427 protein-coding genes, 14 tRNA genes, 1 pseudogene and 3 riboswitches (2 of these 445 cut by a window edge) are annotated in these 461,373 nt (G+C 56.9%); of the genes and pseudogenes, 245 read left to right on the top strand and 197 right to left on the bottom strand.

Annotated elements, in window-relative coordinates:
* From fabG to ACTRW9_RS03910, 20 genes are all read right to left on the bottom strand, one after another.
* Positions 1–475 carry the 5' portion of a 3-oxoacyl-ACP reductase FabG gene (gene fabG / locus ACTRW9_RS04005; protein ID WP_442428381.1) on the bottom strand. The gene continues 269 nt to the left of window position 1, outside the view, so 475 of the gene's 744 nt are visible here — the first part of the coding sequence; the start codon lies at positions 473–475; its stop codon lies off the left edge, out of view.
* Positions 476–534: 59 nt separating this feature from the next.
* Positions 535–1,977 (bottom strand): phytoene desaturase family protein, encoded by a 1,443-nt coding sequence (locus tag ACTRW9_RS04000; protein ID WP_442426846.1) that lies wholly within the window; start codon positions 1,975–1,977, stop codon positions 535–537.
* Complete coding sequence (locus tag ACTRW9_RS03995; protein WP_442428380.1) at positions 1,977–3,386, bottom strand: phytoene desaturase family protein; 1,410 nt, start codon at positions 3,384–3,386, stop codon at positions 1,977–1,979. Before ACTRW9_RS03995 ends, ACTRW9_RS04000 begins: the two co-directional genes overlap by 1 nt.
* A gap of 97 nt (positions 3,387–3,483) precedes the next feature.
* Positions 3,484–3,747, bottom strand: coding sequence for an acyl carrier protein (locus ACTRW9_RS03990; RefSeq protein ID WP_005007223.1), 264 nt, complete (start codon positions 3,745–3,747; stop codon positions 3,484–3,486).
* A gap of 56 nt (positions 3,748–3,803) precedes the next feature.
* On the bottom strand, positions 3,804–5,048 hold the full coding sequence (locus ACTRW9_RS03985; RefSeq protein WP_442428379.1) for a beta-ketoacyl-[acyl-carrier-protein] synthase family protein: 1,245 nt from the start codon (positions 5,046–5,048) through the stop codon (positions 3,804–3,806).
* Positions 5,049–5,216: 168 nt separating this feature from the next.
* Positions 5,217–5,678: a DUF488 domain-containing protein gene (locus tag ACTRW9_RS03980; protein WP_442428378.1), complete on the bottom strand. Its 462-nt coding sequence runs from the start codon at positions 5,676–5,678 to the stop codon at positions 5,217–5,219.
* 19 nt (positions 5,679–5,697) lie between these two features.
* Positions 5,698–7,056, bottom strand: a complete 1,359-nt coding sequence (locus tag ACTRW9_RS03975) for a Fic family protein (RefSeq protein ID WP_442428377.1) — start codon at positions 7,054–7,056, stop codon at positions 5,698–5,700.
* A 325-nt stretch (positions 7,057–7,381) separates the two neighbouring features.
* Positions 7,382–8,977, bottom strand: coding sequence for a caspase family protein (locus ACTRW9_RS03970; protein ID WP_442428376.1), 1,596 nt, complete (start codon positions 8,975–8,977; stop codon positions 7,382–7,384).
* Positions 8,978–9,031: 54 nt separating this feature from the next.
* Positions 9,032–9,400 carry a hypothetical protein gene (locus tag ACTRW9_RS03965; protein WP_442426840.1) on the bottom strand — a complete coding sequence of 123 codons (369 nt, stop codon included), beginning with the start codon at positions 9,398–9,400 and terminating at the stop codon, positions 9,032–9,034.
* Between the two features lie 323 nt (positions 9,401–9,723).
* Positions 9,724–10,200 carry a 2-C-methyl-D-erythritol 2,4-cyclodiphosphate synthase gene (gene ispF, locus ACTRW9_RS03960; protein WP_442426839.1) on the bottom strand — a complete coding sequence of 159 codons (477 nt, stop codon included), beginning with the start codon at positions 10,198–10,200 and terminating at the stop codon, positions 9,724–9,726.
* Between the two features lie 87 nt (positions 10,201–10,287).
* Complete coding sequence (locus ACTRW9_RS03955; RefSeq protein ID WP_442428375.1) at positions 10,288–11,442, bottom strand: 1-deoxy-D-xylulose-5-phosphate reductoisomerase; 1,155 nt, start codon at positions 11,440–11,442, stop codon at positions 10,288–10,290.
* A gap of 77 nt (positions 11,443–11,519) precedes the next feature.
* A complete protein-coding gene (locus ACTRW9_RS03950; RefSeq protein ID WP_442426837.1) occupies positions 11,520–12,320 on the bottom strand; it encodes a phosphatidate cytidylyltransferase in 801 nt (266 codons plus the stop codon).
* Between the two features lie 154 nt (positions 12,321–12,474).
* Positions 12,475–13,212, bottom strand: a complete 738-nt coding sequence (locus ACTRW9_RS03945; protein ID WP_442428374.1) for an isoprenyl transferase — start codon at positions 13,210–13,212, stop codon at positions 12,475–12,477.
* 103 nt (positions 13,213–13,315) lie between these two features.
* Positions 13,316–13,870 carry a ribosome recycling factor gene (frr, locus tag ACTRW9_RS03940; protein ID WP_442426835.1) on the bottom strand — a complete coding sequence of 185 codons (555 nt, stop codon included), beginning with the start codon at positions 13,868–13,870 and terminating at the stop codon, positions 13,316–13,318.
* Positions 13,871–13,873: 3 nt separating this feature from the next.
* Complete coding sequence (gene pyrH, locus ACTRW9_RS03935; protein WP_442426834.1) at positions 13,874–14,611, bottom strand: UMP kinase; 738 nt, start codon at positions 14,609–14,611, stop codon at positions 13,874–13,876.
* On the bottom strand, positions 14,608–15,201 hold the full coding sequence (tsf, locus tag ACTRW9_RS03930) for a translation elongation factor Ts (RefSeq protein WP_005007260.1): 594 nt from the start codon (positions 15,199–15,201) through the stop codon (positions 14,608–14,610). The genes pyrH and tsf overlap by 4 nt, the downstream gene beginning before the upstream one ends.
* Before the next feature lie 196 nt (positions 15,202–15,397).
* Positions 15,398–16,240, bottom strand: coding sequence for a 30S ribosomal protein S2 (gene rpsB / locus ACTRW9_RS03925; protein WP_442426832.1), 843 nt, complete (start codon positions 16,238–16,240; stop codon positions 15,398–15,400).
* Between the two features lie 1,029 nt (positions 16,241–17,269).
* Positions 17,270–18,364, bottom strand: a complete 1,095-nt coding sequence (locus ACTRW9_RS03920; protein ID WP_442428373.1) for a 6-phosphofructokinase — start codon at positions 18,362–18,364, stop codon at positions 17,270–17,272.
* Between the two features lie 76 nt (positions 18,365–18,440).
* Positions 18,441–19,772, bottom strand: coding sequence for a 30S ribosomal protein S12 methylthiotransferase RimO (gene rimO / locus ACTRW9_RS03915; protein WP_442428372.1), 1,332 nt, complete (start codon positions 19,770–19,772; stop codon positions 18,441–18,443).
* A 90-nt stretch (positions 19,773–19,862) separates the two neighbouring features.
* Positions 19,863–20,525 carry an MlaC/ttg2D family ABC transporter substrate-binding protein gene (locus ACTRW9_RS03910; protein ID WP_442428371.1) on the bottom strand — a complete coding sequence of 221 codons (663 nt, stop codon included), beginning with the start codon at positions 20,523–20,525 and terminating at the stop codon, positions 19,863–19,865.
* 176 nt (positions 20,526–20,701) lie between these two features.
* Between ACTRW9_RS03910 and ACTRW9_RS03905 the strand changes: the two genes are divergently transcribed.
* Positions 20,702–21,433, top strand: a complete 732-nt coding sequence (locus ACTRW9_RS03905; protein ID WP_442426828.1) for a tetratricopeptide repeat protein — start codon at positions 20,702–20,704, stop codon at positions 21,431–21,433.
* An 8-nt stretch (positions 21,434–21,441) separates the two neighbouring features.
* A complete protein-coding gene (gene recN / locus ACTRW9_RS03900) occupies positions 21,442–23,154 on the top strand; it encodes a DNA repair protein RecN (protein ID WP_442428370.1) in 1,713 nt (570 codons plus the stop codon).
* A gap of 75 nt (positions 23,155–23,229) precedes the next feature.
* Here the strand turns inward: recN and ACTRW9_RS03895 are convergent, their stop codons facing one another.
* A complete protein-coding gene (locus ACTRW9_RS03895) occupies positions 23,230–23,949 on the bottom strand; it encodes a tetratricopeptide repeat protein (RefSeq protein ID WP_442428369.1) in 720 nt (239 codons plus the stop codon).
* A gap of 461 nt (positions 23,950–24,410) precedes the next feature.
* Between ACTRW9_RS03895 and ACTRW9_RS03890 the strand changes: the two genes are divergently transcribed.
* Positions 24,411–27,113 carry an ATP-binding protein gene (locus tag ACTRW9_RS03890; RefSeq protein ID WP_442428368.1) on the top strand — a complete coding sequence of 901 codons (2,703 nt, stop codon included), beginning with the start codon at positions 24,411–24,413 and terminating at the stop codon, positions 27,111–27,113.
* 138 nt (positions 27,114–27,251) lie between these two features.
* Here ACTRW9_RS03890 and ACTRW9_RS03885 read toward each other — a convergent pair whose 3' ends face one another.
* On the bottom strand, positions 27,252–28,199 hold the full coding sequence (locus ACTRW9_RS03885) for a MerR family transcriptional regulator (RefSeq protein ID WP_442426824.1): 948 nt from the start codon (positions 28,197–28,199) through the stop codon (positions 27,252–27,254).
* 318 nt (positions 28,200–28,517) lie between these two features.
* Between ACTRW9_RS03885 and ACTRW9_RS03880 the strand changes: the two genes are divergently transcribed.
* The 7 genes from ACTRW9_RS03880 to ACTRW9_RS03850 all read left to right on the top strand — a co-directional run bounded on the left by ACTRW9_RS03880 (position 28,518) and on the right by ACTRW9_RS03850 (position 35,348).
* Positions 28,518–29,594 carry an SUMF1/EgtB/PvdO family nonheme iron enzyme gene (locus ACTRW9_RS03880; protein ID WP_442428367.1) on the top strand — a complete coding sequence of 359 codons (1,077 nt, stop codon included), beginning with the start codon at positions 28,518–28,520 and terminating at the stop codon, positions 29,592–29,594.
* A 127-nt stretch (positions 29,595–29,721) separates the two neighbouring features.
* On the top strand, positions 29,722–30,138 hold the full coding sequence (locus ACTRW9_RS03875; protein ID WP_442428366.1) for a hypothetical protein: 417 nt from the start codon (positions 29,722–29,724) through the stop codon (positions 30,136–30,138).
* The gene (locus ACTRW9_RS03870; protein ID WP_442428365.1) at positions 30,135–30,998 is read left to right on the top strand and encodes a formylglycine-generating enzyme family protein; all 864 of its coding nucleotides are present in this window, start codon (positions 30,135–30,137) and stop codon (positions 30,996–30,998) included. Before ACTRW9_RS03875 ends, ACTRW9_RS03870 begins: the two co-directional genes overlap by 4 nt.
* Positions 30,995–31,378 carry a hypothetical protein gene (locus ACTRW9_RS03865; RefSeq protein ID WP_442428364.1) on the top strand — a complete coding sequence of 128 codons (384 nt, stop codon included), beginning with the start codon at positions 30,995–30,997 and terminating at the stop codon, positions 31,376–31,378. Before ACTRW9_RS03870 ends, ACTRW9_RS03865 begins: the two co-directional genes overlap by 4 nt.
* Before the next feature lie 40 nt (positions 31,379–31,418).
* Complete coding sequence (locus ACTRW9_RS03860) at positions 31,419–31,883, top strand: hypothetical protein (RefSeq protein WP_442428363.1); 465 nt, start codon at positions 31,419–31,421, stop codon at positions 31,881–31,883.
* Positions 31,876–32,295, top strand: coding sequence for a sensor histidine kinase (locus ACTRW9_RS03855; RefSeq protein ID WP_442428362.1), 420 nt, complete (start codon positions 31,876–31,878; stop codon positions 32,293–32,295). Before ACTRW9_RS03860 ends, ACTRW9_RS03855 begins: the two co-directional genes overlap by 8 nt.
* Positions 32,296–32,675: 380 nt before the next feature.
* Positions 32,676–35,348 (top strand): ATP-binding protein, encoded by a 2,673-nt coding sequence (locus ACTRW9_RS03850; protein ID WP_442428361.1) that lies wholly within the window; start codon positions 32,676–32,678, stop codon positions 35,346–35,348.
* A gap of 96 nt (positions 35,349–35,444) precedes the next feature.
* Here the strand turns inward: ACTRW9_RS03850 and thiC are convergent, their stop codons facing one another.
* The 4 genes and pseudogenes from thiC to thiS form a co-directional block, all read right to left on the bottom strand.
* Positions 35,445–37,358, bottom strand: a complete 1,914-nt coding sequence (thiC, locus tag ACTRW9_RS03845; protein WP_442428360.1) for a phosphomethylpyrimidine synthase ThiC — start codon at positions 37,356–37,358, stop codon at positions 35,445–35,447.
* Entirely contained in the window at positions 37,358–38,041 is a 684-nt protein-coding gene (gene thiE, locus ACTRW9_RS03840) for a thiamine phosphate synthase (RefSeq protein ID WP_442426815.1), read from the bottom strand. The genes thiC and thiE overlap by 1 nt, the downstream gene beginning before the upstream one ends.
* A gap of 22 nt (positions 38,042–38,063) precedes the next feature.
* A complete protein-coding gene (locus tag ACTRW9_RS03835; protein WP_442426814.1) occupies positions 38,064–38,861 on the bottom strand; it encodes a thiazole synthase in 798 nt (265 codons plus the stop codon).
* A gap of 30 nt (positions 38,862–38,891) precedes the next feature.
* A pseudogene (gene thiS, locus ACTRW9_RS03830) lies at positions 38,892–39,113 on the bottom strand (sulfur carrier protein ThiS); the annotation flags it as partial.
* A 94-nt stretch (positions 39,114–39,207) separates the two neighbouring features.
* Positions 39,208–39,312, bottom strand: a riboswitch (TPP riboswitch).
* A gap of 121 nt (positions 39,313–39,433) precedes the next feature.
* Between thiS and ACTRW9_RS03825 the strand changes: the two are divergent.
* The 5 genes from ACTRW9_RS03825 (at position 39,434) to ACTRW9_RS03805 (ending at position 43,792) form a co-directional block, all read left to right on the top strand.
* Positions 39,434–41,281 carry a tetratricopeptide repeat protein gene (locus tag ACTRW9_RS03825; protein WP_442428359.1) on the top strand — a complete coding sequence of 616 codons (1,848 nt, stop codon included), beginning with the start codon at positions 39,434–39,436 and terminating at the stop codon, positions 41,279–41,281.
* 29 nt (positions 41,282–41,310) lie between these two features.
* A complete protein-coding gene (locus ACTRW9_RS03820) occupies positions 41,311–42,057 on the top strand; it encodes an NTP transferase domain-containing protein (RefSeq protein ID WP_442428358.1) in 747 nt (248 codons plus the stop codon).
* A gap of 346 nt (positions 42,058–42,403) precedes the next feature.
* Positions 42,404–42,697 carry a hypothetical protein gene (locus ACTRW9_RS03815; RefSeq protein ID WP_442426811.1) on the top strand — a complete coding sequence of 98 codons (294 nt, stop codon included), beginning with the start codon at positions 42,404–42,406 and terminating at the stop codon, positions 42,695–42,697.
* Between the two features lie 26 nt (positions 42,698–42,723).
* Positions 42,724–42,984 (top strand): hypothetical protein, encoded by a 261-nt coding sequence (locus tag ACTRW9_RS03810; protein ID WP_005007343.1) that lies wholly within the window; start codon positions 42,724–42,726, stop codon positions 42,982–42,984.
* 109 nt (positions 42,985–43,093) lie between these two features.
* Complete coding sequence (locus ACTRW9_RS03805; RefSeq protein ID WP_442428357.1) at positions 43,094–43,792, top strand: HAD-IA family hydrolase; 699 nt, start codon at positions 43,094–43,096, stop codon at positions 43,790–43,792.
* A gap of 43 nt (positions 43,793–43,835) precedes the next feature.
* Here ACTRW9_RS03805 and ACTRW9_RS03800 read toward each other — a convergent pair whose 3' ends face one another.
* Positions 43,836–45,464, bottom strand: coding sequence for a tyrosinase family protein (locus ACTRW9_RS03800; RefSeq protein ID WP_442428356.1), 1,629 nt, complete (start codon positions 45,462–45,464; stop codon positions 43,836–43,838).
* A 161-nt stretch (positions 45,465–45,625) separates the two neighbouring features.
* Positions 45,626–46,024 (bottom strand): MerR family transcriptional regulator, encoded by a 399-nt coding sequence (locus ACTRW9_RS03795; protein ID WP_442428355.1) that lies wholly within the window; start codon positions 46,022–46,024, stop codon positions 45,626–45,628.
* A gap of 100 nt (positions 46,025–46,124) precedes the next feature.
* Here ACTRW9_RS03795 and ACTRW9_RS03790 point away from each other — a divergent pair, with 100 nt between their 5' ends.
* From ACTRW9_RS03790 to ACTRW9_RS03780, 3 genes are all read left to right on the top strand, one after another.
* Positions 46,125–46,844, top strand: coding sequence for a MerC domain-containing protein (locus ACTRW9_RS03790; RefSeq protein ID WP_442428354.1), 720 nt, complete (start codon positions 46,125–46,127; stop codon positions 46,842–46,844).
* 28 nt (positions 46,845–46,872) lie between these two features.
* Positions 46,873–47,136: a thioredoxin family protein gene (locus ACTRW9_RS03785; protein WP_442428353.1), complete on the top strand. Its 264-nt coding sequence runs from the start codon at positions 46,873–46,875 to the stop codon at positions 47,134–47,136.
* A 147-nt stretch (positions 47,137–47,283) separates the two neighbouring features.
* Positions 47,284–47,817, top strand: coding sequence for a hypothetical protein (locus ACTRW9_RS03780; RefSeq protein ID WP_442428352.1), 534 nt, complete (start codon positions 47,284–47,286; stop codon positions 47,815–47,817).
* On the opposite strand, the gene ACTRW9_RS03775 is transcribed toward ACTRW9_RS03780, so the two are convergent.
* Positions 47,818–49,347, bottom strand: coding sequence for a hypothetical protein (locus ACTRW9_RS03775; protein ID WP_442428351.1), 1,530 nt, complete (start codon positions 49,345–49,347; stop codon positions 47,818–47,820).
* Positions 49,348–49,803: 456 nt separating this feature from the next.
* A complete protein-coding gene (locus ACTRW9_RS03770) occupies positions 49,804–51,114 on the bottom strand; it encodes a class I SAM-dependent methyltransferase (protein ID WP_442428350.1) in 1,311 nt (436 codons plus the stop codon).
* Positions 51,115–51,289: 175 nt separating this feature from the next.
* On the opposite strand from ACTRW9_RS03770, the gene ACTRW9_RS03765 reads away from it, so the two are divergent.
* The 10 genes from ACTRW9_RS03765 (at position 51,290) to ACTRW9_RS03720 (ending at position 61,479) form a co-directional block, all read left to right on the top strand.
* Complete coding sequence (locus tag ACTRW9_RS03765; RefSeq protein ID WP_442428349.1) at positions 51,290–51,628, top strand: TraR/DksA family transcriptional regulator; 339 nt, start codon at positions 51,290–51,292, stop codon at positions 51,626–51,628.
* A gap of 164 nt (positions 51,629–51,792) precedes the next feature.
* A complete protein-coding gene (locus ACTRW9_RS03760) occupies positions 51,793–54,069 on the top strand; it encodes a DciA family protein (protein ID WP_442428348.1) in 2,277 nt (758 codons plus the stop codon).
* 35 nt (positions 54,070–54,104) lie between these two features.
* Entirely contained in the window at positions 54,105–54,890 is a 786-nt protein-coding gene (locus ACTRW9_RS03755) for a DUF4292 domain-containing protein (RefSeq protein ID WP_442428347.1), read from the top strand.
* Positions 54,891–54,904: 14 nt separating this feature from the next.
* A complete protein-coding gene (gene ispE / locus ACTRW9_RS03750; RefSeq protein ID WP_442428346.1) occupies positions 54,905–55,804 on the top strand; it encodes a 4-(cytidine 5'-diphospho)-2-C-methyl-D-erythritol kinase in 900 nt (299 codons plus the stop codon).
* A gap of 201 nt (positions 55,805–56,005) precedes the next feature.
* Positions 56,006–56,082: transfer RNA gene (locus tag ACTRW9_RS03745), tRNA-Gln, on the top strand.
* Between the two features lie 33 nt (positions 56,083–56,115).
* On the top strand, positions 56,116–57,078 hold the full coding sequence (locus ACTRW9_RS03740) for a ribose-phosphate diphosphokinase (protein WP_442426802.1): 963 nt from the start codon (positions 56,116–56,118) through the stop codon (positions 57,076–57,078).
* A gap of 2 nt (positions 57,079–57,080) precedes the next feature.
* Complete coding sequence (locus ACTRW9_RS03735) at positions 57,081–57,737, top strand: 50S ribosomal protein L25 (RefSeq protein WP_442428345.1); 657 nt, start codon at positions 57,081–57,083, stop codon at positions 57,735–57,737.
* A 23-nt stretch (positions 57,738–57,760) separates the two neighbouring features.
* Positions 57,761–58,330 carry an aminoacyl-tRNA hydrolase gene (pth, locus tag ACTRW9_RS03730; RefSeq protein ID WP_442428344.1) on the top strand — a complete coding sequence of 190 codons (570 nt, stop codon included), beginning with the start codon at positions 57,761–57,763 and terminating at the stop codon, positions 58,328–58,330.
* Positions 58,327–60,402, top strand: a complete 2,076-nt coding sequence (locus tag ACTRW9_RS03725; RefSeq protein ID WP_442428343.1) for a sodium-translocating pyrophosphatase — start codon at positions 58,327–58,329, stop codon at positions 60,400–60,402. The genes pth and ACTRW9_RS03725 overlap by 4 nt, the downstream gene beginning before the upstream one ends.
* A gap of 264 nt (positions 60,403–60,666) precedes the next feature.
* Entirely contained in the window at positions 60,667–61,479 is an 813-nt protein-coding gene (locus ACTRW9_RS03720) for a menaquinone biosynthesis protein (protein ID WP_442428342.1), read from the top strand.
* Between the two features lie 37 nt (positions 61,480–61,516).
* Here ACTRW9_RS03720 and ACTRW9_RS03715 read toward each other — a convergent pair whose 3' ends face one another.
* From ACTRW9_RS03715 to hisI, 3 genes are read right to left on the bottom strand one after another with little or no spacing between them, the layout of a single operon-like run.
* Positions 61,517–62,821, bottom strand: coding sequence for a hypothetical protein (locus tag ACTRW9_RS03715; RefSeq protein WP_442428341.1), 1,305 nt, complete (start codon positions 62,819–62,821; stop codon positions 61,517–61,519).
* Positions 62,822–62,833: 12 nt separating this feature from the next.
* Entirely contained in the window at positions 62,834–63,712 is an 879-nt protein-coding gene (gene hisG / locus ACTRW9_RS03710; RefSeq protein WP_442426796.1) for an ATP phosphoribosyltransferase, read from the bottom strand.
* Between the two features lie 32 nt (positions 63,713–63,744).
* Entirely contained in the window at positions 63,745–64,116 is a 372-nt protein-coding gene (hisI, locus tag ACTRW9_RS03705; protein ID WP_005007397.1) for a phosphoribosyl-AMP cyclohydrolase, read from the bottom strand.
* 195 nt (positions 64,117–64,311) lie between these two features.
* Here hisI and ACTRW9_RS03700 point away from each other — a divergent pair, with 195 nt between their 5' ends.
* Genes ACTRW9_RS03700 through ACTRW9_RS03670 form a run of 7 tightly spaced genes read left to right on the top strand, consistent with a single transcriptional unit; the run spans position 64,312 to position 69,376 of the window.
* Positions 64,312–64,932, top strand: coding sequence for a hypothetical protein (locus ACTRW9_RS03700; RefSeq protein ID WP_442428340.1), 621 nt, complete (start codon positions 64,312–64,314; stop codon positions 64,930–64,932).
* Positions 64,933–64,962: 30 nt separating this feature from the next.
* Positions 64,963–65,529 (top strand): YqgE/AlgH family protein, encoded by a 567-nt coding sequence (locus ACTRW9_RS03695; protein WP_005007401.1) that lies wholly within the window; start codon positions 64,963–64,965, stop codon positions 65,527–65,529.
* A gap of 10 nt (positions 65,530–65,539) precedes the next feature.
* Positions 65,540–66,493, top strand: a complete 954-nt coding sequence (locus ACTRW9_RS03690; RefSeq protein WP_442428339.1) for an RluA family pseudouridine synthase — start codon at positions 65,540–65,542, stop codon at positions 66,491–66,493.
* Between the two features lie 9 nt (positions 66,494–66,502).
* The gene (locus ACTRW9_RS03685; protein ID WP_442428338.1) at positions 66,503–67,558 is read left to right on the top strand and encodes a tRNA dihydrouridine synthase; all 1,056 of its coding nucleotides are present in this window, start codon (positions 66,503–66,505) and stop codon (positions 67,556–67,558) included.
* A 56-nt stretch (positions 67,559–67,614) separates the two neighbouring features.
* Positions 67,615–68,064, top strand: coding sequence for a cyclic nucleotide-binding domain-containing protein (locus ACTRW9_RS03680; protein ID WP_442428337.1), 450 nt, complete (start codon positions 67,615–67,617; stop codon positions 68,062–68,064).
* 41 nt (positions 68,065–68,105) lie between these two features.
* Entirely contained in the window at positions 68,106–68,945 is an 840-nt protein-coding gene (locus ACTRW9_RS03675; protein ID WP_442428336.1) for a TrmH family RNA methyltransferase, read from the top strand.
* Positions 68,942–69,376, top strand: a complete 435-nt coding sequence (locus ACTRW9_RS03670; protein ID WP_442426790.1) for a DUF2231 domain-containing protein — start codon at positions 68,942–68,944, stop codon at positions 69,374–69,376. The genes ACTRW9_RS03675 and ACTRW9_RS03670 overlap by 4 nt, the downstream gene beginning before the upstream one ends.
* On the opposite strand, the gene ACTRW9_RS03665 is transcribed toward ACTRW9_RS03670, so the two are convergent.
* Together ACTRW9_RS03665 and ACTRW9_RS03660 are read right to left on the bottom strand one after the other, a co-directional pair.
* Positions 69,358–69,753 carry a hypothetical protein gene (locus tag ACTRW9_RS03665; RefSeq protein WP_442426789.1) on the bottom strand — a complete coding sequence of 132 codons (396 nt, stop codon included), beginning with the start codon at positions 69,751–69,753 and terminating at the stop codon, positions 69,358–69,360. The genes ACTRW9_RS03670 and ACTRW9_RS03665 overlap by 19 nt on opposite strands.
* 214 nt (positions 69,754–69,967) lie before the next feature.
* Positions 69,968–70,243, bottom strand: coding sequence for a Sec-independent protein translocase subunit TatA/TatB (locus ACTRW9_RS03660; protein ID WP_042250531.1), 276 nt, complete (start codon positions 70,241–70,243; stop codon positions 69,968–69,970).
* A 216-nt stretch (positions 70,244–70,459) separates the two neighbouring features.
* On the opposite strand from ACTRW9_RS03660, the gene ACTRW9_RS03655 reads away from it, so the two are divergent.
* The 3 genes from ACTRW9_RS03655 (at position 70,460) to ACTRW9_RS03645 (ending at position 72,694) form a co-directional block, all read left to right on the top strand.
* On the top strand, positions 70,460–71,392 hold the full coding sequence (locus ACTRW9_RS03655) for a bifunctional riboflavin kinase/FAD synthetase (protein ID WP_442426788.1): 933 nt from the start codon (positions 70,460–70,462) through the stop codon (positions 71,390–71,392).
* Positions 71,389–72,414, top strand: coding sequence for a lysylphosphatidylglycerol synthase transmembrane domain-containing protein (locus tag ACTRW9_RS03650; protein ID WP_442428335.1), 1,026 nt, complete (start codon positions 71,389–71,391; stop codon positions 72,412–72,414). The genes ACTRW9_RS03655 and ACTRW9_RS03650 overlap by 4 nt, the downstream gene beginning before the upstream one ends.
* 193 nt (positions 72,415–72,607) lie before the next feature.
* A tRNA-Leu gene (locus ACTRW9_RS03645) sits at positions 72,608–72,694 on the top strand.
* A 44-nt stretch (positions 72,695–72,738) separates the two neighbouring features.
* Here ACTRW9_RS03645 and glyQ read toward each other — a convergent pair.
* A complete protein-coding gene (glyQ, locus tag ACTRW9_RS03640; protein WP_442426786.1) occupies positions 72,739–73,635 on the bottom strand; it encodes a glycine--tRNA ligase subunit alpha in 897 nt (298 codons plus the stop codon).
* Between the two features lie 289 nt (positions 73,636–73,924).
* On the opposite strand from glyQ, the gene ACTRW9_RS03635 reads away from it, so the two are divergent.
* Positions 73,925–75,682: a SulP family inorganic anion transporter gene (locus ACTRW9_RS03635; protein ID WP_442428334.1), complete on the top strand. Its 1,758-nt coding sequence runs from the start codon at positions 73,925–73,927 to the stop codon at positions 75,680–75,682.
* A gap of 222 nt (positions 75,683–75,904) precedes the next feature.
* On the opposite strand, the gene ACTRW9_RS03630 is transcribed toward ACTRW9_RS03635, so the two are convergent.
* Positions 75,905–76,492, bottom strand: coding sequence for a hypothetical protein (locus tag ACTRW9_RS03630; protein ID WP_442428333.1), 588 nt, complete (start codon positions 76,490–76,492; stop codon positions 75,905–75,907).
* 104 nt (positions 76,493–76,596) lie between these two features.
* The gene (locus ACTRW9_RS03625; protein WP_442428332.1) at positions 76,597–77,085 is read right to left on the bottom strand and encodes a hypothetical protein; all 489 of its coding nucleotides are present in this window, start codon (positions 77,083–77,085) and stop codon (positions 76,597–76,599) included.
* An 81-nt stretch (positions 77,086–77,166) separates the two neighbouring features.
* Here ACTRW9_RS03625 and ACTRW9_RS03620 point away from each other — a divergent pair, with 81 nt between their 5' ends.
* Positions 77,167–77,541, top strand: coding sequence for a hypothetical protein (locus tag ACTRW9_RS03620; RefSeq protein WP_442428331.1), 375 nt, complete (start codon positions 77,167–77,169; stop codon positions 77,539–77,541).
* 104 nt (positions 77,542–77,645) lie between these two features.
* The gene (locus ACTRW9_RS03615; RefSeq protein WP_442426781.1) at positions 77,646–78,128 is read left to right on the top strand and encodes a DsrE family protein; all 483 of its coding nucleotides are present in this window, start codon (positions 77,646–77,648) and stop codon (positions 78,126–78,128) included.
* Positions 78,129–78,290: 162 nt separating this feature from the next.
* On the opposite strand, the gene ACTRW9_RS03610 is transcribed toward ACTRW9_RS03615, so the two are convergent.
* Positions 78,291–80,153, bottom strand: coding sequence for an ExeA family protein (locus tag ACTRW9_RS03610; RefSeq protein ID WP_442428330.1), 1,863 nt, complete (start codon positions 80,151–80,153; stop codon positions 78,291–78,293).
* A gap of 316 nt (positions 80,154–80,469) precedes the next feature.
* On the opposite strand from ACTRW9_RS03610, the gene ACTRW9_RS03605 reads away from it, so the two are divergent.
* Positions 80,470–80,676 carry a DNA gyrase inhibitor YacG gene (locus ACTRW9_RS03605; protein ID WP_442428329.1) on the top strand — a complete coding sequence of 69 codons (207 nt, stop codon included), beginning with the start codon at positions 80,470–80,472 and terminating at the stop codon, positions 80,674–80,676.
* A gap of 91 nt (positions 80,677–80,767) precedes the next feature.
* On the opposite strand, the gene ACTRW9_RS03600 is transcribed toward ACTRW9_RS03605, so the two are convergent.
* Entirely contained in the window at positions 80,768–81,916 is a 1,149-nt protein-coding gene (locus ACTRW9_RS03600; RefSeq protein ID WP_442426778.1) for an FG-GAP repeat domain-containing protein, read from the bottom strand.
* A gap of 176 nt (positions 81,917–82,092) precedes the next feature.
* Here ACTRW9_RS03600 and ACTRW9_RS03595 point away from each other — a divergent pair, with 176 nt between their 5' ends.
* Together ACTRW9_RS03595 and ACTRW9_RS03590 are read left to right on the top strand one after the other, a co-directional pair.
* On the top strand, positions 82,093–82,833 hold the full coding sequence (locus ACTRW9_RS03595) for a LysM peptidoglycan-binding domain-containing M23 family metallopeptidase (protein ID WP_442426777.1): 741 nt from the start codon (positions 82,093–82,095) through the stop codon (positions 82,831–82,833).
* A gap of 79 nt (positions 82,834–82,912) precedes the next feature.
* Entirely contained in the window at positions 82,913–83,431 is a 519-nt protein-coding gene (locus tag ACTRW9_RS03590; protein WP_442428328.1) for an adenine phosphoribosyltransferase, read from the top strand.
* Between the two features lie 17 nt (positions 83,432–83,448).
* Here the strand turns inward: ACTRW9_RS03590 and ACTRW9_RS03585 are convergent, their stop codons facing one another.
* The 3 genes from ACTRW9_RS03585 to mnmG form a co-directional block, all read right to left on the bottom strand.
* Positions 83,449–84,858: a hypothetical protein gene (locus ACTRW9_RS03585; RefSeq protein ID WP_442428327.1), complete on the bottom strand. Its 1,410-nt coding sequence runs from the start codon at positions 84,856–84,858 to the stop codon at positions 83,449–83,451.
* Positions 84,859–85,258: 400 nt separating this feature from the next.
* A complete protein-coding gene (locus tag ACTRW9_RS03580; RefSeq protein ID WP_442428326.1) occupies positions 85,259–85,489 on the bottom strand; it encodes a DUF4911 domain-containing protein in 231 nt (76 codons plus the stop codon).
* Between the two features lie 14 nt (positions 85,490–85,503).
* On the bottom strand, positions 85,504–87,411 hold the full coding sequence (gene mnmG / locus ACTRW9_RS03575) for a tRNA uridine-5-carboxymethylaminomethyl(34) synthesis enzyme MnmG (protein WP_442428325.1): 1,908 nt from the start codon (positions 87,409–87,411) through the stop codon (positions 85,504–85,506).
* 628 nt (positions 87,412–88,039) lie between these two features.
* On the opposite strand from mnmG, the gene glyS reads away from it, so the two are divergent.
* The 5 genes from glyS (at position 88,040) to ACTRW9_RS03550 (ending at position 95,114) form a co-directional block, all read left to right on the top strand.
* A complete protein-coding gene (gene glyS / locus ACTRW9_RS03570; protein ID WP_442428324.1) occupies positions 88,040–90,124 on the top strand; it encodes a glycine--tRNA ligase subunit beta in 2,085 nt (694 codons plus the stop codon).
* Between the two features lie 97 nt (positions 90,125–90,221).
* Entirely contained in the window at positions 90,222–92,861 is a 2,640-nt protein-coding gene (gene ppdK / locus ACTRW9_RS03565) for a pyruvate, phosphate dikinase (protein WP_442428323.1), read from the top strand.
* A gap of 187 nt (positions 92,862–93,048) precedes the next feature.
* The gene (locus ACTRW9_RS03560; protein ID WP_442426770.1) at positions 93,049–94,008 is read left to right on the top strand and encodes an NAD-dependent epimerase/dehydratase family protein; all 960 of its coding nucleotides are present in this window, start codon (positions 93,049–93,051) and stop codon (positions 94,006–94,008) included.
* Between the two features lie 61 nt (positions 94,009–94,069).
* Positions 94,070–94,567, top strand: coding sequence for a thiamine pyrophosphate-binding protein (locus ACTRW9_RS03555; RefSeq protein ID WP_442426769.1), 498 nt, complete (start codon positions 94,070–94,072; stop codon positions 94,565–94,567).
* A complete protein-coding gene (locus tag ACTRW9_RS03550; RefSeq protein WP_442428322.1) occupies positions 94,554–95,114 on the top strand; it encodes a thiamine pyrophosphate-dependent enzyme in 561 nt (186 codons plus the stop codon). The genes ACTRW9_RS03555 and ACTRW9_RS03550 overlap by 14 nt, the downstream gene beginning before the upstream one ends.
* A gap of 118 nt (positions 95,115–95,232) precedes the next feature.
* On the opposite strand, the gene ACTRW9_RS03545 is transcribed toward ACTRW9_RS03550, so the two are convergent.
* Complete coding sequence (locus tag ACTRW9_RS03545; RefSeq protein WP_442426767.1) at positions 95,233–95,622, bottom strand: flagellar protein FlaG; 390 nt, start codon at positions 95,620–95,622, stop codon at positions 95,233–95,235.
* A 345-nt stretch (positions 95,623–95,967) separates the two neighbouring features.
* On the opposite strand from ACTRW9_RS03545, the gene ACTRW9_RS03540 reads away from it, so the two are divergent.
* Positions 95,968–97,719 (top strand): ABC transporter ATP-binding protein, encoded by a 1,752-nt coding sequence (locus ACTRW9_RS03540; protein WP_442428321.1) that lies wholly within the window; start codon positions 95,968–95,970, stop codon positions 97,717–97,719.
* A gap of 130 nt (positions 97,720–97,849) precedes the next feature.
* On the top strand, positions 97,850–100,015 hold the full coding sequence (locus ACTRW9_RS03535; protein WP_442428320.1) for an alpha-amylase/4-alpha-glucanotransferase domain-containing protein: 2,166 nt from the start codon (positions 97,850–97,852) through the stop codon (positions 100,013–100,015).
* Between the two features lie 44 nt (positions 100,016–100,059).
* Here ACTRW9_RS03535 and ACTRW9_RS03530 read toward each other — a convergent pair whose 3' ends face one another.
* Positions 100,060–100,476, bottom strand: a complete 417-nt coding sequence (locus ACTRW9_RS03530; protein WP_442428319.1) for a helix-turn-helix domain-containing protein — start codon at positions 100,474–100,476, stop codon at positions 100,060–100,062.
* 694 nt (positions 100,477–101,170) lie between these two features.
* The gene (nagZ, locus tag ACTRW9_RS03525; RefSeq protein ID WP_442428318.1) at positions 101,171–102,271 is read right to left on the bottom strand and encodes a beta-N-acetylhexosaminidase; all 1,101 of its coding nucleotides are present in this window, start codon (positions 102,269–102,271) and stop codon (positions 101,171–101,173) included.
* Positions 102,272–102,476: 205 nt separating this feature from the next.
* Between nagZ and ACTRW9_RS03520 the strand changes: the two genes are divergently transcribed.
* From ACTRW9_RS03520 to ACTRW9_RS03510, 3 genes are all read left to right on the top strand, one after another.
* Positions 102,477–103,730 (top strand): beta-ketoacyl-[acyl-carrier-protein] synthase family protein, encoded by a 1,254-nt coding sequence (locus ACTRW9_RS03520; RefSeq protein ID WP_442426763.1) that lies wholly within the window; start codon positions 102,477–102,479, stop codon positions 103,728–103,730.
* Positions 103,731–103,979: 249 nt separating this feature from the next.
* Entirely contained in the window at positions 103,980–104,243 is a 264-nt protein-coding gene (locus ACTRW9_RS03515; RefSeq protein ID WP_442426762.1) for a hypothetical protein, read from the top strand.
* Between the two features lie 317 nt (positions 104,244–104,560).
* Complete coding sequence (locus tag ACTRW9_RS03510) at positions 104,561–106,009, top strand: hypothetical protein (protein ID WP_442428317.1); 1,449 nt, start codon at positions 104,561–104,563, stop codon at positions 106,007–106,009.
* Positions 106,010–106,233: 224 nt separating this feature from the next.
* Here ACTRW9_RS03510 and miaB read toward each other — a convergent pair whose 3' ends face one another.
* Positions 106,234–107,592, bottom strand: coding sequence for a tRNA (N6-isopentenyl adenosine(37)-C2)-methylthiotransferase MiaB (gene miaB, locus ACTRW9_RS03505; protein ID WP_442428316.1), 1,359 nt, complete (start codon positions 107,590–107,592; stop codon positions 106,234–106,236).
* Between the two features lie 404 nt (positions 107,593–107,996).
* Here miaB and ACTRW9_RS03500 point away from each other — a divergent pair, with 404 nt between their 5' ends.
* The 11 genes from ACTRW9_RS03500 (at position 107,997) to ACTRW9_RS03450 (ending at position 120,316) form a co-directional block, all read left to right on the top strand.
* On the top strand, positions 107,997–108,296 hold the full coding sequence (locus tag ACTRW9_RS03500; RefSeq protein ID WP_005007472.1) for a helix-turn-helix transcriptional regulator: 300 nt from the start codon (positions 107,997–107,999) through the stop codon (positions 108,294–108,296).
* A gap of 158 nt (positions 108,297–108,454) precedes the next feature.
* Complete coding sequence (pilM, locus tag ACTRW9_RS03495) at positions 108,455–109,573, top strand: type IV pilus assembly protein PilM (RefSeq protein WP_442426758.1); 1,119 nt, start codon at positions 108,455–108,457, stop codon at positions 109,571–109,573.
* Positions 109,574–109,576: 3 nt separating this feature from the next.
* Positions 109,577–110,251: a PilN domain-containing protein gene (locus ACTRW9_RS03490; protein ID WP_442428315.1), complete on the top strand. Its 675-nt coding sequence runs from the start codon at positions 109,577–109,579 to the stop codon at positions 110,249–110,251.
* Between the two features lie 3 nt (positions 110,252–110,254).
* The gene (locus tag ACTRW9_RS03485) at positions 110,255–110,893 is read left to right on the top strand and encodes a type 4a pilus biogenesis protein PilO (protein WP_442426756.1); all 639 of its coding nucleotides are present in this window, start codon (positions 110,255–110,257) and stop codon (positions 110,891–110,893) included.
* Positions 110,894–110,914: 21 nt separating this feature from the next.
* The gene (locus ACTRW9_RS03480; RefSeq protein ID WP_442428314.1) at positions 110,915–112,468 is read left to right on the top strand and encodes a pilus assembly protein PilP; all 1,554 of its coding nucleotides are present in this window, start codon (positions 110,915–110,917) and stop codon (positions 112,466–112,468) included.
* A gap of 25 nt (positions 112,469–112,493) precedes the next feature.
* Entirely contained in the window at positions 112,494–114,335 is a 1,842-nt protein-coding gene (gene pilQ, locus ACTRW9_RS03475; protein ID WP_442428313.1) for a type IV pilus secretin PilQ, read from the top strand.
* Positions 114,336–114,341: 6 nt separating this feature from the next.
* The gene (aroB, locus tag ACTRW9_RS03470; protein WP_442428312.1) at positions 114,342–115,421 is read left to right on the top strand and encodes a 3-dehydroquinate synthase; all 1,080 of its coding nucleotides are present in this window, start codon (positions 114,342–114,344) and stop codon (positions 115,419–115,421) included.
* 222 nt (positions 115,422–115,643) lie between these two features.
* Positions 115,644–117,131 carry an aldehyde dehydrogenase family protein gene (locus ACTRW9_RS03465; RefSeq protein WP_442428311.1) on the top strand — a complete coding sequence of 496 codons (1,488 nt, stop codon included), beginning with the start codon at positions 115,644–115,646 and terminating at the stop codon, positions 117,129–117,131.
* A gap of 305 nt (positions 117,132–117,436) precedes the next feature.
* Positions 117,437–118,162, top strand: coding sequence for an MBL fold metallo-hydrolase (locus tag ACTRW9_RS03460; protein WP_442428310.1), 726 nt, complete (start codon positions 117,437–117,439; stop codon positions 118,160–118,162).
* A gap of 31 nt (positions 118,163–118,193) precedes the next feature.
* Entirely contained in the window at positions 118,194–119,522 is a 1,329-nt protein-coding gene (locus ACTRW9_RS03455) for an ADP-ribosylglycohydrolase family protein (RefSeq protein ID WP_442428309.1), read from the top strand.
* 221 nt (positions 119,523–119,743) lie between these two features.
* Positions 119,744–120,316 carry a hypothetical protein gene (locus ACTRW9_RS03450; protein ID WP_442426749.1) on the top strand — a complete coding sequence of 191 codons (573 nt, stop codon included), beginning with the start codon at positions 119,744–119,746 and terminating at the stop codon, positions 120,314–120,316.
* A gap of 114 nt (positions 120,317–120,430) precedes the next feature.
* Here the strand turns inward: ACTRW9_RS03450 and ACTRW9_RS03445 are convergent, their stop codons facing one another.
* From ACTRW9_RS03445 to nadD, 4 genes are read right to left on the bottom strand one after another with little or no spacing between them, the layout of a single operon-like run.
* Positions 120,431–121,750, bottom strand: a complete 1,320-nt coding sequence (locus ACTRW9_RS03445) for a tetratricopeptide repeat protein (RefSeq protein WP_442428308.1) — start codon at positions 121,748–121,750, stop codon at positions 120,431–120,433.
* 52 nt (positions 121,751–121,802) lie between these two features.
* Positions 121,803–122,207: a TraR/DksA family transcriptional regulator gene (locus tag ACTRW9_RS03440; RefSeq protein WP_442428307.1), complete on the bottom strand. Its 405-nt coding sequence runs from the start codon at positions 122,205–122,207 to the stop codon at positions 121,803–121,805.
* 29 nt (positions 122,208–122,236) lie between these two features.
* Positions 122,237–122,590 carry a ribosome silencing factor gene (gene rsfS / locus ACTRW9_RS03435; protein ID WP_005007501.1) on the bottom strand — a complete coding sequence of 118 codons (354 nt, stop codon included), beginning with the start codon at positions 122,588–122,590 and terminating at the stop codon, positions 122,237–122,239.
* Complete coding sequence (gene nadD, locus ACTRW9_RS03430) at positions 122,590–123,291, bottom strand: nicotinate-nucleotide adenylyltransferase (protein WP_442428306.1); 702 nt, start codon at positions 123,289–123,291, stop codon at positions 122,590–122,592. Before nadD ends, rsfS begins: the two co-directional genes overlap by 1 nt.
* A 130-nt stretch (positions 123,292–123,421) precedes the next feature.
* On the opposite strand from nadD, the gene ACTRW9_RS03425 reads away from it, so the two are divergent.
* The 10 genes from ACTRW9_RS03425 (at position 123,422) to ACTRW9_RS03380 (ending at position 137,446) form a co-directional block, all read left to right on the top strand.
* On the top strand, positions 123,422–123,721 hold the full coding sequence (locus ACTRW9_RS03425; protein ID WP_442428305.1) for a hypothetical protein: 300 nt from the start codon (positions 123,422–123,424) through the stop codon (positions 123,719–123,721).
* Positions 123,722–123,813: 92 nt separating this feature from the next.
* On the top strand, positions 123,814–124,173 hold the full coding sequence (locus ACTRW9_RS03420; protein WP_005007504.1) for a prepilin-type N-terminal cleavage/methylation domain-containing protein: 360 nt from the start codon (positions 123,814–123,816) through the stop codon (positions 124,171–124,173).
* A gap of 241 nt (positions 124,174–124,414) precedes the next feature.
* Positions 124,415–126,151 carry a hypothetical protein gene (locus tag ACTRW9_RS03415; RefSeq protein ID WP_442428304.1) on the top strand — a complete coding sequence of 579 codons (1,737 nt, stop codon included), beginning with the start codon at positions 124,415–124,417 and terminating at the stop codon, positions 126,149–126,151.
* Positions 126,152–126,165: 14 nt separating this feature from the next.
* Positions 126,166–128,445, top strand: coding sequence for a YfhO family protein (locus ACTRW9_RS03410; protein WP_442428303.1), 2,280 nt, complete (start codon positions 126,166–126,168; stop codon positions 128,443–128,445).
* A gap of 125 nt (positions 128,446–128,570) precedes the next feature.
* Positions 128,571–130,781: a hypothetical protein gene (locus ACTRW9_RS03405; RefSeq protein WP_442428302.1), complete on the top strand. Its 2,211-nt coding sequence runs from the start codon at positions 128,571–128,573 to the stop codon at positions 130,779–130,781.
* A 48-nt stretch (positions 130,782–130,829) separates the two neighbouring features.
* Complete coding sequence (gene nadB, locus ACTRW9_RS03400) at positions 130,830–132,494, top strand: L-aspartate oxidase (RefSeq protein WP_442428301.1); 1,665 nt, start codon at positions 130,830–130,832, stop codon at positions 132,492–132,494.
* Positions 132,491–134,956 carry a DNA translocase FtsK gene (locus ACTRW9_RS03395; protein WP_442428300.1) on the top strand — a complete coding sequence of 822 codons (2,466 nt, stop codon included), beginning with the start codon at positions 132,491–132,493 and terminating at the stop codon, positions 134,954–134,956. The genes nadB and ACTRW9_RS03395 overlap by 4 nt, the downstream gene beginning before the upstream one ends.
* Complete coding sequence (locus tag ACTRW9_RS03390; protein WP_442428299.1) at positions 134,931–135,842, top strand: aspartyl protease family protein; 912 nt, start codon at positions 134,931–134,933, stop codon at positions 135,840–135,842. The genes ACTRW9_RS03395 and ACTRW9_RS03390 overlap by 26 nt, the downstream gene beginning before the upstream one ends.
* A 2-nt stretch (positions 135,843–135,844) precedes the next feature.
* Complete coding sequence (locus tag ACTRW9_RS03385) at positions 135,845–136,645, top strand: hypothetical protein (protein ID WP_442428298.1); 801 nt, start codon at positions 135,845–135,847, stop codon at positions 136,643–136,645.
* A 132-nt stretch (positions 136,646–136,777) separates the two neighbouring features.
* A complete protein-coding gene (locus tag ACTRW9_RS03380) occupies positions 136,778–137,446 on the top strand; it encodes a lysophospholipid acyltransferase family protein (protein ID WP_442426737.1) in 669 nt (222 codons plus the stop codon).
* Here ACTRW9_RS03380 and ACTRW9_RS03375 read toward each other — a convergent pair.
* The 5 genes from ACTRW9_RS03375 to ACTRW9_RS03355 form a co-directional block, all read right to left on the bottom strand.
* Positions 137,415–139,313 (bottom strand): hypothetical protein, encoded by a 1,899-nt coding sequence (locus ACTRW9_RS03375; RefSeq protein ID WP_442428297.1) that lies wholly within the window; start codon positions 139,311–139,313, stop codon positions 137,415–137,417. The two genes, ACTRW9_RS03380 and ACTRW9_RS03375, sit on opposite strands and share 32 nt — an antisense overlap.
* A 4-nt stretch (positions 139,314–139,317) precedes the next feature.
* A complete protein-coding gene (locus ACTRW9_RS03370) occupies positions 139,318–141,090 on the bottom strand; it encodes a glycosyltransferase family 39 protein (RefSeq protein WP_442428296.1) in 1,773 nt (590 codons plus the stop codon).
* A 73-nt stretch (positions 141,091–141,163) separates the two neighbouring features.
* Positions 141,164–143,062 carry a hypothetical protein gene (locus ACTRW9_RS03365; protein ID WP_442428295.1) on the bottom strand — a complete coding sequence of 633 codons (1,899 nt, stop codon included), beginning with the start codon at positions 143,060–143,062 and terminating at the stop codon, positions 141,164–141,166.
* On the bottom strand, positions 143,059–144,360 hold the full coding sequence (locus ACTRW9_RS03360) for a hypothetical protein (RefSeq protein ID WP_442428294.1): 1,302 nt from the start codon (positions 144,358–144,360) through the stop codon (positions 143,059–143,061). Before ACTRW9_RS03360 ends, ACTRW9_RS03365 begins: the two co-directional genes overlap by 4 nt.
* Before the next feature lie 584 nt (positions 144,361–144,944).
* A complete protein-coding gene (locus tag ACTRW9_RS03355) occupies positions 144,945–146,666 on the bottom strand; it encodes a hypothetical protein (RefSeq protein WP_442428293.1) in 1,722 nt (573 codons plus the stop codon).
* A 446-nt stretch (positions 146,667–147,112) separates the two neighbouring features.
* Here ACTRW9_RS03355 and ACTRW9_RS03350 point away from each other — a divergent pair, with 446 nt between their 5' ends.
* Together ACTRW9_RS03350 and ACTRW9_RS03345 are read left to right on the top strand one after the other, a co-directional pair.
* Complete coding sequence (locus ACTRW9_RS03350; RefSeq protein ID WP_442426731.1) at positions 147,113–147,619, top strand: gamma carbonic anhydrase family protein; 507 nt, start codon at positions 147,113–147,115, stop codon at positions 147,617–147,619.
* Positions 147,620–147,644: 25 nt separating this feature from the next.
* On the top strand, positions 147,645–148,520 hold the full coding sequence (locus tag ACTRW9_RS03345) for an MTAP family purine nucleoside phosphorylase (protein WP_442428292.1): 876 nt from the start codon (positions 147,645–147,647) through the stop codon (positions 148,518–148,520).
* A gap of 16 nt (positions 148,521–148,536) precedes the next feature.
* Here ACTRW9_RS03345 and ACTRW9_RS03340 read toward each other — a convergent pair whose 3' ends face one another.
* The gene (locus ACTRW9_RS03340) at positions 148,537–150,105 is read right to left on the bottom strand and encodes a hypothetical protein (protein ID WP_442428291.1); all 1,569 of its coding nucleotides are present in this window, start codon (positions 150,103–150,105) and stop codon (positions 148,537–148,539) included.
* A gap of 165 nt (positions 150,106–150,270) precedes the next feature.
* Here ACTRW9_RS03340 and ACTRW9_RS03335 point away from each other — a divergent pair, with 165 nt between their 5' ends.
* Positions 150,271–150,807 carry a YchJ family metal-binding protein gene (locus ACTRW9_RS03335; protein ID WP_442428290.1) on the top strand — a complete coding sequence of 179 codons (537 nt, stop codon included), beginning with the start codon at positions 150,271–150,273 and terminating at the stop codon, positions 150,805–150,807.
* A 49-nt stretch (positions 150,808–150,856) separates the two neighbouring features.
* On the opposite strand, the gene ACTRW9_RS03330 is transcribed toward ACTRW9_RS03335, so the two are convergent.
* Together ACTRW9_RS03330 and ACTRW9_RS03325 are read right to left on the bottom strand one after the other, a co-directional pair.
* Complete coding sequence (locus ACTRW9_RS03330) at positions 150,857–150,988, bottom strand: hypothetical protein (RefSeq protein WP_442428289.1); 132 nt, start codon at positions 150,986–150,988, stop codon at positions 150,857–150,859.
* Between the two features lie 69 nt (positions 150,989–151,057).
* On the bottom strand, positions 151,058–151,231 hold the full coding sequence (locus ACTRW9_RS03325; RefSeq protein ID WP_442426726.1) for a hypothetical protein: 174 nt from the start codon (positions 151,229–151,231) through the stop codon (positions 151,058–151,060).
* Between the two features lie 458 nt (positions 151,232–151,689).
* On the opposite strand from ACTRW9_RS03325, the gene ACTRW9_RS03320 reads away from it, so the two are divergent.
* The 5 genes from ACTRW9_RS03320 (at position 151,690) to ACTRW9_RS03300 (ending at position 154,796) form a co-directional block, all read left to right on the top strand.
* Positions 151,690–152,625 carry a hypothetical protein gene (locus ACTRW9_RS03320; protein ID WP_442428288.1) on the top strand — a complete coding sequence of 312 codons (936 nt, stop codon included), beginning with the start codon at positions 151,690–151,692 and terminating at the stop codon, positions 152,623–152,625.
* A gap of 161 nt (positions 152,626–152,786) precedes the next feature.
* Positions 152,787–153,188, top strand: coding sequence for an outer membrane protein assembly factor BamE domain-containing protein (bamE, locus tag ACTRW9_RS03315; protein ID WP_442426724.1), 402 nt, complete (start codon positions 152,787–152,789; stop codon positions 153,186–153,188).
* On the top strand, positions 153,163–153,783 hold the full coding sequence (locus ACTRW9_RS03310; protein WP_442428287.1) for a hypothetical protein: 621 nt from the start codon (positions 153,163–153,165) through the stop codon (positions 153,781–153,783). Before bamE ends, ACTRW9_RS03310 begins: the two co-directional genes overlap by 26 nt.
* A gap of 13 nt (positions 153,784–153,796) precedes the next feature.
* Complete coding sequence (locus tag ACTRW9_RS03305) at positions 153,797–154,231, top strand: hypothetical protein (protein WP_442428286.1); 435 nt, start codon at positions 153,797–153,799, stop codon at positions 154,229–154,231.
* A 10-nt stretch (positions 154,232–154,241) separates the two neighbouring features.
* Positions 154,242–154,796, top strand: coding sequence for a hypothetical protein (locus tag ACTRW9_RS03300; protein ID WP_442428285.1), 555 nt, complete (start codon positions 154,242–154,244; stop codon positions 154,794–154,796).
* A gap of 40 nt (positions 154,797–154,836) precedes the next feature.
* Here ACTRW9_RS03300 and ACTRW9_RS03295 read toward each other — a convergent pair whose 3' ends face one another.
* Positions 154,837–155,676, bottom strand: coding sequence for a formylglycine-generating enzyme family protein (locus tag ACTRW9_RS03295; RefSeq protein WP_442428284.1), 840 nt, complete (start codon positions 155,674–155,676; stop codon positions 154,837–154,839).
* 187 nt (positions 155,677–155,863) lie between these two features.
* Between ACTRW9_RS03295 and ACTRW9_RS03290 the strand changes: the two genes are divergently transcribed.
* Entirely contained in the window at positions 155,864–156,232 is a 369-nt protein-coding gene (locus ACTRW9_RS03290) for an STAS/SEC14 domain-containing protein (protein ID WP_442428283.1), read from the top strand.
* A 22-nt stretch (positions 156,233–156,254) separates the two neighbouring features.
* Positions 156,255–156,461, top strand: coding sequence for a DUF2905 domain-containing protein (locus ACTRW9_RS03285; RefSeq protein WP_442428282.1), 207 nt, complete (start codon positions 156,255–156,257; stop codon positions 156,459–156,461).
* 42 nt (positions 156,462–156,503) lie between these two features.
* Here ACTRW9_RS03285 and ACTRW9_RS03280 read toward each other — a convergent pair whose 3' ends face one another.
* Entirely contained in the window at positions 156,504–156,794 is a 291-nt protein-coding gene (locus ACTRW9_RS03280) for a coiled coil domain-containing protein (protein ID WP_442428281.1), read from the bottom strand.
* A gap of 216 nt (positions 156,795–157,010) precedes the next feature.
* Between ACTRW9_RS03280 and ACTRW9_RS03275 the strand changes: the two genes are divergently transcribed.
* Positions 157,011–157,649, top strand: coding sequence for a class I SAM-dependent methyltransferase (locus ACTRW9_RS03275; protein ID WP_442428280.1), 639 nt, complete (start codon positions 157,011–157,013; stop codon positions 157,647–157,649).
* 660 nt (positions 157,650–158,309) lie between these two features.
* On the opposite strand, the gene ACTRW9_RS03270 is transcribed toward ACTRW9_RS03275, so the two are convergent.
* Complete coding sequence (locus ACTRW9_RS03270; RefSeq protein ID WP_442428279.1) at positions 158,310–159,299, bottom strand: amidoligase family protein; 990 nt, start codon at positions 159,297–159,299, stop codon at positions 158,310–158,312.
* Between the two features lie 283 nt (positions 159,300–159,582).
* Here ACTRW9_RS03270 and ACTRW9_RS03265 point away from each other — a divergent pair, with 283 nt between their 5' ends.
* Positions 159,583–159,960, top strand: a complete 378-nt coding sequence (locus tag ACTRW9_RS03265) for a hypothetical protein (RefSeq protein ID WP_442428278.1) — start codon at positions 159,583–159,585, stop codon at positions 159,958–159,960.
* Positions 159,961–159,983: 23 nt separating this feature from the next.
* On the opposite strand, the gene ACTRW9_RS03260 is transcribed toward ACTRW9_RS03265, so the two are convergent.
* Positions 159,984–160,832, bottom strand: a complete 849-nt coding sequence (locus ACTRW9_RS03260) for a chlorite dismutase family protein (RefSeq protein WP_442428277.1) — start codon at positions 160,830–160,832, stop codon at positions 159,984–159,986.
* Between the two features lie 30 nt (positions 160,833–160,862).
* Entirely contained in the window at positions 160,863–161,192 is a 330-nt protein-coding gene (locus ACTRW9_RS03255) for a YnfA family protein (RefSeq protein WP_442426712.1), read from the bottom strand.
* A gap of 123 nt (positions 161,193–161,315) precedes the next feature.
* On the opposite strand from ACTRW9_RS03255, the gene ACTRW9_RS03250 reads away from it, so the two are divergent.
* Entirely contained in the window at positions 161,316–163,124 is a 1,809-nt protein-coding gene (locus ACTRW9_RS03250) for an OPT family oligopeptide transporter (protein WP_442428276.1), read from the top strand.
* 205 nt (positions 163,125–163,329) lie between these two features.
* Complete coding sequence (locus tag ACTRW9_RS03245; RefSeq protein WP_442426710.1) at positions 163,330–165,027, top strand: sensor domain-containing protein; 1,698 nt, start codon at positions 163,330–163,332, stop codon at positions 165,025–165,027.
* A gap of 9 nt (positions 165,028–165,036) precedes the next feature.
* Here the strand turns inward: ACTRW9_RS03245 and nhaA are convergent, their stop codons facing one another.
* Complete coding sequence (gene nhaA, locus ACTRW9_RS03240) at positions 165,037–166,260, bottom strand: Na+/H+ antiporter NhaA (protein WP_442428275.1); 1,224 nt, start codon at positions 166,258–166,260, stop codon at positions 165,037–165,039.
* A 253-nt stretch (positions 166,261–166,513) separates the two neighbouring features.
* On the opposite strand from nhaA, the gene ACTRW9_RS03235 reads away from it, so the two are divergent.
* The 3 genes from ACTRW9_RS03235 to ACTRW9_RS03225 all read left to right on the top strand — a co-directional run bounded on the left by ACTRW9_RS03235 (position 166,514) and on the right by ACTRW9_RS03225 (position 168,885).
* Complete coding sequence (locus ACTRW9_RS03235) at positions 166,514–167,233, top strand: tetratricopeptide repeat protein (protein ID WP_442428274.1); 720 nt, start codon at positions 166,514–166,516, stop codon at positions 167,231–167,233.
* Positions 167,234–167,284: 51 nt separating this feature from the next.
* The gene (locus ACTRW9_RS03230) at positions 167,285–167,482 is read left to right on the top strand and encodes a hypothetical protein (protein ID WP_442426707.1); all 198 of its coding nucleotides are present in this window, start codon (positions 167,285–167,287) and stop codon (positions 167,480–167,482) included.
* Between the two features lie 155 nt (positions 167,483–167,637).
* On the top strand, positions 167,638–168,885 hold the full coding sequence (locus ACTRW9_RS03225) for a TerC/Alx family metal homeostasis membrane protein (protein ID WP_442428273.1): 1,248 nt from the start codon (positions 167,638–167,640) through the stop codon (positions 168,883–168,885).
* Between the two features lie 74 nt (positions 168,886–168,959).
* On the opposite strand, the gene ACTRW9_RS03220 is transcribed toward ACTRW9_RS03225, so the two are convergent.
* Positions 168,960–169,175, bottom strand: a complete 216-nt coding sequence (locus tag ACTRW9_RS03220; RefSeq protein WP_442428488.1) for a dodecin family protein — start codon at positions 169,173–169,175, stop codon at positions 168,960–168,962.
* A gap of 35 nt (positions 169,176–169,210) precedes the next feature.
* A complete protein-coding gene (locus ACTRW9_RS03215) occupies positions 169,211–169,687 on the bottom strand; it encodes a hypothetical protein (protein WP_442428272.1) in 477 nt (158 codons plus the stop codon).
* Between the two features lie 418 nt (positions 169,688–170,105).
* On the opposite strand from ACTRW9_RS03215, the gene ACTRW9_RS03210 reads away from it, so the two are divergent.
* The 3 genes from ACTRW9_RS03210 (at position 170,106) to ACTRW9_RS03200 (ending at position 173,733) form a co-directional block, all read left to right on the top strand.
* Entirely contained in the window at positions 170,106–172,970 is a 2,865-nt protein-coding gene (locus ACTRW9_RS03210; RefSeq protein WP_442428271.1) for a cbb3-type cytochrome c oxidase subunit I, read from the top strand.
* 60 nt (positions 172,971–173,030) lie between these two features.
* A complete protein-coding gene (locus ACTRW9_RS03205) occupies positions 173,031–173,231 on the top strand; it encodes a hypothetical protein (protein WP_442428270.1) in 201 nt (66 codons plus the stop codon).
* A gap of 307 nt (positions 173,232–173,538) precedes the next feature.
* Positions 173,539–173,733 (top strand): hypothetical protein, encoded by a 195-nt coding sequence (locus tag ACTRW9_RS03200; protein WP_442426702.1) that lies wholly within the window; start codon positions 173,539–173,541, stop codon positions 173,731–173,733.
* Positions 173,734–173,799: 66 nt separating this feature from the next.
* On the opposite strand, the gene ACTRW9_RS03195 is transcribed toward ACTRW9_RS03200, so the two are convergent.
* On the bottom strand, positions 173,800–175,449 hold the full coding sequence (locus tag ACTRW9_RS03195) for an acetolactate synthase large subunit (RefSeq protein ID WP_442426701.1): 1,650 nt from the start codon (positions 175,447–175,449) through the stop codon (positions 173,800–173,802).
* Between the two features lie 185 nt (positions 175,450–175,634).
* Positions 175,635–176,405: a tetratricopeptide repeat protein gene (locus tag ACTRW9_RS03190; RefSeq protein WP_442428269.1), complete on the bottom strand. Its 771-nt coding sequence runs from the start codon at positions 176,403–176,405 to the stop codon at positions 175,635–175,637.
* A 393-nt stretch (positions 176,406–176,798) separates the two neighbouring features.
* On the opposite strand from ACTRW9_RS03190, the gene ACTRW9_RS03185 reads away from it, so the two are divergent.
* Together ACTRW9_RS03185 and ACTRW9_RS03180 are read left to right on the top strand one after the other, a co-directional pair.
* Positions 176,799–177,404 carry a class I SAM-dependent methyltransferase gene (locus ACTRW9_RS03185; protein ID WP_442428268.1) on the top strand — a complete coding sequence of 202 codons (606 nt, stop codon included), beginning with the start codon at positions 176,799–176,801 and terminating at the stop codon, positions 177,402–177,404.
* A gap of 281 nt (positions 177,405–177,685) precedes the next feature.
* Positions 177,686–177,886, top strand: a complete 201-nt coding sequence (locus ACTRW9_RS03180) for a cold-shock protein (protein WP_442426698.1) — start codon at positions 177,686–177,688, stop codon at positions 177,884–177,886.
* Between the two features lie 58 nt (positions 177,887–177,944).
* Here ACTRW9_RS03180 and ACTRW9_RS03175 read toward each other — a convergent pair whose 3' ends face one another.
* A complete protein-coding gene (locus tag ACTRW9_RS03175) occupies positions 177,945–178,511 on the bottom strand; it encodes a heme-binding beta-barrel domain-containing protein (RefSeq protein ID WP_442428267.1) in 567 nt (188 codons plus the stop codon).
* Positions 178,512–178,886: 375 nt separating this feature from the next.
* Here ACTRW9_RS03175 and ACTRW9_RS03170 point away from each other — a divergent pair, with 375 nt between their 5' ends.
* Both ACTRW9_RS03170 and ACTRW9_RS03165 read left to right on the top strand, forming a co-directional pair.
* Entirely contained in the window at positions 178,887–181,577 is a 2,691-nt protein-coding gene (locus tag ACTRW9_RS03170) for a cation-translocating P-type ATPase (protein ID WP_442428266.1), read from the top strand.
* A 54-nt stretch (positions 181,578–181,631) separates the two neighbouring features.
* Entirely contained in the window at positions 181,632–182,891 is a 1,260-nt protein-coding gene (locus ACTRW9_RS03165) for a hypothetical protein (RefSeq protein WP_442428265.1), read from the top strand.
* 87 nt (positions 182,892–182,978) lie between these two features.
* On the opposite strand, the gene ACTRW9_RS03160 is transcribed toward ACTRW9_RS03165, so the two are convergent.
* The 4 genes from ACTRW9_RS03160 to ACTRW9_RS03145 form a co-directional block, all read right to left on the bottom strand.
* A complete protein-coding gene (locus ACTRW9_RS03160) occupies positions 182,979–183,356 on the bottom strand; it encodes a hypothetical protein (RefSeq protein WP_442428264.1) in 378 nt (125 codons plus the stop codon).
* A gap of 280 nt (positions 183,357–183,636) precedes the next feature.
* Entirely contained in the window at positions 183,637–183,807 is a 171-nt protein-coding gene (locus ACTRW9_RS03155; protein WP_442428263.1) for a hypothetical protein, read from the bottom strand.
* Between the two features lie 225 nt (positions 183,808–184,032).
* The gene (locus ACTRW9_RS03150; protein WP_442428262.1) at positions 184,033–184,437 is read right to left on the bottom strand and encodes a hypothetical protein; all 405 of its coding nucleotides are present in this window, start codon (positions 184,435–184,437) and stop codon (positions 184,033–184,035) included.
* Between the two features lie 54 nt (positions 184,438–184,491).
* Positions 184,492–185,082 carry a MarR family winged helix-turn-helix transcriptional regulator gene (locus ACTRW9_RS03145; RefSeq protein ID WP_442428261.1) on the bottom strand — a complete coding sequence of 197 codons (591 nt, stop codon included), beginning with the start codon at positions 185,080–185,082 and terminating at the stop codon, positions 184,492–184,494.
* A gap of 129 nt (positions 185,083–185,211) precedes the next feature.
* Here ACTRW9_RS03145 and ACTRW9_RS03140 point away from each other — a divergent pair, with 129 nt between their 5' ends.
* Positions 185,212–185,694, top strand: coding sequence for a cytochrome P460 family protein (locus ACTRW9_RS03140; protein WP_442428260.1), 483 nt, complete (start codon positions 185,212–185,214; stop codon positions 185,692–185,694).
* Positions 185,695–185,933: 239 nt separating this feature from the next.
* On the top strand, positions 185,934–186,359 hold the full coding sequence (locus ACTRW9_RS03135) for a thermonuclease family protein (RefSeq protein WP_442428259.1): 426 nt from the start codon (positions 185,934–185,936) through the stop codon (positions 186,357–186,359).
* Between the two features lie 98 nt (positions 186,360–186,457).
* Here ACTRW9_RS03135 and ACTRW9_RS03130 read toward each other — a convergent pair whose 3' ends face one another.
* Entirely contained in the window at positions 186,458–187,528 is a 1,071-nt protein-coding gene (locus tag ACTRW9_RS03130) for a methyltransferase domain-containing protein (RefSeq protein ID WP_442428258.1), read from the bottom strand.
* Between the two features lie 97 nt (positions 187,529–187,625).
* On the bottom strand, positions 187,626–188,213 hold the full coding sequence (locus ACTRW9_RS03125; protein WP_442428257.1) for a TetR/AcrR family transcriptional regulator: 588 nt from the start codon (positions 188,211–188,213) through the stop codon (positions 187,626–187,628).
* Positions 188,214–188,438: 225 nt separating this feature from the next.
* On the opposite strand from ACTRW9_RS03125, the gene ACTRW9_RS03120 reads away from it, so the two are divergent.
* The gene (locus ACTRW9_RS03120; RefSeq protein ID WP_442428256.1) at positions 188,439–189,029 is read left to right on the top strand and encodes a cytochrome P460 family protein; all 591 of its coding nucleotides are present in this window, start codon (positions 188,439–188,441) and stop codon (positions 189,027–189,029) included.
* A 152-nt stretch (positions 189,030–189,181) separates the two neighbouring features.
* Here the strand turns inward: ACTRW9_RS03120 and ACTRW9_RS03115 are convergent, their stop codons facing one another.
* The 7 genes from ACTRW9_RS03115 to hsdR all read right to left on the bottom strand — a co-directional run bounded on the left by ACTRW9_RS03115 (position 189,182) and on the right by hsdR (position 198,954).
* On the bottom strand, positions 189,182–190,735 hold the full coding sequence (locus ACTRW9_RS03115) for a SulP family inorganic anion transporter (protein ID WP_442428255.1): 1,554 nt from the start codon (positions 190,733–190,735) through the stop codon (positions 189,182–189,184).
* Positions 190,736–190,836: 101 nt separating this feature from the next.
* Positions 190,837–191,850 carry a methyltransferase gene (locus ACTRW9_RS03110; RefSeq protein WP_442428254.1) on the bottom strand — a complete coding sequence of 338 codons (1,014 nt, stop codon included), beginning with the start codon at positions 191,848–191,850 and terminating at the stop codon, positions 190,837–190,839.
* A 96-nt stretch (positions 191,851–191,946) separates the two neighbouring features.
* Positions 191,947–192,005 (bottom strand) — tRNA-OTHER (locus tag ACTRW9_RS03105).
* A 193-nt stretch (positions 192,006–192,198) separates the two neighbouring features.
* Positions 192,199–193,362 (bottom strand): SIR2 family protein, encoded by a 1,164-nt coding sequence (locus ACTRW9_RS03100; protein WP_442428253.1) that lies wholly within the window; start codon positions 193,360–193,362, stop codon positions 192,199–192,201.
* A 14-nt stretch (positions 193,363–193,376) separates the two neighbouring features.
* Positions 193,377–195,140 carry a restriction endonuclease subunit S gene (locus tag ACTRW9_RS03095; RefSeq protein WP_442428252.1) on the bottom strand — a complete coding sequence of 588 codons (1,764 nt, stop codon included), beginning with the start codon at positions 195,138–195,140 and terminating at the stop codon, positions 193,377–193,379.
* A complete protein-coding gene (locus tag ACTRW9_RS03090) occupies positions 195,140–196,612 on the bottom strand; it encodes an N-6 DNA methylase (protein ID WP_442428251.1) in 1,473 nt (490 codons plus the stop codon). The genes ACTRW9_RS03095 and ACTRW9_RS03090 overlap by 1 nt, the downstream gene beginning before the upstream one ends.
* The gene (hsdR, locus tag ACTRW9_RS03085) at positions 196,609–198,954 is read right to left on the bottom strand and encodes an EcoAI/FtnUII family type I restriction enzme subunit R (RefSeq protein ID WP_442428250.1); all 2,346 of its coding nucleotides are present in this window, start codon (positions 198,952–198,954) and stop codon (positions 196,609–196,611) included. Before hsdR ends, ACTRW9_RS03090 begins: the two co-directional genes overlap by 4 nt.
* 399 nt (positions 198,955–199,353) lie before the next feature.
* Here hsdR and ACTRW9_RS03080 point away from each other — a divergent pair, with 399 nt between their 5' ends.
* The 4 genes from ACTRW9_RS03080 (at position 199,354) to ACTRW9_RS03065 (ending at position 202,555) form a co-directional block, all read left to right on the top strand.
* Positions 199,354–200,172, top strand: a complete 819-nt coding sequence (locus tag ACTRW9_RS03080) for a hypothetical protein (RefSeq protein ID WP_442428249.1) — start codon at positions 199,354–199,356, stop codon at positions 200,170–200,172.
* A gap of 170 nt (positions 200,173–200,342) precedes the next feature.
* Positions 200,343–201,233 (top strand): hypothetical protein, encoded by an 891-nt coding sequence (locus ACTRW9_RS03075; RefSeq protein ID WP_442428248.1) that lies wholly within the window; start codon positions 200,343–200,345, stop codon positions 201,231–201,233.
* Between the two features lie 7 nt (positions 201,234–201,240).
* Positions 201,241–201,522 (top strand): helix-turn-helix domain-containing protein, encoded by a 282-nt coding sequence (locus ACTRW9_RS03070; protein ID WP_442428247.1) that lies wholly within the window; start codon positions 201,241–201,243, stop codon positions 201,520–201,522.
* A 1-nt stretch (position 201,523) separates the two neighbouring features.
* Positions 201,524–202,555 (top strand): tyrosine-type recombinase/integrase, encoded by a 1,032-nt coding sequence (locus tag ACTRW9_RS03065; protein WP_442428246.1) that lies wholly within the window; start codon positions 201,524–201,526, stop codon positions 202,553–202,555.
* 73 nt (positions 202,556–202,628) lie between these two features.
* Here the strand turns inward: ACTRW9_RS03065 and ACTRW9_RS03060 are convergent.
* The 4 genes from ACTRW9_RS03060 to ACTRW9_RS03045 form a co-directional block, all read right to left on the bottom strand.
* A tRNA-Ala gene (locus ACTRW9_RS03060) sits at positions 202,629–202,701 on the bottom strand.
* Between the two features lie 62 nt (positions 202,702–202,763).
* Entirely contained in the window at positions 202,764–203,252 is a 489-nt protein-coding gene (locus tag ACTRW9_RS03055) for a hypothetical protein (protein WP_442428245.1), read from the bottom strand.
* A gap of 70 nt (positions 203,253–203,322) precedes the next feature.
* Entirely contained in the window at positions 203,323–204,288 is a 966-nt protein-coding gene (locus ACTRW9_RS03050) for a YbgA family protein (protein ID WP_442428244.1), read from the bottom strand.
* 153 nt (positions 204,289–204,441) lie between these two features.
* The gene (locus ACTRW9_RS03045; RefSeq protein WP_442428243.1) at positions 204,442–205,074 is read right to left on the bottom strand and encodes a hypothetical protein; all 633 of its coding nucleotides are present in this window, start codon (positions 205,072–205,074) and stop codon (positions 204,442–204,444) included.
* Between the two features lie 253 nt (positions 205,075–205,327).
* On the opposite strand from ACTRW9_RS03045, the gene ACTRW9_RS03040 reads away from it, so the two are divergent.
* Both ACTRW9_RS03040 and rpsT read left to right on the top strand, forming a co-directional pair.
* Positions 205,328–205,807, top strand: a complete 480-nt coding sequence (locus tag ACTRW9_RS03040) for a GlcG/HbpS family heme-binding protein (RefSeq protein WP_442427523.1) — start codon at positions 205,328–205,330, stop codon at positions 205,805–205,807.
* Between the two features lie 111 nt (positions 205,808–205,918).
* A complete protein-coding gene (rpsT, locus tag ACTRW9_RS03035) occupies positions 205,919–206,191 on the top strand; it encodes a 30S ribosomal protein S20 (protein ID WP_442427504.1) in 273 nt (90 codons plus the stop codon).
* Between the two features lie 96 nt (positions 206,192–206,287).
* Here the strand turns inward: rpsT and holA are convergent, their stop codons facing one another.
* The 3 genes from holA to leuS are packed head-to-tail and all read right to left on the bottom strand — an operon-like array spanning position 206,288 to position 210,324.
* Entirely contained in the window at positions 206,288–207,292 is a 1,005-nt protein-coding gene (gene holA / locus ACTRW9_RS03030; RefSeq protein WP_442428242.1) for a DNA polymerase III subunit delta, read from the bottom strand.
* A gap of 13 nt (positions 207,293–207,305) precedes the next feature.
* On the bottom strand, positions 207,306–207,821 hold the full coding sequence (lptE, locus tag ACTRW9_RS03025) for an LPS assembly lipoprotein LptE (RefSeq protein WP_442428241.1): 516 nt from the start codon (positions 207,819–207,821) through the stop codon (positions 207,306–207,308).
* Between the two features lie 10 nt (positions 207,822–207,831).
* Positions 207,832–210,324, bottom strand: a complete 2,493-nt coding sequence (gene leuS, locus ACTRW9_RS03020; protein WP_442428240.1) for a leucine--tRNA ligase — start codon at positions 210,322–210,324, stop codon at positions 207,832–207,834.
* Positions 210,325–210,768: 444 nt separating this feature from the next.
* On the opposite strand from leuS, the gene ACTRW9_RS03015 reads away from it, so the two are divergent.
* Positions 210,769–212,229 (top strand): sodium/proline symporter, encoded by a 1,461-nt coding sequence (locus tag ACTRW9_RS03015; RefSeq protein WP_442428239.1) that lies wholly within the window; start codon positions 210,769–210,771, stop codon positions 212,227–212,229.
* A gap of 15 nt (positions 212,230–212,244) precedes the next feature.
* Here the strand turns inward: ACTRW9_RS03015 and ACTRW9_RS03010 are convergent, their stop codons facing one another.
* Together ACTRW9_RS03010 and ACTRW9_RS03005 are read right to left on the bottom strand one after the other, a co-directional pair.
* Positions 212,245–213,534 (bottom strand): 3-deoxy-D-manno-octulosonic acid transferase, encoded by a 1,290-nt coding sequence (locus tag ACTRW9_RS03010; RefSeq protein WP_442428238.1) that lies wholly within the window; start codon positions 213,532–213,534, stop codon positions 212,245–212,247.
* 11 nt (positions 213,535–213,545) lie between these two features.
* Positions 213,546–214,808: a 3-deoxy-D-manno-octulosonic acid transferase gene (locus ACTRW9_RS03005; protein ID WP_442428237.1), complete on the bottom strand. Its 1,263-nt coding sequence runs from the start codon at positions 214,806–214,808 to the stop codon at positions 213,546–213,548.
* A 63-nt stretch (positions 214,809–214,871) separates the two neighbouring features.
* On the opposite strand from ACTRW9_RS03005, the gene lpxK reads away from it, so the two are divergent.
* The 50 genes from lpxK to rplQ all read left to right on the top strand — a co-directional run bounded on the left by lpxK (position 214,872) and on the right by rplQ (position 251,781).
* The gene (gene lpxK, locus ACTRW9_RS03000; RefSeq protein ID WP_442428236.1) at positions 214,872–215,984 is read left to right on the top strand and encodes a tetraacyldisaccharide 4'-kinase; all 1,113 of its coding nucleotides are present in this window, start codon (positions 214,872–214,874) and stop codon (positions 215,982–215,984) included.
* The gene (locus ACTRW9_RS02995) at positions 215,971–216,462 is read left to right on the top strand and encodes a methyltransferase family protein (protein ID WP_442428235.1); all 492 of its coding nucleotides are present in this window, start codon (positions 215,971–215,973) and stop codon (positions 216,460–216,462) included. The genes lpxK and ACTRW9_RS02995 overlap by 14 nt, the downstream gene beginning before the upstream one ends.
* 7 nt (positions 216,463–216,469) lie before the next feature.
* Entirely contained in the window at positions 216,470–218,956 is a 2,487-nt protein-coding gene (locus tag ACTRW9_RS02990) for a hypothetical protein (protein WP_442428234.1), read from the top strand.
* 11 nt (positions 218,957–218,967) lie between these two features.
* On the top strand, positions 218,968–220,221 hold the full coding sequence (locus ACTRW9_RS02985; protein WP_442428233.1) for an amidohydrolase family protein: 1,254 nt from the start codon (positions 218,968–218,970) through the stop codon (positions 220,219–220,221).
* A 394-nt stretch (positions 220,222–220,615) separates the two neighbouring features.
* Positions 220,616–220,700, top strand: a tRNA-Tyr gene (locus ACTRW9_RS02980).
* 19 nt (positions 220,701–220,719) lie between these two features.
* Positions 220,720–220,796, top strand: a tRNA-Gly gene (locus tag ACTRW9_RS02975).
* 22 nt (positions 220,797–220,818) lie between these two features.
* Positions 220,819–220,890 (top strand) — tRNA-Thr (locus ACTRW9_RS02970).
* Positions 220,891–220,998: 108 nt separating this feature from the next.
* Complete coding sequence (gene rpmG, locus ACTRW9_RS02965) at positions 220,999–221,148, top strand: 50S ribosomal protein L33 (protein ID WP_084603965.1); 150 nt, start codon at positions 220,999–221,001, stop codon at positions 221,146–221,148.
* Positions 221,149–221,244: 96 nt separating this feature from the next.
* Positions 221,245–221,319, top strand: a tRNA-Trp gene (locus tag ACTRW9_RS02960).
* 23 nt (positions 221,320–221,342) lie between these two features.
* Complete coding sequence (gene secE / locus ACTRW9_RS02955; protein ID WP_005007655.1) at positions 221,343–221,531, top strand: preprotein translocase subunit SecE; 189 nt, start codon at positions 221,343–221,345, stop codon at positions 221,529–221,531.
* Complete coding sequence (gene nusG, locus ACTRW9_RS02950) at positions 221,528–222,094, top strand: transcription termination/antitermination protein NusG (RefSeq protein ID WP_005007656.1); 567 nt, start codon at positions 221,528–221,530, stop codon at positions 222,092–222,094. The genes secE and nusG overlap by 4 nt, the downstream gene beginning before the upstream one ends.
* A gap of 29 nt (positions 222,095–222,123) precedes the next feature.
* On the top strand, positions 222,124–222,558 hold the full coding sequence (gene rplK / locus ACTRW9_RS02945) for a 50S ribosomal protein L11 (RefSeq protein WP_005007657.1): 435 nt from the start codon (positions 222,124–222,126) through the stop codon (positions 222,556–222,558).
* 20 nt (positions 222,559–222,578) lie between these two features.
* Positions 222,579–223,268: a 50S ribosomal protein L1 gene (gene rplA / locus ACTRW9_RS02940; protein ID WP_442427493.1), complete on the top strand. Its 690-nt coding sequence runs from the start codon at positions 222,579–222,581 to the stop codon at positions 223,266–223,268.
* A gap of 83 nt (positions 223,269–223,351) precedes the next feature.
* Entirely contained in the window at positions 223,352–223,882 is a 531-nt protein-coding gene (rplJ, locus tag ACTRW9_RS02935; RefSeq protein WP_442427492.1) for a 50S ribosomal protein L10, read from the top strand.
* An 82-nt stretch (positions 223,883–223,964) separates the two neighbouring features.
* Positions 223,965–224,348, top strand: a complete 384-nt coding sequence (gene rplL / locus ACTRW9_RS02930) for a 50S ribosomal protein L7/L12 (protein ID WP_442428232.1) — start codon at positions 223,965–223,967, stop codon at positions 224,346–224,348.
* A 71-nt stretch (positions 224,349–224,419) separates the two neighbouring features.
* On the top strand, positions 224,420–228,625 hold the full coding sequence (rpoB, locus tag ACTRW9_RS02925; RefSeq protein ID WP_442428231.1) for a DNA-directed RNA polymerase subunit beta: 4,206 nt from the start codon (positions 224,420–224,422) through the stop codon (positions 228,623–228,625).
* A gap of 120 nt (positions 228,626–228,745) precedes the next feature.
* Positions 228,746–232,801, top strand: coding sequence for a DNA-directed RNA polymerase subunit beta' (rpoC, locus tag ACTRW9_RS02920; RefSeq protein ID WP_442427522.1), 4,056 nt, complete (start codon positions 228,746–228,748; stop codon positions 232,799–232,801).
* Between the two features lie 167 nt (positions 232,802–232,968).
* The gene (rpsL, locus tag ACTRW9_RS02915) at positions 232,969–233,346 is read left to right on the top strand and encodes a 30S ribosomal protein S12 (RefSeq protein ID WP_005007664.1); all 378 of its coding nucleotides are present in this window, start codon (positions 232,969–232,971) and stop codon (positions 233,344–233,346) included.
* Positions 233,347–233,364: 18 nt separating this feature from the next.
* Positions 233,365–233,838: a 30S ribosomal protein S7 gene (rpsG, locus tag ACTRW9_RS02910; protein WP_442427489.1), complete on the top strand. Its 474-nt coding sequence runs from the start codon at positions 233,365–233,367 to the stop codon at positions 233,836–233,838.
* A 29-nt stretch (positions 233,839–233,867) separates the two neighbouring features.
* Positions 233,868–235,970, top strand: coding sequence for an elongation factor G (gene fusA, locus ACTRW9_RS02905; protein ID WP_442428230.1), 2,103 nt, complete (start codon positions 233,868–233,870; stop codon positions 235,968–235,970).
* 55 nt (positions 235,971–236,025) lie between these two features.
* Positions 236,026–237,216, top strand: coding sequence for an elongation factor Tu (gene tuf / locus ACTRW9_RS02900; protein ID WP_442427487.1), 1,191 nt, complete (start codon positions 236,026–236,028; stop codon positions 237,214–237,216).
* Entirely contained in the window at positions 237,216–237,524 is a 309-nt protein-coding gene (gene rpsJ, locus ACTRW9_RS02895) for a 30S ribosomal protein S10 (protein ID WP_005007668.1), read from the top strand. Before tuf ends, rpsJ begins: the two co-directional genes overlap by 1 nt.
* A gap of 15 nt (positions 237,525–237,539) precedes the next feature.
* Positions 237,540–238,178 (top strand): 50S ribosomal protein L3, encoded by a 639-nt coding sequence (rplC, locus tag ACTRW9_RS02890; protein WP_442428229.1) that lies wholly within the window; start codon positions 237,540–237,542, stop codon positions 238,176–238,178.
* 30 nt (positions 238,179–238,208) lie between these two features.
* Positions 238,209–238,835, top strand: a complete 627-nt coding sequence (rplD, locus tag ACTRW9_RS02885) for a 50S ribosomal protein L4 (protein ID WP_442428228.1) — start codon at positions 238,209–238,211, stop codon at positions 238,833–238,835.
* Positions 238,835–239,128 (top strand): 50S ribosomal protein L23, encoded by a 294-nt coding sequence (rplW, locus tag ACTRW9_RS02880; RefSeq protein WP_442427484.1) that lies wholly within the window; start codon positions 238,835–238,837, stop codon positions 239,126–239,128. The genes rplD and rplW overlap by 1 nt, the downstream gene beginning before the upstream one ends.
* A gap of 6 nt (positions 239,129–239,134) precedes the next feature.
* Positions 239,135–239,962: a 50S ribosomal protein L2 gene (rplB, locus tag ACTRW9_RS02875; protein ID WP_442427483.1), complete on the top strand. Its 828-nt coding sequence runs from the start codon at positions 239,135–239,137 to the stop codon at positions 239,960–239,962.
* Between the two features lie 24 nt (positions 239,963–239,986).
* Complete coding sequence (rpsS, locus tag ACTRW9_RS02870) at positions 239,987–240,271, top strand: 30S ribosomal protein S19 (RefSeq protein WP_005007674.1); 285 nt, start codon at positions 239,987–239,989, stop codon at positions 240,269–240,271.
* A 20-nt stretch (positions 240,272–240,291) separates the two neighbouring features.
* Positions 240,292–240,630, top strand: coding sequence for a 50S ribosomal protein L22 (gene rplV / locus ACTRW9_RS02865; RefSeq protein WP_005007675.1), 339 nt, complete (start codon positions 240,292–240,294; stop codon positions 240,628–240,630).
* A gap of 7 nt (positions 240,631–240,637) precedes the next feature.
* A complete protein-coding gene (gene rpsC / locus ACTRW9_RS02860) occupies positions 240,638–241,312 on the top strand; it encodes a 30S ribosomal protein S3 (protein WP_442427482.1) in 675 nt (224 codons plus the stop codon).
* A 34-nt stretch (positions 241,313–241,346) separates the two neighbouring features.
* Positions 241,347–241,754 carry a 50S ribosomal protein L16 gene (gene rplP / locus ACTRW9_RS02855; protein ID WP_005007677.1) on the top strand — a complete coding sequence of 136 codons (408 nt, stop codon included), beginning with the start codon at positions 241,347–241,349 and terminating at the stop codon, positions 241,752–241,754.
* Between the two features lie 19 nt (positions 241,755–241,773).
* Positions 241,774–242,007 (top strand): 50S ribosomal protein L29, encoded by a 234-nt coding sequence (rpmC, locus tag ACTRW9_RS02850; protein WP_005007678.1) that lies wholly within the window; start codon positions 241,774–241,776, stop codon positions 242,005–242,007.
* A gap of 35 nt (positions 242,008–242,042) precedes the next feature.
* Positions 242,043–242,303, top strand: coding sequence for a 30S ribosomal protein S17 (rpsQ, locus tag ACTRW9_RS02845; RefSeq protein WP_005007679.1), 261 nt, complete (start codon positions 242,043–242,045; stop codon positions 242,301–242,303).
* Between the two features lie 5 nt (positions 242,304–242,308).
* Complete coding sequence (gene rplN / locus ACTRW9_RS02840; RefSeq protein ID WP_442427481.1) at positions 242,309–242,677, top strand: 50S ribosomal protein L14; 369 nt, start codon at positions 242,309–242,311, stop codon at positions 242,675–242,677.
* Positions 242,677–243,003 (top strand): 50S ribosomal protein L24, encoded by a 327-nt coding sequence (gene rplX, locus ACTRW9_RS02835; protein ID WP_442427480.1) that lies wholly within the window; start codon positions 242,677–242,679, stop codon positions 243,001–243,003. Before rplN ends, rplX begins: the two co-directional genes overlap by 1 nt.
* Before the next feature lie 27 nt (positions 243,004–243,030).
* Positions 243,031–243,576: a 50S ribosomal protein L5 gene (gene rplE / locus ACTRW9_RS02830; RefSeq protein WP_442427479.1), complete on the top strand. Its 546-nt coding sequence runs from the start codon at positions 243,031–243,033 to the stop codon at positions 243,574–243,576.
* Between the two features lie 23 nt (positions 243,577–243,599).
* Positions 243,600–243,785, top strand: a complete 186-nt coding sequence (locus ACTRW9_RS02825) for a type Z 30S ribosomal protein S14 (protein ID WP_005007684.1) — start codon at positions 243,600–243,602, stop codon at positions 243,783–243,785.
* A 38-nt stretch (positions 243,786–243,823) separates the two neighbouring features.
* Positions 243,824–244,216, top strand: a complete 393-nt coding sequence (gene rpsH, locus ACTRW9_RS02820; RefSeq protein ID WP_442427478.1) for a 30S ribosomal protein S8 — start codon at positions 243,824–243,826, stop codon at positions 244,214–244,216.
* A 14-nt stretch (positions 244,217–244,230) separates the two neighbouring features.
* Positions 244,231–244,776, top strand: a complete 546-nt coding sequence (gene rplF / locus ACTRW9_RS02815) for a 50S ribosomal protein L6 (RefSeq protein WP_005007686.1) — start codon at positions 244,231–244,233, stop codon at positions 244,774–244,776.
* Between the two features lie 17 nt (positions 244,777–244,793).
* A complete protein-coding gene (gene rplR / locus ACTRW9_RS02810; protein WP_442427477.1) occupies positions 244,794–245,162 on the top strand; it encodes a 50S ribosomal protein L18 in 369 nt (122 codons plus the stop codon).
* 48 nt (positions 245,163–245,210) lie between these two features.
* A complete protein-coding gene (rpsE, locus tag ACTRW9_RS02805; RefSeq protein WP_442427476.1) occupies positions 245,211–245,714 on the top strand; it encodes a 30S ribosomal protein S5 in 504 nt (167 codons plus the stop codon).
* Between the two features lie 14 nt (positions 245,715–245,728).
* The gene (gene rplO / locus ACTRW9_RS02800) at positions 245,729–246,166 is read left to right on the top strand and encodes a 50S ribosomal protein L15 (protein ID WP_442427521.1); all 438 of its coding nucleotides are present in this window, start codon (positions 245,729–245,731) and stop codon (positions 246,164–246,166) included.
* Positions 246,167–247,483 (top strand): preprotein translocase subunit SecY, encoded by a 1,317-nt coding sequence (secY, locus tag ACTRW9_RS02795; RefSeq protein ID WP_442427475.1) that lies wholly within the window; start codon positions 246,167–246,169, stop codon positions 247,481–247,483. It begins immediately after the preceding gene.
* 3 nt (positions 247,484–247,486) lie between these two features.
* On the top strand, positions 247,487–248,128 hold the full coding sequence (locus ACTRW9_RS02790) for an adenylate kinase (protein WP_442427474.1): 642 nt from the start codon (positions 247,487–247,489) through the stop codon (positions 248,126–248,128).
* Between the two features lie 2 nt (positions 248,129–248,130).
* The gene (infA, locus tag ACTRW9_RS02785) at positions 248,131–248,349 is read left to right on the top strand and encodes a translation initiation factor IF-1 (RefSeq protein WP_005007695.1); all 219 of its coding nucleotides are present in this window, start codon (positions 248,131–248,133) and stop codon (positions 248,347–248,349) included.
* A gap of 23 nt (positions 248,350–248,372) precedes the next feature.
* Positions 248,373–248,486, top strand: coding sequence for a 50S ribosomal protein L36 (gene rpmJ / locus ACTRW9_RS02780; RefSeq protein ID WP_042250588.1), 114 nt, complete (start codon positions 248,373–248,375; stop codon positions 248,484–248,486).
* Between the two features lie 43 nt (positions 248,487–248,529).
* Positions 248,530–248,901, top strand: coding sequence for a 30S ribosomal protein S13 (rpsM, locus tag ACTRW9_RS02775; protein ID WP_442427473.1), 372 nt, complete (start codon positions 248,530–248,532; stop codon positions 248,899–248,901).
* 18 nt (positions 248,902–248,919) lie between these two features.
* Entirely contained in the window at positions 248,920–249,312 is a 393-nt protein-coding gene (gene rpsK, locus ACTRW9_RS02770; protein WP_005007698.1) for a 30S ribosomal protein S11, read from the top strand.
* 40 nt (positions 249,313–249,352) lie between these two features.
* Positions 249,353–249,979 carry a 30S ribosomal protein S4 gene (gene rpsD / locus ACTRW9_RS02765; RefSeq protein ID WP_442428227.1) on the top strand — a complete coding sequence of 209 codons (627 nt, stop codon included), beginning with the start codon at positions 249,353–249,355 and terminating at the stop codon, positions 249,977–249,979.
* Positions 249,980–250,075: 96 nt separating this feature from the next.
* A complete protein-coding gene (locus tag ACTRW9_RS02760) occupies positions 250,076–251,101 on the top strand; it encodes a DNA-directed RNA polymerase subunit alpha (protein ID WP_442427471.1) in 1,026 nt (341 codons plus the stop codon).
* 56 nt (positions 251,102–251,157) lie between these two features.
* On the top strand, positions 251,158–251,781 hold the full coding sequence (rplQ, locus tag ACTRW9_RS02755; protein WP_442427470.1) for a 50S ribosomal protein L17: 624 nt from the start codon (positions 251,158–251,160) through the stop codon (positions 251,779–251,781).
* 70 nt (positions 251,782–251,851) lie between these two features.
* Here the strand turns inward: rplQ and ACTRW9_RS02750 are convergent, their stop codons facing one another.
* The 3 genes from ACTRW9_RS02750 to ACTRW9_RS02740 all read right to left on the bottom strand — a co-directional run bounded on the left by ACTRW9_RS02750 (position 251,852) and on the right by ACTRW9_RS02740 (position 253,714).
* Complete coding sequence (locus tag ACTRW9_RS02750) at positions 251,852–252,304, bottom strand: YkgJ family cysteine cluster protein (RefSeq protein WP_442428226.1); 453 nt, start codon at positions 252,302–252,304, stop codon at positions 251,852–251,854.
* Positions 252,305–252,412: 108 nt separating this feature from the next.
* On the bottom strand, positions 252,413–252,592 hold the full coding sequence (locus ACTRW9_RS02745) for a hypothetical protein (RefSeq protein ID WP_442428225.1): 180 nt from the start codon (positions 252,590–252,592) through the stop codon (positions 252,413–252,415).
* Positions 252,593–252,736: 144 nt separating this feature from the next.
* Positions 252,737–253,714, bottom strand: a complete 978-nt coding sequence (locus ACTRW9_RS02740; RefSeq protein ID WP_442428224.1) for a radical SAM protein — start codon at positions 253,712–253,714, stop codon at positions 252,737–252,739.
* A 519-nt stretch (positions 253,715–254,233) separates the two neighbouring features.
* On the opposite strand from ACTRW9_RS02740, the gene rho reads away from it, so the two are divergent.
* From rho to waaF, 6 genes are all read left to right on the top strand, one after another.
* On the top strand, positions 254,234–255,484 hold the full coding sequence (gene rho, locus ACTRW9_RS02735; RefSeq protein WP_442427467.1) for a transcription termination factor Rho: 1,251 nt from the start codon (positions 254,234–254,236) through the stop codon (positions 255,482–255,484).
* An 18-nt stretch (positions 255,485–255,502) separates the two neighbouring features.
* A complete protein-coding gene (gene rpmE / locus ACTRW9_RS02730; protein ID WP_005007709.1) occupies positions 255,503–255,739 on the top strand; it encodes a 50S ribosomal protein L31 in 237 nt (78 codons plus the stop codon).
* A gap of 76 nt (positions 255,740–255,815) precedes the next feature.
* On the top strand, positions 255,816–256,889 hold the full coding sequence (gene prfA / locus ACTRW9_RS02725; RefSeq protein WP_442428223.1) for a peptide chain release factor 1: 1,074 nt from the start codon (positions 255,816–255,818) through the stop codon (positions 256,887–256,889).
* Between the two features lie 15 nt (positions 256,890–256,904).
* Positions 256,905–257,801: a peptide chain release factor N(5)-glutamine methyltransferase gene (prmC, locus tag ACTRW9_RS02720; RefSeq protein ID WP_442428222.1), complete on the top strand. Its 897-nt coding sequence runs from the start codon at positions 256,905–256,907 to the stop codon at positions 257,799–257,801.
* Positions 257,794–259,050, top strand: a complete 1,257-nt coding sequence (murA, locus tag ACTRW9_RS02715) for a UDP-N-acetylglucosamine 1-carboxyvinyltransferase (RefSeq protein ID WP_442427464.1) — start codon at positions 257,794–257,796, stop codon at positions 259,048–259,050. The genes prmC and murA overlap by 8 nt, the downstream gene beginning before the upstream one ends.
* Before the next feature lie 53 nt (positions 259,051–259,103).
* On the top strand, positions 259,104–260,174 hold the full coding sequence (waaF, locus tag ACTRW9_RS02710) for a lipopolysaccharide heptosyltransferase II (protein WP_442427463.1): 1,071 nt from the start codon (positions 259,104–259,106) through the stop codon (positions 260,172–260,174).
* Positions 260,175–260,187: 13 nt separating this feature from the next.
* On the opposite strand, the gene ACTRW9_RS02705 is transcribed toward waaF, so the two are convergent.
* Positions 260,188–260,595 (bottom strand): PRC-barrel domain-containing protein, encoded by a 408-nt coding sequence (locus tag ACTRW9_RS02705; RefSeq protein ID WP_442427462.1) that lies wholly within the window; start codon positions 260,593–260,595, stop codon positions 260,188–260,190.
* Between the two features lie 178 nt (positions 260,596–260,773).
* Here ACTRW9_RS02705 and ACTRW9_RS02700 point away from each other — a divergent pair, with 178 nt between their 5' ends.
* Positions 260,774–261,445 carry a DUF4124 domain-containing protein gene (locus tag ACTRW9_RS02700; RefSeq protein WP_442428221.1) on the top strand — a complete coding sequence of 224 codons (672 nt, stop codon included), beginning with the start codon at positions 260,774–260,776 and terminating at the stop codon, positions 261,443–261,445.
* A 122-nt stretch (positions 261,446–261,567) separates the two neighbouring features.
* Positions 261,568–262,926 carry an alanine/glycine:cation symporter family protein gene (locus tag ACTRW9_RS02695; protein ID WP_442428220.1) on the top strand — a complete coding sequence of 453 codons (1,359 nt, stop codon included), beginning with the start codon at positions 261,568–261,570 and terminating at the stop codon, positions 262,924–262,926.
* A 13-nt stretch (positions 262,927–262,939) separates the two neighbouring features.
* On the opposite strand, the gene ACTRW9_RS02690 is transcribed toward ACTRW9_RS02695, so the two are convergent.
* The 4 genes from ACTRW9_RS02690 to ACTRW9_RS02675 form a co-directional block, all read right to left on the bottom strand.
* Positions 262,940–263,623, bottom strand: coding sequence for a glycosyltransferase family 2 protein (locus ACTRW9_RS02690; protein WP_442428219.1), 684 nt, complete (start codon positions 263,621–263,623; stop codon positions 262,940–262,942).
* Positions 263,624–263,722: 99 nt separating this feature from the next.
* Positions 263,723–264,265 (bottom strand): Gx transporter family protein, encoded by a 543-nt coding sequence (locus tag ACTRW9_RS02685; protein WP_442427458.1) that lies wholly within the window; start codon positions 264,263–264,265, stop codon positions 263,723–263,725.
* Positions 264,262–266,745, bottom strand: coding sequence for an ATP-dependent Clp protease ATP-binding subunit (locus tag ACTRW9_RS02680; protein ID WP_442428218.1), 2,484 nt, complete (start codon positions 266,743–266,745; stop codon positions 264,262–264,264). The genes ACTRW9_RS02685 and ACTRW9_RS02680 overlap by 4 nt, the downstream gene beginning before the upstream one ends.
* A 42-nt stretch (positions 266,746–266,787) precedes the next feature.
* A complete protein-coding gene (locus ACTRW9_RS02675) occupies positions 266,788–267,723 on the bottom strand; it encodes a histone deacetylase family protein (RefSeq protein WP_442428217.1) in 936 nt (311 codons plus the stop codon).
* Positions 267,724–267,809: 86 nt separating this feature from the next.
* Between ACTRW9_RS02675 and queG the strand changes: the two genes are divergently transcribed.
* The 5 genes from queG to ACTRW9_RS02650 all read left to right on the top strand — a co-directional run bounded on the left by queG (position 267,810) and on the right by ACTRW9_RS02650 (position 274,434).
* On the top strand, positions 267,810–268,961 hold the full coding sequence (gene queG, locus ACTRW9_RS02670) for a tRNA epoxyqueuosine(34) reductase QueG (protein ID WP_442428216.1): 1,152 nt from the start codon (positions 267,810–267,812) through the stop codon (positions 268,959–268,961).
* Positions 268,962–268,989: 28 nt separating this feature from the next.
* Entirely contained in the window at positions 268,990–270,030 is a 1,041-nt protein-coding gene (hemE, locus tag ACTRW9_RS02665) for a uroporphyrinogen decarboxylase (RefSeq protein WP_442427454.1), read from the top strand.
* A complete protein-coding gene (hemH, locus tag ACTRW9_RS02660; RefSeq protein ID WP_442428215.1) occupies positions 270,023–270,967 on the top strand; it encodes a ferrochelatase in 945 nt (314 codons plus the stop codon). Before hemE ends, hemH begins: the two co-directional genes overlap by 8 nt.
* Before the next feature lie 68 nt (positions 270,968–271,035).
* Entirely contained in the window at positions 271,036–272,184 is a 1,149-nt protein-coding gene (locus tag ACTRW9_RS02655) for an ABC transporter substrate-binding protein (RefSeq protein ID WP_442428214.1), read from the top strand.
* Positions 272,185–272,250: 66 nt separating this feature from the next.
* Positions 272,251–274,434 carry an ATP-dependent helicase gene (locus tag ACTRW9_RS02650; RefSeq protein WP_442428213.1) on the top strand — a complete coding sequence of 728 codons (2,184 nt, stop codon included), beginning with the start codon at positions 272,251–272,253 and terminating at the stop codon, positions 274,432–274,434.
* Between the two features lie 19 nt (positions 274,435–274,453).
* Here ACTRW9_RS02650 and hflX read toward each other — a convergent pair whose 3' ends face one another.
* Positions 274,454–275,740, bottom strand: coding sequence for a GTPase HflX (gene hflX / locus ACTRW9_RS02645; protein WP_442427450.1), 1,287 nt, complete (start codon positions 275,738–275,740; stop codon positions 274,454–274,456).
* Between the two features lie 81 nt (positions 275,741–275,821).
* Positions 275,822–276,418: a toxin-antitoxin system YwqK family antitoxin gene (locus tag ACTRW9_RS02640; RefSeq protein WP_442428212.1), complete on the bottom strand. Its 597-nt coding sequence runs from the start codon at positions 276,416–276,418 to the stop codon at positions 275,822–275,824.
* Here ACTRW9_RS02640 and ACTRW9_RS02635 point away from each other — a divergent pair.
* Entirely contained in the window at positions 276,399–276,605 is a 207-nt protein-coding gene (locus tag ACTRW9_RS02635; protein ID WP_442428211.1) for a hypothetical protein, read from the top strand. The two genes, ACTRW9_RS02640 and ACTRW9_RS02635, sit on opposite strands and share 20 nt — an antisense overlap.
* 4 nt (positions 276,606–276,609) lie before the next feature.
* Here the strand turns inward: ACTRW9_RS02635 and ACTRW9_RS02630 are convergent, their stop codons facing one another.
* The 4 genes from ACTRW9_RS02630 to ACTRW9_RS02615 form a co-directional block, all read right to left on the bottom strand.
* Positions 276,610–277,164 (bottom strand): hypothetical protein, encoded by a 555-nt coding sequence (locus ACTRW9_RS02630; RefSeq protein ID WP_442428210.1) that lies wholly within the window; start codon positions 277,162–277,164, stop codon positions 276,610–276,612.
* Positions 277,165–278,700, bottom strand: a complete 1,536-nt coding sequence (locus ACTRW9_RS02625) for a glycosyltransferase (RefSeq protein WP_442428209.1) — start codon at positions 278,698–278,700, stop codon at positions 277,165–277,167.
* Between the two features lie 12 nt (positions 278,701–278,712).
* Complete coding sequence (locus ACTRW9_RS02620; RefSeq protein ID WP_442428208.1) at positions 278,713–280,254, bottom strand: B12-binding domain-containing radical SAM protein; 1,542 nt, start codon at positions 280,252–280,254, stop codon at positions 278,713–278,715.
* 175 nt (positions 280,255–280,429) lie between these two features.
* Positions 280,430–280,813 carry a tetratricopeptide repeat protein gene (locus tag ACTRW9_RS02615; protein WP_442427444.1) on the bottom strand — a complete coding sequence of 128 codons (384 nt, stop codon included), beginning with the start codon at positions 280,811–280,813 and terminating at the stop codon, positions 280,430–280,432.
* Positions 280,814–280,936: 123 nt separating this feature from the next.
* Between ACTRW9_RS02615 and ACTRW9_RS02610 the strand changes: the two genes are divergently transcribed.
* The 3 genes from ACTRW9_RS02610 (at position 280,937) to ACTRW9_RS02600 (ending at position 283,702) form a co-directional block, all read left to right on the top strand.
* On the top strand, positions 280,937–281,686 hold the full coding sequence (locus ACTRW9_RS02610; RefSeq protein ID WP_442428207.1) for a formylglycine-generating enzyme family protein: 750 nt from the start codon (positions 280,937–280,939) through the stop codon (positions 281,684–281,686).
* Positions 281,687–281,773: 87 nt separating this feature from the next.
* Positions 281,774–282,817 carry a GGDEF domain-containing protein gene (locus ACTRW9_RS02605; RefSeq protein ID WP_442428206.1) on the top strand — a complete coding sequence of 348 codons (1,044 nt, stop codon included), beginning with the start codon at positions 281,774–281,776 and terminating at the stop codon, positions 282,815–282,817.
* Between the two features lie 60 nt (positions 282,818–282,877).
* Positions 282,878–283,702: a carboxypeptidase-like regulatory domain-containing protein gene (locus ACTRW9_RS02600; RefSeq protein WP_442427441.1), complete on the top strand. Its 825-nt coding sequence runs from the start codon at positions 282,878–282,880 to the stop codon at positions 283,700–283,702.
* A 4-nt stretch (positions 283,703–283,706) separates the two neighbouring features.
* On the opposite strand, the gene ACTRW9_RS02595 is transcribed toward ACTRW9_RS02600, so the two are convergent.
* The 7 genes from ACTRW9_RS02595 to mltF form a co-directional block, all read right to left on the bottom strand.
* Positions 283,707–285,152: an ankyrin repeat domain-containing protein gene (locus ACTRW9_RS02595; protein ID WP_442428205.1), complete on the bottom strand. Its 1,446-nt coding sequence runs from the start codon at positions 285,150–285,152 to the stop codon at positions 283,707–283,709.
* Between the two features lie 298 nt (positions 285,153–285,450).
* Positions 285,451–286,260, bottom strand: coding sequence for a carboxypeptidase-like regulatory domain-containing protein (locus tag ACTRW9_RS02590; RefSeq protein WP_442427439.1), 810 nt, complete (start codon positions 286,258–286,260; stop codon positions 285,451–285,453).
* A 39-nt stretch (positions 286,261–286,299) separates the two neighbouring features.
* A complete protein-coding gene (locus ACTRW9_RS02585) occupies positions 286,300–286,773 on the bottom strand; it encodes a c-type cytochrome (protein ID WP_442428204.1) in 474 nt (157 codons plus the stop codon).
* 230 nt (positions 286,774–287,003) lie between these two features.
* A complete protein-coding gene (locus ACTRW9_RS02580) occupies positions 287,004–287,468 on the bottom strand; it encodes a tRNA (cytidine(34)-2'-O)-methyltransferase (RefSeq protein WP_442428203.1) in 465 nt (154 codons plus the stop codon).
* A gap of 15 nt (positions 287,469–287,483) precedes the next feature.
* Positions 287,484–287,705, bottom strand: a complete 222-nt coding sequence (locus tag ACTRW9_RS02575) for a hypothetical protein (protein WP_442427436.1) — start codon at positions 287,703–287,705, stop codon at positions 287,484–287,486.
* A gap of 126 nt (positions 287,706–287,831) precedes the next feature.
* On the bottom strand, positions 287,832–288,236 hold the full coding sequence (msrB, locus tag ACTRW9_RS02570) for a peptide-methionine (R)-S-oxide reductase MsrB (protein ID WP_442428202.1): 405 nt from the start codon (positions 288,234–288,236) through the stop codon (positions 287,832–287,834).
* A 30-nt stretch (positions 288,237–288,266) separates the two neighbouring features.
* Complete coding sequence (gene mltF / locus ACTRW9_RS02565; RefSeq protein WP_442428201.1) at positions 288,267–289,631, bottom strand: membrane-bound lytic murein transglycosylase MltF; 1,365 nt, start codon at positions 289,629–289,631, stop codon at positions 288,267–288,269.
* A gap of 235 nt (positions 289,632–289,866) precedes the next feature.
* On the opposite strand from mltF, the gene ACTRW9_RS02560 reads away from it, so the two are divergent.
* Positions 289,867–290,163 (top strand): GIY-YIG nuclease family protein, encoded by a 297-nt coding sequence (locus tag ACTRW9_RS02560; RefSeq protein ID WP_442428200.1) that lies wholly within the window; start codon positions 289,867–289,869, stop codon positions 290,161–290,163.
* Between the two features lie 44 nt (positions 290,164–290,207).
* On the opposite strand, the gene ACTRW9_RS02555 is transcribed toward ACTRW9_RS02560, so the two are convergent.
* The 13 genes from ACTRW9_RS02555 to ACTRW9_RS02495 form a co-directional block, all read right to left on the bottom strand.
* The gene (locus tag ACTRW9_RS02555; RefSeq protein WP_442428199.1) at positions 290,208–290,693 is read right to left on the bottom strand and encodes a hypothetical protein; all 486 of its coding nucleotides are present in this window, start codon (positions 290,691–290,693) and stop codon (positions 290,208–290,210) included.
* 8 nt (positions 290,694–290,701) lie between these two features.
* Entirely contained in the window at positions 290,702–292,858 is a 2,157-nt protein-coding gene (locus tag ACTRW9_RS02550; protein WP_442428198.1) for a caspase family protein, read from the bottom strand.
* Between the two features lie 192 nt (positions 292,859–293,050).
* Positions 293,051–293,455: a CBS domain-containing protein gene (locus ACTRW9_RS02545; protein ID WP_442427430.1), complete on the bottom strand. Its 405-nt coding sequence runs from the start codon at positions 293,453–293,455 to the stop codon at positions 293,051–293,053.
* Positions 293,456–293,789: 334 nt separating this feature from the next.
* Entirely contained in the window at positions 293,790–294,197 is a 408-nt protein-coding gene (locus tag ACTRW9_RS02540; protein ID WP_442428197.1) for a hypothetical protein, read from the bottom strand.
* A 179-nt stretch (positions 294,198–294,376) separates the two neighbouring features.
* Positions 294,377–295,132, bottom strand: a complete 756-nt coding sequence (locus ACTRW9_RS02535) for an HAD family hydrolase (RefSeq protein WP_442428196.1) — start codon at positions 295,130–295,132, stop codon at positions 294,377–294,379.
* Positions 295,133–295,152: 20 nt separating this feature from the next.
* Positions 295,153–295,974, bottom strand: coding sequence for a dCTP deaminase (locus ACTRW9_RS02530; protein WP_442428195.1), 822 nt, complete (start codon positions 295,972–295,974; stop codon positions 295,153–295,155).
* A 95-nt stretch (positions 295,975–296,069) separates the two neighbouring features.
* Complete coding sequence (locus ACTRW9_RS02525; RefSeq protein WP_442428194.1) at positions 296,070–298,112, bottom strand: AIPR family protein; 2,043 nt, start codon at positions 298,110–298,112, stop codon at positions 296,070–296,072.
* Entirely contained in the window at positions 298,109–299,128 is a 1,020-nt protein-coding gene (locus ACTRW9_RS02520; RefSeq protein ID WP_442428193.1) for a PD-(D/E)XK motif protein, read from the bottom strand. Before ACTRW9_RS02520 ends, ACTRW9_RS02525 begins: the two co-directional genes overlap by 4 nt.
* Positions 299,118–301,874: a Z1 domain-containing protein gene (locus ACTRW9_RS02515; RefSeq protein ID WP_442428192.1), complete on the bottom strand. Its 2,757-nt coding sequence runs from the start codon at positions 301,872–301,874 to the stop codon at positions 299,118–299,120. Before ACTRW9_RS02515 ends, ACTRW9_RS02520 begins: the two co-directional genes overlap by 11 nt.
* Positions 301,867–303,429, bottom strand: coding sequence for an ATP-binding protein (locus ACTRW9_RS02510; protein ID WP_442428191.1), 1,563 nt, complete (start codon positions 303,427–303,429; stop codon positions 301,867–301,869). The genes ACTRW9_RS02515 and ACTRW9_RS02510 overlap by 8 nt, the downstream gene beginning before the upstream one ends.
* A complete protein-coding gene (locus ACTRW9_RS02505) occupies positions 303,365–303,790 on the bottom strand; it encodes a very short patch repair endonuclease (protein WP_442428190.1) in 426 nt (141 codons plus the stop codon). The genes ACTRW9_RS02510 and ACTRW9_RS02505 overlap by 65 nt, the downstream gene beginning before the upstream one ends.
* Positions 303,783–305,312 (bottom strand): DNA cytosine methyltransferase, encoded by a 1,530-nt coding sequence (locus ACTRW9_RS02500; protein ID WP_442428189.1) that lies wholly within the window; start codon positions 305,310–305,312, stop codon positions 303,783–303,785. Before ACTRW9_RS02500 ends, ACTRW9_RS02505 begins: the two co-directional genes overlap by 8 nt.
* Before the next feature lie 4 nt (positions 305,313–305,316).
* The gene (locus tag ACTRW9_RS02495; RefSeq protein WP_442428188.1) at positions 305,317–305,859 is read right to left on the bottom strand and encodes a hypothetical protein; all 543 of its coding nucleotides are present in this window, start codon (positions 305,857–305,859) and stop codon (positions 305,317–305,319) included.
* Positions 305,860–306,816: 957 nt separating this feature from the next.
* On the opposite strand from ACTRW9_RS02495, the gene ACTRW9_RS02490 reads away from it, so the two are divergent.
* The gene (locus ACTRW9_RS02490) at positions 306,817–307,851 is read left to right on the top strand and encodes a hypothetical protein (protein ID WP_442428187.1); all 1,035 of its coding nucleotides are present in this window, start codon (positions 306,817–306,819) and stop codon (positions 307,849–307,851) included.
* A gap of 261 nt (positions 307,852–308,112) precedes the next feature.
* Here the strand turns inward: ACTRW9_RS02490 and ACTRW9_RS02485 are convergent.
* The 7 genes from ACTRW9_RS02485 to ACTRW9_RS02455 all read right to left on the bottom strand — a co-directional run bounded on the left by ACTRW9_RS02485 (position 308,113) and on the right by ACTRW9_RS02455 (position 315,246).
* Positions 308,113–308,189: transfer RNA gene (locus tag ACTRW9_RS02485), tRNA-Arg, on the bottom strand.
* Between the two features lie 208 nt (positions 308,190–308,397).
* A complete protein-coding gene (locus ACTRW9_RS02480; RefSeq protein ID WP_442428186.1) occupies positions 308,398–308,877 on the bottom strand; it encodes an FKBP-type peptidyl-prolyl cis-trans isomerase in 480 nt (159 codons plus the stop codon).
* 498 nt (positions 308,878–309,375) lie between these two features.
* The gene (locus tag ACTRW9_RS02475; RefSeq protein WP_442428185.1) at positions 309,376–309,561 is read right to left on the bottom strand and encodes a hypothetical protein; all 186 of its coding nucleotides are present in this window, start codon (positions 309,559–309,561) and stop codon (positions 309,376–309,378) included.
* 632 nt (positions 309,562–310,193) lie between these two features.
* Positions 310,194–312,020, bottom strand: a complete 1,827-nt coding sequence (locus ACTRW9_RS02470) for a TIGR03545 family protein (RefSeq protein ID WP_442428184.1) — start codon at positions 312,018–312,020, stop codon at positions 310,194–310,196.
* The gene (locus ACTRW9_RS02465) at positions 312,017–312,511 is read right to left on the bottom strand and encodes a TIGR03546 family protein (protein ID WP_442428183.1); all 495 of its coding nucleotides are present in this window, start codon (positions 312,509–312,511) and stop codon (positions 312,017–312,019) included. The genes ACTRW9_RS02470 and ACTRW9_RS02465 overlap by 4 nt, the downstream gene beginning before the upstream one ends.
* Before the next feature lie 93 nt (positions 312,512–312,604).
* On the bottom strand, positions 312,605–314,434 hold the full coding sequence (locus ACTRW9_RS02460; protein WP_442428182.1) for a cation:proton antiporter: 1,830 nt from the start codon (positions 314,432–314,434) through the stop codon (positions 312,605–312,607).
* A 581-nt stretch (positions 314,435–315,015) separates the two neighbouring features.
* On the bottom strand, positions 315,016–315,246 hold the full coding sequence (locus ACTRW9_RS02455; protein WP_442428181.1) for a YgaP family membrane protein: 231 nt from the start codon (positions 315,244–315,246) through the stop codon (positions 315,016–315,018).
* Between the two features lie 274 nt (positions 315,247–315,520).
* Here ACTRW9_RS02455 and ACTRW9_RS02450 point away from each other — a divergent pair, with 274 nt between their 5' ends.
* Entirely contained in the window at positions 315,521–316,261 is a 741-nt protein-coding gene (locus ACTRW9_RS02450; RefSeq protein WP_442428180.1) for a protein kinase domain-containing protein, read from the top strand.
* Complete coding sequence (locus ACTRW9_RS02445) at positions 316,243–317,202, top strand: tetratricopeptide repeat protein (protein ID WP_442428179.1); 960 nt, start codon at positions 316,243–316,245, stop codon at positions 317,200–317,202. The genes ACTRW9_RS02450 and ACTRW9_RS02445 overlap by 19 nt, the downstream gene beginning before the upstream one ends.
* A gap of 106 nt (positions 317,203–317,308) precedes the next feature.
* On the opposite strand, the gene ACTRW9_RS02440 is transcribed toward ACTRW9_RS02445, so the two are convergent.
* The 4 genes from ACTRW9_RS02440 to ACTRW9_RS02425 all read right to left on the bottom strand — a co-directional run bounded on the left by ACTRW9_RS02440 (position 317,309) and on the right by ACTRW9_RS02425 (position 322,972).
* On the bottom strand, positions 317,309–317,803 hold the full coding sequence (locus tag ACTRW9_RS02440; protein WP_442428178.1) for an FKBP-type peptidyl-prolyl cis-trans isomerase: 495 nt from the start codon (positions 317,801–317,803) through the stop codon (positions 317,309–317,311).
* Positions 317,804–318,220: 417 nt separating this feature from the next.
* Positions 318,221–319,366, bottom strand: a complete 1,146-nt coding sequence (locus ACTRW9_RS02435; protein ID WP_442428177.1) for an osmoprotectant NAGGN system M42 family peptidase — start codon at positions 319,364–319,366, stop codon at positions 318,221–318,223.
* 18 nt (positions 319,367–319,384) lie between these two features.
* A complete protein-coding gene (gene ngg, locus ACTRW9_RS02430; RefSeq protein ID WP_442428176.1) occupies positions 319,385–321,154 on the bottom strand; it encodes an N-acetylglutaminylglutamine synthetase in 1,770 nt (589 codons plus the stop codon).
* A gap of 45 nt (positions 321,155–321,199) precedes the next feature.
* Complete coding sequence (locus ACTRW9_RS02425) at positions 321,200–322,972, bottom strand: N-acetylglutaminylglutamine amidotransferase (protein WP_442428175.1); 1,773 nt, start codon at positions 322,970–322,972, stop codon at positions 321,200–321,202.
* A 300-nt stretch (positions 322,973–323,272) separates the two neighbouring features.
* Between ACTRW9_RS02425 and ACTRW9_RS02420 the strand changes: the two genes are divergently transcribed.
* Positions 323,273–324,160, top strand: coding sequence for a LysR family transcriptional regulator (locus ACTRW9_RS02420; protein WP_442428174.1), 888 nt, complete (start codon positions 323,273–323,275; stop codon positions 324,158–324,160).
* 292 nt (positions 324,161–324,452) lie between these two features.
* Complete coding sequence (locus ACTRW9_RS02415; protein WP_442428173.1) at positions 324,453–325,559, top strand: c-type heme family protein; 1,107 nt, start codon at positions 324,453–324,455, stop codon at positions 325,557–325,559.
* Between the two features lie 90 nt (positions 325,560–325,649).
* On the opposite strand, the gene ACTRW9_RS02410 is transcribed toward ACTRW9_RS02415, so the two are convergent.
* The 11 genes from ACTRW9_RS02410 to cobS all read right to left on the bottom strand — a co-directional run bounded on the left by ACTRW9_RS02410 (position 325,650) and on the right by cobS (position 337,654).
* Complete coding sequence (locus ACTRW9_RS02410; RefSeq protein ID WP_442428172.1) at positions 325,650–326,096, bottom strand: hypothetical protein; 447 nt, start codon at positions 326,094–326,096, stop codon at positions 325,650–325,652.
* Between the two features lie 389 nt (positions 326,097–326,485).
* Positions 326,486–327,295 (bottom strand): gamma-glutamyl-gamma-aminobutyrate hydrolase family protein, encoded by an 810-nt coding sequence (locus tag ACTRW9_RS02405; protein WP_442428171.1) that lies wholly within the window; start codon positions 327,293–327,295, stop codon positions 326,486–326,488.
* 191 nt (positions 327,296–327,486) lie between these two features.
* Positions 327,487–328,299, bottom strand: a complete 813-nt coding sequence (locus tag ACTRW9_RS02400) for a cobalamin-binding protein (protein WP_442428170.1) — start codon at positions 328,297–328,299, stop codon at positions 327,487–327,489.
* Positions 328,296–329,396: a nicotinate-nucleotide--dimethylbenzimidazole phosphoribosyltransferase gene (cobT, locus tag ACTRW9_RS02395; RefSeq protein WP_442428169.1), complete on the bottom strand. Its 1,101-nt coding sequence runs from the start codon at positions 329,394–329,396 to the stop codon at positions 328,296–328,298. Before cobT ends, ACTRW9_RS02400 begins: the two co-directional genes overlap by 4 nt.
* Positions 329,396–329,950: a cob(I)yrinic acid a,c-diamide adenosyltransferase gene (gene cobO, locus ACTRW9_RS02390; RefSeq protein ID WP_442428168.1), complete on the bottom strand. Its 555-nt coding sequence runs from the start codon at positions 329,948–329,950 to the stop codon at positions 329,396–329,398. Before cobO ends, cobT begins: the two co-directional genes overlap by 1 nt.
* Positions 329,947–331,356 (bottom strand): cobyrinate a,c-diamide synthase, encoded by a 1,410-nt coding sequence (locus tag ACTRW9_RS02385; RefSeq protein ID WP_442428167.1) that lies wholly within the window; start codon positions 331,354–331,356, stop codon positions 329,947–329,949. The genes cobO and ACTRW9_RS02385 overlap by 4 nt, the downstream gene beginning before the upstream one ends.
* Positions 331,357–331,414: 58 nt before the next feature.
* A complete protein-coding gene (locus tag ACTRW9_RS02380; protein WP_442428166.1) occupies positions 331,415–333,166 on the bottom strand; it encodes a TonB-dependent receptor plug domain-containing protein in 1,752 nt (583 codons plus the stop codon).
* 117 nt (positions 333,167–333,283) lie between these two features.
* Positions 333,284–333,445: riboswitch (cobalamin riboswitch) on the bottom strand.
* A gap of 42 nt (positions 333,446–333,487) precedes the next feature.
* Entirely contained in the window at positions 333,488–334,471 is a 984-nt protein-coding gene (gene cbiB, locus ACTRW9_RS02375; protein ID WP_442428165.1) for an adenosylcobinamide-phosphate synthase CbiB, read from the bottom strand.
* The gene (gene cobD / locus ACTRW9_RS02370) at positions 334,468–335,661 is read right to left on the bottom strand and encodes a threonine-phosphate decarboxylase CobD (protein ID WP_442428164.1); all 1,194 of its coding nucleotides are present in this window, start codon (positions 335,659–335,661) and stop codon (positions 334,468–334,470) included. The genes cbiB and cobD overlap by 4 nt, the downstream gene beginning before the upstream one ends.
* On the bottom strand, positions 335,658–336,884 hold the full coding sequence (bluB, locus tag ACTRW9_RS02365) for a 5,6-dimethylbenzimidazole synthase (RefSeq protein ID WP_442428163.1): 1,227 nt from the start codon (positions 336,882–336,884) through the stop codon (positions 335,658–335,660). The genes cobD and bluB overlap by 4 nt, the downstream gene beginning before the upstream one ends.
* Positions 336,881–337,654, bottom strand: coding sequence for an adenosylcobinamide-GDP ribazoletransferase (gene cobS / locus ACTRW9_RS02360; protein WP_442428162.1), 774 nt, complete (start codon positions 337,652–337,654; stop codon positions 336,881–336,883). Before cobS ends, bluB begins: the two co-directional genes overlap by 4 nt.
* 250 nt (positions 337,655–337,904) lie before the next feature.
* Positions 337,905–338,089, bottom strand: a riboswitch (cobalamin riboswitch).
* A gap of 482 nt (positions 338,090–338,571) precedes the next feature.
* Here cobS and ACTRW9_RS02355 point away from each other — a divergent pair.
* The 24 genes from ACTRW9_RS02355 to ACTRW9_RS02240 all read left to right on the top strand — a co-directional run bounded on the left by ACTRW9_RS02355 (position 338,572) and on the right by ACTRW9_RS02240 (position 371,576).
* Positions 338,572–339,624: a sigma-54 interaction domain-containing protein gene (locus ACTRW9_RS02355; protein ID WP_442428161.1), complete on the top strand. Its 1,053-nt coding sequence runs from the start codon at positions 338,572–338,574 to the stop codon at positions 339,622–339,624.
* Positions 339,625–339,923: 299 nt separating this feature from the next.
* Entirely contained in the window at positions 339,924–340,181 is a 258-nt protein-coding gene (locus ACTRW9_RS02350; RefSeq protein WP_442428160.1) for a hypothetical protein, read from the top strand.
* A 66-nt stretch (positions 340,182–340,247) separates the two neighbouring features.
* The gene (locus ACTRW9_RS02345) at positions 340,248–342,638 is read left to right on the top strand and encodes a phage tail sheath family protein (RefSeq protein ID WP_442428159.1); all 2,391 of its coding nucleotides are present in this window, start codon (positions 340,248–340,250) and stop codon (positions 342,636–342,638) included.
* A gap of 24 nt (positions 342,639–342,662) precedes the next feature.
* A complete protein-coding gene (locus tag ACTRW9_RS02340; RefSeq protein ID WP_442428158.1) occupies positions 342,663–343,172 on the top strand; it encodes a phage tail protein in 510 nt (169 codons plus the stop codon).
* Positions 343,173–343,182: 10 nt separating this feature from the next.
* A complete protein-coding gene (locus tag ACTRW9_RS02335; protein ID WP_442428157.1) occupies positions 343,183–343,986 on the top strand; it encodes a hypothetical protein in 804 nt (267 codons plus the stop codon).
* A gap of 45 nt (positions 343,987–344,031) precedes the next feature.
* A complete protein-coding gene (locus tag ACTRW9_RS02330; protein WP_442428156.1) occupies positions 344,032–345,060 on the top strand; it encodes a hypothetical protein in 1,029 nt (342 codons plus the stop codon).
* Between the two features lie 3 nt (positions 345,061–345,063).
* Positions 345,064–346,155: a DUF4255 domain-containing protein gene (locus ACTRW9_RS02325; RefSeq protein ID WP_442428155.1), complete on the top strand. Its 1,092-nt coding sequence runs from the start codon at positions 345,064–345,066 to the stop codon at positions 346,153–346,155.
* 25 nt (positions 346,156–346,180) lie between these two features.
* Complete coding sequence (locus tag ACTRW9_RS02320; RefSeq protein ID WP_442428154.1) at positions 346,181–347,563, top strand: ATP-binding protein; 1,383 nt, start codon at positions 346,181–346,183, stop codon at positions 347,561–347,563.
* Complete coding sequence (locus ACTRW9_RS02315) at positions 347,560–347,802, top strand: hypothetical protein (protein WP_442428153.1); 243 nt, start codon at positions 347,560–347,562, stop codon at positions 347,800–347,802. Before ACTRW9_RS02320 ends, ACTRW9_RS02315 begins: the two co-directional genes overlap by 4 nt.
* 35 nt (positions 347,803–347,837) lie before the next feature.
* Positions 347,838–348,485: a CIS tube protein gene (locus ACTRW9_RS02310; RefSeq protein WP_442428152.1), complete on the top strand. Its 648-nt coding sequence runs from the start codon at positions 347,838–347,840 to the stop codon at positions 348,483–348,485.
* Positions 348,485–348,775 (top strand): hypothetical protein, encoded by a 291-nt coding sequence (locus tag ACTRW9_RS02305; RefSeq protein ID WP_442428151.1) that lies wholly within the window; start codon positions 348,485–348,487, stop codon positions 348,773–348,775. The genes ACTRW9_RS02310 and ACTRW9_RS02305 overlap by 1 nt, the downstream gene beginning before the upstream one ends.
* Positions 348,776–348,778: 3 nt before the next feature.
* Positions 348,779–349,915 (top strand): phage late control D family protein, encoded by a 1,137-nt coding sequence (locus ACTRW9_RS02300; RefSeq protein WP_442428150.1) that lies wholly within the window; start codon positions 348,779–348,781, stop codon positions 349,913–349,915.
* 21 nt (positions 349,916–349,936) lie between these two features.
* A complete protein-coding gene (locus tag ACTRW9_RS02295) occupies positions 349,937–350,752 on the top strand; it encodes a phage baseplate assembly protein V (protein WP_442428149.1) in 816 nt (271 codons plus the stop codon).
* Positions 350,753–350,759: 7 nt separating this feature from the next.
* Positions 350,760–351,149: a GPW/gp25 family protein gene (locus tag ACTRW9_RS02290; RefSeq protein ID WP_442428148.1), complete on the top strand. Its 390-nt coding sequence runs from the start codon at positions 350,760–350,762 to the stop codon at positions 351,147–351,149.
* Positions 351,150–351,157: 8 nt separating this feature from the next.
* Entirely contained in the window at positions 351,158–352,381 is a 1,224-nt protein-coding gene (locus ACTRW9_RS02285) for a hypothetical protein (protein WP_442428147.1), read from the top strand.
* On the top strand, positions 352,378–355,737 hold the full coding sequence (locus ACTRW9_RS02280; protein WP_442428146.1) for a hypothetical protein: 3,360 nt from the start codon (positions 352,378–352,380) through the stop codon (positions 355,735–355,737). Before ACTRW9_RS02285 ends, ACTRW9_RS02280 begins: the two co-directional genes overlap by 4 nt.
* A complete protein-coding gene (locus ACTRW9_RS02275) occupies positions 355,734–357,350 on the top strand; it encodes a phage tail protein (RefSeq protein WP_442428145.1) in 1,617 nt (538 codons plus the stop codon). Before ACTRW9_RS02280 ends, ACTRW9_RS02275 begins: the two co-directional genes overlap by 4 nt.
* Positions 357,347–361,063, top strand: coding sequence for a DUF6519 domain-containing protein (locus ACTRW9_RS02270; protein ID WP_442428144.1), 3,717 nt, complete (start codon positions 357,347–357,349; stop codon positions 361,061–361,063). The genes ACTRW9_RS02275 and ACTRW9_RS02270 overlap by 4 nt, the downstream gene beginning before the upstream one ends.
* Positions 361,064–361,332: 269 nt before the next feature.
* Positions 361,333–364,974 carry an eCIS core domain-containing protein gene (locus tag ACTRW9_RS02265; protein WP_442428143.1) on the top strand — a complete coding sequence of 1,214 codons (3,642 nt, stop codon included), beginning with the start codon at positions 361,333–361,335 and terminating at the stop codon, positions 364,972–364,974.
* Between the two features lie 152 nt (positions 364,975–365,126).
* Complete coding sequence (locus ACTRW9_RS02260; protein ID WP_442428142.1) at positions 365,127–366,503, top strand: MmgE/PrpD family protein; 1,377 nt, start codon at positions 365,127–365,129, stop codon at positions 366,501–366,503.
* Positions 366,500–367,348 (top strand): isocitrate lyase/PEP mutase family protein, encoded by an 849-nt coding sequence (locus ACTRW9_RS02255; RefSeq protein WP_442428141.1) that lies wholly within the window; start codon positions 366,500–366,502, stop codon positions 367,346–367,348. Before ACTRW9_RS02260 ends, ACTRW9_RS02255 begins: the two co-directional genes overlap by 4 nt.
* A complete protein-coding gene (locus ACTRW9_RS02250; RefSeq protein WP_442428140.1) occupies positions 367,338–368,534 on the top strand; it encodes a citrate/2-methylcitrate synthase in 1,197 nt (398 codons plus the stop codon). The genes ACTRW9_RS02255 and ACTRW9_RS02250 overlap by 11 nt, the downstream gene beginning before the upstream one ends.
* A gap of 35 nt (positions 368,535–368,569) precedes the next feature.
* A complete protein-coding gene (locus ACTRW9_RS02245) occupies positions 368,570–369,835 on the top strand; it encodes a cobalamin-dependent protein (protein ID WP_442428139.1) in 1,266 nt (421 codons plus the stop codon).
* Positions 369,825–371,576 carry a methylmalonyl-CoA mutase family protein gene (locus tag ACTRW9_RS02240; RefSeq protein ID WP_442428138.1) on the top strand — a complete coding sequence of 584 codons (1,752 nt, stop codon included), beginning with the start codon at positions 369,825–369,827 and terminating at the stop codon, positions 371,574–371,576. The genes ACTRW9_RS02245 and ACTRW9_RS02240 overlap by 11 nt, the downstream gene beginning before the upstream one ends.
* A gap of 7 nt (positions 371,577–371,583) precedes the next feature.
* Here ACTRW9_RS02240 and ACTRW9_RS02235 read toward each other — a convergent pair whose 3' ends face one another.
* Positions 371,584–372,753, bottom strand: a complete 1,170-nt coding sequence (locus ACTRW9_RS02235) for a thiolase family protein (RefSeq protein WP_442428137.1) — start codon at positions 372,751–372,753, stop codon at positions 371,584–371,586.
* 45 nt (positions 372,754–372,798) lie between these two features.
* The gene (locus tag ACTRW9_RS02230; protein ID WP_442428136.1) at positions 372,799–376,653 is read right to left on the bottom strand and encodes a DUF6537 domain-containing protein; all 3,855 of its coding nucleotides are present in this window, start codon (positions 376,651–376,653) and stop codon (positions 372,799–372,801) included.
* A gap of 478 nt (positions 376,654–377,131) precedes the next feature.
* On the opposite strand from ACTRW9_RS02230, the gene ACTRW9_RS02225 reads away from it, so the two are divergent.
* The 5 genes from ACTRW9_RS02225 to ACTRW9_RS02205 are packed head-to-tail and all read left to right on the top strand — an operon-like array spanning position 377,132 to position 382,349.
* Positions 377,132–378,544, top strand: a complete 1,413-nt coding sequence (locus ACTRW9_RS02225; RefSeq protein WP_442428135.1) for a thiolase C-terminal domain-containing protein — start codon at positions 377,132–377,134, stop codon at positions 378,542–378,544.
* Between the two features lie 3 nt (positions 378,545–378,547).
* On the top strand, positions 378,548–379,147 hold the full coding sequence (locus ACTRW9_RS02220; protein WP_442428134.1) for a hypothetical protein: 600 nt from the start codon (positions 378,548–378,550) through the stop codon (positions 379,145–379,147).
* An 18-nt stretch (positions 379,148–379,165) separates the two neighbouring features.
* Entirely contained in the window at positions 379,166–380,068 is a 903-nt protein-coding gene (locus tag ACTRW9_RS02215) for a 3-hydroxyacyl-CoA dehydrogenase family protein (RefSeq protein ID WP_442428133.1), read from the top strand.
* Positions 380,069–380,071: 3 nt separating this feature from the next.
* Positions 380,072–381,430 carry an acyl-CoA dehydrogenase family protein gene (locus tag ACTRW9_RS02210; RefSeq protein WP_442428132.1) on the top strand — a complete coding sequence of 453 codons (1,359 nt, stop codon included), beginning with the start codon at positions 380,072–380,074 and terminating at the stop codon, positions 381,428–381,430.
* A gap of 28 nt (positions 381,431–381,458) precedes the next feature.
* Positions 381,459–382,349 (top strand): hypothetical protein, encoded by an 891-nt coding sequence (locus ACTRW9_RS02205; protein ID WP_442428131.1) that lies wholly within the window; start codon positions 381,459–381,461, stop codon positions 382,347–382,349.
* Between the two features lie 57 nt (positions 382,350–382,406).
* Here the strand turns inward: ACTRW9_RS02205 and ACTRW9_RS02200 are convergent.
* From ACTRW9_RS02200 to ACTRW9_RS02180, 5 genes are all read right to left on the bottom strand, one after another.
* Positions 382,407–382,483: transfer RNA gene (locus tag ACTRW9_RS02200), tRNA-Pro, on the bottom strand.
* Positions 382,484–382,547: 64 nt separating this feature from the next.
* Positions 382,548–383,216 (bottom strand): Spy/CpxP family protein refolding chaperone, encoded by a 669-nt coding sequence (locus tag ACTRW9_RS02195; protein WP_442428130.1) that lies wholly within the window; start codon positions 383,214–383,216, stop codon positions 382,548–382,550.
* Between the two features lie 65 nt (positions 383,217–383,281).
* Positions 383,282–383,358, bottom strand: a tRNA-Arg gene (locus ACTRW9_RS02190).
* 9 nt (positions 383,359–383,367) lie between these two features.
* Positions 383,368–383,443: transfer RNA gene (locus ACTRW9_RS02185), tRNA-His, on the bottom strand.
* A 149-nt stretch (positions 383,444–383,592) separates the two neighbouring features.
* Entirely contained in the window at positions 383,593–384,066 is a 474-nt protein-coding gene (locus tag ACTRW9_RS02180) for a ClpXP protease specificity-enhancing factor SspB (protein ID WP_442428129.1), read from the bottom strand.
* A gap of 99 nt (positions 384,067–384,165) precedes the next feature.
* Here ACTRW9_RS02180 and ACTRW9_RS02175 point away from each other — a divergent pair, with 99 nt between their 5' ends.
* Complete coding sequence (locus ACTRW9_RS02175) at positions 384,166–385,044, top strand: MBL fold metallo-hydrolase (protein ID WP_442428128.1); 879 nt, start codon at positions 384,166–384,168, stop codon at positions 385,042–385,044.
* Positions 385,045–385,123: 79 nt separating this feature from the next.
* Here the strand turns inward: ACTRW9_RS02175 and ilvB are convergent, their stop codons facing one another.
* The 4 genes from ilvB to ACTRW9_RS02155 all read right to left on the bottom strand — a co-directional run bounded on the left by ilvB (position 385,124) and on the right by ACTRW9_RS02155 (position 390,325).
* Positions 385,124–386,923 carry a biosynthetic-type acetolactate synthase large subunit gene (gene ilvB / locus ACTRW9_RS02170; protein WP_442427590.1) on the bottom strand — a complete coding sequence of 600 codons (1,800 nt, stop codon included), beginning with the start codon at positions 386,921–386,923 and terminating at the stop codon, positions 385,124–385,126.
* 254 nt (positions 386,924–387,177) lie between these two features.
* Positions 387,178–388,119 (bottom strand): Ppx/GppA phosphatase family protein, encoded by a 942-nt coding sequence (locus ACTRW9_RS02165; protein WP_442428127.1) that lies wholly within the window; start codon positions 388,117–388,119, stop codon positions 387,178–387,180.
* 12 nt (positions 388,120–388,131) lie between these two features.
* Positions 388,132–389,235: an LPS export ABC transporter permease LptG gene (lptG, locus tag ACTRW9_RS02160; protein WP_442428126.1), complete on the bottom strand. Its 1,104-nt coding sequence runs from the start codon at positions 389,233–389,235 to the stop codon at positions 388,132–388,134.
* 16 nt (positions 389,236–389,251) lie between these two features.
* Positions 389,252–390,325, bottom strand: coding sequence for an aminoglycoside phosphotransferase family protein (locus ACTRW9_RS02155; protein ID WP_442428125.1), 1,074 nt, complete (start codon positions 390,323–390,325; stop codon positions 389,252–389,254).
* A gap of 235 nt (positions 390,326–390,560) precedes the next feature.
* Here ACTRW9_RS02155 and ACTRW9_RS02150 point away from each other — a divergent pair, with 235 nt between their 5' ends.
* Entirely contained in the window at positions 390,561–390,887 is a 327-nt protein-coding gene (locus tag ACTRW9_RS02150; protein WP_005007988.1) for a (2Fe-2S) ferredoxin domain-containing protein, read from the top strand.
* A 48-nt stretch (positions 390,888–390,935) separates the two neighbouring features.
* On the opposite strand, the gene yihA is transcribed toward ACTRW9_RS02150, so the two are convergent.
* From yihA to ACTRW9_RS02100, 10 genes are all read right to left on the bottom strand, one after another.
* Positions 390,936–391,547, bottom strand: coding sequence for a ribosome biogenesis GTP-binding protein YihA/YsxC (gene yihA / locus ACTRW9_RS02145; RefSeq protein WP_442428124.1), 612 nt, complete (start codon positions 391,545–391,547; stop codon positions 390,936–390,938).
* Positions 391,544–392,839 carry a DUF1015 domain-containing protein gene (locus tag ACTRW9_RS02140; RefSeq protein ID WP_442428123.1) on the bottom strand — a complete coding sequence of 432 codons (1,296 nt, stop codon included), beginning with the start codon at positions 392,837–392,839 and terminating at the stop codon, positions 391,544–391,546. The genes yihA and ACTRW9_RS02140 overlap by 4 nt, the downstream gene beginning before the upstream one ends.
* A gap of 153 nt (positions 392,840–392,992) precedes the next feature.
* Positions 392,993–393,493, bottom strand: a complete 501-nt coding sequence (locus ACTRW9_RS02135; protein WP_442428122.1) for a c-type cytochrome — start codon at positions 393,491–393,493, stop codon at positions 392,993–392,995.
* The gene (locus ACTRW9_RS02130) at positions 393,490–394,176 is read right to left on the bottom strand and encodes a c-type cytochrome (protein ID WP_442428121.1); all 687 of its coding nucleotides are present in this window, start codon (positions 394,174–394,176) and stop codon (positions 393,490–393,492) included. Before ACTRW9_RS02130 ends, ACTRW9_RS02135 begins: the two co-directional genes overlap by 4 nt.
* Before the next feature lie 5 nt (positions 394,177–394,181).
* Positions 394,182–397,109 carry a hypothetical protein gene (locus ACTRW9_RS02125; protein WP_442428120.1) on the bottom strand — a complete coding sequence of 976 codons (2,928 nt, stop codon included), beginning with the start codon at positions 397,107–397,109 and terminating at the stop codon, positions 394,182–394,184.
* Between the two features lie 7 nt (positions 397,110–397,116).
* The gene (locus tag ACTRW9_RS02120) at positions 397,117–399,195 is read right to left on the bottom strand and encodes a hypothetical protein (protein ID WP_442428119.1); all 2,079 of its coding nucleotides are present in this window, start codon (positions 399,193–399,195) and stop codon (positions 397,117–397,119) included.
* A gap of 82 nt (positions 399,196–399,277) precedes the next feature.
* Positions 399,278–399,595 carry an Hpt domain-containing protein gene (locus tag ACTRW9_RS02115; protein ID WP_442428118.1) on the bottom strand — a complete coding sequence of 106 codons (318 nt, stop codon included), beginning with the start codon at positions 399,593–399,595 and terminating at the stop codon, positions 399,278–399,280.
* 79 nt (positions 399,596–399,674) lie between these two features.
* Complete coding sequence (gene glgX, locus ACTRW9_RS02110) at positions 399,675–401,777, bottom strand: glycogen debranching protein GlgX (protein ID WP_442428117.1); 2,103 nt, start codon at positions 401,775–401,777, stop codon at positions 399,675–399,677.
* Positions 401,778–401,851: 74 nt separating this feature from the next.
* Complete coding sequence (locus ACTRW9_RS02105) at positions 401,852–402,361, bottom strand: nuclear transport factor 2 family protein (protein ID WP_442427578.1); 510 nt, start codon at positions 402,359–402,361, stop codon at positions 401,852–401,854.
* Positions 402,362–402,455: 94 nt separating this feature from the next.
* Positions 402,456–404,645: an NHL domain-containing protein gene (locus ACTRW9_RS02100; protein WP_442428116.1), complete on the bottom strand. Its 2,190-nt coding sequence runs from the start codon at positions 404,643–404,645 to the stop codon at positions 402,456–402,458.
* A gap of 430 nt (positions 404,646–405,075) precedes the next feature.
* On the opposite strand from ACTRW9_RS02100, the gene ACTRW9_RS02095 reads away from it, so the two are divergent.
* The 7 genes from ACTRW9_RS02095 to ACTRW9_RS02065 all read left to right on the top strand — a co-directional run bounded on the left by ACTRW9_RS02095 (position 405,076) and on the right by ACTRW9_RS02065 (position 411,556).
* Positions 405,076–406,890, top strand: a complete 1,815-nt coding sequence (locus tag ACTRW9_RS02095) for a B12-binding domain-containing radical SAM protein (protein WP_442428115.1) — start codon at positions 405,076–405,078, stop codon at positions 406,888–406,890.
* Between the two features lie 60 nt (positions 406,891–406,950).
* Positions 406,951–407,223 carry a hypothetical protein gene (locus ACTRW9_RS02090; RefSeq protein WP_442428114.1) on the top strand — a complete coding sequence of 91 codons (273 nt, stop codon included), beginning with the start codon at positions 406,951–406,953 and terminating at the stop codon, positions 407,221–407,223.
* A 219-nt stretch (positions 407,224–407,442) separates the two neighbouring features.
* Positions 407,443–408,252 carry a diaminopimelate epimerase gene (dapF, locus tag ACTRW9_RS02085; protein WP_442428113.1) on the top strand — a complete coding sequence of 270 codons (810 nt, stop codon included), beginning with the start codon at positions 407,443–407,445 and terminating at the stop codon, positions 408,250–408,252.
* A 27-nt stretch (positions 408,253–408,279) separates the two neighbouring features.
* On the top strand, positions 408,280–409,155 hold the full coding sequence (gene dapA, locus ACTRW9_RS02080) for a 4-hydroxy-tetrahydrodipicolinate synthase (RefSeq protein ID WP_442428112.1): 876 nt from the start codon (positions 408,280–408,282) through the stop codon (positions 409,153–409,155).
* Positions 409,156–409,246: 91 nt separating this feature from the next.
* Positions 409,247–410,053 carry a 4-hydroxy-tetrahydrodipicolinate reductase gene (gene dapB / locus ACTRW9_RS02075; protein WP_442428111.1) on the top strand — a complete coding sequence of 269 codons (807 nt, stop codon included), beginning with the start codon at positions 409,247–409,249 and terminating at the stop codon, positions 410,051–410,053.
* Positions 410,054–410,069: 16 nt separating this feature from the next.
* Positions 410,070–410,834 (top strand): molybdopterin-dependent oxidoreductase, encoded by a 765-nt coding sequence (locus ACTRW9_RS02070; protein WP_442428110.1) that lies wholly within the window; start codon positions 410,070–410,072, stop codon positions 410,832–410,834.
* Positions 410,834–411,556, top strand: a complete 723-nt coding sequence (locus ACTRW9_RS02065; RefSeq protein ID WP_442428109.1) for a formylglycine-generating enzyme family protein — start codon at positions 410,834–410,836, stop codon at positions 411,554–411,556. The genes ACTRW9_RS02070 and ACTRW9_RS02065 overlap by 1 nt, the downstream gene beginning before the upstream one ends.
* Before the next feature lie 17 nt (positions 411,557–411,573).
* Here ACTRW9_RS02065 and ACTRW9_RS02060 read toward each other — a convergent pair whose 3' ends face one another.
* The 12 genes from ACTRW9_RS02060 to ACTRW9_RS02005 form a co-directional block, all read right to left on the bottom strand.
* Positions 411,574–412,173 (bottom strand): GNAT family N-acetyltransferase, encoded by a 600-nt coding sequence (locus ACTRW9_RS02060; RefSeq protein ID WP_442428108.1) that lies wholly within the window; start codon positions 412,171–412,173, stop codon positions 411,574–411,576.
* Between the two features lie 115 nt (positions 412,174–412,288).
* Positions 412,289–414,871 (bottom strand): ATP-binding protein, encoded by a 2,583-nt coding sequence (locus ACTRW9_RS02055; RefSeq protein ID WP_442428107.1) that lies wholly within the window; start codon positions 414,869–414,871, stop codon positions 412,289–412,291.
* A 351-nt stretch (positions 414,872–415,222) separates the two neighbouring features.
* Positions 415,223–415,705, bottom strand: coding sequence for a hypothetical protein (locus tag ACTRW9_RS02050; protein WP_442428106.1), 483 nt, complete (start codon positions 415,703–415,705; stop codon positions 415,223–415,225).
* An 85-nt stretch (positions 415,706–415,790) separates the two neighbouring features.
* Complete coding sequence (locus ACTRW9_RS02045; protein ID WP_442428105.1) at positions 415,791–417,590, bottom strand: SUMF1/EgtB/PvdO family nonheme iron enzyme; 1,800 nt, start codon at positions 417,588–417,590, stop codon at positions 415,791–415,793.
* Positions 417,591–417,609: 19 nt separating this feature from the next.
* Complete coding sequence (locus tag ACTRW9_RS02040) at positions 417,610–418,203, bottom strand: peroxiredoxin family protein (RefSeq protein ID WP_442428104.1); 594 nt, start codon at positions 418,201–418,203, stop codon at positions 417,610–417,612.
* Positions 418,204–418,248: 45 nt separating this feature from the next.
* The gene (locus ACTRW9_RS02035; RefSeq protein ID WP_005008039.1) at positions 418,249–418,470 is read right to left on the bottom strand and encodes a NifU family protein; all 222 of its coding nucleotides are present in this window, start codon (positions 418,468–418,470) and stop codon (positions 418,249–418,251) included.
* A gap of 63 nt (positions 418,471–418,533) precedes the next feature.
* The gene (locus ACTRW9_RS02030) at positions 418,534–418,788 is read right to left on the bottom strand and encodes a YfhL family 4Fe-4S dicluster ferredoxin (protein ID WP_442427564.1); all 255 of its coding nucleotides are present in this window, start codon (positions 418,786–418,788) and stop codon (positions 418,534–418,536) included.
* Between the two features lie 49 nt (positions 418,789–418,837).
* Positions 418,838–419,293 (bottom strand): Mov34/MPN/PAD-1 family protein, encoded by a 456-nt coding sequence (locus ACTRW9_RS02025; RefSeq protein WP_442427563.1) that lies wholly within the window; start codon positions 419,291–419,293, stop codon positions 418,838–418,840.
* 115 nt (positions 419,294–419,408) lie between these two features.
* Positions 419,409–419,708 (bottom strand): 2Fe-2S iron-sulfur cluster-binding protein, encoded by a 300-nt coding sequence (locus ACTRW9_RS02020; protein ID WP_442427562.1) that lies wholly within the window; start codon positions 419,706–419,708, stop codon positions 419,409–419,411.
* Positions 419,702–420,049: a hypothetical protein gene (locus ACTRW9_RS02015; RefSeq protein WP_442428103.1), complete on the bottom strand. Its 348-nt coding sequence runs from the start codon at positions 420,047–420,049 to the stop codon at positions 419,702–419,704. Before ACTRW9_RS02015 ends, ACTRW9_RS02020 begins: the two co-directional genes overlap by 7 nt.
* Positions 420,050–420,103: 54 nt before the next feature.
* On the bottom strand, positions 420,104–421,144 hold the full coding sequence (locus tag ACTRW9_RS02010) for a rod shape-determining protein (protein WP_442427560.1): 1,041 nt from the start codon (positions 421,142–421,144) through the stop codon (positions 420,104–420,106).
* Positions 421,137–422,630: a GAF domain-containing protein gene (locus ACTRW9_RS02005; protein WP_442428102.1), complete on the bottom strand. Its 1,494-nt coding sequence runs from the start codon at positions 422,628–422,630 to the stop codon at positions 421,137–421,139. The genes ACTRW9_RS02010 and ACTRW9_RS02005 overlap by 8 nt, the downstream gene beginning before the upstream one ends.
* A 266-nt stretch (positions 422,631–422,896) precedes the next feature.
* On the opposite strand from ACTRW9_RS02005, the gene ACTRW9_RS02000 reads away from it, so the two are divergent.
* Together ACTRW9_RS02000 and ACTRW9_RS01995 are read left to right on the top strand one after the other, a co-directional pair.
* A tRNA-Val gene (locus ACTRW9_RS02000) sits at positions 422,897–422,972 on the top strand.
* Between the two features lie 132 nt (positions 422,973–423,104).
* A tRNA-Asp gene (locus tag ACTRW9_RS01995) sits at positions 423,105–423,181 on the top strand.
* 107 nt (positions 423,182–423,288) lie between these two features.
* On the opposite strand, the gene ACTRW9_RS01990 is transcribed toward ACTRW9_RS01995, so the two are convergent.
* Positions 423,289–423,843, bottom strand: a complete 555-nt coding sequence (locus ACTRW9_RS01990) for a DUF2059 domain-containing protein (protein WP_442427558.1) — start codon at positions 423,841–423,843, stop codon at positions 423,289–423,291.
* A 148-nt stretch (positions 423,844–423,991) separates the two neighbouring features.
* On the opposite strand from ACTRW9_RS01990, the gene ACTRW9_RS01985 reads away from it, so the two are divergent.
* From ACTRW9_RS01985 to pnpS, 4 genes are all read left to right on the top strand, one after another.
* Positions 423,992–424,723 carry a TlpA family protein disulfide reductase gene (locus tag ACTRW9_RS01985; RefSeq protein WP_442428101.1) on the top strand — a complete coding sequence of 244 codons (732 nt, stop codon included), beginning with the start codon at positions 423,992–423,994 and terminating at the stop codon, positions 424,721–424,723.
* Positions 424,724–424,763: 40 nt separating this feature from the next.
* Positions 424,764–425,387: a class I SAM-dependent methyltransferase gene (locus tag ACTRW9_RS01980; protein ID WP_442428100.1), complete on the top strand. Its 624-nt coding sequence runs from the start codon at positions 424,764–424,766 to the stop codon at positions 425,385–425,387.
* 111 nt (positions 425,388–425,498) lie between these two features.
* Complete coding sequence (locus ACTRW9_RS01975; RefSeq protein ID WP_442428099.1) at positions 425,499–426,197, top strand: response regulator; 699 nt, start codon at positions 425,499–425,501, stop codon at positions 426,195–426,197.
* Entirely contained in the window at positions 426,194–427,996 is a 1,803-nt protein-coding gene (pnpS, locus tag ACTRW9_RS01970; protein WP_442428098.1) for a two-component system histidine kinase PnpS, read from the top strand. The genes ACTRW9_RS01975 and pnpS overlap by 4 nt, the downstream gene beginning before the upstream one ends.
* On the opposite strand, the gene ACTRW9_RS01965 is transcribed toward pnpS, so the two are convergent.
* A complete protein-coding gene (locus ACTRW9_RS01965) occupies positions 427,993–428,610 on the bottom strand; it encodes a DUF1566 domain-containing protein (protein WP_442428097.1) in 618 nt (205 codons plus the stop codon). The two genes, pnpS and ACTRW9_RS01965, sit on opposite strands and share 4 nt — an antisense overlap.
* 103 nt (positions 428,611–428,713) lie before the next feature.
* Between ACTRW9_RS01965 and ACTRW9_RS01960 the strand changes: the two genes are divergently transcribed.
* A complete protein-coding gene (locus ACTRW9_RS01960; protein ID WP_442427551.1) occupies positions 428,714–429,019 on the top strand; it encodes a Rieske (2Fe-2S) protein in 306 nt (101 codons plus the stop codon).
* 4 nt (positions 429,020–429,023) lie between these two features.
* Here ACTRW9_RS01960 and ACTRW9_RS01955 read toward each other — a convergent pair whose 3' ends face one another.
* Positions 429,024–431,600, bottom strand: coding sequence for an ABC transporter permease (locus ACTRW9_RS01955; protein WP_442428096.1), 2,577 nt, complete (start codon positions 431,598–431,600; stop codon positions 429,024–429,026).
* On the bottom strand, positions 431,597–432,286 hold the full coding sequence (locus ACTRW9_RS01950; RefSeq protein WP_442428095.1) for an ABC transporter ATP-binding protein: 690 nt from the start codon (positions 432,284–432,286) through the stop codon (positions 431,597–431,599). Before ACTRW9_RS01950 ends, ACTRW9_RS01955 begins: the two co-directional genes overlap by 4 nt.
* A gap of 118 nt (positions 432,287–432,404) precedes the next feature.
* Here ACTRW9_RS01950 and ACTRW9_RS01945 point away from each other — a divergent pair, with 118 nt between their 5' ends.
* Complete coding sequence (locus tag ACTRW9_RS01945) at positions 432,405–433,004, top strand: arylesterase (RefSeq protein ID WP_442428094.1); 600 nt, start codon at positions 432,405–432,407, stop codon at positions 433,002–433,004.
* A gap of 4 nt (positions 433,005–433,008) precedes the next feature.
* Here the strand turns inward: ACTRW9_RS01945 and ACTRW9_RS01940 are convergent, their stop codons facing one another.
* Positions 433,009–434,133, bottom strand: coding sequence for a hypothetical protein (locus ACTRW9_RS01940; protein ID WP_442428093.1), 1,125 nt, complete (start codon positions 434,131–434,133; stop codon positions 433,009–433,011).
* Between the two features lie 46 nt (positions 434,134–434,179).
* Here ACTRW9_RS01940 and ACTRW9_RS01935 point away from each other — a divergent pair, with 46 nt between their 5' ends.
* The 3 genes from ACTRW9_RS01935 to ACTRW9_RS01925 all read left to right on the top strand — a co-directional run bounded on the left by ACTRW9_RS01935 (position 434,180) and on the right by ACTRW9_RS01925 (position 437,458).
* Positions 434,180–435,898, top strand: coding sequence for a radical SAM protein (locus ACTRW9_RS01935; protein WP_442428092.1), 1,719 nt, complete (start codon positions 434,180–434,182; stop codon positions 435,896–435,898).
* An 8-nt stretch (positions 435,899–435,906) separates the two neighbouring features.
* Entirely contained in the window at positions 435,907–436,800 is an 894-nt protein-coding gene (locus ACTRW9_RS01930) for a CDP-alcohol phosphatidyltransferase family protein (RefSeq protein WP_442427545.1), read from the top strand.
* A gap of 118 nt (positions 436,801–436,918) precedes the next feature.
* Complete coding sequence (locus ACTRW9_RS01925) at positions 436,919–437,458, top strand: hypothetical protein (RefSeq protein ID WP_442428091.1); 540 nt, start codon at positions 436,919–436,921, stop codon at positions 437,456–437,458.
* A 238-nt stretch (positions 437,459–437,696) separates the two neighbouring features.
* On the opposite strand, the gene ACTRW9_RS01920 is transcribed toward ACTRW9_RS01925, so the two are convergent.
* From ACTRW9_RS01920 to ACTRW9_RS01885, 8 genes are all read right to left on the bottom strand, one after another.
* On the bottom strand, positions 437,697–438,356 hold the full coding sequence (locus ACTRW9_RS01920; protein WP_442428090.1) for a putative metal-binding motif-containing protein: 660 nt from the start codon (positions 438,354–438,356) through the stop codon (positions 437,697–437,699).
* Between the two features lie 229 nt (positions 438,357–438,585).
* On the bottom strand, positions 438,586–439,236 hold the full coding sequence (locus ACTRW9_RS01915) for a response regulator (protein WP_442427542.1): 651 nt from the start codon (positions 439,234–439,236) through the stop codon (positions 438,586–438,588).
* Positions 439,233–440,537 (bottom strand): ATP-binding protein, encoded by a 1,305-nt coding sequence (locus ACTRW9_RS01910; protein WP_442428089.1) that lies wholly within the window; start codon positions 440,535–440,537, stop codon positions 439,233–439,235. The genes ACTRW9_RS01915 and ACTRW9_RS01910 overlap by 4 nt, the downstream gene beginning before the upstream one ends.
* Positions 440,538–440,807: 270 nt before the next feature.
* Positions 440,808–441,497, bottom strand: coding sequence for an LON peptidase substrate-binding domain-containing protein (locus tag ACTRW9_RS01905; protein ID WP_442428088.1), 690 nt, complete (start codon positions 441,495–441,497; stop codon positions 440,808–440,810).
* A 9-nt stretch (positions 441,498–441,506) separates the two neighbouring features.
* Complete coding sequence (locus ACTRW9_RS01900) at positions 441,507–442,394, bottom strand: transglutaminase family protein (RefSeq protein WP_442428087.1); 888 nt, start codon at positions 442,392–442,394, stop codon at positions 441,507–441,509.
* A 19-nt stretch (positions 442,395–442,413) separates the two neighbouring features.
* Positions 442,414–443,148, bottom strand: coding sequence for a peptidase (locus tag ACTRW9_RS01895; protein WP_442427538.1), 735 nt, complete (start codon positions 443,146–443,148; stop codon positions 442,414–442,416).
* The gene (locus ACTRW9_RS01890; protein WP_442428086.1) at positions 443,145–444,128 is read right to left on the bottom strand and encodes an alpha-E domain-containing protein; all 984 of its coding nucleotides are present in this window, start codon (positions 444,126–444,128) and stop codon (positions 443,145–443,147) included. Before ACTRW9_RS01890 ends, ACTRW9_RS01895 begins: the two co-directional genes overlap by 4 nt.
* Positions 444,129–444,173: 45 nt before the next feature.
* The gene (locus ACTRW9_RS01885) at positions 444,174–445,619 is read right to left on the bottom strand and encodes a circularly permuted type 2 ATP-grasp protein (protein WP_442428085.1); all 1,446 of its coding nucleotides are present in this window, start codon (positions 445,617–445,619) and stop codon (positions 444,174–444,176) included.
* 183 nt (positions 445,620–445,802) lie between these two features.
* Between ACTRW9_RS01885 and ACTRW9_RS01880 the strand changes: the two genes are divergently transcribed.
* The 14 genes from ACTRW9_RS01880 (at position 445,803) to ACTRW9_RS01815 (ending at position 460,278) form a co-directional block, all read left to right on the top strand.
* Complete coding sequence (locus tag ACTRW9_RS01880) at positions 445,803–447,200, top strand: hypothetical protein (protein WP_442428084.1); 1,398 nt, start codon at positions 445,803–445,805, stop codon at positions 447,198–447,200.
* 12 nt (positions 447,201–447,212) lie between these two features.
* Entirely contained in the window at positions 447,213–447,455 is a 243-nt protein-coding gene (locus ACTRW9_RS01875; RefSeq protein ID WP_005008148.1) for a glutaredoxin family protein, read from the top strand.
* Between the two features lie 17 nt (positions 447,456–447,472).
* Positions 447,473–448,606, top strand: coding sequence for a KamA family radical SAM protein (locus tag ACTRW9_RS01870; RefSeq protein ID WP_442427534.1), 1,134 nt, complete (start codon positions 447,473–447,475; stop codon positions 448,604–448,606).
* Positions 448,607–448,733: 127 nt separating this feature from the next.
* Positions 448,734–449,195 (top strand): pilus assembly FimT family protein, encoded by a 462-nt coding sequence (locus ACTRW9_RS01865; RefSeq protein ID WP_442428083.1) that lies wholly within the window; start codon positions 448,734–448,736, stop codon positions 449,193–449,195.
* Positions 449,192–449,650, top strand: coding sequence for a prepilin-type N-terminal cleavage/methylation domain-containing protein (locus ACTRW9_RS01860; RefSeq protein ID WP_442427532.1), 459 nt, complete (start codon positions 449,192–449,194; stop codon positions 449,648–449,650). The genes ACTRW9_RS01865 and ACTRW9_RS01860 overlap by 4 nt, the downstream gene beginning before the upstream one ends.
* Positions 449,651–449,654: 4 nt before the next feature.
* Positions 449,655–450,143: a prepilin-type N-terminal cleavage/methylation domain-containing protein gene (locus ACTRW9_RS01855; RefSeq protein WP_442428082.1), complete on the top strand. Its 489-nt coding sequence runs from the start codon at positions 449,655–449,657 to the stop codon at positions 450,141–450,143.
* Between the two features lies 1 nt (position 450,144).
* Positions 450,145–451,242: a DUF7305 domain-containing protein gene (locus tag ACTRW9_RS01850; protein ID WP_442428081.1), complete on the top strand. Its 1,098-nt coding sequence runs from the start codon at positions 450,145–450,147 to the stop codon at positions 451,240–451,242.
* A 183-nt stretch (positions 451,243–451,425) separates the two neighbouring features.
* A complete protein-coding gene (pilM, locus tag ACTRW9_RS01845; protein ID WP_442428080.1) occupies positions 451,426–453,252 on the top strand; it encodes a type IV pilus assembly protein PilM in 1,827 nt (608 codons plus the stop codon).
* Complete coding sequence (locus tag ACTRW9_RS01840; protein ID WP_442427528.1) at positions 453,249–453,836, top strand: hypothetical protein; 588 nt, start codon at positions 453,249–453,251, stop codon at positions 453,834–453,836. The genes pilM (ACTRW9_RS01845) and ACTRW9_RS01840 overlap by 4 nt, the downstream gene beginning before the upstream one ends.
* Positions 453,837–453,843: 7 nt before the next feature.
* Positions 453,844–454,272 (top strand): hypothetical protein, encoded by a 429-nt coding sequence (locus ACTRW9_RS01835; RefSeq protein ID WP_442428079.1) that lies wholly within the window; start codon positions 453,844–453,846, stop codon positions 454,270–454,272.
* 147 nt (positions 454,273–454,419) lie between these two features.
* Positions 454,420–456,384: a secretin N-terminal domain-containing protein gene (locus ACTRW9_RS01830; RefSeq protein WP_442427526.1), complete on the top strand. Its 1,965-nt coding sequence runs from the start codon at positions 454,420–454,422 to the stop codon at positions 456,382–456,384.
* Positions 456,385–456,393: 9 nt separating this feature from the next.
* A complete protein-coding gene (locus tag ACTRW9_RS01825) occupies positions 456,394–457,923 on the top strand; it encodes an AAA family ATPase (protein ID WP_442428078.1) in 1,530 nt (509 codons plus the stop codon).
* Complete coding sequence (locus ACTRW9_RS01820; RefSeq protein WP_442428077.1) at positions 457,923–459,554, top strand: tetratricopeptide repeat protein; 1,632 nt, start codon at positions 457,923–457,925, stop codon at positions 459,552–459,554. Before ACTRW9_RS01825 ends, ACTRW9_RS01820 begins: the two co-directional genes overlap by 1 nt.
* 76 nt (positions 459,555–459,630) lie before the next feature.
* Positions 459,631–460,278, top strand: coding sequence for a DUF502 domain-containing protein (locus ACTRW9_RS01815; RefSeq protein WP_442428076.1), 648 nt, complete (start codon positions 459,631–459,633; stop codon positions 460,276–460,278).
* A gap of 6 nt (positions 460,279–460,284) precedes the next feature.
* Here ACTRW9_RS01815 and ACTRW9_RS01810 read toward each other — a convergent pair whose 3' ends face one another.
* The 3 genes in view from ACTRW9_RS01810 to ACTRW9_RS01800 are tightly spaced (each overlapping or abutting the next) and all read right to left on the bottom strand, a layout consistent with a single transcriptional unit that may run on beyond the window.
* Complete coding sequence (locus tag ACTRW9_RS01810) at positions 460,285–460,869, bottom strand: MotE family protein (protein ID WP_442428075.1); 585 nt, start codon at positions 460,867–460,869, stop codon at positions 460,285–460,287.
* Entirely contained in the window at positions 460,866–461,303 is a 438-nt protein-coding gene (gene fliJ, locus ACTRW9_RS01805) for a flagellar export protein FliJ (RefSeq protein ID WP_442428074.1), read from the bottom strand. Before fliJ ends, ACTRW9_RS01810 begins: the two co-directional genes overlap by 4 nt.
* Positions 461,300–461,373: the final stretch of a FliI/YscN family ATPase gene (locus tag ACTRW9_RS01800; protein ID WP_442428073.1), read on the bottom strand. It continues 1,270 nt past the right edge of the window; the window shows 74 of its 1,344 coding nt (coding positions 1,271–1,344); its start codon lies off the right edge, out of view; the stop codon is at positions 461,300–461,302. Before ACTRW9_RS01800 ends, fliJ begins: the two co-directional genes overlap by 4 nt.

Below are 461,373 nucleotides of genomic sequence, written 5' to 3'. Positions count from 1 at the left end.
CGGCGTAGTTGGCCTGCCCGGCGAACCCGAACTTGCCGATGGGCGAGGTGATGTTGATGATGCGCCCGTAGCGTTTGCGCGACAGGTTCTGCACCGCGAGCTTGCTCATGGTGAAGGTGCCGGTGAGGTTGGTATCCACCACGTCGCGCCAGTCCTCCTCGGTCATCATGCCGACGATGGCGTCGCGGCGGATGCCGGAATTGTTGACCAGCACATGAAACGTGCCGAGTGTTTCCGTCACGTATTTGTAAAACGCCTCGACGTTTTCCAGGTTGGTGACGTCGCACTGCATGACGTGCAGGCGGTCTCCCGCATCGGCATGGTCTTTCTGGAACTGTTTTGCGGCGTCCCGGTTGGACAGGTAGGTGGCGACGACGGTGGCCCCGGCTTTCAGGAAAGCTTCGCCGATGCCGCGCCCGATACCACGGGTGCCGCCGGTCACGATCACCGTCTGGTCTGTGAAATCGAATTGCATGGAGTCGGTTGGAGAGAGGGTACGCCGGCTTTGTGCCACGTCTGCCGGAGGCCCGACTGTCAGGCGTTGACTGTTTCGAGTTTCGCCTTGCTGAGGGACGAAACGAACTTGTCCACCTCGTTGGCGACGATGACGCCATAGTTGGCGGCGCCCAGCCAGCCGGACATGATGATGCCCACCGATCCCGCGTGAAACAGCCCGGCGATCTGGTTGGGCAGTTCGCGACTGACTTTCAATCCCTCGAACTTGGTGCCGAACGACACGCCGCCGGGATGCGTGGTGTAGCGCTTGAACGTTTTCGGCGTGGACGCTTCCACGTGGTCGATCTTCTTCCGCACGCCGGGCACGTAACGCTCCAGGGCCTCCAGCGTGCGTTCGATCAACTCGTCCTTTTTCGCCTGGTATTCCTCTTCACTCAGGTATGCCCAGTCCTTGTAGCGGGCGTTGGTCGAGGCGACAATGGAGTACTGGTTGTGGCCGGGGCGGATCTCCGGGTAGTAAAACGAAAACGTGCGGCTGGTGGTGTGGAAGTCGAGCAGTTCCTCGGAATCGAACTCCTCTTTCTGCGAAGTGAACAGCAGGTCGCCCACGTTGTCGATCTTCTCGCCCTTTTTGATGCCGATGTACACCTGGCAACTGCTGTCGTTGAGGCGCACGTCGCGCACTTCCTGGATGAACTCCTCGGAAAAATGCTCTTTGCCGGTCAGCTTTTCGATGGTGTTCAGGATGTTGCTGTTGGAAAGCACCGCCTTGGCGGGGATCTCGCGTCCGTTCACGCGCACGCCGGTCACCTGCTTGTCCTCCACCAGCACTTTTTCGACGAGGCAGTGGGTGCGGATGTCCACGCCGTTTTTTTGCAGTTCCTTTTTCATTTTGCGGATCAGCTCATTCGTGCCGCCCTGAAAGGTGTAGACGCCCTTGTCCATGAAGTTGGAGAACACGATGCCGTAAGTGATGGCGGGGTCGTCCAGCGTGGACCCGTTGGCGTAGGTGATCGGTTCCATCAGCAGGCGGTGCACGTCGGTCCGGCCGGGAAAGAACTTTTCGAACAGTTCGCGCGTGGTCATCTTCACGTCGTCGTAGAAATTCATCGCCCGAACGGTCTCAAAAAATTCGTCGATGGTTTCCTTGAGGATGCCGAAGCGTTCGCGCATCAGGTCGGTGAAGTCATCCTTGTCGAAGGTGGTGCCGAAGGCGAACTGGGGGTTGTCGAAGCGGATGTTGCGCAGGCGGATGATGGAGTCGGCGATTTCTTTCGACCAGTATTTGCGGCAGGTCTTGATCATGCCGATGGGGAAGCCGTGGAGGGAGATGTCCATGATGTGGCCGCCCTTCCGTTTGAACCAGGTGGCCAGCCCTCCCAGGTTGTAGTGGTGCTCCAGCACCAGCACCCGGTGCCCGAACCGGGCCAGCATGTTGGCGGCGGTGAGCCCCGCCAGTCCGCTTCCTATAATGACCGTGTCGTAGGCCGACTTCACCCCTTTCAACCAGTCCTTTGCCATCAAATTCTCCCGTATTCCGGTTTGTTTTCGGCCTGCAATACGTGCAGATTGGCCATGGAAATGCCGCTCAAGGTCGCCCCAATGATACCCAAAAAACCCTGATCTGTCCCGCAAATAAAGACGTTGCGGATGGGCGTGCGCCCGTCCTTGATCTTGTGGGGGGCACCGTACACCGCGCCGTTGAGGTGTCCGGTGTATTTGAAGATGGTCTTGGGTGTAAACGCGTCCGTGAACACAACATTATGCCGGAAATCGGGGAAAAATTGAAGGATTTCCTCGATTGCGCGCTCGCGCCATTCTTTCTTGGCGGCGCGGTAATCGGCGCGGACCATGTCGTTCCACATGCCGTAATTGGCCTGGTTGGTGAGCCTCAGCATGCCCTCGCCGGGCTCGGGGTACTCGAAATTGTTGGGGGCACACAGCACGCCGCTGGTCACGTCGACCGCCTCGGCAGGCACGCGGTAGTCGAAGCGCGGCCGGGTGGAGAAGAACACGATGCTCTTGTCGTAACCCAGCTCTTTCGGCTGGCGGTCGAGCACGAACAGGCACTCCATGAACGACATGCGGCCCTCTTCGCATTTCGCCTCTTCCACCGGGCAGGGACGGCACAGGCGGAGCGTCTCGATGTAACCCGCCGACGAGATCACCTTGTCGGCCAGCACCGTCTCGCCGTTTTCGAGCTCGACCGACTGCAAAGCCCCGTCCGGCGCGTGGATGGCCTTCACGCCGGCGCCCATGCGCAGTTCGCCGCCCAGGGTTTTGTATTTGTCCACCAGCAGGTTCAGGATGTAGGGCATGCCACCCTGGGGCTTGGCGAAACCTTCCATGAAGACGGATTTGAACATGATGACGAATTGGTAGAAATCCATGTCGCCCTCGCTGGCGCTGCCGTAGTACATGAGCGGGCAGAACAGCATGTCGATGAGGACGGGATCGGTGATGCATTCCTGCACCACGGCGCGGGCCGGGGTGAAGCGGCTGTTGTTGAGGTTGAGTTCGTCGTAATCGCGGATTTGGGCGACGAGGCGGCGGAAGCCGTCGATCTGCGCCGGGAAGGCGCGCGCGACTTCGGCCTCCAGCACGGAAAAGTCGTTGGTGAAGCGGAGCGCGTGCCCGGGAAAGCGGATCTCGGACTGGTGCTGCGGGCAGAGGCGGAAATCCTCGTGGCGGAAGCGCAGCTGCTTGAGCAGTTTGCTCAAGGGCGCGTTGCGGGCGCCCTTCGGCACGTAGTTGGTCATGGCGTGCAGGCCGACGTCGAACATCCTCTGCTTGCGCACGTAAAAGGAGTTGAGTCCCCCCACCTCCACGTGCTTCTCGACGATCAGCACCTTCTTGTTGAACATCGCCAAGCGGATGCCCGCGGCCAGGCCGGAGAGACCGGAGCCGATTATGAGCGCATCGTACACCATGCCGTATTGTTAAGGATTCAGGCTTAAAAAACAAGAAAATCCCGGCCCCGGAGGGGTTGCGGGATGATCGGATTTGGTACGGATGGACAGCGCGGTGTCAGGTTACCAGGTGCCGGTCCTTGAGACGCGGGAACAGGTATTCGACACAGCTTTTCATCGTGACCAGCTGGGGGTAATCGGCTTCCGGCACTTCGAGGTTGAAGCGCTTGCGCAGTTCCATGACGATGTCCAGAAAGTCCATCGAATCAAGATCGAACTGGTCGCGGAGCTTCTCCTCGTCCTGGACGGTGCTCAGGTCCTCGTCCGGGGCGATTTCAGCAATGATATTCAGGATGGCGGTGCGTACTTCCTCTTTCGTCATCTAACCTCTCTCCTCCAGAGTTTCGATGGTAGGCGATGAGCCCCCAAATTTCAATCCTATTTTTGGTATTTTCGGACAATCAAAACGGAGTTGATGCCGAACATGCCGAAGCTGTTATTGACAATGATTTCCACCTGTTCCAGCTTCTCCGGCTGGTTGGCGACGAGCTTCAAAGGAGCCACGTCGCACTCCGGGTCCACCTCGTCGACGTTGATAGTGGGGTGGACCACGCCGTCGTCGAACGCGGGCAGGTTGCCGGTGAGCTCCAGGGCCCCCGCCGCGCCCATGGTGTGGCCGATATAACTCTTTGTATTATTGATGCGTACTTTCGATCCAGCAGGAAACACCGTGCGCAGGGCCTTGGCCTCCTGGATGTCGCCCAGCTGGGTCGCCGTGGCGTGGGTGTTGAGGATGTCGACATCCCCCGGCTCCAGCCCGGCCTTTTTGAGCGCCGCGTTCATGCACTCCGCCTGGCGGCCCGGCTCCGGCAGGATGTAGTCGTAGGCGTCCGAATTGCTGTGGTAGCCGACGATCTCGCCGTAGATTTTCGCGCCGCGTTGTTCGGCGTCGCTAAGCCGTTCCAGCGTGTACAGGCACCCGCCCTCGGAGCAGACGATGCCGTTGCGGCTCTTGTCGAACGGGCGGCTGGCTTTCGTGGGGTCGGCGTGGTGGGCGAGCGCCCCCTCCGCCTTGAAACTGGCGAAGATGCCGAAGGTGTGGATGCTCTCGGAGACGCCCCCGGCAAGGGCCAGGTCCACCTCGCCCAGCCTCAGCATCTGCACGCCCTGGATGATGCCCAGGTTGCCTGCGGCGCAGGCGGCGCCGATGGCGTAGTGCGGGCCGGTGATGCCCATGTTCAGCGTCACCTCGCCAGCCGGGTTATTGGCGACGGTGCGCGGGTTGTGGTGGTGCGACCAGTACTTGGTGTCGTAGTCGTACTGGCTGATGTTGTGCACCTCGTTTTCCGTCTCCACGTTGCCGTGCTCCGTGGTGCCGGTATAGACGCCGATGCGGCTTTTGTCGAGCGCGGCGAAGTCGATGCCGGAGTCGATGACCGCCTCGTTGGCGCAATAGACGGCGATGGACCCGGCGCGGGTGCCGCGGCGGACTTCTTTTTTCTTCTGGTAGCGGAGTTCGTCGAAGTTGCAGACGCCGGCCAGCACCTCGCCCATGAAGCGGGTCTGGAACTTCTGCACGCCGGAGCGGCCCTCCAAGAGGTTCTGGCGGAACTCCGGCAGGGAGTTGCCGTTGGGGGCGGTCAGGCCGATTCCTGTGATGACAATCCGATCCTCGCGGCGCACTGAAAAAATTCCCAAAAATGTGTGATAGATGGGGGTTCAAACGGCGGCAGTCCCGGCAGGACAGCACGGGACGCGTGTGGCTAACTGGACCTCATTCGGAACTGGTCAATCTACCACAAAACAAAGGCTTTGGGAAGGGGGAAAAGTGGTTGCTTTTGAAAGGTTAATTCACAAATCCTCGACTTCGATGGGGGTGGGGCAGGTTTGGATGAGGTACTGGGTGAGGAAGGAGCGGTGGCAGTCGGGGGCTTTGTCCTCGGAGCACAGAAAGCACGCGCCGTCGAGCTCTTTCGGATCGAGCGCCCTTTCCACCTTCCGCTGTTTCACCAGCTTCAAATATTTCTTTTTGAAATTCTCGACGCCCTTCTTTTCTTTCCTGTACTCGTCGATGAGCGCCTGCGTCGGCGCGAGGTCGGGGCGGTGCTCGTAGTCGATGCCGCCGATCTTCCTTAGAAAGAACGGCAGGTCCTGTTTCTTGGCGAAGCCGGCGATCTGCGATTCGTTGTTCAGCCGCACGTCGATGATCTTCTTCACGCCCGCCTTCTTCAGCCGCGCAAAAAAATCCTCCGCGCTTTTCTTGGTGAAGCCGATGGTGTACAGCCTGATGGGTTTCGTTTTGCGTGTTGGCATTTAGACTGGCTCAACTGAATTATTTAAACTTTTTAGAGAGTCGTTTTTTGATATCCGGGGGTGCAATAAAAATAAAGGCTCTTCCCGACTTTTCTTTCTCCAGTAATCCGTATTTATCTGACATTGCTAGGAGGTCCTTTCTGGCCGTGTCATAAAAAACGCCATGAGAGTTTTTGTGACTTTCAATTGTATAGACGAAATGAGGATGATCCAAGGCGTGCCTCAAAAGGGCCAGTTGACGATAATTGAGTTTCTGTTTTAGCCAATTTGTTTTCTCTAAAAGTTTTTTTACCGATTCAATTTCTACGGACTTTTTTCGGAGGTATTCGTTAAGTCGGTTTGCCGCTTTTCTTATTGAGCTTAATTGATGAATAAAAAAATAGGTGAGATCGTTTTCATCTGTTTCTACATATAAATAAGATTTTTTATATTGGCCGAACTCTTTTTTGAGGATCTGGGAAATGGAAATATACTGGATCATCCAATACTTGGTTTTAGCCATATACCAGTAAAACAAAGCCCGTGCTGTGCGGCCGTTGCCATCAACAAAAGGATGATCGTAGGCCAGCATAAAATGGAGCGTGATGGCTTTTAAAGGTGCTGGTAAAAAGGAATGATCACTGCTTTCATTAGCAAACTGGCATAAGCGCTCAAGCCGCTCTGGAAGTTCATCTGCATTTGGTGGAACATGCAAGACCGTGTTGTCCCGAGAATCCACAACCAGAACATTATCCTTTTTCGTTCTCAAGTTACCCGCATCATCTAGATTTTTTAAAGTATCTTCCACAAGAATCCGATGCAATTCTCTGATCATCTCCGGCGTTAATTTTTCATGCAAGTTTTCGTTGATGAACAACATAGCCTGATGGTTGTTAAAAATCATCTGCTGGCCAATATCAATAGGCTTCCTTCCTTCCCGCAACATTTCCTTGGCATCTTTATATGTGGTCGCTGCCCCTTCCAATTGACTAGAGCTTATGGCTTCGTCGAAAAGTGAACTAACCAAGTAGGTATCTCGGGATTCAGGGCTAGTAATGGACCTGTCCATTTGAATACTTCCTGCTGTATTCTTTTCCAACCAGAGTAAATCCTTTAAGACGCAATCTGGGATGGAGTACTTGAAAGAGTTTTGTCTTTTATCTCTCAATGAAAGCTCGCGATAGATCCCACGGCGGGCCATTTTGGTTCCAGCCCACCACTCCTCTGCCGTAAAATCCTGTGGAGGCTCCAAATATTTCATTTTTTCCCAATGAAGATATCGACCACGGTCATCTAACGGTTTAATTTTGGAAAAAATTTCAATAACCCGCTGAGGATCCTCTTTGTGGAGGTTGAAAATGATTTCATTAGGGTCTGGGGGTCTTTCAGGAATCTTCATAAATAACAAAACTCATAGCAAAGGAAATACCAATAAAATACCAACTTTAAATAATTGGTATTTTATTGGTATGTTAACCTGATTTCCGAAAATACCAAATTTAAAATTTTGGTATTTTATTGGTATTTAGAGTTTTTTCTAAATATAGGGGGGGGTAAAATTTTAACTACAATATATTGTGTAACAAACAATTTTTAGCAATGGAAGATTGCTGTGCCGTGGAAGGAATGGGCATGCTTACTGCTTACCAAGCGTTCAGCCCGTTTCCTCCCCCACGTAGTGGGGCCCGTTCGCCGAACACCCCGCCCGTAAACTGCCCGGAGTGTCAGGAATTGGTGTTGAGGACGGCCATGGGCAGGTTGCGGTCGAAGCGGCCGGAGGTGTCCGGGTGCTGGCCGCTCTTGGTGGCGCGGCGCACCTGCTCGGAGGTGTAGTCGATCATCTCACCCAGCGACACGATGCCGTCGCCGTCGGAATCGGCCGGACCCTTCAGCCCTTCCAGCATGAACCAGGTGAAGGCGCCGTGCCCGCCGCCCCATTCCGGCGACTCATGCGACAGCTCGCCGGACTCCGACGCGGTGAAGATGGCGCGGCCCTTGCCCGCCTTGCTCAGCTCCAGCAGGTAACGGTTGATGACGTTCTCGTCGCCGATGTTGCGGGTGGAAATCTCGTCACCCACGCCGGCGCTGTGACAGGCGTCGACCAGCACCACCACGCGCTCGGAGGGGATGAACCGCTCCAGCGCCGTCTGCAGGTCCCACATGGGGAACGCCGTCGAGCGCATCTGTTCGGGATCGGTGTCGTGCGTCAAAAGAAACAGGTTGCTCGGGTTGAGCGGATCCGGCGCGCCGTGCCCGGCGAAGTAAACCACCACGAGGTCTTCGCGGATGGCCTTGCCGAGGAAATCGAACAGCGACCGCTTCAGCTCCGCGAGCGTCGCGTTTTCGTTTTCGAGGAAGATGATGTGGTCGTCGGCAAACCCGCCGCCCTGCGGTGATTTCAGAAACTCATAGAACATGCGCGCATCGGCGTCGGCGTAGCGCAGGTTGGGGATGCCCTTCTGCGAATGCTCGTAGCGCGACACGCCGACCACCACCGCCCAGCGCTGGCCTTTGAAGTCCGCCGACAACTCCGCCGGCGCCTGGCCCGGCGCGGTGCGGGTGACGTGCATGACGTGCTGTTTCACCTGGCCGGATTCATCGACCGCGTTGATGACGATGATGTTCTTGCCTTCCTTCAACTCCACGTTGCGCGAAAACGCACTGCCCCGGGTGCCCTGCACGATGGACAGGTCGCGCGTCTGCGGCAGTTTCTCGCCGTTCAGCAGAATCTGCATGTCCCTGATCTCGGCGTTGGCCTCGATGCTTCCCGACAACAGAACGTGGTCGTCCTCGGTCTTGAAGTCGAACGGCGGAAACGAAATCTTGATCTTCATCTTGCCGCCGTTGGAAGAAGCCGGTGCCTGCGCCACCACGGTGCCGTTGCCGTACTCCTCTTTCACGCGCACCCGCAGGTCTTCCAGCAACGCCTTCGCTTCGAGGTACGGCTCGCCCTCGATCATGGGATTGCTCTTCTCGGCGGTCATGGAAACGTAGGAGCGGTTGCCGTTCTTGCCGGAGAGGGTCAGCGTGATGTCGGTGTTCGAAGCCACGCCCACCCAGCCGACGGAGTTCCCCGCCAGGTCGCCGGTGGTCTCGATTTCATAAACGACGTCCCCGCTCTCGAGCGCCTTTTTGGTGAAGGTGTACTGCCGGTCGTTCAGGTGGTGTTCCAGGATTTCCGCCAGCTTGTCCGGGGGCAGCGAGTAGTTTTCCTTCAGGGATGTCGCTTTGAACGACGCCGCACAGCCGCCCGCCAGCAGGGCGACGGCGATGCCCAAAATGAAAGTCCATTGCATGCGTTTCCAAACGTTGCCAGTCATGATCCTGTACCTTGTGAACGGTTCATATTTCCGGGTGATAACCGGAGTCGACAATCACGCGTTGAGCTTGACCACCAGGCCCTGCACGGTCACGCAGGACTGGCTCCAGAAATAAAAGAACGGAAGCGGAAAATAGTTCTGCTCCAGGTCGGCCGAGGTCTGGATCAACAGGTCGCCGTTGCGAGACTGCACGGCCTGGTTCACCGCCTTCTGGTAAGTCTGCTCGCCGGACGGAAACCCGAAGAAGAAATTGGAACACGCGGTTCCCATGCCCACCCCGAGGAGGGTGTAATCCTGTTTGTCCATCTTCAACTGCAATGCGGAGCTTGAAGGCTGCGACAAGGGTGTGTACAGACTGCACGACGACAGCATCATCAACAATCCCGACAGCGCGATCAAAACAGAAATGCGTTTCACGTTCATGTTCCCTCTCCCCTGAAAAAACGTTTGCGGAACGAAGACACGGTCCGTTCCCATCCCGGTTCCCCTCCGGTATTCTACCTTCCGCCCGCACACTGCCGGGCCCGTGGGCCATCCACCCTTCTCTTTAATGTAAAGGCAATTTCCCCGAAAAGGAATAACTCGTTATACCAAATTTCCAATCTTCTGTCTTTGTGTTTTGGCGTATCCGCGATGCTAAAAAACTGGAAAGGAAAAAGGAGAGTGAAAATTGAAAGGCCCGTTCGGGCGGTATTCTGAAAACAGCTGAATTCAGGATGTTTAAAAGGGGAGGCAGGCCGGAAGGGTCAGCGCGACTCGATGAGTGCGACGGCGTAAGCGGCGAGGCCTTCCTCGCGGCCGGCGAAGCCGAGTTTTTCCGTGGTGGTGGCTTTCACGTTCACCTGCGAGAGGTTGATGCCCAGCGTGTCCGCGATGTTCTTTCGCATCTGGTCGATGTGGGGTGCGAGTTTGGGTTTCTGCGCGACGATGGTGGCGTCGGTGTTGACCACGATGAACCCTTTTTCGCGAAGCGAAGCGTTCACCTTTTCCAGCAGGACCAGGCTGGAGATACCCTTGTACTGGTCGTCGGTGTCGGGGAAGTGATGGCCCAGGTCGCCGAGCCCGCACGCGCCCAGAAGGGCATCGCACAACGCGTGCAGAAGCGCGTCGGCATCCGAATGGCCGTCGAGGCCGAGCGTGTGTGGAATCTCGACGCCGCCCAGGATCAGCTTGCGGCCTTCCACCAGGCGATGCACGTCGTAACCGTTACCGATGCGAAACACAAAAGCCTCCGCAAGTAGCGAGTGGGTTGGGGGAAATCGGTTTTACGTTGGTTTGGATCGGTGAGGCGGGTGCGGCGTTCACGAAGTTCAGTGGGTTACGGTGACCAGCTTGCGGGTTTCTTCGCGCGCCCAGCGGTCCGCTTCCAGGACATCTTCGATGTCGTTCACCGCTGTCGGCTTGTGGTTGTTGAGCGCCATCCGGATGATTTCCGGGATGTCCTTGAACGGAATGAGTTCGTCGAGGAACGCCTGCACGGCGATTTCGTTGGCCGCGTTCAGCACGGCGGGCATGGTCTGCCCGATGTCGAGCGCGTCGTGCGCCAGTTGCAGACAGGGAAAGCGCTGGAAGTCCGGAGGCTCGAACGTCAGCGTGCCCAACTGCGCGAGGTCCAGCGACGGGAGGTCGCATTCGATGCGGTCCGGGTACGACAGCGCATACGAGATGGGAACGCGCATGTCCGGCATGCCGAGTTGCGCCATCACCGACGTGTCCACGAATTCGATGAGTGAATGGATGATGCTCTGCGCGTGGACGAGAATGTCCACCTGCGTCTCCAGCCCGAACAGCCACTTGGCCTCGATGTATTCGAGCCCCTTGTTCATCATGGTGGCCGAGTCGATGGTGATCTTGGCGCCCATGTCCCAGTTCGGGTGTTTCAACGCCTGTTCGCGCGTGACGTGCTCGAGTTGTTCGCAGGTGAAGGTGCGGAACGGCCCGCCGGACGCGGTGAGGATGATGCGTTTGATGCGATCGGATTGTTCGCCGTTCAGCGCCTGGAAGATGGCGCTGTGTTCGCTGTCCACGGGAACGATGGGGCAGCCGTGTTCTTCCGCCGCTTCAATCATCAGCTTGCCCGCCACCACCAGCGTTTCCTTGTTGGCGAGAGCCAGTGCCTTGCCCGCCTTGAGCGCGCTGTAGGTGGGCACGAGTCCCGCACAACCCACCATGCCGGAGACCACCATGTCCACTTCAGGCAGGGTGGCGGCCTGGATGGAGCCCGCCTGTCCTTCAACCACTTCGATGTTCAGTCCCTTGAGTTTTTTCCTGAGGGCTTCCACTTTGCCGGTGTCGAACAGCGAAACCAGCTTCGGCCGGAACTTGCGTGCCTGCTCGGCGATCACATCCACGTTGCTGCAGGCCGCAAGCGCGATGACCTGGAACCGGTCCGGGTTGCGTTCAATGACATCCAGTGTGTTGACGCCGATGGAACCCGTCGATCCCAGTATAGAAATTTTTTTCATTCAACAACCCCTGATAAACAACGTGGAGCCGAACGGCAGGACGAAACGTGAGCCACTCGCTTTGAAAAAATAAACGGTCAAACGGGGAGAGGATTGCGTATCAGGATTTCGTAGCAATAGAATGCCGGTCCGGCGAACATCAGACTGTCCAGCCGGTCCAATACCCCTCCGTGTCCGGGAATCAGCGCGCCCGAATCCTTCACGCCCGCGGCGCGCTTGAACATCGATTCCACGAGATCTCCGAATTGCCCGATGATACCGCAAAATAACGCCATAATCAAACAATGGTTTAAAGCCAACTCGTGCCAGAACCCGTACTTCGCGATGAGGCCGCCGAGCAATCCTCCAAGCAGCCCTCCCAGGCTCCCTTCGATGGTTTTTCCGGGACTGATTTCCGGCGCAAGCCGGGTTTTTCCAATGCTTCGGCCGACGTAGTAGGCGGCGGTGTCGCTTCCCCAGATCACCAGGAACAGGAAGTAAATCATGAAATGCCCCGGTTCCAGCTCCCGGATCAGAATGAAAAAGCTCATCAAACCCGCGACATAGCCGATGCCGAGAAAGGTGTAGCCCGTTTGGTCCAGATTGTTTTTCAGGATGGGACCCTGCGTGAGCGCCTGTAGAAGCAGGACCATCGGCGCCGCCGCCAGCCAGATCAGGTAAAACCCATTGATGTAAAAACACAGGGTGAGAAGCACGCACAGTGCCAGGCCCAGTTTGGGGAAGCCGGGTGTTCCCATGGCGTTCAGCATGCGCGAGTATTCGAACCACCCGGCCACCACCGCACCCAGCACCAGGATGGAAAATAGTTCCAGCGATCCGTACTGCACGATGCCCAGCACGACGGGGATCAATACGAGTGCGCTCAAGATGCGTTTCATGGTTCGGTGACTTTCTTGAAAAGTTGGAACGTCAAATCAACTTTGGCGGGTAACCCGTGCAAACCCGTTTCTTGATCGGGAAGGCCATCCATCGTTCGCGTGCAGGCCTTGGTTGATTCCAGACTCACGCATTGGGAACGTTGCCACTGGCCAGCTAGGCCTGGACGATCTGGTCGCCGATCATGCCGAAGCGGCGTTCGCGTCTCTGGAAATCGATGATGGCCTTCAGCAGGTCGTCTTCGCGGAACTCCGGCCACAGGACGTCGGTGTAGTGCAGTTCCGTGTACGCGATCTGGTAAAGGAGGAAGTTGCTTATGCGCAACTCGCCGCTGGTGCGGATGAGCAGGTCGGGTTCCGGCAGGCCGTGTGTCGCCAGGCTCGCTTCCAGCACGGGGAAGTCAATGTCCTCGTAACGCAGCTTGCCTTCCTGCACCTGCTTGACGATCTTGCGCACCGCATCGAGGATTTCCTGCCGCCCGCCGTAACTCAAGGCGAGGGTCAGCACCAGTCCGTCGTTGTCCGCCGTATAGTCCTTCGCGTGCTGGATGAGGTTCTGGATGTCGGCGGGCAGTTCGTACACACGGCCGATGGTGTTGAACCGGATGTTCTCGCGCTTCATCCGCTCCAGTTCCTTGTGCAGGTACGTGTCGAGGATTTTCATGAGTGCGTTGATCTCGGTACGCGGCCGGTTCCAGTTTTCGTCAGAGAAGGAGTAAAGGGTGAGCGCGGGGATGTGCATCTCCGTGCAGAGGGTGACGATGTGATCGACCGACTTCACACCCTGGCGGTGGCCTTCCACGCGGGGCATGAAGTTCTTTTTCGCCCATCGCCCGTTGCCGTCCATGATGATGGCGATGTGCCGCGGCAGGCGGTTTAAATCGATCTGATCCATGTGTGGGGATTTGTACAAGGACGACAACCTCCGAAGGGTACCGGTTCGCCGGGCGGGCCCTTCCGGTGCGGGCGTCCCCGGTGCGACCATTATACGGCAACGGTCAGTCTTCCATCACATCTTTTTCCTTGGACTCGGCGATCTTGTCCACCTCTTCGACGTATTTGTCCGTCATCTTCTGGATCTGATCGTGGCCGCGCTTCTCTTCGTCTTTCGAGATGGCGCTTTCCTTTTCCATCGCCTTGATCTTGTCGTTGAAGTCGCGGCGGATATTGCGGATGGCGACCTTCGCCTCCTCGGCGTACTTGCGCACGATCTTGGTCATCTGCTGGCGACGCTCGGTGGTGAGCGGGGGTATGTTGAGGCGGATCACCTTGCCGTCGTTCGACGGGTTGAGCCCGAGGTCGGAAGCGGAGATGGCCTTCTCGATCACCGGCAGCATCGTCGGGTCCCACGGTGCGATGGAGATGGTGCGGCTGTCCGGTGTGGACAGCGTCGCGGTCTGGTTCAGCGGCGTCGGGTTGCCGTAAAATTCGACCTTGATGTCCTCGACCAGGGCCACCGAGGCGCGGCCCGTGCGCACCTTGCCGAACTCCTGGTGCAGGTGGTCGATGGTCGCTTTCATTTTGCGTTCGGAATCTTTGAGTAAGTTGTCCATGAATCAGCTTGCCCCCACCCGGGTTCCAATGGATTCGCCCATGATCGCGCGCTTGATGGCGTCCGGATTGCTGACATTGAAAATGACCATGGGCAGTTTGTTGTCCATACACAGGCTGACCGATGTGGAGTCCATCACCTTCAGCCCCTTTTTCAAAACTTCGAGGTACGTCAACTCTTCGAACTTGACCGCGGTGGTGTCGAGCATCGGGTCGGCGGAATACACGCCGTCCACTTTCGTCGCTTTGAAAATGACTTCGGCCTCGATCTCGATGGCGCGCAGGCTGGCGGCGGTGTCCGTGGTGAAGTAGGGATTGCCGGTGCCTGCGGCGAAGATGACGATGCGGTCTTTTTCGAGATGACGGATGGCGCGGCGGCGGACGTAGGGTTCCGCCACCTGGCGGATGTCCAGTGCCGTCAACACGCGGGTCGGCACGTCCATCTGTTCCAGCGCGCTTTGCAGGGCCATGGCGTTGATCACCGTAGCCAGCATGCCCATGTAGTCGGCGGTGACGCGCTCCATCCCCAGATTGCTGGCGGTGGCGCCACGCAGGATGTTGCCGCCGCCGATGACGATGGCGATCTGCACGCCGAGTTTCCGGGCTTCGGCGATTTCCTCAGCGATGCCCTGCAGGGCTTTCTGATCGATGCCGAAGCCGCCCACCTCGGCCAGGCTTTCTCCGCCCAGTTTCAGCAGGATGCGTTTGAAACGTGCTTTCGCCGGTTCCGTGTCGTCGCTCATTTAGAGATTTCCATGCGGGAAAACCCACCCACGGTGATGTTTTCCCCCAGCGTGGCGATCTTCTGCTTGATCAGCTCCTGAACGCTGATGGACGTGTCTTTCACGAAGGGCTGGTCGAGCAGGCAGTTTTCCTCGAAAAACTTGCTCATCTTGCCGTCCACGATTTTCTCGATCACGTTCTCCGGCTTGCCGGATTCGCGTGCCTGATGGGCGAAGATCTCGCGTTCCTTGTCCAGCACGTCCTGCGTTACGTCCTCGCGGGACGTGAAGCGCGGCTTGGCGGCGGCGATATGCATGGCGATGTCCTTCAGCAGAGCCTGGTACTCGTCGTTTTTGGCGACGAAGTCGGTCTCGCAGTTCAACTCCACCAGCACGCCGATCTTGGCGCCGGGATGGATATAGGAGCCGATGGCGCCGTCGCCCGTGGTGCGGTCGCCTTTCTTGTCCGCTTTTGCCATGCCCTTCTTGCGCAGAAAGGTGATGGCTTCTTCGATGTCACCGCTGGTTTCCTTGAGCGCGTTGCGGCATTCCAGAATCCCCGCGCCGGATTTTTCGCGCAGGGTTTTGACCATGTCTGCTGTCACTTCCATTGTGATTGCCTCTCTTGTTGACTGGATCGATTGAGTCCGGGTTTTTGATGTGTGCACGATCCGGGTCCGGGCGCGGACGGGCCACCTTCCCGTGGCTGGCTTTCAGCCGGGGTGTGCGCCGGCCGGACCGGTCGTTGAATTTCGTTTTCTCTGGTTGACCTCAGGCAGGCCGGAAGGACCCCGAGGCCGGGTCGGTTCAAGCGGGAACGGATTTTTCCGCCTTCGGCTTGGCGTCCGCCTTGGACTTGGAATCGGCGGCCTCTTCCTTCTTCTTGTCGGAATCGGAGCCCGATTTGGAATCGCCCTTCTGGGCGTTTGCCTCCGCCTCTTCCTTCTTGTCCTTCTGTTTCGCCTTGTGCATCTCGTGACCGTCGATGGCGATGTCCGCCAGCCGCTTGGTGAACAGGCTGATCGACCGGATGGCGTCGTCGTTGCCCGGGATCAGGTAGTCGATGCCGTCCGGGTCGCAGTTGGTGTCCACGATCGCCACCACGGGGATGCCCAGCTTGTTGGCCTCGGCCAGTGCAATGCGCTCCTTGCGCGTGTCCACGATGAACACCGCATCCGGCAGGTCCTTCATGGTTTTGATGCCCTGCAGGAATTTATTGAGCTTTTCGATTTCCTTGCGCCGTTGCTGGGCTTCTTTTTTATGAAGCAGGGCGAACTTGCCTTCTTCTTCCATGCGTTCCAGTTCCAGCAGGCGGTCGATGCTCTTGCGAATGGTCTGGAAATTGGTCAGCGTGCCGCCCAGCCAGCGCTGGTTGATGTAGAACATGTTGGCGCGTGCGGCTTCCTCGGCAATCAGCTCCTTGGCCTGCGTCTTGGTGGCGACGAAAAGAATTTTCTTGCCCTGCTGGGTCAGGTTCTCCACAAACTTTTCCGCCTCACGGAATTTGTGGATGGTCTTCTGCAGGTCTATAATATGAATGCCGTTTCGGGCACTGAAAATATAGTCTCTCATTTTGGGATTCCAGCGGGTGGTCTGATGCCCGAAGTGAACCCCGGCTTCCAATAGTTCTTTGACTGCGATGTCTGCCATGAAACAAAACTCCTGAGTGCGAATGGTTGAGCCTCCGTCTCCTTCTTCCCGTACCAGGAACCCGTCGAGGTTTGTTCTGCCTGCCGCCGTAAAATGCGGCCGCGACTGCGAATCCACAAGGCTTCGCCGCCGCCATGTTCGGGCAGGACCCACCGGGTCACCCCTGGTCCAGTCCAGAGACGTGCGAGATAAATGATTACAAACAAACGGCTTGCGCCGTCATCAGGCCAGTAGAGGGCTTCCAGATAGAGTATCATACCCCCCTGACCAAGACAAGGCAAAAGAGCTTCTAAATGGCCCAGAAACAAGGCTCCGCTGCGGGGAGGCCACCGGGCATCCGGGCCGGGTCCGTGCGCCGCAACGCGCCCCTCCAGACCAGCGCCTGGTTTCCACTTGCAGGGGGAGGCGGGTTCTTTTTAAGAGCGTCCCGGCACGAAGCGGGGGATTTCGATGTCTGTCTTCGGGGGGAAGTGGGGGAGGCGGGAATCGCAGGGTGTTTGGAAAGGAGCCTCGTTCTTTCGTCTCCTTTTGATTTTCAAAAATAAAAAAGCCGGAAGAGGTGGACCAGGACGCCACCTCCCCGGCTTTCACTGCGCCGTTTAAGCGATTACTTGCCTTTGGACGGTTTCGGTTTTGCCGATTTGCGCTGTTCCGGCTGGCCGGTCTGCTGTTTCGGGTTTTTTTCCATCTGCGGTTTGTTGCTGCGAATGGTCTTGGACATGGGTCTCATTCTCCAGAAAAAATAAAGTTGCCTGTACAGGCGTTTTTAAATTTCTTGACGGAGAGTCCAATTTGGGTTGCCCGCATCCTGGTCATGCCTTTTAGCGTTCCCATTTTGTCTCGATCAAGCAAAGAAAAGGAACACCAAAAAACCATAGGCGTCGTGGCCTACGTACTTTTGGATAACGCCCCAAAAACCGGGAGGTTATACAAAAAATATAAGATTGTCCGCAGAGGAAAGCAAAGTAATTTTTAAAATATTTTTGACCTTTTTTGCAGGGCGGAATCCAGAGGTTTTGGGAGCCCCGTTCAACGTCCCAGGCAGATGCCCACCGACTCGGCGGTGCGGATGAGCTGGGAGTCGAGTGGCACTTTCCGGACGCGTCCGGCCAGGTCCTTGAGCGGCACCAGGTTCAAATCCGGGGTGCGGAGCGCCACCATGGTGCCGAAGCGTCCCTTCAACGCCGAATGCAGGGCGAAACTGCCCAGCTGGGTGCCTAAAACGCGGTCGAAGGCGATGGGAGTGCCGCCGCGCTGGATATGGCCCAGTACCGTGGACCGCACTTCCAGGTCGATGTCCCGTCCCAGCCGGCTGGCGAGGTGGTTGCCGATGCCCCCCAACTGCGGCACGCCCTGCAGGCGGGTGGTGGCGGCTTCCTGGGTGATCGGCCGGCAGTCCTTTTCCATCGCCCCCTCGGCCACGACCACCAGGCTGAACGGTGCCTGCATGGCCTGGCGTTCCCGGATCTTCCCCGTCACCAGGTTGAAGTCGAACGGGATTTCCGGGACCAGGATCACGTGTGCGCCGCCGGCGATCCCCGATTCCAGCGCGATCCACCCGGCACTCCGTCCCATGACTTCCAGGATCATCACCCGGTCGTGACTGCGCCCGGTGGTTTGCAGGCGGTCGATGGCGTCGGTCGCCACCTGCACCGCGGTGTGAAAACCGAAACTGTAGTCGGTGCCCTCGAGGTCGTTGTCGATGGTCTTGGGCACGGCGATGACGGGCAGGCCCAGCTCACTCAGTTTGTAGGCGATCTGCAGCGAGCCGTCGCCGCCGATCACGAACAGGCAGTCGAGTTTGAGGTCGCGGAAGGTCTTTACGGCGCAAGAAGAATAATCGTGGGTGGTGATACTGCCGTCTTTATGGAGTTCCTTGAAGGCGAAAGGATCGCCCTTGTTGGAGGTGCCGAGGATGGTGCCGCCCTGCGGCAGGATGTCCCGCACGCTGCGGAGCGTCAGCTCCTGGGAATGATTGAAGACCAGCCCCTCGAACCCTTTTTCGATGCCGATGACGCTCAGGTTGTGGTTGCGGATGGCGGACAGGGTGAGGGCGCGGATGACGGCATTCAGGCCGGAACAGTCACCGCCGCCGGTCAGTATGCCAATCCGCTGTATAGGCATGTTCACCTCCTGGGTGCCGGGTCTCCGGTTGAGCCGGTATGTCTTTTAAGGAACGGATCGGGCTGACCCGCAGGGATCAATCGGTACCGTTGTCCACCGTGGCGACGAGGTCGTAGTCGAGCGATCCCGTGATGCGCATGGGGACGATGTCGCCGGGCTCCACCGGGCTGTTTTCGATGATCACCTGGCCGTCGATGTCCGGTCCCTGAATGGGCAGGCGGCCCATCAAAAGCATGCCGTCGTCATCGAGTCCCTCCACCAGCACCGGGTGCACCTGCCCCACGCGAGCGGCGTTGTTGCGCACGGCGATATCGTGCTGCGCCGCCATCAGGTGGTCGCGGCGTTCCTCGCCAAGAGCGGGATCGACCTTGTCGGCGTAGTCGTACGCCGTGGTGCCGGGTTCGTCGGAGTAGGCGAACACGCCCAGGTGATCGAACTCCATCTCGCGCACGAAGGCTTCCATGTGTTCGAAGTGTTCCTGCGTCTCGCCGGGAAAACCGGTGATGAACGTGGTGCGGAGCGCCACGCCGGGGATGCGGTCGCGCAGTTTCTTCAGCATGGCGCGCACGCCGGCTTCGCGTTCCTGCCGCTTCATGCGCTGCAGCATGACGTCGTGCGTGTGTTGCAGGGGCACGTCGATGTACTTGACCACCTTGTCGAGCCGCGCCACGGCGTCGATCAACGCGTCGTTGACCACCGTCGGGTAACAGTAGAACAGGCGGATCCACTCGATGCCCTGAATGTCCGATAGTTTTTCGAGCAGTTCAACCAGACCGTTCTTCATACGCAGGTCGTAACCGTAAAGCGTGGTGTCCTGCGACACCAGGTTGATTTCCTTCACGCCCTGTTCGGCCAGCGCCTGCGCTTCTTCGAGGATCGAATCGATGGGGCGGCTCTTGATGGGTCCGCGCAGTTGAGGGATGATGCAGAACGAGCACTGGTTGGAACAGCCCTCCGCGATTTTGATGTACGCGGAGTAAAACGGCGTGGTGACGACGCGGTGGTTGTACGCTTCGAAATACTGCGCCGGTTCGTGGATGAGGTTGCGCTGGCCGCCGTTATTGCGGATCAGGTTCTTAAGCAGGGGGTATTGTTTTGTGCCGAGCAGGTGATCGATCTCCGGGATTTCTTTCAACAGTTCATCCGGGTGGCGTTCGGCCAGGCAGCCGGTGACGATGAGGCGTTCACACTTTCCGCCGTTTTGTTTGTGCCGCGCCATTTCAAGGATGGTGTTCACCGATTCTTCCACCGCCGATTGCAGGAAGCCGCAGGTGTTGACGATGAGCACGTCCGCCTCAGCGGAGTTGTCCGTCAGTTCGTAGCCGTTCTGTTTGAGGTCGCCCAGCAGGCCTTCGGTGTCCACCAGGTTCTTGGGACAGCCCAGGCTGACCATGCCGATTTTTTTCATGCGGATTGACTGAGTTTTAAGGAGTAATAAGGTTCCGCCATCATACCGCAGGGCGGGGGCGCGGGCCTAATTTTTCTGGTGTGAGGGGGATCATCCGCCGCCGCGGGCGGTGTCCAGTCGCTCCTGCATGCGGGTCATCAGGCCGGCGAAGTCTTCCTTCTTCAAGATCTGGTAGAACTGCGTCCTCAGGTTGTTGCGCATGCTGACGCCGTCGAGGATGACGTCCACCACGCGCCAGCGGCTGGTGGATTCCAGCAGGTCGAAGTCGATACGGATCTCGCCTTCCTCTTTATGGTGCACCAAAACCGGCACCGTGGCGGCATTGCCGTCTTTCGAGTTGCCTTTGTATTCGATCCTGAGTTCGCGGAAAAACTTGGCCGAGTTGGGAAAGGCCACGTAGCGGAACAATTCGCCCAGAAGCCGGGTGAACTGCTTGCGTTCTTCCGGTGAGCGCCGTTTCCAGTGTTTGCCGAGGGTTTGTTTGCTCACCTCGGCGACATCCAGGTAGGCCAGCGCCCGGTCCATGTTGTGACGGTTGGCCTTCGCTTCCTCCGGCGACAGGGACTCGACTTCCTTCACCTGTTGGATGGTGACGAGCAGGTGCTTCACCGCTTCCTGCGGCGACTCCGCCCATGCCGGGGCGGCGGTGAACAAGGCTGTCAACAGGCACAACCCCAGCGTCATTTTAAATAGCGGGGAACGGATTGGTTGCCTGCGGGATTTGCAGTTGTGGTAAATTGTGGGAAATTTCAAAGCGTGCGTAAGTCCTGCCATACAGTTTGCGACGTAATGCTACCGATTATATCGTAAACGCCCTTTCCACGTGGGAATGAAAAATTAAAGATTGAATATTTCCTAATAGTCCAGTCCGGCAACTGGGCGGGCCCGTATCCTCGTTAATAATGACATCCATCCCATTCAAAAAATTTTTGCGAAGCGCGGTTCTGGTTTGCGCGTTTGTTTCGGTTCCGCTCGTAGCCCATTCCTCCATCGTGGAAGCCGCGCCGTGCACCCTGTACCAGGGCGAGGCGGGATGGGATGCGGTGCAGCGCGCAAAAATTAAACTGGTGAAACACTTTCAGTACCAGCCGCTCACCCACCGCGACTTCTGCCAGCTCGCGCACCTCGATTACAAGCTGGCGCAGTGGGAGCCGCAGGTGAAGGCCGAGCACCTGAAGCGGTGCCTGGATAACGTGGACAAGGCCATCGATCACAACCCGCAGGCGGGCATCGCCTACTTCCTGCGCGGCCTGTGTTTGGGACGGCAGGGGCAGATGCAGGGACTGTGGGCCAGCCTGAACATCATCGATCCCGTCCGCACCAACATGGAACGCGCGCGGCAGTTGGCCCCGGATATCGACGGCGGCGGACCCGACCGCGCGCTCGGCCGCATGCTTTACGAATTGCCTTTCTTTTTGGGCGGCGATCTGGAAAAATCCATAAAGCATCTGGAAACCGCCGTCCAGCTGGGACCGGACAACTGGGAAAACCATTACTACCTCGCCCAGTCGTATCTGGCCAACCGCCGGTACCGCGAGGCACAGCGCGAACTTCAGGATGCCCTCCGGTTGGCCGGGACCGTGAACGAGGAACCCCAGATGGAGGACCACCGCCGGCACATCCGCGAACTGTTGCGCGACGTCGAGCGCCGTTTGGACTGATCCCTTCCATGTTGCAGGAACTGAGAATCACCAACTTCGCCATCATCGACAACCTGAGGGTGACGTTCGGCCCGGGTCTCAACATCCTCACCGGCGAAACCGGCGCCGGCAAATCCATCATCATCGACGCCCTGAACCTGATCCTGGGCGGACGCGCCGACACCGACAGCATCCGCTCCTCGGAATCCTCCGCCACGGTGGAAGCCGTGCTGGCGGTGGACGACCCGGCGACGCTCGACACCATCCGCGAACTCGGCATCGAGGTCGAGGACAACGAAGTCCTCATCAAACGCCTCATCACCCTCGAAGGCAAAAACCGCGCCTACCTCAACAACAGCCCGCTCACCGTCTCCGCTCTGGCCACGGTCGGCCAGCGGCTGGTGGACATCCACGGCCAGCACGATCATCAATCGCTCCTGCACGCCGAGCACCACGTGGGCCTGCTCGACCGCTACGGCAAGCTCGGCAAGGAAAAGGCCGCGTACCAGGAAGCGTGGAGCGGATACCGCAAGAAGGTCGAGCAACTCAACCACCTGCTCAATCACCAGAGCGACCGTTTGCAACGACAGGACCTGCTGCAGTTCCAGGTGAAGGAAATCGACGACGCGGCGTTGACGGTAGGCGAAGACGAAGAACTGCGCGCCGAGAAACACAAACTCAATCACGCCGAAAAACTGAATGCGGCCCTCGAACAGGTGCTGGCCATGCTGAGCGATTCCGATGGCTCCGTTTTGGATCTGCTGGGACGCATCGACCGCGAGCTGGGCAAACTGCCGGAGATCGACCCGATTTTGGAGCCGCAGGCGGTGCGTGCGGGCAACGCTTATATCGAGGCCCAGGAGCTGGAGGCGGAACTGCGCGATTACGTGAAGCGCATCGACTTCAGCCCGTCGCGGCTGGAGGAGATCGAGGACCGGCTGGCGGAGATCAACGGTCTCAAACGCAAGTACGGCAACGACATCGCCGTCATCTTGGAACACCGCCAAAAAATCGGCGAAGAGCTGGAGTCGCTGTCGCTGGGCGAAGAGGCGGTCGACGGGTTGAAACAGGAAATCGCCGAACACCAGAAACAGGTCGCGAAACTCGCGGTGGACCTGGCGAAGAAACGCGAGCAGGCGGCGGACACGTTGCAGAAGGCGGTGGAGAAGGAACTGAAAGACCTCAGCATGAAGCACGTGCGGTTGGGCGTGCGCTTCGATTACGAACCCGACCCGGAAGGGTTCACCACGTACAACAAAAAGGCCGTGAAGGCGCACGCCGACGGCATCGGTTCCGTCGAGTTTCTGTTCTCGCCCAACCTGGGCGAAGCGTTGAAGCCGCTGGCGCGCATCGCGTCGGGAGGTGAATTGTCGCGCGTGATGCTGGCGTTGAAATCGATTCTGAACGAGCAGGACGACATCCCCATCCTCGTGTTCGACGAGGTGGATGCGGGCATCGGCGGCAAGGTGGCGGAGAAGGTGGGCGTGAAGCTCAAGAAAATCGCCGCCACCAAGCAGGTGTTCTGCATCACCCACCTGCCGCAGATCGCGGGCATGGCCACGGCACATTTCCGCGTGCACAAAACCGTGGCGGGCAAACGCACGCGCTCGACCATCACCGAACTTTCCTATGATGAGCGCGTGGAGGAGATCGCGCGCATGTCCGGCGGCGAAACCATCACCGACGCCACCCTCCAGTACGCGCGGGAAATGATCCAGGCCACGCCTGAGGAAACGGGGTAATACCCGGTGGGCGGACGATGATCCGTGGGCCCGTTCCAAATACAAACTGTTCGCTCCCGGCCTGGCCGGGGTCCGCTATTTTTCGTGTTGGAGGGCCTGGATTTTCGGCTTGAGGTTTTCGACGCCGTCTTCGTCGCCGATTTCCTCGCAGAGTGCGAGCGAGCGCCCATAGTAATCGAGCGCTTTGGCGTTGTCGCCTTCGGTCTCCCACGCCCAGCCGAGATTGTGGAGCAGGGCGGCGATGACCTCGCGGTTGTTCCCGCCGTGTTCGCTGTTGAAGGAAAGGGATTTTTCAAACTGGTGGATGGCCTCGCCGCTGCGCCCGGTTTCGGTGAGCGCAATGCCGAGGTTGCAGCGCAATTGTGCCGTTTCGGCCGTCTCTTCCGTGGAATGTTTCAAATGGAAGCCGAGCGATTTGAGGTAGGAGTCGGCGGCCTGGTTGAAATGCTTTTCCTCGAAGTACGAATGCGCCACCCCTTCCCAGAAGTTGCGTGCGAGATCCTCGTTGGTCGCATACAGGTCGCGGAAATGCACGCCCTGCGTTTCTTCCAGCTCGGCAAGCGGCCGTAAGAACTCCCGGTGCTCGTCCACGTCCACGCCCAGCACTTCCTCAAAAAACTTGCGGTCTTCCGCCGAAAACTGCGGCTCCGGTTTTCCCGGTTGCAGGGGAATCTCCCACGGCGGCTGTTCGCGGTCCGGGGGCGGCTCGTACTTGCGCGAGCGGAACACATAAATCGCCGCCCCGAATATGAGGATGCCGACGATGATGGAAAGGATGGTGTCGAGGTTGGTCATGACCGGTTTCCTGAGGCGTGTTGGCCCATCCTAACAAAAAGGGGCGGATTTGCGCCAGACTTTGAATGCAAAACATTCACCCCCTTTGGACGAAAGAAGTCTATCAGGATTCGGATATCTTTTGGCGATGTTTTTATGATTGTGGTTTTTGCATCCACCCGAAACTTTCGCATCGATAACTGTTTTAATTTTAAACGATCCCAAAGTTTCCCTGGTTTTCAGGCGAATTTTTCTGTCATGAACGCATTAAAGGGGGGTTGGAAAGAGTTGGTTGGGTTACCTTAATTATATTGGTTTTCTGGTCTTTAAAATAAAGTCTGAAGGGGAATCATTTTAACCCGGCCCGCCTGATCTCGGAAAAGTACAGCACTGGGGTTGATTCACTCCACGCGAGCGCGGGTTGTTTTCAGCACTGTGGTGCCGCAGGTCAACCAGGCACCGCCCTCTGGGGGGAGGCGTGTATGAAACTGGGGCAAAAACTCATTCTGTTTATTTTTTTGATGGGTCTCGGCATCGGAGTGGTCGGGTATTTTCTGTTCAATCATTCCCAGGAGGCCTTCAAAGAGCAAATCGGCACCGAGTCGTACAACCTCACCCGCAATTCCATGGAGATCCTGGAGAAACTCCTGAGGATGCGTATTGAAGCGGTTCAGGAGCTGGCCAGCGACCGACAGATTCTGAAAGACATCGAGCAGTCCAACCGGTTTTTTCAAAAGATGGACAATCGCCAGACGTTCATCGAGGAAATCGATCGCGCCTGGGCCAGGTGGGAGCGGCATTCCTTCATCGACCAGGTGGTGGATAACGCCCTTTCCTACACCCTGTTTCTTAAAATCCGGTTCTTCTGGAAGAAAAACGGTCACCGGGTATTCAATGAGATGATGGCGGTCAACCGCTTTGGTACGGTTGTCGCCGCCTGGCCCAACCCAGAGGATTATTACCAGGCCGATGAGGAATGGTATAAAAACGGCCTGAATACTCCCAAGGTCTGGCTGGATGAAGTGCATTTCGATGAAAGCACCCATCGGGAGACCCTCCCTGTCATCGCCAAAATCCCCAATCTGGCCTACACCCTGGGTTACAAATCGGAAGGCCTGCTCAAGGCGGGGATCGATCTCGAGGAAATCCGGAAAAACCTCGACCATATCCAGCAGGATTCCCAGTACAAAAGTTTTCAATACTACCTGGTAGACGAAAGGGGCCACCTGATTTTAAGCGGCCTCAACAGTTCCGACGTCGCTTCGGATAACAACCAGGATAACCGGTTGTCTTTTGGAACGGACCTGTCGGAATGGGAACCGGTCAAGCGGGTGCTGGGCGGTGAAAAGGGGGGATACCTTTACGAAAACACCAGCCAGAAACGGGAACTGGTCGGTTATGTTCACTCCCTGGGTTACCTCGGGGTCGACGGCCTCGACTGGGCTCTTGTTCTGAAGCTCGATACCGAGGAAGTCCTGGCTCCGTTGTTCGAACTCAAGCAATTTTTGCACTGGATGTTCGGCAGCAGCGTGCTGGTGTTTCTGGTTCTCGGTGCGTTTTTTGTCCGATCCATCACCCGGCCGGTTTCCGACCTGATGCAACGAACGCGGGAACTGGGTGACGGCAACTGGAATGTGAAGGTTGCCATGGATACCCGGGACGAGATCGGTGAATTGTCCCGGTCCGTGCAGGACATGGCCGAGCGCATCCGCGATCATGCGGTCGAACTGGAGAACCGGGTGAGTGAGAGGACCCAGGAACTGAATGCGGCCAAGGAGAGCGCGGAACAGGCCAGCCGGGCCAAGAGCACCTTTATATCCAACATGAGCCACGAAATCCGCACCCCGCTTAACGCCATTCTGGGTTACGCCCAGATTCTGCGACGTGTCAAAACCCTGGACCAGGCGCAGATGGATAAAATGCAGGGCATTTACCGTTCCGGCAATCATCTGCTGGTTTTGCTTAACGACATTCTTGATATCTCCAAGATCGAAGCGGACAAACTGAAATTTGTCGAGCAGGATTTCAACCTGAGTGACCTGATAATCGACCTGAAGCAAATCTTCCAGCTGCAGTGCAATGAGAAGGATCTGGAGCTGATTATCCAGGGCATTGATCTTGAAAAAAGGATTCTGGTGCGTGGCGATCAGGGCAGGCTGCGCCAGGTGTTGGTGAATCTGTTGGGCAATGCGGTCAAGTTCACGGACGAGGGCCAAATCGTGTGGCAGGTCCTGGCAATGCCAAACCAGCAATTTTATTTCGAAGTGGCGGATACGGGGCCCGGCATCCCGCCGGAAAAACAGGAAATGATTTTCGATCCCTTTGAGCAGGATGAATCCCTGTCGCGGGGGGGTACCGGGTTGGGACTGTCGATCAGCAAGCGTTTGATCGCGCTGATGAGTGGAGAACTGAAAATGGATTCCAGGCCGGGCGAAGGGTCGCGATTCTTCTTTACCATCACCCTGCCTCCTGCGGAGAGTGCCGTGCCCTACAAGGACCACCGTTTGAAATGGGTGACCCGTCTCGCCGACGGCTTCGATGTCAAGGCCCTGGTGGTGGACGACAACGAATCCAACATCGAGATCCTGGTGGACATGCTCCAACCTCTGGGCATCGACGCCCGGCCCGCGGACAGCGGCGCCGAGGCCCTGCGTCTGCTGGATATCTGGCAACCGGATATCGTTTTAATGGATTACCGCATGCCCAAGATGAACGGCGTGGAAGCTTCCCTGCAGATCCTGGAACGATTCGGCAAGGATACAATAAAAATCGTCATCGTCACCGCCTCCCCGTTTGCGGCGTTGAGCAAGATGTGCTTCGAAGGCGGCATCCACGGCGTGCTGAAAAAACCCGTGGAACGCGATGAACTGTTGGCGATGTTGAAGGACCAGTTGAATGTGGAATACATCTACGAAGACCCCACCCAGAAACAGGACGCCGAGCGAAGCCGGGAGAAAAAGATCGATCCCTTGACCCTCGGCATACCGGACACCCTGTTCGAGAAAATCAATCAGAGCGCCCGGTTGGGCATTCTTTCGCAGCTGGAGGTTCATCTGGATGAACTGGAGCATTTGAATGCGGAGGCGGCCGTGTGGGCCCACAAGCTCAAGGAATACGCCCGCCATTTTGAAATCAAAAAAATCCGGGACGAGCTGAGTAAAGTGACCACGTCGAATGGTCCGTAACGATTTTTCCGGCCCCCCGGCCGCTTGCAGTCTTTCCGGCTTCTGGAAGCAAAAAACCCGCCCGCACCTGGCAATCGGTGCAGGCGGGTTTTTCTTTATTTGAGGTGTTGAATGTTGGCAGGCGGGCTTTGCTGCTTTCTATTTGGATTTCTCCGTATCGGTTTTGATGGTGGGAGGGTGAAGAAACTGGGCGATGCGCTTCAGCCGGCTTTCCAGGTGATCCATGTCGTCAAGCACGTCAATGCCCACCTCCTCGAAACGGTGGCGCGAGGTTTTCATGGCCTGCCCGCCGGCCCACATGGGGCAGAGTGGCAGGACCTCTTCCTGGTATTGCCGTGCCAGGGATTTGGCCTCGCCATCACTCAACTGGTTGCTTGCAGACAGCAGGACGAGGTTGGGATGCACCAGCGTGCAGAAGGCGGCCAGTTCCTTCACCGGCAGCTGGGCGCCGAGGTAATGCGGGTGACAGCCGTGCAGGGCGCACAGGTAAGCCGCGGTCTGGGCACCCATTTCGTGAAGTTCCTCAGGCGGGCAGACGATCACGATCTTCGGCCCGTCCTCGCCGGTTCGAAGGTGATTGAGCACCGCCATGAACTTCTGGCGCACCTGCTGGGTGACAAAATGCTCCACGCCCACCCCCACGGTACCGTCCGCCCACATGTCACCCACCCGGTGCTGTAATGGAATGAGGATTTTGAAGAACACCTCTTCGAAGGGAAGCAGGGCCACCGCTTCGTTGAAGCGGCGGTCGAACTGTTGCCGCTGAAACGGGGCCAGGCTGGCAACCAGGTCATCCAGAATGCGGTCATGGGCGGCACTGGACCGTTCCCGGTTCTTCTTCTGCGCCGCACGCATGCGGCGTAACAATTCCGGCCGACCCGCCGCCGCGAGCTCCCCGATGCTGTACCCCTGCCCGAGCTGCTCGTTGAGGTAGATCAGCAAATCCACGTCTTCCTGATCGTAAGCCCGGTACCGGTTTTCCCCCCGTTTGGGCTCCAGGATACCGAACCGCTTTTCCCAGGAACGGATGACGTGCTTGGAAAGTCCTGTCAATTTAGCAACATGATCGATTCGAAAGCTGTTCATAACCATAAATATAATAGTGATTTCTAAAGTTTGTCAAATTTTTTTTGAATTTATATTTGACAAACTTTAATTTAGAGCCTATCTTTAGACAAAGATTAGATAAAGGATAGATGGTAGTAAGTTCCGGCGTAAAACCTTGAAAGCCTTATAAGGATAAAGGTCGTGCTTAATTCATTAGGAAAAATACCTATAAATGGTAGGAAAAATTCTAATAATAAGTGGTCCCGTACCCTGAAGGTAACTACATTGCTTATAGGCGTGATGCTTGCAAAGCGCTATCCCATAAATAACCCCAAAACACATTTAAAGGAGGCGGCTATGAACGGTGAAAGAACGCTCAAGTTGGGTTTGACATGCATGGCGGTGGCAGTGGCGGTCACGGGATTCGTCGGACTCGTGACTCCGGAAACATCCCGCGCGCAAGAGTCGATGCAGATTCCGACGGGTATGGTGATGGTTCCGGGCGGTCCGTTTGTAATGGGGGTGGACCGGGAGCCGCACTCCCCGAAGCCCAATATGTCCGCGGCGCAGAAATTGAAATACCGGGTTTCCCGTGAAGCGTTTCACGATGAAGGTCCGGCGCACCAGGTGATCCTCGATCCTTACTATCTCGACAAGTATGAAGTGTCGAACCGCCAGTACGCCGATTTCCTGAAAGCCACCGGCCACCCGGCTCCGGCCTACTGGGATGACCACAAGCGGAACAAGCCGGACCAGCCGGTGAGCGGCGTGAACTGGCATGACGCAGACACTTTCTGCCGCTGGTCGAACAAGCGCCTGCCCACGGAAGCGGAGTGGGAAAACGCCGCCCGCGGGCCGGAAGGCTTCAAGTACCCCTGGGGCAACGATTTGGATGCCAGCAAAGCCAACTTCGGTCGCAAAAAAGAATTCACCGCCAATGTGGACCACTATCCGGAAGGCAAAAGCCCTTACGGTGCGTACAACATGGCGGGCAACGTGTTTGAGTGGGTGGCGGACTGGTACGACCCGCACTACTACAAAAGCAAAAATAACATGATGAATCCGAGTGGTCCGGTCGAAGCTGTCATGCTGGGTTCCACGGGCACCTATGTCGACCGCCTGACCACGGGTAAAAAGAAAGTCATCCGCGGTGGTTCCTGGTACGCCCCGGCGGAAAGCACCACCACCACGCACCGGTTCTGGAACGACCCGATGAACAACAGCTACGGCGTGGGACTCGGTTTCCGCTGTGCCCGGTCGGTGGAAACGGAAGGGGTGATGCAGGCTCGCACGTTCTACATGGAAGCGCTGATCCATATGGGTGCTGAGAAATACGGGGAGGCCATGCAATCCATCAGCAGGGCGATCAAGCTGGATCCGCAGAACGAGGAGTACCGGACCCTGGAAGGCATGATCAAAAAGCAGGTCAATTGAGCATTCCGGGTGAAGGATATACGGGTTCCAATCTCCCTCTTCGCAAACCCTCCCCTTCGTAAGTTCCCTTGCGGAGACGGGGGGTTGGAACATCCTTCAAACTTTTGTCAATCAAGGGGGCTGCGTCATGAAATACGAAATTAAAAATGAAACAGAGGCGACCCGCACCCGTGATTTCATCCTGCTGGTTTCCTGGATGATTCTGGGGATCACTTTAGTGGCAGTGGTGTCGTCCTCAGCAGAAACAACGCGCCAGGACCCGGTGGGTGCCGGCAATCCCTGGTCGAGCAAGCAAATCATTGAAGCCAGGAACGCGGTGGAGTTCGCCTGGGAGGTGTATCACCACGCGGCTTTGGGGGGGACTCTGGCCTCACCCACTGTCCAAACCCAACTGGAAAGCAAGCTGCACCAATGCCGTCAACTTCTGGCCGAAGCCTACACGGCGGCCGAAAACCGGGACTGGAACCAGGTCGATAAACTTCATACGCAAATATTAACCCTCAGCCACCACGTCGTGGAGGCCAGCCAGGAACCCAAACAATGAATCCGGTACGCAACAGACAAAAGGTGACGCCCGTGATTCAAAAATGGCGGGCGGTTTTGATCTGGGCAATGTGCCTGTTTGGAACGGGCCTGTCGCCTGCCAATGCGGGGCAGGTGGAACCCAGCCGGGACCCGGTAAAAATGGTCTGGGTTGAGGAAGGAACGTTTTTGATGGGCAACGTCGATGGTTCAGGTCGCGACGACGAGCGGCCTCAGCGCGAGGTGTTCGTGGACGGTTTTTACATCGATTCGGTGGAAGTGACCAACACCCGTTACCTCGCTTATATAAAATCCACCCACCGCAAGGAACCGACCAATCCGTATGGAGACGGACCCCTTTCCGCTGAAAAGGGCATCGGTGATCGGCCCGTGGTGCAGATCACCTGGTACGACGCGGTGGACTATTGTCTCTGGGCGGGAAAGCGGTTGCCGACGGAAGCGGAGTGGGAAAAAGCGGCACGCGGAACCGATGGCCGCATGTTCCCCTGGGGCGGGGACCCGTGGTTGCAGAATGCCGCCAACTTCGCCCGCAACTGGGAGGATCGCAACACCCTGTGGCCGGTGGGATCTCAACCGCAAAACGTTTCTCCGTACGGCGTGCTGGACATGGCGGGCAACGTCCGCGAATGGGTGAGCGACTGGTATGCACCGGATTTCTACCGGTGGGGACCCGCCCGCAATCCAACGGGTCCGGAGCGCGGCATTCTTAAAGTCATTCGGGGCGGCTCCTGGCACAGCTTTGCGGCAGACATCCGCACGGCAGCGCGGGGCAAGGGCGGATTTGCGTTGAAGACCGACGGCATCGGGTTCCGTTGCGCACGGAGTATGAACGAAATGGAAATGAAGGAAGCCAGACCATGAAGATTTTATGCATCGGGCCAAACCAACAACAGGCAATGCTCCTTGAGCAATATCTGAAACTGGGTAGTTTCGGGAAACGGCTGAACTTTTATCACGCCAACACCATGAGGGAGGTGGTGGTTTCCATTTTGAATGAGCAATTCGACCTGATTGTGATCGACCCGGATTTTCCCAACCTGGGAGGCATGGGTCTGATCAAGGTTCTGGACGAAAACATATCAAACACCCCGATTGTGGCCATTCATCTGGATTCCAACAATTCATGCCGGAAGGAGTGCGCCATGGTGTGCCTGGAGTACGGCGCCCAGTGGCATTTCAACCGCGTCTCGGAACTGGAGCAGGTGATTGAATGGATGAGCACAGCCGGACAAACGAATTGAAGCCTGTCTGAAATTTTGGGAAGGGGAGCCCATTGTGAAGATGAGGGTCGAAAACCAGGAATCCGGCATGAGCCGGGAACTGAATTCCACCTCCGGTGTGGAACGGGGTGTTGTGGCAATGAGAATTCTGATTCTGGATCAGAAGCAGGAATACGGAGCTTTGCTGGGGGACCTGCTGGAACTGTCCTGCGTCTCTGAGGATGTGCAAATATTTCACGCACAAACGCTGGAGGAAGCGATTTTTTCCATCTCTTCCTTGAACATCTACTTCGTTGTGGTGCAACCGGAAGCATCTCACACCCAGGAGATGCGCCTCATCAAAGTCATAAAAAATCACAAACCGGCCATTCATGTGCTGGCCGTTCACATGAGTGCGGACAATCCGTGCTTCCCCGGATGCCGGGCCCGCTGCCTGCTGGATGGTGCCACCTGGCATTTTGAATCGCCAAGGGAAGTAAATGAGGTCATACGGGTCATCAAGTTTTGCGTTCACTTTAATGTTTGATAGTCAGGGATCAAGGCAAGCCGGACTGGTCCGGGAACTGGAAAACGTTTTTAATGAGGAGTGCAGCAAAAAAGGGCTGAGCTTTGGGGTGGAAGGGGTTCCCGAAGGTGCCCTGATTCCGGTTCATGGCGACAACGTCAAGCTGCGACAGGTGTTGACCAGCCTTTTGGATAACGCCATCAAATTCACGGACAGGGGTCAAATCATCAATGGAAAAATAATCGATCTGCTAAAGAGAGTTGAGAATTCCGATCAGGCGATGAATCTGTCCTGGGTGAGAATCCGGTTTCCGTTGCGCACGGAGTGTGAACGAAAGAGAAATGAAAGAGGCAAAACAAGGCGGCATCCCTGGCTGGCCGCCCGCCCCCCCTTTCCCTCATATCCGTTTACCGTAAAAGGGCAAACGCTGTAACGGACTCCAAAGAGTTGCTTGGATTGAGGGACATTAGAGCCACCCCGACCCTTTCCCGATAAGGTTAAAATTCCAAAATTGTCAACAAAAGGCATTGGTTTTGGGTCAAAGCCACTTATACTAAAAAAGTTACTCATAAGAAAAATGAAGAGCATTCCGGGAAAATATTTTGGTATCTCAATGAGAATTACAGGAACTCTTTGCTGCTGGATTGCAGGTTGGAGACGAAATTATTCCAAGAGCGTTTTTCGCCCAGGCGCGCGACAATCGGTGCAAGGTATGAAATGAATACCTGTAAGGGGAACCCAAATCCATAATGGTTCGAACCAATAATATTTTCGAATTCAAAACTGACCCTTTGCATCGTGGGGAGGGACACAATGAAAATCAAAAATGTTTTGGTTTTGGTTGTGGTCATTTTCATTGTATTCATCGGCCTTTTCGGCGCGCTGTCCCTCGATCAATTCAAAAAATTCTATATTGATCAAACCGGGCAAAATGTTGAACTTTTGAGCCAGGAAATCCTCGAGCAAATCGAGGAACTGCTCGATCTTCAGGTTCAAAAACTCCAGACCCTGGCCAGCAATCCCATCCTGGTCGAGCATGCAAAAGCTTCCAATAAGCGATTCAACCCTCCCAATGGAAACGCACTGATCGAAGAGGTTTCCGATTCCTGGAACGGTCGGCAGTTGCACCCCCATATCGGCCGGGTTCTGGACAACAAGGCTTCCGACCTGATCTTTCACTTCATCCGGTTTCCCTGGCGGATTTCCGGACACCGCGTTTTCGATTCCATCACCGCCATCAATAACCAGGGTGTTGTTTTTGCCGGGTGGCCCAAACCGGACAAGTTTGTTTTCTCCCAGGAAGAATGGTTCCAGACCAGCCAAAACTATGGGTACCTGATCAAACCGAAAGTGAGTAATGGGTCCAGCCAGGTCCAATCCCTGTCCGTCATCGTCAAAACCCCCTTCCGGTTGAAGCGCAGACTGGGGCAGGAGTTTGGAATGCTCAATGCGGAAATCATGGTGAGCGAGCTGGGACAAAACCTGGCGAGGGAACTGAGATCGCATTCGTATAAAAGAATAGATTTTCTGTTAACTTTCGGCCGGGACCTGGTGATGAGTTCCGGTCAAAAAGGACCCGCTGGTTTCCAGGAAATTCCAGTGGGGGATCACCTTGATATCCTGAGAGCCGAGGAGGGAACACTCGAAACCCTGCAACATGGTTACCAGGCCAATCTGGATGACCATGTTTTGAGAAGTTTTGCGTTGCGCAAACTGGAAAATGATTTTGGTGACATGAGGCTGCTGCTCGTCTTCGATATCGATGAAATCATGGCTCCCTATTATCAATTAAAAAAGGGCCTCCTGGCGACCATCGGAATTGCGGGTCTCCTGCTGGTTGTAATCAGCTTTTTTCTGTTCCGTTCGATCACGAACCCGATTAAAAAACTGCTGGCGGGAGTGGAAGCCTTTCGGCAGGGAAAATGGAAGAAGGCGGACTTTGCCCTCGATACGAAGAGTGAGCTGGGAGAACTGGCTTACGGGTTCCAGGGCATGGCGGACGAAATTTCAAACTACACCGCCAACCTTGAACAAATGGTGGACGAGCGGACCCGGAGTTTTCTCGAAGCCAAGGAACACGCCGAAAAAGCCAACCGGGCCAAAAGCATATTTTTATCTTCCATGAGCCACGAAATCCGGACTCCGCTGAACGCCATCATGGGCTACACCCAGATCCTGAAACAGGATTCCCAATTGGACTCGGTCCAAAAGGAGAAAATATCCAACATTTTCCGGGCCGGCAACCACCTTCTGGGTTTGATCAACGACGTTCTGGACATTTCCAGGATCGAGTCCGGCAAGCACATGGTCAGCGAAGAAGAGTTCAACCTGGCCAACCTGATCGGGGACCTCACCATCATGACCAAGTGGAAATGCGATCAGAAAGACCTGACCTTCGTCGTGGAATTTGACGAGACCCCGGAAAATTCGCTGGTGACAGGCGATGTCAACAAACTGCGCCAGGTTCTGATCAACCTGCTGGGCAACGCGGTCAAGTTCACGGAAAAGGGCCGGATTATCTTCCGGGTCAAAACCCGGGACCACGATGGTTTCTATTTCGAAGTTTCGGATACAGGGGTGGGAGTTTCTGAAGATATGAAGGAATCCATTTTCGAACCATTTTCCCAGGAAGAGATTGGGCTGAAAAAGGGAGGAACCGGTCTGGGGTTGACCATCAGCCAGCGCCTGGTCGAAATACTGGGAGGGAAACTGGAGATGGAAAGCCGGCCCGGGGAAGGGTCCAGGTTTTACTTCACGCTCACCCTGCCACGCCTGGGTGAGGAAGGATCGGAAAGCAGCACCGAATTCCTGGAACGGGTCAAGGGGCTGGCCCCGGGCGAGCACGTCAAGGCTTTGATTGTGGAAGACACCGACACCTGCGCCAAGGTCCTGTCCGAACTCCTTTCCGGAATCGGGTCGGATGTCAAGGTGGTCAAAAGCGGCAAAGGTGCGCTGGAATTACTCCAGTCAATGAAGCCGGACATCATCTTTCTGGATTATTTCATGCCGGAATTGAATGGTTTGGATGTGTTTGAAAAAATCCTGGCAAACCCCGTTTTGAAAGACATCAAGGTGGTCATGGTCACCACGGCTGCCTTCAGTCACAATCATGAAAAGTTTATGGAAAAAGGGGTTCATGATGTGATTATAAAACCTATAAAGCGGGAAAAAATTTTCGAGGTCTTAAAGAGGCTTCTGGGAGTGGGCTTCGAATTCAAAACGGATGAAGAGTTGGAACAGGCCAACCCCGAGTCCATGTCCATCGATTTCGAAAAAATTTACATCGAGGAATCGGTTTTCACTCCACTCGACCGTTCCGTCAGGCTGGGAATCGTTTCGGAAATTGAAACGAATTTGACCAGGATGGAAACCCTGGGAAGCGAGGCCTCCAAGCTGGCGAAAAAGTGGAGAACGCTTGCCAGAAAATTCAATTTCAAGCAAATAAAAGAAGATATGGAAAAGATCTCGGTAGTCATTGGCCGCTGACCACCCCGGGGTCACCGCTTGTACCGGAAGCACCGCCACCGATGAACCCCTTCAGCTTCTCCCTCTCGGAAGGAGAGGCTGAAGGGGTTTTTTATTTTACATCTGGTGGTAGATTTCCGCGCCCTTCTTCTTGAAGGTCTCGGACATGTCTTCCATGCCCTTCTCCAGCGCCTTCTCTTCCTCCACGCCCTGCTGGGCGGCGTAGTCGCGCACGTCCTGCGTGATCTTCATCGAACAGAACTGCGGCCCGCACATCGAGCAGAAGTGCGCCAGCTTGTGGCCTTCCGCCGGAAGCGTCGCGTCGTGGTACTTGAGCGCCGTTTCCGGATCGAGCGACAGGTTGAACTGGTCGGCCCAGCGGAACTCGAAGCGTGCCTTGCTGAGCGCGTCGTCGCGCACCCGGGCGCCCGGATGCCCCTTGGCGATGTCCGCCGCGTGCGCGGAGATCTTGTAGGTGATGACGCCCTGCTTCACGTCGTCGCGGTCGGGCAGGCCGAGGTGTTCCTTCGGCGTCACGTAACACAGCATGGCGCAACCGAACCAGCCGATCATGGCGGCGCCGATGCCGCTGGTGAAGTGGTCGTAGCCCGGCGCGATGTCCGTGGTCAGCGGCCCCAGCGTGTAGAACGGCGCTTCCTTGCACTCCTTCAACTGCTTGTCCATGTTCTCCTTGATGAGGTGCATGGGCACGTGGCCCGGTCCCTCGATCATGGTCTGCACCTCGTGCTTCCACGCGATCTCGGTCAGCTCGCCCAGCGTTTCCAGCTCGCCGAACTGCGCCGCGTCGTTGGCGTCCGCCCCAGACCCCGGCCGCAGGCCGTCGCCCAGCGAGAAGCTCACGTCGTACGCCTTCATGATTTCGCAGATGTCCTCGAAGTGCGTGTAGAGGAAGTTTTCCTTGTGATGCGCGAGGCACCACTTGGCCATGATGGAGCCGCCGCGCGACACGATGCCGGTGACGCGTTTCGCCGTCCACGGCACGTAGCGCAGAAGAACGCCGGCGTGGATGGTGAAGTAATCGACGCCCTGCTCCGCCTGCTCGATCAAGGTGTCGCGGAAGATCTCCCACGTCAGCTCCTCCGCCTTGCCGTCGACCTTCTCCAATGCCTGGTAGATGGGCACGGTGCCGATGGGCACGGCGCTGTTGCGGATGATCCACTCGCGCGTCTCGTGGATGTTCTTGCCGGTGGACAGGTCCATGACCGTGTCACTGCCCCAGCGCGTCGCCCACACCATCTTCTCGACTTCCTCCTCGATGGACGAAGCGATCGCCGAGTTGCCGATGTTGGCGTTGATCTTCACCAGGAAGTTGCGGCCGATGATCATCGGCTCGATCTCCGGATGGTTGATGTTGACCGGGATGATGGCCCGGCCCCGCGCCACTTCGTCGCGCACGAACTCCGGGGTGATGACGTCCGGGATGGCCGCGCCCCAGCTGTTGCCCTTCAGCCGGCCTTCGCGCTCGGCGTCCTCGATGAGCTGACGACGCTTGGCGTTTTCGCGGATGGCAATGTATTCCATCTCCGGGGTGATGATGCCTTTCTTGGCGTAGTGCATCTGGCTCACGTTGCGGCCCGGCTTGGCGCGGTACACTTTGCGTCCGGCACGCTCAAAGCGTTCGATGTCCTGCATCTGGTCTTCGGATTTGTAGCCGTTGTCTTCCGGGCGGAGGGAGCGGCCCTCGTAGGCCTCCACGTCGCCGCGGTCGAGAATCCATTTCTCCCGCAGCGGGGCGAGGCCCTTGCGCACGTCGATCTGCACATCCGGGTCGGTGTAGGGCCCGGAGGTGTCGTAGAGCAGGATCGGCTCGTTCGGCTCTTCCCTCGGCTGGCCGGGCTGCGGGTTGTGGATGGCGGTGGGCGACAGGGTCACTTCCCGAAACGGCACGCGGAGGTCCGGAAACAGTTTGCCGGATTCGTACACCTTTCGGCTGTTCGGGGAAATGGGGTCCCGCGTGATGATCAGTTCTTCCTTCTGGGCCGAGCCGGAAGGGCGCTTGGGCATATTCATCAGAACTCTCCTTTGATGGCTTGCATGTATTGCAAAGATGCGTCTTCGATATGTGTGCTGTTCCAGATCCCGCGAATGAGGGCGACGCCGTGGGCGCCGTTCCGCATGACTTCCGGGATGCGTTCCAGGTTGATTCCTCCCAAAGCCAGGACGGGAATCTTCATCCCTCCGGCAATTTCTTTCAACGCCCCCACTCCCTGCGGCGCGCCGTACTCCCGTTTCGACGGCGTGTCGTAGATGGGACTGAAGGTGATGTAGTCCGCTCCGGCTTCTTGCGCCTGCCGGGCCGCCTCCCACGAATGTGTGGAGACGCCGACCAAGAGGTGCGGGTAACGCCCCTTCACCTCGTTTGCAGGCAGGCCGGCTTCCGGCAGGTGCACGCCGTCGGCATCGACCATCAACGCCACGTCCACCCGGTCGTTGATGTAAAGCCGCGCGCCATAGTGCGCCGTCAGTTGCCGGAGCACCAGGGCCAGTGAAAACAGGTCGGGCAGCGGCAAATCCTTTTCTCGCAGTTGCAGGTCGCGCACGCCGCCTTTCAATGCGGCCTCGACCGTATCGAGGTGCCGGTCGCGCGGAAACTCTTTCAGGTCCGTGATCAACAGCAACCGCAACTGGTCTTCTTTCACTTCCGCCACGTCTTTTATGAGCCGCGTTTTCATCGGCTGATCTTCGCCGGTCATGGTGCCTCCGGGCGCAAGCCGGTCACACGTCGATCAATCCGTCGAGCGGGCTGCTCGCCGTGGCATACAGTTTTTTCGGGATGCGCCCGGCTTCGTACGCCAGCCGTCCGCACTCCACGCCCAGCCGCATGGCTTTGGCCATCTTGAGCGGGTCCTTCGCCTGCGCGATGGCGGTGTTCATCAGCAGGCCGTCCACGCCCAGCTCCATGGCGCGCGCCGCGTCGGAGGCGGTGCCGACGCCGGCGTCGATGATGACCGGAACTTTCACCGCTTCCAGGATCAGTTTCACGTTGTAGGGATTGCGGATGCCGAGACCGGAACCGATGGGGGCGGCCAGCGGCATGACCGCGGCGCATCCGGCGTCTTCCAGCTTCTTGCACAGCACCACGTCGTCCATGCAGTAGGGAAGGACGGTGAAGCCGTCCTTGACCAGAAGCTTGCACGCCTCCAGCGTGGCTTCGTTGTCCGGGAACAGGGTTTTCTCGTCGCCGATGACCTCGACCTTGACGAAGTCGCCCAGTCCCGCCTCGCGCGCCAGCTGGCAGGTCATCACCGCCTCCTTCACGTTGAAGCACCCGGCCGTGTTGGGAAGGAGCTGGTATTTTTCCGGGTCGATGTAGTTGAGGATCGATTCCTTCGTCTTGTCCAGTTCTATGCGGCGGACCGCGACGGTGATCATCTCCGCGCCGGACAGTTCGAGCGCCTGCTTGTTCATCTCGAACGACGGGTACTTGCCCGTGCCGACGATGAGGCGCGAATTGAACACCTTGTCGCCGATTTTGAGTTGGTTCGTTCCGGATTCAGTGGCTGTGGTTGTCATAATGATATTTTCTCAACAATGCGTTGCGGGTTATCGGGTACGAGGGAGAAAGGGTCGCGCCCCGCCTCCCACGGCGTGAACGATTTCGATCTTGTCGCCTTCCTTGAGCCGGGTTTCGGCATAACGGGAACGCGGAATGACTTCCAGGTTGATGGCCACGGCGATGTGCGGCGCGTTGATGTCCAGCTCTTTCAGCAATTCTTGCACGTTTCCGCTGGAATCGGTCTGCCTTTCCTCGCCGTTGATGACCAGCCGCATTTTCCGTTACCTCGATTTCATTAAAAAGGATGGCCAAACAAAAAAAGCCGCACCCTCGTCGAAGAGAAGGGTACAGCTTAATGACGATTCATTATGATGAGTGCCTTCCCTTCGCTGGCATTACCCAGATCAGGTTCAGAGGGTTGCTCTTTAAGAGCTCTCAGTTCTGACGAGAACACCCCCGGCAAAATTTCATCCAGATTACTGAAAATAAAATCTAAGTCAAGAGTTATTGACCTTTCCGAAAAAAAGGTTATTCTTTTAGGATGTTCCCTTTAAATAACAAATACATATGGGCCCTCACGGGGCTCCTGATGCTGTGGGTCGCGGCCTGCGCGCCGAAACGCCTGACGCCGCATTACGAGACTCCGCCCCCCGACCTCAAGGTCGAGGACAACCGGCTGTATTACAAAGCACTGGATGCGCAGAACCGGGGCCGCCTGAAGGAGGCGGAGGAGTTGTGGCAGGTGTTTCTGAAACGCTACCCCGATTCGGTTCACGGCCACAACAACCTGGGCCGCGTCTATTATCTTGAAGACAAGCTGACGCAGGCCACACAGCAGTTCGAGCAGGGCCTGGCGCTGGAGCCGGCCGATCCGCGCCTGCGCCAGAACCTGGCCGACGCCCTGAAGCTCCAGGCCAACCTCCTGTATGAGGACAAGCGTTTCGACGCCACCATCCAGAAACTCGACCGCCTGCGCGAAATCTCCCCGCAGGAGGAACAGCAGGGCATCCAGATCCGCATCGAAAAGGTGGAGGACAAGATCTACGAACAGGTGCGGAAGGTGGACACCCCCGAGAGCTACCGCGATTTTCTCCAGAAGTACCCGGAAGGCATCAACGCCCAGCGCGCCCGCCAGCGGTTGAAGGAACTGGACGGCGGTGTGGAATCGTCCGGCCTGTCGTCACTCATCCCCGGTATGCCCGACCTGTTCGGCACGGAGTCGGAGTCCATGGAAATGCCCATGGGTTCCAAGACTCCCCCCGTCACGCCGGAAACGGTGACCCCCCAACCCGAGGTGAAGCCGAAAGAGATGGCCACTTTCAAGGACCCGTTTACGGAAGAAACCCTGCCGGAGGTTCCCGTGAGTGGCAAGATAACACCTGGAAAAAAGGGAATGATCGAGGAAGAGCCTGTCGCGCCGTCCGGTGATTCCTTCTTCGACACCGAGAATTTCGGCAAGGCGGGGGTGCAGAAGCCGCTACAGGAGAAACCGGAATCGACGGAAGTGGCGAAGACGGAACCTGAAAGCCCGCTTCAGAAAAAAAAGGTGAAGCCGTATGGCTCGGAGGTCACCGACGAGGCGCTGGATGATTTTTTAAAGAGTCTCGACGATCAGGATATCCAGGTTCAGCCATCGGCGCCCAAGCCTGAGGCGGTGGAGCCGATGGACCAGACCAGCGAGGTGCCGCTGGTGCCGGAATCCGGGGAAATTCCGGTGACGCAGCTGACCGAGCCCGTGGAAATGCCCGAAAGCGTGCCGCCCTCCAGCAGCAATGTGCCGTCGCTTCAAACCGAGGTGCAGGACGTGCCCGAAGAGCTGGAGATGATCGCCCCTTTTGAGGCGTTGGCCAAGCAGGAGCCGAAGAAAATGGTCCCGGACAAAACCAAAAAGGTACCCCTGCCCAAACCCAAACCACCCGTTCAGGTAACGGAGAAAAAGAAAAGCGGCCCCGGCGAACTGCCGGTGATTTCCTCTGTTGAAGTGGAAAACCAGGCGCTCCCGCAGACCGCCACCCTCGACAACATGAAGCCCACCCCTCCCCAGACACTGAAAAAAAAACCTGACCCGGTTCCAGGCAAACTCTCCGCTTCCAAAGAAAAATCTCCGGCCAGGAAAAAAACCGAAGCCGAAAACGAAAAGCTGGCCAAAAAAGAACCTGCGCCCCCGGCTGAAAAAGTCATGGTGGAGGTGGACGTTGAGCCCGGCACTTACCTGAACGTGCGCTCCAGGCCCTCGGTGGAAAACGGCAAGTTGATCGGCAAACTCAAAGACGGGGACACCGTGCCGCTGGTCAGGGAAACCACGCTGTGGTTCCAGGTGGAGTACCAGAAAGGCAAGCAGGGGTGGATCAGCCGCACCTACTCACACAAGCTGTCCAGCCTTCCGCCGGGCGAACTCATGAATTACAACGACGCTCCCTCGACCGTTGCATCCTGAGCGGTGTCCTAGTACAATCCCCAGTTCTTATGCAAGCCATCATCCTGATTGCCGGCTACGGATCCCGCCTTGGCCGCGACGACATACCACATAAAAGCCTGTTGCCGTTTGGCGAGGACACCCTGCTGTCGCGTCACTTGCGTATCCTGCAGGACCTCGGTCTGGAAAAAGCCGTGCTCGTGGTGGGGCACAACCGCGACGCGGTGAAGGACTACGTCGGCGGCCTCGACCTGACGCTGCCCGTCGAGTTTGTGGACAACCCGGAGTACCGCACCACCGGCAACACGTTGTCGCTGGTTCTGGGTCTGCGCGGCCGCGAGGGCGACCTCCTGGTCATGGACGGCGATGTGCTTTACCCGCGCGAAGTGCTGGAAAAGTACGTCTCCAATTGCCCTCCGCCGTCGTTTGCCATCGTGCCGGTGGACATCGACGACACCGAGGCGACCAAGGTGCTCCTCGATGAGACCGGGTACATCCATTCCTTCGTCACCAAGCGTGACCTCACCGGGGAAGAAAAATCACGGTACCAGTGCGCCGGCGAAGCCATCGGATTTTTCCTGCTGACACAGGAACTGACCCAGCGTCTGATCACGCTCTACGATACCCGGCCCGGGGAATTCATCTCCACCCTGTGGGAAATCCCGTTTTCCGAGGTGGCTCCCGGTGGCGAGATCAAGCCCTTCTTCGTCGTGAGTGAGGGGTGTATGGAAATCGATACACCGGAGGATTACAACGAAGCCCTCTCCCGCTACAACGCGAACCCCGAAGTTTACTGAAAAACCCTCAAATAAATACAAATTCCATTCTTCTCAAGCCAAACCCCCCTTCCACCCTCTGTTTAAAAGTTTATAAATATAAATATGATGTATGAAATTTTATTAGTTCAATCAGGGTAAGTGTATTGTTTTTTATAAACTCTCCGATCTCAAGTCGTCCTCGTTGCCAATCCTCCATTTCCCGCTCCCCTCATAACCTTTTGAAAATATTATAGTTAATAGGTTGAGGCGAAAAACACACCCGGTTTTCCCGGCTTTTGGCATATGGCTTGCTCCTGTTACTGGCATAAAACTTCGTTCAAACCTGACTGTATTGGTTTTCTGTTTTTGGGAGATGTTTCAAGCCATGGACGTAATGGTAGAAGTCGCAAAATATCTCAGCCAGTTGAATCTGTCGTTTCCGATGAACCAGCTTGGCCCGATCCTCGCGGTGGTGGGACTGCTCCTGGTATGGGGCAAATACAAGACCGCCCTGTGGATGGGGTTTTTGTCCTGGATGTACCTGGCGGTCACCACCAACAAGTTGACCCTGATCGCCATGTTGCAGTCGCCGCCGACGAGCGTGATCGTGGTGATGTTCCTCACCATGACCACCGGGTTCCTCCTGCTTTTCACTGTCGTGCATCAAGGGCACCGTTGAGCACGGATAGATTGGAGGGAACGAACATGTGGCCGACGCATTGTGAAGTGACCGTTGAAGGAACCATCATCGTGCTGGGGGTGGTGTCCATCCTCTGGCTGTTTGGACGGCTGTACCTGGGACTTTCGGTCCTGTACTTCTTTGCCATGTTCTGGTTTTACACCGCAAACCAGACTCCCCTGATCAACCTTTTCGGCAAAAACGCCCTGGGCTGGTACGCGGCATTCTCCGCGGTCCTGTTCGGCGTGCTTGTCACCATCAGGAACCTCTTTCCAGACCGGCACTGAACGCATCCTCCTCCTTGCATTTGGTGTTATACTTGCCTTCGCGGCAAGCGGGCGCGCACCCCTTGGGTGCGCGTCTTTTTTTTCGGCAGGATTTCAGGAGCGGGTGGCGATGATCCAGGATTTCAAGGCGGTGTTTTTCGATGTCGGCGGAACCCTTCTGCGCGTGCATCCTTCGGTGGGCGACGTGTACGCCAGGCATGCCCGGGCTTACGGCTTCGACGGCGAGCCGGACGCGCTCAACAAAGCCTTCCGCTCGCACTGGAAAAGCATGGGCGGGATGGAGTCACTGGGCACTGCCAAGGGACCGGAGGTGGAACGTGGCTTCTGGAAGGAACTGGTGCGGCGCGTGTTCGAGCCCTACGGACTGCAACGCTTCGACGCCTACTTCGACGAGATCTACGACGTCTTCCGCAGTGACGCATGCTGGCGGGTGTTCGAGGACGTCACCGGGTCCGGCCTGCTGGACCGGCTGAAAGAACGCGGCGTGGTGCTGGGCATCATCTCCAACTGGGACTCGCGCCTGCCGGAGATCATCGACAACACCGGGCTGGGCCGGTATTTCCAGTTCGTGCTCGCCTCCACCGTGGTCGGCTCGGCCAAACCCGACATCGGCATCTTTAAAGAAGCGCTGAGATTGAGCGGCGTCCAGCCGCACGAGGCCTGCCACATCGGGGATGAAGTCGGCACCGACGTCACCGGCGCGAAAAACGCCGGGGTGCACCCCATCCTGATCGACCGCACCAACCGCTTCCCCGACACCCACCCCCGTATCCAGTCCTTCCACGAACTGGTGCTGGAGGAAGTGTGACAGAGGGCCCGGTACTCACTGTCCGGGCCGCAGGGGTTCGTCACTACCTGTACTCGTCGTACACCTGGTCCACCATCTTGTGCCACCTGTAGAACACCGGATCCTTGGGAGCGTTGCTGGGTCCTGCCATCTCTCCGCCGATGTTCACGTGCACCCTCCCGTGCCAGCCGAATTCCATCTGATCGGACAGGTGTTTGGCGCTGGCGAATTCCTTCAGCTTCTTCACCCCCGCGTTCTGCGGACAGCGTGCGAGCACGTTGCGGCCGTTGCCGTTCAGGTCATACATGCCGGGCTTGGCGTTGAGCGCGGTGCTGAAGCCGCCGCCCCGTGCATTATGGTTGGTGGCGGGGTCGGTGGGGGGAGGGCTCGCGCCGGGATCCCACGCGGTGAGCACGGGATAGTTGAACAGCAGCCGCCAGTGGTTGGCCGCGCCGATGAAGCCTTTGTGAAAGGTGAAGAAGGCTTCGCCGGAGGCGCAGTGCGAGAACGTGCTGCCGTAATGCCACGCGCGGTGATCGACCAGCACCTTCGCCTTGTGGTTCCACGTGTAGAAGTCCTCCATCTGGCGGTCGATGTCCGTCTGGTCCGTCTCCACCACGAAGTCGCGCTGCACCGTCGCCTGCTTGTCCACGCCGTTTTCCTTATACGCCACGTCGGCATAGACGGTGTGCGTGCCGGTGTTTTTCCAGTAGAGCTGGATGGGATTCATCCGGCTCTTGGCGGCGTCGAACTGGATGGAGGCGATGCTGCCGCGGAAGTCTTCCTGGTAATCCCAAAGCGCGGACCCGCCGATGCGCCAGAAGGTGGAAACCAGCTGGCACTGAACGCCGTCGCCGTCGGTGATCTCCAGCGCCAGCGTCACGTACTGGCCGGTATTGATCTCGTCGCTGGTCACGCCCATGTTGAGGCCGAGGTTGTGGGTGTTGGTCGCGGTGCCGCCCAGGGTGGAGACCTTGGGATTCGGGATGTGCCCGCCGCCGGTGATGGCCAGCGTGCATTCGGTGGCGGCGCGGCCGCCGTCCCTCACCCCGATGGGCACGCCTCCCTTCATGAACAGGCCGTTTTCAAACCGCACTTCCTCTTCCGGTTTGTATTGTTGCATCCGGTATTCGCCTTTGGCCCCCATGGGCGGCGGTTCGTAGTCGTCCAGGGCGCGCCCGGTCCCGGTGACGGGCACCGAGATCAGCGGGTTGCCCTGCAGATCGTAATAGATCAGGGTCACGCGGCTTCGCGCTTCGAGCGTCGGGAAGTAGCAGACGCGGTCGGGCAAAATTTCCCCCGGCCCCACTTCAAAACCGGGAAACTCGAGCCCGCAGGTGTCGAACGGGTTGACGGGTTCCTCGGTCTGCACGTCCGTCAGCTTCATGGAAGCGAGTTTCACCGGCTCGTCTCCGGTGTTGTGGATGTAAACCGCCATGGAGTTGGCCCAGTTCATGTATTTGTGTGCGTCGTCCCAGCCCTCTTGCGCGGCGGGCAGGGCGCCGAAATCCAGCTCCCCCACCGGTTCGGTCATCCGGGATCCATTGACCTTCAAAAACGGATGGTCGATGGAAGTGAGAAAGGGTTCGGGTGCAGGCCCGGGAACTCCGGGTTGTTTGCTGAACAGGGAACAGCCGCTGGACAGGAATACCATGCAAACCATGGAAATGAAGAAACGAAATTTTGTATTCATGCGTCTTCTCCGGGGAGGTGAAGGGGGATCGGGCAGGGGTCATGCCGGTTCGCCAAATCAGGCAAACCGAATAATAAGGTTATATCACATAGGAATTCAGATAGGGCGGGGTTTTTGGGGACTGAAACCCAAGTGGAAGCGGGGGGCATGCAAACAAGAACTCAATTCTGCAGGCTGTCGATGATGGGGCAGTCGGGGGCGATGCGGCCGGTGCATTGATTCACCAGTTGTTTCAGTACCTTCTCCATGGCCTTCAAATCGCGGATGCGCGATTGAATGTCCTCCAGATGTGTCTCCGCCAGCGTTTTCACCTTGCCGCAGGATTTTTTCCGTCCCTCGGAAAGTGTCAGCAACCGGCGCACGTCCTTCAGTGAAAACCCCAGCGCTCGCGCCCGGCGGATGAACTGCAACCTGCGCGCGTGGGTTTCATTGTACACGCGGTGGCCGCCTTCGGTGCGGCGCGGTTTGGGGAGCATACCGACCTTTTCGTAATAGCGGATCGTCTCGATGTTGCACTCCGTCTGTCTGGAAAGCCCGCCGATGGTCATTGAGTCCGTCATGACGCACCTCGAAAAAATTTTTAAAAAATTCCGCTTGAACCTGTAGTTACTACAGGTTCTAGACTAAACCCATGATCAACGAAATGGAAATGGAAATGTCATGAACTGGATCAAGCTCGTTTACGACAGGGATTGTCCCAACGTGGATGCTACACGGGATAATTTACGGCAGGCATTGACCGAGTCGAGCCTGCCGTCCACCTGGCAGGAGTGGGAACGGGGATCGGCGGAATGCCCGCCGCATTACCGGCGTTATGGCTCGCCGACCATTCTGGTGCACGGCCGCGATGTGGCGTTGTCTCCCGACACGGAAGCCGGGCATTGCCGGTTGTACGCGGATGGAAAAGGCGAGTTCCACGGCGCGCCGCCGGTGGACGTCATCGTGGATAATCTGAAGCCGTATGCTGAAAAAAATCTGAAAAAATTTTCCGGCGTGGTTCCGGTGCTGGGCGTAGCGTTACTGCCGAAACTCACCTGCCCGGCCTGCTGGCCCGCGTATGCGTGGCTGCTGGGGGTGATGGGGTTGGACTTCATCAATTATACGCCGTGGCTGCTGCCCATGATGGCCGTGCTGTTGGTGCCCGCGCTGGGCGTGCTGGCTTACCGGGCCGGACGGCGGCGGGGATACGGTCCGTTCTTTTTAGGACTGGCCGGAGCCGCCCTTCTCATGACAGGCAAGTTTCATTTCAACCAGCCCTTGGTGGAATACGGGGGCATGGCGATTTTGCTTATGGCTTTTGTCTGGAACGCTTGGCCTGCAAACAAGAGCCAGACGGAAGCGGGCTGTCCGGCTTGTTTTAATCCGGAAGAGGCCCGTTGAAACTCAACTTGAATGAAAGGAGGTCATCATGACCGCTCAACGAAACGTCGAAATTTACAGCGCCGGGTGCGCGGTGTGCGAGGACGCCATCAAAATGGTGCGCGATCTCGCCTGCGACTCCTGGAAGGTCACCGTGAGGGACATGACTCATCCGAAGGTGGCGGAACAGGCCCAACGGCTGGGCATCCGTTCCGTGCCTGCCGTGGTAATTGACGGACGGCTCGCCGACTGTTGCGGCGCGGGGCTGGACGCCGAAGTGCTCAAACAAGCCGGACTCGGCCAACCTCTTTAAAACGGACTGGCCTTCATATCCGGGCCGGTCAAACGATTCGGGTTTCCGCCGACTGGAGTCGCTACCCCCTCCCACATTTCCTTTCGGCGGAACACCCACCGGATTAACAGATGAATTGTGGGAAGAACTTCTTAATAAGGCATAACCATGTTAAAAAAATTCTTGGTGCTAACCGGCATGGTTTTTTTTCTTATTTCTCTTGCGGCAGGAGCGCAAGCGGAAAATGCGAATGAGGATTTCACTCCAAAACATTTTTTAATTCATGTCAAAACTTCATTAGATGAAGACGATGCCCAGATTTGCGTTGCTCCCAATGTGGCCCTTGCGGCATTACGCAAAGGGCACCGGGTGACGTTGTTGTTCGATGGAAGCGCGGTCACCTCCGTCAAAAAAGGTGGATGGTTTGGCTCGGATCAAACCCCTATGGACAAAGCGGCTCTTCCAGAAAGAGAACGCGTGACGCTTGCCGAACAATTTGGAATGAATCTGAACCGCATCCCTCATGACTACGGGGAGTACCTGGCATTTCTTAAAAGCGAGGGCGCGGATTTGAAAATAAACCGGACTATGATGCTTCTTTACAAAATTGAACCGGAGGACATCGATTCCAACCTGAGGCCCATCCTGCTTTCTGAAATGATTGAAATTATCCAGAAGGCGGATCATTATCTTGTCTATTGACTACTGTAAAGTGGACTGGTTTGACCCCGGTTCATGGCTTCGTCGATACACCCACCACTCATAACCGAAGGCGAGGTAGAAGGGGGTGAACTCGATCCAAACGATCCACGGGATGAGGGGCTTCATGTCCTGGTACTCGAAATAGAAATCGAGGTAGTACAGGCCGACCAGCCCCGTCAGCAGAATCCACGACCGCCACGGAAAGAAGCACAGGTACGGCACCACCCACATCAGGTACCACGGGTTCTGCACCGGGCTCAGCAGGAACACCAGTCCCATGATGACGAACTGATCGCCGAGGCAGGCGCGGTCGGCGTCCTCCCCCTGCCGCGCCTTGCGGAAAAACAGGTACGCCAGCACGGCGAGCACGATGAGGAGCACGGTGATCTTGGCCAGCAACGACGGCAGGTCGTACGAAAACCCCACCGGCAACTCCGACGACAAACCCAATACCGTGCCGTAAAACCACAGCACCAAGGCGAACAGGCTGTCGTTGTTCTGCCAGTAGGTGGTGAACGTTTCCAGCCCTTCAAACGCGTCGCGCCCGATGTTCACAAACGGCAGGTATCCCACCGCCACCACGCCTGCGAACAGCCCTGCGCCCAGTGCGCAGGCTTGCCACGGTGAGTCTCCCTTTTCTTTTAGATTCTGAAACTGGCGCTTGAGGTAGAGCGGCAGCAGGATGGCCGGGTACAGCTTGCCCAGCACGCTGAGCGCGAGGAAGAAGTACGCCATGTAATAGCGCGCGCGCACCAGGAAATACACCGCGCCGGTCAAAAACGCGATGCCGATGATGTCGAGGTGCGTCGAGTTGAACGTCTCCTTGATGACCAGCGGACACCAGTAATAGACGAGGCACAGGTTCGGGTTCTGCCCCAGCGCGCGGAGCGTGAAGGCGATGAAGGCGACGGCCATCAGGTCGAACACGAAAAACGCAAGGCGCATCATGGCGATGCTGTCGGGTTTGAGCGTGTGCACCAGGCGGAACACGTACTGCGCCATCGGCGGGTAGATGGTGGGCACCGCCGGGTGGTTGATGCGCTCCATGTACACCAGGCTGCGGTCGCTTGCCCATTTCAACTGATACAGCCGGGTCAGTTCGCGGATCTGGTCCGGCGTGTAAGTCGCCTCGAAGCTGGCCGGATCGCGGATCATGAACTCTTTCATGCGACTCACTTCATTCGGCGAGTACTTGAACGGGTTGATGCCGTGGGCGAACACCTTGCCGTCCCACAAATACCGGTAAATGTCGTCTTCCTGGATCTGGTTGGCGGGCAGGATGGCGCCGCGGAACAGCAGGCCCAGGATGAGGATCAGCCACAACGTGTTCCAATCGTAACGGTTCTTCGAAATTTTCCACGCTGCCCACGCGTAGAGACCGAACAGCGCGGCGTAGAGCGCCAGGTAGGTGAGAATCGGCCGCTCGGCGTAGCCTTCGCCCCAGTTGAAGGCGAGCGACAGCCGCCACAATGCGAGGTATAGGAGGATGGAGCCGATGCCCGTTATGAGGAGGACGGTGCGGGTGCGCATAAGGACTTCAGTAAACCACAACTGCGCCCGCCGCGCCACGCGCGGAGGGAATGGGGTAATGCGTTTCTGGGCGGAGCGATGGTCTTGAGGGCCCAATCTCAAATCCAATTCGTTGCCTCAGGCGTTGCCTGTGCCGCGCCACGCCCCGTCATACGGGGAGAGAAAGGGGTAGTGCGTTTTTGAAAGGAACGATGATCCGTGGGTGCAAATCGATGGGCACCCCCTTCTCCGAAGGGGGCTGGGGGGCTTTTTCCTTCAGGCTGTCATCCTGAACGCAGTGAAGGAGGACCTTTCAATGAGTTCACAGTAAGCATCGAGATCCTTCGCTTTCGCTCAGGATTCAAGCGGAAGAATCCCCCTAACCCCCTTTACAAGGGGGGACCGGCTAGCCCCCGCGCCAACCATCGTTTGCCCTTAAAGCATTAGCCCCTGTTCGCTCCGCGCCTGGCGCGGCGGTTACCGGTACAGGTCGTCGCGGGTGAGGGGCAGGCCGGAGGGACCTTTCGGGCCGCGTTTGGTCGCCACCACCTGGCAGATGTGCATCGAGCCGTCGCGGAACCCGGTCGAGACTCCGGCGAGGTACAACGCCCACATGCGCAACCGCTCCACGCCGACGAAGCCGATGGCCTCCTCCCGGCGCGCTTCCAGCCGCCGGTACCAGTGCTGGCAGGTCAGCCCGTAATGCTCGCGCCAGGCCTCGATGTCCCGTACCTCGAACCCGGCGATCTCCATCAGGTCGGCGGTGTGGCCGATGTTGTCGAGTTCGCTTCCGGGGAATATGTATTTCAACAACAGGCGGCGTTCGGGCCGGATCCTGCGGGCCTTGCGGCGCGACGCCTTGGCGCGGCGCGAAATGCCGTGGTTCAACAGGATGCCGCAATCCTTCAGCAGGGAATGGATTTTCCGGAAATACGCGGGCATGTTGGCGATGCCGATGTGCTCGAACATGCCGACGCTCACCACCTTGTCGTAGGTGCCTTCCAGCGTCGAGTAATCGCGCAGTTCAACGGTGACGCGGTCTTCCAGGCCGAGCTTTTTGATTTTTTCCGTGGCGAAATCGAACTGCCTCTGCGACAGGGTCACGCCGTGCGCCTTCACCCCGTAATGGCGGGCGGCATAGCAGATCAGCCCGCCCCAGCCGCAACCGATGTCGAGCAGGGTTTCATCCGGCTGGAGGCGCAGTTTGCGGCAGATCATTTCCAGCTTGTCCTGCTGCGCCTGGTCCAGCGAGTTGCCGGCGTCCTTGAAGTAGCCGCAGGAGTACTGCATTTCCTCATCGAGAAACAGCGCGTAAAACTCGTTGCTGATGTCGTAATGGAACTGGATGAACTTTTTGTTGTCGCGCCGCGCTTCATCGCGGCCGACGGCATCGTCTGTGTACCGGTGTTGGACCGTTTTGTGTGCGGCGGGCGCGAACAACAGCGGCAGGGCCTGCCGCAGGAGGAAGAATTTATTGAGCTTCTTCAGGTTTTTTTTCATCTGCCGGTCGCGCAGGAGGGCGATGAAGTCGATCAGGTCGCCGTGAATCTCGATGTGGCCCTTCACGTACTGGAGAAGCAGGTTTTCCAGCGTCGGTTTCCGCAGAAGTCCGCCCAGCACGCCGGAGCCGTTGATGGCGATGAAAAACCGCTCGTCCACCTCGCGGCCCAGTGGGATCAGCGATCCCTCCCACAGGCGGACGGAGAAACGGGCGTTGAGGGTGTCGCCGACATGTTGCAACAGCCGCCGGGTGGCGGCCAGCCGCTTTTCTTCTGAGAAAAAGGACATTGCCCGGCATTATAATCGGAATCCGGCGTAATGAATATCGAATATCGGGGTACGGCGTGCCCTCAGGGCGGAGGGGTTTGCGAGTGGATTTTGCTGTCGGATTGCGTTACACCTGACAGCACGCCGTCAATATTCAGACGAAAACGATTGCTGGCACCGCAACGGAGGGAGCCCCATGAAAGAAGAAGACATCCAGCGACTGCGCGACCAGCTGCTTTCCACGAAGGAAGAGTTGACAGCGCTCGAGGCCGCGTCGAAAGCCTCGACCAAACCGGTCGAGCTCGACCAGGCCCGGCTGGGCCGCCTGTCGCGCATGGACGCCATGCAGGACCAGCAGATGGCGCAGGAAGCGGCGCGGCGCAACCAGCGGATGCTGGTGAAAATTGAAGGCGCGCTTCGCCGTATGGATGCCGGACGCTTCGGCGATTGCTTCGTGTGCGGCGAGGAAATCGACCTGCGCCGGTTGGAGTTCGATCCCACCAGCACCCGCTGCATCGACTGCGCCGAGAAGTGAACCGGTACTCGAGTCCGGCAAACCTTCCCAATTCCGAATCCATCGATTTAGAAGCCATTTCGCAGGCGATTCACCTGCGTGCGCTGACTTCGCACAATAAATGGTTTCAAAAGGGTTCCGCTCCCATTAAAATAGTTCAATAGATGGAATCAGGAGTGTTGATCATGAAAGACGGGTCCGGCCGCACACAGCGTTGGACGTCGATTCGCAACGTTCTTCCCGACGTGCTGACGGCCATCCCGGAGCAAAGCGATGAAGACGTGACCGAGCGCATCGGTTTCGCCTGGGAGATCCTGGTCGGTGAAAAGCTTGCCTGCCACACAACCATCACCCGGGTCACGGAAAAAACGCTGTTCGTCCAGGTGGAGGGTCGCGAATGGCTGGCCCCGTTGAAGGCGCTGGACACGCGGATTCTGGAAGGGTTGAACCGGTCCCTCCGGACCTCCCGTTTCACCCGCATTCATTACGATATCCAGCCGGAGACCCAGCCGTCGTCCGCTAAAAGGAAACCCAAACGTATGCGAAACACAAAGTTGCCGCACCCCAATCCCGCTTTGCCTGTAGACGCGGGTTCGCTGGACCGCATTGCGGATCCGGCTCTCAAGGAAACCCTCAGCCGGCTGGCGCACAAGTTCCGTTTCGTGGCGCTGGCGTTGGTGGCCGTGGCCGGGTTGTCCAACTGCGCAACCATTGCCGACACCGTGCCGGGTATCGATATCCAGATGGAGGAGGGCACCCCGGATTTTGAAGACAGCTACGCGGTCCGTCACATCAGCAAGCTCAACGAACAGAACCCCGGCCGCTTTCGTGACCCGCGCGCGTACTACCACTTCATGATGGACCTCAAGTATGAGCGGGAAGGCGATTTCGACCGCGCCGCCGACCACTATTCGAAGGTGGTGGAATTTGAAGCCGAACACGAACCGTTTCTCACTCACATGATGGTGCTCTACCAGCGGATCGGGAAACTGGAAGAGGCCCTGCAGCTGGGACAGCGCGGCCTGCGCAAGTTCCCCGATAACACCCGCATGCACACCATCCTGGGCGACATCCTTGCCAGCCGCGGCCGTTATCAGGAAGCCCTCGAGCATTACAAAAAAGTCACCGAACTCGATCCCAAAAGCCCGCGTGCGTTTTTGATGGCCGGTGCCGCGCTTCGGCGGTTGAACCGGTTTGACGAGGCGCGTGACTGGTTCCACAAGGTGTCGGTGGTCGATCCCGCCAACACGCTGGGATTTTATTACTACGGCCGCACGCTTCTGGATACGAAGGATTACGAAGACGCCGAGGACAAGCTGAAAAAGTCGGTTTCGCTCCGGCCCAGCATGTTCGAGGCTCGGCAGGCCCTGGCGCTGGCACTGGAACAGCGGGAAAAATACCAGGAAGCCATCACCCAGTACCGCATTCTCAAAAAACTGGATCCGTCCAACCTGCACGTGGCGGACCGCTACGATGTTCTCAACCAGGCGTGGGACCCGGTTTCCGAAACGCTTTCCGGCAATGTGACCCTGGCTGAGATGGAACTGCCGGAGCCGGACATCCATCGCATGATCGGCGCCATCTTTTATCAGCAGGTCATGTACCTGGAAGCGGTCGATGAATTCCGCCTGGTGCTGGCGAAAGGCGAGGACAGGGAAGTGCGCTTCACCATCGCCCGCATTTACGAAGTGCTGGGCCGCCCGGACAAGGCCATTCAGGAAATTGAGGCCTACCGCCGTCATGCCGGTGTTGCGGATTCGGTGGAAGTCCTGCTCAAACTGGCCCGGTTGTACGGGCTCAATGCAAACATGCCGCAGTCGGTGAACCTGCTTGACCGCGCAGTGGAACTGGATCCGCACAACCACCGTTTGTACCATGCGCTGACTTTGGCTTACATGTCGCTCAACCGCAACAAGGAAGCGTTGAAGGCGATCGACCGCGCCATTGCGCTCAACAAGACGCACGATGCCTATTATTTTGAAAAGGGAGCTTTGCTGGAACGGATGGGCCGGTACGAGGACGCCATCGCCAACATGACCAAGGCGCTGGAGATCAACCCGAACCACTCCAACGCGCATAACTTCATCGGCTACATGTACGCATCGCGCAACATCAAGCTCGACCGCGCCCTGTACCACCTGGAGCAGGCGCTCAGCATCCAGCCACGCAACGGGTATTTCCTCGACAGTCTGGGCTGGATTTATTACAAGAAAGGCGAGCCGGAAAAAGCCCTCACCCACATCAAAAAGGCGCTCATTTATACCGAGCCGGACCCGGTTTTATATGACCACCTGGGCGATATCCACTTTTCGCTGAAAAACATCGGTGAAGCCCGCAAGGCGTGGAAGACCAGCCTTGTCCTCACCCGGCAAAAGGGGAGCGCTCCCGGCGGCGAAGTTCCGGACCTCGACCAGCTTGAGGAAAAAATCCGCAAAGCCGACGAGATGCTGGGGACACGCTGACCCCGGCCGGGTGGCAACGAATTCCGGTTCACTCCATGACAGTCTTCCATTCCGTGCGCAGTTGTTTTTTCGGTCTCGCTTTGCTGGCGCTGGCCGCCTGCCAGACCACGCCCCCCACGCCCGAGCCGCAGCCGGTCAAGGCCGTTTCCGATGAAACCATCCTCCAGGCGCTCGAACGCCATCACGACAGCGTGTACAGCGTTCGTTCCTTTGTCACGACGCGCATCCGCACGCGGCTGGTGGATCACGTGCTTCGCCAGACCGTGGTGGCGAGGAACGACCAGTCCATTCGCCTGGACACGCTGAGCAATTTCGGCCAGCCCCTGGGCGTGTTCATCTTCAAACCCGGCAACATCCAGATCTACGACCCGCAGAAAAATGTCGTGCATACCGGCGCCGAAGCGTGGTACATGATGGCCGACCTGTTCGGCACGTCGTTCGATTTCGCGGAATTCATCAGCGTCTTTCTGGGAAAGGTGCCGCGCTACGACCGATTGAAGCTGGAACGTATCACCGCGCACGCAGAAAACCTCTACGTGATGGATGCCGAAGACCCCGTCCGCAAAGAACGCACCGAGATCGAGATCGACGCCGACACGCTGCATCCCGTTGGCATGACACGGTTCAGGAGCGGGGAAGCGTTGTATTCCGTAGCGTGGACGGAGGCGAAATGGATCGGGGCCGTGTACTTCCCGCACCGGGTCACGGTCCAGCGCCACAAGGAAAATGACGAAGTGATATTGAGTTACCGCAACCCGCAGGTGAACCCGGTCATCTCCGATGACGTGTTCGAATTGTTCCCCGGCCGCGCCGCACCCTGACCCGAAAACGTTCCATGAAACTGAAATTCCGCACACCCGCAAAGATCAACCTCGGCCTGTTCGTTCTGGGCAAGCGCGACGACGGCTTCCACGAACTCGAAACCCTGTTTCAGATGGTGAGCCTGTACGACCACATCGAACTGGAATCGCAGGATGAGGGCGTTTCACTCGATTGCGACGCCCCCGGCATTCCCACCGACGGCAGCAACCTGGTGGTGCGGGCGGCGGAGATGTTGCGCGACTCGGTTCCTGCCGCAGCAGGGCGCGGGTGCCGTATCCTTTTGAAAAAACACATCCCAGCCGGCGCCGGTCTGGGCGGCGGCAGCGGCAACGCGGCGTACGTGTTGTGGGCTCTAAACCGGCTCTGGGACCTCAAACTGGACCGGTCCGCGCTCCATGAATTTGCTGCCCGTTTGGGCTCAGATATTCCGTTTTTCCTGTCTGCGCCGCAGGCCGTCGGGCGCGGCCGGGGGGAGGTGCTCGAGCCTTTGGAACCCTCTGAAAAAATGCACATTGTCATTATTTTTCCGCGTCTGCTGGTGCCCACCGGAGAGGTCTATCGCGGCCTGAATTTAGAATTGACAACCCCCCCGAAAACGATTAGTATTTTGCAAAAATTTTTTTCTCGATCGGATGTCGCCGGTCTGGCCGCCCATCTCCACAATGACTTGGAACCCTATGTTTTAGAACGGTTTCCGGTCGTCAAGCAGGCCCGGGACGCGTTGAGTGCGCTCGATGCGGAGGGGGTGCTCCTCTCCGGCAGCGGTTCCGCCGTGTTCGGCGTTTTCACCCGCCGGGAGCAGGCTGAGCAGGCCTTTGCCCGTCTTCAGGCAACCGATTGGGACGTCTTTGTGACCGAGACGGTTTCCCGGTTCGCGGAGTTCCTGCCTGAAGAGATGCTCGATTATCCCTGACAGGCAGAGGACCGAACGCCAACCTGCGGGAAGCCCCAGTCGAACCCGGGCTCAATATCTCCTGCCCATATTGTCATAATTTAAATTTCACCGGACAACCAAGGCGAATGCGGGGGGCCGGACTGTTTCGGCGGGGTGCACACAGCTTTTTGCGTGAGGGAAGAGGAGCGCGAAAACCAGATTTCAGGTTGAACGAATTTTTGGGGCGTCGTCAAGTGGTCTAAGACACAGGATTTTGGATCCTGCATTCGGAGGTTCGAATCCTCCCGCCCCAGCCACCACTGTTTCCAAGGACAGGGACCGATACAGGCATGAGTGATAACGGAAGAGTGCGGGTGTTCTCCGGCCGGGCCAACACGGATCTGGCACACGAGATCTGCCAGTACATGAATATCGAGTTGGGCAGGACCGTGATCAAGGATTTTTCCGACGGCGAAATCTATGTTCGCATCGAGGAAAACGTCCGGGGCGGCGACGTGTTTGTCATCCAGCCCACCTGCTCGCCGGGCAACACCAACCTGATGGAGTTGCTCATCATGATCGATGCGCTCAACCGCTCCTCTGCGAAGCGGATCACCGCGGTCATCCCCTACTACGGTTACGCCCGCCAGGACCGCAAATGCGAGCCCCGCGTGCCGATCACCTCGAAGCTGGTTGCCGATCTCGTGCACATCGCCGGCTGCGACCGGGTGCTGACCATCGATCTCCATGCCGGGCAGATCCAGGGATTTTTCAACATTCCCGTCGATCATTTATTTGCAGTCAATGTCCTTATCAGTTACATTAAAAGCCTTAAATTGCCCAATATTGTCGTGATTTCCCCGGATGCGGGCGGTGTGGAACGGGCGCGGGCGTATGCCAAGCGCCTCGGTTCTTCTCTGGCCATCATCGACAAGCGCCGGGACGGGATCAACGTGGCCAAAGCCATGCACATCATTGGCGATGTCCGCGGCAAGGTCGCCATCATCGTGGACGACATGATCGACACCGCGGGCACGTTGATGGAGGCGACCAACGCGTTGCTGGAAGCGGGTGCGGCGGAAGTGCACGCCTGCTGCACCCATGCCGTTCTTTCCGGGCCGGCCGGGGACCGCATCCGTGAATCGCCCATCAAGTCCGTCATCGCCACCAACACGATTCCGTTGCGGGATGATTTGAAATCGATCGACAAAATCAAGATTCTGTCCGTTGCCTCCCTGCTGGGTGAGGCCATTTTGCGGATTCACAGTGAGTCATCGATCAGTTCGCTGTTCGATGCGGAGGATAATTTGTAGTCATGTCAAAAGATCTGAAAGGCACCATCAGGGAACAACGCGGCAGTGCCGCCAATCGCCGTTTGCGTGCGGAAGGCTTTCTGCCCGGCATCATTTACGGTCAGCAGGACCCGGTCTCGATCACCGTCAACCACAAGGACCTGCGCAAGCTGATCGAAGCATACGGCATCAACACGCTCATCAACCTGTCCGTGGAGTCCGACTCCGTGCCGAAGCGCACGGTGATCGTGAAGGACCACCAGAGCCACCCCATCCGTGAGGGCTGGGAACACGTGGACTTCTACGAAGTGGACATGACGGAGAAAATCAAAACCGTCGTTCCGATCCTGCTCGACGGCAAATCGCCTGCGGAAAAACTGGGCGGCATCGTTGAGCAGTCGCTGGACGAGTTGCACATCCGCTGTCTGCCGGGCGACATTCCGCACGACATCAAGGTGGACATGACCAAAGTGGAAATGGACCAGGTCGTGCATGTGTCCGACCTCCCCCTGCCTGCGGGCATCGAGGTGATTGACGACCCGGAAGAAGCGGTGGTCTCCATCCACGAGGTCAAGGAAGAGGTCGAGGCTCCGGAAGGCGAGGAAGCCCTGGTGGGTGAAGAGGCCGAAGCAGGTGAAAAGGCCGCCGATGAGGGTGAAGGCGGTAAATCCGACTCGTGACTTCGTCACATTCTTGAGACGTTGTGTATCTGATTCTTGGGTTGGGCAACCCCGGGCCGCAGTACGAACTGACGCGGCACAACGTGGGGTTCATGGTGGTGGACAACCTGGCGGAGAAGCACCGCATTCCACTCAACCAGCACAAGCACCGTTCCCTGTACGGACAGGGAAAGATCGAGGGGCGTCCGGTGGTCATCGCCAAACCCATGACCTACATGAACGAAAGCGGCCGTGCCGCACAGGCGCTCCTCAATGCCTGGAACATCCCGCCGGAACGCATGGTCGTTGTTCACGACGACATCGACCTGGTGCTGGGCAAAATCAAACGCAAGTTTCAGGGTGGCGATGCCGGACAAAAAGGCGTTCTGTCCTGCATCGAGCGGTTGGCGACCGACCGCTTCGGCCGCATCCGGGTGGGCATCGGCCGACCCGATAACAAACATGAAATCGTGGATTACGTCCTCTCTCCGTTTTCTGAGGGGGAAATGGAGCCACTCAACCACATGATTGAAGAAGCGGTGGAAAGAGTGGAAGCGATTCTCACGGAAATCGAAACGCAAGCCAATCAAACGACGGAGGAAAATACGGAATGATTCAGGAATATAAAGGGGAGGTTATCTTTGTCGGCCTGTCCCTTCTGCTCTATATCGTGTTCGCGGCGTTTGATGCGTCGTACAATTTTGCTTATCTCGGATTTGTGTTCGGCATCTTCGGCCTGTGGGTTGCGCTTCGCACCTACGAGTATGTGGACGACCAGCCGGAAGGCAATGACAAAATGGTCGAAATCGCCGAATCGATTCACGAGGGGGCGATGGTATTCCTGGGCCGCGAATACAAAATCCTCGCGTATTTTGTGGGCGCGGTGTTCATTCTCCTGACCTTCGTCATCGGTGCCCAGAAGGGATTCTGGATCGGCATCGGAACGGCAATCGCCTATCTCATCGGCGCGGCGTGTTCCATGGCCGCGGGTTACTTCGGCATGAATGCGGCCACTACCGCCAACGTGCGCACGGCTGCGGCGGCGAATGAATCGGGCCAGGCCAAAGCGCTCGACATCGCGTTCAACGGCGGCGCAGTCATGGGCCTGTGTGTAGCCAGCCTCGGCCTGCTCGGTGTGGGCGGTCTGTTTGCCCTGTTTGCGCGCGGCGAAGCCGTCAGCGTGATCAGCGGTTTCGCCATGGGCGCCAGCTCGATTGCCCTGTTCGCCCGCGTCGGCGGCGGCATCTACACCAAGATCGCCGACGTTGGTTCCGACCTCGTCGGTAAAGTGGAAGCCGGCATTCCCGAAGACGATCCGCGCAACCCCGGCGTCATCGCCGACAACGTGGGCGACAACGTGGGCGACGTCGCGGGTCTCGGTTCCGACATTTTCGAATCCTATGTCAGTTCCATGATCGCCACCATCGCCATCGCCACCAGTATGTCGGTCATGCGCTTCGAATACATGGCGTTGCCGGTCATCGTCGCCATGGTGGGCCTGATCGCGTCCATCATCGGCATCCGCTCCATCCGCGCCATGACCAGCCTCGACCCGGCGGACGTCCTGCGCTATTCCACCTTTGTGAGTGCGGGTGCGATGCTGCTCGTTGCGCTCATCGTCATCAAGGTCATGGGTCTGCCGACGGGCGTGTTTGTTGCGCTGGCATTCGGCTGTCTGGCCGGTGTGGCGATCGGGTTGATCACCGAATACTACACGGCGGGCAAACCGGTGGTGAAGATCGCAGAATCCAGTTCGACCGGCGTCGCCACCGTCATGATCACCGGCCTCGCCATCGGCATGGAAAGCTGCGTCGCCCCGATTTTGACCATCGCTCTCGCCATTTTCGTTTCCGCCAGTGCGGCAGGCCTGTACGGCGTGGCCCTCGCCGCGGTCGGCATGCTGGCCACAGTCGGCATCACCATGTCGGTGGACGCGTACGGTCCGGTTGCGGACAATGCGGGCGGCATTTCGGAGATGGCCGGGCTGGGTGAGGAAACCCGCAAAATCACCGATGGCCTCGATGCCCTGGGCAACACCACGGCGGCCATCGGCAAAGGCTTCGCCATCGGTTCGGCGGCCCTGACAGCGCTGGCCCTGTTCACGGCTTACACGCAGGCCGCGGGACTGCAAACCATCAATATCACGGACACCACGGTTGTCATCGGCGTGCTCATCGGCGGCGCCATTCCGTTCCTCGTAGCGGCGATGACCATGACCTCGGTCGGCCGCGGCGCATTCACCATGGTGGAGGAAATCCGCCGCCAGTTCCGTGAAATCGCCGGTCTGATGGAAGGCACGGGCAAGCCGGACAACGCCCGCTGCATCGACATCAGCACCAAGGCGGCGCTGAAGGAAATGATCGCACCCGGTGTGGTCGCCATCGTCATGCCCATCCTGATCGGTACCATTCTCGGTGCCGAGGCATTGGGCGGCATGCTGGTCGGCGCCACCCTGACCGGCGTCATGCTGGCCCTGTTCATGGCCAACAGCGGCGGTGCCTGGGACAACGCCAAAAAGTACGTCGAGGGCGGGCAGCTGGGCGGCAAGGGTTCCGATGCGCACAAGGCCACCGTGGTCGGCGACACCGTCGGCGACCCGCTGAAAGACACCTCGGGCCCGGCGATGAACATCCTCATCAAGCTGATGTCCATCGTCTCGCTGGTACTCGCGCCGCTGTTCATCTGAGGCGTTATACTTTGATCGACTTCAAACCGGGATGGGTTCGCCCATCCCGGTTTTTTTTCGGACTGCGTCCGAAAGCAGATGGCTAATACCATGTGGGCGAACGATGATCTGAGAGCGCGTTCCAAATACGTTCTATTGCCTTCGCGTCCTACCCGGCGGACTGCGGCCGGAGGCAATGGATTGTATTGGCACCCGGTGGGAACCTTCTCCCATGGTTCCTTTTACCCTGCCTGGTTTCTTTTTGCCGCCGTTTCCCTCTAAGCCATGTCTTCACCTTTGAAATTCGGGTTTCACGATTTCCTGAACGCGCAACCGCTCCTCGTGCCGCTGGAAGGCACCGCACGGGAAGCGGGCTTCGAGATCGTCAAAGACGTGCCCGCCCGCCTGGCGGACCGTCTGCATGCCGGAGAACTCGATCTCGCCATGATTCCGTCGATCGAGTACCTCAGCCACACCGACCAATACCGCCTCGTTCCCGGCGCCTGCATCGCCTCGCGGGGTGCGGTGGACACGGTGCTTCTTGTCACGCGCGGGGAGATCGAATCGGTGCGCACGGTGGCGCTCGATGAACGGTCGCGCACGTCGGCAACGCTGCTTCGCATTCTGTTTGAGGATGTGTTCCCGCCGGAGGTGCAGTACTCGCGCACGCACCCGGACCTCGAGCACATGATGCGCACCTGCGACGCGGCCCTGGTGATCGGCGACCAGGGTTTCTCCGCCCGCACCAACAACGAAGGATGGACGGTGATCGACCTCAGCCAGCGCTGGTGGGAGCAGACCGGACGCGCCTTCGTGCATGCGGTGGTGGCGGTGCGGCGCGAAGTGACGCTCACACCCGAAAGGCTCAAGGCCGTCGCCGATGCCCCGGCGCAGGGCCGTGCCGCGATGGATGCGATCGTGGCGGATCAGGTGGAGAAGACCGGACTCGATGAAAGCGTGGTGCGGGATTACCTGGAGAACAAGATTCTATACACGCTGGGCGAGGAGGAAGTGGCGGGACTCACCCTGTTCCGCGATTTGTGTTTCCAGAAAAAAATCCTGAACGTGCGTCCTGAATTGGAGTGGGCTTCGGTTTAAGCGGGATATTCTATTCGGGGAGCGGGGGTCTGGCGGATCAGAACTTTTCTTTGATGGAATCCCACAATTTTTTCGAACCTTCCTGGACCCATCCCCATGCTTTGGCGGCGGAGTCTTCCACGAAGTCAATATAACTCTGCGCTTCTTCACTGCGCTTGGGACCGTGCGGCGTTTCCGGCGGCTGCGTCGGTTCGGGTTGCTGGGAGACTTCCGGTTGCGGTGGCGCTTCGGCGGTCTCGACGGAAGGCGTCGGTTCCGGTTGGGGCTCCGGTTCCTGCATGGCGGTCTCTTCCGCGACCGGTTCTTCTTCCATTTCCGGGGCGGTTTCTTCGCCCGGAGTTTCCTCAGCCGAAGATTCGGTGCTTTCTTCCTGCGACAGCTCTTCTTCGGTTTCCGTCATTTCCGGTGTACCGGGCGTGACCTGATCCATGGGTTCTACGGAACCGGTTTCGGTTTCCTTCAGGGCGGTCTCTTCGGTTGTTTCTTCCGTTTCTACGGGGGTGGTTTCTTCAGCGGCCGCTTCGCCCGGTTCTTCTACCGGCGTCTCTTCATCCGCGACCGGCTCTTCCGCGGAAGCTTCCTCCGTTTCCCCGGCAGGCGTTTCTTCCGCAGGCTCCTCTTGCGGTGGCTTCACCACTTCCCCCGCCACCGGTTCCAGTTCTCCTTCCGCACCGGGCACTTCTTCCGTGGATTGCAGTTGGATGGTGCCAATGCGCACGCCCTCTTTCAGCTGATCGACTTCCCTTTGCAACGCCTCCAGAGCGGCGCGCTGGGCTTCGTTGTTTTCGTCGATCCGCGATTGTGTATCCTCGATGCGCGCTTGCGTTTCCTCAAACCGGGCGATCAACTGCTCCAATTGCGCCGCATTTTTCTGGGGCAGTTGGTTTACCAGCTCCCGAAGTTTCTGGATGTCTTGTCCCAGTTGGTTGGACTGCTGGTTGAGGGAGGCGAGCGATCCCTGGTGGCCGCGAAGCATGAGGAATCCCTTCCATCCGAAATACCCGCCCGCGGCGAGGATCAGCAGGAGCACGAACCAGATCTTGCCCGTGCCTTTGGATTTGGCTTTTTGGGGAGGAGTGTCCTCGGGTTTGGTTTCTTCCCCCGAAGGAGTGTCTTGGGATTCCGCCTTGGAGGATTCCCCTTCAGGCGCGTCACCGGAATCGGTGAAAGGATCTTCGCTTTCCGGTTTTTCGCTGTCGGAGGCGGTTGTGTCGGCAACTTCGTTTTCACCCGCGGGTTCCACGGGCGGAGAGTCCGCCTGGCCCTCAGGTACCTCCGGCGGTTGGGACCGGGATTCCGTGGATTCGGAATCCGCTTCCTGTCGTTCTTCGTCCCTGGCCAATGGATTTCCGGTTCAGTGGATGATTTTGTTGAGCGGGAACTCGACGATGTCTTCCGCCCCCGCCTTTTTGAGATCCGGCACGATCTCGCGCACCAGTTTTTCTTCCAGGATGACCATCAGGTCGGCCCAGGCGTCGTCGGTCAGGCTGGAGATGGTCGGCTTGGTGTTGGGAGGCAGGATTTTCATGATCGCCTCCATCGATTTGCGCGGCACGTTCATCATGATGCCGACCTTGCGGTTGGCGGCCATCGCGCCTTTCAGCATCAGCACGATGCGCTCCACCTTGGTGCGCTTCCATTCGTCCTTGAAGGAGTTCTTGTTCATGATGAACTTGGTGTTCGACTCCATGATGGTGTCGATGATGCGCAGGTTGTTGGCGCGGAGCGAACTGCCGGTCTCAGTGATTTCAACGATGGCGTCGGCGAGTTTCGGCGGTTTGACTTCCGTCGCGCCCCAGGAAAACTCGACCGAGGCGGTGACGCCGTGCTGTTTCAGGTAATCGACGGTCATGTTGACCGCTTCGGTGGCGATGCGTTTGCCCTGCAGGTCCTTGACATTGTTGATGGGGGAATCGTTGGGCACGGCGATCACCCAGCGCACCGGCCGGTCCGATGTTTTCGAGTAAACGAGGTCGGCGATCTCCTCGACCTCGACGCGGTTTTCCTGCACCCAGTCCTTGCCCGTCAGGCCCGCGTCCAGCACGCCGTCAGCGACGTAGCGCGCGATTTCCTGCGCGCGGATCAGCAGGCACTCGATTTCATCGTCATCGATGGTGGGGTAGTAGGAACGGCTGCTGAATTTGATTTTCCACCCGGCTTTTTCAAAGAGGGCGGCGGTGGCGTCCTGCAAACTGCCCTTGGGGATTCCCAGTTTCAATACGTTTCCACTCATTCACTTTCCTGTGGTTGATAAGGTTGCGGTTCTTACTTTTTATAAACTTTGTCGGGGTCGAAGACTTTTTCCTCGACGGTGGTCAACTCGCCGTTCAGCTTGCGGAAGAAACAGCTCTGGTAACCCTTGTGGCAGGCGGCCTCGCCGACCTGCTCCACTTTCAAAAGGACGGTGTCGTCGTCGCAGTCGATGAACACTTCCTTCACCTTCTGCACGTTTCCGCTTTCTTCGCCCTTCATCCACTGTTTGTCGCGGGAGCGGCTGTAGAACCAGGCGTTGCCGGTTTCCAGCGTTTTCTCCCAGGCAATCTGGTTCATGTAGGCGAGCATCAGCACTTTGCCGGATTTGGCATCCTGAATGATGGCGGGCACAAGACCGCCCATCTTGTCAAAATCAAGCTTCATTGAGGGACTCCCGGTAAAACAGCGAATTGTAAATAATATTGATTTTCTGTCAACATTATAATAGCCTGTCGAGGTACTAAACCGACAATTTTAAAGGCTTTGTGGATTCGGGATCGTTTCCGTCCAATGTATAGGCATTGGGGTCTTAAATCAAGGTTTATAGTTTGAAATGATGAATTTTCAGGTCGAGGGAACATGCCTTCACTAAGTGGATACCGCATTTACGACACGGCGGAACCGTGCAACTACACCGGCCAGAAACTGATCGACGCCATGACCAAGGTGGTGAGCGACAAGTTGAGCGAGGACGGCCGGGAACTCAACCTGTTCGGCTGTTGCGTCGGCGTCAACGGCATCAAGGTGATCGCCGAGGACCCGCGCATCGTCAAGGTCAAGCGTCTCAACCTGGGTGGCAACAAGATCGGAGATGCGGGCGCGCATTTCGTTTCCGAGTGCGAGGCGTTTTCCAAGGTCAACTGGGTCGAGTTCGGCGGCAACGAGCTCGGCGCCAACGGCATCCGCGCCATCGTCAAATCGAAGGTGTTCCAGAAACTGAGGACGCTCAACCTCTACCGCAACTACCTGCGCGACGAGGGCGCAAAAGTGCTGGCGGAGGAAAACGAGCTGGAACGGCTGGAGGAACTGGATCTCGCGCAGAACGAGATCGGCGATGTGGGCCTGATCGCGCTGGCCAATTCCACCAAACTGCCGAGCCTGGTGTCCATTGCCATGGACAACAACTTCACCACCATCGAAGGGCGCGAGGCCGCGCGCAATGGGCCGTTGTTCCGCAAGTGCCAGTCCGTAAACCTGTAACCGAACGCTCATTCCCGTTCAGGTGAATTCATGTCCGAAGACGCTTACGGCAAGGGCACCTTCCTGATCGCCAACCCGGTACTGGGCGACCCCAATTTCTCCCGCACGGTGGTCCTGTTGTGCGATCACAATGAGGAAGGCTCGTTCGGCCTGGTGGTCAACCGCAAGGCGGGGCTCATGGCTTCCGAACTGTTCCAGAAAGCGGAATTTCTGACCGGCTACGACAACGAAGTGTTTGTCGGCGGCCCGGTGGCGCAGTCGCAGGTGTTTTACCTGGTGCGTTCGGAACTTCCACTGGAGGGGCTCGATCCCATCTGCGACAACATCCACCTCGGCATGAGCTGGGAACCGCTGGAGAAGGTGTACCGTCAACTGGAAAACCCGGCGGAGAACCTGCGCTTCTACATCGGTTACTCCGGCTGGGGAAGCGGCCAGCTGGCCGGGGAAATGGAACACCGCAGCTGGTTGACCTGCGACGCGAAAAACGACCATATTTTCGGTGACCCCGAAAGCAACATATGGGGCCGGGTGGTGAAGTCGCTCGGCAAGGAATACGAATACCTTCTGAGAGCGCCGGTGGACCCGCGCATGAACTGAGGGATCGCCCATGCCCTCCCTGTCTCCTTCCGCCCCCAAAGCTCGAAACCCGATGAACCGCCTGCACACGCCGCCGCCACAGGAGCAGATCTACGCTTGTCACCTGCCGGGCCGCTACATCGGTTACACCATCGAAGCGTATTTCTGCGACCGCTTTCCGTACTTCGGGCGTGAGGAATGGGAGCGGCGCATCGTGAAAGGCCGCATCACGGTCAACGGCCTGCCGGTGGCACTGGGCACGCGGCTCAAGGAACACGACTACATCGTCACCAACATGGGCGTGCGTACGGAACCGCCCGCCGACCGCAAGCTGGAAGTGGTCTATGAAGACGCGCATCTGCGCGCGTTCAACAAGGGGGCGCCGCTGCCCGTGCACCCCAGCGGCCGTTATTTTCAGAACAGCATGACCGAGCTGTTGCGCGAGCGCTATCCGGACGAGGTGCCGCGCCCGGTGCAACGGCTGGACGCCACCACCACCGGGCTCGTGGTGTTTGCCAAAACGCGCGGAGCGGCGTATAAACTGTCTCAGGAGTTCACCCAAAACCGTGTGCACAAGGAATACCTGGCGCTGGTGGCGGGGGAGCCGAAGTCGCCGCGTTTCGTGGTGGACCTGCCGGTGGGCAAGGTGGTGGGCTCGGCCCGCGGCGTGGGACCGGACATCCGGAACCCCAAGGCTGCGGTCACGGTGTTTGAATGCCTGGCGGTGAAGGAAGGCGTGTCGCTGATCCGTGCGGTGCCCCACACCGGGCGCACCAACCAGATCCGCGTGCACCTGGCGAGTGTGGGCTTGCCGATTCTGAATGACGGGGTGTACGGCAAAAAGATCGAGGGCTCGTACGAGTACGGCCTGCACGCGTATCGGCTGGTGTTCAACGGACCGGACCGGGCGATGGAACTCACCGCGCCCTGGCCGGAACATTTTTCCCCGCTCATCGGTCACAGTGTGCTGGCGAAGGAAACGTAAGAATAAATAATGAACGCACCGAAAAAAAATCCGACGACGTTGGCCGCTGCGGAAACCGCGTATACGCTGATCAAGCGGATGCGCAATCCGTACTGGATGGCGCCGATGTCCGGCATCACCGACCTCTGCTACCGTCACCTGATGGACGAGATGGGCGCGGGTGTGCTGATCTCGGAGCTGGTGTCGGCGAAGGGACTGGTTTACAGCTCGGAACGCACGGCGAAGATGATCCGTGTTCACGAAAACCCCGGCACAATGGTGGGAATTCAGTTGTTCGGCGAGGATGCCGACGACTACGTCCGCGTCGCACCGCAGGTGAAGGATCAGGGAGCGGACTTCATCGACATCAACCTCGGTTGCCCGGTGAAGAAGGTGGTGAAGAAAGGATGCGGGTCGGCGCTGATGCGCGATCCGGATAAGCTGTTTGTTTTTCTCCAGCACATCCGCACGAACATCGACCTGCCGCTCACGGTGAAGATGCGGACGGGATGGAGTCATGAAGAGCTCACCATCCACGAATGCGTGGACGCGGCGAAGCAGGCGGGGTGCCAGTGGGTGGCCATCCACGGACGCACGCGCCAGCAGGGGTACAGCGGGCAGGCCGACTGGGAATTGATCACCGACGTCAAATGCAAAACCGACATCCCCATCATCGGCAACGGCGACATTCGCAGTGCCGACCGCGCCCGGCAATTGCTCGAGGAAAGCGGCGTCGATGCGGTGATGATCGGCCGCGGGGCTTTGCGCGATCCGTGGATTTTCAAAGAATGCACAGGTGAGTTGGGAGACACGTTGTCGCCGGCGCCGATCGAGCTGCTGCACCGCTTTCACGAAATGCTGGAGCCGGTGTACGACATGCGCCGGACGTTGTTGTACCTGCGCAAGCTGGCGGTGTGGATGGCGTACGGCTATCCCGGGGCCGCGGCGTTTCGCGGTATGATGTTTTCACTGCCCACGGTGCGCCAGGTGTTGACGGAGGGCGAGATCTTTTTTCGTAAAGTGGCGCACCTGCCCAGGCCGAAGTTCGACGAGGCGGAGGCTTTCATGATGGGGGGGCACGGTTAAAAATGGACCTGCCGAGTCTTGGTCATTGAGTTGCAGGTCATCATGGGGGAGGGGTGATGATGGATCAGGCGAACCTGCAACACTGGGTGGAGGCAAACAACTTTTTCCAGTTCATGGATTCGGAAGAGCGGGCACACCTGTACTCGTTCAAGGACCACTGGAAATTCGTGAAACCTGGCGAGTGTGTGGTGCGTGTCGGTGAGACGGATTACGGCTTCTTCGTCATCGTCAAGGGCACGTTCAGCGTCATCAAGCCGGAAGACATTTTTCTCGCGCATCTGAACCCCGGGGACCTGTTCGGTGAAGTCAGCCTCAAATCGCGCCGCAAACGTTACAGCAACGTGGTGGCGGACGATGAGGGTATCGTGTTCAAGGTAGATGACATCCTGTTAAAAAAAATCAGCCCGGCACTTCATTTGAAAATCAAGAACCAGGTGATTGAAGTGTTGATCCGCCGGCTGGACGACATGAACCAGCGGCTGGTCAAACTCACCCGCATGCGCTGACCGGCAGGCGGCGTCCATTTCCCTTTTTTGAGGTTCCATCCGTGACCGCCCGCAACCCCTCCACTTCACGCGATCAAAACCCGCGCCGCAAAACGCCGCCGAAAAAAAAGCACATCCCCGTCAAGGAACGCGAATGGACCCTGTGCGGCTGGAACGCCTGCATGCGCGCGTTCGAGGAACGGCCGGGGGACCTGCTTCGCCTGTACTATCACAAGGACCGCTCGAAGGCGTTGTACCGGGTCAAGCAGTGGTGTGCGAAACGCAAACTGCCGTATCGCGAACTGGACGACGACTCGCTGAACCGCGCTGCGGGCGGGGTGCATCACGAGGGGGTGGTGATGGTCACGCGCCCGCTTCATGTGCTCTCCCTCTACAAACTGCTGGAGAAGCCGGTGCACGCCGACTGGATCGGCGTCGCCTTCGACGGCGTGGCCAACACCCACAATGTCGGTGCGGTGCTTCGTTCGTGCGGCTACTTCGGGGTGCGCGGGGTTCTGCTGGACAAGGAACAACGACAGGTGGCGGTGGCTTCCTCCACGGCGCGCACGGCGGAAGGCGCACTGGAAGTGGTGCCGGTGTACGACTGCGCCGACCTCGCCTCCGGCCTGCGCGATCTCAAGGGCAAAGGCGTGTTTGTGCTGGGCACCGACCCGGAGGCCAGGGAATCCCTCTACGAAGCTGACATTCCGTTCCCCTGTGTGCTGGTGCTGGGCGGCGAACGCGAGGGGTTGTCGAAACGCGTGCGCGGGCGTTGCGACCGGGTGGTGCGCATTCCCGGCGAAGATACGATTCAATCGCTCAACGTGTCGGTGGCGGCGGGGGTGGTGCTGGGCGAACTGTTCCGCCGCCTGCACGCCCCTCCCAATTCTTCATCATCATGAACTTCGCGCTGGTGCATCCTTTGATCGTGCATTTCCCGGTGGCCCTGCTCACCAGCGGGAGCGTTCTGGAGTTGTACGGCCGCCTGCAGAAGGAACCGGTGGCGGAGCGCGCCGGGCGCTTCAACGTGCAGTTCGGGTTCTGGGCTCTGCTTGTTGCGGTGGCGGTGGGTTTGCTGGGACTGCTCGACCTGGAAGTGCAGGACAAATTCCGCTCGTTTTTAAGCTCACACATCCTGTTCGCTTTCACCACGGCGAGCGTGTACGCCCTGGGCATGGTCTGCTACCGTTTCCGTTCCAGAGCCTGGGCGGACGGTTTGTATCTTTTGTTATTGGCGGTGGGACTGTGCACCACGCTGGCGACGGGTTACTACGGCGGCGAACTGGTGCACCGATTCGGCCTGCCTTCGGGCGATCAGCCGCTGGTGGAGTGAAACACCAGCAGGTAGCCGCTGTATGCGGTGGCGCCCATCAGAAGCACGTTGGCGATGTAAAAAAAGAAAGCGTTGCGCGACAAGGCGTTGGTGTAGGCGTAAATGGTGCAGATGATGGTGACAATGACGAAGGCGAAGGAATAGCCCTGGTGGCCTTCGACTTCCACCACCGGCCACTGCCCGAGGTCCACGGCGAACAGGCCGGAAAAGATCGCCATCACCCCCATCAACAACGCGGCGCTGAAGTTGAACGCGGCGGCCTGCACCATCTGGGTGTCGTTGCGCCGTTTGGCGAACCCCATCATGAGCAGTCCGGCCGCAGCCAGTGCCACCGGAAAATGCGACAAAAATGGATGGAGTGAAGGTGTGCTCAGCATAAACGGCCCGGACGGGCGTGGCCCGCGGCAAATTGGCGACTGCCCGGTGGTTGTGGCGTTGGTCCGTGGGCGCAATCCAAATACACTCCGTTTGCGTCACGTCCAACGTGGCACGGACCGCGTCCGATGCAACCGGCTACTAATTAATGAGCGAGCGACGGCCTGAAAGCAAGTTCCATGTACACACTGTTGGCTCCGCGGCCTGCGCGGGAGATCAGTTGTCGTTGGGCCGGATGTCGGTATCCAGGTTGACGTCGACGTCCACCTTGGTGGCGGCGGAGACTTCCTGTTCCAACTCCTGCATGTTGGCCGTTTGCTTGACGGTTTCGGTTTCGTCCAGCACTTCCTGCTTGAGTTCATTGAAGGTGCGCTGAAATTCACCCCAGCCTTTACCGATGGCCTTGGCGAGACGGGGCAGGTTGGCCGGTCCAATGATGAACATGCCAATGCCCATGAGAATCATGATCTCAAAAAAACCGATATCGAACATAAGGGTTTCCAAAAAAAAGGATTCTGGTATGATTCGATCTTATCAGACTCCGTGGGGGGCGGCAAGAAAAGACAATCGGGCTTGCCCGTGGCCGCCGCACCCGGAATTTGACACACCCCCGGGACTTGGCTAACCTGTACCCATTCCTTCCCAGACTGGGAACCGGTGGCTCCGAATCCAGCCGATGCGCAATCCGAATCACCCGAAACGCCTTTCATGAAAATCACTCGAGGGACCAAGCACTTCAAAGGCCCGTTGCCGCACCCGGTGGTGGCGCTGGGCAACTTTGACGGGGTGCACCTGGGGCATCAGCTCATTTTCCGCAGGGTGGCGGAAATCGCCAGGGAGAAACAGGGGGCGGCGATGGTGTTCACCTTCGAGCCGCATCCTTTAAAAATCCTCGCGCCGGAAAAAGCGCCGCCGCTCCTCACCACCTTCCGCCAGAAGATGGAGTTGATCGAGCAATGCGGCATCGACGAGGTGGTGTGCGCCGATTTCACACAGCAGTTCGCCGACCAGCGTCCCCGCGACTTCGCCAAGGACATCCTGGTGGACCTGCTGGGGTCGAAGGAGATCGTGGTCGGCTACGACTACGCTTTTGGCCGCGGGCGCGAAGGCACGCTGACGTACCTGCAGAAAATGGGAGAGGAATTCGGCTTCGCCGTGCACGTGATCGAGGAGATCCGCATCAACGGCCAGCGGGTGAGCAGTTCCCACGTGCGGGAATTGATCGAGGACGGGCAGGTGGAGGAAGCGCGGCAGTTCCTTGGCCGTTACTATTCCATCCACGGTCCGGTGGTGCACGGCTATAAAACCGGCCAGCGTATCGGTTTTCCGACGGCGAACCTCGACACCAGCAAGGTGCAGATTCCCGGCACCGGCGTCTATGCCGTTCGCATCATCCACAATCAGAAAGAGTATGACGGCGCGGCCAACATCGGTTTCAATCCGACGTTCCACCGCGACCGGCTGAGCGTCGAAGTGCACATCTTCGATTTTCACCAGGAGATCTACGGCATCGACCTCGAAGTCCAGTTCATCGCGCGCATCCGCGGCGAAAAGGAATTCGCCAATGCGGAAGAGCTTGTGATGCAGATCGAAAAAGACATCGAAACCGTCAAATCCATTCTCGCCAGGCACACGTTTTGAAACGATCCGGTCAACTGATCATCGGCATGCTGGTGGCCGTTGCGGCGGTGTATTACACCGTGCGCAACGTCTCGATGCAGGAGTTGCTCGACTCCTTCGCCAACGTGCATTACGGCTACCTGGCCATCTCCGCGTTGATGATGATCCTCACCTATGTCGCGCGGGCCGTGCGCTGGCGCGTTCTGCTCGCACCTGTGAAGGAAGTGCGGACCATCGAACTGGGCTCGCCGCTGATGGTGGGTTTCATGGCGGGCGTCCTGCCGGCACGCGCCGGGGAATTGATCCGGGCTTTTTTGCTGGGCAAGAAATTGAACATGTCGTTCGCCAGCGCGCTGGCTACCATTGTCGTCGAGCGCCTGTTCGACATGGTCCTGCTTCTCATGTTGTTTGCGTGGCTGCTGGTGTTCCATGCCGACATGCTGGGCGCGAACATCGCCTGGTCGGGTATCCCCGTTCAGACCCTCGCCTTCCAGTTCGGGCTGGCGAGCGTGGTGCTGGTGGTGGGGCTGGTGGTGTTTATTTACCTGTTGATCTACCACGAAGAGCGCGCCATGAAACTGGTGCACTGGTTCATGAAACCGTTTCCGGAAACATTCCAGTACAAGATCGTGCAGATGGCGGAAACGTTCAGCCAGGGGTTGCATGTGGTCAAGAGCCTTCGCTCCCTGATGTGGGTGTTCGTGGCGACGGCGGCGGTGTGGGCGCTGGTCATCCTGCAGTATTACCCTCTTTACTTCGCCTACGACCTGAATGAAAAAACGCTCGCGTCCACCATCCTGCTCACGGTGATGATCTGCATCTTCATCACCATCCTGCCGACGCCCGCGTTTCTGGGGTCGCTGAATGCAGGGGTCCTGATTGCCCTCCACGAAATCATGAACGAGCCGGAGGTGGCGGCGGTGAGTTTCGGCTTCGTCGCCTGGGGACTCAACTTCATCGTCGTCATGGTGGGGGGCATCTACTTCATCCTGCACGACCACATCTCCGTCAAGAACCTCGTCGAAATGGAAGAAGAAGTCTAGCGGGCGTGGCCCGGACTGCGTCCGGAGACAGATGGCTGATGCCCTGCGGGCGAACGAGGGTCCGTGGGCGCGGAAAGCGTCCGAAGCAGGGGACCTGCGCCGATTGCAGACTCCTTGGCGACCGCTTCCGGCAGTGAAATTAGCATTCCATTTCCCAGGGCGTTATGCTATTTTACCTGCTCAAAATGAACATGCCGAAGTGGTGGAATTGGTAGACACGCATGATTCAGGATCATGTGGGGGCGACCCCGTGGAGGTTCAAATCCTCTCTTCGGCACCATCTTGCTCTGCCCACCGGGCCGGATCCTCTCCGGTCCGGTTTTTTTATGCCTTGGAGGGGATGGAGGCCTCCGCCCCGCGCAAAAGGGGGAATCCCATTTCCTCGCGCTGGCGCACGTAACCTTCCGCGCACAGGCGGGCAAGTTTCCTCACGCGGCCGATGAACCCCGTGCGCTCGGTGACGCTGATGGCGCCGCGCGCGTCGAGCAAATTGAAGGTGTGCGAACACTTGAGGGTGTAATCGTAGGCGGGCAGAACCAGGTCCTGCTCCAGCAGCGCCCGCGCTTCCGCCTCGTACATGTCGAACCACTGGAACAGGCGTTCCTTGCTCGATGCTTCGAAGTTGTAGCGCGAAAACTGTTTTTCCGTTTCCAGGTGGATGTCGCCGTAGGTGAACGCGTCGTTCCACTGCAGGTCGTATACGTTGTCGATGTTCTGCAGGTACATGGTGATGCGTTCCAGCCCGTAGGTCAGCTCCACGGTCACCGGTTCGAGGTCGAGGCTCCCCACCTGCTGGAAGTAAGTGAACTGCGTGATCTCCATGCCGTCCAGCCACACCTCCCAGCCCAGTCCCCACGCACCCAGGGTCGGCGACTCCCAGTCGTCCTCGACGAAGCGGATGTCGTGTTGCAGGGGATCGATCCCCAGAGCGCGCAGGCTTCCGAGATACTGTTCCTGCACGTCTTCCGGCGAGGGTTTCAGGATGACCTGGTACTGGTAGTAGTGTTGCAGGCGGTTGGGGTTCTCGCCGTAGCGTCCGTCGGTCGGCCGGCGCGATGGCTCCACGTACGCCGCGCGGAACGGTTCCGGCCCCAGTACGCGGAAGAAGGTGGCGGGATTGAACGTGCCCGCACCGGCCTCGGTGTCGTAGGGTTGATGCAGGACACAGCCTCGCGAGGTCCAGTATTCGTTCAACTTCATGATGACGTTTTGAAAATGCATGGTCCGGTATTTAGCAGAGAACGAAGAATCAAGTCAAATATTTAAATGCACTCCGGCCTGACCGTTCTGGCGTTCAGGACGGGGCTGTCTCCTCGCAAAAGCTGACCCGCTTTCAAAAACCAACGAAGCCCCACTCGAATAAATTCCATTCGTCATTCGAAGCAATTCCCCCTGTATTTTGCAGTTTTGAGGATATTTTAAAATTGCCTTCTTTTATAGAGTAGCCAGCATGGAACACATCGGGGTTTCCGGCCGAAGGGAAACCGGGTGAGGCAGGGAACCTCCAAAGATGGGTGAGACGGCTATGAAGGCTAATGGAAAAGAGATGGAATTCAAGCAGGAAGCCGGGTCTTTTCAGGATAAATTGAGGAAATTTTTTAATAGCAAAGCTCATAACCTGCGCGGCGACATATTCGGCGGCATCACCGCAGGCGTAGTGACGCTTCCCCTTGCGCTGGCGTTTGGTGTGCAATCGGGTCTGGGTGCGACCGCGGGATTGTACTGCGCCATCGCGCTGGGGCTGCTCTCCGCCGCGTTCGGCGGCACGCAGACCCTGATCAGCACCCCGACCGGACCGATGACCGTCGTCAGCGCGCTCATCATCGCCCGGGTGATCGACCAGACCGGAAGCCTGGCAGCCGGGCTGGGATTGATCATCGCCATTTTCATGCTGGCGGGGCTGATCCAGATCCTGCTCGGTGTCTTTCGCATCGGCAGTTTCATTCAATACATGCCCTATCCGGTGATTTCCGGCTTCATGACCGGCATCGGGGTCATCCTCATCATTGTCGAGTTGTTCCCGTTCATGGGTCTGGAGTCGCCCAAGAACGTGCTGCTGGTGCTCAGCCAGTTTCCCGGCGCCATTCCCGACGCGAACCTGGCGGCGGTGGCCCTGGCCACCATGACCATGGCCATCATCTACCTGTTCCCGCGGGTGACCCAGTCGGTGCCCAGCACCCTGGTGGCCTTGATTGTCGGGACGCTGGCCACGGCACTGATGGGATGGTCCGTGCCGATCATCGGCGATATCCCGCAGGGCCTGCCCTCGCTCAAACTGGACGAACTGACCGGCATCAATGCATCGCATCTGTCGATGATCTTCATTCCCGCGTTGACACTGGCCGGGCTGGGAGCGATCGATTCCCTGCTCACTTCCGTCATCGCCGACACCAAAACCCGCACCCAGCACGACAGCAACCGCGAATTGATCGGCCAGGGTTGCGGCAACATGCTGTCCGGCGCGCTGGGCGGGATCGTCGGGGCGGGCACCACCATGTCCACCCTGGTCAATATCAACACCGGCGGACGCACCAACCTGTCCGGCATGATCTCGGCGGGATTTCTTATGATGGTGCTCCTGGGGCTCGGGGCCTATGCCCAGTACATCCCGATCCCGGTGCTCGCCGGCATCCTGATGACGGTGGGCCTGGACATCATCGATTACAAGGGGCTCAAGCATTTGGCTGCCATGCCGCGCTCGGCCTCCTTCGTGCTTGTGACCGTGTTCCTGCTCACCGTTTTCGTGGACCTGATCGAAGCGGTGGCGGTGGGCATGGGCATCTCCTGCGTGGTGTTCATGAAAACCATGAGCGACCTGGGCCGCAAGCAGACGTCACTGGCGCCGCTCAATGACCTGAAACTGAATTTCAACGGAAACGGGGATGGCAGGCATTTTCATTCGCTGGCGGAGGTCTCCGAGCAGGTGTACGTGAAAACCGTGACCGGTCCCATCTTCTTTGGCTTTGCACGAACATTGACGCAAAAAATCCGCGGCCTCAAAAACACGCGTTGCGTGATCCTGGATATGGACCGCGTTCCCTACATCGACCAGACCGGCCTGTTCGCCATGGAGGACATGGTGCGCGAGTTGAACGATCAGAACATCGAAGTTTTGATGGCGGGCGCCCAAAACCAGCCGCTGGAGATGATGAAAAAAATGAAAATGGTGCCCAACGTGATTTCGCCGGAAAACGTGTTCCCCAGTACGTACGATTGTCTGCATTCACTCGGACAAAGATTGACCCCCGCGTCGGATCATGCCCGGTGATCCCAGGGCGGCTCCGCAAGGGGCCGTTACCCCGGCCCTCTCCTCCTGCATCGCGTCATGTCAGCCACAGGCTCCTCGTGGAGCCTGGAAGAGGGGACCGGGGGTCATTTATTTATCCAAACGGTTCGGCAGTTCTTCTTCTCCCTCACAAAAGCGTCCTCAGGAAGAATTGCCGAACCCCCCCACCAAGGGACCGCTAAACCGGCGGTTCCTTTCATGGACTCATTCCAAATCACTGTAATCCCGCCGCACTTTCTCGATGTGCTCGCGGTAGCTGTTGCCGTCGCCATAGTCCAGAAAGAATTTGTACCGGTTGTGCAGGTCCTTGACCTTGCGCGCGTGCTTGATGGGGCACCAGTGCTGTTCGGTGCGCGCCGCGATTTCCCGCGTATAGGCCACGAGCCCGTTGAAGTAACCGCAGTACATGCAGTTGATTTTTTCGATGCCGTTCAGGTAGCGCAGGTAGTGACGGTCGATGACGATGTAGTCCGACCGCTTCACCTTGGGTATGCCGTACACCGGAAAACAGATGGCCTGGTAAACGGACACCATCAAGTCCATAAAAATGGCCGGAAATATGAGAGAGTAAATGACCGGTGCGGTGACCACCGACATGATGCGCGCGTCGTGCAGGTAGCGGTAAATGGTTTTCATCAACAGCTTGTGCTGTTGGCGAACCTGTTGTTCGAAATACACGCGTTTGCGCTTGATGTGGTAATAGAACTTTTCCTGCCGGGTTTCGATTTCCTGCTGGAGTTGTCCTTCGAGTTCCTTGATCTTGTTCAGTATGCTCTGAATGGTGTCTTCCATGATCGATCTCGCGCGTTCACAGGTTGATGAGATACTTTCAAGGTATCACACTTCACGGCGTGCGGATTCAGGCAAGGTATGGGGTTGCGATAAAGGAAGCGGGGCTAGAAGATGGCGAGGGAAGTGGGTTTCAGCAACAGCCGCTCCACCTGGAACGACACGCCCATGGATTCACCGTTTTTCTGTTTGAGGAATGCTTTCTGTATTGCCATGCCTTGGATGTCGGTCAGGCGAAGCAGGTTGTCCTTTGCGAAAAATCGGCCCTTCACGACGCGTTGAATTTTCATCGTCGCTTCCGTCATCTCCATCCGAGGGATGGTATCCTGCATGGGCTGACCGCGATTGAGGAAGGTGCCTTCCAGCTTGCCCTGTGGCCCCTTGGGGCACTGGATGTCAATCCGGCCGCGCTGGGAGGTGAATTTTTGAATGTCCCTGGAGCTGAATTCGAGGATTTGCAGAAACGGGTCGAGCGGCACCGAGCCGCTTCCCTGCGCCGCCACGCGGCAGATATTCTTGATGAGCGTTGCCGCGTTTTTGCGGTTGCGCCCTTCAAGCGACCACTCGAGGATGGCCTCCGATCCGAACAGGACCATGGATATTCCCGGATAAGGCTTTTAAAATTGAAAAGCGGAACCGCGCCCCGCATAATCCCAGTATATCGCAAAGGCCACTCCATGCATGAAGTATATAAAGAAACGACGATCGCGGACATTCATCGCATCCTGAATTACTGCCACCACCACAACGTGACCCGGGGGGGCCTGTTCGAGGTGTTCACCACTCCCGGTACCGACGTCCACATGGTCATCGTCAATTCCGGAGGCAACGACCAGCCGCTGGAGCAGTTCCGGCCGCTGGGTGCGTTTTACCTGAACTACACCCAGCCCGGCGCCATCACCATCGAAGTGGACGACCCGCATTTCGACGGCATGCCCGAACGCAAGTACCACGTCGCCGCCATCCGCCAGGTCATCGACCTGCTCCTGGAACACGCCCGCCCCGGAACCACCATTTCTTTCAACGACCTGCCGTCCATCCCCAAATCCTGATTGCATTTGCCTCCGCGTGGGGTGATACAATTGAGGAAAGCAAAAGAAGGGGGAATACACGCCCAAATGGGCGTATCATTCCACACTCATCTGGAGATTTCGACATGCACGGAATCAACACATCGGCACGGTTTTACCTCGGCTCCTTGTTTTTGGCGGGGCTTCTGCTGTTTGGATCCGCGTTTGCCGCACAGGCGGAAACGGGCAAACACCGCACCCCCGACGGCAAACTGAAGGTGCTGTACCACATCGACGGCAACGACGTGGCGGTCGCCAAGTACGCCATGGCGCTGGTGAAAAAACACATTGAGGCGGAAGGCGGCATGGACAAGATCGACATCAAGGTCGTCGTGCACGGTCCGGCGTTGATGCTGTTCGACCGCGACGACGTCGACCCCGAACTGAAAGCAAAACTAAAGTCGGTAATGGACATGGGCGTGGAGCCGGAGATGTGCCAGGTGTCGATGAAACTGTTCGGCCGTCCTTTGGACAGGCTTGTGGCCGGGTTCATTCCCACCGAACACCCGGTGGCGGTGAAACGCATCGCCGACCTGCAGGAGCAGGGTTATCTTTACATCAAACCCTGACCGATGCATTTCAATCTCACCCGGATTCCCTTCTCAATCCCCTCCTGTTACGGGGGAGGGTTGAGGAAGGGTGACCCAGGATCCTTCCCGGTTTATTTTTCCGGAAAGATAAAACAAATGAAGAAGCTGCGTGCTGGATGACTCGGGTGGGTCCGGCTGTGATTACTTTCCTGCCAGGCCGGGGGTCGGATAGGTGGTGAGCTTGCTGTAGAGCAGGGCCTGTGTTTCGCGGTCAAGCCGGCCGGTCACTTCCAGCCGGTGGGCCTGCTGAAAACGCTCGACGGCTTTTTCCGTCAGCGGACCGAACTGCGGCGCGTCGGGCTTGTTGAAAAACCCCAGCGCTTTCAGCTGCGCCTGCAGCCACAGCACCGTCTCACCTTCGTCGTTGCGGCCGAGCGACTCCGGCAGGTTCTCAAAATTTTTCCACACGATTTCCGCCTTGCGGTCCCAGACGGGATCGATAAAAGTCAGGGGCACCTGCAACAATCCCTTCGCACCAAACAGGCCGATGTTGCCGATGCGACCGAGGTAGGCCACGTGGTGCCGTCCCGTAGTCTCTCCCAGGTCGAGGGTGATGAGCGCCGGATAGTTCAGCGCGGTCAGGCGTTCCAGGTTGGCGTTTAAAGGAAGCGTTTGCAGGTTGTGCTCCGATTGCAGGTTCGCCCAGCCCGCCTGCCTCAGTTCCGCAATGGTCTCCATTGTGATGCCCCAGGTTTTCAGCATCCACCGCTGCGCGTAGGCCTTGCTTTCCTCGCCTGTCATTGTGGAAAAGTAACCGTGAAGCTGGCCCGCATGCACCACCCGGTATGCGCCGGAAGGCGTCACCAGAGGCGGCCCGGCGGGAGCGTTCAGTTTGGCGGGGGATGGTGTCAACGACTCCAGCTTGCCCGCCCGCCGGGGGCTCATCAGGTTGTGCTGGATCACGGGATCGAGGTCGAAGCCCCACGCCGGACGCCAGTCCACCTGGTCACGCACGGCGTAAAACAATCCCGCCCCGGCAACGAGAGCCAGCAGGATCAATACCAGGATCGCCTTCACGCATTTGTGCAGGAACGACGGTTCCCGGTCCAGTCCGCCAAGGTCGTCCGCCGCCTGTCGAATGAGTTTTGCCGGAATTTTTTTCGTGCGCTCGTTGTGGGCGAGGGTCAGGGCGCGGTCCATGAGGGCGTTGATCATGCGCGGCACGCCCTTGGAAAAACGGTACACGTTGTCAAAAGCGCGGTCGTCGATCAGCACCTTGCCCTTGCCGCCTGCGCGCTGGAGGCGGTAGCGAATGTAGCCCCGCGTCTCCTCGGGGTTGAACGGGGTCCACACGCGTTGCAGGGCGATGCGCTGGCGCACCGACTTCCATTCGGCTTTCGATAAAAAGCGGTCGAGTGCGGGTTGGCCGAGCAAAATGAACTGGATCAGTTTGTCCGTTTCTGTTTCCAGGTTCGACAGCAGCCGGATCTCCTCCCATACCGGGGCCGAAAGATTCTGCGCCTCGTCGATCAAAATCGCCGTCCGGCGTCCGGCCCGGTACTCGGCCAGTAAAAACTGCGACAATTCACGAACCAGTTCCTTTTTGCTGGTGGAATCGGCGGGCAGGCCGAACTGCTGGTTGAGTGATTGCAGAAGCTCGATGCCGTCCTCCGCCGGGATATGGATGCAGGCGAAGCGGTAGGGGCCTTTCAGGTTTTTCAGAAAACTTTTGCACAGCGTAGTCTTGCCCGTGCCGGGTTCGCCGATGATTTTCAAAAACCCTTTGCCTTCTTCAAGGCCCATCAAGAGCGCCGCCAGCATATCCTTGTGGCGGTGCGGCAGGTACAGGTAATCCGGGTTGGGGGTCAGGTCGAACGGCTTCTCGGTGAAACCGAAAAACTCCGGGTACATCTGGCGTCGGCGGGCGCGCGGGGCCGCAGGAGCGGATGGAAGCCCGACTTCCGCGCAACCGGGATCCGGCACGTCCTGGCTTTCGGAATTCAGTTTGCCTGAAGACAGTGCGTCCAGCAGTTGGTATGAATCCAGTTCGTGCGGTTGGCCCATGTCTGCGGTTCCAAAAGGTTCTGTCTGGCTGGCGGTGAGGCCTGTCAAGCCACCGTTGTCAGGCAGCTAAGTTTAAATAATTCAATGAAATATGGTCAATTCGCGGTGCGGAAAATTATAATGCATTACTATACAAAGGTTTAGTGTTCATGTAAACCGAAAAAGAATTTTAACTGATTGATTTTTAATGATTTTCTGGTTTGGGGAGATTGGCTTCAGGGAGAGGGGTGACTGAATCCGGAAAGGCCCGGGGTTGCGCGGCAATGGAAACTTGCGGCACACTTGACGGTGGAATCACAATACCCTGAATTTTGTCATGGACCGACTTGCTGTGAGCGCTTCATTCCTCAAATGCCCCACCTGCAGAAAGAGAACGGAGAAAGAGGGCAATGCGTTTTTTCCGTTCTGCTCCGAGCGTTGCCGGCTGGCCGATCTGGGTAAGTGGCTGGACGGTGCCTACGCCATACCGGACACACAAACCCCGCCTTCGCCGGAAGAACCGGATTCCGAAAACAATTATTGACGTGGGTTGAGGAGGGGTCGGATCGGGTGGAACGGACCTTGCCCAAACGAAGCGTCTCCGGCCGGGCCATGTCTAACCGGGTTGTGCCCGGTCAGGACTGGATGTTGCGCGCGGGGATCTTGCGCATCAGGATTTCCAGGATGGCGTTGTCGTAGAGGATGATGGCGACGTCTTTCATGCCGTCCTTGTTGAAGTCGCTTCCGGCAATGGCCCACGGGTGCCTGCCGACGGGGTAGTTGAAATGAGGATAGATGAAGGTGCCGTCGCCGCGTCCCTGCAGAAGGCTCACCGAGTTGTCCCGTTCGTTGAGGATCAGCAGGTCCGGCACGCCGTCACCGGAAAACTCGCCGGGAATGATGTGGCGCGGACCCTTCTCCGCCGCGAACTCTTCGGTCGGACGGAACCCGCCTTTGCCGTCGCCTAAAAACAAGGTCAGGCTGTCCGTGGTGGGGCTGGACACGATGAGGTCCATGTTGCCGTCCTTGTTCATGTCCGCCTGCTCGATGTAGGTGGCCTGATGCCCTCCGCGTATGGTTTTCGGCGGCAGGAAGGTGCCGTTGCCGTTGCCGAAAAAGATGCGGATGTAATCGGCCTTCACCCCGTTGAACGCGACGGCGAGGTCCTGGTTGTTGTCATTGTCGTAATCGCCCACCACCACGCGCACCGGCAGGCTGTGCGCCTTGTAGGCCTCCGCCAGTTTGAAAGTCCCGTCCCCGTTGCCGAGAAAGATGATCAGTTTGTCAAAACGGAGCGAGACCACGAGATCGATCTTGCGGTCGTTGTTGAAATCGCCGGTGGCGATGTTGATCGGCAGCTTGCCCGCTTTCACCGTGCCCGCGTTTTTGAACACGCCGTCTTTCTGGCCCAGGAAAACCTGTATGTTGCCGTCGCCGTAGTTGCACACTGCGATGTCGGCGATGCCGTCGCCGTTGAAATCCTCCGCCGCCAGCGCCATCGGTTCGCGCCCGGTGTCCATGGTGAACGGGTCCTTGAAGGTGCCGTCGCCGCGTCCTTCAAAAAACATGATGTTGTTGTCCTGCGAATTGGCCACCAGGATGTCGGGAAAATCGTCGCCGTTCATGTCGTGGGCGATGATCATCGCCGGCTTTTTACCCACGTCGTACATGGTGGGCATGTGGAAGGGATCCGGGTCCTTGGCGCGCGGACCGGAATCGCAGGCGGACAAAGGGACCCACACCAGGGCGAATACAGCGAAAAACAGGAAAAAACGGTGAGACACGATACGGAATAACCGGGAACCCGGCCGGACAGAGGGTTTGAGGAATCAGGTCAATGCCTGTTTCTCATATATACAGAATATCGAGCGGCTTGTAAAGCGGGGAAAGCGCCTTGACTCCCTAAAGGCTGGTGGTATAATTTTAGTGTTTTCAATCACTTATAAAGTCAGCCTGCGTCATGGCCCCAATCCGTTTATTGAAATGGGCGGCCCTTCTGGCCGCCGTGCTGTTTCTGACCAGTTGCAGTGTGCTCGACGCCTGGCGCTATCCCGGGCCGCAGGGCGTGTACCACACCGTTTCCAAGGGGCAGACGCTGTATTCCATCTCGCAGGCCTACGGGGTGAAGGTGCGGGTGCTCATGCGCGTCAACGGGTTGGAGGATCCCACCCAACTGCGCGCTGGACGGCATTTGTGGATTCCCGGTGTCGACTCCGTGAAACACGTGCCGCCGACGGTGGGTTACGCCGAAAAAAAATCCCAGCGCAAACAGCGCACCGCCTCTCGCAAACGCAAACCCACCGACAAACGCGTGGCGCGCAAGGCGTTTTCCAAGTACCTCATCTGGCCGGTGAACGGCGTCATCACATCCCGGTTCGGTCCGCGCGGACGCAGCACGCATGAAGGCATCGACATCGGTGCGAGTTCCGGTACACCGGTGTTCGCCGCTGCCGACGGGCTGGTCAAGTTTTCCGGCTGGGGTCCCACGGGATACGGACGCATGGTGATCATCAAGCACCCGAACCATCTCACCACGGTGTACGCGCACAACTCCCAGAACCTGGTGAAGAAGGGACAGAAGGTGACGAAGGGACAGATCATCGCCAAGGTCGGCGCCACCGGCCGCGCTTCCGGTCCGCACCTGCATTTTGAAGTGCGTAACGACACGCATCCCAAAGACCCCCTGTTATATCTGCCCTGAATGGGCTACAATCCTGCGGCATTCGAGTGACACCCGCCCAGAACCACATCGCCCGTCGAACGAGAGGAGACACCACGGCATGAAGGAAATCAAAGAATACATCCGCGATATCCCGGACTTTCCCAAGGAGGGAATCGTCTTCAAGGACATCTCGCCGCTTCTCAATCATTCCGACACCTTCAACCGTGTCATCGAAATGTGGAAGGAGCGGTATGCCAACCATGGTATCGACACCGTGGTCGGCGTGGAGGCGCGCGGTTTCGTGTTCGCCGCCGCCGTGGCCTACGCCATCGGTGCGGGCTGCGTCATGATCCGCAAACCCGGCAAGCTTCCCTTCAAGACGTTCAGCAAAACCTACGACCTGGAATACGGCACCGACACCCTCGAGGTGCACCAGGATGCCATCGACCCGGGCAACAAGGTGCTCGTGATCGACGACGTGCTCGCCACCGGCGGCACCATGGAGGCGGTGCTGGAGTTGTTGATGGACAATTTCAAATGCGAGCTGGTGGAGGTGACGTTCCTGATGGAGCTGTCGTTTCTGGGTGGCCGCGACAAAATGAAAAACCTGCCCGTCTATTCCCTCGTCAGTTACTGATCCGAAAAGACCGGATTTCAATCGGCGCGCACGCGCAAACCCAGGTTCTCCGCCATTTGCCAGGCGGGTTCGAAATCCGGGTCCAGATTGAGCGCCTGCTGCAGGTGCAGCACGGCACGGTCGAAGGTCTCCTGCGTGACGCCCCCGGGCCATGAAAGCTGGTAGTGCGCGAACAGGGTGTGGTAGCGCGGATCGGCATCAAACAGGAACAGGGCCGACCCCAGGGCAAGGCCCGCCTCGGCCACGCGGTTTGCCAGCAAGGCATCCACCCCTCTGCGGTAATACTCTTCCGCCGCGGGATGCCCGGTCCCGGTGATGGCGATCGACCCTAGAAGGTCGTTGAATGAATCCGTAACCGGTCCGGTGAACATGCCTCCCCCTGCAGTCAGGCCCCGGCGGTACACGTGAAACAACTGGACCCGCTTTCTCCTCTCCCCTTTCTGCACCACGTACGATTCGGTGAACAGGTCCAGCTGGTTGCCCGGAATATGCCGGGCTTTTTTTTCCGAGCGCAGGCGGAACTGGAAGTCCAGCTCCAGCCCGCGTTCCATCACGAACAGCAGGCCCATGCGTTCCTCATGCCATTTGCGGCCGAGCTCCAGTTCGGTGGCCTTGTAGTTGAGGTGATGGAAGTACGATGCCGCGGACAGGGAACCCAGCAGGCTTTGCACAAACGTCCTGTCCTGCAGAAAAACCTGCGTCCCGTCCGGGGTCTGCAACGCCATTGCGCGCAGGGTGAAGTCGTAATGAAGGAAACCCTGCTTCAAAATGTTCTGCCTTTGCGTGCGGAAAGTTTCAGAATCCATGCGGACGTGAAACACATCGACCATCCGCGTGCCTTCGGGGAGCAGGATGCGATATCCCATCGGAAGGAGGAAGGGTGTGGCGTCCAAAGGCGTGCGCACTCCTGCCACCGGAGAGGTTTTCATTTGCGGAAAGTTCAGCGCCACGACGAATCCCGTGACCATGGGCACCAGGCCCACGAACAGGATGGTCAGACCCACGTTCCTCAAATGACGCCGCGGCCGTTTCAGCTTCACCGTCTCATCGATGAAGCGGGTATAGATGTCGGGATGCTGAAGAAACGCGATGGCGGCGGCGAAGACCGTGAAATGAAAAAGGTAAAACCATCCCATCCCCCGCACCCCCAGAAACACCATCTTCAGGTACACGTAGCCGAAATAGAAAACCACCAGCGTCAATTGCGCGAAGAACCATCCCCAGAGCCGGGGAAGGAGCAGGCCGTACGCGGAAATCCAGCAGGATGCGATCAGCATGACCTGCCAGTTCAGCCAGAAGTAATCCCAGTAGACATTGATGTTGCGGGGAAAGTCGTCGAGGTAAAGGCGCGCCAGGAAATACAGGCCGAGGCCCAGCGCCGTCATGCCCATCAAGGGCGGAATGATTCTGCGGGTCGGTTTTTCCAAAAAAAGCCCCCCGTCGTTGAGGGCATTATTGGCCAGTTGGGAGAAAGATGCAAAGGGAGAATGCCATTCCTAATGGCATGGGATGCCGGTGGCTCGTGTGTTTCCCGGTGAACGGGGATCCGAGGGTGTAAACCGGTGGGCTCCCCCTTCTCCGAAGGGGGCTGGGGGGCTTTTTCATTTTCGGCTTGTCATCCTGAGCGTTAGCGAAGGATGACACTGCGACGAAACTTCGGGCATCGAGATCCTTCGTTGACGTTCAGGATAATAGCGGAAGCATCCCCCTAACCCTCTTTACGGGGGATCGAGCCACACCCGGAGGCAATGTCTTGTATTGGGAATGCGCCCACGGACCATCGTTCGCCCACTGGGCAGTAGCCATTCGTTCCCGGACGCAGTCCGGTCAGCGCGACAACACCTGCACGGGGATTTCTTTGGAAAGGGCGTCCACCACGCTTGCGACATCGCTTTCGAAATCCGGCGCGATCATGAGCTCGATGTGCCCGCGCCTGGGATCAAGTGTGCGTACCACGGCGAGGCTGTCGCAGGCTTCGAAGATGCCGACGATGTAGGCGATGTCCTTCGGCTCGACTTCCAGGATCCATTGAACCGAATCGGTATGCGGCGGTTGCATGATGTGGGGAATCGTTACGCCGCGGGGGCGTTGGTGGTTTCGGTGGAGCCGTGGAGCCCGCGCGAGCGCCGCTCCAGCAGCAGCATGAGCAGGCTCACCGCGGAGGGGGTGACGCCCGAGATGCGCGACGCCTGGCCGAGCGTCGCCGGACGGATGCTCTCCAGCTTCTGCACTTCTTCGCGCGACAACCCGGCGATGTCGCCATAAGAAAGATCGTTGGGGATGACGTAGTTTTCGAGCTTCTTCTGTTTTTCGACCAGGTGGTTCTGCCGCTGGATGAACGCCTCGTACTTGACCTCGATCTCCACCTGTTTGGCCACCGCCTCCGGCACCGCGTCCGCGCCGTCGCCGAACACCTCCATCAACTGCGCGTGCGTCACCTCCGGCCGGGTGAGGAGGCCGCTCAGGGGCGTCGGCCCTTTCAGATTACCAATGCCCAATCGGGCGAGCTTTGGTTTGGTCAGCTTGTCCGGAACGACCGTCGTCGTGCGCAGGCGGTCGATCTCTGCCGCGACTTTGCGGTGGCGCTCGACGCACGCGGTGTGCGTGTCGTCGGAGACCATTCCCAGCGCGTGGCCCTTCGCCATCAGGCGTTGATCCGCGTTGTCCTGCCGCAAGAGCAGACGGTACTCGGCGCGCGAGGTGAACATGCGGTACGGCTCCAGCGTGCCCTTGGTGACGAGGTCGTCGATCAGCACGCCGATGTAGGCGTCCATGCGCGTCAGCACGAACGGTGGTTTGCCCTGCACCTTGAGCGCGGCGTTGATGCCCGCCATCAGGCCCTGAGCCGCCGCTTCCTCGTAACCGGAGGTGCCGTTCAACTGCCCGGCGTGGAACAGGCCTGACACGCGTTTGGTCTCCAGCGTCGGTTTGAGTTGCGTCGGCGGGATGAAATCGTATTCCACCGCGTAGCCCGGCCGCACCAACTCCGCCCGCTCGAGGCCCGGGATGGTGCGCACGAACTCCTGCTGGATTTCCTGCGGCAGGCAGGTGGAGATGCCGTTCGGGTACACCCAGTCGGTGTCGAGTCCCTCCGGCTCCAGGAAAATATGGTGCGACGACTTGTCGGGAAACTTCACCAGTTTGTCTTCGATCGACGGACAGTACCGCGGGCCGATGCCCTCGATGACGCCGCTGTAGAGCGGCGACTTATCCATGTTGGCGCGGATGACTTCCGCCGTGCGGTCGTTCGTGTAGGTGATGTGGCACGGCACCTGCGGCCGGTGCGAGACGGATTCCGTGGAAAACGAAAACGGTTGCGGGTCGGGATCGCCGTCCTGCACCTCGCAGACGGAGAAGTCGATGGAGCCGGCCCGGATGCGCGGCGGCGTGCCGGTCTTCAGCCGTCCCACTTCGAAGCCGCAGGCGAGGAAGGAGTCGGAGAGTTTGTTCGACGGCTGTTCGCCCATGCGCCCGGCGGCGTGATGCTCGAGGCCAATGTGGATGCGGCCTTTTAAGAAGGTGCCGGTGGTGATAATCACCGCCTTGGCGTAATACTCGTTGCCCTGGGCGGTGCGCAGTCCCTGGATGACATGGTTGGCGACCAGCAGTTCCTCGGCCTCTTCCATGACGATGTCGAGGTTCCTCTGCGCCTCCAGCACGCGGCGCATTTGTGTTTTGTAGGCGTGCTTGTCCGCCTGGGCGCGGTTGCCCTGCACGGCGGGGCCTTTCGACGCGTTGAGCATGCGGAACTGGATGCCGGTGGCGTCAATGACTTTTGCCATCTCGCCGCCCAGGGCATCGATCTCGCGTACCATGTGGCCCTTGCCGACGCCGCCGACGGCGGGGTTGCACGGCATGAGGGCGATGTTGTCGAGGTTGAGCGTGAGCAGGAGGGTATTGCACCCCATGCGCGCCGCAGCCAGCGCCGCCTCACAGCCGGCGTGCCCGGCCCCGATTACAATGACGTCATACCGTTTCATGAAACTTCCAATTCCTTCCCCCCTTGTGAGGGGGGCCAAGGGGGTTTTTCCTTAATATTAAAACAAAAAAGAATCAACCACAGATGAACACCGATGTACACAGATGACCCGGCTGAGCCGCGAAGCAACAAGGGCAATGTCTGTTATGACAGTCCCGTTTGTAGCGGACCATGTCCGCTGTCATTCTGAGGAGCGCAAGCGACGAAGAATCTCTGTTTTCCTCTTTTTCTTCGAAGCATCAAGGGTACTGTGAAACCGTTTATCATACAACAATATGAACGCTTTTGCCCTACCCGCGTGCATCTGTGGTTCCTGTTTGGTTTTTGGCAGGGAGGGAAGTTGAGGAAGGGGCATCGGTAACCTCCCCTGTATCCCCTCCTTGAAAAGGAGGGGAGGAAAACTGCGGAACGCGCCCGCCGACCCTCGTTCACCCGCAACGCACTAGCCATCTGCCTCGGACGCAGTCCGCGCCCACGGACCCTCGTTCGCCCTCAACGCATTAGCCCGTTGCCTCCGGACGAGGTCCGGCCCGTTTCCCGCAGGCGTTGCCTGCCGTTGACTTTGTCGGGGATTGGCGGTTTAATGTGCGGCGACGCTCACCCGATCCACTTCCTTGAAAGTTAAGGTCATGCCCGAGTTGTTTTTCGAAATCGGAACGGAGGAAATCCCCGCCGGCTACATCGAGCCCGCGCTCAAGCACCTGTCGGGCCAGCTTTCCGATTACCTGGAGAAGCACCGCCTGCACGCCGGAAAACCGGTGTGGATGGGCACGCCCCGCCGCCTGGCCGTGTGCGTGCCGGACGTCTCGGAGCGGCAGGAGGACGTGGTCGAGACGCACCTCGGTCCCAGCGTCAACATCGCCTACGATAAAGAGGGCAACCCGACCAAGGCCGCCATCGGCTTCGCCAGGGGCAAGGGCGTGGAGCTTTCGGAGCTGACCACCGAGTCCACGCCGAAAGGCGACGTGCTCTGCGCCCGTGTCGAGAAAAAAGGCCAGCCGACGCCGGACATTTTGAACGCGTACCTGCCGGAGCTGTTCGGCTCGATTCCGTTTCCCAAAAAAATGCGCTGGGCCGACGGCAAACTGGCGTTCGCCCGGCCGGTGCACTGGATCGCGGCGTTGTTCGACGGCCAACCGCTCAAATTCGAATTCGGCGGCATCGCCGCAGGCAACACCTCATACGGTCACCGCTTTCTGCGTCCCGACGCGTTCTCCGTCAAAAATTTCGACGATTACCTCAAGCAGGCGGAGGCGCACTGCCTGGTGGTCGATCCCACCGTGCGCCTGCAAAGCATCCGCGAGCAACTGGAACAACTCGCCTCCGAGGTCGGCGGCACGATCCAGGAAGACACCGAACTGCTGGGCACCGTGACGCACCTCGTCGAGTATCCCGTGACGCTGCGCGGCGAATTCGACGCCCGGTACCTGGAGCTGCCGAAGGAACTCTTGGTCATCACCATGAAGCACCACCAGAAATACTTTCCTGTGTGGAAGGGCAACGACCTGCTGCCGTACTTCCTCGCCGTCAGCAACATGAAAACGCAGGACGGCACGCTGATCCGGCAGGGCAACCAGCGGGTGCTGCGCGCCCGGCTCGACGACGCGCGTTTCTTTTATGACGAGGACCGCAAGCGCAAGCTGGAAGAGTTTGTTGAAGAGCTCAAGGGCGTGGTGTATCAGAAGGACCTCGGCACCGTGTACGAGCGCACCGAGCGCATCCAGGCGCTGGTCACCGCGCTCACCGGGGAGATCCAGCCGGGTCAGGTTTTGCCCGTTGACGGCAAGGCCACCCGCCGCGCGGCGATGTTGTGCAAGGCGGACCTGGTGACGCAGATGGTGTACGAATTCCCGGAGTTGCAGGGCGTCATGGGCGGGTACTACGCGCTCCATTCCGGCGAGGGCGAAGACGTGGCGACGGCGGTGAAGGAGCATTACAAGCCCGCCTTTGCCGGCGACAGCGTGCCCTCCACCCTGACCGGGGCGCTGGTGGCCATCGCCGACAAGCTGGACACCATCGTCGGCTGCATCGGGGTCGGGCTCATCCCCTCCGGTTCCGAGGACCCCTACGCCCTGCGCCGCAACGCGCTGGGCATCATCCAGATCCTGATTCATTACGATCTGCAGACCAGCCTCGAGTGGCTGATCGACCAGGGCATCGCCATCCTGGGAGAAAAGGCCAAACTGGAACCGGACAAAATCCGCTATCACTGCCTCGAGTTGTTCTCGCAACGGTTGAAAACGTTGCTGACGCAGGAGGGGTTCGAGTACGACGTCATCGACGCCGTACTGGGCACGCGGGTGGATTCGTTCAAGGACATCAAGGAAAAGGCGACCGCGCTGTCCGACCTGAAAAAACAACCATATTTCGAGGCACTGGCCATCGCTTTCCGGCGGGTGGCGAGCATCATCGAAGGCCAGGTTCCGGATGAGGTCAATCCCGATTACCTGAAGGAGGAGCCCGAGCGGGCACTCAACGACAAATTCATGGAACTGCGTCCCATGGTTGAAAGCTGTCTCAACATCCGTGATTATTCGTCGGCACTGGCGAAGATCGTTGAGATCAAGCCGGCGGTGGACCGGTTTTTCGATCACGTCATGGTGAACGTCGAGGACCCGAAACTGCGGCAAAACCGCATGGCGTTGCTGAAATCCATTTCCGCTTTGTTTTCACAACTGGCGGATTTTTCGAAAATTGTAGTCAAAAAAAGTTGAAATGAAAAAGCGGGTTCGCTAACCTGAGGCCCGTTTTTCCGATTAATCTTATAGGAGTCAATCCCTTACGCGCCTCTTAACCGGGGTGTTCATACAAATGAGTCCCAATTCCAAGTACGTTTATTTTTTCGGAGCCAACCAGACCGAAGGCAAAGCAGAAATGCGGGAGCTGCTCGGAGGCAAAGGCGCCAACCTGGCGGAAATGGCCTCCCTGGGCATCAACGTCCCGCCCGGCTTCACCATCACCACCGAAGCCTGCAACTACTACTTCAAAAAAGACAAGACCCTGCCCCCGTCCCTGTGGGACGAAATCATAAAAAACCTCAAAAGTCTTGAGAAGGCCATGGACAAGACCTTCGGCGGCAAGAAGGATCCGCTGTTGCTGTCGGTGCGTTCCGGCGCGCGCGTGTCCATGCCGGGCATGATGGACACCGTCCTCAACCTCGGCCTCAACGAAGACACGATGAAGGCGCTCGCCAAGAAGACCAGCAACAACTGGTTCGCCCACGACTGTTACCGCCGCTTCATCGCCATGTTCGGCAACGTGGTGCTGGGCATCGAGGGCGAGCATTTCGAAACCATCCTCGAACGCAGAAAAGAAAAGCGCAAGGTGGAGTTCGACACCGAACTGCTGGTGGACGACCTCAAGGGCGTCATCAAGGATTTCAAGGCCCTGGTGAAGAAGAAGGTGGGCCACGCGTTTCCGGAAGACCCCGTCGAGCAGTTGCGCATGGCCATCGAGGCGGTGTTCAACTCGTGGAACATTCCGCGCGCCATCCATTACCGGCGGCTGAACCACATTCCCGAGGACTGGGGCACGGCGGTCAACGTGCAGTCGATGGTGTTCGGAAACATGGGTCCGACCTCCGCCACCGGAGTGGCGTTCACGCGCAATCCCGCTACCGGCGAGAAGAAGTTCTACGGCGAGTACATGATCAACGCGCAGGGCGAGGACGTGGTGGCGGGCATCCGTACGCCGCAACCCATCGCCCGGCTGAAAGAAGACATGCCCGCCAGTTACGAGGAACTCCTCGAGGTGTACCAGACCCTGGAGAACCACTACAAGGACATGCAGGACATCGAGTTCACCATCGAGGACAACCGGCTCTACATGCTCCAGACGCGGGCAGGCAAACGCACCGCGGCGGCGGCAATCCGCATCGCCGTGGACATGGTGAACGAGGGATTGATCAGCAAGCAGGAAGCGCTGCTGCGCGTTCCCGCGGAACAGGTAGACCAGATCTTCCATCCCATGATCGACCCGAAAAGCAAGGTCAAGGTGCTGGGCAAGGGATTGGGGGCGTCTCCCGGCGCGGCCACCGGCAAGGTGGTGTTCTCGCCGGAGGCGGCGGCGGAACTGGCGCGCAAGAAAGAGCGCGTCATCCTCGTGCGTACCGAAACCTCGCCGGAAGACATTCACGGCATGAGCGTCGCACAGGGCATCCTCACGGCGAAGGGCGGCATGACCTCCCACGCGGCGGTGGTTGCGCGCGCCATGGGCAAACCCTGCGTGTCGGGTCTCGGCGAACTCAGCGTCGATACCCGCAAAAAGAAGGCGTGGCTGAACGGTACCGAGATCAAGGAACACGACGCCGTCACCCTGGACGGGGCCGACGGACGCGTCATCCTGGGCTCGGTGAAACTGGTTCAACCGCGCGTCACCGGGTACTTCACGCAACTCATGAGCTGGGTGGACAAGGTGCGGAACCTGAGCGTGCGCGCCAACGCGGACACCCCCCACGACGCGCTGGTGGCACGGGAGTTCGGCGCGCAGGGCATCGGCTTGTGCCGCACCGAACACATGTTCTTCGACGAAGACCGCATCCTGCTCGTGCGCAAGATGATCGTCGCCGACAAGGAGAAGACGCGGGAAGAGGCGCTGAAAAAACTCCTGCCCATTCAGCGGAGCGATTTCACGCAGATCTTCAAGGCGATGGAAGGGCTGCCGGTGACCATCCGCCTGCTCGATCCGCCGCTTCACGAATTCCTTCCCGCCGACCCGAAAGAGATCAAGGCCCTCGCCAAACAGATGAAGGTGCCGCCTTCCAAACTGACCAAGAAAATCCACTCCCTCAAGGAAGCCAATCCCATGCTGGGCCTGCGCGGTTGCCGGCTGGGGCTGATGTTCCCGGAAATTTACAAGATGCAGGTCAGCGCCATCATCGAGGCCGCCTGCAAGCTGGTGAAGAAGGGAACGAAGGTGTATCCGGAGATCATGATCCCGCTGGTCGGGCATGTGGAGGAATTGCGCCAGGCCCGCGTGCAACTGGACGAGGTGGCGCAGGGCATCATCAAAAAGGCGAAAGTGAAGCTCGATTACAAGGTGGGCACGATGATCGAACTGCCACGCGCCGCCATCACCGCAGACGAGATCGCCGCCGAAGCGGACTTCTTCTCCTTCGGCACCAACGACCTGACGCAGACGACCTTCGGACTCAGCCGCGACGACTCCGGCATGTTCCTTCCCGAATACATCGAGATGGGTGTGCTGGACCGCGACCCGTTTGTCAGCGTGGACGTGAGCGGCGTCGGCGAGCTGGTGCGCATTGGGGTGGAGAAAGGCCGGGCGGCGAACAAGAAAATCCATCTCGGCATCTGCGGCGAACATGGCGGTGATCCGAAGTCGATCGAGTTCTTCAACAGCCTCAAACTGGATTATGTCAGTTGCTCTCCGTTCCGCGTGCCGACGGCGCTTCTGGCCGCGGCGCAGGCGGCCATCAAGGACCCGAAACCCTGATTTTTCCTTCGTTGGGTGGTTTCCAGAATCGGGTTGACTTCAAAAATGGGGGCCACCATAATTGGTCCATCCTGAAGATGGTCATGTCGTCCCGCGGCTTGGACCGCATCCGTTTGAGGGCGACTCTCCCAAAGAAATGGCAACCCGGCGGAGCCCGCCGGTTAAGGAAAGGCTCGGAGGTTTTTTCATGAAGATTGCAATGACCGGCATCACCGGCATGGTCGGGTCCCACCTGATCAACAAGCTCCACGGCAAAAAGTCCGGTGAGGAAGACCCGAAACTCGGTCCGGCCAATTTCGACGTGCGTGCCCTCATCCGCGAAGGCAGCGTGGTGGAGCACCTCAAGCCGTTTGAAGAAGTGGATTACGTCATCGGCGGGCTGGAGGACAAGGAATCCCTGAACAAGCTGGTGGAAGGCCGCGACGTGGTCATTCATCTTGCGCATTTTCCCGGTCCGGTGCAGACCGCCGACCAGCTGGTGAACGTGAATGTCAGCGGATCGTTTGACCTGCTGGAAGCGGCGCGCCGCGCCAAGGTGAAGCAGTTCATCTTTATAAGTGCGTGCAACGTGTTCGGCCAGGTCCTTCCCACGGTCAATGAAGAGCACCCGCTGGACGAAACGCATCCCGTTCAGCCCGGTACGCTGTACGGGTCCATCAAGTCGGCGATCGAATCGTTCTGCTTTTTCTTCCAGAAGAGCCGTTATTTCGATGTCACCATCTTCCGTCCGGTGCTCATTTACGGCGTTCGACCGGAGATTCAGAAATCCGAGTGGTTCAACACCGTCGATTTCCTCGCCACCAATTACAACGTGGACGTGAAGGGAAGCACCAAGTACGTGTCCATCGATTCCGTGGTGCAGGGCATCGTCAACAGCCTCGGCAACAAGGACTGCGCGGGCAAGGTGTACCACCTGGTGGACGACCACATCCACAATATGGAACTGGCGAAGATGATTGCGGAGACCATCGACTCGTTCGGCGAGGTCGAGGGCACGATGGGAGAGAACGGCGTTCCCATGTCCAACCAGGCGGCGCGCGACCTGGGTGTCACCTTTCGCGGCCGCGACGGCATCCTCGATTACATCAAGAAAATCCACGAACTGCAGATGACCTACGGAGGCGAGCGCAAGATCGAGAACTGGTGAGCGTCGGCTCCCGTTCGATCATCGTCTCATCAAGCCCCATCACCCTTCGCACACACTCGACATGCTGGCATCCGATTCCTTTATTGAAAAATTAAGAGAGCGCGGGTACGACTTCTTTACCGGAGTGCCGTGTTCGCTGTTGTCCGGTCTCATCTCCGCCCTGGAAGCACGCGAAGACGTATCGTATTTTCCGTCGGTGCGGGAGGATGCGGCGGTGGGCCTGTGCGCGGGTGCGTTCATGGCCGGCAAAAAACCGGTGCTTCTCATGCAGAACTCCGGCCTCGGTTACAGCCTGAATGCCTTCACTTCACTCAACCTCATTTACAACCTGCCGGTGCTGGTGATCATGAGCTGGCGCGGGTGCGGTGGCAAGGACGCGCCGGAACACATCATCATGGGCGACGTGAATGAAAAACTGCTGGACACGGCGGGCATGATGCACGAGGTGATCGGCGAGGACAACGTCGATTCCCTGCTGTCGCAGGCGGAAGACGCCTACGCCAAACACCTGCCCTACACCCTGCTGGTCAAGAAAGGCATGTTCGATGAAAGGCATTGAGGTTTATCGGGAACTCGCGCCCCTGTTGAAGGACGAACCGGTGGTGTGCGCCAACGGGTACATCAGCCGCGAATTTTTCAACGTGGACGACCGCAAGGGCAATTTTTACATGATCGGGTCGATGGGCCTGGCGTCCTCCATCGGCCTGGGTGTGGCCATGGCGCGGCCCGACCGAAAGACGATCATCCTCGACGGAGACGGCAACGTGCTGATGGCGATGGGGACCCTGGCGATGATCGCCGCCGCCCAGCCGAAAAACCTCCTGCACATCTGCATCGACAACGAGGTGTACGAGTCCACCGGAAAACAGCGGTCCCTTTCCAATGTGATCCGGCTGGAAGAAGTGGCGAAGAGTTCCGGTTACACGCAGGTCCTGCGCGTGACGAAGAAAGAAGAGTTGAAGCCCGCCTACGAAAAGCTGTATGCCGCCGAAGGCCCCACGTTCCTTTTGGTGAAGGTGGAGCCGGGATTCGATCCCGGAACGGGCCGGGTAACGCACACTCCAGAGGAAATAAAAAACCGGTTCATGGAAGCGGTCGCCGGGTAGCGATCCCCTCCACAAACCGGTGTCCGTGCCGGTGGGTATTTATTCTGGCTGTGCGATGGGCGTGAAAGTCCCCCCTGTTGAAGACAGCCTGATTGCCATTGCCTGGAGGGCGTGCAAATCAGCCGTCCTCGCGCTGTTCCTCGATGATCTCGCTCATCGCCTGTTTCAGACGAAGGTGATCTTCGGAGGGAACCTGCCGGACCACTTCATTGCTTTCCGGGTCCACGAACTTGACCACCAGCCGGTGGTCTTCCGTGACGTCGCGCACCGCTTTGGTCGGCGCAAACGGGTTGCCGGATTCCGATCCGGGCCGGTTGGCTCCGGAGGCTCGCAAGCCGCGCGTGGAAAGCGATACGGTGTCGCCCCTGGCATTCTGTTTGCCGGATGCCACCTGGTTTGCAGCCTGGGACGCCTGCGCTGTCGCCGCAGGACGGGCCGTCGCAGACTGGGAGGCCGGTTTGACCGGTACCAGGTTGGAAATCGCGGTTGGATTGACTTCTGCTGCCATGTTGCATCACCTCACATTTCATTTCGCTCTAAAATGGTGCTTTGGAACTTCAATTAAGGCTCCTTTTTGGGGGGCCATACATTGGTTCCGTACATCTCTACGGCAGGAACAGGTTCCGACTTGAGGGGTGTTCCTGATTTTTTTTCAATAAAATGCGGGATTCCGAAACGGGGCCGGGTGCACCATGAAAGCCATTGATTTCAGGGTGATTTTTATTGAATCTCCAGTCAGGGATTTGTTGAATTGAGGGCGCCTTTGGCGGTATGATGAGCGATTTCAAACGACAGCCTGCTGAAAAGAGAGCCAACGGGGGAGACCCCTCTTTTTCTGGGTGATATCCGGTTCATGAAAGAATTTTCCAAAATCCTGCATTATGCCAGGCCCTACACGAAAAACATCGTGCTGGCCTTTTTGTGCCTGGCCCTGACTTCGGTCATCACCCTGATCCTGCCGCTCATCGTGCGCAACATGATCAATGCCGTGGTGGTGCAGAACAATGTGGAGGCGCTCAACAGCCTGACGTTCGACCTCGTCGTCATCATCACGTTCCAGATGGTTTTCGGCGTGACCACCAACTACATCCTGGGCTTTGTCGGCAACCGCATCACCGCCGACTTCCGCATGGAGTTTTTCGCGCACATCCAGAAGCTGTCGCTGTCGTTTTTTCATTCCCGGCGGGTGGGTGAAATCCTGTCTCGCATGGGCAACGACATCACCGTCATCCAGAAAGCCCTCGTCACTATTCCGGTCGCCGTTTTCCGGCAGACCATCACCCTGCTCGGCGGGCTGGCCATCATCATTTACCTGAACTGGAAGCTGACCGGGCTCATCCTGCTCATTTTGCCGCCGCTCATGCTGTTTGCGCGGGTGTTTGGCAAGCGGCTCAAGGACCTGTCGGCACAGGTGCAGGACCGGCTGGCCAACGCGACGGTGGTGCTCGAGGAGATGGTGTCGTCCATCAAGGTGGTCAAGTCCTACACGCGCGAACCGTACGAGCAGAAACGGTTCGAGGAGGGCATCGAGGACGCCTTCGACGCCGAAGTGAAGAAAGTGAAAATTTCGGCGGCGTTCGGTCCATTCATCCTGTTTCTCACGTTCCTGGTGTCCACCGCACTGGTGTGGTACGGCGGCCGGCAGGTGATGCTGGGTGCGACCACACCGGGCGAACTGGCGGCGTTTTTCCTGTACGCCATCATCATTGCCGGGCCGATAGGCACCTTCGTCCGCCTGTACACGCAGATCCAGGAGGCGTTGGGCGCCATCCGCCGGGTGTACGAGATCATGGACCTGAAACCGATCGTCCAGCAACCGGAGAACCCGGTGGTGCTGGAGCGCATCGACGGGCGGATCGAATTCGATCACGTCACCTTCGGATACTCGCCGGAGCGGCCGGTGATCGAGGACGTGACCCTGCGCATCCAGCCGGGCGAGCGCGTGGCGCTGGTGGGTCCGAGCGGCGCGGGCAAGTCCACCCTCATCCAGTTGTTGCACCGTTTCTTCGACGTCAACCAGGGCGCCATTCGCGTGGACGGGCACGATGTGCGTGAGCTGGACCTCACGGCGTATCTGAAACAGGTGGCGCTGGTGCCGCAGGAAACGCACCTGTTCGGCGGCACCGTGCGCGAAAACATCCTTTACGGCAAACTCGACGCGACGGAAGAGGAGCTGCAACGCGCCGCGAAAACCGCCAATGCCGAAGCTTTCATCCGGAATCTGGAAAAGGGTTACGACACCATTGTCGGCGAAAAAGGCGTGAAGCTTTCCGGTGGCGAACGCCAGCGCGTGGCCATCGCCCGTGCCATGCTGAAAGACCCGCGCATCCTCGTGCTGGACGAGGCGACCTCGTCGCTCGACACCCAGTCGGAGCACCTCATCAGCGAAGCGCTGGAGCAGCTGATGAAAGGCAGGACGACGTTCATCATCGCGCACCGGTTGAGCACCGTGCACAACGCCGACAAGATCGTGGTCCTGGAAAAAGGCCGCGTGGTGGAGGTCGGCACCCACACCGAACTGATGGCAAAGGAAGGTTTGTACTACCACCTCTACACCCTGCGCCTGTTTGACGACGCGCCCTTGACGCTGGAAGAAGAAACCTGATTTCGGCCGGGCCGTTCCAGCCCGATCCCTTCCCCTTTCCTCAAACAGATTTTTCGTGTTTCCCCGCCGGGTTTTGAATTAAGCTGTGTGGGTCGATCTCTTCATCATCCCCCTTTTAAAAGATGTTTTCATGCAAAAGCTGAAACTGCTGTTTGGCGTGCACAACCACCAGCCTGTGGGCAACTTCGACCACGTGTTCGAGGAGTTGTTCGAGAAAAGTTACCGGCCCTATTTCGATGTGCTGGAACCGTTCGAGCACCTGCGCACGGCGGCGCACTTCACCGGGCCGCTTCTGGAATGGATGCAGAAGCACCGCCCGGATTTTTTCAAGCGCCTGCGCGGCATGGCGCAGTCGGGTCGCCTGGAAATCATGAGCGGGGGTTTCTACGAACCCATCCTGTCCAGCCTGCCGGAAGAAGACGCCGTCGGCCAGATCCGCATGATGAACGAATTCATCGAAACCGAGTTCGGCCAGGCGCCGCGCGGACTGTGGCTGGCCGAACGCATCTGGTCGCCGACGCTACCCAGCCTCCTTGCGCAGGCAGGCATCGAGTACACGGTGCTTGACGACACGCATTTTTATTACGCCGGTCTGGAGACAGACCAGATCTCCGGTCACTACATCACAGAAAACCAGGGACACGCGCTCAAGGTATTTCCCATCAGCAAAACCCTGCGTTATTCCATTCCCTTCGACCTGCCTGAGAAAACCATCGAGTATCTGAAACGTTTTCGCGATGAGAACGGTTTCGACGCCGTCACCTACGCCGACGACGGCGAGAAGTTCGGCGGCTGGCCGGAAACGTACGAATGGGTTTACGAAAAGGGGTATTTGAAAAACCTGTTCGGCGCGCTGGAGGCGAACCGCGACTGGCTGGAGACGGTGACCTTCGGCGACTACATCCAGAACACGCCGCCGGTGGGACGGGTGTACCTGCCGATGGCATCCTATGATGAGATGATGGAGTGGGCCCTGCCGCACCGCGCCGCCTCGCGTTTCGAGGACCTGAAGGCTCAAATGAAAGAGCGGGGGATGGATGAAGACGGCTATCGCACGTTTTTAAGAGGCGGGCAGTGGGACAACTTCCTCACCAAGTACGAGGAAAGCAACCTCATGCACAAGAAAATGCTCTACGTGAGCCGGAAGGTGCATCGCCTGACCCCCGAACAGCAGAAGGAAAGCGGCGCGTTGCGGGAACTGTACCGGGGCCAGTGCAACTGCGCCCAGTGGCACGGCCTGTTCGGCGGACTGTACCTGAATTATTTGCGGCATGCCTTGTACAACCACCTCATTGCGGCGGAGAACATCGCCGACAATTTGCTGGATGGAAACGATCGCGGACTGAATGTGGACGTGCTCGACTACAACCATGACGGGCACGAAGAGGTGATCGTGTCCAACCGGGCCCTCACCGCGGGCATCGTCCCGGCCTGCGGCGGCGCGTTGTTCGAACTGGACTGCCGTCCGCTGTGTTTCAACCTCAGCAACGTGCTCAAGCGCCGGGAAGAAGCGTATCACCGGCGGCTGGAGTCGGCGGAAGCGACGCACGCCGGGGACGAGGCGGCACCCGCATCCATCCATGACCGGGTGCGGGTGAAGGAAGCCGGGCTGAAGGATCGCCTGTTCTACGATGTGCAGGAACGGTATTCGTTCATGGAGCGCTTCCTGCCTCTCGATACCACGTTGGAGGCAATGAAATCCAGCCGCTACCGGGAGCTTGGAGATTTTGTCGGGAAACCGTATACGGTGGTTCGGAAGATGGAAAACGGAACGCATGCCGCCCTCGAGCTGGAACTCCAGCGGGAGGGAAGGGTGGTGGATGACGCCGGGGTTCATCCGGTGATTTTGAACAAGCGGTACGTGTTTTCACCCGACCGGGGGGAAATGACGGTTGCCGTGACGGTTGCCAACACCGGAGACCGGGTACTGAAGGTGCTGTGGGCCGAGGAGTTCAACTTCACACTGCTGGCCGGCGATGCACCGGACCGCTATTACGTGTCCCCCGGGTTTGGCTCCGAACGGCCGCGCATGAACAGTGAAGGTGAATTGGAAAAGGCGGGGAGTTTCGGCCTGCGTGACGAGGCTTTCGGATTTGCCTTGTTACTGGAAAGTCAAGCGAAGGCCCGGTGGTGGTGGTACCCGGTCGAGACCGTTTCGCAGTCGGAAGAAGGCTTTGAGCGCACCTACCAGGGTTCCTGCCTGCTGAATTTGAATGCTTTACAGTTGAATGCGGGAGAGAAGGTTGAAACGGTGTGGCAGTTGAAATTGCGGGTGGAAGGCAAAGAAATGCCTTGAATTGAAGGGGTTTTTCCTGAGGTGGAATCCCTCGGGCCAGAGGCTCATTCCCCCGGGTCGGCTCCGTTGACAAATCCGATCAGGTGCGCCCGCTTTTCCAGCCCGCCCTTTTTGTATATGCGGACCACCTTCTCAATCACCTCGCGCAGTTTTTGATCTTCCCCATACTGCTCCAGCATGGAGCTGACCATTCCCTCCTCCTGAGCAAAACCGGTTTCATCGCGGGTCATTGGGCCTTTCCCGGTCAGCAGCCAGACTATATTGAGGTTGGAAAACTGGTACAACTTGGCAATAGTGTCGGCAGACGGAAGGGATTTTTCGTTTTCAATATCCGACAACGACCCCTGGGATATTTTGATGAGCTTGGCCAGCTCGTAAGATTTCATCGGGATGGTTTTTCGCCACTGACGCAGGCGTGACCCCAGATGTTTGGCGGTACCTTTATGTTTTTTTTCCGGCATATTGGTGTACTTGGTTGTTAGTTAGACAGAAAGTGGTACCTAAATGCATGGAATCCAAGTGTCATTATGGAATAAATCCACTTTTATTCTCATTGAAAATAAACTTTACCTGAATGCTCGTGGTTTTCGGTTCGCTTCCCCTAAGCGAGCTGTAAACTCAGCATCAAAAAATAACTTAATACTTACTCTAGCTATTCCAGCATTTTCGTCAATCAAAACATTGAAAGTCGGGGCTTAACGTATATCTCCACAGACCCCCGGACTTCGGGAGATTAGGGGTGGGTCCAGGTATTATTTGGCATCCCGAATGGATGGTGTCGGATATGTTTATCGGTATTCCAAATACACCATTTGCGTAATAGGTAATACTATGCGCATAGTATAAATACTATGTTTATGATTTTGAACTTATTTTCTAAGGCTCTCAATAATCAGGTTTTTATTTTGGGTTGTTCCTGAACGAGGGGGTGGCACATAAATATTGAAAAATAATCCCTTTTCCCAACTTTTGGGAAAGAAGAAAACGGACCCCATATTAGGCTTGTCGATATGAATTTTTTTTTGCCGGGCTTGTTAATTTTTTGCCTAAATAGACATATGTATCGAGTCAATAAGTATTGGCTGGTCGAAAAAGCGGCCAAAGCCTGTAAGTGAATACAAAGATATGATTAATTAAGGGTTTTGTAGCCCGGGTTCAAGCCGAGGACTCGGCCGCCTGTCGCAGGCGGTCCGCAATGGGCTGATGGTAGGAGGTCCAGCCCGCCGGTTCCGGCGGCTGTTCGGGAGCCGGTTTCAGTTTTTCCTTCATTCTAAGCAGCCGCTCGACGGAGCTCTCAATGCGGGTGCGGTCGATGCGGCCGCTTTCCACTCCCCGAATCAGCTGGTCTTGCAGGGCCTCCACCTTGTCGCGGTGATGGCAGATCAGGAACACGTCCAGCCCCGCTTCCACCCCGCGTTCGGCGAAGGTGTCGAATGAAAAGTGCTGGTCCACGGCCTTCATCTCCAGGTCGTCGGAGATGATCACTCCCTCGAAACCCAACTGGCCGCGAAGGATTTCCTGCAGGATACGCGGCGAAAACGTGGCGGGCAGGGCTTCATCCCACGCAGGATACATGACGTGGGCGGTCATGATCGCTTCCAGTCCATGCTGAACGGCGTGGACAAAGGGAGCCAGCTCCACCTGGTTCAGCCCGCTTTCATCCCTTTCCACCCACGGCAGGTCGTGATGTGAATCGAGGTGGGTATCCCCGTGGCCGGGAAAATGCTTGCCGACGGGGAGAACTCCGGAATCGCGGCACCCATTCATGAACGCCACCGCCAGCACTCCGGCCCAGTGCGGGTCTGCGCTGAACGCACGGTCCCCAATCACCGGGTTGTCGGCATTGGTGTGGACATCGAGCACCGGGGCGTAATCCATGTTGACGCCAACATCAAAAAGCTCCCGGGTGAGCGCCCGGCCGAACTCATAGGCAAGGTCTTCAGACCGTATGCGGTCCAGCCCGATCGCCGGGGGGAATTCCGTGAACGGTGCTTTCAGGCGGGCCACCCGGCCCCCTTCCTGGTCCACGGAAACAAACAGCGGCAGGCCGGTGGACGACGCGGCCGCCACCTGTTGCAAGTCCCGCGTCAGCGCGTGCAATTGCTGGGGGTTCTCGTAATTGCGGTCGAACAGGATCAATCCGCCGATGTGACGGTTGAGGATCAGGTCCTCGGTTTCGCGGGTGACGCGGGTGCCCTCGAACCCGGAAATCAACATCTGCCCGGTCTGTTCGCGAATGGATAAATTCAGTTTCAACGGCGGCGCGCTCCTAAGGGGGATCCCGCAAACGGACGGCTTGCGTTCCGGCAAAGCATAGCACTAAATCCGGGAAGTGAGAATATTTCCGAGTGTGCCTGGCGTAAGGTCTGCTCCCGGTTCAAGGCTCAGCCGTATATAATAGAAGCTTTGGGTGTGGTAGAATCCCACCTTCATCTTATTTCTGTTTGCCATAAATGAGGTTATGTTTCCAAGACGCGTGGTGATCACCGGCCTGGGTGTCGTCAGCCCCAACGGCATCGGTAAAGACACATTCTGGCAGAATACCTGCAATGGGGTCAGCGGTATCGACCGCATCCGGAGTTTCGATCCCGAGGGATTGGATTGCATGATCGCCGGGGAGGTGACGGACTTTGATCCGCGGCGGTATTACGGCGAAGCCGAACTCAAAAAACTGCCGAGGTCGGTGCCTCTTTGCGTGGCGGCGGCCACGGAGGCGTTCGAGGACGCGGGGATCAACTTCAAGGATTTTGAGGAAGAGGATTTCGAAAGCCTGGGCGTGCTGGTGGGCACGGGTGGCTCCGGTTTCGATTTCTCGGAGAAGCAGTTCGCGTTTTATTATTCCGACGACCGCCACAAGATCAGCCCCTACGCCATTTCAAACTCGCTGGTCGGCATGTTGTCGAGCGAGGTGTCGATGCGTTTCGGTTTGCAGGGGCGGAGCCACGTCATCTCCAACGGGTGCACCAGTTCGACCGATGCCATGGGCTACGCTTTCAACGCCATCCGTTTCGGGCAGGAAGACTGGTTTCTGACCGGAGGCGTGGAGGCCTGTGTGACGCCGGCGATGATGACCGGTTTCCAGCGCATGCGCGCCAACCCCGTTCACTTCAACGGGGATCCGACGAGAGGGTCGCGCCCCTTCAACCGGGACCGCGAGGGTTTCGTGCTGGCGGAAGGCAGCTGGATGCTGGTGCTGGAGGACCTGGAGCACGCGCTGAAACGCAGGGCCAAGGTGTACGCGGAAATAATCGGTTACGGCACCACCTGCGACGCCTACCACCGCGTGGCCATCATGCCGGATGGCAAACAGTCCACACGCGCACTCAAACTGGCGCTCAAGGACGCACGGCTGAGCGACATGGACGTGGATTACATCAATTTCCACGGAACCTCGACCGTCATCAATGACAAAATTGAAACCCATGCGGTGAAGCAGGCCCTGAACGGGTATGCGATGCAGATTCCGGTGAGTTCCACCAAATCGATGGTCGGGCATCCGCAGGGGGCCTCGGGGGCGCTCGGGGTCACGGTGACGGCGCTTTCGCTCAAGCAGGGAGTGCTGACGCCGACCATCAACCTGGAAAACCCCGACCCGGAATGTGACATGGACTACATCGCAAACGAAAGCCGTGAAACCTCCATACGCACCGCCATCAGCAACTGCATCTCCTTCGGCTCGAAAAACTCCGCCCTCGTCCTGCGCAAATTCGAGTAGGTGTGGCCTGCAGCAAGAGGGCTGATCCCCGGTGATCCCCGCGATGGTTTATGGTACAGGCCGACGATCCTGACCGGTTTCCCCTTTGCAGGGGGTAGAATGTATCCGCCGGACGAGGGTTGGTTTGGTCCGGACCACGCCCGGCAGGTGCAACCCGGTTGAACTCCGTTCCGGGGAATTCTATAATGGGACCCAACTCAAAGATACGAGATCAGGTTTCAACCGTTTATTATAAATAAGGAGTGCGTCATGTCTGAACAGCACGCTCACGACATAGAAATCAATTACCGAAAAATTTTCGCGCGTCTGCGCACCCGAAAAAAGTTCGCGATCCAGTCCATCGAAGGGACCAGGGTCATCGTGGAGCAGGACGAGGAAATCTGTGGACAGAAGGAACCGCGTACGTTCGAGTTCAACAGCGAAAAAGAGCTGGAACAGTTTGTCACCCAGGAAAACCAGATTGAGCGTGACATCGAGTCTCAACTGTCCGGCAACCAGATGCCCTATCGTTGATCCGTCAACCACGGAAAAAACGATCGAAGCAAATGCTCATTGCCTCACCCGGTTCGTTTCGCTTGAATGGAGAACGACCGGGTGACGGATGCAGGATGAACTTCCAGTATTCTTCCCTTTTCATTCGTTTGCTTTCCTGAGTAAACAGGGGTACACACCGAAAAAAAATTGTGCTAGCATTTGTCCAGCACATCGGGTCGCAGATTCCCACAAGCGGCCCATCATAGCCTGCCTTGACTCAACGGGAAGCATTCCTGCCGATCCGGTTTCAATTCGTTTTTCATGGAACCCTAACCGAACCGGATTCTTTAAACTACATGTCTCAGAGACTAACGCTTCAAACCCTTGCTGAAAATCTGATCCGCGAATCGCAGACCCCCTTCACATTGGAAGATTATGTTTCCCGCATTCAGGAACGCTGGCGGCGGCGCATTGCACCGGACACACTGGACCACCTCAAGGCCAAGCTCAACAACCACGATTATCTGATCGAGGTCGGCGACAACGACTTCCTTCCGTTCCGCCTCATTCTCAATCGGCTGGGACGGATTCCGCTTGTGATCAATCCCGGTTCAGTAGAACAGGAGAAAGGGCTCCTCGTCCCGGGTCACCGGCTGGCTCCCTTTGTTTCGTGCGAGCTGGATGAAGGGGAACTGGTGTTTGTCGATGCCGAAGGCCGCGACGTTCCCAAAAAACGCAAAACTTTTTTCATTGAAGACGTGATCCCGTTTTTTCAGTATTGCGACGAGCGGCATTTTCCGGACCAGATCAAAGTCAACCAGTTCGTTCCCGGTAAAAGCATGCTCACCCTCACGGCTTGGGACGTGAGGCCGCTTTACTCTGCCTACAGCCTGAAACCGGGCGATGCCCTGCAGGCGCGATTGGAGGATTACCGCGGTGGGGTGTTTTCCCTGCATCCGTACCCGGCGGAAAAAGGGAGGGAAGACCGCATTCGCCTGCGCTCGTTGTACATTGCTCTCGAACGGGTGTTGTCGGATTTGTTCACACGGAAACGGCAGAGCCCCGACCGGCTGGACAAACAGCTTCTTTATGCGCTGTTCACTCTGGCCGAAAGACGGGTGGAGATCCCTGCGTTCTCCCTGCCGGAGATGGTGGAAAACCTCAACCGCATGCACGTGGTGCGTGATGAGGTGCGGGGCATTCACATGGCACCGGCCCATCCTGCGGGACCGGATCCGTACGTGTGGGAAGCGGTGGAGCAAACCCCAAGCGGGCGGACGGGATCGCTTGCTGAAATTTTCGAAGACATGGGCCTCGCGTTCAACGATCTCGAGTTCAAGGCCATCCTGGTTTCGATGATGGCGACGGACGACTTCGATATTGAAGCCGTGTTCGATCTGCTCTTTGGCGCCAAGCGCGATCGCTTCTATGACGACCGGCAGCACAAGGCCTTCTACCGCTACCTGCGCAAAATGTTGCAGGGGATCTGCGAGGACCTGCAATGCCCGGAACCGAAACCGGTGTCCGATATCCGCAACGAGACGGTGGGCATCAAGCTGCGTCTCATCCAGATTTTGCGTTACCTGGAATCCCAGATGGTGAACCTGGAAGACCTCCCCGCGGAAATGCTGGAAGTGCTGGCGGACCTGGACGAATTCTGCACCGAGACTCTGGAAAAACTTTCCGACCGGTTGAACCCGCCGGATGTGAAGTCCATTCGCGATATGCGCCTGACCCTCCACATGATCGGCCCCGACGCCGACCTCCTCGAGGAAGACATCTACAACAACCTGGGAATTTATTAACCGGGCGTGGCCCGGGGCAAACACGCTGATGCTTATTGGGCGGACGATAGCCTGTGGGCGCGGGCGTGGCCCGGGGCAAACACACTGTTGCTTTGAGGGCTCTCCGGGGAATCCGTGGGCCCCATACCAAGCTCCTCCCCTTTTCCCGAAGAGCCGCACACGACCAGGAAACTTTTTAAAGAGTCTTTAAAAGATGATTTGGTGGGAGTACGAAAAGGAAGGATTTACAACCCGACTGCTGTTGCGGGCGCGGTTTTGGCAACGAACTCGCCTTTGAGGACATGACCCTGCGCGCTGTGCACGCGCACGCAGGCGAGGTCGCCCGTCTGCAATGCGCCTTCCCCACCTGAGAAAATCACCATCCAGTATTCCGGGTTGCGGCCTTTGAAGGTCATGTTCTGGCGTGACGTGCGGCTTTCAACCAATACCTCGACTTCCTCATCGAGAAACTTCTGGCTCAATCGATCGGTCAGCCGTGATTGCAGGTCGATGGTGGCGTGCAGGCGGCGTTTCTTTTCTTCCTCCGGCACGGAGTCTTCATACAGCGCGGCGGGGGTGTTGGGTCGCGGACTGTAGGCGAACATGTAGCTGTTGCTGTAGCCCACCTTCTCCATCAGCCGAAGCGTGTCCTCGAACTCGCTTTCCGTCTCTCCGGGAAAACCGACGATGATGTCGGTGGACAGCGCGATGCCCGGCACCGCGTCTTTCAACGCGTCGATCTGTTCCATGTACTCCGCCACGGTGTGACTGCGCCGCATGCGGTCCAGGATACGGTCGTTTCCGGACTGCACCGGCAGGTGCAGGTGGTTGACCAGCTTGTCGAGATCGCGGAACGCCCGGATGGTTTCCGGTGTGAAGTCGCGCGGATGACTGGTGGTGAAGCGCAAACGCTCGACGCCCGGAATGTCCGCCACGCCGTAAAGCAGTTCGTGGAAAGCCACCGGTTTTTCGAGACCCCGTTTGCCGTAGGCGTTGACGTTCTGGCCGAGAAGAATGATTTCCTTCGCACCCTGGTCCACCAACTGCCGGACCTCCTCATAGATCTCCGACGCTTCCCGCGATTTCTCCCGCCCGCGGGTGAACGGCACCACGCAGAACGAGCAGAACTTGTCGCACCCCTTGATGATGTTGATGAAGGCGCTGGGTCCGGGAGGTTTCACCGGCGCCACTACGGGGATGGAGTAGTGTTTCTCGCGGTCGAACTCCGTCCAGGAAAGCGGTTTGCCCTCGCGGCGGACGCGATCGACCGCCAGCGGAATGTCCTCCACCGCGTCGGGTCCGATGATGAAATCCAGAAACGGCATGCGTTTCAACAGGGATTCCTGTTCCTGTTGCGCCAGGCAACCCGCAAGGCCGAACAGCAGGTCCGGATTCTGTTTCTTGAGCGGGCGGAACGAACCGAACAGCGAATACACCTTCTGTTCCGCTTTCTCCCGGATCGAGCAGGTGTTGACGAGGATGAGGTCCGCGTCCTCCGCGTGTTGCGTGCGGGTGTAGCCCGAGTGGAACAGCAGAAGCTCCATGCGGTCGGTATCCGCCACGTTCATCTGGCAGCCGAAGGTTTCGAGGTAAACGTGTTTCATGGCGGAAGATTGTAGCGGAATTGCCGGTTCATTCCAACCGGCATTTGGAGCGAGGGGGGGAGTGCGTCCCTCGAGGCTCGGGAATTTCCCCCGCCCGCCCAGGGCAAAAAAGGGGGGTGGTTGAGGAAAAATCACCGAAACCCTTTTTGCCGTGCCGGGGAAGCGCGGGCGGCTGGGAATCCCGCGCACAGAGCGGATCTGCGGCCTGTCCGGCGGCGGGGAGGGCAGATATAAATTTGTTTAAATTTATATAAATTAATATTAATAGCAATTAATTCAAAAAAATTATTGACATAATAATAAACATTCAAGTATATTGATTAGCATCCGTAAAAATTGAATAGCAACTACATTTAAGTCATGCGCAATTCGTCCCATTTTTTTAGCCAAAGGAGGGGAATATTGTGGCCAGTGTGAATAATGTCCGCAAAATCCGCGAGTCGAAGATGATGAGCAAGGCCGAGCTCGCACGGAAAGCCAGTGTCACCGTGCAAACCATCGACCGGATTGAAAAAGGGAACGATTGCCGCTTGGACACCAAACGCAAAATCATACTTGCACTCGGGTACAAACTGGGGGAGCGCTCGAAAGTCTTTGGGGAGGAAACGTCTGCAGACGACCGGGCATCCAGCCAGGTCAAGACCAAATCCAAATCCAAGGTCAAGGTGCGTCGCCAGGCCGGAAAGGGGAAAAGGCAGGCATGATTCCGAACGGAGTTCAACGGTTTCATCAATCAACAGGGCACTGCCAGCAAGGTCGCAGGTGCCGTTTCGAAATAAAGCAGGAGGAGGGGACCGGGTTTCCGGCTCGCCGGACGGTTCCCGTAAAGAGCGCAACCTAACTCATACGCAGAGGACGTTACATGTTTCTTTCGGCCAAAACTCCGTTGTTGGCTATTGATATCGGGTCGCATTCCATCAAGGTCGCCCAGCTCGATGGGGATCCGGGAAAGTTTGAGTTGAAAAACTTCGGACTCATGCCCCTGGAACCGGAATCGGTGACTGAGGGAGTGGTGCGCGATGAAGAGCAGGTCTCCGACGCCCTCACCCGTCTTCTGGCCGCGGAAAAGATTAACAACCGGTTTGCGGTTGTTTCCGTTTCCGGTGAGGCGGTGATGATCAAAAAGATCAAGGTGCCCGCTCTGCCGGAGGAAGACCTGGCTGAAGCCATCCAGGAGGAGGCGGAACAGTACATTCCCTTCGACATCGACGACGTGCGCATCGACTACCAGATTCTGGAACCAAGCATGGCATTCGACGAGCATGAATTTGAAGATGAGGAGGAAGAGAAGCTGGATATCCTGCTGGTTGCTGTGCAGAACGAAATCATCGACAGCCGTCTGGCGGTGCTCGCGGCCGCCGGCCTGAAACCGGTCATTGTCGACCTCGACGTGTTCGCCATCGTCAACGCTCTTGGCAATTCCAGAAATGTGAAGGACATGGGTTCGGTGGCATTGCTGGATCTGGGACATACGTTCACTCACCTCAATATTCTGATGGACGGCGTCAGCACCTTCACCCGCGACATACCGGTGGGTGGCGGCTTGTGCACGAAAAACCTGGTGAGCCGTTTCCAGCTGGAACCCAAAGATGCCGAGGCCCTCAAGTACGGCGTACTGCCGGAAGAGATGGAAAAGGACGATGTGATCAATGTCATCCTCGATTCTATCGATCCGATCATCGAGGAACTCCATAAGGCTTTCGAGTTTTTCAGCTCCACCTCCAACAGCCAGGTGGAGAAGGTGTTTGTCATGGGAGGGGGTGCGTTGATTCCGGGGGTGGATGGATTTATCGCCGATCGCATGGCGGTGCCTGTGGAATTGTTCGATCCGTTTGAGTCCATCAAGATTCCGTCGACTTTTGACAAGAAAGCCCTGGCGCACATGGCACCCATGTCCGCCGTCGCCATCGGGCTTGCTTCGAGACGGTTCGATTACCTGGAACAGATGGAGTCCAAGAAAAAAGAACAAAAGGTGAAATAATTCATGAATCTCATTCGCGTCAATCTATACGACTACCAGCGCATTGTCCGGGAAATCATCATTCAAAAGCTGTTTGCCGGCATTGTGAGCGCCGGCTTGCTCGCAGGCGTGGCCTGCTTTCTGGTGTGGGCATGGCAGCTGGTCACCGTTGCGCAGCTGGAAGGCGATATCGAGGAAGTGCAGTCCCAGGTGAACGCGTTGACCCCGGATTACAGGAAAGTCCAGAAGCTCAAAAAGAAAAAGGAACGTTACGGGGACATCATCAAGGGAATCGACGGGCTTCGTACGAAGCGAAGCCGCACGACCGAGTTGCTGGAAGACCTGGGGCAGAGCCTCCCGGACGGGGTTTGGCTGACGGTGGTGGAGCAGCGGACGCTGGACGACCTGGCGAATATCCCGGATCTTTTTCTCGGTGTCAACAAGGCCGCCATCAATGAAGAGAAGGCCAATGCGGAGAAGGAAGGGCGCGAACACGAACCGCACCAGTTTATCCAGATCACGGGCCAGGGGGACGACCATCAGGCCATCGTTCATTTCGTGGAGAGACTGAGGGAACTTCCCTACTTCGACCATGTGATGCTGGCCAGGACCGAGCAGAAGTGGAAAAAGAATTATCCGGTCAAGGAATTCATCATTTACAGTCACGTACTCAAACTCGAGGCTCCGCAAAAGGGATGATCCATGGATAAAATTTTAGACAAGATTCCATACGACAAACTGGATCGGTTCCAGAAACCCCAGGCCATCATGGTGGGAGCGGCGCTGTGCTTCGGCATTTTTATTGCCTATTACCTCTTAATTTACAGTGCCTACCAGGATGAGTATCGCGAACTGGAAACCAAGATGAGTAAAACCGAGGACAAGCTGAAACTGTACCAGCAGGAAGTGTCGCAGAAGGAATTGATCACCAAACAGGTCGCCACGCTTTCGGGTACGCTGGTGGAAAAGAAACGCCAGCTTCCGCTGGTTGAGCAACTGCCCACGCTGTTGAACAAAATTTCGGATGTGGGCCGGTTCCTGGACGTGAACATTGTGACGTTCCGGCTGGATGAAGCGTCCGAAAAGAAATTTTACAAGGAAATCCCCATCACCATGACCATCACCGGGGATTACTACCATACGGCCGGTTTCTTTGACACGTTGCAGAGCCTGTTGCGCATGGTGAATATTTCCAAGCTCAAAATGGTTCGGGAGACCACCCAGGTTCCTGTGAAGGGCGATATGGGTGAGGCCCAACGCAAGTCGGTCCTTTTACTGAAGACGGACATTCAGGCGAAAACGTTTGCATACATTGAAGGCTCCGAGAAAGAGGGTGAATAAAGCCATATGTGGAACGCGACGATGAAAACGCAGACACAATATTTAAACGGATTCCCTGACACCCGCGGTGTGCGCTGGTTCGTGGCGGCCCTGATGGCGGCCTGGATGGTTCTTGCCGTGTGGGTCCCGGAACTCCAGGCGGCCAGAACGCAAAACAAGACTTCACTCGTTCGGCAGTTGTTCGTGCTAAGCGGATCCCAGAAGGAAAAGGCTCTGGTGGCGCGCATGACCATGGAACCATCCGTGTTCACCAATCCGAACCTGCTGTCGTCTTTGGGGCTTTCAAGAGAGCACATCACCCTCATCAATGAAGTGTACGAGGGAGCGTTCAACACCAACGAGTTTTACAACACCAAATTCCGGGCCCTTCGAGATGGTTTCAACCGAACGCACATTCGCCGGGCCATCCGGTTTTTCCGTTCGCCGCTGGGGCGCCGCATTGCTGCGCTGGACTCCAGCTATGTGAAGCGATGGGGCGAATACGAAAGCTTTCTCAAGCGCATCACGTCACACCCTCCGGACAAAAAACGCCTGGAGTTGATGGACCGTTTGGAGAAAGCCAAGTCGCAGGTGGATTACGATATCAAGTTCAAGGCATCGATGCTTCGTACCGTGGCGCCGCTGAACGATTTCTTCGCCGTAGGCAGCGCCGAAAAGCTGGTCATGAAGTTGAAGATGGAGATGCGCGACCATCAGCGGTCCCTGCACATCATCGACAATCTGTTCCGCTACAAAGCCCTCAGCGACCGTGATGTCGAACGCATGGTCCGGTTTTATGAATCGCCCGAAGGGCGCTGGTACAACCGGATGGACCAGGAGGGCAACGCCGCAGGTATCGCCAGAATGAATCGGCGGGCGGAAAGTGCCTTGAAGGAAGTGGTGCGACGGCTCAAATCCACGAAAGAAGATTTTGACACTCTCAAAGCCGTGTTCGCTCCCGGTCTGCGCTACATGTTCACGGACAAACGGGATCCCTTCGTGCCTCAGATTGATGAAGTGGATATTGAAGCCATTCAGAAGCAGATGCAGGAAGACAAGGACCGGCGGGAACGCATGAAGGAAAGAATGGAAGAGAAACAGTTGTTCCGAAGCCGTATGGACCAGGAACTGGGAACCCTTCCGTCGATTCCTTACGAGGTCTACCGCGCAGTCAAACGAACGGATCCGAGACTCCATTCCGACCTCGAATACTATGCGGCGCTGTTTAAGAACAAGAAAGAGCTGCGGGACATGAGTAAGGACGAGGTTGTCGAGGAAATCAGCAATTATAAGAACCTGATTGAAAAGGCCAGTGGGGTTGGGTCCATGCAGATCGGGTCCGACCTGCAGAATGAACTGGGTCAATTGAAACTGTCCGGCCTTATCTGGAGCGGTCAGGAGACCGTTGCCCTGGTGGAGACCCCGGATACTTTCGGACATACCATCCGCGTCGGTTCTCTGCTTGGACCGCGTTACGGCGTGGTCGAAGCCATTGATCAGGAAAAGATCACCATTATTGAACGTATCCGCGATTATCAGGGCAACATCCGGACCCAAACCCGATATCTGGAGTTTACTAAACCGGCCGATGAATGAGGAGCGTGTTGTGAAAACCAAAAACATGAAAATTCATATCTCTTGTTTGACCGCCGTCGTGATGGCTGTGTGCCTGACGGCGTTCCCGGTTTTCGGCGCCACGGGGGACAAGGGCCACACCTCCGTCAAGCCGGAAAACATGAAGGGGATTTCTGTCACCAAATCCGGGAAAACCATCAATGGAAAAAAGGGAAAGGTCTGGAATGTCGCCCAGATGACCGAAGAGGCGCCCGCTTCGGCCATAAACGAAATTCAGAACCTGACCGCGGACCAGCAAGGCGACGAAACTTCCATTCAGCTCCAGATCAGCGGCTCGGTGAATTACACTGCCTTCAAACTGGAAAACCCGCTCCGCCTGGTGTTGGACTTTCCGGGAACGTCTCAGGGCATGCTGACCGGAGCCATCCAGGTCAACAAGGGAGTGGTCAGTACGGTCACCCCGACGTACTTTGAAGAAGCCAAAGTGCTGCGCCTGGAGATCGGTCTCAACCAGACCGCCAGTTACGAAATCGTCAAAACCGGACCCAACAGCCTGGACGTCCGCATTCAGGCCGCTTCCATGGAAGCAGGAAACAAGGACACCCGCACCGCCTCCTCGTTTGAGGAAGAAATGGGCATGGCCAGCGGAGAACAGGAAGGCTCCCTTTATGAATCGGGATCCAAGGCCAGCGTGGAAGACACCTGCGGCAACCTGCTGGGTGGACAGAAGGAACGCTATACCTTTGACTTCCAGGACGCGAGCCTGAAAAACATTTTCCGTATCATTTCCGATGTCAGCGGATTCAACGTGGTGTTGTCTCCGGACGTGAGTGGAAATGTCAATGTCCGCCTGGTGGATGTCGGCTGGAATACGGCTCTTGAATTGATACTGGACAACTACGGGCTTGCCCGCAAATGCCAGAAAAACATCATTCGCATTGCACCCAAGGCGGCGCTGGAGGAAGCCAAGAAATCCGAACCGCTGGTGACCGAGATGATCCGCATCAGTTACGCGGACATCGAGGAGATGGTGAAGAACCTGGAAAAAATCAAGTCGATCGACCGGGGCCAGATCTCCTCCGACACCCGCACCAACACGCTGATCCTCACCGACATTGAGGACAAGATCGAGGAAATGGTGTCGGTGATCCGGACGCTGGATATCCGAACCCCGCAGGTCATGATCGAGTCGCGTATCATCGAGATCGCGCGGTCGTTCACCCAGGACCTCGGACTGCAATGGACGTTGAACAATAACATCGACGTGGCCAACCCGGGCTTCCCGACCACGCTGAACGGCGAGTTCGTGGTGGACCTCGCCGCCAACGTGGCCAACCCTGCCGGCCTGTACACCCTGACCATGAGCGATGCGGACCACCAGTTGCAGTTGATCCTGGCCGCAGCCGAAAGTGAGGGTAAATCGCGGACCATTGCGAATCCCAAGGTCACCACGCTGGATAACAAGGAAGCCAAGATCCGCAGTGGCCGGGAGATCCCGTATCAGACTTTCTCCGCGAACGAAGGCACCAAGATCGAGTTCGTCGATGCGGAAATCAACCTGACGGTCAAACCGCACATCACGGCGGAAGAGGACGTGTACATGAAGATCACTGCCACCCAGAACCAGGCCGACTTTGGTCAGCAGGTCAACGGCGTCCCGACCATCATCACCAAGGAAGCCAATTCCGAAGTGCTGGTGGACAACGGTGCCACGGTGGTGCTGGGCGGCCTTTTCCAGCAGGAAATCAACGAAGCCCGCGTGCGGGTGCCATACCTGCACCAGATTCCGATTCTCGGTTATCTCTTCAAGAATCGTTCGCAAGATGATACCATCTCGGAATTGCTGATTTTCGTTACGCCCACCATCGTGCGGGAAAACATCGAATAGGATTCAATGAAAGTTTTGAGGATAGATCTGGCCGACAGGAGTTACGAAATCCTGATCGGCCAGAATCTATTTGGCACCTTCAGCGGCCGCGTGCCTTCGCTTGCCGGTTTGCGCCGCGCCGTGATCGTCACCCATCCGTCCATCCGCGCCTTGTACGGCCCTGCGCTGGAGGCCGGCCTGAAACAGGCCGGCATCGAAAACCGCATCGTGGAAATTCCGCAGGGCGAGGCGCACAAAACGCTGGCCAGCGCCGGGGTGGTGTATGATCACCTCATGCAACACGCCTATGACCGCAACACGTTGATGGTCGCTTTGGGCGGTGGCGTCATTGGCGACCTCACCGGCTTCGTCGCCGCCACCTATCAACGCGGCGTGCCGTTTCTGCAGGTGCCCACCACCCTGCTGTCGCAGGTGGACAGCAGCGTCGGCGGCAAAACCGCCGTCAACCACCCGCTCGGCAAAAACATGATCGGCGCGTTCTACCAGCCGCGCGCCGTCATCATCGACCTCAACACCTTGAAGACCCTTCCCTCCGACGAGTTTCGCGCCGGCATGGCCGAGATCATCAAGTACGGGGTCATCGAGGACCCCGATTTGTTCAAGTATCTCGAGGACAACGTGGATGCGATCCAGTCCCAGGACCCGCAGGCCCTCACCCACATCATCGAAACCTCGTGCGCCATCAAGGCGCGGGTGGTCGAAAAGGACGAGCGCGAAAGCAATTACCGCATGGTGCTCAATTACGGCCACACCATCGGCCACGCCGTGGAAGCCCTCACCGAATACACGCAATACAAACACGGCGAGGCCGTGGCCATCGGCATGGTGATCGCGGCGCACCTGTCGCACCAGATGGGATACTGCGACGCCGCTACGGTGGAGCGGATCACGAAACTCATCGACCGCTACGGCCTGCCCACCGCGCTTCCGGAATTTCCAGCCCGCGCTTACATCGAGTCCATGTACCGCGACAAAAAAGCGCGCGAAAAGAAGATTCGCTTCATCCTCGTCCGCTCCCTGGGCCAGGTGGAAATCGTGGACGCCGTCCCCGAGGCGGAACTGGAAAAAGTTTTGATTTCCAAGTGATTGGCCCGGACCGGGACGCCCCTTCCGGCCCGCTTGACTTCCCTTCATCATTTACCTATATTCCAATTGAGCGGTGATTCAACCGCATTTTCTTTTCCAGGCCCCGGTTTTTCATGAACCCGGGCTTTCATCGGTCTCCGGAGGGTTCCGGCCTGTGTCAACGATCGATTTCCTTTCGCTCCGCCAGTCTTATCTCAACGCATTTCCATTCGGAGGTGTTGCATGACCAAGGAATACAAAAACTACATCAACGGCAAATGGGTGGCCTCATCCAGCGGCGAGATTTTTGAAAACACCAACCCCGCCAACTGCAACCAGGTGCTGGGACGGTTTCAGAAATCGAACAAGAAGGATGTGGACAAGGCCGTCGCCGCCGCGGCCAAGGCCAAAAAGATGTGGCGGGAAACCCCGGCGCCCAAACGCGGCGAGATCATGTACAAGGTCGCCGAACTGTTGGTGAAGCACAAGGAATCGCTGGCTCAGGACATGACGAAGGAAATGGGAAAGATCATCTCCGAGACGCGCGGCGACGTGCAGGAGGCGATCGACCTCACCTACTTCGCCGCGGGCGAAGGCCGGCGCATGGCCGGGGAGACGGTTCCCTCCGAACTCAGGAACAAATTCGCCATGTCGGTGCGGATGCCGCTGGGCGTCGTCGCCTGTGTCACGCCGTGGAACTTTCCGCTCGCCATCCCGTCCTGGAAACTGATTCCGGCACTCATCTGCGGCAACACCGCGGTCATCAAACCGGCGGAAGACACGCCGCTGACCGTGGTCAACTTCATGAACATTTTCGAGAAGGCGGGACTGCCCCCCGGCGTGGTCAACATGGTCACGGGTTTCGGACCCGATGCGGGCGCGCCGCTGGTTGAGCACAAGGATGTGGACATGGTGTCGTTCACCGGTTCCACGCAGACCGGGGCCGGCATCGCCAGCACCTGTGCCCAGAGGATGAAGCAGTACTCGCTGGAGATGGGCGGCAAAAACGCCATCATCATCATGGACGACGCCAACCTGAGCCTCGCTCTGGAGGGGGTGATGTTCGGTGCGTTCGGCACCACCGGCCAGCGTTGCACGGCCTGCAGCCGCGTCGTCATCCACAAAAAAGTGGCGAAGAAGTTCACCGACATGCTGGTCGAGCGGGCGAAAAAGCTGAAACTCGGCAACGGCCTCGAAGAGAAAGTGGACATGGGTCCGCTCATCAACGACAGGGCGCGCGAGAAGGTTCACCGCTACGTGCAGATCGGCAAGGACGAAGGCGCGAAGCTGCTGACCGGCGGCAATTACGCCAACGGCAAGGTCCTCAAGAACGGCTGGTTTTACCAGCCTACGGTGTTTGCCGATGTCGATTCCAAAATGCGCATCGCGCAAGAGGAGATCTTCGGTCCCGTGGTCGGCGTCATCGCCTGCAGCAGTTTTGAGGAGGCGGTGGACATCGTCAACGATTCCTCCTACGGTTTGTCTTCGGCGATCTACACGCAGGACGTCAACCGCGCGTTCAAGGCCGTCGAGTCTCTGCAAACCGGACTGACCTACGTCAACGCATCGACCATCGGTGCGGAAATCCAGTTGCCGTTCGGCGGCATCAAGGGAACGGGCAACGGCCACCGCGAGGTCGGTATCGCCGCGCTCGAAACCTTTTCGGAATGGAAGTCGGTGTTCGTCGATTACAGCGGCAAACTGCAGAAAGCCCAGATCGACCACGACTAACGGGCGTGGCCCGTGTCAGGCCGGGTGATGCCCGATGGGTGAAACGAGGGTCAGTGGGACCGTTCGAAATATCAACTGTGCTACCGGACGCAGTCCGGGGCGGCGCCTCCGGCCGAATGGCTGCGGCTCTTTCACTCCCTCCTTATTAAGGAGAGAGTGAAAATGGAATTCAGAGGGGAATTCCTTTAAACAAAGTTTTATAGTGGGGTGACGAATCCACGCGTTTCCCGGACGGTGTCCGAAAAGGGGAGGAGAGGGTTATTCTAAAATTTTCCGTTTTATCCAGCGGCAGCAAGGGCAACGCGTTGTTTGTCGAAAGCGACCGCGCGCGCATCCTCATCGACAACGGCCTGTCCCTGCGCGAACTCAAGCTGCGCATGGCGGCGGTCCAACGCAACGTCACCGACCTCGATGCCGTTTTCATCACGCACGAGCATTCCGACCACATCCGCGGTATGAAGTTGTTGCTCAACAAACACGGCATTCCCGTATACGCGACCCAAGGCACGTTCGACGCGGCACGGCGGCACCACGATCCGTTTGACAAGGCGCAGTGTATCGGTCGCGAGGATGAGGTGGCGGTGGGCGATCTCTGCATCGAGTCGTTCCCCACGCCGCACGACGCCGCGGAGTCGGTGGCCTACGTCGTCCGGTGCGGATCGGTGAAGCTGGGTCAAGCCACCGATCTCGGTTCCTCCACGCCCACCGTCGAGGCGCGATTGAAAGGGGTGGACGTGTTGCTGATCGAGGCCAATCACGATCCCGACATGCTGATCAACGGATCGTACCCGTGGCCGCTCAAAAAACGCGTCGCCAGCGATACGGGTCATCTTTCCAACCAGACCTGCGCCGAAATGTTGAGTGCTCTCAATCACCCCAATCTTCAGAAGGTGGTGTTGATGCATCTGAGCGAAAAAAACAACCGGCCGGAGCTGGCGTTGAATCACGCGCACCGTGCGCTCGCCGCTTCACCGGTGCCGGTGGAGGTGGCCCGGCAGGATCGGCCCACCCCCCTGTTTGCCATCCGGTAATTCCCATTCCCGTTTCCATGAAGCCCGCCTCATGAGCGCCTCCGACGACAAAGCCCTCGGCAGCTGGTACGGCATGGCCGTCGGCGACGCACTCGGCCAGTCGGTGAAGGGCCTCAAACCCGAAACGGTCAAGCAGTATTTCAAAACCGTCGATGCCTATCACGATGTGAAACCTCACATTGGGAAGGGTGTGAAGCGGTACCGCATGAGGGGTCTGTACGGTGTGCAGACGCAGGCGGCGCTGGCGGTGAGCGAGGTTTTGCTGACCACGAAAAAACCGCAGCCGGAAGCAGTCGCCGATGTGTTGATGCGCATGGGGGCGAACGGACCCGAAGGCTACTTCGGCGTGTTCCGCCGGCCGGAAGGGTGCTTTTACAAGACCGTCGAATCGTTTCCCAATCGCACAGCCGTGGCGAAGTCGGGTGAACCCTATGCCTTCGGCTCGACGTTCTCCGTGGCCGTGCCGGTCGCCGTGTACATGAAACGCAATTCCGTCACCTTCCGCAGTCAGTGCGTGGAAGCGGCGCGGCTGTTCAGCCGGCATCCATGGGAGATCGTCGGCACCGCGCTGACCGGGTTTCTGGTGACCCGCTGCCTGGACCTTGAACCGGCTGCCCAGCCCGGTGGGTTGCAGCACCTGTTTGGCGACGCGGCGGCGTTTTGCGGGGAAGTGGAAACGACCCTGCAGACGGAGCACGGTGATGTCTGGCATGCGGTGGAGAAAGATCCGCAGGCGTTCAGCAAAACGTTTCGCGAACTGGAAACGCGGTACGAGCCGGGGCAACGCGATGCTCTGGGCAAGTGGATCGCGAAGAATGCGTCGCACTTCACCGGTTTGGACATCGTGCACCCGACGCAGGGGCATGCACTCACCCTGCTGCCGTTTGGGTTGCTGATGCTGGTGGAAGGGACAGGTGGTTTCGATGCGCTGCTCACCGCCACACTCAATCATGGACGCGAAGCCGACAAGCTGGGCGGGCTGGTCGGCGCCTGGGCCGGAGCGCTTTACGGGTTGGATGCGATTCCCGATGCATGGCGGAGCGGGCTGGTCAATGCGAAAGAGATCAAGACGCGCGGAGAAGCGCTGGCACGCCGGAAGAATCTGAAAAGTGACAAGGACCTCATTGCGATGGAACTCGGCCTCACCAACAAGGAAGCCGAGGAGCGAAAAAAATTTTTGCCGAAGGAAACGAAGAAAGCGGCGAAGAAATCGACGCCCCTCGATGATCTGTGGCTGGAAGAAGAGTCGCGCGATACCATCAGTCAACTGAAAGAGGACCCTTACAAGTGGCGGCAATTCGAACGGGACAAGGCCAAAAAGAAGCGGGACCGGCGACGCAAACCGGAGTTTCCGGATTAAAATTTGCCCAAATAGCCCGTAAAATTGGCAGTTTTGGGGGAAGTCATTGATTTTTTGCAGGAAAATTCAATTATCCGCTTAACCTGAATGTGAAAATCGGCTATAATGTTTGTCATAATCCATTGATAGATAAACTGTTATGAGGGGGACCGGGGCCGGTTCCAATCTGAAGGGTGCAGGATTTGACAAGATTAACGGGTCCACTTTTGTAGGAGAGAGTTGTGAAATCCGGAAACTATTTTTTGCTGGTCATGAGCCTCGTTTTTGCGGCGCATCCGGTATTTGCGCAGGACGCGCCCAAGCCTGCCCCGGCACCGGCGCCGGTGCAGGAACAGAAACAGGAGTGTGCGCCGCGCCCCGGTGAAACCCAACCGGCGGACATCGTGGTGGGCAAAAACCTGTCGGTGGACATGCCCCTGCAGGCAGCTGTCGACCTTCTCGGCATTCCCGAATTCATCAAGATCAATCGCGGTACGGATCCGGGTCTGGACAATATCGAGATCACCTATCCCAATCATGATCTCGTGATCCGTGCATTGACTGAGGGCAAGGTGGTGGAAGCCATTGAGATCGGCCCGAATTTCAAAGGCGCGTTCAGCCAGGGAGAAATCCGCCTCGGTGCGAAATTCGAGGACGTGGTGGCGAGTTACGGGGTGCCGGCATCGCTGACGGCCCAGGTGGCGCGGTATCCGGATGAGGGTCTGTATTTTCTCTTCAGCGACCGGATTCTTTTGTCGGCGAAAACGTATTCCAAGAATACGCGTCTGCTCGATGCGCGGTTGATGAACCCTTAAGCGGTCGGGCGGAACAAAAATTCTCGCAGCACCGGCGCAATGCCGCAAGCTTACTTGGAGGAGGAGAAACATGGGTCTTCGGACCCATGTTTTTTTTTGGCCTGAAACCTGGAATTAAAGGGAGATTTCCACCTGCAACTGCAGGGTGTTCCAGGCATGGCATTCCGGACAAAATGCATACCAGGCATTCCCTTTGTGGTGGCAGGCCGAGCAGATGTACTGTTCGATGGCGGTGGAGAGGCGGTTGTGGGTGGCGTGCATGATCTCGTCCACCTGCGCATAATCGTTACGATCCAGAAGGGCTTTGATCTTGTACATCTGTGTGGACAGCGAGGGATGTTCGATATTGTTGAGCACTTCCATGGCCGTGTCTTTTTCTTCGTGGTGGAAGAGATGGTGCACGTAGAGCATGGAAAACAGTTCACGCCGGGGGTCACTGGAAGCTTTACTGATCGCCTCCTGGTACAGCTTGTAGCTGTCATGGACTTTGTTTATGTCTTCGTAGAGGTTCTGCAGGCGGATCAGGAAAATGGGTGACTGGGTGATGTCGAACCCGTCCTTCCAGAATTTGATCGCGGTTTTGGGGTTGCTGTTTTCCAGGTAAAGCTGGCCAAGGGTGAGGTAAGCGGGAAGACACCGGTTGTTCTCGCGAAGCGCGCGCTTGAGTTCCACAATCGCCGGCTCGATTTTCTTTTCCTGGTAAAGCTGGTATCCCTTCGAATACGTGATCTGGCTGAACAGCTCCTGTTCCTGCGCGAGCTCGCCGGCGTCGTGGATGAGGGGCATGACCGCTTTCTGCATCTGGTACGCCTGGTCCGGATTGCCCGCTTTCAAAAACGCATCCCGCAACTGACGCAGGGTGGGAAGGGAGTTGGGATTGCGGCTGCGGATTTCCTTCAGGGTGGCGATTTCATTTTCAACGTGGCCCAGAGCAGCGTAGTCCCTGGCCAGCGCGAACCGGACCGGCAGGTTGTCCGGGTCCAGCTTGATCGCCCGTTGGTGCATGGTGACAGCGCGTTCGGGGTCGCCTTCCTCCCGCAATTGATCACCCAGATGAGCGAGCGCTTCAAAATGTTCCGGCGCCTGATTGAGAATTTTTTCCAACAGGGCGATGCCTTTGGCCCGCTGGCCACTGGTGATCTCGTTGATCGCTTTCTGGAACAGCTCTTCCCATTTGCGGTGCAGTTTTTCCTGTTTCCGGACCACCCGCTTACTGCCGTACTGTCGAAGCGAGTTGCGGAACTGCTGGAGCCCCGTCGCCAGTGCCGTGCACACCACTCCGACCAGGATCGACCCCAGCATGAACACCACAATGGGCATTTTCAGGGAAAAGTGCTGGGTGAAATAAACCTCGACGTCGCTGGGATTGAGAAACGTGAAGTAAACAATCAGCAGGACAAAAACGATCAGGGTTGAGATCAGTTTTAAGGTCACGTCGCGTATTCAGGTTGTGAAATGGTTGATCAAACAGTTTGTGTCGCGGAATTCAGGAAATGGATCCCGGATCGTCTCCGAAGGATTCCATGCGCCTGTTGAGCTTTTCTTCCTGTTCCAGTTTTTCCAGGCATTTTACACAATACCGCGTGAACGGCACCACCTGAAGACGGGCCTCGGGAATTTTACCCTCACATTCCGAGCACACCCCGTATTCACCCGTGGTGATTTTTTGGAGCGCCTCTTCCACCAGTTTCAGTTTTTGCCGTTCCTGCTCACCCAGGTTGAGCAGCATCTGCCGGGAGGAGGAACGCGCCGCGTCGTCGGACACATCCGAGACAAGCTTGGTGAATTCTTCATCCTGGCTGGATTTTATGTTCTTTTCCAAGTCTCCCAGAATTTCTGATCGGATCTGAATCAACTGGGACTTCAGCTCGGAAACTTTCTTCTTGTCCATGGTTCCGGAATCTCCTCACGTTCACTCGTTCATTCGCTCATCGCTGCAATCACGGGGACATCTCCCCAAAGCCGCTCCAGGTCGAAATGCGTCCGGACTTCCTGCAAAAATATATGAACTATCATGTCTCCAAGATCGAGGATCACCCAGTTGCCCTGCTGGTACCCTTCCTGTGCGACCGCGTCGTAGGGAGTGCCGGAGGTTTTTTCGAGGATGTTGTCCGCGATGGCCTGAACCTGGACTTTGGAATTCCCACTGCATATCAGGAAATAATCCGTCAGGTCCGTGCGGTTTCTCAGATCCAGAAGAATGATATTGGAAGCTTTTTTTTCGGTGGCCGCGTCAACCACCAATTGTTGGAGTTCGCTTAAAGACTCTCTCATCAAGACATCGGATGGGGGTGTGCTTGGTATAAAAGATGGGCCATGATATACCCTGCAACGGCAGGTGGCAACATCTTTTTGACCGCGTCACCCCGCCTCAATGCATCCCGGATTTCCGTTGAGGATACGGCTTCCGGAGGGATTGGAAAGAGTGCGATGCGGCGTCCGGTTTCCCTGCAGAAATACGTCCGCCGTGTGTCGTCGGAATCCTCCGGCCGGTAGGAAAACGGCAGGTCGGAGATCAGGGTTTTCATGTCTTCGGCGGCTTCGTCGAGCGTGTGGCCGGGGCGGGACGCCACCAGGACGTGACTCGCTTTCAACACGCGGTCATACTGCTTCCAGGTTGAAAAATCGCGAAACGTGTCGGCGCCCATTATTAAGGAAAGCTCGGCGTCGGGCCATCGACTTTGCAACCCTTCCAACGTGTCCAGCGTGTAAGACACTCCCCCTCTTTCGATTTCAATTTCCGAAATTTCGAATCCGTTTTCATCCTCCAGTGCGCGGCGGAGCATCTCCAGACGGTGGTGCGTGGGCGTGATCTCCCGGTCTCGTTTATGCGGGGGAGTGGCTGCGGGAATGAACAGCACACGGTCCAGGGAAAAGGCGGCCCGCGCCTCGCGCGCCAGGCCCAGATGGCCGTTGTGGACGGGATCGAAACTGCCGCCCAATATTCCGATTTGTTCGTGGGATGGTGTGGTCATGAAATCGAGTCGGGAAAATGGATGCCGGACAGAGGAAGGTGCCGCTGCCTGCGGTCCCTGCCAATACCGCCATCTTATCGGTTTGATTTCTTTTATTTAAGAAAAAAACGCAAGCGTCGAAAAGGGATAAATGCCCGGTTCTTCTGGCCAATTCCCTGCACGCCGGATTGGGGTTAAGTTCACCCGGCCTGTTCTTCCAGCCGGGGGCTATAGTAAAGGAATGGCACCGCATTCCAATGAAGAGGAGCCGCAACCTTTAAAATCAAAAGGGTTTTCACAATTTTTGTCTCCGGGGGTGACAATAATTGTCTTTTTTGGGAGGGAAAGCAGTGCGATTTTTATTGGACAAATGGCCCTCTTATTTTTTAAATTGTTGTTATTAAACGAATTATTAAAATTAAGTCAGAATTTGGGTGTTTTCGGCATATAGCTTGCAACCTACGTGGGCAAACGAATACGACGAGTATCCCAGAAGTCAGGTTTTGTTCCAGAAACTGTTAACTCTCATCAGGAGGAGAAGTAATGATTAGTCGAAACGAAAAAGGTTTTACCTTGATCGAGCTGCTGATCGTAATCGCCATCATCGGTATCCTGGCGGCGATCGCGATTCCTCAGTTCAACCAGTACAAAGCTCGTGCCTACAATTCGGACTCCAAGTCCAACCTGCACAACCTGTACCTGGGTTGTAAAGCTTACTGGGCCGAGCAGGGTTCTTCCCAGGCGTGTAACGTAGCCACCGTTACCGCTGCGGAATACGGTTATGTTCAGTCCACCCGTGTCAGCATCCAGGGTTCCGGTAACGAAACCGGCTTTGCCGCTACGGCTCAGCATCTGGACAGCACGACCAGCTACACCATGGATGCGAACGGCAACATCAACTAATCCATGGGTGTCGTAAGACACACGGGTTTGTGTTGAACCAAACTCACCAGCACGCTCCCACCCCGGAATCCGGGGTGGGAGTTTTTTTTCGCCCGGACACTGCCTGCAGGCCTGCGTCTGAATACCGGTACACAGGCAGGATTGACATGCGACCGGTAAGGGAGTCCAATAGCATGGGAAGTATGACTTCGTTTACCGTTGGCGGTTCGGCCGCCGGCTCCTTCTAAACGAGAATCGACTGGTGCCCACCACTCCAAACGACGCCTCCAAACATTCCAAAGACCGCGCTCCCTTCACCGTGGCGTTGCTCAGTTTCCTGGTTTACATCCATTCACTTCGCAACGGGTTCGTCAACTACGACGACATCGACGAGCGCATCCTGAAAAATCCCTTCATCAACACGCCCTGGGACTGGAACTTCATTCCGCAGGCCTTCAGTCAGGCGACAGCGGGATATTACGATCCCGTTTATGTTCTTTCGTACGTCCTCGATTACCAGCTGTGGGGCATGAATCCAGCCGGGTTTCACTTCGGCAATGTGCTCCTTCACACGGTCAATTCGCTTCTGGTATTTCACCTGGTGAGGGCCATGACGAAACGCCACGACCTGGCGTGGGTGACAGGACTTTTGTTCGCAGTCCATCCGGTGCACGTGGAGTCGGTGGCGTGGGCCACCAGCCGCAAGGACACGCTGTCCCTTTTCCTGGCGCTGCTATCCATGCTGGTTTACTGGATCGGGGCAGGGAAGGGCGCCCGGAAGTATGCGGTTTGCGCTGCGGGATCGATTGTCTTTTTGATGCTGGGCATGATGACCAAGCCGACGGTGGCGGTGGTCCCCGGGATGATCCTGTTTGCGGATCTGCTTTTTGGGCGCCGTCCGTTTCCCCGGAAACGCATCGTCGGGTTTCAAACCGTCGCATGGGGTGCGGTTCTGGTTTTCGTTGCCGCGACGTACTCGATGACCGTCGGCATCGCCGTCAAGGAAACCATCCACTTCACACCCCTTCAGCACGTCAGCCTGTTTTTCGATTTGTATGCTTCTTTTATTAAAATCATTCTTTTCCCGGTGAACCTGTGCGCCCTGTACCTGATCGAAGTGAAAGACCGTTTCGATCCATTGACTCTGGTGTTGTTCATTCCCGGGTTGCTGTTTCTGGTCGGTTGGATGCTGGTGGAAATCAAACGGTGCGTTGTGGACGCCGACCGGGCCCGGCGGTATGGCCCGGAAGTGTGGGGGGCGGTGGTGTTTTTTGCCGGACTCCTGCCGTACACCAACATCATGCCGCGCACCATTTATCTGGCCGACCGCTACCTGTATCTGCCGTCCATCGGCTTCTGTTTGATTGCGGCGTCCATTCTGCTTCGCATCCCTGTGGTGCGGTTGCGTCTGGCAGGCATTATAATGGTGGTGGTGCTGTACGGCGCGTTGACCGTGGAACGCGTCCCGGTGTGGCAAAACAGCGTCACCCTTTGGTCGGACGTCACGAAAAAGACGGATATGGACGCAGACCGCCAACACGTCCTCATGGCGCGGGCTTATGGGTTCGAAGGGCAGTGGGACAAGGCGGTTCTGGAATACGCACAGGTGAACCTGTCGGCAGAACCGGATCCCGGGTTGTGGATGGACGTGGCGAAAGCCTACGTCACCGTCAACCGGCTTGAATCCGCCCGGGACGTACTCGATCGGCTGGCGCGGGCCTGCCCGCATTACCCCATCCCGAGTTTGCGCCTTGTCGCACTCGACATCGAACAGAACCGGCTGCAGGCGGCAAGGCAACGCAGGCGGGCTTTGACCGAACGTTTGACCGGGGAGGAACGCGCTCTTTTGCATTCCGTCTTTCGCTTGCGTGCAGAAGGGCGAACGGAACCCATGTGGCATGCGTTCTCGCGGCTGGACCAACGTATTGAACAACGCATCGCTCCTCGAAAACCTGAATTGTTGAAGCAATGCGGCAAGCGGCTTCTGCAAAGTGATTGAAGGGGACTCATTGCATGGACGATAAAAATAACGAAGGGTTCCGGAGACACGCCCTGCCCCTCCTGCTGCTTGCGGGCGTGATGGTCTGGTATTTCCTGCCGGTGCTGTCCCTGGGCCATACGTTTTTTTTTCGCGATGTGATGAAATTTGGGTTGGCTGAGAAATGGTTCCAATGGCACACCCATCTGCAGGGCGCCATGCCCTACTGGAATCCCACCATCTTCAACGGCGTGCCATTCTTTCCGCTGTTGCATCCCAACGCCGCATACCCGCTGAATATTCTGTTGTTCACGGGTGACTTTCCTTACGGGTTCAACCTGTTCGTCGTGGCGCACCACGCTGTTCTGGTGTTTTCCGTGTACGCGTTGATGCGCTTCTGGGGGATGTCGGCGGCGGCCGCCACGGCCTCGGCGTTTGTGGCGGGACTGGGTGGCTACTTCCTTTCCATCGTTTCCCTGGGCAATCAGCTGGTGTCCACCGTATGGACGCCGCTGGTTCTGCTGGCGGTGCAGAAATACCTTATGCGGCCGCACTGGGGATGGCTGACGGCGGCGGTGATTTTTGTGGTTATGCAGATCCTGGGCGGCAGTCCGGAAAGTTGCGTGATGTCCACACTGATGGTGTATTTCGCCTGCGTCTTCATCACTCCCGGGCGTGGCACGCACTGGAAACGTCCCACGCTGACGGTGGCGGGATTGTCATTGACGGCGATTGCGCTCACGGCGTTTCAACTGGTTCCAACGTATCGCGTCATTCAGCGATCCGTTCGCGCGTGGGACCTGGACCCGGCGTTCAACACGAAGTGGTCGCTGGAACCGGAAACCCTGCGTCACCTTTTCGCCGCGCGGGATTTCGACACGTTCATGACGGCATCGTCGCTGGACGCGGTGCCGTACTTTCCCTCGGTGTACATGGGTGTCATCCCGGCTCTGGCCCTGGTGTCGGCGGCGGTCCTGGTCCGCCGACGGGAAGTGATTTTCTGGACGGCCGTGTTTTTCACGGGACTTTTCTTTGCTCTGGGCGGAAACAATCCGGTTTACACACAACTGTTGCCTTTCAATCCGCTTCTGCAGATGTTCCGCTACCCGGAGAAATTTTTCTTTTTCTCCGCGTTCGCGATGACGTTCCTGACCGGGTATTTCATCGATCACCTGTTCCAGGCCAGGGCGCGCCATCGCTTGTCTCCTTTCATCCTTGCCTGTGTGATCTTCGGCACGGTGCTTGCCTCTGTGGCGGTGTATGCGAACGACGACCGCACTGTTCTTTCCGCAGGCGTGTTTGCGGCGGTGGTGGCACTTGCGGTGATGGTGTTTACGGGGCGCATGGAACCGCGCTGGGGCCGGGCTTTGCTGGTGCTCGTGGTGTTCATCGACTTATGGACGGCACACAGCCGGCTGGTGCCTTTTATCGACAAAAAGCTCGTCACTCAACCGCCCGAAGTGATGGCGGGTCTGCCGGAGCCGCCGCCTCTTTACCGGGTGTACACCGGGGCTCTGGACCGCGAACGGTTCCGTTCCAAGAACCTGTTCCCGCAGGCACCCAACCTTGTATTGAGCCATATCCTCGAAAAAGAAACCGCCAGTCCCAATCTCGGTACCGTGTTCGGCCTGCAATACGCTGATGGATTGATGGCCATCGAACTGGAGAACGTGTGGTTGTGGACGCAGATGTTCCGAAAGTCTTCCATGGAAAAGAAGCAACGCATGCTGGAGCGGAGCAACGTGCGCTACTGGGTCGCCGGAGGGGACCTGTTCGGACCGGAAAGCCGGTCACGCCGTTTTGGTTCGGATTCCGTCCGTGAATTTCAAAATGCCCTGCCGCGCGCCTTTCTCGTGCCTGCCATGCGGCAGGGGCCGGAAATCAAACTCATCAACACGTTTTTCGCGAAAGACTTCGATCCACGCAAGGAAGTTCTGCTCGACCGGCCGGTGGATTTTCAGCCGTCGGAACGATTCGACGGCACGGTGCAGTCGATCGAGTATTCACCCAACCACGTCACCGTACGCACACGGCAGGAGGGCAACGGGTTCCTGGTCCTGCTCGATTCGTACTTTCCCGGCTGGACGGTGCACGTGGATGGCAAACCCGCACCCCTTCTCCGCGCCTACCATTTCTTTCGGGCGGTGCCATTGGAATCGGGCATGCATCTTCTGCAATTCAAGTACGTACCTGAAGGGTTGGTTGCAGGACAGGCCGTTACCTTTCTCATGATTGTGATTTCCCTTGCGGTTTTGCTGGTGCGGGCATTTGCACGCCTTCCGGTCAACCGGTGGGATTCCCTTAAAACTTCCTGAGCCCAAAGGGTTCGATGACGACTCCAAACTCATCACTCCTGTCCCGGATACAAAGCGGTCTCGGGTTGTTGTTGCTCGGGGGCGGGCTGCTGCTTTTTTTCTGGCCCATGTTGTTTCAGGGGAAGATGCCGTTCGACCGCGACTTCACCCTGGTGACCTATCCCGTCAAGCATCACTTGCATCAGGCGTACCAGCAGGGAACGCTTCCGTTCTGGAATCCCAACGTACACATGGGCACACCCTACTTTGCGGAATTGCATCCGGGGGTGTTCTATCCACCCAGCCTTTTTTTCTTTATTGAAGATTTTTCCATCGCCCTCAATCTGTACTACATTTTCCATTTCGTCATACTGGCCGTGGGGACGTACCTGCTGCTGCGCCGGTGGGGGGTCTCGCGGACGGGTGCCGTGGCATCGGCGTGGACTGCGGCGCTCAGCGGATTCATTTTTTCTTCGACCTATCTGAGCAACCTGTTTCTCGGGGCGGTGTGGTTGCCCATTCTGTTCTGGGCATTCGAAAAATTTCGTGCCACGTGCCGGGCGCGCTGGTTTGTGCTCACTGCGTTTCTGGTTGCCTGCCAGACGCTGGCCGCCTGCCCGGAAATCAACATTTTCACCTGCGGTCTTTTGGGATTGTGGACGTTATTTGTGCCCGCAGAACGGGAACATCCCGGTTCCGGACGGCATCTGCCGGCTTTAAGGCACGTGGGCATGCTGTTGCTGGCGGTGATTTTGGGGCTTGGTATCATTGCCGTCCAGCTTCTGCCGACGTACCAGTTGATGCAGCACAGCCACCGCACCGACGGCATCGATTACACCTTTCACACCGAATGGTCCCTGAGTCCGGCCACGTTCGAGACGTTTTTCCTTCCGCACGCGGCGCAGGCGAACATGACCCGGAACGTGATTCCCGTGGAGCAGAGCGGGTTTCTGGAAAGCGTGTACCTGGGTGTCTTCGCACCCGTGTTCATCGTGGTGGGCATTGGGTTCTGGCGGGACAGGCGCGTCTTGTTCTGGCTGGTGATGTTTGCGGTGGGACTGTTTCTCGCTTTCGGCAAATACAACCCGTTGTACGCGTGGGTGTATCAAGGGGTGCCGGGCCTGGACCGGTTCCGTTACCCGGAAAAGTATTTTTATGTTTCCGCCATGGCTTCGGTGTTTCTGGTGGGGCTGGTCTGGGACCGGCTGGTGGCCGCCACCACGAAACGCAGCCTGGGTGAAAAATTCGTTCCCGGCGCGGTGCTGATCGCTGCCGCGGCAGTGGTCAATACGGCGCTGGCGCCGGAGGTGCGGGATGCAGCGCCCTCCCTGCTCATCCTGTTCGCCTTTGGCATCACGCACACGCTGTTCTATTTTCGCAAGATCGGCATCGGGTTGTTCAGGGCGGTTTTTCTTGGTTCGCTGTTCCTCGATCTGGTAGTGCGAAATTTCGGCCTCTTCCCGCTGATCGACAAAGAATATTATTTGAACCAACCGGTGATGGCTTCCACCATCCAGTCCGATCCGGAACCGTACCGACTGTATTCGGGGCGGGTGATGGAAAACCCGGACCGGTTCCGCCTGCCCAACGGACCCACCCGTCTCGCGGCGCTCATTGCCATGAAGGAATACATGTACCCGTTTCTCGGCACCGTGTATGGCATGCAGTACGCCGACGGCATGCCGGGACTGGCGATGGGACTGAAGGACCACTTCCTGTGGTACCGGGCGCTCCTGCACGCCAAACCGGAAACACGGTTCCGCATTCTCAAGCGCAGCAACGTGAAGTACTGGATCGACGTCGATCGGCTCACGGCATACGTCGATGGCATTCCGCTGATTCTGCCGGACCGTCTGCACGTGTTCGATGACTCCCTGCCGCGTGCCTTCTGGGTGCCGCGTGCCCGGCAGGTGTCGGATGAACGTTTGCTGGGTCTTTATTACGACCCGGGATTCGATCCGTTGCGTGAGGTGCTGTTGACCCAGGCGCCTCCGCTGAAAAACGTTCCGGCCTCCACCGGCTGGGTGAAGTCCCTGAAGTATGCCCCCAACCGCGTAACCGTGCGCACCCAGCAGACGGGCAACGGTTACCTGGTCCTGCTCGATTCGTGGATGCCCGGCTGGTTGGTGACGGTCGACGGCGAACCGGGAATCGTGATTCGAGCGAACCGGTTTTACCGCGCCGTGCCGCTGGGCCCGGGGCCGCACCGGGTCGAATTCACGTTCACGCCCGCCGGGTGGCGGGAGGGACTCGTCGTCAGCGCCGTTTCCACAGCAATCCTCGTTCTGGGGGCACTCTGGCTGCGCCGCCGGAACCGGTCGGTTTCAACCCAGCCACAAGTCCAAAAGCCACTGTAAAATCAACATCTTATTGATTTTTCGGGGTTTTGGCGGTACAATTTCTCCATGAGAATCACGCGCGATTTCATCGTCGTGGGCAGTGGCCTTGCCGGGCTCACTTTCGCCCTCAAAATTTCCGAGTTCGGTTCGGTGGCGCTCATCACCAAGGACGCGCTGGACGAATCGGCGACCAAGTACGCGCAGGGCGGCATTGCGTCCGTCATGGCGGCGGATGACTCGGTTGACCTGCACGTCGCCGACACGCTGGAAGCGGGGCGCGGCCTGTGCCGCAAGGACGTGGTGCGCTGCATCGTGCAGGAAGGTCCCACTTTGGTGCGCGAACTGGTGAACCTGGGTGCGCGTTTCACCCGCACGCCGGAAGATGCCTATCATCTCACGCGTGAAGGCGGCCACTCCAAGCACCGTATCCTGCACGCCGATGACATGACCGGCTGGGAAATCGAGCGTACGCTGATCGAGGCCATCAAGGGCCGGAAGAACATCGACGTCTATACCTACCACATGGCGGTGGACCTGATCACCCGTGCCAACCTGGACGCGTCCGTCAACCCCGGCAGCGCGGAGGACGAAGCGCTGGGTCTGTACGCTCTCAACGAGCACACGGGCGAGGTGAATACGTTTCTCGGCAAGGGTGTTCTGCTTGCCACCGGCGGGGCGGGGAAGGTGTATCTCTACACTTCCAACCCGGATACGGCGACCGGCGACGGGGTGGCGGTGGCCTACCGCGCGGGGGCGAAGGTCGCCAACATGGAGTTCTTCCAGTTCCACCCCACGTGCCTGTTTCACCCGCAGGCGAAATCGTTTTTGATTTCCGAGGCGGTGCGCGGGGAAGGCGGCATCCTGCGCCTCAAGAACGGTGAGACTTTCATGGAAAAGTACCACCCGCTTGGATGCCTTGCGCCACGCGATGTGGTGGCGCGCGCCATCGACTACGAAATGAAAAAGAGCGGCGACGACTGTGTGTACCTCGATGTGACGCATCTCGAGGGTTACCTGACGCGCGAACGGTTCCCGAACATTTACAAGACCTGCATGGATTTCGGGTTCGACATGACGCGCGAACCCCTGCCGGTGGTTCCGGCGGCGCATTACATGTGCGGCGGGGTGATCGCCGACCTCAACGGCCAGACCAACATCCGCCGCCTGTTCGTCTCGGGCGAGGTCGGGTATTCCGGCCTGCACGGGGCCAACCGGCTGGCGAGCAATTCGTTGCTGGAAGGGCTGGTGCTGTCGCACCGTGCGGTTTTCAAGGCGCGGGAGTTGCTTGCGGAGTCGCAGGAGAGGAACGCGTTGCAGGAAGAGATTCCGGAGTGGGACCCGGGCGACGCCGTTGAGAGCGACGAGTCGGTCGTGGTGTCGCACAACTGGGATGAAATCCGCCGCCTCATGTGGAACTACGTGGGCATCGTGCGCACGGACAAGCGCCTGCACCGGGCGCACCGCCGCATCTCCATGTTGCTGGAGGAGATTCAGGAATATTACTGGAGTTTCAATATCACCAGGGACACGCTGGAGTTGCGCAACATCGCCATCACCGCGCGCCTGATCATTGAAGGCGCGTTGAAGCGCAAGGAAAGCAGGGGCCTGCATTACAACCTGGATTACCCCGAACCGGACGAGACCCGGTTGCCGGTGGAGACGTTGTTGCAGGACACGACCCAGCGTCTGTTGAGCCAAACACGAACCCGGAAACGAGCCAACCCGTCATGAGTGGAACCCAAAACAACAAACCCGAATCGAAAATTCTGTCGCAGGAAGCGGCCGCGTCCACGCGCCTGCACCCCTTGCGCGATGTGTTCGGCGTGATGCTGATCGGCTTCACCGTCTTCGCGCTGTATTCGCTGCTCACTTACACCCCGAAGGACCCGTCTCTTCACAGCCAGGTGATCCAGGCGGTGGAGGTGGAGAACAACGGTGGGATCGTCGGTGCGTACCTGGCCGACCTTTTGGTGCAAACCTTCGGCACCGGGGCCTTCGTGTTTCCGTTGATCACGTTCATCGTGAGCTGGGGGCTCATCCGCGGCAGGGAGTTTTCCCGCTGGCCCGCCATGTTGAGCTTCGGCTTCCTGTTCTGGGTGGTGTTGTGCGGCCTGCTCACCATGAGTTTCGACCCTGATCCTTATTTCGGTCATGCTACCGTATCGGGCGGCGTGGCGGGAGGATACATTTCTTCCTACCTGGTCTTGTGGCTGAATGCGTGGGGCGCGCGTCTGGTGCTGGTAACGATGATGTTCATCGCGATCATGGGAATGGTGGGCGTGCCGATGGACACGATGATTCGTGGCACCGGCAACCTGTTCCGCTTTGCGGTCCGCATGGCGCTGAAAGGATGCACGCAACTGCTGGCGCTGGGCGGGACCTTGATTGCGCTGGTGCAGGAAGGTGCGAAAGGATTATGGCGGTTCCTGAAAATGATCCGCAAAACCATGCGCGACAACCGGCCGAAACTGAGTGAGCCGGTCATTGTGTCCAGCGAGGCTTTTGTGCCGAATGAAATCATGACCCCGATCTCCAAACAGCCGGAGCCATCGCCGACCCGCTCCAAAAAGAAAAAGAATGAGGAGCCGGAAGAAAAACCCGCGTTCGCGATGCAGGAGGATTTTCCCTTCGTGCATGAGACAGGCGATTACCGTGTGCCGCCGGTGGATCTTCTGGACGAGCCCGTCCACATCAAGAACGTGGAAAAACTGCGCGAAGAGATCATGCTGAATTCAACCATCCTCGAGCGCAAGCTTTCGGACTTCGGCATCGCGGGAAAGGTGGTGCAGGTTCTGCCGGGCCCGGTGATCACGCTTTATGAATACGAACCCGCGCCAGGGGTGAAGGTGAGCCGCATCCTGTCCTTGACCGACGACCTTGCGCTCGCCATGCGCGCACCCAGTGTTCGCATTCTTGCCCCGGTACCCGGAAAGTCGGTGGTGGGGATTGAACTGCCGAACCCGAAACGCGACACGGTGCCCATAAAAGAGATCATTCAGTCGGACGCGTTCCAGAGTTCGCCGTCGAAGCTCACCCTGGCGGTGGGCAAGGACAATATTGGTGTGCCCATGGTGCAGGACCTGGCACAGGTACCGCACCTGTTGATTGCGGGCTCGACCGGGTCCGGCAAGTCTGTCGGCATCAACTCCATGATCATCAGCCTCCTTCTCAATGCCAATCCGGAGGAAGTGAAGATGATCATGATTGATCCGAAGATGCTGGAGCTTTCCATGTATGACGGTATCCCGCATCTCATAGCGCCGGTGGTGACCAATCCGAAAAAGGCCGCGGCGGCCCTGCAGTGGGCGGTGGCAGAGATGGAGCGACGCTACAAGATGATGGCGGAAAAAGGCGTGCGCAACATCACCGGCTACAACGAACTTGTTACGAAACTGGAGCGCCAGCGCGAGGAAGAGGAACGAAAAAATAAAAAAGCGAAAAAGAAAACGGCCCCGGTGGAAGAAACGTTTCTCGAAGAGAATATGGATGAAAATGCGGAAACCGAAAAGGAAGCCGAACCGGAGGTGCTCCAGAAACTGCCTTATGTCGTGATCATCATTGATGAGCTGGCGGACCTCATGATGGTGGCGTCGAAGGGTGTGGAGGATTCGCTGACGCGCCTGGCCCAGATGGCGCGCGCCGCGGGCATTCATTTGATCGTGGCGACGCAACGGCCGTCGGTGGACGTACTGACAGGCATCATCAAGGCCAACTTTCCGGCGCGTATTTCGTTCCAGGTGACGTCGCGTGTCGACTCACGCACCATTCTGGACAGTGTCGGCGCGGAAAAACTGCTGGGTAAGGGAGACATGCTGTTTCTGCCTCCGGGGACATCGCGGCTCAAGCGCATACACGGTTGCATGGTGAGCGATGAAGAGATCAACCGCATCCTGAAATTCATCAAGGACCAGCCGAAGGAAGCGGAGTTGCGCGAAGACGTTTTTGAGGAAGTGGTGGAAGCGGAGAAACAGCGCGCCGAGGAGGAAGAGGAATTTGACGAGCTGTATGACGATGCAGTGGCGATCGTAGCCAAGGAAAAGCAGGCGTCGATTTCCATGCTCCAGCGGCGCCTTCGGGTGGGCTACAACCGAGCGGCGCGTATGATTGAGATCATGGAGCGCGAAGGTGTGGTGGGGCCCTCCGACGGCATCAAACCCCGGGAAGTGTATGTCAAACCAATTCCTTTCGATTAAGCCCAGAACAGGCGTCGTGCTGGCAACTGTCCTGGCTTTGGCCGGATGGCTGGCCATGAGCCTTTCTCCACCTGATGCGGTTGCCAAGATTTACAAATGGCGCGACGATAAAGGCAAACTGCACTTTACCGACAATCCTTCAAAAATTCCCCTGAAATACCGGGAAGAACAGAAAATCCAAACTTACGAAGCCCCTCCAGAATCTTCCAATCCTGTGAAACTGAAAGTTCCGGAGCCCGTCTCGAAAAACCACGTAGTTCCACTGACTCCCATCGGAAACGGAAATTATATTGTTGATGTGATGATCAACGGCCGGATACCGGGTAGATTTGTTGTGGATACGGGCGCGTCCAGCGTCACTCTCTCAGAAGAATTGGGACGCAAGGTGCATCGAAACCTTGGGGCCTTGCCCAAGCTGCAGGTCCAGACAGGGGGCGGCATGGTGGATTCTCCTTTACTCCTTCTCCGGTCTCTTAAGGTTGGAAGTGCCAAAGTGGAAAATGTGGAAGCCAATGTGAATCCGTTTTTGGGGGAAGGGTTTGACGGTCTTCTGGGCATGAGCTTTCTTGGTGATTTCCAGGTCCGGGTGGACAGTACGGACGATGCGTTGATTCTCGACCCGCTGGGAAAAAAGGGGGAGACCACCTGGGGGGGGAAGCCGGCAATATGGTGGAAACGCAGGTATGAGGCGTATATCAGCAAAATGCTGGGCTATCGAATGATGGCAGAAAGAAACAAGAATGATTTCCGCGCCAGAAACAATTTTAATAAGCTGTCTCAATTTTATGAAGAACTTTATCAGTCGCTGGACAAGCGGGCCACCCGGGTGGACCTTCCTAAGGAATTTCGCATGGATCCAAAGAACATGCGCGTTCAGCTCCCTTGATTATGAATGGCGACCCCGAAATTCCCTCTCCTTCCATTTCTCTCATTGGTGAAAATGAATTTTATGTTTGCGTACTGCTCGGAGCCAGCAACCTGGCCCGGGGTTACAGTGCGCTTGCATATTATCTGACCAGGAATCTGAAGCCGGAAGCGGTGAAAATTTATGCGGCCTGTGGGCCGGGTCGCGGCTATGGTTGCTGGGGAGGGATGTTCAACATTTCTTACCCGCCTATTGCCGAAAGTCCGTTGTTCGAACGATTGGGAAAACAGGCCCGGGATGGAAAACGAGTGGTTGCCCTGATTACAGATATTGGGAATGATTTGTTATACGGAATGGATGGAGACTCCTTGATTGCGACCATGAAAAACCTGTTTGAGCGGTTGGAGAATCTGAATGCGGAAATTTACGCAACCACTCTGCCGGTTTATTTTGAGGGAAATGTGCCTGCAATCGTGTACTATCCCATCCGAACTTTTTTATACCCCAAATCCCACATCTCCCGCGAAGAAGCCATAGACGGGGTGCGGCGGGTCAACGCTTTTTTAAAAGAATATAAAAGCCCTCACATTCATTTGATTCCCCCTTTGGACGACTACCTGGGATGGGACCACGTACATTTTGGGTTGGTCCGTTCGGCGGAGGTGTGGAATCGTATAGGTGAATGTCTGCTTGACGGATTTGGGAGGCGACCGCACCGCCCGATTCGTTTTCCCAGAATACTGCTTTCGTACAAGGATTGTTTTATCCGTCTGGTGTTCATGGAAATGTTTAAATGCATACGTCGCTCCAAAAACCTGTTTTAAAGGAATTTTATGCCTTTCCTGCGTATGGGATATCGCCTTGTCCTGATAACTTCAGTGGTCGTACTCTCTTTCTTGACATCCATCGTGTTGTGGCTCTTGTTTCGTAATAATCAGAAATCTCATTGCAAGTGGGTGGGATGGTTTGCCCGTTTCTGGGGCCGCCGGGCCTGTGCTGCTATCGGGCTGAGTTATACCGTGGAGGGGGATCTCAATATTCCTCCGGGATCGATGATCGTTGCCAATCATGTGGGGGCAGTGGATATTTTTTTGATGGCGGCCAACTTCAAATTGTTTTTTGTTTCCAAAGCGGAGGTGAACGGCTGGCCGGTGGTGGGGCAGATGGCACAGTTGGGAAAAACCATTTTTGTTGATCGAAGCCGCCGCCACCAGGTGACGGGCATGATCGACAGCATCCGGGAGCGCATGCGCGATGGCTTCAATGTTGCCTGGTTTCCAGAGGGCAGTGTGACCAAGGGGGATGATGTGTATCCGTTCAAGCCATCCGCATTTGAGGCGGCAGTGCAGGAAAAAAGGCCGGTGGTTCCGGTGTTGATCCGTTACGAGGGGGGAGGAGAGCCCTACGTGGCCAGTTGGACGGGAACTCTGGGTGAGCACATGATCCGGGTGTTGAAGTCCAAGGGATTGCGGGCAAAAGTCCGTGTGTTTCCCCCGATCCCGCCTGCAAAAACAAGGCAGGAGCTTTCCCGGGCGAGCCACGATCTCTTATATCAGGCGTTCCACAAAAACCCCCAGGAAAACAACTCCCATATCACTGAAGTGGGTGCGTCTTCCGAATATTAGAGTTTCCTTCCGAATCTTTAAGTTTGAGAACTTGAACTCCAAATCGATTACTTTGAAACGGTGTGCCCCCAAACTGCCGGATGGGAGTGTACCGGGCTTCAATCCAATTCTTTAGTCCGCTGGCATAGTCTTTTCCAAAAACGGGGCTTCCAAAAATGGTGAAGTCGATGTTGACGTATACCACATAGTCGGGGGGGCGATGCTCCAATAGTTGGATCATTGCAGGATCGCCACGAATGATCCACACCAGGGGATTGAAGATAGTGTCGCGTGTGGGGAACCGGCGGCGGAGCAGGTAGTTGATCATCATGGAATCGGGCAGGGATAAAATGGTCTCGTTGTGCTTCACTTCTTTTTCCAAAAAACTCAATGCATGGCTTAGGATCTCCGCCCGGTCGAGCGGGGTTCCGTCAAAACGAACCGCGTTGGGCGGGAAATCATAGATCATGTCCGCCCCGCTACCCACGGGATAAGTTTTGATCTGGTATTGGTTGTACGAGATGCTGGTCCAGATGAGTACCGTCACCGCAACCAGCCCGTAAGTTCCGCAACGAAAAACCCAGGCGGTTTTGTTCCCGGATTCTATTAATTTCGGAAGGAAGTGTAGAAGCCCGGTGACCATGACCAGCGTGGCAGGAAGGGCAAGTACAAATCCCAGATGGGATGTATTCAAGTTGAAAAACACTTTCAGGGTGAGGACCAGGGCAAATACGCCCAGCATGAAAAAGGAAAGAGGCTGTCCTCTTTTCTGGAGGGAAGGGAGGTTTTTGATAAGGAAAATGCTCAATCCAAGACAAAGAATCACCAGAATGACCGGAAAGGACCGTGGAAGATGCCGCCAGGGAATCTGCGGATATAAAAGGATCAGTCCCGTGGCAACCGCCAGCCCAAAGTACAGCCCCGCACGGGGTGAGTTCTTGCCGCGTTTCTCCAGCCACAAATTGAAACCGATCAGAAATGCCAGCAGGAGTGCGTATACCAGAAGATGGACGGAAATTTTAAGAAGGTTGGCCTCCAGAAACATCGTGCCCGAAACAAATCTGTAATAAAACAGAGAATGTATATTCAAGTTGAGCCCATGAATCCATTGGCTGAAAAGGTGATGTGCGGCTTCCTCCATCGGCATTTTGAAAGCAAAATAGAAAAAGAAAAAGAGAGGAAACACAAAGATGGGGCCGACAACCAGAACGATCCTCAGGAGGGTTGTCCGCACCGGCTCATCCCTCCCGCGTAAATCCATGAGAAGGGTTATCCCAACGGCGGAAAAAGCGGCGGCAAACATTTCAGCTTTGGTCAAAAACACCAGTCCCAGCAAAAGCCCGACTCCCAGGAGACGGGCTGGTTCGCGGGATTCCAAATAGCGCCCGCACTGGTAAAGGGAGACGCACCCCAGCATGAATCCGTAGGTCAGGTCATAAACATAAGGACAGATAAAGTTCAGCAGCCCCATTCCCCAATAATAGGCAAAAGCGAAGGCCAGAACAAAAGTGACACCGGCGAGGGTGGCGCAGATGGAGTCGCTGATCTGCCTCATCCAGTAAAAAAGAAACAATGAAAACCCGTAAACCAAAACCAGGTTGGCGAGGGCGAGGTGAATCATACCCGGCCCAAGGAAAGTAAATAAGGCGGCGTTGATATACGATGCCAGGGGGCCGTGAAAATACACAACGTCACGATAGAGAACCTGCCCTTCGGAAAGCATCCAGGGGACATACAACTGCTGGCCAAAGTCCATGATCACATCGGGCCAGCGACGCCAGCTGACCCACGTCATGAAAACGTACGAAAGTGTGATGAGCAACGGCCCCAGAGCGTTCCATTGAACCTGGATGAGTCTGGTGGAAGGGCTGGATTGGTTGAAGGCCATAGGTTCAGGACTTTTCTGGAGGTAAACGTTTCAGGATTCGAACGCCAAATTCCTTCCCTTCAAAGGGCGTTGCCCCGATCTGGCGAAATAAAACGTAATCACGTTGAATCCATTCCATCACAGAGCGGGCATAGTCGGTACCGAAATGGCGTTGACCGAACCATTGGTAATCCGCATGCACCAGGAGAATATGGGAAGGCAGGGCGGACTGCAACCGGACCAATACTTTGTTTTCATCCTGAGTGCGCATGGTGAGAGGACTGAACAACGTGTCTCTGGTTGGAAAGGGTTTGCGTAAAAGGTAATTGAAAATCATGGCGTCGGGAAGAGTGAGCAGTTTAGCTTCTTTCCCCAATTCCTTTTTCAGCAATTCCAGTGTTTCGTTAACAATGAGACCACGGGAAAATATCCGTCCGTCCGGGTATTGTACAAGAGGCTGAAAATCGAAAATCCGGTCCACTCCTTCCCCAACGGGGTAAGTTTTGTTCTGGTAGGCAAAAAAACTGTTCATGCCGATGACAATAATGAAATACAGAACAGCGGTAATGGAAACGGATCGAATGATTACGGAATTTCCGGAGATTCGTTCCGCAATGCGGGGCAGAGAATGCAAAGCACAAAACAGCATGACCAGAGTGGCGGGCATCGCCAGGGCAAACCCCAAGTCGGTGAGACGCAGATTGTAAAATGCCTTGAATGTGAGAGTCAGGGAAAAAACAATAAGAGTAAGAAAAATAATTCTACGCCGGGTGATCTGAATTAGCCGTTGTTCCCGCCCGATTCGAATGGCCAGGTAAAAACCTGAAATGAATAAAATGATTGGAAAGGCGCGGGTGATTTCCAGCCAGGGAATGGTGTCCATAAGAGCCAGGAGGGCCGTCAGGGTTAACAATCCCAGAAGCAACCCGGTCCACTTATGATTGGTTCCATTGCGGGCAAAAATATGATTGAGATAACTCACCAGCCCACCGAGGCACAGAAAAACCAATGCGTGCAAACCCATGCGCTTCAGGTTGTCTTCAAGGTGCATCCAACCCAGGGTGAATTGATAATAGGGCATGGTGCGGATGACGGGATCTGACGCATTCAGGTACTGACCCAATATATGGGAGAAAGCGCGGGTCACCGGCATGAAAAAAGAAAAATAAAGCGCAAAGGCCAAAATGGGTAAAAGGGAACACCCCGCAAAAACCGCAGCGTTCAGCAAAATGGTTTTGGAATGCAAGCGGCGTTGCGACCAGAAAATATAAAGGCCTCCACCCAGACTGAGAGAGACGGCGAGAAATACCTCGACTTTGGTGAGAAAAACCAGCCCAAGCAACACTCCGAGACCGCAAAGGGTTTGGAGACGCGGCGATTTCAGATAGCGGTAAAATAGAAACAGGGTAAAAATCCCGAGCAGGATGCCATGCGTGAGATCGTATGTATAGGGTGCGATGAAATTGAAACTGCCGAATCCCATATGATGTGCGAAGACAAAAACGGTAATAAATGAAAGGCAAATGAGGGTTGCGTTTAGACGATTGCTGAAATAGTGGCAAAGCCGAAAAATAAGAAAGGAGACAAGCGATACCAAAGCCAAATTGAACAGGGCCAGTTGCAGGATTCCAGGCCCGAATATCAGAAAAACAAGCGTGTGGATATAAGAAGACAGGGGGCCATGAAAATAAGCGACATCGCGATAAAGGACATGGCCCTGCGACAACGCCCAGGGAACATATGCCTGCTGACCGAAGTCCACCAGGAGGTCCGGCCAGCGTTGCCAGCTAATCAACATCCATGCGATCAAAACGGAACCGATCGGCAGGCCTCCTGTATACCAAAATTGAAGTCTTTGGGTCATTTGATTTTCAGGAAGAAGATCTGTTTGAATGCTCTTTCATTTTATATACCAAGGCACCGAACCCACTCTTGGTAAATGGAACTGCGCCAATTTTCTTCTCACGAGAGTAGTTTTCAATAATCCACTGATAAACGGTTTGGGCAAAATCCTCTCCGAAATGTTCCATTCCCCATTCTGGATATTGCCGCTCAACCAAAACGATATAGTCCGGGGGGTTGGCTTTCAATTGCTCCAGCAGGGGCGTGTCGCCTCCGATTAGTATCCAGGTCAGTGGATTGACTAAAAACCCCTTGATGGGATCCTTGTGCCGGGTGAGGTAATTGATCATGACCGCATCGGGAAACACCGCGACCGTGGCATCGGGTTCTAAATTCTCTTCCATGTACTCAAGCAGGTACCGGGTTACGATCGGTTCCATGTAGGGACGCCCGAAATGAGGACGGCTGTTTGGGGCGTATTCATAAAAGCGGTCGACCCCCTCGCCGACAGGGATCACTTTCTTGGAATAATACAGGTAAGAGTCGTAAACCATGACGTAAAGGTAAACCGCAAAAAGAGACGCTGTGGCCATAGTATAAAAACATATGGATACGTTTCCCCTTCGTATCCAATCTGGAAGGAGATCGGTTACGAGTATGATCACCATGAGGGACGCGGGGAACGTGAGAGCGAAACCATAATGATAAATCACCGTGTTGAAAAAAATCTTGGACAGCAGGAACAGGGAAAATAAAGTAAGTACCAGAAGAAAAATATACTTCTGGTGCTCTTTGTCAGAAAGTGATCGTGATTTGATATGCCAGACGATAGCAATAAAAATACCGATCATGATGAAGGGCAGCGGATTCAAAATCCATTTCCACGGAATGGACCAGAAAAAATACCAGGCAAGCAGGGGAATTAAAATCGCGGTTGGCAAACCAAACCGCCAATCATTCCTGCCTGATTTGTCCAGTTTCTGATTGATGTAAACGAGTCCGCTCACTACAAGAACAAAGACCATTAAATACATAAACATGAAAATCAGATTGCGGCCAAGCGCATTGGTTCCCATGAGCAACTTGTAGTAAGGAAGGTTCTTGACCTGCGGATTCAACGAATATTCAATGGGAAGGAGCAAATTGGAAAAGGCATCGGAAAGAGGCATCAGGGTAGCGAAATAACAGAGGACCAGAGTGGCGGGAAGAAAAAAGGTTGCTGAAAGGGTAAATAGGTTCATGGCAATGCGTCGTCCATCCATCCTGTGAAAACGGAACACGATTCCCAAACCTGCCGCACCCGCCAGTCCGAGCGCAAACATCACTTCAATTTTGGTCAGCAAAGTCAGTCCGGAAAGAAATCCAATCGCCAAAAGCCTTTTGGTGGTAGGGAACCTGATGTATTCCAGAAAAACAGCAAACGTGAGGAAGGCCAGCAGAATTCCATGGGTCAGATCGTACGAGTAGGGCTGAATGAAATTGAAGTTGGCCAGGTAACGGTGATGACCAAGAGCATGAATTACGAGAAACAGGAGGGCGCCCAGGGTCGCAGTCCACGGACTGCTAATAGAATTCACCATGCGATAAAGCACAATGGTGAGTATGATTGTCAGCCCGATATTGAAAAGAGAAAGATAAAGGGCTCCAGGACCCGCGAGTTTGAAAATCAGGGCATGAATATAGGGAGACAGCACCCCGAAAACGTAAAAAAGATCGCGGTATAAAACTTCTCCTTCAGCGATGCGCCAGGGAATGTATAGCTGGTTGCCAAAATCGATCAGCACATCGGCCCACCTTTGCCAACTCAGCCAGAGCATGAGCCCCCCACCGATAAAAACAACCAACGGTCCGGCCCATGCCATGACTGTTTGAAAGCGTCCCGACGGGTTTTGGGTATTGGGAGGGGGATGAGGAAAAGCCGATTTCATGAATTTCCCCTTTGCCTGTAAATTTGAACACCGAATCCCGATACAGTGAAGGGTTCTGCACCGATCTGTTTGATCAAACTGTAATTCTCCTGAATCCAGCGATTGATGAACACGCCGTAATCCCTGCCGAAGAGAGGAAGGTCAAATTCGAAATAACTTCGGTCAACCATTACAATATAATCAGGAGGTTCGTTCCTTAGCAGACGCAATAGATAATCATCTTTTTCAAACAAAACCCAGGTGACGGGGTTCAACAGGAAACCCCTGGCAGGATCACGATGGCGTGAAAGGTAATTAAAAATGACGGCATCCGGCATCACCGTCATGGTGGCATCTGGAGGAATTTCCTTTTCGATATATTCCAATGCAAATTTCGTGAGCATGCCTTTCACGTAGGGTTTGCCTCCCTCAATCCGGCTCATCGGATGGTAATCGTACACGAGATCCGGACCCTTTCCGACGGCCAGTTGCTTTTTGTTGAAGAACAGATAAGAGTCGAAACACATCGCTCCCACGTAAAGAATGACCAACACGGATGCAGTAAAACGGTAGGTATATTGCGGACCCCAATACTTTTGCAAAGCTTCCGGTAAAATGTGGGTCAGCGCGATCACGGTCACCAGGGCTGCCGGGACGGACAGGGCGAATCCATAATGCATGATGACAACTCGAAAAAACACCTTGAGGAGGAGGGCAAGGGCAAACACTGTCAGGACAAACAATCCCGCATCTCGAAAAAAACGACGGTTGGGTTGAAAATTTTTGTGAAGCTGGAAGATTAAAAATACGCCGACAAGAAGCATCAAAAGGGGTAGAGGTTTTAGAAAATACCGCCAGGGAATTTGCTGGAACCCGGCAAGAACAGCCCCGGCAAGCATTGCTGAAAGGATCAGCGCCGGTTTCCATGTGTTTTTGTTTTGATTATTGAGAAACCGGTTGCAGGTCAGAAGACCGGCCAGAATGACTGCCAGCATGCCGGTGTATAAAAAAATCTGGTACAGGTTGTGACCTAGAAAAGCGATGCCTTTCATTTTCTTGAAATAGAAAAAATCATGAACCTCCGGAGCAAGGGCCAGTTTCCACGGCAGGATTAAGCTGTGCCATGCTTCGGCAGGGGACATGTGCAGGGAAAAAAATATGAAAAACACACTCAAGGGTGCCAAAGAGGCAATCAGGAATATCAATACATGACGCGCTACGGCTTTTTTCGACAGGCGGTGAGCGCACACTGCCAGAACCAGGCCCGTTGGTACAGCCAGACCCGCCGCCAGCATGACTTCGATTTTGGTCAGCAGCACCAATCCCAGCAACAGGCCAATGACGAGGACCCGGTTTGAAGTCGGCCGTTCGAGGTATTTGAGTACCTGGAACAAAGTACAGAAGCTAAGAAAAATTCCGTGTGTCAGGTCATAGGAATAGGGCTGGATGAAATTGTAGTTTCCCAGATATTTGTGCTGACCCAACGCGTGCACCAAAAGAAATACAAGGGATGCCAAAGTTGCCGTCCACGGATTGGAAAGACGAAGCACCAGGCTGTAGATGAGGACGGTCAACACCGCTGTGAGGAATATGTTGAACAGGCTGAGAAAATGGGCCCCTGGACCCAGAAGAGAAAACAAACCTGCGTGCAGGTAGGAAGAGAGTGGGCCGAACACATAAAAAAGGTCCCGATAGAGCACGTCTCCTTCCGCGATGCGCCAGGGAACATATAACTGGTTTCCATAATCGACCAGCAGGTCCGCCCACCGGCGCCATCCCCACGCGATCATTCCCGCACCAGCCAGAAACACGGGAATCAGTCCGGCATACCGGGCCAGCCCGGTGGATGCCCGGTCGTCTCTCACCGTGTGGGTCGGCTTCAATTTGGTGTCCTGTGAGATCGTCACGATGGATTATCGGTGATTGCGGATGAATGCTTCATAATCCGGACCCCGTAGCCCTTCCCGCTAAACGGCAATTCTCCAAACAGCGCGTCTTGCTGATAATTTTCCATCACCCACGCATACAGATCCCGCGCATAGTCCCGGCCAAAGTAGGGTGCACCCAGCCAGGAGTGGTCCATCTCCACGAATGCGATGTAAGGGGGCGGACGGGATTGAAGTCGTTTGAGGTAAGACTCTTCCCCGAAAAAATGTACTTCCGGAGGGGTAAAGAAAATAAATGGAAACGGATTCGGATGACGCGACAGGTAGTTCAACATGTTGCCGGCAGGAAAAACAGGGAATCCCGCCTGCGGATCCATTTCTTCCCGGATGTAATCCAGGGCCTGGTTCACGATTTCTCCCCGTGGATTTAAAAAAGGGTAATACTCCATTATTGTGTCGGACCCGGAACCGACTGGATAGTTTTTCAACGGATACAGCTTGTACGACATATTTCCATGAACCATGATAAAAACAAGGATCAATGCCGCATAAGCCAGTCGTGCAAAAGGTAAACCGTTCGTCCCCGTGGGCAACCGTGCCGGTAAATCATGTACGGCAAAACGGAGAAACAATAAAAAGGCGGGAAGCGCCAGCGCAAAACCGTAATGATACACGTGCACGTTGAATACGATCTTGAGCATCAGCATGAATGCATATACGGAAAAAACGAGAACGAAAAGATAGCGTCCGCGCTCCGCCGGGGTAGCCTGGATTAGCCGCCGGGCCTGGAAAAGCCCGTAAATCAATACGAAAATGGGGAGAGGGCGACCCAACTCCATCCACGAAAAGAAGGGCCAACCAGCTGCTAACGCCAGCAGAAGGAGCAACACCCCTGCGGTGACTGTGGTCGCGATGAGTGATTTCGCGCGGTGCAGCATTCGATGCATGCCCCCCACCATTGCCAGCACCGCGATCCATCCCAGCGCATAACCCAATCCCTTCACCAGGTTTCCGGACAGGTCGTCCATCCCGCGCATCCACTGGTAAAGGGGAAGGGTGCGCGTGAACGGGTCCAGCACATGCAACCAGGGACCGATCAAACCCTCAAAGGCCCTTTCCGCAGGCATCCTCAATGAAAAATAAACCCAGAACAGAAAGGGTGCCGCGAAAAACGAGAGGGCCCAGACCAGAGCCTTGAATATTTTGATGCGGGAAGGTTCCTCCCGAAAGTAAAGTGCCAGTGGCAGGCCGACGATCATTGCGGCAAACAAAGCGAGGAAGGCCTCCGGCTTGGTGAGGAAGACCAGGCCGGTGAGAAAGCCCAGCGCTATAAGAATCCGAACTGAAGGTCGCTCCACATACGAATGAAACAGGAACAGCGTGACGAACCCGAGAAAAACACCGTGCGTCAATTCGTAATTGTAAGGTGCAACGAAGTTGAAATTACCACCGCCCTGATACTGCGCTAAAGCAAAAACAACGACAAAAGACAAAGTGCAAAGCGAGGCGGTCAGCGCATCCGCAATACGCCGGAACAAAATAAATATCACACCCGAGAGCACCGCTATCAGTAAAAGGTTGAACCACACCAGCACCCGGAAACTCGTTCCGAACATCAAAAACAATAGAGCGTGCGCGTGACTGGATAGCGGGCCATACAGGTAAAACAGGTCACGGTAGAAAACGCGACCTTCGGCGATCTGCCAGGGAAGATAAAGCTGTGCGCCGTAATCGATCATCAGGTCCGGCCACCTGAGCCATCCGATGGATACCATGAAAACACCGGAGGCCGTCACCAGAAGAGGGCCCCACACGTTGGCCCGTTGTTCCAGAACACGGTCCCAGAAAGAGCGCTCCATATGAGGCGGGCTTCCGAGGGGGCTCCTTTCCGGAATTCCGGAAGTCCCTTCGGCGACACCGTCGGATGAATTGGAGATCGATTCGGTTTTCAATGCCGGATATATATAATGTATAGATTCCAGAAAAAGGCGACCCAGGTGGCCGGAATGGGTGCTGCCGCAACCCCTCAAGGAATTGGAATAACAGGTGTTTCCTTAAATATCAGGTTAAGGGTATACTACCCGAATTGCAACCGGCCCTCTTCGGTCCTGCCGGAACCCCGGAAACCAAACCAGCTTAAAAAAACGAAAGATACACGAAGCCAAATACGAGTCGGAACCCTATCATGATCCAAACTTTCATCGACAAAACACCTCAAGTACATTCCTCCGCGTGGGTTGCGGACAACGCCCGGGTGATCGGCGATGTCGTCATCGGCGAATCCAGCAGTGTCTGGTTCAACGCTACCGTCCGCGGGGACATCAATCACATCCGCATCGGCAAGCGCACCAACATTCAGGATGGATGCGTCCTTCATGTCGCCCGCAAAACCCTGCCGCTCATCATCGGTGACGAAGTGACCGTCGGCCACAATGCGGTTCTGCATGCCTGCACCATCCAGAACCAGTGCCTGATCGGCATGAGCGCAACGGTCATGGACGGTGCGGAGATCGGCGAGAACAGCATCGTCGGTGCCGGCGCGCTGGTGACCCCCGGTACCAAAATCCCGCCGCGAAGCCTTGCCGTCGGTTCCCCGGCGCGGGTCAAGCGCGAGTTGACGGACGAGGAAATCCGCAGCATCCGCGAGTCCGCTGCGCATTACGTTGCGGACCTCGAACATTATTTCGAGTGACCGGCTTCTTCCAAGGTGAAAGCCCATGCAAGCTAACCTCGCAGTCATCGGTGGCAGTGGCGCTTATCACCTGTTGACCCGGAACCTGCTGGGCGAGGAAGTTTCCTGTTCATCGAAATCCACTCCGTTCGGCGAAAGCGCCCCCCTGCATGAGTTCCGCTTCGGCGAAACAACGTTTCTGTTTCTGTCCCGGCATGGAGAGACCGACTACTCCCTCACCGCCCCGTTTGTCAATTACCGCGCCAACATTTACGCGCTGAAAGAATGCGGGGTGCAACGCATCATTGCGTGGAGCGGGCCCGGTATCATCAACCGTGCCTACCGTCCCGGCGAGTTCGTCCTGCCTCACGATGTGATCGACGAAACCCGGAACCGCGAATCCACGTTTTTCAAGGGACGGGGAGTGGGATTCATCCGTCAAAGCCATCCCTTCTGTCCGGAGGTGCGCGACGCTCTGCACGAAAGCATGCATCTCTCGGGCGTGACCCACCACGATAAAGCCGTGTACGTGTGCACGCAGGGACCGCGACTGGAATCGCCCGCCGAAATCAAAAAATTCCGCATCGTGGGCGCGGACCTCGTCGGCATGACGCTCTGTCCGGAGGCGTTTCTGGCGCGCGAGTTGGAGATGTGTTACGCCCCGGTCTGTTACCTCACCAATTACGCGGAGGGGGTGGTTGAGCGTGATTTCAAAAAAGGGGAACTGTTTGAAGGCATGCAAAGCAGTGAAGAAAAAACGCAGGTGGAGGCGGCGGTGCAGCGTTTTCCATCAATCATTGCCGGTGCTTTCACCCAACTGATGGATCGCGTCCCGCAGTGCAACTGCCCACATGCTCTCAAGCGTTACCGCGACAAGGGGATGATCGGGGACGACTGGCGCGAATGGGTGGGCCCGCCCTGATGCCTCCCTTGTTCGTTCAAGGGAATCGCAGGGATGCCGGATCCGGGTTGTATTTCAATATTTGATTCCGGTGTTTGTAATAAGCCGAATGCCACGGCAGGCCGGTGCGCACAAAAACCCGTGCACGGGGCCCTTCAAATATCTTCACCCAGCCCGGGGTCTTTTCCAGTTCCCGGTTCTCTTTGCCGGTCAGTATGAGGTCGTGTGGATAAAATTTCAGAAAATACTGCCAGCCCTGCCAGCCTTTATGAAACACCATGTTCTGCCTGACCAGCTTCGGCTCGTAAACGGTCCAGTAACGTCCGTCACTCGAAACTTTTGAATGCGGCAGGTGGAAAATAACGTACTGGCCCCAGTTGGTCGGCACCAGGATATTGCCATGGATGCGATTCTCTTTCAGGAAGCGCACGGCATGGATCGGAAAGTATCCCGGGTCCACCTTCAATTCGAATCCCGTGCGCTTGAGTTTAAACGCCTGCACGTTCACCTGGAACGCCGCGAAGGCAATGATGATCACCGCCAGCAGGGCATGCGCCAGGCGAGGCAGGACAGGGGAGAAAGAGGTGCGCGAACGGATCCGGTCCATGATCGCCGCAAGCTGCAGGGGCAGGTAAGGGGTCATCAGCAGCCCCGTCAATACCGTGTGGCGTACGTGCTTGATGCCGAAGTAAACCCCGAACAGAATGATTGCCACCTCCCACCAGCGTTTGGGAACAGGAGTTAGCAAGGTCGCCCCAAACAGCAGGACCAGGATTTTAAAATGCAGGTGACTGGCATCGAACAGGTTGAGAGCGTACCATTCCGTAACGTCGCGCGCCTGTGGAATGGTTTTCAGGAAAAAGGTGAGCAGGTCGATGCCGTAGGGATTGACCAGCATCGCCAGGCAGGACCCGACCCACGCGGCCAGCAGGTACTTCCAGTTCGATCCCCCGGTGAGCGCGTTGCGTATCGTTTCTACCGCCACGATCATCGAGAAGATGCCGAGCCCGGCCACCACGCCGCCGTGGCAGTTCACCCACAACACGAATACGGGGGGAATGAGGACCAGTGCGCTCCGGTTGCCATCGAAAAAATCATAAACAAGGTACAGGAGGACCGGCAGGAAAAAATACGTGGCCAGTTGCGGGCGCATGGCGAAACCGAACGCCAGCACATGCGTCAGCAAAATGAAATGAAACGCGTAAGCGAGAAGGTTGTTCGACCGTGAAAGGTAAAGGTCGGACAGAATGTGGATGATCGACAGGCCCAGCACGAGGCGGAACATCAACAGGCCGGAGGAACCCCACGCATCGTACAGCAGGTAGAACACCACCTCCATCAGCCATTCGTGGTTGATCCACGGACCTTTGGATGTGTAGGCGTACGGGTCGGTGAGGGGAATTTGCCCGGAGTTCCAGATCTCGCCGCCGTAGGTGATGTGGCCGAACAGGTCCGGGTCGGCGTACACGAAGGTGAACGCGTTCAACGCATACGCGTAAACGAGGAACTGAACGAGAGGACGATAGAATCGGGTGTAATCCATTGCCGGTGTGTTTCGATTCGGGTTTTCGATCGACAGGCCGTCGCGGTTCGTCCGGTGCACCACGCCGTCGGTTTCGGGCGACGGCGCTTTATCTTACCGGAAACATCGTCCTGAAAACACCATCGATTCTGATTTCAATCCATGTCCGCATGCATGTACACTAAGCGCAAAAATTCTGGACCATAACCGGCGGGCGACCGCCTTGGGATTGCATCCCGGGAGACACCGATGAAAGACTGCCCCTGCGGGCTCGATTCCCCTTACACCGACTGCTGTGGCCGGCTGATCCGCGGATCGGGGTACGCCGACACCGCCGAAGACCTGATGCGCGCCCGCTACAGCGCGTTCGTCATGAAGGAATGGAAATTCCTCGTCAATACGTTGTGCGCTGAAGAGCGGGCGGACAAATCGCCCAGGGATTTTGAAGAGGGGCTGGGTCCGGTGACGTGGCGCCGGCTGGAAGTCCACGGTTCGCGAAAAGGTGGCATCGCCGACGACACCGGCAGCGTCGAGTACGTCGCGCACTTCACCGAAGACGGCGAGGAGAAATCCCTGCACGAGACCGCCTCTTTTTTAAAAGAACAGGGGCGTTGGGTTTACAGCGAGGCCGGATCGAAATCGCACGTGCACGCCGAGGGACAGGGTTGCGGCCACGAACCCGCCGAGTCGAAAAAACCGTTTGTCCGCGACCAGCCGAAAGTGGGGCGGAACGATCCGTGTCCCTGCGGCAGTGGAAAGAAGTACAAGAAGTGTTGCGGCAAGTGAACAAAACGGGGTGAGCGATGCCCGGATTCGGTTGGAACATTCCCCTGCCTTACATCACCGGCGCGGTGTTCCTGGTTTTTCTGCTGGCGTTCGCCGTGTCGCCGTTCAGCCCGCGCTGGGAAAACATCCTGTTCAAAACCGGCGCCACCCTGTTCTGGGCCGTCCTTGCCTTGTGGGCCATCAAGGGATCCTGCACGCCTTCTTACAGAATTGAACGCCGGATTTTGTTCGGGCGTTTTATGGACAGACCTTATTTGCGCTGCGCGAGTTCTTCCGGCAGGCGGTCGAATCGACGCCGGGCGCGTTCAAATTTTTCCTGCTGGACGGCGATGCGGTTCAATAAATCCTGCCGCGCCTGGAGTTCTTTAAGCTGATCGATCAGGTAGCCCAGGCGATCGGGTGCGGGTTCGTACCGAAACGTCATGACACTTCACTCCCCCCCCTTGAAGGGCAAGGTTTCGAGATGGGAGGCGGGGAGCCTCCATTTGCGCCGGAAATTATAGCATGATATTGAAAAATAAGGAGTTATATTGTTTGTGGGCCGTTTTTTCGGGGATCCTATTTGGCTTTGAAATGGAGATGTTGTGTAAGAGGTTATGGTTCAAGGAGATGGTGGGGGGTCATTCGAAGAAGGCAGGCAGGGCGCGGTCTTCAGGTCACCCCCACCGGAAAATCTTTGTTGGAAAAGGAGGATTCCAGACCCGTGCGAAAACCGTTAAGCAGAATCCGTTTGAAAATGATTTCGATTGTTATCGGCAGTTCTAAAATGAATGTTCTCCTCCCCTCATGGGATTAAAAAAATTTATGCTAACCTCGATCCCATTTTAATCGAACGCATCTCAATTCAATCTGGAAACTGAAATTCATACGTGCGGGAATGAAATGAAACGGAAAATATTTGCATTTGCGGGACTGCTATTGGGAATGACCGTGTTTGGTACCGCCCACGCCGCATCGCTGGACGTGCCGCACCCGCGTTACGGTTTGAGCGTCGGCAATTCGGAGACCTTCCACGGTTTGCGGTTCAACCTTGCCGACGAGAACGTGCAGACGGTTCGCGGCATGAACTTCACCGTGTTCAACTGGAACGCTCACTACGAACAGCCGTACACGCTGACCGCCGACCGCATCGACGGCCTCGCTTTTGGATTGATGGGGCCGCGCGCCCGCGTGATCAACGGCCTCGCCCTCGGGTGCTGGCTGACGAACGTGGACACCATGCACGGAATCAACATCGCGCCCATTCACGTGATCGGCGGCACCAACACCGGGTTCACCTTCAGCCTCGTGCACACGCTGAGAAAAATGAACGGCATCGGCATCGGCATGGTGACCAACATCGAAAAGGAATCGAACGGCATCCTCATCGGCCTGCTGTACCTCACCTCTCCGAAAGTCAACGGGCTGGTGATCCAGGGCCTGTTCAGCGGCAAGGTGCAGGAGATACGGGGTGTTTCGCTGGAGTGGGGGAGTCTTGCGTTCCTCGCTTCCGGCATCCTTGCCGGGCTGGCCGTGGGCCCGGCTCCAGAGGCGACGGCCTCGCCTTCGTTTTCCCCGGTGGGATCGAAAAAACTGACGGGCCTGATGATCGGCGGCTACAACCTGGTCGAGGAACAGCAGGGGATCCTGCTGGGCCTGTTCGGCAACAGCATCAAGAAGGGTTCGGGATTGCAGATCGGCACGCTGTTCAACACGGCGGAAACATTCGACGGAGTTCAGATCGGTTTCATCAACCACATCGAGGAAAACCCGTTCCTGTTCCGCTGGATGCCGGGCATCAATTTCCACTTCGGTGGCGGCGACGAGGAAACCGAGTGACCTGGCTTCGTTTCTCCCTTTCTTTACTTTGAACCATCGCTACTTTTTTTAATTGAAAATACGGAAATTGCATGACTGGTTGCGTTTTCCGGGAACATTAAGCGCTCCGGTTTTTGGAATTCCTGATATTATTTGGATGAATTTTGAATTGGGAGTCTGTCATGAATTGGAAACGCGTAATGGCAACGGTGGCGGTGAGCGTCCTGGTTTTTTCCGGCTGTGCGACCTCCGGCGGGCAGGACCAGGGAAATGTGAAGCAGATGACCATCGGCACCGTGCAGAGCGAAATCAAGATGGGCATGTCGGCGGCGCAGGTGGCGGAAGCGCTGGGTTCGCCCAACATCGTCACCACCGACGAAAAGCGGCGCGAGGTGTGGATTTACGACAAGGTGTCCTCCAACCGGGTGGACACCAGCAGTTCGGCTTACGGGACGCTCATTATTCTGGGCGGGAGCACCCGTTCCGGTTCCAGCACGAGCACGCAAAAGACCATGACCATCATCATCAAGTTCGATGAAAACAAAATGGTGCGGGACTTTGCCTACAACTTCACGCAGTTCTGATTCCGGTCTTCCCCGCCGCGCCCGGCTCTGGTGGGTGCTGATGGTCTGCGCGGTGACGGGAAGCGGTTGCGTCACCAGGGTCGAGGATCCGGCGACGCTGTTCACCCTCACCCCCGAAAGCGCCCAGCACCGCGCCCTGCAAACCCGCTACTTTGAAACCACGGACGAGCAGGCCCTTCTCTCCGCCTCCGCGGCGGTGCTGCAGGACCTCGGCTTTCAAATCCAGGAAAGCGTGCGCGACCTCGCCCTTCTGCGGGCTTCCAAGGAACGCAGCGCCTACGAATACGGGCAGGACATCACCCGCTTTTTCATGGTCTTGGCGGGGGCCTTTGGGCAAACCGTCATCCTGGTTCCCATCGACCTGCACCAGAAGATCGGCGCGACGCTGGCAATGCGCCCCGCAGACGCGCAGGGGAAAAAGTATTCGGTGCGCATCACCTTCTACCGCGTCATCTGGGAAAGCGACGGCCAAAGCGGCGATCATTACATCCCTCCCGGCAGCCAGCGGATGGAGATGATCCACGACGCAGACATTTACCAGCAGTTCTTCGCCAAACTATCCAAGAGCGTGTTTCTGGAAGCTCATAAAATTTAAAATGGGAGCCTCTATGCGCCGACACACTGCCTTGTTTTTACTGGTCTCGTTGTGGCTGATCCTTTCGGCCTGCGGACCCCGCGCCGTGCCCACGGAATTGCTGGCGCCTTCCGCCCAGCAGTTGAAACTGCGCAGTTTCCAGACGCGGAGTTTTGAAGTCAAAGACCGGCAGCAAGCCGTGCGGGGGGTGATCGCGGCGTTGCAGGACCTGGGCTTCATCGTCGAGCGGGCGAACGGTCCCCTGGGACTCGTCACTGCCGGCAAGTTCGCCGAACCCAGCTACGTGGACCTGATTGAACTCACCGTCACCGTGCGACCGAAAACCGAAACGCAGATGGAGTTCCGCGTGAACGCGGTGTTCAACACCAAGCCTATCGAGGATCCCAAGGTGTACCAGAACTTTTTCACCGTCTTGCAACGGGTGCTGTTCGCCACCCCACAGGGATGACAGGTTGAAAATGCACTCGATTCCAAAACACCGCGTGCTTTCAATGATGCTTGCGGCATTTGTGTTTTCCGGATGCTCCATGTACTCGGTGGAGAGGCAGTGGAACTCCAAAAGCCAGATCCTGATGTCGGAGGCCAGCCAGGTGAAACTGCGCGCACAGCAGACGCAGGTGTTCGACACAACGGACCTGGATGCGGTGATGCAGGCGGTGGTCGCCACCCTGCAGGACCTGGACTTCACGCTGGAGGTGGCGGACCCGGAGCTGGGCGTGTTCTCAGCGAACAAACTGCACCACGACGGCAACGACGGTTACAAGGATATTTCCTACACCCTGTATGACGGGGATGAGCTGTTGATGTTCGCACGGAACTACCGGACGTGGGGCCCCTTCCAGCACCGCCGCGACCTGGTACGGTTCACGGTCACCGTTCGGCCGAAAAGCGCCTCGCAGCTCATGGTCCGTGCCAGTATGCAGTACGACCTGCGTGCGGTCGAAGATCCCGCCATCTACCAGAGATTTTTCAAATCGCTCCGCCAGTCGATGTTCCTCTCCTCCAATCAATAGCGGAACGTTTGCATCCTTTCTTCCCGTCCAGAAACAAGTTTCAGCGTGAGCGTGCGCACCGGAATCCGGCGAAGGGAAGCCGTTCTTCCGGGTCGGCGGGGGTGCGGTCGGCGGGACGCACGCCGGTGGAATAATTAACCCACGATCCGCCGCGCATGATTTTCATGCCGTCCCCGCCGGAAACCCGTGGGTTGCGACGCGACCCTTCCCGGTAGGCGTCGTAGGCGTAGTCGTCCTGCACCCACTCGTATACATTGCCCGCCATGTCGAACAGACCGTAACCGTTCGGCGGAAACGATCCGGGAGGGGCGGTGTGCCGGTAACCATCCTCGAACTGTTTTTCATTCCAGCGTTCGTCGCAGGCGGCATCGCAGAAATTGGCTTTTCCCGACTCCATGCGGTTGCCCCAGGGGTAGATGGTGTTGACGCCGCCCTTCGCCGCCTTTTCCCACTCCGCCTCGGTCGGCAGGCGTTTGCCCACTTTGCGGCAATACGTATCTGCTTCTTTCCAGGTGACGTTTTCCACGGGCAGGTTGTCGCCTTTGAACTTCGACGGGTTGCTTCCCATCACCCTGCGATACTCGTCCTGAGTCACTTCATGGATGTCGATCTCGAAAGGGTCGAGGTGGACCCGGCGGGGCGGGGCTTCGTCGCGGAACCATTTTCCCTCGCAGGGGTCGTTGTGCTCGACGCACAGCCGGTAACCGATCTGCGGGTTGGCTCCCTGCACAAACTCGCCGGCCGGGATGAGGGCCATGCCGGGAAAAGTCGGCGCGTCCGCCAATGCGGCAGGCGGGGAAACGGGCATGCCGAGGACCAGCAGAGCCGTGCCCGCCAGCAGAAACCGTTGGTTTAAAGGGAGTGTTTTCCTGATATGCATAAGCTCTGGAACGGTGTTGGGTGCAGGGTTCGAAACCAGGCCAGACGAATGAATATTATACCCGTTGCACGCGGGCGGAAAAACCGGAACAAAATCCCCGCGGCCTGCATCTAAATTTATGGAAACCCTCGAACGGAAAAGCCAAGAAGGCGTCGATCGGGTTTTCTCGAGGAAAGGAGAGGGTGTCATGATTGCGGTCGAAAAACTGGGTGACAACCGCGTTTCGCTGACGTTGCCGGAAAAAATCGAGGCCAGCGATTTTCCCGCCGCGGCGCCGGAGGTGGACGGACTCATCGAACGGTACGGACGCATCCGCCTGCTGCTCAACCTGGCTTCGCTTCGCCGCTGGGACGGCTGGCAGGCGCTCCGGGAACACATTACGTTTGTACGCGCGCATCATCAGCATATCCAGCGCATCGCGGTGGTGGTGGGTCCCTTCTGGCAAAGAGTCGCCGTGCGGGTGATGCGCGTCATACTCCACGCCCGGGTGCGCATGTTTGAAACGACGGAACTGGATGCGGCGCGCGCCTGGTTGCAGGAAGACGGCGTGAAATAATGAAAAATCCGGCAACACGGTTATGAACGCGCAACGGATATTGATCGTTGCGGGCGTGGTGTTGCTGGTGGTGGGGTTGCTCTGGCCGTGGATCGGCAAACTGGGACTCGGCCGCCTGCCCGGAGACATCACCATCCGCCGCGACAACTTCAGCATTTACTTTCCGATCACTACCTGCATTGTGCTGAGCGTGGTGGCGACGTTGATCTTCTGGCTGTTCCGCAAGTGATCCGCCGCGTCAGGTTGCTCGCCTGCGGCGAGGCGCGGGTACTCAGCCTTTGAAGCGCGACCACGCCGACTCGACACCCGATTTCAAGTCGTCCCATGACTTGTCGAGACCGGTCTTCAAATCCTCCCACGCGCCTTCGCTGGCGGTCTGCACGTCCTTGAGCTTCGCCTGCATGTCGGCTTTTTTCTTCCGCATTGCTTCCACTTCGTCCAGGTACTTCACCTGAGCTTTAGCCTCTGCCTGATTGGCCTTCGCTTTCAGCTTGTCGATGTCCGCGGAGACTTCATCCAGTTTGGACTGCATCCAGTTGATGTATTCTTCCTTCTTTCCCATACGTGCCTCCTTTTTTATTTTTCATTATACGTTTCTGTGGATTGAGATGCAGGGAACCCCTGCCGCGTTGCAAAAGGTGGGGATTGAAAGTACCTGAAATTGCTTGTTGAATATGAGGTGGTATTGTTGTCTTGCGGATCTGCCGTTTTCACAATTGACCCCGGGCGCAGTCGGGAATTAATGTAAGAGACTACGTAATTTTAAGGGAGGTGGACTATGGAGTTGCAAAAGAGGGGAGCGGTGTCTTTCACGTGGCGGTGGATCGGGCTGATGGTTCTCATGCTGGGGCTGGTGGCGTGCGGCCATTCGCATTCACACGGCGGCAAGCGTTACTGGAGTGCGGACCGCGACCAGTGGCAAAAACCGGAAGCGGTTATCGCCGCCCTTCAACTGCAACCCGGCACGGTCGTCGCCGATCTCGGTTCCGGCACCGGTTACTTCACGCACCGCCTGGCCGGCGCGGTGGGCACAGGGGGACGGGTGTATGCCGTCGACATCGACCGCGACCTGCTGGCGGAGGTGGGTCTGCTCGCCCGCAAGAAAAACCTGGGCAACATCCAACTGGTGCGCGCGGCCAAACACGATCCCCAGCTTCCCGAACCCGTGGACGTGATTTTTTCCTCGAACGTTTACCACCACCTCGAAGACCGGGCCGCATACTTTGAGAACGCGAAGAAGTATCTGAAACCCGGCGGGCGGGTGGCGATCCTCGATTTCCGCGAAGGCGCGTTCCGTCACTTCACGCGGCGGGCGACGGTGGTTGAGGAGTTCGAACTGGCGGGATACGCGCTGGTGGAAGAACACAGCTTCCTGCCGCGGCAGAATTTTCTGGTTTTCGAGCCGCAAGCCCCTTAACGCTGTTCCCATTCCGGGTTCACCGGGCCCGCTTCTCCGGGAAAACTACCTGACAGGCGGGCCCGGATCGCGCCCGGTTTTGAGTCCGTTTGTATTCCGCATTGGGAAATAATCCCTTTTCCTTCCTGAGAAGACCAGAAACTCCATAGAATTCAAAGCCAAAAAAAATTAAAAAAATCGGTTGACAATAAGCCCGCTTATGTTATGATTATGATAATGATTTTCAAAATCATAGCTGAAGGACTTCAGGCATCCATTTAGCTGAATTTTGAAACCTCAATTTACCGCGTTACCGGGTCCGTGTGAGGAGGGACCGGGGGCTGTGATTCCCGACTGGGGTTGGGAGTTAAGGAAAGGTTGATGGTTCCTCGGCCATTCCCAGCTCCTGGTCCTTGACCCGGCTTGAAGGCAAACCTCCCTTGGTTTGTTGCAGTAGGTTCAAACGCATTGGTTCTTGCGCGGCCCGGCGGGCCGTCTTCCCCCGCCGGTCGCGTCTGGAAAGAGGGGGTCGTTTCCACTTTCTCAAAACAGGCTTACCCCTCCCGTGGAAACGGCACCCTCTTCTTCCAACTCTTCTTTCCGATTCCAATTCACCCCTGACCTCGGCAATCAAAACGTCACCCGGAAAATTTCGAATAGAAATTCGGCGCCCGGCGCTATTCAGGCTTTGAGAAAGTCGGGAACTTTTTCCGCCCACTTGCCTTTGAACAGTTTGCCCGCATGTTCGATGTAGGCGCGGCTCATTTCCTCCAGCCGCGCGGTATCTTCTGCCAGTTCTTCCACTTTCACCCACAGATTCCAGTGGTGGGCGATGGACCACGCGGGGTCGTTCAGGCGGCAGTCGGGCAGGCGAAAATGAAACGTGGGGCGGGGTTTGGTCAATTCATCGGTGACCAGTTGCTGCATCAGGTCTTCGTTGATGTGGGAAAGCAGGGGAAACAAATCCAGTTCGCGGTTGCGCGTGTCGTTGAATTTCACGTAATCGCGGATGAATGATTCTTCATCGGGCTGGTATTCCGGATTCAGCACTTTCAGTATGTACGGTTCCTGAAACGCGCGGATGTAGGGCGACAGCTTGCGCGCGAGGTCGATGCCCATTTGTTCGTGCAGCCATTCGGCGAGAAGCAGGTAGGCGCGAAGCACATTCAAGATCCACGTGCAATCCTGGACGGCCACTTCGGGATTCAGGTGCATGCCGAACGCGTAGAAAACGCCCTCGTCGGTGCCCTTCACCTTGAGCTTGCGCAGTTCCGCGACCAGCTGTTCGAGTTTTCCAAGACGGTCGAGAGGGATGGGGGGCGTCACCAGTTCGTACGGGACGACGTGTTTCATGACATCGCCCACCGCTTCCAGGATGTCATCGAACAATTCCTGCGGCAGCAGTTCGTCGATGAGGGGCACCTCCTCCTTGTTGGGCCGTTCCCAGTGCACGTACTGGGTGTCGAGCTCGATGGTGAACGTGCCAAGGGTCGTGTCCCGGATTTTGAACAGGTGGGGGTCGATGCGGTCGATGGTTCCCGGGTAGATGCGTTGTACGAGTTCGGCCAGCTGGCGGCCGTCTTCCGCGGCGAATTCCAGCTCAATTCCCACCGTACGCATCTCGCCCTGCGCATTGCGCGGTTCCGGGGGCATGCGGTATTCGGTTTCCATGGCTGCCTCCGTTCAGGGCCTTCACCTTTCACGAAACGAATGGGAGCGAAAGGAAAGGTAGATTTCAAAAATTTCTGGTTTCCTTATTATAATACGCGAACCCGGGGCTGTAAAAAGACAGGGTCTGGATTTTCCTTCCAGTTTGGGCCGAAGTCGCGTCGGATGTTCACGGAAAAACATGGCCGCCCCGGAGCGTGTTCCGTTTTACGGGGTGGTAAAATGGGTTTCCGTCTATATAATGTACAATTTTTCCAATTAGAGCGGGTTCTTCGGAAAACTTTTCATGACACACAAACACCCTGCGCCCATCGTTACGATTTGCATGCTGGTATTCATTCTTCTGGCCGGGTGCGAAAAACCGCCCGCGCAGCCGCTGATCCTGCCGGCGGGAGCCGAGCCCTCGTCGTTCATGTTCAATGAGCGCGGTACCGATTATTTTCACAAGGGCAACTACAGCGAGGCGGTGATCGCGTTCCTTCAGGCGAAGGCGGCCGACCCGCACGCGGGGGAGATCCATTTCAACATCGCGCTCTGCCGCCACATGATGGGACAGAAAGACAAGGTGCGGGATTCGCTGAAGCTTGCAAAAAAGTATGCGCGTGACAATCCGGAAATCCTGAAATCCCCGTTTTACCTGCAATACATGAAAGGGGAGGGGTGAGGCCACAACCCCAGGCACTCCCGTCAGTCCCTTAAAATGTCGCCTATCCCCTGCACCCGCGTTCCGTAGACGATGGGCGCCTCCTCCACAAATTTCCATTCCGGATTCCATTCCGTGTTGCGCAGACCTTCCAGAAGGGCATCGAACGCCTCGCGGTCGCGGTCGGCGTATTCGAAGTAGGTGACGAAGTCCGACTCGCCGTCGATGAAGCGCGACTGGTACAGCTTGCGGAAAATTTTCTGTATGTAGCGGAAGCCGATTTCATTGTGCCCCTCGTGGGCGGAGCCGAAGCGCTCCGGGTCCCGGAAGAAATACGATTCCCGTTTTTCCTGGGTCATCCCCCACCATTCTTTCGATTTGGAAAGCGGAAACACCACGGCGTTGGGCTGTTCAAAACCGGAGCCGCGTTGCGGCGCGTTCTGTTGCAACCGCTCCAGCGTCTCGGCGTCGGTGTAACGCAACTCGGAGGTGACGCCGTAGATGATTTTCAAGTCCAGCCGATGCCCGGCGGCTTCGCGAAACGCCTGGTAAAAACGTTCTATTTTCTCCCGGTCCATCGACTCCACGCGGATCACTCCCAGCGGTTCGGGCGTGAACGGTTTGCCGTACAGCGTGTACCGTACGGTTTTGATGTAGAGGATGTTTTCCGGTCCCGATTGCGCCGGTAAAAAATCGTTGGCGAACAGTTCGCCCGCCTGCTTGGTGAGGGCGGCCAGATCCCGTTTCCATTCTTCCGTCAACGCCGCCCCGGATTTGGGAAACAGGTAAATGAATCCGCCCCACTGCCCCTGCGCTGCGGATGCGGTCGTGGAGACGAGCAGGAGGAAAAGCAAAGCGAATATTGAAAAGGCTTTGGGAACACGAAGAGCCATATTGCCTCCGGAAAAGAAAACCGTTCAAGATTAAATGGAAGGGCGCGGTCCGAACAGGATCAGCGCCGCCCCGGCCAGGCACACAAGCGCGCCCAGGACATCCCACCGGTCGGGGCGCTGGCCTTCGATGCACCACAGCCACAACAGGGAAGCGGCGATGTACACCCCGCCGTATGCCGCGTAGGCGCGCCCGGCAAAGGGGCTTTCGATGCGCGTGAGCAGGAAGGCGAACGCGATCAGCGACAGGAGGCCGGGGATCGTCCAGAAGCCACTGCGGTCGAGACGCAACCACGCCCAGAACGCAAAACAGCCGCCAATCTCCGCCACCGCCGCCGTGATGTAATACGCAAACGCGTGCATGATGTCTCACCGCCCAGCTTACAGTGCCAACTCCAAGGGTTAATCGTGTTGTGAAAGGGACTGGTTTCCATGATACCAATACGTGGGTTTGGGCCCAAACAGCGTTTTCATTTAGAATGAGAAATGGCTTCACTCCAGAATGAATTCCATCCCACCCCGGACACCCCGCAACTGACCGTGCGTGCCGTCGTCACCGGCATGACCCTGGGGGCTTTGCTGGTTCCCTGCAACGTGTATAGCGGTTTGAAGATCGGCTGGTCGTTCAACATGTCCATCACCGCCGTGTTGCTGAGCCTCGCCTTCTGGCGGTTCGGTGAAAAGGTGGCGGACTCCCGACCGTGGGGCATTTACGAAAACAACATCAACCAGACCGCCGCTTCGGCGGGGGCGTCGATCGTGTCCGCCGGGCTGGTCGCGCCCATTCCGGCGCTGGCGCTGTTGACCGGCGAGCGGCTCGCGTGGAGCGTGCTTGCGGTGTGGACCTTCGCCATCAGCGCGCTGGGGCTGGTGATGGCGGTGGGACTGAGGCGGCAGATGCTGCTGGCGGAAAAACTTCCTTTTCCCGCCGGGGTGGCAACGGCGGAGGTTCTGCGCGACATTTATTCGCACGGCAAAGAAGCGACCGTGCGCCTTCAAATGCTGACGGCGAGCGCGGTTGTGGCCGCGGTGGTGAAAGTGCTGGAGACCACCACTTCCCTGGTTGGCCGGGTTGGATTGCCCGCGTCGTTCGGCTGGTCCGCTTCGGGCGCACTCAAGGCGGCGGGCTACCAGCAGGTCACATGGAAGAACCTCGGTTTCGTGTTCGATCCATCCCTGCTCATGGTCGGGTTCGGGGCGATCGTCGGTGTGCGTGTTGGATTGTCCCTGCTAATGGGTGCGGTTTTGGCGTGGGGCGTGCTGGGGCCATGGGCCCTTTCCCGCGGCTGGGCGCAGGCGGGGCCAAATGAAGCCGGCGCTTTCTGGTTCGCCGACATGGTGCCTTGGCTTCTGTGGCCGGGGGTGACGCTCATGGTGACCGCGTCGCTGACCTCCTTTGCCATCGCTTCCATCCGGGCCCTGCGTCACCGGAAGGAGAAACAGGTGGCGGATGAAATCGGCGACATGGCGCGGGGCGAGACCCGGCGCGGTTTTCGGGTGGGACTGGTGCTTGCGATGGGACTGGTTGTGGTGGCGCAGGTGACGTTGTTCGACATCACCCTGCGGATGGCGGCGGTGGCGGTGGTGCTGACGTTTTTTCTGGCGATTGTATCTGCCCGGGTGAGTGGTGAAACCGGAATCCCGCCCATCGGCGCGCTGGGCAAGGTGACGCAGTTGACCTTTGGTGTGCTGTCCCCCGCCAACGCCACCACCAACCTGATGTCGGCGAATGTCACCGGCGGGGCGGCGGGGCAGTGTTCCGACCTTCTGCACGATCTGAAAACGGGTTTGTTGATCCACGCTTCACCGCGACTGCAGAGCGTCGCCCAGGTGTTCGGCATCCTGGCCGGATCGCTGGCAGGCACGGCCGCCTACCTGTTTCTCATTCCCGATCCGCAGGCTATGTTGCTCACCGCCGAATGGCCCGCCCCCGCAGTGGCCACATGGAAGGCGGTGGCGGAAGTGTTTCAGCAGGGGCTGGGGGCACTGCCTGCGGGATCGGTCCCGGCCATGGCGGTGGCCGGAGGAGCGGGGTTGTTCCTGGCTTTTGGCGAACGGTTTCTTCCAGCGGATCTCCACCGATGGTTGCCAAGCGCGGCCAGCCTCGGGCTGGCTTTCATCATTCCCCCGTGGATATCCCTTTCCATGTTTATGGGGGGACTGCTTTCGTGGGGACTCGCCTGCCGGGTTCCCGAATGGCACCGTCGGTTTATGGTGGTGCTGGCGGCCGGCCTCGTTGCGGGGGAAAGCCTGGCCGGGGTGGTGCACGCCCTCATTCAATTGATATCCAGCTGATAATAAGTATCGAATTCAAACAAATTTCTATTAAGCTTCTATTGAAAATGATTATCATTATCTGTTATCCTATAAGTACAGTTTTACTAATATATTGAAAACTCAAACCGATAAGAAGGTTGCTCGTATGCTCCCGCTCCCCGGCTCCAATCGTTCAAGCAGAAGCAGTCAAATTGTTCTTTATGAACCCTTAAAGAGAAACTGCATGACATTTCCTTCCGGATTTGCGCAAATTCCGCAGATGGTCGCCATCATGGAAAACCTGGTGGAAGGGGTGATATTGACCGATGCAAAAGGGTTCATCCTGTGGACTAATTTTACGGTTCAGCAATTGCTGGATTTTTCCTCCTCGGAGCTTTCGGGTCGCAACATCCGGTCCCTGTTCGCCACCCCCACGATGGATTTCTGGGACATGCAGTTCAGTTATGAGGACGAGGACCCGGAACTCGCCTCCTTGCAAACAGGCACCTGCGAGATTCGCGGAATCGGCCGCACCGGTTCCCTGATTCCCCTCAGCTTGAAAATGGCACAGCTGGAACAGGGAACGGAACCGGGTCTGATGTTTGTGGTGCAGGACCTGTCTGAGAAGAAAAAAGCGGAAGAGACCATCAAGCACCTTGCCTATTACGATTCCCTCACCGGCCTGCCGAACCGTGAATTGTTCTGCGACCGGCTGATCCAGGCGCTGGCGCATTCGCAGCGGCACCGCGAACTGCTGGCACTGATGCTGGTGGATCTGGACGGGTTTCGGTCCGTCAACGACACCTATGGGGAGGATATGAGCAATCGCGTTCTGACGCAGGTTTCACACCGTATCAGCAACACCCTGCCTGAAGACAATTCCCTTGCACGTTTGAACGGAGATCGTTTCGGCCTGATTGTGCCACAGATCCAGAAAGCCGATGCCATGCACATCGGGCAACAACTGCTTGCGGCTTTTACCAAACCGTTTCCGTGCATGGACAAGGAAATCTTTGTCACCGGTTCGATTGGGATTGCGCTGTACCCGCACGACGGAGTCACGGCTCCCAGTCTCATCAAGAATGCGGAGATCGCCATGTCGCAGGCCAAGCGTTCGGGCAAGAACACCTATTTCTTTTTCGATCCGCGCATGGAGGAAAAGGCCAGTTCGCGCATGGAACTGGCGGGGTCCATTCGACGCGGGCTCAAGCAGAACGAATTCGAAGTGTTTTACCAGCCGCAAATCGATTTCCAGAGTGGCCGCCTGACAAGCACGGAGGCGTTGATCCGCTGGCGGCATCCGCAACTGGGCTGGGTTCCGCCGTCGACGTTCATTCCGCTGGCGGAGGAGACGGGGCTGATCCTCGACATCGGTGAATGGGTGTTGTCGCAGGCCTGTTCCCAGAACAAGAAATGGCAGACGATGGGACTGGGCAATCCGCGCATTGCGGTGAACCTTTCGGCCTGTCAGTTCCAGCAGGAAGGCCTGGCCCAGAATATTTCGTTCTTGCTCGATAACCTGGACATGAAATCGAGCACGCTGGAGGTGGAACTCACGGAAAGCACGTTCCTCGAGAACCCGGAAAAGGGAATGAAAATCATCGACGAGTTCCGCAACATGGGAGTGACGGTTTCCATCGACGACTTTGGTACGGGGTACTCGTCCCTCAGTTACATCAAAACCATCACCCCGGGCGTGCTGAAGATCGACCAGTCGTTTATCAATGAAGTCATCAATCCGACAAACAAGGCGATCGTGCAGGCCATCGTCACCATGGCAAAATCGCTGGAAATCGAAACCATCGCGGAAGGCGTCGAAACGCAGGAACAATTCGACATCCTGCGCGACATGGGTTGCGATAAATACCAGGGTTATTACTACTCCCCGCCCGTTCCCGCCGATGGCATGACGCAGATCATGATGCAGGATATGAAAAACTGAAACCGCCCTTCATCCTATTATTTTCTTTAACCGGTCAACAAGGCCGGAACCGTTTTTTCCCTTCTGCCTGAGGACCCCGTTTAACAGCGCGGCTCCGATCAGCCCCGAAACAAGTGACCCCGCCAGGATACCCAACCGCACATCGCTCCTGTCATCCAGTCCTCCCAATGAGAACGCCAGCGACCCGATAAAGAGGCTCATGGTGAAACCGATTCCGCAAAGGAAGGAAACCCCCAGTATCTGCGGCCAGGTGACCTTTCCCGGCAGGGAAATCCAGCCCATCCGTGTTGCCACCCAGCTGAACCCGACGATGCCCAGCGGCTTGCCGGCAATCAAACCCGCAAGGATCCCGAGTGTGACCGGCCGAAGCAGGCTTTCGGGTCCGAGGCCCTGCAGGGGAAGTCCCGAATTGACAAAGGCAAACAAAAGCAGGATGAAATAATTCACCCCGGGTTCCAGCTTACGTTCCAGCCAGAGACTGGGAGGGGTGCGGTTTTTCTTTTTGATGTTCTGGGGAATGGTGAACGCGATCATCACACCCGCCAGGGTGGCATGCACTCCGGATTTAAGCAGAAACAGCCAGAGCAGGAAGCCGACGATCATGTAAGGCCACAGGCGAAGGACCCCCGCCCGGTTGAAGAGAACCAGGATGAAAAAAGTTCCGGTGGCCAAAAGGATATTTAAGAGGGAAAGGTTTCCCGTATAAAACAGGGCGATGATGACGATCGCCCCGAGGTCGTCAAGAACCGCCAGCGACAGGAGAAACATTTTCAGATCGGAAGAAACCCGATTGCCAAAAAGGCTGAGGACGCCCAGCGCGAAGGCGATGTCCGTCGCCGTGGGAATGGCCCAGCCTTTCAGGGCGATGGGGTGTTCCCAGTTGATCCATGCATAAAGCATTCCCGGCACCGCCATGCCCCCGACCGCGGCAACGGCGGGAAACAGGAACTGCGACGGGGCGCCATGCCCTTCACCCAGGGTTTCACGTTTGATCTCCAATCCAATCAACAGAAAGAAAACCGCCATCAAGCCGTCGTTCACCCAGATGCGAAGGGGTTTGGAAACCACCAGATCGTCAACGCGGATTTCCACCAATGTTTCAATGAAGTCGTTGTAGGAAACGTGAAAAGGCGAATTTGCCAGGCCAATGGCGAAGATGGCCGCCAGACACAACAGAACCCCTTCGTGCGCTTCCCACTTTATGAAACGTTTCCACAATTTTTTGATGGCCACTATTCGTTCCCCTCAGACGGTACATGCCTTCTTTATGATTATAGACGCCAAACCCTTTATTGCGAAAGGGAAGGGGTATTGAACACTCTGCTTTGAAAATTTTTCTGCGAACTTGAATTGGTTTTTATTAAAGAAGTTTTGATGATTTTGAAGATGATTCTTAAAACTAATCCTGTCATGGGTTTGACAAATCAGACATCCATTTTATTTTTAGTTCCAAGAGGGAATAACGAATGGAAAGGAGGTTTTCCTCGTGCAGTGCATACATAAAAAATGTTTTTCAATTATGGGACTGCTGGTGGTCTCTCTCGTGCTGGCGGGTGCAACGGAAGGCCGCTACCAGGAGGGCATCCAGTTTTTGAATTTCAACGATTACCAAAAAGCCCATGACATCCTGAAACCGTTGGCAGAGGAAGGCCACATGCGGGCGCAGACACAGGTCGCGCATCTGTACCGCAATGGCCTGGGTGTCGAACAGGACTACACGCTTGCCCGCCACTGGTATCTGAAAGCCGCGCGGCAGGGTGGTGCGGAAGCCCGTTTCCATCTTGGCAAGATGTATTTTGAAGGCGAGGGCGTGGCCAGGGATTTTCGCAGCGCCTTCAAATGGTTCGAACTTGCCGCCCAGAAGGGAAACGCCACGGCACAGTACCGTCTGGGTGCGATGTACGAATTGTCACAGGGCGTGATCCAGAATTACGCAAAAGCCGCGTACTGGTATCAGCAGGCAGCCAGCCAGGGCATGCCGCAGGCCCAGTTCATGCTGGCCGACCTGCACTACAAGGGTCAGGGTGTGCCGCAGGACCTGGTCCTGGCCCATATGTGGGTGAACCTTGCCGTCAAAACTTCGCGTCCGGCCGACAAGGACTACAACGATATGGTTCTCTTGCGCGACAAACTGGAGCGTCTGATGAGCGCCAACCAGATCCGTACCGCGCAGAACAAGATGGATGCGTGGCAGCCGCTAAATTAAATTACGTATCAACCACGCCCGTTTTTGAAATCCTGTAAGGAGGTGTTTTTTATGATTCAGGGCATTGTGGACAAAACGACGTGTTGTGAATGCAACGCACCGATCACCAACTGGTCGGTCAGGTGTTCCAACTGCGGAGAAATGTTTCCAGCCGGCAACATGCATGTCATGATGGCCCGCGGTTTTGGAATCATTCTTGCCGTAGCGCTGGTCGCAGCCGTCACCATGGAATTGTTGCAGAGATTTTGACCCAGGTGCGCGTTGGTATCAGCGGTACCTGTTATCTGTATATACAGAGCCGGTTTCCCTTCCGGGGGCCGGCTCTTTTTTTATGTCCCGCAACAGGATATGAACGCTAGACTGGAAGCCTGAAAAACGCGGAAACAAACTGAAACGAGGCGTGCATGGTGGGTGTGTGGATTGGGTTTGTGGTGATGATCTTGTTCCTGCTGGCCCTGGACCTGGGAGTGATCCACAAAAAACACCGGGAGATGCCGGTGAAGGAGGCGCTGGCGTGGGTTGCGTTCTGGGTGGTGCTGGCGCTGGCGTTCAACGTATTCATTTACTTTCTGTATGAATACCAGCTTTTCGGCGCGACGGCGCTCATGGAAGAGCACAGCGGACGCAAGGCGGCACTCAAATTTTTTACCGGATACCTGGTTGAAAAGTCGCTCAGCGTGGAGAACATTTTTGTTTTTCTCCTCATTTTCCAGTATTTCCACATTCCTCTCAAATATCATCACCGGGTATTGTTCTGGGGCATTCTCCTTGCGGTGGTTCTGCGCGGCGTGATGATCGGACTCGGCGTCTCCCTTCTTAACCGGTTTGACTGGATGTTTTACGTATTCGGCGGCCTCCTGATAATCACCGCTGCCCGCATGCCTTTGGCGGAAAGAGGGAGCATCGACCCGGACCGCAACCTGCTCGTGCGATTTGTGAGGGTTTTGATTCCGGTCACCATGCAATTTGAGAAGGAAAAGTTTTTCGTTCGACAGGACGGGCGGTGGATGGCCACGCCTCTGTTTATCGCGCACATATTGGTGGAATCCTCCGATGTCGTTTTCGCGGTCCATTCAATACCCGCCATCCTGTCCATCACACGGGACACCTTTCTCGTGTACACGTCGAACATATTCGCCATTCTCGGATTGCGGTCGATGTACTTCGCGGTGGCGGCCGTGACGCGGTTCCGCTATCTCAATATCTGCCTTTTGTTCATTCTCGGTTTCATCGGCGTCAAGATGATCCTCACACACCACTTTCCTGTTCCGGTGGAAGTGTCGCTGGGCGTGATTGCAGGCATATTGGGTCTGGGGGCATTGATGTCTTATGCAGATATGCGGGGAGGGGAAACACGAACGTTCATAACGATTTCAGAGGGAGTCCAGACCGTGGCACGCCTGACAGAACAGGGAGGCCGTCGGCTGGTGGTTTTCGTCGTGGGAATGACCGTGTTGTTTGTGGGCGTGATATTGATCTTCACACCGGGTCCCGCACTGGTGGTGATCCCTGCAGGTCTGGCCATCCTTGCCATGGAGTTCGCGTGGGCGCGCTGGCTGTTGAAGAAAATCAAAAAACGCTTCAATGATTTTCCGGGCAAGCTCCCGCCCGGCCTGAAGAAAAAGTTTAAAAACAATCCGGATGAACCATGAAAAAACCGGTCCCTTTATAGGACCGGTTTTCATGTTTCAGGTTTTATGGAATGTGAACGGGTGAGAGGAAACGGTCAGCCCTTCCCGTGGTACTTGAAAGAAAGCGCCACCTTCGCCCGGTAGGCGGCCACCTTGCCATTCTCGATTTTCATGTCGAGTTCCTTGATCTCCGCCACGCGAAGATCTTCCAGACTGTGACTTGCCGTGTCCACCGCTTTTTTGGCGGCGTCCTCCCAGGACTTTTCACTCGTTCCAATCAGTTCGATGATTTTGTAAACGCTGTTCGGCATCATTGACCTCCCAGATTAGGGCCAATAAACCGGCTTCATTCCGTTTCCCATTCCAGAATGCTGCCGTCTTCGGCAATCTTGACTTCGTTTTCCTTGCCGTCTTTTACGAATTCCACTTCGTAAAACATGTGTCCATCCTCGATTTCCTTGACCAGCTCTTTCACTTCCGTCCTGTCGGTCAGACGGGTGACGGTGGCTCGAACCGCTTCAGGAAGATCTTCCAGTTTGACGCCTTGCTCCCATTCCTTGACCGTACCTTTCTCCGTAACCTTGAGTTCTGCCAGTTCCACGCCGGTTCTGTAATGAACAATGTAAAGGTGCTGACCGTCCTTATGTTTTACCTTGATGGATTGTATGTCATTTCCGGAAGTGTGGGTTTGGATGACGCTTCGGGCCGGTTCGGGAACTTCGTCCAGGGTGACGGTTTTCTTTCCGTGCAACAGGCCGCACCCGGAGAATCCAATCAGCAGGGAAGAAAAAACAATAGCCGCGGTCAGTTTCCAGTGTTTCATGAAAGCCTCCTTTTCCGGAATTTGATTCATGCCGTTTCTTATTTAGATTCCCTACTATAAAAATCGATTCTTTTGCCTGAAATTTCCACTAAATTTCAAAACAGGGGCGAAGACGCCCGTTCCTCTTTCCCATCGCATCTTGGTGAGGCCCGTTCAGGCATCAAATAAAAATTTTTCAATGCTCAGGCGAAGCTGCGTTACATTTTGTGTGAGTTTCCCCGGTACTTAGTAACAACCTTTGTTTTCGGTCTTTTACGGGAGATTGCGGTCGCTGCTGTTCGAGAGCGGTCCCTTTTTTCTGGCCGGGTACCGGTTGACGGGTTTTCCAGAGAGGACCTAAGTTGGTTGTATGACGTTTTACACGTTTTCCCGGTAATAGTTGAATAAACGGTTTGTTTCAACGAAAGGGATCGGTTTTATGGATAGCGACCAACTTGTCAACAAACCCCTGGTGAAGTCCTGGGGATGGTGGGGCCTGATCTGGCTCACGATATTCCCCTTCATCGGGGTTTTTGTTTCGATCAAATTCCACAATCCTGAATTCCTGGGGGAGACACCCTGGTTCACCTTCGGCCGCATGCGGCCGGTTCATGTGAATGGAGTCATCTTCGGGGCGTTTTCAACCCTGTTCATCGCGCTCATGTATTACGCCGTGCCGCGCCTTTGCGGTCGCCGTATTTACAGGGAAGAGTGGGGGCACTGGCTGTTGTGGTTGTGGAACGCGTTTCTCATACTTGGCACCGGATCGTTTCTGCTCGGTCACAACATGGGGTTCGAAGCCGGCGAGTTCACCTGGCCGTTCAACCTGCTGCGATTCTTTGTGCTTGGCATGGTGACGGTACAGGTGCTGGGCACGGTGTTTCAACGACGCGAGCCGCGCTTTTACGTGTCGCTCTGGTACATCACCGCGGCTTTCGTATGGACCGTGTTCAATCTCATTCTGGGTAACGTCGTGTTGCCGTACGGTCCGTTCACCGGTGTGGACAGCGCCGCCATGCACGGGCTTTACATCCACTACATTGTCGGCTTGTGGCTGACCCCGGCGGGACTCGCCATTATTTATTACTTCCTGCCGCTTGCAGCAAAGCAGTCGCTGTTCAGTCACAAGCTGTCGCTGCTGGGATTCTGGTCGCTCGCGCTGTTTTACCCTTTTGTGGGAACGCATCATTACCTGTTCAGCCCGATCCCTTACTGGACGCAGACCATATCCATCGTCACCAGCATGCTGTTGATCATTCCCGTGTGGACGGTGATCGTGAACTTTTTCGGAACCGTTCGCGGAAGATGGGGGCAGGTGCTGGGCGGCACGGACGCCGATGCCTACGCGGGCAAGTTTCTCATTCTCGGTGCGGTGTACTACCTGTTCGGGTGTTTCCAGGGATCCGTGGAAGCGCTCCGCAGAATGCAGGAGCTCACGCACTTCAACGATTTCGTCATCGCGCATTCGCACCTCACCGTGTTCGGTTCAATGGTGGTGTGGGTGGTCGGCGGCATGTATTACGTCTGGCCGCGTCTCACTGGAAAGCAGTTGTGGAGCCCGAAGCTGGCAAGCTGGCATCTGTGGCTGACCATCGGCGGATTCAGCGTGATGGCGGTCGGCCTCACGGCGCAGGGCTTCGTTCAAGGTTCCATGCTGGAGCACGGTGCGAACTTCGTCGATACCGTCAACGAAATGAAACCGTGGTGGGTGGCACGCACGCTGGGCGGCCTTTCCATGGACATTGCCATCCTGCTCATGCTCATCAACTTTTATAAAACCGCGCAGACGGGAGTCGCCGTGGAATCCATGGCCGCCATCGAGCAGACCGGTGAGAAGGTGCCGATGGCCCCGCTCAAAAAGGGCGGCAACTGGCTGGAGACGCCTTCCGGCGTCGTGGTCGGTGCAGGCATCTTCCTGTTCGGCCTTGCCGTCGGCACGCAGGGCATCGCGCCGTACGTGACGAACAAACAACAGCGCGCACAGGTGACCGATGTGGTGGCCGATGCGAAGATCAACGTGCCGTCCTACACGCCGCTGGAGGAACGCGGGCGCGAGGTGTACATCCGTGAAGGGTGCTGGTACTGCCATTCGCAGTACGTGCGCCCGGTGACGGGTGAGAATTTCCGCTGGGGTCCGGTGTCGCAGAATGGCGAATACGTGCACGACCTGCCGCACCTGTTCAGCACGCGGCGGATCGGTCCCGATCTCACCCGCGTCGGCCGGCGTTACAGCGACGGCTGGCACGCGGCGCACCACTGGGACCCGCAGGCGGTGAAGAAGGATTCCATCATGCCGCGTTTCCCGTGGCTGTTCGAGGAGCCGGAAAAGGAAGGCGAAGCGCCGAAGCTGAACGAGGATGGCAAGGCGCTGGTCGCGTATATCCAGAGGCTGGGCACCGCCATCGGCGACTGGCGGGAGAACTTCGTATCCACCAACCTGTCCGTCGGTGCCAGCGTGAACCCCGGCAGTCACATTCAAAAAGACCTTCTGCCTTTGGGAAAAAAGATTTATGAAAACCGCTGCTCCGGCTGTCATGGGGACGAAGGCGACGGCAACGGCCCGTCGGCCAGGTTCCTCGATCCCAAACCGCGGGACTTCACCCTGGGCATTTTCAAGTTCCACTCCACGCCGGGCCAGAACGCTCTGCCCACGGATGGAGACCTGTTCAAAACCATCACGCACGGATTGTGGGGTACGGGCATGCCGCCGTGGCACAACCTGACCCAGAACGAACGGCTGGCGGTCATCCAGTACATCAAAACCTTTTCCGACCGCTGGGAGAAAGAAGAGGTGAAGGATCCCATCGCCGTTCCCCGGGAGACACCGGTGACGCTTGCGTCCATTGACAACGGGGGCCAGCTGTATGTCAAAAACTGCCAGTCCTGCCACGGCGCCGAGGGGTTGGGCAACGGACCGCTCGCCGAGATCCTGAATGACGCATGGGGATTTCCCATCCAGCCCGCCAATTTCACTCTGCCCGCCGGGGAGGAAGGCGGTGTGAAGCTGGGACACGACAGCCGTCACCTGTTCCGCACCATCATGAACGGGGTCGGTGGCGATCCCATGCCCGCGTTTCAGGGTGCGCTCAATGCCAAACAGGTGTGGGACATCGTGCACTTCGTTCAGTCCCTGCGCGTTCAAACCTATGAAGACCGCCTGCTGGCGGTCGGGGTGGACCCGGAGGCGCTGGAGGACGCTCGCCGGAACATCTGGGCGATGATGTCCAACGCCGCAAACCAGGGCCGGTTGCAGGAGAAGGTGGTGGAATTGACCGAAATCAGTGATACTAGGCTGGGCGGCTGATTTCTTCCGGATCGCGGGAGCGGACCGAAATTTATTTTCAGGGTGTCATTGGAGACGTTGATGATGGAAAGCAAAACCGTACAAACCGGCCGGCAGGCCACCGAAAGCAAAAACGGGTCCGATGCGGAGTACACCTACCAGACCGCAGGCATCCGTGAGCGGCATGGATATGTTCCGGTTTGGCTGATCCTGGTGTGTGTCGGCCTGCTGGTCTGGGGCGGATACTATTTATGGACCTACTGGACCCCGCCTTTGGGTTGACGCGGGATTCCGCTTCCCCGCCCGCGGACCGGGTGCGCGCCGGGGGCTCTTTTATTTGCCATAATGGGCAACCGATGGCAGCCCGGCAAATGGCCTCCAAAAGGTGCAAAGCCTGTGTTATAATAAGGAACAAAACAGAGTGTAGATGGTTTGACACAGGCAGAAGGTGGCGCCCGCCGGAGTCCCGGAAAAAACAAAAAGCCTTATAAAACAAAGGTTTGAGTGCCGGCCATCCCGAACGATGGCCTTTTTTGTGCCTCGCTCCCCTTTCCGGGCCCTCCTGCCGCACCCAAAAGGATATCGGTCCATGCATGAAGTAAAGGTATTTGACAGCTCAGGAAATCTGAAGAAAGTGATCTCCGTAAACTCCCTGCGGAAACGCTCGGCGCAACTGATCGAAAAGCCGTCCATGTTCCGCAAAAACAACAAACCCGGCAAAGCGCAGAAAGCCCCCGCCAAAGCGGTTCAGACGAAAACGACGAAAACCCGCAAAAAAGCCTGAAGCCGCCGGCTGCGGTCCGGCACCGTCCAAACGTTTTCATGACGGTGCCGCGTTTTCCCGCGCAGGTCATTCCTGCAACGCCGCGGTTTTGGTTTTGATCTCCTCGATCAGGTCCTTTTCATCCTCGGAATAATCGACCGGCACCTCCACCAGGTGGATGCCCGGCGTGTCCAGGCATTCCTTCAACACCAGGGACAACTCTTCCGCCCGCTTCACCCGGTGCCCGGTGGCTCCATGGGCCTCGGCAAATTTGCAGAAGTCCGGGTTGGTGTAATCCATACCGAACGCGGGGAATCCGAGTCCGGTCTGCTTCCACTTGATCATACCGTACGCGTTGTCGCACAGCACCACGACCACCAGGTCCAGCTTCAGCCGCACGGCGGTTTCCAGTTCCTGTGCGTTCATCATGAAGCCGCCGTCACCGCAAATGGCCATCACCTTGCGATCCGGAAACACCATGCGCGCCGCCATGGCCGAAGGCAGTCCCGCGCCCATGCTGGCCAGCGCGTTGTCGAGAAGCAGGGTGTTGAGTCCGTATGCCTTGTAGTTTCGCGCGAACCAGATTTTGTAAAGGCCGTTGTCGAGGGCGAGGATGCCGTCATCCGGCATGATGCGGCGGATTTCGCCGACGAGGTATTCCGGTCCCACTGGAAACCGTTTCAGCGCGGATTTTTCCTCGATATGCTGTTCCAGTTCCTGCTTCACCTTTTCATAAAAACTGAAGTCCCAGTGCGCGGCAGGGCTCACCTGTTCGCGCAGGCGTTCGATGCTGTCGGCGATGTCGCCCACCACATCGAGTTGCGGAAAGTACACCTCATCCACGTTGGACGAAAAGAAATTGACGTGGATGACCTGGGTGGCACCGCTGGCGTGCATGAAGAACGGCGGTTTTTCGATGACGTCGTGACCGACGTTGAGGATGAGGTCGGCCTGCTCGATGGCGCAGTGCAAATAGTCCTTGTGTGAAAGCGCGGCGGTGCCGAGAAATTTCGGATGCCGTTCGTCGACCACGCCCTTGCCCATCTGCGTGTTGAAAAAATAGATGCCCGTGTGATCGACGAACTGCTTGAGCGCCTGACTGGTTCGGTAACGGTTGGCGCCCGCGCCGATGAGCACCAAAGGCCGTTTCGCCTGCATGAGCATTCCGGCGGCCTGCTCAATGGCGAGTTCATCCGCGTGGGGTCGGCGCACGGCCTGGACCGGATACGGCTGGGAGGTGCACTCTTCTTCGGCGATGTCTTCCGGCAGTTCGATGTGCACCGCGCCGGGGCGTTCTTCCTGCGCCAGTCGCACCGACTCGCGCACGATGACGGGAATGCTGTTGCCATGGACCACCTGCCGCGTGGACTTGGTCAGCGGCCGCATCATGGCGATGGCGTCGACGATCTGGAACCGTCCCTGCTTGCTTTTCTTGATCGGTTTCTGGCCGGAGATCATCAGCATCGGCATTGCGCCCAATTGGGCGTATGCACCGGCGGTCACCAAATTGGTCACGCCGGGTCCGAGCGTCGACAGACAAACCCCCACCCGGCCGGTCAGCCGGCCATAGGTGGCGGCCATGAATCCTGCCGCCTGCTCATGGCGGGTGAGGATGAACTGGATGTTGGATTGACGCAGGGATTCCATCAGGTTCAGCGTTTCCTCGCCGGGCACGCCGAATATGGCTTCGACGCCTTCCTGTTCGAGAGCACGCACAAACAGATCGGATGCTTTCATGAACGGCCTCCTTGAAGTGGCCTCCGTTGGCCGGCCGGTTCGGGGGCAGCTGCAACCGGAACCATTCCGGACCGGGAGCGCGGAGGTGTCTTTCTATTTGGATGAAGGCAGACCGTAATTAGGTTTGTACAATTTGAAGGTTTGCCGGCGGCGCAGGCGGAACCACCGGGACCCGGAAATAGAAGTCAGCCGGTAACGAGGTTTTGTGGATCGCTTGCGGATTGGGGACAGGGGCTGTCGGATTGTGGAGCCGCTTTTTGAGGTTCGGCGCTCTGGGGTTCGGAGGGAGCGGTTTCTTCCTGTTCCAGTTTCTGTTCGAGCGTGAATTTCAATGTATCCAGTTTCGCTTTTCGTGCCACATTCAAGGCCTTGGTGAAATAGCTCTTCGCTTCGCTGTCATTACCCTGCGCTTCGCAAATCATACCGAGGTTGTTCCAGGTCTGGGCGAGAAGAGGATGGTCCTCGGCACAGATCACCCGGAAACCGCCCAGCGCTTTTTGAATATAGGTAAGCGCCTGTTCGAGATCGCCCTTGCGGTACCACACCATCCCAAGGCTCTTGCAGGTCAACGCGACCGAGGGATGGAATTCGCTGTAATGCCGCAGGCTGATATTCAAAGCCTCCTGGTGGCATTCGATGGCGTGGTCGTAATCTCCCTGATCCACGCAGGCGGCGGCCATCTGGTTCCAGGTGTTGGTCAAATGAACATGGGTTTCTCCGAGATTCCGTATCTGGCTGTCCTTGGTCTTTGCGAACTGGGTCAGCGCTTGTTTCGGGTCGCCTCTTTCCATCCAGAGTTGGCCCAGCCGGAACCACGTGGCGGCAACAACCGGATGGTTTTCGCCCAATTGTGTCAGATGCGATTCAAGAAATTGTTCGAGAAATTGAATGGCTTCCTCATACCGGCCCTGCTTATGAGCCGCTTTGCCTTTTTCAAGCAGTTGGTTGGAAAACATTTCCTTTCCCCTCCTCAAGTTTCCTGCAGGCCGCGTTCCCGGGCGGCATTTCCTCCCATTGATTGAGCTCGGTGTCATCCGCCTGCTTGCGTAAAAAAAAAAGCGCTATGCCCTAAAAAACAGGTTCAATGACGGATAAAATTAGTGTAAGGCCTTCAAATTCATAAAAAAGTTTTAATTACATCGGACTCCGGATACCGGACAGAAAGGTTTGGATTTCCATATTTTAGAAATAGAAACTTTTTATAAGAACGGTTTAAGTCTTCGACGCGAAACATTTGTGGTTGGGTCGAAACCCTGATTCAAGGCAGGGTGGATTGCGGCCTCACATGTGATCTGTATAATGAATTTCTGACCAAAAATGCATTTTCAATTCCAACCCCACAATCGGACATGATGAAAACCAACAACGGCCGCCCAAAATTGAACGGGGGGTTTCTGTTTTTTCGTGAATTTTTAAAACACCCTTTGCAGATCGGTTCGATCGTTCCCAGTTCCCGATACCTGGAGCAACGCATTCTAGAACGGTGTCGGATCGCGACAGCTGGGACCGTCGTGGAGCTGGGAGCGGGTACCGGTGGGACCACCCGGGCCATCCTGCGTGCCATGCCCCGGGATGCCACCCTGCTCAGCATCGAAGTCAACGACCGCTTTCACCGTGCGCTCAACCAGATCCAGGACGACCGCCTCATTGCCCACCAGGGACGGGCGGAGGAACTGGAAAACATCCTGCAAACGTATGGGCTGGATACGCCGGATGTGGTGGTGTCGGGCATTCCGTTCAGCACCATGAGCCCGGAACATGGCAGCCGGGTTCTGGCCACGGTTGCGGACAACCTGGCTCCCAAAGGCCGGTTTGTGGCTTACCAGGTGAGCCGGCGCGTAGCCAGGCTGTCGCGACCCCATTTCGGGCGGGCCCGGGCGGCGGTGGAATGGCGCAACCTGCCCCCCATGCGCGTTTTTCACTGGGAAAAGAAGCTGGATGAGGAATCCGTTTGAACTCTTTTTTTAGATATCTTTTGCCAAAAAAGCGTGTTACCGTGGAAAGGACAATGTGGGTTGACGCAAGTCAACGGGTAGCAGGATTCTCGGAATCCGCGCTCGGGGTGAGGTAGAGTTTAAGACAGGAAGTTATCTACGCGGCCATCCCTCGGGATGGTTTTTTTGTAACCGCAGGCTGTCCATGAAGCACCCTTGAATGAACAACCCCAATAAAAATCGGGGCGCTACGCGCCGAACCTCACCGGCAAGGCGTACGCACCAACAGGAGAAGCAAGAGTATGTCTAAAGGCACTGTAAAGTGGTTTAATGAAAGCAAAGGTTATGGTTTCATCGAGTCCGAAGATGGTAAAGATTATTTTGTTCATTTTTCGGAGATTCAAGGGGACGGCTTCAAGACGCTGACCGACGGTCAGGCGGTGGATTTCGAAGCGGGTCAGAGCCCGAAAGGCCCGCAGGCCACCAAGGTTCAGCCGAGGTAACATAACGAACCACTTTCGAACCGGCGGGGCCTTTCGCCCCGCCGGTTTTTTTTTGCCCTCACAGCTCGACGCGGGTCAGCGTGTTCTTGTCGATATGGTGAAACAACTCGCTCTGACCCTTGATCTGGATCTGCGTGTCCTCCTCGTAGCTCCAGTTGTCGTTATCGTGCACCACCACCTTCAATTCGTACCGCACGGTTTTGAACTCCTCGTCCAAAAATCGGTTGGAGCAGATGCCGTAAGTGGGTGATCCGACCTCTGCCACCATCTCGAAGGACCTGGCATCCGGCACCGCCGTGCCCCCGGCCAGCACGCTGATCCCGCGGGGAATGGTGAAACAACGCAGCACCTGTTTGGCTCTCCCGTCCCACATCCAGTAACCACGTTCTTCATGAAACGGACTGGTTTCCTCCAGCCGCCAGGCCGTGGTGGCGTAGCGCAGGCCAAACAGAATTTGTTCGTGGTTGGTGACGGGTGTCATCGGTTCGAAGGTGATGCGTTCGCGGAACAGGTTTTTTTCCACGCCGCGGTCATCGGAAGGTGCGGTGTCGTCTCCCTTCGTGCCTTCCCAGGTTCCCGCAAGCGGTGCCAGCGGACCCAGGTGCTCTAAAATCGGGTCGGTCATGGGCCATCTCCTCACAATTTGAATGACAGTTCGGATTTCGTTTCCGGATGACTGGTTTGCGTCAAATTTACAATCAATTGACCGCGGGTGACAGTTAAAAATGCTTCCTGGTTTCACTGCAGGGAGTCCGGAAAGGGTTCAGGTGTAATCGAGTTCACCCAACCGGTTGCTGGAACCAGGGGGACGTTTCCATGCAAATTTTGGAATTGAATCCCGTCGGGAAATGCAGTTATCTGTAAGCATCTCCTGTTGGCAAGGCTGTGTGAGGGACCTTCTGCGGCAGGCGGATGGAAGCAGAGGCCGATTGCAAGCCGATCTCCGGCAGGCGTTTCAAATCAAAGCCGGAGAAATTAAAATTTTGATTGGGAGGCTTTTGTGGATACACCTGCCCAGCCCGCGCATGCGCTGGATGTTGACGGTGCGTATCAACGATTCCGTTCTTCTCCAAAGGGCCTTGCCTCCGAAGATGCCGTGTCCCGCCTGCAGCAATACGGGCGCAATGTCCTGCCTGCCAAACCCCCTCCGACCGCCCTCGAAATTTTTCTCCGCCAGTTTCTCAATCCCCTGATTTATGTCCTCCTCGTGGCCGCAGTGGTTTCCATTTTACTTGGAGTTTACACGGACGCCCTTTTCATAGGGGCTGTGCTTTTGATCAACGCCATCATCGGCACGGTACAGGAATACGGCGCGGAGAAAAGTGCGCTGGCTTTAAAAAGAATGAGCGCTTCCAGGGCACTGGTGGAGCGGGACAACGAGGTGTTTGAAGTGGATGCGGAGAACCTGGTGCCGGGGGACGTGGTGTTGCTCGAATCGGGCAGGAAGGTTCCCGCCGACCTGCGCCTGATCCACACCTATTCGTTTGAAATCGACGAATCCCTGTTGACGGGGGAGTCGCTGCCCATCGGCAAAGACCAGGGTGCGGTGCTTGCCGCCAACACGCCGCTCGCCGACCGGAAGAACATGGCCTTCACGGGATCGATGGTCACCCGCGGGCGTGGCCGGGGCCTGGTGGTTGCCACGGGTTACAAGACCGAGCTGGGCAAAATCGCGGGTTCCCTGGCAACGGGGGTGTCCGCCAAGCCGCCGCTTTTGATCCGCATGGAAGCGTTCACAAAAAACATCGCGGTGGCCCTGCTGTTGATCACCCTGATGATGGCCACGTACCTGCTTTTGATGGGGCAGGGCTGGTTTGATGTTCTGATGTTCAGCGTGGCCCTTGCGGTATCGGCCATTCCGGAAGGATTGCCTGTCGCGCTGACCGTGGCGCTTGCCATCGCCAGCCGGCGCATGGCGAAACGCAACGTCATCGTCCGCAAACTCCCGGCGGTGGAATCGCTGGGATCGTGCAATTTTGTCGCGACCGACAAGACCGGAACGCTGACGGTCAATCAAATGACCGTCAAACTGATCGTCCTGCCCGGCCTGTCGCCTTTCCCGGTTGAGGGAAGCGGGCTGACCCCGGAAGGGGCGGTCGGGTCGGCGGAGGGCCTGGATCCCGCCCTGCAGGCCAAACTTCTTGCGCCTTTGGTTACGGCGGGAGCCCTTTGCAATGACGCGGAACTGCTTCACAAAAATGGAGCCTGGGGAGGGTATGGGGATGCCGTCGACCTGGCGTTTCTGGTTCTTGCCTACAAATCCGGGATCAATCCCAACAGCCTTCAGGACCGGTTCGAGCTGGTCCGGGAAATTCCTTTCGAACCCGAAAACCAGTATGCCGCCACCCTGCACAAGGGTCCGGATGAGGGATGCATCTCCGTGAAAGGAGCTTATGAAAAAATCCTGCCGATGTGTGCCACCATGATCACCCGGGGCGGGGAATGCCCGGTCGATGCCCCGGCGGTGATTGAGCAGGCCGAACACCTGGCGGAGGCCGGTTACCGGGTGCTGGCTCTGGCGGGAAAATCGGGCCCGGATACGGACTCGCCTCTGGTCGACCGGATGCAGGGACTCACTTTCATGGGACTGGTGGGGATGATCGACCCGTTGCGGCCGGAAGCGGCGGACGCGGTTGCGGCCTGCCGGAAGGCGGGAATTGATGTGGCCATGGTCACCGGCGACCATCCCAAGACGGCGCTGGCCATCGCCCGGGAACTGGGGTTGGCCGGCACCATGGAAGACGTCGTCTCGGGTGTGAAGCTGAAAGAAGTCCAGGACCCGGAAGAAAAAGCGGCGCTGATCAACAGGGCCCGCGTCTTCGCCCGCGTCGAACCCCAGCAGAAACTGGAGATCGTGCGGCACCTGCTGGACCTGGGGCGGTTCGTCGCCGTCACGGGGGATGGTGCGAACGACGCCCCGGCTCTCAAGGCGGCGAATGTGGGCATCGCCATGGGCAAAACCGGCACCGACGTGGCGAAGGAAACTTCGGATTTGATCCTCACCGACGATCGGTTCGCGTCCATCGTGGCCGGGATCGAAGAAGGGCGCATTGCCTACGCCAACGTTCGCAAGGTGGTGTACCTGCTGGTCGCCACCGGCGCGGCGGAAATCCTGATGTTCTCCCTCAGCCTGGTGTTCAACACGCCCCTGCCCCTCACGCCGGTGCAGATCCTCTGGCTCAACCTGGTGACCAACGGAATCCAGGACGTCGGGCTGGCGTTCGAACCGGGGGAAGGGGATGAGTTGTCCCGGTCGCCCCGAAAACCGGACGAGCCCGTTTTCGATCGGTTGATGCTGGAGCGCGTCGGCCTTTCCGCCGCGGTGATGGGAACCTTTGCGTTCTTTCATTTTTATTACATGCACCAAAACGGGGTCGATATCGAATCCAACCGCAATCTGACGTTGCTTCTCATGGTGCTTTTTGAAAACATCATGGTGGCCAACTGCAAATCGGAAATCCGGTCCGCGTTTTCCATCAACCCGATGAACAACCCGATTCTTCTGTTCGGCACGCTGGGCGCGCAGGGCATCCATATCCTGACCATGTACACGCCCGGCATTCAGGAAGTGCTGGGGGTGAAGCCGGTATTTTTGAATCAATGGATATTTCTTTTAGCCATTGCGATGTCCATCCTGGTGGTCATGGAAATTTATAAAGGGATCCGGGCGCGCATCAAAGGAACCCGATAATATACGAATCGTTTTCAGGGATCCTGAGTACGCGGACCCCGGGGTGATAAAAGCATGAATGCATTTTTATGGTTTTACTGGACGGCGGTCGCAAGCCTCCTGCTCTACGCAGTTCCCGCATGGAAAGCCAAGGGCGGGCGCAAGGGATTGATCACCGCCGCGGTGCTGGGTGTCCTGCTCACCGGTTACGAAGTGTTCATGACTTTCGTGTGGGGCCCGACGGTGGTCGGCCCCATCCGTGTCGATATCTTCATCGTCATCCTTGTGGCGCTGCTGGGTCACCTCATCGGCGCCACGTCGCTGGTGCTGGCGCGGAAGCGGTCGGGCCTCGCGGGCGGTCACCTGGGGTTGCTTATCCTTCCGCTGGTGGCGCTCACCGGCGTGGGTTACGAAATATGGAGCCTGAATGAGGAATCGGACCGCCTGACCGCCAACTTCTTCGAAGCCAACCGGCTGTTGTTCGAAGCGCGCTTTCGCGATCCGCAAACCCTGCGCCGCACCTTCGGCCAACTGGAAGCGGAGAACAACCTGCTTGCCGGGCACTGGCGGCGCGAAGAAGGCAGTCCGCCGAGCCGTCTCGTCATCAATACAGAAAATGAAGTGTGGGCGTTTTACTCGTGCGGCGATACCGAATGCCTGGGCGGTGAAGGCACGGTGCAGAATGGACGCATCGCCACCACGCACGACATCCTGCCCGCGTACCTGTTTGAAGTATCGACGGTCGCGCCGGACCGCATGACGCTCGTACAAATTTCTCCCGTACGCACCACCGGCGGCGCGCCACCGGACCTGATTTTCCTCAAGGAACCGCCGCCGCTTCAACACGCGGAAACGCAGGCGGGCGCGTTGCGGTACCTGGGAACGTACAGCAAGCTGACCGAACGTGGCCGGGCGCACGTCACCCTCACCCAGGTGTGGTTGTGGCAGGGAGAGGAAACGATGTACGCGGTGGTGGTGCACACCACGCAGGTGAAAGGCCAGCAGGCGCAGTTCATCCGGCCCGTGTTGTTCTCCGCCGGGGCGCGCGACATCCGCCGCGCCAATGCCTACGTATTCGACAGCGAAGACGGCGAGGGAACGGTGCGCATCGAACTGCTGGAGGAGGGCAAACGCGCCCGCGCCACCCTGCAACGCTTTCGCGGCGACATCGAGATCGTGACGCTGGATAAAAAGGAACGCCTCACCGACGAGGCGTTGTCGCTCGCCCCGGTGAAAAGCGGCGAAGCGTGGCAGCACTGGTTCGATGCGGTGATGACCGGACGGTTCTTTTCGTGGGCCGTGCCGGAGACCGTGGACGGCACCGCCGGCGGATGACGCGGTCCGAACTATTCTATTTGCCAAAATAAAAACCCGGCCCCCGGATAACCGGAGGCCGGGCTTTTTTATGCAGAGCACTGCCCGTCACTGCATGCAGTACATCCTGAGCGATCCCTGTTCACCGGTGTGGAGCACCGTGGCCCAGTCGTCCTTGTCCACTTCCTTGCCCTCTGTCATCGCTTCGGAAAGGTGGTGGTGCAGGCCGTAGGCCTTCGCATCTTTCGGTTCGATGCGGTCCTGCATGAAGGTCTCGTTGCCCAGCATGAGCTGCAGTTCCACGGCTTCCGTGTCCGCGTTTTCCAGAATAAAGTCATGCGGGCAACTCGCGGCGGTGCCCGGCGTCAGGATCCATTCCTCGGTCGTCATCTCCCCGGTGGGCGGGGCGGCGCTGGCGGTGCCAACGGTCCAGCCCAACAGCAGACAGACCGCCATCAATATAAAACCCACTCGTTTGGTTTTCATGGCGATATCTCACCTGTAGTTAAGTCTTGGAGTCGAAAGCGGCGCGGGACCCCGGCGGAATGCCATCACTCCGCGAAGCCCGGCGACACCCAATCGTTCATACTTTAAACATAGGTCCCGTAAGGCAGGCTTTCAAACGAAATTGGGGCGGCGCGGAAGGAAACGGGGTGGTGAAAGTTATCAGCAAATTCAACGGGTTGGGAAGGGGGAGGTGGCGCAGGATCGGCGTCGGCAGGCCGGGGAGGCCAGACCGGAAAGGGTGGGCGGTGCGGGCGTCCGATCAGGAGATGGAATTCAACGCGATCAGCCGGAGCGCCGTGCCCTGGAGCGCGATGGAGACCGCGGACATGGACACCGGCCAGAACGAGTTCGGCCGGTTGATGGAAATCCCCAGCACGAAAAAGTTCAATACCATCGACCCCACCAAAACCAATAAGAGTTTGTCTTCCATGATGCCAATCCTCTTTTGAAAGGCGCACCGGAATGGGCGCTGGATAAAGGACCGCTGATTTCAGTTTACCACTGTGGTTTTCCTGATGTTGGGAAGAAAGGAAGGGCTTTGAATGGGAAGAAATGAAAAATTATTAGGACAATCAGTGCCAACCGAATTCATTTGAAAGATGTTCTACCGCTTCTTCGGGTGTCATGATCACAAAGGAAAAATTTTTCCCCCTTTTCATGAGCTTTTTGAAATCTTATTTGTCCACTCCACCTCCGGCTCCTTATCGGTCAGGATGTCAAGGCAGTCGTGGGGGGTGTAGATGGCGTAATGGGTGATGGCACGATCCGCAAACATGCCGAAGCTCTGCTCGTGTAACCACGCCACAAACTCCGAGTCCTCGACGGTCAGCAGACTGGAGTGCCCCTCCCAGCTTTCGTTCTCTTCCCAGGTTTTCAGCAGGCACTTCTCGTTCGCATTGCGAAACGCCAGCACCTCTTGGAAGTGGATGCGCAACCGCCGTCCTTCTACAGATCCATCGAAAAGCACCAGCCGCAGGCCGTCGCCGTCTTTCAGCATCGACTCCAGGTACAGGGGCGCCGGGATGTTTTTAAACGGTTTCCACGCTTTGTACAAATTCATGATTCTTTGCAGTTGGTGGGTTCCCGTCCGCCGTCCGGCCCGGGATGGGAGGACTTACCGTTCGACGGGTTCGGCTTCCTCTGCGGGGACGGTGTGCTCGCGGCAGAGCAGGGTGACGTCGGTGGCCGAAAGCGGTTCCTGCGTGAGTTCGCAGAAGAATTTGGTGTCGCTGATCTGCGTGTTGAAACGGCAGGTGCGGCACACGCCGAAGGCGTTCATGCCGTTGGCGTCCTGCATTTTTGAGAGCAGTTGACTGAGGTCGGCTAGAAGCCGGTCGCGGTCGTTCTCCGCAAGTTCTCCCCACGCGCCCGCCACCACCCTGGCGGGCATGGCCTTGTCCAGCAGTTTCCTGCCGGTGCGGGTGACACTGAGGTGCACCTTCCTGCCGTCCTTCTTGTCCGGCGTTTTTAAAAGCAGTCCCTTGTTCTCCAGCGCCTTGATGGTCTGCGACACCGTGCCCTTGGTCAGGCCGAAGTAATCGGTCACGCTTTGCGGCGTGTTCGAATACCGGTTGGATCGCGTGAGGTAGTGCAGAACGTCGAGCTGAATGGGTTGCAGGTCGAAGTCGGTTCCAGCGATGCGGGTTTCGGAACGGATGAGGTGCGAAATCCGTTCTATATAGTCGTGTAATAGAGACGCGCTCATTCAAGCATTGTAGCCAAGGGAATATGAATTGACAAAATAAATCGCCGCCGGTATCTTCTTAATAGTATCGAATCGATACTAAAAAAGCAATTCAGAAAATATTCAAAATTTGACTAAGGAGACGAGACGATGAACCGGTTGTTTGCAGGCCTGCTCGCAGGCGCAATGCTGTTTATGGCTTCGCCGATGCAGGCGGGCGGAGACAAAGTGGGTTACCCGGATGGGTACCGTGACTGGACGCATGTGAAGTCGATGGTGATCCAGCCCGGTCACCCGCTGGAAAACCCCTTTCAGGGTATTCACCATGTGTATGCCAACCCGAAAGCGGTGAAAGGATTTGAAACCGGTGCCTTCGCGGATGGATCGGTGCTGGTGTTCGACCTCCTCAATTACAGGGAAGCCGGCAAGACCCTGCAGGAGGAAGGCCGCAAACTGATCGGCGTGATGCAGAAAGACGGATCCGCGTTCGGCAAAACCGGCGGCTGGGGCTTCGAGGCCTTCGCCGGCGACAGCCAGACGAAACGCATCGTCACCGACGGCGGGACCGGTTGCTATGCCTGCCACACCGCGGAAGAAGGTCACGATTTCGTATTTTCGCGTTATCGCCAATAAGAGGGTTCTTAAACAAAGCAACTTTGGCAAAGGGGTTCCGCGAAACCGGAACCCTTTTGTTTTTTACAGGCAAAATGGGCACACCTTAATATTTCTGTTTGCAAGTTTCGGTTTAAGCATATATCTTTTGCCACCATGGGCGGATTCTTCATCTCCTGGAAATGCGCTTTCGGGCGGCGCCTCCCTGTTCTTTAAAAGGGCGTCTCTCATTTCAAACACAAAAATTGCGGTGCCAAAACATGCCTTCTACCAAACCGAAACAGGTCATGAACAAGATGAAGCGGGAACTCACGGCGGAGAACAAGCCCCGTGTGGTGGAGCCGTACCAGTACTGGGCGCGGGTGAAGCGCGTGGTCGATGGGGATACGATTGAGCTGGATGTGGATGTCGGTTTCAAGGTGATGTTCCGCGAGCGCTTCCGCCTGCTCGGTGTGGACACGCCGGAGGTGTATGGGGTCAAGCGCAGCAGCGCGGAGTACAAACGCGGCAAGGCGGCGTCCGATTTTGTGAAAAAACAAATTCCGGTGGGCAGCTGGGTGGAGGTGAAGGTGTACTCCGACAAGCGGGAAAAATACGGCCGCTGGCTGTGCGAGATTTTTGTCGGTGGCAAGTCGCTCAACGAAGCGCTGGTGAAGCAGGGCTACGCGCAGGAATACATGATCTGACGGAACGCGAAGAGCGCAGGACCCGGTGCGTTTCGATTGATAAAAGGAAAAAGCCCGGCGGCGAGGCCGGGCTTTTTTGTTGCGGGGACCAACGGTTTTCAGGGACGCGCTTCGAGGATCATGTTGAATGGCGTTTCGGTGGCGCGGCGGCACCGGGAGAACCCGCCGCCGGTCACCACCTCGCGCAGGCGTTTTTCCCCAGCCTGCGCGCCGAGGGCCAGTCCCACTTCCTGGCTCAGGGACGACGGCGTGCACACCGTGGTGGAAAACGCGTAGTACACGCGTCCGACCGGATTCAGGTTTTCTTTGAGCGTGTCCTGCGCGATGGGCTCGACAATCATCAACGTGCCGTCCCTGTCGAGCCTGCCGCGAACGTACTGGCACGCGCCCTGCGGGTCGCCCATGTCGTGCAGGCAGTCGAAGAACGTGATCAGGTCGTAATTTTCTCCTGGAAAGTCCTTGGCCCTGGCGACATCAAAGGTCACGTTGCCGAGTCCCTTTTCTTTTGCCAGGTGCCGGGCGTGTTCGATCGAAGGTGCGTGGAAATCGAACCCGAAGAATTGACTTTGGGGAAACGCTTCCGCCATCATCAGGGTGGAATGACCGTAGCCGCAGCCGACGTCCGCCACCTTCGCGCCCCGTTCCAGTTTGGCCTGCACTCCGTCGAGCGCCGGGATCCAGGACGACAGCAGGTTGGCCTTGTACGTCGGCTTGAAGAACTTCGCGGTGCCGCAGAACAGGCAGGAGTCGTGGTCACCCCACGAAACCCCCTTGCCGGTGCGGAACATGTCGACCAGCTTCGGCTGGTCGGAGAACAGCGAGGCGATGGAGTAGAATCCGCCGCCCATGAAAAACGGACTGTCGTCGTCGGAGAACACCGCGGCCTGCTCCGGCGTCTGGTAAAAGCATTCGGTGTCCACATCGTACTCGATGTAACCCGATGCCGCCTGGTTGGCCGCCCATTCCTGCACGTACCGTGTCGCGGCGCCGGTTTTCTGTGCCAGCTCAGAAGCGGTCAACGGACCGTGCCCGGCCAGCGCGCGGTAGAGTCCCAGTTCCTGTCCGAGGATCACCAGCACGCTGGTCGCGGCGGCGCCGAGATCTTCCACCATCTTTCCCATGAATTCATGAAGTTTGTTTTCGTCTATCGTTGCGTGTTGCGTTGTCATGTTTGTCTCCTCCCCAAGAGAACGTTCATTGTTTTAGGATTGAACCCTTTCCTCCCATTAAACCAACCAGTCGGTTTAATTTTTGCCAAAATTTTTTTTATCCTGCCAGGCTTTCCAGGTGACTGCGGAAATTCTGGAATCCCCGGTTCACCACACTCCAGTTCTTGTTCGCCCGGGCCAGCACGATGGAACCTTCCAGCATCACCAGAAACTGTTCGGCCAGATGTTTCGCCGAGGGATGCCCGTTTTTGGAGGACCCGTTGGCGGCCGGTTCAAAAATGGTTTCCAGACGCTGGCCGAGCTTTTTGAAAATCTGGGCCACTTCCGTGCGGATCTTCGGGCTGGTGTCGGCCAGTTCCAGCCCCAGGCTGGCCAGCAGACAGCCGTTGCCCCAGAATTCCTTCGACAGTTTTTCCACATGGTCCAGGAAACCGAACATGCGGTCCTCGGGATCTTCCAGGTCGTTGAACGCACCTTCGAAAATGTTGTGTTCCCCACCCTGGTGGTACCAGTTCAAAAGGGAAAGCCCCATTTCCTCCTTGGATCCAAACGCATGGTAGAAGCTGCCCTTGCTCACCTTTGCCTTTTCGCAGATGGAATCGACGGTGGTGGCCGGATAGCCCCGGGACAGAATGAGGGGCAGCGCGGCGCGCAACAGCTTTTCCTGGGTCTTGCTGAATTCCATGAGATGAATATTAGACCAACCAGTCGGTTTAGTCAACAGGAATTTTATGAAAATCTGGCAGCGGGTCGAAAATTTTTTCAAATCGTGTAAGGAACCGCTTTCAGTCCCTACATAGCGCAGGTGTGGCGGCAGATACGGCTGGACGGCAGAAACCGGCCCGGCAGCCGAAGGCCACCGTGTTTACCCGTTTCGATAAACCCTGATAGTGAGTGTTCAATGATGAAAATGAAAGTTGTGATTCGTGCGTTCCTGTTCCTGCTGGCCCTCGGTGCGGTGGGCGTGTTGCTGGGTGCGGGCAGCAAGCCCTTTGCCCCGAATGTCGATATGAAAACCGGTGACCTGCGCGTTCCGGAGGGTTACACCAGCTGGCCGGTGCTTGGCACCTGGTCCCACGCCAATACCGAAGGCGAGCCCGGCGCGAAGGAATACCATGTTGTGTACACGCAACCGGAAACCCTTGCTTACTACCGCGAGCATGGGAAGTTTCCCGACGGCGCGGTTCTGGTGAAGGAGTTGCTGGGCACCCAAACGATGGAGATGACCACCGGACCGGCGGTGAGCCACGCCACGGATTTGAAGGGCTGGTTCGTGCTGGTGCGGGATACGGAAGGCCGCTTCCAGAATTCGAAACTGTGGGGCGACGGCTGGGCATGGTCCCTGTTCATGGCCGACAACCCGGCGAAAACCGTGTCCACCGACTACAAAAAGGATTGCATGGGATGCCACCTGCCGGCACGGGATATGGCGCCTGCCCATGCCGCCGACGCCGACAAATGGATCTACACCTTCGGCTATCCCGTGTTTCAGAAAAAATAAAAGGGATGTTCAAGCCAGGCGGGAAGTGGGACCAGGATATGGTTCGTCCTTAATGAATGCTGAAAAAGGATCGGGCAGCAATGCCCGGTCTTTTTTTTCACACTCCTGGCAAAGGTTTGACCGGGAACAGTGGAATGGAAAGCAAGCCGGAATCAGTACGTTTTGTCGCGGGTCAGGCCGAGGGTTTCCACCTCCACCCCGTTTCCCTGAGAGTTGGCTTTGAAGTTTTCAATGATTTCGATCACATCGTAATCGATGTACTCCGTTTCGCTGGCGTCAATGAGGACGCGGGAGCCCTTCGGCAGGGCGTTCAACGCTTCCAGGATGTTGGCCTTGTTCAAAAACGAAACGTTCGCGGACAACTTGAATACGATGCGGCCGTCTTCTTTTTCCTGGCGGTAGTAATGCGAAAACTTGTAATTCTCCCAGAGGACAAACATCATGGAGACGGTCAACCCCAGTATGATCCCGTTGAGCAGATTGCTCATGAGAATGGTGAGCAGGGTGACGAAGAAGGGAATCGACTGGTACCAGCCGAGGTTGATGATTTCTTTGAAGAGGATCGGCTTGGCCAGTTTGTATCCCACCACCATCAGGATGGCAGAGAGGCAGGCGTAGGGAATCATGTTCAGGTAGGCGGGCAGGGTCATCGCCGCCAGCAGGATGAAAACCCCGTGCAAAAATGCGGAAAGCCGCGTCCGGCCGCCGGATTGAATGTTGGCGGAACTGCGCACGATGACCTGCGTGATGGGCAGTCCTCCGATCAAGCCCGAACACATATTGCCGATGCCCTGCGCTTTCAGTTCCTGGTTGGCGGGACTGATCCGCTTGAACGGATCCAGTTTATCCGTCGCGTCCAGGCAGAGCAGGGTCTCGATGCTGGCGACCAGCCCCAGGGTCAGAGCGATCTGGTAAACATCCGGGTTGTGCAGGTGGCTCCAGTCGGGAAAGGAAAACTGGCCGAAAAATTGAGCCAGCTCGGTGTGAACCGGAATGCTGACAAAATATTTTGCAGGAAGCGCGAGCGAAGGAAAGAACATCTCGTAGCACCGGGCGACCACAGCGCCGAGGATCACTACCACCAGCGGACCCTGCACCCAGCGGAAGACAGGGCGCGATTTGAAAAAAGGCCGCTCCCAAAGCAACAGCAGGGTTATTGATCCAGCCCAGATGATGATGACTCCCGCCGACAAATGGTTGAACAGGCTTCGAAAGGCGGCATAGGTCACGTACCCTTTGTCCTGAAAAATGCCGATGGCCTTGTCCAGTTCGTAGCCGACGGCGTGCGGAACCTGTTTCACCAGAATGAGAATGCCGATGCCCGAAAGCATTCCCTTGATGACGGAAGAGGGGAAGAAATAGGCGATGAACCCGGTGCGCGCCAGGTAGAAGATGATCTGAAACAGGCCGGCCAGAACGACCGCAACCTGGAACGCCGGGAACCCGACTTTTTCGATGGAGGTGAAGACGATGACGGTGAGGCCCGCCGCCGGTCCGCTGACCCCGAGGGCCGATCCGCTGAACAGCGGCACCACCATGCCGCCGACGATGGCTGCGATGATGCCGGAGTACAACGGCGCGCCCGATGCGAGGGCCACCCCCAGGCACAAAGGCACGGCGACGAAAAACACCACGATGCTCGCCGGCAGGTCGTGCTTGAGATGGTCGAATACCCCCGAACTGATTTGGGGTTTCGATTCAGCCATGATCCCTCACGTTAATAATGAAAAAGGTGACAAAACGACCTGAAGCAAAAACAGAATGGCTTGACTCAAACCGGAGCGCGAGGAATGTCGAAATTTTTAAACTATTTGAACCCGATGACCATGGAATCGGGCCCGGCGAGGTGCACCACCTCGGTTTTTTGAAATCCCGCCTGCTCCATCCACCCACAGCAATCCGCTCCTGTGAAATCGAACCCGCCCGGGGTTTCGATCAGCATGTTGAGGCTCATCAGCAGGCCGAACGCATTCTCCCGCCGTTCGTCATCGATGATCGATTCGACAACGATCAACGCGCCACCCTCAGGCAACGCATCGTACGCTTTGCGGATCAGCGTGTGTTTTTCGTTCAAATCCCAGTCGTGCAGGATATGTCCCATGGAAAGGACGTCGGCCGTCGGCAGGTCGTCTTCAAAAAAGTTGCCGGGAAAAAAATGCAGACGGTCGGATAACTGAAAGGACGCCACGTACTCGTCGAAAACCGGTTGCACGACGGGGAGATCGAAATTGCCTCCGGTGATGTGCGGATGTTTCAACGCCACCTGCACCGGCAGGCCGCCCTGCGCACCGCCCACATCGATGAAGGTCTTGTACTTTTCAAAGGGGAATTTGGCGGCGACGTTGACATTCGCGCCCATGCTGAGCCCCGTCATGGCGCGGAGGAATTCTTTCAGCTTGGCGGGATCGCCGTAAACCGCTTCAAACAGGCCGGGTTCCCCGTGTTTGATTTCGTTCTGCGGCAGGCCGGTTTTCAGTCCCAAGGTCAGGTCGCCCCAGAACCGGTACAGGCGGCTGTTGGCCATCTCCAGGAACCCGCCGATGTAATACGGACTGGATCGGTCCAGATACTGCACCGTCTCCGCCGTGTTGGAATAAAAGCCGTCGGCTTTGTGGAGCAGGCCCAACGCCACCAGCGTATCGAAAAAATCGTGGGCGGAGCGGGAGTGGAGACCGGTTTTTTCGCTCAGGGTTTCGAGTGGATAAGAATCTTTTCCAAGAAGCGTGAAGACGCCCAGCTCCACCGCGCTCAGCAAAACTTTCGAGCCCCAGAAGCCAAGTCCCATCTGCATGATTTTGTCAGGCCGAACCGGATCGGTCATGGAAGGTATCCCCCTTTTTTATGCGGCCTGCCAGTGCGGCAGGCCTCCCTGGTTTTGGAAAGGAACAAGGTCCGCTTGCAGGCCTTTAAAGAAAAGTGGAGCTGGGGGGATTCGAACCCCCGACCTCTTGAGTGCGATTTGGGCCCGCTACATCCTACCAAAGTAGCAAGCCCATTTATAATCGCTTTATAAACCACGCTAAACAAACGATTTGGCGTCTTTTGGCCCACTATCAACCTTGATAAATAAGATTCCGCCATTCCCCAATTTTCCGGCGTTTTCCTCAAACTTTTTATCTTATCGGCTACAATTTGGCTACAGTTTTAACTTATTGAAGGGCCTGAAAGGTTATGAGGAAGGGGCTGTTGAAATTAATTCAGGTTTGTTCTTACCAGGCAGAATTCCCCTATATCGCAATTCGTTTCTAGCAAGTCTCAAAATATCTTCGATGTAATCAAATTGTCCTTTTTCAAACCAGATACCAGTAATTCCGAGCCTAGCTAAATACTCATTTCGGTCTCGCAACTCAGGTTCAGATTGTGGCACTTGATCGATAATAAAGTGTTGCGGAGCGTTGAAATCTCCAATTATTTCCTTAATTTTTTTAAAAACTTTTACCGTTCTATCTTCATTTAGGCTACACCCCAAAAATAGCAAGCTACTATTTTTATAGTAGTATTCCAATAGTTTTGGAATTGGCAAGTTCATGTCTATTTCATTGTTTCCATACGCTTGATCATATTGACTCTTGCTAAGAATACATCCAGAGGGTTCTTTGATATCGCCATGTAATTTAATAATTGTCACTCGATCTGAGTCGGGTTTATCCAAGGCATTATTGCCCGTAATGATCTGAAAGGTATTTCCCGCACCCGTATCAAAAGGTTTCTCAATTAAACGATCATAATTTGTGGAAATTATAGTATCTGTAAATAATTCAGAAATTAATAAAATCGTTTCGGTGATTTGACCTGTACGGGAAAATGCATCTCGAATTTCCTGTATAAAGACTTCGCGCCCACGTTTATATTCAATTTCCTCCAAAACAGCTTCGAAATGGCCGTTGGATAATAGCTTTTCCAGGTGATCATTTTCCAATCCTGCCGTTCTTCCCTGTTGGCGAAGGTGCTTTTTCCAGGTTGGGAACCCTCCGCTTGCAGAAATTCCCGCACCAATAAAAGGCACAACATCCCTATTTTCTAATTGGTCAACCAGTTGATCAAACCGTTTAAGGTTTCTTTCAAACCAATGATCATCATCAAATAATTCTCGAAAAGAATTATCTCCTAAGGCTTGGTGACGACGAATTTCGCGATATTCTATAAATGCCTGTTCATAACCTTCTCTGTCTCCAGCATAAAAGGCCTTGCTGGGTTGTGATATGTCATTGACCCTATATTCCTTTCGCAAATAAGCTCCATCTTCACTATCAAACCACTCATTGAAATCCATAAAGTATTCATAGCGCAGGTGTTCATCCTCATCGCACCAGTTTTTAGAATTTGTGCTCACGCAATAAGCTCCTATTACGCTATGGTTTGTTCAATAATAGAATCGGCCAGGTGAGCTTGAGTTGTCTGAGCATCATTGAAGCCGGATTTCAATTGATTACACAAAGTCATAAGCTTATCCACTTTCGAAACAATTCGGTGTTGTTCGGCCAAAGGGGGTATGGGAATATTTAATCTTTCTACATCACCAACTCGTAAGTGTTTAACTGTAGAACCAATGGCATGTTCAGAGGCTCGCTCTAATAAATGAGGCTCGGTTAATGCCAAAAGTAAAAATTTACTTGAAATATATTCGTGCATTGGCCTAATTAGCATCGTTCTTTGGCCTAAACACCACTTGGAGCCACCGGGAATAATGGCAGCTTCGCCCATTGGAGCCTCGCGAGTAAAAATAATATCGTTTGGAGCAGGAGGGCAACGCCTAGACCAAAAGTTGTATGTTTCCTCACTAATGTATTTCAAATCCGAAAGCCTAAATTGTTTTTCTCGAATATTTGATGTCCTAATGATAGGAATCCCTTTATCCACATAAGGTGCCGTTTTATTGTGACAATCTACCAACATTCTCGAAACCTGAATTAGATGGGCACATGCCCATGATGATGGCAGAGGAAACGGGGGGGCGGCTTCCTTTAGCTTTTTTAGCTTTTTAATCATTGTTAGGCATTCAGGGTTGTTTTCTGAATTTCTATAAAGCCATTCATTCCTATCTTTAAAGAGCCTTTTGAGGAGTTCAGGCGCTGGCTCGTCTTTGGGGTCTTGTGGGACGAGCTTGCCCATGACGGCGAGTTGCAGGATGGTTTGCTTCAGTTGGTCGATGCTATGCTCGGTTGAAAAAATGCTATCAAAATGCTCAGAAATTCTGGTCCAGTTTTCGGAAAATTCCTCTGGGCTCTGACTTTGAGTTAATGTTCCTAGGAGGGTAGCTACCAAAGTATGATGGGCGGTTATGCTGTCTTCGGTTTGTTTCTCCAATTGATGACACAAAGTCATAAGCTCATCGACTTTGGCTACAATGCGATGTTGTTCTGCAATTGGCGGAATAGGAATAACGCCACCAAAAAATTGCTTGTCGTTGATTGCCGGATAAGCGATACCCGTTTGAACGGATTCAACGTACTTTACGAACTCAGGACTTCTAAAGTAGTAAACAAAAAACCTCGCTGACATACCCTGCAAAGGATGAACTACTGCGAAAGCAGTGCTTGCAATAGGTTGAGGTGAGTATTCTTGTTCAATTAAAGCAATATTTTTGAGATACGGGCGTACAGTTGAATAGATAACCGTTCCCTGTTTTACGATTTTTCTAGCCCTAGATGGGGCTTCTGAGGGACTTAAAACATCTGGTGATACTATACTTCCAAAAGTATTATCGATCGCAGAGACATCGATATAAGTAAATTCTTCGTCTGGAATTTTTTGCCCCCAGTCACGACCAATATCATTTATTCGTGCCCATTCCCATCCATTCGGGATCAAAAATAGTTTTTCCTCCTCCTTAATTTCTGGAAAATTCTTGTTTTTTCTAATAGCGTCATTTTTAACCAATTCTAATTTTTCGGCAAATACCTTTTCCAATAGAACAGAAGCGGGTTCATCTTGGGGATCCTGAGGGACGAGCTTTCCACGAACAGCTAATTCCAAAATCAATTCGCGAAGCTTTTGGATGCCGTAAAGACTAAAACTTTGATTATTGTTTCTTCCCGCCGATGACTTTACTTGGATGGCGGACGTCCAGACATCTAAAAAATCTGTGATTAGGTTTTTAGCATCAGGCATTAACCATCCCCTTCAATTGCCTTGTTCAATATGCTTTTCAATTGATCGCGTAAATCCTGAATGTTTTTTTGTTGGGTTTGGTAAGCTAACAACAATTCTTCTGGGTCGTGGCTGGTTTCTTCTCCTTTATGGGGGTTTTTAATATCTAAATTGTAGTTTTTTTCTATGATTTCTTCTAAGGTGACTTTCCAAGCCTGTTCTGTTTCTTTTCTTTTAGAAAACCCGTCTCCCTCTTCACCCCACCATTCGATTTCCGTTTTAAACTCCTCAAAACGCATGGGTTTGGTTTTATTGTAGCTGGTGACGCCTTCCGGGTAGGGGTGTTCATAAAACCAAACATGTTCGGTAGTGATACCTTTGGTAAAAAAAAGGATATTGGTTTTGATGCTTGTATATGGGTTGAAGACTCCCTTGGGTAATCGCACAAGGGTGTGCAGATTGCATTCTTCCAAAAGGGATTGCTTTAAACGAGTTTTGACTCCCTCTCCAAAGAGAAAACCATCCGGTAAAACGACCGCCGCACGGCCTTCATGCTTGAGTAATTTTATTATTAAGGCAACAAAAAGATCCGCCGTTTCCCTTGTGCGTAAATTACTTGGGAAATTATTTTCTATGCCGTCTTCTTCCATCCCCCCAAAAGGTGGATTGGTAACTATCACATTTACGCGGTCCTTTTCCCCATAATCTTTATAAGGACGGCCTAAAGTATTGTCATGCTCTATATTGGTCGGCGTGTCGATGCCATGCAAAATCATGTTGGTAACACATAGCATGTGGGGTAATGCTTTTTTTTCAACCCCGCGAATTGTTTTTTGCAGGGTCTCAAAATCTTTTTGGGATTGGACAAAATTGCGCTTGTGGTCGATGGTGCAAGTTAAAAATCCCCCTGTCCCACATGCGGGATCCAAAACTGTTTCCTCAAGGCTTGGGGCTATTCTGTTCACAGCAAACTGGGTTATTGCTCGTGGAGTATAGAATTCTCCCGCATTTCCTGCGCTTTGGAGGTCCTTAAGGATTTGTTCATAAATACCGCCAAAGGTATGGCGGTCCTCTGTATTGTTAAAATTAATTTCGGAGATTTTGTTGATCACCTGGCGCATTAAAGTGCCCGACTTCATATAATTGTAAGCATCTTCAAATACGTTTCGGACCACTTGAGCACGCTTGCCGGATGGTCCTAGAACTTGAAGTTTCTCCTTTAATGTAGGAAACAATTGTAAGTTTATGAAATCCGACAACTCATCTCCTGTAATACCCTCAGGGTCTTTTGCCCAGGATCGCCACCGCAAATGTTGGGGTAGAGGAGACTCGTAGTCATCGTAAATTAGTTCAAGCTCTTCTTCTCGATCGTCAAATATTTTGAGAAAAAACATCCAAACCAATTGGCTGATGCGTTGGGCATCCCCATCCACGCCAACATCCTTGCGCATGATGTTTTGGATTGATTTAATAATTCCGGAAAGGTTGCTCATTGTGCTTTACCCTGATTGTATAATTGTTCTTCAAGCTCTTCGAGTGCCGCCTCATATTTCTCCTTGCCACCAAAAGCATCATTGATGATTTCTACAGGAGTCCCTATTTCATTGAACGGTTTTAATCTTAGAACCCTGGCGCTTTCTATCGTGCTGATGCCCTCTTCTGCGTATTTGTCTAATAGAGCATTTAAAACCACTCTTGCCTTATCTCCATATTTAGTGAAATAATTTCGCTTCTTTACATTCTCAGCCCGCTCTTTCCTAGTGAGAGGAGGCTGGTCGTAGGCAATATGGCAAATTAGATCAAAATCTCCATAGTCTTTCCCCACTTCGGCGGCGAGGTTATCCAAAACTATTCCGTGTTCCTCTAATTCGTCTATGATGGCCTGTTTTTTCTTAAAGCTATTCCAATGCTTAATGAATTTGTCTAGCGTCTCAAATTCGGATTGAATTCTCTTGCGACTGAAATCTTTATAAGATTCTGTAATTAAGCCCCCATCAGGTCCAATATACTCAATCCTTTCAGCAATAATTTTTGCGGGTACACCGCTTACAATGATTTTCTTAACCCCTTCTCCGTCGTCGTCAACATCCCCGTTATCGTCTCCATTCTCTGGGTCTGGTGGAACAGGATCATCGTACTCATTCGGTTCATATATCACCACAGGGTCGCCGTCAAAATTAGGATCATGAAATGCTTCCGTGGCTTTTTTGAAATCCATAATGGTAAAGAAAAATTTATTTTGTTCTTCGTTAATTCGTGTTCCGCGACCTATGATCTGTTTGAAAGTTGTCAATGAGTTGATGGTTTTATCAAGGACAATGAGCTTGCAAGTTCTAACATCAACTCCGGTTGTCAGTAATTCTGAGGTCGTGGCGATAACTGGAAATTTAACTTCCGGGTCAATAAAGTTATCCAGTTCGGCTTTCCCCTCTGAACTGTCACCAGTAATACGCATCACATATTTAGGATAATCAAGTGCAAGTTGCCCTGCGGCATTCACAAGGGCTTTCCTCATACGCTCAGCATGGTCGATGTCTTCACAAAATACGATGGTCTTGGCAAAGGGATCCGTGGCTATTAATAGTTGCATTACACGTTTTGCAACTAATTTAGTCCTTTGATTAAGGACTAATATTCTGTCCATGTCCGACTGGTTATAAGTGCGGTCTTCAATTTCCTCTCCAAGGTCATCTCTCATTCCGGGAGGGGGCGTCCAGCCTTGGATATCTCTATCAATATCTATGCGAATAACTTTATAAGGGGCCAGGAAACCATCTTCGATGCCTTGCTTTAGGCTGTAGGTATAAACGGGATCGCCAAAATAGGTAGTATTGGAAACGTATTTGGTTTCTTTTGGGGTTGCAGTTAGGCCAAGATGAATAGCATTTGGAAAATAATCAATAATCTCACGCCAAATTGAATCATCCGCCGCGCTACCTCTATGACATTCATCAATAACGATCAAATCGAAAAAATCTGGGGACACATTTTTGAAAATTTTATCTTCTTCATCGGGTCCAGTAAGGGCTTGATACAAACCAAGATGAATTTCGTAGGAAGGGTCAATTTTTCTATTTTTAATTTTGGCCATGACCGAGCCAAAAGGTTTGAAATCATTGACAAGTGTTTGATCGACTAACACATTCCGATCCGCTAAAAATAGTACCCGCTTAACCTTTCTTGCCTTCCACAGCCTCCATATAATTTGAAATGTTGTGTATGTTTTTCCTGTGCCCGTGGCCATCACTAATAAGGCGCGATTTACACCCCTTGCGATAGCTTCTATAGTTCTGTTAATTGCATCCGTTTGGTAGTAGCGGGGTTCTTTATCTGCTGAATCCAAATGATATGGTTGGAGGGTAAGGCTTTCGTCCTCATCTTCAATATTTCTGTAAGATTTGTATCTCTGCCAAAGTATTTCAGGAGAGGGGAATTCATCTAGGGGGAGTTCTGTTTCAATATCCTCTCCCTTTTGCGGAATCTTGTTGTGTGAAGCAAAGGCATCTCCATTAGAACTGAATGCACTTGGTAGGTCCAAAATGGATGCGTAACCAAGGGCCTGTTGCATACCATGACTAACGGTATGATTATTATCCTTGGCTTCAACAACGGCTATGGGGATACCTGGTTCCTTGGAAAGTATATAATCGGCTATCTTTTTCTTTTTTTTGTTACGAGCCGACATATTGCCCCTGACAATAACGGGGCCTGGGGTGAGGGTTACCTCACGTCTGATTTGCTTTAACTGATTCCATCCCGCATTTTTTATGGCAGGTGTAATAAAAAGATCACAAATATCTATTTCGCTAAGGTCTTTTTTTTCTTTGGGATCCATAGTTTACAGAACAAAGATCATTATGCTTTAGCGGATTCGTTATTCTTGGGAGCAGTCAAGAGTTTGGTAATTGGTGTAAAAATATCCCCTTGTTAACTTGGTTTCCCGGTATTAGAAAAAATTAATTTTAGAGTGGGCCGTCTTTGAAAAGATACCTAACCATTCCCCCTATGATTAGCATCATCAAACTTATGGGATTGATATATTACAGTATTTTCCGTGTTCCAAAAACACCTGAAATCATGTGTTCTAAATCTTAATTTTGAGTCCGAATATAATATTTTGATTTCATTTACCATTCTTCAAATTTGGAAAATTCCGATTCCCAATACCCTAAAAGCAGTAAGCGTTGCTAGCTCAAATAAAGCCCAATAATCAAATTATTCCAAAGCTTATTTCATGAGTAAATTGAATGAAATTTCAAAAATTAATTTAAAAACCGAATTAATTTCTTTCTTCTCTCAATTTCTAAAAATAATTGATTTATTCGATTTAAATAACAATCTTTCCTTCGATTTCAATTCTGAATTATTTAAAGACTTTGAAAAACACAAATTCCCCAATTGGAGTAAATACTATCCAATCCTTGGAAATTTTAAAAACTCCCCATTATTTGGCTTAAAGATTCCAGAAGACGAATTCAATTTAAATTTCGCGGACCATGAAGAATTTATAAATAAAAGCTCTGTTATTGGGACCCTAAAGGAATTAGGAAATCAAGATAAGCATACAGTTAAAAAAGGAGAGGATCGTTTAACCAAAAGCCAAGTGGAATTTATTCTTTCCACTTATGCGGCTTTAAATTTCTCCCTCTGCGCCGCCATTTTTGGTGAAAACCCATTAGAGCTATTTATAAAGGCCAAAAAAGGAGATAGGGAATCGATTTTAAAGGTGATTCAATTGGATAAATCCCTAATTGGTTCCAATTGGTCCATGAAGGAAATCAAAAAGGCTCAATTGTCCGGGGATCAGGAATATTTCGACCAATTATCGAAAGCTGTCAAAACCAAACCCTTCAGCCCTAAAAAGAAGAATGTTAAATTGGCTCTGGTTTTGGTGTTTGGTTGGGAAATGGGCTTGAAGGAATTAACCAATGAAGAAATATTCGATCTGGTCAAGGAATTGGGTATTTATGGGAGTGATGATCCTGGGTCTTTGCACCGGGAAATGAACAGGCTGGGGTTGAGAAAAAGGGGGAAAAAGGGCAAGTCCACCTAATCCCTATTAGGACAAAAAATCGCTTTTTTGTGTCCTAATAAAAAAATTACCTATTAGCCATAATTGGGCCACTGGTTATTCCAGTGGCTTTTTTTTATTGGAATGAAAGGCCAATAACAATTTCCGGCCGGCCTAGAGTATCTACCGGCAAAGTCGTACAGAGGGAAGCTATGGGTATTGGACAAATTACCTTGACCACGGATTTGAAGCCTAATTTATTCACCATCCGAAGCGAGGCCAGGGTCAAACCCGATAATCTGGGAATTAAGTTTTACAAGAATTTTGCCCAACTGGAATGGGCTCAAGTGTTTTGGGAGCCTCATAAATTCGGAATCTTTGGAAATCTAGCTATCCCCCATACAAAAATTAACTTTAATGCTCAGAACTTTGAGGGTTTCTATTCTTTCAAAGAATATTTGTTTCCCCTGATTAAGGGATTTGCAAAACCTGATTTGCAGGAATTCCATATTTCACGAATGGAGATTCATTCCGACATTGAGGGCTTGCCCTTAGATACCGTTTTGGCCCGATTGTGGGTTATGGGATACCGCCGGGAAAGTGTGAGTTTTTATAAGGGCAATTCTATTTATATAGGCTCCAATCCCAAAATCCGAATTTTTAACAAAGCTCAGCAAATTAAAACAAAAGCATTAAAGGGAAAACGAATTCCTGAGTTAGAAAAGGCAATGCTCAATTCCAATAAATCCATTACTCGCTTTTCAATTGAAATCAAGAATTACAAAGGAACTCTCCAAGAGTTAGCGAATGAACCAAAAGAATTGGCTTCTTATTTCGACCGTTTCAAATTCTACAATTTCGAGGAAATAGAACCGATTAATCGAATGGGTGGATTCCAAATCTTAATGTCCAAGATCAGGAGAGAACATCGGAAATCTTTAGAGCAATTCAAAGATAAGGATTTGGAAAAGCTGATTCGCAAAAACTTTTTAGATTCCCTTTTGCCCTGGTTTAAAGAACCCAAAAAGAAAAGCATCCTTTCCCAAATTGATAAAGAGTTGAAGAAAGAGATTAAGGAATTGAAAAAGGTTTTTGAGGATTGATCCGGCCATGTCCAAGGAATACATGACAGTTAAAGAGGTGGCGGCCTATCTCAGGGCCAGGCCGAAAACCATCTATTCTTGGGCAAGTGAAGGCAAGATCCCCGCCTACAAGGTCAACGGCCTGCTTTTGTTCGATAAATCGGAAATTGATGAATTCATAAGGGCAAATAAAATAAGGCCTATTAATCCTTCCAACGAAGCCAAAAAAATCCTTGGAACCCTCTACGCTTCCGGTCATAATTTTCCTGATAGTGGCCCAAAGACGCCTCGTTTAGGAAGGAAGGATTAGCATGTATAAACGAGGAAATGTCTATTGGTGCAAAATTTCGCGGCCCGGCCAAAAGCCTGTTTGCAAGAGTCTGGGAACAGACAAAAAACGGGCCAAGGCCATTGAAGGCCAGCTTCGTGCGCAAATTCACGAAGGCATGTTCTTTGACAACACAATGGGGAAAAGCATCACCGTTGCCCAATTGCTGGAAATGTATGCCGAGAGGTACGCCAGGCACAACAAAGCCCCGAAAAGTCAAAAAACCGACGAGTATCTGGGGAAACGTCTGAATGAACAGCTTGGCGAAATCTTCATTGCTGACCTGACTCCCCATCACCTTGAATGGTACATGGATCAACGGAGAAAAGCGGGCAGGTCAGAGGTAACGATTCACCATGAAATGAATCTGCTCCGGCATGCCTTTGTGTTGGCTTTGAAGCAATGGGACCTTATCAACAAAAATCCTTTTGATAAGGTCAAATTGCCCAGCGGGGTGAAAAAGCGGGTGCGCTACCTCAAGCCCGATGAAGAAAAACGGCTGTTTGAGGCATTGGAGAGCCGCGAATGGCTCCGTTCGGTGGTGATCGTTGCCAGGGAAACGGGGTTGCGGCTTTCTAATATCTGCAATCTCACTTGGAGCCAGGTTGATCTTCAAGATCGTTTCATTGAGATTGAGAAGACCAAAAACGGCAGGCCTGTTTGGATACCTCTTTCGGATGCCGCATTAAGGGAACTCAAACGGTTCCACAAAACCCGTGATCTAAAATCAGACCGGGTCTTTATAGTGGACGGTAAGGCAATTCATCGGGAATGGGTAGGATTGGCGTTTCGGCGTTTGTGCAAACGGGCCAAGGTGGAGAATTTCCGGTTTCATGACCTGCGTCATGATTTCTGTTCCCGGTTGGTTCAAGCGGGTTTGCCTCTGAATATCGTAGCAGACCTAGCAGGACATGAAGACATTTCCACCACGCAACGGTATGCACACCTAAGCCCGGAAACCAAACGCAACGCCATTGCAGTGTTAAACAGCTACAAGTCCAAGGCTACCGGGTGAACTGGCTACAATTTGGCTACAGTCCACGAAAAAGGGGCTACAGCAATTGCCGTAACCCCTTTTAAAACCAAAGTGGAGCTGGGGGGATTCGAACCCCCGACCTCTTGAGTGCGATTCAAGCGCGCTCCCAACTGCGCCACAGCCCCCTATTCCAATTTCGTGGTGGTGCAACGATTAAAATTCAAAATGACTGCGGAGCGAAAACCCGTCACCGCCAGACATAGAAACCCACGATCTTGTAGCCCGATTTCAGGAAATTTTTGGCTTCCTCTTCGGAATAGCAGTCGTTCACATCTTCCCGGCCCCATCCGCATAAAAACTTGTCCCACTTGCGCACGCTGACGTCCGGTTTGCCGTAACCTTCACCCGATTTCAAAACCTCCGGCTGGAAGTTGATGTTCTTGACGTGCCTCGACCTGCTGAGCAGTTGCAGGGCGATTTTGGCGTCTTTCGGCATGCAGTCGGGGGCGCTTTCCTTGTTGGCCTGCCACTGAAAGGCGGCGGAAACGTGCGGCTGTCCGTTTTCTTCTTTGATGTGGTACTTGAGCTTCAACGTATCCGCCAGGCAATCCGGAAATTCCTGCAGCGTATGGATGAAGACGCCTTCCTTCTCGATGGACTCCTCAGCCAAAGCGGGCGCTACAAAAAATGCGAATGCTGAGGCAAAAGCCAGAACGGTGCGGAACAATGCAGCCATAAAAAAAACTCCTTCAAGGATTGGATTTCCGGTGAAGCGGAAAACGGTTTGAATTCATACTGCCAGCGCGTCAGATGTGGTTGCGGATCATCAGTTCTTTCGGATGCGGGTTCAGGTACACCTGGTTCTGCAGGTACTCTACCTTGTGCGTGCGAACATGATGACGCACCAGGGTCACCGGGACCACCAGCGGCACGAGGCCCTGCCGGTAATCCTCAATGGTTTCCAAAATGTCCTGTTTTTCTTCACTCGACAACGCCTTTTTGAAAAACCCCAGCATGTGTTGCAGGACATCCACGTTTTTTTTGATCGTCGATTTTGCCGCCAGCGCGTCCATGAAGGTGTCGGCGTATTGGGATTTCAACTCCGCAGGCGAATGCTGTTTGGCCTCGGCCACCAGCTTTCCCAATGCGTTGTAATGTTTGCGGCTGTGCGCCAGCAAAAGAAACTTGTGCTCGGTATGAAATTTCACCAGGGCGCCGCGGGAGAAGCGTTCGCCCAGCAAATTTTGCAGGCGGTGGTAGGCGAAGACGCGGACGATGAAGTTTTCGCGGATTTTAGGATCGTGCAGGCGGCCTTCCTCTTCCACCGGAACGCGCGAACAGGTATTCACGAACGCTTCGGCGAACAGGCCGCGTCCGTTGTGGTGGACGGTGGGCGTGTCGGTGTACACCTTGATGCGGCTCAGGCCGCAACTGGGTGATTTCGATTTGAAGATGTAACCGCACAGGTCCATCTTCGCCAGTTCGTGGGACCGCATCTTCGACAGGCGGCGCATGGCGGCGGTCCAGTCGGTGCCCGTCTTCGTTCCCACCATGCGCGGCGACTCCGGGGTGCCGTGCAGGCGCACGGTTTCGCGCGGCGTGCCCATGCCCGCGTCCACCTCCGGGCAGGTCGGCACCCATTCAAAAAAATCGGCCAGTATCTCCGTCAGGTAACGGTCGCGTTTGTGATCGCCGTTCCAGCGGACGGGGTCGCCCAAAAGGCAACTGCTCACCCCGATTCGGATTTTTTCGGTTTCCGGAGATGCGGGCATGGCAAAACGCTCCTTTGAATGAATATCTATTCATTATATAGAAACTGAGGTCTTTCCCGCATGGAGAAATGCCGGCTCTCCAGGCCAGACCTGAGGAAATGGATTGTTTCTTGAATCATGTCTGCGGATCCTCGTCCTCCCCTCGCAGAGGGGTCAGTAAAAGCGGATGCCGATGGAGAGAAAATGCGCGTTGTGGCCCGCTTCCACCGCGCCCAGCTGGCCGTCGGCAATGGACAGGAATTTGTACTGGAACAAAAGCGAACCGTTGACCCCCTGCCGCATGTGGGTGGGAGCGAGCTCCAGCCCCAGCACCGCCTGCCAGGCCATCGACTGGTCGCTTCCGCGGGTGACGTTGGCAAGGAACAGGTCCTGCTTCGCCTGCCCGGCGCCGCCGCCGAAATAATAGTGGTAGGTGAACAAGCCCGTTTCGTGTTCCCAGCCCCGGCTCCGGTAGTAGGCGTTGATGAGGAGGTTGTCGATCTTCAACTGGTCGCCCTCTTCTCCCTGCGCGCCGGACAAGGAACCGATTTCCAGGGTGGTGGTGCCGACCTCGATTTCCAGAAGAAACCTTTCGTTGAACATCAGACCCAGCGCGCCGAAGAAACCCAGGCTGACGTTGTAATCCGGTTCGGCAATGGTGGCTCCGGTGCCCGGGTTTTTCAGCTTGGACCCCATCACGAAAGCGGGGTTTACGGGAAACAGGTTGAGGTAGGGGGTCACTTCCAGGGCCCACGCCCGCAGGGGAACCAGGCAGAACAGGAGAGTCAGTAGAATGTATTTGCGCACGGGGACTCCTCAAAATGAAGTCAGGACGGGCATTGTACCACCCCGCGACGCGGGGAGGAAGCGAGGCTGACGTTCAAATTCCGGTTGATTGCGCGGCGCCGGTCGCGATAATTTATGGAGTAACAGGCGTGCGCTCTTCCCGCGGTTTTGGGATGTCCCCGCGGGAAGGGCCTTTTTGTGGACATCCTCATTTTTTTGGCTGACAGCGGAAAGGCGGTGAACGATGGGACGACGGGCTGGAATCTTTTGGGCGATGGGAATGACGGCGTTGCTGTTGAATGGCGCCCTGCCGGGAACCGCCAAGGCGAATGCCCTGCCGGAGATCAAGGCCCTGCCGCTGGAGTTGGCCATCAAGGCCGGACTGGCGACCCTGGACGAGTGTTCCAAAAACAATTACCGGGTGAGCGTCGCCGTGGTGGACCGCGGCGGCAACGTGAAGGCACTGCTGCGTCATGACGGGGCCGGGGCGCACACCCCCGACAGCAGTTTCAAGAAAGCCTACACCTCTGCCAGCCTGGGCCGTCCGACCATGGAACTGGCCGAACTGCTGGTCAAAGTGCCGCGCATCCAGGCTTTAAGGGACATGAACGACAAGATCCTGATTTTAGGCGGCGGCCTGCCCATCAAATTGGACGGGCAACTGGTTGGCGGCATTGGCGTTGGGGGCGCGCCGGGGGACCAGTTCGACGAAACCTGCGCCCGGGCGGGATTGAAGGCCATCGGCGCGGAATGAGCGTTTTCGGTCGATTTTCCCCTTCTCAAGCCGGGCCGGATGGGGTAAGATACTTTCTTTCATTTTCCCGAAAACCCGTTCCAGGTATTTGTTTTATCAAGGAGAGTTTCGTTGGCTAACCACAAATCCGCACTCAAGCGGAACCGTCAGAACATCAAACGCAACGCAAGCAACACCGCCAACCGCACGCGCGTGAAGAATGAAACCAAGAGAGTGCTGGAAGCGGTCGCCAAGAAGGACAAAGACGCCGCCGAGAAAGCCCTGCACAGCGCGACCAAAACCATTTCCAGCGTCGCCAGCAAAGGCGTCCTGCACAAACGCGCCGCCTCGCGCAAAATCTCCGGCCTTGCCCGGCAGGTCAACAAACTGTCCGCTTCCGGTTGAGCCTCCCGGCTCGCCCAGGCGGATCGGTTGACGGCCCGCCACCCTCTTTATTATTTCCTTCCCGTCTATAACTCCGGGTCCGCCCGGTCGAGTGCATCACTCCGTCTTGGCGCAGAGTTTGAGGACCAGTGATTCGAGGATGCCTTCCGGCGCCTTGCCGGTGGACTTGAGTTCGATGTCCGCCTCCGACAGGCTTTGAAACCCATTGCGCAGTTGCCGCTCCGTGAAGTTGCCGGTGAAGCGGAGCGCCTGATCGACCAGAAACGGTTTCTGTCCCATCGCCTTCGCGATCTGCTGGCGCGGCACGCGTTGTTGCTGGTGGTGCTTCACTTCCCAGATCAAGCGGAACTGCCACGCGATCATACCCAGCACCTTCACCGGTTCCTCGCCGTGCGCCAGCTGGTTGCGCAGAAGACGCAACGCGCGGTCGGCGTTTTTTTCTTTCAACGCGTCGGTCAGGTCGAACACCGACTCCAGCTTGATCGCGCCCACCACCTCCGCCACCGCTGACTGCGTAAGCGTCTTGTTGCCTCCGGCGAAGGTGATCACTTTGTCCAGCTCCTGTGCCAGGATGCCCGGCTTCGGTCCGATGCGTGAAAGCAATGTCTGCGCCGCGTCGGTTTCCAGCGTGTAGCCCAGGCTCTTGGCGCGGTTCTTGATCCACATCGTCAGCTCGCCTTCTTTCGGCGCCGAGCAATCGCCCGCCCCCGGCAAGCCCGCGAGGTGTTTGTACAGCTTGCGTTTGCGGTCGGCCTTGCGCGCGGTGAGCGCGAGGCACGCGTCGGGCGCGGGGTTTTTCGTGTAGTCGATCAACGCCTGGATGTCAGCGTCGGTGAAGGACGCTTCATCTAAATTGCGCACGATGATCAGCTTGTCGCCGCCCAGGAAGGAAAACGTTTTCGCCGCCTCGATCCAGTCATTGGGATGACTCGTCTTGCCTTCGAAGGTTTCGAGGTTGAAGTCGCGGTTGTCCGGGGTGATGAGCTGGTCGGTGAGCAGGCGCAGCAGTTCGCGCGAGAAGAAATCCTCTTCGCCATAAAGAAAGTAAACCGGATGCCGTGTGCCACCGTTCAAAGCGCGGATGAGTTCCAGTGCGGTCACGGCGCAGGCTCCTTTAGAACTGGTCGATGATGAGGCTCACCAGCCGGTTGCCGAGAAGGCGGTACGCCTGCTGGAACGCCGCCTGGCGGGAGGCCTCGGCGTCGATGACGTTGATGCTCGGGCGGTAGTCCCAGCGCGTCTTGAGCGTCTGCTTGAGGTGCGTGCGGTTTTTCACCTGGTCCTTCACCACAACGTCGATGTCGATGTACACCCAGTACTCGGTGACCACGTCGCGGTCATCGAAAGCCACGGCACGGATGGAGTATGCCGTCAGCTTGCCGGTCAGCACGAGGTCGGCGTTCGCGGTGCTCTTCACCAGGCGCAGGCGTCCGTCGCGCAGGAACGACTGGCGCACACGTTCAGTGAGGTTGCGGTTGATGACCGGTTCCTGCGACACGTTGTCGAAGACGGGAATGGCGATGGTTTTCAGGTGCGGCGGCAGTTGCGACGCACCCGTGCCCGCCAGCTGGTATCCGCAGGCGGGAAGCAGGATAAGCAAGAGTAAGCTGAAAGCAGTGCGCAAGGGCATGATCGGAGCTCTAGACAACAATGTTCACCAGTTTTTTGGGGACGACGATCACCTTGCGCGGTTCCTTGCCGTTCAGCCATTCGCGGACGCGTTCGTCGCCGAGGCACTGCTGCTTGAGGTCGTCGTCGGCAATCTCCGACGGCACCGACAACTTCTGCCGTACCTTGCCGTTCACCTGCACGACGATGGTCATCTCGTCCGCCTGCATGTATTGCGTCTCGAACACCGGCCAGGCGCATTCGTGCGTCGCCTTGGAAAATTTCAACCGCGACCCCATCTCCTCCGCGACGTGCGGCGCGAACGGGCTGATGAGCAGGACGAGCGATTCCATCGCCTGCCTGAGGACGGCTTTGTGTTCGGCCGTGGCCTTTTGCGCGTTCCACCCGTCCTTGAATGTATAAAGGTGATTGACGAATTCCATCGTCGCCGCGATCGCCGTGTTGAACTGCATGCGCTTTTCAACGTCGTCCGTCACGCGCTTGATGGTCACGTGCGTCTGCCGCCGGAGTTCTTTCAACTCGTCGGGAAGCGCATCACCGCCGTTGCCCGGCTCGACGCCCTGCACGGAATCCGCAAGCTCTGCGAACAGCCGCCACACGCGTTTCAAAAACCGCGAACAGCCCTCGACGCCCTGGTCGCTCCATTCCAGATCTTTCACCGGCGGCGCGGCGAACAGGATGAACAGCCTGGCCGTGTCCGCCCCGTAACGCTCGATGATGCGGTCGGGATCGACCACGTTGCCTTTCGACTTCGACATTTTCGCGCCATCCTTGATGACCATGCCCTGCGTGAGCAGGTGCGAGAACGGTTCGTTCGACTGCACCAGCCCCAGGTCGCGGAACACGTGATGGAAGAACCGCGAGTACAGGAGATGCAGGATGGCGTGTTCGATGCCGCCGATGTATTGATCGACGGGCATCCAGTAATCGACCGCCTTCTTTTTAAACGGCGCGTCGTCGGCGTGCGGCGAAGTGTATCGGTCGAAGTACCAAGACGAGCAGATGAAGGTGTCGAGCGTGTCGGTCTCGCGTTTTGCCGGGCCGTTGCACTTCGGGCACGTGGTGTTGATGAAGCTGTCGAGCGTCTTGAGCGGCGACTGGCCGCGTTCGCCCAGTTGCGCATCGAGTGGCAACTCGACGGGGAGCTGATCGTATGGCACCGGCACCGTGCCGCAGGCGTCGCAGAACACCATCGGCACCGGCGTGCCCCAGTAGCGTTGCCGCGACACGCCCCAGTCGCGCAGTCGGTAATTGATGGTGCGTTCGCCGATGCTCTTGGTTTTCAGGTAGTCGCATACCTTGAGCCGCGCTTCTTCGCCGACGAGGCCGTCGAAGCCGCCGGACTGGATCATCGGTCCCTCTTCCGTAAACGCTTCTTTCAGGTGCGCCGGGTCGCGGGTGCCCTCGGGCGGTTCGATGACGACGCGGATGTTGAGGTCGTATTTTCTGGCGAACTCGAAGTCGCGCTGGTCGTGCGCCGGGACGGACATGATCGCGCCGGTGCCGTAATCCATGAGCACGAAGTTGGCCGACCACACCGGGATGGACTCGCCGTTCACCGGGTTCATGGCGTACGCGCCGGTGAACACCCCCAGCTTGTCGCCGCCCTCGGCGGTGCGGGCGATGGTGTCCTGGCTCTGCACCTTCTTGATGAAGTCATCGACGGCCTGTTCCTGTTCCGTGCCGCGCGACAGTTTTTTGGTGAGCGGGTGTTCGGGCGCCAGCACCATGAACGTCGCGCCCCACAGCGTGTCCGGCCGCGTGGTGAAAATGCGGATGGTCTCCTTCGCGCCTTTCACCGCAAAGTCCACCTCTGCGCCGTAGCTCTTGCCGATCCAGTTGGTCTGCATCGCCAGCACCTGTTCCGGCCAGCCGCCTTCCAGCTCCCTGCATCCTTCCAGCAGGCGGTCGGCGTATTCGGTGATTTTGAAGAACCAGCCTTCCTGTTCCTTTTTGATGACCACGTTGTCGCAACGCCAGCAGCGGTCGTCGATGACCTGCTCGTTGGCGAGCACCGTCTGGCACGACTCGCACCAGTTGACGGTCGAGTTCTTGCGGTACACCAGGCCGCGTTCGTGGAATTTCAGGAAGCACCACTGGTTCCATTTGTAGTAATCCGGTTTGCACGTCGCCACCTCGCGGGTCCAGTCGTAGCTGAGGCCCAGCCGCTTCAGCTGCGTGCGCATGGTGTCGATGTTCTCGAACGTCCACTTGGCGGGGTGCGACTTGTGCTGGATGGCGGCGTTTTCCGCGGGCATGCCGAAGGAGTCCCAGCCGATGGGGTGCAGGACGTTGTAGCCCTTCATCATCTTGAAGCGGGCGAGGGCGTCGCCGATGGTGTAGTTGCGCACGTGGCCCATGTGGATGCGCCCGGAAGGGTAGGGGAACATCTCGAGGAGGTAGTACTTTTCTTTCGACGGGTCCTCGGTGACGGAGAACGACCGGTTTTTTTCCCAGTGCTCCTGCCAGCGCGCTTCAATGGCTTTGTGATCGTATTCCTGCATGGTCGGGATGGGTCCTCGTGGAGAAAAAGGTGGATCGAATCAGAAACCCGTATAGTAACCAAAACCGCCCGCCGTTTCCACCCGGACCCGGCCAGGAGCGAATAACATAATTAACCACAGATACACACAGAGGAACACGGATAAGAACACAAGTGGATGGACTCCCCCTTCTCCGAAGGGGGCTGGGGGGCTTATACCGTTTCGGTTTGTCACCTTGAGCGCAAGCGAAAGGTGACTTTTGGATGAGATTGGAAAAAGCATCGAGATCCCTCACTGTGTTCGGGATTACAGGAGAAGAAGCCCCCTAACCCCCTTTACAAGGGGGGACCGATCGATCTCCCGTCTGCGTTTTTATCCGTATTCATCGGAGGGGTAGAGGGTGCGCGCGGAATCCGCAGCACGGCCAAATGGAATTTCGTCCGTAGACGCTTTACAATGGAGGGCATGACGGAACTGTCCGGGGCCATCATCGTCGTCTTCTGCCTGTACGTCCTGCTGATGCTCGCCATCGGCTGGGTGACCTCGCGCTACCAGACCTCCGCGTCGCATTACTTCCTGGGTGACCGCTCACTGAAAGCGTGGGTGACGGCGGTGTCCTCCACCGCCTCGTCGGAGAGCGCGTGGGCGGTGCTGGGCACGGTGGGCCTGGCGTACAAGGACGGCCTCGCCGCACTGTGGTTCCTGCCCGGCTGCCTGCTCGGGTACGCGCTCAACTGGTTCTTCCTCGCCGAGCGCCTGCGCCAGCACTCGCTCGACAGCGGCGCCATCACCCTCCCCGATTATTTCGAATACCACTTTCACGACAAGACCCGCGTGCTGCGCATGCTGTCTGTGGGCATCATCTTCTTCAGCATGATGGCGTACGTGGCGGCGCAGTTCACCGGCATCGGCAAAACCTTCGACGCCATCTTCGGCATCCCGCACTACGTGAGCATTCCCGTCGGCGGTGCGATCATCATCGTCTATACCATGATGGGCGGCTTTCTCGCGGTGGCGTGGACCGACTTCGTGCAGGGACTCATCATGGTGGCGGGCCTGGTGGTGCTGGCGGTCGTCGGGTTCGTGCATCTTGGCGGATTCTCCGGCGTCGCCGAGCAGGTGAACGCCGCCTCGCCGGAAACCCTGCAATGGATGGGCGGCAAACCCACCGCGGTGTTCTTCGGCTCGATGATCGGGCTGTTGGGCATCGGCCTCGGCTACCCCGGCCAGCCGCAGGTGTTGAACCGGTACATGGCGGCGAAGGACAGAAAAGTCATCGAGACCGGCGTGTGGATTGCCCTGGGCTGGGGATTCCTCGTTTACGGCTCGGCGATCCTTTTGGGCATCTGCGGCAACGCGCTGTACCCCACGCTGGACGACCCCGAGCACCTGTTCCCGCGCGCCGCGACCGACCTGTTGCCGACGGGCCTCACCGCCGTGGTGCTGACCGGGGTGATGGCCGCCATCATGTCTACCGTTTCGGCGCTCATCATCGTCGCCACTTCATCCGTGGCGCACGACGTGTACTCGAAGATGATCAACCCCAACCTCAGTCATCAGCAGATCGTGCGCATCAGCCGTTACACTGTGCTGGTGCTGGGCATCGGCGCCATGTTGATTTCGCTGATGGAGACGCGTGTGATTTTCTGGTTCGTGCTCTTGGCGTGGTCGGCGCTGGGATCGAGCTTCGGCCCGGTTATTTTGTTTTCGCTGTACTGGAAAGGGGTGACGCGCGAGGGGGCGATCGCCGGCATGGTGACGGGCTTTGTCACCACCGTCGTCTGGTACCACAGCGGCATGAAGGATGTGCTGTACGAAATGATCCCCGCCTTCACTTTGGCGACCCTAGCTGTCTGGCTGGTCAGCAAATACACGGCAAGGCAATCGACTGCCGTAAGCGTTCCCACTCCTTCGCACGAAGAGTAGAACAGAACGCGTATTTCATTCCGCCCCATCCAACGCTCTTAAAATCAATGCTGCCATTTCGCGGGAGGCGCCTTTTTTTTCTTTCACCAGGGTCACGGCTTTTTCCGTGAGCCGCGCGTGCAGGGTGTCTTCCTCGAACAGTTCGGTGATGCGTTTGGCCATGGCGTCGGCGTCGGCGACTTCGATGGCGATGCCGAGCGTCCCCAGTTCGTCCGCCGAGTGCTGCACGTTTTCGACATGGGGTCCGTGCAGAACGACCTTCCCTTGCGCCGCCGGTTCGATGAGGCTGTGCCCGCCGCCCGGCGCGATGAGGCTGCGTCCGACGAATGTCACGTCGGCCACGGCGTACAGTTTCGCCAGCTCGCCCATGGTGTCGAGCACGATGACGTCGCGGCCGTGGGAGTCGTCCGGCTTCAATTCGCTTTTGCGGACGGCGTTCAGCCCGCGCGCCTCGATCAGTCCCATCACCTCGCCCACCCGTTCCAGTCGGCGCGGTGCGAGCACCAGCGTCAGCTTGGGGAAGCGCACGCGCAGTTGTTCGTAGGAGTCGAGCACGATGGCCTCTTCGCCCGGATGCGTGCTCCCCGCCACCCACACCGGGTGACTGGCCGGGATGCGCAACGCTTCGCGCAGGCGGAAGCCTTCCGGCTCGCCGACGGGTTTCAGTCCGTCGTACTTGGTGTCGCCCACCACGCGCAGAATCTCCGGCCTGGCGCCGAGGCTCACCATCGCCTGCCGCCCCGCCTCGCTCTGCATGCAGATGAGGTCGAAGCGGTTGAGCAGTCCCCGCACCCAAGGTTTAACGAAGCCGTAGCACTTGAGCGATTTCTCCGACAACCGTCCGTTGAACAGCACCTGCGGGATGCCGCGCGTTTTCAGCAGGTAGATCATGCCCGGCCAGAAGCCGGTGTCGGTGAGCACGTAGAGGTCGGGGCGGATGCGTGCCAGCGCCAGATTGAGAAACGGCCAGCAGTCGAGCGGATGAAAAAAGATCGTGCGCGCGAACGGAATCTGGCGGCACGCGCCGTCGTAACCGGAGTCGGTGGTGACGGACACGACGATGTCGAGGTCCGGCCGGTCCTCGTGCAGTCGGCGCAGCACCGGCGCGGCGGCGTTGACTTCGCCGAATGACAGCGCCTGCACCCAGACGAGCGGCCGTCCTTCCTTGCGTTTCACGCTCGGCACGTAGCCGAAGTGGTGACCCAACCCGCGCGTTTTTTTGCCGTTGATGATGCAGTAGAAAAAAAACAGCGGCAGGACGAGGACGGCGGCGAGAGTCGACAGGGTATGATAGAGAAGGGGCATAAGGAGTCCGGTCACTCGGTTTTGGGCGCGAGCAGTTGTTCGAGGATGCGCAGGTTCGCGTCCAGCGCGCCGCGGTTTTTTTCGACGGTCTCGCGAGCCAGCCGGCCGCGCAGTTCGATGTCTTCTGGTTGTTCCAGCAGATTGCGCAGTACGGGGTAAAGCTCCTCTTCGCCCATCAGCTGGATGCCGCCGCCGGACTCCACCAGCAGGCGCGCTTCTTCTTTGAAGTTGTCCATGTGCGGACCGAACACCACCGGCACGCCGTGCAGGGCGGGTTCGAGGATATTTTGCCCGCCGAACTCCGGCGTGAACCCGCCGCCGACAAACGCCAGCCGGCTCTGCCGGTAAAAGTCGTTGAGGTGGCCGATCTCATCGACCAGCACGATGGTGGTGTCGTCGTCCGGCTGCCCGTCCAGTTCACTGAACCGCTTGTAGGCCAGGCCGCGGTTGAGGAGCATCGCCTCCACTTCGTCACAGCGCTGGGGATGCCGCGGCGCGAGGACAAACCGCTTCGGTGCGTCGGTCACTTCCTGCATGATGCGGGTGATGACGTCGAGGATGGGCGGCTCGTCGCCGGGTCGCGTCGAGCCGAACACGATGAGGGCACGGTCTTCCGTTGTCGTGTCATCCGCCTTGCTATCCGGCAGGGCGTCGAATTTCATGTTGCCGGTCGTGTCCACCCGCGCCTCGGGGATGCCCAGGCCGAGCAGGCGGTTCGTGTCTTCCTGGGAGCGCATGGCGAAGCGCTGTATGCCTGCGACCATCCAGCGGAACAGCGGGGCGATCTGCCGGTAACGCCTTGCGGACTTGCGCGACATGCGTCCGTTGACCAGCAGGACCGGCACCTCGCGCGCCGCGCACTGGTGCAGGAGCCCCGGCCAGAACTCCGCTTCGATCAGCACCAGCAGGGCCGGTTGCAAACGGTCGAGCACCCCGGCGGTGAGCCAGAACAGATCCGGCGGCAGGCGGAACACCGGGCAGAGATCGAACTCCAGCGCCTGCCGGTAGCCCGTGGGTGTGAACGTGGAGAGCACCACCTGGTGATGCGGAAAGCGTTGCAGAAGGCCGCGGATCAACACCCGCGCCACCCGCACCTCACCTACCGAAGACGCGTGCACCCAAAGGGTGTCTTTGCAGGCGGGCAGGGATTTCCAGTTGGTCCAGCGCTCACGCATTTCATCGCGGAAGTCGGTGTTGAACGCCATCCGCACCAGAACGAAAGGCGAAACCGCCACAAACATGAGCCCTGTGATAAGATGATAGATCACGATCATGGCTTTGATTATAAACCAGATACAGGCGTTTTGGGGACACGCCGGGGAATTCCGAAAACAAAAATGAGCATTGAGTCCTTGTTCTACCAGGTCATCTCGCCCGGCCGCCGCTTCTACCACGTGCCGCTCTACCTCCTTTTAAGAAGCGTGTCGGTGTTTTACGGCCTGGTGCAGAAACTGCGGGTGGCCTGTTACCGCATGAAGATCCTGCCCACGCGCAAACTGGAAAAACGCGTGATCAGCGTCGGCAACCTGACCCTGGGCGGCACCGGTAAAACACCGACGGTGGTGTGCATCGCCGAAACCCTGAAACGCCACGGTTACCGTCCGGCGGTGCTGAGCCGGGGTTACGGCGGCGAGTCGCCGCTGGCGGTCAACGTGGTCTCCGACGGCAGGGACGTGCTGATGTCGCCCGCCGAAGCGGGGGACGAGCCGGTGATGATGGCGCGTCGGCTGGAAGGGGTGCCCGTGCTCACTGCCAAGAGCCGGTATGCCAGCGGACGCTTCGCCATCGACCAGCTGGGCGCGGACGTGCTGATCCTCGACGACGGTTACCAGCACCTGCCGCTGCACCGCGACCTCAATATTCTTTTATGCGATCACCAGGATCCGTTCGGCAACGGATGCATTTTCCCGGCGGGCGAACTGCGGGAGCCGCTCAGCCAGGTCGAGCGCGCCGACGCCATTTGCCTCACCCGCTACCGTCCTTCCGTGAACCACGGCCTGATCGACCACAACCCGAAACAGGTTCCCGTCATCGCCACGCAGCTCAGACCGATCGATCTCATCCATCCGCCGACGGGCAAGGTGACGCCGCTTTCCGAATTGAAAGGACGGCGCGTGGGCTTGTTCTGCGGAATCGGCAATCCCGCCGACTTCAAGGCGTCGCTGGAAGCGCTGGGAGCGGAGGTGGTGGCGAAATTCGCCTTCCCGGATCATTACGCCTACCGCGGCGAGGATTTGAAAGAAATCGAGACGCGTGCCCGCGAAAACGGGGCGGAATGGCTTGTGACCACGGAAAAGGATGCCGTTAAGTTTTTCGATCACGCGTTTGTATTGCCGTTGCACGTGCTCCGCGTTGCGCTGGACGTGGTGGAGGGCGAGGAAGACTGGTTGCGCCTGATCGTGCCGGAGCATTCTGAGGAACGCGTGGGGGGTGCCGGTGCCGGAACCTGATACAGAACGGGAAACGGACAGCTCAACCGGCGAAGCGATGTCTCCGGTCAAAAGCCTGGTGCTCACCATCGCCATCCCGTCTGTGTATCTTGGCGCATTGTTGGTTGCGTGGCTGGGGCCGAAGCATTTCGGATTCGGTGTACGGCCGCTGGTGTATGCCGGGTTGACGGTGGGACTGTCGGGTCTTTTGTTCTGGATCGTGGCGATGGCGCAGTTGGGAACGTCTTTGGCGGTGCTTCCCGGCGGCGACCGGCTGGTGAGCCGCGGTGTGTACCGCCGTGTTCGGCACCCGGTCTACTGGGGCATCGTGCTCACGTTTTTTGGATTGTTCCTGGCGGTGGGATCGGTGCAGGGAATGATTTATCTTTTTATTGTGGTGGTGCCGCTCAACATCGTACGCGCGCAGCAGGAAGAACGTGCAATGCAGAAAAAATTCGGCGAGGCCTACACCCGCTACCGCCGGCAGACGTGGTTTTGAACTTCGAGTGAACGTGGACTGGATGAACGAACAGGGCGGAATGGCGGTGAAAGGCTTTGCGTGCGGGGCTGTCTGCGCGGTGTTGCTTTATGGAATGACATCGACCGCAGCGTGGGCGGAGGGACCGCCCGCACCCAGGGGGCCGCATGCACTGGTGGAATCCCCTCCTCCTTCCGGCGGATCGGATTTGTTTTCCCTGTATCCCTTGCTGGGGCTGCCCACCGTCAAGCAAGGGGTGCCGGTGCTGACCGTGCTTCAGGAAACCAAAGAAACGGGCTGGCTGGGCATCGCGCCGCGTGAGACCAAGCCGGTATTCCTTCCCGGTGCGGATGATTTCACCCCCGCGCTTCAGGTACACCGCGTCTATCCCGGTTCGACGGCGGACAAGGCGGGATTGCTGGTCACCGACCGCATCGTCGCTGTCAACAACGAGCCGTTGGAGCTTGGCACGGAAAACTCGCTGGTCGTCCATTTCAAGAACCGTGTGGCCCAGGTGGGGGCGGGCGGCAACCTGGAACTCAAACTCCTGCGCGGCGAGGGGGTGATGGACCTGGCACTCACGCTCGATCCCATCCCGACCCACCCCCCCGTTCTGCCCGTGCATCCGGAACTGGACCGGCTTCACGCCGAGGCGAAGGAAACCTTTTTTTTGCAGACTCTGGAGCGCGAAGGCATGAAGGGTGAATTTCAAAAAACCCTGCGCGCCATGAAACAAACCTCCGAACGCGTGCTGACCACCGCCTTTGCGGGCGGGGAGGCGAATCCCTTCCGGTTGGGTGAGGTGAATTACGTCCTGCACCGGCCCATGGACCTGCCGTGGCTGGCCCACCTGCTGACGCGTTCCGTCCATCGTTCCTTTTCCGCCGAAACGCAGCGGTTGGATCTCCTTGTGCAGGGGGGACTGGGGGCGCTGGGTGTGGAGAACGATGCGGACGATTCCGTTCTCATGGAAAAGGCGTATGTCCCACCCACCGACCTGGGCGATTTTATCGACCGTCTGGCGAGGGCCATGAATGAAGCCGAAATCCTGAGGCGCGAATCGCTTGCGAAACTGACCGTGGAAGAGATCCAAATGCTTGAAGAGGGTGTCCGCGACTGGCTCTTTCAGGATCTGGTGGACGACGCGCTCGACCGAACGGAAGTCGAAAAACGGGAAATGGAAGACCGGTTCCTGAAGTGGTTCGAGATCGCTCTCAAAGTGGACCGTCACCAACTCCTGATTGCGGGAAAACGCATCGCCGAGGTGCTGGACCTTCAGTGGCTCAAATTGTGGAAGCAGGGCGGCGCTTCCTTCCAGCCCTTCCGCGAAGGCTGGGTGGTGCGTGAGGAACGCGACCGGGTGGCGATCCGCACGGCGGGCATCACCATTGTGGTTGGCAACGGTCAGTCCAACGTGTACAGCGAGGATGCCGATGTGATCATCGACCTTGGCGGCGACGACCGTTACCTCAACACCGCCGGGGCGAGCCAAGTGGGGCGACGCAACATGGTGGTGATCGATCTCGATGGCGACGACCTGTACCTGTCGCGGGGTTGGAGCCGGCAGGGCGCCGGCCTTCTGGGCGCGGGGTTTCTGCTCGATCTCGGCGGCAACGACCGGTATGTGACCGATCACTTTTCGCAGGGCGCGGGGTTCCTCGGTGTCGGTGTGCTGGTGGACACGGGTGGGCAGGACCGGTACCAATGCCAGGTGTTCTGCCAGGGTGCGGGGTTTCTGGGCATTGGCATCCTGGCGGATGGGGGCGGGGACGATGCGTTCTCCAACGCGATTTACGGACAGGGCCTGGGAGCGACCGGCGGTTATGGCCTTCTGGTCGATGCCGACGGGCAGGACCGCTACACTTCCGGCGGCTCGTTCGCGGATTATTCCGAGCCCATTCTGGCGTTCCGCTCCATGGCCCAGGGCGTGGGGCTGGGGCATGACGGCTGGGACAGCTTGATCCAGTTGTCCGGTGGCATCGGTATCCTCTCGGACCAGAATGGCAACGACACCTATGTGGCCGATTACTTTGCCCAGGGCACGGGGAAGACTTACGGGCTGGGCATCCTGCACGATGAAAACGGGGACGACCGGTATCTCGCCGGACGCTATGCCCAGGGTACCGGGATGCGTCAGGGAGCCGGGTTGCTGCTGGATGGTCACGGCGACGACGATTACCTGTCACACGCCGGGGTGTCGCAGGGGGTCGGTCATGAAACCGGTGTGGGTATGTTGATCGATCGCGCCGGGGATGACCGCTTCACCAGCAGTCTGTTGTCGCAGGGGGCGGGCAACGGCGATGGCATCGGCCTGCTGGTGGATACCGATGGGGATGACGAGTACGCCTGCCGCGACCTGGGGCAGGGATTCGGTCTGTTCGATCCGGTGGCCGGGCAGGGCGGGTTCGGGTTCCTGTTCGATACCGGCGGCGGCAGGGACCGCTATTCCCTCGGCCGCGGCAACGACGCCATCTCCAAAAACGAAGGCTGGGGCCTTTCCGCCGACCTGCACTGAAGGAACCGGTCATGACCGCATCCGTTCGCACACGCATCCTCTTTGAAAAACTGGTCACCATGACCGGCCGCGACTACGAACGGGGCGAGGTGTGGATTCAAGACGGGCGGGTGGATTCGATCCGCGATGCGGTTTCCCCCGGTGATTCCGTTCCCACCATCGATCTCACCGGTCACCTGCTTCTGCCGGGCTTTGTCAACGCCCACAGCCACATGGGTCTGTGCGCCCTGGAAGGCAAGCTGGTCCCGCGGACGCCGTTCGCCGACTGGATTCTGGATGTGGTCGCCGCCAACACTGCGCTCAGCTGGAGCGACCGGGTAGAAGCCCTGCACCGGCACAGCCTGACCATGTTGTCTACAGGCGTCACCCTGCTGGGGGATTACCTGGCCAACCCGGAACTGCTGGTGGAACTGGCCCGCCTTCCGTTTCGCCAGGTGCTGTTTCTGGAAACCCTGGGCTTTCCCGAAGAAGACGCGGTCGCCCGTGCGGCCCGGGTGGAGGATTTGATCGAGGAGCACGAGTCGCAGGGGGGGCGCATCCGCCTCGGGATCGCCCCGCACGCTTCTTATTCGGTCTCGGCGAAATTGCTCCGCCGGTTGAAAGCCATCGCGCAGAACCACCGTTGCCCGATTTCCTGTCACGTGGCGGAGGTGCCGGAAGAGCGTGAATTCCTGCAAACCGGTGAGGGACCCATGCGGCATCTCCTGGAAACGCGGGGCGTGTTCAACCCCCGGTGGCGCCCTCCCGAACTGGGGCCCGCGGCCTACCTGGATCAACTGGGAGTGCTGGAGGGACTGGTGGGCGTCCACCTGAACGACGTGGCAGGCGATCTGGACTTATTGGCCCGGCGGAATGTCACGGCCGTGTTCTGCCCCGGAAGTACCCGCTGGTTTGGCCGTGAGCGTTACATGCCGGTGCGCCAGCTGCTGGACCGCGGGGTGCCGGTGGGGATGGGCACGGATTCCCTGGCCAGCAACGAATCGTTGAATTTCCTGCGTGAATTGAAGCTGGCCGAAGAAATGTTGCCGGAGGTGAGCCGTGCCGAAATTTTGACCATGGCCACCCGCTGGGGTGCCGAAGCGCTTCACAGCGAGGCGGGAACGGTGGAACCGGGCCGCTTCGCCGACCTCATCGCCTTCCGTATGGGCTCTGAAGTGGAAAGCTGGTTCGATATACCATTTGAAAATGAGGGTCGGCAGGTGGACTGGGTGATGATCCAGGGAAATCCGGTGGCCCCTCCCCCGGGGCCGGTGGAAGGATCATAACTTATTGAAAGCGTGAAAGTTTTTGATAATTCTGCAAAGCGGTCAGAAAAACGGAAAAAAAATCCAGAAAGCTTCAAAAAAATTTGTTTCCCCTGTGAAATCCATGATAAATTGAATCGGGATTTTGGCGGAAAATCTCCTAGCCTCAAATTTGGCCCGAATTTAATTCTTTTTTATTGACACTAATCGAAACAAACAAGTAGAATCCATATTTTCGCGCACATAACGTGGGTTGGCATGGCCCGGTTGTTGACACCGCAGACGGAAGGTTTGCGGGGGAGGCCGAAGGGCGTCCGTGCCACCTGCGTAACGTATTGTTTATAAAAGACTTTTGGGTTCAGTAAGTTAAGAGCCCTTTTTTATTTTTAGCGGGGTTGTTTCAACCTCAGGAGCTGGGGAGATTCCCGAGCGGTCAAAGGGACCAGACTGTAAATCTGGCGGCTCAGCCTTCGGAGGTTCGAATCCTCCTCTCCCCACCATTTTCAAACTACGGTTCCAGCGGGAATAGCTCAGTTGGCTAGAGCGTCAGCCTTCCAAGCTGAGGGTCGCGGGTTCGAGTCCCGTTTCCCGCTCCAAAACAGAGGCATGATTTATCAGGCCCACGTAGCTCAGTGGTGGAGCACTTCCTTGGTAAGGAAGAGGTCATCGGTTCAATCCCGATCGTGGGCTTGCCGTTTTTGATATAGAGAAGTGAAAAATACGTTGCCGGAGCAACCTGACACTTTATGAGAACCGGTGCCGGATCCGGTTCTTCTTTCTGATGGAAATAGTTGAACGATGAGGGATATTGTACTTTTGGCGTGCGGTGAGTGTAAGCGACGGAATTATTCCACCACCAAGAACAAAAAGAAAACCACGGGCCGTTTGGAATTCAGCAAGTATTGCAGGTTCTGCAGGAAGCACACTCCTCACAAAGAAACTAAATAACAACTCATCAGCAGTCAGGTGGGGTTGCGCCGGGAAACCGGCGGGAGTCTGTCATGTGCAGGCGTCTCCTTCGGTGGCCTTCATGAAAAATGAGATAGGCCAGTAGCTCTAATTGGTTAGAGCACTAGACTCCAAATCTAGGGGTTGGGGGTTCGAATCCCTCCTGGCCTGCGTGCTTACGCATCGGGTGGTTCATGCTCGCAAAAAGTAAAGAATTCCTGTCCGGAGTCAAGGCGGAAGTCAAAAAGGTCACCTGGCCTTCCCGCAAGGAGTCCGTAGGCGGCACCATGGTCGTGCTCGTCGTGGTGGCGTTCATCGGCCTGTTTCTTTGGATCGTGGATACGATCCTGTCCAAAATCGTGGAGGGCATGCTTTCCGGATGAGTGAAGAAAATGTGGACATGGAAAACGCGGTGGCCAAGGGGAAAGACTGGTATGTCATCCATACCTATTCCGGCTACGAGAACAAAGTCAAGTTGAGTCTGGAAGAACGCTTCGCGCACCAGGGAGTCCGCGACAAGCTGGGGGAGATCGTCATCCCCACGGAAGAGGTCGTGGAGGTGCGTCAGGGCAAAAAGAAAATCAGTTCGCGCAAGTTCCTGCCCGGGTACGTTTTGATCTCGGTGGATATGGACCAGGACGTCTGGTACCTGATCAAGAACACGCCGAAGGTCACCGGGTTTCTGGGCGGCACGGAGCCGACGCCTTTGTCCGAGGCGGAAGTCAAGGAAATCATGGACCAGGTCAAGGGCGAGTCCCAGCGGCCGAAGCCGAAATTCCAGTTCGAGAAGGGCGAGGGCGTGCGTGTTATCGACGGCCCGTTCATGAACTTCAACGGCACGGTAGAGGAAGTGAACCACGACAAGGGCAAGGTGAAGGTCATGGTTTCCATATTCGGGCGGGCGACGCCGGTGGAGCTGGAATTTCCGCAGATCGAGAAAGTCTGAGCAGTACGAATTCGAAAGGTTGAAACAACATGGCCACTAAGAAAAAGAAAGTCGCGGCGCAGATCAAGCTGCAGATAGCCGCCGGGCAGGCAACGCCTTCGCCGCCCGTGGGACCGGCGCTCGGTCAGAACGGCGTCAACATCATGGATTTCTGCAAGGCGTTCAATGCCGCCACGCAGGGCCAGGAAGGCATGATCATTCCGGTCGTCATCTCGGTGTATGAGGACCGCAGTTTCAGTTTCATCACCAAGTCGCCGCCCGCCTCGGTTCTGCTCAAGCAGGCGGCGGGCATCGCCAAGGGCTCGACGCATCCCAGCAAGGAAAACGTGGGCACGGTGACGCGGGCGCAGGTGAAGGAAATCGCCGAAATCAAAAAGGCGGACCTCAACGCATACGATACCGATGCGGCGATGAAGATCATCGAGGGGTCTGCAAAAAGTATGGGCATCAAGGTTACGGATTAGGAGCGGAGAAAGGATTCAGCATGGCCAGGCATGGAAAGAAATACCGGGCGGCGGCGGAGAAGATCGACCGCAATCAGCGTTACGCGCTGGAAGAGGCGTTGCAGCTTGCCAGGGGCGGCGTGGAGGCCAAATTCGACCAGTCGCTGGACGTGGCGGTGAGGCTGGGCGTCGATCCCCGGAAGGCGGACCAGAACATCCGCGGCAGTGTGGTGCTTCCCAAGGGCACGGGCAAGAAGTTCCGCGTGCTGGTGTTCGCCAAGGGAGAGAAGGAAACCGAAGCCAGGGAAGCGGGCGCGGAGTTCGTCGGCGGGGACGACTTGGTGAAGAAGATTCAGGACGGTTGGTTTGAGTTTGACCGCGTCGTGGCCACGCCGGACATGATGGGCACCGTGGGCAAGCTCGGCAAGGTGCTGGGCCCGAGGGGCCTCATGCCCAACCCGAAGACCGGCACCGTCACCTTCGATGTGGCGGACGCCATCCGGCAGATTCAGGCGGGCAAGGTGGATTTCCGCGTGGACAAGGCGGGCATCGTGCATGCATCGGTGGGCAAGGCCAGTTTTTCGGTGGAAGACCTTGCGGAGAATTTCAAGGAGTTCATGGGCACGCTGGTCAAGATGAAGCCCTCTACGGCAAAGGGCGTGTACATCCGCGGCGTGTCGTTGTCCACCACCATGGGGCCGGGAGTGAAGGTCGCTTACACCGGTACTTGAACGGGTGGGGACAGATCGTAATCACGGAACTGCAGTTGAGGAATTGAAGCGGGCGGTTTGAGCAAAAGGAAAGGGAGCGCGTCGTGCCGACACCAGTGAAAGCAAAAGAAATAGAACGGTTGAACGGAGTGTTCGCCAAGGCCAAGTCAGCGGTGCTGGCAAATTACCAGGGCCTGTCGGCAGAGCAGATGACCCAGCTTCGGTCGCACATGCGTGAGCGGTCGCTGGAATTCAAGGTCATCAAGAACACCCTCGCCCGCATTGCGGCGAAGAACACGCCCTTCGAGGTGCTGGATACCTCGTGGGAAGGGCCGATGTCCATCATTGTCAGCTTCGATGACGTGGTGGCTCCGGCCAAGGCGCTTTCCGACTTTGCCAAGTCGGGCGCAGAAAAAAATCCGCAGGTGGTCTGCGGGGTGGTGGACGGGCAGGCGGTGACGCCGGAACAGGTAAAGGCTTTGGCAGACCTGCCGTCCAAGGAAGTGTTGATTTCGCAAATGCTTTCGGTCATGCAGGGCCCGACGCGCAACTTTGTCGGTGTATTCGCCAGCCTGCAGCGCAGCCTGGTGGGAACCCTGGATGCCATCCGCGAGAAGAAGGCCCAGCAGGGCTGACTTGCAAGCGGAACAAAAAAGACGAACGAAATTTTTTCGAAAATTATTTGAATAAGCGTTTCATCCCAGAAAGGAGATTGCAATGGCAGTCACGAAAGAGGACGTCGTTTCCTTCATCGACAACATGACGGTTTTGGAGATGTCGGAATTCGTCAAGGAATTGGAAGAGAAGTACGGTGTCACGGCGGCAGCCCCGGCCATGATGGCGATGCCGGCTGGTGCGGGCGGCGATGCCGGTGCCGCGGCGGAAGAGAAAACGGAGTTTGACGTCATTCTCACAGCGGCAGGTGACAAGAAGATTCAGGTGATCAAGGAAGTTCGCGGCATCACGGGTCTGGGTCTGAAGGATGCGAAGGACCTGGTGGAAGCGGCTCCCAAGGCCATTAAGGAAGCTGTGAAGAAAGAAGAAGCTGAGGAGATCAAAAAGAAGATCGAAGAAGCCGGTGGAACTGTTGAGATTAAGTAATGCCTTTTGCCTTCTTTTGATGAGAGGGGGAGTATGGCCATTAATCTTTAACAGGGGACTGGATTAAATCTATGTCTATCAAAACCACCGATCGAACCCAAAGCACTGTTCGTGAAAGGTTGGACTTCTCCCGGATCCCTGCGGTCATCGAGATTCCCAACCTGATTGGAATTCAAAAGAAGTCCTTTGAGTACTTCCTGCAGACGGAAACCGCCCCGTCGGAACGCAAGGTCCAGGGTCTGGAGGAAGTGTTTCAGGATGTGTTCCCCATCTCCGACCTGAACATCAACGCCCGTATCGATTATGTGGGCTATGAAGTCGGCGTGTGGGAGTGTGCCTGCGGCGAGTACAAGGAACTCGGCGGCCTGGGTGTGGTGTGCGACGCCTGCAGCCAGGAAGTCAATTACAAGGAAAAGTTCAAGCTCGCGGAATGCCGCCAGAAGGGCCTCACCTACTCCGACCCGATCAAGATCATGGTCCGCATGGTCCTGTTTCAGCGCGAGAAGATCGAGCTCAACGCACGCGTCCTGAAGGAGCTGCCCGGCAAATACATCGTCGAAGAGGTGAAAAACCCGGAGACGAACAAGCCGCTCATTCCCGCCCGTACCGAAATTGACGCCACCATCATTGAGGCCCTGCAGAAATTCAAGGTTCCCGAAGTCACGATCAATTCCGTCAAGGAAGTGAAGGAGCAGAAGATTTTTCTCGGTGAGATGCCCGTCATGGGCCCCACCGGCACATTCATGATCAACGGTGTCGAGCGTGTCATCGTCAGTCAGATGCACCGCTCCCCGGGCGCGTTCTTCGCGCACGACAAGGGACGCAGTCACGTCAGCGGAAAGATCCTGTACAGCGCGCGGGTCATTCCGGACCGCGGCTCCTGGCTCGACTTCGAGTTCGACATCAAGGACATCCTGCATGTCAAGATCGACCGCCGGCGCAAACTTCCGGCCACGGTCCTCCTGAGCGCCTTTGGCATGAGCCAGGAAGAGATCCTCGCTTCCTTTTACAATGTCGAAAAAGTATCGCGGCTGGTCAAGGACGACCGCTACTTCATGGGCAGCAAGGGGCTGATGTGCGGCATCAAGGTGCTTGAAGACGTCATCGACTCCAAGACGGATGATGTTCTTGTAAAGTCCGGCAAGAAGGTGGCGCCGCAGCAGATCAAAAAGTTGCGCCGCATGAGTAAATCCCAGCGTGTTGAGATCGACAAGGAGACGCTGGCCGGTGGATATCTCGCGCAGGACATCATTGACAAGGAGACCGGCGAGGTCCTGATCGAGTCCAACACGGAGATCACCCCGGAGACGCTCGCGGTACTGGCCAAGCACAACATCAGTGAATTTTCGGTGCTGTCCATCGACGAGGAAAACCCGGATACCACCATACGCGACACCCTGGCGCAGGCGAAGATCGCGGATTCGGACGAGGCCATCCGCGAAATCTACAAACGTCTGCGTCCCGGCGACCCGCCGACGACCGAGATCGCAAAAACGCTTTTCTACAACCTGTTCTTCAACCCGAAGCGGTACAACCTGTCCGTGGTCGGCCGGATCAAGATGAACCAGAAGTTCGGGCTGGATGTGCCGTTGGAGCACCGCCTGCTCACCCGCGAGGACCTCATTGCGGTCATCCGCTACATGGTGGACCTGCGAAACGGTGTGGGTGTGGTGGACGACATCGACCATCTGGGCAACCGCCGCGTGCGCGCGGTGGGCGAGTCCCTGGAAAACCAGTTCCGCGTCGGCCTGGTGCGCATGGAGCGCGCCATCATCGAGCGCATGTCCATTCAGGATCTGGATGTTTCCATGCCGCACGACCTGATCAATTCGAAGCCGGTCACCGCGGCGATCAAGGAATTTTACGGAAGCAGCCAGTTGTCCCAGTTCATGGATCAGACCAATCCCCTCAGCGAGGTCACGCACAAGCGGCGCCTCAGCGCATTGGGGCCCGGCGGTCTGACGCGCGAGCGCGCGGGATTCGAAGTGCGGGACGTGCATCCGACCCATTACGGGCGGATCTGTCCCATCGAGACGCCTGAGGGACCGAACATCGGTCTCATTGCGTCGCTCAGCACCTACGCGCGGGTGAACGATTACGGGTTTGTCGAAACGCCTTACCGGCGCGTGACCGAAGGCAAGGTTGGCGACTCGGTCGAGTTTCACAACGCGATGGTCGAAGACGAGTATGTCATTGCGCAGGCCAACGCCCAGCTCGACGAAAAGAACCGCTTCGTCAATGAAATCGTCGATGCGCGTCAGGGTGGCGACTTCATTCTGTCGCCGCGCGAAAAAATCAACCTGATGGACGTTTCGCCCAAGCAGTTGATCAGCGTCGCCGCGTCGTTGATTCCGTTTCTGGAAAACGACGACGCCAACCGCGCCCTCATGGGTTCCAACATGCAGCGCCAGGCCGTGCCGCTTCTGGAGACCGAGGCCCCTCTCGTGGGCACCGGTATGGAAGAGGTGGTGGCCCGCGATTCTGGCGCCGTGGTGGTGGCGGAGAACGACGGTGAGGTCATCAGTGCCGATGCGTCGCGCATTGTGGTGCGGACTTCCGGCCGCCAGAAAAGGAAAGGCATGCTGGATTCCAGTGTGGACATCTACACCCTGTCCAAGTACCAGCGCTCCAACCAGAACACCTGCATCAATCAACGCCCGCTTGTCGGTACCGGCGAAAAGGTGAGGAAGGGTCAGGTCATCGCCGATGGGCCGTCGACGGACCGCGGAGAGCTGGCGCTCGGCCGCAACGTGCTGGTCGCGTTCATGCCGTGGGAAGGTTACAACTTCGAGGACGCCATCGTCATCAGCGAGAAGGTGGTGAAGGAGGACGTCTTCACGTCCGTCCACATCGAGGAATTCGAGGTGGAGGCCCGCGACACCAAGCAGGGTAAGGAAGACATCACACGCGACATCTCGAACGTCGGCGAGGAAGCGCTTCGCAACCTGGACGACAGCGGCATCATCCGCATCGGTGCCTCGGTGGCTCCCAACGACATCCTCGTGGGCAAGATCACCCCCAAAGGCGAGACGCAGCTGAGTCCCGAAGAAAAACTGCTCAAAGCGATCTTCGGCGAAAAGGCGGGCGACGTGCGTGACACGTCCCTGCGCGTGCCGCCGGGCATCCAGGGTATCGTCATCGACGTCAAGGTGTTCTCGCGCAAGGGAGTCGACAAGGATTCCCGCACGCTGTCGATCGAGGAAGAGGAGGTCTCCCGGATCGAAAAGGACTTCAGCGACGAGATCGAGATCGTCAAGAACGAAAGCGAAAAGAAACTCCTGTCCATGCTGGTGGGCAAGCAGGTGACCAAGGCCACCACCATTGGCAAGAAGGTTTTTAAGAAGGGTCAGGACCTGACCGAGGAAGACCTCGCCAAAATGCCCACGCGGGATATGGTGAAGATTCCGGTCAAGGACGTGGACCCGAACGAGTTGCAGCAGATCGAGGATGCCAGCAAGGACCAGATCCACATCCTCAAGACCATGATGAATGACAAGATCGCCAAACTGAAGAAAGGCGACGACCTGGCGCCCGGCGTTATCAAGCTGGTGAAGGTGTTTGTTGCCATGAAACGCAAGCTTCAGGTAGGCGACAAAATGGCCGGCCGTCACGGCAACAAAGGTGTCGTCTCCAAGATCGTTCCGGAAGAGGACATGCCTTATATGGATGATGGAACTCCGATCGAGCTCATACTCAATCCGCTCGGCGTGCCGTCTCGTATGAACGTCGGCCAGATTTTCGAAACCAACCTCGGCATGGCGGCCAAGGCCAGCGGCAAGCACGTCGCGACGCCCGTCTTCGACGGCGCAAAGGAAGACGATGTGCGCAGAATGCTCGTCGATTCCGGCTGTTCGCCCACCGGCGAAGTCAGCCTGTTCGACGGGCGCACCGGCCAGCCGTTTCACCAGAAGGTCATGGTGGGGTACATCTACATGCTCAAACTGCATCACCTTGTAGACGACAAGATCCACGCCCGGTCCACCGGACCCTACTCGCTCGTCACTCAGCAGCCGCTGGGCGGAAAGGCGCAGTTCGGCGGTCAGCGGCTGGGTGAGATGGAGGTCTGGGCGCTCGAAGCTTACGGCGGCGCCTACACCCTGCAGGAGATGCTCACGGTCAAATCCGACGACGTCGAGGGCCGCAAGCGGATGTACGAAGCCATCGTCAAGGGCGACACGAATCTCACGCCCAGCCTTCCGGAATCGTTCAACGTCCTGGTCAAGGAACTGCAGAGCCTGGCCATTGATGTGGAACTGATGGAAACCGCCAGCAAGTAGCGGCCGCCGGGGCGACAGGAACGGCTTCCTGTCCGGAAAAGAATTTTTAAATAAACTTTCATTTAGGAGACCACGCTTGTGGATACCCTGAACATTTTTGAAAAACCCAAGAATCCGATCATGTTTGACGCCATCCGGGTGCGGCTGGCCTCTCCGGAAAAAATCCGGTCCTGGTCGTACGGGGAAGTCAAAAAGCCGGAAACCATCAATTACCGGACCTTCAAGCCGGAACGGGACGGCCTGTTCTGCGCCAAGATCTTCGGCCCGGTGAAGGATTGGGAGTGCAACTGCGGCAAGTACAAGCGCATGAAGCACAAGGGGGTGGTGTGCGAAAAGTGTGGGGTGGAAGTCATCCTGTCCAAGGTCCGCCGCGAGCGCCTGGGACACATCGAGCTGGCCAGCCCCGTCGCCCACATCTGGTTCTTCAAGGGACTGCCGAGCCGCATCGGCCACGTACTGGATCTCACGCTCAAGGAACTCGAGCGCATTATTTATTTTGAAAACTATGTGGTGGTCGATCCCGGCGAATCGGATTTCAAGCCCGGCCAGCTTCTGGATGAAAAAGAATACCGCGAGGCGGAAATCGAGTACCCGCACGGACTGAAGGTGATGGTCGGATCCGAGGCGGTGTACGAGATGCTGAAAAACATCGACCTCGACGCCACCGCCGAGCAGTTGAAGGAAAACCTGGCAAAGACCACCTCGGTGCTCAACAAACGCAAGATCGCCAAGCGCCTCAAGATCATCGAGGCTTTCCGCAAATCCGGTAACCGCCCGGAGTGGATGATCCTGAGCGTGGTGCCGGTCATTCCGCCGGAGTTGCGCCCGCTGGTGCCGCTCGACGGCGGCCGCTTCGCCACGTCCGATCTCAATGACCTGTACCGCCGCGTCATCAACCGCAACAACCGCCTCAAGCGGTTGATGGAACTCAAGGCGCCGCAGATCATCATCCGCAACGAAAAACGCATGCTGCAGGAAGCGGTGTCGGCGCTGTTCGACAACGGCCGCCGTGGCCGGACGCTTCGCGGCACCAACAAGCGTCCGCTCAAATCGCTGAGCGACATGCTGAAAGGCAAACAGGGCCGCTTCCGCCAGAACCTGCTCGGCAAGCGCGTCGATTACTCCGGCCGTTCGGTCATCGTGGTCGGTCCCGAACTCAAGCTGCACCAGTGCGGGCTGCCGAAGAAGATGGCGCTCGAGTTGTTCAAGCCGTTCATCTTCAACCGGCTCGAACAGAAAGGTTATGCCGCCACCATCAAAACCGCGAAGAAGATGGTCGAGCAGGAGCGCGCCGAGGTGTGGGAAGTATTGGAAGAAGTCATCCAGAAACATCCGGTTCTCCTGAACCGCGCACCGACTTTGCATCGTCTCGGCATCCAGGCATTCGAGCCGGTGTTGATCGAGGGCAAGGCGATCCGCATCCATCCGCTGGTGTGCACCGCGTTCAACGCCGACTTCGACGGCGACCAGATGGCGGTGCATGTTCCGCTTTCGATGGAAGCGCAGGTCGAGGCGAAACTCCTCATGATGGCGCCCAACAACGTCTTGTCTCCGGCCAACGGCAAGCCCATCGCCGTGCCCAGTCAGGATATCGTTCTCGGCTGCTACTACATGACCAAGATCCGCGGCAGCGTGCCCGGCGAGGGACGCGTTTTCTCCAACCTGCGCGAAGTGCGCGCGGCGTACGATCACGGAGAACTGCACCTGCAGGCGAAGATGATGGTCGAGGTGGACGGCAACCTGGAAGTCACCACCACCGGCCGCGTTCTCCTGTATGAGGTATTGCCGGAAGAGCTGCCGTTCAAGCTGGTCAACCAGGAGATGAACAAGAAAACCCTGTCCAACCTGATTTCCACGTCGTTCCAGATCGTGGGCCGGGAAAAAACCGTTGCTCTGCTGGATGCGGTCAAGACCCTCGGGTTTCATTACGCGACCGAGGCGGGCCTGTCTATTTCGACCGAATACATGCGGATTCCGAAAGCGAAGGAAACGCTGGTCAACAAGGCCGGCGATGAAGTGCTCCGCGTTTACAACCAGTACCGCGACGGCCTCATCACCAACGGCGAACGCTATAACAAGGTCATTGACATCTGGGCGCACGTCACCGAGCGCGTCTCGGAAGAGATGTTCCGCGAACTGGAAGTCGAAGACGAAAACATCGTCAAGGGCGTGGAGGCCAAGGACTTCAACTCGATCTTCATCATGGCCGACTCCGGAGCGCGCGGCAGCTCGCAGCAGTTGCGGCAGCTGGCCGGCATGCGCGGCCTGATGGCCAAGCCGTCGGGTGAGATCATCGAGACGCCCATCACCGCGAACTTCCGCGAAGGGCTGTCGGTGATCCAGTACTTCATCTCCACCCACGGTGCGCGCAAGGGTCTGGCCGACACCGCGCTCAAGACGGCAAACTCCGGTTACCTGACCCGGCGCCTTGTCGATGTGGCTCAGGACATCATCATCATGGAAGAAGACTGCGGCACCCTGCGCGGCATTAAGTTGTCGTCGCTCGTGGAAGCGGGTGAAATCATCCAGCCTCTGGGTGAGCGCATCCTCGGCCGTACGTGCCTGGAAGACGTGCTCGATCCGTTCACCGGCGACGTGCTGGTCAAGGCGAATGAGATGGTCGATGAGAAAGTCGTCGAGGCCATTGAGAACGCCGGGATTGAAGGCATCCGAATCCGCTCGAACCTGACCTGCGAATCGAAGCAGGGACTGTGCGTGAAGTGCTACGGGCGCAACCTGGCCACCAACGGCTGGGTGGAGATCGGCGAGCCGGTCGGCGTCATCGCCGCGCAGTCCATCGGTGAACCGGGTACCCAGCTCACCATGCGGACGTTCCACATCGGCGGCACCGCGAGCCGCGTGGTCGAGCAGACGACGCTCAGCACGAAGAAGGGCGGCATCATCAAGTACCAGGGCCTGCGCACGATCAAGAACCAGCGCGGCGAGATCATCGTCATGAACCGCAACGGCAGCCTGGTGGTGCAGGACGAAAACGGCCGGGAAAAGGAAAAATACTCCGTCGTCTATGCGGCGAAACTCAAGGTGCACGACGGGCAGGAAGTCCACGAGAACCAGACGCTGGTCGAGTGGGACCCGTACACCAACTCGATCCTCACCGAGGTCGAGGGCACCATCGCCTTCGGCGACGTGGTGGAAGGCATCACCATGAAAGAGGACTTCGACGAAATCACGGGTCTTTCCACCAAGGTCATCATCAGCCACCGCGACGAGAAGCGGCAGCCGCGCATTTCGATCAAGGACGACAAGGGTGAAACCATCCGGCGCTACATTCTGCCCGCGGGTGCGCACATCAATGTCAACGAGGGCGACCGCGTGAATGCGGGTGACGTCATCGTCAAGATTCCTCGCGAAACGGCGAAGACGAAGGACATCACCGGCGGTCTGCCGCGTGTTGCGGAACTATTCGAGGCGCGCAAGCCGCACGAGCAGGCGACCATCTCGGAAATCAGCGGTACCGTTAAGTTCGGCGGGTTCGTGAAAGGCATGCGGAAGGTGGTCATCGTCAACGACAGTGGTGAAGAGCGCGAGTACCTCATTCCGCGCGGCAAGCACATCAACGTGCACGAAGGCGACGAAGTGCAGGCCGGCGAGCCGCTCATGGATGGCGCCGCCAACCCGCATGACATCCTGCGCATCCTCGGTGAAAACGAGTTGCAGAAATACCTCGTCAACGAGGTGCAGGAGGTGTACCGCCTGCAGGGTGTCGCCATCAACGACAAGCATATCGAAGTCATCGTCCGCCAGATGCTCCGCCACCTTCAGGTGGAAGAGCCCGGGGACACCGACCTGCTGATTGGCGAACAGGTGACCCGCAAGGTATTCAACGAGAAAAACCAGGAGACCATAAAGGAAAAAGGCAAGCCCGCGCAGGGCCAGCCGGTTCTTCTGGGAATCACGAAATCGTCGCTCAGCACCGAGAGTTTCATCTCCGCGGCCTCCTTCCAGGAGACCACGCGGGTGCTGACGGAAGTGGCGGTCAGCGGCAAGGAAGACCGCCTGTTTGGACTGAAAGAAAATGTGATCATGGGTAGGCTGATTCCGGCCGGAACCGGCTGCCGCGCCTACAGCGGCATCCGCATCGAGGAGCCGGAATTCGAGGAAACCGAGGAAGTGAAGCCGGTAGAAGAGGAAGAAACCCCGGCCGCGGTAGAGTAGGAAAAAATACCGGAAAATTCCCTTGACTCCCCGCATGGGAGTGATAAAATCCAAGCTTTTCGGCCTACTACAGACATACTCTGAACATTCCAACAAATTCAATTAGTTGAGGATGGGTCAACTGGGTTTTGTTAAGGTGTTGGTCCCTCTATCAGGAGAACTTTATTGTGCCGACCATTAATCAATTGGTCAAAAGAGGCCGGCGTAAGCCGGTAGAGAAAACGGCATCGCCGGCGCTGAAGTCGTGCCCGCAGAAACGGGGCGTGTGTGTGCGTGTGTACACCTCCACTCCGAAGAAGCCCAATTCGGCATTACGAAAAGTGGCGCGCGTCCGGCTGACCAACGGAATGGAGGTAACGAGCTACATTCCGGGTGTCGGGCACAATCTCCAGGAGCACTCGATCGTTTTGATTCGCGGCGGCCGCGTTAAGGATCTGCCGGGTGTTCGTTACCATGTTGTGCGGGGCAGCCTGGATACACTGGGCGTGGCCAACCGCATGCAGAGCCGTTCCAAGTACGGTGCCAAGAAACCGAAGAAAACCTAATAAGAATTATACGCAACCATGGCAAGAAGACGCGAAGCGGAAAAACGGGAGATCCTGCCGGACCCCAAATACAACGACATTCTGGTTGCCCGGTTTGTCAACAGCCTCCTCAAGCGGGGCAAGAAGAGCGTGGCGGAACGTATGTTCTATTCCGCTCTGGACAACATCGGTGAGCGGGTGAAGGACGAAGAGCCCATCAGGGTGTTCAAGAAGGCGGTGGACAACGCTGCGCCGCTTCTCGAAGTCCGGTCCCGGCGTGTTGGTGGCGCCACCTATCAGGTGCCGGTGGAAGTCAACGCCAACCGGCGCACCGCGCTCAGCATCCGCTGGATCATCAGCAATGCGCGCAGCCGTGCGGGCCGTTCCATGTCTGATAGGCTGACCGACGAGCTGGTCGATGCCTACAACAGCACCGGCGGTGCGGTTCGCAAGAAGGAAGATGTTCATCGTATGGCAGAAGCCAATAAGGCGTTCGCCCACTACCGCTGGTAATGCGGTTCTCAAGCAGCATATAAGGTGTTATGAGTAAGAAGCCCAAAATCAGTCAAATCCGGAATATCGGCATCATCGCCCACATCGACGCGGGCAAGACCACGACGACCGAGCGAATCCTTTATTACACCGGCAAGAGTCACAAGATCGGTGAGGTTCATGAGGGCAGTGCGACCATGGACTGGATGCAGCAGGAGCAGGAGCGCGGCATCACCATCACCTCCGCCGCCACCACGTGTTTCTGGCTGGATCACCAGATCAATATCATCGACACGCCGGGCCACGTCGATTTCACCGCCGAAGTCGAGCGGTCGCTCCGTGTGCTGGACGGGGCTGTGGGTGTGTTCTGCGCCGTTGGCGGCGTTGAGCCGCAATCCGAGACGGTGTGGCGCCAGGCCACCAAGTACAAGGTTCCGCGCATTGGGTTTGTCAACAAGATGGACCGCGCCGGCGCGGATTTTCTCGGCTGCGTGCAGCAGATGAAAGAGCGCCTGAACGCGAACCCGGTGCCCGTGCAGTTGCCGATCGGGTCGGAAGCCGATTTTGTGGGGCTCATTGACCTGGTCACGATGAAAGCCAACGTGTATTCCGACAAGTACAAGAAGGGTGAGGCGTACGACACTCAGGAGATTCCGGAGGACCTGCTGGAGCAGGCGAAGGAGTACCGCGACCACATGCTGGAAGCCCTGGCCGATGTGGATGAGGCGCTGATGGAAAAATACCTGGGCGGGGAGGATGTGAGCGAGGAGGAAATCCGCGCGGCTCTCCGCAAAGGTGTGCTGGCCCTGGCGTTCACGCCGATTTTCTGCGGGGCCGCGTTCAAGAATAAGGGTGTGCAGCAGTTGCTCGACGCGGTGGTTCATTACCTACCGTCTCCGGACCAGGTGGCGGCGGTCGTCGGCGTCAACCCGAACACGCAGGAGGAAGTGACGTGTCCGGTGGACGAGAGCAAGTCGCTGTCCGCGCTGGCATTCAAGATCATGACCGATCCGTTTGTCGGCCAGCTGGCCTACTTCCGCGTTTATTCCGGTCATATCAAGAGCGGTACGTACGTGTACAACTCGACCAAGAATCAGAAGGAGCGCGTGGGACGCCTGCTCCGCATGCACGCCAACAAGCGTGAAGAGGTGGATGTGGTCGGCGCCGGGGACATTGCCGCGGCGATCGGCTTCAAAAAGACTTTTACCGGTGACACTCTGTGTCGCGAAGAGAGCCCCGTTATCCTCGAGTCCATTTCCTTTCCGCAGCCCGTCATCTCTGTTGCGATTGAGCCGAAAACCAAGCAGGAGCAGGAAAAGCTTTCCGACTGCCTCATCAAGCTTCAGCAGGAAGACCCCACATTCGAAGTGAAGGTGGATCCGGAAACTTCCCAGACCATCATTTCCGGAATGGGCGAGTTGCATCTGGAGATCCTCGTGGACCGCATGAAGCGCGAGTTCAACCTCGATGTCAGTGTGTCCAAACCGCAGGTGGCGTATCGCGAAACCATCACCAGGAAAACGGACCACAGTTACAAGTACGTCAAGCAGACCGGCGGCCGGGGTCAGTATGGTCATGTTGAAATCACTCTCGAACCGCGCAAGGCGGGTGAAGGGTTTGAGTTCGTCAACAAGATCGTCGGTGGCGCCATTCCGAAGGAATACATTCCCGCAGTTCAAAAGGGTGTTTCGGAGGCCATGGACCGCGGCGTCCTGTGCGGGTTCCCGATGGTGGACGTTCGCGTCACCCTGAACGACGGTTCGTATCATGATGTGGACTCTTCCGAGATGGCATTCAAGATTTGTGCGTCCATTGCGTTTCGGGATGCGGCGAAGAAGGCCACGCCGGTGCTGCTCGAGCCCATCATGGACGTGGAGGTGGTCACCCCCGAGGAATTCATGGGTGATGTCATCGGCCACCTCAACTCGAAGCGCGGCAAGGTCAAGGAACTGGGTGACCGTGCCGGCGCGAAAGTGGTGCGGTGCGAAGTGCCGTTGGCAGGCATGTTCGGGTATTCCACCGATCTTCGGTCGAACACCCAGGGCCGCGCCAACTACTCAATGGAATTTTTGAAATATGACGTGGTTCCGAATGCGATTGCCGAGGAATTGATCGCCAAGTCCACCGGAACCTCAAGTGAAGTGACCGTATAAATAAAACGAATAAAAAACCGGAACAATGATTTCATCATTAATGGAGTGAATCGGTATGGCAAAAGAAAAATTTGTGAGAGACAAACCCCACGTGAACATCGGAACCATCGGTCATGTTGACCATGGTAAAACCACGCTCACAGCGGCCATCACCGAAGTTTTGGCAAAAAAGGGGATGGCGCAAAGCATTGCGTTCGACCAGATCGACAAGGCCCCTGAAGAGAAAGAACGCGGCATCACCATCGCCATCGCGCACGTTGAGTACCAGACGGAAAACCGTCACTACGCTCACGTGGACTGCCCGGGCCATGCCGACTACGTCAAAAACATGATCACCGGTGCGGCGCAGATGGACGGCGCGATTCTCGTGCTGAGCGCCACCGACGGCCCCATGCCGCAGACCCGCGAGCACATCCTGCTTGCCCGTCAGGTCGGCGTGCCGCGCATCGTTGTGTTCATGAACAAATGTGACATGGTTGACGATCCGGAGCTCCTGGACCTGGTTGAGCTGGAAGTACGCGAACTGCTCAACAAGTACGAGTTTCCCGGCGACGACATCACCGTCATTCGCGGCAGCGCTCTGCAGGCTCTGGAGAACGCCGAAGACGAAGAAAAGACGAAGTGCATCTGGGACCTGATGGCTGCCTGCGATGCGGACATTCCGGTTCCGGAACGCCCGATCGACAAGCCGTTCCTGATGCCGATCGAGGACATCTTCAGCATCTCCGGTCGCGGTACCGTGGCCACCGGCAGGATCGAGACGGGTGTCATCAAGGTGGGTGAGGAAGTCGAGATCGTCGGGTTCCGCCCGACCACCAAGACCACCGTCACCGGTGTCGAAATGTTCCGCAAGCTGCTGGACGACGGTCAGGCGGGCGACAACGTAGGCTGTCTGCTCCGCGGCACCAAACGCGACGACATCGAGCGCGGACAGGTTCTGGCGAAGCCCGGTTCCATCACTCCGCACGCGAAGTTCAAGGCAGAGGTGTACATCCTGACCAAGGAAGAGGGTGGGCGTCACACTCCGTTCTTCAACGGCTACCGGCCGCAGTTTTATTTCCGCACCACGGACGTGACCGGCGTGGTCACCCTGCCGCAGGGCGTGGAGATGGTCATGCCGGGCGACAATGTCACCTTCGAGGTGGAATTGATCACCCCCGTGGCGATGGCCAAGGAATTGCGGTTCGCCATTCGTGAAGGTGGCCGGACTGTGGGCGCGGGCATCGTCAGCGAGATCATGGACTAATGAGCGATCAGAAAATAAAAATCAAGCTGAAGGCTTACGACCACAAACTGCTCGACTGGTCGGTCGGGGAAATCGTGGAGACCACCAAGCGCACCGGCGCCCGGGTGGTCGGCCCCATCCCGCTACCGACCAAGAAGAACCGGTGGACCGTGCTGCGGTCGCCGCATGTGGACAAAAAATCGCGGGAGCAGTTCGAGATCCGGACGCATAAGCGCATCCTGGAAATCCTCGAGCCCACTCCGCAAACCGTCGACGCGCTCATGAAGCTGGACCTCAGCGGCGGCGTGGATATTGAAATCAAACTGTAAGAACGGTCGGGATCGATGAAAGGTTTGCTCGGTAAAAAATTGGGAATGACCCAGGTCTATCTGGAAAACGGCGATTGTGTTCCCGTCACTGTCATCCAGGTGGAGCGGTGTGTGCCCGTGGAAAAACGGACTCAGGATAAAAACGGGTACGACGCTGTGGTGGTGGCCTATGGCCAGCGCAAGCCGAAGCACACCAACAAGCCGCTGGCCGGGTATTACAACAAGATCAAGGCGGAGCCCGCGCGGGTCCTTCAGGAATTCCGAAACCTGGAATTGGCGGACGACGCCATGGGCCAGCAACTCAAGGTGGATGCATTCGCCGAGGGTGAACTGGTGGATGTGGTCGGCGTCTCCAAGGGGCGAGGGTTCTCCGGTGTGGTCCGGCGGTACAACTTCCGCGGCCAACCGGCATCCCGCGGCACTCACGAGTCGTTTCGCGGCGGTGGTTCCATCGGCATGCACACCTATCCCGGGCGCACGCTGAAAGGCCAGAAGATGGCCGGGCGCATGGGCGGTAAAACCGTGCATGCGAAGAATTTAAAAGTCGTCCGCGTGGATGCGGGCAACAACCTGATCCTGGTGCGCGGCTCGGTGCCGGGCGCCAACGGCCGGCTGGTGCGCATCACCGAAGCCAAGGCTGGCGGCAGGAAATAATTTAGAGCGAAAGAAGCGAAAGAGCGAAACATGGCGGAACTCGAAATCGTCAACACAGAAAACAAGAAGGTCGGTACGGCCACGCTGTCGCCCGAGGTGTTTGAAGGGCCCGTCCGCGAGCATCTGGTGCAACAGTACGTCGTCATGCAGTTGGCGGCCAAGCGGAGCGGCACTGCCTCGACCATCGAAAATCGCGGCGATATCAGCGGCGGCGGTAAAAAGCCCTGGCGGCAGAAAGGAACTGGGCGCGCCCGTCATGGCAGCACCCGCTCCACTATTTGGCGCGGGGGTATGACGGTGTTCGGTCCCCGTCCGCGCGCGTACACACACAAGCTTTCCAAGAAGTCCCGCAAGCTCGCCATCCGCTCCGTTCTCGCCGAAAGATTGCAAAGCAATAATATTCAAGTGGTCGAATCACTGAACCTGGAAGAGCCCAAAACCAAGCAGGCTTTGGCCCTGCTCGCCAAGCTCGGGTTGCCGGAAAAAACGTTGTTCCTGGTCGCCGAGAAAAACCCGAACCTGGAGCTCGCCGTTCGCAACCTGCCGCAGGTCAATGTGCTGTCGGTGGAAGGTGTCAATGTGTTCGACCTGCTGGTGCATCAGAAGATCGTGTGCACCCCCGACTCTCTCAGGAAATTAGAGGAGCGACTCAGCTGATGTCCACCGACCTTTATCGAATTTTAGAGAAGCCGCTCATCACTGAAAAGAGCACCATGATGCTGGAGGACGGCAACCGGGTGATGTTTCAGGTGAAGCGCGATGCCAACAAGCTTCAGATCAAGCAGGCCGTGGAGAAAATCTTCAACGTCACCGTGCTGGATGTGAATACCCTCAACGTGAAACCCAGGCAGAAACGGTTCGGCCGCAACGTCGGGTTTACCAAGGCGAGCAAAAAAGCCATCGTCACGTTGAAGGACGGCGACAAGATAGACTTTTTTGAAGGAGCGTAAGCGGCCATGCCAGTAAGAAAACTCAACCCGACTTCCGCCGGTGTTCGATTTCAGACGATTTCGGATTTCGGTGAAGTGACCAAATCCACACCGGAGAAAAGCCTGCTGGTGTCGATTTCCCGCAAGGGCGGCCGCAACAACAACGGCCGCGTCACCGCCCGTCGGCGTGGCGGCGGACACCGCAAGCTGTACCGCAAAATCGATTTCCGGCGAAACAAGGACGGGATCGAAGCGAAGGTGGCGGGTATCGAATACGATCCCAACCGTTCGGCGAACATCGCGCTTCTCGTGTACACGGACGGAGAAAAGCGGTACATCCTGGCGCCTTCGGAATTGAAGGACGGCGCCACGGTGATGTCCGGCCGGGACGCCGAGGTGCGCGTCGGCAACTGCCTGCACCTCGAAGACATTCCCGTAGGTACGACGATTCATAACATCGAACTCAGGCCGGGCAAAGGGGGTCAGATTGCGCGCAGTGCCGGAACCTACGCGCAGTTGATGGCGAAGGAAGGCGACTATGCCAACATCAAGCTCAAGTCCGGCGAGGTGCGGCTGGTTTCGGTGAAATGCCGCGCCACGGTGGGTTCCGTCGGCAACGCAGAGCACGAAAACGTGTCGCTCGGCAAGGCAGGGCGAACACGCTGGATGGGGCGCCGCCCGCGTCCGCGCGCAGTGGCCATGAATCCGGTCGACCATCCGATGGGCGGCGGTGAAGGCCGCTCCTCCGGCGGACGCCATCCGTGCAGTCCTTACGGCATGCCGGCGAAGGGGTACAAAACGCGCAAGAAAAAGAAACCGTCCTCTCGGTACATACTGAGTCGACGCAAGAAATAATCAACTTTAGAAGGCAGGAGCGCTATGGCGCGATCACTGAAAAAAGGGCCGTTTGTCGATCAGCATCTGGCGGACAAGGTGGAGCTGATGAACCGGAAGAACGAGAAGAAGGTCGTCAAGACCTGGTCGCGCCGGTCCACCATTCTGCCGGATTTCGTCGGGCACACCCTGGCGGTACACAACGGCAAGAAGTTCATTCCCGTGTTCGTCACGGAAAACATGGTGGGGCACAAGCTGGGGGAGTTTTCCCCGACCCGCACCTTCAAGGCCCACAGCGGCAAAACCAAAAAAGCGGCGCCGCCCAAGTAATTTAATCGAGAGCAACGGAAATGAGTGTCAGAGCCCAATTGAAACACGCCCGCACGGCCCCGCGCAAAGCGCGCTTGATCGCCGACATGATCCGCGGCAAGAACGTGAACGACGCAATGAACGTCCTTGTCTTCACGCGGAAGAAGGCGGCGGGTCTGTTTCAGAAACTTTTGAAGTCGGCGTTGGCCAATGCCGAGGAAAACCACAAGGTGCTGGACGTGGACGATCTGTATGTTCGCAAGGTCACGGTGGACGAAGGTGTGACCATGAAACGCCAGCTTCCGCGGGCGCGGGGGATGACGACCCTCATTCGCAAACGCACCAGCCACATCACGCTTGTGCTGGACGAAAAGGAGTAACCGACACATGGGTCAGAAGGTACATCCCTACGGGTTTCGCCTGGGCATCAACAAGCCCTGGAAATCGAACTGGTACGCAAAAAAAGATTACGCCGATCTTCTGCAGGAAGACATCAAGATCCGCAAGCATTTACGGAAAAACCTGTCGCACGCGGGCATTTCGAACCTGGAAATCGAGCGTTCGGCAAGCCGCATCCGCATCAATATACATACCGCCCGCCCCGGCATCATCATCGGTAAAAAGGGGCTGGAAGTGGACCGGGTGAAGGAGGAGTTGCAGAGGATCATCGGTACGGCCAAGCAGGTCAACCTGAACATCAAGGAAATCCGCCGGGCGGAACTCGACTCCTCGCTCATCGCGCAGAACGTGGCCATGCAGCTGGAGAAACGGATTTCCTTCCGCCGCGCCATGAAGAAAGCGGTGGTCAGCGCCCTGCGCTTCGGCGGCAAGGGCATCAAGATCCGCGTATCGGGTCGCCTGGGTGGCGCGGAAATCGCGCGCAGTGAATGGTACCGCGAAGGCCGCGTGCCCCTGCACACACTCCGTGCGGACATCGATTACGGCACCGCCGAGGCCCGCACCACTTACGGCATCATCGGTATCAAGGTGTGGGTGTACAAGGGCGAGATTTTTGAAGGAGCGGCGGATACCGCCGAAGAGGGCGAAGCCGCAGCGTCCTGACGAACACGAATAGCAAGCTGGGAGAGTTACAGTCATGTTGATGCCCAAGCGCGTCAAGTATCGCAAAAAACACAAAGGCCGGATGCGCGGCACCGCGTTCCGCGGCGGTAAGGTCAATTTCGGCGAGTATGCCCTGCAGACTCTGGAGTGCGGCTGGATCACCAACCGCCAGATCGAAGCGGCGCGTATTGCCATGACCCGTCACGTCAAGCGTGGCGGTAAAATCTGGCTCCGGATTTTTCCGGACAAGCCGATCTCCAAGAAGCCGGCCGAGACCCGCATGGGTAAAGGTAAAGGCAACCCGGAATTCTGGGTCGCCGTCGTCAAGCCCGGAAGGATTCTTTACGAAATGTCCGGCGTGGCGGAGGACGTGGCCAAAGAGGCTCTGCGTCTGGCGTCACACAAACTTCCGGTGGCCACCCGGATCATCGTGAACAAGTAACAGGCGGGAACCGACTATCATGAAGATGAAGGAAATCCGGGAGCTGTCCGAAAAGGAGCGCGAGGAAAAGCTCGCCGACCTGGAGGAAGAATATTTCAATCTGAAATTTCAGCTCGCTACAGGAAAGATTGAGAATCCGGGACGGATGAAGCACATGCGCCGGGACATTGCACGGCTCAAAACCCTTAACCGGGAAATGAAACAGTCGGCGGACCAGGCAGGCCAGCCGAAAGCCGAAACCCCCTCGTCGTAAAGACGGGTGAAAAGAAATAACCTCAGGAGTGCACGTTGAGCGAAGGTAAGCGCAAACAAACGCTGTTGGGCACCGTCATCAGCGACAAGATGGACAAGACGGTGGTGGTGCGGGTGGACAGGAAGTACATTCACCCCAAATTCAAGAAAGTGGTCAAGCAGACCCGGAAATACAAGTGTCACGACGAGACGAACCAGTGCAATGTCGGCGACTTTATTTCCATGAAGCAGGTGCGGCCGTTGAGCAAGGACAAGCGGTGGTCCCTGGTTGAAATTTTAAAGAAACGGGAAATTTAACGGCGATGATTCAACTGCGAACAGTTTTGGATGTGGCGGACAACTCGGGCGCGCGGAAAGTTCAGTGTATCAAGGTGCTGGGCGGGACCGGACGGCGTTACGCCTCGGTGGGCGACATCATCGTCGTGGCCGTGAAGGAGTGCGAGCCGAACAGCAACATCAAGAAGGGCGACGTGAAAAAAGCCGTGGTGGTGCGCACCCGCAAGGAAATGCGCCGCTCGGAAGGCAGCTACATCAAATTCGACACCAATGCCGCTGTGCTGGTAAACGACGCGAAGGAGCCGGTCGGCACCCGCATCTTCGGTCCTGTCGCCCGCGAGCTCCGCGCCAAGCGGTTTCTCAAGATCATTTCCCTCGCCCCGGAGGTGCTCTGATGGCCGGTAGCTGGTTGCTGAAAAAAGACGATATCGTGATGGTGATGAAGGGTCGCGAACGCGGCAAAAAGGGAAAGGTTCTGGCATTCTATCCGGACCATGACAGCATCACCGTGGAAAAGCTCAATCTCTACAAGCGTCACATGAAGCCGAGCGGGCAGAACAAGGGCGGCATCGTGGAGAAGGAAGGTAAGATTCATTACTCCAACGTGCTTTTGGTTTGCGACAAGTGCGGCAAGGGCGTGCGTGTGAAAAGCAAGAAACTGGATGACGGAAGCCGCGTCCGCGTCTGCCGTAAATGCGGCGACGCCATCGACAAGATTTAAGTGCCAGAAAGGTTGACGGAATAGAACATGGCAGTACCCAATGTCAAGCAGGCATACAACGAAAAGTACCGCAGTCAGATCCAGAAGGAACTCGGGCTGAAAAACATCATGCAGGTTCCGCGTCTGGAGAAGATCGTGCTCAATATGGGCCTGGGCGAAGGCACCCAGAACGCCAAGCTGATCGAGGCGGGTGTTGAGCAGTTGCGCACCATTACCGGCCAGGCCCCGGTGGTGACAAAGGCGAAAAAAGCGATCTCCAACTTCAAGCTGCGCGAAGGCATGCCGGTGGGTGTGCGTGTGACCCTGCGCGGCTCCCGCATGTACGAATTTTTCGAGCGGCTCGTTGGATTCGCTCTGCCGCGCGTGCGCGATTTCAAGGGCCTGTCGCCCAAGTCTTTCGACGGGCGCGGCAACTACACCATCGGCCTGCGAGAACAATTGATTTTTCCGGAGATCAATTTCGACAAGATCGAAAAGATCAAGGGAATGAACATCACCATCTGCACCACCGCTGAAAACGACGAGCAGGGGCGGGTGCTGTTGAAGACCATGGGATTTCCGTTCCGCAACTGAATCCCGATTTTTAGAGGCAAGAAATGGCGAAGAAATCGCTGATAGCCAAGGCCAACCGCAAGCAGAAATTCAGCGTGCGGGAGTACAACCGGTGCAAAGTGTGCGGCCGCCCGCGGGCGTTCCTCCGCAAGTTTGGTTTGTGCCGCATCTGTTTTCGGCAGCGGGCGCTGTTGGGGGAAGTCCCCGGCGTCACCAAGGCCAGCTGGTAAGGCAATGAGTTACGTAAGTTTAGGAGAACATTGATCTCATGATGACCGATCCCATAGCGGATTTTTTCACCCGGCTCCGGAACGGAATGCAGGTGCGCCACCCTTCGGTGGACATGCCGAATTCCAAGATGAAGGTCCGGATCGCCGAGATTTTGCAGGGTGAAGGATTCATTCGCAACTTCAAGACCAAGGAAGACAATAAGCAGGGGTTGTTGCGGGTGTACCTGAAATACCACAACGGTTCCCCCTGTGTACGCGGCATCAAGCGTGTCAGCACACCCGGCCGCCGTGTTTATGTGGACAAGGATCATATCCCGAAGGTGCTGAACGGTCTGGGGGTCGCTATCATCTCCACATCGCAGGGATTGGTCACCGATCAGATTTGCCGCGAAAAAGGTATCGGCGGCGAAGTGGTCGGATACATCTGGTAAGGCAGGAATCGATTATGTCACGTATTGGAAAATTGCCGGTTGAATTGCCTTCCGGCGTCGAGTGCACCATTCAGGGCAGTCACGTGAAGGTCAAGGGCCCCAAGGGGGAACTGGTGCGTGACCTGCACCCGGAGATGTTGATCGAGAAGGAAGAAAACCAGGTGCTGGTAAAGCGGCCGTCGGACAACCGGACGCACCGCGCCCTGCATGGCCTCACCCGGGCACTTCTCAACAACATGGTGGTGGGCGTCTCTCAGGGTTACGAGAAACAGCTCAACATTGTCGGCGTCGGTTACAAGGTGGAACTGAAGGGAAAGGCCCTGGTGCTGAACCTGGGTTATTCGCATCCCATTGAGTACCCGAGCCCCGACGGCATCGAGTTCGAGGTGGATTCGAAAGCCAACACCATCAAGGTCAAAGGCATCGACAAGGAAAAAGTGGGACAAACATCCGCGGAAATCCGCAAAATGCGACCACCGGAGCCTTACAAGGGTAAAGGGGTCATGTATGCCGACGAGCGCATCCGCAGAAAAGCGGGCAAAGCCGCCGCGGGCAAATAATTTTAGCAAGACGGACCATGTCAAAAACAAATCTCAAAACCCGGCTGAGGCTGAAACGCAAATTCAGGGTGAAAAACCGGACCCAGAAAGATCCGCAGAAACTGCGCCTGTCGGTGTTCCGCAGTACCAACCACATTTACGCCCAGATCATCGACGACGCCAACCGCAAGACTCTCGCGTCCGCGTCTTCATTGACCAAGGATTTCCAGGCGAAAATGAAAACGGGCGGCAATGTGGAAGCGGCGAAACTGGTGGGTTCCATTCTGGGCGAAAAAGCTGCCGCACAGGGAATCAAGGAAGTGTATTACGACCGCAACGGATTCATCTATGCCGGCCGCGTGAAAGCGCTGGCGGAGGCGGTGCGGGAAAAGGGAATCAAGTTTTAAAAAACCAACCCGGCGGGGAAAAAGCCCGGCCAGGCAGGAGGAACGCTTTTGCAGGAACGAGCCGCCAAACAAACCGAATTCGTCGATAAAGTCGTCAAGATCAAGCGTGTCGCCAAAGTGGTGAAAGGCGGGCGTCGCTTCAGCTTCAGTGCCCTGGTCGTGGTGGGCAACCGCGAGGGCAAGGTGGGTTGGGGGCTGGGCAAGGCCAACGAAGTGCCGGAAGCTATTCGTAAAGGCGTCGAGCGCGCAAAGAAAAACCAGATCCGCGTGGCTCTGGACGGCACCACCATTCCGCACGAGATCATCGGCCGTTTCGGTTCCGGTGAAGTGCTTTTGAAGCCGGCGAGCCGGGGTACCGGACTGATTGCCGGGGGTGCCGTGCGAGCGGTCCTGGAAGCGGCAGGGGTGAAGGACATCCTCACCAAATGTATCCGCACCAACAATCCGCACAACGTCGTGAAGGCCACCATCGACGGCCTTGAGTCCCTGCGCGACGTCCAGCAGTGCCAGGAAGTGCGCGGTAAAGAATTGCATCATAAATCGTCCCGTTGAGTGATCCAGATATGATCGAGTTATCCAATTTAAAAGGTTTCCCCGGCGGCCGCAAAAAACGCAACCGGGTCGGACGCGGACCGGGTTCCGGAAATGGCAAAACCTCCGGGCGCGGTCAGAAAGGCCAGAAGAGCCGTTCCGGCGGCAGCCCGCATCCCTGGTTTGAAGGCGGCCAGATGCCACTGCAGCGTCGCCTGCCCAAGCGCGGTTTCACCAACATTTTCAAGAAAAGCTACGAACTGGTGAACCTGGGAGACCTGAAAGACATTTCGCTGGACGGCCCCTTGACTCCCGATGTGATGAAAGAAAAGGGCCTCATCCACAAAACCGAAGCGGTCAAGGTGCTGGCCGATGGCGACCTCTCCGGGGCGATCACCATACACGCCCACAAGTTCAGCAAGGCGGCGGTGGAGAAAATCGAGAAGTCGGGAGGAAAGGTCGTAGTCCTTTAAATGAGTGGCGCCGAGAGTTTTGCCAATATATTCCGGATCCCGGAACTCAAACGTCGGGTGCTGTTCACCCTTGGCGTCCTGATCGTTTACCGGATTGGCGCGCACATCCCGACTCCGGGCATTGACGGCGCCGCCCTGGCGGAGATATTCGAGCAGGCCAAGGGTACGATCCTCGGGTTCTTTGACATGTTTTCGGGCGGAGCGTTGAGCCGCCTGACCATTTTTGCGCTGGGCATCATGCCCTACATCAGCGCGTCGATCATCCTGCAACTCCTCACCATCGTGTCGCCGCATCTGGCGCAGTTGAAGAAGGAGGGCGAGCAGGGCCAGAAAAAAATCACCCAGTACACGCGGTACGGCACGGTGCTGTTGAGCGTCATCCAGAGTTCCGGCATGGCGGTGGGGCTGGAAGCGATGAAGAGCCCCGGCGGCGCGCCGATCGTACCCGATCCGGGCTGGACCTTCCGCATGATGACGATGCTGACCCTGACCGCGGGTACGGTGTTCATCATGTGGCTGGGCGAACAGATTTCCGAGCGCGGTATCGGCAACGGCATCTCGCTTATCATTTTCACCGGTATCGTGGCGGGCCTGCCCTCCGCGATCGGCATGTCGCTGGACCTGATGGGTACCGGCGAACTTTCCGTATTGATCGGGCTGTTGCTGGCTTTGGTCATGATGGCCGTGGTCGGGTTCATTGTATTTACAGAGGGGGGACAGAGACGAATCCCAATCCAGTACGCCAAGCGCGTGGTGGGGCGAAAGATGTATGGCGGGCAGACCTCGCACCTGCCGCTCAAGGTCAACACTTCCGGCGTCATCCCGCCGATTTTTGCGTCCTCGATCATCATGTTCCCGGCGACCATCGCCCAGTTCATCGATCATCCGTGGATGCAGACGGTTTCGGCGGCCCTGGCTCCGGGCAATTTGATCTACAGCCTGATTTTCATCGGTGCGATCTTTTTCTTCTGTTATTTCTACACGGCGGTCATTTTCAACCCGACCGAAGTGGCGGACAACATGAAGAAGCACGGCGGCTTCATTCCCGGAATCCGTCCGGGCCCGAAGACCGCCGAATACATCGATCAGATTCTGTCTAAGTTGACGTTTTACGGGGCGATATACCTGTCTTTTATCTGTATTTTGCCCGATTATTTGATAAAATACCTGAACATTCCGTTTTATTTTGGCGGGACAAGCCTGCTCATCGTCGTTGGTGTCTCCCTCGATACCATGCAACAAATTGAATCCCATTTGGTGATGCGGAATTATGACGGTTTCATCAAAAAAGGGAGGTTACGGAGTCGCCGAGGCTGATCCATGCGGGTGATATTGCTAGGTCCTCCTGGGTCCGGAAAAGGCACCCAGGCGAATTTGCTCCAGGAGCGGTTTTCCATCCCCAAGATTTCAACCGGGGACATCCTGAGGGCCGCCGTCAGTGACGGTACCGATTTGGGCAGGCAGGCCAAGACCTACATGGATCAGGGCCAGTTGGTGCCGGATGAGATCGTCGTCGGTCTCATAAAAGAACGCATCAAGGAGCCCGATTGCGACAACGGATTCATTCTCGACGGCTTTCCCCGCACCATCGTGCAGGCGGAAAAGCTGGGTGAGATGCTGAGGTCCATGGGCCAGGACATCGATGTGGTCGTGGATCTGGAAGTGGACAAGGACGAACTGCTGGTCCGCCTTACCGGGCGAAGCACCTGCAAGGAATGCGGCACCATGTACCACAAAACCACCCACCCGCCGAAGGCGGCGGGCCGGTGCGATGCATGCGGCGGCGAGTTGTATCAGCGCGACGACGACAACGAGGAGACGATCCTCAAGCGCCTGACGGTTTACAAACAACAGACCGAGCCGCTCAAAAATTATTATGAAAAACAGGGAAAGCTGAAGACCGCACCCGGCCGGGGTACGGTTGATGAAATATTTTCCCGGGTTTGCGAAATGGTCAACTGAATATGTCCAAAGAAGATTCCATCGAAGTTGAAGGCACCGTGCTGGAACCCCTGCCGAACGCCATGTTCCGCGTGGAATTGGAAAACGGACACAAGATTCTCGCTCACATTTCAGGAAAAATGCGGCTGCATTTCATCCGCATCCTGTCGGGCGACAAGGTGAAGGTTCAACTTTCACCGTATGACCTGTCCCGGGGTCGCATTACGTACCGGTACAAGTAATCACGTCAGTCACAGAGGTCATCATGAAAGTTCAGGCATCCGTCAAAAAGATTTGTAAGAATTGCAAGGTGATCCGCCGTCGCGGCGTGGTGCGCGTGATTTGTGAGAACCCCAAGCACAAACAGAAACAGGGCTGAGCCCCGTAGCGGGCAACCGCGTCGTTAGAAGAAAGGAAATCGTGTGGCACGTATAGCCGGTGTGGACATTCCCATGAACAAGCGCGCGCATGTGGCGTTGACCTATGTGTACGGCATCGGCCCGACCACTTCGGGCAAAATCCTTCAGCAGGCCAACGTGGCTCCGGAAACCCGGATCAAGGATTTGACGGATGATGAATTGACGCGCATCCGCTCGATCATTGAGAAAGATCACCAGGTGGAAGGCGATCTGCGCCGCACCAACAACATGAATATGAAACGGCTCATGGACATCGGCTGTTACCGCGGGCTTCGGCACCGTCGCGGTCTGCCCGTTCGCGGCCAGCGCACGCACACCAACGCCCGCACGCGTAAGGGACCCCGCAAGACGGTCGGCGCCAAAGGCAAGAAATAACAACTGAGGTAAGGATCGATGGCAGACAAGAAACCCAAAGCTGGAAAGAAAAAGGGCAAAACCGCGCCGGAGATGGGCGTCGCCCACATCCGCGCAACGTTCAACAACACGATCGTCACCATCAGCGATCTGTCGGGGAACGTCGTGTCCTGGTCCAGCGCCGGTGCGCAGGGCTTCAAAGGCTCGCGCAAGAGCACCCCGTTTGCCGCGCAGGTGGCTGCCGAGAAAGCCGCCACCAAGGCCCGCGAAATGGGCATGCGCAAACTGGAAGTGCATGTGAAAGGCCCGGGTGCCGGGCGCGAATCCGCCATCCGGTCCCTGCAGGGGGTGGGCATGGAAATCACCGTCATCCGCGACCGCACGCCGATTCCGCACAACGGATGCCGGCCGCGCAAACGCCGCCGGGTGTAACCGCAATATTGATTTGATTCATTTATAGGAGAGAGTAGCTTTGGCACGATATATTGGTTCCGTTTGTCGTCTCTGTCGCCGCGAAGGGGAAAAGCTGTACCTGAAAGCTGAGCGGTGCGATACCCCCAAGTGTGCGATCGACCGCCGAAGCTACGCCCCCGGCCAGCACGGCCAGGGCCGCACCAAGTTCTCGGAATACGGAGTGCAGTTGCGTGAAAAACAGAAAGTCCGCCGCCTCTACGGCGTGCTGGAAAACCAGTTCCGCACGTACTTCAAAAAAGCCGACCAGAAAAAAGGCGTCACCGGCGAGAATCTTCTGCAGAACCTGGAAATGCGGATGGACAACGTCATCTACCGGATGGGCCTCGCGGGGTCCCGTAACGCTGCGCGCCAACTGGTGCGGCACCGCTTTTTCACCGTCAACGGCAAGAAGGTGAACGTGCCTTCGTATGCGGTCAGGAAAGGCGATGTGATCGGGCTGGTCGCGTCCAAGAAAGACAAGCTGCCGATCAAGACCGGCCTCGAAGCCATGAAGGGCAAAACCCTGCCCAACTGGTTGGCATTTGATTTTGAAAAGAACGAAGGAACGGTTCTGGAACTCTCCTCGCGTGAGGATATCACGCTCCCGATCAACGAGCAGTTGATCGTTGAATTGTATTCGCGTTGATGAGACCCGGATGGGGGCGCGCCCCCGCATTGCGCCGCCCCGTCGGCCATCACCCAATACGCAATTGACACAGAACCCAATCGGAGGATTGACTTGATGATGCAGGGAATCGTTAAACCCAAGCGTCTCGATTTTGACAAAAAGACCCGGTCCGACAATTACGCCAAGTTCCAGGCAGGACCCTTTGAACGCGGTTACGGCATCACCGTCGGCAATTCGCTGCGCCGCATGCTGTTGTCTTCCATCGAAGGCACCGCCGTCATCGGCGTGAAATTTGAAGGCGTGTTCCACGAATTTTCGTCCATTCCGGGCGTTATGGAAGACGTTACGGAAATCATCCTCAACCTGAAAAAACTGCAGCTGAAACTGCAGGGCAATGAGGACAGCAAACGCCTGTACTTGAAGCGCGATACCGCGGGCGAAGTGGTGGCGAAGGATTTTCAGGAAGACCCGGACGTCACCATTCTGAGCCCGGACCACAAGATCGCCACGCTTGACAGCAACGGCACGCTGGACATGGAAGTGCTCATCCAGCGCGGCCGCGGTTACGTTCCGGCGGACCGCCACGACATGACCACCGAGTCGGTACAGATGATTCCCGTCGATGCCTTGTTCTCACCGGTGGAAAAAGTGAATTACACGGTCGAGAAAACCCGCGTCGGGCAGTCCACGGACTACGACTCCCTTGTTATGGAACTGTGGACCGACGGCAGCATCACTCCGGAAGACGCCGTGGCGCACGCCGCGAAGATCGTCAAGGACCACATGCAGATCTTCATCAATTTCGATGAGGAGCCGGAGCCGGTTCAACCGCAGATCGACGAAAAGAAACAGAAACTGCTCACCAACCTGGCGAAAAGCGTCGAGGAACTGGAGTTGTCGGTACGCTCCTACAACTGCCTAAAGAACGCGAACATCACCACCATCGCCGAGCTGGTGCAGAAGGGCGACAGCGAAATGCTGAAGACCCGCAACTTCGGTCGTAAATCGCTCAACGAAATTAAAGAAATTCTCGAGGAAATGGGCCTGTCGCTGGGCTTGAAACTGGAAGAGGAAGACCTCCGCCAGATCCAGGCCATGCGCAAGAAAAAAGAAGTGGAACTCGAGGGAGAACGCGCCTGACGAGAAACCCATCGTTTCCCACGGGCCCCCGAAACTGAACGGAGAGATCACACCCCATGCGTCACCTGAAAGCGGGAAGAAAACTGGGCCGCACCTCGGCTCACCGGAAAGCGCTGTTCCGTAACCTGGTCACTGCGCTCATCGTGAAAGAACGCATCCGCACCACGCTGGCCAAGGCGAAGGAACTGCGCAGCCACGTGGAGAAAACCATCACGCTGGGCAAGAAAGGCACCCTCCACGCCCGCCGCCGCGCCCTGCGCGTGGTCCACGGCAAGGAAGCCTTTGTGAAGCTGTTTGACACGCTCTCCGACCGCTACGCCAGCCGCAACGGAGGCTACACCCGGATTCTGCACGTCGGCAACCGCCGTGGCGATGATGCGCCGATGGCCATCATCGAACTCGTGGACCGCGAGGAAGAACAGGCTCAGGCCGCTCCCGCAAAGGAGAAAAAAGCCAAAAAAGACTCCGGCGAGAAAAAGGAAGCGGGCGAAAAGAAAGACAAAAAGGAGACCGGGGAAAAGAAAGCCCCGGCCGCCAAGAAGGAAGACAAGGACAAAGCTCCGGCCAAGAAGAAAGCCGCTCCCAAAGCGGATAAGGACAAGAGCAAAGACGACGAAAAGAAAACCAAGGCCGCCACCAAGAAGTCCACCGCTTCAAAGAAAAAATCCGACGACAAGTAACTCCCTCCGTCGCCGGATTTCAACTCACTCAATCGAATGTTACATTTCCCCCATGCGGGGGGAAGTCAACTCAACTGCCGCAACCGACCATGGCTTTCAGCTTGCGTCCCTTGGCGTTGGGCCTGCCATAATCCGGTTCTTTATATTTGAACCGGTAATTGGTGTTGTCGTTGATCCAGTCCAGAAGTTCCTTGTAGCTTTTGAAATGCTCCGTCCAGCCGTAATCGTCGCCGGTGTATTCGCAATTTTCGATACTATGCTCGCGGCAGATGTACGGCCGCGTTTCATAAATGGCGCACTTGTTGTCGTCGCGCAGAAAATTGCACACCGTCTCAACCATCATGTACCAGCCCTTGCGGTAGATGTAAAACGAAACGCCTTTGTGCGCGATCTGCCACAACATCGCTTCGTAGTCCTTGCGTGACTCCGGTTCATCCACCTGCAACGCGAAATACGTACAGCACTTCGCCGGCAAACATTTTTTACATTGATCCCACGGATCCTTGATCTTCGCTTTAGCCATAATAACCTGTCCTCAGGATAAACAAATAGACGCCTCGCCCCTGCACGCCCCTATGCTAGGGGCAACGCCGAATAAGCGCAACCCCCCGCATCCAAAAAAAACAAAATTCTACAAATAAAAAACAGGAATGGTTTCTGTCGAATACATATAAAAGGAAGGTGTGTTCAGATCGTTTCCGGTAGCCGTACAACCAGCAGGAGGAGGTGCCGGGATGAACACATCTTCATCAGGTTGGGGACGGCTCACCGCGCCTTCGATCTCATTCTCCATAAGGCCTTCCGCAACCATGACTCATTCGTCCACCTCGTGCACGAAGTCATCCCAGCGTCGACCGGGCGGGCCGCGGAATTGGCCGAACGAATAGCCGCGGCGTTTTCAGTCCCGGCCAATGCGGCCGGTGCCCACCATCAGGCGAAGCAGTACAAGCAGGGTTCAGGGCAGGGCGTAGGCCAGAAACGCCTCCGGGTCGCGCGAATCGAAGCGGCGCAGGCCTTCCTCCTTTGCGATGCGCACCGCCTCGGCGTGTTCCTCGGATGTGGTTCTTCGGCAGATTTCGCGGAAGCGGCTTTGGGTCACCCTGCCCGCAGGGCGGTACTGGTCCATGATGTTGACGTAGGTGTCGGGCGATAGTTCACTGGCCAGCCAGCGCATGATCGGCCTCACGTTCTCGGCGCTGTCGGGCATCACCAGGTGCCGTACCAGCACGCCGCGTTTGGCGAGGCCTTTCTCGTCGAAAACCAGGTCGCCCACCTGGTCGTGCATGGCCTTGATGGCGGAGCGCGCTGCATCCGGATAACTTTTGGCCTTGAGGTAGGTGGACGAGTCGGCCTCCTCCCAGTACTTGAAGTCGGGCATGAAGATGTCCACGATGTCGCGCAGGCTCTCGATGCTTTCCAGCGAATCGTAGGCGCCGGTGTTGTACACCAGCGGCAGGCGCAGGCCCATTTCCACCGCCATGGGCAGGGCCTCCAGGATCTGCGGCACCACGTGCTCCGGTGTGACAAAGTTGATGTTGTGGCACCCCATCGCCTGCAGGCGGAGCATGATTTGCGCCAGGGCTTCCGGACCGATCTCGTCGCCGTCGTGTTTCTGGCTGATGTCGTAGTTCTGGCAGAACACGCATTTGAGGTTGCACATGGAAAAGAAAATGGTGCCGCTCCCGTTCCAGCCGCGCAGGCAGTCTTCCTCGCCAAAGTGGGGGAAGAAGCTGGAGACGTAGGCGTAGCGACCCGTCTTGCACAGCGCGAACTCGTTGTTCAGCCGGTCCACCTCGCAGTCGCGCGGGCACACCCTGCAGTTCCTGAGCGCCCGCAGGGCTTCGCGCGAGCGGCGGAACAACTCGCCCGTACGGTGCAGCTTCATGTACGCAGGCTCAAATTTCTCGGAGTCGATGGTAAACGGGCTGGACATGCGGACCCTCTTTGGTTGACAATCGCCCCATGATATCGATTTTTGGAAGCGACTTCCAGAGGAGGTCCCGGGCCAACCGCGGTCCAACGGACCAGCCCAGTTCCGAATTACGAAGTTAATTCCACCGCCGGGGACGCCCTTTTGCGGAGGATTGAAATCCCATCGCCCCGTCCCGTTTTAGGCAAGTCGAAACCCGCGTTGCTGCCTTCGGAATCCGGCCCGATGGGTGCGGAAAGCATTTGAATTTGGGCCAGAAAGCGTAATAAGAAAATGATTGACAAGCGTGCGGGAAGCGTATAACTTGGTAATCGACCCCAAGAAGCAATGCTTCCTACAAAAAACCTCTGAACAACCGACGCCCGAAACCCTCAACCCAGTTCATTGAAGCGAAAACCCCATAAGCAGGACGGGCTCCAGCACATCCTCAATCGAGGAAACATCGCAAGGTCTTAAACCGAATCATCCACTCAAACCTGAATCCAACCACATACCATGCAAGCACAAACACAAGCACCATCCATGAACATCGAGGAACTCAAAACCAAGACCATATCCGAGTTGACCAACATGGCCAAGTCGCTGAAAATTCCCGGCCACAGCGGTTTGCGCAAGCAGGACCTCATCTTCAAAATTCTCCAGGCCCAGATCGAAAAAGACGGTTTGATGTTCGGACAGGGCGTGCTGGAAATTCTGCCCGACGGATTCGGTTTCCTGCGAGCGCCGACGTACAACTACCTTCCGGGCCCCGACGACATTTACGTGTCGCCTTCGCAGATCCGGAAATTTGACATGCACACGGGCGACACCATCTCCGGCCAGATCCGCCCGCCCAAGGAGAACGAGCGTTACTTCGCCCTGCTCAAGGTCGAGGCGATCAACTTCGAGAACCCGGACAAGACCAAAGACAAGATCCTGTTCGACAACCTGACGCCGCTCTACCCGATGGAGCGCATCCGTCTGGAAACGCCGAACTGCACAGACTACAGCGCGCGCATCATGGATTTGATGACGCCGATCGGCAAGGGCCAGCGCGGCCTCATCGTCGCCCCGCCCCGGACCGGTAAGACCATGCTGTTGCAGTCCATTGCCAACAGCATTGCCACCAACCATCCGGAGAACGTACTGATCGTCCTGCTCATCGACGAGCGTCCGGAAGAGGTGACGGACATGGAACGCTCCGTTCGCGGCGAGGTCATCAGCTCCACCTTCGACGAACCGGCGCAACGCCACGTGCAGGTCGCCGAAATGGTCATCGAAAAAGCCAAGCGGCTGGTCGAGCACAACAAGGACGTAGTGATCCTGCTCGACAGCATCACGCGCCTTGCACGTGCCTACAATGCCATCGTGCCGCCCAGCGGCAAAGTGCTCTCCGGCGGTGTGGACTCCAACGCCCTCCAGCGGCCGAAACGCTTTTTCGGCGCGGCCCGCAACCTGGAAGAAGGCGGCAGCCTCACCATCATCGCCACCTCGCTGGTCGATACCGGCAGCCGCATGGACGACGTCATCTTCGAGGAATTCAAGGGCACCGGCAACCTGGAGATCGTGCTCGACCGGAAACTCGCCGAAAAACGCATTTTCCCGTCGATCGACATCAACCGCTCCGGCACGCGTAAGGAGGAATTGCTCATCGAGGAGCAGGAACTCCAGAAAATCTGGCTGTTGAGAAAAGTTTTACTGCCGATGGGCATCCATGATACGATGGAACTCCTCCTGCAGAAAATGCGAGAAACCAAAACCAATGCGGAATTCATCCAGACGATGAATTCCTGATCGTTCGGAGAACGTAGAATGAAAGCGGATATCCATCCGGAATACTTCGAGACCACCATCACGTGCGCCTGTGGCAACCAGGTGAAAACCCGTTCCACGGTGAAAGACGTCCATCAGGAAATCTGTTCCGCCTGCCATCCCTTTTTCACCGGCAAGCAGAAGCTGATCGACAGCGCCGGCCGCATCGAGAAGTTCACGCGCAAGTACCAGAAAGCCCAGGAAGCGAAAGCCGCCAAGCAGGCCTCCCCCAACTAGCTTTTCCATCCTCCGGAAAGCCCGACGGCGAAGAACCCTCCTTTTCACCCCGAACCCGGCCTGAGGGCCGAATCCCATGTTTGAACAACTCGATGACATCGAAAAGCGTTACGAAAAGCTCAATGAGTTGATGAGCGATCCCAAGGTGTACGGCAACCCTGCCGAATACCAGAAGTGCGCGCGCGAACACTCGGAATTGAGCGACATCGTTTCCGAGTACCGGGAATGGAAACGAGCGGACCGCCAGTTGCAGGAAAACCGCAGGGTGCTGGATGAGGAAAGCGACCGCGAACTGATCGAGATGGCGCGTGAGGAAGTCGAGTCCCTCACTCTCCGGAAGGAAGAACACGAAGCGCAGTTGAAAATGATGCTGTTGCCCAAGGACCCGCGCGACGACAAAAGCGTCATCATGGAAATCCGAGCCGGGACCGGTGGTGATGAGGCGGGACTGTTCGCTGCGGACCTCTTCCGCATGTATTCCCGTTACGCTGAAGACAGAAAATGGAAAATCGAGGTGCTCACCAGCAACATCACCGGCGTGGGCGGCTACAAGGAAATTGTGTGCAACATCCAGGGCAAAGGCGCGTACAGCCGCCTCAAGTACGAGGCGGGAACGCACCGCGTGCAACGCGTTCCGGCCACAGAAACACAGGGACGCATCCACACTTCGGCGGTCACCGTCGCCATCCTGCCGGAAGCGGAGGAGGTGGACGTGCAGCTCAACCCGGGCGATCTCAAGATCGACGTGTACCGCTCATCCGGCCCCGGCGGACAGAGCGTGAACACCACCGATTCCGCCGTGCGCATCACCCACGTGCCCAGTGGGATCGTCGTCACCTGCCAGGATGAAAAGTCCCAGCACAAAAACAAGGAGCGCGCCCTCAAGGTCCTGCGCGCACGGTTGTACGAGGAAGAACAGCGCCGCCAGCAGGAAGCGATGGCGCAGGATCGCAAGTCGCAGGTGGGAACCGGCGACCGTAGTGAACGTATCCGGACCTACAACTTCCCGCAGGAACGGGTCACCGATCATCGCATCGGCCTGACCCTGCACAAGCTGACGCAGATCATGGAGGGGCACCTCGACGAGTTGATCGATAAACTGGTTTACCATTATCAAACCGAAGCCTTGCAGAAAAGCGGCGCTTCCTGAACCGTAAGATTCCCGATGTCCACATTGAAATCCGACACTCTCATAACCGTCGGCGAAATTCTGCAAGAGGCGGAAAACCGCCTGCATGAGGCGGGCGTGAATACGCCCCGCCTCGATGCCGAGGTCCTGCTTGCGGAAGCGATGCACACCACGCGTACGGGGTTGATGGCGGATGCGGGCCGGGAAGTGACCCCTGTGGAGCGAACGGCGTTCACCGCCTGGCTGGAGCGCCGCGAACAACGCGAGCCGGTGGCCTACCTGCTGGGTCGCAAGGAATTCTGGTCGCTGGATTTCACCGTGAACCCGGATGTGCTCATTCCCCGCCCGGACACGGAGTGTTTGGTCGAGCATTTCCTCACACTGGTCAAACGCGACGGCGTGGAGGCCCCCCGCATCCTTGACGTGGGCACGGGATCGGGCATCCTGGCCATCGTTGCCGCACGCGAGTGTCCCACCGCCACCGTGACGGCGATGGAATTGTCCGACCGGGCGCTGGACGTGGCGCGGCACAACGCGTCGGCGCACAATGTTCTGCCACAGATTCAGTTCGTCCAGGGTGATTTCCACCGCGAGTTCTGGGAAGGCGCGCCGTTCGACTACATCCTCAGCAATCCCCCTTATATCGATTACGAAACTTATGAGACCCTGGCGCCGGAAATCCGCGAGTACGAGCCGAAACAGGCCTTGCTGGCGGGACCGGACGGCATGGACGCTTACCGGAAAATAATTCCGTTGGCGGCCATGTTGCTTCGTCCCGGCGGATCGCTTTTGCTGGAGTTCGGAAACGACCAGGGACCGGGGGTCAATCAACTCGTGGCGGAAAACAACGGTTTCGAGGCTATTGAGCGGGCAAGCGATTACACGGGCGCGGAACGGGTGCTGTCGGCGAAAAGGAGAGCGGTCCGTGGATAAGATCTGCATCGAAGGCGGACGGCCTCTCAAGGGGACGGTGCGCATCAGCGGTGCCAAAAATGCCGTGCTCCCGGCTCTCGCCGCCACGCTCCTCACCGGCGGCAAAAACGAAATCACCAACATCCCACGCGTGCGCGATGTGCTCACGCTGGTTCGCTTGCTTGAAGACCTGGGGTGCAAGACGGAGTCGTTCGAAGGCGACCGGATAGTGCTCGACTCCGCAAACATCCATAATCACAAAGCGCCGTACGATCTGGTGAAAACCATGCGTGCATCGTGCCTGGTACTGGGTCCTCTTCTCGCGCGTCTCGGCAAGGCGGAGGTGTCGCTTCCCGGCGGCTGTGCCATCGGCGCGCGTCCCATCGACCTGCATATCAAAGGCCTGCGTGCCCTGGGTGCGAAACTCAGTATCGAAGGCGGATATATCAAGGGCCACGCCGACAAACTGAAAGGCACGCGTTTCTGTTTCGACTCGACCACCGTCACCGGAACCATGAACGTGATGATGGCGGCGGCACTGGCGGATGGAGAATCCATACTGGAAAATGTGGCACGCGAACCGGAGGTGACTTTCCTCGCGGATGTGCTGAACCGGTGCGGTGCGAAGATCGAGGGCGGTGGCACCGATACGCTGGTCATCCAGGGGGTCCCGTCGTTGAAACCGATTCATTGCTCCATCTTCCCGGACCGTATTGAAGCGGCGACCTACATGGTCGCAGGCGCCATCACCGGGGGGGATGTGGAGGTGACGCATTGCCTGCCGCAACACCTGGAACCGGTTCTGCACAAAATGAAAGAGGCCGGGGTGGAATTGACGGAAGGGGATCACTCGGTACGGGTGCGCCGTTCGGGGTCCCTGAACCCGGCGAACATCATCACGCAGCCGTATCCCGGATTCGCCACCGATATCCAGGCGCAGTTCATGGCATTGATGACCCTTGCTGAAGGACAGAGTGTCATTACTGAAACCGTATTTGAAAACCGGTTCCTGCATGCGGCGGAATTGAAACGGATGGGCGCCAATATCCTTCTCGACGGGCATACCGCCATCGTCACCGGAGTGAAAAAGTTGAGCGGTGCGCCGGTAATGGCTACCGATTTGCGGGCCAGCGCCTCGCTTGTGCTGGCCGGGCTGGCTGCGGAAGGGGAGACGGTGATCTCCCGTGTCTATCACATCGACCGCGGCTATGAGACCATGGAAGATAAAATGTCCCGGTTGGGTGCCGCCATTCGACGGGTGCGCGCCTGATGGGTGATGGTGGGTTTCGGGTAATGCTACCGAAGTCCTGAAATGATAAAACCATGCGATCCACCGATTGGAAAAAAGAAAATATCCATCACATTGCGTTGTGGATGCCAAACTGGCTGGGTGACGTGGTGTTTGCTCTCCCGGCAGTGCAGGGAATCCGCAAAGTGTTTCCCGAGGCCCGCTTCACAGCGCTCGCGCGCCGTCCCGCCGACGATTTTTTAATTCACCATCCCGCATTCGACAGCGTCCTTCCCATTCCCTACGGAGCCAGCGAGGGTGCATTGGCGTCCTTGCAGTTCGGGCGGGCCCTGCGTAAGTACCGGTTCGACCTCTCCATCCTGTTTCCCAATGCCATACGCACCGCCTTGTTGTCGCGGCTATCCGGTTCGCGCCGGCGCCTTGGTTACGGCACGGAATGGCGGGGGTGCCTGTTGACACACCCGGTTCAAACCATTGATTCCCGAAGTATGCATGCGGTCGAATATTATTACCGCCTGGCGGAAACTTTGGGGGCACCGGCATTGGAGCGCTCGTTCGAATCGGTACTGACCGATGACGATGTGCTGCGTCAGAAGACGATGCTGGCAGAAAAGGGAATCGGCGATACTCCCTGCCTGGTGGCGGTGCAACCGGGTGCCTCGAAGCCGGAAAAACGCTGGCACGCGGAACGTTTCGGCGAGCTGTGCCGCAGGCTGGCGCAGGAACAGGACGCGCAATTCGTGTTTCTGGGAAGTCAGGCGGAGTCGGGGCTGATCGATGAAGTCCGCGCCCTTTGCCCGCCTGAAAAATGCGTGGCATTAACCGGCCTGCCTCTGCACGAGGTTCTGGGTGTGATCAAAAATTGTCGGTTTCTGGTAGCCAATGACAGCGGCATCATGAACCTCGCCGCCATGGTGGGCACGCCGGTGGTCGCGATATTCGGTCCCGGTAACGTGCTCACCACCGACCCCGTCATCGCCCCGGAGAAAAAAGAGATCGTCACCAAAAACTTTCCATGTTCCCCCTGCCGCCACCGATTCTTTGAGGAATGCGAACCCTCACCCAACAATAAGCCGTACTGCATTGAAGATATTCAGGTGGAGGAAGTGATGCAGGCGGTGAAGCGCCTCCTGCAGCGCGTTTGAGGGGTTTGCAGGGTCAACTCTCTAAGCCGGTCTCTTCCGGTGCCGCCGTTTCGTCCCAGTAGGGCTCCAGATCGAAATAGCTCAAAATCACCTGTTCCTCTTCCCGCGTCAGGGCCTCGATGTCTTCCGGGTTGGGTGCCTGCTGAATGGCCTCGCGCGTATACTGGGCCTGTACTTTGGCGGAATCGATCGTTGCCAGGTGGTCGATGGGAAACAAAACGGTTTTACCGCGTGTGGACAGGAACCCGCCTTCGATGAATACAATGTAGCGTACGCGGTGTGTGTCCGGTTCCGCCAGCACACCGCGGATACGCGCCATTTCGCGCATGTCCTTGTCGTACACGTAAGACCCGACCAGGCGCTCTTCGCTGCGGAGGTCGTAAATGTTGTCGTCGTGGTAACGCAGGGGACTCAGAGTCATGTTGTGCCCGGATTGGGGTGGCTGTTTGATTTGCCGCAAATTATATCAAATTTATCAATAGGTTGTTGTATAATTCTGTGATGACCGTATTGCCCCGTGGCATCTGGTCGCAGCCTGTATGAACTCCCAACCGGAGCCGATCATGCGACATTTCCATGCCCGAATGCCTGTCCTCCTTATGGCACTCTTTTTTGCGGTCTCGTTCGCTCCACCCGCTGAAGCCCGTTACATCTACGTATACACCGACGATCAGGGTGTGGTGCATTACTCGGATTTTCTGAGTGGCGTGCCGCCCAGGTACCGTGGGAAGGCGCGGGCCAAATTCGTTCCGGACAAGAAACCGCAATCCAAAGGCGGAGAAGATCAGGCATCGAAAGGAAGTGGCGGCTCCGGCCCGTCCAAGTCAACCGGGTCCACGGACCAGGAGCAGGTTGGCCTCTCCGAAGAGCAGGAACGGTTGATGAACGAGGTCAAGTCGGTATTGAACCGAATGGTGCCGCTGGGCGGTAAGTATAAGGATGTCCAGAAAAATTTCACCAACGGGCGTCGAATGTACGGTGACATCCAGGGCAATCTGTCCGTGAAAAAAGGTCTGGTGGACAAGCTTGGCAACGCAAAAAATCCGCTGCTGGTGCAGGCCCGGGGATTTCTGCAAAGCAGTATTTCCCAGGATGAAAACACGGTGGTGAACACCGGCACCCCCAAGCGGAAGATTTATGATATTTATGCGCGTTTCGAATCCGAATCCCAACAGGCGCAGAACCTGATTCAGAAAATCGATCAGGCGATTCAAAAATCAAACCAGGACAAAGCGGAAGCAAAGGCAAAAGCCGAAGCGGCAAAGAAGTAACTCTTTTCATTCCATCCACCATGATGCGGGGTCCTGTTACCGGCAGCAAGCCTCCCCCCTTTTCATTTCATGCGTTCCTTCCTTTTAAACCATCTACCATCCACTCCCGTTAGACTGGCAGCATGACCGCGATCAATGAATTCTTTGCCGGCCTGAGCGGATTCCTTTGGGGACCGTGGCTATTGATTCTGCTTGTGGGCACCGGAATCTGGCTCACCATCTGCCTGCGCGGAATCCAGTTCCGCATGCTGGGGTACGCGTTGCGCCTCACGTTTTCACGCGAGCGGGAGGGGGAGGGCGACATCTCGCATTTCGGGGCACTCATGATCGCGCTTTCTGCCACCATCGGCGTCGGCAACATCGCCGGTGTGGCGACAGCGGTCGCTCTGGGCGGACCCGGGGCGGTGGTGTGGATGTGGATCACGGCGTTGTTCGGGATGGCCACCAAGTATTCGGAAGGATTCCTTGCCGTGCGGTTCCGCACCACCAACGCGCGCGGGGAAATCTCAGGCGGCCCCATGTACTACCTGGAAGAAGGACTGGGCTGGCGGTGGCTGGGTGTGGTGTTCGCGTTCGCGGGAGCCATCGCCGCGTTCGGAATCGGCAACATGGTGCAGGCCAACACCACGGCGGAGGCCATCGTCGGCGTGGCGGGGGTGTCCAGGACGGTGGTCGGTGGGGTGTTGATGGTTCTCACGGGACTGGTCATCTTCGGCGGAGTCAAATGGATCGCCGAGGTGGTGTCGTTTTTCGTTCCGGTCATGGTGGTGTTGTATTTCGGCGGATCGGTGCTCATTCTGCTTGGCAACTGGGAACAGGTACCGTCCGGGCTGGCCATGCTGTTTGAAGACGCGTTGTCCGGCACCGCCGCCTCCGGCGGATTCGCCGGTGCGACTCTGGCGCAGGCGATCCGCTTCGGCGTGGCGCGCGGATTGTTCTCCAACGAATCCGGGTTGGGAAGCGGCCCGATCGCAGCCGCCGCGGCAAGGACCAACCAACCCGCCAAGCAGGCCCTGGTGTCGATGACGGGAACGTTCCTCGACACCATTGTCGTCTGCTCGCTCACCGGTCTGGTTCTGGCGACCACCCAGGTTTGGACTTCCGGCGAGACCGGTGTGGCGCTCACAATGCAGGCATTTTCTGCGGGGCTTCCCGGCCAATGGGGACAGTGGATTGTGACCCTGGGTGTCGTCACTTTCGCTTTCTCGACGATCCTGGGATGGAGCTATTACGGGGAAAAATGCTTTGAGTACCTGGCCGGGGTGAAGTGGGTATGGTACTACCGCGCGGTTTGGTGCGCGGTGGTGTTCGTGGGGGCGGTGGTGAAGCTGGACCTTGTCTGGAACTTCGCCGATGCGATGAACGCACTCATGGCCGTGCCCAACCTGATCGCCCTTCTCGCTCTCAGCAACCTGATCAGGCGCGAAACCAGGCAGTTTGAGGAAGGACTCAAAAACGGAACCATCCGGCGATACGATTGAACCCGGGTCCTGCTCAACCCGTCAGGCGGAACTTGATGATGAACCAGATGGCGGCGACGCCGTCTTTCCAGTTGATCTTTTTGCCTTCCGAATAATCCCGTCCGCTGTAGGAAATGGGCACTTCATAGATGCGGAAATTTTTGCGCGCAATCTTGCTTGTGAATTCCGGTTCGAAACCAAAGCGGTCGCACTTGAGCGTAATGGAATCCAGAACTTTTTTTGTGAATACCTTGTAACAGGTTTCCATGTCCGTCAGGTTCAGGTTGGTGAACATGTTGGACAGCGTGGTCAACACCTTGTTGCCGACGTAATGCCAGAAAAAGAGCACGCGGTGGGGTCCGCTCAAAAACCGCGACCCGTACACGACATCCGCACGTCCGTCGAGGATGGGTTCGAGCAGAACGCCATACTCCGAAGGGTTGTACTCGAGGTCGGCATCCTGAATGATGATCACGTCCCCGGTCAGGTTTTTGAAACCCGTACGCAAAGCCGCGCCCTTCCCACGGTTTTTGTCGTGGTAGACGACCCGGAACCCTTCCCTGGCTTCATACTCCTTTAAAATCTCGCGTGTGCCGTCAGTGGAATAGTCATCCACAAGCACGATTTCTTTCTCGTACGGCGTGGCTTCCACGCGCTCAATCAGGGTGCGGACGGTGTTTTTTTCGTTGTAAACGGGAATGACGACGGAGATTTTCACGGAGCCTCAGCCTGTGTAACTCGTGGTTTTCATTGGGGTCAACTGTCCCAGTGTAAGGCATCAGGCCCAGGATGTCTAAATTAAATTGGGGCGGGAAGCTCAGGGGACAGTGACGTTTTCCTCGCGCATGCGTTCGAGCACGTGGTTGGCGAGAACGCCGGTCAGGATGCCGGTGAGCAGTGAAAAGGTGAGGAACACGGGCAGCAGTTGCAGGAATGTTTTCTGCTGAATGAAGAAAAAGAACACGCAGAGGAATATGGCGGTGGTGTGCGCGTAGGCGGCGGAGACGCTGACGCCGATCAGGCTGAACCAGCGCTTTCCAAGGTGATGCACGAGTCCCATGACGGCCATTGCCGCGAGGCCACCGGTCAGGCTGAGGAAAAACGTGGGGCCGAGGAACGTGCCGCCGAAGATGCCGCCCAGAAAGATGCGAAGCACGGTGACGGTGAGCGCTTCAGAAAACCCGTAGCGCACCAGCGTGACGAGGGTGATGACGTTGGCGAGGCCGAGTTTCACCCACGGCGAGGGCAGGGGGAGCATCGCCTCCACGCGGTGAAGGACCACTCCGAGTCCGACCAGGATGGCGAGCACCACGAGCTTGCGGTTGTCGGGAGTCGCGCTGGGCGGGGGTGTGGCGGTCATGATGCGGGCACCGCCTCCGGCTCGGCTTCCTTCGCGGAGAATACATACTCGTCGTCCACGTAATCGACGAGGATGGCGTGGCCCTGCGTGAGTTCGCTGTTGATGATCTTCATGGAGATCGCGTTTTCGATTTTGTCTTCAATCAAACGGCGCAACGGGCGTGCCCCGTAGGTGTCGCTGAATCCTTCCTTTGCAAGCTGGGCTTTCACGCGTTCGGTCACTTTCACGCTCATGTCGTTTTCCTGCAAGCGCTTGTTGAGGTTGTTCAGCATGAGGTCGGCGATGGCGCGCACGTGCTCCGGCTCCAGTTTGTGGAAGACGATCAGGTCGTCCAGCCGGTTGATGAACTCCGGCTTGAACAGCTTCTGCACTTCGCTCAGAACGAGCGAGCGGATCTGGTTGTAGTCGCGGTCAGGATCGTCCATGGTGGCGAAGCCGATGCCCTTGGTCTTGCCTTCGGTGATGAACTGCGTGCCGATATTGGAGGTGCCGATGATGATCGCGTTCTTGAAGCTGGTGACGCGGCCCTGGGCGTCGGTCAGGCGCCCGTCGTCGAGCAGCTGCAGGAGTATATTGAACACATCCGGGTGCGCTTTTTCGAGTTCATCCAGCAGGATGACGGAGTAGGGCTGGCGGCGTACTTTTTCCGTCAGCTGCCCGCCTTCGTCGTAACCGATGTATCCCGGCGGCGAGCCGATGATCTTCGACACCGCGTGCTTTTCCATGTACTCGGACATGTCGAGGCGGATGAGGCGGTTTTCGTCGTCGAGCAGGAACTCGGCAAGCGCCTTGGCCAGCTCCGTCTTGCCGACGCCCGTCGGACCGAGAAACAGGAACGACCCGATGGGACGGTTCTTGTCCTTGAGCCCCGCACGGTTCCGGCGGATGGCGTTGCTGAGCGCAACGATGGCCTGGTGCTGGCCGATGACCCGTTTGTGCAGGTTGTCCTCCATGTTCTGGAGTTTTTCGGTTTCCGTCTCGCGGATCTTGTTGACCGGGATACCCGTCCACGTGGCCACCACGTTGGCGATGTCTTCTTCCGTCACCGAGTGATCGACGTCCTTGAGTTCATCGTTCCATTTTTGTTTTTCGTCTGCGAGTTTGTGGTCGATCTCGATGACCTCCTGCCGCAGTTCCGCTACCTTGCGGAAATCCTGTTCGTCGAACGCCGCCTTCTGCGCTTTCAGCAGATCGTTTTTCTCTTTTTCCAGCTGCTGGATGACCGGCGGCACGTAGATCAGGGCGAGGTGTTTTTTCGCCCCGGCTTCGTCGAGCAGGTCCACCGCCTTGTCCGGCAGGGCGCGGTCGGAAATGTGTTTCTCTGACAGCTTGGCGGCGGCGCGGACGGCGTTGTCGCTGTAAATGATCGAGTGATGCCGTTCGTACCGCGCCTTGATGCCTTTCAGCATCTCGATGGTCATCTCGACCGACGGTTCCGACACCATGACAGGCTGGAAGCGGCGTTCCAGCGCCTTGTCCTGTTCGATGGATTTCTTGTAATCGTCCAGTGTGGCGGCCCCGATGCACTGGAGCAGGCCGCGGGAGAGCGCCGATTTCAGGATGTTGGAAGCATCCACTCCGCCCGCGCCCGCACCGGCGCTGACCAGCGTGTGCAACTCGTCGATGAAGAGAATGACGTTGCCGTGGGCGCTCACAATCTCGTCCTTCACCGCTTTCATGCGTTCCTCGAACTCGCCGCGCATCTTCGCGCCGGCGATGATCTCCGACAGCTCCAGCATCTTGACGCGTTTGTTGAGCAGGCTGTTGGGCACCTCGGCCTTGACGATCTTCTGGGCCAGGCCCTCCACGATGACGGTCTTGCCGACTCCCGGCTCGCCGATGAGCACGGGATTGTTCTTGTTGCGCCGCGACAGAATCTGGATGAGCCGGTCGATTTCCTTCTCGCGGCCGATGACGGGATCGAGCTCGCCGCGCCGGGCCAGGTCGGTGAGGTCGGTCGTGTACTGGCTGAGCACGTCCATCTTGCCTTCGGCGTTCTGCTCGTCGATGGTGGTGCCGCCGCGCATGATCTCCAGGTCTTCGTGAACCTTGGCGTATTTGAAGCCGAATTCCTGCAGGATATCGGCAACACGCCCGATGCGGGAGTCCAGCATGCCGAGGAACATGGTGCCGACGCCGATGTAGCGGTCGCCGAACTTCTTGGCTTCATCCTGCGCCACTTCAAACAGGATGTTGGTTTCCGGGGACAGGTGGATCTGCTGGATCTGCTGCATCTCCTCCGGGCTTTCCGGCGAGACGGTTTCGAACAGGCGGTCGAGGAGCTGCCTTGAGAGGTCCTTGTTTTCGGGATAATAGGTTTCGAAGAAACGTTTCAGGCTTGAATCCTGCGCCTCGATCAGGCCGATCAGCACGAACTCCGGCGTGAGCAGGGTCTGGCGCAGGTTCACCATTTCCATGGCGCCGACGTTCAGGGCGTCGATGACTTTATCGGTGAATTGCCTCAAATATTGTTGAAGCATGATTCAAGTCGGATGAATGTGGGTGAGTGAAATGATTCCTTTTTATGATAACAAATTTTCAAGATGGATGTACACCGAGTCCGCCAGTGCCTCGTAATTGTAGCCGCCTTCCAGCATGGATATCAGGCGGCCCTGGCAGATTTCGTCCGCCGCCCCGCGGATCAGCCGGGTCATCTCGCCGAAACACTCCGTGGTGAGCGACACGTTGGCCAGCGGGTCGTCCTCGTGAGCGTCGAATCCTGAGGAGATGATGATGAGGTCCGGTTTGAAGCGGAACATCTCCGGAATCAGCTTGTCCTTCACGACCGAGATGTAATCCGCATCATTGGAAAACGCGCGCATGGGGAAATTGAGCGTGGTGCCCAACCCGTCGCCCGTCCCCGTTTCGTCCTTGTCGCCGGTTCCCGGATAAAAAGGAAATTGGTGAGTGCTGGAATAATAAATGTTAGGATCGGCGTAAAACGAGTGCTGGGTGCCGTTTCCGTGGTGCACGTCCCAGTCGAAAATGAACACCCGGTTGAGGTCCTTTTTCGCCAGCGCGTAACGGGCGGCGACGGCGACGTTGTTGAACAGGCAGAAGCCCATCGACCGCGTTTCCTCCGCGTGGTGGCCCGGCGGGCGCACGGCGCAGAACACGTTGTCGCAGGCGCCGTCCACCACCGCATCCACGGCGGTCAGCCCCGCTCCCGCAGCCAGCAGGGCCGAGTCGTACGACTTCGTGCTGATGGCCGTGTCCATGTCCAGGCGGCTCATGCCGGACTCGCAGGCGCGGGCGATGGAATCCATGTATTTTTCCGGATGGTTGAGCGCGATTTCCTCCGCCGTGGCGGGTCGCGGCTCCAGCGTGGACAGGCGTGAGCTCAGGCCGGAGGTCTCCAGCTTTTGCGTGATGGCGCGCAGTCGGCCGGGGTTTTCCGGGTGGCTTCCGGTTTCGTGCTCCAGGTACAGCGGATGGTAGATGTATCCGGTTTTTTTCATGGGTTTCCGGGATGAAAAGGGGGAACGGCAAGCGTGAGTCCCGAGAATAGCAAAATCGCCCACCCCCCGCAATCGGTTTGAACGGCATGCACACCGCAACCCTCCCCGAAAAAATGAACGCCCTGCGCGACCGCGCGCGGGAGCTGGGATTCGACGCGCTGGGCGTGGCCCCCCCCGATGTCGGCGAGGACGGGGAACGGTTTTTGGAATGGCTCGACCGCGGACACGACGGCGAGATGGCCTACATGAAACGCGGCGAAGCCAAGCGTCTCGATCCCGCGCTCATCCTGCCCGGAGTCCAAAGCATCCTGTGTCTGCGCACCAATTACCACACACGGGCCAAATCCCTCGACTTTTTGAATCAGCCGCAGACGGGCGATATTTCCAACTACGCGTGGAACGTCGATTACCACGACCTCATCAAGCCGCGCCTGCACAAGCTCGAGCATTTTCTATGGGAGCTGTTTCCCGGATCCGCCAGCAAGGCGTACGTGGACACCGGCCCCGTGCTGGAAAAAGCACTGGCGGAGAAAGCCGGACTGGGGTGGATCGGCAAGCATTCGAACCTGCTGACGGAAGGACTGGGATCGTATTACTTCCTTTCCGAGATTTTGATCGACGTGGCCCTGCCACTCTCCGAGCCCGCCACCGACCATTGCGGCACCTGCACGAGCTGCATCGACATCTGCCCCACCCGCGCCATCGTCGCCCCTTACGTGCTGGACGCGCGGCGGTGCATCTCGTACCTGACGATCGAGCTCAAGGGCGTCATCCCGCTCGAGTTCCGCAAGGCCCTCGGCAATCGCATCTACGGATGCGACGACTGCCAGATCGTGTGCCCGTGGAACTCGTACGCCGTCACCACAGACGAACCCGCGTTCCAGGAACGCGACGGCACGCGGTTGCTGATCGACCTCATGCGCCTCGATGAGGACGGGTTTCGGGAGCGGTTCCGCAAAAGCCCGGTCAAACGCATCAAACGGCGCGGCCTCCTGCGCAATGTCGCCGTCGCCCTGGGCAACAGCGGCGACCCGCAGGCCGTTCCCGTGCTTCTGGAGGCGCTTTCCGACCCGGAACCGCTCATCCGCGCGCACGCCGTGTGGGCGCTGGGGGAACTGCTGGGGAACGAGGCCTGGCAGGCGGTACAGGGTTGCCTGACGGGCGAGGCCGACCCTGCTGTTCTGACCGAAATCGAGCGCCTAAAACCCGTTGATAATCTGGGCGGAAACGGCCTATAATCGGCATTTCCCCAAAATCAGGAGCACCATGGACAAAAACGGAGAATACCGCTTTCTGAAGGCCTGCCGGGGCGAGCCGGTGGACTGCACCCCGGTCTGGTTCATGCGCCAGGCAGGCCGTTACATGAAAGAGTACCGCGACCTCAAGGCGAAGTACTCCTTCCTCGAAATGTGCCGCACGCCGGAGCTGGCCACCGAGGTCACGCTCCAGCCCCTGGACGTGCTGGGCGTCGATGCGGCCATCATCTTCGCCGACATCCTTCTGCCTCTGGAGCCGATGGGCACCGGGCTGGAGTTCACGGCAGGTGACGGTCCCTCCATCCCGCGGCCGGTGCGCACACGCCAGGATGTGGACAACCTGCGTCCGGTCAACAGTGAGGAGCAGTTGGGGTACGTCGGGGATGCGATCAAGCTGGTGCGCAAGGAAATTGCGGGGAAACTGCCGCTCATCGGGTTCAGCGGAGCGCCGTTCACCCTGAGCAGCTACATGGTGGAAGGCGGCAAGTCGAAGGAGTTCACCACCACCAAGCTCATGATGTACAAGGAGCCGGAGACATGGAACCTGCTCATGGACAAGGTGGTGGACGTGCTGGTCGATTACCTGAAGATGCAGGTGAAAGCGGGCGCGCAGGCCCTCCAGATTTTTGACAGCTGGGTCGGATGCCTCAATCCAGGCGACTACGAACGCTACATCCTGCCGCACACGAAACGTGTTTTCGAAGGCCTCAAGGAATGCGGCGTGCCGGTGATCAATTTCAGTACGGGCACCTCGACCATGTTGCCGTTGGTGCGGCAGTCCGGCGGCGACGTCATGGGCTTCGACTGGCGTATACATCTCGACGACGCGCGCCGGCAGATCGGCATGGACACACCGGTGCAGGGCAACCTGGATCCCAACATCCTGTTCGCCCCGATCCCGTTGATCCGTGAAAAGGTGCTCGATATCCTGAAACGCGCCGAAGGGCGGCCGGGCCACATCTTCAACCTTGGCCACGGCATATTGCAACACACGCCGGTCGATCACGTCAAAGCCGTGGTGGACATGGTGCACGAGTACCAGCATGGCTGATCCCACCACACAGAACGTAAAGACGGGCGTCATCCTGCTCGCCCACGGTGCGCCCACGCGCGTTGCCGACATCCCCGAATACCTGAAACGCATTCGCGGCGGTACGGCGTCGAGTACGGAAGTGATCCGCGAAATCACCGAACGCTACGAAGCCATCGGCGGCAGTTCACCTCTGCTCGAGATCACCGAGGCACAGGCGGAGGCGCTGGAGCGGTTCCTCAACCAGGAAGGCGACCGCTTTCGCGTGTACATCGGCATGCGCAACTGGTACCCGCTCATTGAAGAAGCCGTACAGAAGGCGAAGGCCGACGGTGTGGACCGCCTCATTGCGCTGTGTCTCGCTCCGCAGTTCAGCAAGTGGAGCACCGAGCGTTATCTGAACTCGTTCAACGAAGCTTTGGGTGCGTGCGATGCGGGCGGCATTCCGGTGCAGTTCATCAAAAGCTGGCCCAACCAGCCGTCGTTGATCGACGCCTTTGTGGAACGGTATCAAGCGGCCGAATCGGATCTCAAGGCCAAGGGTTATGATACGTTCCACACTGTGTTCACGGTGCACAGCATTCCCTCCGCGTACGTGGAGGAGGGGATCGATCCCTACGTGCAGGAATACGAAAAAACGCTGAACGGCATCCGCCAACAGGTGCCGATGGAGCCGTGGCACCAGGCGTACCAGAGCCAGGGGATGATCCCCTGTCCGTGGCTGGAACCGAGCGTGGAAGAAATCCTCGACAAGATCGCCAACGAGGGCGGCAAGGCGGTGCTCATTTTCCCCGTCGGGTTCGTCTGCGATCACATTGAAATCCTTTACGATATTGACATCGGATTCAAGAAATACGCGGAAGAAAAGGATCTTTCCCTGTTCCGCACGGAATCCCTCAACACCTCTCCCCTGTTCATCGAAGCCCTGGCCGGAGCCATCTGGGAACACCTCGTCTGAACCCCGTTTCCTTCTGTGGATTTCCCTCTTCCAACAGTGATACTCTGTGGGTATTGAGGTGATCCGACATGAAATTTTCTTACCGATTTTTTACCTGGGCGCTGGCGCTTTTCGCGTTGAGCGCTTTTTTCTGTCCACAGATGGCCGCGGCCGAAGGCAAGGAAACCCGCGTTGTGCTGGGTGCGGTCCTGCCTTTGAGCGGCGAGAACGCGTCGCAGGGCACCGATGCCGAACGCGGTATTCAGCTTGCATTGAAGACCCACGCTCCTGCCCTGGCCAGGAAGGGTCTCAAGGTCAAGATGGTGATGGTGGACGACCGCTCCGATCCCGAACAGGGCAAAAAGGTGACACGCGCGTTGATCGCCGAAGAGAAGGTGCAGGCCATTGTCGGTCCGTTCACTTCCCCCGTGTTCCTCGCCATGTCGCCCATCGTGCAGGAGAACAGGGTGGTGTTGATGTCGGGAAGTGCCACCACCCCCATGATCCGCAAAGCGGGCGACTACGCTTTCACGCTGGTCACGCCGGACGACCGCCAGGGACGGGCGCTGGCGCGGTTCGCCTATGAAATCCTGCGCGCACGGCAGGGCGTCATCCTCTACCTCGACAACGATTACGGTCGCGGGTTCCAGAAGGTGGTGCACCGAGAGTTCACCAGGCTGGGCGGGAGTGTCGATTGGGTGCACGGCATCGCCAAAGGCACGACGGATTTTTCGGCAACGCTGGAAAAAGTGAAGGACCTGGACCCGCACGCGGTGTTCTTCCTCACGTATCCGGCGGAAGGAGGACTGCTTCTCAAGCAGGCGCGGGACATCGGGCTGGAAGCGCCGTTCCTGGGCGGTGACGGGGTATACAGCCAGGACCTGATCGACATCGCAGGCGAGGCGGCGCGCAACACCTTCGCTTCCGCCATGAACTGGCGGCTCAAATCGCCGAAACCGCACGTGCGGGAATTCGTCAAACGTTTCACCACGCAGTACGGCGTGCAACCCAACCTGTATTCCGCCAGTTATTACGACGCTGCGACCATCATCCTGCAATCCCTGCTCGCGGGCAAACTCGATGCCGAATCCATGCGCCAACACATCGAACAATCGCGGTTTCAGGGGGCGACGGGAGAAATCCATTTCGAATCCGGTCACGCGGTGAAAAAACCCATCGACATTTTCAAGGTCGAGGATTACACTTTCGATTACTTTCAAACCATCATGACGCACTGAACGCGCGCATGATGCGTGGAGCGTGACGGGTGCCCACCCTTCGAGATTCTCCCGCCCTTTTGTTACATGGATACCAACGAACTCAATCCGCAACAACTGCAGGCCGTCCGGCACACGGAAGGTCCGCTCATGCTGGTTGCAGGCGCCGGGTCAGGCAAGACCCGCGCCATCACATTCCGCATCCTGCACATGATCCGCGACAAAGGCATCGCGCCGGAGAACATCCTGGCCATCACCTTCACCAACAAGGCGGCGGGTGAAATGCGCGAACGCGTGCTGGGCCAGATGGGCGACGGCGGCCGCGCGCCCTGGATCAGCACCTTCCACTCGCTGTGCCTGCGCCTCCTGCGCCAGCACATGGAGTTTCCCGGTTACACGAAAGATTTCGTGATCTACGATGCGCAGGACCAGTTGTCGCTGGTCAAGAAATGCATGAAGGCGGCGGAGGTGAATGAAGAGGCGTTTCCTCCCAAAACCATCCTGAACCACATCAGCGGATTCAAAAACGATTACCAGTTGCCGGAACACATCAAGCTCGACGCCCTGCCCTACGGCCACAAGCTGAAGGCGGCGCACGTGTACCCGCACTACCAGAATGCCCTCAAGGAAAACAACGCCCTCGATTTCGACGACCTGCTGATGATGACGGTGAAACTGTTCAAGACGAACAAAGAGCTGTGCGATCACTACAACGACCGCTTCCGCTACATCCTGGTCGATGAATTTCAGGACACCAACCTCACGCAGTACCATCTCATTCAACTGCTGTCGCGGGCGCATCACAACGTGTGCGTGGTGGGCGACGACGACCAGAGTATTTACCGCTGGCGCGGCGCCAACCTGGAAAACCTCCTGCATTTCGAGAGGGATTTTCCCGGAACCACCGTCATCAAGCTGGAAGAGAACTACCGCTCGACGCAGACCATCCTGAACGCGGCCGGAGCGGTGGTGAGGCAGAATGCGGCGCGCCGCGAGAAGAACTTGTGGACGCGCAACGAGTCGGGCGAGCCCATTTTGTATTACCGCGCCGAGGATGAAATCGACGAAGCCCGCGCGGTGTGCGAACGCATCCACCAGTGGGTGCAGGACGGTGCCTCGCTCAACGACATCGCCATCCTCTACCGCACCAACGCGCAGTCGCGGGTGCTGGAGGACCAGCTTCGCCACCTGGGCGTGACCTACCAGGTGATCGGCGGCCTCAAGTTTTACGAACGCAAGGAGATCAAGGACATCCTGAGTTACCTGCGCGTGATCCTCAATCCCAACGACTCCGTGTCCCTCAAGCGCATCGTCAACACGCCGGTTCGTGGCATCGGCAAGGCCTCTGTAGACAAGGTGGAGGCGTACTGCGGCGAACACCACCTGACGTTGATGGAAGGGTTCCGCAAGGCAGGGGGGATTGTGGGAACGGGCCCGGCCAAAAAAATCGCGCAGTTTGTCGCCATGATGGACCGCTTTCAGCAGGTGGTGGAAGATCACTCGGCGGTCGACCTGTTGAAGGAAGTGTTCGAAAAAACAGGTTACCTCACGGCCCTGCAGAAAGAGAACACGCAGGAGGCGAAAGGCCGGCTGGAGAACCTGAACGAGTTGTATTCCGCCGTCGAACAGTTCGTGGACATCGACCGCAAAGGCTCGTTGCGGGAGTTCCTCGACACCACCACGCTGGTCGCCGACCTCGACAACCTGGACGACAGCCGCGGTGTGCTGGCGCTGATGACACTCCACACCTGCAAGGGACTGGAGTTCGACTCGGTTTGCATCATCGGTTTCGAGAACGGGCTCCTGCCGCACGCCAGTTCCCTGTCGAGCAACGACGAGTATGAAGAGGAGCGGCGGTTGTGTTACGTCGGCTTCACCCGCGCGCGCAAGCGGCTGATGGTCAGCAATGCGCGCAGGCGGCGCATTTACGGAAGCACCTTCACCTACCAGCCCTCCGATTTCATCAATGCCATTCCGCGCGAGGTGATGACGATGGAGTCAAGCGCCCCCGCAATGACGACATCGTCTTCCTATTCTTCATCCTACGCGTCAAAAAACGGCGGTGACGAGTGGTCACTGCCCGCGGGCGCATCGCCGCCCGCCACCGACACCGGGTTCGCCGTCGGCACGAAAGTCCTGCATCCGAAGTTCGGCTCCGGCGTGGTGGTCAACCGCGAAGGCAGTGACGACGACATGAAGGTGGTGGTGTTTTTCAAAAAGGCGGGAAAGAAAAAACTCGTCGTCGCCCACGCCAACCTCATCGTGGTTTGAATTTAAAAGGCGGTCTGCTTCAGGCGTAGCCGTTCAACAGTTCCATCAGGCGGGCCTTGTGGTGCGGCCAGATGCGCAGGTCGAGCGTCATGGTCTCGTCGTGGTAGCGCTCGTCCACCACCAGCGCGTGCTTGCGGATTTCGGGAATGAGGTCCGAGCGCGTGTAGTCGAGCTCCACCTGGTAGGGCACCAGCCGCGCTTCGTAGTGGTGCACGATGGCGTGGCGCAGGTCGTCCAGTCCCACTTCCTTCCGACAGGACACGAACACCGCATCCGGATACAACCGCCGCATCTCTTCCACGTCCTGCGCGTTTTCGATACGGTCGATTTTGTTGAACACGTTCACGGTGGGGGTGTCGTGCATGCCGAGCTCGTTGAGCACGTTCTCCGCCGTCGCCATCTGCCGGCGGTAATGCGGGTGGCTGATGTCGATGACGTGCACCAGCAGGTCCGCATTGCGCACTTCGTCCAGCGTGCTTTTGAACGACGCGACCAGATCGTGCGGCAGTTTGTCGATGAGCCCGACGGTGTCGGCAAGCAGGATCGGGTACGGGAAATTCTTTTTTACCTTGCGCACGGTGGCGTCCAGCGTGGCGAACAGTTTGTTCTCGACCAGCGTGTCCGCGCCCGTCAAACAGTTCATCAGCGTCGATTTGCCGACGTTGGTATAGCCCACCAGCGCGACCTGGTAGGTGGTCTGCCGGCTTTTTCTCTGCGTCTGTTTTTCCTTGTGAATGCGGTTGAGCTTCTTCGTGAGTTTGGAAATCTGGTCGCGGATCATGCGCCGGTCCAGCTGGATCTGCGTTTCACCCACGTCGCGCATGCCGATGCCGCCGCGCTGGCGCGACAAATGACCCCACATCCGTGTCAATCGTGGTAATGAGTATTTCAACCGCGCCAGCTCCACCTGGGTTTTCGCCTCGCTGGTGCGCGCGTGGTCGCTGAAGATTTCGAGGATGATCCACGACCGGTCCACCACGTTGCACTTGAGCAGGTTTTCCAGGTTGCGTGTCTGTGCAGGCGACAGGTTTTCGTCGAAGATGACGATCTCCGCATCGTGGTGCTTCACTGCCTGGTGCAGTTCTTCCACCTTGCCGCTGCCGAGATAGGTTTTTGGGTGGATCGTGGCCAGCCGCTGGGTGAGGTGGGCGACGGGATCGTAATGCGCCGTGGTGGCGAGCCCGGACAACTCGTCCAGCGAGTCGCCGACCGGGGGACCCGAGCCCTGGTTCGTCTCCACGCCGACGAGGATGGCGCGGGGCTGGTGGTTGTTCACTTTCTGTGTATCAAAATAGACAGGCTTCATTCACCCCCATTATATCGCGGCACCCGAGGCCGTGCCAAACAATTGCAAAGCTCCCGGCCTGGAAAATTCGTTTGAAACCGGTCAGCGCCCTCCGGGGTGTGGATAGTATTGCTTTTCAAGCAGTTGCCCGTCGCGGCCGTAATGTTCGCTTTCCAGCATCCGGTCGTTATCGTGGCGGTACACGAACTGCACCTGCCCGTCTTCGTAATACGTTTTGCTCTCGCCGTGGCGGCGGCCTTCCTTGAATTCGAGTTGCGCCTTCACCGTGCCGTCGGGATGGTACAGCGTCACCGGACCGTGCAGAAGGTCGTTCTGGTAAAACCCGCGGTCCTTCACCGCCCCGTTCTTGAAGTAGCCGATGCTCTGGCCGTGCCGCTGGCCGTTCTCGTACACCCACACGGTCATCAGTTCGCCGCTGTCATAATAAAAACGGGCCAGCCCCTGTTTCACGCCGTGTTCATACATGTACTCGCTCATGAGCGACCCGTCCCTGCGGAACTCGCGTGTCCAGCCTTGGCGGAACCGGTTTTCATCGATTTGGATCTCGAAATGCACCGCGCCGTTGGGATAGGATTGAACGACGGTTTCCCGTTCGGCTGACGCCGGGACGGGACACGCCACCGAGAGCCACAACAAGGTGGTGGCGAGGGAGGCGGGCATGAAAGCGAAGCGAATCAAGATCATCCTGCTGGTTGCGGGGGGTGCGGTCTACGCCGTGTGGGCCTGGCGCGGTCCCATCCAGTCGCTGGAACTCAAGTACGGCGAAAGCGGTCTCACCTGGGGCCTGCTGGTGTTCGGCGTGTTGATTCCCTACCTCGTCTATTTTATCACCGGCCTGTTCAAACCGGACACTCCGAAGGAATGACGCCTCAATCGTCGGCGAACAGGTGACCGACCCACAACAGGACGACCATCACCACCGACAGCGTGTGCTGGGTGTGAAGCAGGCGCGTGACCTTCGCACCGGGCTGGTCGGCTCCCTGCAGTTTCATGGCGAGACCCGACAGACACAGCACACCGATCAGGCCCCACCCCGCCCACAGCACGCAGTTGCTGTCCTCCGCCCACCAGCCGTGCAGGTAGCTCAGTCCGAGCATCACCGGATTGCCCCAGTAGTGGTAATTGCGCCAGCGCACTTTCCATTGCACCGGCTTGCGGACGACAAAATCCGGAAGCGCCTCGCGCACACTGCGGGGCAGTTTGCGAACCCCCATGTGGTAATACCAGAGCGCATTCAGCAGAACAAGGCCCCAAAGGGAAAGCACGCCCAGTGCGTCGCTCACTTCCTCCAGGAACGAATCGCCGGATTCATGGTCGTGATCGTCCCCGTTGGCGAAAGCGGGCAGGGACGCACCGATCCAGAACCAGGCCACGAAAGACACCGCCGTTTTCAGAAAACGTCGGCAGGGAAAGCGAAGGTCCATTTATTTGTGTGTTGCAGGATGTTGAGGTGAGGGTTCGACGGGCAGGGTGATGGATTTGCCGCGCCACTGCCGCCAGAACAGGCGGAGGAACACTTTCAGGTAATTGGGTCCGGTCTTGTGCAGGTTGAAGCTGGAGAAGCCCATGTCCACTGAGCGGTTGATCCACGAGATGGGCACTTCCTCCACCTTGTACCCGAGCAGGAGCGGTTGCAGCCCCGTTTCGGCATTGGCGGCAAAATCGTGCGCTTCCAGCTGAAGGTTTTGCGCCACCTCGCGTTTCATCAGCTTGAGGTTGTTGGTGAGGTCGCGCAGGTACTTGCGGAACAGGATGCGCGCCAGCAGGTGAAACGCGCGGTTTGCGAGGATCTTGGTGAACGCGTAATTGAGCAGAACGCTGTCGCGTGAGAAACGGGAACCGATGGCCACGTCCGCGTCATGGACCACTGCGTCGAACAGCCCCGTCAACTCCGGCAGGATATGCTGGAAATCGCAATCCATGAGCAGTACGTAATTGCCTTGAGCGGCGGCGAGTCCGTCGCGCAGCGCCCGGCCCACCCCGTTTGGTGGCGTGCGCCTCACCAGCCGCACTCGCGGGTCCTGTGCATGCAACGCTTCTCCCACCTCCGCCGTGCGGTCGGTGCTGTTGTCGTCGACCAGCACGATCTCCTGGATGTAGTCGTCAAAGTAACCCGTCAGGTTGGCCACCAACGGTTTCAGGTTCGCTTCTTCATTGTGGCACGGCACCACCACCGACACCCGGCCCTTGAGCGACGCGTGTTCGGTGAGCGGGACATACGGACGCTTCCAGTCTTCCGGCGCGGGATTCTGTCCGTTGAGATACAACTCGCCCGCGAAGTTGCGCACGTAGGGCATGTTTTCCAGGATGAGACTCAGATTCTGTACCGGCCACAACAGGGCTTTCGGCAGGGGGGGAAACAGAAAATCGTAGGGAAGAATGCGGATTCCGGTGAAGCCGATTTCCGAGAGGATCGACATCATCTCGATGCGGTTGAAGCGCGGTCCTTCTTCTCGCAGTTTGACGAACGGGATGAGGCGCGTGACCAGGCGGCGCAGTTGCGAATACGGGTTCCACGGGTTGGGCTCGAACAGCAGGAAGCGGCCGCCGGGTTTCAACAGTTTGCGCGTTTCGTGCAGAAACGCGCCGTAGTTTGGGTTGGGAAGCATGTGCCACGCGACCACGGTGTCGAATTTGCGTCCCGCGAGCGGACCGGGGAATTCGTTCAGCAGGACCGGCTCGACGTTCTCCGGTTTGTTCGCGTTGAGTTCATCAAAGTAATCGGGGTTGAAGGTCGCCGCGGTGACGGGGTGTTTGTGGTCGTGCAGTTCGGCGATCTCGCGGGTCCAGCGCCCGTCGCCGCAACCGAGATCGAGAATCGATTCGCCGGGCAGGAGATGGAACAGGTGGCGCGCCATGTGCGCCCGCCATTTCAGGCGGTGCGGGATGAAGTAATCCTTGCGGTCCCAGTAATGCATGCGCGCGCGTTCGCGCTCACGCAGGGCGTCCACCACATCCATCGGGCAGGTTCCTCATGCGATTTTGAACAGGCGGCCGAGCCGCGCCTTGAACAGGCTGAAGGCGTCCTTGAGCATCGACTTCACCATCTTGTTGCTCTTGTTGGCGGCGCGGTCGGAGAAGAAATCGCGGAACAGGTAATAGATCCGCACCGGCTTGCGCAGAAAATAGAACACATAAAACAGGCCTTGCCCGAAAATCACCAGGAACGACAACTCGCGGTGACCGAAGCGCGGGTTGTACGACGTCTTGCGTGCGCCGAAATCCTGGAACGTGAACAGGCTCATCAGGTAGTCGTCGTCGAGCTCGGGGATTCTGCCGTCTTCGCGAAGCTGGTTGAACGACTCGGTGTTCGGTTGCGGTGAGTAGGCGTTCAGGTTCACGTTGGTGAATCCGAGCATGGCGCACTTGATCATGGCGGCGTAGGTTCTGAACACGCTTTTGTACGTGTCCTCGGGAAAACCGATGATGAAGAAGCAGCCGACGTTGATGCCCGCCTTGAGCGCCTCGCCCGCGGAATGGAACATCTTGTCGAGATCGACCTTCTTCTTGATCGCCTGCAGCACTTCCGGGTCGCCGGATTCCGGGGCGAAAGCAAACTCGTGGCATCCTGCCGCCTTCAGTTTTTTTGCGAGGTTGTAGTCGATGGCCTCGCTGCGCGTGCCCGACGGCATCTGGAACGTGATTTTCATGCCGCGTGCCAGCACCTCGTCGCAGAAGGCGTGCATCCAGTCGCGGCGCACGATGGCGGTGAGGTCCTCGAACTGGAAATCGGTGACGCCGTAGCGTTCCATGTATGTCTGCATTTCATCGACCACGTTTTTGTGGTCGCGCGCCGTCCACTCCGTCGTCCACATGTGCGGGCTGGTGCAGAAGGTGCACTGGAACGGGCATCCGCGTGTCGCCAGCATGGGCATGAAGCGGCCCTGCGAGGCGCCGTGCGGCTGGTTGACGGTGTTGTACTGCTCGATGTCGAACAGGTCCCACGCCGGCCAGGGAATGGAGTCGATGTCGCGGATGCGGTTGTGACGCGGGTTGGTCTGGATGGTGCCATCGGGTTGGCGAAACGCGATGCCCGCGAGGTCGTCAATCGGTTTGTTTTCCTGCCAGCGGTCCAGCAGACGGACGATGATTTCTTCGCCTTCGCCCAGCACCACCGCATCGAGCGGAGCCTGTTCCAGGGAAAATTCGGGAAAGCCGGTGACATGTTCGCCGCCCATGAGAAGGCGTTTGTGGGGAAAACGGTCACGGATGCCTTTCACCAGGTCGCGCACGTACACCCAGTTGGAACTGAACATACAACCGAGGCCGATGACATCGGCGTCCTCAGGAATGCGCTCAATGATCTCGGCGTTTTCCAGGCCGCGGATGTTTATGCCCCGGAACTCGAAAAACTTGCGCGGCGCGGAGCCGGGTCCGTCCACCACGGCCACCTCGTGGCCCGCCTCTCGCAGGGCGGCGGCGATGTAGGCCAGGCCGATGGGCGGCATGCTGATGGTCGAGACGAAGTTCGTCAGCGATACGAATTTGGATGGCTCGATCAGGCAAATTTTCATAAAAAAAGCGGTCCCGACTGCGGGCGGAGTGTGTGAACGGCTGTCTTTTCAGTGTAACAGGATAAATCCCCATCTCAAGCGAATCGTGAGCCAGAAGGACGGGGTCGGCGGGAAGAACGGCGGCCACCGGGAGGGGGGAGGACCGGGTTGCGCTAAAAGGGGATTTTACAGGGGTTCAGCTTTTGCTGTTGCCGGGGGCAAACTCGCCGGGATCGAGTTTGAACTTGTGGTACAGCTCCTGTGTTTTGGTGCGGGCGGTTTCTTTCTGAACGGGCGCGTTTCTCTGCGCGAACAGGTTGCCCGCCTTGATCATGTGCACGATGGCGTTCCTGCCGTCGCCCACCTTTTCGTACAGGCAACCGAGGTTGAAATGCGCTTCCGCCGAGCCTTCATCGAGGCGCACCGTTTCCTGAAACGCCGCCAGCGCCTCCTGGTTTTTACCCAGCCGTTCGTATTCCACGCCCAGCTCGAAATGCAGGCGCGGGTTTTCCGGATGGTGCCGCAGGCGTTCCTGGCATTCCTTGATCTTGTCTGTTTTAAGCCAGTCGAGAAGTCCCATGGATTCCTTCTTCACCCAGTTCGTGTAGGAAATATGTCGTCGTGCGTTCGGGTTTATATAATGTTAGGATGCATCGGACATCGATTCGTTTTACTGAAAATTTTATTGGTTGAAGGAATGAAAATGAAATTCGGAGTATTCAAGCGGGCCCTTGTGGCCGTGTGGTGTATGACGGCGGCATGGGTCGCCTTTCATCCGGGGCTGGTCCGCGCGGAGGACCCACTGCAACCTCCGGCAGGCATGGTGTACATCCCGCCGGGGACGTACACCATGGGTCTGGAAGGAGCCAGCAACAAATACCCTCACAAAGTGTTCGTGGATGGATTTTTTCTCGACAAATTTGAGGTGACGCAAAAAGAGTACGTGGCCATTCGCGGGGCCAACCCTTCGAAATTCGAGGGAGAAAATCATCCTGCCGACCAGGTCACCTGGCTGGAAGCCAGCGCCTACTGCAAACAGGTGGGCAAACGCCTGCCCAGCGAAGCGGAGTGGGAAAAAGCCGCCCGTGCGGGCACGCAGACCGTGTATTTCTGGGGCGACGAACACAGCGGGGAGTATGTCTGGTTCGAGGACAATTCGGACGAGACCACACACCCGGTCGGCCAGAAAAAGCCCAATGCGTTCGGTCTCTACGACATGTCCGGCAACGTCTGGGAGTGGGTGTCCGACTGGTACGACAAAACCTATTACGAACGCAGTCCCCCCGCCAACCCGCAGGGGCCCGAGACCGGAACGGAAAAAACATTGCGCGGCGGATCGTGGTATTCCGGCGCGCGTCACCAGATGAGCGCCACCCGGTTCTGGTCGGAGCCACACCTGCGTAATTCCAATTTCGGGTTCCGTTGTGCCATGGATGCCCCAAAAACGCCATAAGGCCTGAACCAAGAATGGTTCCCCGCGCTGACCGGGTTCCCAATCTGGTACAATCGAAATGAAGATAAATTGTCGTTTCAGGTGAGAATGGGAACTCAATCCGAACAGCCTTCTTTCAAACTGCGCGGTGGCGGCACCGTGACCCCGGAGGACGTTGAATCCCTGTTGGCCCTGTTGCGTGTGTTTGTGGAAGGAACCGCGCGGGGCCTGCCCCAGGATCACGACCTGCACGATAAGCTGGATCTGCTGAAAAACCGGCTGCCGCCGGTGGCTCCGGGTCTCGATGCTCCGCTGCAAAAGGAGCTCGAGCAGGGCTTTGATTTTTTAAAAAGGAACACCGACTTGCGGCTGCTGGAAAGGGCCGGATTGGTGGAGATCATCCGCGCCCTGGCCCGGTCTCTCACATCGATGTTCGGCAAGGGAAGCAGACTCGATCAGGGCCTGGAAAAAATCATCGACGAGCTGGAAGATGCGCGCGAACTGCGGCACACCCTAGCCATCCGCGACAGGATGCTGGACGTCACCGAACAGATTCAGCAGCGGTTCGGCATCGTGCGGCAGGAGGTCGAACGTCTGCACCAGCATTGCCTGACCCTGCAGGAGCGTGCCGACACGCAGGGACAGGTTGTTCTGGACGGATTGACCCGGGTCCTGAACCGGTCGGCCTACGACATCAAAATCGAAGAGAATTTAAAAGCCTTTCACAAAACGCGGGAACCGTTTTTTCTCGCCTTGTTCGACATCGATGATTTCCTATCGATACAGAACAAGTACGGGGCGGAAGCGGCGAACAACGCATTGTGCAGTGTGGCGGCGGTGATCCGTGACGGAGTGCGGCAGTCGGATTTTGTGTACCGGTACACGCAGGACCGGTTTGCCGTCCTGTTTCATAATTCCTCGTACAAGAATGTGCGGGGTGCCGCCGAGCGCCTGCGTGATCGCGTCGAGACCGTGCGGACGCACCTGATGAACGACATCAACGACAAGTTTGGAAACCGCGTGCGTGTGACCGTCAGTGCCGGACTTGCACAGGCTAAGGAAGGCGATACGAAAACAACATTGTTCAAACGAGCGGAAGGCGCGTTGGAACGGGCCAAGCTTCAGGGAAAAAACCGCGTTGCCAGCAGCTAAAATCAATCGATCCTGAAAAAAGCTTGCGGCCCTTCATGATTCCATCGCCGGGTGCAGTCTATGAAAACCCTACGCGTAATCAATTTCCTGTTTCTGGTTCCGGCTATGACTCTGGCCGCCTGTTCCGGCGAGCATAGCATCGAAGGCACGGTGGTCGATTACGATACCCGCGAGCCGGTATCCGATGTGCGGGTTCAGACTCGGCAGTACGGCTGGAAGATCAGCCGCGACAGCATTGTGTGGGATCACCCCACGGTTTACGATACGCGGACCGACGCCCAGGGGAGGTTCCGGCTGGAATACGAAGGTGCGGACAGCGCCAAGCTTCAGGCCACCCGTGAGGGATACGTCCCGTTCATACACTGGTATGAAAGCGAATCCACCGCCGTCATCAAAATCAAACGGAAAGATCCCGTCCGCCACCCGGTGAAATCCGGTCTCATGCGGATCGGGGTGGAAAACCATCAGCCGTTCGGGTGGTCCTTCAAGGATGGACGACGCGCTTTGGATCCCGAAGAGGCGGATGTGTTTCCCATGTTTGGATCGAGGACGGATTGGAATCACATCCGGCTGGCGGTAACCGGTGGGGGTGGGCTGCAATTTGTCTCCGGCCCTGAACTGGAAGTGGAAAGCGATTTCCTGGTTTTCACCGACCGCGCTCCGCCGGAAGGGTACGCTGAAAATCTGTCGATGGATTTTGACAAGCCGGGCGGGGTGTTTTACGTGCGGACCCGTGACGGGCGGCACTATGCGAAGTTTGAATTCGATCCCACACGGCTTGCCACGGAGGGGGGGACGACCGGCTACACGCAGGGCAACTGGGCTCTTCTCCTGATGTACGTTTACAACCCCAAAGGAAGCCGCAATCTGAAATACGAGAAGTAACGTTTTATCCCGCCGCCAGGAGTTTTTCCAGTTCGGTATGTCCGCCCAGGCGGGCGCTTTGGGCGGCGGTCCATCCATCCTGTGTGCGCGCTTGCGGATTGGCTCCCCGTTCCAGAAGCAGTTGCACGATCTCGCGGTTGCCTTCAAACGCGGCGCTCATGAGAGCGGTCCAGCCATTGTCCGCTTGTTGATTGACTTTCGCGCCCTTATTCAACAGCAGGCGGACCGTATCTCCATGATTGCCGAAGGCGGCGCTGATCAGCGGTGTCAGGCCGCGGCTGTCCGCCTGGTTGACGTCGGCCCCCTTGCTGAGAAAGAGTTTGACGATCTCGAGGTTTCCTCCGAATGCGGCACTGTTGAGCGGAGTGAACGGCTCGTTCTTCCCGAACCGGGGCGTGGCCCCGTGGTCCAGCAGCCACCGCACCAGCCCGAGGTGTCCGCGTGAGGCGGCGATCTTCAGCGGTGTCATGGCCTGTTCGTCACGTGTGTTAACATCCGCCCCGTATTCGACGAGAAGGCGGACCACCGGTTGGTGTTCCCCTCGCACGGCTCCCGCCAGCGCGGTCCTGCCGAAGCGGTCGCTGGCGTGCACGTCGGCTTTCTTGTCCAGTAAAGTTTGTACCGTTTCCGCGTCGCCGCGAAGGGATGCGGCCATCAAAGCGGTCAATCCATCGTGGTCCTTCAGGTTGACATCCGCACCGTGTTCTAAAAGGAGGCGGACCATATCCTGACGGCCGCGGTAGGCGGTGTCGATGAGCGCGGTGCGGCCGAACGAATCCGTCGCATTGATGTTGGCACCATGCTGAAGAAGAACGGGAAGGATGTCCATTTTGCCACCGACGGCCGCATCCATGAGCAGGGTGAAGCCGTCGTTGTTTCGCACGCTGGCTTTGGCACCGTGGTCCAGAAGCAAGTACACGATTTCCGATTGATCGCGCATGGCGGCCAGCCATAAAGCCGAATACCCGTTGCGGTCGCGAAGATCCACCTCGGCCTTGTGGTCGATCAACAATTTCACCATGGCCGGGTCGCCCATGGTGGCGGCCCACATGAGGGGAGTGAAGCCGAACTGGTCGCGGTGGTTGGGATCGACTTTCAGGGGGAAAAGGGTCTGTACGAGATGGTGATTGCCACCGGCAACCGCGCTCATCAAGACCGTGCGCCCGTCATGATCCCGCGCAAGGGGATCGGCTCCCAGTTGGATCAGGGAGGTTGCCAGCTCGGCGTTGCCATTGAGGGAGGCGTGCATGAGGGCGGTGAAACCGTTGGAATCGGAAGCCGTAGCGGGAGCGCCGCGGTTGACCAGCCACGAAGCCGCACTGCGCGCGTCGGCTTCCACCGCTGCGAGAAGGGCCACCGCCAGTGCGTCAGGGTCCTTGCCGTGTCCGGCCACCCACATGTCCATTTGGGCAATATCCCCGGCTCGGGCGTACTGGATCAGTTCCTTCACGGCTTCGGGGGGAATTCCGCCGTCCTTGCGTTCCGAAGAAGGTCCGCAGGCAAGCAAGGTGGAACACAGGATCAAAACAAAAAGATGGGACCGACGTCGGATAAAGAGGCGGGATATCATACGAGTGTCTCAACGGGTGAATCAACCGCGATCACTTCTGTCCCGAGTTATACTCCTTCGATCCGGTTGATTCAACCATTGTTTTGAACAGGCATCTCGTGGGGAATCTGGAATAAAAGGGGAAGGCGACGCCGGACCGAAGCCCGGCGCCGCACCAGGGAGGTTCAAGGGAGGTGACTCACTTCGATGTCAACTCGAAGTCCAGATTCGCGGTTCCGTCAGCGCCGACGGTCACCTCCTTCGTTACCTCACCGACGTAAGGATGCCACGCGGTGATTTTGTAGGTGCCTGCAGGAACCTGATCCAGCGTGAACGCACCATCCTTGCCGGTGACTGCGTAGTACGGATTCCACACCACGCGCGCATCGGCTTCCATGAAGTTGTGCTGGTCGCACTGCAGGAAGAAATGCTGGTCGCGTCCCGGCCGCATGCGCATCAGGTTCTTGGTGACATCGGCCACGTCTCCCTTGCTCGGCAGCGGTTTGTTGAACAGCGTTTTCCTCTGTGCGCCCTTCACTGCATAGCCGTGCGGGTTGTGCAGGATATCCGGATCCTGGTTGACGATCTGCACGAGGCCTTCACGAACTCCGCGCGGGGGGCGGCGGACGACAGACACCTTCGGGAAGATGTCGCAGTCCTTGAAATCGAACTGGATGATTTCTGCGTTCCAGTCCTTGCCCTTGTCAATGTTTTGAATGAACACGACGGCGCCGTTCAGTTTGCCGTCGGTCACCTGCACCTTCTGCCGTGGACGCATTCCGTCCTTCGTGGCGTCGGGGTGCTGTGCGCAGAACTCGGCGTTCTTGCCCTTGGACAAGTCCTCCATGATCGGGTCCGGAGGCGTGCCTTTGAACAGCACGGTGCCGGTCAGCGTGCCGCCGTTTTTCACGTCAATGGCCTCATAGCCTTTTGCCTGCGCGAGGCCGGTTCCGGTGGCGAGCCAGAGCGCCATCGCTCCGGCGAGTGTCGGAAGCATTTGGGTCTTCATGATGACACCTCCTCTTTGGAAGCGGGTTGGCATTGCGGTTTATTTTGCAAGGGACGTATTGATGTACTTCACCAGGTCCCAGATTTGCTTGTCGCTCAGTTGTTTTCCGTGGGCCACCATACCGGTGCCGGGAGAACCGTTTTTAATGACCCAGAACATCTGCCCCGGCGAAATGTCATTCATCGTTTTGGCGCAGGTGAAATTGCGCGGAGCCGGTTTCAGCGCCTTGCCCAGGGGCCCCTTGCCGTCGCCTTTGTCTCCGTGGCACATTTTGCAGGCCATCGGCTTGGCGGATTTCTGGAACAGGGATTCTCCGTTCTGGGCGCTGGCGTTTTTAGGAATCTCCATTTTCTGAAACTTGGACGGAGCGGTTTTGGTCTTGCGCGGTTGCGGACAGTCCTTGGCCGCAAGCGCCGGGGCGGCGGTCAGCATCAGGCCCAGCGTCAGCAGAGCCAGCACCGTCGTTGCCCGGGTTCCCTCAGTCCGTTTCAAACGGGGTCGGTGAGAAAGCATGATCGATTCCTTTCCTGTGGGTGAATGATCTGTGACTTTTTGCGAACTCCCTTTGTTGCGTCGAGTGTCCTTTTCACCTTTCAATATAGAAGGTGAAAATTAAGAGACCCTTAAGGCGGGCTTAAAACTTTTTAATTAGGGACGGTTAATGTGGTGAACGGATGACCGTGAAGTACGGTCAGAAAAGAAATGAAAAAGCGGAGATAAAAGGAAGTGGGGGGAGTGAGAGGTCAGTAGCCGAGCTGGCGCAGGGCTTCGTACACGGCAATGGAGACGACATTCGACAGGTTCAGCGACCGCACGCGGTCATCGTATTGCGGGACGCGCACGGCGGTTTCCGGGTGAGCGTCGATCAATTCTTCCGGCAATCCCAGCGTTTCCTTGCCGAAGATCAGGTAACTGCCCGGCTGGTACTGGTGCTCGGAATACAGTCTTTTCGCTTTTTTGGAGAAAAAGATGCAAGGGGCGTTGGGGGGCAGGGTTTGCAGAAATGCGTTCCAGTGGGCGTGCCGCACCACATCCAGGTGTTGCCAGTAATCCAGCCCGGCCCGTTTCAGTCGGCTGTCCGTGATTTCGAAGCCGAGCGGTTCCACCAGGTGCAGGGTGGATTGCGTCGCCAGGCACAACCGGCCGATGGACCCCGTATTCGACGGGATCTCCGGTTCCAGCAAAACGACGTTCAGGTTGTGCGGCATGCCTGGGGGTGCGGGTCAGCTGCGGGGACGGATGCGGTAGAAGTATCCGTCCAGGGCGGCGAAACTGCCGTTGCGGACCACGCCCAGAAAGGTTCGGACCTTGTCCTCCGGCACCGTGTCCAGAATGGATTCCAGCTCTTCGTGGGGCACGTCCTCCCATTCCTGGCAGTCGGCGGAGCGTTCTATGGGATAGGGTGATATGTCTTCCATTTTGATCTTGTACCTGTCCATTCGCATTTCGGGTTCACATCCTTGCAGAGGGGATTTCGTCGTGGAAACCACGATATATATACCACAACCCGAAAGGAATGGAACGGATAACTGCCGGGATGCGAGCTGCCTGTCGGAAAACCGCTCGATCCTTCAGCCGCCGGACCCGGACGGTTTGTGTTTGAGCGAAGCGGAATTGATGCAATACCGCAGGCCCGTCGGCGCGGGGCCGTCGTTGAACACGTGCCCCAGATGAGCGTCGCATCGCGAGCACAGCACCTCGGTTCGCCGCATCCACAGGGTCCGGTCCTCTTTTTCCGACACCGCGTCCTCCGCCTGCGGGGAATGAAAACTCGGCCAGCCGGTGCCGGAGTCGAACTTGGTGTTTGCTTCGAACAACGGCTGGTCGCAACAGATGCAGTGGTACATGCCGGGGGTCTTGGTGTCCCAGTACTCCCCGGTGAAGGCCGGCTCGGTGCCGTGCTGGCGGCAGATGCGATACTGTTCCGGGCTCAGCTGGTCCTTCCATTCCTGATCACTTTTCTGGATTTTATCCATTAGAGGAACTCATGCGAACGGGTGATTTCATCACTTCAACTCCCGCGCCAGGATATTTGCGTAGTCCCGTATGCGTTGCACGTAGCGGACCGGTTCCCGGCCGCGGGCGTATCCGTATTTCAGTTTTTTATAATACTTTTTTTGGCTGAGCAAGGGAAGCACCTCCCGCAATTCCGTCCAGGAGTGGGGGTCCTTGCCCAGATCGCGTGCCAGTTTTTGAGCATCGTGCATGTGGCCGCGGCCCACATTGTAAGCGGCGAGCGCCATGAACGTTCGGTCGGGTTCCGGAATTTCCTTGCGGAACCGTTGTTTGAGTTCATGCAGGTATTGAGCGCCGGCCATGATGCTGGCTTTCGCATCCATGCGGTTTTTCACGCCCAGCGATTTGGCGGTGACCAGCGTGAGCATCATGATGCCACGTACACCGGTGGGGCTTTTGGCGCGCGGATTCCAGCGGGATTCCTGGTAGGCCTGCGCCGCGAGCAGGTTGTGCGGCAGGCCGAATTTTTCCGAAGCCTTGTCGAACAGTTTCCTGTACTTGGGATAACGCTTGCGAATATGCCGGTTGAAGGTGGCGATATTGACGTAATCGAATTTGGGAATGTACTTGTAGTACTTCGCCATCACCGAGTCGAAATCGCCACTGTGACTGAACTCTTTCAGCCAGCTGTCGATGGCATCGCTTAAATCGTCTGCCGCCTGGGGCAGGACCCATGCCAGAGGCTCGGGCGGGGTGATGTCGAACTGCACCGTGAGTTCGGGATAATAACGGCGGTTGATTTTCACGATGGTGGAGTCGGCGACGGTGCAGTCGATTTCCTTCTCCCACACCTGTTCAAAGATTTCCTCGGTATCCATGTCGGTGGTGGCTTTCCAGCTGAGACCCGGATGTTTGGATTTCAAGCGTTCCAGGTTTTCCTCGTAACTGGTGCCCGCCACCACCACGAGGTTCACCTTTTGCTCGATCAACTCCTCCAAAGATTCGGGCCGCACACTGCGACGGCGGCACACGACCTGTTGCGTCACTTCCTGGTAAGTGGGACCGAACAGAAACTGTTTGCCACGCACATCGGTTTTGGTGATGCCCGCGGCGGCGAGGTCGGCTTCGCCTTTCTTGATGGCGTCGAGGATTTCGGTCATCGAATTTTTAATGATGAACTGCGGCTCGACGCCCAGCGATTGGGCAAAACCGGCGACCAGGTCGTATTCGGGCCCGGTGGGATTGCCCTGCGCATTGAAATGATACGTCGTGGGCGCGTTGCGTGTGAGGACCACCAGCTTGCCGGAATCCTTGATTTCATCGAGGCTTCGGTGGTCGCCTCCAATCGGACTCCCGCATCCCGAAATAATCAGGAGGAGGAAGCCGGCCAGTATGGTTCGATTGATAATTGGCATGGTCGCGTGATGAATGGTTTCCGTTGCCCTGCGTAAATAAAACGTTCTTATACAGAGTAAAAAAAGAAACCCGTGAAAACAAGAAGGGAAAGGTAAATGCGGTCAGGGGCATGATCACGGTACGCAAAAACAATTGTTCTGGTAAAAAAAACAGCGGACGGGTATGGTTAAAATCATTCCCGGTTTGTTTTATGCCGGATATCACCGCTTACAATTTTTGGGAGAAAAACGCTGGATGCCGGAATGGTCGGTGTACCTGGTGCGGGCGCAGAATGGGAGCCTGTATACGGGGGTCAGCAATGATGTCGAACGCCGTGTGGCGGAGCACGCTTCCGGCGGTTCGCGCGGGGCCAAGTTCTTTCGCGGCAAGGGACCGCTGGAGCTGGTATTCCAGGAGGCTGTAGGGGACCGCTCGCATGCGCTTCGTGCTGAAGCGGCGATCAAAAAACTGCGCAAGGAAGATAAAGAGAGGCTGGTGCGTAGGGAAGTCGCGTTGCACACCCTGCTGTCACCGCCTCGTTCCGGGAATTAAAGAGTCCCTTTATTTCCTTGTGGGAATGGAGAGGCGTGCGCGGTTCATTCCGGTTGGGATCCGTTCCACCATCGCCCCCATTTGACGGAAGAGATTTTCTGGCTGAAATTGGGAGCGGGCTGGTAGTACACGTGCAGTCCCCCCGACCGGTCGATGGGTCCCCGCTTCACCCAGTTTCCTTCGGGCAGCGTTTCGAGGTCGATCAACCACACCTTGCGGTCGTCGGTTTTGCGGATGATGAGGAAGCCGTTTTCTTTGCCGAATTCGCTGCGACCGAACAGGGTCACCACGTCCCCGCGTTTTCCTTCGAACGTCAGAGTGTAGCGTCCCTGGCAGGCATAGAGCCGGAAACCGCGCAGGTGCTTGATATCCTTTCCGCGGTGGACCTCGTAAATGCCGCTGCACGTGGTGCCGCTGAAGGTCGGGTCCAGTCCTTCCTTGATCAGCGACAGCATCCCTTCCTGCGCCGAACCCGGAAAGGGAAACGCAAGCACCAACCAAACAACCGTAATAAGCAAAATCCGTTTCATAGCCATTTTCATTTTTTGATGAACACGAAATCGCCGCCCTCGTGGCCGGAGTTTTTGATGATGTTGTATTCCGGCACCTGCTGGGCAGACCCCGCGACGCGTTCCTTGATCTGGTCGTGGAACAACTGCTCGGCAGTGAACACGGGGTTCTCCGGTTGTTGCAGCGCTTCAATGAAGGCGCGCGCGAACACCGAATGCCCACCGCCTCCACCGTCGGCCACAGGCTCATTGCCGCCACTGGCCATCAGGGTACGTGAGGGACGCGACCTCATCTTGTCAAGAAACCGTCTTTTCTCTTCAGCCGTACTCAGCCGCGTGATGGCGGAGCGTGTCAGCGTGCCGGAATAACAACTGTCCGCCACAACCAGCACGTGCCGCGCCGCCATGCGCTTGATGTTGGAAGTGATGTTGTCCACGATGATCCACTTCGTGTCGCTGTTGGGGCGGGCGTCAGCGGGAAGCCAGTAGGCCTTGTTGACGGTTTTGTCGAATTCGCCGTGGCCCGCGTAATAAATCAGAAAATGATCGTCCGCGGTCAAACGGAGACGGATACCGTTGAATGCGTCCATGATGGCGTCGCGGCCGGGATCGATCAACAGCGTGGTCTCAAATCCATACTGATCGCGCAGGATGCGGTCCACTTCCCGCGCGTCATGCACCGCGGTTTTGAGCGGTGGCAGGTGGCGGTACTGGTTGATGCCGATGATGAGTGCATGATAGTGGCCTTTGACGGGAACCACCGATTGGGATTTTTCCTTGTCTGCCACCCATTCTTTTGAAACGGGAGCTTCTCCTTCCACCCAGAAAGTTTCCCACGCCAGGTTGCCGCGCGTGTCCTCGGCCATGACCACGATTTTGGTTTTGCCTTCCTCTAACGGCACCCCTGCAGAGAAGTTTCCGGACACGTCTACGCGCGCCGGGCGGTTGTTGACGGTGACGCGGGCGATGCCGCTTTTGTCGGTCACGCGTCCTTCGACGAAGGTTTCCGGCAATGCGGGCACGACCACGATGCCGCGCAGGATTTCATGCGACGTGATGACGATGTCTGGCGGGTCGGTGTCGGGAGCTTCCACAGGTAGAGTGGGCGACGGAGTTTTGGGGCCCGTCTCGGGGACGGGTGTTTCCGTCGTTAGCGGGGTTTTCGATTCAGGCGCTTCCGCCACCACAGCCGGTTGGACGTGCGATGCCAGGTCCCACCACCGCACCGTTTTGTCGATGCTTCCGGAAACTGCAAAGCGGTTGTCCGGCGAGAAGGCAACGGAGGTCGCGCCTTGTGTGTGGCCTTCGAACGTGTGCAGGAGCGCGGCATCTTCCGCATTCCACAACCGGACCGTGCCATCGTCTCCCGCAGAAAGCAGGTGCGCACCGTCCAGGGAAAACGTGATTGCATTCACTTTTCCCTTGTGGCCTTTCAACGTATGCAGGAGTTCTCCGGTAGCAGTGGAGAACAGCCGCACGACGCCGTCCTGTCCCGCGGAAACGATGCTTTTGCCGTCGGGAGAAAACGCTGTGGCGAAGAGTTTGCCGTTGTGACGCGAGAAGGTCCGCAGGCGCGTTCCGGTCGAGGCATCCCATAGTTTCAATGCGTCTCCCTGAGCGGTGATCAGGGTTTTGCCGGAAGGAGAAGCAGCCACCGATCGCACCGGTTCCAGTGCAATGAACTCCGATCCCGATTCGCCTTCATCGGCGAAAACGCGCAGGGGCTGGCCTGTTCGGACGTCCCACAAGATGATGGATTCCCCGAGTCCGCTGGAGACGAGGCGCGTTCCATCGGGAAAAAAGGCAAGGCCGGTGACCGCATCGAAATGGCCCGACAGCGACCGCACCTCGTTCCCGGATTCCACATCCCACACCTTGACCAGCGTGTCCGCTCCGCCTGTCGCCAGCGATCTCCCATCAGGGGAAATTGCGACAGCGTTCACTGCGCCACTGTGACCGCTCAAGGTTTTCTGCCTGTCGCCTGTGCGGGCGTCCCAAATGATGAGCGTCCCGTCGTCTCCCCCTGAAATGATATATTTGCCGTTCGGAGAGACCACCACGCCCTGAACTGCAGCCGTATGTCCGCTCAGAATTCGAGGTACTTCGGCGGAAGAGGTGAGGGGCGTTGACGCGAAAAGAAAAAACAGGAACGCCACGACGATTTTTGGAAATGCGGCGTGGTGCATCCCATTTCGGGGTGGAGGTTCTATTTGTCGAATCGGGTTCGGCATCGTCTGCCATCCAGGTTGAGCGGTTGTCCTAATATACACCTCTTTTGGATTTGGAGGCAACGCAGGCGGGCGGGGTTGGCTCATTCAGGCCGGGACCGGGCCGGGAGGCAAAGCTTTTTTACCGGGGGCCGAATGGTATCGAGGGCGTCAGAAGTTGGTTTTCTGATGCATCTTGTAATAGAACTTTTCGAGGTCCTTCACCGAAAGCATGCCGACGATCTTGCCGTTATCGGTGACGGCGAGGTGACGGATGACCTTCTCTTCCATGATCATGGTGGCCTTCCCAACGGTTTCTTTGCGGTCGATGGTGATGATAGGCGAACTCATCAGGTCGCCGACTTTCACTCCGTGCGGGTCGGCCTGGCCTCCCATGGTCAGGTGCATCCAGTCGGTTTTGGTGAAGATGCCTTTGAATTCTCCGTCAATCTGAATGAGCAGGGCGCTCACCTTATTGTGATACATCTTGTCCACCGCATCGAAGGCGGTGGTTTCCGGCCCCGTGAAGAACAGGGTTTTGCTCATCTGATCGCCTACGGTGTTTCCGGTGGTCATACCGACTCCTGAGTTAAAGGTTGTCGTCCATGTTCCATCCCCGCGTAAAGGGGTCGTTTCCCCAGTGAAATGGCGCGCCTGGGGCGATTCGAACGCCCGACCTACGGATTAGAAGTAAACTAACAAATTTTTCAGGAAATTTCCCGATGATTCTAAAAGCTTCGGAATAATTAGAGTTAGAGCCTTTCAACGGTTTTCAGGGAATCCAGCGAAATCCCGCAAAATCGCCCCTTTTCCGGGAAGGATTACACAGGAATTACACACAAGTTTTTTGAAAAACGTTCTGAACCGCATCCCCCCAAACACCGGCATTTGAATGTTCCTGCCAAAGGACTCAAATTATCCTTTCGAATCCTTCATCCTTTGTAACCCATAATTCGACGAAGTCAAATTCCTTCAGAAAGGGGGCCAGGTTTGTGTCGGTGTCCTTGCAAAGGGCGACGGATCTAACCGATTTTGCTCCAAGGTTTTTGGCCAGTAGCCCTGAAAATACGGTTTGACCCATGAGGTACATTCCCAGTCGCCTCGTTTTTGTCTGAACCACCACCACATCATGCCCTTCCAGGGTGGGGGCCTCCTTCCAATGAAGGGTGGACTTTTTCAGATGGGGAAATATAACCGCATCGGCGGCTCGCCTCTCAGAGGTTTTAGATTTCTCCGCCAGGGGGTACTCCAAAACCAGCGTGCCTCCAATGACTTCCTCCCAAAATTTGATTGTAATTGGTGTTTCTCGTTTACTCATTTTTAAAAAATATCAAAGTTGAAATTTACCGAATCGTGTGTTCAAGCTAAACTTTGGTTTGTAGCAAAAATCCTAACATAACATCTGGATAATTTTTTTGGGGGGGAGGTCGATTTTGTAGGTTCTGTGTGTTTGCGGAGTTCTGTCATAGATCGGCCAGTAATCGTTTCGAGTGGGTTTTAACTCGAGGATGCACCGGGAATGGCTGTTACCATTTCATATGCAGAGGGATTCTCTAGAATATCTTTGGCTTGAGTTAATTGATCGATGCAAAAAAATGGGCCCTCCGCAATTTCTCCATATTCCTGGTTCCATCGGTAATTGGCATGTTCATACACATATAAAATACACTTCATCCCCAATTTTATACCTGGGTTAATATCGGATTTTATTGAATCCCCAATAATCCAGCTATGCCTTGCCTCAAACCCTGTCTCACAAATTAAATCTCGGAATGCGGTTTCGTTCTTGGTGCCAACTACCTGAATGTGCTGAAAGTATTCTAATAAGCCGACGTTTTTCAGTTTTTGCTTTTGGAAATTAACATCACCTCTGGTAAGAAGGGCAAGAGTATAGTGTTTAGCCGTCCATTTAATTAACTCTAAAGCGCCATCAATTAATTCTGGAAGATGATTAAAAATATAATTTCCACATTTTTTAACATCCATCTCAATATTTCGAAATGAATCCATGCCAGGGTTATTCTTTAAGGCAAGATAAGTATCCTGCATACTTTTCCCATATCTCTGGGGTATATGGCCCAAAACTTTGATATTTTCTCCATCAATAGATTCAAATTTAGCTAAAATCTCTTTTCTGTCGAAACCCTCTTTAGCGAGGATTTCTATAAAATTGTTCCTTGCGCGCCAATACACGTCACTTGTATCAATTAGCGTGTCATCTAAATCAAATATAACTAATTCAGGATATCTCATGGAAAGAGTGAATTTGGTTCTTATGGGTTTTCTTTAATGTATTTTTGCAGTTTTTCTTGGTGGACCTCTAAAGATTCTATTTTTGAAAATAAAATGTCAATTTGTTTGTTAATGGAATCTTGATTTTCATGGACTTGAAGTTGGGTTTTGAGTTCTGAGATTTCTTTATTCAATTTGTTGTTTAAACCATACATCTGCCATACCAGAGTCGGTGCCACCGTCACCACCACCGTTGCAATAATTCCAATTATCCATTTATAAATGGATACTGAATCTTTTGTGAGAAAAGGTAAATCCCGGTTTTTTAATATTAGTTCCAGAATATTTTTAGGAACCATTTCGCTGGTTTTTTTATGAAACTTCCTTTTTGTATCTTCTATTGGGGCGTTTTTTGAATATGGTTTTTCGGGTGCAATTGGTAATCGCTCAAATATGACTGTGAAAATTTTATCTCCCCGCTGGATAGTCAAATTTACCTTTCTTAAGTTTAAGGCTATCACGGTAATTGGGCCATTAAAGCCAGGGTCAATATGTCCCGGATTTAAAACAAGCAATCCCTCTGAGCTCATTCCATTAAGGGGGAACACTGTTCCGACAATGTTATTTGGCATCTTTAAAGTTTCCATTGTCAAAATACTAACAACTTCCCCAGGTTCAATTTTAATTGCATCTGTATTCTCTGTGTGGTTTTCATCAATCTTTTTGCTTCCAGAAAAAATAGTTCCTATTCTTAAATCGTAACTACAAGGTTGGACATTTTCATTGTTTGAGTTCTCAATTAATTGGTTCTGGCTTATCTCTTCTTTTATTTGCTGATCGGTTAATATGCCTGAAGCAGCCATTGTTTTACCCTTAAAAATTTGATTAAAGGATTAGAATAAAGTGAGTATGGGTTTTTGAGTGTATTTTTCTAAATACCAAAAAATAGAGGGAAAATCTAAACCTTAAACCCCAGCCTCTCCGCCTCTTCCAGAATCATTAGTCCCTGTTTTGCCTGTTTAAAACTTGGTTGTCCGGAACGCATAGCAACCTTTCCAAGAGAAAAAGCAAGGCTTCTCTGCCAGGCCTTGAGGTTGTTTGTCTCCTTAGCCCATTTTGCAATTCCAAACCAGGCTGTAGCCGGGACTTGGCTGGCATTCTCTATGAGGGCTTTTTCCTCTTCGTTGGGGCCCTGGATGCCGCGGTTCGTCTGAACTTTTGTCCCCCTGCTGACATCAATCAACTCATCTTCAAGCCGTGGGTGGACTCTGAAGTTACCTTCCTTAATCTTTTCCCAGCATGCCTTTTTCTTGCACCATTCCGTAATGTTCCGCATGTTCTGGGGAGGGGAAGTGATAATCTCATTAACTGATGCTGAAACCGTGCGGATGGAGTCCTGGAGAACTACTGACACCCCCTGATCCTTCCAGATCTGGTCAAGATTAATGCGCATGGAGGTATGGTGGGAAAGCCAGGCCAGGGTGTAGGTGACAATGTTTGCCCGGTACCCGCCGTAGTTCTCTCCACTGACAATTTTTTCCGCAGTTTTAAAAAGGATTGCTTTGGCAACCAGATGTTCAAAATAGGTAATGTCCACATCCACCCGGCCCCTTTCCTTAAGCTGGACTGCAAAATCATTAAAATTTTTCTGGGCTCCCAGACTTACGATATAAGGCAACTGGTTCCAGGTGTTTTCATATTTGGCAAGGTCTGTCTTTGTAAATTTCTGGCGATTGGGATGAAGGGCCTCAAACTGCCGTTTCCTGGCCGGAGTACCCTCTCTTGCCTTGGCGTCCTGGTATTGGCCTCTGGACCGCTCGTAAAACCATTTTGTCTGCCTGGTTGTTCCATCAACAGGAGGAGCCCATACAGTACGGGAAAGCTCTTCCAACTTTACATGGAAGGGGTCATTTGCATAAAAATCGGCGTCATTGACCTTGTTCTGGCTGTTTGCGAACCTTGAAATAAGAGGGACAATTTCATCCAGATGCTCTTCCGGAATGACAGACAGCTTTGCTTGAATATAAATGCCGTCCAGACTGGCCTTGTCCTTTTTGGCAGTGTGGAACAGAGAGGCAGTGGTCTGACCGCCGTTCACAATCTGAAGATTACGGACTTTTTTAAGAAAAAGTGCGCCGTTCTGATGTTCTTTGAAAACAATATCGTCGGCCGTGGCAGTTATTCCGTTGTTATAGGCAAAGAATCTGTGCGGCTCTTTGATGATGGTTTCCCGTATTCCTTTATTGACCTTTCCACGCGCCTGCAAAAAAGATCGAACATTTCGCTCAAGAAGCCGTGGCCCGTACTTCCCGTAAATTCCGGCAAGGACTTTTCCTGGGATTACTGCAAGGTATCCCTGATAATCAGAGCCCGGATCCAGGAGCGTCAGGCAGGGGATTTCACCTTCAAACTCATCACCAAAATCAATTTCAATGGGCTCAAAACTTTTCCCCGAGCTTGCAAACCGAAATATTCTGCGGATATCCCAGACATGCAGGGAAACTGAAATGTCATTATTGTCCTCTGCCTGAAATGATTCCTGATTTACTATGCCGTCTGTAAGGAGATAAATCCTGCACCGGGTAACCTGGTTTCTCAACTCATGAATTCTCTGAAAGGCATCAAATGCTTCCGAGGCTTCTTCCAGTGAATCATGAAATCCGCTGAATCCTTTTTTGAGTGAAGTCTCTGCCTGCCTGAAAGCCGCTTCACACTGAGTCTTTGTGACTGTTACTGGAGGGGTCTGCTGGTTGAAAATGGAAACAAACAGGTCAATCACATCCTCGTCCTGGGAAATATTGTACCCATTCATCTGCATTCCCCGGGTTTTGTAATGGCATATGGTTATGTCATCAATCTCCCCTGCCTCGACAAGGTAATCTGCTATCGTCTGCGTGAACTGGTTAATTCGGAAAGTTTCCCCCTCTTGACTGTCTGAAGCGGAAATGACCTCCTGAAGCAGGTCTTCGGAAAAACTTTGAAAGCGCTCTTCTTCAGTCATCGGAGTGCCCCCTGAATTTCAGATATAAGTTCATCTTCCGGCACTTCATAATCCATGCATTCGGCAACTGAAATCGAATAACTGACGTCACCCACCCCCTGCCTTAATTCCTTTTCCTTGATTCTCGGGAAATTGTCCCTGACAAGAAATGGCTTGGAATCTCTGGGGAAGTACCCGGTGTTCCCATACCTTTGTGCATGAATATCCAGATACCCCATTTTCAAAAGCGAATTATTAAACAATTCCAATGCACCAGGTTCATTTTCAAGGCTGTTTTTAATCCGCCGGATTATTTCCGGAAGGGTTTCAGTGTTATTTTCCACCAGTGATACGGAAAGGCAGTACAGGTAAAGTTTTCTGACCGATGCCTCATCAAGCTGCTGTTCGCTTGCGATTCTGAGTTTCTGGTGCTGTTTGGAAGCTGTGATTTTAACTTCCACTGAAAGGCTGCCAAACTGGAAATCCTGCTGCCGGCTTTCGGGTCCGACCCAAGCCTTCAAGCCTCTCTGGATGTTTCCCGGTCCGCTCATCACAAAACGTTCAAAAAAATACAGTTCACCATACAGTCCCATCTGAGCATCAGGGCCTAGCCCCTCAAGTGCCTGCTTTTCAAAGAACACCTGCCAGAGCCTGACCCTGGCCTGGAAGGATGAAATCATTTTGGCAGCACCCCCTGCCGAATGCAGGTGTGACAGGAGGTCTTCACAGATTGCCGAAAAAATTTCATTGTAGTCAGGGCCTGATGCAGAGAGGATCAGGCTCATATGGTCGGAATGAATCTCGTCTCCTGTTATTTTACTGGTAAAATCAAACCCCCGGGATGGAGGGATATCTTCCAGTAGCAGCGCGTTTTCCCTTGGCACCTCCAGAATAAAGGTTCGACTGGCCCCTGGGTGTTTGATGCCAAGCAGCATGGGGCAGGGCTGTCCGGGATTCACCAGGCGTTTAAGGATTCCGGACCCTGGAGTTTCACCTGATTTCTTTTCAAGTTCCTTCCAGAGCTGTTCATTCATCATCTTCGTCCTCACCATATCGTTCCCGCCAGTACTGGGTATTGACCTGGTATTCAATTACTTCGTCCCGCACACCCTTTGGAAAGCTAATTGCAAACCCTGTGACCGGAAGCTCCGTAACCATATTGCCACCGACCCGGCATTTGCCTGGGTCAAGTGGATAAATGAGGAGAAGCCCATTTTCCGGAGGGCGCGCAGCTCTAATAAATGGTCCGCTGGGGAGTTCTGGCTTTTTCTTCCCTCTTTTTTCTCCCCTCTCCCATGCCTGAACAGTCTCCAGAAAGGCCCGCTCACGCTGGCCCTCATCAAGGTCTATAAACTGGTCTGAGGGACTGATTATATTTGCATTCTTCAGCATGTATTTATCATCGTCAGGGGTGTCATCTGAACGCTGAATCAGGCCCACATCGAATCCGGAAATCTGATGATGGCGCGCCTCGGAGGAACTGTTTGAAATCAGAGCAACTGTCCAATCTGTCAGTTCGCCATTGGCATTCACCTTGTCAATATACTTGCATAGAAGTTCCGGGTCGGATTTTCGGGAAAGAGGGTGGGTCTGAAAGTCAGATAGAAAGGCCTTGACCTGTTCGGGAGAAATTTTTTCCCACTTCAGGTTTGATTTTTCCTGTGATGTCGGGCTACCAAGAGCTTCAATCCATTTTGCAACGTGGCTATAGTTCTGCTCAAGCAGGCTCTTTTTTTTGTGGAATACTGTGGTTTGGACAAGGTGGCCTGAAAAGGTAGCCAGCATTTTCTTCCCGTGGCGGATTTTATTGGCGGCAGTGATGTTCAGGCCGTTGGGGTGGGTTCTTACCCGCAAACCATATTCCTCGGGTGTCAGTTTACTGACCTCCATAATCCGAAATTCCCGTTTGAGCTCCTCATTGGCCACAGAAATATGCTGATACCACCCAACCAGCTCTTCAGTTGTGTAAAGACGGCAGAGGTCCAAGTATCCCGGTCGGTATCCAAACCATCTACCCATCTGAAGAAGGGAGTCATAATTTTTTGCAGGTCTTGAATAGTAGCTTACTGACAACCCTTCCAGGGTCAGCCCCCTGGAGAGTTTGTCACCCCCAATGGCAATTACGTTCAGGCCGTTTGGATTGTCTGTATAATCCAGGACACCCCCGTCAGTTCCGTAGATTCCCCTAACCTGGATCTTCAGTGCAGCGTCAACTAGTTCAATTTCCAGTTCCTGCCATGGGATTGGTTTAAGCACCGGGTCCTCAGTGCGCCTAAAAATAATTTCAGAGGTTTTTACAAAATCTGTTTCCCAGAGTTCCTGAAGGTCTGCTATGAAATCCATGGCGGGCTTGCCGGTCCGGTATTCCAGAATTTTCTGTATCTGTTCAAGTTCCTGACGGACAAGATCTTGTGTCTTTTCCTGGATGTTGTTAAAGCGGGTAACATGCACCAGCATGGAGTTGTGGACACTTTTCTGTCCTCTGACTCTCCTTGCAGCACAGACCAGAATAAAGGACTTGATGGCTTTCAAAAGGGACTCAGGAAGAGCTTCAACTTGAAGGTCTTTTTTGTGCCTGGGTAGAAAAACCGTCTGGGAGTCTTCAGCAGATCTTATGAGAGGGAGAGCATTGTCTTCCTGCGTCACACCGTCAAGATCCTGCTCAATTCCGAAAATTTGTGTGGCCCCGACATAGTTGGAAGGGGGATTGATGTAATAAATAAAGTTTCTTGGAAACAGGTCCGGCCCGTATTGAGAAGTGTCATCTTCATCCGGGAGGATAAAGATGTTTGCAAATGGAGTCGCTGTATAACCAACGTAAGAGGACTGATTGAAAACCTTCAATATTTGCCTTATTACACGGTTTATTGCTGTGGGGTCTTCATCCTCGGATTTGGTGTTGACCGACGCGTTGTCAGCTTCATCATCAAGAAAGAGCAAAGGTATGTCCTCAACAACTTTCTCTCCGGTCTCAGGGTTTGTCTTCCCCTGACTTTCCACCCATTTAAGTATTCTTTTCAGTACTGATGTGTTCTTCTTCACCACTAGAAGAAGGGGAGTGCCTCCAAGCTGGATATTGGCGCTTTTATTGGCTTTAAAATCCCCGTTTATGGAACTGTCGGTCAGTGGGTGAACAATCAGTTTCCCGTGATCGGCAAGCCTTCCGACCCCAATCCTGGCACTCTGGTTGTGGAGTTTGCCAACTTCACTTTCAAAGCCAAGGAATTCAGCATCAAGACGGGACTGTGTTTGGCTTCTTAGATCATTTGTCATTCCGGCAAGTACAATAATTAGTTTGTAGCCTGCGTCTGTTGCCTTGCAGATAAGGCCGGTATAATTTCCAGTTTTTCCGGACTGAACATCTCCTACGACCATTCCACGCCGGTCCCATATTCCGGCCTGTTCAGGGTTGCCTAAATCCCCAAGGATCATGTCGGTTGTTGAATTAAGTTTTCCTGTGAGTTCTTTAGTCCAGCCTTTTTCTTCCTCAAGGTACCCCCTGTAACGTTTCCAGAAATGCCAGTCAATCTTCGATTTTCTTTCCAGAAGCCAGGGTGTATGTTTTTTATCCCTGAGGACAGAAGGGTCAGCCTGCCATATGCTAGTAAGGCTGTAGATATCCTGAAAAAGTTTTTCCCTGTCGATATCCCCTGCCCGACCCTCAGACTCATACGGTTTTGCCAGAAATTTTATTTTTTCCCTTATTATGTCCGTAGTAATTATTTCTTCGGAGCGCAGCAGAACCATTACAAGCTTCTTTAATTCTTCATATGTGTCACTCATTACACTCACCCTTTTCAATTTTCTGCCTGTAGGTAAGAATATGTTCGGGATTATAGTTAAAAGGTTCCATGCTCAGCAGGCGGGAGAATGCCTCATCGGGATTGCAGCCGTTTTTCTGTAGAGATACATAGACAGAGGCGATAACCGGCTCAAGGGAGCTGTAGGTACAGTGTTCGAGGGGCATTCCCATTTTGTCGGGCTCTTCGTAACTCGTTATCATAATGTTGGCCGAAGGTATGGTTTCTTCTACCATCCTGAGAAGCGGCTCAATATTCTTTTCCCCGCAGACTTTCAGTGTTTCCCGGACAAGAGGGTGTTCGCGGTTAATCTCATAAAAAAATTTCCCGTGTTTTGTTTTCTGATTCCAAAGAAAGACATACTCCTGTGATTTTTGTCGGGCCATGACCCTGCCTCTGTGCCTGTAAATCTGCACCGCCTGGTCACGTGACAGTTTTGCAATTTTCTTCAGGTCGGCACGCAGTGGCCCTGGTGGCCTTGCGCTGGACTTTTTCACATCAATCTGCCATTCGCTGTCCATGGAATTCGGCAGGTCAATCTGGATGCGTGCGAGTTTGTAATGTTCTTCCTTTTTGAACCCAAGACTCAGCCAGTCACCGGGCACCAGAAGCCTCTGGTTTCGGTAAATATAGAAACCCTGCTGGGCGTTCCATCCATTCGGTCCTGCCGCCTTTTTATGGACTTCTGAGGATATTTTGGACTGGTGCGGGAGCACAAAGGGTGTGACCTTGACAGACTTTCCTTCGCAGGTCAGGGTTTCTATGGGGAGTTCCTGTGTTGCGGATTCTTTTTTCAGGAAGGGGTCCCATGCTTCCACCTCTCTTGAATTAATCCAGATTTTGAGTCCTCCGGGTTTTTCAAGGAATCGGTGAAAAACCATTCCCAAGTGAATTTTTACCCTGTCAATGGACTCCAGAAACAGGTTGTAAGCCTTCTGATCTTCAGAGCGAGCACCGCCCGTTACCCTGTCCATCTTTTGCCAGAAAATTAATGTACCGTGATCCCCGAGGTCTTCATTCAGAAAGATCAGAGGATTTGGTTCTATAACCTTGAGTAGTCTCCATTCACCTGTCTCATTGATATAATCCAGGTCCCAGCATCTGGAGAACACATGCCCGTCCTTTCTTCTGGAAACAACAGACAGTCTTCTGCACTGTGAAAATGAAGCGGTTTTCAGGCCAAGGCCGAACCTTCCAAGGTCCTTTGGCGACCGTTCCTCAAGAGGGCTTTTTGTGCCGGGGCGCATTGCGGCCACCAGCTCTTCTTCGGACATGCCCCACCCGTCATCCTTTATGAAAATCCAGGAATCCCGGCCGTCCCATTCCATCTGGACCCATACGTTTTTTGCGCCTGCTGAAATACTATTATCAATCAGGTCTGCCACCGCTGTTTGTAGGTTGTAGCCAAAGGCCCTCAAAGATTCCACCAGGGCGGCAGGCTCTGGCTGATTTATTTCATATTGCTCCGAATCTTCAGTTGGCGACATGGCCATCCTCCAGAAACCTTTCGAGACGTTCAGATAATTTGTCAATGTCATTTACTTCACACTCCCAGATAACCAGCCTTCTCCATCCCTGGTCGGCAAGCTCTCTGGCTACGGTTTTGTCCCGCTGTACATTTGCCTTGAACTTGTTTTTCCAGAATTCAATTCTGGATTTCGGTGTATAGGCAAACCTGCATCCCCTGTGCCTGTGCCAGAAACATCCGTGGACGAAAACGACCGAATTATAGCGAGGAAGTATGATGTCGGGTTTTCCGGGAAGCTTCCTGCTGTGGAGCCTGAACCTGTAACCCATCCGGTGCAGAAGTTTTCTGACGAAAATCTCCGGCTTTGTATCTCTGGAACGGATTTGTGACATGTTCCAGCTGCGTTTTTCCCTGGTAAGGATGTCAACCATGAGTGCCCTCCTGCATCCGGTCGAGAATATCCTTTACAATTTCAGCGATCTGCTTTGCAAGGAAGGGAGGAACCGCGTTGCCGACCTGGTGATACTTTGCCGTACGTGGACCCTCGAAATGATAATTGTCAGGGAAGGTCTGGAGTCTTGCAGCCTCACGCACCGTTAGACTTCTGCATTGAGCAGGGTCATAGTGGATGAAATAATGACCGTCCTTGGAGATATGCGACGTGATAGTTGAGGATACATTGTCTGCAAGCTGGACCCTGAACCTGTCGGCAAACATCTGGCTGCGGCTTCCGTTCATTACGTTTCTGTGATGTGGCAGAAGGTCTGCCGGAAAGTCCGACAGCTTTGGAGACACTTTCATTGCCTGGGCGAATGCAGACGAAAACAGATATCGGTGAATATCCTTTTCCATGTGGGACCTCGCTTCATGGTCCGTAATGCCTTTGAGTCTTCGGTCATGAAACCAGGCTTTCATTACCGTGGGTATTGAATAATTTGAGGAGTGTCTTCTGCCCGGAGTCCTTTCAACGCTGCTTAGGCATCTGGTCAGGGTGGAGCCAAGTGCTTCATTCTGTCGGGTTACTGTTTTGAACCAACGGGTGCCAGCAGATTTTTTTATGAGTTCTCTCCAAGATTCTGCGTTGTCTTCTGCCTTGGATATCCCGCTTCGCAGCCGTGGCAAACTGCCAATAACTTCACGAACGGTTGGGGAGGGCTTCGGTTTCAGAATTCCAGGCTCAACACTGATATCCGACCGTATGCCAAGTATAAATATCCTATGGCGGGCCTGTGGTACTCCGTAATTTTCAGCCCGTACTAGGAATGAAGATGGGTCGGACAGATCTTTTATTTCGCCCATCCGGCTTAGAGAATACAGCCTGTATTTCAATCCATTTTCTGTGTTTTCCAGGGCACTTCTTGGCCTCCTGAGGTCCGTGATAATTTTCTGGAATGTCTGCTGTCCGTTCACTGTCGCGGAAAGAAGACCCTTCACATTTTCCATGACAAATACCGGCGGCCTGTGGTCAATAATTATTTTTAGATACTCTTGATACAGGAAATGCCGGTCATCCTCCTCAAAACTTGGTTTCCCCTTCATCCTGGATCGGCCAACCAGGGAGTATGCCTGGCAGGGAGGGCCACCCACTAGAGCCCACTTTTTCCTTCCAGAAAGCCGATGTTCAATAAGTTCCCGGACCTTACGATGGGATTTCGAGCCCAGTTCAATAAGCCGGGCGGATTCACCTGCTTCCTTCCAGTTTTCGAAGTATTGTTCTATGAGTTCATCTTTGGTAATTTTTTCTGCAAGGTAGTCGTAATATTCCTCCGGTACGTTTCCCTTTTTAAACGACCTGAAAAAGTGTCTCAGACGAAGGGTTTCATAGGCATGGAGGTCCTTCTCGATGGACACCAGGGCACTGAAAACCCTCCGGCCTTTTCTATCACTCAGTGCTGTAAACCCTTCTCCAAGGCCTCCGGGTCCAGCAAAAAGGTCAATGACCGGATACGTCAAATGTTTAACTTTTCCCACTCCAGTTCCCCCAAAAACCCATTTTATTTCGTTTAATGTAACCCCGCATCAGCGTCTCTAACTGGCACGTCAGCAGACCTGTTTTATTAATTGGGGGGAGATACTCCAAGTGCTGGCTAATGATGTCTGGTTTGTGGAAAGCGAACACACGGCGGGAGTGCGGGCGGGGATCTTTCGTATCTCGAAAGAAGGTTTCGTTGCCGGTGCTTTCATAATCGAAGCGGAGGTACTTGTCCCACTTCGCGAGGTAGTCCGGCAGGCCGGACATGTATTTTTCGGATTGTTCCGCGACGCCGCTGAGGGTGGTGCCCGCCAATTTGGCCTCGATGACGCCGGTGGCTTTCCCATCGACAAAGAGCAGGTAGTCGCAGGAGTTCATGCCCAGGGGGAATTCGCGGACGGCGACGCCAAGGGAGGCGGTGCGGTCGAAGTCTCGGTAATCCTGAAGGACCCACCCGGCCTGCTCCAGCAACTGGTCGATCACCTGTCTGGCTTTTTTTTCCGGGGTCGCGCGAGTCGCCACAGACAAAGCCCCCCTCCCCCTAATAGATGCGTTGAACTTGATCATTAAACAGCATGAAAACCAGTGAGTCAATTATGGAATCGGAAGGAGGAATTTAGTTTTTAAGAGAATTCAGCCAACAGAGAAGAACAATTAGTCCAAGAGGGGTAAGTAAATGCAAACTCGTTTGGGTTCTCTCTGGTCAAAGAGGGTTGTTTATGGGGGGAGGTGTGGTGTGGCACTGCGGGTCCCTGAAAATTGTCATGTTTTGTAAAGTCGACCGTTCTTTTTCTCGTATGCCCTGACCGTATTTTATTTGTGAAAGATAGGGAGCCCTCCCGTATTCTTGCGAGCTCCGCCCGCCACCACCATCAAATTTCTTTCAGGTGTCACGTTAGTGGACGCTTTCACGGACCGACCAGGCCAAAACGCTTCAGGTAATATAAGGTGAGCTGAATCCTGTGGTGGAACACGGTTGCGGCATATTTCTAATCACTTCTCGCAAATTCCATTATTTTTTCCCAAACTCCCAGTTTTTTGTCAGGTTTGTTAGGGAAGTAACACTGGACCCAATAGATATTGTAATTTTTGAATGCTGGTGGGGGATATCTATAGAAGGGTAACGGTTTTGTTACTGGGCTAGGAAATTTGTCCAAAACGCCAATGACTTTTTAAATGTAATAAGTTCCCTGAATTTGTCTCAATAACATTTCCGTTACTTGGGAGATTGGGTTTGCGAGAATCATGGGTAACCATTTTGTTACTTGCAGGAGTAACTGAAATGTTACTTGTTTTTAATGATTTAGATCTTTTTTTGCCTGTCCGCTCCTCCCAGTTTTTCGGGGTGAAACCCAACTTTTAGCGGACATCTCAATATTTAAAACATAGCTTTATAAGGAATACTGTTTTACCACAATTCGTTATTTCTTGGCCTTACTAAAGATAGGTGTGTATCTAGACCATAGAAAGGAGGTATGTATTCATATGAAATCTCAAGAATACCGAAAACTAGCCTTAGAAGACATGTATGGAGACGACTGGGTAAATGATGACATAAATGAATTTTTTGTCCGTTACTATGCTGCTCCTTTTATAGATGATAATAAAACTTCACTTCCTGCAAAGCCTGGCGAAGAAAAAACTTTTATGGAAGTTCCCTATCGTTTTTCATTTGCTCACATAAGTGACCAAAAATATACGTCAACAATGATATCGCCTACCGGAGGTGGCGAAAATGACGTAAATTTCTTTTGTGAAGACATTAAACGAACTCTGCCGCCGACTCGCTATGTTCTAATATCAACGCCTATTCTTAAGACTGGAAATGAAGGATACAAAGGTTGCATTAATCGATTAGATCAGTTTGTTGGTGTATTAAGAGCCGTATGTGGCAATAGTTTATTTAGAGAAGTAGCAAGAGAAGCCACTGTCAGCGTCCCAGGTGGCAGCATGAAAACACCATCGCGTACAATACGCATGCCTAAACCCTGTGAAGGTACTGTGGTGAATAGTACTCATTGGGATAGATGCTTTAGTCTTTTAGAGAAAATGGAAAAGGTAAATACCGCAGACAGAGACAGATTGATTTTAGCTGTACAACTATTTGAAAAGGCTGCAAGAGAAGAAAGTCCAGCAAACTTTTTTCTGTATTGGGTATCCATTGAAGTTTTGTGCGACACTCATAAAACAGGGGCAATCAAAAAGAAGCTTAAACAATCATATTCTAAAAGTATGAGCTTCATACAGAATGATTTGGGATTCGAAGCGCTTATTAACCTGAGAACAAACGTATTTCACAATGGGCAAGCCGTTAATCTGGGCGTTGATGCGGAACGATATATACAAGTTATTTTTCTAGATTTACTAAACGCAATATTAGGGGAAAACTGCGAACGATACGTAGAAAAATATATAGAATCTGGCTTTGACCTTTCTGTATTAAGTCAAGGCGGAGCAAAGGGAATTTTAGGCACAATTAACTTCGACCATGATACGAAGAAAATAGATATAAATGAATAATTGTTGATAGTGCATAGATTAAAAATGGAACGCCACCGTAGAATATTACTTACATTTAACAGCCTTATAATAGGCAGAGCATAATTATCTCTTGGCTGGAAACACAAGCATTTCCAAGTATCCGTTTTTGGCCGGTTCCCGGCGGTCGATGGTGAAGCAATACGAGCATCAGTAAAAATATTTATTTCCCGCCCGATTACACCAAAATTACACACCAAAAGAAAAAGGACTTGGAGAGTGATCTCTAAGTCCTTATTTTATTGGCGCGCCTGGGGCGATTCGAACGCCCGACCTACGGATTAGAAGTCCGTTGCTCTATCCAGCTGAGCTACAGGCGCGTGTGGGGTATCCGTCCAGCGGCATTCTAACACAAAATGTTCCAACGCGATCCGTGACAGGGAGAACGGCTCCTCAATAGAATGAGTTTTTACTCAATCTGGTTTGGAGCTTTAAAACAGGGTGGTGTGTTTTCGGGCCAAGGAAGGTAAAAAATCCCCCGCCGTGTTCCGGCAGGGGGATTCTGTGGTTGGGGTTTGCTGTGCGGGACTAATGGCCGTGTTCATTGCCGGTGTGGGCGTGGCCGTGGTCCAGCTCTTCCTTGGTGGCTTCGCGCACATCCAGTACTTCGATGGAGAAATGAAGGGTCTCGCCGGCAAGCGGATGGTTGGCATCGATCTTTATCTGCTCTTCTCCAACTGAGAGAACCGTGAAGATCTGCTGTTTTTCACCCATGTCGGCGGTGAACTGCATGCCGGGCTGGATGTCCACATCCTTGGGGAAATGCTGACGCTCGATCTCCATCACCAGGCTGGGGTTGACGTTGCCATACGCGTCTTCCGGTTGAACGGTGACGTCTTTCTTGTCTCCGGAATTCAGTCCTTCCAGCTTGGTCTCCAGCCCGGGGATGATCTGCCCCTTGCCGTGAAGGTAAACCAGCGGCTGGTCCGCGCCGGCTTTATCCAGTTCCGCGCCTTCCTTGTTTTTCAGGGAGTAGCTGAGAGTGACGACAGAATCCTTCTTAATCATAATTTACCTCTGGGATTTGTTATGAACCCGGTCCGCAAAAATCGGTTTTGGACAGATGCGCAATACCCCCCCCGGCACGGCGATTCCTTCTGGAAACAGGCACGGAAGCTGGGAAAAGTAGTGCGGGGAACGAAAAGCGACCTGACGGTAAACTCTGCTTATGTGTGCGGAGTCTCCTTACGGTTCGTAGTTGAAATTAAATGGAAGCCTGCATGATGAACGGCTAAGACAACGCCCTGCAGGGGACTTCCATTTCATGGGTTGCGGCCGAATCGACCTGTCTTGTAACACCATACCGGAATTATCTGAGATTTCAAGACAGGCACGGCAAACCGGCTGGAAGCCGAATGTTTTCAAGCTGCTTTGGAGACGCGGGTGCCACCGGACTGCCTGAGAATCCGGGGCAGGGTCCAGAGCGGAAAAGAGGTGGCCTGCCGGGATAAAAAAAGCCGGGACGCCAATGCGCCCCGGCTCTCTTCAACAACGGAAGGATACGGATTACTCGGGTTTTTCCTGGTCCTCTTCGTCGTCTTCGTCATCGTCTTCTTCTTTCTGGATGTCATCAGAGAGAATCAGGACGCTGCCCTGGCCCATGGATTTGGAAGCGAAGGCGAATGCAGTGGAAGACAGGGACAAAAGCATGGATACGAGGATGATCAAAAACAGCAATGCGATTTTTTTCATTTCAAAAGAATCCTTAAAATATAAAAGGGTTGATACCAATGGTTGATTCATTCCTGGAAGGTGTGTTCATCCTAGGCGACCGTGTGGATAAACCTCCATCTCTCCTCAAAAGTTGATATTCAGGACAGACCAACTTGGTGCCGAAAGCATCGCAAACTCCCGACGGCCTTCACGCCCGGGTCTATAGGCGAGCGCGGCAGGAATGCACTTCCGGCGTAAACCCAACAATTCGATTTCAACACGCACAACGGCGGCTGGTGTCGAATTGAAAACTCGTGTTACTTACTTAAAGGAAACCAGTTGCGAAAAGTGACTGTTCCAGCTTATCGGTGACGGCAAAGTCAGTGATGTCTTCCCGGGGAAGGAAGCTCGCAGGGTGAGGAGACCCGTCAAAAAGCAAAAAAGAATAAAGAACGCAATGCGCGTACATCTTGTGTCAGGAACAGCTCCCAAGGTGCGAAATTAATTCTATTAGACGGCATTCCCCATCAAAAACAAACAAAAAAATAAGGGTTTTGAAAAAAAACTTGGCCGAGCGGGCAAGTATTAATCTATTGTTTTATAAGCAGTTAGTTTGGTTTGGGGGGGGGTGGCACAGCGGGAAGGACAGGCGGGGTTTCCGTGGAATGGTTTTAGAACGGAAGTTTGAACTCCTTCAGCAGGTCGCCTGCAGGGCCCGGCAGTTTGGGGAGCAGGGCTTTCTGGGTAGCCTCGCCCAGCAGGTTCTGCAGGGAGGACTCGCGGGAGTCGAGCAGCTTGCGCAAGTCCACGAGATTGGACACGGCGCCGGTGGAATCTTTCAACGGCCCCTGGGTTTTTTCCAGAATAGCGGCGTTCAGTTTTCCTTCGAATTCTTTCACCTTGTCGTCGAACACGCCGCGGATGGCGCGGTTCAGCGTTTTGTCGAGATCGGATTCCACTTTCACCGCGTAATCGGTCACCGTTCCGGAAACAAGGAAGTTGAGATAAAATCGGCTGACGGAGTTGAGGGTCTTTTGCATGATGTTGGCCAACTCGCCGCTTCCGGACTGCGTCCACTTCATGTTCATGTCGCGCGTCTGCACGTTTATGGTTCCGGTCAACGCTTCCTCGCTGACGACGTTGAACGTGCTTTCGATGTCGGCCCCACCCTGTTCCACCTTGACGGCTTCTCCTGTTTCAAAGCCGGACAGCTTCAATCCCCCGATGCGCGTCTTCAATGTGTCGCGCCCCTCGGTGCCGGTGCGGTCCACAGTCAGGTCGAGATTGAAGCGGTCGAATCTGGGATGGTTGCCGGCGTCGAATTTCACCACCATCGGCTTCCCGTGGATCTTCTGATTGTCCGAGAGGTCATTCAGGTCCCCTGAAACCTCCTGGCCGAACAGTGTGATGGACAGCTTTCCGTGGCGCACCAGGAAATCCGGCGTGGGTTTCGGTTTCAGAAACTCGATGGTCAGACCCTTGCCGCGTTCAGGCGTTTCCGGTTCCGGCGCCACGGGTTCCTTTTTCTTCTTCAGGTAGGGTTTGGCTTTTTCATAATAGCGCCGGGCTTTGTCGAGGTGGTCTTTCAATGGACCCGCCACCAGCGCCCCCACCATGCCGGTGCCGCCCTTGAGGTCCAGCGAATACTTGCTCTTCAACCGCTCGAGGTCTTTCCTGGGCAGGTCCTTGAGGTCCCGCACCAGGGCTTTGGCTTTTTCCGTCTCCGCCTTCAGTTCCGATTTCAGGTTTTTGATTTCATCGACCCGTCCCTCGATGTCCCCGCGCAGGCTTTGAATGTCCGCGGTGATGGCTTGAATGTCTCCCGGCCCGGAAATCTTTTTGGCGCGTTGTTTGATGCCGTCGATCCTCTGTTTGATCTCATCGATGGCGCCTTTGCCGTACCGGTTTTCAATGCGGTCTTCCCATTTGGCTTTCGTCGCCTTCACGTCCTCCTTTACTTCCTTCACGCGTTCCAGTGTTTCCAGTTTTTCGCTTTGCAGGATTTCCCTGGGCGATTTGAATTTCATGTCCTTCAAAACGTCAAGGCCGCCGAAGCCCGGACCGGAACTGCTGTCCCCCGCTTCCTTTTCTTCCGGCTCCTCCTTTTTTCTGGCGGGTTTCTTTACCGGGCGTGCCGGGGTCTTGCGCTTGGTGTTGAAGGCGATGCCGTCTGCGGTCAGTTCGTCGATGATCAGCTTTTTGGAAAAGGCCTGGTTGAGGTCGAAGTTGAAGGTGAAGTTGCCGATCTCGACGATGTTTTCGTCCAGCTTCTCGGCGTTGGCGATCTCGATGCCACTGATTTCGATGGAATGGTCCAGCAAGGATGTTTTCACCGATGTCACATCGACCTGCGCTCCGAGCGCCTGCGAGCCCTGCTCCTCGATGGTGTTTTCGATCAGGCTGTCGAGAAAAAGCAGAAGGAATCCCGCGATCAGTCCCGTCACGACAACGAAAGGGATCAGTCCCCACCAGCGGATGAAGCCCGGTTTTTTATTCATGACGCGGTCTCCACGGTGTCGGGGATTTTGAGGAATTTGAGAAACGGAACGCGGTCGATCAGCGCATTGAATGCCAGCCGGTATTTGACGATGAGTTTGTTGAACACAAAAATCAGCGGCATGCCCAGGACCAGGGTAAAGACCAGGCTGCCCATGACAATGGTGTTGTTGAGGTTTCCGAGCAGAAAGACGGGACAGCTGAAAAACTGTGTCCAGAACCCATGCAGGCCTTCCGAGGTCAACAGCGCGTAACCGATGCGATGGAAAAGAGGGTCGAGAAGAAACGCGAACAGCGTGCACCCGGCGAGGCTCAACAGGAACATGCCGAAGTTGACGTTGAGGAAAAAAACGAGAAGCAGGACGACCAGGTTGTGCAGGCTGAGAAGCGGAGTGAGGCCGGCTACTGCCCCCAGTACCAGGGCCACGCTGATCTGCCAGGGGCGCTGGTTGGAGTTGAGCGCTTTCAGGATTTTAAAAATCCGGCTGAACACGAGGTCCCCCCTTGATGATGGAACCGGATGACGCGTTTCGGAAAAATTCAAAACACGGAATCAGTGTAACACACTTGCAGAAAGTGCAAGATTTCATTCTTTCGCCTCATTTGCTTTCCTTTTGGTGTTTTTCGATGCGGGGGCGTTCAGTTTTGTAAACGCGATCACCGTATCCCCGGGTCCCGGGCTTCCGGAAAAGTTTTCCGAACCGAATGCGATTTTTCCTTTGCCCGTCACAAGAATCAGGTAGTAAGGGGGGTGCAGTTTGGCCGTGAAGGCGTCGAAGGTATGCTCCTCGGTCAGCTTCGATTTCTGGAACGTCCACCCCTGGTAATAGCGGTCCATCAGCACTTCAAAGCGGGCCTCTTCATCAAAAGCGATGCGGCCCAGGTGGGCGCTTTGCACGCCTTTTTCTTCCTCAACCTTTTTCTCATGGAAAGGCAACTGGTACACCCGGTCGCGGCCGAAGTGATGAATGAACGCGTTGCAGACAAGGGCGTTGTAGGCATCGTTCTCGGATGCGGCCAGCAGGTACCCCATTTCCGCCAGGTCCATGTTCTGTTCGCTGGTTTCCGACAGGATTTCACCATAGTGGATCGGAAGGCCGCGCAACCGGGCGTCCTTCAGGCGGTGCCAGGTACCGTCCACCAATATCACCGGAAGGTTCAATTCGCGGAACACCGACGCCAGTTCCGTGGTCCATGGATTGGCCCCGACGATGACCACTCCCTCCTGCTTGTCGGAGGACAATTCCAGTTTGCGGGAAAGCCACTCCAGGGAAAGCCCGTGCAGGACGACGGTGAAAACGATCACGCCAAACACCAGCGGTAGCAGGTACACCGCATCCTCGTATCCCTGTTCAATCAGGCGCGGCGCGAACAATCCGGCCACCGATGCGGCAACGATGCCGCGCGGCGCGATCCACCCCAGCAGGACGGTTTCATTCCATTTCAGGCCCGAGCCCAGGGTGCCCAGTCCCACCGCCAGCGGGCGTACCAGAAACAGGATACAGAAGATGAATCCCACCGCCCGCCAGTCGAGGCTGGTGAAATGCTTCGCATCCAGGTCCGCCGTGAGCAGGATGAACACGGTTGCCACGAGGAGGGTGGTGACGTTTTCCTTGAACTTGCGGAGTTCGTAAAAGATGAGCATGCGAATGTTGCCCATGGTGATGCCGAGCACCGTCACCGCAAGGAGGCCCATTTCCTCCGCCAGCAGGTCTGCGATACTGAACAGCGAGATCACCATGCACAGCACCATGGGGATTTTCAGGAATTCCGGGACGTGTCCCTTTTCGAATGCAAATTTGAGAAACAGACCTCCCGCAATGCCCAGTGCCACGGACCCCGCAATGGCCAGCCCGAAATGCACGAGTATGGATTCGGTGGTCTGTGCGGTGCCGTGCGTGAGGATTTCCGCCACCAGCACCGCCAGCAGAACACCGATGGGATCGTTGATGATGCCTTCCCATTTCAGCACCGACGCCGTGCGCGGAGACAGTTTGGCGTGGCGGACCAGGGGAAGGATGACCGTCGGGCCTGTCACCACCAGGATGGCCGACAAAAGCACCGAAACCGGCACCGACAATCCGGCGACCCAGTGACAAGCGGCAAACCCGAATCCCCACGACAATGGAAGGCCCAGAAGAATGATCTGCTTCACTGCCCGGCCGGACTGTTGCAATTCATGAAAGCGCAGGTTCAATCCGCCTTCGAACAGGATGATGGCGATGGCCAGTTTGATGAGGGCCTGAAGCAGCGGGCCAAAGTCTTCAGTGGGGTCGACCCATCCCCCCACCGGGCCGATCATCACTCCCGCCACGAAAAACAGGACGATGGAAGGAATACGGATGCGCCATGCCAGCCAGTGCATGCTGATGCCCAGGATGATGACGCCAACCAGTTTTTGCAGGGTGAATTCCAATGTTTGGATTCCGGTTGTGAGAGAAGATGGGTGGCAGACCTGAGGAATTTATTGTAAAGCAATATCACCGGAAAAGAAGGACATCATTTCAATCCGGCTCCAGAGGGGGGTAAAAGGGAAGGGAAACATGAAGTTGCCTGGGAAGCCGGGCCCCGGTTGGGTTGAGCCCGGCATCCGCTTCCTGATCACTCTTGCAGGTGATGGGTGAAATTCCAGAGAAAGCCCGCAAAAGCAGCCAAAGCGAGAACGGCCATGGACAGGGCCGTTGGATCGGCATAATCATAAACAGTCAGCATACATGTTCACCTCCTTTGGTTTTTTAAAGAAAGTCAGAAACCCAGATTTTCCCTTCTTAGGGAAGAATGGAAAAGGCACCACTACCGAGTTGTCTTGCAGTGGCTCCCAATTAACTTATGAAATTTAATAAAACGGTCCGGGAAAAAGGCAAGGCAAAAAAATAGCGTAAAGCAATACATTCGGGAGCGGGGGAGGTAGCAATTGACAGTTCTGAGATGAACCACAAGGGCTCACGCGAAATCCCGCGCAAGCCCTTGTTCCGAAGCTCCCGATGGCATTTTGGTTCAGGCCTTGGGAGGCGAGCTCATCCGGGTGCGGTCAAATGGGCAGGTGTTGAAATTGAAGATGGCGTACAGAGGGCACCATCCAAGAATTCCGGTCAGAATGGGGATGAAGGCGATCACGCCCAGTGTGATACCCCACGGGCCTCCCGACATCCAAGCCGCGGCCAGAAGCGCAATCCCAACAACCACCCGCACCCAACGGTCCATTCGTCCTGCATTTGCGTTCATCATGACAACCTCCTTTCAATCTGTTTTTCCTTCCTTCTTCTGGAGGCGTGATTCCCGCCTCCACTACTAACATGGTTCCTTTGACCCCAGGAATCCATTAAATCGCCCTGCCGGGAGCCGGTTTTGGAGGGGGGTGAGATTGAGAAGGGGGATCAAATTTAAACAGCTGCCACCCCGGTGAAAAAGTGAAATCGGGGATGCGAATCTGGTCATTGGACGGGCGCAGGGATGGTGTACAATGACCCGGATTGAAAGCGACCAACCAGGGATAGTTCTTTTGGCCACACGTGTTCCCAAAATCGATTCCTTCGACCTCAAACCACAACGGAAACTGGCGGGCAAGTACGAGGTGCTGTCCAAACTGGGGGCCGGCTGGGAGGGTGAGGTGTACAAGGTGAACGAAATCAGCACCGGCATCGAGCGCGCCGCGAAGCTGTTTTTCCCGCAGCGCAACGTGCGCAACAAGGCGGCCCGGGTGTACGCGCGCAAATTGCACAAACTGCGCCGATGCTCCATCCTCATCCAGTACCACACCAAGGAGATCATCACCTACCGGCGCATTCCCATCACCGCACTCATATCCGATTATGTCGAGGGTATTCTGCTCTCCGAGTTTTTGCAGAAGTTGCCCGGCAAGCGCCTGCCCCCGTACCAGGCGACGCACCTGCTCTACGCGCTGGCCAAGGGCATCGAGGAAATCCACCTGCTGAACGAGTACCACGGGGACCTTCACAGCGACAACATCATCGTCAACAAATTCGGCCTGAGTTTTGAAATCAAACTGCTCGACCTTTACAACTCCACCGATGCCAAGCTGGCCAACATGCGCGACGACATCTGCAGCCTGGTGCAGATCTACCACGAGTGCATGGGGGGCCGGAAGCATTACCGAAAATTGCCGCCGACGGTGAAGAAAATCTGTTGCGGTCTCAAGCGCTCCCTGATCCTGAAAAAATTCCGCACTGTCTCCCAACTGCGGGAACACCTGGAGCTGCTGGAATGGGAGTACGATTGGTGAGGTGGAACGGCTGGATGTGCCTCGGCGTGTGGTTGGTGCTGAGTCTCTGGACGGAGCCGGCGCAGGCGCAGCGGCAGGAATTCGATCCGGAAAAAGCACGGCAGGAATGCTCCAACGGCGTCACCATCTACTGCCTGGCCCTGGGCATGGAAGCGGAACGGGCGGGCGACCGGGACCTGGCTCTCGAGTATTACCGCATCGCCTGCACCAGCCACCCCACGCCCGGCCACCTGCGCGCCTGCACCCCTCTTCTGCACCTGTCCCGGCAGATGGAGCGCCTGCAGGAGGAGGTGCGGCCCCTGGAAAAGCGCTGCCAGGACGGAAACAAGGAAACCTGCTTCTACCTCGGCAAGGAGTACCTCAAGATCGGGGAATTGAACCGGGGAAGCGACCTGCTTCTGCCCCTCTGCCGGGAAGGGTACCCCTCTCCCGATCCCAATGATTACGGCGCGTGTTACCACATGGCGCGCGGTTATGAGCGGTCCCAGCACTATGGCCGGGCGCAGGAGTTGTTCGAACTCGATTGCAATCGCAACCCGGGCAAGGCCCGCGCCAGTTGCGAGGCGCTTTTGCGCATGGCATACGTTCGCAAGGAAAGTGAGAAGGTGGCCTGGAGCCAGGTGCAGGAATTCCGGTGGCTGGAAATCGCGCTTGGTGTTCTTGCCGTGATGCCGCTGGTGGGCACGTGGTTGTGGTACCGTCAAAAACCGTGGGCCTGGCAGTGCCTGCGGGCGGGACCCGTTATCGCCGGAATCAGCCTGGTGTTGTGGGAACTCTCGCCGAAGGAAGAAAACCTGCCGCCTGCGGACCGCATCGTGAGCGTTCTATCGTTTCTGGCTGTGGTGGGGCTGGCGGCGATGGCGCACCAGAAACTGCAGGAGCGTCAGGACACCTCACCCCCCAATCCCCCGGAGCCGCCGACTCCCGATTCCCCGGTGTGATTTTTTTAACCCCGGCTTTTTATTCCATTGGATGCGTTGATACAAAAAAGCCCGACCTTCAAAAGGCCGGGCTTGTTGCGTTATCCGGTAATGCGAAAAAAGCGGGTTACTGAATGCTGACCAGCTTGATGTCGAAGATCAGGGTTTTGCCGGCCAGCATGTGGTTTGCATCCAATGTGGCCATGTCGCCCTGTATGTCCTTGACGGTCACGATGTTGCCCTGTCCGTCCATCAACTGGGAACCGGATTGCACCTGTGGCGGCAATTTGCTTTTCTCGATCTGGAACACCAGTTTGTCATTGTACGGGCCATAGGCTTCGTCCGGCCCCATCGTGACGGTTTTGGATTCGCCCACCTTCATGCCCATCACCGCCTTGTTCATTCCTAAAATGATCTGTTCCGTGCCGACGGTGAACTTCAGGGGTTCGCGGCCTTCGGATTTGTCAAACACCGTGTCGTCCTGCAGTTTTCCGGTGTAATGGATCTCGATCACGTCGCCTTCCTTTACGGCCCGATCGTCCGCCCACACCGGGGACGTCACCAGCAACACCGCAATGAGTGCGAGAAACCATACCGACCGGGTCATGCTTGCTTTTTTCATAAATCACCTGATTTTTAGAGTGAGGGTTGACAGACCGGGATGCCGCCATCCGAATCTGCGCCAAAGAAAGCGGAAGCCGCACGGTCCACCGCATTCTTGAAAAAACTATATCCATTCAACCAAAAGGGGAAACAAGGAAATGAAGGAGGGAGTCCGCCTTCAAAACCGCCTGCGCGGTTTCCCAGAATGAGGTCGATTTAGGTGAATCCAGGGTAGGGTCGGTGCAACGAAGGGTGGCTAAAGGGCTCGAGTTCCGGATACCCTACCGGGTGCTCCAATGAATCCAATCTTTTATGATTACTTTGACAGCAATGATATCCGATTTCAAGCGAATTTCAGGTGAGGGAAGGCTGTTTTATCTCCCGTTAAACGTGAAACCGGCCGCTATTTTCAACATTTAGGCACCGACCGCGAATCTCAGGTCTGCGGCGGATCCTCTATGTGTTTTTCCAGTTCCGGCTGGTGCGGGAAATCGGCGAGCGGTCCCAAAAGGTCACGGTCTCGGGTGAACGTCGGCGGACTCTGGATGTACAGCGACAACAGGTCGGCCAGCGACATCAGGGACTGGATGTGCGTTCGTTCGTACCCGTGCGATGCATCCAGGCCGAAACAAAGTAGCGCGGTGCGGATGTCGTTTCCCGCTTCCATGGCGGCGGCAGCATCGCTGCGGTAATGGTTGAATACGTCACGCGCGTGTTCGATCTTGTATTTCTGACAGATTTCGATGACCTTCGAGGTCAGGTGGCGATCGAAGGGACCGCTGGAATCCTGCATGGATATGGTGACTCCGAATTCGCTGGTATTCTGTCCCGGGGCCAGGGTGCCGTTGTCCACGGAAACCAGCTCGGCCACGTCGCCGTGAAGAACGTGTGAGGCGCCAACGCCGACTTCTTCCGAGATGGTGAAAAGCAGGTGGCAGTCAAGATCCAGGGGTACTTTGGCTTCCACAATGGCCTTGGCTGCGGTGAGGATGGCGGCGACCCCCGCCTTGTCGTCCAGGTGACGGGAAACAATGTAGCCGCTGTCGGTGAACTCGGGATCGGCATCGATGGCTATGAAATCGCCGACGTTGAACCCCGCTTCCTCCAGGTCCTTGCGGGAGTTGCTTTCCATGTCCACCCGCACTTCCAGGTTGGACCACGCGGTGGGCTGGGTGTCGACCTCCTCGTTATAAGTGTGACCGGAAGCCTTGAGTGGCAGGATCGTGCCGCGGCAGGAGCGGTCGTCATCCATGTACACCGTCACGCGCGCGCCTTCGGCAAAGCGCGGGGACCAGGTGCCGATGGGCACGGCTTCCAGCCTTCCATTTCCACGTAAATTTTTCACCATCGCCCCCAGTGTGTCGAGGTGGGCGACGATGGCCCGGTCGGGGCTTTGTACCTTTCCGGACATGTTGGCGCGAATGGCGCCGCGGCGCGTCAGTTCGAAGGGGATGCCCAGTTTTTTAAGCTCGTGACACAAAACGTGCACGATGGTGTCGGTCAGTCCGGTCGGGCTGGGAATTTCCAGCAGACGGAAGAGGATGCGCATCAGGTAACTTTGATCGAGGTTGAGACGCTTCATATATTTATATTCTTTCGGTCAGGATAAGGTTGTGTGGATGGCCGGTCCCTCGCCGTGCGTGTCGACACGGGTTTGGGGAAACAGGAGATCGATGAACTTCTCCGCCGTGGGTTGCGGTTCGTGATTGGCCAAACCGGGCCGTTCATTGGCTTCGATGATTTTGAACTGTTCGCCATTCACCGTGGGTACCATGAAATCGAAACCGACCACGGGAATGTGGATTGCCTTGGCGGCGCGTATCGCGGCCTCCGCCAGTTTCGGGTTCAGGTCCGTGGTGACATCGAAGATGGTGCCGCCGGTGTGCAGGTTCGCGGTCTTGCGCACGGGGATCACCGTTCCGGACTCCGGTAGGGAGTCGAAGGTGTACCCCGCGTCGCGAATGCATTGTTCCGTTTCCGCATCGAGGGGAATCTTTGCCTCGCCGCCGGTAGCGGTTGCGCGCCTGCGGCTTTGTTTTACGGTGAGCTGTTTTACCGTGGACCGTCCGTCACCTATGATCTGTGCCGGGTGCCGCACCGCGGCGGCCACCACTTCAAAATTGATGACGATGATGCGCAGGTCGATGCCTTCCACGAATTCTTCCAGAAGAACGTGGTCGGAGACCCGCTGGGCTTTTTCAATGGCGGCCCTGAGCTCGGTGTCGTTTGCAGGCTTGATGGTGATGCCCGTGCCCTGCTCGCCGTCGGCGGGTTTCACCACGATGTCACCATGTTGCTTTAAAAATTCCCGATTCTTTTTTGCACTGCCTGCGGGCATTTGGTCGGGCGTGGGCAAACCCTGCCGTTTCAAGAAACGGCGCGTCACGGCCTTGTCCGCGCACAGGCTCATGGCGATGGAGCTGGTCAACTCGCTCAAGGATTCACGGCAGATAATGGTGCGCCCGCCAAAGGTGAGAGAAAAGTAACCGGCTTTTTCGTCCATCACGTGCACGCCGATGCCCCGCCGCCGGGCCTCGTTGATGATGATGCGGGCGTAGGGGTTGAGATTGCTTTCCGGCAACGAACCGATGAAAAGCTTTTCGTTGATCGGGTTTTTCTTCTTGATGAAAAACAGCCGTGCGACTTCGAACCCCAGTTTTTCATACAAAGCCATGGCCTGTTCGTTGTCGTGGATCACAGAAAGATCCATATAGCTGCGGCCCTGCTGCTGGAAATATTCCGCCACGCTCCGCACCAGCGCTTCGCCGATTCCGGGGTGCTCCGCATGCGGGTCCACGGCAAGCGACCACAGGCTGGAACCGTTGTCGGGGTCGCCGAACGCTTCTTTGTGGTCCACGCCCTGCACCATCGCCAGTATTTTTCCGGAACGGTTGTCCTCCACCACGCGGAAGATGAGGTGGGGTGAATCCTTGTGTTTCATGGTGAAGCTCACCGGAATTTGCACCATGTGATGGGCTTTGTAAATGCGGTTGGCTTCCTGGATATCGCGCCGGTTTTGAAGGGGTCGTACGGTGAAGCCGCGCGGGGGAAGGCCGCCCTCTTCGTACTTGTTCAGCCAGAGGCGAAGGGTGTGCGATGGATCGAGAAACAATTCCTGCGGCGCCAGTGACAACGCAACCTGGGGGTCGTGGATGTACAGGGCGATGTCGCGCTTGCCCTTGCGTTCCTGGCAGATGGTATGGACGAGTTCGTGGCTGTCGGTGAAGGTGTTGGCAAAAACCAGCCGCCCCCAACCGCAATCGAGCGCAACATTGCGCGGGGCTTCTGCTTCCGAAACCTTCTTGTGGACGTCCCTGAACTCGCTGATGGGTATGAAACGCCGCGGAGCTTTTTCCGAGGTTTTCATCATGGATTAATTAAACGTTCCTTGAATATTATAACGCACCTGCGTCAATTATTTCTGGTGAACCTGAAGCCACATCTCCAACAGGGCCATTTGCCACAGTTTCGAGCCTTGCAGCGGCGTGATGTGGGCTTCCGGGTTTTCGAACAGTTGGTCCAGATACGGTTTTTTGAACAGGGCGCGCTGCTGTGCCGCCTGCTGCGAAAACACATCGCGGACGAAATCCAGATACTCTCCCTGGATGTATTTGAGCGCCGGGACGGGAAAGTATCCTTTCGGCCGGTCGATGACCTTGTGCGGAAGGATGTCGCGTCCCACGTCTTTCAGGATGCCTTTGCCTCCGTCCTTGATTTTCAATGCAGGCGGGATGCGTGCCGCCAGTTCCACCAGCTCGTGATCGAGAAACGGCACGCGGGCTTCCAGTCCCCATGCCATGGTCATGTTGTCCACGCGCTTGACCGGGTCGTCGACGAGCATGACGGTTGTGTCCATCCAGAGCGCCTTGTCGGTGCCGCACACCGCATCGGTTTCGCCGAATCGTTTTTGCAGAAAGGCGAAACTATGATCCTCCGTTACGTATTTGTGATGGACGGCGGCGCCGTATTCTTCATGCGTCCGGTCGAAGAACAGTTTCGAATAATCGGAAACAGGGTCCTGCGTGTCGAGAAGTGGCGGATACCAGAAGTAACCGCCGAACACCTCGTCCGCTCCCTGGCCGCTCTGCACCACCTTGAGGCTCCTGGCCACCTCGCGCGATAAAAGGAAGAATCCAATGTTGTCGTGGCTGACCATCGGCTCGGACATGGCCTCGACGCACCGGAGCAGGTTGGGCAGGACCTCTTCCGTCTGCACGAATATCTTGTGGTGATCGGTGGAGAAGGTTTTGGCGATCAGGTCGGAGTATTCAAATTCGTCCCCTTTTTCCCCGCCTGCGGCTTCGAACCCGACGGAAAACGTGTTGAGCCCGCTTTGCCCCAGTTCACTCAGCAGGGCCACGATGAGGCTCGAATCGAGACCGCCCGACAACAGCACCCCCACCGGCACATCCGCCACCAGGCGGCGCCGCACCGCGGTCTTCAGCGCCTCCATCACGCGTTCCTTCCATTCGACCTCGTCGCAGGCTTCGTCTTCTTGGCTGCGTGCGTAGGACAGCGACCAGTACGGTTCCATTTTCTGGGAACCGTCAGGGCTGATTTCCATCAGGTGGCCGGGGGGCAATTTGCGGACGCCCTGGAAAATGGTGTGAGGGGGCGGCACCACGGCGTGAAAGGTCATGTAGTGATGCAAGGCGACGGGATCGATGGAGGTATCCACCTGCCCCCCGGCGACCAGAGCCGGAAGGCTGGACGCAAAACGGAATCGTCCGCCGGAACTTGAAAAGTAAAGCGGCTTGATGCCCAGGCGGTCGCGGCCGAGAATCAATTTGCCGCTGTCGCGTTCCCAGAGGGCAAACGCAAACATACCGTGAAACCGCTTGACGCAATCCTTGCCCCACGCGTGGTACGCCTTCAACAGTACTTCGGTGTCGCCGTGTGAAAAAAAGGAATACCCCTTGTCCTGCAGTTCTTTCCTCAGTTCCTTGTAGTTGTACAAAATGCCGTTGTAAACGACCACGAGGCCGAGGGCGGAGTCGATCATGGGCTGGTGCGAGGCTTCGGACAGGTCGATGATTTTGAGACGCCGGTGGGCGAACGCAACATTCCTCTGTGAAAAATTTCCATTGCCATCCGGACCCCGCGGTGCCAAAGCTTCCGCCATGGCCCCAACCGCACGGATGTCGGGAAGGGTCCCGTCCGTCCGGTACTCACCACAAATCCCGCACATGCATGACTCCCGTATTGAAAAGATATGAAACGAAACCCTGGATGGCTGTAACGAAATAAAACTCCCTGGAGGAGCCGCCCGACATGCGGATGGGACCGATGGGTTCGGCCCGATCCACGGCGATTTCACGGGTAAAACAGCCGGTTTCGTTGAGATTTAAGTCGAATGAACTGATTGTTCGTTAATTTTGGCTTTTTATTATGCCTCATCGTATGGATAATAAAAACTGAATAAACTGGAAGGTATACATCATAATTTTTTAATGTATTGAAAAGAACTTTAAAATAAGGGGTTTCGAGCATGCGGGAGTTGCCCAATTTCCGGCACCTGTACCATTTCTGGACGATCGCCCAGGAGGGATCAATCAAAAAGGCGAGTGAAAAGTTGAATGTCAGCCCCTCGGGGATGAGCACCCAATTGAAGGAGGTGGAAGAATTTTTCGGTAAAAAGCTGTTTGAGCGCAGAGTGCGCCGGTTGGAATTGAACGAGGCCGGAAAGATGGTGGCTGATTACTGCACGACGATCTTCCGCCAGTGCGACGAAATGATAGAGTCTGTCCGCCAGGCCCGCCCACGGAAACGCCAGCACATCCGGGTTGGGGCGCTGCCTTCCTTGTCATCGATGAACGTGCACGAATTCACGCTCCCGTTATGGAAAGAACGCGACATATCGCTGAGTGTCATTGAAGGATCCCTGGATGAATTGATGTATCAGCTGAACAGCGGCGGTTTGGAGATCGTGCTGAGCGACCGGAATGTCGAGCGGCGTGAAAAAACCGTGGTCAGTTACCGTTTGAAGCCGCAAAAGATCATTGCCGTGGGTGCCGAAAAGTATGGCTGGGCAAGAAAGGGATTTCCTTTTTCTCTGAGTGGTGTGCCTTTGATGCACCTGACAGGGAAGAGCCAGTTGCGGATGGAAGTGGACCGGTACCTTGCCCGTCACGAAATCCGCGCTCAAAGCGTGGGTGAGGCGGATGACATCACTTTCCTGCGCCTCGGCGCGGAACGGGGTTTGTGCGTGGCGATCCTGCCACAGAACAGTGTGCAGGATTCCATCCAGAAAAAGCGTCTGCTCAAGCTGGGGGAACTGAAAAACGTCACCTCTGAGATGTGGGCCCTGGTGCGGCGCGACACCAGCCGCCTTCCCATCATCAAAAATACAATCTACCGTTTTCAGAATCGCGCTTGACCACATCCCCGTGAAACGTCTCCGGAGATCCGGCCCAACGGGTCGCCCCCGTACATTCAATACCCTCAAACCTGCCTCGCAGGGGAGCCGCTCCACCCTCGTCCTTTTTCCCGGATTTCGTTGCGGTTCCGTCCTGGAGCCCCCATATTGATGGCATATGGGTGGAGATAACGTTTTCGCACGGCACCCGTTGAAGCTCTCCCTCTTTTGAAAATATTCCTAGCCCTTCCGCGCGCACCGCGAAATCGTCTCCCCCGATACTTTCCAATCAAACGCTCAGGGAGGTATTCCCATGAGATCGAAAATTTTGGCAGGAATTGCAGGTCTGGTTTTTCTGGTGAGTGTTGGGCTGGCAACCGGACCCGCGGCGGAACCGGAGACCATGAAGAACAACGAGGGGGTGCGAGCTCGCACCGCGGTGGATTATATTTATGCGGTCATCGAAGCAGGGAGGATAGCGTATTCTAAATACATTGTGGATCGATATACCCAGGACGGCACTTTGAAGGTGACGGAAAACTGGAAAGATGAAAAGGGGTTGTTGCTGCCAGCACAGTTCTTAAAACTTTCTTCCAGTGAAACCAATGCCAAGGGAATCGGCATGCGTTACCGGTTGAGCAGCGTGTGGCCATTGAATGCCGACAACCTGCCCAGATCGGAAACCGAAAAGTCCGGTTTGCTGGAGGTTCTCCGCAATCCGAACCAGCCCTTTACCTGGATCGTCCAGAAAAATGGATTGTGGTATTACCAGGCGATCTATCCGGATAAGGCGGTTTCCCAAACCTGCGTGGAATGCCATAACCAGCATCCGGCAAGCCCCAAGCGTGATTTTAAATTGGGGGATGTGATGGGCGGCATTGTGATCGATTTGCCTCTGGGAAGCCGGTTCCAGAAAAGACCGGATGAAAGCATTGTCCTCCCTCCGGAAGTGGTGGCCGATTACGTGCATGCGGTGCTGGAGTCGGATCGGACAGTTTACGCAAACCATGTCGTCCAGCATTTGGAAAATGGAGAACTTTTGAAAACCGGCGGCGCGTTGAAGCGGGGACCTCAATTGATGTTGCCCGCGCAGTTTCTTAAAAAAGTTTCTGAGATTGCGGTTCGAAAAAGCACGGGTTTGGAAATGAATCTTTTGAGTTTGTGGCCAATCAACCCGGAGAATGGCCCCAGCAATGAATTCGAGCGAAATGCCCTGGAGTGGGTGTCGATTCATCCCATTCGTCCGTTTGTCCGCTGGACGCGGGCGGGGAATGTTCGTTATTTCAGCGCGGTGTACCCGGATTACGCCATTTCCCCGGCTTGCGTCGAGTGCCACAATCAACATCCAACCAGCCCCCGTCATGATTTCAAGCTGAACGATGTGATGGGAGGATTGAGGGTGAGTTTCCCGGTAAAGTGAAACGGGGGTTGAAAACAAAAACCCACCGGGGATAACCCGGTGGGTTTTTTTGCAGAAACCGAATCCGGTTTTTGCATTACTGAGGTGTCCTCAAAACTGAGGTGTGCTCAAATGAGTCTGCAGCACCGGGGATTTGAGGATCAGCTGATTGCCCCGGGCATGTTCTTTCGCCTGCTCGAACCTCAGTGTCGCTTCGCGATGCCGGTCCAGCTTGGTCAACGTGATGGCCTCGTTGTAAAGCAGGATACCGTTATCCGGATCCAGCTGGGTGGCCATCTCGAAATGATCCAGAGCGTCCCGGAAGCTCCGGCTTAAAAAGGTATCGATTCCCTTCCCGTTGTGCAGACGAACGTCATCAGGAATCTTGCCAAAGTTGTTGGATGGCAGCGGCAAGGGGCCTTCACCCGGTTTGAACCAATAGGGAGAGCTTTCCTTGCTGACCTGATGCGGGTCTTCCTCCGCATGGGACATCGTGGTCGCTCCCAGGGCCAGCAAAGATATCAAAAAAAATCCGAGGATCTTCGAAAACTGTCTCATAAAAACCTCCTTTATTTGTGAGCGCCCCGTTGGGAAAACGGGACGCTCAACAGTATGGAAGCACATGATGGGAAAATCATATGCTGTCCAAAGATGCCTGCAAGTTTTGGCCTCTTTAGTATTGGAGATGCAGTGGTCCGGGCCCGGGTTTTAAAAAACATGTTGTGCAAATGGTCACAGCGGCCAAAATGTGTTTAAAAAAATAATAGCCTGTTAGGGCATTAATATAAAACGAGTTATTTGGGGATTTAGGGGGTGGCGAGATACCGCCGCTGAAGGGGAAATCCTGGAAAATTCGGGGGAGGCGGACCGGACCCTGCAAATAAATTTAAAAATCATTTTCAACCAGGCGGGGTCGCCGACAGTGTTGGTCAGGACAGGCGTGGACCTCAAGCTTTGGAAACGGTGGGCGCCCGTTCCCGGGTTCTGGACGCTTCCTTCACCAATGCGGTAAATAATTTCTGCTGACGGTGCAGTTGTGGCAAATATTCCGGGTGCCACTGCACGCCGATGCAGAACGCCTGGTCGGACACCTCGATGGCCTGCACGATCTGATTATGGTCTTCCCGGGCGACGATCCGGATTCCCCGGCCAAGCCGGTCGATGGCCTGGTGATGCAGGGAGTTTACTTTTGCCGTGGTGGTGTCCAGCACCACGGCGAGGTGACTGTCCGGCTCGATCTCGATTTCCTTTTTGGGAAGCAGCGTCCACACATGAGGCTTGTCCACGTAGAAATTGCGGATATCGCTGTGCAGGGTGCCTCCCAAAGTGGTGTTGAGGATTTGCGCACCGCGGCAGATACCGAGGAGGGGCAGGTTGCGATCCAGTGCGGCGCGGATGAGGTCCCGCTCCATCCCGTCGCGGTCGGGATCGGAACTGACGGTGGAGGCGGCGGTGAACCAGCGGAACAGGAAGATGAGCGGCGCCAACAGAAAGTCCCGCCAGCGCAGACCGCGTTCTTTTTTCAGCTCGCCCGGTTGGGGCATGTCTTCGATAGGCAGGGGATCGGTCTTGTCCGGAGCCACGTCCGCACCGCCACCGATGATCAACCCATCCAGCCGGTCAACCGCGACGGGTTGCCGCGTATGAATGCGCCGGGCCCTGGCGCCGGCCCGCCATAATGCGAGCCGGGTGAACACCCACGCTGCCGTGCCGCCCTGCGTGGGGCCCGTCACTCCAATCACGGGTTTGCGTTGCATGAAATCCACCTCCTCAGGAAATGGTTTTTTGGGGCAACACATCAATGCCGGGATGTGGTCATGAACACCCATTCTATTGCAGAAAAATGAGGGAAGGCAACCGGTGTCCGTTAAATTAAAAAATTTCTATTCCTTATATAAAGGGAAAAGAGGCCGCGTTCCGGCGAATAAAAAAGGTCGCGGGGAGAGAGTCATGCGGAATTTTCAGACCATTTCTGAACCAGTTGATGGATCTGGGTGACGCCATCCGTCAGCGCCGCCGGTCCCGGTTGCAGGATATTGGCCGACTTGATTTCATAAACATGCCCCCGTTGCACGGCAGGGGTGGAATTCCATCCTGGACGCTCTTTCAGTTTTTCCGGACGGAACCGCTTGCCGCACCAGGAGCCGATGATGATATCCGGTGCGCGGCGAACGACCTCTTCCGGATCGTGAATGGTGCGTTGTGAAGCGAAGGAGCAGGGCGCAAGTTCCGGAAAACAGTCGTCGCCTCCGGCGATATGAATCAGTTCAGACACCCAGCCGATCCCGGAAATCAAGGGATCGTTCCATTCTTCGAAATACACACGCGGGCGGCGCGGAAGCCGGGCGGCGGACTGTTCGATCGCGTCCAAACCGTGTTTCAACTCGTCCATCAACGCATCGGTTTTGGCGGGCTCGCCGATCATCGCGCCCAGCATGCGGATCATGTCAAAGATTCCGGCGACGCTGCGTTGATTGAACACGTGCACCGGGATTCCGGCACGCACCAGTTGCGTCACGATGTCCGCCTGCAGATTGGAGAAACCCAGCACCAGGTCGGGTTTCAGGTCGAGGATCTTGTCGATTTTGGCGTTGAGGAAAGCGGACACCTTCGGTTTTTCTTTTCGCGCCTGTGGAGGACGTACGGTGTAGCCGGAGATGCCGACGATGCGATCCTGCTCCCCGATGAGGTACAGGGTTTCGGTGGTTTCCTCGGTCAGGCAAACGATGCGTTGCGGGGTTCTTCCCAGATCGATGTTCATGGTTCGGCCTTTTGTGTTTTTTTGGATGGTTTGGTTTTGGTCGACACACCCGCCTGTTCGAACGTGGCCATCTCATTATAAATTTTGACGGCCGCTTCGATGGCGTGCATCGCCAGCACCGCACCCGTGCCTTCTCCCAGACCCATTTTGAAATCAAGCAACGGGTCGAGCGAAAGAAGGTCAAATCCCACGCGGCACCCGGGTTCCGTGGAGTTGTGTGACGCAAACAGGTAGTCGCCGATGTTTGGATTCATACGATGCGCAACCGCCGCGCCCGCTATGGAAATCACTCCATCAAGCACCACCGGGAGATTCTGGGACGCGGCACCGATACAAAACCCGGCGATGCCTGCAATCTCGAACCCACCCACTTTGGCCAGCACGTCCACGGGGTCGGCGGGGTCGGGTTGGTTGATGCTGAGAGCGTCTTCGATGACGGCGATTTTATGTTGAAGTGCAGCGTTGTCGATACCGGTTCCGTGCCCCGTGGTCTGGGCCGGTGGCCGCCCGCTCAACACGGACAGGATAGCCGCACTGGAGGTGGTGTTGCCGATGCCCATGTCGCCGGTTCCGAGGAGGTCGAATCCATCGTTCCTGGCTTGTTTCGCAAACTCGATGCCCACCGTCAAAGCCCGTTCGGCCTGGTCGCGGGTCATGGCGGGACCGTGTCGCAGGTTATTAGTGCCCTTTCCAATTTTTCTGGAAATCAAATTGAGGGCGGATGCGAAGTCGTGATTCACGCCCATGTCGATCACCGTCACCTCAACGCCACCATGTCGCGCCAGCACGTTGATGGCCGCTCCCCCGCTCAGGAAGTTGTGGACCATCTGCGCGGTGACGGCCTGCGGGTAGGCGCTGATTCCCTCTGCCACCGCGCCGTGATCGGAAGCGAACAGGAACACGCCTCGCTTATGAATGCGGGGTTTGCCTGCTGCATGCATCGCCGCCATGCGTGTGGCCATTTCCTCCAGTTTTCCGAGACTGCCAGGTGGTTTGGTCAACGAATCCATGTGTCTCTTTGCCTGCTGGATGCGTTCCGGTGATAAGGAAACGATAGCGTTCAACGAATCGCCCAGGATGTTCGTGGTCTGGGTCATTAGAACTCGATGCCTTTCTGAGCCGGAATCTTTTGTTCTTTGAATGGATGTTTCACACATTTCATCTCCGTTACCAGGTCGGCCAACTCAATGAGCGCCGGCGGGGCGTTGCGTCCGGTGCAGATGACGTGGACTGATTCCGGTTTGTTGCGCAGCGCCTCCAGCACTTCGTCTTCATCCAGGAACCGGTAACCCAACACATAATTGATTTCGTCGAGGATGACGACCGGATAGTCACCGCCCAGAATTTTAGGCTTCACGATTTCCCACGCTTTGCTGGCGGTTTGCCGGTCCTGCTCCGGATTGTTGGTGTCCCAGGTGAACCCGTCGCCCATCGCCACGTATTCGATCAGGGGTTCCAATTGACTCAATATCTTCCGCTCGCCCGCCTTCCACTGACCTTTCATGAACTGGAGGACGAACACGTTCATTTTGTTTCCGGCGGCGCGCAGGGCAAGCCCGAAAGCGGCCGTGGACTTCCCTTTACCTTCTCCCGTGTGAACAATGATCAATCCCTTGCGTTTCCGGGGATCGGAGGCGGCGCGTTTTTTCATGAGATGGGTCTCCCGCTGATTTTGAAAGGAAGGATGCAGTGGTTCAACAGGTACTCCCACCAGCGGAGGGAACTGCACCAATGAATGTGTGAATACAGGGCAAACGTGTTTTTATAACGATACCCGTCGTGGATTTCCTGTCCGGTTCCGGGGTGACGATGGACCATCAAAGCCTTTTTCCGGTTTTCTTCAAAGGAGGAAGCATGAAACTCATGGCCTCTCAATTCAATGACAGATTCCGGCGTTTCCTCCGGGGAGTATTCCAGCTTGCGGTACCCGATGGTCAGTTTCTTTTCCAGGAAGGAAGTGGTGAAATCTAAAACTCCCGTCATGGAGTGGGATATTCCATTAACATCGACGAGGGCTTTGCCCAGCAGCATCAGTCCACCGCATTCCCCCACAACGGGGCCCCCCGCGGCCACAAACTCGCGTAAGGAACTCAGCAAACCGGTATTGGCGCTCAATCTTTCCGCGTGAAGCTCGGGGTAGCCACCGGGAAGGTAAACCCAGTCCACGCCGGATGGAAGCGCCGGACTTTCCAGCGGTGAAAAATATTCGATGGTTCCGCCGTAATGCTCGATCAAATCCAGTGTGTCCTGGTAGATAAAATGAAGGGCGGCGTCCCTGGCGATGGCGGCAGAAAAGGGATTGCGTGAAGGGATGATCGGGAAGCGTTGGTTCTTCGTTTTGGAAGCTGAAATGGACTCCCGGGCGGGTAGGGTGTCCAGGAGGGCGGCGATGTCCAGATGCTCCTCCAGGTGTGCCGCCCACCGTTCATAAATGTCGGCATCCTGTTCCTGCGCAAGATGCAGGCCCAGGTGACGGCTCGGCATTTTTAACTCCTCTCGTACTGGCAGCGCGCCGAGAAACCGTGCCGGGGTCGCGTGCTCGATGGCGTCTTTCAAAATTTTGGCATGGCCGGGCGAGTTCACCCGGTTGGCGATCACGCCAAAGACGTTCACCCGGTCGTCGAATTCCATGTAGCCCTTCACCAGCGCGGCGGCGGAGCGGGCCAGCATGGAACCGTCGATGACCAGGATGACGGGTACGTTGAGCAGGTGCGCGACTTCCGCCGTCGAGCCGGTTGCCTGCGTTGCGTGTGCTCCGTCGTGCAGTCCCATCACGCCTTCGATCACAAAGCGGTCGCCGGGTTCCAGGATCTCCTCAAACAGGTTTCGGACGTATTCGGCCCCGCCCATCCACGAGTCAAGATTGTAGCTGGGATTTCCGGAGGCGAGAACGTGATGGCCGGGGTCGATGTAATCCGGTCCTGCTTTGAAGGGCTTCACGTTGAACCCCCGATTGCGGAAACACCGCATGAGTCCCATGGCAATGGATGACTTGCCCACCGAGGTGTGTGTGCCCGCAATAAGAAGGCCGCAGGCGTTATGATTTTGGGCTGACATAAATCCTTCTTTCCCTGTTTTGAATCTTGTCTGACACGATGTTCCCTTTCATGGAAAATTAAAAACTGTAAACGAATCCCGCGTACCCGGAAATTCCCGCCGTGCCGAATCCGGGGATTTCTTCATAATCTTCATCGAACAGGTTCTCACCGCGCACGGTCAGTTTCCATCGTTCGTTGACGGTGTAGTCCATCGCCGCGCGCACGACGATGTAAGGGTCGGTTCCTGCAGCGCCGTCCAGTGTTTTGCTTTTGTGTGTGACGCCGATGAGGGAGTGCAGGCGGTTTCGCCACCAATGGTGGAGATTGGCATGGAACTTGTGTTCCGCCCGGCGGCGCAGTTGTGTGCGGGTGGAGGCATCGAACGCCTGGTTCCAGGTGTAGTTGGCGGATACTTCAAAGTCCCGGGGCAGGCGGACGGTCAACGTGTTCTCCAATCCGCGCGAAGTGGCCCGGGCGATGTTCTCCGGCCGGAAGGTGGCCAGGCTGAACTGGATCAGGTTTTCAAAGCGGGCATCGAAGTACACGGTGCTGAAGGTGATGTCGCCGTCGAGGAAGGTCTGGTCGAATCCGACCTCCCAGCTGGTGTTCTCTTCGGGTTGCAGGTTGGGATTGGAAAAGCCGGGGAAGAACAGGTCGTTGATTGTCGGTGCGCGAAAGCCTGTGCCGTAGGCGCCGCGAAGGCGGGTTCCGGTTTGATTGAAACGGTAGGCGGCTTCAAATTTGTAGGTGGTGACATCGTCGAATGAGTCGTTGACATCGTGACGGAACCCGGCAGTGATGACAATGGTACCCTCATAATCAAAAATGCCCTGCATGTAGGCGCTTTTGTTGTCGAGCTTGCGGTCCATGCCGTTGGAGAAGTTTTCCCCGGCGCGTACCTGGTACTCGCCGCCGACCAGCACGTTGTAATGGTCGCCTGCCGTAAATTTGTTTTGCAGGTCAAGTGTGCTCGTGCGGCTGATGATGGTGGAGTCGCCTGAAGGCTGGTTGCGGGATTTCACCTGGTCATAGGCAAAATTGGGATTGAGACGGATTTCCCAGAATGGCAGGACTTTGTAGGATACGGGAGCGGCCAGGTAGTACGAATCCTGGGAAGTATGCGGCGGACCGTCCACCTGCCCGACACCAAACACAAAGCTGTCGAAATCGATGCGCGCGTCGATGTACTGGCCGATGAAATCGGCGCGGCCGCGTTTTTCTGCGAAGTCGAGTCCCGTCCGCAGGGAAAACGAGTTGTTGTTGTAACCATCGTTTTCCGTGTTGCCGTTTTGTTCGTTGGCGGAGGAAAATCCCTCGGCGTCGGTGCGTGAAGCGGTGAAGGCGTAATCGAATTGGTCAAACGCGCCCTGGGTGTTGAATGTTTCCTTGAATGTGGCGAAACTGCCGCCTTCGAAGGAGAACCGGTGGGAAGGGGCGCCTTTCCCTTTGCGGGTGACGATGTTGATGACGCCACCCACCGCATCGCCGCCCCACAGCGTGCTTTGCGGTCCGCGCAGGATCTCGATGCGTTCCACGTTATCCGGCTGAATGTGGGCGAAGTTGTAACTGCCCAGCGTGTTGGAGTTCACCTGGACCCCGTCGATCAGAACCAGTGTGGAAGAGGACCCTCCACCGCGCATGAAGATCGTGGTGCTGGAACCCAGCGTGCCGTTCTGCAGGACGTCGAGTCCCAGCTCTTCCCGTAACATATCTTCTATATTGATGTAATTTTTCTCTTCGATCTCCTGGCGGGTGATCACCGTGGCGGAAGTCGGCAACTTTTCCAGTTCCAGAACATCGCGCGCCGCATTGACGGTGATGGGATGCATGACTTCCGCCTCTTCGGTATCGGCCCTCAGGGCCGAAGGGTTGGTATGGGTGAAAAGCAAACAGCAAAAAACAGAAATGAATAAAGAGCGTCGCATTTTCTTTCCTTTCTCTCGAAGGACGAATGCATTTTCCTGCCAGGTATCCTGACTCAGGGTGTAATACCGCCGCGCCTTCCCATCCCCTAGGACAGTGGCTCCTTGCGGCGTCTTCTCCCATTACAGTTGCGGGACAGTGCCGGATTCGCACCGGACTTCCCTGGCAAAAAAATTGGTTGAATGAGATATTGGATTTCTTTTAGGAAACGAATCGTTTGTTGTTGATCATTCTCCCGATGGATTCATGAATATGGCGTACCCGAGGACCCGTGCGGTGATAAAAGCAAACAGAGCCAGCGCCGATGCGGCAAACAACAGGCGGTGGACGGCGGCGATGTCTTCCCGGCCCAACTCTTTGAAAGCCCGGCCCAGCGTGGGCTTTTCAATCCACACTCCCTGGTAAAACTGGCTTCCTCCCAATCGAACTCCCAACGCGCCGGCCGCGGCCGCTTCGGGGATGCCTGCATTGGGGCTGTAATGGTTCTGCCCGTCCTTTCTCATGGTTGCCCATGCACGGTGGGCGTCCTGTCCTGCGATCAATGCCGCCAGCACCAGCAGCAATCCCCCGATTCGTGCTGGTATCCAGTTGGCTGCGTCATCCAGCCGGGCGGATGCCCAGCCGAACTCGCGGTACCGCTCGTTGCGGTAGCCGAACATGGAGTCCAGCGTGTTGACGCATTTGTATGCCATGGCCAGCGGGGCCCCGCCGATGCAGGCGTAGAACAATGGAGCAATCACCCCGTCTACCGTGTTCTCAGCAACGGTCTCTACCGTGGCGCGAATGATTTCTTTTTCGTTTAAATTTTTCGTATCGCGGCCGACAATCCAGCTTAAGCTTTTACGTGCTGCGACCAGGTTTTCGGATTCCAGGTGAACCCGCACCGGCCGGCTTTCGTCATAAAGCCCGCGTATCGAAAGCGCGGTGTAAATTAAATATGCTTCCAGGCACCAGCCCAGAGTTGGATGCACAATCTCCGAAAATTCCAATGCCACATCCGTCAAGGCATACGTTCCCGTAACCAGAACGACGTTGGCGACCAGTCCGGTGACCTTCAAACTGCGGAAACGGCCGTAGCATAAAATTTCCAATTTGGTGGCTGCGGTCCCCATCCAGCGTACGGGATGCGGCCATTGCCTGGGATCGCCCAACAACAGATCCAACGCGAAGGCAGCGAGCATCATCGACGCCTGTTCCAATTCGCTGCTCACGTTTTCTGTATGTCATCCAGGCATTCCTTAAGCCCGGCCACCAGCATTCCGTTTTCGTGTGACAAACGCACGGAAACACGGAAATAGCTGGCATCGAGTCCCTCAAAGTTGGCGCAGCTTCTAATCAAAATACCTTTTCCCAGCAGGCGGTAATACAGTTCGAGCGCCGAGGCCTCCGTTACGTCAGCCAATCGGAACAAAATGAAATTTGCGTTTCCAAGAAACGGTTCCACAAGAGGAAGCGATTCGAGACCTTGGAACAAGTGTCGTCTCTGTTTCCGAATGAACTGACGCGCCTCTTTGGCGAAAGTCTTGTCCATCAGGGCGGCCACACCCGCCGCCTGCGCCAGATGGTTCACCGACCAGGGAGGTTGCAATCCGGACAACATCCGGGCCCGTTCCGGAAACAGGACGGCGAAACCCAGGCGCAATCCGGCCAGTCCGTGAAACTTCGTCATGGAACGGATTAAAATCAATTGAGGATGAGAAGCGTATTCCGTCAGGAAAGACGTTCCCGGTTCACAAAAATCAATGAACGACTCATCCACGATCAGCAGAATGCGTTTTGCCTCGCAGACCCGCGCGAGGCGGGCAAAGGCTTCTCGTGGGCACAATTGGCCGGTCGGAGAGTTGGGATGGCCTAGGACCACCGCGCCGAGGTTGGGTTGCACTTCCACATGATCGATCAATCTATCCATGGGAGGCGCGAACAGGTTTTCGCGGTCGCAGAGTAAAGAGTGGACCGGTATGCCAAACGCGCGAAACGCTTTTTTGAATTCAGAGAAAAACGGCTCGACGATCAAAACCTCTTTTCCTGGCGACAGGAGATGTGGTAGCAGGTAGATCAATTCCGTCGCGCCGTTCCCGACCATCAATTGCGAAACGGAAATGCTGAGACTTTCACTCAAAGCCTGTTTGATACCGAATGCCGAGGCATCCGGGTAACGCTGGACCTGCGCCAAAGCTTTGCCGATCGCTTTGCACACTTGTTCGGAAGGACCCCACGGATGGATGCTGGTGCTGAAATCAAGCCAGTTCCCGTCCTCATGCTGAAGATCATTCCAGAAAGGTGGCAGAGCGCCACCGTGGTCAGGGAGGAAGCACGTCAACGGATGGGTCCGCGCTAAGGTTTCGGTGTCCGCCGATTCCTTGCTGCTGGAAAAACCGGCCTGCCGGGAATGATGGTTCATGGCCGCGTCTCCACCGTCTGTCCCCAGCGGTTGAAAAAGACCACGTCCTCCAGCGGAAGGCGTTGCGCCCATCCCTTTTCTTCCAGCATGGGTTTGGCATAGTCGGCGGCGGGGTACCCCAGGCACAGGTAAGCCACGGGTTCGACGGATTTTGGCAAAGCGAGGTCGGCCTTCAATCGATCCATTGACAGAATGCTCACCCAGCCGACCCCCACGCCTTCCGCGCGGGCGGCGAGCCACAGGTTCTGCACCGCGCAGCAGGTGCTGAACAGGTCCGTTTCCAGTACCGTGTTGCGTCCGAGGACGTGCGGTCCGCCACGTTCGCGGTCGCAGGTGACAACCACATTGACCGGCGCTTCGCAGATGCCCTCCAGTTTGAGCGAGGAATACAATTCCTGCTTCGCACCGGAATAATTGTTTGCTGCCTCACTGTTGGCATCACAGAAATTCTGAAATACCTTTTCCCTGAGCGCCGAATCGTCGATGACAACAAAATTCCACGGCTGACTGAATCCCACGGAACCGGCGTGGTGCGCGGCGCGCAAAATTCGTTTCAACGTATGCGGAGGGATTGCCCTGGATTGAAAGTGCCGCACATCGCGCCGCTCGAAGATGGCTCTGTACAGCCCGGCCTTGTCCTCCATGGAGAACGGATTGTTGAACCCCTTCCCGTTATCAGGCGAAGGAATTTCTTTGCAAGTGGATTTGAGAACCGTAGCGATGCCGGACACGGTATGAATGACTTCATCGAACCGGGCGGCGATGCGCTGGTTGGCCTCACCCGCCAGATCGCGAAACTCGCGGCCCAGTGGCGAGTCCGGAACAATGCCCGCGCCGACTTCGTTGGTGATGGCGATGACCGTGCCGTCGAACCGTTGACAGACGTCCAGCAGTTCATCCACGCGTCTCAAAATGCTTTCCCGCGTGAGAGAGGCCATCAGCAGGTTGCTCAGCCACAAGGTGATGCAATCCAGCACCACCAGGGAACCGGGAAGACAGGCGCCGTTTGCCAGTGACGACGCGGGGTCCAAAGGGTCCTCAATGGTGGTCCAGCCTGTTCCGCGTTCCCGTATGTGTTTTTCAATGCGAATGTTCATTTCTTCGTCCAGAGCCTGCGCGGTGGCGAGAAACACTTTCGGGCCGGAGTGCAGGGCGGCGAGCTCCAGGGCATGACGGCTCTTTCCGCTTCGGCATCCGCCGGTGATCAGGGTGGTCTGGTTCATAGGAATACAGCCTTTCCAAAAGAGAATTCTCCGGATGAAACGGAAGCGTGGTGGAACGCCGCCCCGGCAACCAGGAGGGCGGTTTCCACCAGTTCCGAAAGCGCACCGAAGGTGTCGCCGGTCATACCTCCGATCCGGCGATAAAAATAGATCAGCAAAAGCGTGCTGACGAAAACCAAAACCAATATGGAGATCAAACCGATGCGAACGTCGAGCGCAAACGGCAAGCCGAGTGGGAGCGCGCACCCCAGGAATGCCGGCGCTTTGGAAGTGGAGTGGAGTGGAGCGCCCATGCCTGTGCCGGCGCGCGCGTCCGGCATCGCAACCAGAGCGATCACCTGAGCCGAACGGGCGAAGGCGGGAGCGATCACCAGCCACCACCACGCCGCTGCCCCGGACAGGCCGTGCAGTGCGGCAACCTTGAGGCCGAGACAGAGAACCAGCGCCACCGCACCCATCACGCCGATGCGCGGGTCTTTCATGATGGCCAGCGATTCCTCGCGCGACCGGTGCGAGAACAGGCCATCGGCGCTGTCGGCCAGCCCGTCCAGATGCAACGCCCCGGTGACGATGGCAAGGAACGCAACGTCCACCACCGCACGCAGGAACGAGGGAAACAACAAGGATGAAACCGTGTCCACGGCAACAAGCATTCCGCCCAAAAGCAGCCCCACCCAGGGGAAATAGAAAACCATGCGCGTGTCGAAGGCGTGGCGGGAAGGCCCGGGCAGGATGGACAGAAACGACAGGGCGGAGAAAAACGCACTCATCGCAGCAATGCCTCCGTCAACCCGAATTTTAATTTGGAAAAAGAAGCCGGGGACCGGAGAAAAACGATACTCGCGGGGCGGACAGGGAACGGGCGTCCCCATACAGGGCGAATGAAATTTGAATGGAATGCAACGTAACAAGCTTCCACCGGAATCCTTGCTTCCAGTGAGAAGTCGGGCATAAAAAAATCCCAGCCTAAAAAAGGATGGGATAGTCGTTCTACCCTCAACCTCTCAGTCCACGAAGAGTTTGAAAATCGTTCGTTCAACAAGGTCTTCTGGCTTCCGGATCGATCTACTCGCCTCCCCCTTCCCATTCGCAGGAACAGTGGTGTGGGAGGGTTTCGTCCCCGGATACAGCGGCGGGCCCGCGACGGATTCGCACCGTCTTCCCTTTTTTGAACAAATCAGATATTCGAATGTGAGCTCATAAATATCAAATCGCTCACTATTGTCAAACAAAAATTCCTGGCCTGGCCTTTGAAGAAACTTTGGGAACCTAGTTCAAAATGAAAACAGCATGCTTTCTTAACAAAATAAAAACAAGAAAAGGAGAAGTGATCGTTAAGGAAAAAAATGGGAAATTGGAATAGGAATCAAAACAAAAAAACAGCTCACCACCTTCCGATATTTATATAAAGCCAATTCGGATTAATATAAATTTTCCTGGGGTCTAAAAAAAATAATAAAAACATCTCACCTCTATTCAATAGATTGAAATAAAAAGGTATGGGCTGTGGAAAACATCACTTGCAGTCCTTATAGGGGAACCGGAAAGGTTGACGTGGATTGGGTGTATGGGGTATGTTTCGGGTACCTCATGATCGAAAAGCCGAACAAGCCTCTCTATTTGCCCGAGTGAACCTTGAATTGATTGTGAACTGGTTCCCTGTATCAAAAGTGATGGAGGACAGGCAATGACCCTGGCAACGGGTAAAAACGGCGCGTCCCCTTCGCGTCCACCCGCTCCTCCCCTGGTTTATGATCCGCTGGATGAAATTGGCCTCATCGGGCATTCCCGCGAGTTCCAGCATGTCCGCGACCTGATTCAGAAATTGTCGCAGTTCGACGCCCCGCTTCTTGTACTTGGCGAAACCGGAACCGGTAAGGAAAGGGCGGCCCGAGCCATTCATTACCTTGGTACGCGGCAGAACTATCCATTTATTCCCGTCAACTGCGGCGCGCTACCCGACACGTTGGTGGAAAACGAATTGTTCGGTCACGCCAGCGGCGCGTTCACCGATGCGAAAGGCGACCAGTCGGGACTCATCGCGCAGGCCGAAGGCGGGACGTTGTTTCTCGATGAGGTGGACACGCTGTCGCCGCGGGCGCAGGTCACGTTACTGCGGTTTTTGCAGGACCAGAATTACCGTCCCCTCGGCGGCAAAAAATTCATTCGCGCCGATGTGCGGGTGATGGCGGCGAGCAACCGCGACCTGCACGCGCTGGTGAGAAAAGGTTCGTTTCGTCAGGATTTGTTGTTCCGCCTGGACATCCTCGACCTGGTCCTTCCTCCTCTTCGCCAGCGTGAACACGATATCGAAACATTGAGCCTCCATTTTCTCGAGCGCTATCGCACCCGTTACAATCTCCCGACGCGCAGTCTGCATCCCGAAACGCTGGAATGGATGCGAACCTACCCCTGGCCGGGCAACATCCGCGAATTGGAAAACTTCCTGCATCGCGCCTGCCTGCTGGCCGACGGCGACCAGATTCGCGTCGCGCCCCTATCGTGCAGTGTGGAAACAGGTTGCGTTTCCGGCGAAACAAGTCCGCCCGGTCCCGTCACCCATGTTTCGTTTCAAGAGGCAAAGGCGCAGGCGATCGAGGAATTCGAAGTGCGTTACCTGAGCGCACTGATTCATGAGACCGGCGGCAACATTACTGAAGCCGCCCGCCGTTCCGGCAAGGAGCGTCGTTCGCTGGCCCGCCTTCTCAAAAAACACGGCATCGACCGAACCCGGCTCTGAATTTCTCCTTTTATTTTTGATGCCATTCAAAGCTTTTTCATTATTGAGACAACGGTCTGCTCTTTTGTGACTCCGGTGGGTCATTTGCGCCCCACCTGGCGTTTTGCGTTCCATTGCGAAAATTATATTGATAAGAAAGAAGTTGTTTTGGTTTTTCACTTCCCCGGGCGGGTCAAAAAAATCCCATCAGAAAAATTCTGAGTCCTCGCAAACCCCTTTTAAATCAAGCTCTCTCCTCATTGTGTTTTCTGGCATGGGCTTTGCTGTCTGACATCCATAGTTAACTCTGGAAGGCTGATGTGGATCCCTATTCTGCAAACGAACTTTCGAGGATCATCCTGGATATCCAGGGTTATTTGGAGAAGCATCCCCGCGCGTCGGATACGCCGGAAGGCGTGATGCACTGGCTGGCGCGGCAACGTTACGAAAATATGCTGGAGCTGGTCGGGCAGGCTCTCGAGCGGTTGGTCCAGGAAGGTGTGATGGAAAAAAGAAAGATGCCGGACGGCAGGTGGGTTTACAGCCTGGGGCATGAGGGCCCGAGACCGGCGAAGTGACAAACCGGCGCGGACCGGTTTTCCGTGTCCGTAACATTTCGTTTACAGCGCAAGGAGCGGTTTATTATGCCTACATATCTGCACCCCGGTGTTTATGTTGAGGAAATCCCCAGCGGGTCCCGCCCGATAGAGGGTGTGTCCACGTCCAATGCGGCGTTCGTCGGCGCGGCCTATCGCGGTCCGGTGGGCAAGGCGGAACTGGTGCACAGTTTCGACGAGTTCAAGGAAATTTACGGCGGCATCGAGAAAAAAGCCGTGGGCGATGCCCTGGGTGAGCAGGAAAACGCAATGGTTCTCGCGGTGCGTTCCTTTTACATGAACGGTGGCAAAAACGCCTACATCTGCCGTCTCGCAAAGGGCGGCACTTCGGTGGCGGCTTTCAAGGACGTGGCGGGAGAGCACAGCGGCGGAATCGTTATAAAGATCGAAGCCAGCTCCGTCGGGGCCTGGGGCAACAAGCTGTACATCCGTATTCTAAAACCGGACGTGGATCAGGCGGGATTCGACATCGAAGTCGGTCATCACGATGGTGATGGAAAGTTTGTGGTGGACGAAGAGTTCACTGGGGTCACGCTGAATTCGCAGGACGACGACTACATCCTCACCCGCGTCAACGATGTGTCCGGGCTGATCAAGGTGAGTCTTCTCGACGCCGCCGATCCCGAGCACGCCAGCAACCAGTACGAGAAAGCCACGCTGACCGGCGGGCAGATGGACACGGGCGCTAATTTTTTCAACACCAGCGTTGCCGACAGCATGTCGATGCGTATCGACATCGACCGCCGTGGTCCGAAGCTGATCACCATCAAGAAAGCGGATCTGGAAGCGGAAGGCGACTGGAACAGCACCAACGAAAAAGAAGGCAAGGTGGTGGCGGCGCACGTGCAGAAGGCAGTGCGCGATCTCGGTGGCTACACGGGTTATCTCGACTTCACCTGCGAGTACAAGGATGTCGGTGGGCTCTCGAAGTTCGTACTGACTTCCGGCATGGACGCGGATTTCTCTTCCGTGCAGGTGCTGGATGGAGACGAATCGGCCAACGACCTGGCTAAATTCCTGCGGCTGGATTCGGCGCAGAAAGCCACGCACACCGGCGGGGCGGTGGCGGCGGGGACAAACGTCCGCACGCAGTTTCAAGCCGAGATGGTGCTGACCATGAACCTCGACGGCAAGGGCGAAACGCAGATCGCCATCAAGAAGGAAGACATCGACTTCACCGACAACGATGTTTCCAACCGGGTGAAAATCGCTGCGGCCATTCAGACTGCGGTGCAGCAGCACCAGCCGAAGATCGCGTCGTTCGCCGAGTTCACCTGCGAATACGATGACACCGTGCGCAAGTTCACCTTCACTTCCGGCAGCAGTGCGTCGCGAGCGTCGTCGATCACCATCAACGGCGCAAGCCCTGCGGGCAACACCAATTTCGCTTCACTGTTGAAACTCACGACCAACCCGGTTGCGTTTTCCGGCCGGACCCTGCAGGACGGGACGTGGAAGGTGATCCCGAAAGCCGCCTCCGGCGTCGGCGACAATGGTGAGCAGTTGACGAGCGGCAGTGCTGAAGCTCCGGAGGCGCCGGACTATGGATCGTTCTTCACCAATGTCCTGCGCAAGGTGCGCGACGTCAGCATCCTCCTGCTTCCCGGCATGTACTGGAACAAGGAACTCGGCAACATGAAGATCAGTCACGCGCTCGCTCATTGCGAAAGCACCAAGAGCCGTGTGCTCATCATGGACCCGCCGAAGGATGTGGAACTGGAGCAGGGCGCGCAGGTGCAGGCTCTGGGGCTTCCCACCTCCACATACTCGGTTCTTTATTACCCGTGGGTGGAAGTGCCCAATCCTCTGTACAACGCGGACACCGCACCCAATGAACCGAAGACGCTCAAGGTCGGCCCCGGCGGATTTGCCGCCGGCATGTGGGCGAAAATCGACGGAACGCGTGGTGTGTGGAAGGCCCCTGCCGGCACCGAGGCCCAGATCAACGGACTTGCGGGGTTGCAGTACCAGGTGGAAGACGGCGAACAGGATCAGCTGAACCCGCTCGGCGTCAACTGTTTCCGCAAGCAACCGGGATACGGCAACGTTATATGGGGAAGCCGGACCCTGTCCACCAAGGCGAATCCGGAATGGCGCTACGTTCCGGTGCGCCGAACCGCCATCTATATAGAACAAAGCATTTACAACGGCATCCAGTGGGCGGTATTCGAGCCGAACGACGAACCGCTGTGGTCGTCGTTGCGCGGCAACATCGGCGACTTCATGAACGGCATGTTCCGCAGTGGCGCGTTCCAGGGAACGAAGGTGTCGGATGCCTACTTCGTCCGTTGCGGCAAGGGCGACACCATGACCCAGGGCGACATCGACCGCGGTCAGGTGATCGTGCTGGTCGGGTTTGCGCCGTTGAAGCCGGCGGAATTCGTCATCGTTCGCATTCAGCAGAAAGTTCAACAATAACCCCCGTAAGAGGAGGCGCTGGTTATGGCAGCACCGATGTTTCCCGTCAACGCGCACCGGCACGATCCGTACCGCACGTTCAAGTTCCGCGTCATCATCGACGGCAAGCCCGTTGCGGGCATGCGCAAAATGACGGCCCTGAAAAAGAAAACCGAACCCGTGAAATGGCGTACGGCGGGCGACCCGTCGCACGAACGCATCATGCCCGGCGGCACCAGTTACGAACCGGTCACGCTGGAGCAGGGGTTGACGCACGATCCGGTGTTCGAGGAATGGGCGAACCTCATCAACAACATCGAGGGCGACTCCGGCATGTCGCTCAAAAAATTCCGTAAGGAAGTGATCATCAGCCTGCTCAACCTGCAGGGCCAGGTCGCCATCAACTACGTTCTGCATCGCGCGTGGGTGTCGGATTACCAGGCCATGCCGGACCTCGATGCTGGAAGCATGAACGCGGTCGGCATTCAGAGCATCACGCTTCAGCACGAAGGGTGGGAGCGGGATACCGCAGTGAACGAGCCGACGGAATCGTAAGGAGGGCATCATGTTTTTGCCCGGCGGCGTGTGGAACGGTGGGGATCTGGATCGCCGTTTCCGATTTCGTGAAGTCACGGGCGCGCTGGAACTGGTGCTCGAGGAGGCGATTCAGGAGGAGCAGTCTGTTCCGGGCCGCGTCACGCGCGCACTCACGCTGGCGCTGGCATCCGTGGGCGGATGCGATGCGGATGAATCGTCCGTGCGTGAATTGAGCGTGGCGGACCGGCAGTACCTCATGCGCCACCTGGCCTGTCACCTCCAGGTGGAACGGGAATGGCATTCGGCACTTTGCCCCTCATGCAAAGCGGTGTTCGATGTGCGCCTCAGTCCGTCGGAGTTGCCGATCAAGCCGCCGGGGGAAGGATACCCATTCGTCACCGTGCCTACGCGGTATGGTCGATTGCGCTTTCGCGTTCCAACCGGCGCCGACCAGGAGTGCATCGCCGGATTGGAGGACGAAGCGCGGGCCGTGCCGGTGTTGCTGCAACGCCTGTTGGTCGATGGCCAGAACAATCCTTCTGACTTGGAGTTTTCAGAAGAAGATGTTGCCGCGATCGAGTCGGCCATCGAGTCCGTCGCTCCGGAGCTGGTGGTGTGGGTGCCGACGAAATGTCCCGAATGCAAAACCGAAACGCGGGTGGAGATCGATCCTTACGCCTGCCTGCAAAGCGGTCGGCATGGCCTCCTGCGTGAGGTGCACCGACTGGCCAGTGCGTACCACTGGAGCGAGCGCGACATCATGGAAATGCCGCGGGACCGCAGGCGCCGCTACCTGGCGCTGGTGGAGGAAGCTCGCGGCATGATGCATTGAAAAGCCGATTGAGGAGCAGGCTCGAGAATCAGCCTGGAAACGACGATGGGTTACTTTTCTGAAATCATACGCGACAGCCGTTCGACTCCCAAGCCAGTCGGCGCGCGTCCGCAGCCAATGCTACACGGCGAGGGTCCGGATTCATTGGCTGCAGGTGAAGTTCAGGAAACCTCCACAGGAATGCAAGTAGACAACACAGATGATATAACCGGTTCGTCGAACGAGCCCATAGCACCCCTTGCAGCTACGCCTTCCGGTCATGAAAATTCCGAACGCCCTTTGACGGTAACGCAGGATACCGTTCGTGAAGTGAATGCGGGCGGAGTCGAATCGAATGTGGAACCGGGTCGAGAAGAAAGCGAAGTGAAATTGGCCGAACCCAATGAGGCCGCAACTTTTGCGAATGAGCCGCTCCCTGTACTCGATCCGCCTTTCCGCTCTCAGAAAATGGAACTCTCTTCATCGACTCCTGTTTCCTCGGACTCGCGCAATGAAGCATCCTTTCCGACCGATTCCAACCCGGTTTTCGAGAGGCAGGGCGAAGAAGCTTCGTCCTCAATGCCAGGCAAACCGGAATTGACCGGGGAATGGCCTGGATCGCATCCAAGCAAACCCCAGTCGATCGATCCTGCAAACGAGGAACCTGCTTCGATTGAAAAGCCCGTTCCGGATTCAATTCCTGAAACAGGCGATGAGCCGCCTGAAAGCAGGAAGTCGGCTTTGCCGTACTCCTATAAGGAAGCTTCAAGCGAATCGGTGAAGGCGGAAGAAGTTCTTTTTCAAAATGGCCAGCAGGTCGAACCGGACTCAATGCGCAGTGAGAAAGTAAAATCCGTGCGCGACCCAAAAACGTCCGTTCCGGAAGCGCCTGCCTACAACTATGAGCAGCCGATGCCCCGTGTGGACTCGTTCACTCCGCCTTCACCGCGTACTGAACCTGCTCGCGTGCCGGAGACCAACATCCGCATCGGGCAGATCGACATCGTTGTGCAGGCCCCGCAAAAAGCGGCGAAACCCCAACCCACCGCCCCCCCCAGCAACTGGTCGAGCCGTCTGTATTTGAGGAGGGTGTGAGTCGTGGAAGTTCCGTCTTCATTGTCCATTCTCTGTAAGTCGGTTCTGGAGTTTGTGAGCACCGGGTTGAAAGACCTCGACGACAACGTCGAGGTGGTGATGGGCGCACCGGCGGAAGCGATGAAAGGAGAAAAGAACCGCGTGAACCTGTTCTTTCATAGGTTCGAGCCGTCCGGGTTTCAAGGCGACCTGCAACCGGATGAGCCGTGGTGGATTCGCCTGCACTGCCTGGTCACGGCGTTCGGCGTCACCGAGTCGAACGTCAACGGCGACGGCGTCTCCGCTGGGGAATTCGAATTAAGACTCATCGGTCATGTCATGCGGCTGTTTCACGAGACCCCGGTTCTGGAGACGGTCAACGTGAACGGCGAGTCGGTGCGCCTGCAAACCATCTACCAGCCCCTGACCAATGAAGACCTGAATCACGTGTGGGCGACACAGAGCGAAGTCAGCCTGCGCCCGACCATCGGTTACGAAATGGCGCTCGGTCCCATTGTGCCCGCCAAACGGAGTCCCGGAAAGCAGATGACCGGTGATTTTCGCACCGTGGTCACACCCGGCGTGGGAGGTGCGGGCGATGTGACCTCCGAGCCGGGGTCCGCCGCCTGGGGCGCGCGCGGCGGCGAGGTGGATACGAGCCGCCTGGACTGGGCGCCACGCTTGTGTTTCGTGCTTGGCGAAGAATCGCAACCGCGCTGCGTGGAAAGCCTGGGTTTCGAAGCCGACAGCGACGCGCTCAAAAACTTCACGCCGGATATCTGGGTTGCGGGCGATACGGCGGAGACCGTTTCGTTGCAGTGGGAAGTGTGGGACCCCACGTCAGGCTGGCGGTCGAAGGGCGCATCAAAAGATGTGCAACCGGTGACGACAGGGATCGATCCGGACAACCCGCCGGATGTGGGCGACCTCGCCGCCTTCGCCTTGCCGTTCGATCCGGAAGGCGGGCCGGTAGCGGATCCGCCGGAGTTTTCGCCAAAAGTGCGCGGACAGGCGGCGGTGTATGCACAGCGGCAGTACACGCGTGCGTCTGACGGAGCGGTGCTCACGGTGCGCAGTCAGCCATTATTGATCAGCATTCATGAAGCCGCAGGTTGATGTAATGGAAATGCAAACGGATTCTATGGAAAACGCAATCGACGTGGCGACCCTCGCCGACGAATGGGAACGCATCGAACTGTTGGTGCAGGGGTTGAAGTCCGGGCGACAGGGACAGGACTTCGACCGCGAACTGCTCAGCCGGTTGACGGCACTCAGTGCCCGCGTTCACGCAGGGCGCGGCACGAATCCCTACTGGAAGCGGCTGGGCGCATTGGAATTGAACGAACTCGAGCACGATGTGCTTGCCTGCGTTCTGGCGGCGGAAATGCATCCGCGTCTCGGCTGGCAGTACCTGGAGCTGCAGCCCGGCGTATCGCAACCCTATCCCACGCCCGCCCTGCTTCATGAACTGCTGGTTCTCGATCACGATGAAATCCCGATGTTCCACATGGCATTGAGCGTGGATGGCGTTTTACGGCGCGAAGGGTTGATCCGCGTCGAGGGCGACGATCCCTACTCCCCCGTCAAGCCTGCGCCCGGACTCACAGTAAAGCTTCTCGGTCTGCAACTGCCGCCGCCCCCACCGCCCGGCGCCATTGCGGTGCGCCAGCAGGCGACGTGGACGGATCTTGTGTTGCCTGCCAATCAGGTCGCACACCTGCGCGAGTTCCTGATGTGGTTGCGTCACCGCGAAACGGTGGAGGGAGAATGGGGCGGGCGCATGGGCGGCGGTCCGGTGGCGTTGTTCTCCGGTCCGTCGGGGACGGGCAAGACGCTGGCAGCTTCCGTCATCGCGCACGAACTGGGTTGGCCTTTGTACCGAATCGACCTCGGCAAGCTGGTGAGCAAGTACATCGGCGAGACGGAAAAGAACCTGAGCCAATTGTTCGACGCAGCCCACGGCCGCCCGATGGTGTTGCAGTTCGATGAAGCGGACAGCTTGTTCGGAAAACGCGGCGAGGTGAAGGATGCCCGCGACCGGTACGCCAACATGGAAGTGAGCCACCTGCTGGCGCGCATCGAGGAACACCGCGGGCCGTGCATCCTCACCACCAACCTGCACGAACATCTGGACACCGCGTTCGTGCGGCGGTTTCACGTGGTCGTCGGTTTTCCGCGTCCGGACAAGGAAGCGCGCGTGCAGTTGTGGAAGCGGCTGTTGCCGCCGCACGCGCCACGGCATGAAGACGTCGATCCGCAATTCCTCGGCCAGGCGGTGAACCTGACCGGCGGCGGCATTCGCAACGCTGCATTGTATGCCGCGTGCCTGGCGGCGGAGGAAGGCAGTGCGATTGAGCTCCGCCACATCGCTCTTGGTGTGTGGCGCGAGATGGCGAAGGACGCCTCGCCGCGTTCGCGCTCGGACCTCGGCGTGCTCGCGTCTTACCTGCCGGAGACGGGTGGGGTGCTGACTGTTTCCGCACAGGGAAACGGTAACGGCAACGGTCAAGGAGCCGGGGTATGAAGGAACCGGGGAAGCGCAATATCGAAATAGGACAGGTGCGCCTCACGCTTCCCTCCGGGTACGAACACCGCGCACAGGGGCTGGCGCGGCGTGTGGTGGACCGGTTGTCCACGTATCTGTGGAACCGGCCGATCCAGGTGGAACGGTTGGCGGTGCCGCCGATCCAGGCCATTCCCGGAGAGAGCGAAGCGGCGCTGGCGGTGCGCATCGCCGATGCGGTGTACCGCCAATTGCGGTAAATTTTTCATTGATCGGAATCATTTAAGGAGTCGCCATGTACAACGTCACGCGGGGCATCCTGGTGGAATACGCATTGAGCGTTCCGCCTTTGACGCTGGTGTTCGATTTCAATCCGGAATCGTTGTCGCGGACCCGAGCGGTGACGTTGAAGGAACAGACCGCTCCCGGCACGGCGGGCGGGTACGACTTCGCAACGCCCACCGAAACACCGCGTGTGTCGCAGGGGGTGGAAGTGAAGGCGGAGGAGTTTTCCATCGACATCCTGCTCGACGCCACCGACCGCATGAACGACGACGAACCGATTGCGAAAGCGTTCGGCATCGGGCCGGAACTCGACACCCTGCGTACGATGGTGGAGCCGAAGGCGCAGGGACCCGGCGGCCTGCAGGTGCTGGCCAGTCTGGGGCATGGCGGCGGCCGCGCGTTTCAACGCAATAGCAGCGCGTCGGTCCTGCTCTTCATCTGGGGCACGCATGTCCTGCCGGTGTTTCTGACCAGCGTCAAGGTCGATGAAAAAGCGCACCTGCCGAACCTCGTTCCGTACCGCGCACAGGCGACGTTGAGTTTCCAGGTCATTGAAGGCAATAACCCGTTTTACGAAGCGGAAAAAGTGCGGCAGGTGATCGGGGCGGGACTCAACACCGCGCGCACGGTGTCGTCCGCCATTGGAGGGTTGTTCTGATGTTCCTCAAGAATTCGCGCTATTTGAAATCCAAGCCGTTTGTCCCCGATGAAACCGGACAGTATGTGTTTCAGGGATACCGCCCACGCGCGATCGGTTCCGTTCCCGGCGTCATCGAGCACGTGATTCAGGAAGGCGACCGGCTGGATTTGCTGGCACGACATTATTACAACGACGACCGTCTCTGGTACCGCATCGTCGATGCCAATCCGGAAGTGCTGTTCTCTCAGGATTTGTCCGGAGATATCGGCAAGGGACGCGTCATCCTCATCCCCCGCGCGAGGGAGTGACGCATGGTGCTCGATTGGCTGGAACAGGATTTTCGAAGTCCGGCGGAATGCATGGTGAAGGTGGGCGAAGGCCGGACACCCATTGAAGACCTGTATCCGTTTCTGAAAGAAGTGGTGGTGGAGACGAGCCGCGACAAACCGTTTGTCGCCACGCTCACTTTCGACACGCGACGCGACGAATTCGGCAAGTGGGTGGTGCAGGACGCGCCGGAGATTTTTCCCTGGCAGCGCATCTGGATCGAAGTCGCCTTCGGCGAACACGAGGAAGAAGTCATGCGTGGATACGTGCGCGAGGTCAAGGCCGATTACCCGGAAGACGCGGGGACGACCACCGTCAAGCTGGAATGCCAGGACGATTCCATCTTTCTCGACCGCACGCAGGTGCGCAAGGAGTGGGGTGCGGAACAACCCACGGCGGACGGGTTGATCGTCGAGGAAATCGTACGCGGTTATCCGGGCCTCGCCATGCACATGGAAAGCGGCATGGGACTCGACGGCCTCGTCGTCCTGCAGGACAAGACCGATGCGGGGTTCCTGCGCGACCGCGCGGAGGCCAACGGCTACGAGTTGATCTTCGAAAACGGCGAGGTGTACTTCGGGCCCATGAGGCTGGAATCCGATCCGCAGAAAACGGTGATGGTGTACGCGGGTGCCGACACGCACTGTTACCGGTTTTCCATTCAGGATGACGGGCACAAGCCGGACATGGTGGCGTTTGATAAGGCGGCGGAAGACAGCGACCAGACCGAGCGCGAAGTGGTGGAGCCGGATCTGCATCTTCTTGGATTGGAGCCGGCGCGCAGTGTCGGGCAGGGTCCGGACTTCGTCTGGGTTATGGAAGGGCAGGGTGGCAAGACGCCGGAGGAGATGCGCACTCTCGCCCAGCGCAAAGCCAACGAACGTTCGATGAAAGTCACCGCCGAAGGCGAGCTCGACGGCAGCCTGTATGGACGCGTCCTGCGAGTCGGCCGTCCGGTTGGCATCGACGGTGTCGGCGAAAAGTACAACGGCACTTATTACGTGGACACGGTGCGGCACGTGTTCAATCACGAAGGGTACCGGCAGGCGTTCACGTTGATGCGCAACGCCTATGGCGACAACCTGGAATCCAGCGTGGACACCCTGCTGGGCGTGTTGTGACCTGAAGAGGAAACCGAATCAATGGAACAGGGCCTGGTCGATCTCACAAAGCAGATCCAGAACAAGTATTACGGCAAGTATCGCGGATTCGTGAACGACAACAACGATCCGGACAAACGCGGCCGACTGCGGCTCACCGTGCCTTCGGCTCTGGGAGAGGCGGTCACCGGCTGGGCCCTGCCGTGCCTTCCGTTCGGTGGATTGCAGAACCAGGGCTGGTTTGCGGTGCCGGAAGTGGGCGCGCAGGTGTGGGTGGAGTTTGAAGAGGGGGAGCTTTCCAATCCCATCTGGACGGGAACCTTCTGGCAACAACCGGAGCACATTCCCGAAGAAGCGGCCGAACCGTCGGAGCCGACCACCCGTGTGTTCAAAACGCCGTCGGGTCACGTGCTGCAATTCGACGACGAGGAAGGGGAAGAACGCTTCCGCCTGTTTCATCCCAGCGAAGCGGAATGGATCATCGATCCGAAGGGATCGATCACCTTCACCGATGCCTCAGAGAACGTGATCACCCTCGACGCGGAAAACAACAGTCTGAAGCTGGAAGATGCCAACGGCAACACGCTGACCATGGACAGCGGTGGAACCGTGGTCGAGGACGCCAACGGCAACAAAATCGAGATGGCCTCATCCGGCATCACCGTCGAAGGTCAGCAGGTGGTGGTGAAAGGCACGCAGGTGATGCTGGGAGGGCAGGGCGGCGAACCGTTGATCAAGGGGCAGACGTTTCTTTCTTTGTTTGCGACCCACATGCATCCCACAGGTGTGGGGCCTTCGGGACCTCCCATTCCCCAGGGCGAAATGAGTTCTTTATCCACCACCAGCACCACAACGTGAGGCGATCATGGCATTCATGGGCGACACGCCTTATATGAAATTTCCCTTTCGCGTCGGCGAATCCGGCGTGGAGGTCAGCGACCGAATCCGCCACGTGCGCAAGCAGGTCGAGCAGGTGTTGTACACCGACCCCGGCGAACGGGTGTTCCGTCCGGAGTTCGGTGCGGGACTGCGTGCATTGGTATTCGAACCGAATAACTCCGCCCTGCGCGAGCTCAGCCGCAAACGGCTCACGCACTCGTTGACGGAGGCGTTGCGTGGCGAGGTCGATTCGCGCAGTCTCAACATCGAAGTGCAACCGCGGAACGGCGCGGACAGCGAACTCGTTATCGTCATCAGCTACACGCTGACGGCGGTGCGACATGAAGAACGGCAGGAATTCGAAGTCAGTTTTTAGGACCGGTCATGACCGACACTCCACAATCCGAACTGAGATTTGAAAAAGGGTGCCCGGACTGCGCCCGGCGCGAAGCGGATCTCCCGGACCCGTTGCCGACGTTGGGGGACGACTTCGACTGGGCGGTGCGCGACTACGACGGTTTCCGCATGTTCATGATGGAGGAACTGGCGGCGCGTTTTCCGGATCGTTCGCGCTGGACTCCCGCCGACATGGAGGTGGTGATCGTCGAAGTGCTCGCGGCCACGCTCGATCAACTGTCGGACACGCTCGACCGAATCACCCTCGAAGGTTACCTCGAGACGGCACGTCGGCCGGAGTCGGTGCGCCGTCTGTTGAAACTCATCGGATACGACGCGGTGGCGCTGGCATGGGACAAGCTGGAGCCGCAGGACACCACCGGCATGACGCCACAGGAAATCGAACTGGCCAAAACCCGTAGCCTGGAGAGAAGCTGGCGCGAGCGGCCGCAGTTGATGGAATGGGCCCGGCAGGCAGGGCCGCCTTCCCTTCACACCCAGCACCGCATGGTGACGCTGGAAGACTACGCCTTTAGGCTGGAAGCGCATCCGCTGGTTCTGCGCGCGCACGCCTGGGCGCAGTGGGGGGGCTCGTGGAACGTGGTTCACGTTGCGGTCATCGGCTGGGACAACCGCCAGCTCGACGATTCCATCGGCGACCTGCTGTACGGTCCGCCGGGTGAGGAATTGTTCACCGATCTCGGCCGTGAGGTGCAACGCTTTCACACCCAGCGCACCCGCGATGGATTGCCTGACGAAGCGGCGACGGACATCACTTTGCGTACCTTACTGCACCGGTTTGTCGATGCCTACCGCATGGCCGGGCAGGAGGTGATTTTGCAGGACATCCAGCCCATCGGCATCAGCATGGCGTTTTCCATCACCGTGCGTCCGGAATTTTTCCAGTCGGAGGTGCGACGGGCCGTCGAGCAGGTGCTGGGCCGCGGACCGCAGGGATTCTTCCGGCCCGGTCGTTTGAGTTTCGGGGAAGACCTGCACGCGAGTGACGTGGTGCAGGCGGTGATGAAGGTGGAAGGCGTGGAGAACGTCTGCCTCAACCGGTTCAAGCGTGTGGGTGGCGGCTTTCCGGATCAGTCCACTTCCGGCCACATCATTCTGTCCGGGTTGCAGATCGCAGTCTGCGACAACGATGCTGCGCATCCCGAACGTGGGTATTACACGATGAAGTTGTATGGAGGGCGCAAGGGATGAGTGGGCGTCACGATCTCACACGCTGGAACCGCGCGGGACTCAGCCGTTTTCGTTACGTGGACGGCAACGCCATCACGTTCCTCGAAACCCTGCGCGAACAGTTGTGGCAACGGTTTCGCGATCCGGCAGGAGAAAAGGACCGGTGGCCGGACCTCAACCGGCAGACCATTCCGCAGGAAGGGCAGGAGGATGAGTATCGGTGGGACCTGCTCCCGCGCCGCCAACCCATTTTAGAAAACGAAGCCTCCGTGGATCGGCAGGAGCGCATCCTGCGGCAATACCGCGAACAGCGGCCGGATTACGGATGGGAGGTCACCCGCGCACTGGCACGGTCGGTTCACGTGTTGACCGAACACATCGACGCGTACGCCAACGAAGGGTATCTGCAAACGGCGACGCAATGGGAAAACGTCCGGCGGCTGGTGAACCTTCTGGATTACCACCCGGCGCCGCCCGCCTCGGCGCAGACCACGCTGATCCTGTTTGCGAAGGAAAACAAAAGCGGTGTTGTGCCTGCCGGATTCCAGGTGAAGAACCAGCCGACCGAAACCAATCCGATGGTGATCTTCGAAAATGCGGAAGCATTGGAAATCGATTCCGTCCTGAACGCGATGAAGCTCAAGGACTGGGATGTGTCCATCGACACCTTCCGCGATCTCGGTACCACCGGGGTGGCGCGCCTTTCGGACCGGCGAGCGGATGCGGTGCAGGGCATGGGACCGGCATATTACGAGGATCTCAAACAACGCGCGTATCCCCCCGCGGAGTTTCCCGAACCCGATCCCAATAACGAACAGTATCCGTTGACGCTGGAGCGGCTGGCGCAGATGGAAGTGGACAACGATGAAATCCGTTTTCGCGAACTCATCACCAAAGCCCGCATGCTGACGCAGTTTGAACTGGATACGGAAATGTGGTCGGCCCTCCTGAACCGCACACTGCTCGATCTGGTCAACGCAAAGGAATCGGACTTGGCGGAGCTGTCGGGTCAAACGAAGTATGTAGTGGCGATATTGCAGGAGGAATTGCGCCGCGTGCAGATCGCGCTCGACGAACCGGTGTTCACCGCGCTCACGTTGTCGGAACTGGGCGGGGCAGGTTTGGCGGTAGCCGAACCGGTGGCGGTGTGGATCGCGGACAAAACGCAGAACGTGGAGGCGGGCCAGTGGGCTCTGATTGTATCCAATACCCAGCCATTCTACGCCGCTGTGGTTCGAGTCGATTCGGTCGATGAAACCACGCGCGCGGTTGAACTGCAACCGGTGGCGCACCAGAAGGACTGGCGCGACTGGGTGATCGCCGAAACGGTGCTCCACATCCGGCCGAAGTTCCGCCGTGCGGCGTGGCTGAACGGACCCGGCGTCCTGCGTCTCGGTTCGGGGAATGGGTTGTCGGTGGATGATGTGGTGGCGTGGGAAGCGGGTGGCGAGTGGCGGTTTGCCAAGGTGCTGGACGCCGATGCGCAATCGGTGCGCTTGTCGGGAGATATCTTTCCGGCGGAAGGCACGGAGGTGTATCACGCAGTGTCGATTCAGCGTGACGGCGAACTTCGATTCCCGGTGGATCACCGCATTGCGCTCTACATCGATACCAATGCAATTTACCGACCGCTCCAACACGCTCTCGATCTGTTGAATAAAACCTGGTCCGACATGCTGGTGGAATCTAAAGATGGTGACCAGTATTACGAATTGATCTTCCCCTGGATGAACGAACTGTTTGTGGTGATGGATTCCGTTTCACCTGCCGGCACCGTAGAGACGGTGCCGGCAGGTGAATTTGCGTTCAACGGCAACGGAGACGATTTTGAAATCGGCGACTGGTTGATCGGCGAGTATGCCGGTATCGGCGGCGGCCCCCGTTTTTACCCGGTGCAGGTTTTGCAGAAAGAGGATTCTACGGATCATTTCACGCTTCGCCTCACCCCGGCGCACCATTCCGGCCTCACGTTTCCGGCACAGGCTCCCCTGCGCGCTGTACGGGGTCCGTTTCGCGACGTCATCCTGCCGACCGGGTACGGTCCCAATCCGAACCCCGTTTCCGGTGCGACGATCCGTCTCGATTCCCGCACTACGGGTGCTTTTCCCGAACTCCTGGCCAAGGGGCGGCGGGTGATGCTGAAAATGGAGCGGGGCGAAAACAAAAGCCCGGCGTTGCATGCGGCTACGATTTTAAAAGTGGATCCCGCTCTCTACGAACTCACGCTCGATACTCCCATCGTCGCCGCGTCGGGGTTCACCGTCGGGCGCACCGAGGTGCACGGCAATGTCGGTGTGTGGTCGCACGGGGAGACCAAACCCGAACGCGTACTGGGCAGCGGCAATGCCACGGTCACGCACCAGCATTTTGAATTGAAAGTGACCGACGTGACTTTTGTTCCTGACGCGACGCATCCCTTCGGCGTGCGCGCCGATGTGGAGGTGAAGGTGGGCAATCAGGTCTGGCAACAGCAGGCGACGCTCACTGCTTCCCATCCCGAAGACCCGCATTACAGCGTGCGCACTACCGAGGACGGTCATTTACTGATCGGGTTCGGTGACGGCATCAAGGGACGCCGTCTGCCTACCGGCACCAACAACGTGCGTATCCGGTTTCGCCAGGGTACAGGTTCGAACGGCAACCAGGCGGCGGGTTCGGTGGTCAAGCCGGTCAAACCGCATCCCGCGTTGAAGCAGGTTCACCAACCACAAGCGGCGAGCGGGGGCAACGAACGTGAGAGCATCGAGTCGCTCCGCAGCAACGCGCCGTCGAGTGTGCTGACATTGGAACGCGCGGTGTCGGAAACCGATTTCTCGCATTTGGCCATGCGTCACAGCAGTGTGTGGCAGGCGCGTGCGTGGTTCCGCACCACGGGTTACCGCAGGCAGGAAAGCGTCGAAGTGGTGGTGGTGCCCGCCAACGGCATCCGCTCCCCGCAGGTGGAACGGGACATTTCGGAGTTCATCAAGTCGCACACCCTTCCGGGCGTGCGCATTGAGTTGAGCCACTTCGAGTCTGTATTGTTTCCTCTCACTGTCACCCTGCGCGTCAAAACAGATCAGTATGACAAAGACCAGGTCATGAAGTCGGTGCGGAACGCCCTGGAGCAGGCATTGGTTCTGAAGCAACGCCGCCTGGGAGAACCGCTCTACCGGAGCGCGGTATTCCAGATCGTGGAGGCGGTGGAAGGTGTGGAAAACTCGACTGTCGAACTGGGTGACCCGGTATACGCGGAAGATGCAACGAGCACCGTGCGACAGGTGGCGCGTGCGGCGGATGGATCCATCCGCGTCATCCGTCCCGCCCTCAACCAGGTATTGCACATGGAAGCGGCGAGCACCCTGTTGACCCTGCGCGTGGAGGAATACCTCGTATGACCACGACGACCCGAAAAGAAAACGGACAGCGACTGTTCGATCTGTTGCCCGCAGTGTACCGCACCAACGACAACAGCGACCACAACCTGAATCAGGGACGGCGGGAGCGTTACAACGGCGACCTTGGGCTGTATCTCGACGCCTGCGGGGAATTGCTCGATCAGGTGCAACACACGCTGGAGCAAAGGCTGGCCGACCTGTTCCCCGACAACCCGCTGGAAGCCGACCGGCTGGCTTGCCAGGAATGGTTGCTTCCTTATTTTGCGAAACTGCTCGATGTCCGCCTGGTGTCGCCGCACGCGCGTGGTCGGCGTGAGGAAGTGGCGAACGCGGTGAGTTGGCGTCAGCGTAAAGGCACGTTGCGGGTTGCGGAATTGTTGGCGGAAGCGGTCGGGCAAATGGAGGTCGAGCTGCAGGAAGGCTGGAAACGCGTCGCCACCACCCCGCGCATCGACAAACCGCGTCTGCGCGCCACCGCTCTCGGCTACAGCGGCGTTTTGGACGAGGAACACTACCAGAAGTTTCCACAGGTCATCAGCCGGCATCCCGCATTGCCCGCGGTGACGGTGGACTTCCGCCATCCTTCCGGTGCCCGGCAGACGGAAGCGCACAACCCCGCCGCGCGTGTGAGCAAATTCAGCGGACAGCCGGTGCCGTGGCGCCCGGTCAGCCTGCACGGGGGGCCCTGCCATGCCGATTCTTATGAAGACGTGTCGCGGCGCACCGTGGACATGCGGTCGCCCGACTGGAAACGCGGGCATTACCATCCCAAACGCATGTTGTTTTACTATCCGCCGCCTGCGGGATTTTTCGACAAGCCGGTTCAGTCCTTCAAGTGGGCGGACCACGCAGACTTTCTGGAAGTCACTGAATATTACGAAGGTGGCAATAAAGTGATCGAGTTTATGCGAAAGGAAGTGGAGGGCGTCAACGGGGATGTGTGGCAGGTGGAGGATGCGGTCACCCTGACCGAACCTGCCGTGTACCGTTTTTCCGATCTGCAGTTTGTCGATACGCTCACCATCGAAAATGGGTTTCTGGAAATGGAACGCTGTACGGTTAAGGAATTAACAGGTGAACGGGAAGATCTTGTGAACCCCGTGCTCACCGTGCGCGACGGATTGCTGGAAAACGTCACCGCAAATAAAGGACTGGTGCAATTGGAATACACAACGGTATTGAAGGTGGCAAAGGTTGGAAAGCTCCAGGCCAGTGACTCCATTTTTATCCAACCCATTCAATTCACTATCCCCGCGGCGTCCGTTCCCGGAAAACATTGCATCCGGTTCAGCCGATTGCAGCCGGGGCAGTCGATGGATGGCGTGACCGCATTCAAGAACACCCGCGACACGGTTCACCTGTTCTCCAGTTCTTATGGTGAGCGCGGATGCGGCGTCTTACACCCCGCCACGCCTGACACCGTCACAACAGGGGCGGAGGAGGGTGGCGAGATGGGTGCGTACCATCATCAGTTTCTGGTCCGGCAGAGACAGGCCATGCTGGACAAGTTGCAGGATTACATTCCGGTCGGCATGCAGGCGGCGTTGATCCCCGATCCGCGCCTCCTTGTGGTGCCGCCGAACGACACCAACGGAGACGAGACCGAATCATGAAGACCCAGATTTCCCGAAACTCGCGAGTGCCTTCGAACCGGTATTCCGGGGTGTATCAACAGCAGGGCCGCATGCTCACCGACGCCGACTGGAACGAGTTGAGCGACCTGGTGAAGGAACGCCTGCACCAGGCGTTGACCGACGTGCTGGGCAGTGGTGTTCCGAAAGATCGCGGCATGATCGAACTGAAGGACAAAGACCGCGAGGTTGATTCCATGCGCTGGGGCCGTGTGTTTGTGAACGGCATTCCCGCCGAGGTGCGTCCGCGCGTGGAGGAGGGCGAAGCTCCGCCGGAGTCATTTGAGTTCGACAAGCAGGCCGACCTGCCACCGGGGAACAACGATGCGTTGATCACCCCCCCTGCCACCGGTGAGTACTGGCTTTACGTGGATGTGTGGGACCGGACGGTCACGTCGCTGGAGGACGGTCAACTGCGCGACCCCGCTTTGCAGGGGGCGGACACCTGCACGCGCACGCAAACCATGGCGCAGATCAAATGGGCGGAGAGTGCGGCAGACATCGAAGCGCTTCCGCAAAAAGGCAACGCGCCCTTGTCTCTCATTCTACGCCAGGGCCGGACGGAACCCGACCCCTGTGATCCCTGTGCGGAAGAGGTCAACCTCGACATGGAAATCGGCAACTACCTGTTCCGTGTCGAAGTTCATGACGCCGAATACAACAACGCGGGACGGTTGTTGAACCTGACGCTCAAATGGTCCAGCGAAAACGGCGCGGAGCAGTACGAAGTTCAGGAAGCCGACACCGATTATCCGCCCGGGTTCCTCGATTACGGGAAATGGACGTACGAATTTTTCAGCGGCGCGGACGCGTTGTTCGCAAGCGAAAAACACCTCGGCGTGTTTCTGCAGAGAAACAATGATTATCCGTTGCGTGGACCGCTGGTGCAGGGTAATGCCCCGGAAGGCGAGGAGGAACCGTTCTCTTTGATTCGTCGCTGGGATGGCTACTGCACGCTCAGCCGATCCAACCCGTCACAGAACTGGACGGTGGAAGGTGCCGACCGCATCTCTCCGCTTTCCACCGCGAGCGGCGAGGACGCTCCGGGTCACGTGGATGTGGACGACACCCTGATGATCGGGCTCAGCGCGCTGGATCTCGAAGTTGCATTGCGGGTGAAGGATGAAAGCGGCACCGAACGCGATGCGGTTTTCGTCCCCGGTGATTTCTGGTACGCGCCGGTTCGGGAACGCGTGCACATGGCGGGCGATGTCATTCTGCCCGCTCAGGAGCCCGAGGGAATCCGGCATCACTATTTGAAGCTGGCGAAAATCGTCGATGGCAATGTGGTGACCGAGGACACGGTGTGGAACGGACCCGGCGCCGATGGAGAACATCCGCGCAAGTTCCCCTTTCCACGTCTGTCCGAACTCGATGCGCAGGACGTCGGTTACACGCCTGCATGCGACGACCCGGAAGGGACGCCGGACCTGAAATCGTTCCTGCAAAATAAATTGGGTGCGGATTGGCCGGGATTGAACGGCCGCGAGGCCTCGGTGAGGGATGTGCTCGACGCGCTGCTTTGCGATATGAACGCGGCGCACCTGCCCCTCGATGTGGATGACACCGAAAACTGCCTGCTCACGCGCGATGAAAACCTGGAGACGGTGCAGCAGGCGCTCAACCGCCTGTGCGAACGCATCCGCGATCTGACAGCTGAGGATATCGCGTTCACCCTGCCGGAATGCGCCGAGCCCAGTCTCAAGACCTGCCTGGAGGACCTGGTCGAACCCAAGTGGAAACCGGAAAACCCGGGTGAACCCACGGATGTGGCGAAGGTGCTGGAAACCCTGCTCTGCCAACTCAACGCGCGGCACCTGCCGATGGACCCCACCGACAGCCAGTTGTGCCATGAGTTGAAGGAAGACAAAACAGTACAGGATGCATTGAACACGCTTTGCCTCATGCGGCGTCAGGGATGCGTCACCCTGTCGCTCGATCCCGCGGATGGCGACATCGCGCAGGTGATCGAAACCCAGGTTCAAAACGACCCGGCCATCACCGACGTGCACGTGTGCCTGCGTACCGGCGAGTTTCGCATCAACAAGCCGGTTTTACTGAAGGACAAAGGCCATATCAAGATCAGCGGTGCGGGCAAGGGGACGCGCATCGTTTTGGGCCAGGGCGAGAAGGTTTTGGAGTTCGAAGGGTGCAAAAGCGTGATCGTCGAAGACGTGCATCTGGAAAGTGAAACGCTGTCGACGGGACTCCACGGGCGCAACGGTTTGCTACATGCGTTGAACTGCGGCCCAGTGCAGGCGGAGCGGGTTTCTTTCAAGACCGCTGCGGGAGTGCGCACCAAGGCGACGGGAGTCACCGTGCGCATGGATGACTCCGCCACCGCAGCTCAAATGAAAAACGCCCGCGCGCGCATTCGGGAATGCGAGTTCAACGTCGGCCACCTGCAACAGGGAATTTTACTCATCAACATGAAACGATCCATGGTCGAAGACAACGTCCTGCGTGTGGTCCCGAAACCAAAAAACCTCACCTTCGACACTCTGGTGAACAACAAGGCGCGACGGAACAAGCTGGTCAATCGCCTGATCTCGAATTTCAAGATCGACAAGACCGGCGTGACCGGTGCCTCCAAGGGTGACGAAAAAACGTTTCACATTGCCCAGGGCGGCAAGACTTATAAGGTGACCATGAAGTCCTCGGTTCCGGAAAATCAGTGGACCGCCTACTTCAAGAACAATCCACCCAAGGACGCAGACATGAAGGATGAGGTGTCATTTGAAGCGTACCTTGAAGAACAGATTAATAATGTAGTGGATAATCCGGATAAATTGCCGTCTTACAAATCCCAGTCCAACCGCATGAGATCCATCTTCGAAGCGCAGGGTACCATGGATGTGTACAACGGTCCGGGAATGAAAGCTGCGCGCCGCAACATGCTGGCAGGAGAAACGAAAGTCGAGGCTGCGGAATCCAAAGAAACCACGTCTTACCAGGTGGCATTGAAAGTGGGAAGCCTGGAGGCACGTTTTGATTCCGAGTTGCCCACCGACGTCTGGAAGCGGGTGTTGCAGGATGTGCCTTCCGCAAAGAGAACGGAATCCAAACTGGAAGGCGCGTTGCGCGCGCAGGCGGAAAAGCTGATCGTTGATGCGGCCTATCGGGACAAATTTGCGGAGGCGAAGGCCTGGTGGGAAAAATTGCGCACGGAGAGCAATCCGGCGGTTGCCGTGCAGGGAATCGTCTGCGCCGGGCACCAGGCGGAGGAGGTGCGCATCCACAACAATTCGCTGGAAGGCGTCAATGAGGGCATTCACGTCGGCACCAGCGCGAACCAGAAGAACCCGAACCGGGTTTACCACAGCGGCACCGTTTTCATTTCCGGAAACGTCATGAGCCTGCGCCGACCTGTGGAGCAGGCGGTGGGGGTCTCCGGAATTTTCGTCGGCAACTGCCGTCACCTGACGATCGAGAACAACCGCATCAAGGTCCCCACGTTCAAGAAAACGAAATCGCAGCCGTTTCACCACAACTGGGGCGTTCTGATTTTCGGTTACCTGGGCCGCATGGTGGTGGTGCGCCAGAACCGCACCCAGCATTGCCGGACCGGCGTCGGTGTGTTCGCCCGGCCGCAATCCGAGTCGGGCAACATGTGGGTGGCGGAGTACAATCTGGCAGAAGGCGCGAACATTGTGGTCAACGCACCGGACTTCATCAAGTCGAACAATATTTCTTGAATGGCGGTCATGGTTTGCTATAATTCGTTTTGCCACATTGATAATTTGGTGGGTCATCCGGAATTAATAAAAGAGCCGGCGATCCGGGGTTCGAGTCCCCAGTGGCGAATTAGGACACTATTGGAAGCGGGGCTATTGAAGGCCCGCTTCTTTTTTTTGTCCTGGACCCGGCAAGCCCTCGCTCCTCCCTTCCCTTATTCATTCCCTTCCGGTCCTTTTTGCACTTCGCATGATTTTGCGTTTACGCACTCTTTTAAGGAGGGTGTGTGATGGAAACGACGAAAGCACCTGTCCGTAAAAAATCGGCCACGTCCTCCTCGAAAAAAAACGCCTCTATCGAGTACAACCCGGCTGCCGCGGCACAGAAAAAAAGTCTGCGCCGTGCCCTGAAAGGCGAGGCCGGAGGCAACGCCGTTCCTGTCGGTCCCGTATCCGACAAGTACGAACAGGAAGCCGACCGCGTGGCCGATTCGGTCATGTGCATGCCCGATCCGGCGGTGCGTTCGATGAACCCTGACGCAGGGCCCCCTTCCCAGGTACAGCGTAGCGAAACGCCCTCTGCATCCTCTGAAGAAATGAAAGAAGAGCCGCAACCGGAGGTTCCCCAACCTGAAGAGGAAAAGAAAGACTCCGAGGTTCTCAAGAAAAGCGTTCTCCAGCGCACAGCAACAGAAGACCCCTCCATACCTGACGAAAAGCCGGATGAAAAGGAGATGGATGAGACCGAAGCCCGCGTACAGCGACAGGAAGCGGAAAGCGGCGGGGGGCAGGAGCAAGCGGGCCAAGCGGAAGGAGCGGGCAGTGAAGAGGAAATTGCTCAACAGGAAGCGCAAGGGGAAGCCGGGGAACCGGTGAGCGAGGAGGAACCGGAAGCCTGGCCGGAACCGGAACCGGGAGAGGTGGAGTCGATCGAAAAGGTGCAGCGCAAAAGCAACGGCGGCGGAATGACGCATGTGGCGGATCCGGGCACCAATGCGCGTATTCAATCGCCCAGCGGGGGTCGCCCGTTGTCCCCGGGATTGCGGTCGTTTGTCGAGCCGCGACTCAACCAGGATTTCTCCAACGTTCGGGTGCACGACTCCCAGCAGGACCGGGAAGACGCGTCTTCTTTGCAGGCGCGGGCCTTCACCTATGGCAACCATATCTGGGTCGGCAAAAACGAAAGTGCTGACGACCGCCGGTTGATGACACACGAACTGGTGCACGTGGTGCAACAGGGCGGCGGAGTGAAACGCAAACTGGCTCCCGAAATTTCGAAAGCTCCGAAACGGGTGCAGGGCGGCTGGTGGGACGATCTCAAATCGGCCGGGAGTGCGCTGGTGGAAGCTGTGGCCGATCCCGCCGAAGCTTTGCGCAAAGCCAAGGATGCGTTGCTCAGCAAGGCATCGGAGTTCGTGCAGGAAGTGCCCGGATTCAAACTGCTCACCGTCATCCTCGGCAAGAACCCGATCACCGACAAAACGGTGGACCGCAACGCCAACAACCTGATCGAAGGTTTTCTCGAATTCGTGCCCGGCGGCACAAAGATGTTCCAAAACCTGAAGGAATCCGGCGCCCTGCAAAAAGCCTACGACTGGTTGCAGGAGCAGTTGAAAAAACTCAACCTCGGCTGGTCCGTCATCAAGGGACTGTTCCACAAGGCATGGGACGCGGTCAGCCTGTCCGACATCGCCAATCCTTTCGGCATATTCGATAAATTGAAACGGATCTTCATGCCGCCTCTGATCCGCATCAAGAACTTCGCGGTGGCGGTGGGCGAGAAGATCATCGAATTCGTTTTTGAAGGGGCGATGAAGCTGGCCGGGCCGCTGGCGCAGAAAGTAATTGGAGTTTTCAAGCAGGGCAAGGACGTGTTCTCCACCATCATCAATGATCCCGTTCAGTTCCTCAAAAACCTACTTTCTTCGGTGAAAGGCGGTTTCGGCCAGTTCAAGGACAACATCGTCGAGCATCTTAAAAAAGGGTTGTTCGGCTGGCTGTTCGGCGCGCTGGAAGGCGCGGGACTGACCCTTCCCAAAAAGTTCGACCTCAAGGGAATCCTGTCCATCACCCTGCAAGTGCTTGGCCTGACGTACGCCCGCGTGCGCACCAAGCTGGTGAAGGTGATCGGGGAAAAACGGGTGACCTACATCGAAAAGGCCATCGAGGTAGTAAAGATCCTGGTCACCGAAGGCCTCGCGGGGGTGTGGAAAAAACTGCTGGGCTGGATCGGGTCGTTGAAAGAAATCGTCATCGCCCAGATCCGCAACTGGGTCATCACGCAAATCGTCAAGGCCGCCGTAAAAAAACTGGTCTCGCTGTTCAGTCCCGTCGGCGCCATCATCCAGGCCATCCTCACCACGTACGACGTGATCGTGTTTTTCATCGAGCGCATCAAGCAGATCATCGCGGTGGTGGAATCGATCTTTCAGTCCATCGGCAAAATCGCCCGAGGTCAGTTGGGCGAGGCCAAGAACTTTGTTGAGCAGACTCTGAGCCGAACCGTTCCGGTGGTGATCAGCTTTCTCGCCAGCTTTGCCGGGCTGGGCGGTATCTCGAAAAAGATCCAGGCCATCATCAAGTCCATTCAGAAGAAAGTGGACACGGCCATCGGCAAACTGGTCAACTTCATCGTGGGCAAGGCGAAGGCGCTGTTCGGCAAGGCCAAGGCGGCCGCTGGAAAAGTGAAGCAGTGGTGGAGCGAGCGCAAGACCTTCACCGTCGGAAAGAAAAAGCATTCCATGTTTTTTGAAGGTGCGGACATCATGGTGCAGAGCGAGAAGAAGTCGCTCGGCAAGTTCCTCAAGGACGCCAAAACCCAGCTGGACCAGTTGCAGGCCGGCCAGAAGGGAGCGGACAAGGACGACCTGGGTCGCCTGTCCAAAATCTACGGCAAGGCCGATCTCCTGTACGCGCAGTTGAAAAGCGCCCGCGACAAGACCATGAGTGCCGCGCGCAAGGGAGAGGGCGACGCGCCCACCCAGGATGAAGAAAAGAAGTACACGGAATTGCGGGATGCCGTGGCCACACTCATGGCGACTTTGAGCAGTGAGGGTGGTTCCACCGCCGAGCCGACGAAGGTCCAGTACGGCGGACTCGAACACGGCCAGATCGGGAAAAGTGCGACTGCCAACCCACTCAGCATCAAGGGGGAAGCGGGAAGCGAACCCACCTCCGCCGTCAACACGGACATCTGGAACGCGGTCAGCCAGCGCAAGGAAAACGGCCGTAGTTTTTACATCCGGGGCCACCTGTTGAACGCGCGCCTGCACGGACCCGGCGATAAAAAGGAGAACATCACCCCGATCACCGAACCGGCCAACAAGAAACATTCCCGGGAAGCCGAGGAAAAAGTGAAGGACGTGGTGTGGAACCGGAAAGGCGATAAGGGGACGGACGAAAACTCCGAAGGCGTGGCCGTGTATTACAAGGTGACGGCGGTGTACGACGGCGGCAACAAATCCACCGCCGACAAACTCATCAAGCAGGTGGACACCACCGACAAATACAATTCGCAGGCCGGGCGCGATGCGGCGAAACACATTCTGGAGAACGAAAAGAAACTCCCCACCTCGCTCAAGGTGGAAGCTCACCGTCTGGACGACAACAAAACCCCGATCAAAGTCACCGCCAGCATACCGAGCAAGATGCCGGATGCGCTTCCCGGGGTCGAAAGCGCCCGCCCCACGCCGGTGAACCTGAGCACCGACGATGCCGCCACCATCCACGCCAACACCGACATCGGCATGGCCAAAGCCAAGCTGATCGTCGCGTCGCGCGCCGCGGACGGGTATCTGTGGTGGGAATCCAAATCCGCCGCCGATGGAGGTGCGACGGACGGAAAGCACACCGCCATCGAATCGATTCCCGGTATCGGATCCAAGACGATTGAGAAACTTAAAAGCATGCCGTGGGTCAAGCTTCGGAAATGAGTTTCCGGTTCGTTCCCAACATTTTTCACCTGTCATTCCCTTTGAGCATCCCTAAAATTTTCCTGAAAAAACGCAAGTTATGAAATGAAGTTTGACGTGCGGAGCCAAAACGCAGGGCCTATATTGAACAGTGTAGGCAGGAGGCTTTGCGTATGGACCGGTATGAAGAACAAATCACCCGGTACGTCACCGGGCTGACCTACGACCGCCTGTCGGAGCACGCTCTCTCCTGTGCCAAGGAGCGCTGGCTGGACAGCCTGGCCACTGCGTGGGCGGCGTACGATGCGCCTCCGGCCGTGGGCATGCGCCGCTTCGCCACCTCGGCCACAGCCATTCCCGGAGCGACGGTGCTGGGCACCGCTCACAAAGCCCCGATGGATTACGCCGCCCTTCATTTGGCGACATTGATCCGCGCCCTCGACTGGAACGACACCTACCTCAACCGCGAACCCGCTCACCCCAGCGACAACCTGGGCGCGGTGCTGGCCGTAACCGAAGCGGAAGGACGAAGCGGGCAGGACCTCCTTTTGGCCACCATCCTCACCTACGAATTGCACTGTCGGTTGTGCGATGCGGCGGCGCTTCGGCGCAAGGGCTGGGATCACGTTACCTACGGGTCCATTTCTTCCACCGCTGCCGCAGCGAAACTGATTGGTTTGACAGTGGAACAGACCCGCGACGCCATCGCCATCGCTATCACCACGGGGAATTATTTGAGGCAGACGCGTATCGGCACCATCTCGCAATGGAAAGCTGCGGCATTCGCGCAGGCGTCCCAGAACGGGGTGCGTGCGGCACTGTACGCGAAGCATGGACTCACCGGACCCAGCGATATATTCACCGGCAAGCACGGATTCATCAACCAGATCACGCAGGGGGAATTCGACCTGGCACCGTGTTTTGGCGGGGAGGACCGGGAAGAGTTCAAGATCGTGGACACGTACATCAAATTTTTTCCCGCCGAGTACCATTCGCAAAGCGCCATCTGGGCGGCGTTGGAATTGCGTGAGAACATCGGTGCGGACAGCGTGGCCGGCATCGAGCGCATTCACGTGGAGACCAGTTTTCATTCGTATGAAATCATAGGCAAGGAACCGGAGAAGTGGACGCCCGGAACAAAGGAGACCGCCGACCACAGCCTGCCCTACATCGTGGCGGTGGCGCTCATGGATGGGGATGTCACCCTGGAGCAATTCAATCCCGCGCACCTGGAGGACGCGGCTCTTCAATCGCTGGTCCAAAAGGTGACGGTTTCCGAAAACAAACATTTCACGGATATGTATGGGAAGTCGTTCCCCAACAAAGTCACGGTCACGATGAAAGACGGCAAGGTGTTCGAGCAGGAGGTGCTCGACCCGAAAGGGCATCCCAACAATCCGCTCAAACCGAAGGAACTTGAGAAAAAGTTTCGCGAAGCGGCCGGGCCGTGGCTGAGTGCCCATCAGCAGGACCGTGTGGTGGAGATGGTGTGGCGCATGGACGAGCTGGATAACCTGGAACCATTGATGCAAGCCATGGTGTTGCCATGAAACCCCGCGCTTCGTTTCGAAACCTGCTGGCCGGTTCCAAAAAACCGCTGGTCCTGCCCGGCGTTTACAACGCCTTCACCGCCAAGCAGGCGGAGGCCATGAAGTTTTCCGGGTTGTACCTGTCCGGTGCAGCCCTTTCGAACAGCCTGGGGGTGCCGGACGATGGGACTCTCGGGCTTGATGAGTTCGTCTGGCTGGGTCGATGGATCGTGCAGGCGGTGGACCTCCCTGTATTGTGCGATGCAGACACGGGGTTTGCTGATGTCGAAGTGACGGTCCGCCGTTACATCGAAACCGGGTTCGCCGGAATCCAGATCGAAGACCAGGTGTTTCCCAAACGGTGTGGTCACCTTCAGGGGAAAGAAGTTGTGCCAATCAATGAGATGGTATCCAGATTGAAACAGGCGGTGGCGGTGCGAAATGGACTGGCCCCCGATTTTCTCATTGTGGCCCGTACCGATGCCCGTGGCGCAGCCAATGTGGACATCGCTTGTCAACTTGACGAATGCATCGAACGCGGCAACCGATACCGCGAGGCCGGAGCGGATGTGATCTTCCCCGAAGCGCTGAAAGATGGAGATGAGTTTGTCCGCGTTCGAAAGGAATTGGCGGGACCGCTTCTGGCAAATATGACCGAGTTCGGCCAGACACCGCTCATGGGCGCCCGCGAGTTCGCCAGAATGGGATACGATTTCGTCATTTTTCCCGTATCCCTGTTCCGTTTTCATGCCGGATGCACTAAAGGGTTTTTCTCGACGTTATCCAAAGAGGGCAGCCAGAAAAACAGGCTGTCCGAAATGATGAACCGGAAAGAAATCAATGGAATCCTTAATTATGAGCCCTAATACCGAAGTGCTGAATACAGTAGACAACGGATTGGACGGAGTTCCGGTCTGCGCCTCCGACATTTCCCTGACCACGGTTGACAAAGACGGCAATCCCGTTCTCCTTTACCGGGGGTATAGCATTTACGATCTCATCCGGGGTTCTTTTGAGGAGACGGTGTACCTGATTCTTTATGGAGCCCTGCCCAACCGGGACGAGTTGGATGCGTTTGAGTATGAATTGAACGGTTGTGGGCACCTGAACGAAAAGATTATCGAGCATCTCAGATCGTATCCGGAAAACGTGAACATGATGGACATGCTCATGACCGCCCTGTCTTTTGCACGCATGTGGGATGCCGATTATGCCAACTCCTTGTGGCAGACTCCGAAAATGGATGAAGAGCTGGCCCGCCTGCTATTGAACGCAGGCGTCCGGCTGGGGGCGAAGATCCCCATGCTCATGACGGCGGGCTGGCAAATCCGAAACGGTCTGGATCCGATCGCGCCGGACCCGCATATGTCATTTGCCGGAAACATCCTGCGTATGCTGGGTATCCGTGAAGAGCCGGAACTGGTGGATGCGCTCAACACCATCCTGATCCTGTATCTGGATCATACGATCAACTGCTCGACGTTTACTGCGCTCGTGGTCGAGTCTTCAATGACGGATCCCTACACCCCGCTCATTGCCGCGGGTGCGCCGCTCAAAGGCGTACGGCATGGTGGAGCAAATGAGTTGGCGGCAATGATGTTTGAGGAGATCGGCACACCGGATCGCGCGGCGCCCTACATTGCGAACAAACTGAAGAGTGGGGAATTGGTATTTGGTTTTGGGCACCGCCTGCCGCACTACAAGCACAAGAAAGAATCGCGGGTCACCATTGCGGAACGGATCGGCCGTCCCCTGGCGCAAAAAAAGGGGATGAACCACCTTTTTGAAATCTACGACATCATCAGCCGCATCATGCTGAAGGAAAAAGACCGCGCTCCCAATGCAGACCTGCCTATCTGCCTTCTGCTCAAACTCCTGGGCATTCCGCGGGAACTGAACACACCGATTTTCCAGGCCAGTCGCCACTTTGGATGGCTCGCCAATATTCTCCGCCAACGTCGGGCGAAGGGACCGTTGTTTCGTCCCACGCAGGAATACACCGGCCCCGGTGTTGATGAGATGCGAACGTACGTGCCCTTGGAGAAACGGTGATTCCTTTTACTTTGCATTCAGCAGGATCAACACGCATGCCACTGTCCCGTAACAAGATCCGTGGATTCCTTGGGGTCAAAAGCAACGACGGCCACGACGCCCCCCTGTTGATTGTTGCCGATGCCCTGAAGCAGGCGGGTATTGAAGTCATTCTTGGTGGCTATGATCTCACGGTGGACAAGTTCGTCCAGGCGATTGTGCAGGAGGGTGTGCAGTTTGCGGGAATCAGTTCCTACAACGGCGGGCACATCCCCTTTTTCCGTGCGGTGCGCGACCGACTTGAGACGATGGGGCATTCTCACATTCATCTGATCGGCGGCGGCGGCTCCACATTTCTCGATCGCGATATTGAACTGCTGGAGAAGGAAAAAGGAATAGACAAGATTTTTCGAACAGGTGAAGGTGCCAAAAGCGCGGAATTCATCCGCACTCATTACGGATTTTCCACCGTCCCGGAACGGCTGGATGATCTTTCAGAACGTGCACGGGGAGGAGAGGTTACCGCCATTGCTCAACTGTTGAATATGGCGGAAGAAAAAGCGTGGCTGCAGACCCTGATGGATTCGGCCATGCATTCCGGAAGTGAAGACGTCCTGGCGACAGATGGGGAGTTTTCCGACTGGCAGGAACGCATTCGCTATTTCGGGGATTGCCTGGATTCATTGAATGGAGCTTCATTCCAAGGCCAGGTTATCGGTATTGCAGGCCGGGGCGGGTCCGGAAAAAGCACGTTGCTTGATGAATTGCTCCTGCGCTGGTTCCAGGACAGGGACAATAACGAATCCAAGGTGGCGGTGATTGCCATCGATCCCTCCTCGCAAAGTTCGGGGGGCGCCCTTTTGGCCGACCGCATTGCGTACATGTACGCCACCGATAAAAACTGGGTGGACACCGACCGTATTTTTATCCGCAGTGTCGCGTCCCGGGGATACGGCGAGGGGCTGGCCCGGCCATTGGCGGACATGATCCGGGTCCTTCAGGCCGCAGATTACCATGTGTTTGTCGAAACCTACGGCATCGGTCAGCCGGATGCGGGGATCGTGGACCTGGTGGAAAAGTCGGTTCTGGTGACCACGCCGGATCTCGGGGGACCCTACCAGTTGATGAAGGAAGAAATGCTCAATCGGCCTGATGTCCTGGTGGTGCTGAATAAAAGCGAACTGCCCGGAGCCCGACGCGCGCAAAGCCTGTTACGTTCGCGCGTTCCGGAAGGCAACCTGTTTATGACCACCGCTACCGAACATCGCAATCCGGGTGTAGATTCATTGTACCGGGCATTGATGGAACCTCATGAGCGATAGCTTCCTGGAAAATATCATTTCGGCCAACGAAGCGTACCAGGGGTGTGTCGAGGATTCCGTGCGTCGCGCGAAGTCCGATCCGGAATGCCAGCAGGAACTGCTCAAGCTCTGGAATGACAAGGCCGGCCGCGTTCAAAACCACGATCTCCCAACCGGAACCTCAATTCCTCTCATTGCCCTGCCGCAGATCGATCACCCTGTGCAAATTGCGCGCTACCAGGGGGAATGGGGGTTTCCCGGAGAGTTTCCCTTTGGCCTTTCCATTTACCCGCAGGCCTTCTTAGTTATTGAAGGAAAGCGTGACCATGAGGAACCCACCCGCCTGTTTGCAGGGCTGGGCTCCCCGGAGATGACCAACGAGCGCTTTCATTATATTGTCAGCGGCCAGCAGTCCAAACGCCTGAGCACCGCCTTCGACACGAACACCCTGCTTGGGCGAAGCGCCGACGACCCGGATTATTTTTACGACATCGGTGAAGGGGGAGTGTCGGTTTGCACCTACAAAGACGTAAATACGCTGTATCAGGGATTTCTCAAGGAAGATGTCAGCATTTCAATGACCATCAACGGACCGTCGCTGTGGATGACCGCGGCGCGGTTGAAGGCGGCGCAGGAAGCGGGCCTGGATTTGAAACAGGTTCGTGGAACGTCCCAGACCGACCCCTGCAAGGAAGATGATGCCCAAAACGAACTTTTATTCCCTCTGGATAAGTCCATTCGCCTGGCCATGGACATGTTCGAATGGTGCCTTGGGAACGCACCGATGTATTACCCGATCAATGTCAGTGGATACCATATCGAGCAGAAGGGGGCGACGCCCATCCAGCAGGCTGCGTTCACGCTGGCAAATGGATTTGTGTATGTGGAGGAGGCATTGAAACGGGGCCTGGACATCAACCATGTCGGAAGGCGTCTCCCGTTTTTCTTTACCTCCGGGACCGACTTCGAATACATCGCCTTGCTGAGCGCCGCGCGGCGGTTCTGGGCTGTGGCCATGCGTGACGTGTATGGAGCAAAAGATTCTTCCGCCCAGAAACTCAAGGCCCACATTCAAACGTCCGGGCGCAGTCTGCACGAAAGGGAATACCTGAATAACATCACCCGCACTGCGCTGGAATTGTTTTACGCGTTATTGAATTACCCTCAGGCCCTTCACAGCAATTCTTACGACGAACCGTTCACCGTTCCCACGGAGCAGAGCGTGCGCATTGCTTCCGATGCGCAGGCGATTCTTTTGGAAGAGATGGGAGGATTCAAGGACATGATGGGATTTTTGAGCGACAGCTCCGGCCGCTATCAAGCATACCGGAAGGTTCTTGATGGAATTCTGGATTATTTTAGACAGATTGACGATCTGGGAGGGGTCTTGGATGCCAAGGCGGAAGGGTTTTTTCGTGACGAGATCACACGTTCATCTGCACGTTACGAAGAACAGCTGGAAAGCGGACGGCGTAGAATTGTTGCCGTCAATTGTTATCCACGACGGGAGGAGGAGAGGCCGAACGTGGAACGAACCGAAATATCGAACGCCCTGAAACGCCAACGCGCACAGGAAGTGAAACGTTTCAAGAAGAATCGCAACCCGCTGCATGTGCGGGAAAGCCTTCGCCGGCTGAAGGAAACCGCGAGCAAAGGTGGGAATGTGTTTGAGGTCACCCTGGACACAGTGAAGGAAATCACGCTTGACGAGTGGACCCGCGCTTTGCAGGAAGTGTACGGTATTTACCGGCGAAAGCTTTGATTGCAGTTCAAGCCACCCTTTCGACACCGAGAGCCACCGCTTCCCCTCCACCCAGGCAGATGGCGGCTACGCCATTTTTAAGATTGCGGGCCTGTAGCGCATACAGCAGAGTGACCAACAGGCGTGCACCAGAGGCTCCAATAGGATGCCCCAGCGCCACCGCGCCGCCGTTCACATTCACTTTTTCCCGGTTCAGGTGAAGGGCATCGCAGACGGCAAGCATGGCAACGGAAAAGGCCTCATTGATCTCGAACAGGTCGATGTCCTCGATGCGGGCCGGCCACCCTTCCAGTAGCTGTGTGATGGCTTCAATGGGTGCGACAGGAAAATGAGTCGGATCGGTGGAAAACGTTGCCTGACCCGTGATCCGTGCCAGGGGTTTGAGATTGTTGTTCTCGCGTCCGATGACGAGGGCCGCTGCACCGTCGTTGATTTTGGAAGCGTTGCCCGCGGTGATGAACCCGGTGTCTTTCATAAACGCAGGAGGTAAATTGGGCAGACGTTCGAGGTCGTTGGCGAAAGGCTGTTCGTCCTTATCGATCACCGCCGTTCCGTTTTTGATTTCGATGGGAATGCCGACGATTTCATGAGAAAACCGGCAGTTCTCCTGGGCCTCCCGCGCCCGGCGGTAACTTTCGAGCGCGTAGTCGTCCTGCGCTTTTCTGCTGTACCTTTGCGAGAGCGCTTCCGCAATCTCCCCCATATGGCATTGGCCGAAGCTGTCCCAAAGCCCGTCGAGGATGAGGCTATCCAGGGCTTGAATGTGGCCTAGCCGGGTCCCCTGTCGGGAGTTGGGCAGGAGGTGGGGGGCGAGACTCATGTTTTCCATACCCCCCGCCACGATGAAGTCGGCGTGACCCAGACGAACCGCATCGTCGGCCAACATCACGGCCTTCAATCCCGAGCCGCACACCTTGTTGATGGTGACCGCACTGACGGTGGGAGGCAAGCCGGCATGGATGGCCGCCTGCCGCGCCGGGGCCTGCCCCAGTCCCGCGGAAACCACGTTGCCCATAATGACTTCACCGATCGTATCCGGCTTCACACCACTTCGTGCCACGGCTTCCCGGATTGCCGCCGCGCCCAGTCGAGTTGCGGGTATTCCGCTCAGCCCGCCACCCACTTTTCCAATCGGGGTGCGAGCCGCACCATAGATGTAAGTGTTATCGGGTTTCATGAGTCACTCCCTGTTTGCGTCCAAACTTGTCGGCGCATCGGGAATTCATCCCGGGGTCTGAAAGGCTTCCGCGGCTTTTCTCTCCGTCCATGCTTCGGTGCTTTTCAACGGGGCCGCGGAGAAGGTCTGGAGCATTATCTGGTACTTCTCACGCCACATGGATTCCGCCTGCTGGGTATGGATCTCCTTGACCAGTTCATAACCGCTGGCTTTGGCTGGGTAGGCCGCCGCTTCGCAGGCGGTTTGGTAGTTCTTTTCATTCAGAAGAGGAATGAGTGACAGCATGCGGCGCCGATAAAGACCAATGGCTTTGCGCTCGTGCTTTCTCAGGTCGCTGAACAGATGAAACACGTCCAGCTTCGTTCCACGCAAGAACTTGAAGTATCGAAGGAGTTTCAGCGACCACGGCGGGAACTCCCATTTACCGTCTTCCTCAAATCGTTTCCGGATGTAACTCCAGTCGCGAAGAAGGGGAATCTGTTCCAGGATCGGCGGTCTCAACTGGAACCGGATACGCTCGATCTCACCTGGGGCGTACATGCAGAGGATCCGTTCCAGTTCCTCAGGCCGGGTCAGGAGGTCCGCCACCCGGTACTCGTCCTTGTACGCCATCAATTGATAAAGGTGATCCGCGACAACCCGCGTGAAGTGCAGGTTGCGGTCCGGGAAGCATGCCTCATCGAAGCGGTAAATCTCTTCGGCAAAGTCAACGAATTGCTGCGCGTATTTTCCGTTCTGAAAGCGAAACAGTTCGTACACTTCGCGTGCAAACCTGGATCTATATTCACCCTCGAATGGAAACTTTCGCGCCAGGCTTTCGTAATGGACCCGCTGCCAGAATGGAAGACTCCGTTTGAATCCGCGAATCCGTTCTTCCAGGGATTGAGGCTTGGGAAAGGCCAGAGAAAAAACCCGTTCCGGATCGATCGCGTACAAGCGGCCAAAACGGAATGCAAGCAGATTGATTTCCACCTCCACATTGTTTTTTCGGATGCCTTCCTCAATGCTTCCCGGATCGTTCACCGGAAAATTTTCAATGCTCTGAAACGCAATCCCCAGCAGGAAAAGGTTGGTGGGCTTGTGGTCCATGAACAGGGATTCCACAATATCCGTTGCATTGACGTAAATGTTCCGATCCGCCTTGGTGAAGGAATCGATGATGCCGCGAAGGGACTGCACGGAAGGATACTCCGCCTTGCCGACAATCATGGGCATGGTGGGCACCTTGGCGGTATTGATGATGGCCCGGGTTTTCTCCGGGGAGGCCGCATTCAGGTTTTCTGGATTGACGGCCCCGATCAGGTCCGAACAGATATACAGGTCGGCTCCTCCCGCCTCGATTTTAAATCCTTCGCGCAAATCCTGCCCTGGGTAGGCGATCTTCAGGTTGTTGCGCACCTCACCGCCTTTCTGGGAAAGTCCGGTGTCGTCTTCCTTCACGATATTCCTTCCTTCCCGGGTGGCAGCGCGGGCAAGAATTTCATAGGCCGTCATCAATCCCCAGCCGCCAATCCCCACCGAAAACACCTCGTACACTTTTCCGGTATCGGCCCGACGGAAGGGTTTGGGCAGATCGGAGACGTGCTTTTGTAGTTTGTCCAGGCCTGGTGTTTTGAATGGCGTTCCGGTACGCGTATACACTTTCACGTAAGAGGGACAGTCTCCCTTGGTGCAGGCCATGTCCTGAATGCACGAGAACTGGTGGATTTTGACTTTGGGCCCAAACTCGGTGTCGGTCTTCCACACCGAACTGCATTTCGCCTCGACCCCGCAGTCGCCGCAATCCTCGCAGACTTCCGGATTGACGTGCACCCGGTACCGCGGCGCCAACTCTTCGTTTCTTCGCCGTTCCCGGATTTTCTCGATGCCGCATTTTTGCACGTACCAGATCACGCTGAGCCCGGCCTTTTTGGAAAACTCCTCTTTCACGCGAAGCGTTTCAGATTTCGGGTACACCTCGATGCCGTAGCGCTTTTTGAAGTGGCGGAACTCTTCCGGAGCTTCCGCCACCACTGCGATGTGCTCGATGCCTTCGCGTTGAATATTGACAATGGCTGTTTCCGGATCGTCCTGTCCGACGGGACGCTGGCCGCCCGTCATGGCGACGACGCTGTTGTCCACGTAAAGCAGGGTCTGGCTGGTGTCGTCGATGCCGTAATGCTTTTTCAGGTGCAAGATGGCGTCGCGGATAAAATTGATGTTGAGCCGCGCCGAGTGAAAATAGGTCCCGTCACCACAACCCTGATCGGCGTGCACCCGGTAACTGAAAGCCGAGGCGCCCATCCACAGCAGGCCTTCGCTTTCCATCGGACCCACCACCACCGAGCGGTTGCTCGCCAGCGAATCGATGATCGACATGGTGGAACAGCCGATGCCGATGCCCATGAGGTGTTTGGGTGAAATTTCAATGGTGACGGGATTGCCGTCGAGATCGTGTGAATGCACCGTTGTTTTGTCAACCGTGCCCTCACGGAGGTGGTGTCCCGCTATTTCCAGAGCGGTTCGGTGCTGGCAACCGGAACAGTAGGCGGGGGGGCGCTTGATCTGGATGGGCAAGTCGAGTTCCGCAAAACGGCGGCGTTCGTTCAATACGGTTTCCAGCTTTCTATCGCGGAAAGCCGGTTTTTCAGCAAGCCGCGGACCCAGGATTTGAGCGATTTGATCGGAATCAAGGTTTCCATTCGCCGGAAAAAGCGTCACGCCGTTTTCGTCCTGCTTGCCTACGATGACAGGCCGTCCTGCGTCATTGTACAGAGAGTTTTTGATGTGAGATTCATAGAACGACCGTTTTTCTTCGATGAAAATCAATTCTTTTTTCCCGCGGGCGAAATCGCGAAGCGATTCCATGTCTGCGGGCCAGGTGATGAGCGGTTTGAAAATTTCGATTTCGTCGCTGGAGATATTCAATTCCTTGAGCGCGCCCAGAAGATCGTAATAACTTTTTCCGGTGGCGATGATGCCGAAATCCGATTTCAAGTTGCGGTTGTACCATTGGTCTAAACCGAAAAGGCGCGAGATCTCGGAAATCATCGGAAGTTTGGAATATAAAAGTTCGGACTCATTGACCAGCACGCTGGGTGGCAACAGCACGGGACTGAAATGCCGCGCGTAATCTTTATTCTTTTCCAGGAAGTCCAGAAACTTTTCGGCCAGTTCGAAATCTTCGTCCGGGTTCAGCAAAAATTCCTGTGATCCGTCGCAGACGTAGGTTTCCAGTTTCAGGTTGATGGCGAGGCCGGAAAGCATCGATACGAGCATGATCCGCTTGCCGGACTCCAGAATTTCACGGACGTTTCCGGGGTAGGCAGTCGGGATGTGGTTGGCGTAATGGATGAGGTCGGTCTGGTGCGGCGTGGTGCTGCTTTTGCTCGAGTGGTCGTCGCCGCTGATGAAATAGGCGGAGCAGAACTTGTCGATCCCCGCCATCTGCATGTGATCCTGCACATCGGCGATGCGGCGCACGCCAGGCCCCTTGCCGTACCACGCGCCGATGACGCCGTCCACCTTGGACGGCCCGAACAGCCGGTGGATCTGGCTGCCCCACATCATGTTGGCCCCGGCTTCTTCGTTGCCGCCGGGTACGTGCAGAATGTGCCAGTCTTTAAGGAGCGAATAAACCTTGCGCAGGTTGATGTCGAGCCCACCCAGAGGGCTGCCTTCGTAGCCGGAGATGAAGTAGGCGAACCGCTTTTCCGGATAAATGGTCTGGAGCAGGCGCAGGTTGTCGAAGTTCAACCGAACCAGAGCCTGAATTCCGGTCAGGTGAATCGGACCTTCCGTTGTCAGGTAACGTTCTTCTTCAAGGGACAGCTGTTTTCGCTGCGTTCTCCGGATACGGGCCGTCTCGCCCACGGGTTGCAAAGATTTCTCCTTGTTTCCGGACCTGGAACGAATCTTCATAACCATCTCCTTTGAGGTCGACAAGCCGAACTTACGGCCACCCCGTACCAAGGGATTGCAAGTCGCCACTGCTGAGAAGGCGGTGTCAATCCGCCTCCGTTTCGGTGAACTCCTCATTCCCCTCAAAGAACTCGAACAGCGATAACTGCACTCATTATTAAAATTAGGCCTCGGAACAGCGATTCGCCAACCTTTTTGACACGTCTCATTGACTGAATTACCGGGAGTTAAATGATTAATGGAACGGAGAACTTTCAAAAGGGGGAGAAAACTCGAACATTGCTGCGGTGTGTTTTGCAGATACCCGGGAAGGGTTTAGTCAAACCCCCAACGCTTTATTCAAAATGAGATTCGGGAATTGGGTCTCCAGTCGTTTCATTGCCCGGGGATTCAAAAGCTATTTAAAGTGTGCGCAGTTTCGTTGAAAACTTTCAGCGCGGGCACCATATTACTTTAAGAATGTATGGAGGTACGACCCATGGCCGGTTCATTGCAGAGAAACGTGGTGCTCGTTTCCGGAGGCAAGGTGGATCATTTCGCCAAAGCCAACCCGGACCTGATGTTCTATGAAATGACCATGCAGGCGGTCCGCGAAGCCGTGACCGACCTCGGTCTCAAACCGAAAGAGTTCCGCTCGCTGCTCAAGGAACGCGGCGGGGTGGTGATCACCCACTTCGCCGACCACTTTGCCGGGCAGCTTCTGGGCGAGGCGTTGACGCGCGACTACCTGGGCCTCAACCCGGTGGAGGCATACCGCGTGGTGGGGGGGGGTGCCACGGGTGGGCTTGGTGTGCAGGCGGCGATCGAAAAGGTGGCTTCCGGGCGTGCCGACATCGTGCTCGCCGTCGGCTACGAAAAGATGTCGGAGGTGGATACCTTCCAGGGAAACGAGTTCATCGCGCTGGCGTCGGACACGGTGACGGATTTCCCCAACGGCGGATTCTATCCGCTCTACTACGCGGCGATGGCCCAGGCCTACCTGGACACCTTCGTCGGCAAAACTGTTTCGGCAGAAGACCTGCGTGCCGCGTTTTCCAAAATCGCGGTGCTGATGCGCAACAACGCGCAATACAACCGCCGCGCCCAGACTTCCCATGAAAACCCCTACGCCACCGCTTCGACCAGCGGGTTCATCAGTGTCGACCAGGTGGAGCAGTCCGGCATCGTCGCCACCCCCTCCTACCGGCTGGACTGCTGTCTGATGACCGACGGCGCGTCGGCGTTGATTGTTGCAACGGAAGAGTTGGCGAAGGAGTTCACCAGCAAACCGGTGCGCGTGACCGGACTGGGCAACGGCACCGACTGCATGCGCACCGGCGAGCGACCGCGCCTGCAGGGTGGATTGGTAAAGGAAAACCTGCTCCTGCCGCATGAGTTGGACGACCCGGAACGGGTCGCCTATTACGAATCGCTGGTGTATCCGGGACTGCATTCGTTCCGCGCCGGACGGTGGGCGGCGAAGAAGGCCTACGAGATGGCGGGTATCCGAACCGATCCGCTGGAATATTTCGACCTGATCGAAATCCACGACGCGTTCGTCATTTCGGTCGTGCAGACGATGGAAGACCTGGGCATGGTGCCCTACGGCCAGGCCTGTCACCTGTTCAACGAACTGCCGGTGACCAACGGCAGGGTGCCGGTCAACCCAAGGATCGGCGGCGAGCGTGGGCTTTATGTCAACCCGTCGGGCGGTTTGATCGGGCAGATGCACGGTGTCGGAGCCACAGGCAACGTGCAGGCGGTGGATGTGCTCTGGCAGATGCAGGGCCGAATCGAGGAGAAGTACGGTCACGCGGAAACGCAGGTGCCCAAGGTGGAACGGGCGTTGTTTCACAGTCACGCCGGAACGGGAAGCGACATCACGGTGACGACCGTGGAGAAAGGATGGTGAGCAATGCCGGTCAATGATTCGTACCTGGACCCGAAAGACAGAGCCTACAAGCCGGCCAAAACCGAAGTGGTGATGGTTCGGCGGCAGGTGTCCATCGATTACAAAAAAACCTACGGCGGCCTCTCGCCTTACATCAATGGCATCATGGGGGGCACGCGGGCGCGGCTGCTGTTCACTTTTTGTGAGAACGCGGAGGGGCACGACTTCGGCAAGGTGTTGCGATTCCAGGTGCCGCGTGTCGATTGCCCGGAGTGTTACGGGCGCACGGAGTGGGCGGCGCTTCCCGGCGAGACGCGTTTCTTCATCGAAACGCTGTCCACGGCGGTGGAGCTGGCGGGCATTTCCTTCAAGGACCGCCTGCCGGTGACGGTGGCATGGGTGCGCGCCCACCTGCCGGATGCGGAGTTCACGGAACTCGATACGCTGGTGGCGGGCATGGTGGAGATCGACGATTACAAAAAACTGAAGCGTGGTGACGAGCTCAGGCCGGTGTTCCGCGAAGATCCGATCGCCAATTTCAGCGACGTCATGTGGGTTCCCGCGGGCACCCCCCGAAAGAACTTTCCGGAAGGTTACGTCGCCAGCAAGCATTACCCGGTTTGAGACTGTGAGGTCGAAGCGATGATTCCCAAAATTGTGGGCGTTGTGGGAGCGGGGCAGATGGGAAGCGGCATCGCCCAGGTGCTGGCAGAGGCCGGCCTGGGCGTCCTGCTCCACGATGCCGCACCGAGGCAAATCGAGAAAGGAATGGACGCCATTCGCGGAAGATTGGAAAAATCCGTGGCCTTGAACAAAATCACGAGTGAACAGATGAAGAACACACTCGGCCGCGTGATCGGGGCCAAGGGGCTCAAGGAGTTCAGCGACGCGGAGTTCATCATTGAAGCGGTGGTGGAAGACGAGGGTGAGAAGAAAATCCTTTTCGAGGGGTTGGGCGATATCGCCTCGCCAACCACCATCCTGGCGTCGAACACCTCGTCCATTCCTATCACCGAGTTGGCGGCGGTGGCGCGTCACCCGGAAAACGTGATCGGGTTCCATTTCATGAACCCGCCGTTCCTCATGCCGGGTTTGGAGATTGTTCGCGGCCTGCTGACTTCCGACGGCACCTTCGCCGCCGCAAGGGAACTGGCCGGGCATTTGGGTAAAGAGGTCGTGGTGTCGAAAGACCGCGCGGGGTTTGTGGTCAACCGCATTTTGATGCCGATGATCAACGAGGCCGTAGCGCTGGTGGGTGAGGGCACGGCCTCGATCGAAGATATAGACCGCGGAGGGGTGGCCTGTCTCAACCATCCGATGGGGCCACTGGCCCTGTCGGATACCATCGGCAACGATACGACGCATCACATTCTATCGGTGATGCAGAGAGAACACGGCGAACGGTTTCGCCCGGCGCCGTTGCTCTCCCGGCTGGTGGAGGCGGGTCTATTCGGCAGGAAAACGTCTGCTGGATTCTATGAATGGCAGGGCAACACGATCCAGCGCGTCAATCCCGGAGTGCTGGAGTTTCGAAATGCGGGGTGATCCATGAGCTACGCCGTCAGTGCGCAGAAAGATCTGTTGACCATGATGTACGGGGACGAAACGCATCTGGAGATGCTCGACGCGTTTGGCAAACTGGTGGAGGAGCGTGTGCTTCCGGCGGAGATGGCAACGGAGGTGGCACGCGCCGCCAATCCCCTGCAGGAATTCCGCTCGCAATTGCTGGCGCAGGACACGCTCGATAAAAACGCGGTGGAAGCGGTGTACGAGAAGGCGCGGTCCAAACGCAAGGTGCCGGACAACGTGTTCCAGCAGATTATGGAGTCCGGCCTCACCGCCATGCCGTTTGCGGAAGAGCTCGGCGGACTCGACCTCCCGTTCCCCCTGTTCATCGCGTTTCTGGAAACGCTGGGCAAGGCGTCGCCCAGCATCGGCGTGCGCTACGCCATCTCCAACACGGTAGCGGAAGGGTTGAAATTCAATTATCACGCCGGACGCCTGTCCGATTACGGTCGGAGCATGCTGGAAGCGCTGGTCTCCGGCGAGCACCTGGCAGCGTTCTGTCTCACCGAGGCGTCGGCGTCGGGGTCGAACATCATGCAGGAAATGGCGACGCGCGCGGTGCTGAACGGCGACGGCGGTGAGTATTCGCTGACGGGCAACAAGTTCTGGATCACCAACGCCGAGTCGGCGACGGTGTTCGGCGTGTTCGCGCGCACGTCGAAGGACCCGCGCCACGGGGTCAGCCTGTTTCTGGTCGAGCGCGCGCAGGAAGGATGCCGCACGGGACAGGTATTCGAAAAGTACGTGGTGGAAAACTCGTCTTTCGGCGAGATCGTGTTCAACGAAGTCAAACTGCCGCTCGACCACATGGTGGGGCAGGAAGGGTTCGGAATGGACTACGCCATGCGCATGCTGAACTCCGGCCGCATCACCATCGCCGCGCTGGCGACGGGCCTGGCGCAACGCGCGTTCGAGGAATACCTGGAGGTGGCCATCGAAGGCAAGAAGACCGCCGGGCGGCACCTCATCGAATACGACCGCACCAAAGCGAAAGTCGCCGAGTTGTCGACGGAAATCGATGCGGCGCGCGGCATGACCTACCGCGCGGCGTGGATGAAGGACCAGTACGACAAAAATTCCAGCGACGGCGACCTGCTTTCGCGTTATGTCGTCGCCGCCAACAGCGCCAAGCTGAAAGCCGCGGCGGTGGCGCAGAAGGCGTGCAATTACCTCATTCAAATATGGGGAGCAAGTTCCGTGGTCAAGGAAAACCGCGCGATGAAGCATTACCTCGACTCGTGGCTCTATTACTTCGGCGAGGCGGTGCCGGAGGTTCTGGAGAACACGCTGTCGCGCATGGAAGTGAAACGTTACAAGGCGCGGAAAGGATTGCAGGACTGATATGGGCACGCACGTGGAATCGAGATCAATGAAAACCAGACCGCTGGAGATAAACCTGTGCACGTTCGGCATGGCTGCGGAAGACAGGCAACTGAAAGAAATCGCGCGAAGGGTGGAGTCGGCAAACGCCGGCGACATCCTCCTGTTTCCGGAGTACGCCGCGTACACGGCGGAGGGATCGGACATCGCCTACGACGCGTTTTGCCGCTGGGCGAAGGAGAAGCAAGTTACGCTCATCACCACGCTCAACCGCGCGGCGGACGATTTGCCCTACAGCGAGGCGGCCGAACGCACGAACACGCTGTTCGTGTTTTCCGCCAATGGGAAAGCGCATGCGCCACAGGCGAAGGTGACGCCCCAGTCGTTCGAGATGAACTGGATGGATGAGAAGTCGCCGATCATCAACGTCAAGCCGTACATGCACCTTAACCGTGTGGTGCTGCGTCACGAAGGGCAGGCGTACTCGGCCCTGTTTTTCATCTGTTCCGACCTGTATCTTTTGAAACTGTTTCCGCCGGAAGAGTTGCAGGCGGACGTGCTGTTCTGTCCGGCGAACTTCGGCAACGGTGCGGAGGGCGTCGCGGGACGGCTTATCGAAGCCTGTGTGAAGTGTGGCGTGTTCGGCCAGGCGTTTTATGCCAACTGTTTCCAGAAACCGAAGAACCAGCACGTTCCCCTGACGGTGGCGGTGACGCAGAGTTACCGGCAGGCGGAAGGTGCGGTGTCGAACCTTGGCAACGCCGACCTCGTGCGGCAGGTGGATGCCTCGCATCACCTGTACCATGACGACAGCCATCCCAATTTTTTGAGCATGCTGGAACTGACCCGCCGCGGCGGCTTCACCGTACCGCATTCGCGCAGTGTGGAGTCCGGCCTCACCGTGTACTCCGGCGTCTACGATCGCGTGATCGAAATCTAATCGCATTTCAAATTACAAAAGGGACCACGGCGTGTTGCCGTGATCCCTTTTCGTTTCTGGTCGGGGCGAGAGGATTTGAACCTCCGACCCTCTGCTCCCAAAGCAGATGCGCTGCCAGGCTGCGCTACGCCCCGTTGAATGCCATGCGTCGTTCACGACTTGGGCGATGTGCCCCGCTGCCCGTCCGGGCTTCCGGACTCAGCCGCCGTGGTGCAGGCCGCCGATCTTCTTCCGCTGTTCGTCGGTCAGTACCTGAAGCAGGGTGATCTTCGCGTCGATCATCAACTGAATCGATGCCGCCTTCACCGTCTTCATGCGTTCGCCAACATTGCGGATGGCGCTCTCGTCGAACTCACCGCTGTGCACCAGTTTCTCCAGTTCCATGTGCGCGATGCGGTGCTCGGCATGCAGTTGCACGCTTTTCTTCTGGTATTCGAACTGCTTGTCGCTGATGGTTTTCAACTGGTCTTCAGTGAGACCCAGCGGCTTGGCGAACTTGAGCAGGTGCGAGAACGGATCGCGGTCGCCGTGGTGTCCGCCGCCATGACCGTACTTGCCGTGGCCTTTTTTGTGATGGCCTTTGTAGCCGTGTCCGTACCCTTTCGAACCGTGGCTGTAACCCTTGCCGTGTTCGTAGCCCTTGCCACTGCCTTCTTCCTTGCCGTGGTGGCCGGAGTAACCGGAACCGTGCGGGGATTTGCCATGCGGCGACCCGTGGGTGTAGCCGTGCGGCGATTTCGGGTGGCCTTCGGTTTTACTGCCTTCTTCCGGGCTGGCCGACGCGAAGGTGACCGTCCCGGTCAGTAACAGGGGCAAGGCGAATCCGTAAACGAGAACGCGGGGAACGGATGCAATGAAATGGCGCATGGGATACTCCTTTCTCACTCACTTATGAGGCAGTCTGGACTGGGTCCGGAAAGATGGAACCAAATTGGCACGCCCGGCAGGATTCGAACCTGCGACCTACGGATTCGAAGTCCGGTACTCTATCCAGCTGAGCTACGGGCGCAGAAAAAAATGGGGTGAGCGACGGGATTTGAACCCGCGACCACTGGAGCCACAATCCAGTGCTCTACCAGCTGAGCTACGCCCACCATAGTGTCTTGTAGGGTATTATATAAAAATAAGGAGTGCAGTTTAAACCATTCATTCAGCGGGTACAAGCAAATATTCCCCGCCAACTGCTTGAAAACCGGGGCCTACAGGCCGTCAGGCGGCATCCCACACGATTGCGGGGGTGTTCTCACTTGATGACGCGCAAATGCGAGCGGTCGCGTTTCGGTTTTTCGCCGCTTTCCTTGTCTTTTTCAGCGGATTTGGCGGCGGCGCGGGTTTGCGGCTGGATGGTGGTTTTCCGCGTGGGGTCCGGTTTTTTTGCCTTGCTCATCTCCTCCATCAGGTCGATGTCCTGCGGGATGCTTTCTTCCCACACCTGGCCTTCGTTGGTTTGCGGGTCATACATGGCCCATACGGAGGTGAAGGGGATGATGCACTTGTGGGGTCGGCCGCCGAACGACAGGGTGGCGTAAATTCCGTTTTCATCCGCTTCGATGGGGCGGCGGAACCCCAGGTTGAGTACCAGGTTGAGCATGGGATTGTGCTTGTGCTGTTTAGGCACGTCCACATCCGGCTGGCGCGCATCGAGACACACCATGGCGTCGCCCTGGCTGAGCAGGTGGTTCAGCATTTCCTGTTTGGTCTGGGAAGGAGTCTCCATGGCCCCAAAGTTACCACAAATTTTTTTCGGCGAAAAGCGGATCATGATACCATTTGCGTTCACAACGAAAGTTCAATCAGATACAAAAGAAGGACAATCATGATCGCAAGCAAGGCAGGGAAACGAGCGGGTTGGGTTTTGGCAATCTGGCTGGCGTGGGCCGGCGTGGTGGAAGCGCAGGAAAAAACGATCGAGATCCTGCCGCATATCTGGACGGTTCATTCCGAAGGCGGGCCGGATGCGAACGCGACGTTCATCATCACCGACCAGGGCGTGATGGTGATCGACACGCGGATGACCGCGGAGGGCGGACAACACCTGCTGGGCGAAATCCGCAGCAAAACGGACAAACCCATCACGCACGTGGTGAACACGCATCATCACAAGGACAGCGTGCTCGGCAATTCGGCGTTCAAGGAGTGTCCTTCCATCATCGCGCACCTGAAAGCGCAGAAAAACATGGAAACCATGGCCGAACTGGAAGGTTTGAAAAACCTGACCTACCCGAACCTCGCGTTCGACACGGAGGTGGAGCTGACGTTGGGAGGGTACCTTCTTGAGTTGCGGCATCCGGGTCCGGGCCACACCGATGGGGATTTATATGTATACCTCCCCACCTGGCGGACAATCATCGGCGGCGGGCTGGTTTTCAACCGGGTCATTCCGGACACGCGTGACAGCTACATCGATCCGTGGATCGACGCTCTTCAGGAGATGGAAGACGTGGATGCGGAACTGATCGTGCCCGGTCAGGGGCGTCCCGGCGGCAAGCAGATCATCATCCAGGCGAAGCACTACCTGATTCTTCTTCGGCAGTATGTCAATCGCGAACTCGACAAGGGATACGATCTGAACAAAACGGTCGAGAACGTGACGGCGAGGCTGATGGAAAAGTACAGCGACTGGGCGCAAACCGAGAGGATAAAGGAGAACATCCGCCGGGCGTTCATCGAATACACAGCCAAACGCGAAACCTGATAAGAGCAGTCTGATCTGAAATAAAAAACCCCTTTCCCGATCCGGGAAAGGGGTTTTGTTTTTTGATCGATGATGCGGCTTAAATGTCGATCCCTTTTTTCTTCCAGTAATCGCGCAGGTTGGTATCCGTGTCGAGAATGGTGTCTAGGTACGTGTGGCCGCCCGGGATCATCGGGATGACGTGGCCGTGGCTCTTGTCGTTGTACGGGTACTTGACGTCGAGCACGTAGGGTCCCTTGTGTTTCAACATGCGCTTCAGGGCCGGTTCCACTTCCTCAGGTTTGCGGATGGACTCGCCTTTGATGCCGAAGGCGTCGGCGATCTCCGCGAAATCGGCGTCGCCGATGTACGTGTGTCCCCGCAGGGACTTGTAGAAGCGGTCTTCCCACTGCGCCACCATGCCGAGGTGCGCGTTGTTGAGAACAACGCTTTTCACCGGGATGTTCTCGATCTTGCAGGTCTGCAGTTCCTGGATATTCATGAGGAACGAACCGTCGCCGTCGATGTTGATGACAGGCACATCCGGCCGCGCCACCGCCGCACCCATTGCCGCGGGCAGGCCGAATCCCATCGCGCCGAGGCCGGACGAACACAGCCAGTGCCGGGGTTGCTTGAACCGCCAGAACTGAGCCGTCCACATCTGGTGCTGGCCGACCCCGACCGAGACGATCGCCTCGTCTCCGACAAGGCGTTGCAGTTCGGTGATCACGTGCTGGGGCACGATGTCCTTGTCGCTCATTTTGTACGTCAGCGGAAACTCCTGTTTCCACTCCTGGACCTGTTGCAGCCAGGGGCCGATGTCCTTTTTCTTTTCCGCCAGTTCGACCATCATCTTGAGCGCCTGCTTGACGTCGCCCTGGATCGGAACATCGACGGTGATGTTCTTGTTGATCTCCGACGGATCGATGTCCACGTGAATGAACTTCGCGTTCGGGCAGAATTCGGAAAGCTTTCCGGTAACCCGGTCGTCGAATCGCACGCCAAGGGCGATGACGAGGTCGGCGTGGTTGATGGCGATATTCGCATACACCGCGCCGTGCATGCCGAGCATGTGGAGCGAAAGCGGGTCGTCCATCGGGAAACTGCCGAGCCCCATGACCGTGTTGGTGATGGGGATGCCGGTCTTCTTGACGAACTTGCGCAGTTCGTCAGAAGCTTCCGCGGAGATGATGCCGCCGCCTGCGTAGATGATGGGCCGCCGCGACTCCTTGAGCAGGTGCATGGCTTTCTTCACCTGTTGCGGCGCGGGCTTCAGGTTCGGGCGGTAACCCGGAACGTCCAGCCCGACCTTGAAATCCGGGATCGTCTCCTGTTGCTGGATGTTTTTCGGGATGTCCACGAGCACCGGACCCGGGCGCCCCGTGGAGGCGATGTGAAACGCTTCGTGAATGATCTGCGGAATATCGTTGATGTCCTGCACCAGGTAGCTGTGCTTGACCAGAGGAAACGAGGCGCCGACGATGTCCGTTTCCTGAAACGCGTCGCTGCCGATCACCGGCGTCGGGACCTGGCCTGTGATGGCGACAAGCGGAATGGAATCCATCTTTGCGTCCATGATGCCGGTCAACAGGTTGGTGGCACCGGGGCCGGAAGTAGCGATGCACACGCCCGGCCGACCCGTCACACGCGCGTACCCGCCCGCGGCAAACGAACCACCCTGTTCGTGGCGGGGCAGAACGTGACGGATTTTCTTGGTGAGCGTCAGTGCCTGGTGGATTTCCATCGACGCGCCACCGGGATAGCCAAATACCGTGTCCACGCCCTCGTTTTCCAGAGCCTTTACGAGGATGTCCCGTCCCTTCATGGGCGGGCTGGCGAGATCTTTTTTTCGGTCGATGTTGACGACTTTTTTTGCTGTGGACGGACGCGTGCGTGACATGGCTTATAACATGTTAAAAATTAATAAGATAAGTTGAAACCTTAGCCTATGGGCCGTGGCTTGTCAACCCAAACTCCGGGCGCAAACCGGGCAGGACGGGTGACCTGCTGTGCTGTGGATGGTGATGACGGGATTCGGCTCCGGATACTCTTTTATAACGTGAACCGCCGGAACCTATCAAATTTTTTTTACCCCGCGGCGTAGGGAGGACGTTTTTATAATCCACAGGCCGATATTCAGGGGGCTCCTCTCGCTCAACCCCCGCCGGCCCGGTCGCCGAAGGCGTCGATCAGCACCCCTTCCCGCAGGCTGTATTCGCTGACCGTCAGGGTTTCGCAGGCGAAGGTGTGCATGGTTTCCAGCAGGATGGCGGTGCCGGCGATGATGAGGTCCTCGCGTCCTTCCTCCAATGTGCGGATTTTACGACGCTCTTCGATGGATTTTGCCTTCAATTCGCCGTTCAGGCGTTCGATGTCCGCCAGCGGCAGGTGCATGCCGTGGATACGTTCCGGATCGTAAGGGTAGATATCGTCGCGGATGGCGGCCAGGGTCGTCACCGTACCCGCGGTGCCCACCAGAATTTCGGGTTTCGGCGATCCCAGTTTGCGCGACACGTCGGCCAGTTCTTCCGCCAGGAAAGCGCGCAGGGGCCGGTACTCGGTTTCCGCCACCGGGTGCTGAGTGAGAAACCGTTCCGTCAGGCGAACCACCCCCAGAGACGTACCCGCCACCGCTTCCACCTTGCGGCCCCGGGAATAGATGAACTCGGTACTGCCGCCGCCGATGTCGAACGTCACCATCGGCCGGTTGTCTTCAGGCAGTTTCCAGAACACCCCGGCCAGGGTCAACCGTGCTTCTTCCTCCCATGGAATGACGTCGATCGTGAGGCCCAGTTCGTCTTTCGCGCGGTTCACGAAGTCCTCTTTGTTCGCGGCTTCGCGTACGGCGCTGGTGGCGACGAGTTTCATCGGCACGTCGCCGTACTTGCGGCACCGCTCCTGAAATCCGCGGAGGGTGTCCAGTGCAAGGTCGATGCGGTGCGGCAGGAGCTTTTTTTCGGTATGGATGCCTTCGCCCAGACGCGTGATGGCACGCTCCGAGTCCACTTCATGAAACTCGCCCTGTCCGTTGACCTGCATGACGAGCAGACGGATGGTGTTGGAGCCGATATCGACCGACGCAAAGTGGTTCATCATGAAGTCGTCTCTTTATATGGGAAGCACTTTTTCGCTGTCGAGTGTGAGTAAAAGATACAGGCCCACGGTGATGAACAACAGGCACGGACCCCACGCCGCCAGCACGGGTTCGAAGGTTCCTTTCTGGCCGAGAGAAATGGAGGTGGCGTAGAAAAAGAAAAACAGGAACCCGATGGCGAGACTGATACCGATGCAGAACAGAAGCCCGCCCCGCCTGCTGGAACGAATGGAAAGCGGAATACCCACCAGCGCCAGCACCACGCTGATGAACGGATACGACAGCTTGTGGTGCAGGTCGACGCGGTTTCTGGCCGTATCGAATCCTTCCGATTCCTTAATCAGGATATTCTGGTACATCTCACGTGCACTCATCTCTTCCGGACGTTTTTGGACCTTGTTGAAATCTTCCGGTTTTTCCATCACAGGAAACACCTGTGTTTCAAAAAACTGGGTTTTGTCGAGACCACCCGGGGAGAAGAACCGCATCGCACCCTTTTCAAATACCCACTGGTCCCCGGTCCACGAAACTTTTTGCGCGTCGATGCGCTGTCGCATGACGGGATGTTCGCGATCATAATAAAACAGGCTGACATCATACATCACGTTGTTAACCGGATCGAAGGTTTCCATGTTCCAGATGGAACCGTTGGGCGACCTCAACCACAAATTCTGGTGCGAAGCCTGGTGCAGGTTTTCGTGGCCGCGCACTTTCACGTAAAAAATATAATTCATGTTTTCGCTGGTTTTGGGGGTCACGAACTCGTTGAGGAAGACCAGCCCCAGCGCAATGATGAGCGAAGTGCTCAGGATCGGTTGTGTGATTCCGGTCAGGCTGATACCGCAGGCGCGCATGGCAGTCAGCTCGTTGTTGCGGGCCAGTCCCACCAACGTCACCACCGTCGCCAGCAGGATCGCCTGGGGCGCCATGTAAGACAGGATGAATGGAATTTTGTAAATGAAATAAAGAACAAAATCCCAGAACGTACCGTGCTTGGTGACGAATTCATCGAGCCGTTCGAAAGCGTCGATCACCAAAAACACGCCGACCATTGCGACGACCATCAACAGGTACGTCTTCAGGAACTGGGCCAGGATGTAGCGTTTCAGGATTTTCATAAGGGTGCAGAAAGAGTCAGGAGGAAAGCTCCGGGATGGCCGACTCCAATGCGTGACGCAGGCCTTTCCAATCGTCGTGGCGTTGCAGGGTGGTGCGGACGTAGTTCAGGGTTGGAGCGATACAGGGTTCATAACGGTCGTTGCCAACGGCGTGTTTCTGGTAGGCGAAGGTGCCGATGGCTTTCAGGTTGCGCTGAACGGACATCAAATCGAACACGCGCCGGTATTCGTCTGCATCCACATCCCCTTTTTCCTTTTGTTTTTTCAGGCTGATGAAGCGAGTCACCATGTCGCTCACAAATTCCTCCGGCAGGACGTGGTACGAGTCGCGGAGAAGGGATGCGAGGTCGTACTGGCTGGGGCCCATGCGTGCATCCTGAAAGTCGATCATCACCAGCTCCTCATCGTGGACCATCAGGTTGCGGCTGTGAAAATCCCGGTGGGTGAAGTGCAGCGGTTGCCGGTCGAGTTCGGAACACAGGCGCTGCAGGTGGTGCTGCAACGCGTTCCATACGGTGTCGTTCAGTTTCAATCCCAACAGGCCTTCGATGTAGTGTTCGATCATGAAGTCCATCTCGCCCATCAGCTTGGCTGTGTCGAAACGCAGGTGGTACGCCGGGCAGTCCGGGCGGATGCGTTGCGTCGCGCGGAACTGCATGTCGGCCAGCTTGTCGACCGCCTGCCGGTACCATGCGCGGCGTTCGGCCTCATCGCTGTTTGAAAGCTGGTGCTCCAGTGTGATGTCGCCGCAGTCCTGCAGGAAAACAAATCCCTGCGGGACGTCATAGTGGTAAAGATGGGGAACTGAAACATTCAACCCTTCCAGAAATTTCTGGATCAGGACGAAATCATATTTCTCGCCGGGAAAGGGTTCCGGCAACTGCATCAGGACAAGTGAGTCCGGTCCGCGTCCGCGCGACCGGTAATGCGGATGCAGGCGAAAGTAACGGCGGGTGGAGGCATCACCCTGCAGCGGTGTGGCCTCGACCCCGGCCACCGATTGCCCGAACAGGCCCCCCAGCGTTTTGGCCAGGTAGGGCAGGTTGAAACGCGGCTCGGCGGAAGGACTGGTTGCGATTTTGGAATTCATTGGATAGGTCGGTTATGGCCTGTGAATACAGGTTCGGTTTGGAACTTTGTGTAATTATAGTATACTACCAGCCCGTTTGGCCGGAGACAATGCGGCCCCGGGGCGGGTGAAAGAGGGAAAGCCACCCTGCCCACGGAATTTTGGAAGATTTCCTTTAAATTTCCAAAGCGAACCCTAACCAGTCGCATCATAAATGGGACCTGCGGGTCCCTTGAATTATTTACGGAGGAGAACAATGCCGAAACCTGCATATCACATCCTGGTCTGTACGAACCAGCGCCCTCCGGGACATCCCCGGGGTTCCTGCGGCGAAAACGGAGCCATGGAAGTCTTTGAAAAAATCGGAATGGGCATCGAACAGAAAAATTTGTTTGGCAAAGCCATGCTCACCACCACGGGATGCATGGGACCCTGTTCCATGGGGCCGGTGGTGGTTGTGTACCCGGACGGAGTCTGGTACAAGGGCGTCAAGCCGGACGACGTGGACGAGATTCTCGAATCCCACATCATGAACGGCAAAAAGATCGAGCGTCTGGAAATTCCCGACGAGATGTGGGGCTGATCCCCGTTCGTTGACGCTGGTATCAACAAGTAAATAAAAAGAGGAAGCTCACTCCTCGGCGGGTTGGGCTTCCTCTTTTTTTCTGCGGTTTGAAAAATAGTTCCACAGTTCCTTCCGGCCCTGGTTGTTCTTGCTGGAATACATCAGCACCGTGCGCACCCCGTCACCGCCAAATTCTTTTTTGATTTTGGTCATCTGCTGTTTTCTCTCCGTCTGCGACAGTTTGTCGGACTTGGTGGCGACCACAACGTAGTCCAGCCCCACGTCCTCCAGCCAGTCCCGCATGACCAGGTCCAGCTCCGTCGGTTTCCGGCGGATGTCCACGATCAGCACCACGCTCTCCAGACGTTCGCGTTCCTGCAGGTAGTCTTCAATCAGCACCTGCCATTTCTTCTGCACCTGCGGGGGTACTTTGGCGAAACCGTAGCCCGGCAGGTCCGCCAGCATCCAGGCATCGTTGATGTTGAAAAAGTTGATCATCTGCGTTTTTCCCGGTGTGGCGCTGGTTTTTACCAGCTTTTTGCGGTTGACCAGCGAATTGATGAGCGACGATTTGCCCACGTTGGACCGCCCGATGAACGCGATTTCGGGAAGCGGCTGGTTGGGAAACTGTTTGGCGGACACCGCACCGGTGATGAATTCGGCCTTGACGATTTTCATGATTTGAAACGGTTGATCACCAATCCGGAGAGCAGTTTGGGATAGAAGTAAGTGGCTTTCTGGGGGAGCCGTACGCCCTGCTCGGCGAGGCTCCGCACCTGATCGATGCGGGTTGCGTTCATGAAGAACGCGAGGTCGAACTCACCTTTTTCCACGTTTTGAATCGATTCCTCCGCCCGAACATTGTAGGTGATGCACTGCTGATGCTCCGGACGTTTGGTGTCTATGCCCATGAGATGTTTCAACACCAGGGTATGCAGTTGAAATACATCGAGCACTTTCAGCGGCTCGGCGTCATCAGCGTTCATGTGCGGAACCACGGCATCGATATCCTTCAGTTTCAGTAATGCCGCATTGCCGTTACCCAGATACGCGCAGAAGGCGATCCCATGATGCCCGACTTCTTCCAAAGTGGCAATCATTACGCTGGCAGAAGTATTTTTCGGGAAGGATTGAATATGAAAATAGGATTCCAGTTTTTTGAGGAAGGCATCGCGGTCGAACGGTTCCGGTGATTTGATCTGCCGATGAATGGGATAGATGGCGAGGGCGTCATTGTCCATGTTGGTGAGGAACATCAACACGTGCGCCGAATCGCTCCCGGGTCCGCCGTTTTCCAGATGGTAGGCGAGCGCGGTTTCATAACGGTGATGCCCGTCCGCGATGTATACCTTTCTATTCTCGAACTGTTCTGCAATCCTGGCGAGCGTCGCGGGTTCGTTGAGCTTCCAGAACCGGTGTGTCACGCCGTCTTCCTCAATCACTGCCAGTGGCTCCGACTGCATGACCACTTCAAGTGAGCCGTCTACGGTGCGTTCGGGATCGGAATACAGACCGAACACGGGACTGAAGTTGGCCTTGCAGGCGCGGATCAGTTTGGCGCGGTCTTCCTTTGCTTTGGCCAGCGTGAACTCGTGCGGGCAGATGTTGCCCTTGCTGAACTCTTCCAGGCGAACGCGGGCGAAAAATCCATAGCGGCTGTACGGCCGGCCGTTGTAGGTGTACTCCTGGGAGTAAACGTAAAATCCCGGCCGGTCGTCTTCCTTCAAAATGCCCTTTGCCTGCCAGTCGGTGAAGTCTTTGGCCGATCGGGTGTAGCGGTTATCGGTTTCGGTATCCTGACTGCATTGTTTGCCCAGAATCAGGCGGACCACATTGTACGGACTCCGGCGGTACAGGTCGTCCTGCTGATCGGGAGTGATGACGTCATAAGGCGGCGCGACGAGATCGGCCAGTGGCCCGGCGGTCCGTTCATCGTATAGCAGTCCGGTGAAAGGAGCGACATCAACCATAATGCGGTCCTGGGAATCGGGTGAAAAATAAATATAGATGGTCTATTCAGGCAATATAAATCCACCGAAGCGGGCGGCGGATATAAAAATCATTCTACGCCCTTTGCCGAATTGAGACAATTGCTACTTGGGAACGTGGGGTGGAGTCCGGGTTCAGGTTAGACCTTCGCACTCGCACAACTCACGGATGTAGCTGACGAGGGAGTGGATCATGGCGTCATCGAAAGTGCTTCCCCAGGCAGGCATGCACGGGGCCCGGCCCGTGGAAAGGCCCCCATGCTTGATGGCGTGAAACAATTGCTCGTCGGAACGGCTTTCCAGGTACACCGCTTTCGTGTGGTCACGTGGCGGCACCACAACATGGCGCGCATTGATACCGTCGCCCTTGCCTTTCAGGCCGTGGCACTGCGTGCAGTAATACTGGTACGTGGCACGGGTCTCTTCCGTGACGGAATAGGAGCGGACAGTTTTGGGTGGTTCCGGTTGCATCGGTGGAGGAGGGGTCTGAGCCATCGGCGGTTTGGGCTGGGATGATTCGGTCTTGGATGCATCGTCGCCGCAGGCGGAAAGCATCAACGCAATCACCAGTGCGAGCACAAGGGGATGGATGAAATGCCCACGCCTGGATCTGGAGAGCCGGTCACGCATCCTCATTCACCCTTCCTGTGAGACAAAACGTAGCGCGTCATCAGTTTCAATTGGATTTCGTCAAAATCATAAACCGGCATGCGGCTTTTCTCAGTGAATTGTCTGGGGTTTTTCAGCCAGCGGTACACCCACCCGGGTTGCAGGCGGTTCCCTGCATTGATGAGCGACGGACCCGACACTCCCCCGCGCGGCTGCCGGGCCAGATTGTAGCTTTCGTGGCAGGCGATGCAGCTGTGGTCCCGTTCGAACAGCATCTTGGCGCGCACCCGCTCACCGCGCGCCAGCGGCTGGAAATCGAGCGACAACGGTTCCAGTCCCTCCAGCTTCTGCGCCATAAGCAATGAGGCCAGCGATTCCGCCTCCTGTTTGCTGACCGACATGTGCGGTCCTTTGAATTCCGGTTCGCCTTTCAGAAACCCCGGGTCGCGAGGATGCCCCATCTTACGGACGATCCCTGGATTTTGCAGGTATTCGATCAGCCACGTATGTTGGTATTTGTCCCCGGCGTAAAACAGGTCGGGTGCGGGGTGAGATTCCGCGGGCTCGTCCGCCGAAAGTCGATGACAAGTGCCGCACCGTTTCTGTTCGAACAAAGCTTCATCGGCGAACGCAGGGACGGGGGTGGTGAGCAGAAAAAAGATCGCTCCCATCCAGTACAACATATTGGTCTGCCAGGGGTGTCGGTGCATGATTTTCACTCGATCGGCGGCGGTATGGTGCGCAGTGGATTGGATTCCGGTTCGGGCGTGAACTCCGGCGTCGGCTCCGAGCCGAAAGGGAAGATGGGGAACGATTCCGCCGGCGGCGTCACTTCCTCCACCGCTTCCGGTCCCGGACCGGGGGGCGGGGTCTTCATGTCTTCCGGTGGCTGCATGCGTTCTTCGGATTTGACGCGGTTCTCGTTCAGGTCGTAATACAGCACCAGGTCTTCATCCCCTGCGGGCTTTCCGAATTTTTTCTCATTCAGTTCATGACGGCTGTCGAAGGGATACACCTCGCGTACCAGCAGGCGTCCCAGCCCGCGCGATTTGAGGTCGGTGTAATACCAGCCGCGGTACCGTTCAGTCATGCCATTGAGTGAGTCGAGAAGTTTTTTGTCGAGGAAACTCGCATCGGGCACCGCGGTTTGAAGCGTCCGGCCTTTCGGGGTGACGGTCTGCTTGATTTGAAACTCCGGCAGGAGGCGATTTTCTTTTTTCAAGGCCTGTATGAACCGGTTTGCGTCTTCCACCCTGTGCAGTTGCGGCTCACCCAGCCCGGTTGCGACGGAGTTCTGGTGGCAGGATTCGCATTTGCGCGCGCTTGATCGGATGGTGTGCGGCGTGTGCTTCGTCCACACCAGGCCCGGTTTGCCGTCGGTGGTGATGGGCACCTCCGCCTCATTGCGCTGGTCGCCCTTCTCAACAAGGTCGGTGACAAAATACTGGTAACGCGGTTGCACGACGATCACCTTTCCGCGGCGGTCGGTTCCCAGCATGGGTTCGCTCCAGCCGGACTCGGTGACGAGGTTCACCCACACCCCTTCCTTCCACGTGCCTTCAATGCCTTTCGGCGTTTGCCGGGCCCTTGTCCAGTCGAGCATTCCGGGATCGGTGGAGGTTTCCTGCGGTTCTTCGCCTGCTCCTGTTTTGAAATCCGGCGTGGTGAAGCGTTGTTGCAGAACCGGGTCGGCAAAGTTCCATTCGTTCCACTTGCCCGGCTCCAGTTTTGGTTCGCGGATGGCATGCAGGCCCCACTCGTTTGCAGACCAGCGCGCGTGGCAGGCGGCGCACTCGACCTGGGTCAGGTGTTCGGTGACGCGGTGCGCCAGCGGAACGGATTTCAATTCGTCGAGGACCGGGATGACGTGTTTCTTGCCGGTGACCTTGGAGAACAGCACCCATTTGCCGTCCTCCTGCTTTATGTGCGGCAGGGGATTCCCCTGTCCATCCAGCATCACCACGTCGCCCATCTCGACCTTGGTCATGAGGTTGGGATTCAGCTGGTTCGACTTTAAGAGTTGCTGCGCCTTTTCATCCGCTTCCACCAGTTTGTATCCTTCCGGCGGTTTGTGATGCACGCCGTGGCAGGTCTGGCAACGGATGGTGACAGCGCTGTGCATGGTCGGATTCGTCGTGGCATCGGCTTTCAGGTCGCCCGCACCGTGGCAGTCGATGCAGTGCATGCCTTTTTCGCGATGGATGTCGGGAATCAGGAACTCATGCTGGCGGCCGTACAGGACGGGTTGATCGGCCAGCACGTCGGCATGCGATGTTTTCGGCCGCGCGGGTTTGCCGAACAGGCCTTCAAATTCGTTGCCGACGCCGTTGTTGTTGTGGCAGTGCTCACATTGCACGCTGGGCACGGCGACGGTGAACTTGTGCACCAGGGGGTAACCCCGCCGGTTTTCGAGTGGCGTCGATCCGTACCGGTAGGCAAACCGCGAACCTTTTTTGCGGATGTCTTTCTTCTGCACTTTCTGGATGGCGCGGTCGCGGCTCAAAGTCACGCCGTCGTTGGTGTAGATCATGTGGCAGGCGGCACACCCCGTGGCGCGGTAATCCCCCGCGCGATGCGGCGCGGGCGACTGCAAATGACAGCGCATGCATTTTTTCTTGAGAAAGTCGTCGGCGCGGTGACCCGTGTCTTCAAACGTCCACGGCTTGGGCTCTTTGCCGCCGCCTTTGGAGTCGTTGAACGGTGAATGGCCCCAGGCATAGCGTGTGGTTTCCACCAGGCCCCGCGGATTCGCCATGATGGATTTGTTTACCTGTTCGACCTGTTCCGCGTGGCACTTGCCGCAGGCATTGGGCGCGTGTTCGAGGGAGGATGGATTCGGGATCATGCCCGTGTGTGCCTGCTCCGGCGTCTGGCCGCGTTCGTTTCCGTTGTGGCAGGTGGTGCAGTCGAAGCGGTGGTTCTCGCTGATCTCCTCAATACCCCGGTGGCAGGTGAGGCATCCCCCCTCGATGTTGACGAGGTCGATCCGGCCGAACACGTCGCGCAGGCGGAAGTTGGAGTCGCGGTAAAAGTTTTCAATGAATCCGTTACTCTCCGCGTAGGAGTTGAAGCGGATGCCGTCCAGCGTGGTTCCCGGTTTCAACACCTCCTGCGACGATTCGCGCTTGTTTCGGATAAGAAAAAACGGGTCACGGAAATCGTCGGCGGAGAGCGGGACGTCCGAGGAAAAGGGTGGGATGAGCACCATCTTCTTTTCAAACGTGACCGTGGGTTCCGGCTCCGCGCTGTGCGTTTCCGGTTCGGCGGTTTCGGTTTTGGGTTTGCCAAAAAACGGTTGCGGCTCGGGTTGCGGTTCCGGCTGGGTTTCCGGTTGTGTGGCAAAGGGATTCCACGGCGTTGCCTCCTCCGGTGAGAACGGTTCGCTGGAGGGGGGTGGTGACGGCGTTTGGGTCGGTTCCTGCGGCGGGGATTTCTTTTCCTGTTCCGGAGCTTTTTCCGTCGGGCCGAACAGGTGTCCGCCGGGCACAGCAGGAGAAAACCCGAGGTCCGGTTCCTCTTTCTTTTCTTCGGACGGTTCTGTGCCGAAAGGCGAAACCATCTGGGCCTGCAGGTTCGGGATCAGCAGGAAGGCGGGCAGGGCCAGGAAGGCGGCGATCCAGACTGTTCGTTTGAAAAAAGTCATATCGGTTTCAGCGTTGGTTCAGAATCCGGTCACGCAGTCGGCGGTGCTGGATCTTTTTCTCAAATTCATAACTTTTTCCCAAGTTCCGGTAAACCGGATCATCATACGCATCGTGACAGGGAATGCAATTGCCCACGCGCAGAGTACGGAGGATCTCCGACTGGTTTAGCGGCCGGGCGTTGGGCTGGCCCGTCCCTGCTACCGGTTCCCCGCGTATGGTCACGGCGGCAGAGGGTCCCAAATGACTCTTCAACGTCTTCAGATCCGTCAGCACAAGAAAATTGTATGCGTCGTCCTCGCCAGAGGAGTCGCCCTGGATTTTCAGTTCGCCTTCGCCCAGGCCGAGAGACTCCGGCGACAGGTGACAGCTTGCGCAGGAACGCACGGATTTCGTTACCGAATGCGGCTGGGCGGCGTACATCAGAGTGGACCCAGAGTATCCCAGTGGATTCGTGAATTGCCACTCATTATATTCGCCTTCCTTATCTCCTTCCTCATTGATGACGGGAAGGGGATGCCCCTGTCCGTCGAGCACGGTGAGCGAATGAAGTGGTTGATCCATTACGGGTGCGATCTTGCCGCGAGGCCCTTTCATGAGCCGGGGCCTGGTCCAGCCGGTGGGATGGGACGGACCCGATCCCCATGGGTTCTTTCCTTTTTCATAGGCCGCCTGATCGTAGGTGATATGGCATCCCTGGCACTGCGGCACCCATGAGGCGTGGCAGGTGGTGCACTCCAGCTTTCCCTCATGTCCCGGCAGGGTGTGGGCACTTCGTTGCCACGCCGCCTGCGGAATGGGAATCTGCTTGCCGGCGCGTTTGCTGAAAAAGACGAAACGCTTGCCGATTTTTTTCACGTTCGTCATTTTATTGCCGCGAGCGGTGAGCACCATCTCGTCGCCGACCTGGTTTTGGAATCCTTTGTAATGCCGGCTCAGGCGCAGGGCGGGGTCGTTTTCGGATTCGATTATTGCGGTCTCCGGATGGGCCGACTCCGTGCCGTGGCAGGTGGTGCACCGGATTTCCACAGCCTGGTGCTGGCGCGAATATATGTTGCCGTCGCCCATCACATCGAACGCCGTATGGCAATCGATGCATTCCATGCCTGCCTTACGGTGGACGTCTTCCACCGGCTGACCGGTTCCAGCGAAACGGAAATGCCGACGCTGGCCATCGAATCCGGTTTGGGAAGCCAAAGGCGCGCCTTTTTCAAACTGCCGGTGGCACTGCGTGCACACCTGGTCCGCAGGCAATACGGTCATCGCGTGCGAGGCCGGATGGCCCGGTTCGTCCTTCGGGATGGTGGGATCGTCACCCGCATACAACCCGGTTTCGTTATAACGGGAATGGCAGGCGGCGCAACCCTGCGAGCGGAACACGCCTTCCGGGGCCGGGGCATCCAGGTGACACGAAAAACACCGGTCGCGCAGAAGCAGGTCGGCAAAGTGGTTGGACAACAGCACCGCGTCGCCGGTTTCCTCGGTCGGAGGGTTGCGGCGCACGGTTTTTTTGTCGAAGTAGGGCAGGCGGGACAGTTTTTCCACCGCGCCCTGCTCGAGGGGCGTGTTGCCGTCTTCATCTTCCACGGCATAGATGCCGAACTTCGCCTCCTTGCCTGTTTGCCCCGACCATTGAAAGCGCAGGCCGGCGATCATCCCGGCCAGTGTGCCCATCGGCGATTTTCTAACATGATCCGCCCAGTTGCGGCTCTCGTCGGCAAACCCCGAGTGGCACTGTGCCTGGCCGCAACTCAGGTGCACCACCTTGAGGGAGGAGGGGTTGCGTTTTCCCGTGCCCGCCTCCGGATCATATACGAGCGTGGCGTGTGCGTCCTCTTTTGTGGTGGCTGTGGCATCGCCACCATGACACGCGGTGCAACCGAGTTTGAGCGGATGCGACCGGCTGGCCGGCTCAATGCCGTTGTGGCAATGCAGGCAGGTTTCCTGGTCCGGTGCGATGGATTGCATGGGGTTCCATGCTACCGGTTTCGCGTCCGGGGTGTTGGAAGCGGTACCGCTGGGTACGGGCAGGATCGCAGCGGTCAAGGCCATGGCCGCAATCCAGATCCAGTTGCGAATGGCAGTCACCAGCGTCCCCGTTTATGAAGGTGGCGCCGGACGGAGGGATGGCGAAGGACAGGCTTTTCTTTCAGAAAGGGGGGGAACCGATTCATACGTATTCAATCTCCACATTGTCGAGATACCGCGCCATGCGTTCCAATACCGGCTTGATTTTTTCCGGTTCGCTGTCGGCGGCGGTTTCCAGCGTCTCCCCCAGAAAACTCAACTCCTCGAAACCGTAACTGGCGCCCGAACCCTTGAGCATGTGTGCCAGGTTTTTCAAGGTGGCGAAGTCGTTCCGCTCCAGGGATGCCCGCATTCGTTCCACATCCTGCCGACGGTCGTCAAGGTAGCCGGGGATGAGGGGGCTCAATTCTTTGGGAATGAGGATCGGGATTTTCTCCGGGGACGGGTTGGGCTGGTTCATGAACTCACTTCCAAAACGTTGAAACACTTATCCTAATGAATTTCACGCGGAGTTTTCAACTGGTTCCACGGGAAAAAACTCAATTCCATTGCAATACGGCCAGCGTGTGCGCGGCAAGGGGATACAGGCTGTCTGCCGGATGCAAGGTTTGCAGACGGTTTTCAATGGTTTCGGTATCGAGAAGCACCTCCCAGTTGCCGGCGGGGGGCAGGGAAGGCAGAATCCACGGGCACTCCTCCAGGCCCGCGTTCAAGAGGAGCAGGATGGAGCCCCGTGCCAGGAGCGTTTGATTCACATCGGGACAGGTCAAAAGGCAGGCGAGAGTCAGTGCTTCCGGGTCGTGCCAGTCCGTTTCTTCCATTTCCGTACCATCCGGTTTCAGCCACGTGACGTCTTTGAGTCCCGATTCAGGATCGGTTTCTCCGGTCAAAAACCGGTCCCGCTGGAATATGGGAGAGGACTTACGAAGATGGATGAGTTTTCGGATGAATTCAAGAAACTCCTGTCTTCCGTGGTCGAGATGCCAGTCATACCAGCTGGTGCTGTTGTCCTGGCAATAGGCATTGTTGTTCCCGCGCTGGGTGCGGCGCAATTCGTCGCCCCCGGAAATCATGGGTGTGCCGAGCGAGAGCAGGAGGGTGGCCATCAGGTTTTTCATGTGGCGCGTGCGCCGTTTCAGGATTTCGGGTTTCCGGGTGGCGCCTTCGATACCGTGGTTGCAACTGGCGTTGTCGTTGTTGCCGTCCCGGTTGTGTTCGCCGTTGGCCTCGTTGTGTTTGCGCTGGTAGCTGACCAGGTCCTGAAGCGTGAAGCCGTCATGGCAGGTGATGTAATTGACGGAGCTTCGCGGAGAACGATTCTGCGGCTGGTAGAAATCGCCGCTTCCCGAGAGTCGCCGCGCCATGAGTCCCACGTGGTCCGGTGCGCCCAGCCAGAACCGGCGTACCGTCTGCCGGTACTGGTCGTTCCACTCCGACCAGCCGTCGGGGAATCCCGCCACCTGGTAGCCTTCGTGACCCAGGTCCCACGGCTCGGCAATGAGCTTGACCCGCGAGAGCACCGGGTCGGCTTGCACCGCCTGGAAGAACGCCGCATCGGTGGAGAAGCCGTTTTCGTCCCGGCCCAGCACCGCCCCGAGGTCGAAACGGAAGCCATCGACGTGCATGTCGGTTACCCAGTAACGCAGGCTGTCGAGGGCGAGCTGGCGTACCTGTGCGTGAGAGAAGTTCATCGTGTTGCCGCAGCCGGTGATGTTTTCGTACAGCGCTGGATTTTCGGGATCGAGCCGGTAGTAGGTGCGGTTGTCGATACCGCGGAAACAGAGCGTGGGGCCGCGGGCATCGCCTTCCACGGTGTGGTTGTACACCACGTCGAGGATCACCTCCAGCCCGGCTTCATGCAGGCTCCGCACCATCTCCCTGAACTCGCGGATGGGGTCGCCGGTGGCGGCGAGACGCAGGTCCGGTGCGAAGAACAGGAGCGTGTTGTAGTTCCAGTAATTGGTGAGCTGGCTTTGGACCAGGCGCTGCTCCTCTGCACCCTGGTGAATGGGTAACAGTTCGACGGCGGTGACGCCGAGGGATTTGAGGTGTGCGATGGCGGGCTCGCTGGCCAGGCCGGCGAAAGTGCCGCGCAGACCGGGAGGGATGTCCGGATGCTGGCGGGTGAAACCTTTGACGTGGGTTTCGTAGAGGATGGTCTCCGCCCACGAGGTGGCAGGCGGTTTGTCTCCCTGCCAGTCGAACTCCGGATTCACCAACCGGCAGAGCGGCGCACAATCGGCGTTGTCTGCCCCGTCCGGCCGGGTCCTGGATTCGGACCCTCCCTCCAGGTCGGGGGGCAGGCTGTGCCAGCGGCGGTTCCATCCGGGCCTGCGCCCCAACAGGCGACCATAAGGGTCGGCCAGGACCTTGGAGGGATTGAACCGGTGTCCCTGCTCCGGTGCGTAGGGACCGAACACCCTAAAGCCGTACAGGCAACCGGGTTTGAGATCCGGCACCCAACGGGTCCAGAGGTGATCCGCCCCTCGCTCCATTTGCAGACGGCGGGTTTCGGGCCCCTTGTCCGATTCAAACAGGCATAGTTCAACCTGCGTTGCATTCTCCGAATATATGGAGAAGCGGACCCCATCCGCGGAAATCACGGTTCCCTGTACAGGCCGCGTGTGGGGTGAACCGGTCATGGTGCGCTCCCGCCGGGGATTCCGCGAAGGCGGCCCCCCGGCATCCGTCAACGGGAAGGCTTATCGCAATCCCGTCAGTACACCGGATTGTGGAAATAATACAACGCGTCGTCCCCCGGCACGATGGTGTAGTCCGGCAGGCTGGAACAGTGTTCATGCGTGATTTTCCACTGTCCGCTGTTCTTGTTGAATACGTAGGTACAGACGCTGTGCTGGCGTTCGTCCGTGCTGAGCCGGGAAGTGACGCTGATCAGCTCGTCCACCAGCAGGAAACCGACCTTTTCGCCGGCGTTGCCAGCCAGCACGGTGCGGTTCTGTTCGCATTTCAGACCCTGCAGTTCCGAAATCATGACTTCGTAATCCTTGATCCGGTTTTCGGGCAGGATGCGCTTGTCATCGTTGATGATGACCATGTCCGCCGAATAGAAATTGAATATCTGCCGGGGCTGGGTGCACACCACCTGGTCCACCTTTTTGAGCACGTTGGTCAACGCATCGGTATCCGCCGCGAACGCCTGGCCGGCGTTCACGATCCAGAATACCCCGGTTACGAGCAGGGGAAGAAGGCGATTATATCGTTTCATGAGAAATGTCTCCCAAGTAGTCACTTTTTAAATTTATGAATGAATTGGATTCGTTATTCCGCGTTCCGCAATCCGTTTTCGATTGCGGTGGGCGTCACGGGAAGTTTTGGAAGTAGATGTTGACCTCTTCCCCCTCATATCCCCAGCCGAAGCTGCCGCGGCCTGCAAGAGTGGTGATGATGCCGTTGGTGTCCACCTTGCGGATGCGGTTGTTGCCCATGTCGGTGATGTACAGGTTTCCCTTGGAATCAAAAGCGATGCATGCCGGTTGCTTGAGCATGGCTTCCGTCGCCTTTCCACCGTCGCCAAACAATCCCTGGACTCCCGCCCGCCCGGCAACCCGTTCGACTTTTCCATCGCGGGTTATCTTGCGGACCGTGTGGTTTCCGGTTTCGACCACATGCAATTCACCGGAAGGGCTGAAGACGATGTCGCCAATCGACTTGAACCCGGCTTCCAGCGCCGGACCGCCGTCGCCACTGTACTCGTGGTTGCCGTTGCCGGCGTAAGTGGTGACGATGCCGTTCTTATCGATCTTTCGGATCACGTTGTTGGCGGTGTCTCCGATGTAGAGGTTGCCTTCCTTGTCCATGGTCAGGGACTGCGGGTCCCGGAAGGACGCATGCTTGGCAGGTCCGTTATCACCCGTGTAATCGGAGTTCCCGTTACCGGCGATGGTGATGATTTTGCCTTCGGGTGTCACCTTGCGGATCTGGTGATTGATGCGGTCGGAAACGTACAGGTTTCCTTCCTTGTCAAACGCCAGACCGGAGAACTGCGTAATGATGGTGATCTCCGAATGCGACGACCGGCCAGTGTAGCCCGCCTGCATGACGGCCTTTTGGTAGTCCTGGTCGCCGGTGGAAATCAGAAGGCTGATGATTCCGTTGTTGTCAACTTTGCGGATGAGGCTGACGAATCCGCTGGGACTTAAGAAGAAGATTTCATCCTTATGGTTCAGCTCCAGGATGGTGGGGAATACCGATGCTTCCAGCGCGGGACCGTTGTCACCGATGTTGCCTCGGATGCCGTTGCCCACGATGGTGGAAATGACGCCTTCCGGATCCACCTGGCGGATCCGGTAATGGCCCTTGTCCGCGAATATGACATTGTCGTGCTTGTCCACCACGATGCCATGCGGAAACTCCAGATTGGCGCCGGTGGCGGGGCCGTTGTCCCCTGCGAAGTTCTTCACACCGTTGCCGGCGATGGTCTCCACGCGGCTTCCCTTCTGGTACATCTTGCGGATGCGGTAATGCGACCGGTCCACCACCAGCAGATCGCCGTTGTTATCAAGCGTGAGGGCAAAAGGCAGATGCAGGTTGGTTTCACGCGCCACTTCCGCGTCGCCGTTGTAATCCTGCTGTCCCGTGCCCATGACGGTGCGGATCATGCCCAGCGTGTTGATTTTGCGGATGCGGTTGTTGTTGCGGTCGGCAACGTAAACGTTTCCTTCATCGTCAACGGCCACGTCCGTCGGACCTGCAATGCTCGCCCGATAGGCGGGGCCGTTGTCCCCGATGAAGAAAAAGCCGCCGTCGCCCCCGATGGTGCTCATCAGGCCGGAGTCCGCGTCCACCTTGCGGACGCGGTTGTTGCCACGGTCGGCAATGTACAGGTTGCCTTGCTTGTCCACCGCCAGCCCGAAGGGTTTGTCCAGGTTGGTGCGGAGGGCAGGCATGTTGTCGCCATTGTAACCTTCGTTGCCCGTTCCGGCGTAGGTGGTGATGGTGCCGTTGCGATCCACCTTGCGGATGACGTTGTTGGACCGGTCGGAGATGAACAGGTTGCCGTTGTGGTCCACCGCCATGTCCGAAGGCAGGTTCAGAGCCGCCTTGGTGGCCGGTCCGTTGTCGCCGCTGTAACCCGCTTCCCCGGTACCGGCGAAGGTGGTGATGATGCCGTTTGCGTCCACCTTGCGCACGACGTGGTTTTCGCGGTCGGCGATGTACAGGTTGCCTTCCTTGTCGAAGGTGAGACCCGCCGGAACTTTCAGCGTTGCCGCCGTGGCCGGGCCGCCGTCGCCGCTGTAGCCGGATACGCCGGTTCCCACCACGTTGGTGAGAGTTCCATTTTGATCGATCTTGCTCACGATGTTGTGTGAGCGGCGGGAGATATAAACATCCCCGTTGGGTGCCACCGCGATTCCATCAACCAGCGAAATGGAAACGTTGGTGGCCTTCCGGGGCTTGCCGATTTTCGCCTCTCCCGCAGGAGGTATCAGAAAAACGGCTGCCAGCATACACAGGCCGGCATAAAAGGCGGTTCGGAGTGTTGGTGTCATGCAAAACCTCGTTTTGAAATTACGGACCCGAGGGGGTCCTTCTTTTTGAGTAATGACCCAGAGTATCACTTTCCCGGCGCCGGAGGGCACCCCTCAAATTCCTGTTTGGCTGACCGGTGAATGTTGCACCGGATCAAGAGATTCTCAAGATTAAAATGCCCGTCAGTTTTCTGGGGAGTGGCCCCCAATCAACCCGGGCGCAAATCCTGTAACTCTCTTGAATATTGGAATTTTAACGGATTATACGGAGCCGCCCCCTGATGTCAACGGAATTTGTGGGTTTTGCGCAGGGTGGGTCGGTGCAATCCTCACTGCGGATCAAAAGTTGTGGAAAGCATGGGATCGGTTCGGGAAAAATGATATGATGGATTTCACGCGAAACGAGGCATCCCGTATGGTTATTTAAGGTAGGAAGAAAGCTTAGCGTATTATGAAAGTACTTCTTATATTTCCACCGGACTGGCTTCCCTCGGAGCCGTACCTCAGCCTGCCCGCCCTGACATCCGTCCTGCGCCCGGCCGGGCACGAGGTGATCCAACGCGACATCAATGTGGACATGTACGACCTCATGTTCAGCGAACGGTTCCTGCGACACGTGCAGAACCGCATCGATTTTGAGCTCCGTCACCTGCAGGTGGTGGCCGACCAGCGCGGCCTGGACCAAGAGGAAGGGGAACTTCGCCGGCAATTGGAGGTGTGGGACGAATCCAGCCTGCAGGCCCTCATTCGCGACGTGACCGAGGCCAAGCGTATTCTTCGGTGTGAGGATTTTTACGACATCGACAAGCTGGAATGGGCAACCCATATCCTGCATACGACGATGGCCTATATCAGCCTCGGCTATTATCCCGCCCAGATTTGTTTTCCCCCCATTGAAACGGAACTGGTTTACAAGCCGTTCATGTCGTCGGAAATCCTGGAGGCATTGGATGACACTCAAATCAACGTATACCGGGATGTGTACCGATTCTTACTGGCAGATGTCATCGAGCAGGAAAAACCCGATGTTGTGGGCATCTCCATTGTCCAGCAGAAGCAACTCATCTCCACGTTTACGTTCGCAAAGCTGATCAAGGAGCAGGCCCCCAGCACGCACATCACCATCGGCGGCAACATCGTCACCCGGCTGCGCGACGCGCTCATGGAAAAAGGCGACCTGTTCCAGTTCGTGGATACGGCGGTGCTGTATGAAGGAGAAAGCGCGTTCCTGAAACTGGTCGATGCGCTGGACGCGGGCGAAACCGATCTCACCCACCTGCCCAACCTCATCTGCCGTACCGAACACGGCCTGCAGAAAAACAAGGATGTGTTTGCCGAGGACATGGACAAGTTGCCTCCGCCGGATTTCGACGGCCTGCCGCTGGAGAAATACTTCGTGCCGCGACTCATCCTGCCGTACCTGGCCACACGCGGCTGTTACTGGGGCAAGTGCACTTTCTGCGATCACTTCCAGGGGTACGTCGAAGGTTATCGCACCAAGCAGATCGGCCAGATCACCGAGGAGATCCGATTCCTCCAGAACAAATACGGCAACCGGTATTTCCATTTCACCGACGAATCGTACCCGCCGGCCCTGTTCCGCAAGCTGTCGAGGTCTCTGATCGACAATAAGATCGACATTGCATGGACGACGCACATGCGCTTCGAGGAAACCCTGCTGGATGAGGAGGTGTGGCGGGTTGCGGCGGAATCCGGGTGCCGCTATCTGCATTTCGGTTACGAGTCCGGCAACAAGCGGGTCCTCGACCTCATGGACAAGGCGACGAAGCTGGATGCCATCCGCACCAACCTGCGCATGTCGTCGAAGTTCGGCATCTGGAACCACATCATGGGCTTTTTCGGCTTTCCGGGAGAAAAACCTGAAGAGGCGGAGGACAGCAAACGCTTCTGCCATGAAAACCGTGAGCACATTCACTCCCTGGGATTCATGACTTTCGTTCTCGGCCGTTTCAGTCCGGTGGCCATGGAGCCGGAAAAGTACGGCCTGACGGCGTACAAGAATCCTGAATGGGATCTGGCTCTCGATTATTATTTCACTGTCGATGAGGGATTGAGCATCCAGGAGGCGCTGGAAGTGTTCGACGAGTTTGAACGTGACCACGATCCCAAATGGGATCTCCGTACGGCGGTGCGCGAATACATCTTTTTGTACGTGGATCGCTTCGGGACCAACGAACTCACGCAACTGCACGTCCGCCCCGACCAGCGTCCCGCCGTTTACAACAACCCCGTCGGCATGGTATAGAACGGAACCTCACCGGGATCACCAACAACGTTCTCTATTGAAAGAGGAAAGCGAGGGCACATGAGACACTGGATTTGTGCGGTTTTGTTTCTGGGAATGGTGGGTTGCGCCACGGCGCCGGTCAACCCGGAAGACGTGGACAACTCGATGGGAGAGGCGCGGAAGGTCAATAAAAAGTACGGTACCGGATGCCTCTCCATGGGCTGGCCGGAAGGATCGATTTCCTACATCAACTGCGTGCTCAATTTTTACCAGCAGGAAAAGACGGATGTGGAGGACAGGCGTCCCGTTCTGGTGGAAGCGTTGAAGCGCGTCACGCAGAAAGACGACTGAGCGCAGTTCAGAAATAGAGTGTGGAACCCGGCCCCCGCAAGCCGGGTTCCATACGGTTTTTCCGATCCTGCATGGGGGGGCCGTTCGCGAACGAGTGTCTGCCCGGTTGTTTGATTCCTCCCCCGGCCGTGTGCTAAACTCCCCTTGCTCCCACCGGATTGAATCCTTCGTGGCAGTACCTGCATCCTAAATGAAACAACTCTTTTGCAAGGTTTCCAAATGAATATCCCCTTCACCAAAATGAGTGGAAGCGGCAACGACTTTGTCATTATAGACAACCGCGACGGCGTGGTGGCGGATACCATCAAGCGCGATTTTGTGGAAAAGGTCTGCCGCGTGAAGGACTCCGTCGGCGCCGACGGGGTGATTTTCATCGAAAACACCGACCGCGCCGACTACAAGTGGGATTTCTACAACAGCGATGGCTCGTCCGCGGAGATGTGCGGCAATGGCGGCCGCTGTGTGGCGCGTTACGCGTTTGAGAAAGGCATCGCCCCGAAGTCCCATACGTTCGAAACCGTGGCGGGCATCATCAGCGCGCAGGTCAACAGCCCGCTTGTGAAAGTGAAATTGACCCCGCCGGAGCATTTGCAGGAGGGGCTCGACATCGAATTCGAAGGGGTCCACTACAAGGTGGACAGCGTCAACACCGGGGTTCCGCACGCCATCGTCTTCTCCGAGGACGTGGAGAAGGAAGACGTGACCACCGTCGGCCGGAACATCCGGTACCACACCGTGTTCGCCCCGGCAGGCACCAACGTCGACCTGGTGCAGAGGCAGAACGGCGGGCTCAAGGTCCGCACCTACGAGCGTGGGGTCGAGGGGGAAACGCTCGCCTGCGGTACCGGCGTGGTGGCCTCCGCCCTCATCGCATCCAAGCGGTTCGAGATCCCGTCTCCCGTAGAGGTCGAGACACGCGGGGGAGAAGTGTTGAAAGTGCATATCGAGCCCAATGACAACAGTTTGCCCACGGTGTTCCTGGAAGGCCTGACCAAGCTGACGTTCGAAGGAACCATCGTCGAACTCTGATCCAACCTCAACCCTACGGAATCCAACATGTTTGAAGGCTCCCTCGTTGCCATCGTCACGCCGTTCAAAAACGGCAGGGTGGATGAGCAGGCATTTGAAAAACTGCTCCGGTTCCATATCGACCACGGAACCCAGGGCGTGGTGCCCTGCGGCACCACCGGTGAATCCGCCACCCTGACCCACGAAGAACACCACCAGGTGATCCGGCAGGCGGTCGAGGTGTGCAAGGGCAAAATCCCGGTGCTGGCGGGAACCGGTTCCAACTCCACCGCCGAGGCGATCGAACTCACCCGGCACGCCGAGAAGATCGGCGCCGACGGATCGCTCCTCATCACGCCTTATTACAACAAGCCGTCGCAGGAAGGGCTGTACCAGCATTTCACCGCTGTGGCGAAAGAGACGAGCCTGCCGATCATTCTGTACAACGTGCCGGGGCGCACCTCCGTCAACATGCTTCCCCCGACGGTGGAGCGGCTGGCGAAGGAACATAAAAATATCGTAGGCATCAAGGAGGCCTCCGGCGACCTGATGCAGATCAGCGAAGTGGTGGAGCGTTGCGGCGATGATTTCGTTGTGCTGTCCGGTGACGACGGTCTGCTGTGGCCGATCCTCGCGGTCGGCGGCAAGGGCGTGATTTCCGTCACCGCCAATGTGGTGCCGGAAAAAATGGCGGCGCTCTGCAAAAGTTCCGCCGACGCGGACATGAAAACCGCGCGGCAACTGCACTACGAACTCATGGCGCTCAACGACGCCCTGTTCATGGACACCAACCCGGTGCCGGTGAAGGCGGCCCTGTGGCTGATGGGCATGATCTCGGATGAGCTGCGCCCGCCTTTGGCGAAGCTGTCCAGCGAGCACATGGAGCGGCTGAAAGCCACCCTGAAGCAATACTCCCTCCTTTAACAGCGCATCCCCGAACCCTCCCGGATTCCGCTTGCAAAGGCGTGGGAGGTTATTGTCCAATAGAATTGAAAACCCGAACAGGAGACATACCTTGATCAAAGTGGGTGTGGTCGGCGCCGCCGGCCGTATGGGACGCAACATCATCGCAAGTATTGAAGACACCCAGGGTGTCGAACTGGGTGGCGGCACGGAAGCGGCGGGCTCTCCGGATCTGGGCCGCGATCTGGGCGAGCTGGCCGGACTGAATAAAAAAAATGTCGCTTTGACCAACGATGTTGCTGCACTGGCGGAGGCGTGCGATGTGATCATCGACTTCACTCTGCCGGAAGTCAGCATGGGCACGCTGAAAGCGGTGACGGCGAAAAAGAAAGCGGTGGTGTTCGGCACCACGGGGTTTTCCGCCGAGCAGAAACGCGAGATCGAACAGGCCGCCAAAAGCATCCGTTGCGTGCTTGCGCCCAACATGAGCATCGGGGTCAACGTGTTGTTCAAGATCGCCGGCGAAGTGGCGCGCGTGCTGGGCGACGCGTACGACGTGGAAATCGTCGAGGCGCACCACAAGTTCAAGAAAGACGCGCCGAGTGGTACTGCCGTACGCATCTCGGAAATCGTCGCCGAGGCGCTGGAGCGCAACCTCGATGAGGTCGGCGTGTACGGCCGGAAGGGTTTCAGCGACGGCCGCGGTGAAAAGGAAATCGGCGTGCACACCCTGAGGGCGGGCGACATCATCGGAGAACACCGCGTGCTGTTCGGCGGCATGGGGGAAACGCTGGAATTGGCCCACCGGGCGCAAAGCCGCCAGACGTTTGCGCGGGGTTCCGTGCGCGCGGCCGAGTGGGTGGTCAACCAGAAGCCGGGTTTGTACGACATGCAGGACGTACTCGGTTTGCGGGATTGATTGAAGGAAACACATCATGCCGGGCATGAACTTCAAACTGGACCGACGTGTCTTCCTGAAAGCGTTTTCGCTTTCGGCGCTGGCCGCCTTGTGGCCCAAAAAGTCCGAAGGCACGGTGCAGTTCCAGAACGACGAACGATTCCCCTCCCATTACATCCAGAACCGCGATGTTCCGGGGTTTTACATCCGCAGTGCCAACCCGTTTCCCGGTGTCAACATGAACGAATGGGCGCTGTCGGTCCGGGGACTGGTGGACAACCCCACTGCATTCCAATACGAGGACCTGTTCGGCTTCAAGATGATCAGGCAGACCTCGCGCCTCAAGTGCGTGGAATGCTGGTCGGCGAAAGCGGAATGGGAAGGCTTCCACATGAGCGAGATCATTGATAAGGTGAAGCCGAAACCGGAGGCGAAGTACGTCGCGTTTTCCTCGGCGGATTCGTATTACGAAAGCTACACCATCAACGAGTTGCTACGCGACCGGGTGCTTTTGGTCCTGCGCATGAACGGCTCGGCGCTTTCCCCCAATCACGGGTTTCCCCTGCGGCTCATTGCGCCGTTCAAGTACGGTTACAAAAACATCAAGTACATCACCGGCATCGAGTTCACCGATGACCGCAAGCGCAACTACTGGGCCGATTTCGGACCCTACTCCGTGGACGGCACCATCCAGCCGGGCATCGACCATCCCCTCGATTTCAACAAAAAGCCCCTGCCCATCAACGGCGGCGAGGTGTTTCACTTCTTCGACAAGCGACCCGATACCCGACGGAAAGGCTGATGATCCGGACACGCGGCCTGCTGGGAGTTCTGGTATGGTGTGTTGCCACTGCCTGCTCCGACAACTCCGTCGAGCAGATCGAGGTCACCGTGCCGCCGGGTGTCACCGTTCCCGAAAACATGGTTTATATTCCCGAAGGCGAGTTCGTTTTCGGCGACCCCTCCGACCCCAAAACCGCCCTCGGCAAACGTGTGAAGCTCCCCGCCTACCTCATTGACCGCTATGAAGTGACACGGGGTGAGTACAGCCGGTTCGATTCCAGTTACAGGGTGGACTCCAGTCGCGCGAAACTTCCCAGGGTACTGGTTGATTACGATCATGCCCGCGCCTTTTGTGAGTGGGCGGGAAAACGCCTGCCGACGGAACAGGAATGGGAAAAAGCGGCTCGGGGCACGGATCGCAGAAAGTGGCCGTGGCTCAATTTCCAGCCGCATCCCAACAACGGCTTTTCCGGGTTTTTACCGGAACCGGTGGACAGGCGGGACGAATGGATCAGTCCCTACGGCGTGTACGGCATGGGGCACAATGTATGGGAATGGACTTCCACGGATTACGATTACAACGGGATGCCGGGTTCGGAACAGGGCCGTTTCAAGGTGATCCGCGGCGGTCTTTTACAAAGCCACCTCAAGATCGATTTCACTCCCACCTGGCATCGAAATCACATGGACCCGGGAGCGCGCTACAATTTTCTGGGATTTCGTTGTGCTAAGGATGTTTGAAAAACGAGCGGGAAGAATCAGGGTTTGAAGACCAGACGGCGCAGGGTGTAATACATGCGTTTGAGCGATTCGTCGGTTTTGTCGCGGATGACGTGAAGCAGGCCGGGCCGGTCCAGTCCCTTTAAATCCAGCGTCCGGTGCAGGGATCCATCCTGTGAAGGAAGGAGGGTGAATTCCAGGCTTTGTAAAACCCGGTCCGCCGCGGGATGAGGTGTCGCGGCGCTGATGGATTGAAGGGAGTCGCCCAGCGTTTCCAGCAGGTAGTACATGCCCATGAGCATCATCGAACGGCCGATTCCCATTCCACGAAAGCCATTGGCAACGATCACGAGGTCCAGTCGTGCGTTATAAAAGACGCGATTGAGTGTATCTGTGCGGGGTAGATGGACGAGCGAAATGCAGCCCAGTGGATCGTTTTTGTATACAAGGACAAGTACCTTGTGGTGGTTTTCCAGGGCTGTCGGGTTGGAATCCAGCAGGCTCACCAGTCCCGGTTCCAGGAAGCGGAAGCGCTTGAAAGTGACCATGTCTCCTTCCAGCACCCGCATCTGGGGATAGGTCGCCACCCGGCTTTCCACCGATTGACCTGCCTCGAAATTTAAGGTTTCGTCTTTCACAATCCGTTCTTGCTCACAAGTTTGGAATTATCTTCAGTATAAAGGCTCGGAATTGTTTGCCAACCGGGGTCAATCCGATATTTTCAGGAGCGTTTTTTAAGAAGGCAAATTACAATCAGTTTTCAACCTGAACCTGATCGAGAATTTTGAGGATGCCTTCCATGTCGTAGGTATGTATGTACGATTTCAGGTGGGTGGCCAGTTCGCGGCTGTCGCCTTCCAGGTCTTCGAGGTATTTTTTAAGCTGAGTGATGTTGTAGAACTCCGCCGCGTCCCGCAGATTTTTCAACAGTTCTTCCGGAACCACAAAATGCGAATAGTCGTCCGGTATTTTCTGCTCGACTTCGGGTTTTATTTTCTCGTGGTATTCAAAGGTGACATCGAGAAGCTTTTTCAGGGAATTGAACACCTCCTGCGTGCGGAACGGTTTCAGGATGATGTCGTGGCATCCAAGCTGGAGGAACCGCTCTATCTCATGTTCCAGCGCTGAAGCGGTGATGACCACAATTTTGAAGCGGTCATTGCCGAATTCCCGGATGATTTCCTGAATGGCGCGGGTGCCGTCCATTTTTGGCATGCGAATGTCCATGAAAATGATGTCGGGAAGGTGTTCCCGGGTTCTTTCCAGGGCTTCTAGGCCATCTTCCGCCTCTATGGTCGTCACGCCGATACTTTTCAGGAACCGGCACAGGACTTCCCGGTTTTCCTCCACGTCATCGGCAACGAGTGCGGTGATGTGCTGGCCTTCCTCCAACCGGGAAACAAACTGAAACATATCCTGGGCGGGTTTCACCTCCTGGGTCGGGGTGGGCAGCTTGACTGTAAATTCGAAGCGGGTCCCTTCTCCGACCTCAGACTCCACCTTCAAGTCGGAACCCAGCAAAATCACCTGTTTGCGTGCGATGGCCAGGCCCAGCCCCGTCCCTCCCGACTTGATCCCCTGGTCTCCCTGCCGGAAAGGGTCGAAAATCGACTGCAGGTCTTCCGGGCGAATGCCCTGTCCGGTGTCAGCCACTTCAAATTTATAAAAATGGTTGTTCTCCGGTATGACGGAAATGCGGATGCTCCCCTGGTGGGTGAACTTGATGGCGTTGCTGATGAGATTGATGAGGACCTGCTTGAGTTTCGCCTCATCACCAAACACCACGGTCTTTTCCTGTGGAGGAGGAGTGACTTTCAGTTCCAGTCCTTTTTGTTCGCTACGCAATTTGAACATGGAGATCAGGTGGTCGAGAAGCATATCCAGGCTGAAAGGAGCGGGTTGCAATTCCATTCGGCCTGCTTCGATTTTTGAGATGTCGAGGATGTCGCTGATGAGAGCCAGCAGGTTGCTTCCGCTGGAGATGATGGTTTCCACCGCTTTCCGTTGTTCTGGGTCGAGCCTTTGATCGCGTTGCAGGATCTGCGAGTAACCCAGGATGGCATTCAGCGGCGTGCGTATTTCATGACTCATGTTGGCGATGAAGGTGCTTTTCGCCATGTTCGCCGCCTCCGCGGCCGCTTTGGCCTGTTGCAGCTGGATTTCGAACTGTTTGCGTTCGGTGATGTTGGTGCACAAGGCACAAAGACCGTAAATTTCGTTGTTTGAATCCCGCAGGGGAAATTTGACCGAAAGGTAGGTTTCGGTGGTGCTGTTTTGAATCACCAGCTCCTCGGTTTCCACGGATTGACCGGTCTGAAAAATGTCTTCCTCCTTGAGGAAAAACTGGTCCAAGAGATCCCGATCAAAAATTTCTTCCGAGGTTTTTCCGCGCACTTCTTCATTGGAAAGCCCGAACAGATTCACAAACTGATGGTTGACCAGGAGAAAGCGGCGTTGCAGGTCTTTCATGTAAACCAGGGGCGTCGCGTAATCGAGAACGTTCTGCAGGCGTTGTTCGCTTTCGCGGAGGGCGTTCTCCGACTTTTCGCGTATCTCTATTTCATGTTGCAGGTCGCGGGTGCGTTCTTCAACCTTCGCTTCCAGCTCTTCGTGCGCCTGAAGCAGGGCCTGGTCGCGCTCCTGGATCTGACCCAGCATGACGTTGAACTGGTTGACGAGAAAACCCAATTCGTCTTCCCGGTCCCTTTCAACCCGAATTGAAAAATTCTGTTCCTTGGAAACGCGGTTCACGATTTCCGCGAGATGAAGAATTGGTGCGGAAACCGTGCTTTGCACCCGGGCGGAAATGAGAAAAGAAACCAGCAGGGAGAGTGCGAATACGATTCCCGATACAACGGCGTAATGCTGAAGACGCTCCGTAAGCAGGTTGGTGTCCGACTGGAGGTACAACGTGCCAATTTGTTCTCCATTCGCCATTACGGGGCGGAACAAATCGATTTTGTCGTCCCTGTGGAATTCCGCCGAGCTTTCAGGGGGCGGGCGAGGGAATGTTTCAGGCCCCTTTCCCTGCCGATGGTAATGGGAAAACAGGTTGCCCTGTTTGTCATATAAAGCCGCGGAGACAATACGGGAATCCGTTTTGAGGGCCTGCAACAGTTCAAACCCGGTCTGGGAATCTTGAAACCGCAGGGAGGCGGTGCTGTGGGCCCCCAGGATCTGCGCCAGACTTGCGAGTTCCCGGGTTTGCGTGTTGCGAAAGGTCAGTACGTCGTGGATGCTGAGGCCAATGACCGCGAGCAACAGGGCCACGGTACTGGTCAGCATTATGATGGCGATCAGTTTATGCCGGAGGGAAATGTGTTTCCAGAATTTCATAACCGCTCTTGAAATGAAAATTTGCGATAAATTCCTCCCTTATTATTTTAAAGTGAAAATCCGAAAAGCGAAGTCTTTATCCACTTCCGGGAAAAAGAAAGCCCCACCCGGGAGGTGGGGCTTTCAGTCCTGTTGGAGAGTCTCCAGAAGAAACGACCGGTTGGGTCATTTCAAACCGGAGGCTCCCATTGTACAGTGACTAGACAATGGATCACCTCCTTTCATCCAGGGGGTGGATCATCGGCGCTCAGGGCTCCCTGGCTCCCATTTGCGCAACCCTCCCCAATCCCGATTGAATCATAAAATTGCAATCGGGAAAACAGAATCTGGCAAGGGTTTTGCGCGGGCGCTTCAGTACCCGCGCAGATGCTGGCGGATCTGCTTCGCCGCCATTTTGTATAACTGACGTTCCGAGCCTCCGAGCATGCCACCGCTGACTTGTGTGTGCACTTCCCACGCGCCCAGCATGCCCTGCTCTCCCATGAGTGCGAACTTGACCACCATGTGTGCCTCCGCCGAATCGCTCAGCCCGAAACTGAAAAACCGACCCCAGCGGCTTCCCGATGAATAGCGGTCGATCTTGAACTTCAGCTCCCACCGGGCGTCTTCGGGTTCGAGAGCGACGATGTACAGGGAGTTGCGAAACTCCTCCTCCAGTGCCAGTTTCAGCTTGAGGCCGGGCTCGGCGAACGCATTCCGGTTTTCCGTCAGGTGGTTCAGGAACACGGTGTTGCGATGCTCGCTCCAACGCTTGTGTGTGGTGGACTCGACATGCGTGCACGCGTTCAAAAGCAAAGTCGTGATCAACGCAATCAATGTAAAAAATCGGGTCATCGGGTTGGATACTCCAGAATGCGATCGGGTTTTCATGTTAGCGGCTTGAACAGGTACGGTTCAAGTAGGGTCCCTTAAAGTCAGGTCACGACAGCCATTCCACCACCTTTTCCTCGAAGCCGCTGAACCAGATTTGCAGTTCGATCGGGATCATGCTGTTGAAGTAAGTCAGGTAGCCCGCGGCCAGAGCGTAACCCAGGCCGATCAACAGCAGGCCGCTGAACAGGTTGGTCGAGTGCAGAAGAAACGTGCGGCTGCCCAATTGTATGTTCCAGCCCTTGCCGCGCAGCATGCGCCAGAACCAGCTGTCCTTGCTCAGGTGACTGCAGAACGCCGACAGGATGACCAGCGGCATGCCCAGCCCCACAGCGAAAAAGAACAACAGTGTCATGCCCTGAAGAATGGTTTTTTCCGAAGCGGCAAGGATCAGGATGCCGGACAGGATCGGCCCCACGCAGGGGGTCCAGCCCATGGCGAAGGTTGCGCCGAACAGAAAATACCCGATGAAGGTCGAAGCCGGTGCGTTCTGAAACGTCGCCCCGGAAAATCCCTTGCCGAAGAGGGTCATCACCCCGAAGATCAAAACCAGGACTCCGCCCCAGGTGGTCAGCGAAAACAGGTAGTCACGAAGCAGGCTTCCGAGAAAACTGGCCGATGCCCCCATCAGGATGAACAACGACGCCAGCCCGCAGAAAAACGCAAAGGAGTTGAGCGTCATGCGTGCCCGCGTGGTCTGCGCAGTGACGGCAAAGTACGCGGGCAGGATCGGCAGGGTGCACGGAGACAGAAAACTGAACAATCCCGCCAGAAAGGACAGAATGCTCAGCAGGAGGATGTTGGCTTTCGGCAGGGTGGATTCGGGCTGGAAAGGATTGGACGCGCTGGCGGAAAACAGACTGCCGCTTTCAGAAGAGGCGTCACTGGACGAGCCGAAAGGCGAATCTCCGCTGTTGCCGAAAGGATTGGACCCGGATGCGTTGTTGTCGGAGGGCGTGTTGGAAAACGCGGCCTGGGTGGTTTCCTTGTAATGCTTCGGCGCGTGGTTGCTGGCACAGCGGAAACCGACATCCGGTCCCATCGAGTCCGGCGGGGTGTACTGCCGGTAACCCGCACGCGCAAACTCTTTCAACACGATGTCATAAAAACCGCCGGGAAAGTGCCCGGTGTTGGCCGCGGAGTGGCCGCGCAAAACCTTCTGCCCCTGACCGAACCCGGTCAATTGATTGTCATTGCCTTTGTATCCATTGTAATCGTCCGCCACCCATTCCCACACGTTGCCGACCAGATCGTGCACGCCTTCGGGAGTGGCGCCTTCCGGATGCGAGCCGACTTTGTGCAGTTTCAATTTCGTGCGCGAGTTTTTGGGCAGGTTCGCCCTGGTTGCGTCGAACTCATTGCCCCACGGGTATTCGCGCCCATCGGTTCCGCGTGCGGCGCGTTCCCATTCCTTTTCCGTGGGCAGTCGCTTCCCCGCCCAGTCGCAGAAATTGGAGGCGTCGTACCACGATACCCAGACCACCGGCAAATCGCCTTCACCTGCGGGATAAGTGCCGTTTTCCCAGTAATCCGGCGACACCGCGCCGAGGGCGTCCACGTATTGTTTGTAACGGCGGTTCGTCACTTCATGGCGATCGATGTAAAACCCTTTGAGGAAGGGTTTCTGCAGGGGTTGCTCGTCTTTGTACAGAGGTTTGGGGACGCCGACCGCCAGCAGATCACCGGTCTTGTCCACCTTGTCGGTGCCGAAGACGAACTGCCCGGCGGGAATGTGCACCATGTCGCCCTCCAGCGGGCGGTCCGGCTGGCCATCCTCATGCGCGAAGGCGGGCGCGGCAGTGAGGCACAGGAAGCAGATCAGATGTGTGATGAATGTGCGCACGGTCATGTCCGGTAGGAGAACGGCATCAGGGTCCGGAAGTGGAGCTTTTAAGCGGAGCGCCCTGTTGAACTTTCAAGAGGTCCATGAAGTAGGCGATGGTTTCCGGCTTGGACCAGTCTTCCGCACCGGCCAGCACTCCCAGAATCCGGCCTTCGGGATCGATCAGAAAAGAGGTCGGCAGGCTGTGCACGCCGTACTGTTTGCTGATTTCCTGCTTGGGGTCGAGCAGGACGGGAAACGTCAGGTTGTAGGCATTCATGAACGGTTCGACCACCCGTTTGCCAAAGGGGTCATTGGAGATGCCGAGCACGGTCAGGTTTTCCGCTTGAAACCGGCGGTGCAGGGCTTCCAGCGAAGGCATTTCCATTTTACACGGACCGCACCACGTGGCCCAGAAGTTAAGAAGCAGGTAGCGCCCACGGTAATCCTTGAGGGAGCGGTCGCCGCCGTCCAGGGATTTCAGGGTGAATGGAGGCGCAGGGGTGGTGTCCGATTCCGCCACTGCGGGGGAGGAAACCAAAAGCGCCGCTGTTAGCAGAACCACAAGCCCGAAGAAAATGTGCCTGAAATGAAAACGACCCGGCTGGCACAGCGGCCGGGTCGAAATTACCTGACGCATACGCAATGAAACGGGATGACCGGGACAGGCCCGGTGTGTGTCCAATTACTCGACCGCCTCTATACAGCGTACCATGGGAATGGCTTTTTTCAAGGCGCGTTCGATGCCCATTTTCAGGGTCATCGTGGAACTGGAACAGGAACTGCATGAGCCCACCAGGCGCAGTTTCACGATTCCATCTTCGATGTCCACCAGCTCCACATTGCCACCGTCCTGCATGAGCTGCGGTCGCAAGGTGTCGAGGACGGACTCGACCTCATCTTTCATTTCATCAGCCAAGGTTCCGGTTCCTTGTTATTGCGGTTGGGGTCCAGAGACTGGACCCGAGGATCAGTCTTCGTCGCCGACGAGGGCTTTTTTCTTCTCGAGCAGCTCTTCCTCGGTTTCATCGTGTTCCGGATCCTTGGGAATGCAGTCCACCGGGCAGACCTCCACGCACTGAGGCTCTTCGTACCAGCCCACACACTCGGTGCAGCGCTCCCAGTCGATGATGTAGATTTCGTCGCCTTCAGCGATGGCTTCATTCGGGCATTCGGGTTCACAGACTCCGCAGTTGACACAATCCTCGGTGATCATCAAAGCCATGGTGTAACTCCTCCGCCAATTTCAGGCAGGCTATTTATGAATCGGGGTATCAAACCCGTTTTTCAAACGATTGGGAATCGGGGTCCCATTCAAAGAACGCCTGATCCCGTATTTCCCTATTATACACAGAAATCACCAGGTATCGGGCCTCGGGGTAGGTCGGCTGACCGTCGAACAAGGCCATTGCCTTATCTTCCTCCGAAAAGTATGCATCGTGTTCCGGATGGGAATGATAAAACAACTTGATCGCCAGTTTTTTCTGTTCCGCCTCGCGAAGGATCCCCATCAACTCCTTGGGGTCGATGTAGAAGGCGGTGCGTGCGTCCCGCACAAATGTTTCAGGATCCTTTTCGTGCAACTTGTTCTGAATGTTGGTGCACCGGAAAAGGATGTCTTCTCTATCCGAATCGGGCTTTCCAATGATGATCCCACAGCATTCGTATGGATACTCATCCAGCGCATGCTGGCGCGCTTCCTCCAGCTTGTCGGCTGCCAGTGAGATCATGATTTATTCCCTATTTTGGTTCCCGAAATCGGGGTTTGTCAATGAATTTCTGGGGCGTTTCCGGGGTCCGTAAATGGCCCTCGTGGTTGTCCTAAGGCCTGCAGACACAACCGTTTTAAACGTGCGAGCGGACCACGAGATCGTCTTCCACCTTGATCTGGCAGGCCAGCCGCAGGTTGGGATTTTTGGTGAGCGCTTTTTTGAGGTTGTTCTCTTCCACCTCGTTACGGGGCGCCACGTTTCCCGATGTGATCTCCACCCGGCAGGAGGAGCACAGGCCACGTCCACGGCAGTTGAGAATTTTAAAAATATGCTGGTAGATGCCGATTTTGTTGCCAATCGCGGCTTCCCGCAGATTGGTGCCCGGCTCCACTTTTATGGTGCGGTTTTGTTTTTCAAAATGAACAGTCAGCATGCTTCCACCTGTACGAAATCACCCAGATGTCCTTTTCCCAGATACCCGTGAAAAGCGCTGCCCACAGTGGTGCAGGCAACGGTCATGTGCACGTACTGGCGTTCGCCATTGTCGGCCTTCAGCACCCCGACCTGGGTGTACGGGGGGATCTTGCCGCCGCAGTTGGCGCATTCCACTGAGTGGGTCTTGCAGATCGATAGCAGACAGGACCGGCACACAACGGGGTTGAACACGTGCACATCCTGACCTTCGTATTCGATGGCGGTCGGCAGGCTTTCCACTTTTGCGCCGCACTGGATGCAGGAATGGGTGCCCGTGGTACCCGGGGTCTGGTCAGTCATCAACGATCTCACCGTTTTTCAGCAGGTTCGAGGCCATTGTATACCAAACGGGGTTCAGTTGATGCAAACTTTTCTCAACTCACGGAACTGGTCGATGACCTTCCCCGCGCCTTTCACGATGCTGAGCAGGGGGTCTTCCGGCTGGTTGACCTTGAGGCTGGTGGTTTCTTCCAGCAGTTTGTCCAGGCCGCGGATCAGGGCGCCGCCGCCGGTCAGGTACAGGCCGTTGGTGTAGATGTCGCCGGAAAGCTCCGGCGGGGTTTTCTCCAATGCTCTCAGCACCGCGCCGGTGATGGCCCCCAGCGGTTCCTTCAATGCTTCACGGATTTCCTCGTCGTTGACCAGGATGGATGTCGGCACACCGGTCTTCACGTTCAGACCGCGTACCTGCGTGGTCAGCGGTTTGGGTTGGGGATACGCACTGCCGACGGCGATCTTCACGCGCTCGGCCTCGAAGATACCGACGTTGAGGTGATGCTGGAGGCGCATGTAGCGCTGGATGGCCTCGTCCATCTCGTCGCCGCCCAGGCGGATGGACTCGCCGTAGGCGATGGCGGAGAGACACGTCACCGCCACATCGGAGGTGCCGCCGCCGATGTCGATCACCATGTTGCCCTCCGGCAGATGCACCGGAATGCCCACGCCGATGGCCGCGGCCATGGGTTCTTCCACCAGGTACACTTCGCGCACGCCGGAAAGAAGGGCGGCGTCGATGACGGCTTTTTTCTCCACCTGCGTGATGCAGGTCGGGATGCCCACCACCATACGTGGCTTCACCAGCCGGTAATTGGTCAGCACTTTTTTGATGAAGTACGAAATCATCTTGTTGGTGACCTCGAAGTCGGCGATGACGCCGTCCTTCATCGGGCGGATGGCCTGCAATTTCGCGTGGGTCCGGCCATACATGCGCTTGGCCTCCAGCCCCACCGCCTCCACCTGCTGAACCCCCGCGCCGTTGCTGCTGACGGCGACAATGGACGGCTCGTTGAGCAGGATGCCCTGGTTCCGTACGTACACCAGCGTGTTGGCCGTGCCCAGGTCCATGGCGACGTCCGAAGTGAACAGGTTGACGAGATGACTCCATAAACTAGGCATGCACGTTGTCTCCGGTGGGGGCGATGCGGGTGAGGGAAGACACCAGCAACGCGGTCAGGTGATCGCCGTCCTCGGGATAAGCGGATATTCCGAATTCCAGATCCGGACGGTACAGGGTGTCGCCGCTGGAAAAGACGGGCTCTCCCAGCGCCTGCAGGATTTCCGGCTCCAGCGCCAGGGCCTGTTCGCCATCCACGTTGACCAGCAGCGCGGCCAGGGTCGTCTCCCCCGCCTTGAAGAGCAGCTTGGGCTGGGGCAGGACCGGGGCCAGGCGCGTGGCGGCTTCGTTCAAAATGGTCTCGCTGGCTTCGAATCCCTGCTTGCGGGCGAGGCCGTCGAGGTTGGTGAAATGAATGCTCAGCATACTGATCGTGCGGTCGGGACTGAAGATTTCGTCTTCCACGCTGACCGACTGAACGGCGGCGAAATGCGGCGTGTGCAGATACCGCCGGGCTGGCGGGTCTTCTCTTTCCTGTGCGCCGAGCGCCGGGGATTGCAGGGCGAAGGTGGTCATCCACAACAGCCGCCCCAGGTCCACCGGTTGCAGGCCGCCCACACGCTGGGTGGCGCAGAGGACCACGCCGGCGGGGTCGCGCCTGAAGTTTATCGGCACGGCGAGAATGGATGAGAACGCACCGACGTTTTCGTTTTTGGCGAACAACACGAAGGGACGGTTTCTGGTATCGCCGATCAAAACGGGGCTTCCGGACTTCGCCGCCTGTCCACAGATGCCCGTGCCCAGTTCCAGCGGCAGGTCCTTGAGGCCCGCACCCCAGCCCCGCGAGGCGGCGAGGCGTCCGTCGCCGTTTTCGTCGAACCACACGACGGCGAGGGCGTCCATCTGCATGATGTTTTTCGGAATGTGCACGAAGCGCTCGCTCAACGCCCGCAGGTCCGGCGATTCCGCCAGGAAACGGCACCACTTGAGGAGCGCTGCGAAATCCGCGGGCTCGCCCGCAAACGAGACCGGTGCGGTCTCCTGCTCCAGGTGCCACAACAACTGGCTGGTGAGGGGTGTCATCATCTTCTGCACCTTGGTGGGCACGCGGTACTGCTCCTTGGAGTCGATGTACAGGATTCCCTTCAAGGCATCGTCATCCATCAACGGGATCGCCCACAGGGATTTCAGATCCTCTTTCCTGCGGTAGAGCTCCAGCTTCGGCGCGGCTTCCTGGGAGAAGTCTTTGACCAGCGGTTTCAGGTCGAACGCCGCCCGGCCCAGCAGGCCCTGTCCGATTTTGAACGACGCGTCTATTTTAATCTGGGGGCTCAACGACTGATGCACGCGGAGCGTCAGGGTTTCCGCATCCGGTTGCAGGACAAACAGCGCCGCAGTGTAGGCATCGGCAAGGTTGCAGATGATGTCCATCAGGTTGTTCAGTGGATTGTCGGTGGCCATGACGCAGGTTTGTTCCCGTCGGCGCGGGCGGCGCGCCGTCACGAAGTGTGTTGGATACTCGACACCGTTCAAAAGCCCGGACCGCATTTTTCCGGAACCCGACGGCGTTAAAAAAAACAGGTTTTGGGAAGGCGGTCCGCAGTTTCAGGTGGCCCTGGATTGCAATAACCCATTTAAAATAAATATTTTAAAGCCCGTCTGGGAGGGTGTCAATCGTTTTGCAAAAATGGCGGACCGGACCCGGTGGAATGTGCGTTTGGTTTGCCGTGCAATTACCTTGACAGAAACTCAAGGGGTGAATATACTCCTAGCCTCTTGCACGGATTTTTTGTTATGATTCCGGAACATAGCGTGGGCTGATAGCTCAGCTGGGAGAGCATCGGCCTTACAAGCCGAGGGTCACAGGTTCGAGCCCTGTTCAGCCCACCATTTTTTTTGCAATCCGGGACGGGGGCCGGAAAAGGGTGCCGAATCCACCTTCCGCCGCCATTTTTCCCGCCGCCGGATTCTTGTGACATGCAGTACCCGGGGACAAGGCCCGTCCCCCCACGACACCAGAGCGGGGTCGTAGTTCAGTTGGTTAGAACGCCGGCCTGTCACGCCGGAGGTCGCGAGTTCGAGTCTCGTCGGCCCCGCCATTTTTTCTGCAGGCCGTGAACACGGCCCAGCCGGACGCCCGATTTTCAGTTGACGAATCGGGCGATTTTTTTTGTCTGCGGTTCCCGTCCGGAGGAACCTTCCCTCATCAACGCATGCCGCCGCCCTGCGGTGCGCCCTCGCTGGGCTCCCCCAGGTTGTATTTCATTTTCAGATTTTCCAGCCTCTGCTGAATGACGCCCGACTGGGCCAGGCTTCGACCCCAATTCCGCCCGGCCTCGGACGACGCCTGCATCATCGTCGGCAACCGCTGCACCCATTTGCGGTAGGCGGGCGTGCGGAATGCCTCGATCAGTTCGCGGATTTCATCGTGTGTGAAGTTCTGGTCGTAGATCGGCAGGATTTCGTCCACCAGGCTTTCGAGATCGGCGTCGGTGATGATCGTGTTCATGAACTCGTCCCAGAATCCCTGCGGGAGGTTCTGGTCCTTGTACGCCGTTTTCAGGATATTGGAATAACTCTGGAGCATCAGCGGACGGAACTGCTTGAGGCTCTCGATGGTGCCGGACACCTCCATCAGTGTCTGGATGTCGCGTTTCTTGGCGGGGTCCATTTCCGCCCAGGCGGGCAGGGCGAGCCCCCACCCGGCCAGCAATACCAGTCCCACCGTCATCGTTTTCTTGATCCTCTGCCAGGTGCCCATCGCCGCCCCTCCTTGAAATTGGAAAGAAAAAATGAAATCCTTACCAATATAACCCGACTTCCGAAAAAGAAAAGGCATCGTTCAATCGGATTCGCGGCGCCCGGGTTTGCCTCCGGCGCGGCCGCGGGCCGGAATCAGGAGGTCTTCCATGGACACGGCCTACAACTACCCCCGCTTTTCCCACGAATATTACGATTTTTCAGAGTTTCCCGGACCCAGACCCGGTGAGACCATTCCCGATATTTCGGTGACCGACCTCGAAGGCAGGCCGGTGCGGCTGTCGGATTTTCGCGGCCGGCCGGTGGTGCTGGAGACGGGTAGCGTCACCTGCCCCATCTACGTGCAGGAGATCCGGCCGATGAACCGGCTCGCGCGCGACTACCCGGACGTCAAGTTCCTCACCCTCTACGTGCGCGAGGCGCACCCCGGCGAGGAGTTGCACGAACATAAGGACATCGAGGACAAGCGCCGCTGTGCGGGCATGGTGGCGGAAAAAGACGGCGAGAAGCGGCAGATCCTGGTCGACGATCTCGACGGCAACACGCATCAGAAGCTGGGCGGCTTTCCCAACATGGTGTACGTCATCAACGCCGATGGCACGGTCATCTTTCGCTGCAACTGGAATCACCCGGACAAGGTGGAGGAGATTCTCCAGTCCGGCGACTTCACGAGTGTGCGGCACCGGGACCTGTACGGACCCGACTTCCCCACGCCGTACACCATGTACCGCGTGCTGGCGCGGGGAGGCAGGCTGGCCTTCTGGGACCTGGCGAAATCCATCCCGCGCCTGCTCAAGAACCACCAGGTGGTGGAACAGCAGGGCCGGCGTCAGGAGGAAACCCACCGGCCTCAACCCACCACGGAAGCCCGCGCCGGTTGAACGGGAAACCGCAATGCCGCGCCGCGGGTATTGAGGGATCATGGGATTTTACGAGGAACACATCCTGCCGCGCGGCATCGACTGGGTGCTGTCGGCGGAACGCTTTCACGCGGTGCGTCAGCAAACGGTTGCAGGCGCGCAGGGTGTCGTGCTGGAGGTGGGCTTCGGTTCCGGACTCAACCTGCCGTTTTACTCCGACGCGGTGAGTAAATTGTACGCGCTCGATCCCTCCCGCGTGGCGCGTAAGTTGGCGGCCAAACGCATCCGCCCTGCGCCGTTCCCCGTCGAGTTCGTCGCTCTAAAAGAAAACGGCGTCATCGACCTGCCGGATCAGTCGGTGGACGCCGTCGTCACCACCTTCACCCTGTGCACCATTGCGGACGCCCCCGCCGCGCTCAAGGAATTCCAACGCGTGCTCAAACCCGGCGGGGCGTATCATTTTCTGGAACATGGACGCGACCCCGATCCCGGCATCGCCCGCTGGCAGGACCGCTGGAATCCCATCCAGAAATGCATCGCCGGCGGCTGCCACGTCAACCGCCCCATCGCAAAACTCATCGAAGACTCCGGCTTCACCCTCCACCAGTGCGACAACTTTTATCTGGATGGCCCCAAACTGTTTACCTACTGCTACCTGGGTACAGCCAAAAAGCCTTCCTTATAAAACCCTCGCGCCCGTCTCGTTCAATCTCCACACATCCAAACAAAACGCTCACCGGATTCAAACACGGCGGCCGTTTAATGGTACGATATGAAACGATTTTTGGAGGGTCGCATGACCGCAGAAAAGATACTGGTGGTGGAGGACGAGGAAGACATTCAGGAACTGATCCGTTACAACCTGTCGCGCGAGGCGTTTCAGGTCACCTGCGTCGACACGGGCGAGAAGGCGCTCAAGCAGGTGGAGAAGGAGGCGCCGGACCTGGTGGTGCTCGACCTCATGCTGCCGGGCATCGACGGCCTCAATGTCTGCCGCTCGATCAAAACCGACGCCGCCCTGCGCGACATCCCCATCATCATGGTCACCGCCAAGGGCGAGGAAAGCGACGTGGTGACGGGCCTGGAGATGGGTGCGGACGATTACGTCACCAAACCCTTCAGCCCGAAAATTTTTATCAGCCGCGTGCGCGCCGTCCTGCGGCGCCGGGGCGAGGCCGCGAAGCCCGCCGACCCGGACGGCGTCCTCACGGTGAAGGACCTCAGCATCCACCCCGGCCGTCACGAAGCCAAGGTGAAGGGCCAGAAACTCGACCTCACGTTCACCGAGTTCCGCATCCTGCAAATCCTGGCGTCGCGCCCCGGCTGGGTGTTCACGCGCGGGCAGCTGGTCGATGCCATCCGCGGCGAGGACCACGCGGTGACCGACCGCTCGGTCGATTTCCAGATCGTCGGCCTGCGCAAGAAGCTGGGCGACTGCGCCGACTACATCGAGACGGTGCGCGGGGTGGGATACCGTTTTCAAGACGACGCATGATCAACAAAACCCTCCATCACCAGATCTACCTCTCCTACCTCCTTCTTACGTTCATCGCGCTTGGCGCCATCGGCTGGTACTCCTTAAGCTCCCTCCATGATTTTTTGTACGAACGAACCTTTCAGGACCTGGAAGCGCGCGCCAACCTGGTCCGCACGCAGACGCGGGACCTGTTCCGGTCCGGGAACCACAATCGCCTGCGTCAACTGGCGGATGAACTGAGCCGCGCAGGCGGCATGCGGGTGACCGTCATCACCGTGAAGGGCAACGTGATCGCGGACTCGCACCGCGACCCGTCGCAGATGGACAATCATGCCACGCGGCCGGAAGTGGTGAAGGCGCTGAAGGGCGGGCACGGTTCGTCGCAACGTTACAGCCATACCGTTAAGGAAGAACTGATGTATGTTGCCGTGCCGTATCGCCATAACGGACAGGTGACCGGCGTGGTGCGCACGGCCCTGCCGCTCACGCTCATTCATGAAACGCTGGAAGGCATCACCTACAAGATCGCACTGGCGGGCCTCGTCATCGCGCTCATTGCCACGCCCATCAGCCTGTTCGTGTCGCGGCGCATCAGCCGTCCTTTGCTCGCGATGAAGGAACACGCCGAACGGTTCGCCAGCGGTGACCTGCGTTCGCGCATTCATGTGGAAGGACCGCAGGACATCGACAACCTGGCTGACGCCCTCAACACCATGGCGGCGCAGCTGGACGACCGCATCCGCACCATCACCGCCCAGCACAACGAACAGGAGGCGATTCTCGCCAGCATGGTGGAGGGAGTTATTGCCGTGGACAGCGACGAGGCCATCATCAGCATCAACCAGTCGGCGGCGGAGTTCCTGGAGGTGCGGGTGGAAGATGCGCAGGGGAGGAGTGTGCCGGAGGTGTTCCGCCATTCACAGATTCAGCAGTTCATTCGAAAAGCGCTCAAAAGCAGGGAGCCGGTGGAAAGCGACCTGGTGCTCGACCGGCCGGACAACGAATGGTATTTGCAGGCGGTGGGCACGGTGCTCAAGGATGCGGGCGACACCACCATCGGCGCGGTCATCGTGCTCAACGACGTCACCCGCCTGCGCCGACTGGAAAACATGCGGCGCGATTTCGTTGCCAATGTGTCGCACGAGTTGCGCACGCCCATCACATCCATCAAGGGTTTCGTGGAAACGCTGCTCAGCGGCGCGTTGAACGAACCGGACAATGCCGATCGGTTTTTACAGATCGTCGCCAGGCAGGCCGATCGTCTGAATGCCATTATCGACGACCTGCTCAGCCTGTCGCGCATCGAGCAGGATTCGGAAAGGGAAGGCATCGTCATCAAGGAAACGGGACTGCGGCAGCTTCTGGAGACCGCAATCCAGCAGTGCAATGCGCGGGCCCTGGAGAAAAACATCGTCATCGAGCTCGACTGCGATCCGGAACTCAAGGTGGCGCTCAACCCACCTCTCATGGAACAGGCGGTGGTGAACCTGGTGGACAACGCCATCAAGTACAGCGGGGAAGACACCACGGTCCGTGTGGCCGCCGCGGCCGCACACCAGCAGGTGGTGGTGTCGGTGAAGGACCAGGGACGCGGCATCGAGAGCGAACACCTGCCGCGGCTGTTCGAACGGTTTTACCGTGTGGACAAGGCCCGAAGCAGACAGATGGGTGGGACCGGGCTGGGGCTGGCGATCGTCAAGCACATTGCACAGGCGCACGGAGGAAAGGTGAGCGTGAAGAGCAAGGTGGGCGAGGGCAGTGTGTTCCACATCCACCTGCCGGTGGGAGATGCCGGACGCGCGGTGGAGAAAACCTAATCTGCGTTGCGAACCGCGCGGACGCCGCCGTTCTGGCAGAACGACAACCGGCGCACGTTGACCAGGCCGCGTGGGAAGTACATGGAGCGGGCGCAACAATCGGTCAGTTTCGTCTCTTCCTTTTCGCTGGACCAGTACCAGTACGCTGCGCCCGGTGCAAACTTTTTGTCCAGGTGGAGCGGGTTTGTCGGATCCTTGTCCCACGCCAGCACGTTTTCCTTGGTGTCGTCGTAGATGGTGGCCAACTCCTGGATGGTGGGCATGCGCCAGTCGGCGTGGCCGCCCGTCTTGAGGCTTTGCACGTATTTGAAGGCATCCTGCCAGTTGACGCAGTGGCCGAGATCGGCGTAGCTGTCCTTTTGCGTCCACATCAACCCATTGGCGTCGGTGAGGGTCCCGTCACCGTTGTCGGAGAAATGGGTTTGGGGTGGCGGGGGAGGGGGAGGCACGTATGGGGGCGCTTCGAAGGGTTTGTCCTGAATGTAATGACTGGGATCGGCGGCGTCGGCTGATGCCATGCCCAGGGTTCCGGCAAACAGCACGGCAAAAAAAGGCCACGACCGGTTTTTAAAGAAATCCCTCCGCTTCAGCCCTGTTGATTGTACAGGTTTCATGCAACCCCCTCTTCAATTGGTCCCCCCGGATTGTATATCATACGGAAGAAATGCAAATGGAATTTCTATTACCCAACCCATCTTTACGGGATGAACGTACGTCATGGCCAAATATAAAGTCTGCAAAACCAGCGACCTGGCCGAGGGCCAGGGCAACAAATACGAAGTGAACGGACAGGACATCGCCGTTTACCACGTGGACGGCCAATTCTGGGCGACCGCGGATTTCTGTCCGCACCGGGGCGGGTCCCTGGGATACGGCAGGCTGGACGGCAAAACCGTCATCTGCCCCAGTCACGGGTGGCAGTTCGATATCACCACCGGCGAATGTTTGAACAACGTGAGCGGGGAAGTGAACACGTTCGAAGTGTCGGTGGAAGGCGACGACGTTTTCGTGGAGTTGCCGTGAGGTCCTATCCGTCCACGCGTCTCAACGTGTGGATGGGCTTGTTGCGGAGCACATCGACACTGCTCAGGATGCCCGTGATGGTGGTCAGCACGAACGCCGCGAGGAACGACCAGCCCAGTGGCCCCATTCGGAAGTGCCAGTCGGATTTGACGATGTATTCCATCACCGCCCACGACGTTCCGATGGACAGGAGCACGCCGACCGCCGCCGCGACCACGCCCAGCGTACCGTATTCGTAACCGAGGATCGCTGCCACCATGCGCCGCCGTGCGCCCAGCGTTTTCAGGATGGCGGCTTCTTTCAGGCGGCGGAACTTGGTGGACGCCACCGCGCCCGACAGGATAAACAGGCCCGAAGCGATAGCGAACGCGGACATGAAGTCCACCAGCGTCAGCAGTTTGTTGACCACGTTTTCGATGCTCTCCACGATGTCGCGCGTGCCCAGTGCGGTGACGTTCGGCAGGGCATCGACCACCGCCTGTTGCAACTGCAGTTCCTGCTCACGCGGAATGTACACCGTGCTGACAAAGGTCACCGGCGCGCCTTCCAGCGCCCCCGGCGAAAACACCATGTAGAAGTTGGTGCGCATGTTGCGCCAGTCCACGCGGCGGATGTTGTGCACCGTGGCGGAAACATGAATGCCCTGGATGTCCATCACCAGTTCCGAGCCGATGTGCGCGTCCAGCCGCCGGGCCGCGTCTTCCTCCAGCGACACCAGCGCCTGCTTCCCCTGCTCCGGCGTCCACCACTCGCCCTTGATGACCTCGTTGCCGTCGGGCGGCGCATTCAGCCGGTACGTCAGCACGAACTCGCGGTTGATGAACCATTCCTCCGCGTGGCGGTTGGTGTAATCCCACTGGTCGGCACGGTGTCCATCGATGCTGAACAGGCGCGAGCGCACCAGCGGGGTCGTTTCCTGCTTCGCTTCCGCGCCGAAGGAGTCGATGATCTGTTTGTACTCATCCACCTGGTTTTTCTGGATGTCGATGAAAAAATAATTCGGCGGTTTGTTCTCGGTGTTCTTGTTGAGCATGGCGATCATGTCCATCTGGATGAGATGGATGGACAGCACCAGCATGATGCCCATGCCGAGCGCGGTGATGATCGACACGGCCTGGTTATTCGGGCGGTACAGGTTGGCCAGGCCATAGCGCCGCGTCATGAGCGGCGACGGCGGCAGTTTGCGGATCGTTTTCAGAAACAGCGTCGCCACGCCGGCGAGCAGAAGCGTCGAGACCGCGAGAATTGAAAGAAACACGAGGCCGCGTTTGATGGACTCCGCCTGCCAGAATACGATGGCCACCAGCCCGAGCGAAAACAGGATCCCCATCGCCCAGCGCTGGCGGCGCGAGCCGCGCGACAGTTCTTCCTCCTCCGCAATGTGGCGGAACAGTCTTAAAGGACGCGTCCGCACCGCGCGGATGAGCGGCCATACGGTGAACAGCAGGGTTGTCAGCAAACCCAGCAGAAGCGACTGCACTGCGGGCTCCCAGTGAAAGCCGGGGCTCACCTGCAGGTTCAGCAGATCGGACATTTTCCCCGGCAGGCTGTACTGAAGGGCGTAGCCGATACCCACGCCGGCCAGGCTTCCCGTCAGGCCCAGCAGGAGTGCCTGTATGAGGTACACGTAAAGCACCGTGCGTGAGGTCGCGCCGAGGCAGTTGAGGATGGCGATGGTGTCCATCTTCTGCGCCATGAAGGTGCGGATGATCATGGCTACGCCGATGCCCCCCATGAGGAGCGCGATGACGCCGACGGAGCCGAGGTATTTGCTCATGCGGTCGATGGCCCCGGTGAGCGACGATTCCATATCCTTATAGGTGCGGATGGAGGCGGCCTTGTCCTGAAGTCCGCGCTCCAGCAGGGCGACCCCCTTCTCCAGTGGAAAGCCTTCCGGCAGATGAACCAAGGTCTTGTTCTTCACGCGGCTTCCCGGAGCGATGAGTTTCGCCTGATCGAGCGTTGCGTTTGACACCATCACGCGGGGGCCGATGCTGAAGGCGCGGGAGATGCGGTCGGGTTCGCCTTCGATCACCGCCGCCACGCGCGCTTCCACCTCGCCCAGTTGGAACCGGTCTCCCACTTTCAATTGCGATTTCACCAGGAAATTCGGCTCCACCAGCGCACCGTGGTCAGCGAGCAACTCCGAAAGCGGTCCCGAAGGATTGGTGACGAGCGTGCCGTAGAAAGGATAAAAGGGCGGGGTGGCCGGAACTGATTTCAACTCGACCAGCAGGTTGGCCTGGTGGCCCGCACGTTTGGGATCGGGGAACCGCGTCATGGCGTGCAGTTCCTTAATGAATAGAAATTCGGTGCCCGGCGGCAAAGTGTCCTTTTGATAGGCGCGGTCTTTGGGGCTTTGCGGCCAACTGCTTTTGATCTCGATGTCAGCGGCGAGCAGGGCTTTCGATTCGCGCTGGATGGCCTGTTCGAGGATGTTTGAGAAACTCTTGATCGTCATGATGGCGCCGACGCCGATGGCGAGGCAGATGACGAAGAAAACGAAACGCTTCCCGGCGCCGCGGCTCTCCGCCAGGGCCAGCCGCAACAACTGGGAAAACGACAACTGCGCCGATTTCATGACTGCTTCCAGTTGGAATTGAGCACGTCATCCTCGATGTTGCCGTCGCCCATGGTGAGCGTGCGCTGGGTGCGCGCCGCGATGTGCGCCTCGTGTGTGACGAGGATGATGGTCGCCTGCTTGACGCGGTGAAGCTCCGTGATCAGGTCCATGATCTTGTCGCTGTTTTTGGAGTCGAGGTTGCCCGTGGGTTCGTCAGCGAGCACGATGTCCGGTTCGTTGACGAAAGCGCGGGCCAGCGACAGGCGTTGCTGTTCGCCACCGGACAGCTGCGACGGGTAATGATGCAGGCGTTCGCCGAGACCGACCACGCCCAGAATGTCTTCCGTTTTCTTGTGCGCGCCGGAAGCGCCGTTGAGTTCGGCGGAAAGCAGGACGTTCTCCACAGCAGTGAGGGTGGGGATGAGATGGAAATTCTGAAAGACAAAACCGAACCGCTCGCCGCGCAGAACGGCCAGTTCATCTTCGTTGAGATTCGTGATATCCTTCCCGTCCACGATGATGGACCCGCTGGTCGGGCTGTCGAGCCCCGCAATGAGGCTGAGGAGGGTCGTCTTGCCGCTTCCGGAAGGCCCGGTGATGGCGACGAATTGCCCGTCCGGCACCGTCAGGTCGATGCCCTTCAGGATGTCCACCCGGTGTCCGCCGCCATAGAGGGATTTCGTGAGTTTTTGGATTTCGATCATCAGGTTCCGCGGGTCTGCTTGGAATTGGCGTATGATTCATTGTTGCAAAGTCGGGCGCGCATTTACAAAAATTTTTTGCGCTGTCCTCTGGTTTTTCACCCTCACAGGAGCTGGCTCCGTGTCAGATAAACCCGTTATCCTTGCATTTGGGGACAGCCTCACGTTCGGCTACCAGGTGCCGCCGGAAAAGAGCTATCCCTCACGTCTGCAAAGGGTTCTGAAGGCCAAGGGCTACCCGCACACGGTGATCAACGCCGGGGTCAGCGGCGACACCACCGCGGGCGGCGCGTCGCGCATCGACTGGCTCCTGCGCCACGATCCGGAAATCGTGATCGTCGAACTGGGCGCGAACGACGGCCTGCGCGGCCTGCCCGTCGACCAGATGCGCAAAAACCTTTCCTATATTATAGAGGCGTGCCAAAAGCATGGTGCCAGGGTGCTGCTTGCGGGGATGAAGATCACCCCCAACCTGGGACGCGAATACACCGACGCGTTCGAGCAGGTGTTTCACGACGTGGCGGAAAAATACGACGTGCCGTTGATTCCGTTTTTCCTGGAAGGCGTGGCGGGCGTGCAGGAACTCACCCAGGCCGACGGCCTGCATCCCCTGGAAAAAGGCTACGCCAAAATCACCATCACCGTGTGGAAGCATCTTGAGCCCCTGTTGGATGACGACGAAGATGATGAAGACGATGACGAAGATGATGACGACGGTTGAATCGTCAGCCGACCTTTTCCAGGTACTTCATCAACGCATCCAGCGTTTTACTCGATTTTAAAATTTCGATGGCCTGGTTGTACGCGTCGGCGACGTCGCGGCTGTGGCCGGACAGGTGCGAAAGGGTCGCGGCGTGGTGCGCGATCATCGGCGCGGCGGGGCTGGTTCCATCCTTCAGCGCCTGCTCGCCGAGTTTTGCGATTTCCGGTTTGGTTGCGGGCACGTCTTTCAATGCGGTGAAGGCGTCCTTGATCGACTGCACCGTATCCGCGTCGTAGAGCGATTCGTAATCCAGCTTCATCTCGGCGAGGGAATCCGCGCCCATCTGCATGAACACCTTCGCCTGCTTGTGGACGCCGTAAAGCGTGCTCCCCTCCATGCCGTTGCCGATGAGCACGCGGTCGAATCCGGAAATCTTCGCCACCTCGATCATCGCCGTCTCGTATCCCGGATGGAAGTAATTCGACGCGAGGAACGTGTGCTGTGCTTTCAAGGGCATCAGCATTTTTTCCAGCGTCGCCAGCGTGGTGCGCTTCACCACCTCTTCGCGCAGGTGTCTCAACCCCTCCAGTTTCGGGTGGCACTGTTCCGTGCCGAGGTAGCCGAAGCCGAACTCTTCGATGAGCGCGGCGCGTTCTTCCAGTGTGGTGTCTTGGCGTGCGCCGTAGTGGTGGATGAGCAAATCCTCATACGTGACGCCGTGCTTGGGTGCGGTGGGAAGCGCCGACAGGCCGAACGCGGGCAGGCCCATCTGCGCCAGCACCGGCGGAACGTAAAACCCGAACTGCGGCGCGCGGACGAATCCGTCGAACGCATCGGCGATTTGAAGCAACCGATCCAGCTTCACTTCCCGTTTTGAAGTCGTCTTGTCGAGCGCGCGGTAGAATCCGCGGGTCTCGGGAAGCGACTCGATCTTCATGCGCGAGGCGATGAGGAACACCGCCGCGCGCGCTTCCGACACCCCGTGGTCGAGTACCAGGCTCAACCCGTCCTCCGCTTCCTCCTCGCTGAGGTCTTTCGACATGCGCGGCCCGGTGGCGATTTTCTCCAGGTAGGCGCGCATGCGCTCGTCCGCGTCGTCCGAGCGGGGTGACTGGCGGTTTTTCGTCCAATCCTGATTCTGGTTCATTGGCGCATTTTGCAGTATGATGAATGGTTATCTATACGAGGATTATATGCCCGATACCGAAATAGCGAAACAGGCGATTGCGTCCGGCCCGGCGGTGCGTCCGGTGAGCGTCCTGCTGATCTACCCCAGCACGACCGATGTGGCGCTGGCGAACCTGGGTTTTCAGCGCGTGTATGGTCTGCTCAACCGCCTGAATGGCGTGGTGTGCGACCGCTACAGCCTGCCCGACGACTGGACGCCGATGACGCAGGCGTTGAAGCCGGAGGCGACGCGCTCGCACGATGCGGGCCGCTTGCCTATGGATTTCGACCTGATCGCGTTTTCAATTTCGTTCGAGCCGGATTACCTGAACGCGGTGGCGATCCTCGATTACTTCGGCATCCCGCTCGACCGCCGTGAGCGCGGCTCGAAGTACCCCCTCATCGTTGCGGGCGGATCGGCCCTGTTCATCAACCCGGAACCGCTGGCGGACATTTTCGATGTCGGGTTCATCGGCGAAGCCGAGGGCATGATCGAGCCGTTCTTCAATCTCTACACGCAGACTGACTGGCGCGACCCGCGCGAACTGTTGGAGGAAGCCGCCCGCCTGCCGGGCATTTACGTGCCGCAGTTCTACACGCCGCAGTACACGGATGGCGTGCAGACGGCGCTCATACCGGAGCCGGGCGTGCCGGAGCGCATTCCGCGCCACTGGGTGGCGGAGGGCGATCCCGCGTTGTGCACGCATTCGGAGTTGCACGGCGAGACCACGGCGTTCCGCGACATGGCATTGATGGAAGTGACGCGCGGGTGCATCTGGGCGTGCCGCTTCTGCACTGCGGGGTTCATCTACCGCCCGCCACGCGAACCGGATCTCGACCAGACCTACGAATCGCTGGAACGCGCTCTGGCGGCGCAGAACCAGAACGCCTCGACCATCGGCCTGGTCGGGCCGTCGGTGACGGATCACCCGCAACTGCTGTCGCTGGCGCGGCGCATCGTGGCCGAAGGCAAGATGCTGTCGTTTTCGTCGCTCCGCATGGAGACGCTCACCGACGAACTGGTGGATTTGATTTTGCAGAGCGGGCAGAAAACGGTGACGGTGGCGGTGGACGCGCCTTCCGAACGCATGCGCGACGTCATCAATAAATCCGCGTCCGACGATTTCGTCATCGACAAATGCCGCTTCCTGACGAGGAAAGGCGTTCTGCATCTCAAGATTTATTCCATCATCGGCCTGCCCGCAGAAGAAGACGAAGACATCGACCGGTTCATCGAACTCGTTAAAAACGTGCAGAAAGTGTACGTGGAGGAATGCAGCCGCCGTGGAAACATCGGCACGGTGACCATCGGCGTCAGTCCCCTGGTGCCGAAACCGGGCACGCCGTTCCAGTGGCACCCGATGGAAGCCGTGTCCTCGCTCAAAAAGAAATTCCAGAAACTGCGCAAGGTGCTGGGGCCGCTGCCCAACCTGCACCTCAGTTTCGGTTCGCCCAATGAGGCGTACCTGCAAACCTACCTGTCGCGCGGCGACCGGCGGGCGTTGAGTTTCTTCGAAGCGTTTCTGCAAAACGGCCGCGATGAGAAGCGCGCGTTGCAGGGCGCGGTGCCGCACCCGGACCAGTTCACCTACCGCCAATACCAGAAAGACGATTTTCTGCCGTGGGACATTGTGGACCACGGATACTTTCCCAAGTTCCTGTGGCAGGACTACCAGCGCGGCCTGCGCGCCAAGCACACGCCGGTGTGTGATACGGCCACCTGCAAAATCTGCGGCATCTGTTGAGGGTTCCCATGCAGGAGGCCGGCCCGGACTGGAACAGGATGGAGAAACTGCCGCCGGGATGCGGGTTCTTCGACATCAATGAGCTCTGGTACTTTCCCAACCGCTGGGCGGTGAAAGCGCTGTATCCCCTTCCCGTCACCGCCAACCACATCACCATGCTGGCCCTGGTATCCGGCCTGCTTTCCGCCGCGTTTTATTTTTCCGAAAGCGAGCACGCGCTCATCTGGGGCGCGGTGTTTCTTTATGGAAAGCTGTTCTGCGACAACGTGGACGGGAACCTCGCGCGGCTGCGCGGGGAGGAGTCCCGGCTGGGGCGCTTTCTTGATTCGTTTTCCGATTTCGTGGTGACGGTGCTGGTGTATGCGGGCATCACCTGGCAAGTGGCAAGGACAGCCGAGCACCCCGGCTGGATCTGGACGCTGGGTCTGCTTGCCCTCGTCAGCGCGCTGCTCCACTGCAGTTACTGGGTGTACTACTACGTGAGTTATACCGACCTCGTCGGCAGTTATGAAAAAAACCGCACCGACGAATCCATCACCGAAGAAGAACGCCGTAATTATGAAAAGGAAGAGCGCGGCGTGTTGTTATACAGCCTGCAACGTTTTCACATTGCCGCTTACGGGTGGCAGGATGCATTGATAAAAACCCTCGATCAAACCAGCCGCAAATTCGCCCGGGTTCCCGACGGTCAGAAAGGGGATGAACGGTGGTACGGCGACGCCTATTTTCTAGTAGGAATGGGGCCTATGTGCATATGTACAAATACCATGGCGCTAATAGGATTTTCGCTGATTGACCAACTGTCTCTGTTCCTTCATCTTGTACTGTACTTGGGAAACGCTTATTGGGTGGGGTTGCATGTCTGGAAAATTCTACGTTTCAAAACCTCTGATACGGGATAAGCCGCAAGGGGCAGGGGGTTGCGGGGTAATACCCTTTTTTTGGGTAGCTCGCATTCGAAACATTTTCCTGCTGTTTCTTTTATGCTCCACCCTGGCGTGCACCTACCGCGAACCGGAAGTGTATGCGGACATTGAGAACGTGCGTGCCAAGCCCGGCACCCATCTCATGGCCGTGGCGGTCAAATACCTGAAGTGGCAATGGCCGAACGGGCTGATCGGTTTTCCCAATCCCGGAGTTCCCAAGGTACTGAAACAGGAAGCCCGCATTTACCTGGTCGATGCGCACCATCCGGACGATCTGACCAAGATCACAGTTTCCTTTGATCCCAGGAAGTACTCCAACGTCGCACCCCTGATTCTCGGTTGGGAGGAAGATGTGCTGTATTTCGGGGTTTTCGATCCCACCGTGAACGCAAAAGAGAACTCACCCATTCAATACTTCAAATGGAGTAATGAGCAGGGTCTCCAGGAAATTGCAACGGTGCCTATGCAGCTCGCCTACCAACCCAATATTGGCCCCATCCCGGATGGTGTATTTGTGCGTTACAGCAAGGGACACGATACTGTGGACGTGCAAACGGAGCGGCATCCGGATTGGATCCGCAACGCTTTTCAGGTGGACCCCGTCACCGGGGAACTGCAACCCCGAGAAGGCTGACCCCCACTGGTTCCAAAATAATTACCCTGCCGTTGGTTTTTAACGCCAACGTGTGAGGTGGTTTTTCGTTGCGAGAGTGTGCCCACCCGCGGGATTCATTCCAAAATGTTGTGGATGGAGGAAGGGGGTGAATTGAATCCTGAAGGAGCTTTTTAAATGGGGGAGGGTGAAGAAAAATTGAAACAGAAAAGGGAGGGCCCGTGGCCTCGAAGGGGGAGAGGCCACGGGCGCCACAGGCCTATGGAACTTGAGAATCGGTCTTGACTCGGCCTGTGTGGAATAATGTGACTTCCGGAGTTTCCGAATTCCAGCTCTGGGTTTTCACAGTACCCCGAAACTCAGGGTTGCTGTTGTTCCAGTTGCTGATGCAGAATTTTCCGCCTTTCGGGCACTTCCGGTAGGAACAACCTTCATCAACTTCTCCGTCTCCGTCGTTGTCAATGCGGTCGCAGATTTCACGCGCTCCCGGATAGGAGCTGGCGTTCCTGTCATTGAAATCCGCAGTGACGGCATATCCGTCGCCATCCAGGTCCGGACAGATTTCAACGCTGCCCAGCAGGGTTTTCTGCGATGGCCGAACTTCGACGGTATTCAACGAGCGAAAGGTCCGTCCATTGCGCTCGAAGACGAGGTTATGAGTACCCTCAGGGACGAATAACAGCGTGAATGTACCGTCGTGGGGGAGTTTTGTAGATACCGATACACCAGGAATATGAACAATCGTCCCTTGAGGGTTGAATTTACCTGAACAACTGACCACCTTGCCTTCAATCTGACCCGAATTGCTGTGGTTGCTCATTGCAGTGAACTCTACAGACACTTCGGAAGCAGCGGCCGGTCCTGCCAAAAAACCAAGCAGGGCAACAGTCATTAAAATGTTTTTAATTTTTTTATCCATGGGATTTTCCCTCCTGAGAAGAGAAAATGATTTTCTGCTTCTGCTTGTGATTTTTTATTGTTTTAAACGTGCGCCAACTCTGTTGTACCTAAAATAGAATGTCCGGCCTTTAGTTAGTATCGTTCTGATAAGGATTTTGAGGTTTGATGTCTTGCGACCCCGTGTCGTAGAACTATGACAGCAAACCGAGGGGCGGTTGGAAGCTATTGGAAATAAAGGGGAATGGATTTTATATGAGTTTGTTTTTGATGGCGTAGTGGATGAGTTCGGCGTTTGATTTCATTTCCATTTTTTCAAGAATGCGGTGCCGGTGCGTACTGACAGTGGTGATGCCAACGGACAGCTCGTCCGCGATTTCCTTGAGTTTTTTTCCGGCCGCAATCATGCAGAAAATCTGGAATTCGCGGTCGGAAAGGCGCTGGTGGGGCTGTTCCTCCACGTGCTGACCCATTTCCTGAATCATTTTTTCTGCCAGTTCCGGGCTCACGTATTTTTTTCCCGTATGCACTTTGCGGATCGCTTCCACCATTTGTGCCGGCGCGCTTCCTTTGTTGAGGTAGCCAGAGGCCCCCGCGCGGATGAAACGCATTCCGTAATGTTCCTCAGGGAAAATGCTCAAGATGAGTATCGGTAGTTTGGGTGCCAGTGCTTTGAGCTCCACCATCACGTCCCATCCGGTTTTCTCCGGCATCTCAATGTCCATTAACACCACATCGGGCCCGAGCTTTTTGACGAGATCGATCACCTCCTGCCCGGTGGCCGCCTGGCCGATGATTTCGATATCAGGCGTTTTGGAGATGACTTTTTCAATGCCGTGCCGCACGATTTCATGATCGTCGGCGACGATGACGGAGATTTTTGAATTCTGTTGACGGGTCATTTGCTGTTTGCCTGAAGTTTGACGGTGACGGTGGTTCCTTTGCCAGGAACTCCGTGAAAGCGGACCTTGCCCTGCCACACCAGAGCGCGTTCACGGATACCCAGAAGTCCCAAAGACTGCGGCCGGTGGATCTGGTGTTTGCGGATGCCGATGCCGTTGTCCTGCACTTCCATCACAACGTGACGGTTTTCCTGTTTCAGGCTGACGGACACCCGGCTGGCCTGAGCATGGCGCACGATGTTGGTCAGTGTTTCCTGGAAAATACGGAACAGGGCAATGCTCCGTTCCGCATCCAGCTTGACGTGTTGGTCAATGCCTTGCAAGTCAAATTCGATGTTCGTGCGTTTTTGTATTTCCTGGGTCTGCCATTTCATGGCTTCCGGCAGACCGAATACATCCAGGAGACGAGGCCGCAGTTCTGTGCTGATACGCTGGACCGCAGCGATGGTCTGGTCGATCAGCCGCGTCATGGTGTCGGAGGATTGCTTGTGCTCCGGGTTGTCCGGATCGAGTTCGTCCTGCAGGCAGGTGATCTCCATCTTGAGGGCGGTCAGTGCCTGTCCCAGTTCGTCGTGCACCGCGCGCGCGATGCGGGTCTGCTCCTCTTCACGTATGGCCTGCAAACGGTGGGTCAGTTGCCGCAATTGTTCACGCGAGTGGGTGATCTCTTCCACCATCGGGTTGCTGAGCCGCCAGAACAACACGATGCTGGCACCGATGACGCCCGCGCCCACGGTCACGGCCAGCAGCCCGGTTTTGTAAAAAGGTTCGCGAATCTCCGCAAGGTCGATTTTCGCCACCAGGGCCAGGCCGAGGTGTTCGATGGGTTCGTAGGCGGCGAGGGTGGTCACGTTCCGGTAGTCGGGGCCGACCATGAACCCCGCCTGACTCTGGAGTGCGCGGCGAATCGGTTCTCCCCGCGGCGAATCAAAGGGAATCGAATCCGGAATCATCAGGCTGGAATGGCGGTGGCTGAGCAGGAACTTGATCTGGTCACCCACCCGCTTGGCAAGAATGAACTCGCCGGTGTCGCCAAATCCCTTGAATTGCTTGTGCGCTTCGATGAACTGGCTGAGTGTCGCCGCTTCGGTACCTTCCGGGTAGTTGTGGCTGTACACGCTGTCGAAACGGGCCACCGCTTCCATCAACCGCGCCTGGCTCTGTGCGGTTTCGGTGAGGCGGGCCTTTTCCTCTTCGAACGCGGTGCGATACAGCAGAAATATGGCGAGGAACACCACAACAAAGGCCGCGCCTGTCATGATCAGTATCAATACCAGCCGTTGTCTCTGGGTGTCGCGCATTCCAACGTCCTTCCCATGACGGGCGCGCTGGAGGAGGGATTGCCGCCGCATCGCCCGTCGAAGAGAATTGTATCACGGCAATCCAAAGAAGGAACTGCAACGAGGAAGGAAGTGGACAAAAAGAAAATCGCTGAATGTTCGCCCCATGTCCTGTTCGCCTGACCTTGTTTGGTTGAGACTTATGGGAATTGGGTCAGGCTATTCCATTTGCGCCCCGGAACTCTCAAGACAACGCCCCGGCATCGCATATTTGCTCCCGCCCACGGCGGGTCAGTTCATGCGGACGTCCCAGTTGACTTTGGAGAAGCTTCGCGAGCGTTGCACGATTTCCAGCTTCAGGTTGATCTGGGTTTTAATCAGGTCGAGACGTTTGAGCACGTCCAGTTCTTCGAGGAAGGCCTGTTTCTGGTCGAGAGCGGAATCGAACATGTAAGCAACGCGGTCCACCGCCTCGCCCAGCGTCTGGCAGTGGGTGAGGTCCAGTTCCACCTTGTGCGCATTCTTGCGTGGCAGGTGTTCGATGAATTTCCGGTAAAGGGCGGTGAGTTCGTCCAGTTGTGGCGGTGTTTTATCCAGGGGAACATCGTTGGTGCAGGGCAACGGCTCCACCTCGGCCTCACGGTACAGATCGTCTCCCACCTCGCTCACGATCCGGAAACGGGAGCGGCCATTGAGCACGATGTCGTAGCGGCCGTCGTCGTACTGAAACCATTTTTCCAGGTTGCCCATGCACCCGATCTGCTTGATGGCCGGCCGGGCAAAATACTCCTCTTCATATCCAGGTTCCAGCAGCACCATGCCGATCCACTGGCCGTTGTCGATGGAGTTCTGGATCATTTTGCGGTACCGGGGCTCAAAGATGTGGAGCGGCAGGTACGTTTTTGGATAGAACACCGAAGTCGGAAGAGGGAACAGGGAAATGCGTTTGGGCGCCGTGTCGCCGGAATGGGAATCGGTCATGAATTACCTTCAGTCTTCCATCAGGTCCGCGTTGTGGGTTTCCAGCGCATCGATGCGCGAGATCTGGATGTTGTATTCGAGAGAGGAAGTGACGCCGGTACCGCGGTAGGTGCCGCTGGTGGGGGCGGTGAGGGAAGACTTGCAGGCCGAGGCCATGGCCACGTGCCGGTCTGCCACCGCGAGGCCGTGGGTCGGATCGTACCCGCGCCAGCCGCCGCCGGGCAGGTACACCTCCGCCCATGCATGCAGTTCGTGCTGGTCGAATCCGTCGTCGTCGCCGAAAAAGTAACCGCTGGTGAACCGTGTGGCCATCCCCAGCACGCGGCAGACGTCCATGAACAGAACGGTCAAATCCCGGCAGGCGCCCTCCCGCGTTTTCAGCAGGGCCGACGGATGCAACGGCTCACCCTGTTCGCGCAGGACGCGGTGAAAATTTTCATGGAGGTACTGGTTGAGGCCTGTGAGAAAGGAAGTCGTGTTGGTGCCGAACTCCTTAAGCAGGGCATTGGCAAATTCGTGCACATCATCGCTGGAATACTCCCGCGTGATATACGGATCGAGCGCATTGCCGTAGCCGGCATCGTACTTTATCGGCAGGCTCAACGCCTGGCTGTCGTTGATGATGAAATTGAATGGGTTTTCCTGCGCCGTCTCCACCTGCGACACCGCCTTGATCGACAGCCGGTCCAGCAGGCCCGTGGACCAGATAGACGTCACCGAGTTGCCCTCCAGGTCCACCGATTCCGTCATGCCATTGGGCGCGGGTTCGATATCCAGGGAATGTTTGTGGAGCATCTGCCAGCAGTCGGAACGCGGGCGCAGGCGGATGGTCATCGGCTCGATGTACGCACGGTCGGAATAAATATAACGAATGGCGTGCTCGATACGAAACAGCATAAGGAAAACCTCCGGAAAGTCAGGAAGGCGAAGAAGGTTGGTTGAACAGCGCTTCCACCCAGTCTGAGGGAAGTGCCTGGAGCGAGCGTTGGATCTGGTTCTTCCACCATTGAGATACCTGGCGAAGGTCCCGTTCCTTGTAACTGTACTCCAGCATGGTTTTGGTCTCCGCCTGGTAAACCACCACGTCCAAAGGAAAGCCGACGTCCGTGGCGCTCTGCCGGGTGGCATCGAACGCCAGTGCGCCGATCTTGAGGGCCATTTTGAGATCGGTGTCGTAACGGAGCGCCCGGTCGCAGATGGGCTTGCCGTACGCTGAATTGCCGATGATATGATAGGGAGTCCCCTGCCCGATTTCAACCCAATTGGCTTGCGGGTAAATCATGTAAAGTTTGGGTTCCGCGTCCTTTTCCAGTTGCCCCCCCACCAGCGCGTGCAGATTGAAGGCGAGACTGCTTTCCTCCAGCGCTTTCTTGTCCTCGTCCGACACTTTCCGCACCTGCGAGGCCAGCCGGTTGACCGCCTTGTACAGCTTGTCGAAATTTTCCTGTTCCTCCTCCAGCACCTCGTCGAAATAGGTGATGACCTTGTCGCGTGCCGAGCGCAGGCCGGAGGACATGACGAACATGGGTTTCCCGCCGGGGCGGTGGATGGACAGCTTGCGCGCGCGGATCTGTTCGGTGCCGGAAGTCAGGCGTGAGTCGGCGATGCCCACCAGCCCCTCGGCGACCTTGATTCCGATGCAGAAAGTCATGCCTGCCGCGCTCCTCTTTCGAATTGCGGGGGTTCCAGCGAGAAAAACGTGCGGCCGATTTCCTGCGTGATCTGGACGAGGTCCGCCTGGAAATCGTCCAGGTATTCGTGCAGGCCGTGGGAGAAAATTTCCGCGACGGTGGTGTAGTTGATGCGGGAGCGAAGGCGGCCGAGTGTCTGTTCCGCGTTGTTGCGGTAAGTGCCGGGCGGCGAGCCGGTGATCTTGGACAGCGCCTCTTCGGCTTCGTTGAGGCAGAAATGAATCGAACGGGGAAATTCCCGGTTAAGAATCAAAAAGTCCACGACGTTGTCCGGTGAAATGTGTTTGTACTGTTTCCGGTACATTTCGAGGCCGCTGGTCGATTTGAGCAGGACCGCCCACTGGGTGTCGTCCACGGGCGTTCCAATATACTCCAGCTTGGGAAGCAGGATGAAATATTTCACGTCCAGGATGCGGGAGGTTTTGTCGGCGCGCTCCAGCATGCCTCCCAAATGCGCGAAATTCCAAGCCTCCCCGTGCGTCATGGTCGAGTCCATGACACCGTTGAACAGGTGGCTTGCGGTCTTCACTTCGTAAAAGAAATCAAAAGGATTGGACAGCGCGTTGCCGTTGGATTCCTCCATGCGCACCAGCAGGTAAAACTGGTTGATCTGTTCCCACATCTCGGACGAGATGACTTCGCGGATACTGCGCGCGTTCTCGCGCGCGGCGGTGACGCAGGAGATGATGGAGTTCGGGTAGTTGCGGTCGAAGGTATGGAACCGCATCACGTTTTCGCGCGTGGGCTCGCCGTAAGTTTCGTAAAAATATTCCTCGTCGCCGGTGATGTTGATCAGCGGTTTCCAGTGATTGTTCTGGTTCTGAAGGAGAGGCAGGTCGAGGATCATCTGCAGGTTGACGTCGATGAACCGCGCGACGTTCTCGGCGCGTTCGAGGTATGTGCTCATCCAGTATAAGGAATCGGCGACGCGGCTCAGCATGGGGTCACTCTATAAAATGCAAATGAGGTTTCATTTCTCATCACTTCATCCATTCTCCGAATCGTACAGCACCCAGGTGTCCTTGCTGCCGCCGCCCTGAGACGAATTGACGACAAGCGAGTTTTTCTTGAGCGCCACGCGCGTCAGCCCGCCGGGAATGACCTGGATTTCCTCGCCGTACAGCACGAACGGACGCAGGTCCACGTGGCGGCCCTCGTAGCGGTTCTTCACCAGGATCGGCGCGCGCGACAGCTGGATCACCGGCTGGCCGATGTAATTCCGCGGATTGGCCTTGATCTTGTCCTCGAACAGCTTTCGCTCCCGGTAGGTCGAGGCCGGGCCGATGAGCATGCCGTAGCCGCCGGAAGCGTTGGTTTCCTTCACCACCATGTTTTTCAGGTTGTCGATGATGTGGCTGCGCTCCACCGGGTTTTCCGCCAGGTAGGTCGGCACGTTGGGCAGAATACAATCCTCGTTCATGTAGTAGCGGATGATCTGCGGCACGTAGTTGTACACCGCCTTGTCGTCCGCCACCCCCGTTCCCGGTGCGTTGATCAACGCCACGTGGCCTTTCATGTAGGCTTCCATGAGGCCGGGGCAGCCGAGCAGGGAATCGGAACGGAACACCTTCGGGTCCAGGAAATCGTCGTCGATGCGGCGGTAGATGGCATCGACGCGCTGGAACCCACGCGTCGTTTTCATGTAGACGAAATCGTCGGAGACGACGAGGTCGCTTCCCTGCACCAGTTCGATGCCCATCTGCCGGGCCAGGAACGAATGCTCGAAGTACGCTGAGTTGTGGACTCCCGGCGTCAGGATGACGCGGCAGGGATCGCGCACCGATTCGGGGACGAGGTGATCCATCACCTGCAGCAGCAGATTCGGATACGCATCCACCGGGCGCACGCGCATGGCGCTGAAGATGCCGGGAAACGTTTGCTTGAGTACCTGCCGGTTGCCGAGCACGTAGGAAACGCCGGATGGGCAACGCAGGTTGTCTTCCAGAACGTAGAACTGGCCGTCCCTGTCGCGCACCAGGTCGGTCCCGGTGATGTGCGCCCAGATGCCTTTCGGCGGACGCAGGCCGATGCACTCCTTACGGTACGGTTCCGAGGAAAGGACCAAATCTTTCGGCACCACGCCGTCCTTTAATATTTTCTGGTCGGAATAGATGTCCTTGATGAATTCATTGAGGGCGAAGATGCGTTGCTTGACCCCCCGCTCGATGTAGTCCCAGTCTTTCGCGCTGATGGTTCGCGGGATGATGTCGAACGGAAAGATTTTTTCCACGCCCTGTTCGGCACCGTACACGTTGAAGGTGATGCCGAGGTTGAGCAGGATGGTTTCCGCGGCGCGCTGTCGGCGCTGCAGATCGCCTTTTTCCAGGTTGTGGAGGAGGTCGACCAGTGATTCCACGCCCGGCCGGGCGCGGCCCGGGCCCTCGAAGATTTCGTCGTAAAAATGGCCGGGGTCGTAGTCTTTGAAATCCATAGAAGTAGTGTAATGGTAACACAGGGTTCACGACTTTTAAATGCGATTCGGAAGGGGGAAAAGCTGAATCCAGGCCAAATGGGCCCCTTGCGGAATCCATTTAGAACCTTTCGGGCAATCCGGGCATCTTTATAAATGATAGTCGCAATCGATTCACCATTCATCAACTATCTATCAGAAATCATGATCGCAGGTCCCTCAGCCCAATGCACCGACATTGAAAACGCCCTGGTGGCGTCCGGAGTGTATTCCCCGAAATCGGACGACCCGGCCAACACCTGGCGCATCTCGCCGCAACCGTTTTACCTTCCGGCGAAGGACGTCGCCTTTTTTGAAAACCTGGGCGGACACCTGCTCCGGTTTTACACCGCGCTCAACCGCCTCTACCTGGACAGCGCGAAGGGCAAGATGCCCGCATGGATCGCCGAATACCTGGACGCCGGCAAGCCTTCGGAGCTGACCGACCTCGCCCGCATGAACCGCTTCAAAGGAAAGTTGCCCGGCATCCTCCGCCCTGACGTCATGGCGCTCGATGACGGTTTTGCCATAACCGAGCTCGACTCCGTGCCCGGCGGTTTCGGCGTCACCACGCGGTTGATGACGCTGTACGGTGGGGAGGATATTGTCGGTACGAAGGCGGGAGGGATCCCGGAACTGTTCTACCGCATGCTGGAGTCGGTGGCCGGAGTGGAGGGATGCACCGCCGCGATCGTCGTTTCCGACGAGGCGGCGGATTACCTGAACGAGATGCAGTACCTGGGGCGCGTGCTGAAAGAGGCGGGACGGCCGGTCTATGTCGTCCATCCGCGCGACCTGCTCTTTAAGGAAGACGGACTCTACGTGCAGGATGGAGAGCGGGAGGTCGCGCTCGATGTGATTTACCGCTTCTTCGAGCTGTTCGACCTGAAGAACATCCCGAAGGCCGAACTGGTGGCTTACGCGGTGAAGAAGGGGCGGGTGAAGGCGACGCCGCCCTACAAGCCGCATCTGGAGGAGAAGCTGAGTTTCGCCCTGTTTCATCATCCGGCGCTCGCCACGTGGTGGGAAAAAGCGCTGGGGGATGAAACTTTTAACCTCCTGAACCATCTAATTCCAAGTACCTGGGTTCTGGATTCACGGCCCCTGCCGCCCCACGGAGTCATTCCCGGCCTTTCGGTGCGTGGCGATAACGTCAATGACTGGAAGATGTTATACGACCTCACCCAGAAGGAGCGGGAGCTGGTCATCAAGCCTTCCGGCTTCAGTCCGGATGCCTGGGGGAGCCGCGGTGTGGTGGTGGGGCACGATGTTCCCGCCGAACAGTGGCAGGAGTCGTTGCAGTCTGCATTGAATGCGTTTCCTGAGCAACCGCACATCCTGCAGGCGTTTCACAAGGGAAAGCGGTTCCGCCAACCCTTCTGGAACCACGGGGCGCAGACCGTCGAAACGATGGAATGCCGGGTGCGGTTGACGCCGTATTATTTCGTGACCGGGGAGGAGGCGCCTCTGGGCGGCATCCTCGCCACCTTGTGTCCGCAGGACAAAAAGAAAATTCATGGCATGGTGGATGCGGTCATGGTACCATGCGCCGCCGGAAAGTGAAGAAAAGTGAAAATGATTAAATTTTATAGTGTTTACGGTTGCGGTTACTGCACCATGGTGCAATCCGCACTCGAGCAGTTGGACCTCGATTACGAAACCATCATGGTCCCCGCGCCGCACCACCAGCGGCAGGAAGTCAAGGAACTGACCGGCCAGACCTTCGTTCCCGTTCTCGTCGATGGCGACGTCATCCTGCATGACGAGTACGAAATCATCCGATACCTGAAATCCACGTACTCCAACAACTCCAACTGAAATCGGAAAAGGTAGCCATGCAATCCTGGCAAAGGCAATTGAGTGACAGCGTCGTCAAGGTGGAGGATCTTCCTTTCGTCTCCGGCGATGAACAGTACCGGGAAAAACTGAAGAAGGTTGCGGAAATCTTCCCCATCCGCATCAACTCCTATTTCCTGAAACAGGTGAAAAGCGAACACGACCCGCTCTGGAAACAGGTGGTGCCCACCGCCGATGAGCTGGACGACCTGCTGAGCTCCGAAGAGGGCCTGGACTCGGATCCCCTGAACGAGGAAAAGGACATGCCCGTGCCGGAACTGGTGCATCGCTACCCGGACCGGGTCCTGCTGATGCTCAACAACCAGTGCCCCATCATCTGCCGCTTCTGCACGCGCAAACGAAAGATCGGGTTTCCCGGCATCGTCACCCGCGAAACGCTTCGCCAGGGCATCGAGTACATCGCCCAGCACCCGGAAATCCGCGATGTCATCATGTCCGGCGGCGACCCCCTGCTGGTTCCCGACAAGGAACTGGAACGCATTCTCAAAGCCCTGCGCGAAATACCGCATCTGGAAATCATCCGCATCGGCACACGCGTGCCCGGCACGTTGCCCGACCGCATCACGCCGGAGCTGTGCGAGATCCTGAAAAAATACCATCCCCTCTACGCCAACCTGCACTTCAACCACCCGGACGAGATCACGCCGGAAGTGGAAGTGGCGTGCAACCGGCTGGCCGACGCGGGCCTGCCGCTCGGCGCGCAGACCGTCCTGCTGAAAGGCGTCAACGACACGGTGGAGGTGATGAAGGAACTCGTGACGAAACTCCTGCGCATCCGCGTGAAACCGTATTACCTCTACCAGGCCGACATGACCGTCGGCACCGACCACTTCCGCACCTCGGTGGAAAAAGGGCTGGAGATCATCCGCGGCCTGCAGGGCCACACCTCCGGCATGGCGGTGCCTTACTTCGTGATCGACACGCCGGGAGGCGGCGGCAAGGTGCGCCTGCTTCCGGATTCCATCGTCGAGTTCACCGACAAAGAGGTGGTGGTTCGGAATTTCGAAGGCAAGACCTTCCGCTATCCGCAACCGGTGGAAAAACAGCCGAAACGCAAAACCCCGCAACCGGAGCAACCGGCCCCTTCCAGCAAATTATGCGAACTGGCCTGAAACGGCTCACTTTAAATCCCTCAAACTCCTTTTCATTCAGCACAATGCCCTTATACTGTCTGTAAGGCCCTTGTGACCCGCCCGCAGGGTTTCCGGGCTTTCGTGAACCTCAAATTTCCGGGGAATCATGAGGCGACGGAACACACCTCAACCGAACGGTTTTCATAACGAACACGGATTCACCCTGCTGGAAGCGATCATGGTGATCATCCTGGTGGGAGTGCTGGGGGCCATGTTTCTGCCCCGGCTTTCGTCGGATGCCATCCCCCTGAACAGCGCCACCAGCATGGTGGCGGCAGACCTCAAGTTCGCGCAGGAGCTCGCCATGGCACGCAACCCGGCGGCAGGCAGTCCCATCGGCATTACCTTTACCGGCGGCTCGTCCACCTATACGCTGACCGATCCGGTCGGGGCGTTCACCGCCAACCGCACGTTTCCCGGCGGCGTCACCATCACTTCAGGCGGCACCATCAACTTCAACAAGTACGGCGAGCCCCAGACCATCAGCAGCATCACGCTGACGGCGCCCGACGGCTCCAACAACTCCATCACCGTGGAAGCGTTCTCCGGGAGGGTGATCATCTCATGATGCATCGAATCCATAAAATACGGCCGGCAAGACTCGGTTCCGAAGGGGGCTTCACCCTGATGGAGATCATCATCGCCATCCTCATCGTGGCCATCGCCGTGCCGTCAATCATGATCGCGTTCTCGTCCCTCAAAGGTTCTGTCATTCCGGAGTACACCATCGAGGCGGCGGAGCTGGCGCAGTTGCAGATGGAGGCGATATCGGAGAAAACCCGCACGCAGATACCGGCGGCGGGCAGCTACACCTGCGCGGCGTTCCAGGCGACCGTCACCGAGGTGCAGTGCGCGGTTGCCGGGTTCGGCGCCTACACGTTTGCCTGGGTGGTGGCGGATGTCGATGCCAACGATCCCGACACCTCCAATCCCGGTGCGACCTTCGCCAAAAAAGTCACGCTCACGGTGACGCGCGCCAACATGACCCCCGTTTCCTTTTACGCCCTGTTTGCGACGGACTGACGCCATGAACTTCCGACACACGCTTCATAACCAGCGCGGCATGACGATGGTCGAGATCATTCTCGTGATCGTGATCCTCGGCATCATGATCGCCGTGGGCGCGCAGTTCCTGTTTCAATCGGCGGAAGTGGATCAACAGCATTCGGAACGCGTGGACCGGGTGACGCGGGCGTACGTTGCCATGGAATTGCTGGTGCGGGAGTTGCGTATTGCCGACCCGGCGACGGTGAACATTGCCGGCAACACCGTCACCTTCGACAAACAGTTCGGGTACACGCAGGACGCCACCACCAGCGGCGTCAGTTATACCTACAGTCCGGGCACCGACACCCTGCAACGCACGGGGAGCGCCACCACCACCATCGCCAACAACATGACGGCCTTTTCGATCACCGACAATGGCGGCTGGTACACCCTGTCCCTGACCATGAGTGGACCCGTGAGCGGAAACTTCACCCTGACCTCGGCGGTGCGGCCGCGGACGTTGAGCTGATATGCTGAATTGGAGATACAAATTCGGATCGTTGCACAACCAGCGGGGCATTGCCGCGCTGGTGATGGTGCTCCTGGGCGCGACGCTGGTGACCGCCATCGCGCTCAGTTTCCTTTCGCAGACGCAGACCAAGCAGTACGGCTCCAGCCTCGCTTCCACCGGGGCCAATGCCTTCATGACGGCGGAGTCCGGACTGCGTTATACGGAGAAATGTTTGCTCAACAACGATCCGGCGTGCCCCGCCGTGACCGCCAACACCGACTGGACCCTGTTGACGGTGGGCTTCACCAAAACCTTCGGCTCGGGAAACGGGCAGTTCGACATCACCTTCGCGCCGATCGACTCCAGCACCGTGGTCGTCACCTCCGTCGGCACCTACCGCGGCGCCCAGCAGGAAGTGTCCAAGACCATCGTCAATACTTCCGCGTGCAAGCTGGTGCCCAACGTCCTCACCACCTGCGGCAACCCGAACATCCACGGCCAGGCAACCGTGGTGGGCAACGTGGAGACCGGTTACTGCCCCGCGACCCCTCTTGTGGATCCGATCACGCTTCCTCCAAACCCGGTAGGCTGTCCGAACCTCTCGTATCTCCCGTTTCTGGGCGTGGGGTTTGCGGCTCCCTACCAGTACTGCTCCTGGACCCAGCTCTTGGGCAACGTCATCATCAACGGACCGCTCACGGTTTATGTCGCCGAAAAATTGGAATTATCGCTGTTTGCCCAGATCACCATCAATGGCGACGTGACCATCGTGACGGGCAATGACATCACCCTCGAGGACAATGCTTCCATCACCGTCAACGGCACCCTGACCATCCATACGGATGAGAAACTGACTTTGGTGGACCAGGCGTCGATCAATGTTCCCAGCGGGGACCCCGCCCGGGTGCTGGTCCTGGCGGGCAACCACGTTGAGTTCGAGGATGACAGCGTCTTTGTTGGTGGAGTGATCACCAACAAGGATTTAAGAGTCCGGAATGACGCTGTATTCACCGGGGCCGCCATTGCGGATGACGGTCGGCTGGATAGGAGGACGGTCACCACCCACGGTTCCACGGCCGGGGTGAACTCCCCCATGTACAACCAGTGTTTCCCCTGATTTTCCAGTAAGGAAACTTTCCCCACCGCCCTCAAAAATCGTCCCGATTTCGTGATTTTTGTAAAGTATTGAAAAAAATAGTATTAGGCGAAGATGGGTGTTTGGGTTAAAATGGAGCATCACAGGCAGTCAGATTTCAAGTCTTTGAAACGGCTTGATTTTCCCTTTTTTTGAGGCGGCGGGATGAAATTTCCCTCTTTTCCCAAACTCACGAAGTTGCCCTCCCTTCCGATCGGCAAGTCGGCAGTGGGGCTGGACATCGGGTCGCATTCGATCAAGATCGTCGAGCTCAATGCCCGGGTGGGGGGCTGGTCCATCGGCAACTACGGTCACCAGGTGATCCCGAAGTCCATTGCGGAAAGCGAAGGCAACCAGGATATGGTCGGCGAACTCATCCGTCTGCTGTGTACCCGCAACAACATCAAAAGCAATCGTGTGTTCCTGACCATCGGCAGTTACAACGTGCTGATCCGCAAACTCCAGATCCCGAAGATGCCGGAAAACGAAGTGGTGGAGGCGATCAAGTGGGACGCCCGCGAGTCCATGATGTTTTCTCCGGAAGAGGCGGTGCTGGATTACCACGTGCTGGGCGAGACCACGCAGGAGGGCCTGCCTTTCGACGAGGTGCTCGCGGTCATCGCGCCGAGGGAAGAGATGGAGAGGCTGGCCAGCATTGCCCACCATGCCGGACTCAGGGTGGAAGGCATCATGCCGCATCCGATCGCGCTGGAGGAATACGACAACGTCTGGGTGGAGGACACGCACAAGGAAGGGTACACCACCTGCTTTGTGGACATGGGGGCGCAACGCACGCGCGTGTACTTTGTGACCGGCGTCGAGATCCTGTTTTCCCGCGAGATTCCCAATGGCGGCATCAACGTCACGCAGGCGCTGGTCGGCGAATACGTGACCGAAAGCGGACGCGTGGTGTCGGTCGATGAAAAGCGCGCCGAGGAGATCAAGCTCCGCTACGGCCTTCCCCTGGAAGGCAGCGATGAAGAGACCCACGACCGCATTCCGGCCAGTGAGATCCGAGGCCGGGTTCTTCCGGTCATCGAACGGCAGGTGGAGGAGATCGAACGGTCCATCGAGTCGTTCATGAACTCGTACATCATGACGACGGTGGAACGGGTGGTGTTCACCGGGGGCGGGGCGGGGCTCAAGGGCCTGCTCGATCACGTTCACGAACGGCTGGACCTCACCGTGACCGCTTACAATCCCCTCGCCCAGTTGGAAGTTTCCAGCAAGCTGAAACGGGAAGGGGATGCCGAGGATTTCGGCTACAGCATGGTGGCCGCGGCCGGTTGTGCCGCGGATCAGTGCGAACACGTCAACCTGTTTCCCGAGCACCTTCGCCAGACGTTTTCCAAGCGCGTGCAGGAACTGACCCGGTTTGCGCCCGTGGCCCTGCTCGTCATTTTACTCGCCGCCATCAGTTTGTTCCTGCGTATCGACACCTATGAAAAAGAGCAATTCCTGTCGCTGGAAACGCGTCACCTGAACGAGTTGCGTCAGCGATTCGTGGCGCTGGACGTGCCGAAACGCAAACTGGAAAACCTGAAAGAGGTGAAGGACCTGTTGCAGGCCCAGCTGGACCAGTTACCCCAAAAGGAAATCACGCCGATCGACCTGCCGCAGGTGCTGAACGACATCGCCCGCCGGGTGTCCTGGAACATGGCTTTGGAGCAGGTCACTTTCAGCGAGTACGGAAAGAGCGGGGAGAACGGAAAAGAGACGGAAAACGGCGAAACCGCGGAAATGGAAACGCGGGTGGTGCAGAAGGGCTGGGGTTTCCTGGTGCGGGGCACCATCTTCGGCAACCGCCGGAGGGTGCTCCAGTCGCTGGAAGAATTCTTGAAGGAACTCAAGTCCTACCCGCATTTTTCGGACGTCAAGCTGCTGGAATCGCAGGTGTCCGACAAGGACAAGTACACGCGCAAGGGGCTTGATTTCACCCTGTTCATTAAAACGGTGTCCCCCCAAAAACCCCTTCCGGAAAAAAGAATATGATATCCCTGGAACCCAACTGGTGGGACAAACTGACGAAGCGCGAATTCGCATTCCTCGTGATCACGATGCTGATAGTGATCGGGGTCGGGTATTACCAGTTTGAGTATTCTCCCATCATGAAAAAGCGGGAGCGCCTGGCGGCACGGACCCAGGAAGTCCTGAATAACCTGGAAAGCTTCAAGATGGTGCTGAACCGCTCTTCGGCGGAGAAGCTCACAAGGGAGATTCAACGGACCGAGGGGGAAATCAAAATCCTGCGCCATGAAATTTCGGACATCAAGTCCAGCATGACCGAGAATGTGGAAGATATCGTCCAGGCCCTGGGCAGGCAGGCCAAGACCCACCGGGCCGAGATGCTGCGCTTCAACTCCCATGAAACCCGGGTGGAGTTCAAGGGCGGCAATTTCCGGGCGGTGACGATGACGCTGGCGATCAAGAGCCACTACCAGGGCGTGGGCCGGTTTGTGAAATCGCTGGAGAGCATCCCGGCGGTTCTGTCGATTAAAGAGCTCCGGATTCTCCGCACGCGGGAGACGCACCCGCTGGTGGAGTCGGAATTGATCATCCAACTTCTGGTTTCGTGAGGAAGCCGTGAACCTCAAACGCATCGGGAAACGAACCGTTTTGCTGGTGGGAGCCCTTCTGGCAGCCAGCCTGGCCTGGCCTCCGGCCCCGGCCTGGGCGGTGCGGGACAGCGACTCGTATCAGGGCAATCCGTTCTCCCTGCCGTCGGGGGTGTATTACAAGGCGCGAAAAGGCGAGATGGTGGAGCCGCCGCCGAAAAAGAAGGAGGAGGTCAAGGCTCCCGAACTGCCGCCGCTCACACTGCAGGCCGTGGTGTGGGGCGGGCCCCGTCCCGTTGCGGTGATCAACAATGAGAATTTTCTGGTGGGCGACACCCTGTTCGGCCACGAAATCGTCGATATCGGCCGCGATGAAGTGGTGCTGATGGGCAATAAAAAGACCCAGACCCTGCGGCTGGAACCCGTTCCTTTAAAAGTGGAACGCACCCTTCCCTGACCCCCCGCCAACCCTTCCTGCGGGGCCGTTTCTGGCAAGTCCTTGAAAAATCATAAAAAACATTGATTTTTTGCTGGCGTACGGGCTTGTTCTGGTGTAATATTTATAGATAAATTTCAACAAATTTAAATACTTTCTGCGTGTCTTATGGCAAGGTTAAACAAACCATATTGTGCCTTTGCTGTCGCGTGGGTTTTGTGGGGCGGGGTTTCCTGCGCATCGAACCCGTACTACGATTCACCGCTTTCAAAAAACAACGCGGCGGAAATCAACCGGACTTTTGACAGCCAGGTACCGGACTCCTTCGGTCCGCAACCGGGGGGGCAGGGTCCTTCGTCTGAACTGATGATGAGCCAGCCGGAGTTTGTTTCGGAAAGCCTGGGCGAGGAAAGCATCCGGCTGGAACAATTGCGCCGGGACGGTCCCCGATTCACCCTTTCGGCCCAGGACGCGGATATCAAGAACATCCTGCTGGCGCTGTCGAAAGGCGTCCGGCAGAACCTCGTCATCGATCCCGACATCCGCAGGAAAGTGACGGTGGACCTGAAGGACGTGACCATTTCGGAAGCGCTCGAGAACATCCTCAGCCCGCTTCATCTCGATTATAAATTCGACGGCAAGTTCATCCGCGTCTTCAAGCAGAAGATGGAGACGCGCATGTTCCGGCTCAATTACATCGTTTCCCAGCGGGCGGGGGTCAGCAACGTGCAGTCCCTGAGCGGCCAGGGCACTTCCGGCATTCAGAACAGCGTTGTGTCCGGCAACAACAATTCGGGATCGGGAGGTGGTGTGGGGGGCGGCAACAACGGCGGAGGTCAGCAGGAAATGCTGAACCGCACATTCACGCAGATGGTCACCTCCGAACGCAACGATCTGTGGCGCGAGATTTTCTTCGGCCTCAAGCGCATCGTCGAGGGCAAGATTGAAGATCCCAACCGGATGGACGAGGAGAAAATCTTTGAGGAGCAGCAAAACCGGGGACGGCAGTCGGGATCCAGCGGCCAGCAGCAGGGCGGCGGGATGCTGGGCAGCCTGCTGGGCATCAACCCGCCGGCGGCCCAGACCCAGCCGGTGAGGGACGACGAAACGGGAAGCAAGCTCCCCAGTCCCACGGATGAGGAGAAGCAATCAGACAGTTATTTCACCATCAACCGGCAGGCGGGCGTGGTCATCGTTCACCATTACCCGGATGTGTTGCTGGAGGTGGCGGAATTCCTGGAAGCGGTGGAGGGCTCCGTTCAGCGGCAGGTGTTCATCCAGGCCAAGATCCTGGAAGTGAACCTGAATGAAGAATACCGGCTGGGTGTGGACTGGAGCCAGGTGAGCCCGTTGAAGATCATCAATGACGGCGATCCCGACATTTTCCAGGGGTTGAGCCCGGGACCGGGACAGCCGTTCAATTTTGCCAACTCAGCAGGTTCCGGCAGCGCTCTGGGAACCATGGTGGCGGGTGCGGGTGGAATTTTTTACGGACTCAGCAACACCCAGATCAGCGTGCTGATCGATGCGCTCGGACAGCAGGGCAACGTCAGCGTGCTGTCCAGCCCGAAGATCGCGACTCTCAACAACCAGCGGGCGGTGATCAAGGTCGGGACGGAGGATATTTTCTTCCTGCCCATTGTCATTCCGGCCACCACCACGCAGGCCTCGGCCACACAGTTCGTGCCGTCGCAGATCACCATCGGCATCGTTCTGGATGTGCTGCCGCAGATCAACATGGACGGCACGGTGATCATGAGCATCAACACGAGTGTTTCGGAGCGGTCGGGAGAGCGCACTTCACCCGACGGATTGAACACGGTGCCCATTCTCGATGTGCGTGAGTCGAACAATGTGGTCATGGCCAGGAGCGGGCAGACCATCGTCATCGGCGGCCTCATGAAAAACACGCGCCAGCGGGACAACAACGAAGTTCCATTCCTCGGCAAGATTCCTCTGCTGGGAAAACTGTTCCAGTACGAAGCCAGCGTGGATGAAAAGACCGAGTTGGTAATCATCCTCACGCCGAAAGTCATGGTGGGTCAATCGATCGATGAACGTTTGAAGCAGGAATACGAACGGTTCAAGCAGTTCATGACGCCCACACAAACCCAGGCGATGATGGAAGAATAGGGGGAAGCTGTGTATACGGTATTTTACAACTTCAAGGAAAAACCATTCAGCCTGACACCCGATCCCAGGTTCATCTTTTTCAGCGATGGTCACCAGGAAGCGCTGGACCACATGATGTACGGCATCAGCCAGCGGGAAGGATTCATGGCCATCACCGGGGGAATCGGCACCGGAAAAACGACGTTGTGCCGGGCTCTTCTGGAGAACATGGATGAAAAGGACAAGGTGGCCCTGATCCTGAATCCCATTCTTTCCTCCTCCGACCTTTTGCGGGCGCTGGTGCAGGATCTCAGTGTGCGGCCCCGTTACATGGAACATAAGCAGAACGCCCATGAGTCCGATATCTGGGTAGAGGAAAACGGCCGGAGTGACGAAAAATGGACCGTGGAGCAGGTCAAATGGCTGCGCAACGCATCCAAAAAAGAACTTCTGGATGCATTGAACGATTTCCTGCTGGACCAGTATGCGGCCGGGGGCTCGACGGTGGTCATCATTGATGAGGCGCAGAATCTTTCCCTGGATGTCCTGGAGCAGATCCGCCTGTTGTCCAACCTGGAGACGGACAAGGAAAAACTCCTGCAGATCATTTTTGTCGGCCAGTCGGAATTCGAGGAAAAACTGAACCTGCCCCAGCTCAAGCAACTCAACCAGCGAATTTCGGTTCGTTACGATCTGCGGCCCCTGACAAGTGAAGAGACCCGCACTTACGTGTATCACCGCCTGCGTGTGGCTTCCACCACGCCCAGGGTCACCTTCAGCCGCGGCGCGTTCAAGGCCATCTATTCTTATACGCAGGGTTATCCGAGGCTGATCAACCTCGTCTGCGACCGGGCCCTGCTTGCCGGATACAACGAACGCACCAAGTGCATCGACGCAAAACACGTGCGGCAGGCGATCAAGAGCCTTCTGGGTGACGAAGACCAGCGTCCCAGTTTCGATCCGGTCATGAAACTGAGGCTTGCGGTTGCGGCGTCCATCCTGTTTTTTGTGGCGGGCGCGTTGTTTTTCGTTCAGGGAGACTCCGCATTTTCACGAACCGTGAACAACCTGAAGCATTCCATCGGTTCGGCCATCTCCATCGGAACCCCGGCGGAGGCAAAAGGGATTCCGACACTGCAGCCGAAGCTGCCTCCTGTCCAGGTGCCTGTGCAGAAACCCAAGATCACTTCGGAAAAAACGAAACCGGTGAAAGTTTTGCAGGAAGCGCCAAAGCAGGTTCTGGGTGTTGTTTCCCCCGAGAACATTATCCGGTTGCCCCTGAACTTTCCGGCGCCGGTGGAGGAGGAACTGTTCCGCATCCAGATCAGCTCCTGGAGCAAGCAGGCCAATGCCGCCCGGGTATTGAAGGATCTGGACAAAAAAGGGTTTGAAGGGTACATCCGGGAAAGCACTCTTTCCGGTAAACCCTGGTATGTTGTTTATATCGGGCCGTATGATACAATCAAAAAAGCCCGCGACGACATGCATCGTCTGGAAGCCGAAGGCAACGACCCGATTCTGCTTTCCTACAGTCCAAAGGGTATAGAAGGCGGCCTCTAATGAGCCTCATTGCGGACAGTTTGAAAAAAGCGCAAAAGGAACGTGACAAGGATCAATCTGCGCAAAACCGTTTGCGCGGTTCCATTTTTTCAAGTCTGTCCCCAAAGTATCAAAGGGCGTTGTCCCTTCTGGGCTGGATTCTGATTCTGGCCGGCGGGCTGATCACTGTTCTCATCCCTTCCGCAAACTACAAGGCCGAGGTCAAACCTCTCCTGCTGGCCAAACCTCCCATGCCGGGCGAAGTCCGTAAGAAAACCGGTCCGGAAACCGTTTCCACATTCCAGGATTCGCAGACCCAGACAGGTAAAAACGGGTTTTCGAAATCGGAACCGGTGGCTGTTGTGGCCATGAACCCGAACGCGCCATCCCCCGAGCCTGGCGGGACGAAAACCCAGAGCGGCAAGGGAAAGAACACCCCCCTCTCCAGCAAACATCCTGAAAAAAGCGGAACCGGTATGGCATCGGTGATTTCGACTTCCAAACAGAAACAGGCACCGGAAGAAGTTTCCGGTAAAAAGGGCATCCGGGGGACGGAAAAGCAGAAAGGCCAGGTGAGCGGGACCGGAACAAAGAAAAAAACGCGTTCCACCACGGTTCAGAAATCGATCAAGAAATCCAAGCCGAAACCGGTCCGGGCGATTCCTCCCGTTACTCCTGATAAGGAGGAAGTCGTGGCCTATGAACCCTTTGTCAAACCGGAATCCGCACTGGAGCAGGTGGCAGCCTTGACTGAGGGGTTGAATTCGGAAGCCAGGCTGGAACCGGAAAGCAACGCCCAATCCAAAAAGAAAAACCAGACCGGACCCGTTTCCGGGGAAAGCAAACTCGCGCAGGAAGTTCCCGTCACCGACCTGATAAAAGAAAATCCAAAGCCTCCTGAAATGGAGACGCAGCAGACCGATCAGCCGGAACAGGAAACAGAGACCATTGTGACGGTGACCAACGAAACGGAGCAGGTATTGGGCGACGAATCCATTTTGGTTGTTCCCAATGAGAGCGACCGCGCCACCACGGAAAAAATGAAAACCGGATTCGATCCTCGATCCCTGGATGATAAATCGCGCTATTTCAATATCGCCACATTCCACCACCGCAACAAAGATTATTTTGCGGCTCTGAAGTATTATGAAAAAGCGAAGCGGCGCGATCCCACCAACGCGCGCATTCATAACAACCGGGCTTTGATCTATAAGGAAATGGGCAAGCCCCAGCAGGCCATAGGCGAATTGCTTCAGGCGGTCCGGCTCGATTCCAACTACGGCAAAGCGTACAACAACCTGGGCCTCATCTATTACCAGATGGGTGACGGTATCAATGCCGTTCGTTATTTCGAGAAGGCGACGGAGCTTGATCCCGCAAATGTGGAAAGCATCAATAATCTTGCCATCCTCTACAAGCAGCAGCGGCATTATCGGCGCGCCGAGTTGCTTTACCGGAAGGTCATCAACCTGGAACCCCGCCACCCGGAGGGATATTACAACCTCGCCCTCCTGTATGAGGAAACGGGTCGCCTGAAGGATGCGATCGTGTACTACAACCGGTTCGTCGAACTGGCTGCCTCCACCCGGCCGGCCCTCACCCTGAAGGTGCGGGGCCATATTCAGAAATTACAAGAAAAGTCGCAAAGCTGATTCCCGGAACTGGTAAAATGCGGAGCAGAACTTCCGCCTGAGCCAGGCACCCCCGCAGGGTAAGGAGGACTCCGCTTTGAAATCGTTTGTCAAAAAGTACCTGGTTGCGGGACTGTTGATCCTGTTCCCTGTCGGCCTCACCGTATTTGTCCTGGCTTTTGTGATCAATTTGCTGGATCGCGTGATGGCACCGTGGATCTCTCTCGCCATCGTGCGCTGGAACATTCCCCTTCCAGAGGATTTTTATCTCCCGGGCCTGGGCTTCTTTCTGGTCTGCCTGTTTATCTTCATCGTCGGCCTTGTGGCGACGAACTTTTTCGGCAGGAAACTGGTTGCTCTGAGCGACCGCATCCTGAACCAGACGCCGATCGTCCGCAGCATTTACACCACAATCAAGAAGGTGGTCGATTCCGTTTCCGAGGCGGACACCGGTTCGTTCGACCAGGTAGTCGTTGTAAAATACCCGCACGATGGCATGCGCATGTTCGGGCTAGTGGCCGGTCGCACGCGTGGAGAGGTGAGGGAGCATTCGGGAGATGAGGACCCCGTCAACGTGTTCGTGCCCTTGATTCCCAATGTCACCCTTGGATTTTACCTGGTTCTGCCGAGGAAGGATGTCACTCCCATGGACATCACTGTGGAGGAGGGGATGAAGTACCTGATGTCCTTTGGCCTGGCCAAAGGGGAGAAGAAAAAAAGTCCGCCTTCACCCCATGGAACTTAGGGTGAATCAGGGTTTTTTGGGTTTGCCGGCAATTTTTTCGGTGAGGTTTTTGGCCACCTGGGTGTTCATCTTGCCGAGCACGGCGCCGGCGTCCCGGCTTTTCATCTTGGACAGGATCTGCACGGCGATGTCCTGGTCCATGTTCTCCAGCAAGGTGGCGGCTTCGGTAGCTTTCATGCTGGAATACATTTTCACCAGCGATTCCACGTTTTTCTTTATCAGGTCACGTTTGATGCCGACCTGTTCCTCGCTCCGCGCAAGAGCCTCTTCAATTTTCTGAAGGTCGCTACGCACTTTCTTTTCCAGGTCTTTCAGGTTTTTTTCACGCAAGGCCAGTTCTTCTTCCCGTTTTTCCAGCTCGCGGTTTTTCTTTTCAATCATCTCAAGCATGCGGAACGTTTCCATGTTCATCTCGAGGCGGGACTTGTCCGTGCTGGGTAGATGGAGGGCGCCCTTTGTGTTGCCGGAGCCGGACTCTGATTTGGGCTGGGTGGAGTCGCCGGTCTGGGCCCCCGCCAGCGTCGTTCCGGCCAGGAGCAGGGCAGCCAGCAGGGCGGGGAGTTTTCGCAAGCGTTTCCGCGTATCGTTCACGGCTCCCTCCTGTGCCATTGGGAGGAGGCAACGTCATCGAGAAACGCGGTCTCTTTCTTTTCCGCTTCCTTCTTTTCGCGAAGTAACTGCTGTTCCTTGAGGACCTCCAGAGTGCGGCGCTTTTTCATGGTTTCTGCCAGCTCCATCCGCTTGGCTTCCATTTTGCCTGACACTTCATCGATCGTTTGGAGGTTTTGCTTCTCCTCCAACCGCCCCCCTTCAAAATAATTGTCATAAAGACCCAATGTGGAGGGGTCCAGATTCTCTGAAAATTTCCGGTTCAAGTTTTCCTTCTGTTGATTGCGGCGTTCATTCAAACGGTCCAGGGTTTCCCGGTGGGCCACCAGTTGTGCGTTGATCTCGGCGAACGCTCGTTGAACCATGTTTTCCTGGTTTTTACGGACTCGCAAAAGCCCTTCCAGCCGGAAACTCATGCCTCACCTCCCGCCGGTTCTTCCTGCAGCACGTGGTGCAATTGCGCCACGCTGTCTGAAAAGGAACGCG

This window comes from Nitrospina sp. 32_T5 (genome assembly GCF_052156635.1).
In the GTDB taxonomy this organism is placed as follows: Bacteria; Nitrospinota; Nitrospinia; order Nitrospinales; family Nitrospinaceae; genus Nitrospina.
Note: the sequence above shows the minus strand (reverse complement) of the source record. Positions and strands in the feature narration are given on the sequence as shown.

Bases quoted from the DNA above. Each gene is read 5' to 3' on its own strand.
- ACTRW9_RS04000 (WP_442426846.1), bottom strand. From the start codon at position 1,977: ATGGCAAAGGACTGGTTGAAAGGGGTGAAGTCGGCCTACGACACGGTC.
- ACTRW9_RS03995 (WP_442428380.1), bottom strand. From the start codon at position 3,386: ATGGTGTACGATGCGCTCATAATCGGCTCCGGTCTCTCCGGCCTGGCC.
- ACTRW9_RS03990 (WP_005007223.1), bottom strand. From the start codon at position 3,747: ATGACGAAAGAGGAAGTACGCACCGCCATCCTGAATATCATTGCTGAA.
- ACTRW9_RS03980 (WP_442428378.1), bottom strand. From the start codon at position 5,678: ATGCCAACACGCAAAACGAAACCCATCAGGCTGTACACCATCGGCTTC.
- ACTRW9_RS03975 (WP_442428377.1), bottom strand. From the start codon at position 7,056: ATGAAGATTCCTGAAAGACCCCCAGACCCTAATGAAATCATTTTCAAC.
- ACTRW9_RS03970 (WP_442428376.1), bottom strand. From the start codon at position 8,977: ATGACTGGCAACGTTTGGAAACGCATGCAATGGACTTTCATTTTGGGC.
- ACTRW9_RS03965 (WP_442426840.1), bottom strand. From the start codon at position 9,400: ATGAACGTGAAACGCATTTCTGTTTTGATCGCGCTGTCGGGATTGTTG.
- ACTRW9_RS03955 (WP_442428375.1), bottom strand. From the start codon at position 11,442: ATGAAAAAAATTTCTATACTGGGATCGACGGGTTCCATCGGCGTCAAC.
- ACTRW9_RS03950 (WP_442426837.1), bottom strand. From the start codon at position 12,320: ATGAAACGCATCTTGAGCGCACTCGTATTGATCCCCGTCGTGCTGGGC.
- ACTRW9_RS03945 (WP_442428374.1), bottom strand. From the start codon at position 13,212: ATGGATCAGATCGATTTAAACCGCCTGCCGCGGCACATCGCCATCATC.
- frr (WP_442426835.1), bottom strand. From the start codon at position 13,870: ATGGACAACTTACTCAAAGATTCCGAACGCAAAATGAAAGCGACCATC.
- pyrH (WP_442426834.1), bottom strand. From the start codon at position 14,611: ATGAGCGACGACACGGAACCGGCGAAAGCACGTTTCAAACGCATCCTG.
- tsf (WP_005007260.1), bottom strand. From the start codon at position 15,201: ATGGAAGTGACAGCAGACATGGTCAAAACCCTGCGCGAAAAATCCGGC.
- rpsB (WP_442426832.1), bottom strand. From the start codon at position 16,240: ATGGCAGACATCGCAGTCAAAGAACTATTGGAAGCCGGGGTTCACTTC.
- ACTRW9_RS03920 (WP_442428373.1), bottom strand. From the start codon at position 18,364: ATGCCTATACAGCGGATTGGCATACTGACCGGCGGCGGTGACTGTTCC.
- rimO (WP_442428372.1), bottom strand. From the start codon at position 19,772: ATGAAAAAAATCGGCATGGTCAGCCTGGGCTGTCCCAAGAACCTGGTG.
- recN (WP_442428370.1), top strand. From the start codon at position 21,442: ATGTTGCAGGAACTGAGAATCACCAACTTCGCCATCATCGACAACCTG.
- ACTRW9_RS03895 (WP_442428369.1), bottom strand. From the start codon at position 23,949: ATGACCAACCTCGACACCATCCTTTCCATCATCGTCGGCATCCTCATA.
- ACTRW9_RS03890 (WP_442428368.1), top strand. From the start codon at position 24,411: ATGAAACTGGGGCAAAAACTCATTCTGTTTATTTTTTTGATGGGTCTC.
- ACTRW9_RS03885 (WP_442426824.1), bottom strand. From the start codon at position 28,199: ATGAACAGCTTTCGAATCGATCATGTTGCTAAATTGACAGGACTTTCC.
- ACTRW9_RS03880 (WP_442428367.1), top strand. From the start codon at position 28,518: ATGAACGGTGAAAGAACGCTCAAGTTGGGTTTGACATGCATGGCGGTG.
- ACTRW9_RS03875 (WP_442428366.1), top strand. From the start codon at position 29,722: ATGAAATACGAAATTAAAAATGAAACAGAGGCGACCCGCACCCGTGAT.
- ACTRW9_RS03870 (WP_442428365.1), top strand. From the start codon at position 30,135: ATGAATCCGGTACGCAACAGACAAAAGGTGACGCCCGTGATTCAAAAA.
- ACTRW9_RS03865 (WP_442428364.1), top strand. From the start codon at position 30,995: ATGAAGATTTTATGCATCGGGCCAAACCAACAACAGGCAATGCTCCTT.
- ACTRW9_RS03860 (WP_442428363.1), top strand. From the start codon at position 31,419: ATGAGGGTCGAAAACCAGGAATCCGGCATGAGCCGGGAACTGAATTCC.
- ACTRW9_RS03855 (WP_442428362.1), top strand. From the start codon at position 31,876: ATGTTTGATAGTCAGGGATCAAGGCAAGCCGGACTGGTCCGGGAACTG.
- ACTRW9_RS03850 (WP_442428361.1), top strand. From the start codon at position 32,676: ATGAAAATCAAAAATGTTTTGGTTTTGGTTGTGGTCATTTTCATTGTA.
- thiC (WP_442428360.1), bottom strand. From the start codon at position 37,358: ATGAATATGCCCAAGCGCCCTTCCGGCTCGGCCCAGAAGGAAGAACTG.
- thiE (WP_442426815.1), bottom strand. From the start codon at position 38,041: ATGACCGGCGAAGATCAGCCGATGAAAACGCGGCTCATAAAAGACGTG.
- ACTRW9_RS03835 (WP_442426814.1), bottom strand. From the start codon at position 38,861: ATGACAACCACAGCCACTGAATCCGGAACGAACCAACTCAAAATCGGC.
- ACTRW9_RS03825 (WP_442428359.1), top strand. From the start codon at position 39,434: ATGCTGTGGGTCGCGGCCTGCGCGCCGAAACGCCTGACGCCGCATTAC.
- ACTRW9_RS03820 (WP_442428358.1), top strand. From the start codon at position 41,311: ATGCAAGCCATCATCCTGATTGCCGGCTACGGATCCCGCCTTGGCCGC.
- ACTRW9_RS03815 (WP_442426811.1), top strand. From the start codon at position 42,404: ATGGACGTAATGGTAGAAGTCGCAAAATATCTCAGCCAGTTGAATCTG.
- ACTRW9_RS03810 (WP_005007343.1), top strand. From the start codon at position 42,724: ATGTGGCCGACGCATTGTGAAGTGACCGTTGAAGGAACCATCATCGTG.
- ACTRW9_RS03805 (WP_442428357.1), top strand. From the start codon at position 43,094: ATGATCCAGGATTTCAAGGCGGTGTTTTTCGATGTCGGCGGAACCCTT.
- ACTRW9_RS03800 (WP_442428356.1), bottom strand. From the start codon at position 45,464: ATGAATACAAAATTTCGTTTCTTCATTTCCATGGTTTGCATGGTATTC.
- ACTRW9_RS03795 (WP_442428355.1), bottom strand. From the start codon at position 46,024: ATGACGGACTCAATGACCATCGGCGGGCTTTCCAGACAGACGGAGTGC.
- ACTRW9_RS03790 (WP_442428354.1), top strand. From the start codon at position 46,125: ATGAACTGGATCAAGCTCGTTTACGACAGGGATTGTCCCAACGTGGAT.
- ACTRW9_RS03785 (WP_442428353.1), top strand. From the start codon at position 46,873: ATGACCGCTCAACGAAACGTCGAAATTTACAGCGCCGGGTGCGCGGTG.
- ACTRW9_RS03780 (WP_442428352.1), top strand. From the start codon at position 47,284: ATGTTAAAAAAATTCTTGGTGCTAACCGGCATGGTTTTTTTTCTTATT.
- ACTRW9_RS03775 (WP_442428351.1), bottom strand. From the start codon at position 49,347: ATGCGCACCCGCACCGTCCTCCTCATAACGGGCATCGGCTCCATCCTC.
- ACTRW9_RS03770 (WP_442428350.1), bottom strand. From the start codon at position 51,114: ATGTCCTTTTTCTCAGAAGAAAAGCGGCTGGCCGCCACCCGGCGGCTG.
- ACTRW9_RS03765 (WP_442428349.1), top strand. From the start codon at position 51,290: ATGAAAGAAGAAGACATCCAGCGACTGCGCGACCAGCTGCTTTCCACG.
- ACTRW9_RS03760 (WP_442428348.1), top strand. From the start codon at position 51,793: ATGAAAGACGGGTCCGGCCGCACACAGCGTTGGACGTCGATTCGCAAC.
- ACTRW9_RS03755 (WP_442428347.1), top strand. From the start codon at position 54,105: ATGACAGTCTTCCATTCCGTGCGCAGTTGTTTTTTCGGTCTCGCTTTG.
- ispE (WP_442428346.1), top strand. From the start codon at position 54,905: ATGAAACTGAAATTCCGCACACCCGCAAAGATCAACCTCGGCCTGTTC.
- ACTRW9_RS03740 (WP_442426802.1), top strand. From the start codon at position 56,116: ATGAGTGATAACGGAAGAGTGCGGGTGTTCTCCGGCCGGGCCAACACG.
- ACTRW9_RS03735 (WP_442428345.1), top strand. From the start codon at position 57,081: ATGTCAAAAGATCTGAAAGGCACCATCAGGGAACAACGCGGCAGTGCC.
- ACTRW9_RS03725 (WP_442428343.1), top strand. From the start codon at position 58,327: ATGATTCAGGAATATAAAGGGGAGGTTATCTTTGTCGGCCTGTCCCTT.
- ACTRW9_RS03720 (WP_442428342.1), top strand. From the start codon at position 60,667: ATGTCTTCACCTTTGAAATTCGGGTTTCACGATTTCCTGAACGCGCAA.
- hisG (WP_442426796.1), bottom strand. From the start codon at position 63,712: ATGAGTGGAAACGTATTGAAACTGGGAATCCCCAAGGGCAGTTTGCAG.
- hisI (WP_005007397.1), bottom strand. From the start codon at position 64,116: ATGAAGCTTGATTTTGACAAGATGGGCGGTCTTGTGCCCGCCATCATT.
- ACTRW9_RS03700 (WP_442428340.1), top strand. From the start codon at position 64,312: ATGCCTTCACTAAGTGGATACCGCATTTACGACACGGCGGAACCGTGC.
- ACTRW9_RS03695 (WP_005007401.1), top strand. From the start codon at position 64,963: ATGTCCGAAGACGCTTACGGCAAGGGCACCTTCCTGATCGCCAACCCG.
- ACTRW9_RS03690 (WP_442428339.1), top strand. From the start codon at position 65,540: ATGCCCTCCCTGTCTCCTTCCGCCCCCAAAGCTCGAAACCCGATGAAC.
- ACTRW9_RS03685 (WP_442428338.1), top strand. From the start codon at position 66,503: ATGAACGCACCGAAAAAAAATCCGACGACGTTGGCCGCTGCGGAAACC.
- ACTRW9_RS03680 (WP_442428337.1), top strand. From the start codon at position 67,615: ATGATGGATCAGGCGAACCTGCAACACTGGGTGGAGGCAAACAACTTT.
- ACTRW9_RS03670 (WP_442426790.1), top strand. From the start codon at position 68,942: ATGAACTTCGCGCTGGTGCATCCTTTGATCGTGCATTTCCCGGTGGCC.
- ACTRW9_RS03665 (WP_442426789.1), bottom strand. From the start codon at position 69,753: ATGCTGAGCACACCTTCACTCCATCCATTTTTGTCGCATTTTCCGGTG.
- ACTRW9_RS03660 (WP_042250531.1), bottom strand. From the start codon at position 70,243: ATGTTCGATATCGGTTTTTTTGAGATCATGATTCTCATGGGCATTGGC.
- ACTRW9_RS03655 (WP_442426788.1), top strand. From the start codon at position 70,460: ATGAAAATCACTCGAGGGACCAAGCACTTCAAAGGCCCGTTGCCGCAC.
- glyQ (WP_442426786.1), bottom strand. From the start codon at position 73,635: ATGCATTTTCAAAACGTCATCATGAAGTTGAACGAATACTGGACCTCG.
- ACTRW9_RS03635 (WP_442428334.1), top strand. From the start codon at position 73,925: ATGGGTGAGACGGCTATGAAGGCTAATGGAAAAGAGATGGAATTCAAG.
- ACTRW9_RS03630 (WP_442428333.1), bottom strand. From the start codon at position 76,492: ATGGAAGACACCATTCAGAGCATACTGAACAAGATCAAGGAACTCGAA.
- ACTRW9_RS03625 (WP_442428332.1), bottom strand. From the start codon at position 77,085: ATGGTCCTGTTCGGATCGGAGGCCATCCTCGAGTGGTCGCTTGAAGGG.
- ACTRW9_RS03620 (WP_442428331.1), top strand. From the start codon at position 77,167: ATGCATGAAGTATATAAAGAAACGACGATCGCGGACATTCATCGCATC.
- ACTRW9_RS03615 (WP_442426781.1), top strand. From the start codon at position 77,646: ATGCACGGAATCAACACATCGGCACGGTTTTACCTCGGCTCCTTGTTT.
- ACTRW9_RS03610 (WP_442428330.1), bottom strand. From the start codon at position 80,153: ATGGGCCAACCGCACGAACTGGATTCATACCAACTGCTGGACGCACTG.
- ACTRW9_RS03605 (WP_442428329.1), top strand. From the start codon at position 80,470: ATGGACCGACTTGCTGTGAGCGCTTCATTCCTCAAATGCCCCACCTGC.
- ACTRW9_RS03595 (WP_442426777.1), top strand. From the start codon at position 82,093: ATGGCCCCAATCCGTTTATTGAAATGGGCGGCCCTTCTGGCCGCCGTG.
- ACTRW9_RS03590 (WP_442428328.1), top strand. From the start codon at position 82,913: ATGAAGGAAATCAAAGAATACATCCGCGATATCCCGGACTTTCCCAAG.
- ACTRW9_RS03580 (WP_442428326.1), bottom strand. From the start codon at position 85,489: ATGCAACCGCCGCATACCGATTCGGTTCAATGGATCCTGGAAGTCGAG.
- mnmG (WP_442428325.1), bottom strand. From the start codon at position 87,411: ATGAAACGGTATGACGTCATTGTAATCGGGGCCGGGCACGCCGGCTGT.
- glyS (WP_442428324.1), top strand. From the start codon at position 88,040: ATGCCCGAGTTGTTTTTCGAAATCGGAACGGAGGAAATCCCCGCCGGC.
- ppdK (WP_442428323.1), top strand. From the start codon at position 90,222: ATGAGTCCCAATTCCAAGTACGTTTATTTTTTCGGAGCCAACCAGACC.
- ACTRW9_RS03560 (WP_442426770.1), top strand. From the start codon at position 93,049: ATGAAGATTGCAATGACCGGCATCACCGGCATGGTCGGGTCCCACCTG.
- ACTRW9_RS03555 (WP_442426769.1), top strand. From the start codon at position 94,070: ATGCTGGCATCCGATTCCTTTATTGAAAAATTAAGAGAGCGCGGGTAC.
- ACTRW9_RS03550 (WP_442428322.1), top strand. From the start codon at position 94,554: ATGAAAGGCATTGAGGTTTATCGGGAACTCGCGCCCCTGTTGAAGGAC.
- ACTRW9_RS03545 (WP_442426767.1), bottom strand. From the start codon at position 95,622: ATGGCAGCAGAAGTCAATCCAACCGCGATTTCCAACCTGGTACCGGTC.
- ACTRW9_RS03540 (WP_442428321.1), top strand. From the start codon at position 95,968: ATGAAAGAATTTTCCAAAATCCTGCATTATGCCAGGCCCTACACGAAA.
- ACTRW9_RS03535 (WP_442428320.1), top strand. From the start codon at position 97,850: ATGCAAAAGCTGAAACTGCTGTTTGGCGTGCACAACCACCAGCCTGTG.
- ACTRW9_RS03530 (WP_442428319.1), bottom strand. From the start codon at position 100,476: ATGCCGGAAAAAAAACATAAAGGTACCGCCAAACATCTGGGGTCACGC.
- ACTRW9_RS03520 (WP_442426763.1), top strand. From the start codon at position 102,477: ATGTTTCCAAGACGCGTGGTGATCACCGGCCTGGGTGTCGTCAGCCCC.
- ACTRW9_RS03515 (WP_442426762.1), top strand. From the start codon at position 103,980: ATGTCTGAACAGCACGCTCACGACATAGAAATCAATTACCGAAAAATT.
- ACTRW9_RS03510 (WP_442428317.1), top strand. From the start codon at position 104,561: ATGTCTCAGAGACTAACGCTTCAAACCCTTGCTGAAAATCTGATCCGC.
- miaB (WP_442428316.1), bottom strand. From the start codon at position 107,592: ATGAAACACGTTTACCTCGAAACCTTCGGCTGCCAGATGAACGTGGCG.
- pilM (WP_442426758.1), top strand. From the start codon at position 108,455: ATGTTTCTTTCGGCCAAAACTCCGTTGTTGGCTATTGATATCGGGTCG.
- ACTRW9_RS03490 (WP_442428315.1), top strand. From the start codon at position 109,577: ATGAATCTCATTCGCGTCAATCTATACGACTACCAGCGCATTGTCCGG.
- ACTRW9_RS03485 (WP_442426756.1), top strand. From the start codon at position 110,255: ATGGATAAAATTTTAGACAAGATTCCATACGACAAACTGGATCGGTTC.
- ACTRW9_RS03480 (WP_442428314.1), top strand. From the start codon at position 110,915: ATGAAAACGCAGACACAATATTTAAACGGATTCCCTGACACCCGCGGT.
- pilQ (WP_442428313.1), top strand. From the start codon at position 112,494: ATGAAAATTCATATCTCTTGTTTGACCGCCGTCGTGATGGCTGTGTGC.
- aroB (WP_442428312.1), top strand. From the start codon at position 114,342: ATGAAAGTTTTGAGGATAGATCTGGCCGACAGGAGTTACGAAATCCTG.
- ACTRW9_RS03465 (WP_442428311.1), top strand. From the start codon at position 115,644: ATGACCAAGGAATACAAAAACTACATCAACGGCAAATGGGTGGCCTCA.
- ACTRW9_RS03455 (WP_442428309.1), top strand. From the start codon at position 118,194: ATGAGCGCCTCCGACGACAAAGCCCTCGGCAGCTGGTACGGCATGGCC.
- ACTRW9_RS03440 (WP_442428307.1), bottom strand. From the start codon at position 122,207: ATGGACAAGAAGAAAGTTTCCGAGCTGAAGTCCCAGTTGATTCAGATC.
- rsfS (WP_005007501.1), bottom strand. From the start codon at position 122,590: ATGAGAGAGTCTTTAAGCGAACTCCAACAATTGGTGGTTGACGCGGCC.
- nadD (WP_442428306.1), bottom strand. From the start codon at position 123,291: ATGACCACACCATCCCACGAACAAATCGGAATATTGGGCGGCAGTTTC.
- ACTRW9_RS03425 (WP_442428305.1), top strand. From the start codon at position 123,422: ATGCCCGGTTCTTCTGGCCAATTCCCTGCACGCCGGATTGGGGTTAAG.
- ACTRW9_RS03420 (WP_005007504.1), top strand. From the start codon at position 123,814: ATGATTAGTCGAAACGAAAAAGGTTTTACCTTGATCGAGCTGCTGATC.
- ACTRW9_RS03410 (WP_442428303.1), top strand. From the start codon at position 126,166: ATGGACGATAAAAATAACGAAGGGTTCCGGAGACACGCCCTGCCCCTC.
- ACTRW9_RS03405 (WP_442428302.1), top strand. From the start codon at position 128,571: ATGCCGTTCGACCGCGACTTCACCCTGGTGACCTATCCCGTCAAGCAT.
- nadB (WP_442428301.1), top strand. From the start codon at position 130,830: ATGAGAATCACGCGCGATTTCATCGTCGTGGGCAGTGGCCTTGCCGGG.
- ACTRW9_RS03395 (WP_442428300.1), top strand. From the start codon at position 132,491: ATGAGTGGAACCCAAAACAACAAACCCGAATCGAAAATTCTGTCGCAG.
- ACTRW9_RS03390 (WP_442428299.1), top strand. From the start codon at position 134,931: ATGTCAAACCAATTCCTTTCGATTAAGCCCAGAACAGGCGTCGTGCTG.
- ACTRW9_RS03385 (WP_442428298.1), top strand. From the start codon at position 135,845: ATGAATGGCGACCCCGAAATTCCCTCTCCTTCCATTTCTCTCATTGGT.
- ACTRW9_RS03375 (WP_442428297.1), bottom strand. From the start codon at position 139,313: ATGGCCTTCAACCAATCCAGCCCTTCCACCAGACTCATCCAGGTTCAA.
- ACTRW9_RS03370 (WP_442428296.1), bottom strand. From the start codon at position 141,090: ATGTTGATTAGCTGGCAACGCTGGCCGGACCTCCTGGTGGACTTCGGT.
- ACTRW9_RS03365 (WP_442428295.1), bottom strand. From the start codon at position 143,062: ATGAAATCGGCTTTTCCTCATCCCCCTCCCAATACCCAAAACCCGTCG.
- ACTRW9_RS03355 (WP_442428293.1), bottom strand. From the start codon at position 146,666: ATGATCGATTACGGCGCACAGCTTTATCTTCCCTGGCAGATCGCCGAA.
- ACTRW9_RS03350 (WP_442426731.1), top strand. From the start codon at position 147,113: ATGATCCAAACTTTCATCGACAAAACACCTCAAGTACATTCCTCCGCG.
- ACTRW9_RS03345 (WP_442428292.1), top strand. From the start codon at position 147,645: ATGCAAGCTAACCTCGCAGTCATCGGTGGCAGTGGCGCTTATCACCTG.
- ACTRW9_RS03335 (WP_442428290.1), top strand. From the start codon at position 150,271: ATGAAAGACTGCCCCTGCGGGCTCGATTCCCCTTACACCGACTGCTGT.
- ACTRW9_RS03330 (WP_442428289.1), bottom strand. From the start codon at position 150,988: ATGGCCCACAAGGCAAGGACGGCCCAGAACAGGGTGGCGCCGGTTTTG.
- ACTRW9_RS03325 (WP_442426726.1), bottom strand. From the start codon at position 151,231: ATGACGTTTCGGTACGAACCCGCACCCGATCGCCTGGGCTACCTGATC.
- ACTRW9_RS03320 (WP_442428288.1), top strand. From the start codon at position 151,690: ATGAAACGGAAAATATTTGCATTTGCGGGACTGCTATTGGGAATGACC.
- bamE (WP_442426724.1), top strand. From the start codon at position 152,787: ATGAATTGGAAACGCGTAATGGCAACGGTGGCGGTGAGCGTCCTGGTT.
- ACTRW9_RS03305 (WP_442428286.1), top strand. From the start codon at position 153,797: ATGCGCCGACACACTGCCTTGTTTTTACTGGTCTCGTTGTGGCTGATC.
- ACTRW9_RS03300 (WP_442428285.1), top strand. From the start codon at position 154,242: ATGCACTCGATTCCAAAACACCGCGTGCTTTCAATGATGCTTGCGGCA.
- ACTRW9_RS03295 (WP_442428284.1), bottom strand. From the start codon at position 155,676: ATGCATATCAGGAAAACACTCCCTTTAAACCAACGGTTTCTGCTGGCG.
- ACTRW9_RS03290 (WP_442428283.1), top strand. From the start codon at position 155,864: ATGATTGCGGTCGAAAAACTGGGTGACAACCGCGTTTCGCTGACGTTG.
- ACTRW9_RS03285 (WP_442428282.1), top strand. From the start codon at position 156,255: ATGAACGCGCAACGGATATTGATCGTTGCGGGCGTGGTGTTGCTGGTG.
- ACTRW9_RS03280 (WP_442428281.1), bottom strand. From the start codon at position 156,794: ATGGGAAAGAAGGAAGAATACATCAACTGGATGCAGTCCAAACTGGAT.
- ACTRW9_RS03275 (WP_442428280.1), top strand. From the start codon at position 157,011: ATGGAGTTGCAAAAGAGGGGAGCGGTGTCTTTCACGTGGCGGTGGATC.
- ACTRW9_RS03270 (WP_442428279.1), bottom strand. From the start codon at position 159,299: ATGGAAACCGAATACCGCATGCCCCCGGAACCGCGCAATGCGCAGGGC.
- ACTRW9_RS03265 (WP_442428278.1), top strand. From the start codon at position 159,583: ATGACACACAAACACCCTGCGCCCATCGTTACGATTTGCATGCTGGTA.
- ACTRW9_RS03260 (WP_442428277.1), bottom strand. From the start codon at position 160,832: ATGGCTCTTCGTGTTCCCAAAGCCTTTTCAATATTCGCTTTGCTTTTC.
- ACTRW9_RS03255 (WP_442426712.1), bottom strand. From the start codon at position 161,192: ATGCACGCGTTTGCGTATTACATCACGGCGGCGGTGGCGGAGATTGGC.
- ACTRW9_RS03250 (WP_442428276.1), top strand. From the start codon at position 161,316: ATGGCTTCACTCCAGAATGAATTCCATCCCACCCCGGACACCCCGCAA.
- ACTRW9_RS03245 (WP_442426710.1), top strand. From the start codon at position 163,330: ATGACATTTCCTTCCGGATTTGCGCAAATTCCGCAGATGGTCGCCATC.
- ACTRW9_RS03230 (WP_442426707.1), top strand. From the start codon at position 167,285: ATGATTCAGGGCATTGTGGACAAAACGACGTGTTGTGAATGCAACGCA.
- ACTRW9_RS03225 (WP_442428273.1), top strand. From the start codon at position 167,638: ATGGTGGGTGTGTGGATTGGGTTTGTGGTGATGATCTTGTTCCTGCTG.
- ACTRW9_RS03220 (WP_442428488.1), bottom strand. From the start codon at position 169,175: ATGCCGAACAGCGTTTACAAAATCATCGAACTGATTGGAACGAGTGAA.
- ACTRW9_RS03215 (WP_442428272.1), bottom strand. From the start codon at position 169,687: ATGAAACACTGGAAACTGACCGCGGCTATTGTTTTTTCTTCCCTGCTG.
- ACTRW9_RS03210 (WP_442428271.1), top strand. From the start codon at position 170,106: ATGGATAGCGACCAACTTGTCAACAAACCCCTGGTGAAGTCCTGGGGA.
- ACTRW9_RS03205 (WP_442428270.1), top strand. From the start codon at position 173,031: ATGATGGAAAGCAAAACCGTACAAACCGGCCGGCAGGCCACCGAAAGC.
- ACTRW9_RS03200 (WP_442426702.1), top strand. From the start codon at position 173,539: ATGCATGAAGTAAAGGTATTTGACAGCTCAGGAAATCTGAAGAAAGTG.
- ACTRW9_RS03195 (WP_442426701.1), bottom strand. From the start codon at position 175,449: ATGAAAGCATCCGATCTGTTTGTGCGTGCTCTCGAACAGGAAGGCGTC.
- ACTRW9_RS03190 (WP_442428269.1), bottom strand. From the start codon at position 176,405: ATGTTTTCCAACCAACTGCTTGAAAAAGGCAAAGCGGCTCATAAGCAG.
- ACTRW9_RS03185 (WP_442428268.1), top strand. From the start codon at position 176,799: ATGATGAAAACCAACAACGGCCGCCCAAAATTGAACGGGGGGTTTCTG.
- ACTRW9_RS03180 (WP_442426698.1), top strand. From the start codon at position 177,686: ATGTCTAAAGGCACTGTAAAGTGGTTTAATGAAAGCAAAGGTTATGGT.
- ACTRW9_RS03175 (WP_442428267.1), bottom strand. From the start codon at position 178,511: ATGACCGACCCGATTTTAGAGCACCTGGGTCCGCTGGCACCGCTTGCG.
- ACTRW9_RS03165 (WP_442428265.1), top strand. From the start codon at position 181,632: ATGAATGCATTTTTATGGTTTTACTGGACGGCGGTCGCAAGCCTCCTG.
- ACTRW9_RS03160 (WP_442428264.1), bottom strand. From the start codon at position 183,356: ATGAAAACCAAACGAGTGGGTTTTATATTGATGGCGGTCTGTCTGCTG.
- ACTRW9_RS03155 (WP_442428263.1), bottom strand. From the start codon at position 183,807: ATGGAAGACAAACTCTTATTGGTTTTGGTGGGGTCGATGGTATTGAAC.
- ACTRW9_RS03150 (WP_442428262.1), bottom strand. From the start codon at position 184,437: ATGAATTTGTACAAAGCGTGGAAACCGTTTAAAAACATCCCGGCGCCC.
- ACTRW9_RS03145 (WP_442428261.1), bottom strand. From the start codon at position 185,082: ATGAGCGCGTCTCTATTACACGACTATATAGAACGGATTTCGCACCTC.
- ACTRW9_RS03140 (WP_442428260.1), top strand. From the start codon at position 185,212: ATGAACCGGTTGTTTGCAGGCCTGCTCGCAGGCGCAATGCTGTTTATG.
- ACTRW9_RS03135 (WP_442428259.1), top strand. From the start codon at position 185,934: ATGCCTTCTACCAAACCGAAACAGGTCATGAACAAGATGAAGCGGGAA.
- ACTRW9_RS03130 (WP_442428258.1), bottom strand. From the start codon at position 187,528: ATGACAACGCAACACGCAACGATAGACGAAAACAAACTTCATGAATTC.
- ACTRW9_RS03125 (WP_442428257.1), bottom strand. From the start codon at position 188,213: ATGGAATTCAGCAAGACCCAGGAAAAGCTGTTGCGCGCCGCGCTGCCC.
- ACTRW9_RS03120 (WP_442428256.1), top strand. From the start codon at position 188,439: ATGAAAGTTGTGATTCGTGCGTTCCTGTTCCTGCTGGCCCTCGGTGCG.
- ACTRW9_RS03115 (WP_442428255.1), bottom strand. From the start codon at position 190,735: ATGGCTGAATCGAAACCCCAAATCAGTTCGGGGGTATTCGACCATCTC.
- ACTRW9_RS03110 (WP_442428254.1), bottom strand. From the start codon at position 191,850: ATGACCGATCCGGTTCGGCCTGACAAAATCATGCAGATGGGACTTGGC.
- ACTRW9_RS03095 (WP_442428252.1), bottom strand. From the start codon at position 195,140: ATGCCTGATGCTAAAAACCTAATCACAGATTTTTTAGATGTCTGGACG.
- ACTRW9_RS03090 (WP_442428251.1), bottom strand. From the start codon at position 196,612: ATGAGCAACCTTTCCGGAATTATTAAATCAATCCAAAACATCATGCGC.
- hsdR (WP_442428250.1), bottom strand. From the start codon at position 198,954: ATGGATCCCAAAGAAAAAAAAGACCTTAGCGAAATAGATATTTGTGAT.
- ACTRW9_RS03080 (WP_442428249.1), top strand. From the start codon at position 199,354: ATGAGTAAATTGAATGAAATTTCAAAAATTAATTTAAAAACCGAATTA.
- ACTRW9_RS03075 (WP_442428248.1), top strand. From the start codon at position 200,343: ATGGGTATTGGACAAATTACCTTGACCACGGATTTGAAGCCTAATTTA.
- ACTRW9_RS03070 (WP_442428247.1), top strand. From the start codon at position 201,241: ATGTCCAAGGAATACATGACAGTTAAAGAGGTGGCGGCCTATCTCAGG.
- ACTRW9_RS03065 (WP_442428246.1), top strand. From the start codon at position 201,524: ATGTATAAACGAGGAAATGTCTATTGGTGCAAAATTTCGCGGCCCGGC.
- ACTRW9_RS03055 (WP_442428245.1), bottom strand. From the start codon at position 203,252: ATGGCTGCATTGTTCCGCACCGTTCTGGCTTTTGCCTCAGCATTCGCA.
- ACTRW9_RS03050 (WP_442428244.1), bottom strand. From the start codon at position 204,288: ATGCCCGCATCTCCGGAAACCGAAAAAATCCGAATCGGGGTGAGCAGT.
- ACTRW9_RS03040 (WP_442427523.1), top strand. From the start codon at position 205,328: ATGGGAATGACGGCGTTGCTGTTGAATGGCGCCCTGCCGGGAACCGCC.
- lptE (WP_442428241.1), bottom strand. From the start codon at position 207,821: ATGCCCTTGCGCACTGCTTTCAGCTTACTCTTGCTTATCCTGCTTCCC.
- leuS (WP_442428240.1), bottom strand. From the start codon at position 210,324: ATGCAGGAATACGATCACAAAGCCATTGAAGCGCGCTGGCAGGAGCAC.
- ACTRW9_RS03015 (WP_442428239.1), top strand. From the start codon at position 210,769: ATGACGGAACTGTCCGGGGCCATCATCGTCGTCTTCTGCCTGTACGTC.
- ACTRW9_RS03010 (WP_442428238.1), bottom strand. From the start codon at position 213,534: ATGCCCCTTCTCTATCATACCCTGTCGACTCTCGCCGCCGTCCTCGTC.
- ACTRW9_RS03005 (WP_442428237.1), bottom strand. From the start codon at position 214,808: ATGATCGTGATCTATCATCTTATCACAGGGCTCATGTTTGTGGCGGTT.
- lpxK (WP_442428236.1), top strand. From the start codon at position 214,872: ATGAGCATTGAGTCCTTGTTCTACCAGGTCATCTCGCCCGGCCGCCGC.
- ACTRW9_RS02985 (WP_442428233.1), top strand. From the start codon at position 218,968: ATGACCGCATCCGTTCGCACACGCATCCTCTTTGAAAAACTGGTCACC.
- rpmG (WP_084603965.1), top strand. From the start codon at position 220,999: ATGAGGGATATTGTACTTTTGGCGTGCGGTGAGTGTAAGCGACGGAAT.
- secE (WP_005007655.1), top strand. From the start codon at position 221,343: ATGCTCGCAAAAAGTAAAGAATTCCTGTCCGGAGTCAAGGCGGAAGTC.
- nusG (WP_005007656.1), top strand. From the start codon at position 221,528: ATGAGTGAAGAAAATGTGGACATGGAAAACGCGGTGGCCAAGGGGAAA.
- rplK (WP_005007657.1), top strand. From the start codon at position 222,124: ATGGCCACTAAGAAAAAGAAAGTCGCGGCGCAGATCAAGCTGCAGATA.
- rplA (WP_442427493.1), top strand. From the start codon at position 222,579: ATGGCCAGGCATGGAAAGAAATACCGGGCGGCGGCGGAGAAGATCGAC.
- rplL (WP_442428232.1), top strand. From the start codon at position 223,965: ATGGCAGTCACGAAAGAGGACGTCGTTTCCTTCATCGACAACATGACG.
- rpoB (WP_442428231.1), top strand. From the start codon at position 224,420: ATGTCTATCAAAACCACCGATCGAACCCAAAGCACTGTTCGTGAAAGG.
- rpoC (WP_442427522.1), top strand. From the start codon at position 228,746: ATGTTTGACGCCATCCGGGTGCGGCTGGCCTCTCCGGAAAAAATCCGG.
- rpsG (WP_442427489.1), top strand. From the start codon at position 233,365: ATGGCAAGAAGACGCGAAGCGGAAAAACGGGAGATCCTGCCGGACCCC.
- fusA (WP_442428230.1), top strand. From the start codon at position 233,868: ATGAGTAAGAAGCCCAAAATCAGTCAAATCCGGAATATCGGCATCATC.
- tuf (WP_442427487.1), top strand. From the start codon at position 236,026: ATGGCAAAAGAAAAATTTGTGAGAGACAAACCCCACGTGAACATCGGA.
- rpsJ (WP_005007668.1), top strand. From the start codon at position 237,216: ATGAGCGATCAGAAAATAAAAATCAAGCTGAAGGCTTACGACCACAAA.
- rplC (WP_442428229.1), top strand. From the start codon at position 237,540: ATGAAAGGTTTGCTCGGTAAAAAATTGGGAATGACCCAGGTCTATCTG.
- rplD (WP_442428228.1), top strand. From the start codon at position 238,209: ATGGCGGAACTCGAAATCGTCAACACAGAAAACAAGAAGGTCGGTACG.
- rplW (WP_442427484.1), top strand. From the start codon at position 238,835: ATGTCCACCGACCTTTATCGAATTTTAGAGAAGCCGCTCATCACTGAA.
- rplB (WP_442427483.1), top strand. From the start codon at position 239,135: ATGCCAGTAAGAAAACTCAACCCGACTTCCGCCGGTGTTCGATTTCAG.
- rpsS (WP_005007674.1), top strand. From the start codon at position 239,987: ATGGCGCGATCACTGAAAAAAGGGCCGTTTGTCGATCAGCATCTGGCG.
- rplV (WP_005007675.1), top strand. From the start codon at position 240,292: ATGAGTGTCAGAGCCCAATTGAAACACGCCCGCACGGCCCCGCGCAAA.
- rpsC (WP_442427482.1), top strand. From the start codon at position 240,638: ATGGGTCAGAAGGTACATCCCTACGGGTTTCGCCTGGGCATCAACAAG.
- rplP (WP_005007677.1), top strand. From the start codon at position 241,347: ATGTTGATGCCCAAGCGCGTCAAGTATCGCAAAAAACACAAAGGCCGG.
- rpmC (WP_005007678.1), top strand. From the start codon at position 241,774: ATGAAGATGAAGGAAATCCGGGAGCTGTCCGAAAAGGAGCGCGAGGAA.
- rplN (WP_442427481.1), top strand. From the start codon at position 242,309: ATGATTCAACTGCGAACAGTTTTGGATGTGGCGGACAACTCGGGCGCG.
- rplX (WP_442427480.1), top strand. From the start codon at position 242,677: ATGGCCGGTAGCTGGTTGCTGAAAAAAGACGATATCGTGATGGTGATG.
- rplE (WP_442427479.1), top strand. From the start codon at position 243,031: ATGGCAGTACCCAATGTCAAGCAGGCATACAACGAAAAGTACCGCAGT.
- ACTRW9_RS02825 (WP_005007684.1), top strand. From the start codon at position 243,600: ATGGCGAAGAAATCGCTGATAGCCAAGGCCAACCGCAAGCAGAAATTC.
- rpsH (WP_442427478.1), top strand. From the start codon at position 243,824: ATGATGACCGATCCCATAGCGGATTTTTTCACCCGGCTCCGGAACGGA.
- rplF (WP_005007686.1), top strand. From the start codon at position 244,231: ATGTCACGTATTGGAAAATTGCCGGTTGAATTGCCTTCCGGCGTCGAG.
- rplR (WP_442427477.1), top strand. From the start codon at position 244,794: ATGTCAAAAACAAATCTCAAAACCCGGCTGAGGCTGAAACGCAAATTC.
- secY (WP_442427475.1), top strand. From the start codon at position 246,167: ATGAGTGGCGCCGAGAGTTTTGCCAATATATTCCGGATCCCGGAACTC.
- ACTRW9_RS02790 (WP_442427474.1), top strand. From the start codon at position 247,487: ATGCGGGTGATATTGCTAGGTCCTCCTGGGTCCGGAAAAGGCACCCAG.
- infA (WP_005007695.1), top strand. From the start codon at position 248,131: ATGTCCAAAGAAGATTCCATCGAAGTTGAAGGCACCGTGCTGGAACCC.
- rpmJ (WP_042250588.1), top strand. From the start codon at position 248,373: ATGAAAGTTCAGGCATCCGTCAAAAAGATTTGTAAGAATTGCAAGGTG.
- rpsK (WP_005007698.1), top strand. From the start codon at position 248,920: ATGGCAGACAAGAAACCCAAAGCTGGAAAGAAAAAGGGCAAAACCGCG.
- ACTRW9_RS02760 (WP_442427471.1), top strand. From the start codon at position 250,076: ATGATGCAGGGAATCGTTAAACCCAAGCGTCTCGATTTTGACAAAAAG.
- rplQ (WP_442427470.1), top strand. From the start codon at position 251,158: ATGCGTCACCTGAAAGCGGGAAGAAAACTGGGCCGCACCTCGGCTCAC.
- ACTRW9_RS02750 (WP_442428226.1), bottom strand. From the start codon at position 252,304: ATGGCTAAAGCGAAGATCAAGGATCCGTGGGATCAATGTAAAAAATGT.
- ACTRW9_RS02745 (WP_442428225.1), bottom strand. From the start codon at position 252,592: ATGGTTGCGGAAGGCCTTATGGAGAATGAGATCGAAGGCGCGGTGAGC.
- ACTRW9_RS02740 (WP_442428224.1), bottom strand. From the start codon at position 253,714: ATGTCCAGCCCGTTTACCATCGACTCCGAGAAATTTGAGCCTGCGTAC.
- rho (WP_442427467.1), top strand. From the start codon at position 254,234: ATGAACATCGAGGAACTCAAAACCAAGACCATATCCGAGTTGACCAAC.
- rpmE (WP_005007709.1), top strand. From the start codon at position 255,503: ATGAAAGCGGATATCCATCCGGAATACTTCGAGACCACCATCACGTGC.
- prfA (WP_442428223.1), top strand. From the start codon at position 255,816: ATGTTTGAACAACTCGATGACATCGAAAAGCGTTACGAAAAGCTCAAT.
- prmC (WP_442428222.1), top strand. From the start codon at position 256,905: ATGTCCACATTGAAATCCGACACTCTCATAACCGTCGGCGAAATTCTG.
- waaF (WP_442427463.1), top strand. From the start codon at position 259,104: ATGCGATCCACCGATTGGAAAAAAGAAAATATCCATCACATTGCGTTG.
- ACTRW9_RS02705 (WP_442427462.1), bottom strand. From the start codon at position 260,595: ATGACTCTGAGTCCCCTGCGTTACCACGACGACAACATTTACGACCTC.
- ACTRW9_RS02700 (WP_442428221.1), top strand. From the start codon at position 260,774: ATGGCACTCTTTTTTGCGGTCTCGTTCGCTCCACCCGCTGAAGCCCGT.
- ACTRW9_RS02695 (WP_442428220.1), top strand. From the start codon at position 261,568: ATGACCGCGATCAATGAATTCTTTGCCGGCCTGAGCGGATTCCTTTGG.
- ACTRW9_RS02685 (WP_442427458.1), bottom strand. From the start codon at position 264,265: ATGACCGCCACACCCCCGCCCAGCGCGACTCCCGACAACCGCAAGCTC.
- ACTRW9_RS02680 (WP_442428218.1), bottom strand. From the start codon at position 266,745: ATGCTTCAACAATATTTGAGGCAATTCACCGATAAAGTCATCGACGCC.
- ACTRW9_RS02675 (WP_442428217.1), bottom strand. From the start codon at position 267,723: ATGAAAAAAACCGGATACATCTACCATCCGCTGTACCTGGAGCACGAA.
- queG (WP_442428216.1), top strand. From the start codon at position 267,810: ATGCACACCGCAACCCTCCCCGAAAAAATGAACGCCCTGCGCGACCGC.
- hemE (WP_442427454.1), top strand. From the start codon at position 268,990: ATGGACAAAAACGGAGAATACCGCTTTCTGAAGGCCTGCCGGGGCGAG.
- hemH (WP_442428215.1), top strand. From the start codon at position 270,023: ATGGCTGATCCCACCACACAGAACGTAAAGACGGGCGTCATCCTGCTC.
- ACTRW9_RS02655 (WP_442428214.1), top strand. From the start codon at position 271,036: ATGAAATTTTCTTACCGATTTTTTACCTGGGCGCTGGCGCTTTTCGCG.
- ACTRW9_RS02650 (WP_442428213.1), top strand. From the start codon at position 272,251: ATGGATACCAACGAACTCAATCCGCAACAACTGCAGGCCGTCCGGCAC.
- hflX (WP_442427450.1), bottom strand. From the start codon at position 275,740: ATGAAGCCTGTCTATTTTGATACACAGAAAGTGAACAACCACCAGCCC.
- ACTRW9_RS02635 (WP_442428211.1), top strand. From the start codon at position 276,399: ATGAAAGCGAAGCGAATCAAGATCATCCTGCTGGTTGCGGGGGGTGCG.
- ACTRW9_RS02630 (WP_442428210.1), bottom strand. From the start codon at position 277,164: ATGGACCTTCGCTTTCCCTGCCGACGTTTTCTGAAAACGGCGGTGTCT.
- ACTRW9_RS02625 (WP_442428209.1), bottom strand. From the start codon at position 278,700: ATGGATGTGGTGGACGCCCTGCGTGAGCGCGAACGCGCGCGCATGCAT.
- ACTRW9_RS02620 (WP_442428208.1), bottom strand. From the start codon at position 280,254: ATGAAAATTTGCCTGATCGAGCCATCCAAATTCGTATCGCTGACGAAC.
- ACTRW9_RS02615 (WP_442427444.1), bottom strand. From the start codon at position 280,813: ATGGGACTTCTCGACTGGCTTAAAACAGACAAGATCAAGGAATGCCAG.
- ACTRW9_RS02610 (WP_442428207.1), top strand. From the start codon at position 280,937: ATGAAATTCGGAGTATTCAAGCGGGCCCTTGTGGCCGTGTGGTGTATG.
- ACTRW9_RS02605 (WP_442428206.1), top strand. From the start codon at position 281,774: ATGGGAACTCAATCCGAACAGCCTTCTTTCAAACTGCGCGGTGGCGGC.
- ACTRW9_RS02600 (WP_442427441.1), top strand. From the start codon at position 282,878: ATGAAAACCCTACGCGTAATCAATTTCCTGTTTCTGGTTCCGGCTATG.
- ACTRW9_RS02590 (WP_442427439.1), bottom strand. From the start codon at position 286,260: ATGAAGACCCAAATGCTTCCGACACTCGCCGGAGCGATGGCGCTCTGG.
- ACTRW9_RS02585 (WP_442428204.1), bottom strand. From the start codon at position 286,773: ATGCTTTCTCACCGACCCCGTTTGAAACGGACTGAGGGAACCCGGGCA.
- ACTRW9_RS02580 (WP_442428203.1), bottom strand. From the start codon at position 287,468: ATGCCGCACAACCTGAACGTCGTTTTGCTGGAACCGGAGATCCCGTCG.
- ACTRW9_RS02575 (WP_442427436.1), bottom strand. From the start codon at position 287,705: ATGCGAATGGACAGGTACAAGATCAAAATGGAAGACATATCACCCTAT.
- msrB (WP_442428202.1), bottom strand. From the start codon at position 288,236: ATGGATAAAATCCAGAAAAGTGATCAGGAATGGAAGGACCAGCTGAGC.
- mltF (WP_442428201.1), bottom strand. From the start codon at position 289,631: ATGCCAATTATCAATCGAACCATACTGGCCGGCTTCCTCCTCCTGATT.
- ACTRW9_RS02560 (WP_442428200.1), top strand. From the start codon at position 289,867: ATGCCGGAATGGTCGGTGTACCTGGTGCGGGCGCAGAATGGGAGCCTG.
- ACTRW9_RS02555 (WP_442428199.1), bottom strand. From the start codon at position 290,693: ATGAAACGGATTTTGCTTATTACGGTTGTTTGGTTGGTGCTTGCGTTT.
- ACTRW9_RS02550 (WP_442428198.1), bottom strand. From the start codon at position 292,858: ATGCACCACGCCGCATTTCCAAAAATCGTCGTGGCGTTCCTGTTTTTT.
- ACTRW9_RS02545 (WP_442427430.1), bottom strand. From the start codon at position 293,455: ATGACCACCGGAAACACCGTAGGCGATCAGATGAGCAAAACCCTGTTC.
- ACTRW9_RS02540 (WP_442428197.1), bottom strand. From the start codon at position 294,197: ATGAGTAAACGAGAAACACCAATTACAATCAAATTTTGGGAGGAAGTC.
- ACTRW9_RS02535 (WP_442428196.1), bottom strand. From the start codon at position 295,132: ATGAGATATCCTGAATTAGTTATATTTGATTTAGATGACACGCTAATT.
- ACTRW9_RS02530 (WP_442428195.1), bottom strand. From the start codon at position 295,974: ATGGCTGCTTCAGGCATATTAACCGATCAGCAAATAAAAGAAGAGATA.
- ACTRW9_RS02525 (WP_442428194.1), bottom strand. From the start codon at position 298,112: ATGACTGAAGAAGAGCGCTTTCAAAGTTTTTCCGAAGACCTGCTTCAG.
- ACTRW9_RS02520 (WP_442428193.1), bottom strand. From the start codon at position 299,128: ATGATGAATGAACAGCTCTGGAAGGAACTTGAAAAGAAATCAGGTGAA.
- ACTRW9_RS02515 (WP_442428192.1), bottom strand. From the start codon at position 301,874: ATGAGTGACACATATGAAGAATTAAAGAAGCTTGTAATGGTTCTGCTG.
- ACTRW9_RS02510 (WP_442428191.1), bottom strand. From the start codon at position 303,429: ATGACATTGACAAATTATCTGAACGTCTCGAAAGGTTTCTGGAGGATG.
- ACTRW9_RS02505 (WP_442428190.1), bottom strand. From the start codon at position 303,790: ATGGTTGACATCCTTACCAGGGAAAAACGCAGCTGGAACATGTCACAA.
- ACTRW9_RS02490 (WP_442428187.1), top strand. From the start codon at position 306,817: ATGAAATCTCAAGAATACCGAAAACTAGCCTTAGAAGACATGTATGGA.
- ACTRW9_RS02480 (WP_442428186.1), bottom strand. From the start codon at position 308,877: ATGATTAAGAAGGATTCTGTCGTCACTCTCAGCTACTCCCTGAAAAAC.
- ACTRW9_RS02475 (WP_442428185.1), bottom strand. From the start codon at position 309,561: ATGAAAAAAATCGCATTGCTGTTTTTGATCATCCTCGTATCCATGCTT.
- ACTRW9_RS02470 (WP_442428184.1), bottom strand. From the start codon at position 312,020: ATGAATAAAAAACCGGGCTTCATCCGCTGGTGGGGACTGATCCCTTTC.
- ACTRW9_RS02455 (WP_442428181.1), bottom strand. From the start codon at position 315,246: ATGATGAACGCAAATGCAGGACGAATGGACCGTTGGGTGCGGGTGGTT.
- ACTRW9_RS02445 (WP_442428179.1), top strand. From the start codon at position 316,243: ATGGGAGTACGATTGGTGAGGTGGAACGGCTGGATGTGCCTCGGCGTG.
- ACTRW9_RS02440 (WP_442428178.1), bottom strand. From the start codon at position 317,803: ATGAAAAAAGCAAGCATGACCCGGTCGGTATGGTTTCTCGCACTCATT.
- ACTRW9_RS02435 (WP_442428177.1), bottom strand. From the start codon at position 319,366: ATGAAGCGTCTCAACCTCGATCAAAGTTACCTGATGCGCATCCTCTTC.
- ngg (WP_442428176.1), bottom strand. From the start codon at position 321,154: ATGATGAAAACCTCGGAAAAAGCTCCGCGGCGTTTCATACCCATCAGC.
- ACTRW9_RS02425 (WP_442428175.1), bottom strand. From the start codon at position 322,972: ATGTGCGGGATTTGTGGTGAGTACCGGACGGACGGGACCCTTCCCGAC.
- ACTRW9_RS02420 (WP_442428174.1), top strand. From the start codon at position 323,273: ATGCGGGAGTTGCCCAATTTCCGGCACCTGTACCATTTCTGGACGATC.
- ACTRW9_RS02415 (WP_442428173.1), top strand. From the start codon at position 324,453: ATGAGATCGAAAATTTTGGCAGGAATTGCAGGTCTGGTTTTTCTGGTG.
- ACTRW9_RS02410 (WP_442428172.1), bottom strand. From the start codon at position 326,096: ATGAGACAGTTTTCGAAGATCCTCGGATTTTTTTTGATATCTTTGCTG.
- ACTRW9_RS02405 (WP_442428171.1), bottom strand. From the start codon at position 327,295: ATGCAACGCAAACCCGTGATTGGAGTGACGGGCCCCACGCAGGGCGGC.
- ACTRW9_RS02400 (WP_442428170.1), bottom strand. From the start codon at position 328,299: ATGAACATCGATCTGGGAAGAACCCCGCAACGCATCGTTTGCCTGACC.
- cobT (WP_442428169.1), bottom strand. From the start codon at position 329,396: ATGACCCAGACCACGAACATCCTGGGCGATTCGTTGAACGCTATCGTT.
- cobO (WP_442428168.1), bottom strand. From the start codon at position 329,950: ATGAAAAAACGCGCCGCCTCCGATCCCCGGAAACGCAAGGGATTGATC.
- ACTRW9_RS02385 (WP_442428167.1), bottom strand. From the start codon at position 331,356: ATGTCAGCCCAAAATCATAACGCCTGCGGCCTTCTTATTGCGGGCACA.
- ACTRW9_RS02380 (WP_442428166.1), bottom strand. From the start codon at position 333,166: ATGCATCCCATCACCGTCAATGCGGCGCGCGATGTTCTGGAACTGGAA.
- cobD (WP_442428164.1), bottom strand. From the start codon at position 335,661: ATGAACCATCATTCCCGGCAGGCCGGTTTTTCCAGCAGCAAGGAATCG.
- bluB (WP_442428163.1), bottom strand. From the start codon at position 336,884: ATGAACCAGACCACCCTGATCACCGGCGGATGCCGAAGCGGAAAGAGC.
- cobS (WP_442428162.1), bottom strand. From the start codon at position 337,654: ATGAGTGCGTTTTTCTCCGCCCTGTCGTTTCTGTCCATCCTGCCCGGG.
- ACTRW9_RS02355 (WP_442428161.1), top strand. From the start codon at position 338,572: ATGACCCTGGCAACGGGTAAAAACGGCGCGTCCCCTTCGCGTCCACCC.
- ACTRW9_RS02345 (WP_442428159.1), top strand. From the start codon at position 340,248: ATGCCTACATATCTGCACCCCGGTGTTTATGTTGAGGAAATCCCCAGC.
- ACTRW9_RS02340 (WP_442428158.1), top strand. From the start codon at position 342,663: ATGGCAGCACCGATGTTTCCCGTCAACGCGCACCGGCACGATCCGTAC.
- ACTRW9_RS02335 (WP_442428157.1), top strand. From the start codon at position 343,183: ATGTTTTTGCCCGGCGGCGTGTGGAACGGTGGGGATCTGGATCGCCGT.
- ACTRW9_RS02330 (WP_442428156.1), top strand. From the start codon at position 344,032: ATGGGTTACTTTTCTGAAATCATACGCGACAGCCGTTCGACTCCCAAG.
- ACTRW9_RS02320 (WP_442428154.1), top strand. From the start codon at position 346,181: ATGGAAAACGCAATCGACGTGGCGACCCTCGCCGACGAATGGGAACGC.
- ACTRW9_RS02315 (WP_442428153.1), top strand. From the start codon at position 347,560: ATGAAGGAACCGGGGAAGCGCAATATCGAAATAGGACAGGTGCGCCTC.
- ACTRW9_RS02310 (WP_442428152.1), top strand. From the start codon at position 347,838: ATGTACAACGTCACGCGGGGCATCCTGGTGGAATACGCATTGAGCGTT.
- ACTRW9_RS02305 (WP_442428151.1), top strand. From the start codon at position 348,485: ATGTTCCTCAAGAATTCGCGCTATTTGAAATCCAAGCCGTTTGTCCCC.
- ACTRW9_RS02300 (WP_442428150.1), top strand. From the start codon at position 348,779: ATGGTGCTCGATTGGCTGGAACAGGATTTTCGAAGTCCGGCGGAATGC.
- ACTRW9_RS02295 (WP_442428149.1), top strand. From the start codon at position 349,937: ATGGAACAGGGCCTGGTCGATCTCACAAAGCAGATCCAGAACAAGTAT.
- ACTRW9_RS02290 (WP_442428148.1), top strand. From the start codon at position 350,760: ATGGCATTCATGGGCGACACGCCTTATATGAAATTTCCCTTTCGCGTC.
- ACTRW9_RS02285 (WP_442428147.1), top strand. From the start codon at position 351,158: ATGACCGACACTCCACAATCCGAACTGAGATTTGAAAAAGGGTGCCCG.
- ACTRW9_RS02280 (WP_442428146.1), top strand. From the start codon at position 352,378: ATGAGTGGGCGTCACGATCTCACACGCTGGAACCGCGCGGGACTCAGC.
- ACTRW9_RS02275 (WP_442428145.1), top strand. From the start codon at position 355,734: ATGACCACGACGACCCGAAAAGAAAACGGACAGCGACTGTTCGATCTG.
- ACTRW9_RS02270 (WP_442428144.1), top strand. From the start codon at position 357,347: ATGAAGACCCAGATTTCCCGAAACTCGCGAGTGCCTTCGAACCGGTAT.
- ACTRW9_RS02265 (WP_442428143.1), top strand. From the start codon at position 361,333: ATGGAAACGACGAAAGCACCTGTCCGTAAAAAATCGGCCACGTCCTCC.
- ACTRW9_RS02260 (WP_442428142.1), top strand. From the start codon at position 365,127: ATGGACCGGTATGAAGAACAAATCACCCGGTACGTCACCGGGCTGACC.
- ACTRW9_RS02255 (WP_442428141.1), top strand. From the start codon at position 366,500: ATGAAACCCCGCGCTTCGTTTCGAAACCTGCTGGCCGGTTCCAAAAAA.
- ACTRW9_RS02250 (WP_442428140.1), top strand. From the start codon at position 367,338: ATGAGCCCTAATACCGAAGTGCTGAATACAGTAGACAACGGATTGGAC.
- ACTRW9_RS02245 (WP_442428139.1), top strand. From the start codon at position 368,570: ATGCCACTGTCCCGTAACAAGATCCGTGGATTCCTTGGGGTCAAAAGC.
- ACTRW9_RS02240 (WP_442428138.1), top strand. From the start codon at position 369,825: ATGAGCGATAGCTTCCTGGAAAATATCATTTCGGCCAACGAAGCGTAC.
- ACTRW9_RS02235 (WP_442428137.1), bottom strand. From the start codon at position 372,753: ATGAAACCCGATAACACTTACATCTATGGTGCGGCTCGCACCCCGATT.
- ACTRW9_RS02230 (WP_442428136.1), bottom strand. From the start codon at position 376,653: ATGAAGATTCGTTCCAGGTCCGGAAACAAGGAGAAATCTTTGCAACCC.
- ACTRW9_RS02225 (WP_442428135.1), top strand. From the start codon at position 377,132: ATGGCCGGTTCATTGCAGAGAAACGTGGTGCTCGTTTCCGGAGGCAAG.
- ACTRW9_RS02220 (WP_442428134.1), top strand. From the start codon at position 378,548: ATGCCGGTCAATGATTCGTACCTGGACCCGAAAGACAGAGCCTACAAG.
- ACTRW9_RS02215 (WP_442428133.1), top strand. From the start codon at position 379,166: ATGATTCCCAAAATTGTGGGCGTTGTGGGAGCGGGGCAGATGGGAAGC.
- ACTRW9_RS02210 (WP_442428132.1), top strand. From the start codon at position 380,072: ATGAGCTACGCCGTCAGTGCGCAGAAAGATCTGTTGACCATGATGTAC.
- ACTRW9_RS02205 (WP_442428131.1), top strand. From the start codon at position 381,459: ATGAAAACCAGACCGCTGGAGATAAACCTGTGCACGTTCGGCATGGCT.
- ACTRW9_RS02195 (WP_442428130.1), bottom strand. From the start codon at position 383,216: ATGCGCCATTTCATTGCATCCGTTCCCCGCGTTCTCGTTTACGGATTC.
- ACTRW9_RS02180 (WP_442428129.1), bottom strand. From the start codon at position 384,066: ATGGAGACTCCTTCCCAGACCAAACAGGAAATGCTGAACCACCTGCTC.
- ACTRW9_RS02175 (WP_442428128.1), top strand. From the start codon at position 384,166: ATGATCGCAAGCAAGGCAGGGAAACGAGCGGGTTGGGTTTTGGCAATC.
- ilvB (WP_442427590.1), bottom strand. From the start codon at position 386,923: ATGTCACGCACGCGTCCGTCCACAGCAAAAAAAGTCGTCAACATCGAC.
- ACTRW9_RS02165 (WP_442428127.1), bottom strand. From the start codon at position 388,119: ATGATGAACCACTTTGCGTCGGTCGATATCGGCTCCAACACCATCCGT.
- lptG (WP_442428126.1), bottom strand. From the start codon at position 389,235: ATGAAAATCCTGAAACGCTACATCCTGGCCCAGTTCCTGAAGACGTAC.
- ACTRW9_RS02155 (WP_442428125.1), bottom strand. From the start codon at position 390,325: ATGAATTCCAAAATCGCAACCAGTCCTTCCGCCGAGCCGCGTTTCAAC.
- ACTRW9_RS02150 (WP_005007988.1), top strand. From the start codon at position 390,561: ATGCCGAAACCTGCATATCACATCCTGGTCTGTACGAACCAGCGCCCT.
- yihA (WP_442428124.1), bottom strand. From the start codon at position 391,547: ATGAAAATCGTCAAGGCCGAATTCATCACCGGTGCGGTGTCCGCCAAA.
- ACTRW9_RS02140 (WP_442428123.1), bottom strand. From the start codon at position 392,839: ATGGTTGATGTCGCTCCTTTCACCGGACTGCTATACGATGAACGGACC.
- ACTRW9_RS02135 (WP_442428122.1), bottom strand. From the start codon at position 393,493: ATGAGGATGCGTGACCGGCTCTCCAGATCCAGGCGTGGGCATTTCATC.
- ACTRW9_RS02130 (WP_442428121.1), bottom strand. From the start codon at position 394,176: ATGCACCGACACCCCTGGCAGACCAATATGTTGTACTGGATGGGAGCG.
- ACTRW9_RS02125 (WP_442428120.1), bottom strand. From the start codon at position 397,109: ATGACTTTTTTCAAACGAACAGTCTGGATCGCCGCCTTCCTGGCCCTG.
- ACTRW9_RS02115 (WP_442428118.1), bottom strand. From the start codon at position 399,595: ATGAACCAGCCCAACCCGTCCCCGGAGAAAATCCCGATCCTCATTCCC.
- glgX (WP_442428117.1), bottom strand. From the start codon at position 401,777: ATGACCGGTTCACCCCACACGCGGCCTGTACAGGGAACCGTGATTTCC.
- ACTRW9_RS02105 (WP_442427578.1), bottom strand. From the start codon at position 402,361: ATGAAACGATATAATCGCCTTCTTCCCCTGCTCGTAACCGGGGTATTC.
- ACTRW9_RS02100 (WP_442428116.1), bottom strand. From the start codon at position 404,645: ATGACACCAACACTCCGAACCGCCTTTTATGCCGGCCTGTGTATGCTG.
- ACTRW9_RS02095 (WP_442428115.1), top strand. From the start codon at position 405,076: ATGAAAGTACTTCTTATATTTCCACCGGACTGGCTTCCCTCGGAGCCG.
- ACTRW9_RS02090 (WP_442428114.1), top strand. From the start codon at position 406,951: ATGAGACACTGGATTTGTGCGGTTTTGTTTCTGGGAATGGTGGGTTGC.
- dapF (WP_442428113.1), top strand. From the start codon at position 407,443: ATGAATATCCCCTTCACCAAAATGAGTGGAAGCGGCAACGACTTTGTC.
- dapA (WP_442428112.1), top strand. From the start codon at position 408,280: ATGTTTGAAGGCTCCCTCGTTGCCATCGTCACGCCGTTCAAAAACGGC.
- ACTRW9_RS02070 (WP_442428110.1), top strand. From the start codon at position 410,070: ATGCCGGGCATGAACTTCAAACTGGACCGACGTGTCTTCCTGAAAGCG.
- ACTRW9_RS02065 (WP_442428109.1), top strand. From the start codon at position 410,834: ATGATCCGGACACGCGGCCTGCTGGGAGTTCTGGTATGGTGTGTTGCC.
- ACTRW9_RS02055 (WP_442428107.1), bottom strand. From the start codon at position 414,871: ATGAAATTCTGGAAACACATTTCCCTCCGGCATAAACTGATCGCCATC.
- ACTRW9_RS02050 (WP_442428106.1), bottom strand. From the start codon at position 415,705: ATGACCCGATTTTTTACATTGATTGCGTTGATCACGACTTTGCTTTTG.
- ACTRW9_RS02045 (WP_442428105.1), bottom strand. From the start codon at position 417,590: ATGACCGTGCGCACATTCATCACACATCTGATCTGCTTCCTGTGCCTC.
- ACTRW9_RS02040 (WP_442428104.1), bottom strand. From the start codon at position 418,203: ATGCGTCAGGTAATTTCGACCCGGCCGCTGTGCCAGCCGGGTCGTTTT.
- ACTRW9_RS02035 (WP_005008039.1), bottom strand. From the start codon at position 418,470: ATGAAAGATGAGGTCGAGTCCGTCCTCGACACCTTGCGACCGCAGCTC.
- ACTRW9_RS02030 (WP_442427564.1), bottom strand. From the start codon at position 418,788: ATGGCTTTGATGATCACCGAGGATTGTGTCAACTGCGGAGTCTGTGAA.
- ACTRW9_RS02025 (WP_442427563.1), bottom strand. From the start codon at position 419,293: ATGATCTCACTGGCAGCCGACAAGCTGGAGGAAGCGCGCCAGCATGCG.
- ACTRW9_RS02020 (WP_442427562.1), bottom strand. From the start codon at position 419,708: ATGCTGACTGTTCATTTTGAAAAACAAAACCGCACCATAAAAGTGGAG.
- ACTRW9_RS02015 (WP_442428103.1), bottom strand. From the start codon at position 420,049: ATGACTGACCAGACCCCGGGTACCACGGGCACCCATTCCTGCATCCAG.
- ACTRW9_RS02010 (WP_442427560.1), bottom strand. From the start codon at position 421,144: ATGCCTAGTTTATGGAGTCATCTCGTCAACCTGTTCACTTCGGACGTC.
- ACTRW9_RS02005 (WP_442428102.1), bottom strand. From the start codon at position 422,630: ATGCGGTCCGGGCTTTTGAACGGTGTCGAGTATCCAACACACTTCGTG.
- ACTRW9_RS01990 (WP_442427558.1), bottom strand. From the start codon at position 423,843: ATGGGCACCTGGCAGAGGATCAAGAAAACGATGACGGTGGGACTGGTA.
- ACTRW9_RS01985 (WP_442428101.1), top strand. From the start codon at position 423,992: ATGGACACGGCCTACAACTACCCCCGCTTTTCCCACGAATATTACGAT.
- ACTRW9_RS01980 (WP_442428100.1), top strand. From the start codon at position 424,764: ATGGGATTTTACGAGGAACACATCCTGCCGCGCGGCATCGACTGGGTG.
- ACTRW9_RS01975 (WP_442428099.1), top strand. From the start codon at position 425,499: ATGACCGCAGAAAAGATACTGGTGGTGGAGGACGAGGAAGACATTCAG.
- pnpS (WP_442428098.1), top strand. From the start codon at position 426,194: ATGATCAACAAAACCCTCCATCACCAGATCTACCTCTCCTACCTCCTT.
- ACTRW9_RS01965 (WP_442428097.1), bottom strand. From the start codon at position 428,610: ATGAAACCTGTACAATCAACAGGGCTGAAGCGGAGGGATTTCTTTAAA.
- ACTRW9_RS01960 (WP_442427551.1), top strand. From the start codon at position 428,714: ATGGCCAAATATAAAGTCTGCAAAACCAGCGACCTGGCCGAGGGCCAG.
- ACTRW9_RS01955 (WP_442428096.1), bottom strand. From the start codon at position 431,600: ATGAAATCGGCGCAGTTGTCGTTTTCCCAGTTGTTGCGGCTGGCCCTG.
- ACTRW9_RS01950 (WP_442428095.1), bottom strand. From the start codon at position 432,286: ATGATCGAAATCCAAAAACTCACGAAATCCCTCTATGGCGGCGGACAC.
- ACTRW9_RS01940 (WP_442428093.1), bottom strand. From the start codon at position 434,133: ATGAACCAGAATCAGGATTGGACGAAAAACCGCCAGTCACCCCGCTCG.
- ACTRW9_RS01935 (WP_442428092.1), top strand. From the start codon at position 434,180: ATGCCCGATACCGAAATAGCGAAACAGGCGATTGCGTCCGGCCCGGCG.
- ACTRW9_RS01930 (WP_442427545.1), top strand. From the start codon at position 435,907: ATGCAGGAGGCCGGCCCGGACTGGAACAGGATGGAGAAACTGCCGCCG.
- ACTRW9_RS01920 (WP_442428090.1), bottom strand. From the start codon at position 438,356: ATGGATAAAAAAATTAAAAACATTTTAATGACTGTTGCCCTGCTTGGT.
- ACTRW9_RS01915 (WP_442427542.1), bottom strand. From the start codon at position 439,236: ATGACCCGTCAACAGAATTCAAAAATCTCCGTCATCGTCGCCGACGAT.
- ACTRW9_RS01910 (WP_442428089.1), bottom strand. From the start codon at position 440,537: ATGCGCGACACCCAGAGACAACGGCTGGTATTGATACTGATCATGACA.
- ACTRW9_RS01905 (WP_442428088.1), bottom strand. From the start codon at position 441,497: ATGACCGATTCCCATTCCGGCGACACGGCGCCCAAACGCATTTCCCTG.
- ACTRW9_RS01900 (WP_442428087.1), bottom strand. From the start codon at position 442,394: ATGCTGTTTCGTATCGAGCACGCCATTCGTTATATTTATTCCGACCGT.
- ACTRW9_RS01895 (WP_442427538.1), bottom strand. From the start codon at position 443,148: ATGACTTTCTGCATCGGAATCAAGGTCGCCGAGGGGCTGGTGGGCATC.
- ACTRW9_RS01890 (WP_442428086.1), bottom strand. From the start codon at position 444,128: ATGCTGAGCCGCGTCGCCGATTCCTTATACTGGATGAGCACATACCTC.
- ACTRW9_RS01885 (WP_442428085.1), bottom strand. From the start codon at position 445,619: ATGGATTTCAAAGACTACGACCCCGGCCATTTTTACGACGAAATCTTC.
- ACTRW9_RS01880 (WP_442428084.1), top strand. From the start codon at position 445,803: ATGATCGCAGGTCCCTCAGCCCAATGCACCGACATTGAAAACGCCCTG.
- ACTRW9_RS01875 (WP_005008148.1), top strand. From the start codon at position 447,213: ATGATTAAATTTTATAGTGTTTACGGTTGCGGTTACTGCACCATGGTG.
- ACTRW9_RS01870 (WP_442427534.1), top strand. From the start codon at position 447,473: ATGCAATCCTGGCAAAGGCAATTGAGTGACAGCGTCGTCAAGGTGGAG.
- ACTRW9_RS01865 (WP_442428083.1), top strand. From the start codon at position 448,734: ATGAGGCGACGGAACACACCTCAACCGAACGGTTTTCATAACGAACAC.
- ACTRW9_RS01860 (WP_442427532.1), top strand. From the start codon at position 449,192: ATGATGCATCGAATCCATAAAATACGGCCGGCAAGACTCGGTTCCGAA.
- ACTRW9_RS01855 (WP_442428082.1), top strand. From the start codon at position 449,655: ATGAACTTCCGACACACGCTTCATAACCAGCGCGGCATGACGATGGTC.
- ACTRW9_RS01850 (WP_442428081.1), top strand. From the start codon at position 450,145: ATGCTGAATTGGAGATACAAATTCGGATCGTTGCACAACCAGCGGGGC.
- pilM (WP_442428080.1), top strand. From the start codon at position 451,426: ATGAAATTTCCCTCTTTTCCCAAACTCACGAAGTTGCCCTCCCTTCCG.
- ACTRW9_RS01840 (WP_442427528.1), top strand. From the start codon at position 453,249: ATGATATCCCTGGAACCCAACTGGTGGGACAAACTGACGAAGCGCGAA.
- ACTRW9_RS01830 (WP_442427526.1), top strand. From the start codon at position 454,420: ATGGCAAGGTTAAACAAACCATATTGTGCCTTTGCTGTCGCGTGGGTT.
- ACTRW9_RS01820 (WP_442428077.1), top strand. From the start codon at position 457,923: ATGAGCCTCATTGCGGACAGTTTGAAAAAAGCGCAAAAGGAACGTGAC.
- fliJ (WP_442428074.1), bottom strand. From the start codon at position 461,303: ATGAGTTTCCGGCTGGAAGGGCTTTTGCGAGTCCGTAAAAACCAGGAA.